At 64.7% G+C, this 461373-nt stretch carries 403 protein-coding genes (2 of these 403 cut by a window edge); 231 read left to right on the top strand and 172 right to left on the bottom strand.

From position 1 onward, the window contains the following. A protein-coding gene (locus FNV92_RS25740; protein WP_143844013.1) for a sugar phosphate isomerase/epimerase family protein crosses the window boundary here: on the top strand, window positions 1-836 show its 3' portion. It extends 28 nt beyond the left edge of the window; only the last 836 of its 864 coding nucleotides appear in the window; the start codon falls outside the window, past its left edge; the stop codon is at window positions 834-836. A 135-nt stretch (window positions 837-971) separates the two neighbouring features. Here the strand turns inward: FNV92_RS25740 and FNV92_RS25735 are convergent, their stop codons facing one another. Then, window positions 972-2192: a cytochrome P450 gene (locus FNV92_RS25735; RefSeq protein WP_143844014.1), complete on the bottom strand. Its 1221-nt coding sequence runs from the start codon at window positions 2190-2192 to the stop codon at window positions 972-974. Between the two features lie 106 nt (window positions 2193-2298). Here FNV92_RS25735 and FNV92_RS25730 point away from each other — a divergent pair, with 106 nt between their 5' ends. The 6 genes from FNV92_RS25730 (at window position 2299) to cnbZ (ending at window position 9495) form a co-directional block, all read left to right on the top strand. Continuing rightward, window positions 2299-2841 carry a phosphonopyruvate decarboxylase gene (locus FNV92_RS25730; RefSeq protein WP_143844015.1) on the top strand — a complete coding sequence of 181 codons (543 nt, stop codon included), beginning with the start codon at window positions 2299-2301 and terminating at the stop codon, window positions 2839-2841. After that, window positions 2838-3428, top strand: a complete 591-nt coding sequence (locus tag FNV92_RS25725) for a thiamine pyrophosphate-dependent enzyme (protein ID WP_143844016.1) — start codon at window positions 2838-2840, stop codon at window positions 3426-3428. The genes FNV92_RS25730 and FNV92_RS25725 overlap by 4 nt, the downstream gene beginning before the upstream one ends. A gap of 138 nt (window positions 3429-3566) precedes the next feature. Beyond that, on the top strand, window positions 3567-4268 hold the full coding sequence (locus tag FNV92_RS25720) for a TetR/AcrR family transcriptional regulator (RefSeq protein ID WP_143846213.1): 702 nt from the start codon (window positions 3567-3569) through the stop codon (window positions 4266-4268). A 2-nt stretch (window positions 4269-4270) separates the two neighbouring features. After that, the gene (locus FNV92_RS25715; RefSeq protein ID WP_015687622.1) at window positions 4271-5464 is read left to right on the top strand and encodes an efflux RND transporter periplasmic adaptor subunit; all 1194 of its coding nucleotides are present in this window, start codon (window positions 4271-4273) and stop codon (window positions 5462-5464) included. 67 nt (window positions 5465-5531) lie between these two features. Then, entirely contained in the window at window positions 5532-8627 is a 3096-nt protein-coding gene (locus FNV92_RS25710; protein ID WP_015687621.1) for a MexW/MexI family multidrug efflux RND transporter permease subunit, read from the top strand. Window positions 8628-8751: 124 nt separating this feature from the next. After that, window positions 8752-9495, top strand: a complete 744-nt coding sequence (cnbZ, locus tag FNV92_RS25705) for a 2-amino-5-chloromuconate deaminase CnbZ (protein WP_143844017.1) — start codon at window positions 8752-8754, stop codon at window positions 9493-9495. Here cnbZ and FNV92_RS25700 read toward each other — a convergent pair. The 11 genes from FNV92_RS25700 to FNV92_RS25650 all read right to left on the bottom strand — a co-directional run bounded on the left by FNV92_RS25700 (window position 9492) and on the right by FNV92_RS25650 (window position 22801). Further along, the gene (locus FNV92_RS25700) at window positions 9492-10382 is read right to left on the bottom strand and encodes an ABC transporter permease (protein ID WP_143844018.1); all 891 of its coding nucleotides are present in this window, start codon (window positions 10380-10382) and stop codon (window positions 9492-9494) included. The genes cnbZ and FNV92_RS25700 overlap by 4 nt on opposite strands. Before the next feature lie 3 nt (window positions 10383-10385). After that, the gene (locus tag FNV92_RS25695) at window positions 10386-11327 is read right to left on the bottom strand and encodes an ABC transporter permease (RefSeq protein WP_143844019.1); all 942 of its coding nucleotides are present in this window, start codon (window positions 11325-11327) and stop codon (window positions 10386-10388) included. A gap of 157 nt (window positions 11328-11484) precedes the next feature. Then, the gene (locus FNV92_RS25690) at window positions 11485-12996 is read right to left on the bottom strand and encodes an ABC transporter substrate-binding protein (RefSeq protein WP_143844020.1); all 1512 of its coding nucleotides are present in this window, start codon (window positions 12994-12996) and stop codon (window positions 11485-11487) included. Between the two features lie 23 nt (window positions 12997-13019). Beyond that, window positions 13020-14123: an ABC transporter ATP-binding protein gene (locus tag FNV92_RS25685; RefSeq protein ID WP_143844021.1), complete on the bottom strand. Its 1104-nt coding sequence runs from the start codon at window positions 14121-14123 to the stop codon at window positions 13020-13022. A gap of 175 nt (window positions 14124-14298) precedes the next feature. Next, a complete protein-coding gene (locus tag FNV92_RS25680) occupies window positions 14299-15288 on the bottom strand; it encodes an ABC transporter ATP-binding protein (protein WP_143844022.1) in 990 nt (329 codons plus the stop codon). Window positions 15289-15297: 9 nt separating this feature from the next. Continuing rightward, window positions 15298-17100, bottom strand: a complete 1803-nt coding sequence (locus tag FNV92_RS25675) for a gamma-glutamyltransferase family protein (protein ID WP_143844023.1) — start codon at window positions 17098-17100, stop codon at window positions 15298-15300. An 87-nt stretch (window positions 17101-17187) separates the two neighbouring features. After that, window positions 17188-18177, bottom strand: a complete 990-nt coding sequence (locus tag FNV92_RS25670) for an ABC transporter ATP-binding protein (protein ID WP_143844024.1) — start codon at window positions 18175-18177, stop codon at window positions 17188-17190. After that, a complete protein-coding gene (locus FNV92_RS25665) occupies window positions 18174-19160 on the bottom strand; it encodes an ABC transporter ATP-binding protein (RefSeq protein ID WP_143844025.1) in 987 nt (328 codons plus the stop codon). The genes FNV92_RS25670 and FNV92_RS25665 overlap by 4 nt, the downstream gene beginning before the upstream one ends. Then, complete coding sequence (locus FNV92_RS25660; protein ID WP_143844026.1) at window positions 19157-20119, bottom strand: ABC transporter permease; 963 nt, start codon at window positions 20117-20119, stop codon at window positions 19157-19159. Before FNV92_RS25660 ends, FNV92_RS25665 begins: the two co-directional genes overlap by 4 nt. 1 nt (window position 20120) lies before the next feature. Continuing rightward, window positions 20121-21101, bottom strand: coding sequence for an ABC transporter permease (locus tag FNV92_RS25655; protein WP_143844027.1), 981 nt, complete (start codon window positions 21099-21101; stop codon window positions 20121-20123). Window positions 21102-21202: 101 nt separating this feature from the next. Beyond that, window positions 21203-22801 carry an ABC transporter substrate-binding protein gene (locus tag FNV92_RS25650; RefSeq protein ID WP_143844028.1) on the bottom strand — a complete coding sequence of 533 codons (1599 nt, stop codon included), beginning with the start codon at window positions 22799-22801 and terminating at the stop codon, window positions 21203-21205. A 380-nt stretch (window positions 22802-23181) separates the two neighbouring features. Between FNV92_RS25650 and FNV92_RS25645 the strand changes: the two genes are divergently transcribed. The 6 genes from FNV92_RS25645 to FNV92_RS25620 all read left to right on the top strand — a co-directional run bounded on the left by FNV92_RS25645 (window position 23182) and on the right by FNV92_RS25620 (window position 30947). After that, window positions 23182-23439 (top strand): DUF6489 family protein, encoded by a 258-nt coding sequence (locus tag FNV92_RS25645; protein WP_015687608.1) that lies wholly within the window; start codon window positions 23182-23184, stop codon window positions 23437-23439. Continuing rightward, window positions 23439-24239 carry an esterase/lipase family protein gene (locus tag FNV92_RS25640; RefSeq protein WP_143844029.1) on the top strand — a complete coding sequence of 267 codons (801 nt, stop codon included), beginning with the start codon at window positions 23439-23441 and terminating at the stop codon, window positions 24237-24239. Before FNV92_RS25645 ends, FNV92_RS25640 begins: the two co-directional genes overlap by 1 nt. Before the next feature lie 47 nt (window positions 24240-24286). Next, window positions 24287-25837: a WS/DGAT/MGAT family O-acyltransferase gene (locus tag FNV92_RS25635; protein ID WP_143844030.1), complete on the top strand. Its 1551-nt coding sequence runs from the start codon at window positions 24287-24289 to the stop codon at window positions 25835-25837. A gap of 22 nt (window positions 25838-25859) precedes the next feature. Then, window positions 25860-26855: an alpha/beta fold hydrolase gene (locus FNV92_RS25630; protein WP_168213806.1), complete on the top strand. Its 996-nt coding sequence runs from the start codon at window positions 25860-25862 to the stop codon at window positions 26853-26855. Between the two features lie 153 nt (window positions 26856-27008). Beyond that, complete coding sequence (locus FNV92_RS25625; protein ID WP_143844032.1) at window positions 27009-30242, top strand: bifunctional cytochrome P450/NADPH--P450 reductase; 3234 nt, start codon at window positions 27009-27011, stop codon at window positions 30240-30242. Between the two features lie 30 nt (window positions 30243-30272). Beyond that, window positions 30273-30947 carry a spermine/spermidine synthase domain-containing protein gene (locus FNV92_RS25620; protein WP_143844033.1) on the top strand — a complete coding sequence of 225 codons (675 nt, stop codon included), beginning with the start codon at window positions 30273-30275 and terminating at the stop codon, window positions 30945-30947. Window positions 30948-30955: 8 nt separating this feature from the next. Here the strand turns inward: FNV92_RS25620 and FNV92_RS25615 are convergent, their stop codons facing one another. Continuing rightward, on the bottom strand, window positions 30956-31870 hold the full coding sequence (locus FNV92_RS25615) for an alpha/beta fold hydrolase (RefSeq protein ID WP_143844034.1): 915 nt from the start codon (window positions 31868-31870) through the stop codon (window positions 30956-30958). Window positions 31871-32029: 159 nt separating this feature from the next. On the opposite strand from FNV92_RS25615, the gene FNV92_RS25610 reads away from it, so the two are divergent. The 16 genes from FNV92_RS25610 to FNV92_RS25535 all read left to right on the top strand — a co-directional run bounded on the left by FNV92_RS25610 (window position 32030) and on the right by FNV92_RS25535 (window position 46277). Continuing rightward, window positions 32030-32413: a hypothetical protein gene (locus FNV92_RS25610; RefSeq protein WP_143844035.1), complete on the top strand. Its 384-nt coding sequence runs from the start codon at window positions 32030-32032 to the stop codon at window positions 32411-32413. Then, window positions 32410-33492, top strand: coding sequence for a PHA/PHB synthase family protein (locus tag FNV92_RS25605; RefSeq protein ID WP_143844036.1), 1083 nt, complete (start codon window positions 32410-32412; stop codon window positions 33490-33492). Before FNV92_RS25610 ends, FNV92_RS25605 begins: the two co-directional genes overlap by 4 nt. Beyond that, window positions 33489-34082 (top strand): GNAT family N-acetyltransferase, encoded by a 594-nt coding sequence (locus FNV92_RS25600; protein WP_168213566.1) that lies wholly within the window; start codon window positions 33489-33491, stop codon window positions 34080-34082. Before FNV92_RS25605 ends, FNV92_RS25600 begins: the two co-directional genes overlap by 4 nt. 206 nt (window positions 34083-34288) lie before the next feature. Then, window positions 34289-34744, top strand: coding sequence for a phasin (locus FNV92_RS25595; protein WP_015687598.1), 456 nt, complete (start codon window positions 34289-34291; stop codon window positions 34742-34744). A gap of 176 nt (window positions 34745-34920) precedes the next feature. Continuing rightward, the gene (locus FNV92_RS25590) at window positions 34921-36207 is read left to right on the top strand and encodes a DUF445 domain-containing protein (protein WP_143844038.1); all 1287 of its coding nucleotides are present in this window, start codon (window positions 34921-34923) and stop codon (window positions 36205-36207) included. Between the two features lie 204 nt (window positions 36208-36411). Beyond that, window positions 36412-37182, top strand: a complete 771-nt coding sequence (locus FNV92_RS25585) for an esterase/lipase family protein (protein WP_143844039.1) — start codon at window positions 36412-36414, stop codon at window positions 37180-37182. A gap of 211 nt (window positions 37183-37393) precedes the next feature. Further along, window positions 37394-38260 carry a phenylacetic acid degradation operon negative regulatory protein PaaX gene (paaX, locus tag FNV92_RS25580; protein ID WP_143844040.1) on the top strand — a complete coding sequence of 289 codons (867 nt, stop codon included), beginning with the start codon at window positions 37394-37396 and terminating at the stop codon, window positions 38258-38260. A gap of 76 nt (window positions 38261-38336) precedes the next feature. Next, window positions 38337-39329: a 1,2-phenylacetyl-CoA epoxidase subunit PaaA gene (gene paaA / locus FNV92_RS25575; RefSeq protein ID WP_168213567.1), complete on the top strand. Its 993-nt coding sequence runs from the start codon at window positions 38337-38339 to the stop codon at window positions 39327-39329. A 10-nt stretch (window positions 39330-39339) separates the two neighbouring features. Next, entirely contained in the window at window positions 39340-39627 is a 288-nt protein-coding gene (gene paaB / locus FNV92_RS25570; RefSeq protein ID WP_015687593.1) for a 1,2-phenylacetyl-CoA epoxidase subunit PaaB, read from the top strand. After that, window positions 39627-40403 carry a 1,2-phenylacetyl-CoA epoxidase subunit PaaC gene (gene paaC, locus FNV92_RS25565; protein WP_168213568.1) on the top strand — a complete coding sequence of 259 codons (777 nt, stop codon included), beginning with the start codon at window positions 39627-39629 and terminating at the stop codon, window positions 40401-40403. The genes paaB and paaC overlap by 1 nt, the downstream gene beginning before the upstream one ends. Next, window positions 40397-40900, top strand: coding sequence for a 1,2-phenylacetyl-CoA epoxidase subunit PaaD (paaD, locus tag FNV92_RS25560; RefSeq protein ID WP_143844043.1), 504 nt, complete (start codon window positions 40397-40399; stop codon window positions 40898-40900). The genes paaC and paaD overlap by 7 nt, the downstream gene beginning before the upstream one ends. 2 nt (window positions 40901-40902) lie before the next feature. Beyond that, window positions 40903-41985: a 1,2-phenylacetyl-CoA epoxidase subunit PaaE gene (gene paaE / locus FNV92_RS25555; protein ID WP_168213569.1), complete on the top strand. Its 1083-nt coding sequence runs from the start codon at window positions 40903-40905 to the stop codon at window positions 41983-41985. A 101-nt stretch (window positions 41986-42086) separates the two neighbouring features. Beyond that, window positions 42087-42536: a hydroxyphenylacetyl-CoA thioesterase PaaI gene (paaI, locus tag FNV92_RS25550; RefSeq protein ID WP_168213570.1), complete on the top strand. Its 450-nt coding sequence runs from the start codon at window positions 42087-42089 to the stop codon at window positions 42534-42536. A 49-nt stretch (window positions 42537-42585) separates the two neighbouring features. After that, window positions 42586-43917: a phenylacetate--CoA ligase PaaK gene (paaK, locus tag FNV92_RS25545; protein ID WP_143844045.1), complete on the top strand. Its 1332-nt coding sequence runs from the start codon at window positions 42586-42588 to the stop codon at window positions 43915-43917. Between the two features lie 181 nt (window positions 43918-44098). Next, window positions 44099-45103 (top strand): quinone oxidoreductase family protein, encoded by a 1005-nt coding sequence (locus FNV92_RS25540; RefSeq protein ID WP_143844046.1) that lies wholly within the window; start codon window positions 44099-44101, stop codon window positions 45101-45103. Window positions 45104-45218: 115 nt separating this feature from the next. Continuing rightward, a complete protein-coding gene (locus FNV92_RS25535) occupies window positions 45219-46277 on the top strand; it encodes a YeeE/YedE family protein (RefSeq protein WP_143844047.1) in 1059 nt (352 codons plus the stop codon). Here the strand turns inward: FNV92_RS25535 and FNV92_RS25530 are convergent. After that, window positions 46256-47170, bottom strand: a complete 915-nt coding sequence (locus FNV92_RS25530) for a DMT family transporter (protein WP_143844048.1) — start codon at window positions 47168-47170, stop codon at window positions 46256-46258. The genes FNV92_RS25535 and FNV92_RS25530 overlap by 22 nt on opposite strands. Window positions 47171-47252: 82 nt before the next feature. Between FNV92_RS25530 and pdxR the strand changes: the two genes are divergently transcribed. Then, window positions 47253-48701 (top strand): MocR-like pyridoxine biosynthesis transcription factor PdxR, encoded by a 1449-nt coding sequence (pdxR, locus tag FNV92_RS25525; protein ID WP_143844049.1) that lies wholly within the window; start codon window positions 47253-47255, stop codon window positions 48699-48701. Window positions 48702-48705: 4 nt separating this feature from the next. Here the strand turns inward: pdxR and FNV92_RS25520 are convergent, their stop codons facing one another. Genes FNV92_RS25520 through FNV92_RS25500 form a run of 5 tightly spaced genes read right to left on the bottom strand, consistent with a single transcriptional unit; the run spans window position 48706 to window position 53478 of the window. Further along, the gene (locus FNV92_RS25520) at window positions 48706-49926 is read right to left on the bottom strand and encodes a bifunctional alpha/beta hydrolase/OsmC family protein (protein WP_143844050.1); all 1221 of its coding nucleotides are present in this window, start codon (window positions 49924-49926) and stop codon (window positions 48706-48708) included. 25 nt (window positions 49927-49951) lie between these two features. Further along, a complete protein-coding gene (locus FNV92_RS25515; RefSeq protein ID WP_143844051.1) occupies window positions 49952-50614 on the bottom strand; it encodes a sulfite oxidase-like oxidoreductase in 663 nt (220 codons plus the stop codon). An 18-nt stretch (window positions 50615-50632) separates the two neighbouring features. Then, the gene (locus FNV92_RS25510; protein ID WP_143844052.1) at window positions 50633-51955 is read right to left on the bottom strand and encodes an MFS transporter; all 1323 of its coding nucleotides are present in this window, start codon (window positions 51953-51955) and stop codon (window positions 50633-50635) included. Between the two features lie 33 nt (window positions 51956-51988). Then, the gene (locus FNV92_RS25505; RefSeq protein ID WP_143844053.1) at window positions 51989-53209 is read right to left on the bottom strand and encodes a cytochrome P450; all 1221 of its coding nucleotides are present in this window, start codon (window positions 53207-53209) and stop codon (window positions 51989-51991) included. 59 nt (window positions 53210-53268) lie between these two features. Continuing rightward, window positions 53269-53478 (bottom strand): ferredoxin, encoded by a 210-nt coding sequence (locus tag FNV92_RS25500; protein ID WP_143844054.1) that lies wholly within the window; start codon window positions 53476-53478, stop codon window positions 53269-53271. A gap of 136 nt (window positions 53479-53614) precedes the next feature. Here FNV92_RS25500 and FNV92_RS25495 point away from each other — a divergent pair, with 136 nt between their 5' ends. Further along, window positions 53615-54262: a TetR/AcrR family transcriptional regulator gene (locus FNV92_RS25495; protein ID WP_143844055.1), complete on the top strand. Its 648-nt coding sequence runs from the start codon at window positions 53615-53617 to the stop codon at window positions 54260-54262. Here FNV92_RS25495 and FNV92_RS25490 read toward each other — a convergent pair. The 4 genes from FNV92_RS25490 to FNV92_RS25475 all read right to left on the bottom strand — a co-directional run bounded on the left by FNV92_RS25490 (window position 54259) and on the right by FNV92_RS25475 (window position 58331). Next, on the bottom strand, window positions 54259-54897 hold the full coding sequence (locus FNV92_RS25490) for an aspartate/glutamate racemase family protein (protein WP_143844056.1): 639 nt from the start codon (window positions 54895-54897) through the stop codon (window positions 54259-54261). The two genes, FNV92_RS25495 and FNV92_RS25490, sit on opposite strands and share 4 nt — an antisense overlap. A 183-nt stretch (window positions 54898-55080) precedes the next feature. Then, the gene (locus FNV92_RS25485; protein ID WP_143844058.1) at window positions 55081-56091 is read right to left on the bottom strand and encodes an amino acid ABC transporter substrate-binding protein; all 1011 of its coding nucleotides are present in this window, start codon (window positions 56089-56091) and stop codon (window positions 55081-55083) included. Window positions 56092-56104: 13 nt separating this feature from the next. Beyond that, window positions 56105-57454, bottom strand: coding sequence for an aspartate aminotransferase family protein (locus FNV92_RS25480; RefSeq protein ID WP_143844059.1), 1350 nt, complete (start codon window positions 57452-57454; stop codon window positions 56105-56107). 4 nt (window positions 57455-57458) lie between these two features. Further along, window positions 57459-58331 (bottom strand): MurR/RpiR family transcriptional regulator, encoded by an 873-nt coding sequence (locus FNV92_RS25475; RefSeq protein ID WP_143844060.1) that lies wholly within the window; start codon window positions 58329-58331, stop codon window positions 57459-57461. A gap of 87 nt (window positions 58332-58418) precedes the next feature. Between FNV92_RS25475 and FNV92_RS25470 the strand changes: the two genes are divergently transcribed. Both FNV92_RS25470 and FNV92_RS25465 read left to right on the top strand, forming a co-directional pair. Continuing rightward, a complete protein-coding gene (locus FNV92_RS25470; RefSeq protein WP_143844061.1) occupies window positions 58419-59606 on the top strand; it encodes an amino acid ABC transporter permease in 1188 nt (395 codons plus the stop codon). 2 nt (window positions 59607-59608) lie between these two features. Further along, the gene (locus FNV92_RS25465) at window positions 59609-60715 is read left to right on the top strand and encodes an amino acid ABC transporter permease (RefSeq protein ID WP_015687572.1); all 1107 of its coding nucleotides are present in this window, start codon (window positions 59609-59611) and stop codon (window positions 60713-60715) included. A gap of 150 nt (window positions 60716-60865) precedes the next feature. Here FNV92_RS25465 and FNV92_RS25460 read toward each other — a convergent pair whose 3' ends face one another. Next, a complete protein-coding gene (locus FNV92_RS25460) occupies window positions 60866-62284 on the bottom strand; it encodes an amidase (protein ID WP_143844062.1) in 1419 nt (472 codons plus the stop codon). Between the two features lie 113 nt (window positions 62285-62397). Beyond that, complete coding sequence (locus FNV92_RS25455) at window positions 62398-63174, bottom strand: SDR family oxidoreductase (protein WP_143844063.1); 777 nt, start codon at window positions 63172-63174, stop codon at window positions 62398-62400. A gap of 155 nt (window positions 63175-63329) precedes the next feature. Between FNV92_RS25455 and FNV92_RS25450 the strand changes: the two genes are divergently transcribed. Further along, complete coding sequence (locus tag FNV92_RS25450) at window positions 63330-64403, top strand: tartrate dehydrogenase (RefSeq protein ID WP_015687569.1); 1074 nt, start codon at window positions 63330-63332, stop codon at window positions 64401-64403. Window positions 64404-64565: 162 nt separating this feature from the next. Here the strand turns inward: FNV92_RS25450 and FNV92_RS25445 are convergent, their stop codons facing one another. From FNV92_RS25445 to FNV92_RS25430, 4 genes are read right to left on the bottom strand one after another with little or no spacing between them, the layout of a single operon-like run. Further along, window positions 64566-65639, bottom strand: a complete 1074-nt coding sequence (locus tag FNV92_RS25445; RefSeq protein ID WP_143844064.1) for a malate/lactate/ureidoglycolate dehydrogenase — start codon at window positions 65637-65639, stop codon at window positions 64566-64568. An 11-nt stretch (window positions 65640-65650) separates the two neighbouring features. Beyond that, on the bottom strand, window positions 65651-66562 hold the full coding sequence (locus tag FNV92_RS25440) for an NAD(P)-dependent oxidoreductase (protein ID WP_143844065.1): 912 nt from the start codon (window positions 66560-66562) through the stop codon (window positions 65651-65653). 12 nt (window positions 66563-66574) lie between these two features. Beyond that, entirely contained in the window at window positions 66575-67825 is a 1251-nt protein-coding gene (locus tag FNV92_RS25435; protein ID WP_143844066.1) for a Zn-dependent hydrolase, read from the bottom strand. 32 nt (window positions 67826-67857) lie between these two features. Then, window positions 67858-68775, bottom strand: coding sequence for a LysR family transcriptional regulator (locus FNV92_RS25430; RefSeq protein WP_015687565.1), 918 nt, complete (start codon window positions 68773-68775; stop codon window positions 67858-67860). Window positions 68776-68894: 119 nt separating this feature from the next. Between FNV92_RS25430 and FNV92_RS25425 the strand changes: the two genes are divergently transcribed. The 6 genes from FNV92_RS25425 to FNV92_RS25400 all read left to right on the top strand — a co-directional run bounded on the left by FNV92_RS25425 (window position 68895) and on the right by FNV92_RS25400 (window position 74489). Continuing rightward, window positions 68895-69710, top strand: a complete 816-nt coding sequence (locus tag FNV92_RS25425) for a putative hydro-lyase (RefSeq protein ID WP_143844067.1) — start codon at window positions 68895-68897, stop codon at window positions 69708-69710. 89 nt (window positions 69711-69799) lie between these two features. Beyond that, a complete protein-coding gene (locus tag FNV92_RS25420; RefSeq protein WP_015687563.1) occupies window positions 69800-71044 on the top strand; it encodes an ABC transporter substrate-binding protein in 1245 nt (414 codons plus the stop codon). A gap of 212 nt (window positions 71045-71256) precedes the next feature. Then, window positions 71257-72090: a branched-chain amino acid ABC transporter permease gene (locus FNV92_RS25415; RefSeq protein ID WP_240536203.1), complete on the top strand. Its 834-nt coding sequence runs from the start codon at window positions 71257-71259 to the stop codon at window positions 72088-72090. Then, entirely contained in the window at window positions 72090-73073 is a 984-nt protein-coding gene (locus FNV92_RS25410; protein WP_143844068.1) for a branched-chain amino acid ABC transporter permease, read from the top strand. The genes FNV92_RS25415 and FNV92_RS25410 overlap by 1 nt, the downstream gene beginning before the upstream one ends. Then, window positions 73070-73801, top strand: a complete 732-nt coding sequence (locus FNV92_RS25405; protein WP_015687560.1) for an ABC transporter ATP-binding protein — start codon at window positions 73070-73072, stop codon at window positions 73799-73801. Before FNV92_RS25410 ends, FNV92_RS25405 begins: the two co-directional genes overlap by 4 nt. Beyond that, window positions 73785-74489, top strand: a complete 705-nt coding sequence (locus FNV92_RS25400) for an ABC transporter ATP-binding protein (protein ID WP_143844069.1) — start codon at window positions 73785-73787, stop codon at window positions 74487-74489. The genes FNV92_RS25405 and FNV92_RS25400 overlap by 17 nt, the downstream gene beginning before the upstream one ends. Window positions 74490-74600: 111 nt before the next feature. Here FNV92_RS25400 and otnC read toward each other — a convergent pair whose 3' ends face one another. Beyond that, a complete protein-coding gene (otnC, locus tag FNV92_RS25395) occupies window positions 74601-75266 on the bottom strand; it encodes a 3-oxo-tetronate 4-phosphate decarboxylase (protein ID WP_416377734.1) in 666 nt (221 codons plus the stop codon). A gap of 113 nt (window positions 75267-75379) precedes the next feature. Here otnC and ltnD point away from each other — a divergent pair, with 113 nt between their 5' ends. The 9 genes from ltnD (at window position 75380) to FNV92_RS25350 (ending at window position 91093) form a co-directional block, all read left to right on the top strand. Then, on the top strand, window positions 75380-76297 hold the full coding sequence (gene ltnD / locus FNV92_RS25390) for an L-threonate dehydrogenase (RefSeq protein ID WP_015687557.1): 918 nt from the start codon (window positions 75380-75382) through the stop codon (window positions 76295-76297). A 14-nt stretch (window positions 76298-76311) separates the two neighbouring features. Further along, window positions 76312-77094 carry a 2-oxo-tetronate isomerase gene (gene otnI / locus FNV92_RS25385; protein WP_143844071.1) on the top strand — a complete coding sequence of 261 codons (783 nt, stop codon included), beginning with the start codon at window positions 76312-76314 and terminating at the stop codon, window positions 77092-77094. Further along, on the top strand, window positions 77091-78368 hold the full coding sequence (gene otnK, locus FNV92_RS25380) for a 3-oxo-tetronate kinase (protein ID WP_143844072.1): 1278 nt from the start codon (window positions 77091-77093) through the stop codon (window positions 78366-78368). The genes otnI and otnK overlap by 4 nt, the downstream gene beginning before the upstream one ends. Before the next feature lie 167 nt (window positions 78369-78535). Then, the gene (locus tag FNV92_RS25375) at window positions 78536-80227 is read left to right on the top strand and encodes a methyl-accepting chemotaxis protein (RefSeq protein WP_015687553.1); all 1692 of its coding nucleotides are present in this window, start codon (window positions 78536-78538) and stop codon (window positions 80225-80227) included. Window positions 80228-80510: 283 nt separating this feature from the next. Next, on the top strand, window positions 80511-82199 hold the full coding sequence (locus tag FNV92_RS25370) for a methyl-accepting chemotaxis protein (protein WP_186355478.1): 1689 nt from the start codon (window positions 80511-80513) through the stop codon (window positions 82197-82199). Between the two features lie 243 nt (window positions 82200-82442). Continuing rightward, the gene (locus tag FNV92_RS25365; protein WP_143844073.1) at window positions 82443-84539 is read left to right on the top strand and encodes a methyl-accepting chemotaxis protein; all 2097 of its coding nucleotides are present in this window, start codon (window positions 82443-82445) and stop codon (window positions 84537-84539) included. Between the two features lie 259 nt (window positions 84540-84798). Next, window positions 84799-86493: a methyl-accepting chemotaxis protein gene (locus tag FNV92_RS25360; RefSeq protein ID WP_143844074.1), complete on the top strand. Its 1695-nt coding sequence runs from the start codon at window positions 84799-84801 to the stop codon at window positions 86491-86493. A gap of 234 nt (window positions 86494-86727) precedes the next feature. Further along, window positions 86728-89907 carry an efflux RND transporter permease subunit gene (locus FNV92_RS25355; RefSeq protein WP_143844075.1) on the top strand — a complete coding sequence of 1060 codons (3180 nt, stop codon included), beginning with the start codon at window positions 86728-86730 and terminating at the stop codon, window positions 89905-89907. Continuing rightward, the gene (locus FNV92_RS25350; protein WP_143844076.1) at window positions 89894-91093 is read left to right on the top strand and encodes an efflux RND transporter periplasmic adaptor subunit; all 1200 of its coding nucleotides are present in this window, start codon (window positions 89894-89896) and stop codon (window positions 91091-91093) included. The genes FNV92_RS25355 and FNV92_RS25350 overlap by 14 nt, the downstream gene beginning before the upstream one ends. Window positions 91094-91249: 156 nt before the next feature. On the opposite strand, the gene FNV92_RS25345 is transcribed toward FNV92_RS25350, so the two are convergent. Together FNV92_RS25345 and FNV92_RS25340 are read right to left on the bottom strand one after the other, a co-directional pair. Further along, window positions 91250-92758, bottom strand: a complete 1509-nt coding sequence (locus FNV92_RS25345; RefSeq protein WP_143844077.1) for an acetyl-CoA acetyltransferase — start codon at window positions 92756-92758, stop codon at window positions 91250-91252. Window positions 92759-92925: 167 nt separating this feature from the next. Beyond that, window positions 92926-94056, bottom strand: coding sequence for a nitronate monooxygenase (locus FNV92_RS25340; protein ID WP_143844078.1), 1131 nt, complete (start codon window positions 94054-94056; stop codon window positions 92926-92928). 281 nt (window positions 94057-94337) lie between these two features. Between FNV92_RS25340 and yghU the strand changes: the two genes are divergently transcribed. Beyond that, on the top strand, window positions 94338-95210 hold the full coding sequence (gene yghU / locus FNV92_RS25335; RefSeq protein ID WP_143844079.1) for a glutathione-dependent disulfide-bond oxidoreductase: 873 nt from the start codon (window positions 94338-94340) through the stop codon (window positions 95208-95210). Window positions 95211-95373: 163 nt separating this feature from the next. Here the strand turns inward: yghU and FNV92_RS25330 are convergent, their stop codons facing one another. The 4 genes from FNV92_RS25330 to FNV92_RS25315 form a co-directional block, all read right to left on the bottom strand. Further along, complete coding sequence (locus FNV92_RS25330; protein ID WP_143844080.1) at window positions 95374-95991, bottom strand: flavin reductase family protein; 618 nt, start codon at window positions 95989-95991, stop codon at window positions 95374-95376. A 173-nt stretch (window positions 95992-96164) separates the two neighbouring features. Next, window positions 96165-97442 carry an acyl-CoA dehydrogenase family protein gene (locus tag FNV92_RS25325; RefSeq protein WP_014496881.1) on the bottom strand — a complete coding sequence of 426 codons (1278 nt, stop codon included), beginning with the start codon at window positions 97440-97442 and terminating at the stop codon, window positions 96165-96167. 287 nt (window positions 97443-97729) lie between these two features. Further along, window positions 97730-98110, bottom strand: a complete 381-nt coding sequence (locus FNV92_RS25320; RefSeq protein WP_015687542.1) for a VOC family protein — start codon at window positions 98108-98110, stop codon at window positions 97730-97732. A 107-nt stretch (window positions 98111-98217) separates the two neighbouring features. Beyond that, the gene (locus FNV92_RS25315) at window positions 98218-98997 is read right to left on the bottom strand and encodes an SDR family NAD(P)-dependent oxidoreductase (RefSeq protein ID WP_143844081.1); all 780 of its coding nucleotides are present in this window, start codon (window positions 98995-98997) and stop codon (window positions 98218-98220) included. Window positions 98998-99187: 190 nt separating this feature from the next. Between FNV92_RS25315 and FNV92_RS25310 the strand changes: the two genes are divergently transcribed. Genes FNV92_RS25310 through FNV92_RS25300 form a run of 3 tightly spaced genes read left to right on the top strand, consistent with a single transcriptional unit; the run spans window position 99188 to window position 101340 of the window. Next, the gene (locus FNV92_RS25310; protein ID WP_015687540.1) at window positions 99188-99976 is read left to right on the top strand and encodes an enoyl-CoA hydratase/isomerase; all 789 of its coding nucleotides are present in this window, start codon (window positions 99188-99190) and stop codon (window positions 99974-99976) included. Continuing rightward, complete coding sequence (locus FNV92_RS25305) at window positions 99973-100959, top strand: phosphotransferase family protein (protein ID WP_143844082.1); 987 nt, start codon at window positions 99973-99975, stop codon at window positions 100957-100959. Before FNV92_RS25310 ends, FNV92_RS25305 begins: the two co-directional genes overlap by 4 nt. A 3-nt stretch (window positions 100960-100962) precedes the next feature. Then, window positions 100963-101340 (top strand): DUF6285 domain-containing protein, encoded by a 378-nt coding sequence (locus tag FNV92_RS25300; RefSeq protein ID WP_143844083.1) that lies wholly within the window; start codon window positions 100963-100965, stop codon window positions 101338-101340. 227 nt (window positions 101341-101567) lie between these two features. Here the strand turns inward: FNV92_RS25300 and FNV92_RS25295 are convergent, their stop codons facing one another. Further along, window positions 101568-102347, bottom strand: coding sequence for an enoyl-CoA hydratase-related protein (locus FNV92_RS25295; RefSeq protein ID WP_143844085.1), 780 nt, complete (start codon window positions 102345-102347; stop codon window positions 101568-101570). A 209-nt stretch (window positions 102348-102556) separates the two neighbouring features. On the opposite strand from FNV92_RS25295, the gene FNV92_RS25290 reads away from it, so the two are divergent. After that, window positions 102557-103831 (top strand): acyl-CoA dehydrogenase family protein, encoded by a 1275-nt coding sequence (locus FNV92_RS25290; RefSeq protein ID WP_143844086.1) that lies wholly within the window; start codon window positions 102557-102559, stop codon window positions 103829-103831. A gap of 185 nt (window positions 103832-104016) precedes the next feature. Here FNV92_RS25290 and FNV92_RS25285 read toward each other — a convergent pair whose 3' ends face one another. Both FNV92_RS25285 and FNV92_RS25280 read right to left on the bottom strand, forming a co-directional pair. Beyond that, complete coding sequence (locus FNV92_RS25285) at window positions 104017-105597, bottom strand: fatty acid--CoA ligase (RefSeq protein ID WP_143844087.1); 1581 nt, start codon at window positions 105595-105597, stop codon at window positions 104017-104019. 272 nt (window positions 105598-105869) lie between these two features. After that, window positions 105870-106742 (bottom strand): SDR family oxidoreductase, encoded by an 873-nt coding sequence (locus FNV92_RS25280; RefSeq protein WP_143844088.1) that lies wholly within the window; start codon window positions 106740-106742, stop codon window positions 105870-105872. A 116-nt stretch (window positions 106743-106858) separates the two neighbouring features. On the opposite strand from FNV92_RS25280, the gene FNV92_RS25275 reads away from it, so the two are divergent. The 3 genes from FNV92_RS25275 (at window position 106859) to FNV92_RS25265 (ending at window position 110205) form a co-directional block, all read left to right on the top strand. Continuing rightward, window positions 106859-107668, top strand: a complete 810-nt coding sequence (locus FNV92_RS25275) for a crotonase/enoyl-CoA hydratase family protein (RefSeq protein ID WP_143844089.1) — start codon at window positions 106859-106861, stop codon at window positions 107666-107668. A 156-nt stretch (window positions 107669-107824) separates the two neighbouring features. Then, entirely contained in the window at window positions 107825-109369 is a 1545-nt protein-coding gene (locus FNV92_RS25270; protein WP_143844090.1) for an acyl-CoA synthetase, read from the top strand. Window positions 109370-109410: 41 nt separating this feature from the next. Further along, a complete protein-coding gene (locus tag FNV92_RS25265) occupies window positions 109411-110205 on the top strand; it encodes an enoyl-CoA hydratase/isomerase family protein (protein WP_143844091.1) in 795 nt (264 codons plus the stop codon). A gap of 9 nt (window positions 110206-110214) precedes the next feature. Here FNV92_RS25265 and glgX read toward each other — a convergent pair whose 3' ends face one another. Further along, entirely contained in the window at window positions 110215-112332 is a 2118-nt protein-coding gene (glgX, locus tag FNV92_RS25260) for a glycogen debranching protein GlgX (RefSeq protein ID WP_143844092.1), read from the bottom strand. 217 nt (window positions 112333-112549) lie between these two features. Between glgX and FNV92_RS25255 the strand changes: the two genes are divergently transcribed. The 3 genes from FNV92_RS25255 to ppc all read left to right on the top strand — a co-directional run bounded on the left by FNV92_RS25255 (window position 112550) and on the right by ppc (window position 117222). Then, entirely contained in the window at window positions 112550-112954 is a 405-nt protein-coding gene (locus FNV92_RS25255) for a YccF domain-containing protein (RefSeq protein ID WP_143844093.1), read from the top strand. Between the two features lie 15 nt (window positions 112955-112969). Continuing rightward, window positions 112970-113470: a GrpB family protein gene (locus FNV92_RS25250; protein ID WP_143844094.1), complete on the top strand. Its 501-nt coding sequence runs from the start codon at window positions 112970-112972 to the stop codon at window positions 113468-113470. A gap of 959 nt (window positions 113471-114429) precedes the next feature. After that, complete coding sequence (ppc, locus tag FNV92_RS25245) at window positions 114430-117222, top strand: phosphoenolpyruvate carboxylase (protein ID WP_143844095.1); 2793 nt, start codon at window positions 114430-114432, stop codon at window positions 117220-117222. A gap of 137 nt (window positions 117223-117359) precedes the next feature. On the opposite strand, the gene FNV92_RS25240 is transcribed toward ppc, so the two are convergent. From FNV92_RS25240 to FNV92_RS25225, 4 genes are all read right to left on the bottom strand, one after another. Beyond that, window positions 117360-118472: an SMP-30/gluconolactonase/LRE family protein gene (locus FNV92_RS25240; RefSeq protein WP_143844096.1), complete on the bottom strand. Its 1113-nt coding sequence runs from the start codon at window positions 118470-118472 to the stop codon at window positions 117360-117362. Between the two features lie 124 nt (window positions 118473-118596). After that, window positions 118597-119511, bottom strand: coding sequence for an SDR family oxidoreductase (locus tag FNV92_RS25235; protein WP_143844097.1), 915 nt, complete (start codon window positions 119509-119511; stop codon window positions 118597-118599). A gap of 5 nt (window positions 119512-119516) precedes the next feature. Next, entirely contained in the window at window positions 119517-120656 is a 1140-nt protein-coding gene (locus tag FNV92_RS25230; protein WP_143844098.1) for a thiolase C-terminal domain-containing protein, read from the bottom strand. 3 nt (window positions 120657-120659) lie between these two features. Next, the gene (locus tag FNV92_RS25225) at window positions 120660-121073 is read right to left on the bottom strand and encodes a Zn-ribbon domain-containing OB-fold protein (protein ID WP_143844099.1); all 414 of its coding nucleotides are present in this window, start codon (window positions 121071-121073) and stop codon (window positions 120660-120662) included. Between the two features lie 180 nt (window positions 121074-121253). Between FNV92_RS25225 and FNV92_RS25220 the strand changes: the two genes are divergently transcribed. Both FNV92_RS25220 and FNV92_RS25215 read left to right on the top strand, forming a co-directional pair. Further along, window positions 121254-122603, top strand: a complete 1350-nt coding sequence (locus FNV92_RS25220) for an amidase (protein WP_143844100.1) — start codon at window positions 121254-121256, stop codon at window positions 122601-122603. After that, on the top strand, window positions 122596-123282 hold the full coding sequence (locus FNV92_RS25215) for a DUF2848 domain-containing protein (RefSeq protein ID WP_143844101.1): 687 nt from the start codon (window positions 122596-122598) through the stop codon (window positions 123280-123282). Before FNV92_RS25220 ends, FNV92_RS25215 begins: the two co-directional genes overlap by 8 nt. A 9-nt stretch (window positions 123283-123291) precedes the next feature. On the opposite strand, the gene FNV92_RS25210 is transcribed toward FNV92_RS25215, so the two are convergent. Next, window positions 123292-124170 (bottom strand): transglycosylase domain-containing protein, encoded by an 879-nt coding sequence (locus tag FNV92_RS25210; RefSeq protein WP_244623643.1) that lies wholly within the window; start codon window positions 124168-124170, stop codon window positions 123292-123294. A gap of 130 nt (window positions 124171-124300) precedes the next feature. Here FNV92_RS25210 and FNV92_RS25205 point away from each other — a divergent pair, with 130 nt between their 5' ends. Genes FNV92_RS25205 through FNV92_RS25195 form a run of 3 tightly spaced genes read left to right on the top strand, consistent with a single transcriptional unit; the run spans window position 124301 to window position 127009 of the window. Further along, the gene (locus FNV92_RS25205) at window positions 124301-125050 is read left to right on the top strand and encodes a 2OG-Fe(II) oxygenase (protein ID WP_143844102.1); all 750 of its coding nucleotides are present in this window, start codon (window positions 124301-124303) and stop codon (window positions 125048-125050) included. Window positions 125051-125059: 9 nt separating this feature from the next. Continuing rightward, a complete protein-coding gene (alkB, locus tag FNV92_RS25200) occupies window positions 125060-125713 on the top strand; it encodes a DNA oxidative demethylase AlkB (RefSeq protein ID WP_143844103.1) in 654 nt (217 codons plus the stop codon). 54 nt (window positions 125714-125767) lie between these two features. Next, the gene (locus tag FNV92_RS25195; protein ID WP_143844104.1) at window positions 125768-127009 is read left to right on the top strand and encodes an MFS transporter; all 1242 of its coding nucleotides are present in this window, start codon (window positions 125768-125770) and stop codon (window positions 127007-127009) included. Here the strand turns inward: FNV92_RS25195 and FNV92_RS25190 are convergent. From FNV92_RS25190 to hpaH, 6 genes are all read right to left on the bottom strand, one after another. Further along, window positions 126987-128615: a thiamine pyrophosphate-dependent enzyme gene (locus tag FNV92_RS25190; RefSeq protein WP_143844105.1), complete on the bottom strand. Its 1629-nt coding sequence runs from the start codon at window positions 128613-128615 to the stop codon at window positions 126987-126989. The two genes, FNV92_RS25195 and FNV92_RS25190, sit on opposite strands and share 23 nt — an antisense overlap. A 25-nt stretch (window positions 128616-128640) precedes the next feature. Beyond that, a complete protein-coding gene (locus FNV92_RS25185; protein ID WP_143844106.1) occupies window positions 128641-129510 on the bottom strand; it encodes a fumarylacetoacetate hydrolase family protein in 870 nt (289 codons plus the stop codon). Between the two features lie 191 nt (window positions 129511-129701). After that, window positions 129702-130685 carry a 3,4-dihydroxyphenylacetate 2,3-dioxygenase gene (gene hpaD / locus FNV92_RS25180; protein ID WP_143844107.1) on the bottom strand — a complete coding sequence of 328 codons (984 nt, stop codon included), beginning with the start codon at window positions 130683-130685 and terminating at the stop codon, window positions 129702-129704. A gap of 27 nt (window positions 130686-130712) precedes the next feature. Continuing rightward, on the bottom strand, window positions 130713-132251 hold the full coding sequence (gene hpaE, locus FNV92_RS25175) for a 5-carboxymethyl-2-hydroxymuconate semialdehyde dehydrogenase (RefSeq protein ID WP_143844108.1): 1539 nt from the start codon (window positions 132249-132251) through the stop codon (window positions 130713-130715). After that, window positions 132244-132642 (bottom strand): 5-carboxymethyl-2-hydroxymuconate Delta-isomerase, encoded by a 399-nt coding sequence (locus FNV92_RS25170; RefSeq protein ID WP_143844109.1) that lies wholly within the window; start codon window positions 132640-132642, stop codon window positions 132244-132246. Before FNV92_RS25170 ends, hpaE begins: the two co-directional genes overlap by 8 nt. A 30-nt stretch (window positions 132643-132672) precedes the next feature. Beyond that, complete coding sequence (hpaH, locus tag FNV92_RS25165) at window positions 132673-133479, bottom strand: 2-oxo-hept-4-ene-1,7-dioate hydratase (protein WP_143844110.1); 807 nt, start codon at window positions 133477-133479, stop codon at window positions 132673-132675. Window positions 133480-133603: 124 nt separating this feature from the next. Between hpaH and hpaR the strand changes: the two genes are divergently transcribed. The 12 genes from hpaR to FNV92_RS25105 all read left to right on the top strand — a co-directional run bounded on the left by hpaR (window position 133604) and on the right by FNV92_RS25105 (window position 150636). Then, a complete protein-coding gene (gene hpaR, locus FNV92_RS25160) occupies window positions 133604-134122 on the top strand; it encodes a homoprotocatechuate degradation operon regulator HpaR (protein ID WP_143844111.1) in 519 nt (172 codons plus the stop codon). Between the two features lie 273 nt (window positions 134123-134395). Beyond that, window positions 134396-135541 carry an ABC transporter substrate-binding protein gene (locus FNV92_RS25155; protein WP_143844112.1) on the top strand — a complete coding sequence of 382 codons (1146 nt, stop codon included), beginning with the start codon at window positions 134396-134398 and terminating at the stop codon, window positions 135539-135541. Window positions 135542-135624: 83 nt separating this feature from the next. Beyond that, the gene (locus FNV92_RS25150; protein ID WP_143844113.1) at window positions 135625-136497 is read left to right on the top strand and encodes a branched-chain amino acid ABC transporter permease; all 873 of its coding nucleotides are present in this window, start codon (window positions 135625-135627) and stop codon (window positions 136495-136497) included. Further along, window positions 136494-138272 (top strand): branched-chain amino acid ABC transporter ATP-binding protein/permease, encoded by a 1779-nt coding sequence (locus FNV92_RS25145; protein ID WP_143844114.1) that lies wholly within the window; start codon window positions 136494-136496, stop codon window positions 138270-138272. Before FNV92_RS25150 ends, FNV92_RS25145 begins: the two co-directional genes overlap by 4 nt. Beyond that, window positions 138272-139000, top strand: a complete 729-nt coding sequence (locus FNV92_RS25140; RefSeq protein ID WP_143844115.1) for an ABC transporter ATP-binding protein — start codon at window positions 138272-138274, stop codon at window positions 138998-139000. The genes FNV92_RS25145 and FNV92_RS25140 overlap by 1 nt, the downstream gene beginning before the upstream one ends. Before the next feature lie 228 nt (window positions 139001-139228). After that, complete coding sequence (locus FNV92_RS25135) at window positions 139229-140005, top strand: HpcH/HpaI aldolase family protein (protein WP_143844116.1); 777 nt, start codon at window positions 139229-139231, stop codon at window positions 140003-140005. A 167-nt stretch (window positions 140006-140172) separates the two neighbouring features. After that, window positions 140173-141696, top strand: a complete 1524-nt coding sequence (locus FNV92_RS25130; RefSeq protein WP_143844117.1) for a UxaA family hydrolase — start codon at window positions 140173-140175, stop codon at window positions 141694-141696. Window positions 141697-141881: 185 nt separating this feature from the next. Continuing rightward, the gene (locus FNV92_RS25125) at window positions 141882-142403 is read left to right on the top strand and encodes a PAS domain-containing protein (protein ID WP_015687503.1); all 522 of its coding nucleotides are present in this window, start codon (window positions 141882-141884) and stop codon (window positions 142401-142403) included. Then, window positions 142381-143685 (top strand): methyl-accepting chemotaxis protein, encoded by a 1305-nt coding sequence (locus FNV92_RS25120; protein WP_168213572.1) that lies wholly within the window; start codon window positions 142381-142383, stop codon window positions 143683-143685. The genes FNV92_RS25125 and FNV92_RS25120 overlap by 23 nt, the downstream gene beginning before the upstream one ends. 253 nt (window positions 143686-143938) lie before the next feature. Continuing rightward, window positions 143939-147208 carry a transglutaminase family protein gene (locus FNV92_RS25115; protein ID WP_143844119.1) on the top strand — a complete coding sequence of 1090 codons (3270 nt, stop codon included), beginning with the start codon at window positions 143939-143941 and terminating at the stop codon, window positions 147206-147208. 27 nt (window positions 147209-147235) lie between these two features. Next, window positions 147236-149761 carry a circularly permuted type 2 ATP-grasp protein gene (locus FNV92_RS25110; protein WP_143844120.1) on the top strand — a complete coding sequence of 842 codons (2526 nt, stop codon included), beginning with the start codon at window positions 147236-147238 and terminating at the stop codon, window positions 149759-149761. Continuing rightward, window positions 149758-150636, top strand: coding sequence for a transglutaminase family protein (locus FNV92_RS25105; protein ID WP_143844121.1), 879 nt, complete (start codon window positions 149758-149760; stop codon window positions 150634-150636). The genes FNV92_RS25110 and FNV92_RS25105 overlap by 4 nt, the downstream gene beginning before the upstream one ends. Window positions 150637-150657: 21 nt before the next feature. On the opposite strand, the gene FNV92_RS25100 is transcribed toward FNV92_RS25105, so the two are convergent. The 5 genes from FNV92_RS25100 to FNV92_RS25080 form a co-directional block, all read right to left on the bottom strand. Further along, a complete protein-coding gene (locus FNV92_RS25100) occupies window positions 150658-151482 on the bottom strand; it encodes a phosphodiesterase (RefSeq protein WP_143844122.1) in 825 nt (274 codons plus the stop codon). A 64-nt stretch (window positions 151483-151546) separates the two neighbouring features. Next, window positions 151547-152827, bottom strand: a complete 1281-nt coding sequence (locus FNV92_RS25095; protein WP_143844123.1) for an ABC transporter substrate-binding protein — start codon at window positions 152825-152827, stop codon at window positions 151547-151549. Between the two features lie 29 nt (window positions 152828-152856). Continuing rightward, window positions 152857-153693 (bottom strand): carbohydrate ABC transporter permease, encoded by an 837-nt coding sequence (locus tag FNV92_RS25090; protein WP_143844124.1) that lies wholly within the window; start codon window positions 153691-153693, stop codon window positions 152857-152859. Continuing rightward, window positions 153690-154637: a carbohydrate ABC transporter permease gene (locus tag FNV92_RS25085; RefSeq protein WP_143844125.1), complete on the bottom strand. Its 948-nt coding sequence runs from the start codon at window positions 154635-154637 to the stop codon at window positions 153690-153692. The genes FNV92_RS25090 and FNV92_RS25085 overlap by 4 nt, the downstream gene beginning before the upstream one ends. Beyond that, on the bottom strand, window positions 154630-155781 hold the full coding sequence (locus FNV92_RS25080) for an ABC transporter ATP-binding protein (RefSeq protein WP_143844126.1): 1152 nt from the start codon (window positions 155779-155781) through the stop codon (window positions 154630-154632). Before FNV92_RS25080 ends, FNV92_RS25085 begins: the two co-directional genes overlap by 8 nt. A 152-nt stretch (window positions 155782-155933) precedes the next feature. On the opposite strand from FNV92_RS25080, the gene FNV92_RS25075 reads away from it, so the two are divergent. The 3 genes from FNV92_RS25075 to FNV92_RS25065 all read left to right on the top strand — a co-directional run bounded on the left by FNV92_RS25075 (window position 155934) and on the right by FNV92_RS25065 (window position 158436). Then, complete coding sequence (locus FNV92_RS25075) at window positions 155934-156833, top strand: LysR family transcriptional regulator (protein ID WP_143844127.1); 900 nt, start codon at window positions 155934-155936, stop codon at window positions 156831-156833. Window positions 156834-157054: 221 nt separating this feature from the next. Then, window positions 157055-157882, top strand: coding sequence for a hypothetical protein (locus FNV92_RS25070; protein WP_015687492.1), 828 nt, complete (start codon window positions 157055-157057; stop codon window positions 157880-157882). Between the two features lie 101 nt (window positions 157883-157983). After that, on the top strand, window positions 157984-158436 hold the full coding sequence (locus FNV92_RS25065) for a TspO/MBR family protein (protein ID WP_168213573.1): 453 nt from the start codon (window positions 157984-157986) through the stop codon (window positions 158434-158436). An 8-nt stretch (window positions 158437-158444) separates the two neighbouring features. Here the strand turns inward: FNV92_RS25065 and FNV92_RS25060 are convergent, their stop codons facing one another. The 4 genes from FNV92_RS25060 to FNV92_RS25045 form a co-directional block, all read right to left on the bottom strand. Further along, the gene (locus FNV92_RS25060; protein WP_244623644.1) at window positions 158445-160028 is read right to left on the bottom strand and encodes a cryptochrome/photolyase family protein; all 1584 of its coding nucleotides are present in this window, start codon (window positions 160026-160028) and stop codon (window positions 158445-158447) included. Then, window positions 159989-160471: a sigma-70 family RNA polymerase sigma factor gene (locus tag FNV92_RS25055; protein WP_334266067.1), complete on the bottom strand. Its 483-nt coding sequence runs from the start codon at window positions 160469-160471 to the stop codon at window positions 159989-159991. Before FNV92_RS25055 ends, FNV92_RS25060 begins: the two co-directional genes overlap by 40 nt. Window positions 160472-160671: 200 nt before the next feature. Continuing rightward, window positions 160672-161319 carry a ChrR family anti-sigma-E factor gene (locus FNV92_RS25050; protein ID WP_143844131.1) on the bottom strand — a complete coding sequence of 216 codons (648 nt, stop codon included), beginning with the start codon at window positions 161317-161319 and terminating at the stop codon, window positions 160672-160674. Next, on the bottom strand, window positions 161316-161861 hold the full coding sequence (locus FNV92_RS25045) for a sigma-70 family RNA polymerase sigma factor (protein ID WP_143846217.1): 546 nt from the start codon (window positions 161859-161861) through the stop codon (window positions 161316-161318). The genes FNV92_RS25050 and FNV92_RS25045 overlap by 4 nt, the downstream gene beginning before the upstream one ends. Before the next feature lie 459 nt (window positions 161862-162320). On the opposite strand from FNV92_RS25045, the gene FNV92_RS25040 reads away from it, so the two are divergent. The 6 genes from FNV92_RS25040 to FNV92_RS25015 all read left to right on the top strand — a co-directional run bounded on the left by FNV92_RS25040 (window position 162321) and on the right by FNV92_RS25015 (window position 169797). Beyond that, on the top strand, window positions 162321-164405 hold the full coding sequence (locus FNV92_RS25040; protein ID WP_143844132.1) for a putative bifunctional diguanylate cyclase/phosphodiesterase: 2085 nt from the start codon (window positions 162321-162323) through the stop codon (window positions 164403-164405). Window positions 164406-164480: 75 nt separating this feature from the next. Next, window positions 164481-165377 (top strand): alpha/beta fold hydrolase, encoded by an 897-nt coding sequence (locus FNV92_RS25035; protein ID WP_143844133.1) that lies wholly within the window; start codon window positions 164481-164483, stop codon window positions 165375-165377. A gap of 152 nt (window positions 165378-165529) precedes the next feature. Beyond that, window positions 165530-166105, top strand: coding sequence for an HdeD family acid-resistance protein (locus FNV92_RS25030; protein ID WP_015687484.1), 576 nt, complete (start codon window positions 165530-165532; stop codon window positions 166103-166105). 114 nt (window positions 166106-166219) lie between these two features. Next, a complete protein-coding gene (locus FNV92_RS25025) occupies window positions 166220-167431 on the top strand; it encodes an ABC transporter substrate-binding protein (protein ID WP_143844134.1) in 1212 nt (403 codons plus the stop codon). Between the two features lie 30 nt (window positions 167432-167461). Next, complete coding sequence (locus FNV92_RS25020) at window positions 167462-168691, top strand: acyl-CoA dehydrogenase family protein (protein ID WP_143844135.1); 1230 nt, start codon at window positions 167462-167464, stop codon at window positions 168689-168691. Between the two features lie 143 nt (window positions 168692-168834). Beyond that, window positions 168835-169797: an alpha/beta fold hydrolase gene (locus FNV92_RS25015; protein WP_143844136.1), complete on the top strand. Its 963-nt coding sequence runs from the start codon at window positions 168835-168837 to the stop codon at window positions 169795-169797. Window positions 169798-169879: 82 nt separating this feature from the next. Here FNV92_RS25015 and FNV92_RS25010 read toward each other — a convergent pair whose 3' ends face one another. From FNV92_RS25010 to FNV92_RS25000, 3 genes are all read right to left on the bottom strand, one after another. Beyond that, window positions 169880-171397 (bottom strand): M81 family metallopeptidase, encoded by a 1518-nt coding sequence (locus FNV92_RS25010; RefSeq protein WP_143844137.1) that lies wholly within the window; start codon window positions 171395-171397, stop codon window positions 169880-169882. A 246-nt stretch (window positions 171398-171643) separates the two neighbouring features. Further along, window positions 171644-172096, bottom strand: coding sequence for an arsenate-mycothiol transferase ArsC (locus FNV92_RS25005; RefSeq protein WP_015687479.1), 453 nt, complete (start codon window positions 172094-172096; stop codon window positions 171644-171646). Between the two features lie 106 nt (window positions 172097-172202). After that, window positions 172203-173426, bottom strand: a complete 1224-nt coding sequence (locus FNV92_RS25000) for a sensor histidine kinase (protein ID WP_015687478.1) — start codon at window positions 173424-173426, stop codon at window positions 172203-172205. 201 nt (window positions 173427-173627) lie between these two features. Between FNV92_RS25000 and FNV92_RS24995 the strand changes: the two genes are divergently transcribed. The 3 genes from FNV92_RS24995 (at window position 173628) to FNV92_RS24985 (ending at window position 175148) form a co-directional block, all read left to right on the top strand. Beyond that, window positions 173628-173849 carry a hypothetical protein gene (locus tag FNV92_RS24995; protein ID WP_015687477.1) on the top strand — a complete coding sequence of 74 codons (222 nt, stop codon included), beginning with the start codon at window positions 173628-173630 and terminating at the stop codon, window positions 173847-173849. Then, a complete protein-coding gene (locus FNV92_RS24990) occupies window positions 173846-174232 on the top strand; it encodes a response regulator (protein ID WP_143844138.1) in 387 nt (128 codons plus the stop codon). The genes FNV92_RS24995 and FNV92_RS24990 overlap by 4 nt, the downstream gene beginning before the upstream one ends. Before the next feature lie 112 nt (window positions 174233-174344). Then, window positions 174345-175148, top strand: coding sequence for a Crp/Fnr family transcriptional regulator (locus tag FNV92_RS24985; RefSeq protein ID WP_244623826.1), 804 nt, complete (start codon window positions 174345-174347; stop codon window positions 175146-175148). A 94-nt stretch (window positions 175149-175242) separates the two neighbouring features. On the opposite strand, the gene FNV92_RS24980 is transcribed toward FNV92_RS24985, so the two are convergent. Continuing rightward, complete coding sequence (locus FNV92_RS24980; RefSeq protein ID WP_015687473.1) at window positions 175243-176982, bottom strand: methyl-accepting chemotaxis protein; 1740 nt, start codon at window positions 176980-176982, stop codon at window positions 175243-175245. 294 nt (window positions 176983-177276) lie between these two features. Between FNV92_RS24980 and FNV92_RS24975 the strand changes: the two genes are divergently transcribed. The 4 genes from FNV92_RS24975 (at window position 177277) to FNV92_RS24960 (ending at window position 183767) form a co-directional block, all read left to right on the top strand. Beyond that, the gene (locus FNV92_RS24975; protein WP_143844139.1) at window positions 177277-178659 is read left to right on the top strand and encodes an ethanolamine ammonia-lyase subunit EutB; all 1383 of its coding nucleotides are present in this window, start codon (window positions 177277-177279) and stop codon (window positions 178657-178659) included. A 156-nt stretch (window positions 178660-178815) separates the two neighbouring features. Further along, window positions 178816-180402: a B12-binding domain-containing radical SAM protein gene (locus tag FNV92_RS24970; protein WP_143844140.1), complete on the top strand. Its 1587-nt coding sequence runs from the start codon at window positions 178816-178818 to the stop codon at window positions 180400-180402. A 6-nt stretch (window positions 180403-180408) separates the two neighbouring features. Then, the gene (gene eutC, locus FNV92_RS24965) at window positions 180409-181194 is read left to right on the top strand and encodes an ethanolamine ammonia-lyase subunit EutC (protein ID WP_143844141.1); all 786 of its coding nucleotides are present in this window, start codon (window positions 180409-180411) and stop codon (window positions 181192-181194) included. 206 nt (window positions 181195-181400) lie between these two features. Next, on the top strand, window positions 181401-183767 hold the full coding sequence (locus FNV92_RS24960) for an efflux RND transporter permease subunit (RefSeq protein ID WP_015687469.1): 2367 nt from the start codon (window positions 181401-181403) through the stop codon (window positions 183765-183767). A gap of 97 nt (window positions 183768-183864) precedes the next feature. Here the strand turns inward: FNV92_RS24960 and FNV92_RS24955 are convergent, their stop codons facing one another. Further along, window positions 183865-184362 (bottom strand): hypothetical protein, encoded by a 498-nt coding sequence (locus tag FNV92_RS24955; protein ID WP_143844142.1) that lies wholly within the window; start codon window positions 184360-184362, stop codon window positions 183865-183867. A gap of 463 nt (window positions 184363-184825) precedes the next feature. Here FNV92_RS24955 and FNV92_RS24950 point away from each other — a divergent pair, with 463 nt between their 5' ends. The 6 genes from FNV92_RS24950 (at window position 184826) to FNV92_RS24925 (ending at window position 191038) form a co-directional block, all read left to right on the top strand. Continuing rightward, window positions 184826-185059: a hypothetical protein gene (locus tag FNV92_RS24950; RefSeq protein WP_015687467.1), complete on the top strand. Its 234-nt coding sequence runs from the start codon at window positions 184826-184828 to the stop codon at window positions 185057-185059. Window positions 185060-185251: 192 nt separating this feature from the next. Beyond that, window positions 185252-186136: a squalene synthase HpnC gene (gene hpnC, locus FNV92_RS24945; RefSeq protein WP_015687466.1), complete on the top strand. Its 885-nt coding sequence runs from the start codon at window positions 185252-185254 to the stop codon at window positions 186134-186136. After that, a complete protein-coding gene (hpnD, locus tag FNV92_RS24940; RefSeq protein WP_015687465.1) occupies window positions 186126-186965 on the top strand; it encodes a presqualene diphosphate synthase HpnD in 840 nt (279 codons plus the stop codon). Before hpnC ends, hpnD begins: the two co-directional genes overlap by 11 nt. Continuing rightward, window positions 186965-188233 (top strand): hydroxysqualene dehydroxylase HpnE, encoded by a 1269-nt coding sequence (hpnE, locus tag FNV92_RS24935; protein ID WP_143844143.1) that lies wholly within the window; start codon window positions 186965-186967, stop codon window positions 188231-188233. The genes hpnD and hpnE overlap by 1 nt, the downstream gene beginning before the upstream one ends. A gap of 76 nt (window positions 188234-188309) precedes the next feature. After that, on the top strand, window positions 188310-190292 hold the full coding sequence (shc, locus tag FNV92_RS24930) for a squalene--hopene cyclase (RefSeq protein WP_143844144.1): 1983 nt from the start codon (window positions 188310-188312) through the stop codon (window positions 190290-190292). Continuing rightward, entirely contained in the window at window positions 190289-191038 is a 750-nt protein-coding gene (locus FNV92_RS24925) for a phosphorylase (protein ID WP_015687462.1), read from the top strand. Before shc ends, FNV92_RS24925 begins: the two co-directional genes overlap by 4 nt. A 151-nt stretch (window positions 191039-191189) precedes the next feature. On the opposite strand, the gene FNV92_RS24920 is transcribed toward FNV92_RS24925, so the two are convergent. From FNV92_RS24920 to ispH, 3 genes are all read right to left on the bottom strand, one after another. Then, a complete protein-coding gene (locus tag FNV92_RS24920; protein WP_143844146.1) occupies window positions 191190-192026 on the bottom strand; it encodes an outer membrane protein in 837 nt (278 codons plus the stop codon). Window positions 192027-192870: 844 nt separating this feature from the next. After that, window positions 192871-194031, bottom strand: coding sequence for an adenosyl-hopene transferase HpnH (gene hpnH, locus FNV92_RS24915; RefSeq protein WP_143844147.1), 1161 nt, complete (start codon window positions 194029-194031; stop codon window positions 192871-192873). A gap of 36 nt (window positions 194032-194067) precedes the next feature. Beyond that, window positions 194068-194994, bottom strand: a complete 927-nt coding sequence (gene ispH / locus FNV92_RS24910; RefSeq protein WP_143844148.1) for a 4-hydroxy-3-methylbut-2-enyl diphosphate reductase — start codon at window positions 194992-194994, stop codon at window positions 194068-194070. Between the two features lie 464 nt (window positions 194995-195458). Here ispH and hpnN point away from each other — a divergent pair, with 464 nt between their 5' ends. Beyond that, entirely contained in the window at window positions 195459-198047 is a 2589-nt protein-coding gene (gene hpnN / locus FNV92_RS24905) for a hopanoid transporter HpnN (RefSeq protein ID WP_143844149.1), read from the top strand. Here the strand turns inward: hpnN and FNV92_RS24900 are convergent. Beyond that, window positions 198015-198641 (bottom strand): DUF2147 domain-containing protein, encoded by a 627-nt coding sequence (locus tag FNV92_RS24900; RefSeq protein ID WP_168213574.1) that lies wholly within the window; start codon window positions 198639-198641, stop codon window positions 198015-198017. The genes hpnN and FNV92_RS24900 overlap by 33 nt on opposite strands. Window positions 198642-198782: 141 nt before the next feature. Here FNV92_RS24900 and hpnO point away from each other — a divergent pair, with 141 nt between their 5' ends. Next, window positions 198783-200174, top strand: a complete 1392-nt coding sequence (gene hpnO / locus FNV92_RS24895; protein ID WP_143844151.1) for an aminobacteriohopanetriol synthase HpnO — start codon at window positions 198783-198785, stop codon at window positions 200172-200174. A gap of 114 nt (window positions 200175-200288) precedes the next feature. Next, a complete protein-coding gene (locus FNV92_RS24890) occupies window positions 200289-200693 on the top strand; it encodes a GFA family protein (RefSeq protein WP_143844152.1) in 405 nt (134 codons plus the stop codon). A gap of 38 nt (window positions 200694-200731) precedes the next feature. On the opposite strand, the gene FNV92_RS24885 is transcribed toward FNV92_RS24890, so the two are convergent. From FNV92_RS24885 to FNV92_RS24860, 6 genes are all read right to left on the bottom strand, one after another. Further along, the gene (locus FNV92_RS24885; protein WP_015687455.1) at window positions 200732-201496 is read right to left on the bottom strand and encodes an anti-sigma factor family protein; all 765 of its coding nucleotides are present in this window, start codon (window positions 201494-201496) and stop codon (window positions 200732-200734) included. Beyond that, window positions 201493-202041, bottom strand: coding sequence for a sigma-70 family RNA polymerase sigma factor (locus FNV92_RS24880; RefSeq protein ID WP_168213575.1), 549 nt, complete (start codon window positions 202039-202041; stop codon window positions 201493-201495). Before FNV92_RS24880 ends, FNV92_RS24885 begins: the two co-directional genes overlap by 4 nt. 142 nt (window positions 202042-202183) lie before the next feature. Beyond that, window positions 202184-202507, bottom strand: coding sequence for a cupredoxin domain-containing protein (locus FNV92_RS24875; RefSeq protein ID WP_143844153.1), 324 nt, complete (start codon window positions 202505-202507; stop codon window positions 202184-202186). A 13-nt stretch (window positions 202508-202520) separates the two neighbouring features. Next, complete coding sequence (locus FNV92_RS24870; protein WP_143844154.1) at window positions 202521-203465, bottom strand: metallophosphoesterase family protein; 945 nt, start codon at window positions 203463-203465, stop codon at window positions 202521-202523. A 234-nt stretch (window positions 203466-203699) separates the two neighbouring features. Continuing rightward, on the bottom strand, window positions 203700-204581 hold the full coding sequence (locus FNV92_RS24865) for an alpha/beta fold hydrolase (protein ID WP_143844155.1): 882 nt from the start codon (window positions 204579-204581) through the stop codon (window positions 203700-203702). A gap of 12 nt (window positions 204582-204593) precedes the next feature. Next, window positions 204594-206213: a GMC family oxidoreductase gene (locus FNV92_RS24860; protein ID WP_143844156.1), complete on the bottom strand. Its 1620-nt coding sequence runs from the start codon at window positions 206211-206213 to the stop codon at window positions 204594-204596. Window positions 206214-206396: 183 nt separating this feature from the next. Here FNV92_RS24860 and FNV92_RS24855 point away from each other — a divergent pair, with 183 nt between their 5' ends. Continuing rightward, window positions 206397-207569, top strand: a complete 1173-nt coding sequence (locus FNV92_RS24855) for a M20 aminoacylase family protein (protein WP_015687449.1) — start codon at window positions 206397-206399, stop codon at window positions 207567-207569. Window positions 207570-207731: 162 nt separating this feature from the next. On the opposite strand, the gene FNV92_RS24850 is transcribed toward FNV92_RS24855, so the two are convergent. The 3 genes from FNV92_RS24850 to FNV92_RS24840 form a co-directional block, all read right to left on the bottom strand. Then, window positions 207732-209360 (bottom strand): inorganic phosphate transporter, encoded by a 1629-nt coding sequence (locus FNV92_RS24850; RefSeq protein ID WP_143844157.1) that lies wholly within the window; start codon window positions 209358-209360, stop codon window positions 207732-207734. Between the two features lie 95 nt (window positions 209361-209455). Next, on the bottom strand, window positions 209456-210898 hold the full coding sequence (locus tag FNV92_RS24845; RefSeq protein WP_143844158.1) for a UdgX family uracil-DNA binding protein: 1443 nt from the start codon (window positions 210896-210898) through the stop codon (window positions 209456-209458). Then, on the bottom strand, window positions 210898-212133 hold the full coding sequence (locus FNV92_RS24840) for a putative DNA modification/repair radical SAM protein (RefSeq protein WP_143844159.1): 1236 nt from the start codon (window positions 212131-212133) through the stop codon (window positions 210898-210900). Before FNV92_RS24840 ends, FNV92_RS24845 begins: the two co-directional genes overlap by 1 nt. A gap of 163 nt (window positions 212134-212296) precedes the next feature. Here FNV92_RS24840 and FNV92_RS24835 point away from each other — a divergent pair, with 163 nt between their 5' ends. From FNV92_RS24835 to FNV92_RS24825, 3 genes are read left to right on the top strand one after another with little or no spacing between them, the layout of a single operon-like run. After that, a complete protein-coding gene (locus FNV92_RS24835) occupies window positions 212297-213085 on the top strand; it encodes an ImuA family protein (RefSeq protein ID WP_143844160.1) in 789 nt (262 codons plus the stop codon). Beyond that, window positions 212982-214574, top strand: a complete 1593-nt coding sequence (locus FNV92_RS24830) for a Y-family DNA polymerase (RefSeq protein WP_168213576.1) — start codon at window positions 212982-212984, stop codon at window positions 214572-214574. Before FNV92_RS24835 ends, FNV92_RS24830 begins: the two co-directional genes overlap by 104 nt. Further along, window positions 214571-217951 carry an error-prone DNA polymerase gene (locus tag FNV92_RS24825; protein WP_143844161.1) on the top strand — a complete coding sequence of 1127 codons (3381 nt, stop codon included), beginning with the start codon at window positions 214571-214573 and terminating at the stop codon, window positions 217949-217951. Before FNV92_RS24830 ends, FNV92_RS24825 begins: the two co-directional genes overlap by 4 nt. Window positions 217952-218155: 204 nt before the next feature. Here the strand turns inward: FNV92_RS24825 and FNV92_RS24820 are convergent, their stop codons facing one another. Beyond that, window positions 218156-218926, bottom strand: a complete 771-nt coding sequence (locus FNV92_RS24820) for an SDR family NAD(P)-dependent oxidoreductase (protein WP_143844162.1) — start codon at window positions 218924-218926, stop codon at window positions 218156-218158. Between the two features lie 179 nt (window positions 218927-219105). Continuing rightward, entirely contained in the window at window positions 219106-219393 is a 288-nt protein-coding gene (locus FNV92_RS24815; RefSeq protein WP_008136644.1) for a hypothetical protein, read from the bottom strand. A gap of 56 nt (window positions 219394-219449) precedes the next feature. Here FNV92_RS24815 and FNV92_RS24810 point away from each other — a divergent pair, with 56 nt between their 5' ends. The 3 genes from FNV92_RS24810 to FNV92_RS24800 all read left to right on the top strand — a co-directional run bounded on the left by FNV92_RS24810 (window position 219450) and on the right by FNV92_RS24800 (window position 225397). Beyond that, window positions 219450-220850: a CoA transferase gene (locus tag FNV92_RS24810; protein ID WP_143844163.1), complete on the top strand. Its 1401-nt coding sequence runs from the start codon at window positions 219450-219452 to the stop codon at window positions 220848-220850. A 145-nt stretch (window positions 220851-220995) separates the two neighbouring features. Further along, window positions 220996-222240 carry an efflux RND transporter periplasmic adaptor subunit gene (locus FNV92_RS24805; RefSeq protein WP_015687440.1) on the top strand — a complete coding sequence of 415 codons (1245 nt, stop codon included), beginning with the start codon at window positions 220996-220998 and terminating at the stop codon, window positions 222238-222240. A 40-nt stretch (window positions 222241-222280) separates the two neighbouring features. Next, a complete protein-coding gene (locus tag FNV92_RS24800) occupies window positions 222281-225397 on the top strand; it encodes an efflux RND transporter permease subunit (protein ID WP_143844164.1) in 3117 nt (1038 codons plus the stop codon). A gap of 10 nt (window positions 225398-225407) precedes the next feature. Here FNV92_RS24800 and FNV92_RS24795 read toward each other — a convergent pair whose 3' ends face one another. The 5 genes from FNV92_RS24795 to FNV92_RS24775 form a co-directional block, all read right to left on the bottom strand. Beyond that, window positions 225408-226034: a LysE family translocator gene (locus FNV92_RS24795; RefSeq protein WP_041748450.1), complete on the bottom strand. Its 627-nt coding sequence runs from the start codon at window positions 226032-226034 to the stop codon at window positions 225408-225410. Between the two features lie 199 nt (window positions 226035-226233). Continuing rightward, on the bottom strand, window positions 226234-227145 hold the full coding sequence (locus FNV92_RS24790; protein WP_143844165.1) for an amidohydrolase family protein: 912 nt from the start codon (window positions 227143-227145) through the stop codon (window positions 226234-226236). Window positions 227146-227204: 59 nt separating this feature from the next. Continuing rightward, the gene (locus FNV92_RS24785) at window positions 227205-228635 is read right to left on the bottom strand and encodes a TolC family outer membrane protein (RefSeq protein WP_143844166.1); all 1431 of its coding nucleotides are present in this window, start codon (window positions 228633-228635) and stop codon (window positions 227205-227207) included. Window positions 228636-228823: 188 nt separating this feature from the next. After that, on the bottom strand, window positions 228824-229603 hold the full coding sequence (locus FNV92_RS24780; protein WP_143844167.1) for an enoyl-CoA hydratase: 780 nt from the start codon (window positions 229601-229603) through the stop codon (window positions 228824-228826). A gap of 140 nt (window positions 229604-229743) precedes the next feature. After that, the gene (locus FNV92_RS24775; RefSeq protein ID WP_143844168.1) at window positions 229744-230442 is read right to left on the bottom strand and encodes a hypothetical protein; all 699 of its coding nucleotides are present in this window, start codon (window positions 230440-230442) and stop codon (window positions 229744-229746) included. A 291-nt stretch (window positions 230443-230733) separates the two neighbouring features. Between FNV92_RS24775 and FNV92_RS24770 the strand changes: the two genes are divergently transcribed. From FNV92_RS24770 to paoC, 5 genes are all read left to right on the top strand, one after another. After that, entirely contained in the window at window positions 230734-231279 is a 546-nt protein-coding gene (locus FNV92_RS24770) for a sigma-70 family RNA polymerase sigma factor (protein WP_143844169.1), read from the top strand. Window positions 231280-231281: 2 nt separating this feature from the next. After that, window positions 231282-231920: an NrsF family protein gene (locus FNV92_RS24765; RefSeq protein ID WP_143844170.1), complete on the top strand. Its 639-nt coding sequence runs from the start codon at window positions 231282-231284 to the stop codon at window positions 231918-231920. A gap of 193 nt (window positions 231921-232113) precedes the next feature. Continuing rightward, the gene (paoA, locus tag FNV92_RS24760; RefSeq protein WP_143844171.1) at window positions 232114-232773 is read left to right on the top strand and encodes an aldehyde dehydrogenase iron-sulfur subunit PaoA; all 660 of its coding nucleotides are present in this window, start codon (window positions 232114-232116) and stop codon (window positions 232771-232773) included. Further along, a complete protein-coding gene (locus FNV92_RS24755) occupies window positions 232770-233720 on the top strand; it encodes an FAD binding domain-containing protein (protein ID WP_143844172.1) in 951 nt (316 codons plus the stop codon). Before paoA ends, FNV92_RS24755 begins: the two co-directional genes overlap by 4 nt. Window positions 233721-233723: 3 nt before the next feature. After that, complete coding sequence (paoC, locus tag FNV92_RS24750) at window positions 233724-235928, top strand: aldehyde oxidoreductase molybdenum-binding subunit PaoC (protein WP_143844173.1); 2205 nt, start codon at window positions 233724-233726, stop codon at window positions 235926-235928. Between the two features lie 26 nt (window positions 235929-235954). Here paoC and FNV92_RS24745 read toward each other — a convergent pair whose 3' ends face one another. Both FNV92_RS24745 and FNV92_RS24740 read right to left on the bottom strand, forming a co-directional pair. Further along, a complete protein-coding gene (locus FNV92_RS24745; protein ID WP_015687428.1) occupies window positions 235955-237055 on the bottom strand; it encodes a DUF2336 domain-containing protein in 1101 nt (366 codons plus the stop codon). Window positions 237056-237118: 63 nt separating this feature from the next. Further along, on the bottom strand, window positions 237119-238276 hold the full coding sequence (locus FNV92_RS24740) for a GGDEF domain-containing protein (protein WP_143844174.1): 1158 nt from the start codon (window positions 238274-238276) through the stop codon (window positions 237119-237121). Between the two features lie 439 nt (window positions 238277-238715). Here FNV92_RS24740 and FNV92_RS24735 point away from each other — a divergent pair, with 439 nt between their 5' ends. The 4 genes from FNV92_RS24735 to FNV92_RS24720 all read left to right on the top strand — a co-directional run bounded on the left by FNV92_RS24735 (window position 238716) and on the right by FNV92_RS24720 (window position 242909). Next, entirely contained in the window at window positions 238716-239285 is a 570-nt protein-coding gene (locus FNV92_RS24735) for a sigma-70 family RNA polymerase sigma factor (RefSeq protein WP_015687426.1), read from the top strand. Continuing rightward, entirely contained in the window at window positions 239282-239977 is a 696-nt protein-coding gene (locus FNV92_RS24730; RefSeq protein ID WP_015687425.1) for a hypothetical protein, read from the top strand. Before FNV92_RS24735 ends, FNV92_RS24730 begins: the two co-directional genes overlap by 4 nt. 15 nt (window positions 239978-239992) lie before the next feature. Beyond that, window positions 239993-241705: a S8 family serine peptidase gene (locus FNV92_RS24725; RefSeq protein WP_143844175.1), complete on the top strand. Its 1713-nt coding sequence runs from the start codon at window positions 239993-239995 to the stop codon at window positions 241703-241705. Window positions 241706-242186: 481 nt separating this feature from the next. Then, window positions 242187-242909 (top strand): TIGR03809 family protein, encoded by a 723-nt coding sequence (locus FNV92_RS24720; RefSeq protein WP_143844176.1) that lies wholly within the window; start codon window positions 242187-242189, stop codon window positions 242907-242909. Here FNV92_RS24720 and FNV92_RS24715 read toward each other — a convergent pair. From FNV92_RS24715 to FNV92_RS24645, 15 genes are all read right to left on the bottom strand, one after another. Next, a complete protein-coding gene (locus FNV92_RS24715; RefSeq protein ID WP_143844177.1) occupies window positions 242906-244276 on the bottom strand; it encodes a TIGR03808 family TAT-translocated repetitive protein in 1371 nt (456 codons plus the stop codon). The genes FNV92_RS24720 and FNV92_RS24715 overlap by 4 nt on opposite strands. 209 nt (window positions 244277-244485) lie before the next feature. Continuing rightward, on the bottom strand, window positions 244486-245142 hold the full coding sequence (locus FNV92_RS24710; protein WP_143844178.1) for a pyroglutamyl-peptidase I: 657 nt from the start codon (window positions 245140-245142) through the stop codon (window positions 244486-244488). Next, the gene (gene meaB, locus FNV92_RS24705; RefSeq protein ID WP_143844179.1) at window positions 245139-246128 is read right to left on the bottom strand and encodes a methylmalonyl Co-A mutase-associated GTPase MeaB; all 990 of its coding nucleotides are present in this window, start codon (window positions 246126-246128) and stop codon (window positions 245139-245141) included. Before meaB ends, FNV92_RS24710 begins: the two co-directional genes overlap by 4 nt. 51 nt (window positions 246129-246179) lie before the next feature. Next, complete coding sequence (locus tag FNV92_RS24700; protein WP_143844180.1) at window positions 246180-247691, bottom strand: tripartite tricarboxylate transporter permease; 1512 nt, start codon at window positions 247689-247691, stop codon at window positions 246180-246182. A gap of 4 nt (window positions 247692-247695) precedes the next feature. Beyond that, window positions 247696-248190, bottom strand: coding sequence for a tripartite tricarboxylate transporter TctB family protein (locus FNV92_RS24695; protein WP_015687417.1), 495 nt, complete (start codon window positions 248188-248190; stop codon window positions 247696-247698). Window positions 248191-248372: 182 nt separating this feature from the next. Next, a complete protein-coding gene (locus tag FNV92_RS24690; protein WP_143844181.1) occupies window positions 248373-249365 on the bottom strand; it encodes a tripartite tricarboxylate transporter substrate binding protein in 993 nt (330 codons plus the stop codon). Between the two features lie 128 nt (window positions 249366-249493). Further along, complete coding sequence (locus FNV92_RS24685) at window positions 249494-250249, bottom strand: RsiV family protein (protein ID WP_143846222.1); 756 nt, start codon at window positions 250247-250249, stop codon at window positions 249494-249496. 74 nt (window positions 250250-250323) lie between these two features. Continuing rightward, window positions 250324-252480: a methylmalonyl-CoA mutase gene (scpA, locus tag FNV92_RS24680; RefSeq protein WP_143844182.1), complete on the bottom strand. Its 2157-nt coding sequence runs from the start codon at window positions 252478-252480 to the stop codon at window positions 250324-250326. A gap of 36 nt (window positions 252481-252516) precedes the next feature. Then, window positions 252517-252981 carry a GFA family protein gene (locus tag FNV92_RS24675; protein ID WP_143844183.1) on the bottom strand — a complete coding sequence of 155 codons (465 nt, stop codon included), beginning with the start codon at window positions 252979-252981 and terminating at the stop codon, window positions 252517-252519. Further along, a complete protein-coding gene (locus FNV92_RS24670) occupies window positions 252978-254849 on the bottom strand; it encodes a methylmalonyl-CoA mutase family protein (protein WP_143844184.1) in 1872 nt (623 codons plus the stop codon). Before FNV92_RS24670 ends, FNV92_RS24675 begins: the two co-directional genes overlap by 4 nt. Before the next feature lie 82 nt (window positions 254850-254931). Beyond that, the gene (gene folK, locus FNV92_RS24665) at window positions 254932-255423 is read right to left on the bottom strand and encodes a 2-amino-4-hydroxy-6-hydroxymethyldihydropteridine diphosphokinase (RefSeq protein ID WP_143844185.1); all 492 of its coding nucleotides are present in this window, start codon (window positions 255421-255423) and stop codon (window positions 254932-254934) included. A gap of 1 nt (window position 255424) precedes the next feature. Further along, window positions 255425-255793 carry a dihydroneopterin aldolase gene (gene folB, locus FNV92_RS24660; protein ID WP_015687410.1) on the bottom strand — a complete coding sequence of 123 codons (369 nt, stop codon included), beginning with the start codon at window positions 255791-255793 and terminating at the stop codon, window positions 255425-255427. Continuing rightward, window positions 255790-256650 (bottom strand): dihydropteroate synthase, encoded by an 861-nt coding sequence (folP, locus tag FNV92_RS24655; protein ID WP_143844186.1) that lies wholly within the window; start codon window positions 256648-256650, stop codon window positions 255790-255792. Before folP ends, folB begins: the two co-directional genes overlap by 4 nt. Window positions 256651-256901: 251 nt before the next feature. Beyond that, window positions 256902-257309, bottom strand: coding sequence for a DUF4332 domain-containing protein (locus FNV92_RS24650; RefSeq protein ID WP_143844187.1), 408 nt, complete (start codon window positions 257307-257309; stop codon window positions 256902-256904). A gap of 24 nt (window positions 257310-257333) precedes the next feature. Next, window positions 257334-257699, bottom strand: a complete 366-nt coding sequence (locus FNV92_RS24645) for a hypothetical protein (protein ID WP_015687407.1) — start codon at window positions 257697-257699, stop codon at window positions 257334-257336. A 348-nt stretch (window positions 257700-258047) separates the two neighbouring features. Between FNV92_RS24645 and FNV92_RS24640 the strand changes: the two genes are divergently transcribed. The 5 genes from FNV92_RS24640 to FNV92_RS24620 all read left to right on the top strand — a co-directional run bounded on the left by FNV92_RS24640 (window position 258048) and on the right by FNV92_RS24620 (window position 264035). After that, window positions 258048-259670 (top strand): helicase HerA-like domain-containing protein, encoded by a 1623-nt coding sequence (locus tag FNV92_RS24640; protein ID WP_143844188.1) that lies wholly within the window; start codon window positions 258048-258050, stop codon window positions 259668-259670. 147 nt (window positions 259671-259817) lie between these two features. Further along, entirely contained in the window at window positions 259818-261146 is a 1329-nt protein-coding gene (locus FNV92_RS24635) for a glycosyltransferase family 87 protein (RefSeq protein ID WP_168213579.1), read from the top strand. 24 nt (window positions 261147-261170) lie between these two features. After that, window positions 261171-262571, top strand: coding sequence for a M20/M25/M40 family metallo-hydrolase (locus FNV92_RS24630; protein WP_143844190.1), 1401 nt, complete (start codon window positions 261171-261173; stop codon window positions 262569-262571). Window positions 262572-262669: 98 nt separating this feature from the next. Continuing rightward, window positions 262670-263593 carry a hypothetical protein gene (locus FNV92_RS24625; protein WP_143844191.1) on the top strand — a complete coding sequence of 308 codons (924 nt, stop codon included), beginning with the start codon at window positions 262670-262672 and terminating at the stop codon, window positions 263591-263593. A 7-nt stretch (window positions 263594-263600) separates the two neighbouring features. Continuing rightward, window positions 263601-264035 (top strand): hypothetical protein, encoded by a 435-nt coding sequence (locus FNV92_RS24620; RefSeq protein ID WP_143844192.1) that lies wholly within the window; start codon window positions 263601-263603, stop codon window positions 264033-264035. 129 nt (window positions 264036-264164) lie between these two features. On the opposite strand, the gene FNV92_RS24615 is transcribed toward FNV92_RS24620, so the two are convergent. Next, window positions 264165-264944: a class II aldolase/adducin family protein gene (locus tag FNV92_RS24615; protein ID WP_015687403.1), complete on the bottom strand. Its 780-nt coding sequence runs from the start codon at window positions 264942-264944 to the stop codon at window positions 264165-264167. 184 nt (window positions 264945-265128) lie between these two features. Next, window positions 265129-266778 (bottom strand): glycosyltransferase family 39 protein, encoded by a 1650-nt coding sequence (locus FNV92_RS24610; RefSeq protein ID WP_143844193.1) that lies wholly within the window; start codon window positions 266776-266778, stop codon window positions 265129-265131. 311 nt (window positions 266779-267089) lie between these two features. Here FNV92_RS24610 and FNV92_RS24605 point away from each other — a divergent pair, with 311 nt between their 5' ends. Together FNV92_RS24605 and FNV92_RS24600 are read left to right on the top strand one after the other, a co-directional pair. Further along, window positions 267090-267959, top strand: a complete 870-nt coding sequence (locus tag FNV92_RS24605) for a DUF308 domain-containing protein (protein ID WP_168213580.1) — start codon at window positions 267090-267092, stop codon at window positions 267957-267959. Window positions 267960-268129: 170 nt separating this feature from the next. Continuing rightward, a complete protein-coding gene (locus FNV92_RS24600; RefSeq protein ID WP_015687400.1) occupies window positions 268130-268546 on the top strand; it encodes a Ros/MucR family transcriptional regulator in 417 nt (138 codons plus the stop codon). A gap of 4 nt (window positions 268547-268550) precedes the next feature. On the opposite strand, the gene FNV92_RS24595 is transcribed toward FNV92_RS24600, so the two are convergent. Both FNV92_RS24595 and FNV92_RS24590 read right to left on the bottom strand, forming a co-directional pair. Beyond that, window positions 268551-268979, bottom strand: a complete 429-nt coding sequence (locus FNV92_RS24595; protein ID WP_143844194.1) for a SufE family protein — start codon at window positions 268977-268979, stop codon at window positions 268551-268553. A 69-nt stretch (window positions 268980-269048) separates the two neighbouring features. Then, window positions 269049-269468: a DUF5330 domain-containing protein gene (locus FNV92_RS24590; protein ID WP_041748440.1), complete on the bottom strand. Its 420-nt coding sequence runs from the start codon at window positions 269466-269468 to the stop codon at window positions 269049-269051. A 389-nt stretch (window positions 269469-269857) separates the two neighbouring features. Between FNV92_RS24590 and FNV92_RS24585 the strand changes: the two genes are divergently transcribed. The 4 genes from FNV92_RS24585 (at window position 269858) to FNV92_RS24570 (ending at window position 273196) form a co-directional block, all read left to right on the top strand. Continuing rightward, entirely contained in the window at window positions 269858-271735 is a 1878-nt protein-coding gene (locus FNV92_RS24585; protein ID WP_143844195.1) for a PAS domain-containing sensor histidine kinase, read from the top strand. Continuing rightward, window positions 271728-272429, top strand: coding sequence for a peptidoglycan-binding domain-containing protein (locus FNV92_RS24580; RefSeq protein WP_143844196.1), 702 nt, complete (start codon window positions 271728-271730; stop codon window positions 272427-272429). Before FNV92_RS24585 ends, FNV92_RS24580 begins: the two co-directional genes overlap by 8 nt. Before the next feature lie 156 nt (window positions 272430-272585). Next, a complete protein-coding gene (locus FNV92_RS24575) occupies window positions 272586-272798 on the top strand; it encodes a hypothetical protein (RefSeq protein WP_143844197.1) in 213 nt (70 codons plus the stop codon). A 53-nt stretch (window positions 272799-272851) separates the two neighbouring features. Then, window positions 272852-273196, top strand: coding sequence for a DUF1491 family protein (locus tag FNV92_RS24570; protein ID WP_143844198.1), 345 nt, complete (start codon window positions 272852-272854; stop codon window positions 273194-273196). Here FNV92_RS24570 and FNV92_RS24565 read toward each other — a convergent pair. Beyond that, window positions 273193-274170 carry a DUF2336 domain-containing protein gene (locus tag FNV92_RS24565; protein WP_015687393.1) on the bottom strand — a complete coding sequence of 326 codons (978 nt, stop codon included), beginning with the start codon at window positions 274168-274170 and terminating at the stop codon, window positions 273193-273195. The two genes, FNV92_RS24570 and FNV92_RS24565, sit on opposite strands and share 4 nt — an antisense overlap. Window positions 274171-274426: 256 nt before the next feature. Between FNV92_RS24565 and FNV92_RS24560 the strand changes: the two genes are divergently transcribed. The 3 genes from FNV92_RS24560 to FNV92_RS24550 all read left to right on the top strand — a co-directional run bounded on the left by FNV92_RS24560 (window position 274427) and on the right by FNV92_RS24550 (window position 278013). Beyond that, complete coding sequence (locus FNV92_RS24560) at window positions 274427-274615, top strand: hypothetical protein (protein WP_143844199.1); 189 nt, start codon at window positions 274427-274429, stop codon at window positions 274613-274615. A gap of 15 nt (window positions 274616-274630) precedes the next feature. Beyond that, window positions 274631-275392, top strand: a complete 762-nt coding sequence (locus tag FNV92_RS24555) for a hypothetical protein (protein WP_143844200.1) — start codon at window positions 274631-274633, stop codon at window positions 275390-275392. Window positions 275393-276036: 644 nt separating this feature from the next. Beyond that, complete coding sequence (locus FNV92_RS24550; RefSeq protein ID WP_143844201.1) at window positions 276037-278013, top strand: TonB-dependent siderophore receptor; 1977 nt, start codon at window positions 276037-276039, stop codon at window positions 278011-278013. Here FNV92_RS24550 and FNV92_RS24545 read toward each other — a convergent pair. From FNV92_RS24545 to FNV92_RS24525, 5 genes are read right to left on the bottom strand one after another with little or no spacing between them, the layout of a single operon-like run. Further along, the gene (locus tag FNV92_RS24545; RefSeq protein ID WP_143844202.1) at window positions 278010-278468 is read right to left on the bottom strand and encodes a GFA family protein; all 459 of its coding nucleotides are present in this window, start codon (window positions 278466-278468) and stop codon (window positions 278010-278012) included. The genes FNV92_RS24550 and FNV92_RS24545 overlap by 4 nt on opposite strands. A gap of 29 nt (window positions 278469-278497) precedes the next feature. Beyond that, entirely contained in the window at window positions 278498-278899 is a 402-nt protein-coding gene (gene arsC / locus FNV92_RS24540; protein ID WP_143844203.1) for an arsenate reductase (glutaredoxin), read from the bottom strand. Between the two features lie 51 nt (window positions 278900-278950). Next, window positions 278951-280006: an ACR3 family arsenite efflux transporter gene (arsB, locus tag FNV92_RS24535; protein WP_143844204.1), complete on the bottom strand. Its 1056-nt coding sequence runs from the start codon at window positions 280004-280006 to the stop codon at window positions 278951-278953. A 3-nt stretch (window positions 280007-280009) separates the two neighbouring features. Further along, window positions 280010-280537: an arsenate reductase ArsC gene (locus FNV92_RS24530; RefSeq protein WP_143844205.1), complete on the bottom strand. Its 528-nt coding sequence runs from the start codon at window positions 280535-280537 to the stop codon at window positions 280010-280012. Next, window positions 280530-280892 carry an ArsR/SmtB family transcription factor gene (locus tag FNV92_RS24525; protein WP_015687385.1) on the bottom strand — a complete coding sequence of 121 codons (363 nt, stop codon included), beginning with the start codon at window positions 280890-280892 and terminating at the stop codon, window positions 280530-280532. The genes FNV92_RS24530 and FNV92_RS24525 overlap by 8 nt, the downstream gene beginning before the upstream one ends. Before the next feature lie 134 nt (window positions 280893-281026). Here FNV92_RS24525 and FNV92_RS24520 point away from each other — a divergent pair, with 134 nt between their 5' ends. The 11 genes from FNV92_RS24520 to FNV92_RS24470 all read left to right on the top strand — a co-directional run bounded on the left by FNV92_RS24520 (window position 281027) and on the right by FNV92_RS24470 (window position 290182). After that, on the top strand, window positions 281027-281344 hold the full coding sequence (locus FNV92_RS24520) for an ArsR/SmtB family transcription factor (RefSeq protein ID WP_015687384.1): 318 nt from the start codon (window positions 281027-281029) through the stop codon (window positions 281342-281344). A gap of 50 nt (window positions 281345-281394) precedes the next feature. After that, on the top strand, window positions 281395-282765 hold the full coding sequence (locus FNV92_RS24515; protein ID WP_143844206.1) for an NAD(P)-binding domain-containing protein: 1371 nt from the start codon (window positions 281395-281397) through the stop codon (window positions 282763-282765). Next, a complete protein-coding gene (locus FNV92_RS24510; RefSeq protein WP_168213582.1) occupies window positions 282762-283982 on the top strand; it encodes an MFS transporter in 1221 nt (406 codons plus the stop codon). Before FNV92_RS24515 ends, FNV92_RS24510 begins: the two co-directional genes overlap by 4 nt. 28 nt (window positions 283983-284010) lie before the next feature. Next, window positions 284011-285177 (top strand): MFS transporter, encoded by a 1167-nt coding sequence (locus tag FNV92_RS24505; RefSeq protein WP_143844208.1) that lies wholly within the window; start codon window positions 284011-284013, stop codon window positions 285175-285177. Window positions 285178-285349: 172 nt separating this feature from the next. Then, on the top strand, window positions 285350-285664 hold the full coding sequence (groES, locus tag FNV92_RS24500; RefSeq protein WP_015687380.1) for a co-chaperone GroES: 315 nt from the start codon (window positions 285350-285352) through the stop codon (window positions 285662-285664). Between the two features lie 35 nt (window positions 285665-285699). Continuing rightward, on the top strand, window positions 285700-287319 hold the full coding sequence (groL, locus tag FNV92_RS24495; RefSeq protein WP_143844210.1) for a chaperonin GroEL: 1620 nt from the start codon (window positions 285700-285702) through the stop codon (window positions 287317-287319). Between the two features lie 108 nt (window positions 287320-287427). Next, window positions 287428-287631, top strand: coding sequence for a hypothetical protein (locus tag FNV92_RS24490; RefSeq protein WP_143844211.1), 204 nt, complete (start codon window positions 287428-287430; stop codon window positions 287629-287631). A 390-nt stretch (window positions 287632-288021) separates the two neighbouring features. After that, complete coding sequence (locus FNV92_RS24485; protein ID WP_015687377.1) at window positions 288022-288513, top strand: Hsp20/alpha crystallin family protein; 492 nt, start codon at window positions 288022-288024, stop codon at window positions 288511-288513. 84 nt (window positions 288514-288597) lie between these two features. Then, the gene (locus tag FNV92_RS24480; protein WP_143844212.1) at window positions 288598-288933 is read left to right on the top strand and encodes a hypothetical protein; all 336 of its coding nucleotides are present in this window, start codon (window positions 288598-288600) and stop codon (window positions 288931-288933) included. Then, complete coding sequence (locus FNV92_RS24475; RefSeq protein WP_168213583.1) at window positions 288930-289076, top strand: hypothetical protein; 147 nt, start codon at window positions 288930-288932, stop codon at window positions 289074-289076. The genes FNV92_RS24480 and FNV92_RS24475 overlap by 4 nt, the downstream gene beginning before the upstream one ends. Then, window positions 289073-290182: a trypsin-like peptidase domain-containing protein gene (locus FNV92_RS24470; protein ID WP_143844213.1), complete on the top strand. Its 1110-nt coding sequence runs from the start codon at window positions 289073-289075 to the stop codon at window positions 290180-290182. The genes FNV92_RS24475 and FNV92_RS24470 overlap by 4 nt, the downstream gene beginning before the upstream one ends. 219 nt (window positions 290183-290401) lie before the next feature. Here the strand turns inward: FNV92_RS24470 and FNV92_RS24465 are convergent, their stop codons facing one another. After that, on the bottom strand, window positions 290402-291391 hold the full coding sequence (locus FNV92_RS24465; RefSeq protein ID WP_143844214.1) for an alpha/beta fold hydrolase: 990 nt from the start codon (window positions 291389-291391) through the stop codon (window positions 290402-290404). A 248-nt stretch (window positions 291392-291639) separates the two neighbouring features. On the opposite strand from FNV92_RS24465, the gene FNV92_RS24460 reads away from it, so the two are divergent. Next, entirely contained in the window at window positions 291640-292221 is a 582-nt protein-coding gene (locus FNV92_RS24460) for a TetR/AcrR family transcriptional regulator (RefSeq protein ID WP_143844215.1), read from the top strand. 388 nt (window positions 292222-292609) lie between these two features. Here the strand turns inward: FNV92_RS24460 and FNV92_RS24455 are convergent, their stop codons facing one another. Genes FNV92_RS24455 through FNV92_RS24445 form a run of 3 tightly spaced genes read right to left on the bottom strand, consistent with a single transcriptional unit; the run spans window position 292610 to window position 296067 of the window. Further along, the gene (locus FNV92_RS24455; protein WP_143844216.1) at window positions 292610-293194 is read right to left on the bottom strand and encodes a DUF1254 domain-containing protein; all 585 of its coding nucleotides are present in this window, start codon (window positions 293192-293194) and stop codon (window positions 292610-292612) included. After that, window positions 293191-293769, bottom strand: a complete 579-nt coding sequence (locus FNV92_RS24450; RefSeq protein ID WP_143844217.1) for a DUF1214 domain-containing protein — start codon at window positions 293767-293769, stop codon at window positions 293191-293193. The genes FNV92_RS24455 and FNV92_RS24450 overlap by 4 nt, the downstream gene beginning before the upstream one ends. Before the next feature lie 9 nt (window positions 293770-293778). Beyond that, window positions 293779-296067, bottom strand: a complete 2289-nt coding sequence (locus FNV92_RS24445; RefSeq protein WP_015687367.1) for a transglycosylase domain-containing protein — start codon at window positions 296065-296067, stop codon at window positions 293779-293781. Between the two features lie 293 nt (window positions 296068-296360). Between FNV92_RS24445 and FNV92_RS24440 the strand changes: the two genes are divergently transcribed. Beyond that, entirely contained in the window at window positions 296361-296876 is a 516-nt protein-coding gene (locus FNV92_RS24440; protein ID WP_143844218.1) for a YcgN family cysteine cluster protein, read from the top strand. 155 nt (window positions 296877-297031) lie between these two features. Then, window positions 297032-298621, top strand: a complete 1590-nt coding sequence (locus FNV92_RS24435) for an MDR family MFS transporter (protein WP_143844219.1) — start codon at window positions 297032-297034, stop codon at window positions 298619-298621. Window positions 298622-298633: 12 nt separating this feature from the next. Here the strand turns inward: FNV92_RS24435 and FNV92_RS24430 are convergent, their stop codons facing one another. Next, a complete protein-coding gene (locus FNV92_RS24430; RefSeq protein ID WP_143844220.1) occupies window positions 298634-300268 on the bottom strand; it encodes a thiamine pyrophosphate-requiring protein in 1635 nt (544 codons plus the stop codon). Window positions 300269-300399: 131 nt separating this feature from the next. Then, a complete protein-coding gene (locus tag FNV92_RS24425) occupies window positions 300400-300786 on the bottom strand; it encodes a hypothetical protein (RefSeq protein ID WP_143844221.1) in 387 nt (128 codons plus the stop codon). Between the two features lie 482 nt (window positions 300787-301268). Between FNV92_RS24425 and FNV92_RS24420 the strand changes: the two genes are divergently transcribed. Beyond that, complete coding sequence (locus FNV92_RS24420) at window positions 301269-302000, top strand: PRC-barrel domain-containing protein (protein WP_143844222.1); 732 nt, start codon at window positions 301269-301271, stop codon at window positions 301998-302000. A gap of 803 nt (window positions 302001-302803) precedes the next feature. Here FNV92_RS24420 and FNV92_RS24415 read toward each other — a convergent pair. The 7 genes from FNV92_RS24415 to ku form a co-directional block, all read right to left on the bottom strand. After that, window positions 302804-304399, bottom strand: a complete 1596-nt coding sequence (locus FNV92_RS24415; RefSeq protein ID WP_143844223.1) for an MBL fold metallo-hydrolase — start codon at window positions 304397-304399, stop codon at window positions 302804-302806. Next, the gene (locus tag FNV92_RS24410) at window positions 304396-305316 is read right to left on the bottom strand and encodes a ribose-phosphate diphosphokinase (RefSeq protein ID WP_143844224.1); all 921 of its coding nucleotides are present in this window, start codon (window positions 305314-305316) and stop codon (window positions 304396-304398) included. Before FNV92_RS24410 ends, FNV92_RS24415 begins: the two co-directional genes overlap by 4 nt. After that, window positions 305313-306851, bottom strand: coding sequence for a thymidine phosphorylase family protein (locus tag FNV92_RS24405; RefSeq protein WP_143844225.1), 1539 nt, complete (start codon window positions 306849-306851; stop codon window positions 305313-305315). Before FNV92_RS24405 ends, FNV92_RS24410 begins: the two co-directional genes overlap by 4 nt. Window positions 306852-306986: 135 nt before the next feature. Beyond that, the gene (locus FNV92_RS24400) at window positions 306987-307151 is read right to left on the bottom strand and encodes a Flp family type IVb pilin (RefSeq protein ID WP_015687357.1); all 165 of its coding nucleotides are present in this window, start codon (window positions 307149-307151) and stop codon (window positions 306987-306989) included. A 225-nt stretch (window positions 307152-307376) separates the two neighbouring features. Beyond that, on the bottom strand, window positions 307377-307556 hold the full coding sequence (locus FNV92_RS24395; protein ID WP_015687356.1) for a hypothetical protein: 180 nt from the start codon (window positions 307554-307556) through the stop codon (window positions 307377-307379). A 119-nt stretch (window positions 307557-307675) separates the two neighbouring features. Then, the gene (locus FNV92_RS24390; RefSeq protein ID WP_015687355.1) at window positions 307676-307918 is read right to left on the bottom strand and encodes a hypothetical protein; all 243 of its coding nucleotides are present in this window, start codon (window positions 307916-307918) and stop codon (window positions 307676-307678) included. Between the two features lie 58 nt (window positions 307919-307976). After that, window positions 307977-308951, bottom strand: a complete 975-nt coding sequence (gene ku, locus FNV92_RS24385) for a non-homologous end joining protein Ku (RefSeq protein ID WP_015687354.1) — start codon at window positions 308949-308951, stop codon at window positions 307977-307979. A 202-nt stretch (window positions 308952-309153) separates the two neighbouring features. On the opposite strand from ku, the gene FNV92_RS24380 reads away from it, so the two are divergent. The 14 genes from FNV92_RS24380 to FNV92_RS24315 all read left to right on the top strand — a co-directional run bounded on the left by FNV92_RS24380 (window position 309154) and on the right by FNV92_RS24315 (window position 326522). Continuing rightward, entirely contained in the window at window positions 309154-309309 is a 156-nt protein-coding gene (locus FNV92_RS24380) for a hypothetical protein (protein WP_015687353.1), read from the top strand. A 227-nt stretch (window positions 309310-309536) separates the two neighbouring features. Beyond that, complete coding sequence (locus FNV92_RS24375) at window positions 309537-310211, top strand: response regulator transcription factor (RefSeq protein WP_143844227.1); 675 nt, start codon at window positions 309537-309539, stop codon at window positions 310209-310211. A gap of 91 nt (window positions 310212-310302) precedes the next feature. Next, complete coding sequence (locus tag FNV92_RS24370) at window positions 310303-311679, top strand: sensor histidine kinase (protein WP_143846224.1); 1377 nt, start codon at window positions 310303-310305, stop codon at window positions 311677-311679. A gap of 159 nt (window positions 311680-311838) precedes the next feature. After that, the gene (locus tag FNV92_RS24365; protein WP_143844228.1) at window positions 311839-313242 is read left to right on the top strand and encodes a hypothetical protein; all 1404 of its coding nucleotides are present in this window, start codon (window positions 311839-311841) and stop codon (window positions 313240-313242) included. A gap of 99 nt (window positions 313243-313341) precedes the next feature. After that, window positions 313342-313611 carry a hypothetical protein gene (locus FNV92_RS24360; RefSeq protein ID WP_143844229.1) on the top strand — a complete coding sequence of 90 codons (270 nt, stop codon included), beginning with the start codon at window positions 313342-313344 and terminating at the stop codon, window positions 313609-313611. 131 nt (window positions 313612-313742) lie between these two features. Beyond that, a complete protein-coding gene (gene ccmI, locus FNV92_RS24355; RefSeq protein WP_015687348.1) occupies window positions 313743-314852 on the top strand; it encodes a c-type cytochrome biogenesis protein CcmI in 1110 nt (369 codons plus the stop codon). 37 nt (window positions 314853-314889) lie between these two features. Beyond that, window positions 314890-315399: a cytochrome c maturation protein CcmE gene (gene ccmE / locus FNV92_RS24350; protein WP_143844230.1), complete on the top strand. Its 510-nt coding sequence runs from the start codon at window positions 314890-314892 to the stop codon at window positions 315397-315399. Next, a complete protein-coding gene (locus FNV92_RS24345; protein ID WP_143844231.1) occupies window positions 315396-317378 on the top strand; it encodes a heme lyase CcmF/NrfE family subunit in 1983 nt (660 codons plus the stop codon). Before ccmE ends, FNV92_RS24345 begins: the two co-directional genes overlap by 4 nt. Window positions 317379-317382: 4 nt before the next feature. Next, window positions 317383-317865, top strand: coding sequence for a cytochrome c-type biogenesis protein (locus FNV92_RS24340; protein WP_041748435.1), 483 nt, complete (start codon window positions 317383-317385; stop codon window positions 317863-317865). Between the two features lie 126 nt (window positions 317866-317991). Beyond that, window positions 317992-319335, top strand: a complete 1344-nt coding sequence (locus tag FNV92_RS24335) for a methyl-accepting chemotaxis protein (protein ID WP_143844232.1) — start codon at window positions 317992-317994, stop codon at window positions 319333-319335. A gap of 222 nt (window positions 319336-319557) precedes the next feature. Next, on the top strand, window positions 319558-321141 hold the full coding sequence (locus FNV92_RS24330) for a Do family serine endopeptidase (RefSeq protein WP_143844233.1): 1584 nt from the start codon (window positions 319558-319560) through the stop codon (window positions 321139-321141). 272 nt (window positions 321142-321413) lie between these two features. After that, a complete protein-coding gene (locus tag FNV92_RS24325; protein ID WP_041748986.1) occupies window positions 321414-322094 on the top strand; it encodes a response regulator transcription factor in 681 nt (226 codons plus the stop codon). Further along, window positions 322078-323538: a sensor histidine kinase gene (locus FNV92_RS24320; protein ID WP_143844235.1), complete on the top strand. Its 1461-nt coding sequence runs from the start codon at window positions 322078-322080 to the stop codon at window positions 323536-323538. The genes FNV92_RS24325 and FNV92_RS24320 overlap by 17 nt, the downstream gene beginning before the upstream one ends. Then, complete coding sequence (locus FNV92_RS24315) at window positions 323535-326522, top strand: bifunctional [glutamine synthetase] adenylyltransferase/[glutamine synthetase]-adenylyl-L-tyrosine phosphorylase (RefSeq protein ID WP_143844236.1); 2988 nt, start codon at window positions 323535-323537, stop codon at window positions 326520-326522. The genes FNV92_RS24320 and FNV92_RS24315 overlap by 4 nt, the downstream gene beginning before the upstream one ends. Here FNV92_RS24315 and FNV92_RS24310 read toward each other — a convergent pair. From FNV92_RS24310 to FNV92_RS24290, 5 genes are read right to left on the bottom strand one after another with little or no spacing between them, the layout of a single operon-like run. After that, window positions 326479-326715 carry a formate dehydrogenase subunit delta gene (locus tag FNV92_RS24310; RefSeq protein WP_143844237.1) on the bottom strand — a complete coding sequence of 79 codons (237 nt, stop codon included), beginning with the start codon at window positions 326713-326715 and terminating at the stop codon, window positions 326479-326481. The genes FNV92_RS24315 and FNV92_RS24310 overlap by 44 nt on opposite strands. Continuing rightward, complete coding sequence (gene fdhD / locus FNV92_RS24305) at window positions 326702-327532, bottom strand: formate dehydrogenase accessory sulfurtransferase FdhD (protein WP_143844238.1); 831 nt, start codon at window positions 327530-327532, stop codon at window positions 326702-326704. Before fdhD ends, FNV92_RS24310 begins: the two co-directional genes overlap by 14 nt. Window positions 327533-327536: 4 nt before the next feature. Next, window positions 327537-330410, bottom strand: a complete 2874-nt coding sequence (fdhF, locus tag FNV92_RS24300) for a formate dehydrogenase subunit alpha (RefSeq protein ID WP_143844239.1) — start codon at window positions 330408-330410, stop codon at window positions 327537-327539. Window positions 330411-330420: 10 nt separating this feature from the next. Continuing rightward, the gene (locus FNV92_RS24295; protein WP_143844240.1) at window positions 330421-331977 is read right to left on the bottom strand and encodes a formate dehydrogenase beta subunit; all 1557 of its coding nucleotides are present in this window, start codon (window positions 331975-331977) and stop codon (window positions 330421-330423) included. Then, window positions 331974-332474 carry a formate dehydrogenase subunit gamma gene (locus FNV92_RS24290; RefSeq protein ID WP_143844241.1) on the bottom strand — a complete coding sequence of 167 codons (501 nt, stop codon included), beginning with the start codon at window positions 332472-332474 and terminating at the stop codon, window positions 331974-331976. The genes FNV92_RS24295 and FNV92_RS24290 overlap by 4 nt, the downstream gene beginning before the upstream one ends. A gap of 224 nt (window positions 332475-332698) precedes the next feature. On the opposite strand from FNV92_RS24290, the gene FNV92_RS24285 reads away from it, so the two are divergent. Next, window positions 332699-333592, top strand: a complete 894-nt coding sequence (locus tag FNV92_RS24285) for a LysR family transcriptional regulator (RefSeq protein WP_015687334.1) — start codon at window positions 332699-332701, stop codon at window positions 333590-333592. 3 nt (window positions 333593-333595) lie between these two features. On the opposite strand, the gene FNV92_RS24280 is transcribed toward FNV92_RS24285, so the two are convergent. The 13 genes from FNV92_RS24280 to FNV92_RS24220 form a co-directional block, all read right to left on the bottom strand. Then, a complete protein-coding gene (locus FNV92_RS24280) occupies window positions 333596-335926 on the bottom strand; it encodes a PAS domain-containing sensor histidine kinase (RefSeq protein WP_041748434.1) in 2331 nt (776 codons plus the stop codon). 223 nt (window positions 335927-336149) lie between these two features. Further along, a complete protein-coding gene (locus FNV92_RS24275; RefSeq protein WP_143844242.1) occupies window positions 336150-337523 on the bottom strand; it encodes a cation-efflux pump in 1374 nt (457 codons plus the stop codon). 253 nt (window positions 337524-337776) lie between these two features. Continuing rightward, window positions 337777-338745 (bottom strand): zinc-binding dehydrogenase, encoded by a 969-nt coding sequence (locus FNV92_RS24270; protein WP_143844243.1) that lies wholly within the window; start codon window positions 338743-338745, stop codon window positions 337777-337779. Window positions 338746-338770: 25 nt separating this feature from the next. Further along, window positions 338771-339766 carry an NAD(P)H-dependent flavin oxidoreductase gene (locus FNV92_RS24265; RefSeq protein WP_015687330.1) on the bottom strand — a complete coding sequence of 332 codons (996 nt, stop codon included), beginning with the start codon at window positions 339764-339766 and terminating at the stop codon, window positions 338771-338773. A 1045-nt stretch (window positions 339767-340811) separates the two neighbouring features. After that, a complete protein-coding gene (locus tag FNV92_RS24260; RefSeq protein WP_143844244.1) occupies window positions 340812-341462 on the bottom strand; it encodes a hypothetical protein in 651 nt (216 codons plus the stop codon). 44 nt (window positions 341463-341506) lie between these two features. Further along, complete coding sequence (locus FNV92_RS24255; RefSeq protein ID WP_041748433.1) at window positions 341507-341707, bottom strand: hypothetical protein; 201 nt, start codon at window positions 341705-341707, stop codon at window positions 341507-341509. Between the two features lie 268 nt (window positions 341708-341975). Then, a complete protein-coding gene (locus FNV92_RS24250) occupies window positions 341976-343382 on the bottom strand; it encodes a hypothetical protein (protein WP_168213584.1) in 1407 nt (468 codons plus the stop codon). 229 nt (window positions 343383-343611) lie between these two features. Further along, complete coding sequence (locus tag FNV92_RS24245) at window positions 343612-344397, bottom strand: fumarylacetoacetate hydrolase family protein (RefSeq protein WP_143844246.1); 786 nt, start codon at window positions 344395-344397, stop codon at window positions 343612-343614. Continuing rightward, complete coding sequence (locus FNV92_RS24240) at window positions 344394-345413, bottom strand: 2-dehydropantoate 2-reductase (protein WP_143844247.1); 1020 nt, start codon at window positions 345411-345413, stop codon at window positions 344394-344396. Before FNV92_RS24240 ends, FNV92_RS24245 begins: the two co-directional genes overlap by 4 nt. Window positions 345414-345513: 100 nt before the next feature. Further along, window positions 345514-345942: a CBS domain-containing protein gene (locus FNV92_RS24235; RefSeq protein WP_143844248.1), complete on the bottom strand. Its 429-nt coding sequence runs from the start codon at window positions 345940-345942 to the stop codon at window positions 345514-345516. A 180-nt stretch (window positions 345943-346122) separates the two neighbouring features. Further along, window positions 346123-347439 carry an oxalate/formate MFS antiporter gene (oxlT, locus tag FNV92_RS24230; RefSeq protein WP_143844249.1) on the bottom strand — a complete coding sequence of 439 codons (1317 nt, stop codon included), beginning with the start codon at window positions 347437-347439 and terminating at the stop codon, window positions 346123-346125. Window positions 347440-347699: 260 nt separating this feature from the next. Beyond that, on the bottom strand, window positions 347700-348989 hold the full coding sequence (oxlT, locus tag FNV92_RS24225) for an oxalate/formate MFS antiporter (protein WP_015687322.1): 1290 nt from the start codon (window positions 348987-348989) through the stop codon (window positions 347700-347702). A 239-nt stretch (window positions 348990-349228) separates the two neighbouring features. Further along, window positions 349229-349366, bottom strand: coding sequence for a hypothetical protein (locus tag FNV92_RS24220; protein ID WP_015687321.1), 138 nt, complete (start codon window positions 349364-349366; stop codon window positions 349229-349231). Between the two features lie 357 nt (window positions 349367-349723). Between FNV92_RS24220 and FNV92_RS24215 the strand changes: the two genes are divergently transcribed. Further along, window positions 349724-351055: an Hsp70 family protein gene (locus FNV92_RS24215; protein ID WP_143844250.1), complete on the top strand. Its 1332-nt coding sequence runs from the start codon at window positions 349724-349726 to the stop codon at window positions 351053-351055. Between the two features lie 34 nt (window positions 351056-351089). Here FNV92_RS24215 and FNV92_RS24210 read toward each other — a convergent pair whose 3' ends face one another. Continuing rightward, window positions 351090-351533, bottom strand: coding sequence for an SRPBCC family protein (locus tag FNV92_RS24210; protein ID WP_143844251.1), 444 nt, complete (start codon window positions 351531-351533; stop codon window positions 351090-351092). A gap of 119 nt (window positions 351534-351652) precedes the next feature. After that, entirely contained in the window at window positions 351653-351850 is a 198-nt protein-coding gene (locus FNV92_RS24205) for a hypothetical protein (protein WP_143844252.1), read from the bottom strand. 383 nt (window positions 351851-352233) lie between these two features. Here FNV92_RS24205 and FNV92_RS24200 point away from each other — a divergent pair, with 383 nt between their 5' ends. The 3 genes from FNV92_RS24200 (at window position 352234) to FNV92_RS24190 (ending at window position 353064) form a co-directional block, all read left to right on the top strand. Next, the gene (locus FNV92_RS24200; RefSeq protein WP_008134109.1) at window positions 352234-352443 is read left to right on the top strand and encodes a cold-shock protein; all 210 of its coding nucleotides are present in this window, start codon (window positions 352234-352236) and stop codon (window positions 352441-352443) included. 99 nt (window positions 352444-352542) lie between these two features. Beyond that, entirely contained in the window at window positions 352543-352785 is a 243-nt protein-coding gene (locus FNV92_RS24195; RefSeq protein ID WP_015687317.1) for a hypothetical protein, read from the top strand. A gap of 54 nt (window positions 352786-352839) precedes the next feature. Continuing rightward, window positions 352840-353064 (top strand): hypothetical protein, encoded by a 225-nt coding sequence (locus FNV92_RS24190; RefSeq protein ID WP_041748431.1) that lies wholly within the window; start codon window positions 352840-352842, stop codon window positions 353062-353064. A gap of 34 nt (window positions 353065-353098) precedes the next feature. Here the strand turns inward: FNV92_RS24190 and FNV92_RS24185 are convergent, their stop codons facing one another. The 4 genes from FNV92_RS24185 to FNV92_RS24170 all read right to left on the bottom strand — a co-directional run bounded on the left by FNV92_RS24185 (window position 353099) and on the right by FNV92_RS24170 (window position 357497). Then, window positions 353099-353281, bottom strand: a complete 183-nt coding sequence (locus FNV92_RS24185) for a hypothetical protein (protein WP_143844253.1) — start codon at window positions 353279-353281, stop codon at window positions 353099-353101. A 298-nt stretch (window positions 353282-353579) separates the two neighbouring features. Continuing rightward, a complete protein-coding gene (gene frc, locus FNV92_RS24180) occupies window positions 353580-354857 on the bottom strand; it encodes a formyl-CoA transferase (RefSeq protein ID WP_015687314.1) in 1278 nt (425 codons plus the stop codon). A 151-nt stretch (window positions 354858-355008) separates the two neighbouring features. Continuing rightward, window positions 355009-356742, bottom strand: coding sequence for an oxalyl-CoA decarboxylase (gene oxc / locus FNV92_RS24175; RefSeq protein WP_143844254.1), 1734 nt, complete (start codon window positions 356740-356742; stop codon window positions 355009-355011). Window positions 356743-356804: 62 nt separating this feature from the next. Beyond that, window positions 356805-357497 (bottom strand): GntR family transcriptional regulator, encoded by a 693-nt coding sequence (locus FNV92_RS24170; RefSeq protein ID WP_162006348.1) that lies wholly within the window; start codon window positions 357495-357497, stop codon window positions 356805-356807. Window positions 357498-357846: 349 nt separating this feature from the next. Between FNV92_RS24170 and FNV92_RS24165 the strand changes: the two genes are divergently transcribed. The 11 genes from FNV92_RS24165 (at window position 357847) to FNV92_RS24115 (ending at window position 370987) form a co-directional block, all read left to right on the top strand. Continuing rightward, window positions 357847-359976 carry an acetate--CoA ligase family protein gene (locus tag FNV92_RS24165; RefSeq protein WP_143844255.1) on the top strand — a complete coding sequence of 710 codons (2130 nt, stop codon included), beginning with the start codon at window positions 357847-357849 and terminating at the stop codon, window positions 359974-359976. A gap of 62 nt (window positions 359977-360038) precedes the next feature. Further along, window positions 360039-360881 carry an IclR family transcriptional regulator gene (locus FNV92_RS24160; RefSeq protein ID WP_143844256.1) on the top strand — a complete coding sequence of 281 codons (843 nt, stop codon included), beginning with the start codon at window positions 360039-360041 and terminating at the stop codon, window positions 360879-360881. 104 nt (window positions 360882-360985) lie between these two features. Continuing rightward, entirely contained in the window at window positions 360986-361954 is a 969-nt protein-coding gene (locus tag FNV92_RS24155; protein WP_015687309.1) for a Bug family tripartite tricarboxylate transporter substrate binding protein, read from the top strand. Then, on the top strand, window positions 361951-362436 hold the full coding sequence (locus tag FNV92_RS24150; protein ID WP_143844257.1) for a tripartite tricarboxylate transporter TctB family protein: 486 nt from the start codon (window positions 361951-361953) through the stop codon (window positions 362434-362436). The genes FNV92_RS24155 and FNV92_RS24150 overlap by 4 nt, the downstream gene beginning before the upstream one ends. Then, window positions 362436-363935, top strand: coding sequence for a tripartite tricarboxylate transporter permease (locus tag FNV92_RS24145; protein WP_143844258.1), 1500 nt, complete (start codon window positions 362436-362438; stop codon window positions 363933-363935). The genes FNV92_RS24150 and FNV92_RS24145 overlap by 1 nt, the downstream gene beginning before the upstream one ends. A 53-nt stretch (window positions 363936-363988) precedes the next feature. Then, window positions 363989-364789, top strand: a complete 801-nt coding sequence (locus FNV92_RS24140) for an NYN domain-containing protein (protein WP_143844259.1) — start codon at window positions 363989-363991, stop codon at window positions 364787-364789. An 85-nt stretch (window positions 364790-364874) separates the two neighbouring features. Then, window positions 364875-366677, top strand: coding sequence for an adenine deaminase C-terminal domain-containing protein (locus tag FNV92_RS24135; RefSeq protein WP_143844260.1), 1803 nt, complete (start codon window positions 364875-364877; stop codon window positions 366675-366677). 152 nt (window positions 366678-366829) lie between these two features. Beyond that, complete coding sequence (gcl, locus tag FNV92_RS24130) at window positions 366830-368620, top strand: glyoxylate carboligase (protein WP_143844261.1); 1791 nt, start codon at window positions 366830-366832, stop codon at window positions 368618-368620. Between the two features lie 11 nt (window positions 368621-368631). Then, window positions 368632-369417, top strand: coding sequence for a hydroxypyruvate isomerase (gene hyi / locus FNV92_RS24125; protein WP_143844262.1), 786 nt, complete (start codon window positions 368632-368634; stop codon window positions 369415-369417). A 185-nt stretch (window positions 369418-369602) separates the two neighbouring features. Next, window positions 369603-370490 carry a 2-hydroxy-3-oxopropionate reductase gene (locus FNV92_RS24120; protein ID WP_143844263.1) on the top strand — a complete coding sequence of 296 codons (888 nt, stop codon included), beginning with the start codon at window positions 369603-369605 and terminating at the stop codon, window positions 370488-370490. A gap of 113 nt (window positions 370491-370603) precedes the next feature. Then, window positions 370604-370987, top strand: coding sequence for a DUF1236 domain-containing protein (locus FNV92_RS24115; protein ID WP_015687301.1), 384 nt, complete (start codon window positions 370604-370606; stop codon window positions 370985-370987). A gap of 45 nt (window positions 370988-371032) precedes the next feature. Here the strand turns inward: FNV92_RS24115 and FNV92_RS24110 are convergent, their stop codons facing one another. The 3 genes from FNV92_RS24110 to FNV92_RS24100 form a co-directional block, all read right to left on the bottom strand. Then, window positions 371033-371410 (bottom strand): VanZ family protein, encoded by a 378-nt coding sequence (locus tag FNV92_RS24110; RefSeq protein ID WP_143844264.1) that lies wholly within the window; start codon window positions 371408-371410, stop codon window positions 371033-371035. Between the two features lie 77 nt (window positions 371411-371487). Then, a complete protein-coding gene (locus FNV92_RS24105) occupies window positions 371488-372084 on the bottom strand; it encodes a thiamine pyrophosphate-dependent enzyme (RefSeq protein WP_041748430.1) in 597 nt (198 codons plus the stop codon). Between the two features lie 8 nt (window positions 372085-372092). Then, window positions 372093-372659: a thiamine pyrophosphate-binding protein gene (locus FNV92_RS24100; protein WP_168213585.1), complete on the bottom strand. Its 567-nt coding sequence runs from the start codon at window positions 372657-372659 to the stop codon at window positions 372093-372095. A 244-nt stretch (window positions 372660-372903) separates the two neighbouring features. Here FNV92_RS24100 and FNV92_RS24095 point away from each other — a divergent pair, with 244 nt between their 5' ends. Together FNV92_RS24095 and FNV92_RS24090 are read left to right on the top strand one after the other, a co-directional pair. After that, on the top strand, window positions 372904-373953 hold the full coding sequence (locus FNV92_RS24095; RefSeq protein ID WP_143844265.1) for a hydroxyacid dehydrogenase: 1050 nt from the start codon (window positions 372904-372906) through the stop codon (window positions 373951-373953). A 118-nt stretch (window positions 373954-374071) separates the two neighbouring features. Then, window positions 374072-374521: a flagellar basal body rod protein FlgC gene (locus FNV92_RS24090; protein WP_143844266.1), complete on the top strand. Its 450-nt coding sequence runs from the start codon at window positions 374072-374074 to the stop codon at window positions 374519-374521. 19 nt (window positions 374522-374540) lie between these two features. On the opposite strand, the gene FNV92_RS24085 is transcribed toward FNV92_RS24090, so the two are convergent. Then, window positions 374541-375482 carry an ornithine cyclodeaminase family protein gene (locus FNV92_RS24085; protein WP_143844267.1) on the bottom strand — a complete coding sequence of 314 codons (942 nt, stop codon included), beginning with the start codon at window positions 375480-375482 and terminating at the stop codon, window positions 374541-374543. Between the two features lie 163 nt (window positions 375483-375645). On the opposite strand from FNV92_RS24085, the gene FNV92_RS24080 reads away from it, so the two are divergent. Next, a complete protein-coding gene (locus FNV92_RS24080; protein WP_143844268.1) occupies window positions 375646-375858 on the top strand; it encodes a hypothetical protein in 213 nt (70 codons plus the stop codon). 3 nt (window positions 375859-375861) lie between these two features. Here FNV92_RS24080 and FNV92_RS24075 read toward each other — a convergent pair whose 3' ends face one another. From FNV92_RS24075 to FNV92_RS24050, 6 genes are all read right to left on the bottom strand, one after another. Beyond that, a complete protein-coding gene (locus FNV92_RS24075) occupies window positions 375862-376440 on the bottom strand; it encodes a GNAT family N-acetyltransferase (RefSeq protein WP_143844269.1) in 579 nt (192 codons plus the stop codon). Window positions 376441-376446: 6 nt separating this feature from the next. Beyond that, window positions 376447-378804 carry an Orn/Lys/Arg family decarboxylase gene (locus FNV92_RS24070; protein ID WP_143844270.1) on the bottom strand — a complete coding sequence of 786 codons (2358 nt, stop codon included), beginning with the start codon at window positions 378802-378804 and terminating at the stop codon, window positions 376447-376449. A 64-nt stretch (window positions 378805-378868) separates the two neighbouring features. Continuing rightward, the gene (locus FNV92_RS24065; RefSeq protein WP_143844271.1) at window positions 378869-379504 is read right to left on the bottom strand and encodes a 2-hydroxychromene-2-carboxylate isomerase; all 636 of its coding nucleotides are present in this window, start codon (window positions 379502-379504) and stop codon (window positions 378869-378871) included. An 11-nt stretch (window positions 379505-379515) separates the two neighbouring features. Next, a complete protein-coding gene (locus FNV92_RS24060; RefSeq protein WP_143844272.1) occupies window positions 379516-381432 on the bottom strand; it encodes a flavin-containing monooxygenase in 1917 nt (638 codons plus the stop codon). Further along, window positions 381429-382070 carry a TetR/AcrR family transcriptional regulator gene (locus tag FNV92_RS24055; protein ID WP_143844273.1) on the bottom strand — a complete coding sequence of 214 codons (642 nt, stop codon included), beginning with the start codon at window positions 382068-382070 and terminating at the stop codon, window positions 381429-381431. The genes FNV92_RS24060 and FNV92_RS24055 overlap by 4 nt, the downstream gene beginning before the upstream one ends. Continuing rightward, window positions 382067-383560, bottom strand: a complete 1494-nt coding sequence (locus tag FNV92_RS24050; protein WP_143844274.1) for an AMP-binding protein — start codon at window positions 383558-383560, stop codon at window positions 382067-382069. Before FNV92_RS24050 ends, FNV92_RS24055 begins: the two co-directional genes overlap by 4 nt. A 171-nt stretch (window positions 383561-383731) precedes the next feature. On the opposite strand from FNV92_RS24050, the gene FNV92_RS24045 reads away from it, so the two are divergent. The 7 genes from FNV92_RS24045 to FNV92_RS24015 all read left to right on the top strand — a co-directional run bounded on the left by FNV92_RS24045 (window position 383732) and on the right by FNV92_RS24015 (window position 390020). Continuing rightward, window positions 383732-384991, top strand: a complete 1260-nt coding sequence (locus FNV92_RS24045) for an ABC transporter substrate-binding protein (RefSeq protein ID WP_143844275.1) — start codon at window positions 383732-383734, stop codon at window positions 384989-384991. A gap of 90 nt (window positions 384992-385081) precedes the next feature. Continuing rightward, window positions 385082-385984, top strand: coding sequence for a branched-chain amino acid ABC transporter permease (locus FNV92_RS24040; protein WP_015687285.1), 903 nt, complete (start codon window positions 385082-385084; stop codon window positions 385982-385984). After that, the gene (locus tag FNV92_RS24035) at window positions 385981-387000 is read left to right on the top strand and encodes a branched-chain amino acid ABC transporter permease (protein WP_143844276.1); all 1020 of its coding nucleotides are present in this window, start codon (window positions 385981-385983) and stop codon (window positions 386998-387000) included. Before FNV92_RS24040 ends, FNV92_RS24035 begins: the two co-directional genes overlap by 4 nt. A gap of 2 nt (window positions 387001-387002) precedes the next feature. Beyond that, window positions 387003-387758 (top strand): ABC transporter ATP-binding protein, encoded by a 756-nt coding sequence (locus tag FNV92_RS24030; protein ID WP_143844277.1) that lies wholly within the window; start codon window positions 387003-387005, stop codon window positions 387756-387758. Then, complete coding sequence (locus FNV92_RS24025) at window positions 387755-388468, top strand: ABC transporter ATP-binding protein (protein ID WP_015687282.1); 714 nt, start codon at window positions 387755-387757, stop codon at window positions 388466-388468. Before FNV92_RS24030 ends, FNV92_RS24025 begins: the two co-directional genes overlap by 4 nt. Window positions 388469-388631: 163 nt before the next feature. Continuing rightward, window positions 388632-388850 carry a hypothetical protein gene (locus tag FNV92_RS24020; protein WP_015687281.1) on the top strand — a complete coding sequence of 73 codons (219 nt, stop codon included), beginning with the start codon at window positions 388632-388634 and terminating at the stop codon, window positions 388848-388850. Between the two features lie 111 nt (window positions 388851-388961). Then, on the top strand, window positions 388962-390020 hold the full coding sequence (locus tag FNV92_RS24015; RefSeq protein WP_143844278.1) for a YeiH family protein: 1059 nt from the start codon (window positions 388962-388964) through the stop codon (window positions 390018-390020). Between the two features lie 141 nt (window positions 390021-390161). Here FNV92_RS24015 and FNV92_RS24010 read toward each other — a convergent pair whose 3' ends face one another. The 5 genes from FNV92_RS24010 to FNV92_RS23990 form a co-directional block, all read right to left on the bottom strand. Beyond that, entirely contained in the window at window positions 390162-391034 is an 873-nt protein-coding gene (locus FNV92_RS24010) for an ABC transporter ATP-binding protein (protein ID WP_168213586.1), read from the bottom strand. Continuing rightward, window positions 391031-391900: an ABC transporter permease gene (locus FNV92_RS24005; RefSeq protein ID WP_244623645.1), complete on the bottom strand. Its 870-nt coding sequence runs from the start codon at window positions 391898-391900 to the stop codon at window positions 391031-391033. The genes FNV92_RS24010 and FNV92_RS24005 overlap by 4 nt, the downstream gene beginning before the upstream one ends. Window positions 391901-391935: 35 nt before the next feature. Next, window positions 391936-393357, bottom strand: coding sequence for an ABC transporter substrate-binding protein (locus FNV92_RS24000; RefSeq protein ID WP_168213587.1), 1422 nt, complete (start codon window positions 393355-393357; stop codon window positions 391936-391938). A gap of 165 nt (window positions 393358-393522) precedes the next feature. Continuing rightward, on the bottom strand, window positions 393523-394299 hold the full coding sequence (locus FNV92_RS23995) for a Crp/Fnr family transcriptional regulator (RefSeq protein WP_143844282.1): 777 nt from the start codon (window positions 394297-394299) through the stop codon (window positions 393523-393525). Between the two features lie 187 nt (window positions 394300-394486). After that, a complete protein-coding gene (locus FNV92_RS23990) occupies window positions 394487-394783 on the bottom strand; it encodes a gamma-butyrobetaine hydroxylase-like domain-containing protein (protein ID WP_168213807.1) in 297 nt (98 codons plus the stop codon). 195 nt (window positions 394784-394978) lie between these two features. Between FNV92_RS23990 and FNV92_RS23985 the strand changes: the two genes are divergently transcribed. The 16 genes from FNV92_RS23985 (at window position 394979) to mmsB (ending at window position 412759) form a co-directional block, all read left to right on the top strand. Next, on the top strand, window positions 394979-395752 hold the full coding sequence (locus FNV92_RS23985; RefSeq protein ID WP_015687274.1) for a ferredoxin--NADP reductase: 774 nt from the start codon (window positions 394979-394981) through the stop codon (window positions 395750-395752). Window positions 395753-395856: 104 nt separating this feature from the next. Next, window positions 395857-397599 (top strand): fumarate reductase/succinate dehydrogenase flavoprotein subunit, encoded by a 1743-nt coding sequence (locus tag FNV92_RS23980; protein ID WP_143844284.1) that lies wholly within the window; start codon window positions 395857-395859, stop codon window positions 397597-397599. Between the two features lie 31 nt (window positions 397600-397630). Next, window positions 397631-397864: a 4Fe-4S dicluster domain-containing protein gene (locus FNV92_RS23975; protein WP_008141081.1), complete on the top strand. Its 234-nt coding sequence runs from the start codon at window positions 397631-397633 to the stop codon at window positions 397862-397864. A gap of 2 nt (window positions 397865-397866) precedes the next feature. Continuing rightward, entirely contained in the window at window positions 397867-398844 is a 978-nt protein-coding gene (locus tag FNV92_RS23970; protein WP_015687272.1) for a HEAT repeat domain-containing protein, read from the top strand. Window positions 398845-398923: 79 nt separating this feature from the next. Further along, entirely contained in the window at window positions 398924-400096 is a 1173-nt protein-coding gene (locus tag FNV92_RS23965; protein ID WP_143844285.1) for a fumarylacetoacetate hydrolase family protein, read from the top strand. A 367-nt stretch (window positions 400097-400463) separates the two neighbouring features. After that, window positions 400464-401429 (top strand): galactofuranose ABC transporter, galactofuranose-binding protein YtfQ, encoded by a 966-nt coding sequence (gene ytfQ / locus FNV92_RS23960; protein ID WP_143844286.1) that lies wholly within the window; start codon window positions 400464-400466, stop codon window positions 401427-401429. A 118-nt stretch (window positions 401430-401547) separates the two neighbouring features. Beyond that, window positions 401548-403092 (top strand): sugar ABC transporter ATP-binding protein, encoded by a 1545-nt coding sequence (locus tag FNV92_RS23955; protein WP_143844287.1) that lies wholly within the window; start codon window positions 401548-401550, stop codon window positions 403090-403092. Continuing rightward, a complete protein-coding gene (locus FNV92_RS23950) occupies window positions 403089-404081 on the top strand; it encodes an ABC transporter permease (protein WP_015687268.1) in 993 nt (330 codons plus the stop codon). The genes FNV92_RS23955 and FNV92_RS23950 overlap by 4 nt, the downstream gene beginning before the upstream one ends. Next, window positions 404078-405058 carry a galactofuranose ABC transporter, permease protein YjfF gene (yjfF, locus tag FNV92_RS23945; RefSeq protein ID WP_143844288.1) on the top strand — a complete coding sequence of 327 codons (981 nt, stop codon included), beginning with the start codon at window positions 404078-404080 and terminating at the stop codon, window positions 405056-405058. Before FNV92_RS23950 ends, yjfF begins: the two co-directional genes overlap by 4 nt. Further along, complete coding sequence (locus FNV92_RS23940; RefSeq protein WP_015687266.1) at window positions 405055-405825, top strand: FadR/GntR family transcriptional regulator; 771 nt, start codon at window positions 405055-405057, stop codon at window positions 405823-405825. Before yjfF ends, FNV92_RS23940 begins: the two co-directional genes overlap by 4 nt. A gap of 2 nt (window positions 405826-405827) precedes the next feature. Beyond that, window positions 405828-406754, top strand: coding sequence for a Gfo/Idh/MocA family protein (locus tag FNV92_RS23935; RefSeq protein ID WP_143844289.1), 927 nt, complete (start codon window positions 405828-405830; stop codon window positions 406752-406754). A gap of 2 nt (window positions 406755-406756) precedes the next feature. Next, window positions 406757-407833, top strand: coding sequence for an aldose epimerase family protein (locus FNV92_RS23930; protein WP_143844290.1), 1077 nt, complete (start codon window positions 406757-406759; stop codon window positions 407831-407833). Next, on the top strand, window positions 407833-408711 hold the full coding sequence (locus FNV92_RS23925) for an SMP-30/gluconolactonase/LRE family protein (RefSeq protein WP_168213808.1): 879 nt from the start codon (window positions 407833-407835) through the stop codon (window positions 408709-408711). Before FNV92_RS23930 ends, FNV92_RS23925 begins: the two co-directional genes overlap by 1 nt. A 73-nt stretch (window positions 408712-408784) precedes the next feature. Continuing rightward, on the top strand, window positions 408785-409858 hold the full coding sequence (gene chvE, locus FNV92_RS23920) for a multiple monosaccharide ABC transporter substrate-binding protein (RefSeq protein ID WP_143844292.1): 1074 nt from the start codon (window positions 408785-408787) through the stop codon (window positions 409856-409858). Between the two features lie 136 nt (window positions 409859-409994). Beyond that, a complete protein-coding gene (gene mmsA / locus FNV92_RS23915; RefSeq protein WP_143844293.1) occupies window positions 409995-411572 on the top strand; it encodes a multiple monosaccharide ABC transporter ATP-binding protein in 1578 nt (525 codons plus the stop codon). Next, entirely contained in the window at window positions 411569-412759 is a 1191-nt protein-coding gene (gene mmsB, locus FNV92_RS23910; protein ID WP_143844294.1) for a multiple monosaccharide ABC transporter permease, read from the top strand. The genes mmsA and mmsB overlap by 4 nt, the downstream gene beginning before the upstream one ends. A gap of 18 nt (window positions 412760-412777) precedes the next feature. Here mmsB and FNV92_RS23905 read toward each other — a convergent pair whose 3' ends face one another. Then, window positions 412778-412933 carry a hypothetical protein gene (locus FNV92_RS23905; RefSeq protein ID WP_085965373.1) on the bottom strand — a complete coding sequence of 52 codons (156 nt, stop codon included), beginning with the start codon at window positions 412931-412933 and terminating at the stop codon, window positions 412778-412780. Window positions 412934-413097: 164 nt separating this feature from the next. Between FNV92_RS23905 and FNV92_RS23900 the strand changes: the two genes are divergently transcribed. The 23 genes from FNV92_RS23900 to FNV92_RS23785 all read left to right on the top strand — a co-directional run bounded on the left by FNV92_RS23900 (window position 413098) and on the right by FNV92_RS23785 (window position 439188). Further along, window positions 413098-413673: a cytochrome c oxidase subunit 3 family protein gene (locus FNV92_RS23900; RefSeq protein ID WP_143844295.1), complete on the top strand. Its 576-nt coding sequence runs from the start codon at window positions 413098-413100 to the stop codon at window positions 413671-413673. A 2-nt stretch (window positions 413674-413675) separates the two neighbouring features. After that, window positions 413676-413936, top strand: coding sequence for a cytochrome C oxidase subunit IV family protein (locus FNV92_RS23895; protein WP_143844296.1), 261 nt, complete (start codon window positions 413676-413678; stop codon window positions 413934-413936). 97 nt (window positions 413937-414033) lie between these two features. Continuing rightward, window positions 414034-414486 (top strand): c-type cytochrome, encoded by a 453-nt coding sequence (locus tag FNV92_RS23890; RefSeq protein ID WP_143844297.1) that lies wholly within the window; start codon window positions 414034-414036, stop codon window positions 414484-414486. A gap of 51 nt (window positions 414487-414537) precedes the next feature. Further along, window positions 414538-415884 carry a cbb3-type cytochrome c oxidase subunit I gene (locus FNV92_RS23885; protein ID WP_143844298.1) on the top strand — a complete coding sequence of 449 codons (1347 nt, stop codon included), beginning with the start codon at window positions 414538-414540 and terminating at the stop codon, window positions 415882-415884. A gap of 60 nt (window positions 415885-415944) precedes the next feature. Continuing rightward, window positions 415945-416757 carry a CbbQ/NirQ/NorQ/GpvN family protein gene (locus FNV92_RS23880; protein WP_143844299.1) on the top strand — a complete coding sequence of 271 codons (813 nt, stop codon included), beginning with the start codon at window positions 415945-415947 and terminating at the stop codon, window positions 416755-416757. A gap of 10 nt (window positions 416758-416767) precedes the next feature. Continuing rightward, entirely contained in the window at window positions 416768-418687 is a 1920-nt protein-coding gene (locus FNV92_RS23875) for a nitric oxide reductase activation protein NorD (protein WP_143844300.1), read from the top strand. Between the two features lie 68 nt (window positions 418688-418755). After that, a complete protein-coding gene (locus tag FNV92_RS23870) occupies window positions 418756-419421 on the top strand; it encodes an HAD family hydrolase (RefSeq protein ID WP_143844301.1) in 666 nt (221 codons plus the stop codon). Between the two features lie 7 nt (window positions 419422-419428). Then, on the top strand, window positions 419429-420379 hold the full coding sequence (locus tag FNV92_RS23865; RefSeq protein ID WP_143844302.1) for a sugar-binding transcriptional regulator: 951 nt from the start codon (window positions 419429-419431) through the stop codon (window positions 420377-420379). Window positions 420380-420719: 340 nt separating this feature from the next. Further along, the gene (locus FNV92_RS23860; protein WP_465038560.1) at window positions 420720-421973 is read left to right on the top strand and encodes an ABC transporter substrate-binding protein; all 1254 of its coding nucleotides are present in this window, start codon (window positions 420720-420722) and stop codon (window positions 421971-421973) included. Between the two features lie 84 nt (window positions 421974-422057). After that, window positions 422058-422930, top strand: a complete 873-nt coding sequence (locus FNV92_RS23855) for a carbohydrate ABC transporter permease (RefSeq protein ID WP_143844304.1) — start codon at window positions 422058-422060, stop codon at window positions 422928-422930. 3 nt (window positions 422931-422933) lie between these two features. Then, window positions 422934-423764, top strand: coding sequence for a carbohydrate ABC transporter permease (locus FNV92_RS23850; RefSeq protein ID WP_143844305.1), 831 nt, complete (start codon window positions 422934-422936; stop codon window positions 423762-423764). A gap of 16 nt (window positions 423765-423780) precedes the next feature. After that, window positions 423781-424788: an ABC transporter ATP-binding protein gene (locus FNV92_RS23845; RefSeq protein ID WP_015687247.1), complete on the top strand. Its 1008-nt coding sequence runs from the start codon at window positions 423781-423783 to the stop codon at window positions 424786-424788. Between the two features lie 31 nt (window positions 424789-424819). Then, a complete protein-coding gene (locus tag FNV92_RS23840; protein ID WP_015687246.1) occupies window positions 424820-425593 on the top strand; it encodes an SDR family NAD(P)-dependent oxidoreductase in 774 nt (257 codons plus the stop codon). 38 nt (window positions 425594-425631) lie between these two features. Beyond that, window positions 425632-427278, top strand: coding sequence for an FGGY-family carbohydrate kinase (locus tag FNV92_RS23835; protein WP_143844306.1), 1647 nt, complete (start codon window positions 425632-425634; stop codon window positions 427276-427278). Window positions 427279-427283: 5 nt separating this feature from the next. Continuing rightward, window positions 427284-428219 (top strand): carbohydrate kinase family protein, encoded by a 936-nt coding sequence (locus FNV92_RS23830; protein ID WP_143844307.1) that lies wholly within the window; start codon window positions 427284-427286, stop codon window positions 428217-428219. A gap of 135 nt (window positions 428220-428354) precedes the next feature. Next, window positions 428355-429776 (top strand): amidase, encoded by a 1422-nt coding sequence (locus tag FNV92_RS23825; RefSeq protein ID WP_143844308.1) that lies wholly within the window; start codon window positions 428355-428357, stop codon window positions 429774-429776. Window positions 429777-429860: 84 nt separating this feature from the next. Continuing rightward, a complete protein-coding gene (locus FNV92_RS23820; RefSeq protein ID WP_143844309.1) occupies window positions 429861-430811 on the top strand; it encodes an ABC transporter permease in 951 nt (316 codons plus the stop codon). After that, window positions 430808-431701, top strand: coding sequence for an ABC transporter permease (locus FNV92_RS23815; protein WP_041748426.1), 894 nt, complete (start codon window positions 430808-430810; stop codon window positions 431699-431701). The genes FNV92_RS23820 and FNV92_RS23815 overlap by 4 nt, the downstream gene beginning before the upstream one ends. A 2-nt stretch (window positions 431702-431703) precedes the next feature. Then, window positions 431704-432714 (top strand): ABC transporter ATP-binding protein, encoded by a 1011-nt coding sequence (locus FNV92_RS23810; protein ID WP_168213589.1) that lies wholly within the window; start codon window positions 431704-431706, stop codon window positions 432712-432714. Further along, complete coding sequence (locus tag FNV92_RS23805) at window positions 432711-433715, top strand: ABC transporter ATP-binding protein (protein ID WP_143844311.1); 1005 nt, start codon at window positions 432711-432713, stop codon at window positions 433713-433715. The genes FNV92_RS23810 and FNV92_RS23805 overlap by 4 nt, the downstream gene beginning before the upstream one ends. A gap of 55 nt (window positions 433716-433770) precedes the next feature. Further along, the gene (locus tag FNV92_RS23800; protein ID WP_143844312.1) at window positions 433771-435267 is read left to right on the top strand and encodes an ABC transporter substrate-binding protein; all 1497 of its coding nucleotides are present in this window, start codon (window positions 433771-433773) and stop codon (window positions 435265-435267) included. A gap of 260 nt (window positions 435268-435527) precedes the next feature. After that, complete coding sequence (locus FNV92_RS23795) at window positions 435528-437168, top strand: amidase family protein (protein WP_143844313.1); 1641 nt, start codon at window positions 435528-435530, stop codon at window positions 437166-437168. Window positions 437169-437691: 523 nt separating this feature from the next. Continuing rightward, window positions 437692-439188 (top strand): DUF1254 domain-containing protein, encoded by a 1497-nt coding sequence (locus FNV92_RS23785; protein ID WP_143844314.1) that lies wholly within the window; start codon window positions 437692-437694, stop codon window positions 439186-439188. 83 nt (window positions 439189-439271) lie between these two features. Here the strand turns inward: FNV92_RS23785 and FNV92_RS23780 are convergent, their stop codons facing one another. Then, window positions 439272-439664: a hypothetical protein gene (locus tag FNV92_RS23780; protein ID WP_143844315.1), complete on the bottom strand. Its 393-nt coding sequence runs from the start codon at window positions 439662-439664 to the stop codon at window positions 439272-439274. 265 nt (window positions 439665-439929) lie between these two features. Here FNV92_RS23780 and FNV92_RS34650 point away from each other — a divergent pair, with 265 nt between their 5' ends. Beyond that, window positions 439930-440352: a GFA family protein gene (locus tag FNV92_RS34650; RefSeq protein WP_143844316.1), complete on the top strand. Its 423-nt coding sequence runs from the start codon at window positions 439930-439932 to the stop codon at window positions 440350-440352. 272 nt (window positions 440353-440624) lie between these two features. Then, entirely contained in the window at window positions 440625-441011 is a 387-nt protein-coding gene (locus tag FNV92_RS23775) for a cupin domain-containing protein (protein WP_143844317.1), read from the top strand. 82 nt (window positions 441012-441093) lie between these two features. On the opposite strand, the gene FNV92_RS23770 is transcribed toward FNV92_RS23775, so the two are convergent. The 3 genes from FNV92_RS23770 to FNV92_RS23760 all read right to left on the bottom strand — a co-directional run bounded on the left by FNV92_RS23770 (window position 441094) and on the right by FNV92_RS23760 (window position 444126). Then, window positions 441094-442239, bottom strand: a complete 1146-nt coding sequence (locus tag FNV92_RS23770; RefSeq protein ID WP_143844318.1) for an acyltransferase family protein — start codon at window positions 442237-442239, stop codon at window positions 441094-441096. 325 nt (window positions 442240-442564) lie between these two features. Further along, entirely contained in the window at window positions 442565-443191 is a 627-nt protein-coding gene (locus FNV92_RS23765; RefSeq protein ID WP_143844319.1) for an alpha/beta hydrolase, read from the bottom strand. Next, window positions 443188-444126: a ring-cleaving dioxygenase gene (locus tag FNV92_RS23760; RefSeq protein ID WP_143844320.1), complete on the bottom strand. Its 939-nt coding sequence runs from the start codon at window positions 444124-444126 to the stop codon at window positions 443188-443190. Before FNV92_RS23760 ends, FNV92_RS23765 begins: the two co-directional genes overlap by 4 nt. A gap of 132 nt (window positions 444127-444258) precedes the next feature. Between FNV92_RS23760 and FNV92_RS23755 the strand changes: the two genes are divergently transcribed. Further along, window positions 444259-445182 carry a LysR family transcriptional regulator gene (locus FNV92_RS23755; protein ID WP_168213590.1) on the top strand — a complete coding sequence of 308 codons (924 nt, stop codon included), beginning with the start codon at window positions 444259-444261 and terminating at the stop codon, window positions 445180-445182. A gap of 50 nt (window positions 445183-445232) precedes the next feature. Here FNV92_RS23755 and FNV92_RS23750 read toward each other — a convergent pair whose 3' ends face one another. The 3 genes from FNV92_RS23750 to FNV92_RS23740 form a co-directional block, all read right to left on the bottom strand. Beyond that, a complete protein-coding gene (locus tag FNV92_RS23750) occupies window positions 445233-445727 on the bottom strand; it encodes a septal ring lytic transglycosylase RlpA family protein (protein ID WP_186355531.1) in 495 nt (164 codons plus the stop codon). 249 nt (window positions 445728-445976) lie between these two features. Next, window positions 445977-448667, bottom strand: coding sequence for a hybrid sensor histidine kinase/response regulator (locus FNV92_RS23745; RefSeq protein ID WP_143844321.1), 2691 nt, complete (start codon window positions 448665-448667; stop codon window positions 445977-445979). Continuing rightward, window positions 448664-449710, bottom strand: coding sequence for an ABC transporter substrate-binding protein (locus tag FNV92_RS23740; protein ID WP_143844322.1), 1047 nt, complete (start codon window positions 449708-449710; stop codon window positions 448664-448666). The genes FNV92_RS23745 and FNV92_RS23740 overlap by 4 nt, the downstream gene beginning before the upstream one ends. A 290-nt stretch (window positions 449711-450000) precedes the next feature. Here FNV92_RS23740 and FNV92_RS23735 point away from each other — a divergent pair, with 290 nt between their 5' ends. Then, window positions 450001-450756: a hypothetical protein gene (locus tag FNV92_RS23735; RefSeq protein WP_015687226.1), complete on the top strand. Its 756-nt coding sequence runs from the start codon at window positions 450001-450003 to the stop codon at window positions 450754-450756. 31 nt (window positions 450757-450787) lie between these two features. Then, window positions 450788-461373 carry the 5' portion of a leukotoxin LktA family filamentous adhesin gene (locus tag FNV92_RS23730; RefSeq protein WP_143844323.1) on the top strand. Its footprint extends 5725 nt past the window's final position, so 10586 of the gene's 16311 nt are visible here — the first part of the coding sequence; the start codon lies at window positions 450788-450790; the stop codon falls past the right edge of the window.

The raw sequence follows: 461373 nt of genomic DNA, 5'->3' as shown, positions 1-461373 counted from the left end.
GGCTGTCTCTCAACACGGCAACCGTCCGCAAGCAGGGTGACCTCGTTCAGATCATCGACGCCTGTGCGCGGCACGGCATCCGCGCCATCGATCCCTGGCGCGACCAGGTCGCCGCCGTCGGTCTCGATCGCGCCGCGCGCGCGGTGCGCGACGCCGGCCTCGATCTCTCAGGCTATTGCCGCGGCGGCATGTTCACCTCGGATGCATCGCGCCGGGGCGAAGTGCGCGACGACAACCGGCGCTGCGTCGACGAGGCCAAAGCGCTGGGCGCACCCTGCATCGTGCTCGTCGCCGGCGGCCTGCCGCAATATTCGCGCCCCGGCAGCGAGGCGTCGAAGGACATCGCAGCCGCGCGCGGGCAGGTCGAGGAAGCTCTTGCCGACATGCTCGACTATGCGAAGCAGGCAAAACTGCCGCTGGCGATCGAGCCGCTGCATCCCGCCTATGCCGCCGACCGTGCCTGCGTGAACACCACAAAGCAGGCGCTCGACATCTGCGACCGGCTCGATCCAGATCGCACGGGCATGCTTGGCGTCGCGCTCGACGCCTATCACATCTGGTGGGACCCGGAGTTGATGGGCCAGATCGCGCGGGCCGGCAAGGATCGCCTGCTCGCCTTCCATGTCTGCGACTGGCTGGTGCCGACAAAAGATATCCTCAACGACCGTGGCATGATGGGTGACGGCGTCATCGACATCAGATCGGTGCGCGCCGCGGTCGAGGCGCAGGGTTACGCCGGCTTTTCGGAGATCGAGATCTTCTCCAACGACTGGTGGGCCAAGCCGATGGACGAGGTGCTGCGCACCTGCATCGCGCGCCACAAGACGGTGGTTTAGGCATACGGGCGCCCGTTGCGCACAACGCAGCGGATCGCCTGAGATGTCAAACGGTTGCGACGACCCACCGCGGCATGCGCCCGTGACAGCCGTCTACTGTGCATGGGGTTGTTTTCGACATTTTTGTTTGGGCAATCAACCGATCGCGCAGGGCACGCTCAAGAACCCCCGGAACCGCACCCGCCCGCCGCGCACTGGCTGGCCGCTCACGGAATAGGTCGGGAAGCGCGCCAGGAAGCGCGAGATCGCAATGGCGCCTTCCAGCCGCGCCAGCGCCATGCCGGCGCATTGATGCGCGCCGGTGGCGAAGGCGAGATGCCGGTTCGGCGTGCGTGCGATGTCGAAGCGTTCGGGGTCCGTGAACTGCGCGGGGTCGCGGTTGGCAGCGCCGATGCACAGCGTCACCGACGTGCCGGCGTCGAGCATCACGCCGCCGAGCTCGACGGCTTCGGTGGTCATGCGGTTGCCGAGCTGGTTCGAGCTCTCGTAGCGCAGTATCTCCTCGACGGCGGTCTTGATCATGTCGGGATTGTCGATCAGCCGCTGCTTCTGGTCCGGGTTTCGGTCGAGCGCGACGAGGCCGTTACCGATCAAATTGGTTGTGGTCTCGTGGCCGGCATTGAGCAGGAAGATGCAGTTGTGCAGCAGCTCCTTCTCGGTCAGCCGTTCGCCATTTTCCTCGCCCTGGATCAGGCGCGTGAGTACGTCGCGCTCGGGATTGCCCGGATTCTCGCGCCGGCGTGCCACCAGCGTCTGGAGATAGGCGAGGAAGTCCGTCACCGCCTTGTTGCCGCGCGCCGCCACTTCGGACGATACGACAGGCTCGAGCGCGCCGAGGATCGCCAGCGACCAGTCGCGCAGCGGCCCGCGCTCGTCGTGGGGAACATCGAGCAGATTGCCGATCACCTCGATGGGGATGGAAGCCGCAAAATCCTCGATCAGCTCGCAAGCGCCCTTGGCGGCGATGGCGTCGAGCAGGCCGTCGACCAGCCTGACGATATCAGGCTCCATGCCTGCGATTGCACGCGGCGACAGCGCGCCCATGATCAGGCGGCGCACGCGGGTGTGCGAAGGCGGATCGTTGAAGACGAGGCTGGTGGTGTGATGCTCAAAGAGCGGCGTGTCGCCGTATTTCGGCGCGAACTCGCGCTTCTTGTCCGAGCTGAAGGACTTCGTGTTCTTGTAGGTGGTGACGAGGTCGTCATAGCGGGTCAGGAACACGGTGCCGTTCGGCAGGCGCTTGACGGGCTCGTTCTCCCGCAGTGCACGATAGGTCGGGTAGGGATCGTCGTAGAATTCCGCCGTCAGCCTCGTTAGATCGAAGCTGGCCGCCAATTCCTTCGCACTTGCGTTCATCCGCCATACTCGCCGGTTGAGACCGATATGCCGTTTTCGCTCTTTCGAGCGGTTGGCATCACCGTCTACAGTCGTGCCGTGATTTGCAAGCCGACCGGACGGGAAAATGCACGCTCGCACTGACGCAGCTGACACGGCCCTCAATTGGCCCGACGATATTTTCGCGACCTTGCAACGCTTCGACGTCAGGCAGGTGCCTTACGTGCCTGACGCCGGTCATTCGAGGCTGATCCAGCGCGTGCTCGGCTCGTCCACCATGCGTGGCATTCCACTGACGACGGAGGAGGAGGGCGTGGCTTTGCTCGCCGGCGCCTGGACCGGCGGACAGCGCGGCGTGCTGCTGATGCAGTCGAGCGGCGTCGGCAATTGCATCAACATGCTCTCGCTGATCCCGATCCTGCGCTTTCCGTTCCTCACGCTGGTGACGATGCGCGGCGAATGGGGCGAGTTCAATCCGTGGCAGGTGCCGATGGGATCGACCACGCAGGGCGTTTTCGAGCTCTCCGGCGTCAAGGTGCTGCGTGCGTCCAACGCGGCCGAGGTGCCGGCCGTGCTGGAGGCGGCCGCCGCCCAGGCCTACAACGCGCTCACGCCCACCGCCGTCCTTCTGTCGCAGCGTCTGATCGGCGCCAAGGTTTTCACCAAATGAGCAAGGCCAATCTCCTCGACCGCCGTCAGGTGGTCTCCGCACTGCTGGCGAACCGCAAGGACGTCGTTGCGATCGGCGGCCTCGGAGCCTCCACCAACGACATCACCGCCGCCGGTGACCATGCGCGCAACTTCTATCTCTGGGGGGGCATGGGCGGCGCCGCGATGATCGGGTTGGGCCTGGCGCTGGCGCAGCCGAAGCTGCCGGTGCTGGTCATCACCGGCGACGGGGAGATGCTGATGGGCATGGGCAGCCTTGCCACCATCGCCCTGCAGAAGCCGTCCAACCTTTCGATCGCAGTGCTCGACAACGAGGCCTATGGCGAGACCGGCGGCCAGGCCAGTCACACCTCCGCGGCGGCCGACCTCGTCGGCATCGCCAAAGCCTGCGGCATCGCGGACGCCCGCGCGATCTCGACCCTGGCCGAGGTCGAGGCCTTCGCCAAAGCCGTCCATGACGTTTCGGCGGGGCCGCGCTTTGCCAATGTGAAGATCGACAGCGCCAGCGTCGAGCGGATCCTGTCCACCCGGGACGGGACCTACATCGTCAACCGGATCCGCGGCGATCTCGGCTTCCAGCCGATCTGACGGCCTCAAGCTTGACGCTCGGCCTCCACTGTCCGGTGGGCGTGGGGGTGTGGCCGATTTCCAACGGATCGGCACCCATCTAGGTTGCGATGCAGCATAGTGCTTGACTTTGGCGTGGGTGAGTGCTTACTCACTAGTATGAGCTCATTGCGAATGACGAGCGACCTGAGGCGTCAATTGATCCTCGGCGCCGCAAAACGCTGCTTTGCCCGACACGGCTATACCGGCACCACGACCAAGAGCGTGGCGGCCGCCGCTGCTATTTCCGAAGCGCTGCTGTTCAAGCATTTCCCGTCCAAGGCGGCGCTCTATGCCGAAATCCTCAGCGACGAATGCGAGGCAGACCCGGCACTGACGGATTTGCTCGAGCGAAAGCCGTCGACGACGACCCTGGTCGAACTGGTCCGCGGCATGGTCCAGCATTTCCTTCACATCGCCGACGGTCCCGATCAGGAGGACGCCCAGCGCCTGCGACTGATGGCCACCAGCCATTTGGATGACGGCGAGTTCGCCCGTTTGCTATATGCCAAGATCGAGAAGCTGATCGGGGCGATCTTCCTCGCCTCGCTCGAGCGGGCCGTTGCGGCCGGGGACGCGCGGCCATTCAGCGGCGATCCGCTCAACTTGTTCTGGTTTGCGCATCATACGGTGATGACCGCTGCGCTGACCAGGCTGCCGGCCGCGCCTTGCCTCGCTTACGGCAAGGCTGACGACCTCGAGCGGCAGCTGTGTGAGTTTCTCCTGAGGGGTATCGGACTTAACGACGCCGCAATTGCTTCGCATTTGGGCCAGGATCAGGCCGCGGGTGCGGACAAGACGGCGATTGCAGAAAGCGCATGACAATGAACATCGTAACCGAACACAAGATTTCGGGCGAACCGATCGACACCAAGGCCCCCAAGCGTCCGGTTCGGCCGGTGCTGTGGTTCATTATCGTCGGCGCGCTGCTTGCAGCGCTCGTTGGCGGCCTCGTCTGGTTCAATTATTTCCGCGGCCAGATGATCAAGCAGTTCTTCGCCAACAACAAGCCGCCGCCGACCGCGGTCACCGCGGCCGAGGCGAAGTCCGAGGTGGTGCCGAACCTGCTGACCGCGGTCGGCGGTCTCGTCGCCGTGCACCAGGTCGACGTCAGCGCCGACGTCAATGGCCGCGTCACCGAGATCAAGTTCCAGCCGGGCGCGCATGTCGAAGCCGGCACGCCGCTGGTGCAGCTGTTCGACGCGCCGGACCAGGGCGACCTTGCCAATTACAAGGCGCAGGCCACGGTCGCGCAGCTTTCGCTCGACCGCGCCAAGCAACTGGCGTCGCGCCAGTTCGGCCCGCAGGCGACGGTTGATTCCGCGCAGGCGGCCTTCGACCAGGCGCAGGCGGGCATCGCCAAGACCGAAGCGTTGATCTCGCAGAAGCTGGTGCGCGCACCGTTCTCCGGCGATCTCGGCGTCCGCAAGGTCGAGGTCGGCCAGTATCTGACTGCCGGCACGGCGATCGTCTCGCTGACTGATCTGTCGCAACTGTGGGCCAACTTCACCGTGACGGAAAAGGACTCGGGCAACCTCAAGGTCGGCCAGCCGGTCCGGCTCAAGGTCGACGCCTATCCGGGCCGCACCTTCGAAGGCAAGATCACCACGATCGAGCCGCAGATCGCGGCCGAAACCCGCAACATCCGCGTGCAGGCAACGATCGCCAATCCGGAGAAGATCCTGAAGCCCGGCATGTTCGTGACCACCACGGTGGTGCTGCCGGACAAGCCGGCCGTCATCACCGTGCCTGAGACGGCGGTCGATTACACGCTGTACGGCGATTCCGTGTTCGTGATCACCGAGAAGAAGGAAGAGGACGGCAAGACCAGCCTCTCCGCGGTGCGCACCTTCGTGCAGACCGGCAGCCGGGTCGATGGCCGTGTCGAAATCGTCAAGGGCGTGAAGGCCGGCGACAAGGTCGTCGCGGTCGGTCAGCTCAAGCTGCAATCGGGCGCCGCAGTTGCGATTTCGGCCGACCCCGGTCCGCCGATCCCGGCGCAGCCGCCGCGCTACTGACACTACACGTGCGTGATCCGGCTCGGCCGGATCACGTCTGTCGAGACATAGAATCGAGATCGCCGCGATGCGCTTTACCGACATTTTCATCAAACGACCGGTGCTGTCGGTCGTCGTCAGCCTGTTGATCCTGCTGATCGGCCTGCGCGCGGCGATGGTGCTGCCGATCCGGCAATATCCCAAGCTTTCGAACACGGTCATCAACATCACGACCGTCTATCCCGGCGCGTCCGCGGACCTGATCCAGGGCTTCATCACGACGCCGATCGAGCAGGCGGTCGCCTCGGCCGAAGGCGTCGACTACATGACCTCGTCCTCGGTGCTCGGCACCTCGACGATCCAGGTCTACATCAAGCTGAACTTCGATCCGAACCAGGCGCTCACCGAAGTGCTGGCCAAGACGAACTCGGTCAAATACCTGATCCCGAAGGAATCCAACGACCCGATCGTCACCAAGACGACGGGCCAGACCACGGCCGTGATGTATCTCGGTTTCTCGTCCGATGAGCTGTCGGGCTCGGCGATCTCCGATTATCTGACGCGCGTGGTGCAGCCGGTGCTGTCGACCGTCGACGGCGTTGCCTCGGCCGACATTCTCGGCGGCCAGACCTTTGCGATGCGGCTGTGGCTCGATCCCATGAAGATGGCCGGCCGCAACGTCTCGTCGGCGGACGTCGCCGCAGCGATCCAGGCCAACAACTTCCAGTCGGCGGCGGGCCAGACCAAGGGCTATCTGATCGTTTCGAACATCTCGACGAACACCAGCCTGACCGACGTCAACCAGTTCAGGAAGATGATCGTCAAGGCCAAGGACGGCGGTTTCGTGCGGATGGAAGACATCGCCACCGTCGAGCTTGCCGCGCAGAGCACGGATGCGAGCGTCGCCTTCAACGGCGAGCATGCGATCTTCATCGGTGTGAATGCGACGCCGCAAGGCAACCCGCTGACGCTGGTCAAGGGCGTGCGCGCGCTGTTCCCGGAGCTCGAGCGCAACCTGCCGCCGTCGATGAAGATGAAGGTCGCCTACGACTCGACCAAGTTCATCCAATCCTCGATCGACGAGGTGGAGAAAACGCTGGGCGAAGCCGTGATCATCGTGATCGTGGTCATCTTCCTGTTCCTGGCCTCGCTCCGCTCGGTTATCATTCCCGTCGTCACGATTCCGCTGTCGATGATCGGCGTCTGCACGCTGATGCTGGCGCTGGGCTTCAGCTTCAACCTGCTGACGCTGCTGGCGATGGTGCTCGCGATCGGCCTCGTGGTCGACGATGCCATCGTCGTGGTGGAGAACATCCATCGACATCTGGAGGAGGGGAAAACGCCCGTCCAGGCGGCGGTGGAGGGCGCACGCGAAATCGTCGGTCCCGTCATCTCCATGACCATCACGCTCGCCGCGGTGTATGCGCCGATCGGCTTCCTTGGCGGTCTCACCGGCTCGCTGTTCCGCGAATTCGCCTTTACGCTTGCGGGCTCGGTGATCGTGTCAGGCGTGATCGCGCTGACGCTGTCACCGATGATGTGCTCGGTGCTGCTCAAGAACACCGAAGAGGGCCGCTTCGCCAAGCTCGTGAACCGCGTGTTCGGCGCGCTGACGCGGTGGTATGGCCGCAGGCTCGACCGTTCGCTGGATTACAAGGCGATCACCGGTCTCTTTGCGATCACGATCCTCGGGCTCGTCGGCTTTCTCTATATGCACACCTCGAAAGAGCTGGCGCCTGAGGAAGACCAGGGCATCGTGTTCGCGGTGACCAAGGCGCCGAAATACGCCAACATCGACTATGTCGATTTCTACGGCGAGAAGCTCGACAAGGAATTCCAGAAATTCCCCGAGACCGATCTGCGCTTCGTGCTGAACGGCATCAACGGTCCGCAGGGCGGCATCGCCGGCATGTTGCTTAAGCCCTGGGATGAACGCAAACGTTCGGCGATCCAGTTGAAGCCGCTGGTGCAGGCCGAGCTCTCCAAGATCGAAGGCGTGCAGGCCTTCGCATTCAACCTGCCGCCACTGCCGGGCGGGCCGGGCGGGCTGCCCGTGCAGATGGTGATCAATTCCACCGCCGGATTCCAGGCGGTCTTCGAGCAGATGGAGAAACTGAAGGACGCTGCGCGCAAGAGCGGCATGTTCATCGTCTCCGACAGCGACCTCGCCTACAACCAGCCCAACGTGGAGGTCACGATCGACCGCACCAAGGCGCAGGATCTCGGCGTCAACATGCAGAACCTCGGCTCGACGCTCGCGGTTCTGCTGGGCGGCAACTATATCAACCGCTTCAATCTCGAGGGCCGTTCCTACCAGGTGATCCCGCAGGTGCCGCGCAGCAACCGGCTGTCGCCGGAATCGCTCGGTGGCTATTACGTGACGACCAGCACCGGGCAGCAGCTTCCGCTGTCGACCGTGGTCTCGGTCAAGACCAAGACCGCGCCGAATTCGCTGACGCACTACAACCAGCTCAATTCGGCGACATTCTCGGCCGTGCCGATGCCCGGCGTGACCGTCGGTGCGGCGGTGGACTTCCTCGAGGGCGAGGCCAAGAAGCTGCCGGCCGGCTTCAGCCACGACTATCTCGCGGATAGCAGGCAATACGTGCAGGAAGGCAACCAACTCGCGATCACGTTCGGCTTCGCGCTGATCATCATCTTCCTGGTGTTGGCGGCGCAGTTCGAGAGTTTGCGTGATCCGTTCGTGATCATGATCTCGGTCCCGATGGCGATCGTCGGTGCGATGATCCCGCTGTTCTTCGGCATGGCGACGATGAACATCTATACCCAGGTGGGCTTGCTCACCCTGGTCGGCCTGATCACCAAGCACGGCATCCTGATGGTGGAGTTCGCCAACGAGCTCCAGGTCAAGGAACGACTCGACCGCCGCTCGGCGATCGAGATGTCGGCCCGCATCCGCCTCCGGCCGATCCTGATGACCACGGCTGCGATGGTGACCGGCCTGATCCCGCTCTTGACGGCAACCGGCGCCGGCGCGGCCAGCCGCTTCTCGATCGGCCTGGTCGTCGTGGCCGGCATGTCGATCGGCACGCTGTTCACGCTGTTCGTTCTGCCTGCCGTCTACGTGGTTCTGGCGACCGACCATCGTGCGGCGGCGGATTCCGATCGAAACAAGCAGGTCAGCGAGTTCGACCTCGGCGCCAAGGCCCTGCGGCCGACCTGAGGGCGTCGTCATCGAAAAAGCAAAAGCGGCAACAGCTTTCGCTGTTGCCGCTTTTTTGTTGTCTCGTGCTAATCTCGTCTTGGCGCCAGAGGGCGCCGACATGCAATAGGTTGAGGGACGGGACATGACGCGCGATTTTTCGGCCGGCAATTATCGTTTCATCCCGGCCGTGTTCCAGTATTCGTCGGGTGCGGCCGCCGACGACGGTTACGAGATCGAGCGGGTCAGGTTCGATCGGCTGGTGCCGCTCGCCGAGGGTTTTGCGCTGGCGGCGAAATTCATCCAGGAGGCGGGGCGTCCGCTGACCGCGTTCTGCGCCTGCGAATTGCGCTCGCCGGCGGCCTTCAGCGAGGAGGGGTTTCGCGCGTTCAACCTGCACTACGTCAAGACGCTGTCCGAATGGGGCATCTTCGACGGCACCACCAATCCGGTGGCGCGCAGCAATGTCTGTCCCGAGATCGATCCGCCGGCCGAGCCGTCCTTCTTCGCGTTCTCCTTCACGCGCCCCACGCGCGCGAAGACGCCGACCTTCGTGATCGCAGGCGGTGCGGAAGCGCGTGAGGGCAGTGGCACCTATCCCGAGCGCATCGTGCGCTATCGCGAGCTCGGCCCTGACGCGTTGCAGGAGAAGGTGCGGATGACGACGTCACACATGGAGAAGCGCATGGCGGAGTTCGGTTTCAGCTGGAAGGACACGACCGGTGTGCAGGCCTATTCGATCCGCGACTTCCACCATGCGCTGGCGGACGAACTGGTCCGTCGCGGTGCGTTGCGCTCCGGCCTGACCTGGCATTTTGCCCGGCCGCCGGTGGTCGATCTCGAATACGAGATGGATTGCCGCCGTGTGATCCGTGAAGCGGTGATCTAGCGCTGTCTTGGGTCGAGCGCGTCGCGCAGGCCGTCGCCGAGCAGGTTCAGCGACAGCACCACGAGGAAGATCGCAAGCCCCGGCCAGATCGCCATCCAGGGCGCCTGGGTCAGGAAGCGCTGGGCCGAATTGAGCATGCTGCCCCAGGATGGCGCGGGCGGCTGCTGGCCGAGGCCGAGGAATGACAGCGCCGCCTCCGCGATGATGGCGGCGGCGATCGACAGCGTCGCCTGTACCAGCAGCGACGGCAGGATGTTCGGCAGGATGTGCGAGAACGCGATTCGCCACGGCGGATTGCCGAGCGCGCGGGCGGCCTCGACATAGTCTTCCGCCTTGACGACCAGTACCTGGCCGCGCGTCAGGCGGATGAAGATCGGAGTGGCCGAGATGCCGATCGCGATCATGGCGTTGCCGAGGCTCGGGCCGAGGAACGCCGCCAGCGCAATCGCCAGGATCAGGAACGGGCAGGCCAGCATCGCATCGGTGATCCGGCTGATCAGCGCATCGGTGAACCCGCCGCGATAACCGGCGAGCAGGCCGAGCGGCACGCCGATGCCGAGCGCAATCGCGACCGAGATCAAACCCGCCATCAGTGAGGCCCGCGCGCCGTAGACGACACGGCTGAGGATGTCGCGGCCGAGATCGTCGGTGCCGAAGCAGTGCGCCGCGGTGGGCGGCTTGCGCACCAGGCTCCAGCTCGTCGCGATGGGATCATAGGGCACGACCAGCGGCGCAAGGGCCGCAAGGAGGATGAATGCCGTGATCACGACGAGCCCGAACACGGCGGCCTTGCGCTTGAACAGCCGGCGCCGGGCGCGGCGGGCCGGGCTGTCGAGCTCATCGGCCCGGGTGGTGGTGGGGCTGGCTGGCAGTGCGGCGTCGGTCATCGCCTAGCCTCGCAGCCGCGGATTGACGAGGACATAGGCGACGTCGGCAATCAGGTTGAGAGTGATGTAAACCGTGGCCGTCACCAGCACCACGCCCTGCACCACGGCGTAGTCACGGTTGAACACGGCATCCACGATCAGCTTGCCGAAACCGGGAATGGAGAAGATCTGCTCGGTCAGCACCGCGCCCGACAGCAGCGTGCCGAGTTCGAGAGCGCCGAGCGTGATGATCGGCGTCAGCGCGTTGCGCATGGCATGCTTCAGGATCACGGAGCGTTCCGACAATCCCTTCGCGCGCGCGGTGCGGACATAGTCGCTCTCCAGCACCTGAAGCATGGCGCTGCGGGTGTGCCGCATCAGGATCGCGGAAATCGCGTTGCCGAGCACGAAGGCGGGCATGATGGTCGCAGCCAGGCTCGCGCGCCAGTTCTCGGTGAGCGGCACGTAGCCAGAGGCCGGCAGCCAGCCCAGCTTGATCGAAAACAGGAAGATGAGGAGAATTCCAAGCCAGAAATTCGGCGTCGAGATGCCCCACAGCGCGAACAGATTGGCGCCATAGTCCCACGCCGTGCCCTTCTTCACCGCGGAGATGATGCCGGCGGGAATGCCGATGCAAAACGCGATCACGATCGCCATCGAGCCGAGCTGGAGCGTCACCGGCAGCTTCTGCGCGATCAGCTCGCGCACCGGCATCTTGTTGCGCAGCGACTCGCCGAAGTTTCCGGTCAGGACGCCCTTGAGCCAGTAGACGTACTGCACGGGGATCGGCTGATCGAGCTTGTACTGCTGGCGGATCTGCTCGATCACGGCGGGATCGCGCTCCTCGCCGGCCATCACCAGCGCGGGATCGCCCGGCAGTAGCTGTTGCAGCGAGAAGATCAGCACCGACACGAAGAACAGTGTCGGGATGATCTGCGCGATGCGGCGGGCGAGGAAGTTCAGCATGGCAAGGCCCGTGTCCCGGGCGCAGCGCAACATGCAATATTGCGCTGCTGAACCGGGACCCAGTTGCCACTGGTTGCTTTTGCTATGGCTTCCGGCTCTGCGGTGCAGCGCTTGGGCGCTGCGCCGCGTCCGGGACACACGCTCATCGTCAGAGACATCACTTGAACTTCAGTCCGACAACGCGCACGAGCCCGTCGGGCATCTGCTTGTAGCCCTGCAGCTTGGTCGTATGCGCGATCAGCAGCGTACGGTGGTAGATGTAGATGATCGGCAGATCGTCGAGCAGGATCTTGGTCAACTTTTCGTAGATCGCCTTGCGCTCGGCGACGTTGGCCGTCATGCGTCCGTCTTCCATCAGCTTGTCCGCATCCGGATTCGAATAGCCGCCGTCGTTCTGCGGCGCCTTGCTGCGCATGAAGATGTAGGAATTGCCGTCGGGATCGATGCGGCCGCTCCAGTTGATCTGGAAGATCTGGAATTCGCCGGCCTGGGCCTGCTTGAAGGTCGTCGCGAATTCGACCGCGCGGATCTTGATGTCGAAACCCGCTTCCGCAGCCATCGACTGGATCACCTGGGCCACGGCCTCGTTCTCCGCGCCCTTGGGGATCATGTAGTCCACGGTCACCGGCGTAGTGACGCCGGCTTCCTTCAACAGCGCCTTTGCCTTGGCGACGTCGCGGCCGCGGACCGGGAAGGCCTTCTGATAATAGGGATGCGTCGGGCTGACCCATTGATTGCCGGGCGTAAATTCGCCGTTGAAGACGACCTGGTTGAGGGCTTCGCGATCGATCGACAGGTCGAGCGCCTGGCGCACCTTCGCCGATTGGCTCAGCGGGCCTTTGCTCTTGTCGTTGCCGACGTTGACGGTCAGGCCGAGATAGCCGAGCTCCGGCGCGGTCGACAGCACGAGGCGGGAATCGGCGCGGACGTCCTTGATGTCAGTGGCGAGCACGCGCTCGATCAGATCGAGGCCACCGGACTTCAAATTGGCAAGGCGCACCGTCGCATCGACGATCGGCAGGAACACGACGCGGTCGATGTGGATATTGTCCTTGTTCCAGTAGTCGGCGAACTTCTCGAACACCATGCGGTCCTGCTGGACGCGCTCGACGAACTTGTAGGGGCCGGCGCAGACCGGATGCAGGCCGAACTTGTCGCCGGCCTCCTTCGCCGCCCTGGGCGAGACCATCATGCCGGAGCGGTCGGTGAGCTGGGCGATCAGCGGCGAGTAGGGGGTCTTCAGCACCAGCTTGATGGTCAGGGGATCGACGACCTCGACATGATCGACGCTGGCAAGTTCGGACTTGCGAAACGAAGTCGGCAGCGTCATGTGACGCTCGATCGAGAACTTTGCGGCTTCTGCGTCCAGCGGCTCGCCGTCGTGGAATTTGACGCCGGGCCGGAGCTTGATCGTCATCTCCTTGCCGTCGGCCGAGGTTTCGTGGGATAGCGCGAGCTGCGGCACGATGTTGAGCTTCTCGTCGATGTCGAACAGCTTGTCGCAGAAGGCGGAGAACACGATGCGGCCGACATAGGTGCGGCCGATGCTGGGATCCAGGATGTCGGGGTCCTCGGCGATGCCGATGCGAAGGGTGGTCTGCGCCTGGGCGCCGCCCACGAGCGACGTCAGCACGGCCGACGCCAGGATTGCCAAACGCATGAAACTCATCGCTCTCAACCTCTGTTTTGCGGTCAGGACGGGTCCGTTCCCAATGAACTAACCCCGCGGCCGCGCGCTGCTTCCGGGCCGCTGCCGAACGCAGCGACCAATTTCTCGAGAACCGGCGAAAAGCCGCCGTCGGACGGGACGATCGCCGCTGACGACGGAAGTTCCGACGTTCTGTGGCAGGCCGTTGCATGTCCGATGCCATCCGCGATGAGCTCGGGCATTTCGCTGCGGCAGCGATCGATCACGTAGGGGCATCGGGTGTGGAAGCGGCACCCGGACGGCGGGTTCAGCGCGCTGGGGATCTCTCCCTGCAGCACAATCCGGCTGCGCTTTGCCCGCGGCTTAGGCACGGGGATCGCGGACAAGAGCGCCCGGCTATAGGGATGGCCCGGCGCTGCGAACAGCACGTCTGCCTCCGCCGTCTCGACGATCTGGCCGAGATTCATCACGGCGACGTGGTCGGCGATGTGCTTGACCACGGCGAGATCGTGCGAGACGAAAATGTAGGCGAGGCCAAGCGTATCCTGAAGCTCGCGCAGGAGATTGAGAATCTGCGAGCGGATCGAGACGTCCAGTGCCGAGACCGGCTCATCGCAAATGATCAGCTTCGGCTCGACAGCGAGCGCGCGGGCGATGGCGATGCGCTGGCGCTGGCCGCCGGAGAACTCGTGCGGGTAGCGCCGTGCCAGCCGCGGTTCCAGGCCGACCAGCCGCAAGATCTCCTCGACACGCTCGCGCCGCTGCGCCGGCGGCACGAGATCGTGCAACGCCAGCGGCTCGGTCAGGATCTGGCCGACCGTCATGCGCGGATTGAGTGAGGCGTAGGGGTCCTGGAAGATGATCTGCGCTTCGCGGCGGAAGGCGCGCAGCGCATTGGCATCGAGCGAGAGCAGATCGCGGCCGTCGAAGCGAACGGAGCCCGCGTCCGGCTCGATCAGCCGCAGCACCAGCCGGCTGACGGTGGATTTGCCGCAACCGGATTCGCCGACGAGGGCCAGCGTCTTGCTGGCGTCCAGCGAGAACGAGACGCCGTCGACCGCTTTGACATGCGCGAGCGGGCGGCCGAACAGCGAGCGTTCGGCGACGAAATGCTTGACCAGGCCTTCGACTTCCAAGAGGGCAGTCATCGTCTCTGCTCCTCGCGAACACCGATCTTGTGTCCCGGGCGCGGCGCAGCACGAAGTGGTGCGACGCTGAACCGGGACCCAGCTCGTTGCCGCATGGGCCCCGGTTCAGCCGCGCACCACGGCGCTTCGCTTGTGCTGCACCGCGCCCGGGGCACGAGAGAGGAGAGGCACGCCATCACGACACCAACAATTCGAGCGGTGCGCGGATGCAGCGCGAGAGGTGGCCGGGGCTGAGTTCGACCAGCGGCGGCGGCGCTTTGGTGCAGGCGTCCAGCACGAACGGGCAGCGCGCGGCGAAGCGGCAGCCGGCGGGCGGCTGCGCCATGTTCGGGACCATGCCTTCGATCGTCGCCAACTGCTCGGCGCGATGGTCGAGCCGCGGGATCGAGCCGAGCAGGCCGACAGTGTAGGGGTGCTGGGGCGCGGTGAACAATTCATCCACCGGCGCACGCTCGACGATCTCGCCGGCATACATCACAGCGACCTCGTCGCAGACTTCCGCGACCACGCCGAGATCGTGGGTGATCAGGATGATCGCGGCGCCGCTTGCGGCTTTCAGCTCGCGCATCAGCTCCAGGATCTGGGCCTGCAAGGTGACGTCGAGCGCAGTGGTCGGCTCGTCCGCAATCAGCAGGCGCGGGTCGCACGCCAGCGCCATCGCGATCATGACACGCTGGCGCATGCCGCCGGACAGCTTGTGCGGATATTCGTCGATCCGCCGCTCGGCCGAGGGGATGTGAACGCGGCGCAGCAGCTCGATAGCCCGCTCACGTGCGCTCCGCCGCGAGCCGCCGCGATGGCGCAGGATGGTCTCGGTGATCTGGTCGCCGATGGTGAGGCTCGGATTGAGCGAGGTCATCGGCTCCTGGAAGATCATCGCCAGCCGGTTGCCGCGCAGATCACGCAAAGTCTGGTCCGAGGTCTTCAGCAGGTCGAAACCGTCGAAACGGATCGCGCCGGATATTTCCGCGCTCTGCTTCGGCAGCAATCCCATGATCGCCAGCGACGTCACGCTCTTGCCGCAGCCGGATTCGCCGACGAGGCCGAGCGTGGCGCCATTGGCGACGCTGAGATCGACGCTGTCGACCGCATGGGTGATGCGGCCGTCGTCGCCGTGGAAGCGGATGCGCAGGTCCTTGATTTCGATGAGAGGAGTCGCACTCATGTGCTGCCTTCAGCGTCCCGCGGCGTAGCCCTGCATGCCGCGTGGATTGGCGGCAGCGCGGCGGCGCACGCCGACGCGCGAGGCCGCGGTGAGGCGGCCTTCGGACCAGTCGGGACCGACCTCCACGATATGCCCGCGCTCCCTAAGGTTCTCGATCGTCGCCTTTGGCACGCGGTTCTCGACCACGAGCACGCCAGGACGCGCGGTGCGCGGCCAGAACGAGATGGGGAAATGTTCGGAATGCCAGGCCGGCGCGTCGATCGCTTCCTGGAGATTGAGGTTGCAATGGACGTGGCGCAGGAAGAATTGCGTGATCCACTGGTCCTGCTGGTCGCCTCCGGGCGAACCCCAGGCCAGATACGGCTCGCCATCGCGCAGTGCCATGGCCGGCGAAAGCGTGGTGCGCGGCCGCTTGCCGGGCGCCAGCGAGCTCGGTTGATTCTCCTCCAGATCGAACATCTGCGCGCGGCTCCCGAGGCAGAAGCCGAGCTCGGGAATGACAGGCGAGGATTGCAACCAGCCGCCGGACGGTGTCGACGAGATCATGTTGCCGGCCTTGTCGATGATATCGAAATGCACGGTGTCGCCGCGCACTTCGCCGAAGCGGCCCACCGTCGGTTCGCCGGCACCGAGCGCGCCAACGGCCTCGCGCTGGCCCTCGGCGCGGCGCAGCTTGACCACGCCGCCAAGACCCTCGATCGTGCCGGGCCGCAGATCGAGCGAGGCCTTGTCGGTGACGAGCTTGCGGCGCTCGTCGTTATAGGCATCCGACAGCAGCGTTTCGATCGGGATCTCGCTGAACTTGGGATCGCCGTAGAATTTCTCGCGATCGGCGAAGGCGAGCTTGGCGCATTCGATCTGGAGATGGATGAACTCGGGCCCGGTCGGGTCGAGCCCGTCGAGCGCAAAGCCCTTTAGCAAAGCGAGCTGTTGCAGCGTCACCGGGCCCTGGCTCCAGACGCCGGCCTTGCAGACGGTGTAGCGGCCATAATCGTAGGTGAGCGGTGCTTCGATGGTCGGCTGCCAGCGCGCCATGTCGTCGGCGGTGAGCACGCCGCGATGTGGCGAGCCGCTGACGTCCATCACGTCCTGCGTCCGGCAGAATTTGTCGATCGCTTCGGCGACGAAGCCCTGCGACCAGGTCTTGCGTGCGCGCTCGATCTCGGCGTCGCGGCCTCCACCGCCGCTCTCGGCCTCGCTGAGAATGCGGGCGTAGGTCGCGGCCAGAGTTGTGTTCGTGAACAGCGTGCCGGGCTTCGGAACTTCGCCATTCGGCAGATAGACTGCGGCCGAGGTCGGCCAGTGCTTGCGGAACAATTGCTCGACGGTCTGGATGGTGGCGCAGGCGCGCTCGACCAGCGGATAGCCGTCGCGCGCATAGGAGATCGCGGGCTCCAGCACATCGCGCACGCGCATCGTGCCGTAGTCGCGCAGCAGCATCATCCAGGATTCGAAGGTGCCGGGAACGCAGGCCGCGAGGAGGCCGGTGCCGGGCACCATGTCGAGTCCTTCGCTCTTGTAATGCGCGATGGTGGCGCGCGCTGGCGCCGGGCCCTGGCCGCAGATCACTTCGGTGCGGCCGCGCTTGACGTCGTGGACGATGACGGGCACGTCGCCGCCGGGGCCGTTCAGATGCGGCTCGACCACCTGCAGCGTGAAGGCGGTGGCGACGCCTGCGTCGAAGGCATTGCCGCCCTTTTCCAGCATGGCCATGCCGACGGCGGTCGCGATCCAGTGCGTGGTGGCGACGACCCCGAATGTGCCCTCGATCTCGGGGCGCGTCGTGAAGGGATCGGGATTGATGTTGGACATGGGACTTCGTTACCTTATGTGTCGCGCGCGCAATTGATCACAGGCGATGCCGCCTCGCCAATGCGCAGGCCGCATGGCACGCGCGCGTCACGCCGGGACCGGTGCGGTGTTCACCGCATGGCAGGCGACACCGTCGATCAGTTCGGGGACTTGCTTGCGGCAGAGGTCGTACGCCAGCGGGCAGCGTGGATTGAAGGCGCAGCCGGGAGGCGGATTGATCGGATTCGGGATCTCGCCCTTGACCGGAATGCGCTGGCGGCCGCTCATGGCCAGATCAGGCACGGCGCCCAATAACATCTTGGTGTAGGGCATGCGCGGACGGGAGAACAATTCCTTGCCTTCCGCGATCTCGACGATGCGGCCGAGATACATCACGCCGACACGGCTCGCCATGTGGCGGACCACGGCGAGGTTGTGGCTGATGAACATGTAGGTCAGGCCGAACTTGTCCTGGAGGTCGCGCATCAAATTGAGGATCTGCGCCTGCACGGAGACGTCGAGCGCGGAGGTCGGCTCGTCGCAGACGATGAACTCGGCGTCGGAGGCGAGCGCCCGCGCGATCGCGATGCGCTGGCGCTGGCCGCCGGAGAATTCGTGCGGAAATTTCAGCCGATCGTCGGGATGCAGGCCGACGAGGCTGAGCAGCTCGCCGACGCGCGCCTGGATGTCGCGTTCGCCCTGGATCAGGTCGAAGGCGCGGATCGGCTCGGCGATGATGGCATCGACGCGGAAGCGCGGGTTCAGGCTCGCATAGGGATCCTGGAAGATCATCTGGATGCGGCGCCGCAGTTTGCGCCGCGCCTGTGCCTGCCGCGGATCGGTCATCGAGACGCCGTCGATCAGCACGTTGCCGGAGCTCGGCGGCAACAGGCCGACCACCATCCGCGCCACCGTGGTCTTGCCGGAGCCGGACTCGCCGACCAGCGCAAAGGTCTCGCCCTTCCTGATGTCGAAGCTGACGCCGTCGACGGCTTTGAGGTATTCGAGCTGTCCGCCTTCGAGGACGCGGTTGAGCCACGGCTTGGAGACGTCGAACACGCGGCGCAGATTTGTGGCCTGGACGAAGGGGGCGCTCATGCCGCGCTCTCCGCCGGCGCGCTGTCATAGAGATGGCAGGCGACCGATTGCGTGCCTCGCGGTAGCGGTTCCGGCCGGTCGACCCTGCAGCGGTCGAACGCGGATTCGCAGCGCGGATTGAACGAGCAGCCGCGCGGGATCGCCGACAGCCGCGGCATCGAGCCGGGAATCTGCACCAGGCGCTTGTCCTCGCCGGCAAGCGTCGGGATCGCGCCCATCAGGCCCTTGGCGTAGGGATGAAGCGGATTCCTCACGACGTCCTGCACCGGCCCGATCTCGGCGACACGGCCGGCATACATCACGGCGACGCGGTCGGAGGTCTCGGCGATCACGCCCATGTCGTGCGTCACCAGCATCACGGCGGTGCCGTGGTCGCGGCCGAGCCGCTTGATCAGCGAGATGATCTGCGCCTGCACGGAGACGTCGAGCGCGGTGGTCGGCTCGTCCGCGATGATCAGCTCGGGCTCGGCGCAGATCGCCAGCGCAATGACGACGCGCTGGCGCATGCCGCCGGAGAATTCGTGCGGATAGCCGTCGATGCGCTTGTCCGGCGCGGGAATGCCGACCTCGGCCAGCAGGTCGATGGCGCGGCGGCGGGCGGCGGCTTCGGACAGATTGAGATGGGTCCGGATCGTCTCCACGATCTGGTCGCCGACCCGGTACAGCGGATTGAGCGAGGTGAGCGGATCCTGGAAGATCATGCCGATACGCTTGCCGCGGACGCGGCGCAGCTCCTCCGGCGGCAGATTGTCGATGCGCAGGCCCGACAGGCGAATCTCGCCGCCGGAGATGCGGCCGGGCGGATCGATCAGGCCGATCACCGACAGGCCCGTGACCGATTTGCCGGCGCCGGATTCGCCGACCACGCCCAGCACCTCGCCTTTGGCGATGTCGAAGGAGACGCCGTCGATGGCGCGCAGCGTGCCGCGGCGGGAGGCGAACTCCACCTGGAGATTGCGTACGGAGAGGACGGGTTCGGTCATCGGAGCTTTGGATTGAGCGCGTCGCGCAGCCAGTCGCCCAGCAGGTTGATGGACAGGATCATCACGGCGAGCGCGATTCCGGGGAATGCGACGATCCACCATTCGCCGGCGAACAGATAGCCGTTGCCGATCCGGATCAACGTGCCGAGCGACGGCATGGTCTCGGGCATGCCCGAGCCGAGGAAGGACAGCGTCGCCTCGGTGATGATGGCGAGCGCGAGGTTGATGGTGGCGATCACCAGGATCGGTCCCGTCGTGTTCGGTAGCACATGGCGCAGCATGATCACGGGAGCAGGCAGGCCGATCAATTGCGCGGCGGCGACATAATCCTTGTTCTTCTCGATCAGCACCGAGCCGCGCACTGTGCGGGCATACTGTACCCAGAAGCTCAGGCCGATCGCGAAGACGAGGACCGCCAGCATGCTCATCTCATCCAGCCTGTTGCCAAAGACGGACTTGGCGATTCCATTGATCAAGAGCGCGATCAGGATGGCCGGAAAGGAGAGTTGCACGTCGGCGATGCGCATGATCAGGCCGTCGATCGCGCCGCCGAAATAGCCGGCGGTCAGACCGAGCAGGATGCCGATCGCCCCGGACAAGACCACGCCGAGTACGCCGACGAGCAGCGAGATGCGCAGGCCGTAGAGGATCGCAGACAGCACGTCGCGGCCCTGCTCGTCGGTCCCGAGCAGGAACGGGCTCTGGCCGTCGGCGGTCCACAGCGGTGAGATACGCGAGTTCATCAGCTGCAGCTGCGCCGGGTCGAACGGGTTCTGTACCGACAGCACCGAGGCAAAGATCGCCAGAAGAAAAAACAGCAGCGTCACCGCGGCCGCGATCATGGTGATCTTCGAGCGGCGGAACGAATAGAACAGGTCGCTGTCGAGCGCGCGCCTGAACCTGCCCGGTACGGCCGCAGCGCGCTTCTCAATCTCGTGCGGAACGACCGCCTCGCTCATCTCAATGCGCCCGGCTGACCGTCGAGCGCAGCCGCGGATCGACGATGGTGTAGAGGATATCAACCACGAGATTGATGGTGACGAAGATCAGGGACACCATCATCAGATAGGCCGCCATGATCGGGATATCGACGTTCTGAACGGCCTGCACGAACAGGAGACCCATGCCCGGCCACTGGAACACGGTTTCGGTGATGATCGCGAATGCAATTACCGAGCCAAATTGCAGGCCGGCCACGGTGATGACGGGAACCAGCGTGTTGCGTAACGCGTGGCCGTAATGGATCGCCCGCGTGGTCAGTCCGCGCGCACGAGCGAAGCGGATGTAGTCGGTACGCATCACTTCCAGCATCTCCGCGCGGACGAGGCGCATGATCAGCGTCATCTGAAATAAGCCAAGCGTAATCGAAGGCATGATCAGTGCTTTCAAGCCCGACAGTGTCAGGAGGCCTGTCGTCCACCAGCCAATGTGGACGACGTCGCCGCGCCCGAACGAGGGTAGCCAGCCCAGCGTCACCGAGAACAGGTAGATCATGAGAATGCCGATCAGGAAGGTCGGTAGCGAAATGCCGATCAGCGAGAGCGCCTGGAATGCATGCGCGAGCCAGCTGTCACGGCGCAGTGCCGAAAAGACCCCCATCAGGATGCCGCTGACCATCGCAAAGATCGTGGCGCAGATCGCGAGCTCCAGCGTCGCCGGCATGCGCTCGATCAGCAGGCTCGTGACCGGCAGGCGGAACTGGTAGGACACGCCGAACTTGAACTGCGCCGCGTTGCCGATATAGCGGCCGAACTGCACGATCACGGGATCGTCGAGGCCGAGCGACTTGCGGATCGCCGCGCGTTCGGCGCCCGACGTATCCATCCCGACCATCTGGTTCACGGGATCGCCGGCGAAACGGAACATCGAGAACGATATGATCCCGACGGCGATCATGACGCCAATGGCCTGGATGGCCCGGCGCAGTGTGAAAGCGAGCATTTGTTCCTTTCACATCTCTTCAGCGGCACGCGTCATCGCGTTAGCCCGAAAATGCAAGTCCCGGAAGCCATCGCTTCCGGGACTTCACAACTTGTCGACAATTACTCGTCTTGCTTGGTCGCCCAGTAGAGCAGGACCTGATTGTCCGCGCGCTGGGTCAGTTTCACTTTTTTCGACACACCCCAGGCAAGCGCCTGCTGGTGCAACGGGACATAGGCCCAATCCTTGATCGAGACCTCGAAAGCCTGCTTGATCAGTTGATCGCGCTTGGCCGTATCGGATTCAAGGAGAACCTTGTCGGCGAGATCGTCGAACTCCTTGTTGCAATAGCCGGCGAGGTTGGCTTCGCCGCGATTGGGATCCTTCGGATCATCCCGGCAGCCCATGATGTCGTGCAGCACGTTCTGGGAGTCGAGCGTATCCGGGGTCCAGCCCAGCATGAACAGCGAGGTTTTGTAGCCGCCGGGCTTCAACACCTTGGCGAAATACTGGGCCTTGGGTTGGGCCAGCAGGTCCACCTTGATGTTGATGCGAGCGAGCATACCGACGATTGCCTGGCAGATGGCTGCGTCATTGACGTAGCGGTCGTTCGGGCAGTCCATCGTCACTTCGAAGCCGTCCGCATAGCCGGCGTCCGCCAGAAGTTTCTTGGCGGCGTCGGGGTCGAACTTCGGCCGGACGAAAGCCTTCGCCGAAAAGATCTCTGGTGCGACCATCAATGCGGATGGCGTGGACAGCCCGCGCATGACGCGATTCTTGATCAGGTCGACATCGGTCGCCCGGTAAACCGCCTCGCGGACGCGAATGTCCTTGAATGGATTTTTGCCCTTGACGTTGGAGTACAAGAGTTCGTCGCGCGCCTGATCCATGCCGACGAAAATGGTGCGGAGTTCTGGTCCCGTCAGCACGGTGGCGTTGGGGCTCGCCTTGACGCGCTCGATGTCCTGCACCGGAACCGGCTCGATCACGTCGACCTCGCCCGACAACAGCGCCGCGACACGCGTGGCCGGGTTTGCGATCGGCGTGAAGACGATTTCCTTCAGATTATGTTCCGGCTTGCGCCACCAGTTCGGATTGGCCTTGAAGACGGTCTTCACGCCCGGCTGATGGCTCTCGATCATGAAGGGGCCGGTGCCGTTTTCATGGAGCGAGGCGTAGCTCGGGGTCGTTGCGGCGGCCGGCGTCGGCGCCACCGCATCGTTCGCCTCTGCCCATTTCTTGTCCATGATGTACCAGGTCGCCCACAGCGCGGTCAGGATGGGATTGGGCGAGGTCAGCACGAAATCGACGGTGTAGTCGTCGATCTTGATCGCCTTGGCGTCGGCGGGAACACGGCTCTGGAAATTCGAGCCCTTCGCGCGCACGCGCTCGGCCGAGAACACGACGTCATCCGCGGTGAAGGGGTCGCCATTGTGGAATTTCACGTTCTTGCGCAGGTGAAAGCGCCAGCGTGTCGGCTCCGGTGTCTCCCAGCTCTCGGCAAGGCCCGGGATGATCTTCAGGTCCTTGTCGCGGGCGACCAGGCCCTCATAGACGTGGCCAAGATGCGCACTGGTGGTCGACTCGTTCAGCGTGTAGGGGTCGAGCGATTTGAGCTCACCCTGGTTGGCGTAGCGCAGCGTCTGGCTCGACGCCGGCGAGGCGGCCAACGCAAGCATACCGGCGAGCGTCGCCGCAAACAGACTTCGTCCGACTGACATTCTTGACCCTCTCCACTCGCCCGCACCGTCATTTTTGATTGTTCGGCGGGGCTGATCGATCCATGTTGCCCAGAGTTCTCGACCCGTGCAAGCGCCATTCCAGCAAGGAACGCGCCAAGTTGCACCGCTGTGCAGCAATGCTGACCGACAATTTAGGGGTGAGGGGCATGTGGGCGACATTCGACTTTCGACCGGCGTGGCCCCGGGGAATAATCGCGGAAACGACCGCCCAGCCGAGCGCGAGCCCGGCGGAACGATTTGATTGACCATATCGGCCGATCGCGGAAACCGGTGTCCCCCTCGCGTCTCAGGTCGCTTGCGTCTCACACCATGTCGCGGCGATACTGTGTGACGCCGTTCGAATCTCTTCCGGAGGGGACATGAAAGTTAACATCGAAATCGACTGTACCCCCCTCGAAGCCCGCCAGTTCTTCGGACTACCCGACGTGATGCCGATGCAGACCGCCGTGATGGACAAGTTGCAACAGCAGATGATGTCCAACATCGACAAGGTCTCGCCGGAATCCCTGATCCAGAGCTGGTTCACCTTCGATCCCAAGATCGCGGAGCGTTTTCAGGACATGTTCGTCACCATGGCCGGCCTCGGCGGCACGCGCGCCGGCGACAAGAAGAAATAATGGCGCGCGGGCCGGACGGGCCGCAGGCGACGGGTCGGCTTCGTCCGCCGGGCCTCGGCCTGCTGCTTGCCGAAGCCCGCGGACTGTTCGAGTTCAACGCCAGCCTGCTGCTGTCACCGGTCCTGATGCGCGCACCCAGGGGCGACGGCCATCCGGTTCTGGCGTTGCCGGGCTTTCTCGCCAGCGACCTCTCGATGGCACCGATGCGGCGCTATCTCCGCGAACTCGGCTATGAGGCGCATGCTTGGCGGATGGGCCGCAATCTGGGTGGGCTGGGGCGGATGCGCGAGGCCTTGCACGCCCGTCTCGCCGAGATCCATGCCGCGAGCGGACGCAAGGTCAGCCTGGTCGGCTGGAGCCTCGGCGGCGTCTATGCCCGCGATCTCGCGCTTCAGGCGCCCGAGATGGTCCGCTGCGTCGTCACGCTCGGCAGCCCGTTTGCAAGCGATGTCCGAGCGACCAATGCGACGCGGCTCTACGAGATGATGTCCGGGGAGCGTGTCGAGGATTTTGCGGAGCTGCGCGAGGCGATCGCCGGCGATCTTCCGGTGCCGGCGACGTCGATCTATTCGCGTACCGACGGTGTCGTGAACTGGCGCACCTGTCTGTTGCGGCCCTCCGACCGCGCCGAGAACATCGAGGTCCGCCTGGCGAGCCATATCGGGCTCGGCGTCAACCCCGCGGCGCTGTGGGCAGTGGCGGACCGCCTGGCGCAACCGGAGGGGGAGTTCTCCCCATTTGACCGGGCCGGCCCGTTTGCCATTGCATATGCCCCGCCGGAACAGGCAATATCGGCCTGACGAGAAGCGCCGGCCAAGGCGCCCGTCGGTATGCGTGGGAGGGAATCATGGCTGACGGTAAGAAGCTGTCGTCGCTGGACGCATCGTTTCTCTATCTCGAAACGCCGGAAATGCCGATGCATGTCGGCAGCATGGCGATCTTTCGCCTGCCTGAGGACTACAAGGGGGACTTCTTCGAAGACTTCAAGGCGATGATTGTCTCGCGCCTGCACATCGCGCCGATCCTGAAGGCGCGACTGGAGAAGGCGCCACTCGAGATCGACCATCCCACATGGGTCGAGGACGATCAATTCGACATCGACCGTCACATCTTCCGCGCCAGCCTGCCGGCGCCCCGCGATCGCGCTACGCTCGAGCGTATCGTCGGCTGGATGCACGCCAAGCTCCTGAACCGCGCCCGCCCGCTGTGGGAGTTCTACGTCTTCGAGGGCATGAAGGACAACGAGGTCGGGCTCTATTCCAAGATGCACCACGCCGCGATCGACGGTGGCGCCGGTGCGGCGCTGACCAACATGATCTACGACATCTCGCCGATCCCGCGGCAGGTTGATCCGCCGGCGGCGGGAGCCAAGCCCGGACAGGAGCCGCGCGACATCGCGGCGAACCTGCTCGATTCCTATCAGCAACTCTTCACCCAGCCGCTCGACGCTTCGGCGGCCGCGAAGAACCTGCAATTGCCGCGCACCGGCAAGAGCGACATCGGCTCGATCCTGTTCGACAATGCGATGTACCAGATCGAGAGCGCGGTGCGCTTCGCCGGCAACATCCCGACCATGGTCAAGAGCGTCTCCGACGTGCTCGGCAAGATCTCCGATCCCAGGTCGCGCGAGAGCCTTGCCAGCATGGTGTCGCCGCCGACCATGCTCAACAAGACGATCTCGTCGGAGCGGAGTTTTGCCGGCGTGTCAATCTCGTTGTCGCGGGCGAAGGCGCTGGCCAAGCAGGCCGGTGGCAAGCTCAACGACGTCGTGCTCGCGCTCGCCTCCGGCGTGGTCCGGCGCTACCTCCAGCAATACGGCACGCTGCCGGCCAAATCCCTGACCGCCGCCGTGCCGATCTCGCTCCGCGAGGAGGGCAACACCGAGGCCAACAACCAGGTGTTCGGCATGATCTGTTCGATCGCGACCAATATCGATGATCCCAAGGCACGGCTGGAAGCCATCATCGCGCAGTCGACCAAGTCCAAGGAGATGTCTCACCCGCTGCGTGCGCTGATGCCGCAGGTCTCCAACATCTCGATGCTCGGTGCGCCGATGATGGTGCAGATCCTGGCGTTGCTCTACAGCCGCTCCAATCTGTCCGACGTACTGCCGCCGGCCGCCAATATCACGGTGTCCAACGTGCCGGGGCCGCGGCAGACGCTCTATGCCGCCGGCGCCGAGCTGCTGCACATCTTCCCGGTGTCGATCTCGACGCACGGGCAGGCGCTCAACATCACCGTGCAGAGCTATCGCGACCAGCTTGATTTCGGCTTCATCGTCGGCGCCAACATCATTCCGCATGTGCAGGTAATGTGCGACATGCTGCCGGCGGAGTTTGCCGCGCTCGAGGCGGCCTATGCGCCGCCTGCGGCTGACATCAAGGGCGCCGCGGAATAGGAATCTTGCCAGGAATCTCATGATGATTGAAATGCCGCCGCTCAAATTCGCGCAGACGAACGGAATCCGCATGGGCTATTACGAGGCGGGCCCGGTCACGGACACCCCGCCGGTCGTGCTGTGTCACGGCTGGCCAGAGCTCGCCTTCTCCTGGCGCCATCAGATCAAGGCGTTGAGCGAGGCCGGCATAAGGGTGATCGCGCCCGACCAGCGCGGTTATGGCGCGACCGACCGGCCGGAACCGGTCGAAGCCTACGACATGGAGCATCTGACCGGCGACCTCGTCGGGCTGCTTGATCATCTCGGGATCGACAAGGCGATCTTCGTCGGCCACGACTGGGGCGGCTTCGTCGTCTGGCAGATGCCGCTGCGGCACCCATCGCGCGTCGCTGGCGTCGTCGGCGTCAACACCCCGCATTGGGACCGCGCGCCGATCGATCCGATCGCACTGTTCCGCCAGCGCTTCGGCGACCAGATGTACATTGTCCAGTTCCAGGATCCCGCGCGCGAGCCGGACCGGATTTTTGGCAGCCGGGTCGAGCAGACATTCGATGCTTTCATGCGCAAGCCGCTGCCGCGGCCGGCCGTGAAGCCCGATGAGCCGCCGGTCGCGGGCGTTGGCGCCTCGTCGAAGACGAACCTGGCGTTCCCGCAGATGATTGCGGCTTATGACGCCCGGCACGATCCGCGTACGCCCATCCTGTCGGCCGACGAGAAGAAGGTGTTCGTCGACACCTTCACGAAAACCGGCTTTACCGGCGGCATCAACTGGTATCGCAATTTTACGCGCAATTGGGAGCGCTCGAAGGGGCTCGACCACCATATCAGCGTGCCGTCATTGATGATCATGGCGGAAAACGACGCGGTGCTGCCGCCGTCGGCGGCCGACGGCATGGAGAAACTCGTCAGCGACCTCGAGAAGTATCTGGTCAAGGACAGTGGCCATTGGACGCAGCAGGAGAAGCCGGAAGAGGTCAACGCCAAGCTGATCGAATGGCGTAGAAGGCGGTTTGGCTAGCAACCGACATTGCGAGCGAAGCGAAGCAATCCAGAATGCATCCGTGGTGGCAGTCTGGATTGCTTCGTCGCCAGCGCAAAATTGCTCCGCAATTTTGTCGCGCGCTCCTCGCAATGACGACGTTGAAGATCGAGGCAGGGGGAAGCGTATTTAATGTCATCCAAGAACCGACTGGACCCGATTCCGCAGCCGCCGACAAAGCCGGTGGTCGGCAACATGCTGTCGCTGGACTCGGCCGCTCCGGTGCAGCACCTGACGCGGCTTGCCAAGGAGCTGGGTCCGATCTTCTGGCTCGACATGATGGGCTCGCCGATCGTCGTCGTCTCCGGCCACGATCTCGTCGACGAGCTATCCGACGAGAAACGTTTCGACAAGACGGTGCGCGGCGCGCTGCGGCGCGTGCGCGCAGTCGGCGGCGACGGCCTGTTCACGGCCGACACCAGGGAACCGAACTGGAGCAAGGCGCACAACATCCTGCTGCAGCCCTTCGGCAATCGCGCCATGCAGTCCTATCACCCGAGCATGGTCGATATCGCCGAGCAACTCGTCAACAAATGGGAGCGGCTCAACGCCGACGACGAGATCGACGTCGTTCACGACATGACCGCGCTGACGCTGGACACGATCGGCCTGTGCGGCTTCGAGTATCGGTTCAATTCGTTCTACCGGCGCGACTATCATCCTTTCGTCGAGTCGCTGGTGCGCTCGCTCGAAACCATCATGATGACGCGCGGCCTGCCGTTCGAGCAGCTCTGGATGCAGAAGCGGCGCAAGACCTTGGGCGAAGACGTCGCCTTCATGAACAAGATGGTCGACGAGATCATCGCCGAGCGCCGCAAGAGCGCCGAGGGGATCGACGACAAGAAGGACATGCTCGCCGCCATGATGACCGGCGTCGACCGTGCGACCGGCGAGCAACTCGACGACGTCAATATCCGCTACCAGATCAACACGTTCCTGATCGCGGGCCACGAGACTACGAGCGGCCTGCTGTCCTGCACGATCTATGCGCTGCTCAAGCATCCCGACATTCTCAAGAAGGCCTATGACGAGGTCGACCGCGTCTTTGGCCCCGACGTCAATGCGAAGCCGACCTACCAGCAGGTGACACAGCTCACCTACATCACGCAGATCCTGAAGGAGGCCCTGCGGCTGTGGCCGCCGGCGCCGGCCTATGGCATCTCCCCGCTGAAGGATGAGGCCATCGGCGGCGGCAAGTACAGGCTCAGGAAGGGCACCTTCACCACCATCCTGGTGACGGCATTACATCGCGATCCCTCCGTCTGGGGGCCCAACCCCGACGCCTTCGACCCCGAGAATTTCAGCCGCGAGGCCGAGGCGAAACGGCCGATCAATGCCTGGAAGCCATTCGGCAACGGCCAGCGCGCCTGTATCGGCCGCGGTTTTGCCATGCACGAGGCCGCGCTTGCGCTGGGCATGATCCTGCAGCGCTTCAAGCTGATCGACCACCAACGCTACCAGATGCACCTGAAGGAAACCCTGACGATGAAGCCCGAGGGCTTCAAGATCAAGGTGCGCCCGCGCGCCGATCGCGAGCGAGGCGCCTACGGCGGACCGGTCGCGGCGTCCGCCGCGCCGAAGGCGCCACGTCAGCCGACTGCGCGGCCCGGCCACAACACGCCGATGCTGGTCCTCTACGGCTCCAATCTCGGCACCGCAGAGGAACTGGCGACGCGCATGGCGGACCTTGCCGAGATCAACGGCTTTGCCGTGCATCTCGGGCCGCTCGACGATTACGTCGGCAAGCTGCCGCAGGAAGGCGGCGTGCTGATCATCTGCGCCTCCTACAATGGCGCGCCGCCGGATAACGCGACGCAATTCGTCAAATGGCTCGGCGACGATCTGCCGAAGGATGCCTTTGCCAATGTGCGCTACGCCGTATTCGGCTGCGGCAACAGCGACTGGGCCGCGACCTATCAATCGGTGCCGCGCTTCATCGACGAGCAATTGTCGAAGCATGGCGCGCGCGCGGTGTATCCGCGCGGCGAGGGCGATGCGCGCAGCGATCTCGACGGCCAGTTCCAGAAATGGTTCCCGGCGGCCGCCCAGGTCGCGACCAAGGAGTTCGGCATCGACTGGAATTTCACCCGCACCGCGGAGGACGATCCGCTCTACGCGATCGAGCCGGTGGCGGTAACGGCCGTCAACACCATCCTGGCGCAGGGCGGCGCGGTGGCGATGAAGGTGCTGGCCAATGACGAGCTCCAGAACAAGACCGGGTCCAATCCGTCGGAGCGTTCGACGCGCCATATCGAGGTGCAGCTGCCGGCCAGCATCAGCTATCGCGTCGGCGATCATCTGAGCATCGTCCCGCGCAACGATCCGACCCTGGTGGATTCGGTTGCCCGTCGCTTCGGTTTCCTGCCGGCGGACCAGATCCGGCTTCAGGTGGCCGAGGGCCGCCGCGCGCAATTGCCGGTCGGCGACGCCGTGTCGGTCGGTCGTCTGCTCAGCGAGTTCGTCGAGTTGCAGCAGGTGGCGACACGCAAGCAGATCCAGATCATGGCGGAGCATACCCGCTGCCCAGTCACCAAGCCGAAGCTGCTGGCCTTCGTCGGCGAGGAGCCTGAAACGCTCGAGCGTTACCGCACCGAGATCCTGGCCAGGCGCAAATCGGTGTTCGACCTGCTGCTTGAATATCCCGCCTGCGAATTGCCGTTCCATGTTTACCTGGAAATGCTCTCGCTACTGGCGCCGCGCTATTACTCGATCTCGTCCTCGCCGTCGGTCGACCCGGCACGTTGCAGCATTACGGTCGGCGTGGTCGAGGGCCCGGCCGCTTCCGGGCGCGGCACCTACAAGGGCATCTGCTCGAACTATCTCGCCAATCGGCGCGCGGGCGATGCGATATACGCCACGGTGCGTGAGACCAAGGCCGGCTTCCGGCTGCCCGACGACCCGTCCGTGCCTGTTATCATGATCGGACCTGGCACGGGACTGGCCCCGTTCCGCGGCTTCCTCCAGGAGCGCGCCGCGCGCAAGGCGAAGGGCGCCGCGCTTGGCCCGGCCATGCTGTTCTTCGGCTGCCGCCATCCGGATCAGGATTTTCTCTACAAGGATGAGCTGACCGCGCTGGCGGCAAGCGGCATCACCGAGCTGTTCACGGCGTTCTCGCGCGCGGACGGACCGAAGACTTATGTCCAGCACGTGCTCGCCGCGCAGAAGGACAAGGTCTGGCCGCTGATCGAGCAGGGCGCGATCGTCTATGTTTGCGGAGATGGCGGCAAGATGGAGCCCGACGTGAAGGCGGCCCTCGTCGCGATCCATCGCGAGAAGAGCGGCAGCGATGCGTTGGCAAGCGCGCGCTGGATCGAGGAGATGGGCGCGAAGAACCGGTATGTGCTGGACGTCTGGGCGGGCGGGTGACTGCCGGCCCAATCGTGCTAAAGCTCGCCCATGATTCCCTGGGAAAAAATCGACACCGCCAAGATCCCCGGCTCCGACGAGGAGCTTCGCCTGATGCGGCGCGGCAAGGAGTTTTCCATCAAGCTCGGCACCAACGAGCTGATGAACAACCGCCTGTCGGGCTCGGAAGCCGCGCTCGCAACGCTCGCGGCGAAGCAGATCGAGAAGGTCGCTAAGCCTGTCGTCCTCATCGGCGGCCTCGGCATGGGCTTTACCTTGCGCGCGGCGCTCACCGTGCTCGGAGCCAAGGCGAAGATCGTGGTCTCCGAGCTCGTGCCGGCGGTGGTCGCCTGGGCGCGTGGCCCGATGGCCGCGGTTTTCGGCGATAGCCTCGATGATGCCAGGGTGAAGATCCGCGAGATCGACGTCGGTGAAGTCATCCGGGCGAAGAGCTCGGCCTTCGACGCCATTCTGCTCGACGTCGATAACGGGCCGGAAGGGCTGACCCGAAAGGGCAACGACGCGCTCTACAGTGCGAGTGGATTGGCGGCGGCGAAGGCCGCGCTGCGGCCCGGCGGCGTGCTTGCGGTCTGGTCGTCGGGACCCAACCCCGCCTTCACCAAGCGCCTTGGCCGCGCCGGCTTCGACGTCAACGAAGTGAACATTCGCGCCACCGGGCGGGGCGGCGGCGCGCGTCACGTGATCTGGATCGCGCGGAAGGCTTGAGCCTCGTTCTAGGCCGCGTCGGCCACCGCGCCGTGCGCATGCTTGTCGATGGCGCCGATGATCTCAGGCCAGAAGCGCATCGACAGGGCGTGACCCATGCCCTCGATCATCAGCAACTTTGCGCCGCGAATTGACTCCGCGGTGTCCTTGCCGCCTTCGGGCCGCACCAGTGGATCGACGGTGCCGTGGATGACCAGCGTCGGTGTCTTCATGCTGTGCAGCCGCTCCTTGCGGCTGCCGGACGCGAGCACGGCGCGGAGCTGCCGGCCGACCCCGGCCGGATTGAGCCCGCGCGCGAACACGCGTTCGGCACGATCGAGATCGAGCGCTTCCTCTTCCGGAAAGGAGCCGGCCCGCAGCACCTTCCAGGTCTGGCCGAAGCGGACGATGAACTCCTCCTTGCTGCGGGGCGGTGGCGCCATCAACATGGTTGCGGCCTCGCGTGTCGGCGGCGGGACGCGTGGATTGCCTGTCGTCGACATGATCGAGGTCAGCGAGCGCACGCGCTGCGGAAACGACAGCGCCACCTCCTGCGCGATCATGCCGCCCATGGAGGCGCCGACCAGATGGGCCGACTTGATACCGAGCGCGTCCATCAGCCCGACGGTGTCCTTCGCCATGTCGATCAGCTTGTAGGTCGCGGCGACGGGAATCCTGAAGAAACGCAGCTTCAAGAGCTCGAGCGGCGTCAGGCGCTTGCCGCCGGTGAGATGGCTCGACTTGCCGATGTCGCGATTGTCGAAGCGGATCACGCGAAAGCCGCGTGCGGCAAGCTGTTCGCAGAATGCATCGTCCCAATGGATCATCTGCGCGCCGAGCCCCATGATCAGCAGCAGCGGCTCGGCGTTGTCGTTGCCGAAGCTCTCGTAGCAGATGTCGATCCCGTTAGCGCGGACGGTCTTGGGCGGCTGATGGGCATTCACGGCTGCGTTCCCTTCGCTTTCGAGCAATGCTGTATCGCACGCTTTTCGCTCGCAATGAAGCCGCGCGCGCGGGACCTTGCCGGTTGACCGGCACCTCGCAACGGTGTGGTATGGCGAAAAAGGAAGGGCATCGCAGCTCTCGATCACAGGAGGACGCCGATGACCGACAAGACCCATGACCCGGTCGCCATGTGGCAGAAGATGGTTGGCGAGATGGAGAGGGGGTTCAACTCCTTTGCCAATCAGGCCATGGCCTCTCCCGAGTTTTCGCAAGTCGTGAACCGGGCTGGCGGCGTTGCTGCAGGTGCACAGAAGCAGCTCGGCGAGCTCATGGAGAAATACCTGGTCACGATGAACCTGCCGAGCCGCGAGCAGGTCACCGGCCTTGGCGAGCGGCTGCAGGCGATCGAAGGCCAGATCGGCGAGATCAGGTCGATGCTGAGCCAGATGGCCGCAAGTTCCGGCTTACCTCAGGGCTCCGATACCGCATCGCGGCCGCCGCGCACAAAGCGCCCGCCATCCGAAGGCGGAGAGCAGGCATGAATGCTCCCGCCGGACTCGATCTCGCGGGGATCCCGGAGCGCATCCAGTCCGAGGTGCAGCGCGCCATCCAGCGCAGCATCAAGGGCGTCGAGTATTTCTCGACCTCGGGCCCCACGCTCGGCGCGACTCCGAAGGACGTGCTGCATTCGCGCGGCACCATGAGCCTGTATCACTACCGGCCGATGTCCGACGAGATTTACCGGGTGCCGGTGCTGATCGTGATGGCGACCACCAACCGCGGCTACATTCTCGACCTCGTGCCCGGACAGAGCTTCATCGAGTTCCTCCTGAAGCGCGGCTACGACGTCTACATGCTCGACTGGAGCGCGCCGCGGCCGGAGGAGAAGAGCCTGCGGATGGAGGACTATGTCCTCGACTTCATCCCGGATTGCGTCCGCCGCGTGCAAGCCGATTCCGGCGAGCAGGACGTCTCTGTGATCGGCTATTGCTTCGGCGGCGTGCTGTCGTTGCTTTACGGCGCGATCCACAAGGACGGCCCGATGAAGAACTTGATCTGCTTCACCACGCCGATCGATTTTCGCGAGATGAAGCTGTTCTCGAATTTCTCCGACCGCCGCTATTTCGACGTCGACCGCCTCGTCGACAGCGTCGGCAACGTGCCGCCGGAGATGATCCTGTCGTCGTTCGAGATGCTGCGCCCGGCTTCGCGCGCGGCGAGCCAGATCCAGCTCTGGGAGAACATCTGGAACGACGAGTTCGTGAAGTCCTACCGGATGTTCGACCGCTGGGCGACCGACACGCTGCCGCTGGCGGGGGAATATTTCCGCACCATCACCAAGGACCTGATGTGGGACAACAAGCTGTTCAATGACACCATGTCGGTCGGCGGCCGCGCGGCGAAGTTGGGAGACATCAAGGTGCCGTTCCTGCACGCGGTTGCCGAGCACGATCACATCGTGCCGTACGATGCCGCCAGGCACCTGATCGCCAAGATCGGGTCGGAGGACAAGGACGAGGTGATGCTGAAGGGCGGTCACGTCTCGCTCGTCGCCGGCGCCAACGCGGTGAAGCGGCTGTGGCCGAAACTGGATTCCTGGCTGGGGAAGAGATCGACATGAGCGAGCAGCGTTCCTATCCGCGCCACGTCAGGACCGACGCCGGCGATATCGAGATCCGCCTGATGTCGCCCGCGGACGAATCCGCAGTGCTTGCCTTCGGCCAGGGCCTGCCGACCCACGACCTGCTGTTCCTGCCGCGCAACATCAGCCAGCCGAAGGTGCTGTCGGCCTGGGTCAAGGAGATCGAGCGCGGCGCGATCACCAGTCTGCTCGCGGTGAAGGACGGCAGGGTCGTCGGCTGCGGCACCCTGGTGCGCGATCCGCATTCCTGGTCGCCCCATGTCGGCGAGATCCGCATGGTTGTGTCGCTCGATGTGCGCGGGAAGGGGGTCGGGAGGGCGCTGTCGCAGGAGACCTTTGCGCTCGCGCTCGGTGCCGGCCTTGAAAAGCTCTCGGTGCAGATGACAGTCGACCAGCAGGCGGCGATCGCGCTGTTCGAGAGCCTTGGCTTCAAGGCCGAGGCGCTGCTGCGGGACCACGTCCGGGACGTCGACGGCAAGACCCACGACATCGTCGTGCTCGGCCACAACGTCGCGCAGGTCCAGGCCCAGATGGAGGCTTATGGCCTGCCAGGCGCCGTCCAGCACTGAAAAATCGAATTCAACCCCATGCACAGTAGGCAAGGGGCTAGGAAGGCAGCAGATTGCCTCTCGTTGAGGCCGTTCACTATTTTGTGATATCGCACTGCAATATGAATATTGCAGTGCACCATTAACTATGCCATATAGGGGGTGCCCCGGGCCAACAAGGACGGGGTGAGCCCATAGCTCAGCCCAATGAGGATGGAGAGAACCCCATGACCACCGAAACCAACACCGCTTTCGAAGGCTTCAAGGACGCTTTCAAGAACATCCAGAACCTGGAAGTTCCCGAGGCTGCCCGCGAGTTCGTCAAGAAGACCGCCAACACCGCCAAGGATCGTGCGGCCGAGGCTTTCGCCGGCTCCGAGCGGGTGACCGCTGCCGTCGAGAACGCAGTGACCGAATCCGTCACTGAAGCCGGCAAAATCAGCCGCAACATCCAGCAGGCGATCTACGAGGACGCCGAGGCGTTCTTCTCGGGCATCGACAAGCTCGCGTCCGCCAAGTCGTTCAGCGAAGCCGTCGAGATCCAGTCGAGCCTGCTCCGCGCCCGCGGCGAAGCGTTCGTCTCGCGCGCCAAGGCGACCACCGACTATCTCGGCAAGCTTGCCGCCAACGGTGCGAAGTCCGCTCAGGACAATTTTGCCAAGGTCTACAACAAGACCGCCTGATCCGGCGCCTGAGTCAAAACTGAAATTTGAGGCCCGCTTCGGCGGGCCTTTTGTTTTTGCGCCGCCGCAGCCGTCATTGCGAGGAGCCCTTGCGACGAAGCAATCCAGAGTCTCTCCGTGGAAGAACTCTGGATTGCTTCGCTTCGCTCGCAATGACGGAGTACTGTGATGCAGTCATGAATTCGCCCGCCTCCTTCTCATTCGACACCCCCGGCGATGCCGCACGCGCGGCCGAGCTGCGGCGCGTGAAAGCATTGGCGACGCTGGTGCTGGCCGCGACGCTCGCGCTGTTCGCCGTCGCGAAATGGCTGCTGCCCGTGCATCCCGTGTTCGGCTTCATCGCGGCTTTCGCGGAAGCCGCGACCATCGGCGGGCTGGCCGACTGGTATGCCGTGGTCGCGCTGTTCAAGCGGCCGCTCGGCCTGCCGATTCCGCACACCGCGATCATCCAGAGCAACCAGGCCCGCATCGCCGACAAGCTCGGCGAATTCATCCAGGTGCATTTCCTCTCGGCAGGTCCCGTCGAGGCCAAGCTGAACGAGATCGATTTTGGATCGTTCGTTGCCGACTGGCTGCGCGACCGCAAACGCAGCGATGATCTGGCGCGCTTTGCGCTGCGTCTGTTGCCGGAGGCCTTCGCTGCGACCGAGAGCTCAGGCCTGATGACCTTCATCATTCGCCGCATGTCCTCGCAGCTCCAGGCGATCGACCTCGCGCCGCTCGCCGCCGGCACGCTGCGCGGCTTCGTGGCGGAGGGGCGGCACCAGATCCTGTTCGACGATCTTCTGCGCATGATGCACGAGACGCTCAATCAGAAAGACACGATGGCGATGATCCGCGAGAAGGTGCGCGCGGAGTTGCCGACCCTGCTGCGGCTCTACCGCGCCGACAAGTTTCTGGTGAACAAGATCGTGGCGTCCGCCACCGCCTTCTTCGATGAAGTGCGGGCGGATCCCAGGCATCCGTTCCGCGGCGAGTTCGACCGCATGGTGCTGGGCTTCGTCGACCGGCTCGGCACTGACCAGGCCTATGTCGATCGCATCAACGGCCTCAAACGCGACCTGCTGGCACGGCCCGAGCTTGCCGATCTTGCCCGCACCGTCTGGGCCAATACGCGCTCCTTCGTCGAGCGCAGCGCGAGTGGTGAGACGCAGGTGCTGCAGCATCATCTCGCCGGCATGTTCGTCGCGGCCGGCGACGCGCTCGCGGGCGATGCCGAGCTGCGCGGCGAGATCAACAAGGGGCTGGTGGCGGTGCTGCGTAGCTTCGTTGCGGATCAGAAGAGCGGCGTCTCGACCTTCATCTCCGACCAGGTCAAGTCGTGGGACATGGCGCAGCTGATTTCGCTGATCGAGATCAATATCGGGCGCGACCTGCAATACATCCGCTTCAACGGCTCGCTGATCGGCGGCCTCGCCGGACTCGCGCTCTACTCCGTAGAATCCCTGCTCCGGTTGTTGTGACTTTTGCGTCACGGGCGCCAGCATTAGCTCGCGGGCCTATTGTCGCCCCGCGTTCCACCGGCTTGAATGTCTGGAACCGGCCGCCTAGCTGATTCATGCTGCGCTGCGGAACGTCCGAGAAGCTGGCGTATTAGAATTCATACCCATGTTTGCCGGCATCGCCGCCGGCGGCCTTTTCAGGAATTTTAGCCAGGGGATACGTCGATGACCGCTACTGCCCAGACGCTGCGTCCGCCGTCTCGCACACTGATGTTCCTGGAAGGGCGCGCGATCCACGAGTTCGGCGCATTCCTCGGCGCGCTGCCGCTGCTGAGCTTCGCGCCACGCGGCGACGGGCATCCGGTGCTGGTGCTGCCCGGCCTCGTGGCCTCGGATGAATCCACACGCGCGCTTCGCACCTTTCTGTCGGGCAAGGGCTATACGGTGAGCGGTTGGCGCCAGGGCCGCAATTACGGTCTGCGCGAGGGCGTGCAGCACGCGATGATGGATCTGGTCCATGAGCTCAGCGACACGCATGGCCGCAAGATCAGCCTGGTCGGCTGGAGCCTCGGCGGCCTCTACGCGCGCCAGCTCGCCAAGATGATGCCCGATCGCGTGCGCCAGGTCATCACGCTCGGCAGCCCCTTTGCGGGCGATCCCAAGTCGACCAATGCCTGGCGCGTCTATGAATGGGCAAGCGGCCAGCGTGCCGATCAGGTCGATCCGAACTTCGGCAGCGATCTGGCCGTCCCGCCGCCGGTGCCGACCACCGCCATCTTCAGCCGCACCGACGGTGTCTGCGCCTGGCAGGGCTGCATGGAGAAGACGGGAGCCGAGACCGAGAGCATCGAGGTCGACAGCAGCCATTGCGGTATGGGCCACCATCCCGCCGTCGTCTATGCGGTGGCCGATCGGCTCGCGCAGAAGGAAGGCCAGTGGCGCCCGTTCGACCGCAGCGGTTGGCGCAGCCTGGCTTATCCGGATCCGCACAGGTGATTTTTCTTCGCCTCGCCCCGCTTGCGGGGAGAGGTCGGAATTTGCGAATAGCAAATTCCGGGTGAGGGGGCTGTCCGCGAATCCAACTCTCACCGACTCTGCGGAGACTCCCCCTCATCCCGACCTTCTCCCCGCAAGCGGGGAGAACGAGTATAGCCATTGTCGTTCCCGTCCATTGTCGCGCCCGCACCAAACGCGCTATGCCTCGCGCATGGCGCATCCGCTCTCCCGCATCATCGACCAGCTCAAGCGCGAACCGTCGCGCACCGGCTCCATCGTCATCACCGTGTTCGGCGACGCCATCGTGCCGCGTGGCGGTGTGGTGTGGCTCGGCACGCTGCTGGAATTCTTCGAAAGCCTTGATATCGACAGCGGCGTGGTGCGTACCGCGATGTCGCGGCTTGCTGCCGACCGCTGGCTGACGCGTGAAAAGGTCGGCCGCAACAGCTTCTACCGCCTGGCCGACAAGGGCCGCCAGACCTTCGAAGCAGCGACACGCCACATCTATGATCCGCCGCCGTCGGATTGGACCGGCCGTTTCGAACTCCTGCTGATCGGCAACGGCGAGGATCGCGACGCCTCGCGCGAGGCGCTGCGCAACGCTGGGTTCGGCAGTCCGCTGCCGGGCGTGTGGGTCGCGCCGTCAGGCGTGCCGGTGCCCGCCGAAGCCGCGGCTGCGATCCGTCTCGAAGTCTCGGCCGAGGATGACAGCGGTCGCCGTCTGCTCAGTGCGAGCTGGCCGCTGAAGCGTACAGCGGATGCCTATCTGAAATTCATGAAGACGTTCGAGCCGCTGCGCGCCGCACTTGCACGCGGCACGGATCTGTCCGAGGCCGACGCGTTCACCGCACGCATCCTGCTGATCCACCATTACCGCCGCGTCGTGCTGCGCGATCCGCTGCTGCCGGGCAGCCTGCTGCCGGCAGACTGGCCGGGCAGGGCTGCCCGCGAACTCTGCGGCGAGATCTATCGGGCGTTGCTTGCGCCGTCGGAACAATGGCTTGATGGCCACGGAACGAACGAAAAAGGCCCGCTGCCGCCGGCCCGAAAACTGCTGGAAAGACGGTTCGAGGCCTGACCGTCATGTTACAGAAATATCTTGCATGACGTAATTTCTGTTATATATTGTCTCCCAATAAAACGGGAGGATGCGCATGTACACCCAGGCGCTGAATACGGCCGAGACCGACGATCGCGGTCTCGAGGACGCGGCCAAGGCTGCGCAGTTCCAGGCGCGCATCGATGCCGAGGAGCGCATCGAGCCGAACGACTGGATGCCGGCGGCCTATCGCAAGACGCTCACCCGCCAGATCTCCCAGCACGCCCATTCCGAAATCGTCGGCATGCTGCCCGAAGGCAACTGGATCACGCGTGCGCCGTCCCTGCGCCGCAAGGCGGCGTTGCTCGCCAAGGTGCAGGACGAATGCGGCCACGGGCTCTATCTCTACGCTGCCGCCGAGACACTCGGTAGCTCGCGCGAGGAGCTGGTCGACGCCATGCTCGCGGGCAAGGCGAAATATTCCTCGATCTTCAACTATCCGACCCTGACCTGGGCCGATATCGGCACCATCGGCTGGCTGGTCGACGGCGCCGCGATCATGAACCAGATCCCGCTGTGCCGCTGCTCCTACGGTCCCTATGCGCGCGCGATGATCCGCGTCTGCAAGGAAGAATCGTTTCACCAGCGGCAGGGCTACGAAATCATGGTGACGCTGTGCCGCGGCTCGGATGAGCAGAAGGCGATGGCGCAGGATGCGCTGGACCGCTGGTGGTGGCCGGTGCTGATGATGTTCGGCCCGCCCGATGCGACCAGCCAGCACAGCGACACCTCGACGAAGTGGAAGATCAAGCGCTTCTCCAATGACGAGCTGCGTCAGAAGTTCGTCGATGCCACCGTGCCGCAGGCGCAATATCTCGGTCTCACCATTCCCGATCCCGGCATGGTTCAAGATGCCGACGGACACTGGCGCTACAGCGAGATCGACTGGACCGAATTCAAGCAGGTGCTCGCCGGCAACGGCCCCTGCAACCGCGACCGCATGGCCGCGCGCCGTAAGGCGCACGACGAGGGCGCCTGGGTGCGCGAGGCGGCAGCCGCCTATGCCGCAAAGCGCGCGCAACGCCCGACCGCACAAGCCGCCGAATAGGAGAAGCACGATGGCCACGCCGAACACGCCACTGTGGGAAGTCTTCATTCGCAGCCGCAACGGGCTTGCGCACAAGCACGTCGGCTCGCTGCATGCCAGCGACGCCACTATGGCCCTCCAGGCTGCTCGCGACATCTACACCCGGCGCGGTGAGGGCCTGTCGATCTGGGTCGTGCCGTCCAGCGCGATCACCGCGAGCGATCCGGCCGAGAAGGGCATGATGTTCGAGCCTGCGGAATCGAAGATCTACCGGCACCCGACCTTCTACGAGGTGCCGGAAGAAGTGGGGCACATGTGATGCCGGTCGCCAACACGGAAGTCTCCGAAACGCCGCTGGTACTCTACGCACTGCGCCGCGCCGACGATGCGCTGATCCTCGGCCACAGGCTGTCGGAATGGTGCGGGCATACGCCGATGCTGGAAGAGGACATGGCGCTCTCCAACATCGCGCTCGATCTCATCGGCCAGGCGCGGGAGCTCTACACCTACGCGGCCAAGGCCGAAGGCAATGGCAACGACGAGGACAAGCTCGCCTATTTGCGCGACGTGCGGCAGTACCGCAATCTGCTGCTGGTCGAGCAGCCGAACGGTGACTTCGCCCAGACCCTGGTGCGGCAATTCTTCTATTCCGCTTTTGCCGATCTTTACTGGCGCGCAATGATGACCTCGCGCGACACGACGCTCGCCGCGATTGCCGCCAAGTCGGAGAAGGAGAGCGCCTATCACCTGCGCCATGCCTCGGAATGGATCATCCGGCTCGGCGACGGAACCGAGGAGAGTCACAGGCGTGTGCAGGCTTCGATCGATCATCTCTGGGCCTTCACCGGCGAGATGTTCGCGGTCGACGACGGCGAACGCGCCCTGATCCATGCCGGCATCGCCATCGATCCCGGAGCCTTGCGAGGCCGCTGGCTGACCACGCTCTCCGATGTCGTCAGCGAGGCAACGCTGGTGCTGCCGCAGAACGACTGGATGCAGCAGGGCGGCCGCTCCGGCCGGCACAGCGAGCATCTCGGCCATCTGCTGTCCGAGCTGCAATCGATGCAGCGGACTTTTCCGGGGCTGACATGGTGATGGTGCTCGAGAGCGACGCCGAGCTGCGCCGGCGCGCCTGGGATGCGGCGGCAAGCGTGGTCGATCCTGAAATCCCCGTGCTGACGATCGCCGATCTCGGGGTGCTCCGCGATGTCGTTCTCGCAGGCGATCATGTCGAGGTCGCGATCACGCCGACCTATTCCGGTTGCCCGGCCATGAACATGATCGCACTCGAAATCGAGGTCGCGCTGGAGCGCGCCGGGTTCCATCGTCCGAAGATCCGCACAGTGCTGTCGCCGGCCTGGACAACGGACTGGATGAGCGAGGAGGGCCGCGAGAAGCTGCGCGCCTACGGCATCGCGCCGCCGCAAGCGTCAAGTTCGCGCCGCGCGCTGTTCGGCGAGCAGGTCGTGGCTTGCCCGCAATGCGGCTCGGAGCAGACCGAGCTGCTGTCCGAGTTCGGCTCGACCTCCTGCAAGGCGCTCTGGCGCTGCAAGGCCTGCCGCGAACCCTTCGATTATTTCAAGTGTCATTGACCATGTCCGCAGCCGCACCGCGCTTCCACCGCCTTGCCGTCAACGACCTCCGCCGCGAGGCGTCGGACGCCGTCTCGATGACCTTCGCCATTCCCGGCGAACTCGCCCGCGACTACGCTTTCACGCCCGGTCAGTATCTCACGCTGCGAACCATGCTCGACGGCGAGGAAGTGCGCCGCTCCTATTCCATCTGCTCCGGCCCTGACGACGGCGAGATTCGCATCGCCGTGAAGAAGGTCGATGGCGGCGCGTTTTCGAGCTGGGCGGCGGACGAGCTGAAATGCGGCGACGAGCTCGATGTGATGACGCCGACCGGGCGCTTCGGCGTGGTCGCGCCTGATGATGCCGGGCGCATCCATGTCGGCTTTGCCGCAGGCTCCGGCATCACGCCGATCCTGTCGATCGTGAAGGGAATTCTGTCGCGCGAGCCGGGCAGCCGCTTCTTTCTGTTTTACGGCAACCGCTCGACCGACAACATCATGTTCCTCGAGGCGCTCGAGGAGCTCAAGGACCGCTTCATCGATCGGCTCTCGATCTTCCACGTCATTTCCGGTGAGGAGCAGGACATCCCGATCCTGCACGGTCGGCTCGACGGCCACAAGGTGAGGGTGCTGTTGCGCTCGCTGGTGCCGGCGGCGAGCATCGATCACGTTTTCATCTGCGGTCCCCTTGGCATGAGCGAGGAAATCGAGACGACCTGCCGCGATCTCGGCATCGCGGAGGATCGCATCCACGTCGAGCGTTTCGTCTCCGAATTCGGCGGCAGGCCGCGGCCGAAGAAGACCGTTGCGCCTGACGCGCCGCCGAAGGCGATCGCCTCTCTGATCATCGACGGCAAGCGCCGCGACGTGCCGGTCGCCGAGGACGAGGCGATCCTCGATGCCGCGCTGCGCGCAGGCGTCGATCTGCCCTTCGCCTGCAAGGGCGGCATGTGCTCGACCTGCCGCGCCAAGCTGGTCGAGGGGGAGGCGCCGATGGACATCAATTATTCGCTGGAGCCCTGGGAACTGAAGGCTGGCTTCGTCCTGACCTGCCAGGCCAAGCCGTCGTCGGAACGGGTTGTGGTCGACTACGACCATGTCTGATCGGGCTTATCAGGCCCCGACGATGCAAATGCGTCGCATTATTTGACAGCTTGGGCCAGGCAGCAGAACATCATGTGCAAACAATCGGCCGGGAGAAGCGCGTGAACGTCAAAGCCACCTTGTCGCCTGAGGATATTGCCCGCGCCTGCGCCGATGCGATGTGGGCCGAGGACGATGCGTCCAAGGGGCTCGGGATGGAGATCGTCGAGATCGGCCCGGGCTTCGCGACGCTTGCAATGACCGTGCGGCCGGACATGGTCAACGGCCAGCGCATCGCCCACGGTGGCTTCATCTTTACGCTGGCGGATTCTGCCTTCGCGTTTGCCTGTAATTCGCACAATGAGCGCGTGGTCGCGGCGCAGGGCCAGATCACGTTCATCAAGCCGGGCAAGCTCGGCGACCGCCTTGTCGCGAAGGCGCGGGAGATCACCCGTGGCGGCCGCTCCGGCATCTACGACGTGCGCGTCACCGCAGGCGACACCGTCATCGCGGAATTCCGCGGGCATTCACGGGTCATACCCGGCACCTGGCTGCCGGCGCAAGATCAGTAAAGCGACCAAATCAAGAAAAAGAACGAACCAATGTTGAGGGGAAACGAGGATGGCTCTGACGAAGCTCAAGGAAGGTGGCGACGCCTATCGTGCCGAGATGGACGCGCATGAGCGCGCCTCTCGCGACGAGATCATGGCGCTGCAGACGCAGCGGCTGACCTGGTCGCTGAAGCACGCCTACGACAACGTCGCGCATTACCGAAAGGCCTTCGACAAGGTCGGCGTGCATCCCTCCGACTTTCGCGAACTGTCCGATCTCGCCAGATTTCCGTTCACGGTGAAGACGGACCTGCGCGACAACTATCCCTTCAACATGTTCGCCGTGCCGCGCGAGAAGCTGGTGCGTGTGCATGCCTCCTCCGGCACCACGGGCAAGCCGATCGTGGTCGGGTATACGCAAGCCGACATCGATATATGGGCGGACGTCATGGCGCGCTCGATCCGCGCCGCCGGCGGGCGCACCGGCATGATCATCCACAATGCCTATGGCTATGGTCTCTTCACCGGCGGGCTCGGCGTGCATTATGGCGCCGAGAAACTCGGCTGCACGGTGGTGCCGATCTCCGGCGGCATGACTGAGCGGCAGGTGCAGCTCATCAACGACTTCCGGCCTGATATCATCACGGTGACGCCGAGCTACATGCTGGCGATCCTCGACGAGTTCAAGCGCCAGAAGCTCGATCCGCGCCAGTGCTCGCTCAAGGTCGGCATCTTCGGCGCCGAGCCATGGACCAATGCGATGCGCGGCGAGATCGAGGACGCCTTCGACATGGACGCGACCGACATCTACGGTCTGTCGGAAGTGATCGGTCCCGGCGTTGCGCAGGAATGCATCGAGACCAAGGACGGCCTGCACATCTGGGAAGACCATTTCTATCCTGAAGTGATTGACCCCGAGACCGGCGCGGTGCTGCCGGATGGCGAAAAGGGCGAGCTGGTCTTCACCTCGCTCACCAAGGAAGCCTTTCCAGTGATCCGCTATCGCACCCGCGACCTGACGCGGCTGCTGCCGGGCACAGCGCGGCCGGGCATGCGGCGGATGGAGAAGGTGACGGGCCGCTCCGACGACATGATCATCCTGCGCGGCGTCAATCTGTTCCCGACCCAGATCGAGGAAGTGCTGCTCGCGACCGACTGGTGCGGCGGTCACTTCATCCTGGAGCTGACCCGCGAGGGTCGTATGGACGAACTGACGATCATCGCCGAGGCGCGGTCGGAGAGCTGGGACGGCCGGGGGCTCCTCGACCATGCCGACCGGGTTTCGACCCATATCAAGAATACGATCGGGATCAGCTCAAAGGTTCAGGTGGTGCCCCCCGACACGCTGGAGCGCTCGCTCGGCAAAGCTAGGCGGCTCTACGACAAGCGGCCGAAGGATTAGGTCTTACCCCTCATGGTGAGGAGGCGCGTAGCGCCGTCTCGAACCATGCAGGCCCGGATGCTGCAACACGGGCCTTCATCCTTCGAGACGCCGCTGGCGCGGCTCCTCAGGATGAGGGGAAGCAGGTTGACTTGGGTCTCCCCAAGGGCGACAAGGCCCGCGTTCAATCGTGGGTCATTCGATGTCTGCCACCGATACCAATACCGTCGAGGCGCGCTGTGTGCGTCTCAATGCCAAGGCCGAGAACGCGGCGGCCATTACACCGGTTGTCGAGCGTCATGCGCTGACGCGCGGTCCGAATGATCTCCTGATCGAAGTCAAGGCAGCGGCCGTCAATCCATCCGACGTCAAGGCCGCGACCGGGCTGATGCCCTACGCCTTGTTCCCACGTACACCCGGCCGCGACTATGCGGGGCTGGTGATCGACGGTCCGGCCGGCACGGTCGGAAACGAGGTGTTCGGCTCCTCCGGTGATCTCGGTATCCGCCGTGACGGCACCCATGCCAGCCATCTCGTCGTCGAGGCCGATGCTGTCGTCGAGAAGCCGAAGACCGTGTCGTGGGAGGAGGCCGCCGGCATCGGCGTGCCCTTCGTCACCGCGATGGAAGGCTTTCGCCGCGCCGGCGTGCCGAAGAGCGGCGAGACTGTTCTGGTGCTCGGGGTCAACGGCAAGGTCGGCCAGGCCGCGGTGCAGATCGCGACGTGGCAGGGCGCGCGTGTCATCGGCGTGGTGCGCAAGGCCGAAGCCTATGAGGGCCATGCCAATGCGCCGATCGAGGTGATCGACGCCTCCGCGACAGATGTTGCGCTGCGCGTGCGCGAATTGACCGCCGGCAAGGGCACCGACATCGTTTTCAACACGGTTGGAGATCCTTACTTCCAGGCCGCGCACAAGTCGCTGGCACTTCGTGGCCGCCAGATCCTGATCGCCGCGATCGATCGCATCGTGCAGTTCAACATTCTCGAATTCTATCGCGGGCAGCACACCTATGTCGGCATCGACACGCTCGGGCTGTCGTCGGCCGCAACGGGCGCGGTGCTGCGCGATCTCGGCCCGGGCTTTGCGACCGGGCACCTGAAGCCGTTCCCGATCAAGGCGAATGCGATCTATCCGCTGGAGTGTGCGAAGGACGCCTATGCTGCCGTTGCAGGTTCGTCCCGCGACCGCGTGATCCTGAAGCCGTAACCCACAGTCATTGCGAGCGCCGCGAAGCAATCCAGAAATGCATCTGCGGAGACAGTCTGGATTGCTTCGCTGCGCTCGCAATGACGGAGAACGGCGAGAGGTCTGAGAACAATCGATGGAATCGTCCACTCAACTCGTCATCCTCGCCGGTCTCATCATCGGGCTTGTCTACGGCGCGGTCGGCCTGCTCAGCGGCTTCTGCCTGATGAGCAGCATGCGGGGCTGGCTCGCAGGGGGAGACGGACGCCTCGTGCGGACTTATGCGCTGGCGATCGCCGTTGCGATCGCCGCCAGTCAACTCCTCGCCGGCAGCGGAATGGTCGATCTCGGCAAGTCGATCTATCTGCAACAATCGTTTTCGGCGCCTGTGCTGTTCCTCGGCGGCCTGCTGTTCGGTTACGGCATGGTGCTGTCGAACGGCTGCGGCTCGCGTGCGCTGGTGCTGCTCGGCCGCGGCAATCTCCGCTCCTTCGTCGTCGTGATCGTGCTCGCCATGGCCGCGCAGATGACGCTTAAGGGCCTGATCGCACCGGCGCGCATTGCGCTGGTTCAGTCTTCGCAAGCCACGGTGAGCGCCAATTCGCTGCCGTCCTTGCTGGCGACGCTTGGTCTCGGCGATGCGGTCTCGCGCGCGCTGGCCGCCGCCCTGATAGCCGTTGCGCTGATCCTGTTCGCTTTCGCGCATCCGGCGTTCCGTCGCTCGCCGGGCCAGATCGCGGCGGGCCTCGTTGTCGGGCTGCTCGTTGCGGGAGGATGGTTCGTCACCGGCCATCTCGGTGCTGACGACTTCAACCCGGTTCCGGTGACCTCGCTGACCTTCATCGCGCCGATCGCGGACGCCCTGCAATACGTCATGCTCTCGACCGGCCTGACGCTGAACTTCGGCATCGCGACGGTCGCCGGCGTTTTCGCCGGCAGTCTGGTCACCGCTCTCGCCACGGGTCGCTTCCATCTCGAAGGCTATTCCTCGCCGCGCCACATGCTGCGCTCGGCCGGCGGCGCCGCGCTGATGGGGATCGGCGGCGTGATGGCATTCGGCTGCTCGGTCGGGCAGGGGCTCACCGGCGTATCGACGCTGGCCCTCGGTTCGTTTGTCGCGGTTGCCGGCATCCTGCTCGGTACGACGGCGGGCTTGCGCGGTAGCTTGCGCGTTCAGCCCCTCGCGGTGGCCTGACATCGCAGCAAGCGATCGCCCAGCGTCGCAAGGCCGATGCCGGTCACGATCAGCGCGGCCGCGATGACGAGGCTCTTGTCGATCGGTTCACCCAGCAAGATGGCCGCGCTGGCGATACCGACGAGCGGCGTTCCTGTGGTGCCGAGCGACGTCGTCAGCGCCGAGATGCTCTTGTTGACCATCGACATCGCCCAATAGGCCAGCGCCGTTCCGATCAGGCCGGAGTACAGGAACAGCAGGATGAGCTTCCGTGACAATTCCGCGTGAGGCAGGCCTTCCGTGATGAGTGCAGAGACTGTCAGCACGATGGTTGCCACGAGCACCTGCCAGATCAAGAGCTGGAGCGGAGACGCGATCCAACGATGCACGCGGATATAGATGATATTCGCCGCCCAGGAGATTGCGGCCAGGATGACCATGCCCGCACCCATCACGACGTTGGTATTGGTCCAGTCGATCGAAGTCGGGTTGAGGATGACGGCAAGGCCGATCAGCCCGAGCAATGCGCCAGCGAGTTTTGGCGCGGTCAACGTATCCTTCCCTAGCAGGGGCGCCGCGATCGCGACCCAGAGAGGCGTCGTATAGCCGAGCACGATGGCCTTGCTGGCGGGCAGAAAGCGCACACCGGCCGCAACCAGGACCGAGAATATCGTCATGTGCAGCAGCGCGACGCTGAGGACCACCGGAATGTCGCGGCGCTCCGGGATCACCAGATTGTTGCTTAGCCCGAGGATCACGAACAAGCCGGCCAGGGCGATCCAGCTCCGGATCGCCGAAGTCCACAGCGGCGGAAGAAACTGGACGAGCTGTTTCGTCACCGACCAGTTCACGCCCCAAGCCAGCACGACGATGAGAAACAGGCCGACGGCCGCGCGGGGTGACAGGGAGTTCATCGCAAGATCCTTGAAGCAGTTCTATCAGGCGGATAGCATCCGGAGTGGAACCTGAAAAAGTGCCAGATCGGAAAGGAAATAGGTGCCAGTTTCGGAAGGTGTGATCTCCGCCCTGATCGAGCTGAAGCGGACCGACGACGAGGGGCTGGTCGCGCAACTGACGAGTCAGCTGCGGGGCCTGATCGCGACCGGCCGTCTCGGCAAGGGGCGGGAGCTGCCTTCGAGCCGCCGGCTTGCGAGCGATCTCGGCGTCTCGCGCAATACCGTTACCTATGCCTTTGAGCAGCTCGCCGCCGAGGGATATATCGAGGCGTCGCACGGTCGTCGTCCCGTGGTCACGGTCGACGGCGGCCAACGTGTCGAAGGGGCTGGCGCCGTCGCGTCTGGCGCCCGCCCGGGCAAGCCGCGGCTCTCACCCTGGGCCTCAAAGCTCAAGCAGGCCGATTGGCCGATGTCCTATCAGGCTCCGTTCAAGCCGCTGCGTCCGGGGCATGGCGATGTCAGGGAGTTTCCGAACGAGGTCTGGGCGCGTTGCCTCCGTCGCGGCGCAGTGCAGGCAGCGCGGCGCGAGCTAGGATCGGTCAACCGGTTCCGCTTGCGCGAGGCGCTGGCGCAATATCTGGCGACCAGCAGAGGCGTCCGCGCCACGGCGGACCAGATCATGATCCTGCCGAGTGCACAGGCCGCGCTGACCCTGATTGCGGCCGCCGTCATCACGCCCGGCGACGAGGTCTGGGTCGAGGACCCCGGCTATCCCGGCGCGGCAGCCGCCTTCCGCGCGTCCGGTGCGAGGCTCACCGGTATCACGCTGGACGGGCAGGGCATGCAACGGCTGCCGGGCCTCGTCGCTCCGACGCTGATCTTCATGACGCCATCGCACCAGCACCCGACAGGGCGGTTGATGTCGCTGGCCCGGCGCACCGAATTTCTCAGCCTGAGCAGGCCGGGCAAGACCTGGATCGTGGAGGACGATTACGACGGTGAATTCCACTATGACAGCCGGCCGGTGCCGGCCCTGCAGGGGTTGGACGCCCATGGCCGCGTTTTCTATGTCGGCACGTTCTCGAAGGCGATGACCTCGGATATCCGGCTCGGCTATCTCGTCGTGCCGCCGGTGCTGGTCGGCACTTTCGAGGTCGCGCAACGGCATATCGGGTTGATCGCGTCCAGCCATATCCAGGAAGCGCTGGCCGAGTTCATTGCCGATGGGCATTTTCTGGCGCATCTGCGCCGGGTGCGCCGGCTCTATCACGCGCGCCGCGATCATCTCGTGGATGGACTGGAGCGCCATCTCGGCGACGTGCTTTCGGTCGAGGTTCCCTCGGGCGGCATCCAGCTCGTCGCACGCCTCAAGCGCGGTCGCACTGATCAGGCCGCGGTCAAGCGGCTGGGCGCGGCTGGCGTCGTGACGCGCGCGCTGTCCAGCCTGGCGCTGGACCGGCCGCGCGATCACGGCCTGCTGCTCGGCTTTGCGGCGTGGCGCGAGAGCGAGATTAGCGTAGCGGTGAAGACGATGGCATCGTGCTTCTAACTCGCTACTCGACGGCCTTGGTGACGATGCGGATCTCCGAGGTCAGCGTCCGGTGCACCGGACACTTGTCGGCTATCTCCATCAGCTTCTTGCGCTGCTCGGCATCGAGCGCGCCGTCCATCGCGATGTCGCGCTCGATCTGGTCGAGCATGCCCTCGCGCGTCTCGCACTCCTCGCAATCCCTGGCATAGATCTTGGAGTGCTTCAGTGTGACCGTGACGCGATCGAGCGGCAGCGACTTGCGTTCGGCATAGAGGCGCATGGTCATGGAGGTGCAGGCGCCCAGACCGGCGAGCAGAAGGTCATAGGGCCCAGGGCCTGCATCCTCACCGCCGGCTGTAACCGGCTCGTCCGCCACCAGGCGATGTGGACCGACGGTGATCGTCTGGTTGAACTTGCTCTTGCGGGTTTCCTGCACGACGACCTTACGCGGTTCGGCGAGATCGACCGGTTTCGCGGGCTTTGCCGCGTCGATGTAGCGGCTCGCCCAGGCCGCGATCACCTCGGCCGCATAGAGCGCGTCGGCCGGCTTGTTCAGGAGATGATCGGCGTGGTCGAGCGAGACGAAGCTCTTGGGATGTCTTGCCGCCACGAAAATCCTCGTCGCGTTGTCGATGCCGACGGTGTCGTCGACAGGGGACTGCATCACCAGCAGCGCCTTGTGCAGGCCGGTGACGTCCTTCATCAGCTCCTGCTCGGCGATGTCGTCGAGGAATTCGCGCTTGATCCGGAATGGACGCCCCGCGAGTGACACTTCGACCTCGCCCTGCGCGCGGATGGTGTCGAGATGCTCCCTGAACAGGCCGGTGACGTGAGCCGGATCGGACGGCGCCGCAATGGTCGCGACCGCTTTCGCTTCCGGGATCTTCCCGGCGGCCGCAAGGATCGCGGCGCCGCCGAGGCTGTGGCCGATCAGGATCGTCGGCGCCTCGCGTGTCGAACGCAGATGATCGGCGGCGCGCACGAGATCGGCGACATTGGAGGAGAACGTCGAATTGGCGAACTCGCCTTCACTGGAGCCGAGCCCGGTGAAGTCGAAGCGCAGCACCGCGATGCCCCGGGTGGCGAGCGCGACCGAGATGCGCTTGGCCGCCAGCGTGTCCTTGCCGCAGGTGAAGCAGTGCGCGAACAGTGCGTAGGCCGCGGGCTCGCCGTCCGGCAGCTCCAGCGCGGCCGCAAGTTGATGGCCGCTTTCACCGGTGAATTGGAAGCGTTCCGTCGGCATGGGCTCCCCCTCGTGTTTGCCTGGTCTAGTCGCCTGAATAACGTTGCTCGGCCCAGGGATCGCCGCGGTTATGATAGCCGCGGACCTCCCAGAAGCCCGGTGCGTCCTTGGTCACGAATTCGATGGCCTGGAGCCATTTCGCGCTCTTCCAGAAATACAGATGCGGCACGACGAGCCGCACCGGGCCGCCATGCTCGTCCGTCAGCGGCTGGCCCGACCAGCTATGGGCGAGCAGCGCGTCTTCTGCGGCAAAGTCTTCCAGCGCGAGATTGGTGGTGTAGCCGTCAGAAGAATGCAGCACGACGAAGCGGGCATCTTCGCGCGGCTGACAGGCCGCCAGCAGTTCGCGCGTGGCGAGACCTTCCCAAAGATTGTCGTAGCGCGACCACGTCGTCACGCAGTGGATGTCGGAGACGAACTGCTCCTGCTTCTGCGCGGTGAATTCGGCGAAGGTCCAGAACACGGGATTCTCGATCGCACCGTAGACATCGAGCCGCCAGCGCTCGCGGGACACCGGGGGCATGACGCCGAGATCGAGCACCGGCCAGTCCTTGGTGAGGTGCTGGCCGGGCGGCAGGCGCTGGTCCTCCGGACGCGTGATCTTGCCGGTGAGAAAGCGGCCTTCGCGCGCCCATTTCTCCTTGGTGCGCGTCAGCTTGCTGTCGGGCGGCTCGTTGTCGTCGGCCATGATCTACTCGTGAATGGGTTACTCGTGGCGATGCATTGCAGAGGCGTGCTTGGTGTCGCGCATGGTGGAATAGATGATCAGCGACAGGAAGATGATGCTGGCGAGATAGTAGTAGAACCACTCCTCGTGCCCGATGCTCTTGAAATAGAGTGCGATCGCCGGCGCCGTGCCGCCGAAGAGCGAAACCGTGATCGCATAGGGCAGGCCGACGCCGAGCGCGCGGACATTGGTCGGGAACAGCTCTGCCTTCACCACCGCGTTGATCGAGGTGTAGCCGGCGACGAACAGCCAGGCGCAGCAGATCAGGATGAACGCTATGAACGGCGACTTGGTCTCCTTCAGCGTCATCAGCAGCGGCACTGTCGCGAGCGTGCCGGCGACGCCGAAGAAAATTAGTAACGGCTTGCGGCCGATCTTGTCGGAGAGCGCGCCGTAGATCGGCTGGAGAATGGTCGCGAAGATCAAGGTGCCGAAGATCACGAATGTGGTCTGGTCCTCGGTCAGGCCCACCGAGAGCTTGACGAAGGTCTGCATGTAGGTGGTGAAGGTGTAGAACGCCGCGGTGCCGCCGGCGGTGAGGCCGACCACGAGCAGCAGCTCGCGCGGGTAGCGCAGCAGATTGGTGATCGAGCCGGTCGGCTTCACGACCTTCTTGGCTTCCTCGAAGGCCTCGGTCTCGTGCAGATTGCGCCGCATCACCGCGGCAAAGATCGCGAGCGCCGCGCCGATCGCAAACGGGATGCGCCAGCCCCAGGCCTTCAGCTCCTCGGGCGTCAGGAACACCTTCTGCAGGAGCAGCAGCACGATGATCGCGGTGAGCTGGCCGCCGATCAGCGTGACGTACTGGAAGCTCGAATAGAAGCCGCGGTGCTTGGGATCGGCGACTTCGCTGAGGTAAGTGGCGCTGGCGCCATATTCGCCGCCGAGGCTCAGGCCCTCGATGACGCGGGCGAGCGCCAGGATCACCGGCGCGGCGAAGCCGATCGTGGCGTAGGTCGGCGTCAGCGCGATGATCAGCGATCCGAAGCACATGAAGACGACCGACAGGGTCAGCGAGATCCGCCGCCCATAATGATCGGCGATATAGCCGAACAACCAGCCGCCCAGCGGACGCATCAGGAACGTCGCAGCGAACACAACGGCGACGTTCAATTGCTGGACGACGGGGTCGTTGCCGGGGAAGAAGGCGGGGGCGAAGTAGAGCGCGAACGCCGTATAGGCATAGAAGTCGTACCATTCGACGAGGTTGCCGATCGAGCCGATGAAGATCGCCTTGATCCGGCGCTCGGCGTCGGCAATGTCGATGTGGTCGGAGGCCGGTTTGATTGCTTGCTCAGTCACGTCCGGCCTTTCGGTATCGCTGTTTGGAAAGGCCTACATCGCCTTTCCCAACAGAAATGGCAACTGGCGGGGGCCTCTCACCGTGCCCTGCGACCAGGTCACGGTGCCTGCCGGATCGAGCCGGAAGTCAGGAATCCGCTTCAGCCATTCCTCCAGCGCAACCTGCATCTCCATGCGCGCAAGGTTGGAACCGACGCAGCGGTGAATGCCGAGGCCGAAAGCGGCATGGCGATTCTCGCGGCGGTCGATCACGACTTTGTCAGCGTCCGGAAACACCTTGGGATCGCGGTTCGCGGCGGGGAACGACAGCAGCACCATGTTGCCCGCCTTGACCGGGCATCCCGAGATCGTGGTCTCCTTGACCACCTCGCGCGCCATCGTCACCGGCGAATAGGCCCGCAGCAGTTCCTCCACCGCGATCGGGATCAACCCGGGCTCGGCGATCAGGCGCTCGCGGTCGGCGGGCGTCCGGGCGAGGTGCCAGAGCGAGGAGCCGATCGCGCTCCAGGTGGTGTCGATGCCCGCGATCAGCAGCAGCCGCAATGAGCCCAGCACGTGGGACTCTTCCAGCGGCTGGCCTTCCTTGTCCTTGGCATTCATCAGGTAGGAGATGAGATCGTCGGTCGGCTTGGATCTGCGCTCCTCGATATGCGTCCTGAAATAGGCGCTCATCTCCTGCACGGCCTGGAGCAGCTTGCTCTCGTCCTTAATGCCGAGCTCCAGGATCATGTGGATCCAGTTGATGAAGAGATCGCTGTCGGACTCGGGAATGCCGAGCATATGGGCGATGGCCCGGACCGGGATGTATTTGGCGTAGCGCGCCGCCGCGTCGACCTTGCCGTCGGCGATGAAGCCGTCGATCAGTTCATTGCAGATCGCGCGCATCCGCGGCTCCAGCTTCTTCATCGCATCGGGCGTGAACGGCGGCAGCAGCAATTGCTTGGCCGGCTTGTGCACGGGCGGATCGGACGTGATCGGCGGCGCCGCGTTCCTGGCGACCTCGGGCCGCACGTCGCGGACGATGATCCGGCGCGAGGAGAAATGCTCGGTGTCGTTGGCGATCTCGCGCACCGCCTCGTAGGTCGTCGGCATGTAGCAGCCGAGGAAACGCTCGGTATGCACGACCGGGCTCGCGGCGCGCAGCTCGTCCCAGATCGGAAAGGGATCTTCGGTCCACTGCGGATCGGTGTGGTCGAAATCATGGACCCAGTCGGTCACGGGCGGATGGGCGGCGGGCTGGCTGACGTCGGACATATCAGGAAAATCCCTTGGGCTCGTGTTCGCTGATGGCGTGCAAGCGGGCGCAGGCCGCGCTACTCCTCGATCACATCGATTGCGATTTCCGGACAGTTCGATTTGGCAAGCCAGGCCTTGTCTTCAAGACCCGGAGAAACGATGCCGTCCCCGGCCTCATGGGCGTTGCCGTATTCGTCGAGCTCGAACAGCTCGGGCGCGAGCGCCTTGCAGCGGGCATGGCCCTGGCATTTGTCGGGATCGACGTGAACCCTCAGTCGCTCAGTCATGGCGGCTTCCTCGGTCGTGTGCGCGGACCCCGAAGGGCGGCGCGCGTTCCCCATATGGTTTTATTCTAAGTTATATCCTATTACATTCGTGGCAGGCTTTCCCTGTCAAGCGCAAACTTATAGGCTCGCGCGCAACATGCGCTCACAACTTGCCCGCAAGCCGGAGAATACCTACCACCATGGCGATCTCCGCGACGCCCTGATCAAGGCCGCGCTGCGCGAGGCGGAGCAGGGTGGGGCGGAAGCGATCAGCATCAAGGCGCTGGCGAAACAACTCGGTGTCTCGCAGCCGGCGCCATATCGGCACTTTGCCGATCGTGATGCACTGCTAACTGCGGTGACGGCGGAGGCGTTCCGGCAGCTTAGCGCACTTCTGCGCGAGGCGATGGCAAAACCGTCGAAGCAGTCGAAGCTGTCACGGCTGGCGCAGGCGACGCTCGAATTCGGCTTGCGCCGCAATGGCATCTACCGCTTGATGTTTGCCTCGCGCACGGTGTCCCGCGCCGCCAAGGGCAGCGAGTTGCACGAGGCTACGCGTGAGACGTTCGCGCTGGTGATCGAGGCGCTGGAAGCGCCGGCGGTGGGATTTTTGCGCGAGCGGCAAGCGCTCAAGATCTGGGCGGCGCTGCACGGCGTGGTGATGCTGGCCGAGCAGGGCCTGTTCACCGGCGAAGCCGCACATGCCACGCGCGAGGAGCTGGTCGAGGATTTCGTCAGCGAGACAAAGGCGGCGCTCGCGTTGGCGATCAAAGATGCGCAGCGGCGGAAAAAGACCGGCGCCTAGGCCTTCGCTTTCAGCAGTCTCATCAACTTGTCGACAGCGCTGTCCGGGGTCGTGACGACCGGGCGGCCGGTGGCCTCCGCGACCAGCGGCGCCGTCGCAGCGATGCTGAACTGCGCGAGAGCAATGACATCGCAATCGCGTAAGTCTTTCGATGCTTCGACAATCAGCCGGTCGTGTGTGGCACGGTCGCCGCGGTCGAGCGCGGCCAACGCGCCGTCGGCGAGTTTCGGTACGACCTGAACGGATACCGGAAACTCCGGCGGCATCGAGGCCAGCGTCGGTGGGAACGTCGAGAGCAGGCCAATCCGCTTGCCCATCGTTACCGCCCGCTCGATCATGGCCTCGTTTGGCTTGAGCACCGGCATTGGCGCATGCGCGCGCGCGACCGCATCGATGCAGGGGCCGAAGGCCGAGCAGGTGAACAGGATCCCGTCCGCACCGGTGGCCGCCGCATAATCGCCGAGCGCAAGGAAGCGCCCGGTCATGGCGTCGTTGAGCGCGCCGTCACGCGCCAGATCCGCCGAGAGGCTGTCGTCGAGCAGGTTCATCAGCCGCGCCTGTGGCCAGGCCTTCGCGAACGCCGCCTCGATCGGGGCGATGGAGTGCTTGAGCGCGTGGATGAGGGCGATGCGCATTCGGTAGCTGCTTCTTCTCCCTCGCCCCGCTTGCGGGGAGAGGGTTGGGGTGAGGGGGAGTCTCCGCGAGGACGGTGAGAGTTGGACTCGTGGAGAATCCCCCTCACCCGGATTGCGCCGGACGATGCTTCGCATCGCCGAGGCAATCCGACCTCTCCCCGCAGGCGGGGAGAGGTGAACTCCTTACTTGAACGGCACCGCGTACATCAAGCCGCCCTTGCTCCAGAGGCCGTTGAGGCCGCGCTCGAGCTTGAGCGGGCTTCCCTTGCCGACATTGCGCTCGAAGATCTCGCCGTAATTGCCCGTCGCCTTGATCGCCGTCACCAGCCATTTGTTGTCGAGCCCCAGCCGCGAGCCGAGGTCGCCGGAGGCCCCTAACAGCCGCTGGATCGCTGGCGTCTGCGACTTTGCCATCTCGTCGACATTGGCTTGGGTAACGCCGAGCTCCTCGGCCTCGATCAGGCCGTAATGCAGCCAGGTGATGATGTCGCTCCAGACTTCGTCACCGTTGCGAGTGAAGGGTCCGAGCGGCTCCTTGCTGATGGTCTGCGGCAGCACGATATAGTCCGCCGCGTTCGGCGCCGCCGTCGTCACCGCACCGGCGAGCGCGGAGGCGTCCTGGGTCATGGCATCGCAGCGGCCGCCGAAGAAGGTCTGGTACATGGTGTCGATGCGGTCGAACACCAGCGGCTTCCAGTCGATACCGTTGGCGCGGCCGTAATCGCCGAGCGTGACTTCATGCGTGGTGCCCTGCGCGACGCAGACGGTGGCGCCCTTGAGATCCTTGATCTCCTTCACGCCAAGATCCTTCTTCACGACAAAGCCCTGGCCGTCGTAGAAGTTGACCGGGCCCTGCCGCAGGCCCAGCGTGACACCGCGCAGATAAGTCTGTGTCGAGTTGCGGTAGAGCACGTCGATCTCGCCGGATTGCAGCGCGGTGAAGCGGTTCTGCGCGGTCAGCGAGACGTACTTTACTTTCGTCGCATCGCCGAGCACGCCGGCTGCAAGTGCGCGGCAATAATCGACGTCGAGTCCCTTGTAATTGCCTTGCGAGTCCGGCGCCGAGAAACCGGCAAAGCCGGCGCTGACGCCGCACACCAGCGTGCCGCGGCTCTTGACCGTGTCGAGCGTCGCTGCCGACGCTGCAACCGTCGATGCGGCGAACACGCCTGCCGCGATAACCAATTTCCTCATCGTGATACTCCCCTCAATGATTGACACTGCGCAAAACGTTGTCGACGGCCGTGCCGAGCTTGTCGACGATCAGGTCGATCTCCTCCGCGGAGACGATATAGGGCGGTGCCAGCAACACGTGGTCGCCGCGCACGCCGTCGACGGTACCGCCGCCGGGATAGCAACCGAGCCCGTTGGCGAATGCTTCCGCCTTGATCTTCTGGTTCAGCTTGAGCGCCGGATCGAACGAGGTGCGGCTGGCGCGATCCGCGACGAGCTCGATCGCCCAGAACAGCCCGCGCCCCCTGATATCGCCGATGTGACGGTGGTTGCCGAAGCGCTCGGTCAGCCGCTGTTCGAGCTGCCTGCCACGCTCCTTGACCCGATCGAGCAGGCCGTCCTCATGGATCACATCCTGCACCGCGAGCGCGGCCGCGCAAGCGAGGGGATGCGCGAGGTAAGTATGGCCGTGTTGGAAAGCGCCCGAGCCCGCGCGGATGGTGTCGATGACCTTGCCGCTCGCAAGCATCGCCCCGATCGGCTGATAGCCGCCACCGAGTCCCTTTGCGATGGCCTGGATGTCGGGGGCAACGCCCTCCTGCTCCCAGGCATGCGTCGTGCCGGTGCGGCCCATGCCGCACATGACTTCGTCGAGAATGAGCAACGCGCCGTGCCGGTCGCAGATCTCGCGCACCGCCTTGAAGTAGCCCTCTGGCGCCGTCACCGCGCCGGCGGTGGCGCCGACGACGGGCTCGGCGAGGAACGCCGCGACGGTGTCGGGCCCAAGCCGCTGAAATTCGGCTTCGAGCTCGGCCGCGAGCCGCGCCACGAACTGCGCGTCCGACTCGCCCTCGTGCTTCTCGTGGTAGGCAAAGGCCGGCGTCACGTGGCTGAAGGCGGTCGAGAGCAGCGGCGCATAGGGCGCACGGCGCCAGGCATTGCCACCGGCAGCGAGCGCGCCGAGCGTATTGCCGTGATAGCTCTGCCGCCGGGCGATGAAGTGCTGCCGCTGCGGCTCGCCGCGCTCGATAAAATACTGTCGCGCGAGCTTGATGCTGGCCTCGATCGCCTCCGATCCGCCGCTGACGAAATAGGCGTAGGCGAGACCGCCGGGCTCGTGCCCGACGAGCCGCTCGGCCAGCGCCTCGGCTGGCTCGGACGAGAAGAAGGCGGTGTGGGCATAGGCGAGCGTCGAGGCCTGCTTCGCCATCGCCGCGATCACGCGCGGATGCTGGTGGCCGAGACAGGAGACCGCCGCGCCGCCGGACGCGTCGATCACCCGCCGGCCGTCCTCGGCGAAGAGATAGATTCCTTCGCCGCCGATCGCCTTGGGCGGCGTCTCACGCAACGAGCGATGCAGCACGCGGCTGGTGTGAGCGGCCATGGGGTCAACCTTTCTCTGAGATATAGGTGGAGGCTGCAGCGAGCCGCGCCTCGGTGTTTTCCAGACGCTTCTTTGCGGCTGTGCCGCCGAGCGAGAACGTCACCGCGGCCAGCGACTGCGCGATAGCGATGGCCCCGGTGAGGCTGGGGAAGAAGCCGGGCGACGAGGCCGCTTCGAACAGCAGCACGTGGTCGGCGCCTTCGGCCATCGGTGCGGAGGGGCTGTCGGCGATTGCGATCAGCGTCGCGCCGACCCGATAGGCGGCTTGTGCCGCGCGGACGCTCGCATGCGTGTAGGGCACGAAGCCGATGACGATGACGGCCTCGCCGGGCCTGAAAGCGCCGAGATCGAGATCGTCAGGGCCGGACGCGCCGACGAGCTGCACCTGTTCGGGACGGAACAGCCGCAGCTCGTAGTTCAGCAGCTCCGCGACGCTGCGGCAGCTTCGATAGCCGGTGATCCAGATCCGTTTGGCATCGTGCAGCGCGCGGGCAGCCTCCACGATCGGTTGGGCCGGGATACGCGGAAGCCCGGCGGCTTCGGCCGCGAGCTTGTCGGTGACGAGCGCCACGTCGGCGTGCGGCCCGTTGCGGCGGCCCTTGGCGCGGCCGGAGAAGGGGGAAATCTGCGACGGCCGCCGCGCCTCGGTCAGCGCGGCGCGCAATTCGTCCCAGCCGGAATAGCCTATCGCTTTCGCGAGGCGCGTGAATGCGGCGGGATCGGCGCCGGCGACGGCGGCGAGATCGCGCATCGAACGGGTGGTGGCGTCGTAATCATTGGCGGCGACGAAGCGGCCGACCTCCTGCAAGCGCAGGGGGAGCGACGGCAGCGCAATGCGCAGTTCGCTCAGCGGCGAGGATTTCGCGGGCTCGTCCATGAAACATTTGTTGCATGGAATAATATTTGGTGCAACAGTTGACGTGCGCCGCCGGAAATCGCTGTTTTCGAGAAGGATTTTTGTGCTGTGACATCGGATGATCCCAGACCGCCGCCGCGCCGTCGTCTCGCTGCCGCGCTTGGGCCGAACGCGTTGAAGGGCCTGTTCTGGCAGGTGCTGGTGGTCGGGATCGCGGTCGCGGTCATCGCCTTCCTCTGGTCCAACACCGTCACCAACCTCTCGGCCCGCCGCATCGCCACAGGCTTTGCGTTTCTCGGCCGCGAAGCCGGCATGCCGATCGCTGACAGCCTGCTCGCCTACAATCCGAGAGATAGCTATCTTTGGGCTTTCGTCGTCGGCATCGCCAATACCTTACGCGTCGCCGTGATCGGCATCGTGCTCGCGACCGTCCTCGGTACGCTGATCGGCATCTCGCGGTTGTCGGCGAACTGGCTGCTGTCGCGACTTGCCGCGGTCTATGTCGAAACCCTGCGTGATATCCCGCTGCTGCTCCAGCTCCTGTTCTGGTACGTGCTGATGCAGGCGCTACCGGCCGCGCGTGCGGCGTGGCGACCGGTCGAGGGCGTATTCCTGTCAAATCGCGGCCTGATCCTGCCCGCGATCCCGGTTGGCTCGCCGCAGCTCTGGGTGATTGGAACGGCGGTGCTCGGGCTTGCCGTGTTCTATCTCATCCGGCGCTGGCAGATCGCGCAGCAGATAAATGACGGCAAGCCGCGGCCGGCCTGGCCGTTTGCGGTCGGTCTGATCGTCGCACTGCCGGTGCTGGTATCCGTGCTGCTCGGCGTGTCCTGGACGATCGAGTGGCCTGCGTTGCGCGGCTTCAATTTCGTCGGCGGGCTGACGCTCGCGCCGGAATATTTCGCGCTGCTGCTTGCGCTGGTGACTTACACCTCGGCCTTCATCGCCGAGATCGTGCGCAGCGGCATCCAGTCGGTACCGCGCGGGCAGTGGGATGCCGCCAATGCGCTCGGCCTGCGCCGCAGCTTCATGCTGCGGCAGATCATCCTGCCGCAGGCTTTGCGTGTCATCGTGCCGCCGATGACGAGCCAGTATCTCAACCTGACCAAGAACTCCTCGCTCGCTGTCGCGATCGGTTACCAGGATGTGGTCTCGATCGCCAACACCACGCTGAACCAGACCGGGCAGCCGATCGAGGCGATCGCGCTGATCATGGCGGTATTCCTGACCATCAGCCTTTCGATCAGCTTCTTCATGAACTGGTACAATTCGCGCATCGCGCTGGTGGAGCGCTGATCATGACCGCGATCACCGACATTCCGGACGCACCGCGCGCGGCCCGCCGTCCCCAGATCGGCAACCCGGTGCTGCGCTGGCTCCGCACCAATCTGTTCTCGTCGATCCCGAACGGCATCCTCTCGGTGGTGCTGCTGGCAGTGCTTGGGAAAGGCATCTTCAGTTTCGTGCAGTGGGGCATCGCCAACGCGGTCTGGCTGACGCCGGCCAACGATTCCAGCGCCTGCCGCGCCGTCCGCGGCGTCGGTGCCTGCTGGGCAATCATTCCCGAGAAATATCGCTTCATCCTGTTCGGCACCTATCCGTTCGACGAGCAGTGGCGGCCAGCGCTGTCTGTGCTGGTCTTCATCGCGCTGTACTACGTCTCCACGCGACGCGCTTTGTGGCGGCGCGAGCTTGCCTATCTCTGGATCGGCGCGCTGGCGCTGATCAGCGTGCTGATGTGGGGCGGCGTGTTCGGGCTCAGCTTCGTCTCGCAGGATCGCTGGGGCGGGTTGCCGGTGACGCTGATCCTGGCAACATTCGGTTTGGCGTTCGGCTTTCCGCTCGGCGTCCTCGTTGCGCTCGGCCGGCGCTCGAATTTGCCGGCGATCCGCTCGCTCAGCGTGCTCTATGTCGAGCTGATCCGCGGCGTCCCGTTGGTGAGCCTGTTGTTCATGGCGAGCGTCATGTTTCCGCTGTTCATGCCGAACGGCTTCAACATCGACAAGCTCCTGCGTGCGCAGATCGCGATCATCCTGTTCGCGGGGGCCTATCTTGCGGAAGTCATCCGCGGCGGGCTTCAGGCCGTGCCGCGCGGACAATATGAGGCCGCCGATGCGCTGGGGCTGTCCTATTGGCGCAAGCACCGGCTGATCGTCCTGCCGCAGGCGATCCGCCACGTCATTCCGCCGCTGGTCAACACCTTCATCGCCTTCTTCAAGGACACCAGCCTCGTGCTGATCATCGGCATCTTCGACCTGCTGACGACGGCGAAGACCGCCATCATCGATCCCGGATGGCAGCAATTCTCGGTCGAGGTCTACATCTTCGTCGCCGCGATCTATTTCATGTTTTGCTTTGCGATGTCGCGCTACAGCCGGAGTCTGGAAGCGACCGGCGGAAGGTGAGGCTCCGCGTGTGCCGGACAAGGTTCAGCGCGCAAGCGCTGTGCCGCCGAGCCGGAACCCAGGGATGTACTGGAAGTCTTGGAGACATGGGCCCCGACTCTGCAGCGCACCGCTGAAGAAGCGCTGCGCTGCGTCCGGGGCACGAGACGGCTAATTCTTCACCCGCGGATCGATCGGCGTCGTGCCGCGCACGCCCAGAATATCCTCCAGCACCTTAGCGCCGGCTATGACTTGCGCATCCGCGCGCGGCGCGCCGACCACCTGCATGCCGACCGGCAGGCCCGAGGCGGTGAAACCGCAGGGCAGCGACAGCGCGGGACAGCAGGCCAGCGTGATGGCGTAGACGATGCCGAGCCATTCGACGTAATTGTCGAACCGCTTGCCGGCGCATTCGGCGACGTAGCGGTGCTCGATCGGGAAGGGCGGCACGATCGTCGTCGGCACCAGCAGCAGATCGTAGGTCTTGAAGAACTCGATCGCGCGCGCGGTCATGTCGACGCGCTGGGCTTCGGCACGCGCGAGCTGCTCGACGGTGAGCTTGAGGCCTTCTTCGATGTTCCAGATCACCTCGGGCTTGAGCAGGTCGCGCTTGGTCCGCAGCAGATTGGCCTTGGTGATCGCGAAATCGAAGGCACGAAGCACGTGGAAGCATTCATGCGCCTCGCGCCAATCCGGATGTGCCTCCTCGACGATGGCGCCGGCTTCCGCGAAGCGTTCGGCGGCCTTGCGTGTGATCGCCTTCACCTCGGGATCAACAGGCGTGATGCCGAGATCGGGCGAATAGGCGATGCGCTTGGGCTTCCTGGCCGAGCGCGCCGCGGACAGGAACGAGGTCGCAGGCGCCGGCAGCGACAGCGGATCGGCCGCGTAGTCGCCGCTCATGGCATCCAGCAGCAGTGCGAGATCCTCGACGTTGCGCGCCATCGGGCCGAGGACACCGAGATTGCGGTCGATCGCCGATTTCGGCGTATGTGCGACCCGGCCGATGCTGGGCCGCATCCCGGCGATGCCGCAGAAAGCCGCCGGGCTGCGCAAGCTGCCGCCCATGTCCGAGCCCTGCGCGAGCCAGGCCATGCCGGTGGCCAGCGCCACAGCGGCGCCGCCGGAGGAGCCTGCCGCCGATTTCGACGTATCCCAGGGATTGAGGGTGGCGCCGAACACTTCGTTGAAAGTGTTGGCCCCGGCGCCGAATTCCGGCGTGTTTGATTTGGCGTAGACGACCGCGCCATTGGCCTCGAGGTTCTCGACCACGATGTCGGACTTCGCGGCGATGCTGTCCTTGAAGATCGGCGAGCCCTGCGTGGTCAGCACGCCCGCAACGTCGGTCAGGTCCTTGATCGGCACCGGGAGGCCCGCGAGCAACCCGCGTGCGCCGGCCGGCTTCTGCATCAATGCCTTGGCGCTGTCCCGCGCGCGATCGAAGCACAGCGTCGGCAGCGCGTTGACCTTGCCGTCGACCTCACCGATGCGCTTCTCCAGCGCATCCAGCAGCTCGAGCGGTGAGACGTCGCCGGAGCGCAGCTTGTCGACGACGGTGCAGGCCGTTTCGCGGATCAGGTCTTGAGACAACGATCTTACTCCTGTGCTTATTGTGTCGTCGTTGCGAGCGCAGCGAAGCAATCCAGTCTGTCGCCGCGGGAGCATTTCTGGATTGCTTCGCTGCGCTCGCAATGACCGTGAAACTAACCCCAGCCTGCGCTGATGCCGCCATCCACCGTGTAGATGACCCCGGATGTATAGCCGGCGCGATCCGACGCCAGGAACGCCATCAGATCGCCGATCTCGCGCGCATGCGCGGGGCGGCCGAGCGGCAGGCTCTTCTGGAATTCCTTGTAGCGGCTCTCGTCGCCGAACTGGTGCTTTGCACGCGTCTTGAGCAGGCTGACGTGGCGGTCGGTACCAACAGGGCCGGGATTGATGCCGACCACGCGGATGTTGTCGGCAAGGCTCTTGCCGCCGAGGGCGCGGGTGAACGCCATCAGCGCGGCATTGCCGGCGCTGCCGCAGATGTAGTTGGCGTCGAATTTCTCGCCGGCTGCCCCGATGTCGTTGACGATCACGCCGCCGCCCTTGGCCTTCATCTGCGCGTAGATGTGCCGCGTGAGGTTGATATAGCCGAACACTTTCAATTCCCAGGCGTGCCGCCAGGCCTCCTCGTCGATCTTGTCGATGGAGCCGCCGGGGATGTCGCCGGCGTTGTTGACGAGCACGTCGATGTCGGAAGCCTCCCTGGCGAGTCGCGCCACGTCCTCGGGTTTGCGCAAGTCCACGACGCTCATCGCCGCGTCAATCTGGTGTGCCGAGCGCAGGCGGTCGGCCAGCGCCTTGAGCGCGTCGCCGCTGCGGGCAGCAAGCAGGAGGTGAGCGCCTTCCTCGGCGAACGCCTCGGCGGCGGCTGCGCCGATGCCCTTGGAGGCGCCCGTGATCAGGACACGCTTGCCACGCAGATGCAGATCCATGAGGGGTACTCGCTTGGTGGGAACAGGATGAAATCAGTAGGCGTTCGGCCGCGCCACGGTCAACATTGCAGTGCAGCGTTGCACCGTCGGCGACTTTGGTCCATTGCATTGCGGTCAAAAAGGCGGCGGCTGCCGACCAACCAGGGACGTTCTCGATGAGCAAGAAGCAATACCGGATCGCAGTCATTCCCGGCGACGGCATCGGCAAGGAAGTGATGCCGGAGGGCCTGCGCGTTTTGGAGGCGGCGGCAAAGAAGCATGGGGTGTCCCTGCATTTCGACCATTTCGACTTCTCGTCCTGGGACTATTACGAGAAGCACGGCCAGATGATGCCGGACGACTGGAAGGAGAAGATCGGCAAGCACGATGCGATCTATTTCGGCGCGGTCGGCTGGCCGGCGAAAATCCCCGACCATGTCTCGCTGTGGGGTTCGCTGATCAAATTCCGCCGCGAGTTCGATCAGTATGTGAATCTGCGCCCGGTGCGGCTGATGCCCGGCGTGCCGTCACCGCTGGCGGGCCGCAAGCCGGGCGATATCGACTTTTGGGTGGTGCGCGAAAACACCGAAGGCGAGTATTCGTCCGTCGGCGGCCGCATGTTCCCGGACACCGACCGTGAGTTCGTCACCCAGCAGACCGTGATGACCCGCGTGGGCGTCGACCGCATCCTGAAGTTCGCCTTTGAGCTCGCGCAGTCGCGGCCGAAGAAGCACTTGACATCGGCCACCAAGTCGAACGGCATCTCCATCACCATGCCCTATTGGGACGAGCGCGTGGAGGCGATGGCGAAGAAGTACCCAGGCGTGAAGTGGGACAAGTACCACATCGACATTCTCACCGCGAACTTCGTGCTGCATCCGGACTGGTTCGATGTCGTGGTCGGCTCGAACCTGTTCGGCGATATCCTCTCCGATCTCGGTCCTGCCTGCACCGGCACCATCGGCATCGCGCCCTCCGGCAACATCAACCCCGAAGGCAATTTCCCGTCGGTGTTCGAGCCGGTGCACGGCTCGGCGCCTGACATAGCAGGGCAGGGCATCGCCAACCCGATCGGTGCGATCTGGTCGGGCGCGATGATGCTCGAGCATCTCGGCGAGAAGGTCGCTGGCAAATCGATCGTGGACGCGATCGAGCGCACGCTCGCCGAACGCACGCTCCGCACGAAGGACCTCGGCGGCAACGCCGACACGACGGCGTGCGGCAAGGCGGTTGCGGAGATGGTGGACTAAGACGCGCTATCAACCGCAGTGTCGTCCCGGCGAACGCCGGGACCCATACCGCGGAATCTATCGAGCGTATTCGGCACGAGTACCGAACGACGAGTCTTCGCCAAACCACTTCTTGTGGCTATGGGTCCCGGCGTTCGCCGGGACGACACGGGTTGTAATGGCTCAGCCCGCGATCTTCTCGATCGCCGCCTGATCCAGCCCGAACTTCTTCCCGGCCTCCAGAATCTCCTGCCAGGTGGTCGGATCGACCGGAATGCCTTCGGCCAGGCGCTTCTTCTTGGTCTCGCGCTCGGGCTCGCCGGCGATCTTGACCCTGTCGACGCCCGCGGCGGGCGGCGAGCCGGTGTGCCAGGCGACGAAGCCCTCGACCTCGCGCGCGAGGTTCTCGGCGGTGCCGAGCTTGCCTGGGTCGATGACGATCGAGAGCATGCCGTTGAGGACGTTGTGCTTGCCGTCGGACGGGCCCTTGACCGCCTGTCCGCCCGAGAGCGCGCCGCCGAGGATTTCACACACCAGCGCGAGCCCCGAACCCTTGTGCTCGCCGAACGGCAGGATGGCGCCGTGCGGCGGAATCACGGTGTAGCGCGGATTGGTGGTCGGTTTGCCTTCATTGTCGATGATGGTGCCGGGCTCGAGTTCGACGCCCTTGTTGTGGGCGACGCGGGTCTTGCCCTGCGCGATCCTGCTGGTGGCGAAGTCGAGCACGATCGGGTCCTTGCCCTTGCGCGGGATGCCGACGCAGAACGGGTTGGTGCCGTGGCGCGCATCGCTGCCGCCCCAGGGCGCCACGATCGGGCGTGAGATCACGTTGACGAAGTGGATCGAGACCAGCCCGTGATCGATGCATTGCTCGGCCCAGTGGCCGATGCGACCGATGTGGTGCGAGTTGGAGAGGCCGACCAGGCACACGCCGTTCTGCTTGGCGCGCTCGGCCGCCAGCTCCATCGCCTCATGACCGATCACCTGGCCGTAGCCGGTGAGGCCGTCGAGGGTGAGAAGCGGACCGGTGTCGAGCACGGTCTTGACGTGCGCGTTCACGGCGAGGCCGCCGTTGACGACGCTCTGGACGTAGCGCGGAATCATGCCGACGCCGTGCGAGTCGTGGCCCTTGAGGTTGGCCTCGACCAGATTGGTGGAGACGAGTTCGGCTTCGCGGTCCGAGGACCCGCCCGCCTTGACGATGGCGCGGATGGCGTTGGTGAGCGGCTCAGCCTTGATGGTGCGATAGTCGGCCATTGTTGTTGCTCTTATCCTTTCACGATCCTGCGGCAGTGGATCCATGCCGCTTCAATCAGGTTCTCGCTGGCTTCCGGCGTGCGGAAGGCGGAATGCGCCGACAGCGTCACGTTCGGCAGCTTCGTCAGCGGGTGATCGCCGGGCAGGGGCTCGATGTTGAAGACGTCGAGGCCGGCATGGCGGATGTGGCCGGACTTCAGCGCGTCAATCATCGCCTGCTCGTCGACCACTGCGGCACGCGCCGTGTTGATGAGGATGACGCCCGGTTTCATCGCAAAGATCTTCTCGCGCGTGATCATGCCGCGCGTCTCGTCGTTGAGCAGCAGATGCAGCGACACGACGTCGCTCGTCGCCAGCACCGTATCGAGATCGGTGAACGTGACGCCCGGATGCCTCTTCGGCGAACGGTTCCAAGCGATCACATTCATACCGCTGCCGGACGCGATGCGCGCAACTTCAGCCGCGATGCCGCCGAAGCCGATCAGGCCGAGCGTCTTGCCGGTGAGCTGCATGCCGTCCTCGCGCAGCCAGTTGCCGGCGCGCATTTCGCGGTCCATCATCGCGATGACGCGGGCCGAGGCCCACATCAGCGCGATCGCGGATTCCGCGACCGCCGTGTCGCCATAGCCCTTGATCAGATGCACGGAGATGCCGAGCTCGGCGAGCTCTTCCGGATTCATGTAGCTGCGCGCGCCGGTGCCGAGGAACACGACGTGCTTGAGGCCCGCACATTTCTTCGCGACCTCGGTCGGCAGCGCGGTGTGATCGACGATCGCGATCTCCGCGCCGTCGAGGATCTCGGGATATTGCTCGGGCTTGATATCGGGATCCCGGTGAATCCGCACCTTTGGATCGCCGGGCTTCTCCAGCCGCTCCATGATCACGGCGAGGGCTTCGTTGGCGTCGACGAAAACTCCCTGCATGGCTCTCTCCGGTCAGGACGCGACGCCGGCGATCGCCAGCACGGTGTGCATGAGGACGTTGGTGCCCGCGGCACAGTCGGGCTGCGTGGCGTCCTCCAGCTCGTTGTGGCTGATGCCGTCCTTGCAAGGCACGAACACCATCGCTGCCGGCATGATCGTGTTGAGGTTGCAGGCGTCGTGACCGGCGCCGGAGGTGATGCGGCGGGAGGAATAACCGAGCGTCTTCGCAGCGTTCTCGACCGCCGCGATCAGCTTGGGATCGAAATGCGTCGGCGGCTTGCGCCAGACCAGATCGATCTTGACCTCGACCTTGCGGCGCGCGGCGATCTCGGCGATTGCCGCACGAAGATCGCGATCCAGCGCATCCATGATCGCGCCGTCAGCACTGCGGCAATCCATGGTGAAGGCTATCTCGCCGGGAATGACGTTGCGCGAGGGATTTGCGATCACGGCCTCGCCGATGGTGCCGACCGCGTTCGGCCCGTGCTTCTTCGCAATGGCCTCCATCGCCAGCACGATCTCCGACAGCGTTGCCAGCGCGTCGCGCCGCAGCGGCATCGGGGTCGAGCCGGCATGGCTCTCGAAGCCGGAAATCTTGCCGTCGTACCACAGCACGCCCTGGCCGGAATCGACCACGCCGATGGTCTTGTCTTCGGCCTCGAGGATCGGGCCTTGCTCGATGTGCAGCTCGACGAAACATCCGAGCTTCTGGAAACCGACCGGCTTGTCGCCGCGATAACCGATGCTGTCGAGCGCCTGGCCGACAGTGGTGCCCTCGACGTCCTTGCGCGACAAAATATCGTCGGTGGTGAAATCGCCGACGTAGGCCGCGGAGGCCATCATGGCAGGCGCGAAGCGCGAGCCTTCCTCGTTGGTCCAGTTGACGATGCAGATCGGCGCGTCGGTCTCGATGCCGGCGTCGTTCAGCGTGCGGATCACCTCCAGCGCGCCGAGCGTTCCCAGGATGCCGTCATATTTGCCGCCGGTCGGCTGCGTGTCGAGATGCGAGCCGATGCCGACGGGCAGCTTCGACATGTCGCGGCCCTTGCGCAGGCCGAACTGCGAGCCGAGCGCATCGACATGCACTTCGAGACCGGCGTCCTCGCAGGCCTTGCGGAACCAGTCGCGCACCTGCTTGTCTTCGCTGCTCAGCGTCAGCCGCCGCACGCCGCCCTTGGCCGTCCCGCCGAATTTCGCGGTCTCGTGAATGGAGCCCCAGAGGCGGGCGGAATCGATTTGCAGATTGGTGGCGGCTCGGCTCATGCGGTCGGTCTCTCGATTATCCGGCGCCTTTTTCAATGACGCGCCAGCGCGGGCTCGTCAACCGCGAGGCTGCTCTGCGCAATCTGCCGTGCGAGCTCGGCGACGCGCTCCACCGCGACGACGTCGGGCGAGGCGAGCCAGCTTGCGGTGAATGTCAGCGGTGCGATTGCGAGATCGGTGTCGAGCAGTTGCAACCGCCCATCGGCGAGCTCGTTCTCGACAATGGCATCGGGGATCACGGCGATACCGAGCCCTTCGACGGCCATGTGGATGACGGTGGCGAGCGACGCCGAGGCATGCAGGCGGATCGGTGGCAGTTCCGGCCGGTCGAACACCTCGCGCACGACCTCGTAAGGCTTGGTCTTGCGCGGAAAGGTGATGATCGGAAACCGCGCGAGCTCCGCCGGCGTGACCCGGCCCTTGCCGAGCCCGAGCGAGGGGCTCGCAAGGAAGCCGATCGGATAATCGGCGAGCAGGCGATTATGCACGCCGGAGGCCGACAGCGGTCCCACGACGAAGGCCAGCTCGATTTCCTGCGCGAGCAGGCGGGCGGTGAGGTTCGGCGTGATGTCGACCTCGATCTCCAGCGACAGGTTCGGATAGACCTCGTTCATGCTCTTCACCAGGCGCGGCAGCCAGGTGTGCACGATGGTCTCGGCGACGCCGAGCCGCATCACGCCGCGCATCGCGGAGCGGTCGCCGACCTCGGCCACCATCGCGGCACGCAGGCCGATCAGCTTTTCGGCATAGACCATCATCTGCCGGCCGCTCGGTGTCGGCGAGGCGACGCGATGGTCGCGGTTGAGGAGCTTGACGCCCATCTCGCGCTCGAGCTGGGCGATGCGCTGGGAGATTGCCGGCTGGGTGGTATTGAGCCGTGCTGCGGCGCCGCGAAAGCTCCCGAGCTTCACAACCCATAGGAATGTCTCGATCGACCTGAAGTCCAGCATTGGAAGGATTTCCCCGATCGATAAATCTAATTTATCAAGATCGATTAGAAAGGAAGATTAGACTTTATAGCACGCTTGGTGTTGGCTGTCTTTGTCGAGTTTATAGGCAGGTCGATCAAATGACTGTTTTGGTGGCAGCGCAGCAAACTGAAACACCCGACACCCTCCCGAGCCGCCAGGCGCGGCTCGCCTATCGAGGCGGCCAGGTGGGCTCCACGGCTGGTGTCGCTCCCGGCTTCGTCCAGGGCAATCTGGCGATCCTGCCCGCGGAATATGCCAGCGCCTTTCACCGCTTCTGCCAGCTCAATCCCAAGCCGTGCCCGATCATCGGCATGTCCGATGTCGGAAGCCCGCACATCCCCGCGCTCGGCGCCGACCTGGACATCCGCACCGACGTGCCGCGCTATCGCGTCTGGCGCCACGGTGAGGTGGTCGAGGAGCCGACCGACGTGACCAGATACTGGCGCGACGATCTCGTGACCTTCGTGCTCGGCTGCTCCTTCTCGTTCGAGGAGGCGCTGCTCGACGAGGGCATGCCGATCCGCCATATCGAGCAGAACGTGCGGGTGCCGATGTATCGCACCAACATCGCCTGCGGCGAGGCCGGTCCGTTCGCCGGCCCCATGGTGGTGTCGATGCGCCCCTTCAAACCGGCCGATGCGATCCGCGCGGTGCAGATCACCTCGCGCTATCCCGCCGTGCACGGCGCGCCGGTGCATCTCGGCCATCCGCACCTGATCGGCATCAAGGACATCGCCAAGCCGGATTACGGCGATCCGGTGCCGGTCGCCGACGACGAGATCCCGGTGTTCTGGGCCTGCGGCGTGACACCGCAATCGGTCATCAATGCCGCCAAGGTCCCGTTCGCGATCACGCATTCGCCTGGCCTTATGCTGGTGACGGATCTGAAGAACAGGAACATGGCCGTGATTTAGTAGGCAGCTTTTGCTGCTTCTTCGGGCTTTACCGCATCCGTCAATCGCTTCATTCGATCAACCGAAATTCAGTAACAGAGGACTTTGCCATGACGATCTCTCGCCGCGACGTGCTGCTTGGTGCGACAGCTACGGCTGCGCTAATGCCGCTTGCTGCACGCGCCCAGACCTCGGAAGTCGTGATCGGCGTCATCTATCCGTTCTCCGGCGGCAGCGCCCAGCAGGGCGTCGACGCGCAGAAGGCCTATGAGACCGCGCTCGAGGTCATCAACAAGGACACCGATTTCGACCTGCCGCTGGCGAAGGGCGAGGGCCTGCCGGGCCTCGGCGGCGCAAAAATCCGTCTCGTGTTCGCCGACCACCAGGCCGATCCGCAGAAAGGCCGCGCCGAAGCCGAGCGCCTGATCACGCAGGAGAAGGTCTCCGCCATCATCGGCACCTATCAGAGCGCGGTTGCCGTCACCGTCAGCCAGATCTGCGAGCGCTACCAGATTCCGTTCGTCTCGGCCGACAACTCCTCGCCGAGCCTGCATCGCCGCGGTCTCAAATATTACTTCCGCGCCGCCCCGCATGACGAGATGTACTCGGCCGCCATGTTCGACTTCTTCGACGCCATGAAGAAGAAGGGCACCAAGATCGAGACGCTGTCGCTGTTCCACGAAGACACCATCTTCGGCACCGACTCCGGCAACGCCCAGGCCAAGATCGCCGGCGAGCGCGGCTACAAGATCGTCACCGACATCAAGTACCGCGCCAACTCGCCCTCGCTCTCGGCCGAGGTGCAGCAGCTCAAGACCGCGAATGCCGACGTGCTGATGCCCTCGAGCTACACCACCGACGGCATCCTGCTGGTCAAGACCATGGCCGAGCTCGGCTACAAGCCGAACGCGATCGTGGCGCAGGATGCCGGCTTCTCCGAGAAGGCGCTCTATGACGCCGTCGGCGACAAGCTCGAAGGCGTGATCTCGCGCGGCACCTTCTCGCTCGACCTCGCGCAGAAGCGCCCGATGGTCGGCAAGATCAACGAGATGTTCAAGGCGCGTTCGGGCAAGGACTTCAACGACCTCACCTCGCGCCAGTTCATGGGCCTGATCATCCTCGCCGACGCGATCAACCGCGCCAAGTCGGCCGAGGGCGAGAAGATCCGCGACGCGCTGGCCGCGACCGACATCCCGGGCGAGCAGACCATCATGCCCTGGAAGCGCGTCAAGTTCGACGAGACCGGGCAGAACAACGACGCCGATCCGGTGCTGCTGCAATATATCGGCGGCAAGTTCGTCACCATCTTCCCGCCGCAGGCCGCGATCGCCGAAGCGACCTGGCCGATGAAGTAAAGGGCTGCGGGAGCAGGGAAGCAAATCGAGATCGTCGCGCGAGCCTCGTCATTGCGAGGAGCGAAGCGACGAAGCAATCCAGGCTGTCTCCCCGGTGAGATTCTGGATTGCTTCGCTTCGCTCGCAATGACGAAGCAAACGGTGACGTTTCGAACGGGGGACTAGAGTTGACAGCCCAAGCCATTATCCAAAGTCTCGCGAGCGGCCTGCTGATGGGCCTGCTCTACGGACTGATTGCCGTCGGCCTCGCGCTAATCTTCGGCCTGATGGACGTCACGAACTTCGCCCATGGCGAATTCCTGATGATCGCGATGTACCTGTCCTTCTTCCTGTTCGCGTTCTTTGCGATCGACCCGTTGCTGTCGGCGCCATTGGTCGCCGCGGCCATGTTCGTATTCGGAGCGGTGGTCTACCTGCTCGTCGTACGCTTCGCCATGCGGGCCAAGGCCAATGCCGGCATGGTGCAGATCTTCACCACTTTCGGCCTTGCCATCCTCATGCGCGGCCTCGCGCAGTTTTTCTTCACGCCGGACTATCGCAGCATTCCGCAGTCCTGGGCCGGTGGCAAGACCGTCTCGGTCGCCGGCATCTTTCTGCCGGAGCCGCAACTGATCGGTGCGGCCGTCTCGATCGCGGCCTTTGCCGGCCTCTATTTCTTCATCCACCGCACCGATTTCGGCCGCGCGCTGGAAGCGACCCGCGAGGATCCCGGTGCGGTCGCGCTGGTTGGCATCGACAAGAACCGCGTCTTCGCGTTCGGTTGGGGCCTCGGCGCCGCGCTGGTCGGCCTCGCCGGCGCGATCATGGCGGTGTTCTTCTACATCTATCCCGACGTTGGCGCGTCCTTTGCCCTGATCGCCTATGTCACGGTGGCGCTCGGCGGCTTCGGCAGCGTGTTCGGCGCCTTCGCCGGCGGCATCATCGTCGGCCTCGTGGAAGCGACCACCGCCTTGTTGCTGCCGCCCTCGCTGAAATCGGTCGGCATCTACGCGGTCTATCTGCTCGTCGTCTTCATCCGGCCGCGTGGCCTGTTCGGGTCGATGTGATGGACAAGACTTTTACCGCGCGGCGCCGCCGCGACCTCATCATCGCCGCGGCGCTGGCCGGGCTCGCAGCGCTCGCGCCGCTGTTTATCAAGGATGTCTACGTCCAGAACATCATGATCCTGACCTTGATGTACGCGGCGCTGTCGCAGAGCTGGAACATCCTCTCCGGCTATTGCGGTCAGATCTCGCTGGGGCACGCGCTCTATTTTGGCATCGGCGCCTACACCACCGAACTGCTGTTCACCAAGTTCGGCGTGCTGCCCTGGTTCGGCATGCTGGCCGGTGGCATGATCGCCGCGATCATCGCCATGGGGCTCGGCTATCCCTTCTTCCGCCTGCGCGGCCATTACTTCGTGATCGCGACCATCGTCATCGCCGAGATCGGGCTGCTGCTGTTCCAGAATTGGGAATGGGCGGGGGCTGCCATGGGAATCACCGTTCCCGTGCGTGGCGATAGCTGGCTGAAATTCCAGTTCATGCGCAGCAAGCTGCCGTACTTCTATTTCGCGCTGGTGCTGTGCAGCCTCGCCTGGTTCGTCACCTGGTGGCTCGAAGATTCCAAATGGGGCTTCTGGTGGCGTGCCGTGAAGGACAATCCGGAAGCGGCCGAGAGCCTCGGCGTCGTCGTGTTCAACTCCAAGATGGGTGCAGCCGCCGTCTCCGCCTTTCTTGTTGCCGTCGGCGGTGCGTTCTATGCGCAGTTTCTCGCCTATATCGATCCCGAGAGCGTGATGGGTTTCCAGTTCTCGCTGCTGATGGCGCTGCCGGCGGTGCTCGGTGGTATCGGCACCCTCTGGGGCCCCGTGCTTGGCGCGGTCATCCTGATCCCGATGACGGAGCTGACGCGCTCCTATATCGGCGGCTCCGGCCGCGGCGTCGACCTCATCGTCTATGGTGCATTGATCGTGGCGATCTCGCTGGCCCTGCCGCAAGGCCTGGTGAGCCTGTTCTCCCGTTCGAAAGCAAAAGGAGCCACGCGATGACCGCGCTCCTTGAAACCCGCGGTGTCTGGCAGCGGTTTGGTGGTCTCGTCGCCAACAGCGATGTCTCGATCTCGGTCGGCCGCGGCGAGATCGTCGGCCTGATCGGCCCGAACGGTGCCGGCAAATCGACGCTGTTCAATCTCATCGCCGGCGTGCTGCCGCCGACCCAGGGCTCGATCTGGTTCGACGGCGAGGATGTCACGGCCTTGCCGGCGGCGGAGCGCTGCCAGCGCGGCGTCGGTCGCACCTTCCAGGTGGTCAAGAGCTTCGAGACCATGACGGTCATCGACAACGTCATCGTCGGTGCGCTCGTGCGCAACACGGTGATGCGCGAGGCGCGTCGCAAGGCGCACGAGGTTCTGGAGTTCACCGGCCTTGCCGCGCGTGCCGACGTGCTCGCGAGCGACCTCGTGCCGGCGGAGAAGCGCCGCCTCGAAGTCGCGCGTGCGCTCGCAACCGAACCGAAACTGCTGCTGCTCGACGAGGTCCTCACCGGCCTTACGCCGACGGAAGCGCAGACAGGCGTGGCACTGGTGCGGAAAGTGCGCGATACCGGCATTACCGTGCTGATGGTCGAGCATGTCATGGAGATCGTGATGCCGCTGGTCGACCGCGCCATCGTTCTCGACCTCGGCAAGGTGCTGGTCGAGGGCAAACCCGCCGATGTCGTCCGCGATCCCAAGGTGATCAGCGCATATCTGGGAGATCGTCATGCTGTCAGTGCATGAAGTCACGACCGCCTATCAGGGCCTGGTCGCGATCTCCGCGGTCTCGATCGAGGTCCAGAAGGGCGAAATCGTTTGCGTGGCCGGCGCCAACGGCGCGGGCAAGTCGACGCTGCTCAAATCCATCGCCGGCGCCGAGCGCCCGCGCTCGGGCACCGTGACCTTCGACGGCAAGCGCCTCGACGGCATGGCGCAGCATCACATCACCGCCACCGGCATCGCCTATGTGCCGGAGAACCGCCGCCTGTTCCCGCGCCTGTCGGTGCGCGACAACCTTCGGCTCGGCAGTTATCTCTACCGCGGTGAGGCGGATCGCGAGAGCCCGCTTGATCTCGTCTTCACGCTGTTCCCGCGCCTCTCCGAGCGTCTCGACCAGCGCGCCGAAACGCTCTCCGGCGGCGAGCAGCAGATGCTCGCGATCGGCCGCGCGCTAATGACGCGCCCGCGGCTCCTGATGCTGGACGAGCCGTCGCAGGGCATCATGCCCAAGCTGGTCGACGAGATCTTCCAGGCGGTTCTGCGCATCCGCGACGCCGGCATGACCGTGCTGATCGTCGAGCAGCGCATGGCCGAGTGCCTCGAAATCGCCGACCGCGCCTACATCCTGCAGACCGGCCGCGTGCTGATGCAGGGCCCGGCGGCCGAGATCAGGGGCAATCCCGACGTGCGCAAGGCGTATCTGGGGCTGTAGGGCGCATTGGTCGCTCCGTCATTGCGAGCGCAGCGAAGCAATCCAGAGTCTTTCCGCGGAGGGATTCTGGATTGCTTCGCTGCGCTCGCAATGACGAGGTGAGAGCCGGGTTCAATGCTCGTGCCCATGCTCCGGCAACGTCACCGCGAACACCTTCACCAGATCCTTCACCTGCTCCGGTGACAGATAGCGCGGGTTCATCCCGCGCAGCAGCAGATACAGCTTCGCCGTCTCCTCCAGCTCCTCGGTCGCGAATACCGCGGCCTCCAGCGTGTCGCCGGCGACGACCGGGCCGTGATTGGCGAGCAGCACGGATGAATATTTGCCCGCCAATCCCTTGATCGCGTCCGCGACCGCGGGATCGCCGGGGCGGTAATAGGGCACGAGCGCGGTGGCGCCGCACTTCATCAGATAATAGGCGGTCATCGGCGGCAGTGCGGCGCGCGGATCGATCTCGGGCAGCATCGAAAGCGCGACCGAATGGGTGGAGTGCAGATGCACGATCGCGCATGCGCTTTCGCGCGTATCGTAGAGGGCCGTGTGCAGCGGAACTTCCTTGGTCGGCGCGTCGCCCGAGAGGAGGCGACCCCGCCCGTCCAGCCGCGACAGCCGCGCCGGGTCGAGGAAACCGAGCGAGGCGTTGGTGGGGGTGACCAGCCACCCGCCATCGTGCATCTTGACGCTGATATTGCCGGAGGAGCCCGGCGTCAGCCCGCGCTCGAACAGGGACCGTCCGAAGCGGCAGATATCCTCGCGCAGCTGCGTCTCGTTGCTCATGGCCGCCATGCCTGCTTGTCTCACGCTTTGGCAGCGCGGCCAAGCCGTGTTATTCGAGCTGAGAGCCGCCGCAAAGGCAGGCCGTCCGGGAAACGTTCGCAAGGGTTAGTTGCATGGCCGCCTTCACCTCACAGAAACAGCGCATCGCGGTCATCGGGCTCGGCTCGATGGGGTTTGGCATGGCGACCTCGCTGAAGCGCGCCGGCCATGCCGTGACCGGCTGCGATGTCTCGACTGACGCCGTGGCGCGCTTCGTGAAGGATGGCGGTGCGGGCGCGAAGACGCCGGCTGAAGCGGCCAAGGACGCCGACATCGTCGTCAGCGTTGTCGTCAATGCGGCGCAGACCGAGACGATCCTGTTCGGCAAGGATGGCGTCGCCGAGACCCTGCCGAAGGACAGCGTTTTCATGTCGTCCGCGACCATGGACCCGGATGTGGCGCGGCGTCTGGCCAAGCAGTTGGAAGCGACCGGCCGTCATTATCTGGATGCGCCGATTTCCGGCGGCGCTCAGCGCGCAGCCGAGGGCGAGCTGACGATTCTGGCGTCCGGCAGCGCGGCGGCCTTTGCCAAGGCGAGGCCGGCGCTCGATGCCATGGCGGCAAAGCTCTACGAGCTTGGCGATGCCGCAGGGCAGGGCGCGGCCTTCAAGATGATCAATCAGCTCCTCGCCGGCGTGCACATCGCCGCCGCCAGCGAAGCGATCGCGTTTGCCGCAAAGCAGGGCCTCGACATCCGCAAGGTCTACGAGGTGATCACGGCCTCCGCTGGCAATTCCTGGATGTTCGAGAACCGCATGCCGCATGTGCTCGATGGCGATTACACGCCGCGCAGTGCGGTCGAGATCTTCGTGAAGGACCTCGGCATCATCCAGGACATGGCGCGCAGCGCGCGATTCCCGGTGCCGGTCTCCGCCGCCGCTCTCCAGATGTTCCTGATGACATCCGCCGCCGGCATGGGGCGCGACGACGACGCTTCGGTGGCGCGGATGTACGCGCAGGTCACCGGCGTGAAGCTCCCGGGCGACAAGTAAGGAAGAGGATTCCAATGCCCCGTTTTGCCGCCAATCTCTCGATGATGTTCACCGAGGTGCCCTTCCTCGACCGCTTCGACGCCGCCGCACAAGCGGGTTTCACCGCGGTCGAATTCCTCTTCCCCTATGAGCATCCGGCCGACGCGGTCGGCGAGCGGCTAAAGCGCAACGGCCTGACGCAGGCGCTGTTCAACCTGCCGCCGGGCGACTGGAATGCCGGGGAGAAAGGCTTTGCGTCGTTGCCGGCGCGGTTCTCCGACCTCAAGGCGAGCTTGGAGACGGCGCTGCCTTACGCCAAGGCGACCGGCGTGAAGCGGCTGCACCTGATGGCCGGCATCGCCAATCGCGGCGAGCGGGTCGCGATCGAGGCATTTTACAAATCGGTGGCCTGGGCCGCGGAATTCTTCGCACCGCACGGCATCGACATCGTGCTCGAGCCGATCAATGCGCGCAACGTGCCCGGCTACTTCCTCAACGATTTCGGCTTCGCGCGCGACCTGATTCAGGAGTTGCGGCTGCCGAACCTGAAGCTGCAGTTCGACATCTATCACTGCCAGATCATCCATGGCGACGTCACCATGCGCCTGCGCGAGATGATGCCGATCATCGGTCACATCCAGATCGCCAGTATTCCCTCACGCAACGAGCCCGATGGCGAGGAGCTGAACTATCCGTTCCTGTTCGCCGAGCTTGATCGGCTCGGCTATGCCGGTTTCGTCGGCTGCGAATACAATCCGCGCGGCAAGACCACCGAAGGCCTCGCCTGGTTCAAACCCTATGCGGGAGTGAAGCCGTGACGCTCGCATTGGGCTGCATCGCCGACGACTACACCGGCGCCTCCGATCTCGCCAACACGCTGACGCGCGCGGGCCTGCGCACGGTGCAGACCATCGGCGTGCCAGCGGATGATCTCGCGCTGCCCGAGGTCGACGCCGTCGTCGTGTCGCTGAAGAGCCGCTCGATCGAGGCGGGGCTTGCCGTAGCGCGCTCGCGCGCGGCGGAGAAATGGCTGCGTGGCCGCGGCGCAAGCCATGTGATGTTCAAGATCTGCTCGACCTTCGATTCCACCGACGCCGGCAACATCGGCCCGGTCATGGACGCCCTGCGCGCCGATTGCGGCGAGGCCATCGTCCTGGTGACGCCGGCCTTCCCGGAGACCGGCCGCACCGTCTATCAGGGCAATCTCTTCGTCGGCGCCGTGCCGCTGAACGAGAGTCCGCTGAAGGACCACCCGCTCAACCCGATGCGTGATTCCAACCTGGTGCGGGTACTGGCGCGCCAGAGCAAGACGCAGGTTGGTCTGGTCGATCTGCCGACCGTCACGCGCGGCGCGGAAGCCGTGCGGGCGCGGCTGGCTGACCTCGCGGGCAAGGGCATCGGCGCCGCCATCATCGACGCGGTGTTCGACCGCGACCTCGAAACCGTCGGTCTTGTTGCGGCCCGGCATCGGCTGTCGGTCGGCGCCTCCGGCATGGGGCTTGGCCTCGCGCGCGCGCTGGTATCGACCGGCAAGGTCCGGTCGGCTGCGGCGAGCAATGGACAGGGCACCGCGGTCGGCGGTGCGGCGGCGTGCCTTGCCGGAAGCTGCTCGCAGGCGACGTTGCAGCAGATCGCCAGGGCTGAATCCGTCATGCCGGTGCTCCGTCTTGACCCGAACCGTGTTCTTACGGACAAGTGCGAAGTGGAGCGCGCGCTGGCCTGGGCGAGGCCCCGACTCGCTGAAGGCCCGGTGCTGATCGCGTCGAGCTCGACGCCGGATCAGGTCGCCGCACTGCAGGCGCGTCACGGCCGCGACGCGGCCGGTCACGCGATCGAGCAGGCGATGGCGGACATTGCGGAAAACCTAGTGAAATCAGGCGTCCGGCGCCTGATTGTCGCTGGCGGCGAGACCTCCGGCGCGGTCGTCGACCGCCTCGGGATTCCCGGTTTTCTGGTCGGTGCGGAGATCGCCGCCGGCGTCCCGGTGCTGCGCGCCGTCGGTGCCGAAGCAGGCGACATGCTGCTCGCGTTGAAGTCCGGAAACTTCGGCGGCCCCGAGTTTTTCGCCGATGCGCTTGGGCTCATGCGCTGAGCGCGGGGCGTTTTTAGTCCCTCATTCATTTTTTTAAGGTTCCGTACTCGTACGGAGTCGTAGTTAACAACTGCTCAGTCGCTTTGTTGTTGGATATCGGCGCCGCGCCTTTTGGTTGATTCCGATTTGAGCCGCGCGCCTGCGCCAACGCAAAGAGACCCAATATTATGCTCGCCACCATCTCCATCCGCGCCAAGATCATCAGTGTCGTGGCGTTTCTGCTGGTCGCCATGACCGGCATGGGCCTGCTCGCCGTCATGAAGATGCGGACGATCAACGCCAGCACCGTCGACCTCTCCACCAACTGGATGCCCAGCGTCCGCACGATTGGCGACCTGCGCGCCAGCGTCATCACCTACCGCAACGTGGTCCGCCAGCACATGCTCGCCGAGACCCTCGAGGACAAGCTCGCGACGGAAAAGACTGCGGCGACCGTGATCGATGCGCTCGCCAAGACTCGCACGAAATACGAGGCGATGATCACCTCGCCGGAGGAGCGGAAGCTTTACAACGATTGGTCGAAGCTCTGGGAAGACTACAAGAAGGGCACCGAAGAGGTGTTCGCGCTGTCCCGCAAGGAGGTCGGCAAGGTCCCGCACGACGCGCAGGAGCTGAACTCCAAGACGGTCAACAAGATCGGTCTTGCGGCGGATGAGGTCCTGACCAAGGACATTGAGCTCAACGCCAAGGGCGGTGATCAGGCCGCCGTCGATGCCGCCGATACCTTCTACTACGCCTTCATGCTGGTCGCGATCATCCTCGGTGCTGCGGTCATTGCCGGCCTCGGCGTCGGCTTCTATCTCGTCCAGGACGTCTCGCGCGGCATCAACTCCATCATCGAGCCGATGCAGGCGCTGGGCCGCGGCGATCTCTCCGCAGAGGTCCCACACCGCGGCGAGAAGACCGAAATCGGGGCGATGGCCGACGTGCTCCAGGTCTTCAAGGAGGCGCTGATCGCCAAGAAGGCCGCTGACGAGGCTGCCGCGGCCGATGCCGAAGCCAAGATCGAGCGCGGCCGCCGCGTCGACAACATCACCCGCGAGTTCGAATCGATGATCGGCGAGATCGTCCAGACCGTGTCGTCGGCCTCGACCCAGTTAGAGGCCTCCGCCTCGACGCTGACCTCGACCGCCGACCGTTCGCAGCGGCTGGCGACCACGGTTGCCGGCGCTTCGGAGGAAGCCTCGACCAACGTGCAGTCGGTGGCTTCGGCGACGGAGGAGATGGCCTCGTCGGTTGGCGAGATCAGCCGTCAGGTGCAGGAATCGGCGCGGATGGCGGGCGATGCCGTCAGCCAGGCCCGGACCACCACCGAGCGCGTCAGCGAGTTGTCCAAGGCAGCCGCGCGCATCGGCGACGTCGTCGAGCTGATCAACACCATTGCCGGCCAGACCAACCTGCTGGCGCTGAATGCCACCATCGAGGCGGCGCGCGCCGGTGAAGCCGGCCGCGGTTTCGCGGTGGTCGCTTCCGAGGTGAAGGCGCTCGCCGAGCAGACGGCGAAAGCGACCGGCGAGATCGGCCAGCAGATCTCCGGCATCCAGGCGGCGACCAACGACTCGGTCGGCGCCATCAAGGAGATCTCCTCCACCATCGAGCGCCTGTCGGAAATCTCCTCGGCCATCGCGGCCGCGGTGGAAGAGCAGGGCGCCGCGACCCAGGAAATCTCCCGCAACGTGCAGCAGGCGGCCCAGGGCACCCAGCAGGTCTCCTCCAACATCACCGACGTGCAGCGCGGCGCGACCGAGACCGGCACGGCCTCTTCGCAGGTGCTGTCGGCGGCGCAGATGCTGTCGAACGACTCGACCCGGCTGAAGACCGAGGTCAGCAAGTTCCTGACCAACGTCCGCGCGGCCTGATCTCGGATACACTTAATACTTTACGAGAGCGGCGCCCTTTGCGCCGCTCTCTGCGTTTTGCAGCACGCATATGATTCCGACGTCCCGCCTGCTCGCTGCCATTTTCCGACATGCCGGTAAAAATGCGGGGCTCTATCATCCGTTACTTCAGTAGTAGTGCGGAGTGCCGTTACACATTCAATCATGAGCCGATTGTATGAAGATGGAGCCGAATTCAGCATGCGACCGGGCAAGCTGTTCAAATTGATGGGCATCCGTGCGCCGGTCATTTCTGGGGAAATAGATGTCTTGGATCAATAATATTCGCGTCTCTGCCAAAATTTCTGCGGTGTTCGCCGCGATCTGTCTCGTCGTCGCCATCAGCACAGGGGCGATCTACAATTCGCTGAGCGTGATGAACTCGACGGCGAAGATGACGGTTCATACCTACCAGGTGCTGGAGCAGCTTAACGAGGTCGTCAGCGCCATGGTCAATTCCGAAACCGGCGTGCGCGGCTACCTTGTCTCGGCGGATACCGGCTTTCTCGCTCCCTACGAGGCAGGCCAGAAGCAGTTTCAGGCGGCAACGGCCAAGGTCGGCAGCCTGACTTCCGACAACGCGGCTCAGCAGAAGCGCCTCGAACGTGTCAAAGCGCTCGCGAGCGACTGGATGACCAATGTCGCACAGCGCGAAATCGCGCTGATGAAGGAGCCCGCAACTCAGGCGAAGGCGCGTGAGCTCGAGGCATCCGGCGCCGGCAAGAAGTCCATGGACGGCCTCCGTGCCGTGGTGCAGGAGATGGATGCTGAAGAGCGTTCTCTGCTCACGGTCCGTGCCGTGGCCTCCGACGCCGCGTCCGCAAACGCGACCATCGCGATGGCGGTCGGCGGCATCGTCACGCTGTTGCTCTCGCTGCTGGGTGCTTTTGGCGTCGCAGTTGTGGTCACCCGCCCGATCCAGCGGATCACCACTGAGATGGGCGTCCTCGCCAAGGGTGATACGTCGGTGGCAATATCGGGCACCGAGCGCAAGGACGAGATCGGCCAGATGGCCGGGGCAGTCCAGGTGTTCAAGACCAACGCGATCGAGGTCGAGCGGCTGAAGGCTGAACAGGTTGCAGTCGAACGCCGCAACGCCGAACAGCGCAAGGCCGACATGACCAGGCTCGCCAACGACTTCGAAAGCGCGGTTGGGGAGATTATCCAGACCGTGTCGTCGGCCTCGACCCAGCTCGAGTCCTCCGCCTCGACGCTGACGTCGACCGCGGACCGCTCCCAGCAGATGGCGACCACGGTTGCCGCGGCTTCGGAAGAAGCCTCCACCAACGTCCAGTCGGTGGCTTCGGCGACCGAGGAGATGGCCTCGTCGGTCGGCGAGATCAGCCGTCAGGTGCAGGAATCGGCGCGGATGGCGGGCGATGCCGTCAGCCAGGCCCGGACCACCACCGAGCGCGTCAGCGAGCTGTCCAAGGCAGCCGCGCGCATCGGCGACGTCGTCGAGCTGATCAACACCATTGCCGGCCAGACCAACCTGCTGGCGCTGAATGCCACCATCGAGGCGGCGCGCGCCGGTGAAGCCGGCCGCGGTTTCGCGGTGGTCGCTTCCGAGGTGAAGGCGCTCGCCGAGCAGACGGCGAAAGCGACCGGCGAGATCGGCCAGCAGATCTCCGGCATCCAGGCGGCGACCAACGACTCGGTCGGCGCGATCAAGGAGATCTCATCGACCATCGAGCGTCTGTCGGAAATCTCTTCGGCCATCGCGGCCGCGGTGGAAGAGCAGGGCGCCGCGACCCAGGAGATCTCCCGCAACGTGCAGCAGGCGGCCCAGGGCACCCAGCAGGTCTCCTCCAACATCACCGACGTGCAGCGCGGCGCGACCGAGACCGGCACGGCCTCCTCGCAGGTGCTGTCGGCGGCGCAGATGCTGTCGAACGACTCGACCCGGCTGAAGACCGAGGTCAGCAGGTTCCTGACCAACGTTCGCGCGGCGTAAGCTCCGCAACCAACTGTCGATCCGATAACGAGCGGCGCCGAATGCGCCGCTCGTTTTGTTTTGCCGTATCGCGATCGGTCCGGTGAACCAGTTGGTAAGCCTATCGTTCAACCGCAGGGCGAACTGGCGGGGTTCCACCACGTTCCTTGACGTAGGACAATTTCCCGTCGCCGACCTCGGATATTCCTTTTCGCCTGCCGCTCTCTGCCGCTGAGGCCGGTGCTGACGAGAAGGATGCAAACAGTGAATTTGAGAATCGGAACAGTCCTCCCCCTTGTCATTGCGGCGCTGGCTCTGATGGGCGTGGCCGCGACCGGTTATGCATCGCTTCAGGCATACCGCGACCGGCAGGCGGCGGACGCCTTCGTCGATCTCAACGGCGTCTCGCGGCTGTTGCTGCAGAGCGCGGGGCGGTGGGCCCTGGAGCGAGGCATGACCAATGCCGCGTTGAGGTCGCCGGAGGTGACGGCCGCCGATCGGCGATCCGAGATCATGAAACAACGGATCGGCTCGGACCAGGCTTTTCGCGAAGCTGCGCGCCGCCTTCGCGCGATGAGCAAATTCAACGTGGCCGGCCCCCGCATCGATGCGGCGGAACGAGCCCTTCAGAACGTTGAAGATTTGCGCCGCAAGGTGGACGAAAACCTCGCCAGGCCGGCGGCGGGGCGCAATGCGGAGATCGTCAACGGATTCGTGCCCGCCGTCACCGAGCTGATCGAATTGACCTCCATCCGGCTGCGCCTGGTCCTGGAAACGCTGGCTACTCCGCCTTCGTCGACGATGTCGCGTCTCGTCGGTCTTCGGCATCTTGCTGCGGAGATGGCCGAGAAGGCCGGGCGCGAACGGGCTTTCCTCGGAGGCGCGATTGGCTCGGGGAGCAGGGTGACGCCGGAAGAGTTGAGCCGGATCGCCGGTTTCCGGGGCTACGTCGAGCTTGCCTGGGGGACGATCGCTCCGCTGGCCGAGCGAGCCGACGTTCCAGGCGACGTCGCCGGAGCGATCAAGGGCGTCGAGCAGGACTACTTCCGGATTTACGACGCGACCCGCAACCGCGTGCTCGCGGCGGCGGCCAGCGGAGACTACAGGATCAGTGGCAACGACTATTTCGCCAGCGCGACAACGGGGATCAATGCGATCCTTCGCCTGTCCGAAGCGATCGGAGCGGCCGCGGATCTCGAGGCGACCGGGCAAGCCGCCAGGGCAACGTCCAATCTGATCGTCGCCGGCCTGATCCTGGCGAGCTGCGTTGCGCTGGTCTTGCTGAGTTTCTGGATCGCGTTCTCCCGGATCGTGCGGCCGCTGTCCGCACTGACCCGCGCCATGGGCGAACTCGCCGCCGGCAATTTCGCCGTGGCTCTCCCCGGTCTCGATCGCAAGGACGAGGTCGGCGACATGGCACACGCCGTGGAGCGGTTCAAGATCGTGGCGGAGCAGAAGGCACGCGACGAAGCGGAGGCCAAGGCCCGGCAGGATCGGATTGCCGCCGAGCAGCGCAAGACCGAGATGCACAGGCTCGCGGATCAGTTCGAGGCTGCGATCGGCGAAATCGTCGACACCGTCTCGTCGGCGTCCACGGAGCTCGAGGCCTCGGCGAGCACGCTGAATGCCACCGCAGGGCGCGCCAAGGAGCTCGCCGTAGCGGTCGCCTCAGCCTCGGAGGAGGCTTCGACGAACGTGCAGTCGGTGGCATCGGCGACCGAAGAGCTGTCGTCCTCGGTCAACGAGATTGGCCGCCGCGTCCAGGATACGGCGCGAATGGCCAACGCAGCCGTGGATCAGGCGGGAAGGACCAACGAGCGCATCGGCGAATTGTCGCGAGCGGCTGCGAAGATCGGCGTCGTGGTCGCATTGATCGACTCGATCGCGGGGCAGACCAATCTGCTGGCGCTGAACGCCACGATCGAAGCTGCGCGCGCGGGCGAGGCCGGTCGCGGCTTCGCGGTGGTGGCATCGGAAGTGAAGGCCCTGGCGGAACAGACAGCAAAGGCGACCGGGGAAATCGGCCAGCAGATCTCCGGGATGCAATCTGAGACGCAGGAATCCGTCGATGCGATCCGCGACATCGGCGGCACGATCACCCAGCTGGCCGAGATCGCCTCGGCGATCGCCGCGGCGGTGGAGGAACAGGGCGCGGCGACGCAGGAGATCGCACGCAACGTGCAGCAGGCTGCCCAGGGCACACAGCAGGTCTCGTCCAACGTCGGAGACGTCGAGCACGGCGCTGCGGAAACCGGGGCAGCCTCGACGCAGGTGCTTTCAGCGGCGCAGATGCTGTCGAGGGACTCCACTCGGCTGAAGACCGAGGTCGGCAGGTTCCTGACCAACGTCCGCGCAGCGTAAAGTCTCCACGAGATTTGTAGATGCGACCTTTCGACAACACCCGACGATCTGACGACGGGCGGCGCTAGAAGCGCCGCTCGCCTTTTGCCGCCGGCAGCTTGATGTGTCCTATGAGTGGTATCGTGCATAATTACCCGTAGTCGCACGGGAAGAGGATTTCATCGATAGTTAAATTCGTTTGATCAGAATTGCTAAAGACGTTTTGAACAGCGCAGTCCGGATAGGATTGACCGCATCGCGTTTCATTTGGGGGCTTTTGATGCGCAAGAATTTTCCGATCACCGAAATCGAATATCCCGTCAGTGACGAGACGCTGATTGTCTCCCGTACGGATCTGAAGGGCAAGATTGCCTATTTCAACGAGGACTTCGTTGCCGCGGCGGGTTTCACCTCCGAAGAGATGATGGGGCAGCCGCACAACATGATCCGTCATCCGGACATGCCGCCGGAAGCCTTCCAGAACCTTTGGGATACGCTCAAAGCCGGCAAGCCATGGCTGGGCGCGGTGAAGAACCGCCGCAAGAACGGCGACTATTACTGGGTGCTGGCGACGGCCTCGCCGATCCGTCAGAACGGCCAGGTCACGGGCTTTACCTCGATCCGCACCAAGTTGCCGGCCGATCAGCGCAAGCTTGCCGAAGAGGTCTACGCCGCGATCCGCGAGAAGAAGCCGCATGGCTATCGCATCGATGGCGGCATCATCCGCCGCCGTTCACTGCTCGACCGCTTCGCAATTTTCACGCGCACGCTGAAGGCGCGCCTCGTCACGATGATGGCGGTGCAGGTGCTGTTCATGCTTGCCCTCGGTATCTGCGGTGCGCTCGCGACGGGCGGTTCGACCAGCATGGCTCTGGTGCTGCTGGCCCTCGTCGGCGCTGCGTTCGGCAGCTTCGTCGGTATGGCAACCATGCGTGCGATCCGGGGGCCGATGCAGCAGCTCAACGACACCATGCTCAATCTCGTGCAGGACAAGCTCGACAACCGCATTGTGATCGAACGCGATGACGAGATCGGCGAGGCCCTGCGCAATCTCCAGACGGTGCAGACCATCATCCGCTTCAGCCGCGATGAGGTGCAGGCGGTACAGCGCCGCGCCGAGGCGCAACGCAAGACCGACATGACGAAGCTCGCCGATGGCTTCGAGGCTGCGATCGGCGAGATCGTCGAGACCGTCTCGTCGGCTGCGACCGAGCTCGAGGCCTCGGCCTCGACACTGTCCTCGACCGCTGGCCGGGCCCAGGAATTGGCGACGGTCGTCGCGGGCGGTTCCGAGGAAGCCTCCGCCAACGTCCATTCGGTGGCGTCGGCGGCCGAAGAGATGTCATCGTCGGTCCGGGAGATCAGCCGGCAGGTGCAGGACTCCTCCAGGATCGCCAGCGAGGCGGTTAGCCAGGCCCAGGCCACCACCGAGCGCGTCGGGGAGCTGTCGCGGGCGGCGGCGCGGATCGGCGATGTCGTCGAGCTCATCAACGCCATCGCCGGCCAGACCAACCTGCTGGCGCTGAATGCCACGATCGAGGCGGCGCGAGCCGGCGAGGCCGGCCGTGGCTTCGCCGTGGTGGCATCCGAGGTGAAGGCACTGGCCGAGCAGACCGCGAAGGCAACCGGCGACATCGGTCAGCAGATCGGCGGCATCCAAGCCGCAACCCAGGAGTCGGTCAGCGCCATCGGCGGGATCAGCGGCACCATTGCACGCCTCTCCGAAATATCGTCGGCGATCGCCGCGGCTGTGGAGCAGCAGGGCGCCGCGACGCAGGAGATCGCCCGCAACGTGCAGCAGGCCGCCCAGGGCACAGAGCAGGTCTCGTCCAACGTCGGTGACGTCCAGCGCGGCGCTGTCGAGACCGGCTCGGCCTCCACGCAGGTGCTGTCGGCCGCGCAGATGCTGTCGCGCGATTCGAACCGGCTGAGGCTCGAGGTCAGCAAGTTCCTGGGCTCGGTCCGGGCGGCCTAGCTATCAATCAGACCGGCAGTTCTGAAAGCGGCCCCTCGGGCGCCGTTTTGACGTGCCGACTTATCACCCTCGGCGCAAACGCTGCATATCTGGAATGCGATTTCGCTGTGCGATAGCAGGGAAGTGACCATCTGTGACCCGCTGGCGTTAGCCATTTCAGCGGTGTTCGGGTAAATCAGCGGGGGAACCCGCGGGGGCGTGTTCCCTGTCCCCAGATTTGGAATTACCCGACGAATGATTGCTCTGGTTCGTATTGCCCTGAGCCGGCCCTACACGTTTGTCGTGCTCGCGCTCCTGCTCCTGATCATCGGACCGCTGGCGGCACTGCGAACGCCGACGGACATCTTCCCCGAAATCCGCATCCCCGTGATCGGCGTGGTCTGGCAGTACACCGGCTTGCCGCCGGACCAGATGTCGGGCCGCATCACTACGCCGTTTCAGCGCTCGCTGACGACGACGGTCAACGACATCGAGCACATCGTCGCCAACTCTTATAACGGCTTCGGCATCGTCAAGATCTTCTTCCAGCCGACCGTCGACATCCGCACCGCCAATGCCCAGGTCACCGCGATCTCGCAGACGCTGCTGAAGCAGCTGCCCCCCGGTGCGACGCCGCCGTTAATCCTGAACTACTCCGCCTCGACCGTACCGATCATCCAGGTGGCTCTGTCTGGCGACGGCCTGACCGAGCAGAATCTCGCCGATATCGGCATCAACAATCTGCGTACCCCGCTGGTCACCGTGCCTGGCGCGGCAATCCCTTATCCATTCGGCGGCAAGCAGCGCCAGGTCCAGATCGACCTCGACCCGACCGCGCTCCAGGCCCGCGGCCTGTCCGGTCAGGATGTCGCCAATGCTCTGGCGGCGCAGAACCTGATCACGCCGGTTGGCACCCAGAAGATCGGCAGCTTCGAATACAACATCCAGCTCAACAACTCGCCGCTCAGGATCGAGGAGCTTGGCAATCTACCGATCAAGACCGTCAACGGCGCAATGGTTTACGTGCGTGATGTCGCGACCGTTCGCGACGGCAATCCGCCGCAGACCAACATCGTCCATGTCGATGGCAACCGTTCGGTGCTGATGATGGTGCTGAAGGCGGGCGCGACCTCGACGCTCGATATCATCGCCGGCATCAAGCAGAAGGTGATCGACGTCAAGGACCAGCTGCCGGACGCATTGAAGATCGGCTTCATCGGCGACCAGTCGGTGTTCGTCCGCGGCGCGATCCAGGGCGTCGCGTTCGAGGGCGTGATCGCAGCGCTGCTGACCAGCGTCATGATCCTCCTGTTCCTCGGCAGCTGGCGCTCGACCGTCATCATCGCGGTGTCGATCCCGCTCTCCGTGCTCGGCGCGATCATCATGCTCTCGGCGATCGGCGAGACCTTGAACATCATGACGCTCGGCGGCCTTGCGCTGGCGGTCGGCATCCTGGTCGACGACGCCACGGTCACCATCGAGAACATCAACTACCATCTGGAGCAGGGCAAGCCGGTCGAGCAGTCGATCCTCGACGGCGCCAACCAGATCGTGACGCCGGCCTTCGTCTCGCTGCTCTGCATCTGCATCGTGTTCGTGCCGATGTTCTTCCTCACCGGCGTCGCGCGCTTCCTGTTCGTGCCGATGGCGGAAGCGGTGATGTTCGCGATGATGTGGTCGTTCATCCTGTCGCGCACTCTGGTGCCGACCATGGCCAATTATCTATTGCAGCCGCATGTGCATCATGAGGGCGAACCGCCGAAATCGCGCAATCCGCTGGTCTTGTTCCAGCGCGGCTTCGAGGCGCGGTTCGAGCGCATTCGCGGTGGCTATCATGACTTCCTCGGGCTCGCGCTCGGGCACCGCGCGGTGTTCGTCGTCGGTTTTCTCTGCGTGGTCGGCGCGTCCTTTGCGCTGGTGCCGTTCCTCGGGCGCAACTTCTTCCCCGCGGTCGATGCCGGCAATATCCTGATGCATGTCCGCACCCAGGTCGGAACGCGCGTGGAAGAGACGGCCAACCAGCTCGCAGACGTGCAGAAGGCGATCCGCAAGCTGATCCCCGGCGAGATCGAGACGCTCACCGACAACATCGGGATGCCGATCTCCGGCATCAATATGACCTACAACAACACCGGCGTGATCGGCCCGCAGGACGGCGACATCCAGATCAAGCTTAGGGAAGGCCACAAGCCGACCGAGGAACACGTGAAGGTGCTGCGTGAGCAGTTGCCGCGCCTGTTCCCTGGCGTCAGCTTCTCCTTCCTTCCGGCCGACATCGTCAGCCAGATCCTGAATTTCGGCGCGCCGGCGCCGATCGACCTGCAAATCCGTGGCGCCAATATTGCCGGCAACTTTGCTTACGCCAACGGCCTGCTGGCCAAGGTGCGCAAGATTCCCGGCGTCGCCGATGCGCGCATCCAGCAGTCACCGAACAACCCGACCTTCAACATCGATGTCGATCGCACCCGCGCGCAATATGTCGGCCTGACCGAGCGGGACGTCACCAACAGCCTCGTGGTCAATCTCGCCGGCTCCTCGCAGGTGGCGCCGACCTACTACCTAAACCCCGACAACGGGGTGTCCTACTCCATCGTGATGCAGACGCCGCAATACCAGATGGATTCCCTCAGCGCCCTCCAGACGCTACCGATCACCGCAGCCGGCAATGCGCAGTCGCCGATCCTCGGCGGCATTGCCGACATCAAGCGCTCGACGTCGAGCGCGGTGGTGTCGCAATACGACATCCAGTCGATGGTGCAGATTTTTGCGACGACCTCGGGCCGTGATCTCGGCGCGGTTGCCAATGATATTCGCCAGGTCATCGCCGACACCGCCAAGGACGTGCCGAAGGGTTCTTCCGTCGTGCTGCTCGGTCAGGTGCAGACCATGAATAGCGCCTTCACCGGCCTTCTGTTCGGCCTGCTGGGGGCGGTCGTGCTGATCTACCTGCTGATCGTCGTGAACTTCCAGTCCTGGTCCGATCCGTTCGTGATCATCAGCGCGTTGCCGGCTGCACTTGCCGGCATCGTCTGGATGCTGTTCACGACGCAGACCACGCTGTCGGTTCCGGCACTGACCGGCGCCATCATGTGCATGGGCGTCGCCACCGCCAACAGCGTGCTCGTGATTTCCTTCGCTCGCGAGCGCTACGCGGAGCTCGGCGATCCCATCGCGGCCGCGCTGGAAGCCGGTTTCGTCCGGTTCCGCCCGGTGTTGATGACCGCGCTCGCCATGATCATCGGCATGGCGCCGATGGCGCTGGGGCTGGGCGAGGGCGGCGAGCAGAACGCGCCGCTTGGCCGCGCGGTAATCGGCGGCCTGATCTTTGCAACGTTCGCCACGCTGATGTTCGTTCCCGTGGTGTTCAGTATGGTACACAAGAAACAAGGCCCCACAGCCGCCGCCCCATTGGAGTCTCCGCATGTCACCCACTGAACCCCGCTCGCCGGTGTCGCACCGGAAACTGGGCATCTTCGGCGTGGTGGCGCTGATCGCGGCAGGCCTCATCGTCGGCACGGGCATCCGCGCCCGCGAGGAGCAGGGCTCCAGGCTGAAGGAATGGACCGACGACCAAGCCGTTCCCAGCGTCGCGGTGGCGCTGCCCAATGCCAAGGCCCGCAGCGCCACCATCGATCTGCCGGGCCGGCTCGAAGCCTATTACCGCGCCCCGATCTTCGCCCGCGTCTCCGGCTACCTGAAGAGCTGGAACGCCGACATCGGCGCCCGCGTCAAGGCAGGGCAGGTGATCGCCGAGATCGAGGCGCCGGACCTCGACCAGCAGCTCCTGCAGGCCCGCGCCGACCTCGCCAGCCAGCAGGCCAGCGCCAGGCTGTCGGAAGCCACGCTGAACCGCCGCAAGACGCTGGTCGCCTCGAATTTCGTCTCGGCGCAGGAGATCGACGAGCGCACCGCCGACCTCTCCAACAAGAACGCCGCGGTTCATTCGGGCCAGGCCAATGTCGAGCGGCTGGAAGCGCTGGCCGGCTACAAGAAGATCACGGTGCCATTCGACGGCGTGGTGACGGCGCGCGATACCGACGTCGGTGCGCTGATCAACGCGGGCGGCGGCTCCGGTCCGGCGATGTTCGTCGTCTCCGACATCACCAAGCTGCGCGTCTACGTCAACGTGCCCCAGAATTACGTGCCGGCGATCAAGATCGGTGCCAAGGCGACCATGGTGATGCCGGAGTATCCGAACCGGACGTTCCAGGCGACGGTGGAGGCGTCCTCGCAGGCCGTCGACGTCGCCTCGGGCACCACGCGCATGCAGCTCGGGCTCGACAATTCGAGCGGCGAACTAATGCCCGGCGGCTATGCCAGCGTGAAACTCAACTTGCAGCGCGACAGCGCGCCTCTGAGCATTCCGGCCAGCGCCCTGATCTTCAACGGCAGCGGCTTGCGTGTCGCCACCGTCGGCCCGGACGACAAGGTGCTGTTCAAGCCCGTGACCATCGCCCGCGATCTCGGCCGCGAGATCGAGCTCGCCTCGGGTATCGCAGCGGACGACCGCGTCATCACCGCCCCGCCGGACGGCCTGTCCGACGGTGACGTGGTGCGTGTGGTCGGCGCCGACAAGAGCAAGCCGGCCACCGCGTCGGAAAAGCAGGCGCCGAAGAGTTAAATGCGGTCGTCTCGTGCCCCGGACGCAGCGCAGCACGAAGCGATGCGCCGCAGAGCCGGGGCCCAGTTTGTTTCGCAGAGTTCAATGTAGCTTTCTGGGTTCAGGCTCTGCGGAGCGGCATTGCATGCCGCACCGCGTCCGGGACACGAGAGCTGACTAAACCACCCGCCACTCCGGCACACCATCCGCGGCCATCGTGATCTCGCCGAGCGAACCCACCGGGGTGCGGTCCATGTTGAGCAGATGCGCCAATGTCGCGCGATCGCTCGCGGGAATCCTTACCAGCGTGCGCCGGTCGTCTTGCGTCCGCAGCATGACCACGCCGTGCTCGACATCGCCGCCGCGGCCATAGAGCACGGTAAAGCTCTCGACCTTGCCTGTGCCGCTCGGCTCCGTCACGAACTCCGGGACCGCCCGCTTGTTGCGATCAGCTTCGGCCTGCACGCTGGTGTCCTGCGCCAGCGCCTCGCGTGGCAGGGCCGTCGACACCACCAGCGCATGATGCTTGGTGACGAAGCCGCCTTGTCCATAGAGCAGGCCGAGCCTGGCGCCCTCGCGCACCCGCCGCACCATCGCGCAGGCCGCATGCGTCATGTAGGTGTTGAGCGGGGCGCCGAAGAAGGTGAGGCCGCCGGTCACGGTCGGTTGCACGTCGGCGCCCAGGCCCAGCGTCCTCCGTGCCATCTTCGGCACGCAGGGGAAGCAGCTGTAGAGCTCGATCGCGTCGAACTTCCTGCCGTCGCCGCCGGCGAGGTCCATCACGGCCTTCAGCACCGCGTTCTGCGGATGGCTCTCGTAGAACTGGTCGCGCAAGAGGTAGTCGCGCGGCTCTTCTGCGGAGGCGCCGCCGAGCGGATAGACGAGCTTGTCCTCGGCAATCCCGGCCGCCCGCGCCTTGGCGAGGCTGGTCAGCAGCAACGCGCCGCCCATGTTGACGCTGGGATTGGCGACCATCAGCTTGTTGTAAGGCCAGGCTATCAGGCGGTTGTCCGCCGTCGGCGTCGTGATCTCGTCCGGCGCATAGCGCCGCTTCAGCCAGGCGTTGGGATTTTGCGCGGCAGCCTCGGAGTATCGCGACCACAGCGTGCCCGACTCCGCCATCGCCTCGCGTGGGGTCTGCCCCCAGTGCGCGGAGGAGGCCGCCTCGTAGAACGGATAGACCGTGACGGGGCGGAACACGCCGAGCGTCACCGCCAGCGGCTTCTGGAACGCCGCGCCGCGCTTGGGCTCATCGACATCGTGGGCGAAAGGCGTCCATGGCAGCTTCGCCCCGGCGCGCTCGGCCTTGGTCGCAGTCGACTGCGCCTCCGCGCCGCAGACCGCCGCGACGGTGCATTCGCCGCGCGCGATGCGCTTGGCGGCTTCATGGATGTAGCGGATCGGGCTCTCGCCCCCGACCGGGCCGTAATAGCAATGCGCGGGCGTGATCCCGAGCCGCTGTGCCAGCAGCTTCTCCGGATCGCGATAGCGCCAGCTGAGGAAATTGACGACGTCGAGCGACTGCACCTCGCCGAGCAGCCTTGCGCCGGCATCCGCTTCGGCGCGCCGTAACGCCTGCTCCAGCAGGTCGAGCGGCTCGAGGCCCGCGGTGATTTCCTTGGGACGGTCGACGATCTCGCCGCTGCCGACGATGACGGGGATATGGTCTTCGGGGATATTGGTCATTTCTTCTTGCTTCACGTTTCAGATTTTCGGCACGCCGTCGCCCTTCGAGGGCCGCTGAAGAGGCGGCCACCTCAGGGTGACGGCTACGGAGGAAGCGTCATCCTGAGGTGCGAGGCCGGCGGCGCAACGCGCCGTCGGTCGAGCCTCGAAGGATGGGCCACACACGACTACTCCACCAGCGCATTCATGTGCTCGACGGCTTCGGCGAATTCTTCCTTGAATTCCTTCACCACGGCGCCGGCGGACTTCACGCTGTCGATCAGCCCGACACCCTGGCCTACGAAATAGCTGACGAGGTCGCGTGCCCGCGCGTTGCCGCCTGCTGCCGCACGATCGATCGAGTTGAAGGCATCGCGGCTGATGATGCTCTGCAGCGGCATTGGCAGCGCGCCCGGGCTTTCCGGCGCGCGGTCCCAGGCATCGGTCCAGACCGAGCGGAGCTGACGCGCGGGCTTTCCGGTGCGGCCCTTCGAGCGGATCGCATCGCGCGAGGAGGCCGCAATCATCTTCTCGCGAAAGATCTCGGAGGTTTCGGACTCGACAGTTGCAAGCCACACCGAGCCCGTCCAGGCGCCGGCCGCGCCCATCGCCATGCAGGCCGCCATCTGCCGTCCCGTCATGATCCCGCCCGCCGCCAGCACCGGCACGTCGCGGATCGGCTTGATCGCCTTGATCACCTCCGGCACTAGCACCAGGGTCGAGACCTCGCCGCAATGGCCGCCGGCCTCGGTGCCCTGCACGACGAGGATGTCGACGCCGGCTGCGACCTGGCGCAGCGCATGCTCCTTGGCGCCGACGAGCGCCGCAACCGGTACGCCGTGCTTCTTGCCCATCTCGATCATCGCTTTCGGCGGCACGCCGAGTGCATTGGCGATCAAGCGGATCGGATGATTGAAGGAGACTTCAAGCAGCTGAATTGCCGTCTTCGCGTCGAACGGCTGCGGCTGGTTGTCGGCCACATCAGTCGTCGTCAGCTCGATGTCGTATTTCTTCAGGAGATCGCGCGTGTACTTGCGATGCTCTTGCGGCACGCGAGCTTCCAGGCTCTTCCAGGTGACGTCCTTCTCGCCAGCGGTCGAGATGTTTTCGGGGATCAGCACGTCGATGCCGTAGGGCTTGCCGTCGACGTGCGCGTCGATCCATGTCAGCTCGCGTTCGAGCGTGTCAGGCGTATGCACGGTCGCGCCGAGCACGCCAAAACCGCCGGCGCGGCTGACGGCGGCAACCACATCGCGGCAATGGCTGAAGGCGAGCAGCGGGAACTCGATTCCCAGCATGTCGCAGATCGGCGATTTCATGGCTCTCTCCCGGCGGCCTTCGCGTTGTTGTGCCTTGCGAGGGCGTTCGACGCCAGCCCCTCATAGGTTTGCGATGCCACGCCGGATTTGGGCGAGCATCTTGCGCGCAGGCGTTGCGTCCTGGACGGACCATGCGGTGATCACCAGCGGCGCAGGCTGCTGACAAGCTGGACTGCATGACGCCGGCCCGAGGCCCGCGCCGGGCGCAGAGCCGGCGGGGCTTGCCATCGGCCGCTCGCAGGCTAATTAATGCAGACGCATCTTTCCGCCGGAGCCACCTCATGACCGACGCCCCCTACGTACCGCCCAAAGTCTGGACCTGGAACAAGGAGAACGGCGGGCAGTTCGCCAGCATCAACCGGCCGATTGCCGGTGCGACCCACGACAAGGAGCTGCCGGTCGGCAAGCATCCGCTGCAGCTCTATTCGCTGGCGACGCCGAACGGGGTGAAGGTCACCGTGATGCTGGAGGAGCTCTTGGCGCTCGGTCACAAGGGCGCCGAATACGACGCCTGGCTGATCAAGATCGGCAACGGCGACCAGTTCGGCAGCGGCTTCGTCGACATCAACCCGAACTCGAAGATCCCGGCGCTGATGGACCGCTCGGGGCCGGAGCCGATCCGCGTGTTCGAGTCGGGCTCGATCCTGTTCTATCTCGCCGAAAAATTCGGAGCCTTCCTGCCGAAGGACATCAAGACCCGCACCGACACCATGTCGTGGCTGTTCTGGCAGATGGGCAGCGCGCCTTATCTCGGCGGCGGTTTTGGCCATTTCTACGCCTATGCGCCGACCAAGATCGAATACGCCATCGACCGGTTCGCGATGGAGGTCAAGCGCCAGCTCGATGTGCTCGACCGCCGCCTCGCCGACAACGAGTATCTCGCGGGCAAGGACTACACCATCGCCGATATGGCGGTGTGGCCCTGGTACGGTGCGCTCGCCAAGGGTCTGGTCTACGGCGCCGGCGAGTTCCTCTCGGTGCAGGACTACAAGAACGTGCAGCGCTGGACCGACCAGATCGCGCAGCGTCCGGCCGTCAAGCGCGGCCGCATGGTCAACCGCGTCTCCGGCGATCCCGCCAGCCAGCTCCACGAACGCCATGACGCCAGCGACTTCGAGACCAAGACGCAGGACAAGGTCGCACCGGCGACATAGGTGGTGCGCTCCCTCGCCCCGCTTGCGGGGAGAGGGTTGGGGTGAGGGGGAGTCTCCGCAAGGACGGTGAGAGTTTGGTTTGCGGAGAGTCCCCCTCACCCGGATTGCTTCGCAATCCGACCTTTCCCCGCAAGCGGGGCGAGGTAAGAGAAGCGCCTCCGCCCTACGTCCCCTTCACACCTTCCGCCGCCGGAAACACCAGGCGGTCATCGGTACGGCAATAGCGATCCGCGAACATGCGCCCGATCGGGTGATAGCGGTCCATGTGTACCCGCATCGCCTTGTCGTCCCAGAGCTCGTCGCGGATGTAGAAGTGCAGTCCTTCGCCCATGATCAGGCGGCGATCGTCGTTGACGTCGATCATCTTCCAGAGCTTGCACTCCATCGCCCAGGGCGTGTCGGCCAGTCGCGGCACCGCAACCGTCTTCGAGGCCGCGAGCTTCAGCCCGAGATAGTCGGGCTCGCCGATATCAGGGGGAAAATCGCCGCTGCTCTCGTGCATCGCCTTTGCCAGCGGCTCGTCGGCGATGTTGACCACGAATTCGCCGGTGCGCTGGATGTTGAGGAACGTGTCCTTGTCCTGGCCATCAGGCTTGCGGTTCGCCGCGAACATGCACAGCGGCGGATCCTCGCAGAAGGCGTTGAAGAAGCTGAACGGGGCGGCGTTGACCACGCCGGTCGGCCCAACCGTCGTCACCCACGCGATCGGCCGCGGCAGGATGAAGGACGTCAACACCTTGTAGCGCTCGCGTGGCGTCAGGTCGCTGGCGGCGTAGTCCATGGGGGCTCCGTTGCTTTTCTTGCCTCTTCCCGCTTGCGGGGAGAGGCCGACGCGCGCCAAGCGCGGCGGGTGAAGGGGAGTCTCCGCGACTCATCCGTCACCGCAGTTGTGGAAGCAGCCCCTCACCCCAGCCCTCTCCCCGTAAGAACGGGGAGAGGGGGAGGAGAGAGTCATCACGCCATGCTCAGCTCGTGGCGTCCCACCACCATCCAGTGCACCTCGTCGGGACCATCCGCAAAGCGCAGATGGCGGACGTCCTGATACATCTCGGCGAGCGGGGTCCAGTGCGAGATGCCGGTGGCGCCGTGCATCTGGATCGACTGGTCGATGATCTTGCAGGCGCGCTCGGGCACCATGGCCTTGACCATGGAGACCCAGACGCGGGCCTCCTTGTTCCCGAGCACGTCCATGGCCTTGGCGGCCTTCAGCACCATCAGCCGCATCGCCTCGATCTCGCAGCGCGCCTGCGCGATGATCTGCATGTTGCCGCCGAGATGGGCGATCTTCTTGCCGAAGGCTTCGCGGGTGAGGCCACGCTGCACCATCAGGTCGAGCGCCTTCTCGGCCTTGCCAATCGTGCGCATGCAGTGATGGATGCGGCCGGGCCCGAGACGGAGCTGCGAGATCTCGAAGCCGCGGCCTTCGCCGAGCAGCATGTTCTCCTTCGGCACGCGCACGTTGTTGAAGCGCATGTGCATGTGGCCGCGCGGCGCGTGGTCCTGGCCGAACACGTACATGGGGCCGAGCACCTCGACGCCGGGCGTGTCGCGCGGCACCAGGATCTGCGACTGCTGCTTGCTCGGTGCCGCATCCGGATTGGTCTTCACCATCACGATGAGGATCTTGCAGCGGGGATCGCCGACGCCGGAGATGTAATACTTCTCGCCGTTGATGACCCACTCGTCGCCGACCAGCTTGGCGGTCGTCGAGATGTTCTTGGCGTCGGAGGAGGCGACGTTCGGCTCTGTCATGACATAGGCCGAGCGGATCTCGCCGTTCATCAGCGGCTTCAGCCACTTCTCTTTCTGCTCCTTGGTGCCGACGCGCTCCAGCACTTCCATGTTGCCGGTATCAGGCGCCGAGCAGTTCATGGTTTCGGACGCGAGCGGGCTCTTGCCGAGCTCGGAGGCGATATAGGCGTAGTCGAGGTTCTTCAGGCCCTGGCCGGTCTCGTCATCCGGCAGGAAGAAGTTCCAGAGGCCTTCCTTCTTGGCCTTGTTCTTCGCGACCTCGAGTACCTCGAGCTGCTTCGGCGTGAAGCTCCAGCGATCCTGCTTGCCCTCGCCAGCCTTGGCGAACTCGATCGACATCGGCTCGACGGTGTCGCGGATGAATTTCCTGACGTGATCGTAGAGCGGCCGGACCTGGTCCGACATGCGCAGGTCATTGAGCTCGTCGCCGGGATTGAGGGTGTAGTTGGTGGTGCGGGGTATGTAGGCGTGTTTTGTCATTGTTCCTCCCGGGGTCACTGAGATCGCGTTGGGCGAAAGAATAGTCGCAGCGCGGCCAAAGCGCGAGCGCGCATTTTCTCACGCGAGCCATGCCACGCGATGGAATATCGCGAGGGCGTTTGAAATGTTGTTTGAATGGTGAGGCGGGCAGGCGCGGGCCGCACCCACCGTTGTCATCGCCCGGCTTGACCGGGCGATCCAGTACTCCGTGACGTCAGCGATTCACGGAGAAGCCGCTGCGTACTGGATTCCCCGCTTTCGCGGGGAATGACAGCGTCCTGCAGCAATCAATTCGGCATCCGGTGCATCGCGCAAATCTTGTTGCCGTCGAGGTCGCGCAAATAGGCGAGATAAAGCTTGCCGCCTGGACCCTGGCGCACGCCGGGCGGATCTTCGATCGACGCGCCGCCGGCAGCGAGGCCGGCCGCGTGCCAGGCATCGACCTGCTCGGGCGAAGCGCAGGCAAAGCCGATGGTGCCGCCGTTGGCGCAGGTCGCTGGCTCGCCGTTGATCGGCTTCGACACCGAGAACACTCCGGTCTTGGTGATGTAGAAGATGCGATGGCCGTCGACCCTGGCCGGCCGCACCTCGAGGGTGCTGAGCAGATTGTCGTAGAACGCCTTGGCCTTGTCGAGGTCGTTGGTGCCGATCATGATGTGTGAAAACATTTGCCCGTTCCCCTCAGAGTTTATGCCCGGATGGAGCGCAGCGAAATCCGGGTCTTGTTGCTTCTGGAAATCCCGGATCGCGCTGAGCTCCATCCGGGCTACGAGACTCAAAACGCGGTGTAGCCGCCATCGATCACGAACGTATCCGCCGTATGATACGACGACGCCTTGCTCATCAGGTACACCGCGATGCCGCCGAAATCGCTGGCCTCGCCGAAGCGCCGCATCGGAATCCGCGGCATCACGTTGGCGACGAACTTCTCGTTGGCCATGATGCCCGCGGTCATGTCGCTCTTGATCCAGCCGGGCAGGATCGCATTGGCGGTGACGCCGTGACGCGCCAGTTCGACCCCGAGCGCGCGCACCAGCGCGTTGATGGCCGCCTTGGTCGCCGCGTAGTGCTCGTTGCGCGCGGTGCCGAAGATCGAGGCGAGGCTCGATGTGGCGACAAGGCGGCCGAAGGGATCGCCGGCATTGGCGCGGTCGGTCATGTGCCTGGCAGCAGCCTGGAACGCGTGGAACACGCCGTCGAGATTGGTCGCAAACATCGTGCGCCATTCCTCCTCGGTGCGCTCGATGAAGGAGCGCCGGCCGCCGCCGCCGATGCCGGCATTGGCAAAGCACCCGTCGACCCGGCCGAACGTATCGAGCGTGGCCTTCATCGCGGCATTGACCGAGGCCGGATCGGTGACGTCGCACACGCGCGTGTCGACCTTGCCGGAGAGGCCTGCCATGCTCGCGGCAGCAGCCTTGTTCTTGTCCGCATTGCGGCCCCAGATCGAGACGTTGCAGCCCTGGCCGGCAAGCGCCTGCGCGATGCCGAGCCCGATACCGCCATTGCCGCCGGTGATCACGGCCACGCGGCCGGAGAGGTCGAAGAGGTTCATGGCGCGTTTCCTGTTTTTGGCGAGGTTTCTTAGGTCTGCGCGCGCCAGCCTGTGCGCGCAAGATTGTGCGATATGACGACAAGGTATGTTCGGACCACCATGGACAAGGCCGCGACAAAAATCAAATATGCGCCGGACAAAACCAATTCCGGCCTGCGAAACATCGCCGCCCGCAACTGACGAGGAAACCATGCAATTCAAACACGTCACGCTCGATTTCGATGGTTCGGTCGCGATCCTCAAGCTCGACCATCAGGAGGTGATGAACGCGGTTTCCGTGGACATGCTGGGCGGTCTTTCCGACGCGCTCGACGCGATCGAGGAGAAGAAGGACGAGGTGCGCTGCGTCGTGCTGACCGGCGCCGGGCGGGCGTTCTGCACCGGGGCCAATCTCCAGGGCCGCAACAATCAGTCGAAGAAGACTAAGGCCGGCATGACGCTCGAGACCGGCTTCCATCCGTTCCTGCGCCGCATCCGCAACCTGCACTGCCCGATCGTGACCGCGGTGAACGGTCCGGCCGCCGGCGCCGGCATGAGCTTCGCGCTGCTCGGCGACATGATCCTGTGCGCGCGGTCCTCATACTTTCTGCAAGCGTTCCGCCGCATCGGCCTCGTGCCGGATTGCGGCTCGACCTGGCTGCTGCCGCGCCTGATCGGCAAGGCGCGCTCGGTCGAATTGTCGCTGATGGGCGAGCGCCTGCCGGCGGAGAAGGCGCTGGAATGGGGGCTCGTCAACCGCGTCCATGATGACGGCGTGCTGATGGAGGAGGCGATGAAGCTCGCGCGCGACCTCGCCAGCGGCCCGACCGTCGCGCTGTCGCTGATCCGCAAGCTCTATTGGGACAGCCCGGAAAACTCCTTCGAGGATCAGCTCAATCTCGAATTTCAATGCCAGCTGCGCGCCGGCGACACAGAGGATTTCCGTGAAGGCGTCGGTGCCTTCCTGGAGAAGCGTCCTGCGCAGTTCAAAGGCAAATGATCGAGGCTGAACTCGCTCGCAGCGCCACGCGCTGGTGTCCGGGCGCGACGGGCGTCACCGGCGCGGCCAAGCTGTCCGGCGGCGCCAGTCAGGAGACCTGGCGCTTCGACATCGAGCATCCGGATGGGCCGATCGGCGCGATCCTGCGCCGCTCGCCGAAAGGCTATGGCGCAGCGCCGACACGCGCGGCGGGTCTTGCCGCCGAAGCGCAGCTGATGCAGCTCGCCTATGAGGCCGGCGTGCCGTCGCCGCGCGTGATGCACGTGCTGACGCCGGATGAAGAGCTCGGCACCGGCTTCATCATGCAGCGGGTCGAGGGCGAGACCATCGCGCGCAAGATTCTGCGCGATGACGAATACGCTGCGGCGCGGCCGCGTCTCGCGCGGCAGATCGGCGGCGTGCTCGCCGGCCTGCACAAGCTGCCGCAGGACAGATTGCCCGAGCTGCGCAGCCGGGGCGCGACGCAGGAGATCGACGAGTTCGAGCGCGATTATCGCAGCCTCAACTGGCCGAAGCCCGTATTCGAGCTGGCGCTCCGCTGGCTGCGTGACCACGATCCCGGCCCCTCGGCGGAGACGACGCTGGTGCATGGCGATTTCCGCAACGGCAATCTCATCATCGGCGCCGATGGCGTCCGCGCCGTGCTGGACTGGGAGCTCGCCCATCTCGGCGATCCCATGGAGGATCTCGGCTGGGTCTGCGTCAACTCCTGGCGCTTCGGCGAGATCGACAAGCCCGTTGGCGGTTTTGGATCACGCGAAGAGCTGTTCGCGGGTTACGAGGCCGCGGGGCGCAAATGCGATCCGGCACGGGTCAAGTTCTGGGAAGTGATGGGCACGCTGCGCTGGGGCATCATGTGCGGCGGCATGATGCAGCGGTTCCGCGAGGGACCCGACCATTCCATGGAGCGCGCCATGATCGGCCGCCGTGCTTCCGAGACCGAGATCGATCTGTTGCGGCTGCTGGCGCCGCGCGAGAGTTGAGACATGCAGGACGAACCGACCCCGATCGAGCTGACCACGGCGGTGGCCGATTTCCTCCGCAACGACATCACCCCGCTGATCTCAGGCCACCAGGCGTTCAAGCTGCGCGTCGCGATCAACATCCTCGACCTCGTGACGCGGCAGTTGACGCAGCAGGCGGGGAGCGACGCGAGGGAGGTCGAACGGCTGCGCGCACTGCTTGGTGTTGATGGTTCGGTCACCGATCTCAACGGTGTACTTGCCGAGCGCATCGCAAAAGGTGAGGTTGACCTCGCGACGCCGGGGCTGGCCGACCATCTGTGGGCGACGACCATGGACAAGCTCGCGATCGACCAGCCGAACTACGCGTCGTACAAGCGCGAGCTATCGAGAGGAGAGTAGACCTCTCCCCGTCATTGCGAGGAGCGCAGCGACGAAGCAATCCAGACTGCCTCCGCGGAGGCAGTCTGGATTGCTTCGCTGCGCTCGCAATGACGCTGTTGAGACGGCTCCGCCAATCTCTCCGCTTCGTCATGGCCGGGCTCGTCCCGGGCATCCACGTTCTTCGTACCGCGCGTTAAGACGTGGATGGCCGGGACAAGCCCGGCCATGACGGAGACCGAAGATACCTACTTCCCCACCCATTTCGGCGGCCGCTTCTCCGAGAACGCCTTCGGCCCCTCGATGTAGTCCTGCGAGGCCACCATCGCCTTCACCGCCGGGTATTCGCGCTGTTCCTCGATCGCCTGCTCCAGCGAGACGCCAAGCCCCTTCCGGATGGTCTGTATCGAGGCCCGGATCGACATCGGCGAGTTCTTGGTGATCATCTCGGCCCAGCGCAGCGCGCCTGATAGCGCCTCGCCCTGCGGCACCACCTCGTTGACGAAGCCAAGCTCGAAGCCTTCCTTGGCGCCGACATGGCGCGCGGTGAGGATCATGCCCATCGCGCGCTTCAGTCCGATCTGCCGCGGCAGCCGATGCAGGCCGCCGGCGAGGGCGGCTAGACCGACGCGCGGCTCGGGCAGGGCGAAGGTCGCATTCTCCGAGGCGATGATCAGGTCGCAGGCCAGCGCGATCTCGAAGCCGCCGCCCATGGCGACGCCGTTCACCGCGGCGATGATCGGCTTGTCACAGTCGGAACGCGCCGTGAGGCCGGCAAAGCCGCCTTTGTCCCAGCCGCGCTTGCCGCCCGCCGCCTGCCACTTCAGATCGTTGCCGGCGCAGAACGCCTTGTCGCCGGCGCCGGTGACGATGGCGACCCATTGCTCGGGATCGCTCGAGAATTCATCGAATACCTTTTGCAGTTCGAAATGCGCATCCGTGTGCAGTGCGTTGTAGACCTCGGGCCGCGACAGCGTGACGATCGTGATCGGTCCCTTGCGTTCCACCTTCGAAAACTTCAGCTCCATGATCGCTCCGGCATTGTCTCGTGAAGGACTATTGGCGTCATACTAGCGCGCACCGGCGCAGCGACACCATCGAATTGCGCAATGCGCCTTGCGTGCGTCACACGCCTCGGCTTGCTTGACTTGTCCGCGCTCTTCTCACCTTAATCGCGCGAAGCAGAAATGCGCCTAGCGCCTTAACGCAAAACGATAAAATCATCCGGGAGAGAACCGTGGATTTCTCACTGCCTGCCGATCTCGTTGCCTATCTCGGAGAGCTCGATCGTTTCATCGAACGCGAGATCAAGCCGCTGGAAGCGGCGGACGACAACGTCCGGTTCTTCGATCATCGCCGCGAATGGGCGCGCACCGATTTCGACAATGGCGGCCTGCCGCGCCATGAATGGGAGTCGCTGCTGCGCAAGGCAAAGGATCTCGCCGATGCGGCGGGCCATTTGCGCTTTGCGGTGTCGAAGCAGTATGGCGGCAAGGACGGCTCCAACCTCTGGATGGCGGTGATCCGCGAGCATTTTGCCGCAAAGGGTCTTGGCCTGCACAACGACCTCCAGAACGAGCATTCCATCGTCGGAAATTTTCCCGTGGCGACCATGCTCGACCGCTACGGCCGCGACGACCAGAAGGCGATGATCGACGGCTCCATCAAGGGCAAGTATCGCATCACGTTCGGTCTGACCGAGCCCAATCACGGCTCGGACGCCACGCACATGGAGACGCGCGCGGTGCCGGCGACCCGCGACAACGTCAAGGGCTGGATCATCAACGGCGAGAAGATGTGGACCACCGGCATGCACGTCGCCACGCATTGCGCGCTGTTCGCGCGCACCTCGGGCAATGACGGCGATGCCCGCGGTATCACCTGCTTCCTGGTGCCGGCCAAGAGCGACGGCGTCAAGGTCGAGGAGTACATGTGGACCTTCAACATGCCGACCGACCATCCCCGCGTCAGCTTCACTGACGTGTTCGTGCCGGAAGACGCGCTGTTCGGCGAGGTCGGCCGCGGCCTGTCCTTGGCGCAGTGCTTCGTGCACCAGAACCGCATCCGCCAGGCCGCGAGCTCGCTGGGGGCCGCGGTCTACTGCATCAACGAAAGCGTCAAATACGCGCGCGAGCGAAAGCCGTTCGGCAGGGCGCTCGCGGAGAACCAGGCGATTCAGTTCCCGCTGGTGGAGCTTGCCACCCAGGCCGAGATGCTGCGCCTGCTGATCCGCAAGACCGCATGGGAGATGGATAAGCTCACCGAGGAGCAGATCGAGCGCACGCTCTCCGACCGCGTCTCCATGTGCAACTATTGGGCAAACCGCCTCTGCTGCGAATCCGCCGACCGCGCCATGCAGGTCCACGGCGGCATGGGCTACTCAAGGCACAAGCCGTTCGAGCACATCTACCGGCATCACCGCCGCTACCGCATCACGGAAGGCAGCGAGGAGATTCAGATCCGCAAGGTGGCGGGGTTCCTGTTTGGATATATGGGGCCGGGGAAGCATTGATGTCGCGCGCAAAGCAGCAATTGCGGCTTCTCCGAGGAGGCAGTCTGGATTGCTTCGTCGCAAGGGCTCCTCGCAATGACGGGGGAGAGAGACAGGCCTCTGCCTCCTCACCCGTCATTGCGAGCGAAGCGAAGCAATCCAGAATCTTTCCACGGGGTTAGCTGGATTGCTCGTTTGCCTCGCCATCAATTCACCTGTCTATCCTTCCCCGCCCAATACGGCTCGCGCAATTGCCGCCGCAAGATCTTACCGCTCGGATTCCGCGGCAGCGCCGGCAGAAACTCCACGCTCTTCGGCGTCTTGAAGCCGGCGATGCGCTCCCGGGTGAAGTTGATGATGTCGGTGGCGGTCGCCTGCTTGCCCGGCTTCATCACCACGACGGCCTTCACCGCCTCGCCCCATTTCTCGTCGGGGATGCCGATCACGGCGGCTTCCGCGACGTCAGGGTGATCGCACAGCGCGCTCTCGACCTCGGCGGGATAGATGTTCTCGCCGCCGGAGATGATCATGTCCTTGATGCGGTCGTGGATGTAGAGATAGCCGTCCTCGTCCATGTAGCCGGCGTCCCCGGTGCGCAGCCAGCCGTCGCTGCGCAGCGTCGAGGCGGTCGCCTCAGGCAGATTCCAGTAGCCGGCCATGTTCGAGCCCGAGCGCGTCGCGATCTCGCCGACCTCGCGTGGCGGCAGCGGCTTGCCGTCAACGTCCAGAATGGCGATCTCGACGCCGGGCAGCGCCTTGCCGGCCGAGCGCATCCGCTCCAGCCCCTCGACGTGGTCCTCCGGCGGCAGCGCGACGATGGTGCCTGTTGTCTCGGTCATGCCGTACATCTGCACGAAGCCGCATTTGAAGACCTCGATGCACTCCTTCAGCAGCGCCGCCGGTATCGGCGAGGCGCCGTACAGCATGTATTTCAATCGCGAGAAATCGACCGTCCTGGCGCGCGGCTGCCGCACCACGAACTGCATCGCCGCCGGCACCATGAACAGCTTGGTGATGCCGGACTGCTCGAAGAAATCCAGCACCTTGGTCGGATCGAACTCGCGCGCGATCACGCCGCGGGCGCCGTGATAGAGCCCCATCACGCCCCAGCCGGAGCCGCCGATATGGAATATCGGCATTGCGACCAGCGATACGTCCTCGGTCGACCACCGGTTCCATTCCGGCTTGTCCGCGGCGTTGCCGGTCTGCACGAGGTTGAGGAAGTTCGCGTGGCTCAGCATCGCGCCCTTCGGCTTGCCGGTGGTGCCGGACGTGTAGAGCTGGATCGCGATGTCCTGGGTAGCGATCGGCACCTTCGGATCGTCCCCGCTCTGCGCGTCGCGCCATGCCGTAAAATCCTGCCATTCCGGCGCACCGCCCTCGGTGGTGATGACGGTGCGCACGCTCGGCAGCTGATCCTTGATCTGGCGGACCTGCGTGATGAATTCAGGCCCGACGAACAGCACCGGCGCCTTGCAGTCGCCCACGATGAAGGCGACCTCGGGGCCCGCGAGCCGCCAGTTCACCGGCGCCATCACGACGCCGGCCTTCATCGCGCCCATCAGCAATTCAAAATAGAGATCGCTGTTCTTGCCGAGATAAGCGATGCGGTCGCCTTTCTTCACGCCCATCGCGAGGAGCGCGTTCGCGACCTTGTTGGTCTTGATGTCGAACTCGGCAAAGCTGGTGACGCGGCCCTCGAACTCGTAAGCGGTGGCGTTGCCGCGGCTCCTGGCGCGCTCGCGCACCATGTCGGCGAGATCAGTCAATGGCTGTGTGGTGGACATGTCTCTCCCGTGACGTTTGTTTTTATGCCTGGGAGTGTGGCGTCATCCGCGGGTGAAGACAAGACGGGAGCCGAGCTGTCGTCCCGGACAAGCGCAGCGAAGCGGAGCGCAGATCCGGGACCCATAGCCACAAGACGCAATTTGGCGAAGACGGGTCATGGCCTGTCTTCGCCAAACGATGTTCGGTGGTTATGGGTCCCTGCTTTCGCAGGGACGACAGTTGTGGAGGATGCGAAAGTATCAGCCGCTGACAAGCTTCCGTGAGACGAACCTCACCCCCGCTTCGCCCGGTCCTTCTCGTTCTGCGCCATGATGCTTTCGCGCGCAGTCTTCCAGTCGTCGTCGCTCCAGTCGCGGAGTTGGTAGAAATTGCCGCCCATGGCGAGCGCCTGCGCGCCGTCCATGGCGATGGTCTCGCCATTGATCCAGTCGCAGCCGCCGGAGATCAGGAACACCGCGAGGTTCTGCAACTCTTCCATGGTGCCGACGCGGCCCATCGGGTTCATCGCCTTGGTGCGCGCACCGGCCTCGTCGCCGGGCTTGATGCGCTTGCTCATGCCCTCGGTCGGGATCTCGCCCGGCGCGATCGTGTTGAGGCGGATGCCGTAGCGGCCCCATTCGGTCGCGAGCGACATCGTCATGGCGTGGATCGCCGACTTGCTCATCGCCGACGGCACCACGTAGGGCGAGCCGTTGCGGACCCAGGTCACGGTGATCGAGACGACGTTGCCGGGTTGCTTCAGCGCGATCCAGCGCTTGCCGATCGCCTGCGTCACGTAGAACGTGCCGTGCATGACGATGTTGGCGACCGCGTCGAAGCCCTTCGGCGAAAGCTCCTCGCTGCGCGAGATGAAATTGCCGGCGGCGTTGTTGATGAGGTCGGTGAGGGGCGCATCGCGAAAGATGGTCTCGACCATCTCCTCGACCGCGAGGGCATTGCGGATGTCGACGCCGTGGCTGGTGACGCGGCCGCCATACTGATCCATCAGCTCGGTCGCGGTCTCGTCGCAGACGACCTTGCGCCGGCCACAGATATGCACCTCGGCGCCGAGCTGGAGGAACCGCGCCGCCATCGACTTGCCAAGCCCGGTCCCGCCCCCGGTCACGAGAATGCGCCGTCCGGCCAGAAGATTTTCCTTGAACATCGCTGTTTCTCCCGTACGGATTGTCAGTTAATTGGTCGATTGACTAAATCCGGCCGCCGTCTTCCTGTAAAGCGGCACCGAACAAGAACAGGCAAGAACCAGGGGAGAATTCGTCCATGGAAGAGCGCGTCTCGATCTCGATCTCGGAAGGCGTAGCTGACGTGCGTCTGGTGCGCGCGGACAAGATGAACGCGCTCGATCAGGCGATGTTCGAGGCCCTTGTCGCCGCAACCGAACGGCTTTCGAAGGAAAAAGGCGTGCGCGCCGTCGTGCTGTCAGGCGAGGGCCGCGCCTTCTGCGCCGGTCTCGACATGGGGCGTTTTGCAGCCATGAAGGAGAAGGGCGGCAACGGAATTCCGGGTGGCGAAAATCGCGATCTCACCAAGCGCACGCATGGCCAGGCGAATTTTCCGCAACAGGCGGTGTGGGGCTGGCGCCAGCTTCCGGTTCCGGTGATCGCGGCCGTGCACGGCGTCGCCTTCGGCGGCGGCTTCCAGCTCTCGCTCGGCGCCGACATGCGCTTCCTCAGCCCCGATGCGCGAATGTCGGTGATGGAGATCAAATGGGGCCTCGTGCCTGACATGGCGGGCACGCCGGTCCTGGCCTCGCTGGTGCGCGACGACATCTTGCGCGATCTCACCTACACCGGCCGCATCTTCTCTGCGCAGGAGGCGATGAGTTACGGCCTCGCTACGCGCATCTGCGACGACCCGCGCGCCGCCGCGCTCGAAGCCGCGCGCGAGATCGCCGGCAAGAGCCCCGATGCGATTCGCGCGGCCAAGCGGCTGCTCAACAATCTCTCGGTCGATCCCGGTCCCGCATTGCTGGCCGAGTCCGTCGAGCAGCAGAAGCTGATCGGCAGCGCCAACCAGACCGAAGCGGTGCGCTCCAATCTGGAGAAGCGCGCGGCGAAGTATGCGGATTAGCCACCGTCATTCCGGGGCGCCGCGCAAGCGGCGAGCCCGGAATCCATACTCCCGATGGTGGTTATGGATTCCGGGCCTGCGCCTTCGGCGCATCCCCGGATGACGAGTGATATTGTGGCCATCGTGTTCAACCCGACGAAAGATCGGAACGCAAAAATGAGTGGAACGTCTCCCTTTCTCGGCATCGTCTCCGGCGAGCGCCGCCGGACCCACGCCGAGGTCGCCAGCCGCGCCGATCGCATCGCGAGCGGCCTTGCCACGCTCGGCGTCAGGCAGGGCGATTGCGTCTGCATGCTGATGCGCAACGACATCGCTTTCCTCGAGGCGGCCTATGCCGCGATGCGGCTTGGGGCCTATGGCGTGCCGATCAACTGGCACTTCAAGCCGGAGGAGATCAACTACATCCTCGGCGACACCGGCACCTCCGTCCTGATCGGACATGCCGACATGCTGCACGCCCTGCGCGACGTGATTCCGAAGGGCGTCACCGTGCTCAGCGTCCCAACGCCGCCGGAAATTCTGTCGAACTACAAGGTCGATCCCGATCATTTGACAACGCCGGATTTTGCGATCGATTTCGAAACCTGGCTCGTGCAGTACCAGCCCTATGACGGCCCGGTCGTGCCACAGCCCATGAACATGATCTACACCTCGGGCACGACAGGCCATCCCAAGGGTGTGCGGCGCAATGCACCGACGCCGGCGCAGCAGGCCGCTGGCGAGCGCATGCGCGCGATGATCTACGGGCTGAAACCCGGCGCCCGCGCGATCCTGCCGGGGCCGCTCTATCATTCCGCGCCGAACTCGTTCGGCATCCGCGCCGGCAAGCTCGGCGGCGTCCTGGTGCTGATGCCGCGTTTCGAGCCCGAAGAGTTTCTTGAACTGATCGAGCGCTACAAGATCGACACCATCTTCATGGTGCCGACCATGTTCATTCGCCTGATGAAGCTGCCGGAGGCGGTGCGCAGGAAATACGACGTCTCCTCGCTCCGCCACATCATCCACGCCGCCGCGCCTTGTCCGGCGGACGTCAAGCGCGCCATGATCGAGTGGTGGGGGCCGGTGATCTACGAGTTCTACGGCTCGACCGAATCTAGTGCGGTCACCTTCGCGACCTCCGAGGACGCGCTGAGGAAGCCCGGCACGGTTGGCAGGATTTCGCCCGGCGCCGAGTTGCGCTTCGTCGGCGAGGACGGAAGCTTGCTTGATGTCGGCGAAATCGGCGAGATCTATTCCCGCATGGCCGAGATGGCGGACTTCACCTATCACAACAAGCCGGAGAAGCGCGCCGAGATCGACCGCGACGGTTTCATCACCTCCGGCGATGTCGGTTACATCGACGCAGACGGCTATGTCTTCATTTGCGACCGCAAGCGCGACATGGTGATCTCGGGCGGCGTCAACATCTATCCGGCCGAGATCGAATCCGTGCTGCACGCCGTTCCCGGCGTGCATGACTGCGCCGTGTTCGGGATCCCCGATGCCGAGTTCGGCGAGGCGCTGATGGCGGTGGTCGAGCCGCAGCCGGGCGTCACGCTCGATGCCGCCGACGTCCGGGCGCGGTTGAAGACCTCGCTGGCCGACTACAAGGTGCCGAAGCATATCGAGATCCGCAACGGTTTGCCGCGCGAAGACTCCGGCAAGATCTTCAAGCGCCGCCTGCGCGATCCCTATTGGGAGCAGGCGGGACGGAAGATCTGAACGCCTCGTAGCCGGATCGAAACGACAGGAAACCATTTGTCATGACCGACGCCGCAAACGAAGTCCTCTACACCGTCGCCGACCACATCGCGACCATCACGCTGAACGCGCCGGAGCGCATGAACACGATCTCCGGACCGATGCTGAACGATCTGGCGCGGCTATTGACCGAGGCCAACGAGGACAGGAACGTCCGCGTCGTCATCCTCACCGGGAAGGGCCGGGCGTTCTGCGCCGGCCTCGATCTGCGCAAGGAACGCGACGGCAACGGCCTCAGCGCCGCGTCGTCGCCGACCACGATCAATTTGCGCAACACGCCGCCGACGGTGTTGCAGGCGATGGACAAGCCGACCATCTGCGCCGTCAATGGCGGCGCGGCCGGCTACGGCATGGATACCGCGCTCGGCTGCGACATCCGCATCATGGCGGAATCCTCAAAACTCGCCGCCGCCTTCGTCAAGCGCGGCGTGGTGCCGGAATCCGGCGGCACCTGGCTGCTGCCGCGCATGCTCGGCTGGGCCAAGGCCTCCGAGCTGATCTTCACCGGCCGCACGCTCAGCGCGCGCGAATGCCTGGACTGGGGTCTCGCCAACGAGGTCGTGCCGGATGCCGAGTTGATGACCCGCGCCACCGCGATCGCTCGCGAGATCGCCGCCAACGCGCCGCTCGCGGTGCAGGCCTCCAAGCGCATGATGCGGATGGGCCTGAACGAAAACTTCTCCGACCACGTCCACCACGTCTATCTCCAGCTGCTGCCGTTGTTCAAGACGCAGGACATGGCCGAGGGCATGAAGGCGTTCATGGAGAAGCGCGAGCCGAAGTTCGAGGGGCGCTGATCCGAACCCCTACGCCAGCTCCCCGCCCACGAACAGCAGGAACGACCGCCCCGGCACTTTGTAGATCGCATCGAACTCGAACCGGTCGCCCGACGCACCGTCGGCGATGGTCGTGTCGAGCAGCAGCGACCAGCACGGGCCGGCCGTGGTGTGCGGCAGCTTGAAGTCGACCTCGCCCTCGTAGCTGTTGAGGATGATCAGCACGCTGTCGTCCTCGCCGCGGCGCGGGATCGCGGTCTTGCGCGCGCGGCCGTCGAGCACGACGCCGAAGCACTTTTGCCAGCCGTTCTCCCAATCGGCGCTCGTCATCTCGCCGCCGTTGGCGTTGACCCAGACGACGTCGCGGATGTCGAGCTGCGCGTCATGGGCACCGGTGAGGAAGCGGCTGCGGCGCAGGATCGGGTAGTCGCGCCGGAGCTGGATCACGCGCTTGGTGAAGGCGAGCAGCGCCTGCGCATCGTCGCCCATGGTCCAGTCGAACCAGGAGATGTCGCTGTCCTGGCAATAGGCGTTGTTGTTGCCCTGCTGGCTGCGGCCGAACTCGTCGCCGCCGAGCAGCATCGGCGTTCCCTGCGAGAGCAGCAGCGTCGCCAGCATGTTGCGCTTCTGCCGCTCGCGCAGCGCAAGGATGTCCTTGTCGTCGGTCGGGCCTTCAACGCCGCAATTCCAGGACAGATTGTTCGAATTGCCGTCCTTGTTGTTTTCGCCATTGGCGTCGTTGTGCTTGTCGTTGTAGCTCGCCCAGTCGTTCAGCGTGAAGCCGTCATGGGCAGTGATGAAATTGACGCTTGCCCATGAGCGCCGGCCGCCCCAACGGCCGAAAATGTCGGCCGACCCGAGCAGCCGCGCGGCAAGCGCGGAGGGCGGGGCCTCGCCGCGCCAGTAGTCGCGCACGATGTCGCGATATTTGTCGTTCCACTCGGCCCAGCCGGGCGGGAAGCCGCCGACCTGGTAACCGCCGGGGCCGCAATCCCAGGGCTCGGCGATCAGCTTCACGGTCGCCAGCAGCGGATCCTGGTCCATCGCCTTCAGGAAGCCGCTCTGCTCGTCAAAGCCGTAGACCTCGCGGGCGAGAATAGTGCCGAGGTCGAAGCGGAAGCCGTCGATATGCATGTGGCCGGCCCAGTAGCGCAGGCTGTCCATCACCATCTGGATCACGCGGGGATGGGACAGGTTGACGGTGTTGCCGGTGCCGGTGTCGTTGATGTAATAGCGCCGCCGGTCCGGCAGCAGGCGATAATAGCTGGCGTTATCGATGCCCTTGAACGACAGCGTCGGCCCGAGCTCGTTGCCTTCCGCGGTGTGGTTGTAGACGACGTCGAGGATCACCTCGAGCCCGGCGCCGTGCAGCTTCGACACCATCTCCTTGAACTCGCGCAAGGAGTTCGGCACGTCGGAGGCATAGCGCGGATCCGGCGCGAAGAAGCCGATGCTGTTGTAGCCCCAGTAGTTGACCAGGTTCTTTTTCAGCAGATAGTCGTCGTTGATGAAGGAGTGCACCGGCAGCAGCTCGACCGAGGTGACGCCGAGCGAGGTCAGGTGTCCGATCATCTCGGGCGCGGCGAAGCCGGCATAGGTGCCGCGCAGATGCTCGGGCACGTCGGGGTGCTTCTTGGTAAAGCCCTTCACATGCGTTTCGTAGACGATGGTCTCGTCCCAATGCACGTTATGCCGCGCCGTCTCGGCCTGCCAGTCGAAATCCGGATCGACCACCACGCATTTCGGCATGAACGGCGCGCTGTCGCGCTCGTCGAAGGTGGTGTCGTCGCCAGTCTCCATCTTGTAGCCGAACACCGCCGGGTCCCATGTCAGGGTGCCGGCGTGGGCGCGCGCATAGGGATCGAGCAGGAGCTTGTTCGGGTTGAAGCGATGGCCGGCCTCGGGCTGATAGGGGCCGTGGACGCGAAGGCCGTAAAAGGTGCCGGGCCCCACGCCTGCGATGTAGCCGTGGAAGACCTGGTCGGTATATTCCGGCAGCTCGAAGCGGTGCGTCTCGCGATCGCCGTCGAACAGGCAGACCTCCACCTTGGTGGCATTGGCTGAAAAGACCGCAAAATTCGTGCCCTTGCCGCTCCAATGGGCACCCAACGGATACGGCAGGCCTTCCTCGATGACGAAATCGGACATGTAAATCCCCAGGCCCCAATGGCCGCGACAGCAACGCCGTTGTGTTCCGATTGTTTCAATCGCTGTGCCATTCTGACGATCGCGTGCGTCAATTCGATGAAGTGGAAGGCGGGCGACGCCATTTGAGGCAATCGGACGCGGCGGAGGCCGCTGGCCGTCTTCGCAGCGATGATTTTCGCGCCTATATAGGCGGGATCATTGACCGCGGATAAAAACCATGACCCCCGTTTCCATGTTGCTCAACATCCTCTGGATCCTCATCGGCGGCGCCTGGATGGCGGCCGGCTGGCTGATCGCCGCGGTCATCATGGCGATCACCATCGTCGGCCTGCCCTGGGCGCGCGCGGCGTTCAACATCGCCGTCTACACGTTGCTGCCGTTCGGATCGCGGGCGGTCAATCGCTATGAGGTCACCGGTGTCGAGGATATCGGCACCGGGCCGCTCGGGGTGATCGGCAACATCATCTGGTTCGTGCTGGCCGGCTGGTGGCTGGCGCTCGGTCATCTCGTGACGGCTCTGGTGCTGGCCGTGACCATCATCGGCATCCCCTTCGCCTGGGCCCATCTGAAGCTCGCCGGCATCGCGCTCTGGCCGATCGGCAAGGTGATCGTGCCGGCCTAGGGGCGAACGCGAGACATGCCGCTCACTAGCCCCATCAAGCCTTATGATCCGACGTGGCCGCAACAATACGCGGCAGAAGAGGCGCGACTGAAGCCTGTTTTCGGTCTCGCGCTGATTGGGATTCATCACGTCGGGAGCACCGCCATACCTGACTTGGTCGCCAAGGCAGAAATTGACGTGCTTGCGGTAGTCAACTCAGACGGCGGGTTGGAAGGTTGGAGCCGATCATTGGTGGCGCTAGGCTACCGTCGCGGAGGCGATCTCTCACCGGGCCACCACTTTTTCAAGCGGGATGTGGGAGGTGCCCGCACTCACAAGCTTCATGTGTGCTTGGATGGTCATGGACAGATTGCTCGGATGCTGAGATTCCGAGATCATCTCCGCAGGCATGCAGAGGACCGTTTGAAATATCAGGAGTTGAAGCTAAGGCTGGAAAGCGAGAACAGCTCAGGTATTCAGCAATACCTGATAGCCAAAGACCCATTCATCCAAGAGATTTTAGCCAACCCCGATTGATGGGCCCTCCCTATGTTCGGACAAACTTGCGGCATCCATCACTAGACATTGCGTTGACGTTAAGAACGCCCGGCGCATCAATTCCGCCGCTGTGCGGACGTGGCCCACGGCGGACTGTCGGCTTCATTGCTCCTGACCGCGCCAGACCTGACAGGCCCTCACACGCGTTGCCCACACCATCCCTCGCGTTGCCCGACGGGCAAAACATGCCACATGCAGGTCAAGGCCGCGCCGTTCAAATATTCTGATTGACCGAAATTCTATATTCGGTTAAACCGCATGCCATCCCGGCCCGCCAAAGGGGCGTTTCGCGATCGTCACGATACGTGAGCCGGGATGCGATGGACGCGGCAGCGCCGGCGCGTGACGGGGTGGCAGGGCGGGCAATCCCCGTGAGCCATCACGATCCGCGGGATCGACACGGCGCGGTTACAGCGTTTCTTTTCGGCTTTTGGGGCGAGCACGCGCAAGCCCTGGAATGATCGGGGAGGGATGTCCGCGGACGGCAAAAGCGTGTGGTCCTGGCGCCCGCAGGCTGGCGTCAAGGCTTGCGGTGATGTGGCGGCCAACCGGTGCGCGCATCGATGAGCCGCAAGGCGACGGGGGCAATAGTGCATCGCTCCCCGAGGAGAGCGCGCCATAAGCCGTAAAACCATTGCGCAGGGAAGGCCGGGCGACCGGCATCACCTGTGGTCACCCCGCGTGCGTATTCCGCGTGCGGACCTTGGGTGCCAGCCGGCGCCCGGCCTTCCCTGCGCCCTTTCTTCTTGATGGGCGAAACGGACAGCAAAGCTCGGGCGAAAGGCGCCGCGAGATCGCGAAAGCATGTTCTTGCTGAGACTGACCACGAGCGCCCGTCAGTTTGCGGTGCTCCCAAGTTCGTCTTGCACTGCGGCAGAAAAATATCGCACACTCGACCCTGCCGGGGTGCCAAGGGTGCTCTTAAAGGGGAGCGAGCCATGTCCCTCCAGACCGTACCATCCGACGTCGCCGATCAGCGCGCCAACCGCCCTGAAGACGCTCAAGCGCTGGACGCGGACGCGCGGCTGCGGGACGACATCCGCCTGCTCGGGCGCATTCTGGGCGACACGGTGCGCGACCAGGAAGGGGCCGATCTGTTCGACCTGGTTGAGCGCATCCGGCAGACCTCGATCCGGTTCCACCGCGACGAGGACCGGCTCGCCCGCCGCGAGCTCGAGCAGATCCTCGACAGCATGTCGACCTCCGAGACGGTGCGGATCGTCCGCGCCTTCAGCTATTTTTCCCATCTCGCCAACATCGCCGAGGACCAGAACAACATCCGCCAGATGCGCGCCCGCAGTGCCGCCAGCGGCTCCGGAGTGCTGGCGGAGACGCTGGCCCATGCAAAAGCCGCGGGGATCGATGCCGATGCGCTGCGGAGCTTCTTCAAGACCGCGCTGGTCAGCCCGGTCCTGACTGCGCACCCGACCGAGGTCCGCCGCAAGAGCACCATGGACCGCGAGATGGAGGTCGCCGCTCTGCTCGACCGCCGCGAACGCGTCGCGCTGACCGCGGACGAGGCCGTGGCCTCCGACGAGCAGCTTCGCCGCGAGGTGCTGACGCTGTGGCAGACCAATCTGCTCCGCCGGACCAAGCTCACGGTGCTCGACGAGGTCGCCAACGGCCTATCGTTCTACGATTACACGTTCCTGCGCGAGGTGCCGCGGCTGGTCAACGTGCTGGAGGACCGGCTGGAGGAGGGCGGCGAGCAGGCCGCGGGCGAGCTCGCCTCGTTCCTGCGCATGGGAAGCTGGATTGGCGGCGACCGCGACGGCAATCCCTTCGTCACCGCCGACGTCATGCGCGGCACGCTGCGGCTGCAGTCGAGCCGGGTGATGCAGTTCTATCTGGAAGAGCTGCACGTGCTCGGCTCCGAGCTGTCGATCGCGGCGCACCTTGCCGACATCTCAGAGGAGCTGCGCACTCTGGCGGAGCGCTCGCCGGACACCTCGCCACACCGGATCGGCGAGCCCTATCGCCTCGCGGTCTCCGGCATCTATGCCCGCCTGACCGCGACGGCTGAAAAGCTTCAGGTCGAGATCACGCGCCGGCCGGTGGGCAAGGGTGCACCCTATGGGAGCGTCAGGGAGCTGCAGGCCGACCTCGACGTGCTGCACCGCTCGCTGATCTCCAACAACGCCCGTGTCATCGCGCGCGGCAGGCTCCGGCTGCTGCGGCGCGCGGTGGACTGCTTCGGCTTCCATCTGGCGCGGCTCGACATCCGCCAGAACTCTGCCGTGCACGAGCGCACCATCGCCGAGCTGATGGACGCCGCCAACCCCGGCATGTCCTATCTCGCGCTCGGCGAAGACGCCCGCATCTCGCTGCTGACCAACGAGTTGCGCAGCCCGCGCTCGCTGGTCTCGCCCTTCGTCAAGTACAGCGACGAGACCATGGGCGAGCTCAACGTCTTCCATGCCGCGGCGGAAGCGCATGCGAAGTTCGGCTCGGACTCCATTCCCCAGTGCATCATCTCGATGTGCAAGAGCATGTCCGACATGCTCGAGGTCGCGGTGCTGTTGAAGGAAGTTGGCCTCGTCCATCCCTCCGGGCGCAGCGCCATCAACATCGTGCCGCTGTTCGAGACCATCGAGGATTTGCAGGCTTCAAGCGTCATCATGGATCGGATGCTGTCGCTGCACGATTACCGTCGCCTCGTCGACAGCTGTGGCGGCGTGCAGGAGGTCATGCTCGGCTATTCCGACAGCAACAAGGATGGCGGCTTCGTTACCTCGGGCTGGGAGCTCTACAAGGCCGAGATCGGTCTCGTCGAAGTGTTCGAGCGGCATCACGTGCGGCTGCGGCTGTTCCACGGCCGCGGCGGCTCGGTCGGCCGCGGCGGCGGTCCGAGCTATGACGCCATCATCGCCCAGCCCGGCGGCGCCGTGAACGGCCAGATTCGCATCACCGAACAGGGCGAGATCATCTCGTCGAAATATTCCAACGCCGAGGTCGGCCGCAGCAATTTGGAGATCCTCGCGGCCGCGACGCTTGAGGCGAGCCTGCTGCATCCGCGCCAGAGCGCGCCACGCCGCGAATATCTCACCGCGATGGACGAGCTGTCGGGCCTCGCCTTCAAGGCTTATCGTGGCCTCGTCTACGAGACCGAGGGCTTCGTCGATTATTTCTGGGCCTCGACCGTGATCAACGAGATCGCGACCCTCAACATCGGCAGCCGTCCGGCCTCGCGCAAGAAGACCCGCGCGATCGAGGATTTGCGCGCAATCCCCTGGGTGTTCTCATGGGCGCAATGCCGCCTGATGCTACCGGGCTGGTACGGCTTCGGCAGCGCGGTCGAGCAGTGGATTGCGCAGCATCCCGACAAGGGCATGCCGTTCCTGAAAGAGCTCTACAATGAGTGGCCGTTCTTCCGCATGCTGCTGTCGAACATGGACATGGTGCTCGCCAAGAGCTCGATCGCGATCGCCTCGCGTTATGCCGAGCTCGTGCCGGACGAAGCCCTGCGCGAAAAAATCTTCGGCCGCATCCGCCGCGAATGGCATTCCTGCATCGAGACGCTGCTCGACATCATGGGTCAGGACCGCCTGCTGCAGGGCAACCCGCTGCTGGAGCGCTCGGTGCGCCACCGATTCCCCTATCTCGATCCGCTCAACCACGTGCAGGTCGAGCTCTTGAAAGAGCACCGCGCGCAGAACCCGGACGAGCAGGTGCTGCGCGGAATTCAACTGACGATCAACGGGATTTCGGCGGGGTTAAGGAACACCGGCTAACCATAGAGCCACGTCGCGACGCCACACTCAGTCGTCATGCCCGGGCTTGTCCCGGGCATCCACGTTCTAGGTACCGCGCGTCAATACGTGGATGGCCGGGACAAGCCCGGCCATGACGCGCGGAGACTACTGAGCGCTCAACAGAAATGCGCGCCCTGCGTCTCCACATAGACCGCATACAGCGATTGGCTCGCGGTCATGAACAGGCGATTGCGCTTCCTGCCGCCGAAGCACACGTTGGCGCAGGTCTCGGGCAGCAGGATCTGTCCAATGCGCGCGCCGTCGGTCGGTGCAAATATCTGCACGCCGTCGTAGCCGGGACCAACCCAGCCGGCGCCGACCCAGATGTTGCCTTCGGTGTCGACGCGAAGGCCATCGGGGAAGCCTGACTTGCCGTCAAGCTTCATGTCGATCAGCTTCTTCGGGTTCGACAGCTTCGCTCCGTCGATGTCGTAGGACCACACCACGTTTTCAGCCTGCGGATAATGCGTGATGCCGGTGTCGCAGACATAGAGCTTCTTGTAGTCGTGGCTGAAGGCGATGCCGTTCGGCTTGAACGGTTCGTCCGCAACCTTGGCAACCTGTCCGGTCTGCGGGTCGAGCCGATAGACTGCTTCCTTCTGGTAGGGCTGCAGCGAGCCGGTGTTGGCGAGCTTGCCTTCGTAGATGCTGATCGCGCCATAGCCGGGATCGGTGAACCAGATCGTCTTGTCGTTGGGATGCACGACCATGTCGTTCGGGCCGTTGAGCGGCTTGCCGCCGGCCTGCTCGGCCAATGTCGTCACCGAACCGTCATGCTCGTAGCGGACGAGACGGGTGCGCTCGGCGGAAAGCTGGCGCCCCTCGGTGTCGAACGAATTGCCGTTGGCCTCGTTCGACGGCTTGTGGAACTGCTCGGAGATGTGACCGTCGTCGTCGAGATAACGAAGCTGCCTGTTGGCCGGGATGTCGCTCCAGACGAGATATTGTCCTTGCGCATTCCACGCCGGCCCCTCCGCCCACAGGCAGCCGGTATAGAGCCGCTTGATCGAGGTGTTGCCGACCTTCGCCTTGAAGCGCTTGGGATCGATGGCAACGATATCGGGGTCGGGATAGCGCTGCGGCTCGGCATTGGCGCCGAAGTCGCGGGCCTCCGTGCGCGAGGCGAGCAGGGCGGATGCGGCGACGGTTACGGCGCCCTTGAGCAGCGTGCGTCGGCCGAGACCGCCGCTTGCGGTGGTATTGTCGGAGTTGGTCAGTATTCTTGTCATGGTTTCCTCCCAAGATTTTGTTGGGAGGCGACCATCCGCCTGCAATCTGGCGTAATGCAGGGCGATCTCCGGAGAAGACAACCAGAGATCGCAGGGCAGGAATGCCGGAAATGTGGCTAGACGCTTACACCGGATCCCACGGGAAAATGTCCGCCGAACGATCGAGCTTGTAGAACGAGCCCTTCAGCGCCGGCATGCCGTGTTCCGCGATCGACTGCGGCGTCCAGCCTTCGCTCCGGTGCACCGAGCGCAGCGGGCGGTTCTGGCTGAACAGGAACAGCTCGTTCATGCGCGCGCCGAAGATCTGCCCGGTGACGTCCTTGGCGGCATCGGAGAGCAGATAGGCGCAGATCGGCGCGATCTTCTCCGGGCCCATCTGCTTGATCTTCTCGACACGCGCCTTCTCGGCCTCGGTCTCGGTCGGGATGGTGCCGATCATCCGGGTCCAGGCGAACGGCGAGACGCAGTTCGAGCGGACGTTGAAGCGGCCCATGTCGAGCGCGATCGACTTCGACAGCCCGACGATGCCAAGCTTGGCGGCGGCGTAGTTGGCCTGGCCGAAATTGCCGATCAGGCCCGAGGTCGAAGTGAAGTGCACGAACGAGCCGGACTCCTGCTCGCGGAAAATGCGCGCGGCGGCATGGCTGACGTAGAACGAGCCCATCAGATGCACCTTGATGACGGCCTCGAACGCCTCCACGCTCATCTTGTGGAAGATCATGTCGCGCAGGATGCCGGCATTGTTGACGACGCCGTCGAGCCGGCCGAAATGGTCGGTCGCGGCCTTGACGATCTTGCTGGCGGGGATCGCCTCCGCCACCGATTCGAAATTGGCCACCGCACTTCCGCCGCGCTTCTTGATCTCCTCGACGACTTCCTCGGCGGGGGTGGCGCTGGTGCCGGCGCCGTCGGCGGCGACGCCGGGGTCGTTGACGACGACCTTCGCGCCCTCCGCGGCGCACAGCAGCGCGATCTCCCGCCCGATGCCGCGGCCTGCGCCGGTGACGATGATGACCTTGTCCTGCAGTGATTTGCTCATGTGGGTTACCTCTCGTTCGTAAACACGATCGTGCCACTTGCGGCGAACATGCCGCCGACGCCGTGGCACACCGAAATCTTCGCGTTCGGCACCTGCGCCGGCGCGATGCCGCGCATCTGGCGCACGCTCTCCTGGAGCGCGTACATGCCGTACATGCCCGAATGCATGTAGCTCAATCCGCCGCCATTGGTGTTGAGCGGCAGCTTGCCGCCGGGGCGGGTGTTGCCGTCGGCAATGAACTTGCCGGTCTCCTCATGCGGCATGAAGCCGAGATCGCCGAGGCCGTACAGCGGCAGATGCGCAAACGCGTCGTAGATCATGAGATGATCGACGTCCTTGTGTGCGATGCCGGCTTCCTTGAACGCGAGGGGACCGGCGGTCTTGAACGCGCGCGAGGAGTTGAACGTCTCCATCTGGCTGACCATCGGCGTTTCCACGCTCTCGCCCGTGCCCATGATGTAGACCGGCTTGCGCGGGAAGTCCTTGGCCCGGTCGGCCGAAGTCAGGATCAGCGCGCCGCCGCCGTCGGTGACGAGACAGCATTGCAGCAGGCGGAACGGATAGGCGATCATGCGCGAGTTGAGGACGTCGGCGACCGTGATCGGCTCCTTCATCATCGCTCGCGGATTCTTCGCCGCCCATTCGCGCTGTACCACGGCGACCGAAGCCAACTGCTCGTGGGTGATGCCGTAGGTCTTCATGAAGCGCAGCACGGGGATCGGGAACATGCTGGGCGGTCCGTAGACGCCGAACGGCGCCTCGAACTGGCCTTGCAGGCTGTCGGCGGGGATCGAGCGCGGCGCCTTGCCGATCATCGACTTGCCGCTCTCGGCATGCGTGATCAGCACGGTCTTGCACAGGCCGGCCTCGATTGCCGCGGCGGCATGGCGAACATGCAGCATGAACGAGCAGCCGCCGACCGAGGTGCCGTCGACCCAGGTCGGCTTGATGCCGAGATAGTGGCAGACCTGCTGCGGCGTCTCGACCGCGGTGGCAAAGCCGTCGATGTCGGACAGCTTCAGCCCGGCATCGGCAATGGCGTTGAGCGCCGCATCCGCGTGAAGCTGGAGCTGCGAGGCGTTGGGGATGATTCCGAGCTCGGTGGTCTCGGCCGCGCCGACGACGGCAACCTGGTTGCTGCGCATGGTCTATCCCTTCGCCGGACGGAACACGGGGAGGGTGATCTTGTCGTCGAGCGCCTCGAACGCCACTTCGAGCTTCATGTCGAGTTCGAGCGCCTCCGGGGTCTGCGGGCAGTCGATGATGTTGCTCATCATCCGCGGCCCCTCGTCGAGCTCGACCACCGCGATCGCGTAAGGCGGCGTGAAGCCGGGTGCCGCGGGGCGGTGGTTGATCACGTAGCTGTAGAGGAAGCCCTTGCCGCTCGCCTTGAAGATGCTGACCTTGCGCGAGGCGCAGGACGGGCAGAACGGGCGCGGCGGGAAATAGACATGCGCGCAGGCGTCGCAGCGCTGCAGACGCAGTTCGCCCGCCTTGGTGCCCTCCCAGAAATGCTGGGTCTCCGGCGTCGGTTTTGGTCGCGCGCGCTGCGGTTCGGCCATGTCGGCAGCTCCTCCCAGAAAGGCTCAGGTTTCAGACCTGCCTGTTTCGATCTTGATGCGACAATCGACCATGGCGCGTCAACGGTCCAGCAATGTGCATGCATGCCATCATGCGCACAATGCTTGTGTCTAACTGAGCCGTCGCTATAGATTGCGCGCGTAATATTCCGTGAGACAGACATGACCGATTTTCCGACACTGGCGAAGCTCGCCGACGACCTCGAAAGCGGCCGCACCACCTCCCGCAAGCTGGTCGAGGCCTGCATCGCCAGGATCGCCGATCCCGCCGGTGAAGGCCAGCGCACCTTCATCCACGTCGACAAGGACGCCGCGCTCGCGGCGGCGGACGCGATGGACGGCTTGCGCAAGGCCAAGGCCGCGCCGTCGCGCTATGCGGGTATCCCGGTCTCGATCAAGGATCTGTTCGACGTCAGGGGCCAGGTGACGCGCGCCGGCTCCCGCGCGCTCGACGATTCGGCGCCCGCCGAGCAGGACGCCGCCACGGTGGCGCGGCTGCGCAAGGCCGGGTTTGTCGTGATCGGCCGCACCAACATGACCGAGTTCGCCTATTCCGGTATCGGCATCAATCCGCATTACGGCACGCCGAAGGGGGCCTGGAACCGGGCCGAGGGCCACGTGCCCGGAGGCTCGTCCTCGGGCGCCGCAGTCTCCGTGCTCGACGGCATGGCGCATGGCGCGCTCGGCACCGACACCGGCGGCTCCTGCCGCATACCGGCGGCCTACAACGGCATCGTCGGCTACAAGCCGACGCAGCGCCGCGTGCCGCTCGATGGCTCCGTGCCGCTGTCGTTCTCGCTCGACAGCATCGGGCCGCTGGCGCGATCGGTCAGCTGCTGTGCCATTCTCGATGCGGTTCTCGCGAACGAGCCGATCGTCGCGCTGAAGCCGCGTCCCGTGAAGGGGATGCGGCTGGCGGTGCCGACTACGATTGCGCTCGACGACCTCGATGCGGAGGTCTCAGCGACGTTCGAGCGCGCCCTGAAATCGCTCGCCGACCACGGCGCCATCATCGAGCGCATCGAGATGGCCGAATTCCACGACATCGGCCCGATGAACGCCAAGGGCGGCTTTGCGGCGTCCGAAAGCTACGCCTGGCACCGCTATCTCCTCACCGCCAAGGGCGACGTCTACGATCCCCGCGTCTCCGTGCGCATCCTGCGCGGCGAGGCGCAGAGCGCGGCCGACTACATCGATCTCCTCAACGAGCGCCGCTCGCTGATCGCCCGCGTCAACGCCCGCATCGCGCTTTATGACGCCCTGGTGCTGCCGACCACCGCCAACACGCCGCCGAAGATCGCAGATCTCGCCGACGACAAGGCGTTCACTACCGAGAACCTGCGCGCGCTGCGCAATTGCACCCTGATCAACATGATCGACGGCTGTGCCATCTCGCTGCCCGCACATCGCGAGGGCGAAATTCCCGTCGGCCTGATGGTGGCAGGAGCGGGCGGATCGGACCGTCGCATCTTTGAACTTGCTGCCGGCATGGAGGCCGTAATTCGTGTTTGACCTGACTTTCACCGTCGACGCCCAGGACACCACCACGCCGCTGACGCTGGCGATCGACCAGATGGTCATCGCCGGCTGGACCGGCCGCGATCCGGTCGCGCGCGACAAGCACATCAAAGAGCTTCAGGAGATGGGCATCGCCCCGCCGGCTTCGACGCCGATCTATTATCGCGGCGCCGCGCGGCGGCTGACCCAGCAAGACCGCATCGAATGCACCGGTGACGATTCCTCCGGCGAGGTCGAGTTCGTGCTGATCGGCTGGCAGGGCCGCATCTTCGTCGGCTGTGGCTCCGACCACACCGACCGCAAGGTCGAGGCCTACAACGTCACGGTGTCCAAGCAGATGTGCGACAAGCCGATCGCATCGACGCTATGGGAGCTCGAGGACGTCATCGGCCATTGGGACAGGATGATCCTGCGCTCCTATGCCACCATCAAGGGCGAGCGCGTGCTCTACCAGGAGGGCACGCTTGACGCGATGCTGCCAGTCGCCGACCTCATCGCGCGCGGTTTCGACGGCGGAAAATTCCCCGACGGCTGCGCCATGTTCGGCGGCACCTTTGCGGCCAAGGGCGGCATCCGCCCCGCCGACCGCTTCGATTTCGAGCTGGAAGACCCCGTGCTGAAGCGCACGATCAAGCACGGATACGACGTGGTGACGCTGCCGGTGCGTGGCTGATCGGCGTCGTCATTCGTTGACGGGCCGGGTTTGGGCGCCCGGCGCTTCCCTGAGCAGGAGCGGCCGGTTCTTGGCCGCTGCAGCCTGCGTATCGCTGATCAATCCAGCCGTCTGCATGCGATCGATGCCGTAATCTCGTGCGCGCGTGTCGAATGTTCGAGTGCGGAACGGCCATCGTGCGCGCGTCATAAGAAACGCGATTTCGCCGATTTCGAGGTCCGCGAGCGCCTTTCCAAAGTAGATCTCCGCCCCGGCCGCCACGCCAAATGCGCTGCGGCCCAGATAGCTCTCATTGAGATAGATCTCAAGGATCCTGTCCCGGGACAGGCTGCGCGTGACGCGCTGCATGAAGTAGATCGATGCGATTGGATCGACCTGCCGGTCATTCTCCGCGCTGAGCAAGAGCAGGCAGCGCGCGACAGATTGCGTGATGCCGGCCGGCTTGGGGCTGCGTCCAGTCCCTAGAGCCAATACGATCTCGACAATCGGATTCAACGACCAGGCTTCATAGAAGTCAGGCTGCTCATAAGCGATCACGGCGTTTCGCAGCAGGGGGGACATATCGACGAGGGGAATGGTGGCACGCCCGGGATCGGTCCTGCACGCCGGGCCTGTCGGCGAAACCGCCGCGAGCTGGGCTTCGGTCGGAAGTCCGAAGCTGTAACCGTAGTGCCAGACCAGCCAGGCGGAGGTGGCCAGCAGGCCGATGCCCGTGAGCGAGAGCAGGGCCAGCGTCGTCTTTGCAGCTATGACGAGAAATCTGCGCATCAGGTGCAGGCTGAATGAGCGGGATGAGGTTCGTCCAACCTCGCGATGGAACCGGACGGAATTGGGGCGGGTTGGGCCTGACGGAAATCGGGTGGTCGTTCTGGCCGCGATCTGCCACATCCACCACCGTCATTCGGGGCGCGCCCATTGGGGCGCGAGCCCGGAATCCATCGTGCGTCATGGTCGGTGGAGCAGTGGATTCCGGGCTCGCGACCTTGTCGCGCCCCGGAATGACGGAGAGGATATTTCTATGGCAATCGCGAAACTTGCTCCCGCTGCCGTCAACATGGCAGCCGACCTCGCCGCTCACGTCGACACCCTCGACTGGCCCCAGATCACGAGCGAGCTCGAGACCCAGGGCTGCGCCGTCCTGAAGAACCTGCTGACGCCGGACCAATGCCGCGCCATCGCCGCCCTCTACCCCAACGACGCAGGCTTCCGCAGCCGCATCGTCATGGGCCGCCACGGCTTTGGCCGCGGCGAGTACAAATATTTCTCCTACCCGCTGCCCGACCTGATCGCCGAGCTGCGCCCGGCGCTCTACGCGCATCTGCAAGGCGTCGCCAATCGCTGGAACGAGGCGATGGGAATCGACATCCGCTATCCCTCCGCGCATGCTGCCTTCCTCAAGCGCTGCCACGACGCGGGCCAGGCACGGCCGACGCCGCTGCTGCTGCAATACGAAGCGGGCGACTTCAATTGCCTGCATCAGGACCTCTATGGCGAGCACGTGTTCCCGCTCCAGGTCGCGATCCTGCTGTCCGAGCCGGGCCGCGATTTCACCGGCGGCGAGTTCGTGCTGACCGAGCAACGCCCGCGCATGCAGTCCCGCGCCGAGGTGGTGCCGCTGGCGCAGGGAGATGCGGTCGCCTTCGCTGTGCATCATCGCCCGGTGCAGGGGACACGCGGCTCCTACCGCGTTAACCTCCGCCATGGCGTCAGCCGGATCAGATCCGGCCAGCGCCACACCCTGGGTGTGATTTTTCATGATGCCAAATGAGCGCTGCGATTGACGGGTGATCTGTTCGACACGGTCGCCGAAGCCCAGCCGTCGCGCGAGGAGATCGCCGACGGCGCCGTTCTGCTGCGCGGATTCGTCAAGCCGATCGAGAGCGAGCTGATCGAAGCCGTGCGCGCCATCGTCGGGCGGTCGCCGTTCCGGCGCATGACCACGCCCGGCGGCCATCTGATGTCGGTAGCCATGACCAATTGCGGCGAGCGCGGCTGGATCACCGATCACACCGGCTATCGCTACGACCCGATCGACCCGAAGACCGGCGCGCCATGGCCGGCGATGCCGCCGGTGCTCCGCGATCTGGCCCGGCACGCGGCAGAGCAGGGCGAGTTTGCCGGCTTCGCGCCCGATGCCTGCCTCGTCAACCGCTACGAGCCCGGCACGCGGCTGTCGCTGCATCAGGACAAGGACGAGCTGGACTATTCGGCGCCGATCGTCTCGGTCTCGCTCGGGCTGCCTGCGACATTCCTGTTCGGCGGCATGGCGCGCAGCGACAAGCCGCGCCGCTTCCGGCTGGTCCATGGCGACGTCGTGGTCTGGGGTGGGGCGAGCAGGCTCGCCTATCACGGCGTGGCCCCGCTCGCCGACGGCGAGCACCCGCTGCTCGGGCGCAAGCGGATCAATTTGACCTTCCGCCGGACGCGCTGACGCGTTTCCTCGCAGCCCTCACTCGTCTAAGGTTCCGGCGGGGGAGACAGCGACATGGCGACGACACAACTCTCGGCCGGTACTGCGACGGCCAATCGCACCGGCCTTTATCTGGCCGTGCTGCAACTGGCGTTCACGCTGGGCTGGACCACCTACGTCATCTATCTGCCGAAGCTCGCGGCCGAAGTCGGCATCGCACCATCCGCCGTCATCCTCATCCTGATGCTGGACCAGGCGATCTTCACCATCGCCGACACGGCGATGGGGATCGCCGCGGACAGGCTCGCGCCTTATGTCGGCAGGCTTGGCCTGTTCGTCGGGCTCGTGGCCGCGATCTCCTGCGGCGCGTTCGTCGCGATGCCCTTCGTAGCCGGCGTCGGCGCGGCTGCGCAGGTCTGGTTCATTGCGCTGATCGTGGTCTGGTCGATCGCTTCGTCTGCCTTGCGGGCGCCGCCGCTGACCCTGCTCGGCAAATACCGTGCCCGGCCGCAGGTGCCATTCCTCGCCGCGCTGGCGATGCTCGGCTATGGGGTCGCCGGCGCGGTCTCGCCCTATCTCGGCGTGGTGATGCGCGAGCATGACGCGCGGCTGCCGTTCGTGATCTCCAGCGTCGTGCTGCTGCTCACGGCGCTGGCGCTGTCGCGGATCGAGCACGATGTCGCGCGCGATACCTCGCTGCCGACGCCGGCCGAAGCGGCAAAGCCGCTGGGCGTGGTGCCGATCATCTTCATCGTCGCGATGGTGGCGCTGGCACTCGGCTTTCAGCTGCACTTTGCCATGAACAGTGCGCCGTCCTATCTGCGCTTTGCGAGGCTCGACGAGCTGCCATGGCTGATGCCGGTGTTCTGGATCGGTTTCAATATCGCGATGTTCCCAGCGAGCGTGGTCGTCAAGCATCGCGGTGGCCTGATCGTGATGGGCGCGGCCGGGCTGTTCGGTGCGGTCGCGATCGCGGCGGCCGAGTTCGCCGGTAGCCTCAACACGCTGATCGCCGCGCAGTTTCTCGCCGGCGCCGCGTGGGGCTGCATGCTGATGAGTGCGGTCTCCGCTGCGCTGGCGATCGGCTCGACCGGTGCGGAAGGCAAGGTCACCGGCCTCGTTTTCTCGGCACTGGCGCTCGGCACCTTCGCGCGCATGGCGGCGGTCGCTGGCGGCTTGCAGAAGATGCCGGACTACGCGCCCCTGCTGCATTGGGCGCCGGTCGCCTGCTGGTCGGTCGCAGGCGCCGGCTTGCTGGTGATCGCGGCGGCGCGACTACAGGGTGGCGTTCACCTCAGGGCTTCGGCGGGTGAATGAACGCCCACGGGCTGACTTCCGAATCCCTGATGACCTCGACCGAGATCAGGTACGGCCCGCCATGGGCCAGCGCCTTCTCCATCGCCGCCTTGAACTGGTCCGGCGCGGTGACGCGGGCCGCCGCGACACCGAAGGATTCTGCCAGCTTGACGAAGTCCGGGTTGACGAGGTCGGACGCCACCACGCGGCCGTCGAAGCGTTCGCGCTGGTCGCGGCGGACGTTGCCGTAGGCGTTGTTGTTGAACACCAGCGTCACCACGCCGATGTTGAACTGCACGGCGGTGGCAAGCTCCTGTACGCCGAACATGAAGCCGCCGTCGCCGGTGATCGCCACCACCGGCTTGTCGGGATTGGCGACCTTGGCGCCAAGCGCGGTCGGGAAGCCCGAGCCAAGCGTGCCCTGATAGCCTGACGTAATGAAGGTGCGCGGCTGGTAGACCGGGAAGCCGTACCAGGAGGCGAAGCCGAACTGCGACAATTCATCTGTGACGATCGCGTTCGCCGGCAGCACCTCGCGCAAAATGTTGAGATACGCCATCTGCGGCTGGATGCGCTGGATCTCTGCCTGCGCGGCTGCGGTCGCCTCACGGATCGCGGCGCGGCGGCCGGCCGTCTTGCCGTAGCCGGCCTTGCTGACGGCGGCGGCGAGATCGGCGGTCGCAGCCTTGGCATCGGCGACGATCGCGGTGTCACAGACAACACGGCGCATTTCGGCGGGATCGATATCGATGCGAACCGACTTCAGGTCAGGCGGCTGGTAGGGCCAGCGGAAGCCCGATACCGGCAGCTCCGCGCGGGTCCCGATTGCGATCATCAAGTCGGTCTTCGCCCACAGCTTGTATGCGGCCGCCATGGTCAGCCCGAGTTCGTGCGCATTGGAGACGATGCCGCGCCCGCTGCGGAAGGCGACCACGGGCGCATCGATCATCTCGGCGAGCGCGAGGATCTCCGCGCCGGCCTCGATCGCACCGCTGCCGACGAAGATCATCGGCGCCTTGCTGTCCTTGATCAACCTGGCGGCCTGCTTGATCATATCGGGGTCAGGCCGCGGCGCGGGCAGCGGCTCCAGCACCTGTGCCGCCGCGGTGTCCGCGCGCTGGGTGAAGACATCCCAGGGCATCTCGACGGAGGCGGGGCCGCGACGGCCGGAGGTCATCTCCTGGAAGGCACGTGCGACCACCGTCGGGGCGTATCCGGGATGCTCTATCCGCTCGGCCCATTTCACATAGGTGCGCAGGGTCGCGAGCTGGTCCGGCATCTCGTGGAGATGGCCACGGCCCTTGCCCAGGAACTGCGTCGGCACCTGGCCGGTGACGCACAGCACCGGCTCGTTGCAGCCAAATGCAGTGAGCAGCGCTGCGCTGGCGTTGAGCACACCGGGGCCAGGCACCACGCTGAACACGCCGGGCCTGCCACTGGAGCGCGCATAGCCGAACGCCATGTAGCCGCAGGCCTGCTCGTGCCGCGCGCCGATCACCTTGAGCTGGGCCTGGTGGAAGGCGTCGAACAGGCCGTAGACCTGCGCGCCGGGCAGGCCGAACACGGTGTCGACGCCATGGGCGACAAGGCCGCTTACGATCGCTTCGCCGCCGGTGAGGGTGGTCATTGCATCATTCCACTTCAATTATTGATCAGGCTTCGTCGACGACGCCGTTGCGCAAGCTTCCGATGCCCTCGGCCGCGATCTCGACGACATCGCCGGGCTTCAAATAGCGCGGCGGATCGAACCTTGCACCGGCGCCGGTCGGCGTGCCCGTGACGATGATGTCGCCCGGGACCAGCGTTGCGAAGGTCGAAATATAGCTGATGAGGGTGCGGAACGGAAACATCAGCCGGCTGGTACGGTCGTCCTGCCGCATCTCACCATTGACGTGTGTGGTCAGGCGGATATCGGCGATCTGCGATTCCTTCGTGTAGGGCACCAGCCAAGGCCCGAGGCTGCCGCTGGAATCGAAGTTCTTGCCCTGCGTGACATTGAACTTGCCATGACGCAGCCAGTCGCGCACCGAGCCTTCGTTGCAGAGCGTGAGCGCGGCGATGTGGTCAAGCGCGGCGCTTTCCGGAATGTGCCGGCCGGCCTTGCCGATCACCAGAACGATCTCGCCCTCGTAGTCGAGCTGCGCGGACGCGCGCGGGCGCACCAGCGGGGTGTCATGGCCGACGAAGGAGCGGGGCGAGCGCATGAACATGCTCGGATATTTCGGCGCGTCCTGACCGTCCTTGTACTCGGCGTTACGATCAGGATAGTTGACGCCGATGCAGATGATCTTTTCCGGTGCGGGTACCGGCGGCAGCCAAATGATGTCACCGAGCGCCTGGTCCGGCGTCAGGCTGGCCGCCTCCTCGGCGAGCCTCACCAGCTTCCCGGCCGCGATCACCTCGCGCAACGTCGGATAGTCCTTGGCGTAGCGCGTCGAGAGATCGACGATGCCACCCTCCAGCATGGCGCCGTAGCGGGTTTCACCCTTGACGGAATAGGTGGCGAGGCGAGGGAGCTTCATTGGTGATCTATCTCTCTTGTCGTCCCTGCCTAGTGCGCAATTGCGCACGGGCGCAGGGACCCATACCGCGTGATCTATCGATAGCGTGTGATGACAAGCCCGAACGGCCAACCTTCGCCAAACTCTTCCCTGTGGTTATGGGTCCCTGCTTTCGCAGGGACGACGAAGAGAGGCTTTGCCTGTCATCGGCATTAATCCGCCACCAGCACGTCGGCGACGAATTTCGGTTCGCGCACCGTCTGCCCCGTGAAGGGCGAGCCCTGCTCGAACCACGAGCGCGGTGCCGGTGCGCCCCACAGCGTCTGGCGGCGCGGATCGCGCAGCGACCAGCGCAGCGGCTCGTGGTCGTGATCCCCGGTAAAGTAATCGCTGGTATAGAGCTCCAGCCGGTGTCCATCAGGATCGCGGACGTAGAGGAAGAACGCATTGGAGATGCCGTGGCGCCCGGGCCCGCGCTCGATGTTCTTCACGTAGCCGGACGACGCCATCACGTCGCAGAGATGGATGATGTTCATCGCCGTCGGCGTCCAATAGGCGAAGTGATGCAGCCGAGGGCCCTTGCCGTTGGTGAAAGCGAAGTCGTGGACGTTGCCCTTGCGATGCATCCAGGCCGCGGCGATGCGGCCGTTCGGTCCGTCCTCCTCGGCATATTCGCTGAGGCGGAAGCCGAGCCGCGCGTAGAATTCGACCGTGTCCTGCACCTCGGCGGCGAAGACGTTGAAATGGTCAAGCCGTTGCGGATGGCAGCCTTTGTAGAGGTCGAAGCGGCGGAGCAGATGCGGCCGCTTGTCCATCGACGCATAGAGCTCGATCTGGAAGCCGAAGGGATCGGTGAATTGCAGCGTGCGGCCCTGGAAGGGCTGGTCGACGAAGGCGTAGCTGAGGCCATTCTCGGAGAGGAAGGCCGCGGCCTTGTCGAGGTCCCCGTCGTTGCCGACCTTGAAACCGAGCCGGGCGCAGGCGGGCGCCGCCGCCTTGCGCAGCACCAGCGAGTGATGCTGGTGCTCCTCGGCGGCGCGCAAGTACACGATCTTGTCGTCGGCATCCTCGACATGCAGGCCGACGGTGGTCTCGTAGAACGCGCGGCTGAGCTTCAGATCGGTCACGTCCAGCACGACGTGGCTGCAGCGGATGATGTTGAACGGCGGCTCGAAGACGTGTTGCGGTATCGGCATTGGCGTTTCCCCTCGGCTCGACGAGCGTCAGATCCCCAGTTTCTGAATCTTGTGCGTGCCCCGCGCCAGCGAGACGTGCTTGGTTTCCATGTAGAATTCGAACGAGTAATCGCCGCCGTCGCGGCCGATGCCGGAGGACTTCATGCCGCCGAACGGCGTCGGGAGGTGGCGGACATTCTCCGAGTTGATCCAGATCATGCCGGCCTCGAGCGCGTCGGCGACGCGCAAGCTCCGGCCGACATCGTTGGTCCAGACATAGCCGGTGAGGCCATAGCGGATGTCGTTGGCGATCTCGATCGCATCCTTCTCGTCGCGGAAGGGCAGCACGGTGAGGAAGGGGCCAAACACTTCCTCCTGCGCCACCCGCATCTTGCCGCTCGCGCCGGTCACCAGCGTCGGCTCGACATAATGTCCGCCGCCGGGTCCGTCATAGGCCTTGCCGCCGACGGCGATCACGGCGCCATCCCGGCGCGCGATGTCGAAATAGGAGCAGACTTTTGCGAGATGCCGTTCGTGGATCAGCGGCCCGATCTCGGTGGCGGGATCGAGCGGGTGGCCGACCTTCAGCGCCTTCACGCGCGCGGTCAGCTTCTCGATGAACTTGTCCGCGATGTTCTGCTGGATCAGCAGGCGGCTGGATGAGGTGCAGCGCTCGCCGTTGAGCGAGTAGATCATGAACACGACGGCGTCGAGCGCCCGGTCGAGATCGGCGTCGTCGAACACGATGACTGGGTTCTTGCCGCCGAGTTCAAAATGCACGCGCTTCAGCGTCGGGGCCCCTTGAATCATGATCGCCGAGCCCGTCGCGCTCTCGCCGACGAAACCGATCGCCTTGATGGCGGGATGCTCGGTCAGCGCCTTGCCGGCCTCTTCGCCAAAGCCGTGGACGGTATTGAGCACGCCGTCGGGAACGCCGGCCTCCTTGACCAGTCTGGCGAGAATGCTCGCCGTCACCGGCGACCACTCCGCCGGCTTGTGCACGACGGTGCAGCCGGCGGCCAGCGCAGGGGCGATCTTCCAGGTCGAGAGCATGAACGGCGTGTTCCACGGCGTGATCACGCCGACCGGACCGATCGGCACGCGGGTGGAGATGTTCCAGTGCTCGTCGCTCGGCGTGTTGAGGCCGTCGCGCGCCTCCGCGCATTTGTCGGCGAAGAAGCGAAAATTCTCGGCGGCCCGGATCGCGGCCTTGGCCATGAAGCGATAGGCTTGGCCGGTGTCGATGCATTCGAGCACCGCAATGTCGTCGGCATTGTCCTCGATGGCGTCGGCGACGCGATGCAGCAGCTTCTTCCGCATCGCCGGTCCCATGTCGCGCCAGGACTTGAAGGCGAGCGCTGCCGCCGTTGCCGCGGCGTCGATGTCCTCGGCGTTGCCACGGGCGACGCTTGCAAGCACCGCGCCGTCGACCGGTGACTTCGTCTCAAAGGTCGCACCCGATATCGAGGGCACGATCTTGCCGTCGATCATGTGTCCGATGCCGTCGGCTTGCAGTTTCTTCAGCAGCGGCGCGACGCGGTCGCGGTTGGCCTGAAACACATCGGCTTTCGGCGTGGGCTTATCCATGGGCGGCCTCCACTTTCAGGGCGTCGTGGATGTTGTTGCGCTTCCAGCTGGTGTCCTTGTCGTTGATCTGCATGTCGAACGACAGAGCGAACTTGCTGGCGGCGAAGACCGGATCGAGATGTCTTGAGAGCGTCTGGAAGACATGCTCGCCGGCCTTCTGGCGCGCGGGGAGGTCGCGGCCCTCGCCGATGCGCAGGACCATGTCGAGAAAGCCGTAGTCATTCCGCGCGTCGGCGATCGCATAATGCTCGCAGCGAATCGCGCGCACGCGGATGCCGCCGAGCGGGAAGATGCCGGTTTCGACCGCCGCCTTGCGCACGACCTCGCAGACCGCCCCTATGTCGAGGCGGCCATCGAGATTGGCCGAATATTCGATCGTGAAATGCGGCATCGCGGTTTCACTCCCCGTGTTTTTGTCGGCTCAAGCGAAGTAGCAGCTGACCGAACCGTAGGCGCCATAATCGGCCTGAATTGTGTCGCCCTTGCGGGTCTCGATCGGACGGATGAAGGAGCCGGCGAGCACGACCTGTCCCGGTTCGAGCGCGAGGCCGAGCGGCGCGATCTTGTTGGTGAGCCAGGCGACGGCGGTCGCGGGATGGTTGAGCACGCCGGCGGCAAGGCCGGTTTCCTCGAGCTGGCCGTTCCTGAAGCACAGCGCACCGATCCAGCGCAGGTCGGCGTCCAGCGGACGGATCGGCCGGCCGCCGAGCACGATGCCGGCATTCGCGGCGTTGTCGGCGATGGTGTCGTAGATTTTTCGCGTCGCTTTGGTGTCGGGATCGACACGCTCGATGCGCGTATCCAGGATCTCCAGCGCCGGCACCACGAAGTCGGTGGCGTTGAGAACGTCGAACATCGTGCAGTCGGGGCCGGCAAGACGCTTGCTCATGACGAAGGCGAGCTCGGCCTCGACGCGCGTGGCGATGAAGCGCTCGGTCGGAATGGTCCCGCCATCGGCGAAGAACATGTCGTCGAGCAGCACGCCGGAATCCGGCTCATTGATATTGAGCGCGCTCTGCATCGCCTTCGAGGTCAGGCCGATCTTGTGGCCCTTGACGACGCGCCCCTCGGCGATCTTGACGTCGACCCAGGCCTTCTGAATCGCGTAGGCATCGGCGATGGTGATGCCGGGGAAGTCCTGCGAGAGCTGCCGGATCTGCGTGCGGGTCTCCTCCGCCTGGTGCAGACGCTTCGCGCAAGCTTGGATATCGTCGCTGGAAAGCGCCATCTGTGATCTTACAAATCGGGGTGCCGAAATATACTTAACATGTTAAGTGAATGCGTCAAACGCAAATTGAGCTTGCTGCACTGCAAACGTTTGCGGCTTGAAAGGGCGACTTCGAAAGGGCGTTATGGCGAAGAGACCGGCTGATCCCGCAAACGCAAATGCGCCGTCCGCGCGGCAGGTGCCGATGCGCGACTTCTCGCGGTCGCTGCCGATGTCGCTGCTGCGGGCGCGCGAGGCCGTGATGCGGCAGTTCCGCCCCAAGCTGCGTGAACATGGCCTTACCGAGCAGCAATGGCGCATCCTCCGTGCGCTTGCGTCCATTGAAGCTGCGGAAGTCACGGAACTCGCGCGCACCGCGTTTCTCCTCGGGCCGAGCCTGTCACGTATCCTGCGCGATCTCGAAGCGCGCAATTTGATCGAGCGCAAGACCGCGAAGGCTGACCAGCGCCGCAGCATGGTCTCGATCTCCAGGGATGGCGTGAGGCTGATGGCCGCGGTCGCGCCATCCTCGGAAGCGATCTATGCCGAGATCACGCAGCGCTTCGGCGCGGGCAAGCTCGCCGAGTTGCAGGAGATGCTCGGACAACTGGAGTTGTGCCTCGCTTCCACCGGCGCGAATGATGAAGTCACGGATGAAGCGTAACGGCAAATTTGCATGATCGCTTTCCCACGACGCATGACTGTCGTCATTGTATAAAGCGTGAGCAGCGTCATCGCCGCGAAAAGCACTGAGAATAGACTGCTGTTGCGGGTGTTAATCACTATTGGGTGCGTGCCCTGCGCATTTAGTCGATGTTGGCGCAATATCAATTTACTCGTATCGGCAGAATTCGTAACTAGCATCCGGTTCTGCATTCAGCGATAGAGCCAAGACAAAGAAGGGCCGACAAGGATGCCCGGCTCCAGGGAGGAATGAATGAGACTGACGAGACGCGACTTCGCGGCCGGAATTGCTGCCGGCATTGCCGCGCCCTACCTCATCAAGAGCGCGAACGCGCAAGGCGCCACCATCAAGATCGGCATGTGTGCGCCGGTCACGGGTCCCGCCGCCGAGTCCGGCGGTTACGCCATCAAGGGCGCCAAACTCGCGCTCGAAGCCGTCAACAAGGCGGGCGGCATCCTGGGCAAGCAGGGCGAGTTGATCGTCGAGGACGACCAGACCACCAATCCCGGCATCGTGCTCGCGTTCTCCAAGCTCGCGGCGCAGTCCGACATCGTCGGGTTCCTTGGTTCGATTCGGTCGACCCAGGTGCACGCGATGGCTCCCGACGTCATCAAGCTCGGCAAGCCGGTGATGATCGGCGGTACCGATCCGAACCTGACGCATATGGGCAATCAATGGCTGTTCCGCTTCCGGCCCAATGACAGCTATTCCGGCCGCGTCATCGCGGAATACGGCGTCAGCACGCTGGGCAAGAAGAAATGGGCGGTGTTGCACTCGACCGATGCGTTCGGTACCGCGGGCGGCAAGGCGTTGACCGGCGCGCTCGAAAAGCTCGGCGCTCCGCCGGTGCTCGACCAGGGCTACGCCAACCAGAGCCAGGACTTCACACCGGTCGTGCTCGCCATCAAGCAGTCGGGCGCGGATATCCTCGGCTCCTACTTCACCTTCGAGAACGATCTCGGCATCTTTGCCCGCCAGTTGCGCCAGCTCGGCGTGAACATTCCCTGGGTCGGCTCGCCCTCGATCGTCAACATCACCGCGCTGAAGCTGGCGGGACCGGCGCTGTACAACACCTACGGTGTGGCCGATTACGCCGAGGACTCCAGCGAAGGCTCGAAGGCGTTTGGCAAGCTCTACCGCGATGCGGTCAAGGTCGCGCCCGACAACCAGAGCTCATGGACCTATGACGCCGTGACCGTGCTGGCAGCGGCGATCAACAAGGCCGGCTCCACCGATCCCGGCAAGATTCGCGAGTCCATCCTCGCGATCAAGAAGTTCCCGGGTGCCGAGGGCGAATACAATTTCGACCAGAACGGCGACGGTCTCCACGGCTACAACATCGTGAAGAACGAGAAGGGCAAAATCGTCTTCGACAAGCACATCGAGTTCAACGACTGACGTTGAAACGACCTCTCCGATGCCGGTCGGGGAGGTCGTGACGTCTTTTGTCGAACCTATTTGACCTCCAACAGAAGCTTGTCATGGATCTCGCGTTACAGCTCCTTTTTACCGGCATCGGCATCGGCGCCGTCTACGCGCTCGTCGCGCTCGGCTTCGTGCTGATCTTCCGTGCCACCAACGTGGTGAATTTCGCCCAGGGCGAATTCTCCATGGTCGCGGCCTATCTGATGGTGGTCGCGATCGAAGCTGGTCTGCCCTATTGGGTGGCCTTCATCGTCGCGCTGCTCGGCATGGCGCTGCTTGGCGTCATCTTCAATCTCGGCGTCTACTATCCGTTGCGCCACCGCACCTATCTGCCCGTGATCATCGCCACCATCGGCGCCTCGATCCTGCTCGCCAATTCCGTGCTCGCGATCTACGGCCCGCAGCCGCAGGTGCTGGAAGGCTGGTTCGAGACACCCGGCATTCAGGTCGGCCCGGTCTATCTCGACAGCCAGTATCTGCTGATCATCGGCGTCACCATCTGCCTCGTGATCTTCAATTTCTGGTTCTTCGAGAAGACCTTGCTCGGCAAGAAGCTGCAGGCGACCTCGCAGGACAAGGAGATGGCTTCGCTGCTCGGCATCTCCGTCTCGACGATGATCATGATCACCTTCATCTATTCGGCGGTGCTCGGCGGTCTCGCCGGCATTCTCGTTGCGCCCGTGCTGTTCGTCTCGATCCAGATGGGCTCGACCATCGCGCTCAAGGCCTTCGCAGCCACCATCATCGGCGGCTTCGGCGATGTCGCCGGCGCCATCATCGGCGGTCTTGCCCTCGGCGTGATCGAGACCTTTGGCGCGGCCTATATCTCGGTGCCCTACAAGGACGGCTTCGCCTTCCTCGTTCTGGTCGCCTTTCTGATCTTCCGGCCGCAAGGCATCTTCGGCGAACGCGTGGCGGAAAAGGCATGAGCGCACCCAGCGACAACATGCCGATTCCGGCACCCGCCATCCGTTCGAAGCCGCTCGTGGTCCGGCACCTGCCGTACTTCATCGGCGCGGCGATCCTGGTCGCGCTCGCGGCCAACATGCGCTTCGACGGATACGTCCACAACATCCTGCTGCAGGCCACCACGTTCTCGATCGCCGTGTTCGGGCTCTCGGTCGTGCTCGGCCTGTGCGGCCAGATCAATCTGGCGCAGGCCGCGTTCTTCGGGCTCGGCGCCTATGCGGTCGGCATCGGGACGAACGATTGGCATGTCAGCTTCTGGCTGTGCCTGATCGGCGGCTGCGTGATCTCGCTGCTGGCGGGCGCGTTCCTGGGCATGTCGACCTTGCGGCTCGGCGGCCATTACCTTGCGATGGTGACGATCTCGTTCCAGCAGATCGTCACGCTGGTGATGATCAACGCGATCTGGTTGACGCACGGCCCCGACGGCGTCTCCAATATCAAGCGGCCCGACCTGTTCCAGTCGTCGCAGAGCTATCTCGCCTTCTGCGTGGCGATGCTGGCGATCGTCGGTTATCTGGTCTGGCATCTCTCCGATACCAAGCTCGGCCGCGCCATGCGTGCGGTGCGCGACAACGAGCTTGCGGCCGGCGTCAACGGCATCGACGTCTTCCGCACCAAGATCTATGCCTTCGCGCTCTGCGCGTTGCTCGGCGGTCTCGCGGGCGGATTGTTCGCGGGCGGATTCGCCTATGTCAGCCCCGATCAATTCTCCTTCGCGGAATCGATCGTGTTCCTGACCATGTCGCTGCTCGGCGGCGTGGCCTCGCCGATCGGCTCGGCGATCGGTACGGGCCTCTTGATCCTGATCCCGGAATGGCTGCGTTTCCTCAAGAGCGTGCCGGGCCTCTACCTCGCGATCTACGGCCTGTTCGTTATCCTGATCATCCGCTTCATGCCCGACGGCATCTGGGGCTTCGTCGCGGACGCGTATGCACGCTGGCGCGCCAAGAGCGCGGCGCCTCCGGTGGCGGGCGCCTTGCATCTGAAGCCGGCGACGATCGGCGGCGACATTGTGCTGGAGGTCACCGGCCTGTCCAAGCACTTCGGCGGCCTCAAGGCGGTCGACGGTGTCGACATCGCGGTGAAGCGCGGCGGCGTGCATGCGCTGATCGGGCCGAACGGCTCGGGCAAGACCACGACGCTCAACGTGCTCTCGGGCCTCTATCAGGCAACGTCAGGCAAGATCGTGCTCGACGGCACCGACATCACCAACATGCCGCCGCATCAGCGCACGGCCTCGGGCCTTGGGCGCACCTTCCAGAACATCCGCCTGTTCCGTTCGATGACGGCGCTGGAGAACGTCGAGATCGGCGCGGAGCGGCCCGGCAACACCATGGTCGGGAAGGGCGACGACGCCCTGACCGAGCGAGCGATGGAGGCGTTGACCTTCGTCGGCCTCGGCAGCCGCGCCAACGAGCTGATCTCGAGCTTCTCCTACGGCCATCAGCGCCTGATCGAGATCGCGCGTGCGCTCGCCTCGAACCCGACGCTGCTGCTGCTCGACGAGCCTGCGGCCGGCCTGAACTCGACCGAGAAGCTCGAATTGCACGAGCTGCTCAAGCGCATCGCGGCGCAGGGCCTGACCATCCTGATCATCGATCACGACATGACGCTGGTCTCGGAAGCCGCCCAGCACATCACCGTGCTCAACTTCGGACGCCGTATCGCGGACGGCGAATCCATGGCCGTGCTGCGTCACCCCGACGTCGTCTCCGCCTATCTCGGGAGCGAATGATGCCGTTGCTCGAAATCCGCAACCTGGTGGTGCGCTACGGCGAGATCGAAGCCTTGCGCGGCGTCACCTGCGCCGTCGAAGAGGGGCAGGTGGTGACGCTGCTCGGTGCCAACGGTGCCGGCAAGTCGACGACGCTGCGCGCGATCTCCGGTCTTGCCAAGCCGACCTCTGGCGAGATCCTGTTCGACGGCAAGTCGATCGCGGGCCTCGGCCCGGAAGCGATCGTCCGCATGGGCATCAGCCACGTGCCCGAAGGCCGCCGCGTCTTTCCGGGGCTGACGGTGAAAGAGAACATCATGCTCGGCGCGTCCAATCGCCGGGCCTCGACCTCGGAGATTTCGCGCGAGGCCGATGCGATGTTCGATTTGTTCCCCGACATTCGCAAATTCACCAATGCGCTCGGCTGGACCTTGTCCGGCGGCCAGCTGCAGATGGTGGCCGTGGCGCGCGGGCTGATGGCCAAGCCGCGGCTGCTGCTATTGGACGAGCCGTCGCTCGGCCTTGCGCCTGTCATCGTCCAGGCCGTGTTCAAGATCATCTCCGAGATCCGGCGCAACACGACGGTCCTGCTGGTTGAGCAGAATGCACGCATGGGCCTTTCGGTCGCCGATTACGGCTATGTGCTGGAGACCGGCCGCATCGTGCTCGGTGGCAAGCCCGACGAGCTCTGGGGCAACGAAGCCATCCGCGCCGCCTATCTCGGCGGCCATGCCAAGGTGAGTGCGTAACCGGAGGGGGCCGTCCGGGGCCACAATCCGGGTTGGCATCCCCTTGCCGGATGAACCCGGGCGGCGATACTGTCGCCGCCCTCGAGGTCAGCACCCAGTGGGCGAGCGCATAGGTCTTGCGTCATTGCGAGCGTAGCGCGGCGGTCAGGTTGGCGCTAACAACAGGGTTGTGCTGTCGCGGCGTTCGGCGTGGTGCCGAAGACCCCAACAACAAAGAAGGAAGGCAACGTGGCGAACAAGGTCAAGGAAATCTGGAAGTCGGGCAAGGCCGTGGTCAACGCATGGCTGGCGATTCCCTCCGGCTTCTCGGCCGAGATGGTCGCGCAATGCGGCTTCGACAGCGTCACCGTCGACATGCAGCACGGCGTGCAGGACTATCTGTCGATGGTGCAGTGCTTCCAGGCGATGGACAAGCATCCGGTCACGCCGATGGTCCGCGTGCCCTGGAACGAGCCCGGCATCATCGGCAAGGTGCTCGACGGCGGCGCCTATGGCGTGATCTGCCCGATGGTCAACACGCCGCAGGAGGCCAGGAACCTCGTCTCCTATTCCAAATATCCGCCGAAAGGCGTGCGCTCCAACGGCCCGATCCGCGCCGGCATGTACGGCACCGCGGGCTCCTACCAGAAGACGGCGAACGACGATATCGTGCTGCTGCCGATGATGGAGACCCGGACCGCGGTCGAGAACATGGAAGCGATCCTCGACGTCGACGGCATAGACGGCGTCTATATCGGGCCGTCCGACCTCGGCTTCTCCTACGGCCTCGAGCCGAAGCTCGACCGCACCGAGCCCGAGATCCTCGCGATCTACGACAAGATCATCAAGGAATGCGGCAAGCGCGGCCTCAACCCGGGCATCCATTGCAGCGGCGCCGAAGGTGCTGCGCGCGCTATCAACATGGGCTTCAAGCTGGTCACGCTCTCGAACGAAGTCGGCCTGATGGCGACCTACGCCAAGATGCAGGTCAACGCGACCCGCAAGGATTCCGGCGGCAAGGCGTAAGGTCTCGTGTCCCGGACGCGATGCGGCGTGTAGCGCCGCTTCGTAGAGCCGGGAACCGGAGGCTTGCGAAGTACATGACGTGATAACTGGGCCCCGGCTCAGCAGCGCATCGTTTTGCGCTGCGCTGCGTCCGGGGCGCGATACTTGAAGACCCAAGGAGACCTCCCATGACCATCAGCCCCGTCATTCGCCTGCATCCCGATGATGGCGTGCTGATTGCGCGCGCGAGCCTGCCGCCGGGCACGTTGGTGGCTGACGGCGTGACGACGGTCGAGCGCATTCCCTCCGGCCACAAGGTTGCGATCAAGCCGATCGCGGTGGGCGAACCCATCAAGCGCTACGGCCAGATCATCGGCTTCGCGACCATTCCGATCGCACCAGGCCAGCACGTGCACGTGCAGAACTGCGGCATGGGCGACTTCGCCAAGGACTACGCCTATTGCGTCGACGTCAAGCCGACGCCGAACTTCGACCTGCCGGCGACCTTCGAGGGCATTCGCCGCCCGGACGGCCGTGTGGCCACGCGCAACTATATCGGTATCCTCACCTCGGTGAACTGCAGCGCGCATGTCGCGAGCCTCGTCGCCGACGTCTTCAAGAAGAATCCCTTCACCGGCGACAATCCGCTGGCCGAATTCCCCAATGTCGACGGTGTGGTCGCGCTGACCCACAAGACCGGCTGCGGCATGACGCAGAACGAGCCGCTCGCACTGCTTCGCCGCACGCTCGGCGGTTATGCGCGGCACGTCAATTTCTCCCACGTCATCGTGCTCGGTCTCGGCTGCGAGGTGAACCAGATCGGCGGCCTGATGGAAGAGCAGAAGCTCGCCGGCCGTCTGCGCGCGATGGACATCCAGGAGGTCGGCGGCACCCGCAAGACGGTGGAAGCCGGCATCGCCTTCGTGCGCGAGGCCCTCGCTGACTCCAACAAGGTAAAGCGCGAGTCGGTGCCGGTGAGCGAGCTCACCGTGGCGCTGCAATGCGGCGGCTCGGACGGCTATTCTGGCGTATCGGCCAATCCCGCGCTTGGCGCGGCCAGCGATCTCATCGTGCGTCACGGCGGCACCGTGATCCTGTCGGAGACGCCGGAGACCTACGGCGCCGAGCACCTGCTCACCCGCCGCGCTGTCAGCCGCGAGGTCGGCGAGAAGCTGGTCGATCTCATGCGCTGGTGGGACGAGTACACGACGCGCGAAGGCGCCGAGATGAACGCCAACCCGAGCCCCGGCAACAAGGCCGGCGGCCTCACCACCATCCTGGAGAAATCGCTCGGCGCAATGGCCAAGGCCGGCACCACCAATCTCGTCGACGTGCTGCGCTATGCCGAACCGGTGACCAAGCGCGGTTTCGTGTTCATGGATACGCCCGGCTACGATCCCGTCGCGGCCACGGGGCAGGTCGCCGGCGGCGCTAATCTCGTCTGTTTCACCACCGGCCGCGGTAGTGTGTTCGGCTGCAAGCCGGCGCCGTCGATCAAGCTCGCCACCAACACGCCCATGTACAAGCGCATGGAAGACGACATGGACGTCAATTGCGGCACCATCCTCGAAGGCGAGGAGACGGTCGAGCAATGCGGCCAGCGCATCTTCGAGTTGATTGTGAAGACCGCCTCCGGCCAGCCGACCAAGAGCGAGAGCTTCGATTTCGGCGGCGCCGAGTTCGCTCCCTGGGTGCTGGGCGCGACGATGTAATTGCACCCAGCGCGCTTCGCTGCGGAAATATGCAGGATCACCGGGAGGCCTCCGTAAATTTACGGGGTGCCTCGTAGCCGCACGGGTTCCCGCGCTCACTTACGATTAACAATTCCTGTCGTAATCCTAATGATGATGCGGGCCACTCCTTCGAGGGCGCTGCCCTTCGTGAGGATACGTCAACGATGACGCGTACGATACGGCCGACCGGCGTAGAGGATTTCCTCGGTGAGGAAGAACTGATCGTGTCGAAGACCGATCTAAAGGGCCGGATCACCTACGCCAACGACGTCTTCATTCGCATGGCGAAATATTCCTACGCGGAGCTGATGGGCGAACCCCACAGCATGATCCGCCATCCCGACATGCCGCGCTGCGTCTTCAAGCTGCTGTGGGACACGCTGCAGTCGAAGCAGGAAATCTTCGCCTACGTCGTCAATCTGGCGAAGGACGGCAGCCATTACTGGGTGTTCGCCCACGTCACGCCGACCTTCGACGAGCGGGGCAATATCGTCGGCTATCACTCCAATCGCCGCAAGCCGGATCCGGCGCAGATCGAACGCATCAAGCCGATCTACAAGACGCTGTGCGCCGAAGAGGCGCGGCATGCCAATGCCAAGGATGGCATGCATGCCAGCTTCGATGCGATGGTCGGACTGCTCAAGCAACAGGGTGTCGGTTACGATGAATTTGTGCTCTCTCTCTAAGGCGCAGGGAGCGACCGCGCTCGCGTGTGTTCTGGCCGTCGTTGCATTCGCCGTTTCGTTGCTCGGCGTGACCGGCATCGCCGGCGCGGCATTGGCGGGCACGACGGTCGCGTTGCTCGGCTACGCCGTCTGGTGCCAGCAGCGCACGGCGGTGGCCGTCGATGAGGTCGCTGACGTCTGCCGCAAGGCGGCGCGCGGCGATCTCGAGGCGCGCATTCTCAGCAACCGGCAGGCCGGGCGGATCGGGGCGATCCAGAAGTCGGTCAACGACATGCTCGACATCACCGACGCCTTCCAGCGCGAGGCCTCCGCGTCGATGGACTATGCCAGCCGCGGCAAGTATTTCCGCAAGATCCTCGCGCGCGGTCTGCCTGGCTCGTTCCGTCGTTCGGCGGTCGTCATCAATTCCGGTACCGACAGTCTTGGCCGTCGCGTCGTCGAGATCGCGGACCTCGCAAAGCAGTTCGGCACGCATCTCGACCAGGTCGCAGGCACGCTCATGGGCGCCGCGACCGATCTCGAATCCGACGCCGGCCAGATGGCGGCGGCGGCCGAGAAGACCAGCCGGCAGACCTCCGGCGTGCTCAGCGCCTCCGACCGGGCCTCGCGCAACGTCGCGACGGTCGCGACCGCGGCCGAGCAACTCGCATCCTCGATCGCCGATATCGGCCGTCAGGTGGCCGGCTCGACCACGAGCACGGGGCGCGCGGTGAACGAGGCCAATCGCGCCGGCAGCGAGATCCGTTCGCTTGCGGACGCGGCGCTGCGGATCGGCGACGTCGTCAAGCTGATCAGCGAGATCGCCGAGCAGACCAACCTGCTCGCCCTCAACGCCACCATCGAGGCGGCGCGGGCGGGGGAAGCCGGCCGCGGCTTTGCGGTCGTGGCCTCCGAGGTCAAGAGTCTCGCCAACCAGACCGCGAAGGCGACCGAGGAGATCAGCGCCAAGGTCGGCGAGATGCAGCAATCGACCACCAATTCGGTCGCGGCCGTCGAGGCGATCGCGCAGACCATCACCGAGATCAACGGCATCACCGCCGCGATCGCGACCTCAATCGAGCAGCAGGGCCTGGCGACCCGCGAGATCGCCCGCAACGTTCACGAGGCCTCGTCCGGCACGTCGCAGGTCTCGACCAACGTCACCGGCATCAGCGAGGCCGCCGCCGATACGGGGCGCGTCGCCAGCCGCGTCAACAGCGCCTCCGAACGCGTCCATGGCGAGGTCGAGACGCTGCGGCGCGAGGTGAACCAGTTCCTGCAGCGGCTGACCTCGGCGGCGTAGGGTCGCCTCACATGAGGTCGTCATGCCCGGGGTTGTCCCGGGCATCCACGTTCTTTGGGACCGCACAAGAAGGTCGTGGATGGCCGGGACGAGCCCGGCCACGACGCAGTGGAGCGCCGAACTCTCGTCTCTTATGCGATTGCCCCATGGACCGACGGGGGGTACTTCCTAGGCACCCTCTGCCCGTTGTTAGTGCTTGATCGCACCGACCTCAGGTGTTCTGCTCAAAAAAGCTGCTGGAGCATCGCACCCCGTGTCGATCTACGTCGCGTTACACCACGTCACCCACTACAAATACGACCGCCCGATCGATCTCGGTCCGCAGACCATCCGGCTGCGGCCGGCGCCGCACACGCGCACGCCGATCCTGAGCTATTCGCTCAAGGTCACTCCAGCCAACCATTTCGTGAACTGGCAGCAGGACCCGCAGGGCAACTGGCTCGCCCGCTACGTCTTTCCGGAGAAAGCGACCGAGTTGAAATTCGAGGTCGATTTCACGGCGCAGATGACCGTGGTCAATCCGTTCGACTTTTTCGTCGAGCCCTACGCCGACAGCTTTCCGTTCGAGTATCCGAAGGACCTGAAGACGGAGCTGGCTCCGTATCTGGAGACCATCAAGCCCGATCGCCTGTTCGCGAAATATCTCGACACGATCCCGCACGAAGCCCCGAACACGGTCAACTTCCTGGTCGACCTGAACAGGGAGCTGCAGAAGAAGATCCGCTACATCATCCGGATGGAGGCGGGTGTGCAGACGCCGGAGGAGACGCTCACCTCCTGCGCCGGATCGTGCCGCGACTCCGCCTGGCTCCTGATCCAGACCTTCCGTCATCTCGGTCTCGCCGCGCGTTTCGTCTCCGGCTATCTGATCCAGATCCGTCCCGACATCGATCCGATCGAGGGACCGCCGGAGGTGGAGAACGACTTCACCGACCTGCACGCGTGGGCCGAGGTCTATCTGCCGGGCGCGGGCTGGATCGGGTTCGACGCGACCTCAGGCATGCTCGCAGGCGAGGGGCACATTCCGGTTGCCGCCACGCCGCATTATCGCTCGGCGGCGCCGATCTCCGGCGGCGCGGGCTTTGCGGAGGTCGAATTCGCCTTCGACATGAGCGTCAAGCGCATCCGCGAGGCGCCGCGCATCACCAAACCGTTCTCCGACGAAGCCTGGGCCCGGCTCAACGATCTCGGCGAGCAGGTCGACGGCGATCTCGCCGCCGATGACGTGCGGCTGACGATGGGCGGCGAGCCGACCTTCGTCTCGGTCGACGATCTCGAAGCGGCGGAGTGGAATACCGAGGCGGTCGGCCCGACCAAGCGCGCGCTCGGCGACGATCTGATCCGCCGCCTGCGCACGCGCTTCGCGCCGGGCGGCCTTCTGCATTACGGCCAGGGAAAATGGTATCCGGGCGAGAGCCTGCCGCGCTGGGCCTTCGGCCTCTACTGGCGCAAGGACGGCGTGCCGATCTGGAAGAACGCCGACCTCATCGCGAAAATCGAAAATCCGCGCCGCGCCGAGGTGAAGGACGCTGAAGCCTTCATCGAGGGCGCGGCGCTGCGGCTCGGGCTCGATCCCGGCTACATCATGCCGGCCTATGAGGACACCGCGCTCTGGCTGCAGAAGGAAGCCGAGCTTCCCGTCAACGTCGATCCGTCCGACTCCAAATTGGCCAATCCGGAGGATCGCGCGCGCATGGCGCGCGTGTTCGAGCAGGGCCTCAACACGCCGCGCGGCTTCGTGCTGCCGGTGCAGCGCTGGAACGCGCCGCCGCGCTGGCGCAGCGAGCGCTGGCAATTGCGGCGCAATCATCTGTTCCTGATGCCGGGCGATTCCCCGCTGGGCCTGCGCCTGCCGATCGGGTCGCTCGGCTACGTTCAGCCCAACCAATATCCCTACATCGTCGAGCGCGACCCGATGGAGCCGCGCGGCAAGTTGCCGGTGTTCACCCTCGAAGCGCGCCCGGAAGCGCCGCCGCGGGCCCCGCCGGAGCAACTCAACACCTCCGTCCCGGTCCGCACCGCGATGTCGGTGGAAGTCCGCGACGGCGTGCTCTGCGCCTTCATGCCGCCGGTCGAGCGCATCGAGGACTATCTCGAGCTGGTCGCGGCGCTCGAAGCCACCGCCGAGGAAATGCAGCTCCAGGTCCATGTCGAGGGCTACCCGCCGCCGTTCGACCCGCGCATCGAGGTGATCAAGGTGACGCCCGATCCCGGCGTCGTCGAGATCAACATCCAGCCGGCGAAGAACTGGCGCGACGCGGTCGACATCACCACCGGTCTCTATGAGGACGCGGGCAAGGTGCGACTCGGTGCCAACCGCTTCCTGGTCGACGGCCGCCACACCGGCACCGGCGGCGGCAATCATGTCGTGATCGGCGGCTCCAGCCCGGAGGACTCGCCGTTCCTGCGCCGTCCCGATCTGCTCAAGAGCCTGGTGCTGTACTGGCAGCGGCATCCGTCGCTGTCGTACTTCTTCTCCGGCCTGTTTATCGGCCCGACCAGCCAGGCGCCGCGCATCGACGAAGCCCGCCACGACAGCATCTACGAGCTCGAGATCGCGCTCTCCCACGTGCCGCCGCCGGGCTACCAGACCCCGCTCTGGCTGGTGGATCGCCTGTTCCGGCACCTGCTCGTCGACATCACCGGCAACACCCATCGCGCCGAGATCTGCATCGACAAGCTGTATTCGCCGGACGGGACCACGGGGCGGCTCGGCCTCGTCGAATTCCGTGCGCTCGAGATGCCGCCCGATCCGCGCATGTCGCTGGCGCAGCAGCTGCTGATCCGCGCGCTGATCGCAAAATTCTGGCGCGAGCCGCAATCCGGCAAGTTCGTGCGCTGGGGCACGGCGCTGCATGACCGCTACATGCTGCCGCATTTCATCTGGGAAGATTTTCAGGACGTGTTGTCCGAGCTGAAGCAATCCGGCTATCCGTTCGAGGCGGAATGGTATCTGGCCCAGCTCGAATTCCGCTTCCCCGCCTTCGGCCGTATCCATCATGGCGGCGTCACGCTGGAGCTGCGGCAGGCGCTGGAGCCCTGGCATGTGCTGGGCGAGGAGGGTTCGGCCGGAGGAACGGTGCGCTATGTCGACAGCTCGGTGGAACGGCTCCAGGTCAAGGCGGAGGGCTTCGTCGAGGGGCGCCACATCGTCACCTGCAACGGTCGCCGGCTGCCGATGACCTCGACCGGCCGCTCCGGGGAAGCCGTGGCCGGTGTCCGCTTCAAGGCCTGGCAGCCGGCCTCCGGCCTGCACCCGACCATTCCCGTTCACGCGCCCCTGACGTTTGACCTGATCGACACCTGGAACGGCCGCTCGCTCGGCGGCTGCGTCTATCACGTCGCCCATCCCGGCGGGCGCAGCTACGACACGAAGCCGGTCAACACCTACGAGGCCGAGGCGCGGCGGCTGGCGCGCTTCCAGGACCACGGCCATACGCCGGGCCCGATGCAGCCGCCGCCCGAGGAACGCACAAATGAGTTTCCGCTGACCCTCGACTTGCGGACCCCGCTCCTGCAATGAGTATGAGGGCGGGGCAGGGAGAGGCGCATGGGCGAGGGCGCAGCCGAAGAGGACGACAGGGCGGGTAAGGCGCAAGGTCAGCGCGAAGGCCAGCGCCGCCTCGCGCAATGGGTCCGCGACTATCGCCGGCTGCCCGGCATCCCCGACGAGTTTCTGGGGCCCGACGGCGCCCCGCGCGCGGTCTGGGGCCGCTTTTTCGACGCCTTCGGCGCGCTTGCGCCCGACGAGATCGAGCGGCGGTTTGGCATGGCCGACCGCCACCTCCGCGAGGCCGGCGTCACCTACCGCGCCCCCGGCGACGGCGCGGACCGGCCCTGGTCGCTCAGCCACCTGCCGCTGCTGATCGACGAGGCCGACTGGAAGCAGCTGTCCGCCGGCATCACCCAGCGCGCCGAGCTGCTCGAGCTCGTCCTGCGCGACATCTATGGCGAAGGCCGGCTGGCCGCGGAAGGCGCGCTGCCGGCGGCTGCGATCGCCGGCAGCCCCGAATATCTCCGTCCCGTCTGCGGCGTGCCGCCGCCGGGCGGGCGCTACCTTTCGCTCTACGCCGCCGATGTCGGCCGCGGTCCCGACGGCCGCTGGTGGGTGCTCGGCGACCGCACCCAGGCGCCGTCGGGCGCGGGCTACGCGCTGGAGAATCGCCTGGTGCTCTCGCGCGCCTTCTCCGATCTCTACAAGTCGATGAACGTGCCGCGCGTCGCGCCGTTCTTCGAGGCGTTCCGCGACAGCCTGCGCGCGCGCGCCGACCGCGACGAACCGCGGATCGGCGTGCTCACGCCCGGCAGCTTCAGCGAGACCTATTTCGAGCATGCGACGCTGGCGCGCTATCTCGGCTTCCTGCTGGTCGAGGGCGACGATCTCGCCGTCAGCGATGACCGCGTTCACATCCGCACCGTCGCCGGCCTGAAGCGGCTCGACGTGCTGCTCCGCCGCGTCGACTCCAACTCGCTCGATCCGCTCGAGCTCGATGCGTCCTCGCATCTCGGCGTGCCCGGTCTGATCGACGTGCTGCGCAAGGATGGCGTCGTCGTCGCCAACATGCCGGGCTCCGGCGTGCTGGAGGCGCGCGCGATGCTCGGTTTCCTGCCGGCGCTGAGCCGCCGTCTGCTCGGCGAAGAGCTGAAGATGCCGCACATCGCGACCTGGTGGTGCGGCCAGCGCATCGCGCGCGATGAGGTGCTGTCGCGGCTCGACGAGGTCGCGATCGAAGGCGCCTATGGGCGCGGCGTTCCCGGGTTCGACAGCAACGGCCCGGTGCTCGCGAGTGAGCTCGACGCGGCCGGACGCCAGCGTCTGATCGATTCCATCAGCGCACGCGGCATGGACTATGTCGGCCAGGAGGTGGTGCGGCTTTCGACCATGCCGATATGGGAGCAGGGCCAGATCACGCCGCGCCCCTTCGTGCTGCGCGTATTCGCGGCAGCGACTCCCGACGGCTGGGCCATCATGCCCGGCGGCTTCTGCCGGATCGCCGAGCAGGCCGACGCGCGTGCGGTCTCGATGGGCGACGGCGCCCGCGCCGCCGACGTCTGGGTCGTCTCGGAGAAGAAGGTCGCCACCGCGACGCTGCTGCCGGCGACCGACAAGGTGCGCATCCGCCGCATCGCCGGTGTGCTGCCGAGCCGCGCCGCCGACAACCTGTTCTGGCTCGGCCGCTATCTCGAGCGCGCCGAAGCGACGCTGCGGCTGGTGCGGGCGCTGGGCTCGCCGAGCGGGCCCAACAAGGGCACCGCGGCCTCGCTGCAATCGGCGGAGCGCATCCAGCGCCTGCTGGTGGCCTGGGGCGCGATCTCGCAAGCCTCGCGCGCGACGCCGGGACGCGTCACCGCCGAAGCGCTGCAGAACGCCGAGCGTTTCGGCTCGGCGTTGTCGCTGGTGCGCGCGGCCCAGCGCACGGCGACGTCCTTGCGCGAGCGGCTGTCGCCCGATGCCTGGCAGGTCATCACCGAAATGGCCGAGCGGCTCGCCGTCGAGGTCGAGGACGACGACAGTGTGCTGAGCGCGGCCGAGCTGACCCTGCAGGAGCTTGCGAGCTTTGCCGGCCTTGCCCAGGAGAACATGAATCGTGCCGCCGGCTGGCGCTTCCTCGATGTCGGCCGCCGCACCGAGCGTGCCATCAACACCGCGCGCTTCGCGCGCCAGTTCGCCTATGACGAGGCCGGTGACGAGGATCTCGACATCCTGCTGACGCTGGTGGATTCCCAGATCACTTACCGCTCGCGCTATCTGCTGGCGCCGATCCTGGCCCCGGTGCGCGACCTCGCCGTGCTCGACAGCTACAATCCGCGGTCGGTGGCGTTCCAGGTCGCGACCCTGAACGAGCACATCGCCGCGCTGCCGAGCCTGAAGGAGCACGGCCTGATCGAGCGGCCGCAGCGGCTCGCGCTTGCCGTGCAGGCGATGCTGACCACGGCTGAAGCCGAGAAGCTCGAGGTCAAGTCGCTGTTCTCGCTGGAGCAGGATCTGCTCAGCCTCGCCGAGGCGATCGGGCTGCATTACTTCCCGCACGGCCCGAATGCCAGCCGGCCGGAAAAGCTGACGGGGCTGGCGTGATCTACGACATAAGGCACGTCACCACCTACGAATATGAGAGCGCGGTGAGCTTCGCGCGCTGCACGCTGCGGCTGGAGCCGAAGAACGGAGACGGCCAGGAGCTGATCTCGCACCGTGTCGAGATCCGTCCGCGGCCCTCCGAGCGGCATGTCCGTCGCGATTTCTTCGGCACGCTGACCGAGAGCATCGTGATCGAGACGGCGCATCGCAATCTGCGCATCGACTCGCGCTCGCGCGTGTCGGTCTCGCGCAAGCCGCCGGCGCGCGATGCCGCGAGCCCGGCCTGGGAGAGCATCCGCGACCTCGCGTTCGAGGCGACCAGCCTCGGGCCGTCCTCGCCGGTCGGCTATGTCTTTGCCAGCCCGCTGGTGCCGGTGCTGCGCCCGGTCAGCGCCTATGCCGCTTTGAGCTTTGCGCCCGGCGCGGGAATCCTCGCCGGCGCCGTCGATCTCATGCATCGCATCCGCACCGAGTTTCGCTACGACCCCAAGGCGACGGTGATCTCGACGCCGCTCGACGAGGTCTTCGACAAGCGCCACGGCGTCTGCCAGGACTTCGCCCATGTGATGATCGCGGGCCTGCGCGGGCTCGGTCTGCCCGCCGCCTATGTCAGCGGATACTTACGCACCATTCCGCCTGCGGGCCAGCCGCGTCTGCAGGGCGCCGACGCCACCCACGCCTGGGTGTCGCTGTGGTGCGGGGCGGAGCTCGGCTGGGTCGATTTCGATCCCACCAACGATCTCCTTGTCGCAAACGACCATATCGTGCTCGCCGTCGCTCGCGACTTTTCCGACGTCTCGCCGGTCGACGGCATCATCGTCGGCTCGCGGAAGCAGAAGCTCGGTGTCGCCGTGGACGTGCTGCTGGTGGAGTAGAAGATGATCGGCGTGCGCCGATCATCGCACCATGGTTTCGCGATCCCAGGCCTGGTAGTCGGGCGAACCTTCGACGCGGATGGCACCGTCGTAGCCGAATTCCACCATGTGCACGGTCACGTAGTCGTCCCCGAAAAAGACGACGCCATAGGCCTGCGGCAGGTCGGACGCGCTCAGCAGCCTGGTCTCGGAGAACAGTGGAAAGCTCGCATGGTTGGTGCCACGCAGCGACGAGGCGGGGATCCCTGCAACCGAGCCGGCGAGCGGCAGGTGACAATGGCCGAAGAAGACGTGGCGGATTTTTGCCCGATGGCGGCCGACGAGTTGCCGGAACGGCGCTTCGTCGAGCAGGCGAATCTGGTCGAAGGGAGCGAGATGCACCGGCATCGGGTTGTGGTGCATGAATAGCAGAAACGGCCCGTCATGCTCGGCAAGCCGTGCCTCGAGCCAGCCAAGACGGTCTTCGCAATAGCGCCCGGCATGCGTCTCCGGGTGAGCGGTGTCGAGGAACAGGCAGCGGCCGGCGGCCGTATCGTGAATGCCCTGAACAAAGCCGTTCTCGTCGGCGAGATCGGGGAAGACGCTCAGGAAGGTGGCGCGGCGGTCGTGGTTGCCGATGCAAAGCCGGACCGGCAGCGGATAATCATCAAGGCGCTGCCTGAGCCATTGATAGTCGGCAAGATCGCCCCAATCCGAGAGGTCGCCGGTAATCACCATCAACTCGGCGTCGTGATGATCTCGCAGGGCGTGCGCAAGCGCCCGCTCGAAATTGGCGCGCGGATCGCGGCCGCCGATGGTGGCGCCCGGTACGGTCAGGTGAATGTCGCTCAGATGAAGCAGCTTCATCGTCATCTCCGGTTGACGAGGCACAGGGCGCCGATGGCGCCCTGTGTTGACGGTGTCGGGACGCTCAGCGCGCCGCGCCGGTGGTCTTCGGCAGCAGTTTCTGCACGTCCGCCGCCATGTCGGCGAGGACGGCATCGGATTCTTTCGCGCGGGCGCCGGAGATGATCGAGTTCAAATGATCCTTGATCACGTCGGTGATCTTCAGGCCGTTGTCGCCGGGGAAGGCGTACCATTTCGTGAGCAGCGCGAGCTGGCCGACGGCGGTGAAGTTGTTGGGGTTCTTGACATAGAAGTCCTTCAGATAGACCTCGTTGGCGACCTTGTTGGGCGGCATGTAACCGGTGGTCTCGGCCATGATCGCGGCGCCCTTGGCGCCGGTCCAGAATTTCACCGCTTCCCAGGCGGCATCGCGCTTGGCCTTGTCCTTGGCGAGGATCAGCACGACATTGCCACCGGCCGGCAGCCGGCCGGTGGAGGGGGCGACGTCGGGGAACGGTATTGTCTTCAGCGCGAATTTGCCGCCGATCATCTGCGTGACCTTGTTGAGGTCCGAGGTCGAGGTGATGTGAAAGCCGGTCTTGCCGGCCGCGAACGCCGCGCGCATCGAGGGCTGGTCGAGATTGGGCATGCCGCCCTCATTGACGAGCCGTGCAATCATGTTGATTGCGAACTTGCCCTCCGGTCCGTCGAACGCGACTTTGGTCTCGTCGGCGTTGAGCATGGTGCCGCCGCGTGCGAACACCGGCGCCTGCCACAACCAGTTGCCGGTGATGTCCCAGGCATAGGTGACGCCGTTGGTGTCGTTGCCCAGTGCCTTGACCTTCTTGGCCAGGGCGATCAGTTCGTCCCAGCTCTTCGGCAGGTTGTCGATGTCGCCGCCAGCCTGCTTCACCAGATCGAGATTGACGTAGACGATGGGCAGGGAGATCGCGAAGGGCAGGGCATAGACCTTGCCGCCGGCGGTGCCGATGTCATACATCGCCTGGTGGAAGCCTTGCTTGTCGAAATCCTTTTCGGCGGCGATGTAGCCGCCGAGCTCGGCCGGGATGTTCTTGTCGACCAGGACACGGATGCGGTTCAGTCCCTGGAAGGACACGTCGGGCATCTGGTTGGTCACGGCTTCGCGCAGCACCTTCTGGGTGGCGTCCTCGTAGGATTCGTAAGGCGCCCGCATGGTGACCTTGATCTCCGGGTGCACCTTGGCGAACTCGTCGGCAATGCGCTTGTGGGTCTCGGTGAACAGCTCCGGATAGGGATACTGCATCACGATCTCGGTCTGGGTCTGCGCGAGCGCAGAGCCGGCCGCAAGCGACAGAGTCGCGGCGGCGATGAAGGACTTCAGCATGGATAGTCTCCCTGGTTGAGGTAACGCGGTCACTTGATGCCGGTGAGGGTGATGCCCTCGATGAAGCGGCGCTGGGCAAAGAGAAACGCGATGACGAGCGGCGCGATGATCACCATCGCCGCGGCCATCAGCGGGCCGTAGCTGGTGCCGGCCTCGTTGTTGCGGAAATGCGCCACGGCAAGCGGCGGCGTACGCAGTTGTTCGCTGTTGAGCACGATGAGCGGCCAGAAATAGTCGTTCCAGTGCGCCACCACGGAGAAGATGCCGAAGGCGGTGACGGCCGGGATCGCGGCCGGCAGCATCACCCGCCAGACGATGCCGAACTCGGAGATGCCGTCCATCCGCGCGGCATCGACGAGATCGTCCGGCACGGTCTTGAAGAACTGGCGCATCAGGAAGATGCCGAACACGGAGATCGTAAAGGGCAGGACAAGCGCGGCATAGCTGTCGAGCAGGCCGAGCTTGTGCAGCAACAGGAAGATCGGGATCGCGGTCGCCTGCGGCGGGATCAGGATCCCGAACAGCACGAGCGCGAACAGCGTCTCGCGGCCGACGAAGCGAAGTTTCGCCAGCGCGTAGGCCGCCGGCAGCGCCACCATGATCTGCAGCACGAAGATCGAGAACGTGACAATGACGCCGTTCACCAGGAAGCGCAGCAGATTGGCCTTGGCGAAGGCCTCGCGCAGGTTCTCCCACAGCGCGAAATGGTGCGGGATCAGATGCAACTCGCTGGAAAAGACCTCGGTCTGCGGCTTGGATGCGGTCGAGATCATCCAGATGAACGGCGCCAGCATGATCGCGGCACCCGCGATCAGGAGGATGTGGCGGAGTATCGCCCGGTACGGGATAGGATGCGAATGGCTCATGTATAGTGCACGCCGCGATCGGCGAGCCTCGATTTGACGAGCGTGAGTGCGAGAACGAAGACCAGGAAAACCACGGTGATCGCGGCAGCGTAGCCGGAGCGGAAGAATTCGAAGCCTTCCGTGTACATGGTGTGGATCAGCACCTCGGTGGATTTCGACGGGCCGCCCTTGGTCAGCACGTGCACGGTGTCGAACACCTGGAAAGAGCGGATGCCGGAGATCACCACGACGAAGGTCGTGACCGGCCCCAGCATCGGCCAGGTCACGAGGCGGAAGCGAGCCCAGCCGCTCGATGCACCGTCGATCTCGGCCGCTTCGTAGAGCTGCTTGGGGATGGAGACGAGGCCGGCGAGAAACAGCACCATGTTGAATCCGACCGCCTGCCAGATGCCGATCGCGCACAGCGCGTAGAGGGCGGTGCTGCGGTCCTGCAGCCAGGCGAAGGCCGGCAGGCCCGCGCTGCGCAGCAGCCCGTTCACCAGGCCGAATTGCGGATGCAGCATGAACTCCCACACGACCGCCATGGCGATCAGGGTCGCCATGACAGGCAGAAAGTAGATCGTCCGATATAAGCTGCGCAGGCTGGTCCCGCTCTGGATCAGCAGCGCGATCGCAAGGCCGGCGATCACGGCGCCGGGCACAACGATCACGACATAGGTCAGTGTGTTGCGGAGCGCGATCCAGAACACCCGGTCCGCGAACAGATCGTGGTAATTGGCCAGCCCGATCCATGAGAAATGCGGCGCGCCGAGCTGATAGTCGGTGAAGGAGAGCGCGATCACGCCGGCGAGCGGACCAAGCAGCATGGCCAGCATGAGCGTGACGGCCGGCGTCACCAGGGCGTAGGCGGCGTAGGTGCGGCGGCTGCCGTGAGCCTGCAACGCGCGGCTTGGGGCACCGGCGGAGACGATCGCCGCATCAATCGTCATGGAGCCGTCAGACATGGGCGTGCTCACGGATGCGCTCGGGCTGCTCCAGCCTGAGCTCGATCCGCTTCCCGGCGGGATCGAAAACCCGCACTGCGTCGGGGGCAAAGCCAAAGGCCGAACGACTACCCATCGCAGGCATGTGCCTGACATCCGCGAGCCGCGCGATCAGACGCAAGGCGGAGCCTTCGATCGCGAGATGGACGAATGCTTCCGCGCCAAGGTTTTCCAGATGGACGACCGTTCCGGAGAATGGCCCTGTGCCGAGTTCGATCCGCTCCGGACGCACGCCGACGCGGCAGTCGCCGGCCGTCGCACCGCACGCAAGCTTGAGGGCCGTCCCCAGCACGTCGATGCCGCCGTCCTTCCGGATCCGGCCGGGGAGAATGTTGATCTTGGGGCTGCCGATGAACTCGGCCACACGAATATCGCCGGGGTCGTTGTAGATCTCCGCGGGCGTCCCGGCCTGGATCAATTCACCCGCCATCATGACGGCGATCCGGCTTGACATGGTCATCGCCTCGGCCTGGTCGTGCGTGACATAGACGAACGTCGCGTTGAGACGGCGGTGCAGTTCGGCGAGCTCTGCGCGCATGTGGACGCGCAGTTTCGCGTCGAGATTGGAGAGCGGTTCATCGAACAGGAACGCCCGGGGCTCGCGCACCATGGCGCGTCCGACCGCGACGCGTTGCCGCTGTCCGCCGGACAATTGCCCGGGCTTGCGCCGCAGCAGCGGAGCGATGTCGAGTTGCTCGGCGATCCCGGCAATGTCGGCACTGATGAGCCGTTCCTTGGCGCGCCGGCTCGGCAGCAGCGCGCCCAGGAGCGGCAGCCGTTCGATCGCGGAGAGGCGCCGCATCCGCAACGGCACCGCGATGTTGTCGAAGGTACTCAAATGCGGATAGAGCGCGTAGGACTGGAAGACCATCGCCAGGTTACGCGCGCTCGGGCGAATGCCGTCCACCGCGACGCCGTCGATGCGGATCTGGCCGGAATTCTGCTGCTCTAGCCCGGCAATGATGCGCAGCAGGGTCGATTTCCCGCAGCCGGACGGCCCGACCAGGGAGATGAACTCGCCGTCCTCGATCCGGAAATCGATGCCCTTCAGGACGTCGGTACCATCGAAGGATTTGCGGATTGCGGAAAGCTCGATTTGCGCCATTCGCGCTGGTCCCCTGCTGCCTGTTGCGGCGCACGGAGGAGTAGGGAGCGCATGCGACATTCACATAACGGTCAATGGCCCTGCTTATGGGTATCCCAGGTTTTGCTTTCGTGTGGTCCTGATCGGGGGATATCGGCCTTGGGGTGTTTGTCGTGGCGCTGACGTCGTCGCGCGTCAGAGCGGTCAATGCGGTGTTCGAGACCGGCAGCTTTGCGGCCGCAGCCAGGCGACTGGGCGTGTCGCAGCCGGCGGTTGCGCAGCTTGTGCGCGACCTGGAGGCCGAATTCGCCGTTGCGCTATTCGATCGGCACGGCCAGAACCTGGTTGCGACGTCGCTGTGCCGACGGCTCTATGCCTCGACAAATCGCATGCAGGCGATCGAGGCGGACGCGCTGGCCATCCTGGAGCAGCGCGATGAGCTGACGGGGGGAGAGCTTCGGATCGGGCTCGGCAACGCCATGCCGGGCATGGCGCTGATCGCGGCCTATCGCAATCTGTATCCGAAGATTCAGATCAATATCGAGATCGGGAGCTGGTCGGCGATCATGGCGGCCGTGGTGGACCAGCGCGTCGACGTCGCTGTGCTGCCGGAGGTGCCGCAGGACAATCGCTTCCGTCGCGAGCCCTGCGTGCAGCAGCGCGTCGTCGCGATCTGCCATCCCGTTCACGACCTGGGCCGTGAATCGCGCGTGTCTGTCGCCAGTCTGATGCAGTATCCGCTGGTCTTTCGCACCCGGGATTCGTCGACCCAGCGTGCCGTGGACAGGGCGTTTCGCGCCGTCAATCTGCGCGCAAGTCCAGCGATCATCGTCAACACGCGGGAGGGCATGCTGGAGGCGGTCGCCAATCGGCTCGGTGTCGGGTTTGTCTGGGAGCACGGCTCGAGCCGCGTCGATCGCATCGCCAAGGTGGCGATCGCGGAAATCAAGGCGGAGTCGCCCGAATACATCTTCTCGTTGGTCGGCAGACGCGGCAAACTGGTCGAACTGTTCTATCTGGCCAGAAGTCTGTCGCGCTCGGCCGATGGCGCCGACATCCTGGCTGCGCCCTGAAGGGGCGGTCGGACCGGGACCGTTCCCCGCCCACCTCAAGGTGTGACGAAATGTAACCTCAACCGGGATGTTGCGCAGCGGGATTGTAACATATTGCCAAATTTGGGTTCCCGGGATTTGGTGAGGTGGCCCAAGATGGGCTATGCTGGCCTCTGCGTCGAGGACAAGAGCGGGGCGTCGGGAGAACGCGTGGGACACCACCGACAAACGGGGCTGAATCCATGATCACGTTGCCAAGACTGGCGGCCGAATCCCTGGAGAAGTTGCTGGGCACGTTCATGCGTCGGCGCTACGACGAAGACTCCGCAAGGATCGTAGAGGGGGCGACGCGCACGGCACTGGAGTGCATCGGCAACAGCGACGCGCTCTACCACAATATCGAGCATACCATGCTGGTGACGCTGGCGGGCCAGGCGATCCTCCAGGGCCGCCATCTGCATGGACACCTCTCGGCGGAGGATTACACCCACATCCTCGTCGCCTGCCTCGCCCACGACATCGGCTACGTCCGTGGCCTGTTCGAGGACGACGACGAGGACGGCTTCGTGATCGACGCGGCGGGCAACAAGGTCTCTCTGCCGCGGGGTGCATCGGATGCCAGTCTGATGATGTATCATGTCGACCGATCGAAACTGTACGTAGAGCAGCGGCTACGGCCGGTCGAGGGGCTCGACAGCGAGCGCATTGCCCGCGCCATCGAAGGCACGCGTTTTCCGGCCCGCGAGGGCCAGGGCTACGACGAGGATGCCTCGATCCTGCGCGCCGCCGATTTCATCGGCCAACTCGGCGATCCCAATTATCTGCGCAAGGCGAACGCGCTCTATTACGAGTTCGAGGAGGTCGGCATGAACCGGCAACTCGGCTACGACTCGCCCGCAGACATCGTGAACCGCTATCCACAGTTCTACTGGAACAGCGTCGCACCCCACATCCAGACCGAGATCGGTTATCTCAACAAGACCGAGATCGGCCGGCAGTGGATCGCCAACCTCTACAGCAACGTCTTCCGCGCCGAGCGCGAGATTTCGCTGTCAGGACCCCAGAAATAAAAGCCGGCCAAGGCGTTGCGCCGCGTCCCTTCAGTGATCCAATGCGGCTGCTGCAGCGTTGGGTCGATACTCCCTGTCTGTATCACGCGCGACGTTGGCTGATGGCAAGTTATGCAAGAGCGGCACTGTTCATCCTGATCGTGGTCGGGATAGGCTTTGTCATCGGTAGTACAAACCTGCCGGGCGGCTGGTACGCCGGGCTGACCAAGCCGCCGTTCAACCCGCCGAACTGGGTGTTCGCGCCGGTGTGGTCCGTGATCTACCTGCTGATCGCGCTGGCCGGGGCGCGGACCTGGGAGCGGACGCCGCGCGGTGCGGGCATGCTGCTCTGGACCGTGCAGATGCTGCTCAATTTTACCTGGTCGCCGGTCTTCTTCACCTGGCATCACACCGGCGTGGCGCTGGCCGTGATTGTCGCTATGCTGCTGTCGATCATCGGGTTCATCGTCGAGCGTTGGCAGACCGACCGGGTCGCCGCGGCGCTATTCGTGCCCTATCTCGCCTGGGTCGCCTTTGCCACCCTGCTCAACGCCAGCATTTTCTGGCTCAACTGAGCCGCGGATCACGTCACCGCTTCGGCGATGCCGGCTGCCTGGCGCCGGATCGTGCGCAGCTCTCCCGCATCCTTGCGGGCCAGGTTGGCATACTGGTTCTTCATCCGGCCGTTGGCGGCGAAGCGCTTGCGGTGCTTGTCCAGGAAATTCCAGTAGAGCGTGGTAAAGGGACAGGCATCCTCGCCGATCGACTTTTGGGGGTCGAAGCGGCAATGCCGGCAATGATCGCTCATGCGGTGGATGTAGTTGCCCGACGCCGCGTAAGGCTTCGTGCCGACAATGCCGCCGTCGCCATGCTGGCTCATGCCGAGCGTGTTCGGCAGGGAAACCCAATCGACCGCGTCCCAGAACATCGACATGTGCCAGCGATGGACGTCGTAGGGCCGCACGCCCAGGAGCATGGCGAACAGCCCGAGCACCATCAGCCGCTCGATATGGTGGGCATAGGCGTAGTCGATCGTGTGACCAATCGCCTCCGCAAGGCAGCGCATGTCGGTCTCGCCGGTCCAGTAGAATTTCGGCATCGGCAGTTCGGCATCGAGCGTGTTCGCTTCCGCATAATGCGGCATGCGCTGCCAATAGATGCCGCGGACGAATTCGCGCCATCCGATGATCTGGCGCGTGAAACCCTCCAGCGCGTTGAGTGGAACGGTTGTGTTTTGCAGCGCCGCCTGGACGACCTCCAGCGGACGCAATTGGTGCAGGTTCAACGGGCCCGATAGGACCGAGTGGTAGAGGAAGGCCTCGCCGGACCGCATCGCGTCCTGGTAATCACCGAACCGCGGCAGCCGCTCGGCGAGGAAGGCGTCAAGTTGCGCCAGCGCCTGTGTCCGCGTCACGGGCAGGTCGAAACCGTCGAGCTTGCCGGGGCTGTCTGCGAAGCGCGCAGCGACGAGCCGCAACACCTCCGTCGTGATCGCGTCGGGCGGACATGCGGGTCGCGGCGGTATGGACGGGCTGGTCCTGCCGAAGGATTTACGATTCTCCGCGTCGAAATTCCACGCACCGCCGACAGGTCGTCCCGCGATATCCATGAGAAGCCCGGTCTTTCGGCGCATGGCGCGATAGAAGGTTTCGAGCACCGGGCGGTAATGTCGCGCGGCAAAGGCCGCAAACTCCTCGCGCGAGCACAGAAAGTGGCTGTCGCTGCGGATCTCCGGCATCTGCGGCAGGCGGCGTAGCGTCTCTGCGACGCGCCAGTCGCCTGGCTCGACCACGATCGTCCGCGAGGGCCTGAACCTGCGCTGGGCCCGCGCGATCTCGGTTTCGAAGCGCCCTGTATTGTCCTGCTCGTCGATATGGACATAGTGCACACGCCGCCCGCGCGCGATCAATTCGTCCCTGAAGTGTCGCATCGACGCGAGGAAATAGGCAATGCGCTTCCTGTGTTGCGGGATGTAAGACGTCTCTTCGATCACCTCCATCTGCAGCACGACGTCTCGTGCGGGGTCGAAGCCGTCGAATGCGGTGCTGTCGGCGTCGAGCTGGTCTCCGAGCACGACGACGAGATGGCGGACGTCCTCCGGCTCGCTGGATCGGTCCAATGGCAGGCTCACGGATGGGGCTGCGGCGCGGGCGCGCCCGCCGCACATGCCATGCAATCGGCACGGACCGAGGCCAGCGTCCGATGCAGCCAGGTCTTGATCGTGCCGACGGGCACGCCAAAGCGCCGCGACAGGCTCAGCCGGCTTTCACCCTCGAGATAGGCAAGCGAGAGCAGATGGCGGCGATCCCGTGGAAGTCTGCCGAGAACACCAGCCGCGATCGGCTGAGCCAGATCGTAGTCGAACGGGTCGGAATCCCGCCCTCCGGCGTCGGGCACCCACAAGGCTTCGTCCAGATCGGTCGTCGCTACCTGCTTCAGCCGGAGCGCATCGATCGTGGTGTTGCGCATGATCGTGCACATCCACGTGATGGGCGAGGCGCGCTCAGGATCGAAACTCGCGGCGTGTTTCCAGATCTTGAGATAGGCTTCCTGCAGCAGGTCGTCGAGATCGACGATCGACGGCGACACCGACAGCGCGGTCTTGCGCAACCTGTTTCGCGTCGACGCATGCAATTCCGCAAAGGCCCGTTGGTCGCCGCTTCCGGCACGCCGGAGCAGGGCGCTCAAACGCTCGATGCTTGAATCCTTTTGAACGGCGCGACCGCAGCTCATGCTTCGTCTCCGGCATCAGTCAGCGAAGAAACGATGGAAGCGCGGCGCTGGATCACCTCCGCGACCGGAGGTCGCGCTCAAAGCCGGACGAAAGGCGAAATGAGCCGGCCAAGCAGTCCATGCAGTTCGAGGTCTCCGGTCATGGCGACCAGGCACAGGCAAGGCTCTTCCGGCCCCACGACCGGCTGATGATCGACGTCGCCGTCGCCGAAGTCGAAATCGCCGGGGCCGTAGCGGCCGGCTTCGTGACTGAAGCTGCCCTTCAACACGCAGGTCAGCTCCGTTCCCGAGTGCGAGTGTTGCAGCATGCGTGCGCCGGGCGCGGACCACAGCAGGAACGCGCGCGATTGTTTCGCGCTCGGCAGAATGATCGGTTGAAGCTTAAGCCCGGGTGCCACGCGGCGTTGCTTGCCGAACCGGCAGCGGCGCAATATCTCCGACAAATCCTCGTCCGGAAGCGCGGAGGGGGGCGGGACATCGGCGCGCGGCGCCGGCTGGGGCTCGTCGAGCTTCGCCATGATCGCCCCGAACGCATCGGCCTTCATCGCAACCGGTGCGGTCTCCTCCAGCGCTGCGCCGGCCAGATGCTCCATAGCCCCGGCAAAGCGGCGGCACGCCGGGCACTGCGCGACGTGCACGGCGACAACGAGATGATCGGCCTCGTCGAGCCGGCCCGTTGCGAAGTCGGCAAGCAGTTCATCCGGTGGGTGGTGGCTGATGGTCATGTCGGTTCGTCCAGCAGGTCTCGCAGGCGGCTCATGGCCAGTCGGATGCGCGATTTCACGGTTCCCAGGGGAATGCCGAGACTCTCGGCGATCTCGGCATGCGGCCGTTCCTCGATGAACGACATCCGGACCACCCTGGATTGCTCCTCTGACAGGCGAAGCAGCGCTGCCGCGACGCGCGACACATCCTCGCCCCTGGTCATGAGGATCTCCGGCGAGTCCACGATGTCGTCGGCGTCGTCGATGAGGCCGGGCTGGTCGGTACGCGCCTGTCGCACCGCGCGCCTCGCCGCGTCGATACGCAGATTCCGCGCGATGGTGAAGATCCACGCGGCTGCGCCGCCGGACGACGGATCGAATTGAGCCGCCTTGCGCCAGACGGCAAGCAGCGTGCTCTGCGCAATTTCCTCCGCGGTGTCGGCGTCTGTCCCGATCTTCATCAGGAGGCCCTTCACACGAGGAGCAAAATGCTCGAACAGAAGCTTGAAGGCATCGCGATCGCCATGGGCCGCGACACGTCCGATCAATTCAGCCCATTCCACCGTCGCCTTGGGCCTTTCCAATGGTGTCCGTTGCAACCGGATCCAGCGACGAGCGGGCACGGAGGGCCTGCTCCGTACGGACCTGCTCAGGGCTGGAAGACCGGCGTTCATGAAGCCTCGGTTGGTGTATCCGCTCGGAAACGATGGACGCCGCCGTTTGGATCACCTGCCGGGTTGCTCATGTCTTAGGCGTTCGCCCGCCCTGCGACAAGCGGGGTTCCAGTTGTCGTCAGTGATGCAGGGGCCGCTCACCCCGTCTTCATCCTGCTTCCGGTTTGTTCCCTTTGAAGCCGGGACCGGAGCGCCGTCCTAACCGGCGCTTAAGGCCCGCCGTGGCCCGATCGCCTGCCTGCGCCCCCATGCGCCGGGCGGCCATTCGCACTTTTCTAACCAACAATTGACCCGCCCTGATCCGTTCTCACGCCAAGCCCGTATCTCGCATTCGGGAGAAATCATTCGATGTGGCAAGCCCTGACCTGTCTGCCTGCGGAGCATGACCTCAGCTACGTCTTGGCTGCGGCGCTCGTCTGCGTGCTGGGCTCCCTGCTGTCGATGCGGCTGTTGGCGCGGGTTCGTCGCAATACCGGCATGCGGCGGTTGCATCTATTGTTCCTGTCCGGATTGGTTGCGGGCGGCACCGTCTGGACCACCCATTTTGCGGCCATGCTGGGCTACAACGCGCCGGTCGCGCGTGCCTTCGAGCCGGCGCTGTCGTTTGCTTCGCTGATGATCGCCGTGATCCTGGCCTGGATGGGGTTCTTCATGACGACCCACACCCGGCTCGGGCCCGCGATCGAGGGCGGCGGCGCGATCTTCGGTCTCGGCATCGCCGCGATGCACTACACCGGGATGGCGGGGTTCGAGATTCCAGGCGTGCTCGGCTGGAACTACCCGCTCGTTGCACTGTCTGTCGTGTTCGCGGCGGGCTTTGGCGCTGTGGCCGCCAACCGCATTGCGCGGCCGATCACGCGCTTCTGCAAATATGGCGGCACGCTCGCGATGATCCTGGCGATCGTCTCGCTGCATTTCACCGGCATGGCCGCCGTGACGATCTACCCGGTCTTCGACATCGCCGTGTCGCCGCAGACCCTGTCCGACACCTTTATGATCACCAGTGTCATCGTCGGCGTCAGTCTGATGATGGCGATGGGAGCCTCGGCCTACGCGATTGACTTGCAGGCCGCCTACGAAGCGACCGAAAGTTACAAGCAACTGGCGATGCACGACCCGCTGACCGGTTTGCCGAACCGCAACGGCTTGGCGCAGCGGCTGCACGATCTGCTGGCCGGACGCGGCGACGACACCGCGCGCGTCGTCGTGCTGGCGATCGATCTCGATCGCTTCAAGGACATCAACGACGTCCACGGCCATATCGGCGGTGACTATCTGCTGCAGCAGTTGGCACGGCGCATCTCCGGCGAATTGCAGGAGGGCGAATTCCTGGCCCGGATCGGCGGTGACGAATTCGTCGCCGTCAAGGGCGAGATCTTCGCGCGCGGCGAGGCGGTGAAGTTCGCCGAGCGGCTGCGCAAGGTCGTGCTCGAGCCGGTCGAGTGGCAGCATCAGACCCTTGCGGTCGGTTGCAGCATCGGCGTTGCCCTGTTTCCCGAGCACGGGCAGACCGGCGAGTGTCTCACCCAGCGCGCCGACCTTGCGATGTATCGCGCAAAGAGCCTCGGCCGCGGCAAGATCTGCACCTATGAGCCGTCGATGGACGAGGCCAGCCGCGCCCGCGCCGAGCTTGCGATCGATCTCAAGCGCGCACTGATCGGCAACGAGCTGGAGCTGTACTATCAGGTTCAGAACGATACGCAGACCGGAGGGATCGTCGGTTTCGAAGCCTTGATCCGCTGGAACCACCCGCAGAAGGGACGTATCCCGCCGGATGCCTTCATTCCGATCGCGGAAGAGACCGGCCTGATCATCGAGATCGGCGACTGGGTGATGCGGACAGCCTGCCAGACTGCCGCGCAATGGCGCTTGCCGTACAGGGTAGCGGTGAACGTTGCGCCGATGCAGCTCAACCACGACCTGTCGCGGCGGGTCGCGGAAATTCTGAAGGAGACGGGGCTGCCACCGGCGCGGCTGGAGATCGAGCTGACGGAGAGCGGCATCATCGCCGACCGCCAGCATGCGCTGCAGGTGGTGCTCGCCCTGAAGAGGATCGGCGTGACCGTCGCCATGGACGATTTCGGCACCGGCTATTCCTCCTTGTCGACGCTCCAGGCCTTTCCGTTCGACAAGATCAAGGTCGACAAGAGTTTCGTCCAGGCGGTCGAGACCAGCGTGCATGCGGCCGCGATCGTCAAGGCGACGCTGCTGCTCGGCCGCAGTCTCAACATTCCCGTGCTGGCCGAGGGCGTCGAGACCACGCGTCATCTCGATTTCCTCCGCGAGGAAGGCTGTGACAGCGTGCAGGGCTATCTGTTCGGCAAGCCGATGCCGGTCGATGTCGTGAACCGCATGATCGACGAGCAGAAGGTCGCGGAACCTGCCGAGGCGCAGCACGCGCACGATATGCGCAGGCCGGTCGCCGCGGCCTGAATGCACGCCTGGCCCTTGAGTGCCATCGCCGTGAAGGCTTAAGCTGCGAGCTTCCATCTTTGCCGGAAAGGTCGCATGCAACAAAGATCCGTCACCACCGATGTGCTGGAGATCGCCTATCTCGACTACGGCCCGCCCGATGGCTGGCCCTGCATCATGGGTCACGGCTTTCCCTATGACGTGAACGCCTATGCCGAGGCCGCGCCGATCCTTGCGCAAGCCGGCGCGCGGGTGCTGGTGCCCTGGCTGCGCGGCTACGGGCCGACGCGGTTTCGTCTCGCCCGGACTTTGCGCTCCGGCGAGCAGGCGGCGCTGGGCGCTGATCTGCTCGCCTTCATGGACGCGCTCGGCATCGAACGCGCGGTCGTCGGCGGCTATGACTGGGGCGGGCGCGCGGCCTGCGTCGTCTCGGTGCTGTATCCCGAGCGCGTGATCGGACTCGTCACTGGCAATTCCTACAACATCCAGAACATCGCCCGTGCGATGGAGCCGGCTTCGCCGCCGGAGGAGGCGGCGCTCTGGTATCAGTATCTCTTCCACAACGAGCGCGGCCGCCGCGCGCTCGAGCGCAACCGCCGCGGCTTCGCGCGCCAGCTCTGGGCGATGTGGTCGCCGACCTGGGCATTTGACGACGCGACCTTCGAAAGGAGCGCGGCGTCGTTCGACAATCCTGATTTCGTCGACGTCGTCATCCATTCTTACCGCCACCGCTACGCGCTGGTCGCGGGGGATCCCGCCTATGCTGCGATCGAGGCAGAGCTCGCCGTGCAGCCGCCGGTACGCGTGCCGACGATTGCGATCGACGGCGACAGCGACGGCGTCAATCCCGGCACCGCCCATCATGCGAAGAAGTTCGAGGGATTTTTCGAGCGGCGCGTGTTCGCCGGCGCCGGCCATAATCTGCCGCAGGAGCGGCCCGCCGAATGGGCGCAGGCGGTGCGCGATGTGCGCGCGGCAGCAGTGCGCGGCTGAGCTTCCAAAGAAACGCTGCGGCTGAACCGCCGCATTCGATCTTGATTTGCGTCAATGTTGCTGACGGCCTGGGCTGCTCTGCTGCCTGTCGTCCCGGTCCGGCTCATGCTATCCTGAATGTGCCTCCGGGCTTCGCATGCAGGAGTGGCGTCATGACAAGTGCTTCGGATACATCTCATCACTCAAGCCTCGGCTCCGGCATCGCCGCGCTGCATGCCAAATGGGGCTGGATCGTCGCGCTCGGTGTCGTTTATCTCATCGCCGGCTTCGTCGCGCTCGGCAGCGTGGTGATGGCGACGGTGGCGAGCGTGATCGTGGTCGGCGCCATGATGATCGTCGCCGGCGCGGCCGAGATCATCGGCGCGTTCCAGATGAAGAGCTGGGGCAAGTTCCTGATCTGGGCCTTGCTCGGCGCGCTCTATGTGGTCGCGGGCTTCCTGACCTTCGAGAACCCGCTGTTCGCGGCAGTACTGCTGACGCTCTTCCTCGGCGCATCGCTGATCGCCTCGGGCGCGGTGCGGCTGTTCCTCGCCTTCAGCATGAAGCGCGAAAGCCCGTGGGTCTGGGTGGCGCTCTCGGGCGCCATCACGCTGCTGCTCGGATTGCTGATCGTGGCGCGCTGGCCCGTCAACAGCGTCTACATCCTCGGCCTGTTCCTCGGCATCGACCTGATCATGGCCGGCGCGGGCTGGATCAGCCTCGGCTTCAGCCTGAAGCAGCGGCACTAACCAGCAACTCGACGCAAGACCATCTCGCGGAACTCCGCTGATCTGACGCGCTGACCAAAAACAGCGCGTCGCGCCGTCGCTTCGCCGCGCGGCGATAATCACCGGGGAGAAACCATGAGAGCCGCTTTGGCCCTGGCCGCAGCGCTGGCTGCCGCCTGCTTGTCGACATCCGCTTCTGCGCAAAAATCCTACGGTCCCGGCGTCAGCGACACCGAGATCAAGATCGGCAACACCATGCCCTATAGCGGCCCGGCGTCGCCGCTTGGCATCACCGGGAGGGTGATCGCGGCCTATTTCGACGAGGTCAACGAGAAGGGCGGGGTCAACGGCCGCAAGCTCAATCTCATGTCGCTCGACGACGCGTTCTCGCCGCCCAAGACCATGGAAGCCGCGCGCCGTTTGGTCGAGGGCGATGGCGTCGCCTTCATCTTCGCCACTATGGGCACCGCGCCGAGCTCGGCGATCGCGAAGTACCTCAACAGCAACAAGGTGCCGCAGCTGTTCCTGATCAGCTCGGCCTCGAAATGGAACGATCCGGCGAACATGCCGTGGTCGATGGCGCTGCCCTGGGCGCCGAACTACACCAGCGAGGCCGCGATCGACGTCGCCTATGCCCGCGCCAAGAACCCGAATGCGCGCTTCGCGGTGCTCTACCAGAACGACGACGCCGGCAAGGAATACTTTCGTGGCGTCAAGGAAGCGCTTGGTGCGGATGCAGACAAGGCGATCGCGATGGCCTCGAGCTTCGAGGTCAGCGATCCCACCGTCGATTCTCAGGTGCTGACGCTGGCGAGCACCAAGGCCGATGTCTTCATGATTTACTCCGTGACGCCGCGCGCCTGCGCGCAGGCGATCCGGAAGGCGCATGAGGTCGGCTGGGTCGCGACGCGCTTCCTCGCCAGCGGCTGCGCCAACAAGGCGACCGTGATGGTGCCGGCCGGGCTCGATGCCGGCAAGGGCGTGCTGTCGCTCGGCTCGCTGAAGCCGTTCGTCGAGCAGCCGAAGGACGATCCGGCGATGTCGGCCTATATCGACTTCGTGAAGAGGCGGCTGCCCAATGCCGACGTCAACAACGTCGCCGCGCTCTACGGCTACACGGTGGCCGAGGCGCTGGTGGTGGTGCTGAAGCAGTGCAAGGACAATCTGACGCGCGAGAACATCATGGCGCAGGCGGCGAACCTGAAGAACGTGCCGCTGTCGCTGCTGCTGCCGGGCATCACGCTCAACACCACGCCGCAGGATTTCCGCCCGATCAAGGACGGCTATATGCTCCAGTTCGACGGCAATGACTGGGTCGTGGCGAGCGAGCTGCTGCGGGGCACCTGACACACGGCTCAGCGAACGGGGGAGAATACCATGGACTTTCAACACTCCGCCCGTTCGCTGGAGCTTCAGGAGCGCGTCCGCCAGTTCATGCGGACGCATGTCGAGCCGGTGGAGGAGCTCTATTACGAGCAGGTGAAACCGGAAGCCATGCGCTACAGGACGCCGCGGGTGCTTCAGGACCTGAAGCGGCTGGCGCGGGAGCAGGGGCTCTGGAATCTGTTTCTGTCAGGCGAGCACGGGCAAGACCCTAACAAGATTGGCCTGAGCAATCTCGACTATGCGCCGGTGAAGGAGATCATGGGCCGCATCCTCTGGGCGCCCGAAGTGTTCAACTGCTCGGCGCCCGACGTCGGCAACATGGAGGTGCTGGCGAACTACGGCACGGCTGCGCAGCAGGAGCGCTGGCTGAAGCCGCTCTTGGACGGGCGCATCCGCTCCGGATTCTCGATGACGGAGCCGCAGGTCGCCTCCAGCGATGCCACCAACATCCAGTGCGAGATCAAGCGCGACGGCGACAGCTACGTGATCAACGGACGCAAATGGTTCACCTCGGGCGCGATGAACGAGGATTGCGAGATCCTGATCGTGATGGGCAAGACCGCGCCCGACGATCCCGACCGCCATCGCCAGCAATCCATGATCCTGGTGCCCAGAAACACGCCGGGCGTGCGGATCATCCGCGACATGCTCACCTACGGCTACGACGACGCCCCGGTCGGCCATCCCGAGATCGTCTACGAAAATGTGCGTGTGCCCGCCGAAAACATCCTGCTCGGCGAAGGCCGCGGCTTCGAGATCGCGCAGGGCAGGCTCGGGCCCGGGCGCATTCATCACTGCATGCGCCTGATCGGCTGCGCCCAGCGCGCGCTGGAATTGATGTGCCAGCGCGCGGTCTCCCGCGTCGCCTTCGGCAAGCCGCTCGCCGAGCAGGGCTCGGTCAAGGAGGACATCGCGAATTCCTTCTGCGAAATCGCGCAGGCGCGCCTCCTCACGCTGCAAGCCGCCGACAGGATGGACCGCGAAGGCAACAAGGCCGCCCGCGACTTGATCGCGGCCGCCAAGATCGTGGTGCCGAGCATGGCCGCCCGCGTCATCGACCGCGCCATCCAGATCCACGGCGCCGCCGGTGTCTCGCAGGATACTTTCCTGGCCCGCGCCTATGTCTACGCCCGCTTCATCCGCATCGGCGACGGGCCGGACCAGGTGCACCTCGCCGCTGTCGGCAAGGCGCTGATCAAGCGCGGCGGGGTGATGGCGTAGGCAGACAGCTTTCCGGACGTTTGCGCAAAAATCGGGGCTCGCATCTGGTCAAAAGGTAGCATGGTGTGCTCTGATGCACCGGATTCTTTGGTGCGTCACTGCCGACGTTGTTGCGCTCGGCATAATCAGCGAGCAGGTCAACAATGTTCAGTTTCGTCCCGGGCGGCCGGACCTCCGGCGCGCGGTCCATCGCGGCCATTTTCGTATCCATCCTGACGATCCTGATCGTCTGGAGCGGCCGATCCGCTCTTGCGGCCGTCGAGCCGTTTCCCGCGGATTTCAGAATCGAGCGCATCTCGGTCAACGGCGTCACCCTGCATGTCCGCGTTGGCGGAAAGGGACCGGCGGTCGTTCTCCTGCACGGCTTTGCCGACACCGGCGACATGTGGGCGCCGCTCGCCAAGGCGCTCTACAAGGACCACACCGTGATCGTTCCGGACCTGCGCGGGATGGGGCTGTCGTCGCAATCTGCAGGCGGCTACGACAAGAAAAACCAGGGCGTCGACATCGCCATGGTCATGGACAAGCTCAATGTCCAGAAGGCCGATCTGGTGACTCACGACATCGGCAACATGGTGGGCTATGCGCTGGCGGCGCAATATTCCGATCGCATCACCAAATGGGTCGTCATCGACGCGCCGCTGCCCGGCATTGGTCCCTGGGACGAAATCCTGAAGAGCCCCATGCTGTGGCACTTCAATTTCCGCGGTCCTGACGTCGATCGCCTGGTCAAGGGCCGCGAACGCATCTATCTCGACCGGTTCTACAACGAACTGTCGGCTGATCCCAAGGCGATCGACGAAGCGACGCGCAACCATTATGCGAAGCTCTATGCCCGGCCCGGCAACATGCATTATGCCTTCGAGCAGTTCGCTGCGTTCGGCAAGGACGCCGCCGACAACAAGGTTTTTGCCGCGACCAAGCTGAACATGCCGATCCTTGCCCTTGGCGCCGAAAAGTCCTTTGGCGATCAGCAAGCCGCGATCATGCGCGAGGTCGGCACCAGGGTCGACGCCGGCATCATCACCGGCTCCGGGCATTGGATCATGGAAGAGCAGCCGGCGCAGACCGTGAGCACGGTGCGCGCTTTCCTCGACGGGAAATGACGGGCAGGCGTTTCATTCGTATCGGCGACGCGCCGGAGCAGGTGCATCGGCGCGCCGTCGAGCAAGGGCCCGGGCGGGCAGGTCAGCCCGCCGGGATTTCGTCGAGCGGCCAGACGGGCCGGCGGACCTTTCGGTAGGACAGCTTGGTGTGGTCAAAGGTGGCAAGGCCGCCGCTGTCGGCCAGGATCACCTCCTTGGCCATCGGCCCGAAGGCCGCCCGGAAGTGGTGCGCGGACTTGACCGCGACGATGCGGAATCGAGCCGGCTCTGCGCCGAGAATGCGGAACATTTCCTGATCGTAGGTCTGCAGCGTGTTGGTCGAAATCGCGATGGAGATGCCGTTGACCTCCAGCAGGGCCGCAGGCCCGAGCGTCATGGGTTGGCCGGCATTCATCGGCCCCTCGCATACGAAGGCGCCGCCCGACAGGCCCGTCACCCGCCCGGTCAGCGTGAGCGGAGGTCCATAGCTGGCGGGATCGCGCTTGGCGCCGACGACGACTTCGAGGCTGGCCCCAAGGCCCGCTTCATGGCAACGGGCCGCCGCTTCGGGGTCGCCGAGGACGCCGAACAGCACGCTTTGTATCTCGGCGTCGAGCAGCGCCTCCAACAGGCGGACACCGTCGCCATAAGCGCCCGAACCCGGGTTGTCGCTGAAGTCGGCGATCACGAGGGGACGGGTATCCGTGGCATCGGCTGTGGCTGCGACGGCAAGTTGCGTCGCGGTCGGCAAGTCGAGCACCGTGACGGTGGCTTCGGCGCGCCGGCGGATCATCTCGTCGTTGAGCGCGGTCGCGGCCTGCCGCGCGGCCGTCTCAGCGGCGTTGTGGGAGGCATCATAGGTGACCTGAATGCTGGGGCCGACCTCGGCGATGTCCGAGCGGCTGAAGCCCGCGCAGAGGTCGACGGACAGAAGGCCGGGCGTTTGCGTCTGCATCTCCGCGGCGCGCGCCAGCAGGTCGCTCATCACGCCGCCCTGGGTCCGGCCATGATTGCATCCTTCGAGCAGAGGTCCCTGCAGGCGGAAGACTTTCGGACGAATCGTGCCGTCCATCGCCGACTGCAGCAGTTCAGCGGCGCGGAACGCCGTCTCGTACTGGTCGATATGCGGGTAGGTTCGGTAGGGCAGCATGATGCTGGCCAGCCGGCCCATCCGTTCGGTGACGTTGGCATGCAGGTCGAGCGTCACCGCGATCGGGATTGTTTCGCCCAGGCGCTTGCGCAAGCCTTCGAGCAGCGCCCCCTCGGCGTCGTCGTCGGTTTCGGTCACCATCGCGCCGTGCAATGCGAGGATGACCCCGTCGAGCGGCCCCGTTTCGCAGGCCGCGTAGACCAGGCGCTGCAGCTCGGCCCAGCACTCGGCCGTCACCTTCCCGGATGGGGTGGCCGAGGCGGCGATCGGCTGCACCAGGCTCCAGCCGTAACGCTTGGCTGCGGCCAGATGGGCGGCGATTTCCATCCGGGTGTCGGCCAGCGCCGGCGCGATCTCGGCATCGAGGAGAAATAGCCGCTTGCGATAGTCCTCGAGCGTAGTCGGAACGATCGAGAAAGTGTTGGTCTCGTGGGCAATCTGCGCCGAGAGAACACGCCGGGTCTGGCTCATGGAATTCCTTCTTGGTCTTGCTTGTACAATCGGACGGAAGTTCAGTCGCGCCGGCGCACGTTGATCTCCTGCCGCGATGGATCAGTATCGCGGGATGAGGAAAAACGCCAATGAGGAGGAAGTGCGTGGCTGCTATGTCCGCAGGCGGGCTGCCGCTGAGCCTCATCCTGAGGAGACCCGGAGCGGTCGTCTCGAAGGACGAGGCGCTGGCTCAGGCCTCGCCAGGCTCGCAAGCGATAACCCTCGTTATCGCGCGCGCATCTGCAGGCGTCCGATCAGCAGCCCGACCTGTTCGTCGATCCTGGCCAGCGCCGTCGGGGGATCGAGATATTCGATATCATCCACGTCCCAATATTGAACGCGATGGGCGACGCCGGCGAAGCGGCGCTCGACCATCGGGCGATGCTCGGCGTCCTTCAGCGCGATGACAAGCTCAGCCCCCGCAAAGTCGTCGAAGGTACAGAGCACGGGATGGCGCGCAGCGCCGGCCGGCGCGATGCCCTTTGCTTGCAGCGCCTCCAGCGCATAGCGCGAGATCGGCCCAACATTTTCCGGCGAGAGGCTCTCGGCGACCGCGCGAGAGAAGGAGAGCCAGTCCAGCCCTTCGAGCCCGGCGCGATGGTTGAAGACCTCCTCGGCATAGCGGCTTCGATAATAATTGCCGGTGCACAGAAAAAGCACACGATTGTTCTTGTTCATTGAGCTGCGCTTCTACCCGCGACCTGCTGCCCGCCGGGGGCAGCCAGACGACCTGACAACCTAGACAGGTTAGCATGGCTCTGCCTGATGGGCATCGGCTCTTGGATTATCCTCCAGCGGGTCCCGGTGGCTGGGATAGGATGGGCAGATCGAGCAGGAAATGAGTCCCGGGTCGATCCTTCAACAGCGTAAGATGGCCCTGAAGCTGCCTCACCATGCCCGTGACAACCTTGAAGCCGAGGCTTGCTCGCGGCTGATCGATGTCGAACCCCTCCGGAAGGCCGACGCCATGGTCGGAGACTTCGACGTGTAGGTGTCCATCGATCTCCCTGGCGGAAACTTCGATGTCGCCGCCTCCTTCCGGATAGGCGTATTTGACCGCGTTGGTGACAAGTTCGTTGATCAGGAGTCCGAGGGGAATGGCGTGGTCGGCTGCAAGCAGCATCGGATCTGCGCGGCAATGCAGAGTGTGCCCTCCGGTGTTGCCTTGCAGCTTCTTGCAGAGCTCGGTCATGAAGTCCGCAAGTTCGACATAACCGATGTGCGAACTGCGCCAGAGGTGATCGTGCACCTCGGCAATGGTCGACACCCGCAAACTCGCGTCCTGCAGCGCATTCGTGACATCCTGGGACTGGGCGCTGCGCGCCTGGACGCGGAGCAGGCCCACCACCGATGCGAGGCTGTTCTTGACGCGGTGGCTCATCTCTCGCGTCAGCAGCGCCTGGTGCTTGAGCGCTTCTTGAAGCTTGGCATCGGCCTGTTGACGTTCGATCGCGACCCCGAGCAGGCCGGCAAAGCCGGTAAGGAAATGAACGTCGTCCTGGTCGAACTGGCCGGGATCGGCGCTGTCGACTTCGAGCACGCCGAAGAAGGCCTTACCCTCTCCGCCTTTTTCGATCAGCACGTTGATGGCGCGCCTGATGCCGTGATCCGCCAATAGCTTTGGCGTGCGGAAGCGGGTGTCCGCCTCCAAATGGTTCGAAATGACGGGCGTTCCTGTCTGATAGGCATAGCCGGCAGGCGATCCGATGTCGGCTGCGAGTGAGACGACATCGATGGTCCCGGGCGCCCAGCCGACCCCCGCGCGCACCATCAGACGCTTTTCATCCGGTTCGTATTCAAGCACCTTGACGAACGGGGCATCCAATCCGATGGCGCACAGTTCGGTGGCGCGTTGTAGAATTTCCCGCAAGTCGCGGGTCTGCATGGCCGTGCGACCGAACTCGCCGAGCAGCGACTGCTGCCGCAGCCGGTAGTGAAGTTCGTTCCGGCTGAGGGGGGCGGACGAAGTATCGAGGGATTCCTGGCTCGCTTGACGTCCCTCATGCATACGATTCTCCGAACACGGGTTGCGCCCGGCAAATTTCGAATGTGTTTCAGCTGAAGTGTGGCTGCCTTCCTTCGGAGAGTCTGAGCAAAATAGCTCACCCTCCGAGTTCCAATCGCCACTGTGACGGCTTCTGCTCTGTGGTTGGACCACCGACACCGGCAGCGTCGGTGTGCGACTACTCACCTCCGGTTCCGGAGGACCATGGCTGATTCAGAAAACGATCGTAAATCCGAGATTGAGCGGCTGCGTTTGGCTTCGGAACTCAGGCAACTCGCCAAGGAAACGAGCGACCCCGATTTGAGGGAACATTGGCTGCGAATGGCAAGGCAATGGTCTGGCGAGGTGGAAGAGCCGGCCCAGGACCATGCCGTGGACGATACCGAGGTTGACGATACCGGGGTCGATAAGGATTTGGACGAATGATGAGCACCCCAGCCGGCAAATTACCGCCAATCGTCCTTGTCGTGGATGATGAACCGCTGCTGCGGATGCTTGCCGTCGAAGTCGTCGAGGAGGCGGGCTTCACCGCGATCGAGGCCCGCGATGCGGACGAAGCGGTTGCCATGCTGGAATCGCGCACAGACATTGCTCTGGTTTTCACGGATATCAACATGCCCGGAAGTATGGACGGACTCAAACTGGCTCATGCAGTCCGCAACCGCTGGCCTCCGATCAAGATATTGGTCGTGTCGGGCAGGCAGCAGCATCCATCCTCCGATCTCCCTACGAACAGCTGCTTCCTCGGAAAGCCGTACCAGGCGTCGGTATTGGTCGAGAAACTTCGATCATTGGTTCCCATTGACTGAGCCGAGGCAATCAAACGGGTGACTGAGCGCTTTTGCTCAGACTCATCTGTCAGATGAGTGCGACGTGATGGTCCCGATCCCGCGCGCTCCTATCGACCTGCCCGTTGTCCGGATGACGCAGAAGGCGGAGCCGGAACAAAATGGAGCCTTGGTGCAAACGGACCATGATCTGCGGAGCAATCGGCTGCTGGGCGCACTTGAGCCCGCCAGTCGCAAGCGACTGGATCCCCATCTGGAGCCGATCTCGTTCAAGCTTGGCGAGATGGTCTGCGACGCTGGAGGCCTGCTCCAGCACGCCTATTTCCCGCAGGGCTCCGTGCTGTCATTGCTCACCGTGCTGGAAAATGGCGCGGCGATCGAGACCGCGAATATCGGGCGCGAAGGTGCGTTCGGCCTGTTCGCTGCCATGTACAGCCGGGTCTCCTTCAACCGGTGCATCGTCCAGCTCGCAGGCCATACGGTCCGTTGTCCCATCCAGCTGTTGCAGTACGAATTCAGGAACAGCGAGCACGTGCGCGATCTGTTCGTAAGCTACTCGGAGACGCTGCTGTCGCAGGTCCAGCAGACGGTCGCATGCAATACGATGCATTCGACTGAGGAGCGAATTTGCCGCTGGCTTCTGATGATGCACGACAGGGCCGAAGGCGAAGCTCTTCCCTACACCCACGAATTTCTCTCTCATATCCTGGGCGCCAATCGGAAATCCGTGACGCTGGCCGCGCAGTCGATGCAGACCGCGGGTCTCATCAGCTATCGCCGGGGAGCGATTCAGGTGCTGGATCGCCTGGCCCTGGAAGCGGCATCGTGCGAGTGCTACGCAATCGTGAAAGAGCGGTTCGACGCATTTCTCACGCCGCCGTCGACCGCAGCTCCGGGCCACAACAAAAGCCGAAGCGGCCCAAGCGACGAGAATTGAGTGATCCATCCCGGCGCGCCCGGCTACGGGGGGGGGTTTTCGGCAGCTTTGTTGGAAACTGGCCAATCGCCGCCTTGTATCGGCGGACGTGGCGTTACCCCGCCTTGGCAATACGTCCGTCCGCAGACCCCGAGCGGAGGTTCTGGAAGAACTTTTCCACTTCCCGCGACAGCGTGTCCGCCGTCGCGGTCAGGCTGCTCGCCGCCGTCAGCACCGAGGATGCCGCCGTGTCGGTCTCGCCGATGGCGTCGCGGAGCGAGGTGATGTTGGCCACAAGCGTCTCGTTGCCCTGGGCCGCCGATTGCGCATTGGAAGAGATCTCGCGGGTTGCCTGGTCCTGCTGGCCGACGGCGCCGGCGATGGCTGTCGTGACCTCGTTGATCTCGCGCACCGCACCGCCGATCTCGCGGACGGCATCGACCGCGTTGCGGGTGGAGGCCTGGATCATCGCGACGTTCTCGCTGATGTCGGCGGTCGCCTTCGCGGTCTGTCCCGCTAGCGCCTTGACCTCGTGCGCGACGACGGCAAAGCCGCGGCCGGCGTCACCGGCGCGCGCTGCCTCGATGGTGGCGTTGAGCGCGAGCAGGTTGGTCTGCTCGGCGATCGCCTGGATCAAGCTGAGCACGCCGTCGATGCGCTGTGTGGCGGCGGCAAGGCTCTCGATCTCGGCGATCGATTTCTCGGTCCGCTGGCCGGTCTGCTCGACCGCGCCGGCGCTCTGCCGGACCTGACGGCCGATCTCCTCGACGGAGGCCGACAGCTCTTCGGCCGCGCCCGCCACCGCGGTGACGTTGTGGGAGGCCTGCTCGGTCGCGTCCGCCGCCGTGCCGGCGCGGCTGCTCGCATTCGCGGTGACGCGGGTGATGGTCTGCGCGGTCTCGCGCATGACCGAGGCGTTGTCGCTGAGGCCGCGCATGATCGCGCCGATCGCCTCGCGGAACTCGTCGACGGATTGCTCGATATGGCGGGCGCGCTGCTCGCGCGCGGCGGAGTCCTGCGACACCTGCGAAGCGAGATTGCGGTTGCGGCCCATCGCGTTCTGGAAGATCTGGATGGCGCGTGCCAGCGCGCCGATCTCGTCGGCGCGGTCAGCGTGCGGCACCACGACATCATCGGCGCCGTCCGCGACCTGCTTGATGGTCGCCGTGATGGCGGAGAGGGGGCGGGCGATCGACCGGGCGATGATGACGATGCCGATCACGACCAGCGCAAGCGCCACGCCGCCGAGGCAGGTCAGCACGAAGGACAGCGTGCGATTGGTCTCGGTCTGCTGTGCGATCTGTCTGGCGCGCTCGGCGTAGACCTTGGACAGCGCCTCGAGATCCTTGTTCAGCGCCGAGCGCACGGCGCGGTTGGCGTCGTTGTCGCCCCATTCGCGGCCCGCGGCCGCGTTGATCTCGACGCCGCGGCGTACCAGCTCCTTGCGGAAGTCGACGAACTGCTCGATGCGTTTCTTGAAGGTGGCAAACTGCTCGGCATCGTCGGCTTTGACGATGCCCTCCCAGCCTTTTACGACGTTCAGGATCTGCGCGTTGAACTTGAGCAGGCCCTCGCCGTATTTCTTCACCACGGCCGGTTCGGCCGACATGTAGACGCCGCGCGATTCCATCACGACCGCATAGACCAGCGAGTTGACCCGCTCGACGTTCAGCGCCGCCGCGTTCGCCGTCTCGATCGCGCTGGTCAGTTCGGCGCTGCGGCGGCTGTTGTAGTCGGACAGCAACGCGATCGCCGCCGTCAGCAGAGCGAACAGCGCAAAGATCGCATAGAGCTTGGTCGCAAGCGTGAAGCGGCCTGCCAGGCGAGTGGCATTCCCAGATCGGTCGGTGGTCATGGTGTTCAGGGGCCCGAATGGCCGGGAGCGGCCGGTGTGTGCGGTCGTTTTAAGAATTGATGCAAAACTATGCAGGAGGAAGGTGCATGCACGGTTAACGCGAGGGGCCGCGCGATGCAGCCGTCAGTCGCAGAAAGCCAAGTCTTATCAGGTGTTTGCCGGGGCTGCGGCTTCTGCCGCGCGAAAGACATGGAATGCTGCAAGCATCGGCATGCGCAAAGGCTGCCAACCGCGTATCCCAACGCGATAGACTGGTACCATGTCGGCGATCGGCCGACGACCCCGGAGAGGCCTTTGGTCTACCGCCACACCATCGACGCGACGACCTATACATTCCCTGATATGCGCGACCTCCTCGCCAAGGCGACGCCGCCGCGCTCCGGTGACCGGCTGGCCGGCATTGCCGCAGGGAGCGCCGAGCAGATGATCGCGGCACGGATGGCGCTTGCCGACGTTCCGCTTGGGCAGTTCCTGCAGGAAGCCGTCATTCCCTACGAAGCCGACGAGGTCACGCGCCTCGTGATCGACAGCCATGACGCAGAAGCCTTCGCGCCCGTGGCTTCGCTCACGGTCGGCGGCTTCCGCGACTGGCTGTTGTCGGATGCCGCCACGCCCGAGATCCTGCGCAAGTTGGCGCCCGGCATCACCCCGGAGATGGCGGCCGCGGTCTCCAAACTGATGCGCAACCAGGATTTGATCCTGGCCGCGCGGAAATGCGAGGTCGTCACCGCCTTCCGCAACACCATCGGCCTGAAGGGGCGGATGAGCACGCGGCTCCAGCCCAATCATCCCTTCGACGATGCCAGGGGCATCACTGCCTCGATCCTCGACGGCCTCCTGTTGGGGGCCGGCGATGCCTGCATCGGCATCAACCCGGCGAGCGACGACCCGACCGTCATCGGTCAATTGCTGCGCCTGCTGGACGAGGTCATCGCGCGGCTGAAGATCCCGACGCAGGCCTGCGTGCTGACCCACGTCACGACGACGCTGTCGCTGATCGGGCAGGGCGTGCCGGTTGACCTGGTCTTCCAGTCGGTCGCCGGTACTGAGGCAGCCAACCGCAGCTTTGGCATCGATCTCGCTCTGCTCAAGGAAGGGCAGGAGGCCGGTTTGTCGCAGAAGCGTGGCACGGTCGGCCAGAACGTGATGTATTTCGAAACCGGGCAGGGCTCGGCGCTGTCGGCGAATGCCCATCACGGCGTCGATCAGCAGACCTGCGAAGCGCGCGCCTATGCGGTCGCCCGCGCCTATGCGCCATTGCTGGTCAACAGCGTGGTCGGCTTCATCGGCCCGGAATATCTCTACGACGGCAAGGAGATCATCCGAGCGGGGCTGGAGGATCATTTTTGCGGCAAGTTGCTCGGCCTGCCGCTTGGGACCGACATCTGCTACACCAACCATGCCGAGGCGGATCAGGACGACATGGACAATCTGCTGACGCTGCTCGCTGCCGCTGGCGTCACCTTCATCATGGGGGTGCCGGGCGCGGACGACGTCATGCTGAACTACCAGTCCACGTCTTTTCACGACGCGCTCTATGTCCGCGACGTCTTCGGACTGCGCCGCGCGCCGGAGTTCGACGACTGGCTGGTGCAGGCCGGGCTGGCGGGCGCGGATTTCCGGCTTGCCGGCGATGCACTGCTGCTGCCCGATTTTGCCTCGCGGCTGATCGCGTGAGCGTGCGGTCGCGCGCCATCCGCGGAAGTCAAGGAAACCATTGGCGCCCTTCGCGAATTAGGATGCTGCCACAATATTGAGAAATTTCGGCGGCAGCGTTACGCTATATGTCCGGCTATTCGGCACCATATATCGAGCGTGGCTGGGGGAACTTTGATGCGAGCTGAAAGCAACGGAACGTCCCGGCGGATTCTCTGTGTGTTTCCGCGGTACACCTCCTCGTTCGGAACGTTCGAGCACTCCTATCCGCTGACCGACGGCGTCAGCGCCTTCATGCCGCCGCAGGGGCTTTTGCTGCTCGCAGCCTACCTGCCCGAGGAGTGGCAGGTTAAATTCGTCGACGAGAATCTCCGCCTCGCGACCAAGGACGAATTCGACTGGGCCGAGGCGGTCTTCGTCAGCGGCATGCACATCCAGCGCCAGCAGATGAACGACATCTGCCGCCGCGCCCATGCGTTCGACCTTCCGGTCGCGCTCGGCGGCCCCTCCGTCAGCGCCTGCCCGGATTATTATCCGTCGTTCGACTATCTCCATGTCGGCGAACTCGGGGACGCCACCAACCAGCTGATCGAGATCCTGTCGCGCGACACCTCGCGCCCCGAACAGCAGGTCGTCCTCACGACCAAAGACCGGGTGCCGATGACGGAGTTTCCGATTCCGGCCTATGAGCTTGCCGACGTGAAGAAATACATGCTCGGCAGCATCCAGTATTCCAGCGGCTGCCCCTATCAGTGCGAGTTCTGCGACATCCCCGGTCTCTACGGCCGCAATCCCCGCCTCAAGTCGCCGGAGCAGATCATCGCCGAGCTCGACCGCCTCCGCGAATGCGGCATGACCGACACGGTTTATTTCGTCGACGACAATTTCATCGGCAACCGCAAGGCGGCGATGGACCTGTTGCCGCATCTGATCGAATGGCAGAAGCGGACCGGCTACGTGGTGCGGCTCGCCTGCGAGGCGACGCTCAATATCGCCAAGCGGCCCGAGATACTCGAGAAGATGCGCGAGGCCTATTTCATCACCATCTTCTGCGGCATCGAGACGCCGGATCCCGACGCGTTGAAGGCGATGCAGAAGGACCACAACATGATGGTCCCGATCCTGGAGGGCGTGCGCACCATCAACTCCTACGGCATGGAGGTGGTGTCCGGCATCATCATGGGTCTCGACACCGACAAGCCGAAGACCTCCGATGCGCTGCTGGCTTTCGTCGAGGAATCCCAGATTCCGTTGCTCACCATCAACCTGCTCCAGGCGCTGCCGAAGACGCCGCTGTGGGACCGGCTGGAGCGGGAAGGGCGTCTGATCGAGGACGACGGCCGCGATTCCAACGTCGATTTCCTGCTGCCCTATGACGACGTCGTCGCGTCGTGGAAGCACTGCATGGGCGCCGCCTACGAGCCCGAAAAGGTCTTTGCGCGCTTCCAGTATCAATGCGACCACACCTATCCCCACCGCCTCAAGATGCCGGTGCCGGACGAGATGAAGACCTGGCGCAACATCAGGCGCGGCCTCGTCATGCTGCGTAACATCTTCTGGAAGGTCGGTGTGCTCGGCGACTACAAGCGGGTGTTCTGGAAGTTCGCGCTGGGACGCATCAAGCGCGGCGATCTCGAAGGGCTGATCGGCTGCACCCTGATCGCGCATCACCTCATCACCTTTGCGCGCGCGGCCTCCAGCGGCAAGCAGAACGCCTCGAACTATTCGATCCGGCTGCGCGAGGCCTCCGTTCCCGCCGAATGATGCGACATGTCTGATCCGGCCGTCCCCCGCCGCCCGACCCTCGATCTGCGGTCACTCACGCCCGCGCGCGTCGCGCTCGGGCGCAGCGGCGCGAGCGTGCCGACGCACGCGCTGCTCGATTTCACACTGGACCATGCCCGCGCCCGCGACGCCGTGCATGCGGCCTTCGATGCATCGCGACTGGTATCCGATCTCCGCGCGCTTGGCCTCGTCGTCGCCGAGGCGAGGAGCCAGGCGGCCGACCGCAGGGACTATCTTCGGCGGCCTGATCTTGGACGACAGCTCGATGCCGATTCGGCGCAGCTTCTGGCGCGAAGTGCCTCGCACCCGTGCCGGCTCGCGATCGTGATCGGCGACGGCCTGTCGGCGGCGGCGGTCCATGCCCATGCGGTCGAGCTGGTGAAGCATCTGCTGCCGCTGCTCGCAGAAGCGGATGGCGTCGCGATCGGCAATGTCGTCGTCGCCTCGGGCGCGCGCGTCGCGCTCGGCGACGAGATCGGCGCCATTCTCGGTGCGCAGATGGTGGTGACGCTGATCGGCGAGCGGCCGGGCCTGTCCGCACCCGACAGTCTCGGCGTCTATCTGACTTTCGCGCCGAGGCCCGGCCGCACCGATGCCGAGCGCAATTGCGTGTCGAACATCCACAAGGCCGGGTTGAGCCATGACGAGGCGGCGTTCAAGATCACCTGGCTCGTGCGCGAGGGGCTGGCGCGGCAAGCAACCGGCGTGGCGCTGAAAGACGAGAGCGCGGACCGGGCGCCGCGTCGAATTGGCACGGCTTTGCCCGAATGACGGGCATTCCGGCAAAAATCGCCGCATCTTGATCGGTTCGGCCACCCTTCGCCTGCTTGCGAGAAGAGTGATTGACCTGCTAAACCCCTCCCGGCGATTTTCCGCGCATTTTCAACGGGCAAGACCCCCATTGGTATGGCATTTTCCAGCCGTTCGCGGGGCGCAACAAGCTCACAGACCGAGCCGATTTAGGAACTGGACAAGGCATGCTCGAAAAGCACAGCGAGAGTGAGGTTCATGTCGAGAAGGTCGAGCAGGGACCCGCGTCCTCGATCGCCTTCGGGCTTGAGCGCATCGGGCTGATCGCCGTCCGGGCGCCGATCGTTTCCTGCATCGTCCTGCTCGTGCTGATCGTCGGCGCCGTGTTCGGCATCCACCGGATCAAGATCGACGATTCGCTGTCGCAGCTGTTCCGCTCCAACACCCGCGAATTCCGCCAGTATGAAGAGGTGACGAAGAAGTTCCCGGCCGAGGAATTCGACGTGCTCGTCGTGGTCGAAGGCAAGACCCTGCTGGCGCGGAATAACCTCGAGAAGCTGCGCGACTTCGTCACCGACCTGCAGCTCGTCGAAGGCACGCGCGGCCTGGTCTCGCTGTTCTCCGCGCGCCAGGCGCCGGCGCCGGGCAAGTTGCCGGCGGCGCTATTCCCGTCCGAGCTGCCCGAGGGCGCGGCCTATGACAAGTTCATCGAGACCGTCAAGAACAACGAGATCATCCGCGGCAAGCTGTTGTCTGAGGACGGCACGCTGGCGCTGATCGTGCTCTCGCTCGATCCGGAGGTGGTCGCCTCCAACAAGCTGACCAAGACCGTCGGCGACATCCGCGCGCTGATGAAGGAAGACCTCGGCGATACCGGGCTCAACGTGCAGCTCTCCGGCGTCCCGGTGATGCAGCTCGAGATCCGCAACGCGGTCGAGCGCGACGGGCTCACCTACAACATCCTCGGCATCCTCGCCGGCTGCGTCATCGCCATCATCTTCTTCCGCAAGATATCCTTCATGGTCGCGGCGGCGTTCCCGCCGATGATCGCGATCCTGCTGGCGCTCGGCGCGCTCGGCTGGGCCAATTTCAATCTCAACATGTTCCTGAACGTGATGACGCCGCTCATCATGGTGATCAGCTTCTCGGACTCGATGCAGCTCACCTTCGCCGCGCGCGACCGGCTGATCGCAGGCCAGGACAAGTTTACCGCGTTCAAGAACGCGGTGCTGGTGGTGGGCCCGGCCTGCGTGCTGACGCACGGCACCGCCGGCATTTCCTTCATCGCGCTCCAGTTCTCCGACTCCGACCTGATCCGCAAGTTCGGCGAGGCGGGGCTTGCCGCCACCATCATCGCGCTGGTCGCGGTGCTTTCGCTGGTGCCGGTGTTCGGCGTGCTGCTGGTGCGCAACGAGAAAGTCTTCGCGACCAAGTTCCAGAGCGCGGATGCCGGCGTGCAGGCGCTGCGTAATTTCTGCTACTGGATCGCGGTGCGCATGGTGGGCCGGCCCGGCCTGTTCAGCCTGATCGCGGTGCTGTTCGTCGCCGGCCTCGGCGTCATCTACGCCAATCTGGAGCCGCGCTACCGGCTCGCCGACCAGGTGCCGGACAAGCGTCAGGCCGTTGCCGCCAGCGACCGGCTCGATGCCAAGCTCACCGGCGCCAACCCGGTGAACGTGCTGATCCAGTTCCCCAAGGGTGAATCGCTCTACTCGCCGGAGACGTTGCAGACGATTGCCGACGTCCATGCGACCGTCGAGAAGACGGCCGGTGTCGGCAACGTCTGGTCGGTCGAAACCTTGCGCCGCTGGCTTGCGGAAAAGGCCGGCAGTGCCGACGTCGCGACGCTGAAGGAATATGTCAGCGTCATTCCGGAGCATCTGGTGCGGCGCTTTATCGATGCCGAGCAGGATGCCGTCGTGGTCGCCGGTCGCGTGCCGGACAAGGATTCCAGCCAGTTGCTGCCGATCGTCGACAAGCTCGATTCCGAGCTCGACGCCGTCCGCAAGAAGCATCCCGGCTACGAAGTCGCGGTCACGGGTCTTGCCGCGATTGCCGCGCGCAACTCGGCCGGCATGATCGAGAAGCTCAACCGCGGGCTCACCGTCGAATTCGCCCTGGTCGCGATCTTCATTGGCCTGGCCTTCCGCTCCTGGGTAGTGATGCTCGCCTGCATCCTGCCCGGCATCTTCCCGGTGGTGATGTCGGGAACGGTGCTGTGGGCGATGGGTGAGGGGCTGCAATTCGCCAGTGTCGTGGCGCTGACCGTTTCGTTCGGTCTGGGCTTGAGCGCTACCATCCACTTCCTCAATCGCCTCAGGCTGGAGAGCAAGCCGGGCGTCGGTTCGGCGCTCGCTGTCGAGCGCGCGACCGTGCTGGTCGGGCCGGCGTTGATCCTGACCACCTTGGTGCTGGCCTGCGGCCTCGTCGTCACGGTGTTCTCCGACCTGCCGTCGCTGCGGCTGTTCGGCTGGCTCAGTGCCTTCTCGATGGTGATGGCCCTCGTCGCCGATCTCTTCATCCTGCGGCCGACGGCGATGTGGCTGATCAACCTGCACGCCAGGTTGCAGGGCCCCGACAAGCCGGCGATCTGACACTTCGAGACCGACGATGCGGTCCGCAATGGAAAAACCCCCGGTTCGCGAGAACCGGGGGTTGGTCTTGATGGGAATATCTGAAGGACGAGGGCGATCAGCCCTTCGTCATCGTGATGTTCACGCCGCGGATCTCGCCCTTGGAGCTGATCTGCACGGTCTGCTTGCTACCGTTGGTGCGGAGCGACAAATTGGCGGCGAAGCCGTTGGCCTCGACGAACACCTCGATCTGGCCGCCGCCGGCGGTGCCCTGCAGATTGCCGAAGATGTTGCGGCTGGACTCGCTCCAGTTGCCGGAGATGCGGTCGCCCTGGCTGGTCACGTCGCTGGTGAGGTTGAACTTGTAGCTGTCGCTGGCACAGTTCAGGGCCTGCTTGAGGTTGAGACCGCTGCCGGCGACCTTGTAGTCGGCCTTGCAGCGGATACGCTCGGTGGAACCGTCGGACAGCGACACCGTGCCGGTGCCGGTCCACGCGCCGTCGAAACCGGCGAACGGCCCGGACGACTGAGCATGGCTTGTCGAGACTGAAAAGAGCAGCGCAGCCCCGATGCCGGCCGCCTTGATCGCCTGTCCAGATCGTCCAAAGAATTGCATTTTGAATATCCCATTTTCGAACGACGTTCGCTGACTGTCGAGAACGTCTCGCCACATCGAAAGTTTAGTGTTCCGAGCCTGTGTCAGGTTCAAAGCCTGACTGCCAGAGATGGCGGTTCACCACGCCCCCTGCAACAGGCTCCGATCCTGCAACGCCCGGTGTTTCGATGTGTTTCCACCAAAAAAGGCCGGTCGAGAGATGCAGCGCTGCAACAGGTCCGCAGCAAAACGCGGCGCTCCAGAATTATGACGTAGTATCAACCTCTTACATCTGCCAATGAAGCTTGGAGGAAGGCCTGGTTTGGTGAGTGCGGCGCCAATTTGGCCGCATTTACCAGCGCTTGTGCCTTCTCCGAATGCCGTGCTTGCCGCGGCGAACTTGCCACCAGAATGATCCGTTCCGGCCGTCCGCCCTGTGCTGCCCGGGATCGGTGTGATTCTGCCGTCAGAACGAAGGAATACAATGCGTAAGCTTCTCGTCGCTCTCACCCTGCTGTCGGCATCCCTTTCCACGGCGGCATTCGCCCAGGCAGGACGCGGCACGGACGCCGAACAGAAGGCCTGCACGCGCGATGTGCAGAAGTTCTGCCGTCCGGTCATCGACCAGGGCGATTTCACCATCCTGGCCTGCCTCAAGGAAAACCGGCCCAAGATCTCGCAGGCCTGCGACCAGGTCCTGAAGAGCCACAACCAGTAAGCTCGGCCGCTGGCCTACAAAAGGCGGACCCCGGGCCGCCTTTTCGGGTCCGATCGGCGCGGGCCGCCATCGACAGACAGGATTGGTTTTGCGGCCGTATTCCCCTATATGGGGGCCGCGGCGGCATCGCCGGCATGAGCCCGCGCGAGCGAAAAAGCCCTTCCTGTCCAAACGATTGTTGACCAGCCCTCGATGACCTCTGCGAGCGAATTGCGATCCGGCAAGGGTGACCGTGACGAGAATTTTCCCGTCGCGTCCTGGATCATTCATCCGCGTCATCGTGCGCTGATCCTGGCGTACTATAATTTCGTCCGCACCGCCGACGACATCGCCGATCACGCCACGCTGCCGCCCGACCAGAAGCTCGCCTATCTCGACCTGCTCGAGGCGGAGCTGCTCGGCAACGGCGACACCCAGGCTGAAGCTGTCATTCTGCGGCGCGCATTGGCCGAGCGCGGTATGGCGCCGCGCCATGCGCTCGACGTGCTGATCGCGTTCCGCATGGACGTGACCAAGCTGCGCTACGAGAACTGGGACGAGGTCATCCACTATTGCCGCTATTCGGCAATGCCGGTCGGCCGCTTCATGCTCGACGTCCATGGCGAGAGCACCTCGACCTGGGCCGCGTCGGACGCACTCTGCGCAGGCCTCCAGATCAACAACCATCTACAGGATTGCGGCAAGGATTTCCGCGAGCTCAACCGCGTCTACCTGCCGCGCGATGCGCTGGCCGCAAGCGGCGCCTCGGTCGAGCAGCTTGGCCTGACGCAGTCGCCGCCGGCGATGCTGGCCTGTCTTCAGGCGCTCGCGTTACGCAACGAAGCGCTGCTCGACGAGGGCAGGTCGCTGGCTGCGGAGATCCGGGATGTCCGCCTCGGCATCGACGTCGCGGTGATCCAGGCCTATGCCGACCGTATCGTGCGCCTGTTGAAGGTGCGTGATCCCCTGCGTGAGCGCGTGCATCTGAACAAGTTCGAGCTTCTCACCTTCAGCCTCGCCGGCATGATCGGCGAAGTCGGCCGCCGCGTGATCGGACGCAAGGCCATTTCCAGACCGGGGACTGCACATGACGCTTGAGGCGACCTCGCCCAGCGCCAATTACGGCTCGACCGCATCGAACAGCTCTTTCTACGCTGCGATGCGCATCCTGCCACATGACCAGCGCGAAGCGATGTTCCAGATCTACAGCTTCTGCCGGCAGGTCGATGACATCGCCGATTCCGACGGGCCGCGCGATGAGCGGCTCGCCGCGCTTCAGGAGTGGCGGAACGACATCGATGCGCTCTATCAGGGCCATCCGCCGCCGCGCCTTGCCGACTACGTCGGCTCGGTGAAGACGTTCGGGCTGAAGCGGGAGGATTTCCTCGCCATCGTCGATGGCATGGAGATGGACGTGCCGCAAGACATCCGCGCGCCCGACATGGCGACGCTCGATCTTTACTGCGATCGCGTCGCCAGCGCTGTGGGACGATTGTCGGTGCGGGTGTTTGGCCTGCCTGAAGAGGACGGCATCCTGCTCGCCCATCATCTTGGCCGCGCGCTCCAGCTCACCAATATCCTGCGCGACATCGACGAGGACGCCGGCCTCGGCCGGCTCTATCTGCCGCGTGAGGCGCTGCTGCATGCCGGCATCACCTCCAACGATCCGAACCGCGTGATCATGGAGCGCGCGCTGGCGAAGGTCTGCCTGCCGCTGGCACAGCGCGCGAAGACGCATTTCGAGCAGTCGGACGAGATCATGAACCGCAACAAGCGCCGCGCGGTGCGCGCGCCGCGGATCATGTCGAAATACTATCACGCCATTCTGGATCTGCTGATCGCGCGCGGCTTCAACGCGCCGCGCGAGCCGGTGCGTGTGTCGAAGATCACACGCATACTGATCCTGCTTCGTTACGCTTTCATCTGATGCAACACACAGCTCACATCATCGGTGCCGGAATTTCCGGCCTCTCCGCCGCCGTGCGGCTCGCCAATGCCGGCTTCAAGGTCGCTGTGCACGAGGCGACGCAGCAGGCCGGCGGCCGCTGCCGCTCCTATTTCGACGGCGCCACCGGTCTCACCATCGACAACGGCAATCATCTGCTGCTATCGGGCAACAGCCACGCGCGCGCCTATGCCCGTTCGATTGGCACCGAGGCCGGCCTCGTTGGTCCCGAAAGCGCGCAGTTTCCCTTTGTCGACCTCACGACCGGGCAGCGCTGGCAGATCGATCTCGGCAAGGGCCGGCTGCCGACCTGGGTGCTCGACGAGAGCCGCCGCGTTCCCGACACCGGGCTCACCGATTATCTCAAGCTGGCGCCGCTGATCTGGGCGTCGGAGCAGACACTGGTCGGCAAGTCGATTCCGACCGAAGGCGTGCTTTATCAGCGCTTGGTGCAGCCGCTGCTGCTGGCGGCGCTCAACGTCGATCCGCCCGAGGGTTCGGCGGGGCTTGCCGGCGCGATCGTGCGCGAGACGTTGCTTGCCGGCGGGCAGGCGTGCCGCCCGCTGATCGCCCGCGAGGGGCTCAGCACCGTGCTGATCGAGCCTGCGGTGAAATTCTTAGGCGAGCGGGGCCACAGCGTTCAGCTCGGCCATGAGCTGCGCTCGTTTGCGACCACCGACGGCAAGGTCGGCGCGCTGAACTTTGGCGGCGAGGATGTGATCCAGGTCGGTGAGGGCGATGTCGTCGTGATGGCGGTGCCGCCGCGCGCCGCCTCCAGCCTGCTGCCGGGCCTGAAGACGCCGACCGAATTCCGCGCCATCGTGAATGCGCATTTCCGCTTTGAGCCGCCGCAGGGTTCGCCGCCGATCCTCGGCGTGATCGGCAGCATCGTGGAATGGCTGTTCGCCTTCCCCAACCGCCTCTCCGTCACCATCAGCAACGGCGATCGGCTGGTCGATATGCCGCGCGAGGAACTCGCGCAGGCGATCTGGAACGACGTCTGCAAGGCGGGCGGAGTGTCCGGCGACGTGCCGCCGCCGTTGCCCCCTTGGCAGATCGTGCGCGAGCGCCGGGCCACTTTCGCCGCCACGCCGGCCCAGAATGCCCTGCGTCCGGGGCCGGTCACCGCGCTGAAAAACCTGTTCCTCGCCGGCGACTGGACTGCTACGGGATTGCCTGCAACCATCGAGGGATCGGTCCGGTCCGGTGATCGCGCCGCCGATCTGGTTTTGGCCGCCAAAGGATCCTGAGAGGGATAGTGACGAGCGGCCCTGACGGGCAAATGTCCCGGTCAATTTCAATCGACTATCGGAGCAATCGAGCGAGATGGATTCCGTGAACGCGACCAGCCGCGAAGCACAAGAATCGAGGATCTTGGAATCGAAGGTCCTGGAATCGAGCATTGCGTCGGCGACGCAAGGCGTCATCGGCTTCCAGCAGCCGGACGGCCATTGGGTGTTCGAGCTCGAGGCCGACTGCACGATTCCGGCCGAGTACATCCTGCTGCGCCATTACCTCGCCGAGCCCGTCGACACCGTGCTCGAAGCCAAGATCGGCAACTATCTTCGCCGCGTCCAGGGCGCCCATGGCGGCTGGCCGCTGGTGCATGACGGCGAGTTCGACATGAGCGCCAGCGTGAAGGCCTATTTCGCGCTGAAGATGATCGGCGATTCCGTCGACGCGCCGCACATGGTGCGCGCGCGCGAGGCGATGCACGCCCGCGGCGGCGCCATCAACAGCAACGTCTTCACGCGCTTCATGCTGGCGATGTTCGGCGTCACGACCTGGCGCGCGGTGCCGGTGCTGCCGATCGAGATCGTGCTGCTGCCGTTCTGGTCGCCGTTCCACCTCAACAAGATCTCCTACTGGGCGCGCACCACGATGGTGCCGCTGATGGTTCTCGCCGCGCTCAAGCCGCGTGCGAAGAATCCGAAGGGCGTCGGCATCGACGAATTGTTCCTGCAGGATCCGCGCTCGATCGGCATGACGGCGAAGGCGCCGCACCAGAGCATGGCCTGGTTCGTGCTGTTCCGCGCGCTCGACGGGATTTTGCGCGTGGTCGAGCCGATGTTTCCGAAGAGCCTGCGCAAGCGCGCGATCGATGCGGCGCTCGCCTTCACCGAGGAGCGCCTGAACGGCGAGGACGGCATGGGCGCGATCTATCCGCCCATGGCCAACATCGTCATGATGTATGACGCGCTCGGCAAGGACGAGAACTACCCGCCGCGCGCGATCACGCGCCGGGGCATCGACAAGCTGCTGGTGATTGGCGACGACGAGGCTTACTGCCAGCCCTGCGTCTCGCCGGTGTGGGACACGACCCTGACCGCCCACGCATTGCTGGAAGCCGGGGGTGACAAGGCGGTGCCTGCGGCGAGGCAAGGCCTCGACTGGCTGATCCCGAAGCAGGAGCTCGAGGTCAAGGGCGACTGGGCCGTGAAGCGGCCCGACGTGCGCCCGGGCGGCTGGGCCTTCCAGTACAACAACGCCCATTATCCCGATCTCGACGACACCGCTGTCGTGGTGATGTCGATGGACCGCATGCGCCGGGAGCACGGCGTCGCCGGTTATGACGCCGCGATCGACCGCGGCCGGGAGTGGATCGAGGGCATGCAGAGCGACGACGGCGGCTGGGCCGCCTTCGACGTCAACAACCTCGAATATTATCTGAACAACATCCCGTTCTCCGACCACGGCGCGCTGCTCGATCCGCCGACCGAGGACGTCACCGCCCGCTGCATCTCGATGCTGGCCCAGCTCGGCGAGACCGAGAAGACCAGCAAGCACGTGGCCGCCGGGGTCGCCTATCTCAGGAAGACCCAGCACCCCGAGGGGTCCTGGTACGGCCGCTGGGGCATGAACTTCATCTACGGAACCTGGTCGGTGCTCTGCGCCCTCAACATGGCCGGCATCCGCCACGACGACCCCATGATGCGCAAGGCCGCCGCTTGGCTGGCCTCGATCCAGAACAAGGACGGCGGTTGGGGCGAGGATGCCGTCAGCTACCGGCTGGACTACAAGGGCTGGGAGGCCGCTCCCTCGACCGCCTCGCAAACGGCATGGGCCTTGCTTGCCCTGATGGCCGCTGGCGAGGTTGATCACCCGGCCGTCGCCCGCGGGGTGGAGTACCTGATTGCAACACAGAACAAAAAAGGACTGTGGGACGAGCAGCGGTACACCGCCACAGGCTTTCCTCGTGTATTCTACCTTCGATATCATGGTTACCCAAAGTTCTTCCCGCTGTGGGCGTTGGCGCGGTATCGGAACTTGCGGAACACCAACAGCAGGGTGGTAGGGGTCGGAATGTGACTTTGGGGACGGGGGACTATCTTACCGCGGGCAATGCCATTGATCCGCGGCCCATCTTGATTGTGACCGGACTGGTTCAGGAGGCCCGCATCGCGGCCGGGCCCGGAATGGCGGTCATTTGCTCGTCGAGCAGCCCGACCCAGTTGCGGGCGCTCCTGACGGTGCTCGATCCCAATACGATTCGCGGCGTGATCTCGTTTGGCGTGGCCGGCGGGCTCGACCCGACGCTGCGCTCCGGCGACGTCGTGCTGGCGACCGAAGTGCTCTCCGGCGATACCCGCTGGGCCGCCGGCCTGTCGCTCGGCAACGACCTGATCGACCGCCTGACGTCGGGCCGCCGCCGCGTGGTGCGCGGCAGCCTCGCCGGCGCCGAGGAAGTGGTCACCGGGCGCTCCGGCAAGGCGGCGCTGCATTCGGAGACAGGGGCCTCCGCCGTCGACATGGAAAGCCACATCGCGGCCGCCTACGCCGCCGAGGCCGGCTTGCCGTTCGCCGCGGTCCGCGTCATCAGCGATCCCGCCCACCGCGCGCTGCCGGCGCTCGCCCGCGCCGCCATCAAGCCGAACGGCCAGATCGACCTCGCCGCCGTCCTGCGCGGCATCGTCCGCAATCCGGCCACGCTGCATGCGCTGGTCTCGACCGGCATCGACTTCAACCGCGCGCTGCGCTCCTTGCGCGGCTGCCGCGATTTTCTGATCGGCACCGAGCTGATCGAGAGCGAGCCGATGGTGTCGAAGGCGGCCTGAGCGGGTTCGCCGATCTGACGAATGAAAGGGCCCGGTCGCCAATGGCGATCGGGCCTTTTTCGTCCGTGCTGCTGTTCTCGCTTACAGCCGCCAGTGCTGCCAACAAAAAGCCCGGCGCTGAGGCCGGGCTTTCAATTCATCAATGAAGACGTCAGAAGTGATAGTTGGCGCCGACGCGCACGACATGAAAGTCGAGATCACTGAAGTGCGTGCCGATGGTCGAAGCCGTCGTACCAGGAGTCGCAGGCGCCGTTGATGTGATGTTGCTGCTTCCGAGATTGACGTAGAGATACTCGGCCTTCAAGGAAACGTTTCGCCAGGTGGCGTACTCAAATCCGCCGCCCACCGCGTAGCCGGTCAGGATTTTGGTCGTTGGTCCCGTGTAGCAGGCTGCCGCAGCCGCGCAGACAGCGCTCACGCCACCACCTCCCGCCACGGCGGTGAAACCGATCGTGTTGCTGAGAATGGAATCTTCGCGGACCGATCCGTAGGCGAAGCCGCCGGTGCCGTAGACGAGCAGCTTGCTGGTCGCGAGCAATCCGGCGCGCGCGCGAAGCGTTCCGAACCATTCGACATTCTGTTGCGCTTCGATCTGACCCGGTCGCCCGATAACCGCGTAGGGAGACGCCGCAGATCCCTTGATGTCGCTGCCCTGAAAATCCGCCTCAAAGCCGATCAACCAGTTCGGCGATACCTGCCAATTGTAACCAGCCTGCGCGCCGCCGAGAACACCCTTGACGTCGTAGGCGACCGGCGATGCGGCCGTACCGACGTTTCCAATGATCGAATTGGAGACGACGTCATTCGCCGTAAAGGTCGCAACCGGATCATTGAACCCATAGCCAACGTTGAGGCCGGCATAGAAGCCGGTCCAACTTGCGACGGCGGCCATCGCTGGCGCTTTCGTATAGTTGGAAGCAGCCATGTCGGCAGCCGACGCGGAGGTGGCCGCCAGCGCTGCGAGCGCGGCGAAAGCAATTCTTTTCAATTTCGTATCCTGAGGTTAGCTGGCGCCGTGGTCGCCGCGACTAGACCACGGCAGACGCAAAAATGCTGTCACTGCTGAGCCACATGTGCGCAGTCCTCGCAGCCTGTGGTTGGTCGCTGGCGTCAGGTTCACCCATCGAGTGGGACTACGGCGACGTATTGCGATATGACCAACTAGTGACACCCATTGGCCGGCCTCCGCGACCGCGGGGTGGTGGAGCTAAAGCGAGTTCGCAATCAACGAATCGCTTTTGACCGCGAGGAGGCGACGATGGCGCATGGTGATTGATCTGCATTCCAACAACTGCGTCGTGGTGATTATTCGTGGGTTCAATACGGCACGGGAGCGGCTCTGAGCGACGTGTCATCAGCGCAATGACGGCGTGGGCGGTCTCCTCAAGGTCAGCACCTACAAGGTCATTCAGCCTCGGCAACTGACCCGGGCTGCGCCAAGCAGGCACGATGGCATAGTGCCACTGTTTTGCCCGACGCGTCAAACGGATTTCGTAAAACTCGAATTCGCGCGGGCTCTGAATCGCGTTGGCTGGCGGCGCGTCTGGCTGCGAAAATGACCCGTGCTGCGATGCTCGCCGGTTTGCGGCTGATTTACTCGCTGCGGCAATAGCTTGACGGAGCTGGTCCTATGTCGGCCAGCGATCGTGGTTCTACTGTGCATGGGGTTGTTTTTCATTTTTTGCAGAAGGGCTCCCGGCCAGTCAATCAGAGGGCAGGGGCTTGGCCTCCGCGATCACTCCGGCCGGCCCGCCGAATACGCTTGCGCCGAAAAAGAAAAGGCCCGGTCGCCATCGCGACCGGGCCTTGTTCGCTCGAACTTGCTGTCGCGCTTACGCCGCCGTCGAAGCCTTCCGCGCGGCCTTCTCCTGTGCAGCCGCGGCTTCGTCCTTGCGGATCTCCGACAGGCGCTTCTGCACTTCGGCCGAGAAGATGTACTGCGCCGGACGCTGCTTGCTCATGTCGATCTCCGGCGCCATCGGACCCGTGGTCCGGATGCCGCGCAGCGACACCCACATCGCCTTGATCGGGTTGTTGAGCGCCGCGGTCGCGGCGGTCGGCTCGTAGCCGCAATGGGCCATACAGTCGGCGCACTTCTCGTACTTGCCGGTGCCGTAGGTTTCCCAGTCGGTGGTGTCCATCAGCTCCTTGAAAGTCTTGGCGTAGCCTTCACCGAGCAGGTAGCAGGGCTTCTGCCAGCCGAAGATGTTGCGCGCGGGCATGCCCCACGGGGTGCACTCGTATTCCTGGTTGCCGGCGAGGAAGTCGAGGAACAGGCCGGAATGCATGAAGTTCCACTTCTTGCCCTTGCCCATCGCGAAGACGTCGCGGAACAGCTTCTTGGTCTTGGTGCGGTTGAGGAAGTGCTCCTGGTCCGGCGCGCGCTCATAGGCGTAGCCCGGCGACATCGAGACGCCGACACCGAGCTCGACGGTGAGGTCGAGGAATTTCGCGATCTCCTCGGCCGGGTGGCCGTCGAAGATGGTGGCGTTGACGTTGACGGTGAAGCCGCGCGCCTTGGCTGCCTTGATCGCGGAGACGGCGCGGTCGAACACGCCCTTCTGCGACACGGCCTTGTCGTGATGGTCCTTGAGGCCGTCCAGATGCACGGAGAAGAACAGGTAGGGCGAGGGCTCGAACAGGTCGAGCTTCTTCTCCAGCAGCAGCGCGTTGGTGCAGAGCGAGACGAACTTCTTGCGCGCCACGAGGCCGCGCACGATTTCGCCGATCTCCTTGTGGATCAGCGGCTCGCCGCCGGGAATGGCGACCATCGGCGCGCCGCACTCGTCGGCCGCGTCCCAGCACTCCTGCGCCGTCATGCGGCGGTTGAGGATCGCATCCGGGTAATCGATCTTGCCGCAGCCGACGCAGGCGAGGTTGCAGCGAAACAGCGGCTCCAGCATCAGCACGAGCGGATAGCGTTTGCGGCCGAGCATTTTCTGCTTGAGCAGATAGGCGCCGATACGCATTTCCTTGAAGAAGGGGATAGCCATTACAAAGTTTCTTTCTGGGCTTGGAATTCGGGTGGGTCAGCTCGCAGCCAATTGAGCCGGAAGCCGGAATTCGATGTTTTCCTCGCGACCCGGCAAAACCTGGACCTTGACCGGTCCGATCCGCCGCATCGCTTCGATCACGTCATCCACGAGCACCTCGGGCGCCGAAGCGCCGGCCGTGACGCCGACGGTCCTGGCATCTTTCAACCATTCCGGATTGAGCTTGCTGCCGTCGGCAATCAAATAACTCGCGACGCCGGCCTCAGTGCCGATTTCGCGGAGCCGGTTCGAGTTCGAACTGTTGGCAGCGCCCACCACCAGGATCACGTCGACCAGCTTGCTCAAGTCCCTTACCGCAGATTGGCGGTTCTGTGTCGCATAGCAGATATCCCGGATATCGGGGCCTTGAATATCTGTAAAGCGGGCCTGGAGGGCCGCAATAATGTCCTTGGTGTCGTCCACCGACAGGGTGGTCTGGGTGATGTAGGCCACTGGCGTATCTGCCGGCAGGGTCAGGGCGTTAACCTCTTCAACGCTCTGAACCAGAAGCACGGGGGCGGGAACCTGGCCCATGGTGCCCTCGACCTCGGGGTGGCCGGCATGCCCGATCAGGATCAGGGTGCGGCCCCGGGCGATGTAGCGCTTCCCCTGATTGTGAACTTTCGTGACCAGGGGGCAGGTGGCATTGAGCACCGGAAGGTCCCGCGCGGCGGCCTCTTCCTCGACGCTGCGGGCGACGCCATGGGCGCTGAAAACGGTCACAGCCTTCGGCGGAACCTCGGACAGCTCCTCGACGAAGATTGCGCCTTTGTTCTTCAGGCTCTCGACCACGTACTTGTTGTGCACGATCTCATGGCGCACGTAGACGGGCGGGCCGTACTTCTCCAGCGCCCGTTCCACGATCTCGATCGCACGCACCACGCCTGCGCAAAAGCCGCGCGGCTGCGCTAGATAAACTTCCATAGGACGCCCATCACGCAAGTTGCACCAATCCGCTTCTCAGGTCCCCGGCGGCAACCGGATACTGCCCAAAGAGCTGCAATAACCGCACCATTGGTTTCGCACACACGGTAACCGCCCACCCCAACTGGGCCCCAGCGCATGGAGGCACAGCAATTTGTGTCAAAAAATCGGCAGAAAGGAAAGGTGGGATGAAACCCGGGTTCCGTTTCGGCTCAATTTTGTGGTGTTATAGTACAGACCCTGCTGTGGGCAAAATGGCGACATTTGTGCTCATCCCTTCGCCACTTTGCCGCCTCAACTTCCCGGCTATACCGACCGCCCGCAATGATTTTTTCATGGCTCGCCGCCGTTTACCTCGAACCTTGTTCCGGCGACTGCCACTCAAAACATCAATAGGTTTCGCCCGGGAACTCCGATAAACAGCGGGCGTTTCCGGCAAGCTGTTAACAGCAGAAAGAAAAGAAGTGCTGCAAAGCGTCGTCGTTGCCATCGTCAGGGCCTGCACCCGGTTTGCCTCCCTCGTCGTCGTTCTCGGTCTCCTGCTGTCGGTGGGGGCCGGCTATTACACATCGCAGCACTTCGCCATCAACACCGACATCAATTCGCTGATTGCCCAAAATCTGGACTGGCGCCAGCGCGACCAGCAATTCGACCGCGCCTTCGACCGCGACGCGACGATTCTCGCGGTCGTCGAGGCAAGGACGCCCGAAATGGCGACCGCGGCGTCGGACGCGCTGTTCGCGAAGCTGAAGGACAACAAGACCGACTTCCAGTCGATGCAACAGCTCGGCACCGGCGAGTTCTTCGAGAAGAACGGTCTGCTTTTCCTGCCGACTGACGAGGTCGCCAAGACCACGAGCCAGTTCGAGTCCGCGGCGCCACTGATCGAGATCATGGCGGGCGACCCCTCGATCCGCGGCCTGACCGGCGCGCTGGAAACGGGACTTGCCGGCGTCAAGCGCGGCCAGGTCAAGCTCGACAACACCGCGCGGCCCTTCAACCAGATCGCCCAGACGGTGGAGACGGTGCTCAACAAGGGCAATGCGAGCTTCTCCTGGCGCGAGCTCGTCAGCGACGAGCCGCTGTCGGATTCCGACAAGCGCGCATTCATCGAGTTCAAGCCGATCCTCGACTACAACGCGCTGGAGCCCGGCAAGGGCGCCACCGATGCGATTCGCAAGGCTGCGGCCGATTTGGATTTCGCGACCAAATACCAGGCGCGGGTGCGGCTGACGGGCCCGGTCCCGATTGCCAACGAGGAGTACGCTACCGTCCAGGAAGGCGCCGTCGTCAACGGTGTCGGCACTGTTCTCGTCGTGCTGCTGATCCTGTGGATGGCGCTGCATTCGTCGAAGATCATCTTCGCGGTATTCGTCAATCTCTTCGTCGGCCTTGCGCTGACGACCGCTGCCGGCCTGATGATGGTCGGCTCGTTCAACTTGCTGTCGATCGCGTTCGCCGTGCTGTTCGTGGGACTGGGCGTCGATTTCGGTATCCAGTACAGCGTCCGCTACCGCTCGGAGCGCTACAAGCACGACGATCTCTCCGGCGCGCTGGTGCTTGCAGCCAAGCGCTCCGCGGTGCCGCTGTCGCTGGCAGCGATGGCGACCGCGGCCGGCTTCCTCTGTTTCCTGCCGACCGATTACAAGGGCATCTCGGAGCTCGGCCAGATCGCCGGCGTCGGCATGCTGGTGGCGTTCCTCTCCAGCATCACGGTACTGCCCGCGATGCTGAAGCTGTTGAACCCGCCCGGTGAGCAGGAGCCGGTCGGCTACGCCTTCCTGGCGCCGCTCGATCACTTCCTTGAGACCCACCGCGTTCTGGTTGTCGGTGGCACGCTGCTACTGGCGGTCGCCGGCCTGCCGCTGCTCTACTTCCTGAAGTTCGACTTCAACCCGATGAACCTGCGCAACCCGAAGGCGGAATCGATCGCGACCTTCCTCGACCTGCGCAAGGATCCGAACACCGGCGCCAATGCCATCAACGTGATGACCACGTCGGAAGAGCAGGCGAGACAAGTCGAGGCGAAGCTGGAGAAGGTGCCGGAGGTGCTGCGGGTGATGTCGCTCGACAGCTTCGTGCCTGAGGACCAGCAGCCGAAGCTGAAGCTGATCGCGCAGGGCGCCAAGGTGCTGAACCCCGCGCTCAATCCTGACCAGGTGGACGCCGCGCCCACGGACAAGGAAAACGTCGATTCGCTGAAGTCCTCGGTCGACAATCTGCGCAGGACCGCGGGTGACGACAAGGGCCCCGGCGCGGTCGCCTCGCGCCGGCTGGCGGATGCGCTTCAGAAGCTCGCCGATGGCGACGAGGCCACGCGCAACAAGGCGCAGGACGTGTTCGTCACGCCGCTGAAGATCGTGTTCGACCAGCTCAGGAACGCGATGCAGGCCGGGCCGGTCACTCTGAACTCACTGCCCCCCGAACTCGTCAGCGCCTGGAAGAGCAAGGACGGCATCATTCGCGTCGAGGCGCAGCCGAAGGGCGATCCCAACGACAACGACACGCTGCGCAAATTTGCGGCGGCCGTGCTCATTGCCGAGCCGACCGCGATCGGCGGACCGGTCTCGATCCTTAAATCCGGCGACACCGTGGTGAAGGCATTCATCCACGCCGGCATCTACGCGCTGCTGGTGATTGGCCTTCTGCTGTGGGTCACGCTGCGGCGTTTCGTCGACGTGCTGATGACGCTGGTGCCGCTGCTGGTTGCGGGCGCGGTGACGCTCGAGATTTGCGTGTTGATCGGCCTGCCGCTCAACTTCGCCAATATCGTCGCGTTCCCGCTGCTGCTCGGCGTCGGCGTCGCCTTCAAGATCTACTATGTCGTGGCGTGGCGCTCGGGCAGAACAAATCTGCTTCAGACCAGCCTGACGCGTGCGATCTTTTTCAGTGCGTTGACCACGGCGACGGCGTTCGGCAGCCTGTGGCTGTCGAGCCATCCCGGCACGTCCAGCATGGGCAAGCTGCTCGCGCTCTCGCTGGTGACGACGCTTGCCGCGGTGTTGCTGTTTCAGCCGGCCCTAATGGGCAAACCCCGCAATCTCAGGGAGTAGGCAGATGTCGCCGACCGGGTCGGCGGCGCCCTTCTGACCGGGCTTGGCCGCAGTGGCGGCCTTCGGGGCCGCGGGGGCAGGCGCCGCTGCGGCAACCGTCGTGCCTGCAGCTTTAGGAGGTGTACCGGGCTTGGGCGCGCCCTTGGCCATCGCGTTCGAGGGGCTCAAGGGAATCGGAGGACCGACCCGGGTCCAGGTCTCGCCGCCGCAGAGAAAGCCCATCACGCAGCCCTTGATTTCGAGCTGGTCGGCCCCGGCCGGCGTGATGGTCGCGCTGTAGAGCTGGCCATCTTTCGCATTGTAGACCTGCCCCTCCCACTGATCGATGCCGGGCTTCTTCTTCATGTCGATCAGGGTCGCCATGCCGAGCGTCGGCCTGTTCTTTTTTGATGCATCCGGATTGTATTCGTCGCGTCCACCGGGCTGCTTTTCCCAGGAAACCGCGCCCCACATGCTGCCATTGCATTGGGCAACGCGAATGTTGGCGACGCCGTCGGCGACCCGCCAGTCGCCGGTGGGATCGGCGGCAAGCGCAGGTGTCAGGCAGGTGTAACCGCCTGCCAGTAATATTCCGGTGTAAAGGGCCAAACGCATGATAGTTCCTCGGCAGTGCAACATGGGCTAAAGCTGTGCTTGCGAAGATGGTCCGAAAAAGGGCAAAAGGCCGCACAGACCGTTTTCAGTTACTCACCGTTTTCAGTTGACGAGACGGTCCTCAATCGAAGTATGTAGCGGATGCAAAGCCAAAATCCAGACATGTCTCAGCTATTCGCGGACCGTCAGGCCCAGCGCAGCGCCCTGCATAATCGGTATCTGAACGAGCAGTTCGTTCGGGTTCTCAAGACCATCGGTTACGATGTCGGCTTCCAGAAGGGGCAGGGGCAGTACCTCTACGATCGCGACGGCGCGCGCTATCTCGACCTGTTGTCCGGCTTTGGCGTGTTTGCGATCGGGCGCAATCATCCCGTCATGCGCGAGGCGCTCAAGAGCGTGCTCGATGCCGACCTGCCCAATCTGGTCCAGTTCGACGTCTCAGTGCTCGCCGGCGTGCTCGCCGAACGGCTCCTGAAGTACGTCCCCTATCTCGACAAGGCGTTCTTCGCCAATTCCGGCGCCGAATGCGTCGAAGCGGCGATCAAGTTCGCGCGAGGCGCGACTGGCCGCCCCGGCATCGTCTATTGCGCCCATGGCTATCACGGCCTGACCTATGGCGCGCTGTCGCTGACGGGTGATTCGAATTTCCGCACCGGCTTCGAACCGCTGCTGCCAGGCTGCACCTCGATCCCGTTCAATGACCTGGCCGCGCTCGAAAAGGCGCTGGCCTCGCGCGAGGTCGCGGCTTTCGTCGTCGAGCCGATCCAGGGCAAGGGCGTCAACATGCCCACGGACGAGTTCCTGCCCGGCGCAGCCGCGCTCTGCAAGAAATACGGCACGCTGTTCGTCGCCGACGAGATCCAGACCGGCATGGGCCGCACCGGCCGCTTCCTCGCGGTCGAGCACTGGAACGTCGAGCCCGACATGGTGCTGCTGTCGAAGTCGCTGTCCGGCGGCCATGTGCCTGTTGGCGCGGTGCTGACGCGCAAGGCCATCTTCGACAAGATCTTTAACCAGATGGACCGGGCCGTGGTGCATGGCTCCACCTTCTCGAAAAACGACCTTGCGATGGCCGCGGGCATTGCCACGCTCGACGTCATGGAGTCCGAGAAGCTCATCGAGTCCGCCGCCAAGCGTGGCGCCGAGCTGCGCCTCGCGCTGACGCGCATGGTGCCCGGCTACGAACTGCTGAAGGAAGTGCGCGGCAAGGGCCTGATGATCGGCATCGAGTTCGGACCACCGAAATCGCTGCGCCTGCGGGCTTCGTGGAATGTGCTGGAGGCCGCCAACAAGGGCCTGTTCTGCCAGCTCATCACCGTGCCGCTGTTCAAGGATCACAAGATCCTCACGCAAGTCGCCGGTCATGGCAGCCACACCATCAAGCTGCTGCCGCCGCTCACGATCACCGAAGAAGACTGCAACTGGATCGAGAAGGCGTTCGACGACGTCATCGCCGGCAGCCATAAGGTCCCCGGTGCGATCTGGTCGCTCGGCAAGACGCTGGTGGACAACGCGGTGCGCCGGTCGGCCTAGCGCAGCCGCGGCGCAGGGTCGCTAGGTGCGACCTGCTGTAGCAGTCTCCCTCACGGAGCCTTGAAGCAGCCCCCACTTCCTCCGCAATAAACTTCCTAGGGAGAGGAGCGGGCGATGCATGCGACCGGCGGCTGCCATTGTGGAAAGATTCGCTACGAGGTGAACGGCGACGTGATGGTTCACGCGCTCTGTCATTGCGCGGATTGCCGTCGCCATTCTGGCGCACCGATGGTCGGCTGGGTCATGTATCCGCTTGAGGCAGTCAAGGTGGTGCAGGGCCAACCGAAGATCTATCGTTCGTCTGAGCACGGACGACGGCACTTCTGCGCCGAATGTGGCACTGGACTTTTCTACATCAACGAAAACATGCTGCCCGGTATCATCGACATTCAGAGCGGCACGTTTGATGAGGCCGATGCCGTTCCGGCTATGATGCATATCCAGGTCGCCGAGCGGTTGCCCTGGATGGAGCTGGCCCATGAACTTCCGGTCTTTGAGCGCTTCCCTCCGCAGCAATGAGAGCGCGTTGCGCGAGCTCCCGACAGCGATGCGACCGACTATCCCTCCACATTCGCCTTCATCGCCGCCTCGAACTTGTCGACGAACTCGGCGAGCTCATCGCCGCCGATATCGCTGACGGCCCAGAAGTTCAGGCCGCGCTCGCCCCAGCGGCGGCAGTTGAAGCCCTGCATGGTCTGGGTCTTCGGCGGCCGGTGTTCGGTGCTCGTGGTCTGCGATACGAACAGGTTGATCACGTGCTGCCGGCGCTTGTAGACAACGGCGCCGATGGCGCGGGCGTCGATATAGTCGAGCCGGCCGCCGACCAGCGTAAAGCCCTGCGCGGTGAGATCGATCACGGGCGGAGCGACATCGAGCTTGCCGTTGAACCACGGCTTGACGGTGTGCTGGTCGGTGGAGACCACGTCGATGAGATGGCCGGCCTGGAGCGAGCGCAGATGCGCGGAGACGACCTCCGACAGGATGCGCTGCTGGTCGTCCTGGCGCAGCACCACCGCGACGACGCCGGAAGCGGCGAGCGCGGAGACCGCCGAGCCCATCGCAAAGCCTCGCAGCACGGAGCGCCGGGTCGGTTGGCGTTGCGGCTGTGGCAGCGAAGCCTCGATCCGGCTGCGCAGACCAGCCGGCGCGCTGTAGCGCAGATTGGTGTCGGCGAGCACGCGCTGCATCTCGCGTTGTGCGGCGAATTCCGCAGCGCAGGCCGGGCAGCTGGCGATGTGGGTCTCGACCTCGCGCGCGTGGCCGGCATCGAGCTCGTTGTCGAGCAGCGCGTGAAGCAGAATATTTGCTTCGTCGCAGGTCATCTTGCTTGCTCCTCTTCCGCCGTCCAGGCCGCGCGCAGCATGGCGCGGGCGCGGGCGAGGCGAGACATCACGGTGCCGACGGGCACGCCGGCGGCCTCGGCGATTTCACGATATGACAGGTTGTTGATCTCCCGCAGCACGAATGTTTCCTTGAACGGTTCGGCGAGCGCGTCGATCATCTTGCGGATCGCACCGGCATCGCGGCTGCGCAGCACCTCGGTTTCAGGGCTCGCTTCGCTCTCCTGCCATATCGGCGTCTGCTCGGCGGCGCCGGGCGTGTCCTCGATCGCGCTGTGCCTGTGCGCGCGCCGCGCATATTCGGCGTTGCAGACGTTGCGCAGGATCGCGAACAGCCACGGCTTCATCGCAGGCCCGCGGTAGCTGTCGAAATGCTTCAGCGCACGCAGATAGCACTCCTGCACCGCATCCTCGGCGTCGGAGGCGTCGCGCAGCAGATAGCGCGCGAGCGTGTAGACGTCGTCGAGATAGGGCAGCGCCGCCTCGCGGAAGCGCTGTGCCTTCTGCAGATCGTCGATGGCGGGCATCGCTCCTCGCTTTGCCTCTTGTTCTGCGCGTCGCGTCGTCTCGTCCAGGCTCGTCTGGTCGGCATGTGTGACCGAGGGCACACGAGCCCGGCCGGCGTGGGACCACCGGCCGGGCAAGACGTTGATGCCTTGGTTGGATGCGTTACTCAACCTTGATCATCCCCGTCATGTGCGGGTGCAACGAACAAAAATATTTGTAGTCGCCCGCATTGGTGAAGGTGAAGGAGAACTTGTCGTCGGTGTCCAGGGTCTTTGACCTGAACTTGCCGGCCGACACCACGGTGTGCGGAATGTCGTCCCGGTTGGTCCAGGTCACGGTGGTGCCGACCTTGACCGTGAGCTCGGCCGGCTGGAATACGAAATTGTCGATGTGGACTTCCATGTCGTCGGCACGGGCGGCTGTTGCGGGCAACAGGATGGCCGCGGCCACAGCGACACCGAAGTCGCGGCGAGTGAGTGTCTTCATTGTCAATTTCCGTTCAGCCTTGCAGCGGCGTGTCGATGATCGCGAGCCGCTGCTCGTTCTGCTTGAAGTTGACGCTGGCAACGCCGAGCATGGCGCGGAGCCTGGCGTCCTCGACCTTCATCGGTCCGGGCGAGGGCGCGGTCCCCGGTGCGGGCTGCGGGAACGCGGTCGAGCGCGCGGTGTGGAAGGTGACGTTGCCCTCGACCTTCTGCATCACCTGGTGGATGTGACCGTTCAGCACGGTGACCGAGCCAAAGCCCTTGACGTATTCGAGCGCGCGGCCGCCGTCCTCGGTGCCCCAGCCCCATTCGGGGTAGACGGTCCAGAGCGGGATGTGAGCAAAGAGCACAATGGGTGTCGATTTCGACTTGCCGCGCAGGTCGTCCTCGAGCCAGGCGAGTTGCTCTGCGCCGAGATTGCCGAGGCCGCCGGCCTTGAGATCGACGACGTTGACGAGGCCGATGAAGTGCACGCCGCCGGCATCGAAGGAATACCAGCCCGCCCCCTTGGTGCCGCGACCGTAGCGCTCGCGATAGAACTTCACGTCCTCGTCGAGGAAGTCATGTTCGCCCGGCACGTAGTGCACGTCGAGCTTGCTCTGCGAGATGATGCGGTCGGCATTGTCGAATTCGGCGGCCTTCGACAGGTGGGTGATGTCCCCGGTGTGAATCATGAAGGACGGCTTCGTCGGCATCGCGTTGATTTTGGCGACGGCTTCCTCCAGCGTGCCGAGCGCATTGGGATTGGCCGGCTTGTCGAAGCCGACATGGCTGTCGCTGATCTGGAGGAAGGTCATGCCGGGTGCCGCCGCGGTCGCGGCTTGCGCGGAATCGATGATGCCGAGCGAGCGCGGTACGCCGCCGGTGATGGTCCAGAGCACCCCGGTGCCGGCCCAGGTCATGCACTCCAGCACCTTGCGGCGGCTGACGCCGTCCTCGCCGTGATCGTGTCCGCTCATCGCTCAGCTCCTCTCGCCCGGAATTGGGCTTCGGGGAGGTGATTGGAGGAGGGAGGGGCTTATTCCCGGTTGCGATGACGTTTTCGTGAGGTCGATCTCGTGTCCCGGACGCGGTGCAGCGCCTCTTGGCGGTGCGCCGCAGAGCCGGGACTCAGGAAGCCGCACGGTACACGGTGAGATGGGCCCCGGCTCTGCGCGGCAGCGTTTCACTGCAGCGCGTCCGGGGCACGAGAGTTACTTCGCGAACTCTCTCACGGCTTCCACCACGCGCGCCGGCACTTCCTGGGCCACGCAGTGCCCGGCGCCCTCGAAGACCATCGTGCTGACGCGCGGAATTAGCGATACGGCCCGTCGCGCCATCTCCTGGTAGATCGGCCCCGATTTCGCGGCGGTCGTGACGCGCACCGGGCAATCGATCCCGGCGAGCCCGCCGAACGGATTGCCGCGGGCATCACCAGCATAGACCTGCTCCATCGCCTCGTAGATCGGACGCAGGATCGCCGACTCGATCTCGGGCGTGCAGCAAAGCCGAACGCGACCACTGTCGAGCGGGACGAAGCCGTGGCGTACATAGGCGCGCAGCGACGTCTCGGTCCAATCCGCAAATGCCGGCGCGGTGCGATAGCGCGCGAACACGGCGTCGGCATTGTCGAACTCGGCGCGCCTGCGCAGCGTGCCCTCGACGCGCGCGAGGGATTCGTCGTTCAGTCCTCCGGAACGTGCCGCGCGCGGGTCCATGACCGTCGGCTCCATCACGAACAGGCGCGTGAAACGTCCCGGCAGAAGTTGTGCCGCAAGCAGAAGATCGGTTGCGCCGGCGCTGTGGCCGATGCCGTAGACGTCGCGCAGCTCAAGCGTATCGATCACCCGGCAGACATCCTCGGCATAGTCGAGGAAATGATAGGCGCCGGGCTTGTGGCTGGCGCCGTGGCCGCGGCGGTCCAGTGCATAGACGGTGTAGGTCGAGGCGAGATCGCGCGCGACCTCGTCCCAGACATCGGCGACGAAGCCGGTGCCGTGCACGAGGAGCGCGGGTGGTTTGCCGCTCTCGCCCCATTGCAGCATGGCGATCTCTGCGTCGGCGGGGCCGATTGAAAAGCGGTGTGGTTTGATCATGGTGGTGAGACGCTACTTCGCATCCTCCAGGATCATGGTCGCGCCCTTCTCGGCGATCATCGCGGTCGGTGTGTTGGTGTTGCCCGAGGTGATCGTCGGCATGATGGACGCGTCGACGATGCGAAGGCCGCCGAGGCCATAGAAGCGCAGGCGCTCGTCGACCACCGCCATCGGATCGTTCGCCGCGCCCATCTTCGCGGTGCCGACGGGATGGAAGATGGTGGTGCCGATGTCGCCGGCAGCCTTGGCGAGCGAGGCGTCGTCGTCGCCGACGGTAGGGCCGGGCAGATATTCGCTCGGGCGATATTTCGCCAGCGCCTGTTGCTTCATCAGGCGGCGGGTGGTGCGGATGGCGTCGGCGCCGACCTGGCGGTCGTCATCGGTCGACAGATAGTTCGGCGCGATGATCGGCTTCTCATCAGGGCTCGCCGAACGCAGCCGCACGGTGCCGCGCGAGGTTGGCTGGAGATTGCAGGCGCTCACCGTGATCGCGGGGAAGCGGTGCAGCGGATCGCCGAACTTGTCGAGCGACAGCGGCTGCACGTGGAACTGGATATTGGCGCGCGCGCGCGTCGCGTCGGAGCGCGTGAAGATGCCGAGCTGCGACGGCGCCATCGTCAGCGGCCCACGGCGGCGGAACGCATAGTCGAGCCCCATCATGCCGCGGCGGAACAGATTGTAATAGGTCTCGTTCAGCGTGCGCACGCCCTCGACCTTGTAGATCGCGCGCTGCTGGAGATGGTCCTGCAGATTGCGTCCGACGCCGGGCTTGTCCATGACGATGTCGACGCCGAGCGGCGACAGCCAGTCGGCGGGCCCGATGCCGGAGCGGTGCAGCACCTGCACCGAGCCGATCGAGCCTGCCGAGAGCACCACCTCGCGTTTGGCGCGCGCCTCGATGATCTCGCCGTTCTGGATGAAACGCACGCCGACGGCGTGGCCCTGCTCGATGATGAGGCGGTCGACCAGCACGTGCTTCTCGAGCCGCAGGTTCGCCCGGTTCAGCGCCGGCTTGAGGAAGCCGCGCGCTGACGACCAGCGCCGGCCGCGCTTCTGGTTCACGTGGAAATAGCTGGTGCCTTCGTTGTCGCCGGTGTTGAAATCCGGAATGCGCTTGATGCCCATCTCTTCCGCGGCATCGCCGACGGCATCGAGGACATCCCACGACAGCCGCGGCGCCTCGATGCGCCAGCCACCGCCGGCGCCGTGGTGCTCGCTCGCGCCGAGGAAATGATCTTCCAGCCGCTTGAACAGCGGCAGCACGTCGTCATAGCCCCATCCGGTCAAGCCGAGCTGGCGCCAGTGGTCGTAATCGGCGGCCTGTCCGCGCATCGAGATCATGGCGTTGATCGCCGAGCAGCCGCCGATGACCTTGCCGCGGGGATAGGCGAGTGCGCGGCCGTTCAGGCCCGGCTCGGCCTCTGTTTTGAACATCCAGTCCGAGCGTGGATTGCCGATCGCGAAGAGATAGCCGACCGGGATGTGAAACCAGATCCAGTTGTCATCGCCGCCGGCTTCGAGGATGAGAACGCGGTTTCCTGGTACGGCCGAGAGCCGGTTGGCGAGGATACAGCCGGCTGTACCGGCTCCGACGACGATATAGTCAAACTCACCTTCAAGCCGCCTTGGCATTCTGTTTCCACCCGGATGGTCACTTAACGTTCCATCCTAATAGGCAGACGCGGCGGGTCGGGACAAGTCCGGCCATTCCGGCCATGCCGGGCGGGCAGGGCCAGGCCTCAGCTGGGCCGGTTGGGTGGACTCGCCCTTGCATGGTAGACAGTCCTGCATTTTTAACAGAGCTTGAGATCCTCCATGCCCATCGTGAATCGCGTCGCCGACCTTCAACCCGATATTCAGGCTTGGCGCCGGGACATCCACGAGCATCCAGAGCTGCTGTATGACGTCCACCGCACCGCAGCATTCGTGGCAGATCGGCTGCGCGAGTTCGGCTGCGATCAGGTCGTGACCGGTCTTGGCCAGACCGGTGTGGTCGGAGTGATCAAGGGCAGCAAGCCGGCCGGCGAGGGGCTCAAGGTGATCGGCATGCGTGCCGACATGGACGCGCTGCCGGTCGACGAGCAGACCAACCTGCCTTACGCCTCCAAGACGCCCGGCAAGATGCACGCCTGCGGCCACGACGGCCATACCGCGATGCTGCTCGGCGCAGCCCGCTACCTCGCCGAGACCCGCAACTTCGCCGGCGACGCGGTGGTGATCTTCCAGCCGGCCGAGGAGGGCGGCGCCGGTGGCGCAGCCATGGTCAAGGACGGCCTGATGGAGCGCTTCGGCATCGAGCAGGTCTACGGCATGCACAACGGTCCGGGCATTCCGGTCGGCTCGTTTGCGATCCGGCCGGGCGCCATCATGGCGGCAACCGACGAGGTCGACATCAACATCGAAGGTCTCGGCGGCCATGCCGCGCGTCCGCACAAATGCGTCGATTCTGTGCTGGTCGGCGCGCAAGTGATCACCGCCTTGCAGTCGATCGTCGCGCGCAGCGTCGATCCGCTGGAATCGGCCGTGATCTCGATCTGCGAATTCCATGCCGGTAACGCCCGCAACGTCATTCCGCAGACCGCGACGTTGAGGGGCACCATCCGCACGCTGTCGCCGGAGGTGCGCAAGCTGGTCGAGAAGCGCGTCCGCGAAGTGGTGGCCGGCGTGGCGCAGATCACCGGCGCCAGGATCGATCTGCACTACAAGAACAACTATCCCGTCGTGATCAATCACGCCGCGGAGACCGAGGTCGCCAAGCGCATCGCGAAGCAAGTCGCGGGCGATGGCAATGTGCACGAGATGCCGCCACTGATGGGCGCCGAAGATTTCGCCTATATGCTGGAAGCCCGGCCCGGCGCCTTCATCTTCTGCGGCAACGGCGACAGCGCCGGCCTGCATCACCCCGCCTACAACTTCAACGACGAGGCGATCGTGTTCGGCACGTCCTACTGGGTCAAGCTGGTCGAGGAACAGCTCGCGGCGTCGTAAGGCTTGTTGTTCACTCGCCCCGCTTGCGGGGAGAGGTCAAATTCGATCGAAGATCGAATTTGGGTGAGGGGGACTCTCCGCGAGTCCGTCTCTCACGGTGATCGCGGATGCAGCCCCTCACCCTAACCCTCTCCCCGTAAGAACGGGGAGAGGGAAGGAAGATCAGAAGATCCGCGAGAAGATCACGTAGAGCGTCGCCGACAGCGCAATCGCGCAAGGCAGCGTCAGTACCCAGGCCATCAGCAGGTTGCGGATGGTCGCCATTTGCAGGCCGGATCCGTTCGCGGCCATGGTGCCGGCGACGCCGGACGACAGCACGTGGGTGGTCGAGACCGGCAGGCCGAACACGTCGGCCGCGCCGATCGTGGCGGCGGCGACGAGCTCGGCGGAGGCGCCTTGCGCATAGGTGAGATGGGTCTTGCCGATCTTCTCACCGACCGTGACCACGATACGCTTCCAGCCAATCATGGTGCCGAGGCCAAGCGCGATGGCGACCGCGATCTTCACCCAGTTCGGGATGAACTTCGTGGCGGCGTCGAGCGAGCCCTTGTAGGTGTTGAGCACCGCGACATCGTCTTTGCTGAGGTCGTTTTCCTTGTCCTTCATCAGGAAGCGGATGGCTTCCGAGGTCAGGTACATGTCGTTGCGGGTGTTGCCGACGGCTTCGGCCGGCACCTTGTTGAGCGAGCCATATTTGGCAACCTGGTCGCCGACGTCCTTCACCAGCACGGCGAGCGAGGGATAGGTGCCCTCGTTGAGCTTATGCAGCGCGATGTACTGCGTCACCGCCGGACGGGGATCGCCGATGATGCTGTGGCCGGCACCCTTCGCCGCGATCACCTTGGCGGCGGCTTCCGAGGTCTTCTGGAACTGGGCGACCTGGGAGTCCGGCAGCGCGCGGTTGAGGGCGTAGGCGGTCGGCACGGTGCCGATCAGGATCAGCATGATCAGGCCCATGCCCTTCTGGCCGTCATTGGAGCCGTGGGCAAAGCTGACCCCGGTGCAGGTCGCGATCAGCAGGCCACGGATCCACAGCGGCGGCGCCTTGTTGCCTTCGGGTGCCGCATACAGTGCCGGGTTGCGCACTACGAACTTGAGCAGCAACAGCAGCGCGGCGGCGCAGACGAAGCCGAACAGCGGCGACAGCAGCAGCGCGTAGCCGATCTCGGTGGCCTTGCTCCAGTCGACGCCCGAGGTGCCGTCACGGCCGCGCATCACGGCGTTGGCAATGCCGACGCCGATGATCGAGCCGATCAGCGTGTGTGAGGAGGAAGCGGGCAGGCCGAAATACCAGGTGCCGAGATTCCACAGGATCGCGGCGATCAGCAGCGCGAACACCATCGCGAAGCCGGCGCTGGAGCCGACCTGGAGGATCAGCTCGACCGGCAGCAGCGAGACGATGCCGAAGGCGACAGCACCGGAGGACAGCAGCACGCCGAGGAAGTTGAAGAAGCCCGACCACATCACCGCGACTTCGGCCGGCAGCGAATGGGTGTAGATCACGGTCGCCACCGCATTGGCGGTGTCGTGGAAGCCGTTGACGAACTCGAACCCGAGCGCGATCAGGAGCGCGACGAACAGCAGGATGTAGGGTAGATAGGTCGTGACCTTGGTTCCGGTCGCGTTGACGTCGACATAGATGCTGTAGGCGACGAACAGCAGGCCCGCGGCGAGGATGCCGAAGAACAGGATCATCGTCAGCGGGTTGAAACCCTTGTCGAGATTGGGCCGGGAAGCCGGCTGGACAGGCGTCGGATCGCCTACCGCACGGTCGAATGTAACATCTGTCATTTGGACGCCCTTTGGCTCTCTTGAAGGGCTATTGTCTGCGATGGATTTGAAGGCTGAATGACAGCTGCGTCGTATCGCCGCTTTCTCACCGGTATTTATGCGGCGCGTGCGGCCTTCTTCTGCAAGTCGGCCGCGATCTTCAGGTCTTCGACAAAGCGCTGATATTCCAGCGCCTTCGCTTCCGGATCGGGCAGCCGCAGCAGATAGGACGGATGCACCGTCACCAGTGCCTTGCGGCCGTCGGGAAGATCGATCAGCCGGCCGCGGGTCTTGCCGATCGGGGTGATCTTGCCGAATACGCTTTGCGCGGCGGTGGCGCCCATCGCGACGACGAGATCGGGTTGAACGACCGCCAGCTCCCGCTCATACCATTGCCGGCACGCCTTGATCTCCGGCGTTGCCGGTTTCTGGTGCAGGCGGATCTTCCCACGCGGTACGAATTTGAAGTGCTTCACCGCGTTGGTGACATAAACCTTCTTGCGGTCGACGCCGGCCTCCGCCAGCGCGCGGTCGAGCATCTGGCCGGCCGGGCCGACGAAGGGATGGCCGGCGAGGTCTTCCTTGTCGCCGGGCTGCTCGCCGACCAGCATGATGGTGGCGTCTTTCGGGCCCTCGCCGAACACGGTCTGCGTCGCGTCCTTGTAGATCGGGCAGGCGCGGCAATGGGCGGCCTCCTCGCGGAGCGCATCGAGATCGTCGGCAGCAAGCTTGCGTGTCATCGGAACCTCCGGTCGCTTTTGTGGCTTGTGCGGGTCGGTTGCGGCATAGGCGAGCATGGCGCCGGTCATGCGCTCGGCGTCCTCGATCAAAGGCTTAATGATTGAGGCTTCGGGCAGGTTCCTCCAGTATTTTTTCGGCATCTCCGCCTGCATCGCCTTCACCTTCAACCGCGCCGGATTGAAGATGCTGGCATAGTAACGCCGCCAGGTTTCCTCCAGCCGGTCTTCGGCAGGTGCTTCGCTCTTGCTGACGCCCGGCGTGAACGAGAGCGCGTGGCCGTCCCAATGCGCGCAGAGGTCCGGCGTCAGGATCGACCAGGGCATGTCGGCAAAGCGCCTGGCGAAGAACGGCGCGGCGAGCTCGACGATGTGGTGCTCCGGCTCGAACCAGGCGACGTAATGCGCCTGCCGTTCCCTGCCGATCTCGCGGAAGCGCACGAAGGCATGCATCTTGTGCTCGTCACGATGGACCGCTCTCGCCATCGCAATGACCTGCGCTACATCAGGGTCGGTCGCGACCTCGATGAGATCGTGATTGTCCTTCAATCGCCAGAGCAGGCGATAAAGGATGGCGAAACGCTGGGGATCGCGGTGCAGAATTGCTGACTGTGCGAGGTCGACGAATTTGCCTGATACGTTGAAGGTGCCGTCGTTTACCTCGAGGATCGGAGACGGCGCGGGCGGTGCGAACAGCTCCGCTTCGCCGCCCTGCACGGTCCAGGTGATGTCGGTGGGTTGTATATGATGCAGCACGAGGCTGCGTGCGGCTTTGCGCCAGCCGTCGAAATCGGTTTCGGTGTCGAGGGTGATGTACAGCATCAGAAGCCAAATCCCAGTTGCGTTGCTTTCGGCTTAAACCGCTCGATGAGCCCGGCCGCATCGAGCCGATGTGGGGCAGGCCGGTGATCGCTGAGGACGATGAACGGCAGCGCCTTTTTCTGGGGAACATGCAGCCGCGCCAGATCGGCAACGCGGATCGTGGTGGTGCGCCGCGTTGCAATGATGCGTTCGACCGTCTTGGTGCCGAAGCCGGGCACGCGCAGCAGCTCCTCGCGGCTGGCGCGGTTGATGTCGAGCGGGAAGCGGTCGCGGTTGCGCAGCGCCCAGGCGAGCTTGGGGTCGATGTCGAGCGGCAGCATGGCGCTGTCGTCGACGATCTCCGCAACGTCGAACCCGTAGAACCGCATCAGCCAGTCGGCCTGGTAGAGCCGGTGTTCGCGTAGCAGCGGCGGTTGCACCAGAGGCAAGGCGCGGCTGGCGTCGGGGATCGGGCTGAAGGCGGAGTAGTAGACGCGCCTCAGCTTGTATGAGCCGTAGAGATTGGAGCTTGTGTGCAGGATGGTGTGGTCGGAGGCGCTATCTGCGCCGACGATCATCTGCGTGCTTTGGCCGGCGGGCGCGAAGCGTTGCGGCCTGGCCTTCGTCTTTGCGCTGCGGCTGTCCTCGGCCTCGTCCAGCTTCAGCCGCAGCCGGCCCATGGTGCGGCGGATCGCGCGTACGTCCTTCTCCGGCGCGAATTGCTGCAGGCTCGTCTCCTCGGGCATCTCGATGTTGATGGAGAGACGATCGGCATATCTGCCGGCTTCCGCGATCAGCGCGTCGTCGGCTTCCGGAATGGTCTTGAGGTGGATGTAGCCGCGGAAGTGATGTTCTTCGCGCAGTTTGCGCGCGACGCCGACCACCTGCTCCATGGTGTAATCGGGGCTGTGGATGATGCCGGAGGAGAGGAACAGCCCTTCGATGTAGTTGCGCCGATAGAAGTCGAGCGTCAGCTTGACCACCTCGTCGATGGTGAAGCGGGCGCGCGGCACGTTGCTGGAGGCGCGGTTGACGCAATAGAGGCAATCGTAATTGCAGGCGTTGGTCAGCAGCACCTTGAGCAGGGAGATGCAGCGTCCATCCGGCGCGTAGGAGTGGCAGATGCCCATGCCCGGCGCGGTCGAACCCATGCCCTTGCCGTCGCTGGAATCCCGCTTCTCGGTGCCGCTGGAGGCGCAGGATGCATCGTATTTGGCGGCGTCCGCCAGGATCTCCAGCTTACGTTGTACGTCCATCGTGGAATCCCTTTGATTCAACTCATGAATCAGACCGAACGCCAATTCGATTGACGCCCGGGCCGCCGTTAGCTTTATATTAGAACATATCATGAACAAATGAGCCAGCCGCAGGTTCTTATTTTTGAGAGCCTTGGCAATCACCCCTGAAGGAGCGGCGACGATGAGCGGCGCACGCATCAGCGCGCTTGCGACCTTGCGCGGCCAGATCGAGCGCATCGAAGCGGCGGAGGTCGTGCATCAGCGTGATCGCGTCGCGCTTGGCCATCGCGAGGTCGACAGCGCGCTGAAGGGCGGGCTCGCGCGCGCTGTGATCCACGAGGTGTTTTGCGAGGGGCGGCAGGGGGCGGCCGCGACGGGTTTCGTCATGGGTCTCGCGGGGCGCGTGTCGGCGCGCCGGCCGCTGCTGTGGGTGCGGCAGGATTTTTCGGAACTGGAAACCGGCGCGCTGTCGATGAGCGGGCTGGCCGAGCTCGGCCTCGATCCGCGCCGCGTGGTGATGGTGCGCGCTGCGGATGTCGAGAGCGCGCTGCGCAGTTCGGCCGATGCGCTCGCCTGCGATGCCCTCGGCGCGGTCGTGCTCGAACTCTGGGGTGAGACGCGGCAGTTCGACCTCGTGGCGAGCCGCAAGCTGACGCTGGCCGCGCAATCGTCCGGTGTCACCGGCTTGATGTTGCGGATGGCGGCGCAGCCGCTGCCCTCGACCGCCGAGACGCGGTGGATGCTGCGCGCTGCGCATTCGCCGCCGGGTGCGATGTGGAGTGCATGGGGCGCGCCGCGCTTCGATGCCGAGCTGTTGCGCAATCGTCATGGCCCGTGCGGCCGGTGGATCATGGAATGGAAATGTGATGAGTGCCAGTTCAGTGAACCGTCGGCGCATCCTCAGCCTGTGGCTGCCGCGCCTGCCCATCGACCGGATCCAGCGGTTCTTCGGCAACGTCGGACTGCATGAGACCAATGAGCCCAGCATCGTCGTCATCAAGGACAACAACGCGCTGGTGATCCATGCGCTTGACGATGCGGCGTCGCGTTTGGGGCTGTATATCGGCCAGCCGCTGGCCAATGCGCGGGCGATGTGTCCGGACTTGAAAGTGTTCGACGCCGATGTCGTGGCCGACGCGAAGACGCTCAGTGACATCGCCGACTGGTGCGACCGCTTCACGCCGCTGGTGGCGCTCGATCCACCGCACGGGCTGTTCCTTGACATCACCGGCTGCGCGCATCTGTTCGGCGGCGAAGCGGCACTGTTGCAGACGCTGGTCCGTGCGCTCGGCCGGCAGGGTTTTGCCGTCAGTGCGGCGATTGCCGGCACCTCGGTCTGCGCGCGTACGCTGACGCGGCAGACCTCAGGCACCATCGTTGCCGATGGCGGGGAAGCCGCGGCGATCGACCGGTTTCCGGTGTCCGCGCTCGGTGCAGGCGAAGCCATCACCACCGGTTTGCGCCGAGCGGGCCTGAAAATCATCGGCGATGTCGCTGCGCGCGCGCCAGGCGAGATCACGGCACGCTTCGGCGCGCGGTTCTCCACGCTGCTCGCGCATGCGCTGGGACAGGGCGATGCGCCGATCAATCCGCGAAAGCCGCTGCCTGATTACATCGTGGAGAAGCGCTTCGCCGAGCCGATCGCGACCGACACCATGATCGCGATGACGCTGTCGCGCCTTGCCGACACGTTGATCGCATCCATGGAGAAACAGGGCAAGGGCGCGCGCCGGCTGGAAGCCGCCTTCTTCCGCACCGACGGCGTGGTGCGCGCGATCATGGTCGAGACCGGGCGGCCGGTGACGAAAAGCGCGGTCATCGACCGTCTGTTCCGCGAGCGCCTCGACGCGCTCGCCGACCCCCTCGATCCCGGCTTCGGCTTCGACATGGTGCGGCTGTCGGCGAGCCGCACCGAGATCGTGGTGCAGGAGCAGCGCGATCTCGACCCCCATGTCCATGACAATGACGAGCTCGCCGCGCTGATCGACCGGATCGCCGCGCGCATCGGCGGAAAGCGCGTTGTCGTGCACCTGCCGCAGGATACGCATATCCCCGAATGTGCGGTGCTGGCAGCGCCGGCGCAGCACCATCTCGCCGTCGCCATGCAGGCCGAATGGCCGGCGCGCACCGAGAACGAGCCGCCGCTGCGTCCCTTGCGGCTGTTCGACAGACCGGAGCCGATCAATGTGCCGTTCGCGACCGTGCCCGATGGGCCGCCGCATCAGTTCACCTGGCGCCGCGCGCTGCATGCGGTGGTGCGGGTGGAAGGACCCGAGCGCATCGCCATGGAATGGTGGCGGCAGGACGGCAGGCAGCTGACGCGGGATTATTTCCGCATCGAGGATGCCGAAGGCCTGCGCTTCTGGATTTTCCGCGACGGTCTCTATGAGGGGGAAGTGTTCGACGGCGACGGCAAGCCCGCTTCTCCCGGCTGGTATGTCCACGGTCTCTTCGCATGATCACGCCCGCTTATGCCGAGATCGGCATCACCACCAATTTCTCCTTCCTGCGCGGCGGCTCGGATCCGCGCGCCTATGTGCATCAGGCGAGCAAGCTCGAGATCCCCGCAATCGGCATCGCCGATCACAACACGCTCGCCGGCGTGGTGCGGGCCTGGAAGGAGCTTGATCATGAGAAGGTGCTGAACAAGCCGAAACTGCTGGTCGGCGCGCGCATCGTCTTCGTCGACGGCACGCCCGACATCTTTGTATATCCGCGCGACCGCGCAGCCTATGGAAGGCTGTGCCAGCTCCTCACAAGGGGCAAGCGCGGCGACGACATCACGCGGATCGAGAAGGGCGAGTGCCATCTCACCTTCGCCGATCTCCTGGTGTTTTCCGAAGGCCAGCTCCTGGTCCTGACGCTGCCGCATCGCTTCGATGCGGCGCAGACGCTGGATATTCTTGCAAAGCTGAAAGCAAGCCGCGCCGATGGCGTGTGGCTGGCGGCGAGCCTGATCTATCGTGGCGACGACCGCCGCCGTCTGTCACGGCTCGATGATCTCGCGGCGGCAGCCAAGGTGCCGCTGCTCGCGACCAACGAGGTGCTCTATCACGATGCCGGCCGTCGTCCGCTCCAGGATGTGCTGACCTGCATCCGGGAAAAGACCACGATCGAGGCGATCGGGCGGAAGCTGGAAGCCAATGCCGAGCGCTTCCTGAAGACACCGCGCGAAATGTCCCGGCTGTTCCGCGACTTCCCTGAAGCCATCGCGGAGACGATGCGCTTTGCTGACAAGATCGTCTTCGCGCTCGACCAGCTCAAATACCAGTATCCGGACGAGCCGGTGCCGCCGGGCAAGACCGCGCAGGGCCATCTGGAGGACCTGACCTGGGCGGGTGTCGACACCTATTTTGGTGGTGTCGACAACATCGGCGACAAGCTGCGCGCGACCCTGAAGAAAGAGCTCGCGCTGATCGCCGAACTCAAATACGCGCACTATTTCCTCACCGTGCATGACATCGTCCGCTACGCGCGCAGCCAGAACATCCTGTGCCAGGGGCGCGGCTCGGCGGCCAATTCGGCCGTCTGCTACGTGCTCGGCGTCACCTCGGTCGATCCGACCAAGGTCGATCTCCTGTTCGAGCGCTTCATCTCCAAGGAGCGGCTGGAGCCGCCTGACATCGACGTCGATTTCGAGCATTCGCGGCGCGAGGAGGTGATGCAATATGTCTATCGCCGCTACGGCCGCCACCGCGCCGCGATCATCGCCACCGTGATCCATTACCGTCCGCGCAGCGCCATCCGCGACGTCGGCAAGGCGCTGGGCCTGACCGAGGACGTCACCGCCGCGCTCGCCGACACCGTGTGGGGAAGCTGGGGCCGTGGCCTCAACGATATGCAGGTCAGGCAAGCCGGGCTCGATCCGCAAAATCCGATGATCAACCTCGCGGTAGAGCTTGCGACCGAGCTGATAGAATTCCCGCGCCATCTTTCCCAGCATGTCGGCGGCTATGTGCTGACGCAGGACCGGCTCGACACCTATGTGCCGATCGGTAACGCCGCGATGGACGACCGCACCTTCATCGAATGGGACAAGGACGACGTCGACGCGCTCAACATGATGAAGGTCGACGTGCTCGCGCTCGGCATGCTGACCTGTATCAGGAAATGTTTTGACTTGATCGCGGGCCACAAGGGGCAGCGTTACGAGCTTGCGGATATCAAAGGGGAGGATGACGACGAAGTCTATCAGATGCTGCAGCGGGGAGAGTCGCTCGGCGTGTTCCAGGTCGAGAGCCGCGCCCAGATGAACATGCTGCCGCGGCTGAAGCCGAGGACCTTCTACGACCTCGTCATCGAGGTTGCGATCGTGCGGCCCGGACCGATCCAGGGGGACATGGTGCACCCTTACTTGCGGCGGCGGAAAATGAAGCCGGAGGACATCGCGTATCCTTACCCGAAGGGCGGCAACAAGAACGAACTGCGGGAGGTCCTGCACAAGACGCTCGGCGTGCCCCTGTTTCAGGAGCAGGCCATGCGGATTGCGATCGTGGCCGCGGAGTTTACCTCGGAAGAGGCCAACGGATTGCGGCGCGCGATGGCAACATTCCGCAACGTCGGGACCATTGGCAATTTCGAAGAGAAAATGATCGGCAACATGATCAGGCGAGGGTATGATCCCCAGTTCGCCAGAAATTGCTTCGACCAGATCAAGGGGTTTGGCTCCTACGGTTTCCCCGAGAGCCACGCGGCCAGCTTCGCCCAGCTCGTCTACGTCTCTTCCTGGTTGAAATATCACCACCCCGATGCGTTCTGCTGCGGGCTCCTCAATTCACAGCCAATGGGCTTCTACGCCCCGGCGCAGATCGTCAGCGACGCCCGCAAGAATGGCGTCGAGGTGCGTGACATCGACGTGTCCCATAGCTTTGCGCAGAACACGCTGGAGGAGGGGAGCGGCAAATATTGCGCCGTACGCCTCGGCTTTCGCCAGATCGACGGCTTCCACTGGCTCGATCAGGATGAGGAGAGGCTCAGGAAGGAGCAGGCCAAGCGGCAGGGCAAGGGCTACGTCGTCCAGGAGGACTGGGCCGGTCGCATCATCGCCGCGCGCAATCGCGGTACCTTCACCTCGCTCGAGGATTTTGCTCGGGATACCGGCCTGCCGAAGCGCGCGCTGATCCTGTTGGCGGATGCCGACGCGTTCCGCTCGCTCGGGCTCGACCGCCGCGAGGCGCTGTGGCAGGTGCGGCGGCTGCCGGACGATGTCCCGTTGCCGCTGTTCGAAGCGGCGACCGCGCGCGAGCAGCCCGACGAGAACGCGCTGCCGTTGCCGCTGATGCCGCGTTCCGAGCAGGTTGTCGCGGACTACCAGACCATTCGGCTGTCGCTGAAGGGCCATCCGATGGAGTTCTTGCGCGAGATGTTTTTGCGCGAGCGGGTGGTGGCATGCAGGGAAATCAGCCACGAGAACGAACGGCGGCGCGTCCGCTGCGCCGGCGTGGTGCTGGTCCGGCAGCGGCCGGGCAGCGCCAGCGGCGTCGTGTTCATGACGCTCGAGGACGAAACCGGCATCGCCAATGTCGTGGTGTGGCCCAAGATCATGGAGCAGTACCGCAAGGAGGTGATGGGCGCGCGCCTCATCCTGGTCGAGGGCTATATCCAGAGCAGCCCCGAAAAGGTGACGCATCTCATCGCCCAGCGCATGGTCGACCGCTCGCACGACCTGGTCGGCCTCGCCAACGACGCGCTGAGCCACAAGCATGCCGTGCCGGCCGGCGCCACGGTGGTCGAGCCGCTCAACGACGACCCCCGCGCCCACGCGGACATGCCCGCGCAAAAAATCCGCCACCCCCGCAACGTCCGCATCCTGCCGCCGTCGCGGGATTTTCATTGAGGGTTGTTCAGCCGCAAGTCTCTCACCGTCACCCCCGCGCAACGGCGAAGCCGTTGTCGCTGGAGGTGGCCGCTTCTTCAGCGGCCCTCGAAGGGCGACGGCCCGACTGCATCGGGGCCGTGCATCCTTCGAGGCTCCCTGCACGGTGCTACGCACCGTACAGCTCGCACCTCAGGATGACGGAACTGGCAGGGACGCGCTTCCCTAGAAATTCACCCTGTTCGAGATCGCGCCATCCACAACGAGATTCGAGCCCGTGGTGAACCCCGACACCGGGCTCGCCAGGAACACCGCCGCGCTCGCGATCTCCTGCGGCGTCGCCATGCGGCCGGTGGGGTTGCGCTTCATGGCATCATTGTAACGCTCTGGCATGTTCTGCTCGATCATGTTCCAGACGCCGCCCTTGAAATAGACCGTGCCGGGCGACACGACATTGACGCGGATCTTCTTCTTCGCGTATTGCCGTGCCAGTCCCTTGGCCATGTGGATCAGCGCCGCCTTGATCGGGCCGTAGGAGCTGGCGAGATCGGCCTGCGCCGCCGAGATCGAGGAGATGATGACGAAGGCCGCATCGCCGCGCTTCTCGCCGCTGGCTTCGAGGAACGGCCGCGCGGCATCGAACGCATGCACGGCGCCGAGTACATCAAGCCGGAAGTTCTGCTCCCAGGACACTGCATCGTGGCCTTGCGCCATTGCGCCGGCGTTGGAGAACAGCATGTCGATGCCGCCGAGCTCGTTTGCTGCGCTCTCGATCCAGGATTTCAGCGCCGCGCCATCGGTGACGTCGACCGCACCACCAGTGGCGTTGATACCGCTTGCCTTCAATTCGGCAACAGTAGCCGCGACCTGATCGGCATTGCGCGCGCACACCGCCACATGGGTGCCTTCGCCGGCCAGCGTCGCCGCAATCGCCCGCCCGATGCCGCGCGTGCCGCCGAGCACAATGGCGTTCTTTCCTTTGAGACCGAGATCCATTGGTTGGTTTTCCTTTTTGTTGATAGCAAGAAGTGTAGCTGTTTCAGAAGACCCGCAGAAGCCTCCATATCGTCGTTGCGAGCGCAGCGAAGCGACGACGCAATCCAGACTGTGTCAGCGGAACGATTCTGGATTGCTTCGCTACGCTCGCAATGACGTGCAGAAGGGAGCGGCCCGCCTCACTCCGGCGCCGCCCCCACCGGCGGGCCGCCGGGCGGGCGGTGCAGGAAGGTCAGCGACGCGTACGCGCCGGCCCAGGAGCCGATCGCGGCGAAGGCCACGTAGAAGGCGTTTTCGGTATAGCTGATCACCGCGTAGGAGGAGAGCAGATACCACACCGCGCTCCAGTTCGCCGCCGGCACGCGCTTGCGCGCGATCACGGCCGAGGTGAACATGACATAGACCGCGTCGGTGGCCGCCGTTGCGATGAATACGGCGCCTGCGGTGAGGGGATCGATCGCGGCCATTGCAATCCTTTCTGCGGTCATGACATGGTCGCGAAAAGTAGAGGGAGAGACGCGGTATGCAAAGTCCCGCCGACATTCTCAACGATATCTGGACCTCTGCGGGCGGCGAGCCGGCTGCGCTTGCGCGTGTCCGGCTGACCGGCGAAGAGCCGCAGATCCCGTCGTCGTTTCGCGTCGCCGTCGCCGGACAGACCACGATCGCTGCCGCAGGTCTCGCCGCGGCCGAGATCTGGCGGCAGCGCAGCGGGCAGGCACAGGACGTCTCCGTCGACATGCGCCACGCCGTCGCCGAATGCCGCTCCGAGCGCTATTTGCGCCTCGACGACAAGCCGCCGCCCCCGGCCTGGGACGCCATCGCCGGCGTCTACAGGACCGGCGACAACCGCTTCGTCCGCTGCCACACCAATTTCCCGCATCACCGCGACGCCGTCTGCAAGGTGCTCGGCTGCGAACCCGAGCGCGAGAAGGTGCAGGCCGCGCTCATGCAGTGGAAGGGCGAGGATTTCGAGACTGCGGCTTACGCTGCCGGCGGCGTCGTTGCCCTGATGCGCTCCTACGACGATTGGTCTGCGCTGCCGCAGGCGCGCGCGCTCGCCGAGCTGCCGCTGGTCTCGATCGAGAAGATCGGCGAGGCTCCGCCGAAGCCGTGGCCGGATGGCGATCGCCCGCTCGCAGGCCTGCGCGTGCTCGATCTGTCCCGCGTCATCGCGGGCCCCGTCGCCGGCCGCACGCTCGCCGCTCACGGTGCCGATGTGCTGCTGGTCTCAGGTCCGGACTTGCCCGCCATTCCCTGGCTCACGATCGACACCGGTCGCGGCAAGCTCACGACGTGCATCGAGCTGAAGAGTGAAGCGGGCAGGGCGCAGCTGCGCGCGCTGCTGCGGGACGCCGACATCTTCTCGCAAGGCTATCGCCCGCGCGCGCTCGCCGCCCTCGGCTTCGCGCCAGAGGAGGCGGCAAGCATCAATCCCGGCATCGTTTACGTCACGCTGTCGGCTTATGGCCACACCGGCCCGTGGGCCGAGCGACGCGGCTTCGATTCGCTGGTGCAGACCACGACGGGCTTCAACCATGCCGAGGGGCAAGCCGCCGGCATCGAGGGTCCCAAGGAATTGCCCGCACAGATGCTCGACCACGCCACCGGCTATCTGATGGCGTTCGGCGCGATGATGGCCAAGGCGCGCCAGGCCCGCGAAGGCGGCAGCTGGCACGTGCGCGTGTCGCTGGCGCAGACCGGGCGCTGGCTGTGGAATCTCGGTCGGCTCGACGGCGGCTTGAACACCCCTGATCTCACGGGCGAGGCCGTACATGCTGCGTTCATAGAGCCCATGCCATCTGGCTTCGGCATGCTGAAAGCAGTGCGCCATTCAGCACTGCTGTCGGCGACGCCGGCGCAATGGAGCCGTCCGGCGATGCCGCTCGGCAGTCATCCGGCACAGTGGCCGGCGCGAAGCTGACATGAAGCTGACGTGTCGCAAAATTTTAACGCAAACCGAAAGATGGCCAGCGTTTTTTAGGTTGTTTGAAATCGCAATTCGGCACTATTAGCGCGACCGATAAGGCAGGCGTCTGCCAGGATCGTCGCAGACACGACCGGGCCCCATGGTAGTTGAAAATACCAAGCGATTGCAGTTGGTTACGAAACGACGGGTGATCTCATCCGTAGTTTTACTAGCTCTTGCCGGTGCCGGGGCCTACGGCTTTCTCTATGCGGGGTCCAAGGACAAGAAGCATTCCGAGATTTCCAGCCAGTCGCGCAGGAATGCGCAGAACTTCACGCCGTCGCCGTCCGAATGGGCGACGCTGACGATCGAGCCGGTCAAGGCCAAGACCTTCCGGGCCGAGTATGTCACCGAGGGCAAGGTCGCAGTCGACGAAGACCGTTCGACGCCGGTGTTCTCGCCTTACGCAGGCCGGGTCACCAAGCTGCTTGCCAAGCCCGGCGAGATGCTGAAGCAAGGTCAACCGCTGTTCACGATCGAGGCCGCCGACACCGTGCAGGCCCAGAACGATTTCATCGCCGCGATGACCTCGCAGAACAAGGCGAAGTCGGCGGTCGATCTCGCCGACATCCAGTTCAAGCGCGCCAAGGACCTCTACGAAGGCCACGCCATTCCGCTGAAGGACTACCAGCAGGCGGAAGCGACCCAGGTCCAGGCGCAGAACGACATGCGCTCCTCGGGGACGGCGCTGGAGGCCGCGCGCAGCAAGCTGCGCATTCTCGGTTTCACCGACGAGACCATCAAGGTGTTCCAGGACAAGGGCGTCATCGATCGGGAGGTCACGATCTACTCGCCGATCGCCGGCACGGTCGTGCAGCGCAAGATCGGCCCCGGCCAGTACGTCAATTCCGGCGCCAGCGATCCGGTCTTCGTGATCGGCGATCTCTCCACGGTCTGGCTCACCGCCTTCGTGCGCGAGAGCGACGCGGCCGCGGTGTGCATCGGGCAGGACATCAGCGTCAACGTGATGGCGCTGCCCGGCCGTCCGCTGACCGCGAAGATCAACTACGTCGCTGCCGCGATCGACCCCGCCACCCGCCGTCTGCTGGTCCGCGCCACCATCGACAACAAGGACGGGCTGCTCAAGCCCGAGATGTTCGCCAACGTCACGATCTATTCGGCCGGCGACCGTGCCGCGCCTGCCGTGCCGAAGCAGGCGCTGATCTACGAGGGCGACCAGGTCCGCATCTGGGTCGCTCGCGAGGACAAGTCGGTCGAGCTGCGTCAGATCAAGATCGGCCTCATCAACGGCAACCTCGTCGAGGTCACCAGCAACCTGAAGCCCGGTGAGCAGATCGTCGTCAAGGGCAGTCTGTTCATCGACCGCGCGGCGTCCGGTAGCTGATCGGCGACCCAAAAAAACTGAAGCCAGACTGAAGACCTGAATGGATCGCCTCGTCGCACTTGCCGTCAACCGGCGCTTCCTGATGGTCGGCATGTTCGTCGCCGTGCTCATCGGCGGCCTGATCGCCTTCAACCAGCTCAACATCGAGGCCTATCCCGATCCGACCCCGCCGATGGTCGACATCGTGACGCAAAGTCCGGGCCTGTCGGCCGAAGAGATCGAGCGCTACATCACGATCCCGATCGAGACCCAGGTCGCGGGTCTGAAGAACATCACGACCATCCGTACCATCTCGCTCTACGGTCTTTCCGACGTCAAAATCCAGTTCTCCTTCGCCTACACCTATGACGAGGCGTTGCAGCAGGTGCTGAACCGCCTGGCGCAGCTCGCGCCGCTGCCGGGCAATGTGCAGCCGCAGATCTCGCCGCTCAGCCCGATCGGCGAAATTTTCCGCTATCGCCTCGTCGGTCCGCCCAACTACAGCGTGCTCGATCTCAAGACCATCCAGGACTGGATCCTGCAGCGCCGTTTCCGCTCCGTGCCTGGCGTGATCGACGTCACCGGCTGGGGTGGCAAGAGCAAGACCTACGAGATCCAGGTCGATTTCAACAAGCTCGTCGCCAACGGCCTGACGCTGCCGCAACTGCTCCAGGCGGTCGGCAACGCGAACGTCAATGTCGGCGGCAACACCGTCAATATCGGCCAGCAGTCGGCCGTGGTGCGCGGCGTCGGCCTGATCCGTTCGATCGACGATATCGCGAATACGATGGTCTCGCAGACAGGCGGCAACCCGGTGCTGGTGAAGGACGTCGCCACCGTCACCGTCGGCCAGAAGCCCCGTCTCGGCATCGCCGGCCTCGACGACTCCGACGACATCGTGCAGGGCATCGTCCTGATGCGCCGCGGCGAGCAGAGCTCGCCGACCATCAAGCGCGTTCACCAACTCGTTCAAACCATCAACGACTCCAGCATCCTGCCGCCCGGCGTGCGCATCGAGCGCATCTACGACCGCGGGGACCTGATCGAGCTCACCACCCACACCGTGCTGCACAACATGGTGGTCGGCATTTTGTTGATCGTGCTGCTGCAGTGGATCTTCCTCGGCGATCTCCGCAGCGCGCTGATCGTCGGCGCCACCATTCCGTTCGCGCTGTTCTTCGCCGTGATCATCCTGGTGTTGCGCGGCGAGTCGGCAAACCTGCTGTCGGTCGGCGCCATCGATTTCGGCCTGATCGTCGATGCCACCGTCATCATGGTGGAGGCGATCTTCCGGCGCCTGACCCAGACGACACCGATGTCGGAAGCCGAGCACATGTCGCACGAGACGCTGTTCGGCATGAAGAGCCATGCCATCCTCAGCGCTGCGGCCGACGTGTCGCGCTCGATCTTCTTTGCCGCGGCGATCATCATCGCCGCGTTCCTGCCGCTGTTCACGCTGTCCGGCGTCGAGGGCAACATCTTCGGACCGATGGCGCGCACCTATGCCTACGCACTCGCCGGCGGCCTGCTTGCGACGTTCACGGTGACGCCGGCACTGTCCGCGATCATCCTGCCCGCGCATGTCCATGAGACCGAGACCAGGGTGATGCTGGTCCTGCATCGGATCTACATGCCGGTGCTGAATTGGGCCGTCGCCAACCGCGGCATCATGCTCGGCGCCGCGGTCGGCCTCGTGCTGATGACGGTGGCGCTCAGCCGGCTGCTCGGTCTTGAATTCCTACCGAAGCTGGAAGAGGGCAACCTCTGGATCCGCGCGACGCTGCCGCCGACCATCTCGCTCCAGGAGGGCAACTCCTACGTCAACGAGATGCGCAAGGTGATCCGGGCCCGGCCCGAGGTCGAGTCCGTGGTGTCGCAGCACGGCCGCCCCGACGACGGCACCGATGCCGCCGGTTTCTTCAACGCCGAGTTCTTTGCGCCGTTGAAACCCGTCAGCCAATGGCCCGGCACCCGCGACAAGGAGGAGCTGACCGCGCAGCTGCTCAAGCAGCTTGACGACCGCTTCCCCGGCGTCGAGTTCAACTTCTCGCAATATCTGCAGGACAACGTCTCCGAAGCCGTCTCCGGCGTGAAGGGCGAGAACTCGATCAAGCTGTTCGGCAGCGATCTCCAGGCGCTCACGGATACCGCCAACAAGATCAAGTCGGTGCTGGCCACCGTCCAGGGCGTGACGGATCTGGCGGTGTTCACCTCGCTCGGCCAGCCGACCGTCCAGATCGACATCGACCGCGCCAAGGCCGCGCGCTATGGGCTCGCGCCCGGCGACATCAACGCCACCATCAAGGTCGCGATCGGCGGCGACACCGCGGGCGATCTCTACGAGCCGGGAAGCGACCGTCACTTCCCGATCATCGTGCGCCTCGCGCCGGAATACCGCCGGAGCGCCGAGGCGATCCAGAATCTGCGGATCGGCGCGCCGGGACCGAACGGCACCGTCACGCAGATCCCGCTGAGCGAGGTCGCCACCATCAGCCTCGTCTCGGGCGCGGCCTACATCTACCGCGAGCAGCAGGAGCGCTATCTGCCGATCAAGTTCTCGGTGCGCGAGCGCGACCTCGGCAGCGCGATCCGCGAGGCCCAGGACAAGATCGCCGAACAGGTGCAGCTGCCGCCCGGCTCGCACATGGAATGGGTCGGCGAGTTCGGCAATCTCCAGGATGCAATCCGCAGGCTCTCGATCGTGGTGCCGATCTCGCTGGCGCTGATCGGCGTCCTGCTCTGGTTCAATTTCGGTTCGATGGTCGACACGCTGCTGGCGATGAGCGTGATTCCGATGGCGATCTTCGGCGGCGTGCTCGGGCTGTTGATCACCGGCACCGCGTTCAGCGTCTCGGCCGCGATCGGCTTCATCGCGCTGTTCGGCATCGCCGTGATGGACGGCATCATCATCCTGTCGCAGTTCAACCAGCTCATCGAAGAGGGCATGGACCGCATGAGTGCGGTGATACGCACCGGCGAATTGCAACTCCGGCCCGTGCTGATGACCTGCGTCGTCGCAGGCATCGGCCTGTTGCCCGCGGCGCTGTCGGAGGGCATCGGCTCGCAGGTACAGAAGCCGCTCGCGGTCGTCGTCGTCACCGGCATGATGCTGGCGCCGGTCGTGATCCTTGTGACCCTGCCGGTCCTGATCTCCTTCTTCTCCCGCCGCGCGCGCTGACCGCCGCCCGTCACAGCATCCGCTGCGCGATTCGTATCAGCATCGTGGTGCCGAGCCCGAGCAGCATCAGGCTGGCGAACCGGCGGCTCAGCGACAGCATCCGCGGCGTCAGCCTTGACCGCGCGGTTGCCACCGTCGTGCTGAGCATAGTCCACCACACCGCGGAGCCGACGAATACGCCCGCGATCAGCGGCGCTGCTGCGGATTGCGTAGAGAACGCGTTCAGCGCGGCCAGAAACAGGATCACCGTGAGCGGATTGGTGAACCCGAGCGCGATGGCGCTGAGATAGGCGCGCGCCAGGCGCACCCTGTCGAATTCACCGGTCTCCTGAAGCGTGACGGAACCGCGGTGGGTCCGGATCGCGAACCACAGCAGGGTGAGTGCGGAGACGATACCGAAGCCAACCGCATTGGCCTCGACCCAGGGCTGCGCAAGTGCGCCGAGGCCCAGGACCGCGAAGGCGCTGTAGGCAAGATGCACGGTGGCCGCACCGAAGCCGGTTGCGAGGCCGGTGGCCACGCCCGATGCCAAGGTGCGCTGGATGCACAGCATGCCCATTGGTCCGATGGGAGCGGCGACGGTGAAGCCAATTCCGATGCCGGAGAAAAGCGCGGCGAGATAATGCGATAAAGGCATGGTTCCGCACGAACAAATGAAATCTGTGCGTGCGTACCCGTGAAACGGAATCCTTGCCTCGACCGAAAGGGTGAAAAGCCAAAGGAAACTCAAACACGTTCGTGTGAGTCAGATGTTGTTGTGCTCTCGCGACAACAGTTCCATGACTCGAATTGGAATTACATCGCGCGCCGTTGAACCTAATGGCGCGTGCCGCGACTCAGAACCCGTAAAGTCGCGCCGGATTGTCGACCAGGATCTTCTTGCGCACATCCGCATCCGGTGCCCACACCGGCAACTGATTCAGCAGGCGGCCGTCGTCGATCGGATAGAACGGCGCGAGGTCGGAGGCCTTCCGCCCGGGCAACGGAACCGAATCGGGATGAGGCCAGTCGGTTCCCCACACGACGCGGTCCGCGTTCGCCGCGATCAACGCACGCGCGTAGGGCGCCACGTCCTGATAATCAGGTGCGAGCTTCGACGAGCGATAGGCGCCGGAGATCTTGACATAAGCCTTGCCGGATTTGACGAGCGTGATCAGGTCGGCAAATCCCGGCTGTTCCAGCCCGAGTGAAGCCTCGGCGCCGCCGAAGTGATCGAACACGGCAGGCACCGGCGAAGCCAGCACCAGATCCTTGATCGCCGAGATGATCGGCAGCGTGGCGTAGAGCTGCACGTGCCAGCCGCGCGCCTTCATGCGTTCGACCGCGGCGGTGAAGCGAGCGCGTCCGACATCGGGATTGTTGATGCCGTCGGTCGCAAGATTGATACGGATGCCGCGGAAGCCGTCCGCCTGCATCGCATCGAGTTGCGCCTCGCTCGTCTTGTCGTCGATCACAGCAACCCCGCGCGCAGTCGCGCCGCGCGCCTTGATGCCGAACGAAGTGGAGGAGTTGTCGGTGCCATAGACGCTCGGCGTCACGATCACGACGCGCTCGATATGGAGTGCCTTGTGCAGGGCGGCCATTTCCTCCGGCGAAGCCGGCCCCGGCGTGTAGACGCGTCCAGCAAAGAACGGAAACTTCTCGACGTCGCCATGAATGTGCGTGTGGCAGTCGCAGGCATGCGCCGGGACGTCGAAGTTGATCGGCGTCGCGGGCTGTGATGCGCGGGCGTGGGCGTAGCTGGCCATGGGGACTCCGGCGGCGAGGGAGCGAATTGTGTTGTGCGTCTAAGCGCTACGACAGGATATCACTGCCCCGACGGCGTGCGCAGGCCGTGCCAGGCATCGCGGACCTGCTGGTAGTGCACCTCGGGCAGGTAGTCCGGCGTGTTCAGGCTCAGGGTCTTGACGTCGAGATGACCGACCGCGCTCAGCAGCGTGTAGGAGGCGATGACGCGGTCGCGCAGTGCGCTGATCAGGCGGGCCTTGGCCTGGATGAGATCGGCCTGCGAGTTCAGCACATCCACCGTGGTGCGCTGGCCGCCGGCGGCTTCGCGCTGCACGCCCTGCAGCGCGACGGTCGCGGCCTTCACCTCGGACTCCGAGGCCGAGACCGCGATCTTGGCGCCTTCATTGGCAACCCACGCGCTGGTCGCGGCCGTGCGCGCCTGGTTGCGAACCTGGTCGAGCACGAGCCGGCTCTGCGCCGTGATCTCCTTGGCCTGCCGGGTCTGCGCGGCGGCCTGGCCGCCGTCGTAGATCGGCACGGTGACATTGGCGACGACCGAGGCCTGATCTTCGGCAAAGGTGCCGAGCGTGGGGTCGTTGTTGCGGCTCTTGCTGGCGCTGCCCTGAATGGTGGCGCTCGGCAGCAGTGTGCCCTCGGCGAGGCGGATGTTGGTCGAGGCGACATCGACGTCGAAGCCCGCCGCCATCACCGCCGGGTGCTGGCGGATCGCCATGGTCAGCGCGTCCTCGCGGCTCTTCGGCAGATAGCGATCGACGACCTCGGCGGCCCGAAGCTGCGACGGCGCGTTGCCGATCACCTGCGCGTAGACCGCCTGGCTCACCGCGAGCGCGACTTCCGCGGCGTTGAGATCGGAGAGGCCGCGGTTGAGTCGCGCTTCGGCCTGTGCGCTGTCGGTCGGCGTGACGTCACCGGCATTGAGGCGGCGCTGGGTGACCGAGAGCGTTTCGCGCAGGAACGCGACGTTGGAGCGCTGCGCCTCGACCAGCGACTGGTTGGCCAGCACGTTGGTGTAGGCGGTGACCGCGTCGAGCAGCACGCCCTGGCCGACATTGCGCAGCGCCTCGCGGCCGGACTGCACCTGGAGCTCCGCAGCTCGCACGTTGTTGGCGGTACGGAAGCCGTTGAACAGGGTCTGCGTCACGGTGACGCCAATCACCCACGGCTTCAAATTCGCGGTCTGGATGGTGTTGTCGGGCAGCAGATTGCGAACCGATTGCAGGCCGGCGCTGAGGCTCGCCACGATCTGCGGCCGGTAGCCGGCGAGTGCCTGCGGCACGTTCTCGTCGGTCGCGCGTTGCCGCGCGCGTTCGGCGTTGAGCTGCGGATTGGTCTGGTAGGCCTTGGCGAGCGCCTCGGGCAGGGCTTCCGCCCATGCGGCGGCGGGCAGGGCGCAACAAAGCGCCAGCGCGGTCCATGTCGCAAGCACAGGACCCACGCCCGATCGATGCCGCGTCATCACGCGACCAGCTCTGGCGGCACGCCCAATCATGTAAACCCGCAAAACCCCGGCTGTCCGCCCCCGCCGACGGTGGCCTCTTAGCTGTTTAACCAGCCGAGGTCCCGCAGGCAAACTGCCGCGGGGGAAACCCCCATGTATTCCGTGCTTGTTGCAGGCGCGTCACAGCATTTTTGCGGGAGGACGCCGGAGCCTTACACCAGCCTGACCGCTCGCAGGTATTACCGGTTCTTGTTCACCGGCTTGCGCTTCTCGATGAAGGCGGCCATGCCCTCGGAGCGGTCTTCCAGCGCAAAGGTCGCGTGGAATAGGTTGCGCTCGACGCTCATGCCCTCGGCGAGCGTGGTCTCGAAGGCGCGGTTCACCGCCTCCTTGGCCATCGCGACCGCGGGCCGCGACATCGACGCGATCTTCTCCGCGGCGGCCATGACTTCGTCCATGAGCTTGTCTGCGGGCACAATGCGGCTGACGAGGCCGCTGCGCTCGGCTTCGGCCGCATCCATCATGCGGCCGGTGAGGCAGAGGTCCATCGCCTTGGCCTTTCCGATCGCGCGGGTCAGGCGCTGGGTGCCGCCGATGCCGGGAATGGTGCCGAGCGTGATCTCGGGCTGGCCGAACTTGGCGGTGTCGGCGGCGATGATGAAGTCGCACATCATGGCGAGCTCGCAGCCGCCGCCGAGCGCGTAGCCCGCGACCGCGGCGATGGTCGGCTTGCGGCAGCGCGCGATGCGATCGCCGCCGATCGCGGCGAAATCCTCCGAGAACATGTCGATGAAGCCCTTCGGCTGCATCTCCTTGATGTCGGCGCCGGCGGCGAAGGCCTTTTCGCTGCCGGTCACGACGATGCAGCCGATCGCGTCATCGCCCTCGAGATCGTCGACGGCCGCTGCGATCTCGCGGAAGACTCCGAAGGAGAGCGCGTTGAGCATCTTCGGCCGGTTCAGCTTGATGATGCCGACCGCTCCGATGCTTTCGACGATGATGTGTTCGAACGTGCTCATGCTCCACCCACGCTTTTGATTGAGCGGGCAATGTGCCCGCTGGCGCGGTGGGCTTCAAGGGGCCAGCAGCCAACGGAACGCGGGACGAGCTGCGCGTTCCGGAATCAGGCCAAGAACTAGGGCAAGAACTAGACCGAGAATTAGGCCATGAACATGCGCGCGGCGGAGGCCAGCGTCAGCAGCGTGCCCACGCCGATGAAGATCTTGCCGATCAGCGAACTCTGGTCCCAGGCCGAGCTCTGGCTGCTGGCCATGACCGGGGCGGGCCGCGGCTGCGCGTCGGTTGCGGCAATCACCGCCTTCTGCGCCGGCGGGTTGTCCTGTTGCAGGGCGCGATCGATGTCGTTGAGCTGGTCGGGCGCCACCACCTGGATCCCGGCATCGGGGGCGGCGGTATTATCGGACGCTGCCTGCACATTGTCATTGGCACGGCCCGTCATCGCGGAGGCCGCAGTCGCGGTCGGCGTGTCGGCGGCGGCGAGCTGCGCATTGGCGTTGGCGACGTCCGGCGGCATCTGGCTGGAGGCCGGCACGTCGTTGCTCGCCTTGGCCTCGGTCTTGTCCTTGGACTTCTCGGCGGTTTTGGCCTCGTCGGCCTTGGCCGCGACGTCCTTCCCGTCGGCCTTGTCGTCGGAGGATTTCTGCGCCGTCTTGCTTCCGCTCCGGCGGTTCGCGTAGGAGCGCCGCTGCTTGCCGGATTTGACGACGTCCCCCTGTTTGCTCGCACCGTCCGCTTTGGAGCTCGCGGCCGAGCTCGGTGCGGCCTGCGCGGCGCCTCCGAACAGCACGAATACAGCGGCCGTAAGAAGCAATGCCGCTCGCCTGCTGGCTTTCAACATGTTGACGATCTCCCCGATTACGCCATCCCGGGAGCGAACAGAGACCTTGGTGCATGACGACACCGGGGCAAAAAATGGGAATCTTCGGGCCACACTTGGCGAAAACGGGGCAGTCAGCCTCCAGCGGTCGGCCGCCGGGTGCGGACGAGGCCGATCGATGTTATGAGCCGTCGCGGGTTCTTGCGGCCGCTTCGGAAAGCAGGCGCCATGCCATGATCACGAATTCGTGATCATGCGGGCGCCGGCGTAACAAATTGAACAAGCGGCCGAATTGCAAGGTGAGGGGCGCGCGTGCGCGGACGTGAGGACGAGTGGACCGACCTGATGCGGTCGGCCATGGCAGGCGATGACGCGGCTTATCATCGCCTGTTGAAGGCGGTCACGCCGGTGCTGCGCGCTGCCGCGAGGCGGGGCTTGGCGCGGGCCGGGCAGCCTCCCGACCAGGCCGAGGATATCGTGCAGGAGATTCTGTTGGCGGTGCATCTGAAGCGGCACACATGGGACAGCGAGGCCCCCTTCGCCCCGTGGCTGTTCGCGATCGGCCGCAACAAGCTGATCGATACGCTCAGGCGGCGGGGCCGGAGGATCTTCGTCGACATCGACGATTTCGCCGAGACCCTGCCGGGCGAGATGCCGGAGGAGACGGCCTCTGCAGCCGAGGTCGCAGCGCAGCTCGGCACGCTGCCGCAGCGCCAGCGCGACGTGTTGCAGTCGATCGCGGTGGAGGCTGCCTCGATCAAGGATACGGCTGCGAAGTTTTCGATGAGCGAAGGTGCGGTGCGGGTCGCGCTGCATCGCGGACTTGCGGCGCTGACCGCCAAACTGCGGGACCACTAGTCATGGATACCGATCAACTCATTCGCAGCCTCGCGGCCGACAACGCCCATCGCGCGCCGCGCGTCGGCGCCATGCTGACCATGGCGTTGCTGGTGGCCGCGCCCCTGTCGATCCTGATCTTCGCGACGTTCCTCGGCGTGCGGTCCGACGTGATGAGCGCGATGCACAATCCATTCTTCGACATGAAGTTCGCGGTCACGCTGTCGCTCGCGATCCCCGCGATCATCGTCAGCCTGCATCTGTCGCGCCCAGAAGCCTTGATGCGCGGCTGGGGCTGGCTGCTGCTGCTGCCCGTCGGCCTGCTTGCGGTCGCGATCGGCGGCGAGGCGATGATGGCGCCGGCGATGCCGATGACGATGCGGATGATGGGCAAGAACTCCAGAGTGTGCCTGCTTGCGATCCCGGCGATGTCGCTGCCGCTGCTTGCGGGCGCGCTGTTCGGCCTGCGTCACGGCGCGCCGTCTCACCCCGCGCTCGCCGGTGCGCTCGCCGGCCTGGTGTCGGCCGGCCTTGCCGCGACGCTCTACGCCTCGCACTGCACCGACGACTCGCCGCTGTTCGTCGCGACCTGGTACACGCTCGCGACTGCGCTGGTGGCTGCGATAGGCGCGCTGGTGGGGTCGAGAGTCCTGCGGTACTGAGACGTTCTGCGTCAAATTGCCGTCGCGCTGGAGATCCGCGCTTTCATCGGGCCGTAGCGTCTGCCGCCACGCGCGTTCAAGTTCATTCCATTGTGAACGGCTGATCTGCTCCGCGGCTAGAAACTTACTTCGGTTGGACGACTTCTAATCAGAGCGTCGTTGGACGCTGCTGAAGCGAGGGATATGCCCAACCATGCGAAAACCCAGCGCATTTGAAATGTCGCGGCGGAACCTTTTGGTCGGAACCGCGACGTCGGTCGCAATGGGCGCCGCGTCACGCGGCGCCGAAGCTCAGAACTCTGCCGCGCCGCCTCTGACGACTGCAACTGCGACGGCGCCCGCGATGGCGACGGTGTCCTTCAACGTCAATGGCGAGGTCCGCGCCCTGAAGCTCGACACCCGGACGACATTGCTCGACGCATTGCGCGAGCACCTTCATCTCACCGGCACCAAGAAGGGCTGCGATCAGGGTCAGTGCGGCGCCTGCACCGTGATGGTCGGCGGACAGCGCATCAATTCGTGCCTGACGCTCGCAGTGATGCATGAAGGCGACAACGTCACCACGATCGAGGGGCTCGGCACGCCGGACCACATGCATCCGATGCAGGCCGCCTTCGTTGAGCATGATGGTTTCCAGTGCGGCTATTGCACGCCGGGACAGATCTGCTCGGCGGTTGCCGTGCTCGACGAGATCAAGGCCGGCATTCCCAGCCACGTCACCGGCGATCTGAATGTCGCGCCGGAATTGACGAATGCCGAGCTGCGCGAGCGCATGAGCGGCAACATCTGTCGTTGCGGTGCCTATTCCAACATCGCCGAGGCCATCACCGAGGTCGCTGGGAGGCCCGCATGAAGTCTTTTACCTACGAAAAGGCGGATTCGCCGGCGGCGGCGGCTTCCGCGGCGGTCCGGACCAGTAACGCCAAATTCATCGCGGGCGGCACCAATCTGCTCGATCTGATGAAGCTCGAAATCGAGACGCCGTCCCATCTGATCGACGTCAACGGCCTGGCCTTCGACAAGATCGAGCCGACGCCGGATGGCGGCCTGCGCGTCGGAGCGCTGGTGCGCAACACGACCTTGGCGGCCGACGCGCGGATCCGGCGCGACTATGGCCTGCTGTCGCGCGCGCTGCTGGCTGGCGCGTCCGGGCAGTTGCGCAACAAAGCGACCACCGCGGGTAATCTGCTGCAACGGACGCGCTGCCCCTATTTCTACGATACCAACCAGCCGTGCAACAAGCGCGCGCCGGGCAGCGGCTGCGCCGCTATCGGTGGCGTGACCCGCCAGCACGCGGTGATCGGCTCCAGCGACACCTGCATCGCAACCCATCCGAGCGACATGGCGATCGCCATGCGTGTGCTCGATGCGACCGTGCAGACGGTTCGTCCGGATGGCACGACGCGCGATATCCCGATCGCCGATCTCCACCGCCTACCGGGGGACACGCCGCAGATCGAGACGACGCTTGCGCCCGGCGAGCTGATCACATCGGTGACGCTTCCGAAGCCTGTCGGCGGAACGCATATCTACCGGAAGGTGCGCGACCGCGCCTCCTATGCCTTCGCATTGGTGTCGGTCGGAGCGATCGTCCAGCGCGATGGAACGGGACGGGTCGCCGTCGGTGGAATCGCTCATAAGCCATGGCGTGTCGAGGCGGCGGAGGCCGAGTTGCCCCGCGGTGCGAAGGCCGTTGCCACGCGCCTGCTCGACGGGGCCAAGCCCACCCGAGACAACGCATTCAAGCTGGCACTGGTCGAGCGCACGCTCACCGCCGTGCTCGCTGAAGCGAAAGGTTGAGCCATGAAGTTCGATACGCCCGCAACCACCAACCCGATCGACCAGCTCAAGATCATCGGTCAGCCGACCAGCCGGATCGACGGTCCTCTCAAGGCGACGGGCAGGGCAACCTATGCCTATGAGTGGCACGACACCGCGACGCGTCCTGCCTACGGCTACATCGTCGGCTCTGCCATCGCCAAGGGCCGGATTGCATCGATCGACCTGTCCCGCGCGAAGGCGGCGCCGGGCGTGATCGCGATCGTTACGGCCGAAAATGCCGGCAAGCTCGGCAAAGGCGATTACAACACGGCCAAGCTGCTTGGTGGTCCCGAAATCGACCATTACCATCAGGCGGTCGCTGTCGTCGTGGCCGAAACCTTCGAGCAAGCATGCGCCGCGGCCCAGCTCGTTCGGGTCGACTACAGTGCAAGTAAGGGTTCATTCGACCTGTCAGCCGGACGGGATGGCGCCGTAAAACCTCCCGCTGAGGACGACGGCCAGCCGGACACGAAGGTCGGAGATTTTTCTGGCGCCTTCGCTGCCGCCCCGGTGCAGCTCGATGCGACCTATACCACGCCGGATCAGGCCCATGCGATGATGGAGCCGCATGCGTCGATGGCGGCGTGGGATGGCGACAAGCTCACCTTGTGGACCTCCAACCAGATGATTGCCTGGACGACCGGCGACGTCGCGAAGACGCTCGGTCTGCCCAAGGAAAATGTTCGCCTCATTTCTCCCTTCATCGGGGGTGGATTTGGCGGAAAGCTGTTCCTGCGTTCGGACGCAGTCCTCGCGGCACTGGGCGCTCGGGCGGCCAATCGTCCCGTCAAGGTCGCCATGCAGCGCCCGCTGATGTTCAACAACACGACGCATCGTCCCGCGACGATCCAGCGAATCCGCATTGGCGCGACCCGGGAGGGCAGGATCACCGCGATCGGACACGAGAGCTGGTCGGGGAATTTGCCTGAAGGCAGGCCGGAGACGGCAGTGATGCAGACCCGTCTGCTCTATGCCGGCGCGAACCGTATGACGGCACTGCGCCTGGCGATGCTGGATCTGCCCGAGGGGAACGCCATGCGCGCGCCCGGTGAGGCGCCCGGCATGATGGCGCTGGAGATCGCGATGGACGAGATGGCGGAGCGGCTGAAGCTCGATCCCATCGAATTCCGCGCCCGCAACGACACCCAGGTCGATCCCGAACATCCCGACCGTTCCTTCTCACAGCGTCAGCTCGTCGAGTGCATGCGGATCGGCGCGGAACGCTTCGGGTGGAGCAAGCGAAACGCCGAGCCGGGCAGGCAGCGCGACGGCCGCTGGCTGGTGGGCGTGGGCATGGCGGCCGCGTTCCGCAACAATCTCCTGATGAAGTCTGGCGCGCGCGTCCGGCTCGACAGCAGCGGCACCGTGACGGTCGAGACCGACATGACGGATATCGGAACGGGCAGCTACACCATCATCGCGCAGACCGCGGCGGAGATGATGGGGCTCCCGCTCGAAAAGGTCGTCGTGCGTCTCGGCGATTCCAGCTTCCCGGTCTCCGCGGGCTCGGGCGGGCAGTTCGGTGCCAACAATTCGACCTCGGGCGTGTACGCGGCCTGCGTCAAGCTGCGCGAGGCGGTGGCGCAAAATCTCGGCTTCAACTCCGCTGATGTCGCCTTTTCGGATGGGCAGGTGACCTCGGGCAATCGAAGCGTTCCGCTCGGACAAGCGGCCTCGGACAGCGAGCTCACGGCGGAGGATTCGATCGAGTATGGCGATCTCGCCAAGACGCACCAGCAATCGACCTTCGGTGCGCATTTCGTCGAGCTCGGCGTCGACGTCGCGACTGCCGAGATCCGCGTCCGCCGGATGCTTGCCGTCTGCGCCGCGGGGCGGGTCCTCAACCCGAAGACGGCGCGCAGCCAGGTGATCGGCGCCATGACGATGGGCGTCGGCGCGGCGCTGATGGAAGAGCTGGCGGTGGATAAGCGGGCCGGCTTCTTCGTCAACCATGATCTCGCCGGCTACGAAGTGCCGGTTCATGCCGACATTCCGCACCAGGATACGATCTTCCTGGACGAGACCGACCCGATGTCCTCGCCGATGAAGGCGAAGGGGATCGGCGAGCTCGGGCTATGCGGCGTCGCAGCGGCGCTGGCTAACGCGATCTACAATGCGACCGGCATCCGGGTCCGCGACTACCCGATCACGCTGGACAAGCTGCTGCACCACATGCCCGACGTTTGATGCGGGCCGGACGCACCGCCGGCGGCTCAGGCCGCCGACGTCGTGCTCTGCATGCGGTGGAAACGCAGCACCTGCTGCGCGGTCGATGAGCGCAGGGCCTCGTAGGTATCGCGCAGCGTCAGCATGTCGGTCTGCGAGCCGCCCGAGAGCTTCTCGCGCATGGCGATGATCGCGCGCACGCTCGACCATTGCATGCCGGCAACCTTGGCAAGAATCATCACGCCCTCGGTGCGGCTCTCGATCATCATGTTCTCGGCGGTCTCGACCGCGACGCCTGCGAGCGCCGCGAGCCCCGCATTGGTCTCGTCGAACTTGCCCTGCTCGGCAAATGTCGTGACCTGCAATTCGTCGAGACGGCCGTCTTCGTGCAGCGACTTCACCAGCGCGCGCGCCATCTCGGTTTGCCGGGTCATGGCGGCGGCGCGGACGCGCTGGGCGGCCTGCTGGACCGCGCTCGATACTTCGTCGGCGAGCTCCGGATGCGCGGCCTCCAGCTTCCTGCGCACGCTCAAGGAGGCTTTCGCAATCAGTTTCAGGTAATGATGGCGCGGCAGGTCGGGCCGCAGGCCGATGCAGGTGGCGAGGTCGTCGTCGCGTTCGGCGCGTGTGACGAGATCGGTGAGACTTCCCTCGGAGAGCTGTGCGCCCGGGTTGCTGACGGTCGATTGCACCACGTCTTCGTTGCCGCGGGTCACCAGCACGTCGGTCAGCGCTTCCGACAGCACTCGCCGCAGCGAGATCGCCTTGAGATGCGCCTGGCCGCGGGTGCGCGCGATCTCCATCAGGGTCGCCTCGTCCAGCCGTTCCGATGTCGACAGCACGGGGCCGGCGACCTCGATGATCTCGTCGAGCGCGAGCGTGCGGATGATTTTCGGCGGCGCTGCTGCGATCGGCGCGAGACGGTCGGCGAGCAGCGCTCTGGCCGACGTCTCGATCTGCTCGACCAGGCAGTGAAAGACGTCGTCGAACACGCCGGTGTGCTCGTCGGAATAGTCTATCGCGTTGCCGATGAAGAGATCGGTGACGCGGCGCAACGTCTCGACCCGGCGCGCGACGGTGCCGTGCGAGAGCGCTGCCTGCAATTCCTCGAGCAGGTTCTCGGATGATTTGGCGGATCTGGATCTCATGGCCCTGTCCTGGAGCGTTCGGTCCGGCGGCGGCTTCTGACGCGCCGGAAGAAAATGAATAGGTCAGCTCGTTGCAATTCGGTTGCGCCCTTGCGCCTTGGCGGAATAGAGCGCGCTGTCGACGCGCGCGAGAAACGTGTCGGCAGTATCATTGTCGCGTAGCATGGCGACGCCGGCGGAAATGGTAACGTGCATGCTCGGAGAAAATGCACTCCAGTCGAGATCGGCGACGATCCCGCGGAGCCGTTCGAGCATGCGTTGTGCAGCGTCGCTCGTGGTGTCCGGCAGCAGCAGCAGGAATTCCTCGCCGCCATAGCGGCCAAAGCTGTCGGTCGGGCGGATGTTGGCGAAGATGGTGATCGCAAAGGTGCGAAGCACTTCGTCGCCGGTGGGGTGGCCGTGGGCGTCGTTGATGCGCTTGAACCAGTCGAGGTCGATCAGCGCGATCGCGCAAGGTGTGGAGTCCTGCCGCGCCTTTTCGATCTCTACGTCCAGATGACGCATGATGCTGCCGCGGTTATAGGAGCCGGTGAGCTCGTCGAGCTCGGCGAGTTCCTCGATGCGCTGATAAGCGGCCTTCAGCTCGATGCTGCGCTGGTACAGGATCTTGCGCAGCGTGGCGCCGAACAGGCCGAGGAAGGCGCATTGGCCGATCACCAGCACGAAGCACAGCATCGAGGCGGTCCGCTGCAGCCTCGTCGCAACGGGCATGCCGATCGGCAGGTCGGAGGCGAGGAAGACGGCGGCGAGACCGGTGGCCGCGAATGCCCAGGTGAGCACGGCCTGAGCGGAGGTCATCCGCAGCGTGCCGAACGCGAAAATCAGGAACAGAACGCTGATGAAGGCGATGCCGATCGTGGGCTCCGATACCAGGAACACGAACTGCAGCGCCATGTGCGCGGAGATCTGGAACACCGTGAGATAGTGGTCGGTCGACCTGTCCCCGACGCCGGCCTCCGACATCACGACGAAGATGCCGATGATCGAGAGGCCGCCGACCCAGAACAGCGACGGCACGTGCATCGGAACGGCGCCGTCGAAGCCGTAGAGCAGCAGGACGAAGGCGCCGAGCGAGTAGCTTGCGACCTGGCCGACATACATCTGGCGGCGCTGCCGGGCCCGGCGTGCCCGCACCTCGGGCGCGGTCACCGCGGGCGCGAGCACGAGATCCGCGGCCTCAGCGGCATTCCTCTCCGGAAGGGACGTCGCGGCCGTGCTCATGGTCTCGCCGGTGGTGGATGTCAGCCGGAAAATCTACGCGGCAAGCCTTTAGGTTTGGTATCCTTGGAAATCGAATCCGAACCGTGCAGCGCCGAACAGGACGACATCGGCCGGCGGGAGGAATTTGTCGGCGATTAGGTATCGTTTGCGATGCGGTCGAGCCAAAGCAGGGCTTCGTGAGACATACGTCGTGCAGGACTGCTATGGAACCGGACTTGGTCGGCCCGTTCGCGCTGGACGGGCATCCCACAGGAAAGTATTACAGTATTATGTTACCTATCTGGATCCAGGCCGCCAACCGCCGCGGGTGGGACAAGAAAAACGCGCGTATGTGGGGTAGATCACACAGACCCCCGTATGACTGCGGTACGTTGAAGAATTTCATACCTCCCGTCGAACCGTCCGCCGCGCCGACCCGACCAACTTTGCGAGACGGGCATTGAGCGTGACACAGGCGGCTTCGGACGAGGTCCTGATCGCCAGGATCGCTCAAGGTGACCGGCTCGCCATGCAGGTGCTGTACGGGCGGCATCATGTCAGGGTGTATCGCTTCGGGCTGAGGCTCGTGCGGGACGAGCAGGCGGCGGAAGACCTCATCAGCGAGGTGTTTCTCGACGTCTGGCGTCAAGCCGGCAAGTTCGAGGGCCGATCCGCCGTTTCCACCTGGCTGCTGGCAATTACCCGATTCAAGGCCCTGTCTGCGCTCCGGCGCAGGAAGGACGTTGGGTTGGACGACGAAGCTGCCAACGCGATCGAGGATTCGTCCGACGATCCGGAAGTCGCGGTGCAGAAAAAGGATACGAGTGAAGCGTTGCGGGAGTGTTTGACGGGCCTCTCGCCGGACCATCGGGAAATCGTCGATCTCGTCTACTACCACGAGAAATCCGTGGAAGAGGTGGCCGAAATCGTCGGGATACCGGAGAACACCGTGAAGACGCGCCTCTTCTATGCGCGCAAGAAACTGGCCGAACTGCTCAAGGCAGCCGGCGTTGAGCGAGGCTGGCCATGATGGCATTGAGCAAGAAGATGCTGGAGCAAGAGCCCAGTGAAATTGAGATGCTGCTGCCGTGGCACGCGGCCGGCACGCTGAATGCGCGCGACGCCCGCCGCGTCGAGGAGGCGCTGGCGAATGATCCGGCGCTGGCAAAGCAATATGCCGCGATCCGCGGTGAATACGAAGAGACCATCCATCTGAACGAGAGCCTCGGGGCTCCGTCGGCCCGAGCGATGCAGAAGCTGTTCGCCGCGATCGACGCCGAGCCGGCGCGGGCGACAACGTCGCTGCCGTTGTCGGCGCGCATCTCGACCTTCTTCGCGAGCCTGTCGCCGCGCGCGCTGGCCTGGTCGGCGGGCTTGGGTGCCATCGCGCTGCTGCTGCAGGCCGGCATCATCGGCGCGGTGCTGATGAAGACCCAGACCGCGACCTTCCAGACCGCCTCGCTCTCGACCAGCTCGTCGATCACGCGCGAGCTCGGGGCTGCCGCTGCACCGGCGCGCGCGCTGGTGCGCTTCACGCCCGAGGCACGCGTCGGCGACATCACCGCGCTGCTCGACAGCTACCAGGCTTCGATCATCGGCGATGCCAAGGGCGGCATGTTCCGTCTCCAGTTCGACAGGGCGATGAGCCAGGACGAACTCGCCTCGCTGCTTGGCAGGATGTCGCGCGAGAAATTCGTCAACCTCGCCGTCGCGTCGCCGTAAGGCGGCGCTGAACCGATGACGCGCAAGTCCGAGAGTGGGGCAAGATCCGGGGCCTATGCTTCGTCGGTCGGAGCCGGCCTTCTGCTTGCTGCCTGTCTTGGCGTCGAGGTCGCGCAGGCGCAGGCGATCATGCGCACGCCCACGATCAGCGTCCCGACACGCACCCCGACCATTTCTCCCAGCATCGCTGCGCGCGCCAGTCCCGGTATGGCGGCCAGAGTGGTGGCCGTCGACCGCGGCCCGCCCAGGATCGCCGCCACGACGCCCCGGATCTCGGCGCGGATGGCCCCGACGCCGGTGCTGCCCTATGCGCGCTATTCGCCGAACCTCTATCCCGCCTGCACCGCGCCCTATCGAGACGCCGCCGGCGAGTGCCTGGCGCAGCCGGATGCAGATGGCGACGGCACTGGAAAGTCCGGCAAGAAGAGCGCCGGCAACGGCCGCCGCAACAACACGCCGGTTGCCGTGAACCTGCGGACCTTCGCAGGCGAATTCGTCGCCGAGATCGACAGCGCGCTGTCGCTGACCGAGGCCGACGAGCTGGCGCGCCGGCACGGCCTGACGCGCGTCTCATCCGAGAATTTTCCGTTGATCGGGGCCACCATCGGCCTGTTCCGCATCACCGACGGCCGGCCCTCCGAGACGGTGCGGCGCGAGTTCGCCGCCGACGGCAGCGTGCGCTCGGTCCAGCCGAACTTCCGCTATGTGCTCCAGGACCAGAAATCGTCCGTGCCGATCGAAGGCGACCCCGCGCAATATGCGCTGGCCAAGCTTCGCCTGCCGCAGGCGCATACCCTGGCGCACGGCGCCAACGTGACGGTTGCCGTGATCGATTCCGGCATCGACGCCGGGCATCCCGAGCTCGCTCATTCCGTCGCCGACAATTTCGATGCGCTGGGCAGCACCGAGGGCCCGCACGTCCACGGCACCGGCATCGCCGGCGCCATCGTTGCGCATGCCAAGCTGATGGGCAGCGCGCCCGAGGCGCGCATCATCGCCATCCGCGCCTTCGGCGGCACCACGGGCGGGGCCCAGAGCTCGTCCTACGTCATCCTGCGCTCGCTCAACTACGCCGCCGAGCACGGCGCGCAGATCGTCAATATGAGCTTTGCGGGCCCCAAGGACGCGGTGATCGAGCGCGCCATCGCCGCGACCGCCGGGCGCGGGCTCGTGCTGATCGCGGCGGCCGGCAACGCCGGCGCCAAATCCCCGCCGCTCTATCCCGCCGCCAATCCCAACGTGATCGCGGTTAGCGCGACCGACCAGCAGGACAAGCTGTTCACGGCGTCCAACCGGGGCAATTACATCGCGCTGGCCGCGCCTGGCGTCGACATCTTCCTGCCGGCGCCTGATGGAAAGTACCAGATGACCTCGGGAACCTCGTTCTCGGCGGCCTATGTCTCCGGCGTCGCCGCGCTGCTGCTCGAGCGCAACTACGCGCTGAAGCCGGAAGCGCTGCGCATGACGCTGGCGAAGACCGCGCGCGACCTCGGTTCACCCGGGCGTGATGATCTGTTCGGCGACGGTGAGGCTGATGCTTTTGCCGCGGTCATGGCTGTTCCAGCCGACAGCGCGACGCCGGTCGCGGCGGCCTCAGGTACAACAAAACGTGAAGATGCCGAGAAGCGTCGCGACGAGCCCAGCGTTCGCGCCATTGAGCAACCCTCGTTGTCGAGCGCGGATGATAAAGCTGCGGTTTCTCAGGCGGATAGGCCGGCGACACGATAGCGGCTGCGACAAGATTGCACGCGCAGCGAAGGTCAAAAAATCCAACGCCGCATTGAACGTCCTGCCCGCTGCCACGACCAAATTATGTGGGAGCGGTCATCCCTCCCCATCAGTCATATTAGGCGCGAGCGCCCATCCACCCCAAGCGCCCATATGGCTCGACCCGTCCGGTTGTCCCCCCGGACGGGTCTTTTCTTTTGGGGCGTCTGTTTCTTTGAAGCTCATCAATCGTTCAGCTCCCGGTTGAAAGATCGCGCCCGCGTTCACCGCCGTCGCCCGAGCGGCCCACCGCACGTCCGTCATGCTTGCGCGAAGCTTGACTCGAAAACACAGCAAATATCCGCACGACTACGGTGTTTCCTCCCGAATTCCGTGTCCTTGCTGGACAAGTCAAAACTTTTCCACAAAATATTCATGTCGCGTCTAAATTGATTCGTTTGCGTTGCGTCGCGTCCGTATTTTTTCCTCGACGGGCTGGTTCATGACACATCGCCAAGGCGCGGCAGTTAGCCGTGACGTTGCAGCGCGCTGGTGCGCGCTCGCCGAACAGCGGCTGGAGCATCTGTCCGAAATGTTCGAGACGGGACGCTGGCGCCGCTATCACTCCGAGATCTCATTCCTCGAAAACATCCAGGAAGCCAAGCGTGCCGTACAGGCCTGGCGCGCGCTCGTAACTGGCGACGACGTCGCTGCGGCAGCTGCGCGGGTTACGCCCGCCTTTGGCTGGTCGCCAGCGGCAATGCCCCGCATAGCGCCGCGCGAGCAGCCCGCGCAGACCATGCAGCCGAAGGCCGTGCACATCGCCCCCGAGACCGCCGTGCCGGTCAGGCTCGATCCCAGGCCGGACGTATTGGCCGAAATCACCGAAGCGCCGCTTGTCCCGACCACGCCGCTGGCGGCTCCTGCTGCGGTGGCCTTGTTCACGGCACCTGATGCCGTCGCACCGCTCAGGGCACCCGCCGCGAGGGCACCGCTCACCGCACCCGTCGTAAGGCCGCCAGTCGCTGCACACGCTGCCATCGCGCCGTCCACTGCGCCGGCTGTGAAGCCACCGCCGACCAGGCCGGCCGCAATGGCGACGCTGCTGCCCCAGTTCGCTCCGCCGGCCGCCGAAATCGTCACGGCCTCCGAGCGCGTCGTCGAATTCACCTTCAGCCTCGACGGCCTGGAAGCGAAGTACCCGCTCCTGCGGAACGCGTTCTAACGCCGTACCGCGTTCCCGCCGACCACGATCTGCGCGAACCGCTGCGCGCCGTCGGCCGACAGGTCCGACGTCACCGCGCGCGCGTGATCGAGGCCGACCACGGCGCCGCGCGGGGTTTCCGAGATCATGTTGTTGTTGACGAGCGCGGTGCCGGCGCCCGGCACCACGGAGACGCCGATTCCGGCCAGCGCCTTGCGGATCACGTTGCCCGTGATCGCGACATCGCGCAGATATTTGCCCCAGCCGGCGACGATGCCGTAGGACGGCGCGTTCTCGATCACGTTGCCGGTCACCGATGAATCTGCCTCGATGTAGATTCCGACGCCGGCATCGTCGTCGGGCGCGGTGCCGATCGGCCGCTTCGGGATCAGGTTGCGGATGATGTTGCCCTGGACCACAGCGATGCGGCCGCCTTCGTTGAAATTGCAGACCGAGACCCCGACGGCAGCACCGTCCACGATGTTGTTGGCGATCACCGCGGCCTCGAACGCGAATTCCGAATAGAGCGCGACCTCGCGCACGTCGCTGACGCTGTTGCCTGATATGTGGATGTTCGAGGCCGAGTTGCCGCGCACGGCCGAGTAGTCGCAATTCCTGATGCGGTTGCCGCGCACGATCACGTTGCCGGCGCGGAAGGCGTTGATGGCGTTGCCGTACTGGCCCGAGCCGCCGGGACCGGCCTTGATGTCCTCGATGCGGTTGTCGGCAACCAGCGTGCCGTCGTCGCCGATCGTGGTGCGCAGGATCTCGATGCCGTTGTCGTTGGTGCCGGTGATGGTGTTGCGGGAGACGCTGAGGCCCCTGGCGTCGAACGAGACCACGGCCGTCACCGCGATGTTGACGAAGATGTTGCCGGAGATGTCGCCGGACACCTGCTCGAGCCAGATGCCGCTGCCGCCGGAGCCGGTGATCTCGCAATCGGTGATGCGGACGTCGCGCCCGCCGAGCACATGGATCAGCCCACGCCGTGTCGGCAGCGCAATGCCGCCGCCGTCAAAGGTGATGCCGGTGAGGCCGATCGCATCGGCGCCGTCGCTCTGGATCGCGGAGGCCCCGCCGGTGAAGACGAATTTCGTCGCGCCGCGCACGCCGAGCAGTTGCGCGCCATTCGGCAGCCGCAGCATTCCGCTGCGATAGACGCCGGGCGGCAGCGCCAGCGGCACCTGCGCGCGTGCGGCTTCGTCGATCGCGCGCTGTAGCGCACGCGTCTGGTCCTCGCTGCTGCCGGGCCTTACGCCATATTGGGTGGCATCGCGGCCAAGCAGCGACGTCAGCGGCGCAGCGCGCGCAGCATCGGCCGGCATGGCGAGCGCGCCGGCGATGCCGGCAGTCGAGGCTCCGATGAGATGACGGCGGTTGAGATCCATGACGCGTCCTTCCGCGGACGCGGGACGTGTCCGCGAGGATTAGGTAGCGCAGGGCAGCTGCGGTCGTCGGGATAGTTTGCGGTAGGGTTAAATGTTTACCGCAAGGGAGGTGCCGTAGGGTGGGTTAGCCGTAGGCGTAACCCACCCTATCACCGCGAGTACGGAACCTGCCGATGCAGAAGAGGTGAATTACGCCGCGCCAATTCACCCTACGAAGCCGGCATGCTCCGCGCCTTCCGCGCCATTCCCACCAACTCCATCAGCATCGCCTCGCCGGCATCCACCAGCTCGTCCAGCGTGATCCGTCGCGCGCCCTTGCGTCGCACCGCGCCGCTGCGTGCGAGCAGGGGGATATGGATGAACGCGGCGAGCCGCGGCCCATCCGCCTTGACGTTCTCGATCGCGCGCCAGCTCAGGTAATTGCAGAGATAGGCGCCGGCATCGCGCGAGGATCGCGCGTCGATGCCGGTGAGGCGCGCGGCGCGCAGCAGCCTCGCCGTGTGCGGGCCGAACGTCATCGCATCCGCATGGCCGGCGATGCCGCGCTTGCTCGAGCGGGTGTTGGCGGCATCGGGCCAGAGCATGGTGACGGCGTTGCGGGCGCGGGTCTCGACGCGCAAATAGGGCGTGCGGGAAGCGAGTCCGAACATCAGCAGCGCATCCGGCTTCTCCATTGCGAGCACCTCCGGCAATTGCCGGTCGACCGCGGCATAGGTCACCGGAAAGATATGGCTCGCGATCGCGACATCGTCGAGCGCGGGGCGGCGCAGTTGCGCCAGCCGCGCGACCAGCGGCTGGGTCGGATTGTAGGGCGCGCCGGGGAACGGCCCGAAGCCGGTCAGGAGAATGCGCAGCTTATCGCTCATTGCAGCAACTCCAGGATCTGCTCGGCGGCGATGGCCGGCGTCAGATGGCCTTCGGCCACCTCCGCCTCGATCTTCTTGACCTTCGTCCGTACAGACGCCTCACTCCGCAGCCGCGCCAGCATGCGCTGCTCCAGCATCGACCACATCCACTTCACCTGCTGGTCGCGACGCCGCGCGGCGAAATCGCCGGACGCGTTCATCGCCTTGCGATGATCCAGGACCTTTTGCCAGAGTTCGGCGATGCCGGTGCCCGCCAGCGCCGAGTAGGTGATCACGGGGGGATGCCAGTGTTCCGATCTCGGCGCCAGAATATGCAGCGCGCCGCGATAGTCGGCTGCAGTGACGTTGGCGCGCTTGAGATTGTCGCCGTCGGCCTTGTTGATGGCGATCATGTCGGCGAGCTCGACCAGGCCCTTCTTGATGCCTTGCAACTCGTCGCCGCCGCCCGGCAGCATCAGGGCGAGAAAGAAGTCGGTCATGTCGCAGACCGCCGTCTCGGACTGGCCGATGCCGACGGTCTCGACCAGCACGACGTCGAAGCCGGCGGCCTCGCACAGCAGCATCGCCTCGCGTGTCTTCGCCGCCACGCCGCCGAGCGTGCCCGACGAGGGTGAGGGGCGGATGAAGGCGTCGTCGGAGGCCGAGAGCCGCGCCATCCGCGTCTTGTCGCCGAGGATCGAGCCGCCGCTGCGCGCCGAGGACGGATCGACCGCGAGCACCGCGACCTTGTGGCCCTGTTCGATCAGATAGGTGCCGAGCGCGTCGATGGTGGTGGATTTGCCGACGCCCGGCGATCCCGTGATGCCGACCCGAAACGCCCTGCCGGTGTCGGGCAGCAGCATCTGCACCAGTTCGCGCGCCAGCGCCTGATGGTCGCTACGGCGGCTCTCCACGAGCGTGATAGCCCGGGCGAGGGCCGCGCGGCTGCCGGAACGGAGATCTCGGGCGAGGGATTTGATGTCGAGCGGGGCCTTCTTCTCAGTCATGCCCTACTTTACAACGCCCCGGCAGGGCAGGCGAGAGCCGCCCGCTGCATATCACCTGCTTGTTGCCACCGCCGTCCGCACCGGTTTCATCTTGCGCCAGGCCCAGACCATCACCGGCCACAGCAGCGCGCCGATCGCCATGGCGGCGAGGATGGCGGCGACCGGGCGCTCGAAGAACGGCAGGATGCTGCCGTCCGACTTGATCAGCGACGTGACGAAGGCCTGCTCGACCATGGTGCCCATGACGATGCCGAGCACCATCGCAGCCACCGGATAGCCGTTCGCCTCCATCACGTAGCCGATCACGCCAAAGGCGGCGACGGTGACGACGCCGAACATGTTGTTGCCGATCGCGAACGAGCCGACCGCGCAGCACAGCATGATGATCGGCATGATGGCGGAGCGTGGCGCCAGCAGGATGTAGGCGGCAATCCGAATCATGGCGATGCCGAGCGGGATCATCATGATGTTCGCGATGATGAACATCAGGTAGATCGCATACATGCTCGACGCCTTCTCGGTGAACAGCGTCGGGCCGGGATTGAGGCCCTTCATGTAGAGCACGCCGATCGCGATCGCGGCGATGGTGTCGCCGGGAATGCCGAACAGCAGCGACGGCACCCAGCCCGAAGCGATGCTAGCATTGTTGCTGGCGCCGGCCTCGACCAGGCCCTCGACATGGCCGGTGCCGAATTTCTCCGGCTCCTTGGAGAAGCGCTTCGACATCGCGTAGGAGACCCAGGCGGCCATGTCGGCGCCGGCTCCGGGCAGCACGCCGATGATGATACCGACGATGTTTCCACGCGTCATCTGCCAATGATATTTCTTCGTCAGCTTCCACTGACCGGCCATGATGCTTCCGAATTTGCGCCGCGGCAGCGGTGGCGGTTCGGGCGTCAGCATCGCGCGCATCACCTGCGCCACTGCGAACACGCCGACCAGCGCCGGGATCGGCTCGATGCCGCCGAACAGATCGGTGAGGCCGAAGGTGAAGCGCGGCACGCCGCCGGGATTCTCGATGCCGATGCAGGACACCAGCAGGCCGAGGAACATGCCGGCGATCGCCTTCACCGGCGAGGAGCGTGCGACCAAGGTGGCGCACATCAGGCCCAGCAGCGCCAGCCAGAAATATTCGTAGGTCGAGAACGACAGCGCGATCTCGGCGAGCGGCGGCGCCAGAATCATCAGCGATAGCACGCCGGCGATGCCGCCGACGGCGGAGAACCAGACGCCGGCTCCGAGCGCCAGCTCGGCCTGGCCCTTGCGGGTCATGGCGTAGGCCTCGTCCGCATAGGCGGCGGAGGCGGGCGTGCCGGGAATGCGCAGCAGCGCGCCGGGGATGTCGCCGGAGAAGATCGCCATCGAGGACGCCGCGACGATGGTCGCGATCGCCGCGATCGGCGACAGATAGAAGGTGACGGGGACGAGCAGGGCGGTTGCCATCGTCGCCGACAGGCCGGGCAGCGAGCCGATCACCAGCCCGTACACGGAAGCTGCAAACATCGCGATGATGACCTCCCAGGTGGAGATCAGCGCGAACGCTTCGATGAGGCTCTTCAGCATGGGATCACCAGGGCGTCGGCAGGAGGCCGGCAGGAAGCGGCACGCGCAGGAGCTTGCCGAAGATGAGGTGGATGGCGAACGGGGAGAGCGCTGCGAGCGGTAGCGCCAGCTTCCATTTGGCCCCCAACGCGGTCGAGGTCACATAGACCATGAGCGCGGCGGTGATGATGAAGCCGAGCCGGTCGGCCGCGATCACGTAGAACAGCAGCAGCGCCGGCGGCAGCAGCGCGCGCAGGCCGTAGAGCTTGCCTTGCGGCGGCGGCGCCGCGGCAGTCTGGCCGTCCTCGAGCGGGATCAGCTCTTCCTCCTCCTCGAAGGAATGGCCGATGCCGAATACGATCGCGAGCCCGCACAGCGCCAGCCCGATGCCGATCACCAGCGGAAATACGTTGGGGCCGACCGGCTGCCCCGGTACCGGCGGCAGGATATAGCCGCCATAGGCAGAAGCCGCACCGAGCGCGACGAGAAACGATCCCGTGACGGAGTCGGGAAGACGCATGACGTAATCCTGTCAGAGTTTCGGGGGGCCTGCTCCCTCGCCCCGCTTGCGGGGAGAGGGTTGGGGTGAGGGGGGCTCTCCGCGGGGGCGGTGAGAGTTGGATTCGCGGAGAGTCCCCCTCACCCGCATTCGAGCGGAGCTCGAATGCGACCTCTCCCCGCAGGCGGGGCGAGGTACGAAGGTCACGCCTTGCTCAGGCCCGCGGCCTTCATCGCTTCGCCCATCTGGGCGTCGCCCTTGTCCATGAAGCTGCCGAACTGGCCGGCATCGCCCCACACGGTCCCGAAGCCGCGATTGCTCATGAAGTCCTTGAACTCGGCGGAGTCGTAGACCTTCTTCAGCGCCGCGGTGAGTTTCGTTGCGAGCTCCGGCGGCAGGTTTTTGGGCGCGCCGATGCCGCGCCAGGCGCCGGTCGCGTAATCGATGCCCATCGCTTCCTTCAGCGTCGGCACGTCCTTGAAGATCGGGTTGCGCGCCGGCGCCATGATCGCCAGACTCCTGGCCTTGCCGGCCTCGATGATCGCGCGTGCCTCCGGCACCGAACAGGTGGTGAGGTCGAGGCCGCCGGCGGCGAGATCCTGCATCGCGGGCGCCGCGCCGTTCGACGGCACCCAGGCGACCTGGTTGGCCGGCAGGCCCATCGCCTGCATCCAGCCGACCAATGCCAGATGCCAGATGCCGCCCTGTCCGGTGCCGGAGGCCTTGAACTTGCCAGGAGGCGCGGCCTTGATGGCGTCGGCGAGTTCCTTCACCGTCCTGTAGGGCGAGGAGGAGGACACCTGGATGCCCGGCGGATCCTCGTTCATCAGCGCAAGCGGCGTATAGCTCTTCGGCGTCAAGTCGGTGAGGCCCTGCCAGTGCATCATCGAGATTTCGACGGTGAGCATGCCGATGGTGTAGCCGTCGGGCTGCGCGGTCGCGATTGCGCTATGGCCGACCACGCCGGAACCGCCGGTGCGGTTGACCACGTTGAAGGGCTGGCCGAGGTCCTTTTCCAGCAGCGCTGCGACGATACGCGCGGTGGCGTCAGTGCCGCCGCCCGCGCCCCAGGGCACGATCACGGTGACCGGCCGGGCCGGATAGGCCTGTGCGCGCGCGGGTGTGAGGCCGAATGCGGCGGATGCTGCAACCGCAGCGGAAGAGGCCGCAAAGGCGCGGCGCGTAATCTTGGACATCAATGCCTCCCAGCGGCGCCCGTGAAACCGGGCGCTCTTAATGGCGGCATTCTAGTCGGCTTTGCCGGGTCGCTGCAAGGTAGCGCTACCACAGCGCTGTGAGCAACCTGTCGCTGCTCAGGACATGGTCACTGCGGCTCGTCCCCGTCCCCCTTCGGCCGCGCACCGCCAAAGATGCGTGTGCCCTCTGGGGTGAGGTAGGGCTTCAGCGTTTCCCACGGCACGAATGCGACATATTCGCCCTCGGCGTAGGGGCCGACTGCGTAGGGCGGATAGTGGAAGGTGAGGCCGGAGCTCTTGCCCGCTTCGGTCGACGGCGCGAGCGTCACCGCGCCGATCTTGAGCAGGCTCGGCGCCACGCCCTTGAACCATTCGTCGGTCGCGGTCTCGCTGGTATCGCGCTTCTTCTTCTCGATTGTCAGCGAGGCGATCGCTGCCTTCGCCATCGCCTTCATGGTCGGGCCCTTATCGACGGTCTCGGTGAAGAACGGGCGGATCGAGATGCGCTTGTTCTCGGCCTTGTCCCACAGGATCGTGTTCACGTCCGAATTGGGATGGGCCCCGCGGGTGTTCATGTAGTCGTCGCGCAGCACACTGACATAGCGGTCGGCGACCACCGAGCGGATCGCATATTTACGCTCGAAATCCCAGCCACCGTCCTTGAAGAACTGCGGATCCTCCTTGCGCGAGGCGGCGGCTTCGGCGGCACTCTTGTCCAGCCACTTCTTGCCTTCGGCGAGGCAATCGGCTGCCAGCGCCGCATCCGCTTTGATCTTGTCGTCGAGGAAGACGCGCGCCTCGATGCTTTTGGTCTTGACGACGGCGTCAGGCTTGGGGTCGGCGGCATGGGTCGCACCCTGGAATGCGACGCAACCCACGACCATGGCCAGCGCACGCACGAATGTTGGCGCGGAGAACATAACGCGTATCCTTTGTAATCCGGAGATCGGCGGCGGACTTACTCCGCCGCCTCGCTATGCCCGAGCCGCGCATTCAGCTTGTGGATCAATTCCTCGGCCGCATCCGCGATCACGGTGCCCGGCGGGAAGATCGCCTCGGCGCCGGCCGCATAGAGCGCATCGTAATCCTGCGGCGGCACCACGCCGCCGACGATGATCATGATGTCGTCACGGCCCTGCTTCTTCAGCGCGGCCTTCAGCTCCGGCACGGCGGTGAGGTGGGCGGCGGCGAGCGAGGACACGCCGAGGATGTGGACGTCGTTCTCGACCGCCTGTCGCGCGGCTTCATCGGCGGTTGCGAACAGCGGCCCGATGTCGACGTCGAAGCCGATGTCGGCGAACGCGGACGCAATCACCTTCTGGCCGCGGTCGTGGCCGTCCTGGCCGATCTTGGCGACCAGGATGCGCGGGCGGCGGCCTTCCGCCTCCTCGAAGGCGTCGATCAGCTCTTGTATCTTCTCGACCCGGTTACCCATGCTTGACGCCTCCCGCTTGTAGACGCCGGTGATGGACTTGATCTCGGCGCGGTGTCGGCCGAACACCTTTTCCATCGCGTCGGAGATTTCGCCGACGGTCGCCTTCGCCCGCGCCGCGTCGATCGCGAGCGCGAGCAGGTTGCCGTTGCCTTCGCCGGCCGAGCGCGTCAACGCGGCGAGCGCGGCGTCGACGTCCTTCTGGCTGCGTTCGGCCTTCAGCCGCGCCAGCTTGTCGATCTGCAGGCGCCGGACATTGGTGTTGTCGACCTTGAGGATGTCGATCGGCGCCTCATCGGTCGGCTTGTACTTGTTGACGCCGATCACCGCCTGCCTGCCGGCATCGATGCGCGCCTGGGTCTTGGCAGAGGCCTCCTCGATGCGCAATTTCGGCACGCCGGCCTCGATGGCCTTCGCCATGCCGCCGAGCTCCTCGACCTCCTGGATGTGGCCCCATGCCTTGGCCGCGAGATCGCGCGTCAGGCGCTCGACATAATACGAGCCGCCCCAGGGATCGATGATGCGGGTGGTGCCGCTCTCCTGCTGCAGGAACAGCTGGGTGTTGCGGGCGATGCGCGCCGAAAAATCGGTCGGCAGCGCCAGCGCTTCGTCGAGCGCGTTGGTGTGTAGCGACTGGGTATGGCCCTGCGTCGCCGCCATCGCCTCGACCGTCGTGCGCATCACGTTGTTGAAGACGTCCTGCGCGGTCAGCGACCAGCCCGAGGTCTGGCTATGCGTGCGCAGCGACAGCGAGCGCGGATCCCTGGGATTGAACGGCTTCAGCAGCTTCGCCCACAAGAGGCGCGCGGCGCGCAGCTTGGCGACTTCCATGAAGAAGTTCATGCCGATCGCCCAGAAGAACGACAGGCGCGGTGCGAAGCGGTCGACGTCGAGACCCGCGGCAATGCCGGCACGTAAGTATTCGACGCCGTCGGCGAGCGTATAGGCGAGCTCGAGGTCCTGCGTCGCGCCGGCCTCCTGCATGTGATAGCCGGAAATGGAAATCGAGTTGTACTTCGGCATCTTCTGCGAGGTGTAGGCGAAGATGTCGGAGATGATCCGCATCGAGGGCGCGGGCGGATAGATATAGGTGTTGCGCACCATGAACTCTTTCAGAATGTCGTTCTGAATCGTCCCTGAGAGCTTTTCTGGCGGCACGCCCTGTTCGCCCGCCGCGGCGACGTAGAGCGCCAGGATCGGCAGTACCGCGCCGTTCATGGTCATGGACACGCTCATCTGGTCGAGCGGAATGCCCGCGAACAGCGTGCGCATGTCGTAGATAGAATCGATCGCAACGCCGGCCATGCCGACGTCGCCGCCGACGCGCGGATGGTCGCTGTCATAGCCGCGATGGGTGGCAAGATCGAAGGCGACCGAGAGGCCCTTCTGACCGGCAGCCAGGTTGCGGCGGTAGAAGGCGTTGGAATCCTCGGCCGTGGAGAAGCCTGCATATTGCCGGACGGTCCAGGGCTGGTTGACATACATGGTCGGGTAGGGGCCGCGCAGGAACGGCGCGATGCCCGGATAGGTCTCGAGGAAATCGAGCCCGGCCAGATCAGCCTCGCCATAGGCCGGCTGCACCAGAATGCCCTCGGGCGTCAGCCACGGCTCGGCACTGCCGATTGGTGCGGCGGTGGCGGCTCTCTCGAAAGCGACGTCTGCAAAGTTCGGAATGCGGCTCATGGTTTCAACCATATCATGGGGTGGCGCATTGGGCGCTCAATCATGGTCCGGATGCTGATGGCTGACGATGGTCGCCATCTTCTCCGGCCCGTAATTCTGTTGCGTGGTCTGGCTCGGCAGATTGGCGATTCCGACCACCCAGCCGAGCCGGGATTCCGTTCCGTATTGCCGGGTCGGCACCAGCCGGTCGGGGCGGTCGAAGGCGCCGGTCATGATTTCGATGCGATCTCCGTCGATGCGGCCGAAGCTCAGCGGGGTGCCGCACGCCGCGCAATAGCCGCGATCGGCGATCGAGGAGGAGCGGAAGAACGACGGCTGCCCCTTGGTCCAGGCGAAGTCAGCCCGGTTGATGTCGGCAAACGAGGCGAACGGCGCGCCGCTCGCCTTCTGGCACATCCGGCAATGGCAGATCGAAACCTTCTCCGGTGCTGCCGTCAACGCAAAGCGGACCGCGCCGCATTGGCAGCCGCCGGTGAGAACGGGTTTGCTGGCCTCGGTCATGCCTGCTCCATCCGGGCGTAAGCGTCCTGCAACGTCGCCAGCGCGTCGCCACCAGCGAAGACGAAGCCCGTGACGCCGGCCGCACGCAGGGCCGCCTCGGCCTCGGCGGGGCGGCCTGCCAGATAGATATGTCGGCTGCCTGCGGTTTGCAGGGCCTTTGCCGCGGCTTCGGCGTGTTCCGCATAGACCTTGTCGCTGGAACAAAGGCACGCAAGCTCCGCGCCCGAGGCCTTGAACGCGGCCGCCAGCTCGGCCGGATCGGCAAAACCCTCGCTGTCGACGGCCTGGATGCCGCCGGCCTCAAAGAAGCTTTTTGCAAAGGTCGCGCGCGCCGTGAAATCGGCGGGCGTGCCGAGATTGGCCAGAAACACTTTCGGCCGCGTGCCACGCGCCTTCAACGCTGCATCCGACTTGTCGCGCAGCGCCTCGAACGGCTGCGCCAGCCGGATCGGCGGCAGCGGATCGAACTTGTACTTCTGCTCGCCGTAAGGTGCGAGCGCGACCGGCGCCATCTTGAGCACGGCCGTCTCGCGCTCATGCAGGTTGGGAAACTCGCTGGCCCCGGTCAGCACGTCGCGGCGTTTTGCGATGTTGGCGTCGCGCGCTTTCCACGTGGCCGCGACTTTGCTCTGGAACACGCCTTGCTGAAGCGCGGCGAAGGCGCCGCCGGCCTTCTCGCTGTCCTGGAACAGCGCCCAGGCGGCGTCGCACAGCTGCGCGGTCAGTGTCTCGATGCCGCCGGCGCCGGCCGCGGGATCGCTGACCTTGGCAAGGTTGCTCTCCTCCAGCAGCAGAAGCTGGGTGTTGCGCGCCACGCGCCGCGCGAACGGATCGGGCAGGCCGAGCGCGAGCGTATGCGGCAGCACCGTGATCGCATTGGCGCCGGCAAGGCCCGCCGCGAATGTCGCGATGGTCGCGCGCAGCATGTTCACGTAGGGATCGCGCTGCGTCAGCATGCGCCAGGCCGTGTCGGCGGCAATGAACAGCGGCTTTGGCGTGAGTCCGCACGCGGTTTCGATCCGCGCCCACAGCAGCCGCAGCGCGCGAAATTTCGCCATGGTCAGGAACTGGTCGGCATCCGCGGAGAGTCGCGCATAGACCATGCCCTGCGCCTGCTCCAGCGGAACGCCCGCGCTTTCGATCGCGCGCAGATAGGCGACACCGCAGGCGAGCACGAAGGCGAGCTCCTGCACCTCGGAGCCGCCGGCATCGTGGATGACGCGGCCGTCGGCGGAGGCAAACGGTCCCTTGAATCCGAGCGCGGCGAGCCCCTTGATGGCGCCGGTGACGGCGGGAACGATTTCGTCCCAGGTATAAGGGCTGTGGCCCCACACCGCGCCGGCCGCGAGCGGATCGAGCCCGAAACGGATGTTGCAGGCAGCGGGATCGAGGCCCTTGCTCTTCACATATTCCGCGACATGGATCGCGGCCATCCGCGACTGCGGCCCGATCTGGAGTTCGATACCGATACCGGCGTCGAGATGAATGTCCTTCAAGACCCTTGCGACCGCATCGGCCGTCGGTTCCAGGCCGAAGCCATGGCTGCCAGTGCCACCCGCGAATACCAGCGCAAGTCCTGTCGCGCCGTTCTCGAGATCCTGCAAGGCTTGCGCGTTCGCCGCTGCCGCATCGGGATGGTCGATCCGCTGCATGATCTGCCACGGCGCGGCCGCGGCCCGTCCGACCACCGGCGTAACGCCCTTGGCGCGCGGATAGAGCGGATCGATCTTCAGCCCGTCATAGGTCTTGCCGACCAGCTTCTCGAACGGCGCGCCCTTCAGCACGCCATCGACCAGCTTGCGCCAGTCTTCGACGGTCGCCTTGGGAAAATCGGCCGCCAGCGGCAGGTCGTCAGTCACGGAGGTCATACGGCCAAGGGCTCCCAAACGGCTTTGTTATTCGCAGGCGAAATTGCCACGGCCGGGCGTCGCTGCAAACGGTTGTTTTTGGTTAACCGGTATCCGGAAGCCGCTCAATGCCTTGCGTCGAGACGCTGGCGAGCCCGTCACGGACACGAATGCCCGAGATCATACGGTCGGGCGCGATTTCGGCGAGCGGCACCAGCACGAAGGCGCGTTCGAACAGGCGCGGATGCGGCAAGGTCAGATCAGGCTTCTGCATGGACACATCGTCATAGGCGATCATGTCGAGATCGAGCGTGCGTGGACCCCAGCGCCGCTCCTTGGTGCGTGTGCGACCGAATTTCTGTTCGACCTTCTGCAGCACGAACAGCAGCGCGTGCGGATCGAGCTCGGTCTCGATCTCGACGCAGGCGTTGATGAAGGGATCCTGGTCCTCGGCGCCCCAGGGCGGCGTCGCATAGTCCGAGGAGCGAGCGACCAGCACGCCTTGCGTCATGCCGCAGACATGCGCGATGGCCTTTCCGAACGTCGCACGGACATCGCCGACATTGCCGCCGAGCGCAATGAGGACGCTCGCCATCTCAGGGATGCCGCGAGCGCGTCAGCATGATGCCGACGTCGTCGAAGATTGCGGCGATCGGCGCATGCGGCTTGTGTACGGTGATCTTTACGGCGCGAATGCGCGGGAAGTGCGACAGGATGGCGTCCGCGACCGCGCCGGCCGCGCGCTCCAAGAGCTTGTAATTGGTGTTCTTGAATGCGGCCGTCGTCGTCGCCACGACTTCGGCGTAGGACACCGTATCGGAAAGCCGGTCGCTGCGCGAAGGCTCCGACAAATCGGTATAGAGTTCGAGGTCGATGATGAAACGCTGGCCGACTTCGGTTTCGTGATCCATCACGCCGTGGCGAGCGTGGATCGACAGGCCGGTCACGAAGATCGTATCGGTCATTGCTTGCTCTCGATTGCGTGTGCCACCCGCAGGGCCTGCAAGGTCTCGGCGACATCGTGGGTCCGGATGATCCTGGCGCCGCGCTGGGCGGCGATCAGGTGCGCGGCGATCGAGCCCGCGAGCCGTTCTTTCGGCTCCGACGGCGACACCGATGCGATGAAGCGCTTGCGCGAGGCGCCGACCAGGATCGGCAGGCCGAACATGTCGAATTCGCGTAAGCGCGCCAGCGCGATCATGCTCTGCTCGGCGGTCTTGCCAAAGCCGATGCCGGGATCGAGCACGATCTTCTCGCGCACAATGCCGGCTTTGGCGGCGATATCCAGCGAGCGGAGGAAGAACGTCTTCATGTCCGCGACGATGTCGATGGCGGAATCGACGTTGTCGCGGTTGTGCATGACGATGACGGGGACGCCCCTTGCGGCGACCAGCGGCGCCATGGCGGCGTCGCGTTGCAGGCCCCAGACGTCGTTGGCGATCGTAACGCCCTGGTCGAGCGCGAAAGCCACGACCTCCGCTTTCATACTGTCGATCGACACCGGCACGCCGAGCGCCACCAGGTCGGCCATCACCGGCTTCAGCCGGGCGATCTCGTCCGCCGCCGTGACCGGCCGGGCGCCCGTGTAGGGCCGGGTCGATTCCGCGCCGATGTCGATGATGTCGACGCCGGCATCGATCATCGCCCGTGCCCGCTGCAGCGCCAGCGCGGGCGCAATGAACTCGCCGCCGTCGGAGAAGGAGTCCGGGGTGATGTTGAGCACGCCCATCACTGCCGGGATCGGCCGTTCCAGCAATGTCCGCACCACGTCGGGCCCGGCCGAGCCGGCCTGGGGGACGGATGGGGATGGCGAGGCGTTCATGCCGCCCGCTTTAGCGGTCGGGGAGGGGGGATTCAAGGCGGGATTGGGCAGTGCGCGCCACTCCATGACCGTCATCCCCGCGCAACGGCGGAGCCGTTGTCGCTGGAGGTGGCCGCTTCCTGAGCGGCCCTCGAAGGGTGACAGCCCGGTCTGGCGCTGGCCGTGCATCCTTCGATTCTCTCCGCACGGTGCTGCGCACCGCGCGCCTCACACCTCACGATGACGGAGAGAATGAAGGGAGAAGGCTTGAGCTAATACGTGATCTTCGGCGGCAGCTTCTTCGCCTTGGCGATGATGTCGCAGACAGACTTCTCGGAAGGCAGGATGCGGACGAGCTTCTTCTTCTCGTTGGCTTCGCGCATGCTCTGGGCGAGCCTTGCCGGGTTTCGATAGGCGAGCTCCCGCACGGTGGTGACGCCGGCGGCGCGAACCAGGCCGACCTTGGCACGGCCCATGCCGGGGATGCGCATGTAGTCGGAGACGTTGGCCCATTCGAGCAGCAGCTGCTCGCTGATACCGGTCTTGGCGGAAAGCGTCTTGCGGCCCTTCACGGTAGACGCCGCCTCGAGCAGCGCGTCGGTCGTGCGGATTCCCTGCGCCTTCAACTTGTTGGCGGCAAAGGCCGGCAGGCCCTCAATCTCGGAGATCGGATATGTCATGATACTCGATATGAAATGCGTCGCTCAGGCGAACTGGCTGAGGCCCGGCGTTCCCGCGATGATCTTGCCCATCTGATCCGCTCCGATTTTGTCTCGGCCGTAGCGGAAAAGTTCACGGGCAATGGTCTGAATCTCGGACATGCCAAGTCCGAGGCCCATCAGGCGGGTGCCGACGGCCATCAGGCCGCCGCCCATCAGTCGCGACAATCCACCGCCGCTCTTGGACGCCTCGATCGCAGCTTCAGCACCGGGGATCTGATCGATTAGGGTCTGCACGCTGTCGGAAGGTCCCTCGTTGCGGAGGAAGCCCAGGATAATGCCGACAGTCTTTTCAGCGACAGCACTATCTATGCTGGCGTTCGACGCCAGCCGCCCGATCAGTTCGTCCATAAGGCCCGCCCCTCAGCCGGTTTGCACCCGGAATATTGCTTTCGAAAATGATCTTGAGCCGGTGCGATGTGAAATACAAGCGATGAACGCAACCAACGTTCCGATTCATTCTCGAAGACGCGAAAGGTGTTGCAACGATGCAAGAGCGGAGATGGAATCGGCGAAAAATTGCCGCGGTGCGTACGCGTCGTCCCTACTTTCGGCGGATGCCGTGCCGATGTTTCCGGCAATGTCGCATGCTCGGGGCGCGTTGAACGGTTTCAATCGGCATGCGACATGCGTTAAACTACGGAACAGGTGCATTCGCGTTTCAATATGCGAAACACGGCAGAGAGATCAGAGAGAATAATGACGGCTCAGGACAGCAAGCTCGGCGACACCGGCGACAAGATCTTCGTCGGCAAGGGAGACGAGCAGGCGTGGCTGACGCTGGCGCTCGCCAATCGCCACGGCCTCGTGACCGGCGCAACCGGAACCGGTAAGACGGTCTCGCTGCAAGTCATGGCGGAAGGATTTGCGCGCGCCGGTGTTCCGGTCTTCGCGTCGGACATCAAGGGAGACCTCTCCGGGATCTCTGAGGTCGGCGAGGCCAAGGATTTCATCGTCAAGCGCGCCACCGAGATGGGGCTGACGTTCCAGCCAGACCAGTTCTCGACGGTGTTCTGGGACGTGTTCGGCGAGCAGGGCCATCCCGTGCGGGCGACCGTCACGGAGATGGGGCCGCTGCTGCTGGCGCGGATGCTCGACCTGAACGATGTGCAGGAAGGCGTGCTCAACGTCGCCTTTCGCGTTGCCGACGACAACGGGCTGACCCTCATCGACATGAAGGATCTGCGCGCGCTGCTCGATGCCATCGTGCCGGATGCCGGCAAGAAGGGCGCGGATGCCGAGGAAAGTCCGCTTGCCGCCATCAAGAAGGCAGCGCAAGGTTTTGGCAACGTCACCAAGGCCACCGTCGGCACTATCCAGCGCCAGCTTCTAGTGCTGGAGAACCAGGGCGGCACCAAATTCTTCGGCGAGCCGGCGCTGTCGCTCAAGGACTTCATGAAGACCGACCGCGACGGCCGCGGCATGGTCAACATCCTCGTCGCCGACAAGCTGCTGCAGAGTCCACGGCTTTACGCGACATTCCTGCTGTGGATGTTGTCGGAATTGTTCGAGGAGTTGCCCGAGGCCGGCGACCTGCCGAAGCCCAAGCTGGTGTTCTTCTTCGACGAGGCGCACCTGTTGTTCAACGATGCGCCGAAGGCGCTGTTGGACAAGATCGAGCAGGTGGTGCGATTGATCCGGTCCAAGGGCGTCGGCGTCTATTTCGTCACGCAAAATCCGATCGACGTCCCCGACCGCGTGCTCGGGCAGTTGGGTAACCGTGTGCAGCATGCGCTGCGTGCCTTCACCCCGCGGGACCAGAAGGCGGTCGCCGCCGCGGCGCAGACCTTCCGGCCCAACCCGAAGCTCGACACCGCCAAGGTGATCACCGAGCTCGGCAAGGGCGAGGCACTGGTGTCCTTCCTCGAAGGCAACGGCACGCCGACCATGGTCGAGCGGGTGATGATCCGGCCGCCATCGGCTCGCATCGGACCGATCACGCCGGAAGAGCGCAAGGCGATCATGGATGCGAGCCCGGTGAAGGGCAAATACGATACCGTCGTCGATGCAGAGTCCGCTTACGAGATGATCCAGAAGCGCGTCGCCGGCACCGCGGCGACGGCGGATGCTCCTGCGGGCGCAAGCGGCGGCGGCATCCTCGGCCGGATCGGCTCGATCGTCGGCACCATCTTCGGCACCAATGTCAAGCGCGGCCGCCTGTCGGCGGGCCAGGTCATCGCGCGGGACGTGACACGGTCGGTGACCAATCAGGTGATCGGCGGCATGGCCGCCAATCTCGGCAAGTCGGTCGGCGGCCAGCTCGGCGGGTCGATCGGCCGCACGCTGGTCCGCGGCGCGCTCGGCGGGCTGCTGCGGAGGTAGGCAGGAAGCCCTGTTCGGGGCAATTCGCCCGCAACTGCGGCCGCTTCCGGGAAGAGGTCGACCGGGCGGGGGTACAAATTCGCTTGAGGGGGCTCTCCAAGTGTCCCTCGGTCTGCTAGGTCCTGTGTTCCCTGACTGGACCGGACTGTGATCTCAACCGACCCGTACCCCAAATCCGGCGCGCTCAGAAAGCTGTCGCTGCGCGCGCCGCTCGACCTGCTTTTTCTGTTCTGCTGCGTCCTGTTGACGGCCGACGTGCTCGTTCCCGAGATCTTCGGCCACGGCAAGACCAAGGATTACGGGCTGTGGTACTGGGCCGGACAGCAGGTCCTGCACGGCGAGCCGCTCTATCCGGGTGATCTCCGCGAGTATTTCGAGTTCATCTACCCACCGCTGCCGGCGATCCTGCTGGCGATCCCGAGTTGGTTCGGCAAGATCCCGCTCTATGTCGTGCTGTCGATCCTGAACGCGGCGGCGTGGTGGTACACCGGCATGTTCTCCAATGCCATGACGGGATCGGGCCGCTGGCCCGGCCCATGGCTGGAGGCGCTGCCGGCCCTGGTCACCGTGACCTTCGTGTTCGACATGTTCGACCTCGGCCAGCCGAACCTCGTGCTGCTGGCGATGATGCTCTGGGGCTTCTGGTGCCTGCAGCATCAGCGGTCCTGGCTCGCGGGCTTCGTGTTCGCGCTCGCGACGGCCATCAAGGTGTTTCCGATCGCGGTGCTGCCCTATCTGGTCTGGCGGCGGAACTGGACTGCCGCCGTCGCGACGGTCGCCTTCACCGGCATCCTTCTTTATATCGCGCCGGCGCCGATCCGCGGTTTTGAGCGCAACGCGGCCGAACTCAAGACCTGGTATCAGGGCATGGTCGGCTCGAGCTCGGAAAAGGGTTTTGGCCAGCGTGACGAGCAGAACTGGTCGTGGGTCAACCAGTCCCTCATTGCCGTCACGCACCGCCTGGTCCGGCCGATCAACTACAATCAGGAAGATCCCAAGAAACCGCCGCGCACGATGAATGTCATCGACGTCGACTACCAGACGGCGAACTGGATCGTGCTGGCGCTGTCGGCGCTGCTCGGGCTCGGCTTCGTCGCGGTCATGCCTCCGCAAGCGCGGCGAACGGCGCGCTCCGACGCCGAAGAGCTCGGCATCCTGTTCTGCCTGATGACGGTAGCCTCGCCGCTGGCGCGGCAATACTACTTCATGTGGTTGTTCTTCCCGATGACGGTGCTGATGCATCGTGCCGCTTACGACGAGCGGGCGAATGTGCGGCTGGGGACCTGGCTCGCGCTGGGCGCGGCCGGAATCCTCATGCTGCTGGCGCTGCCGTGGTTTCCCAATGTGCTCCAGGCCTGGGGCAATAACCTCGCCGCGACCGCCGTTCTCGCAGGTACCCTCGCTTGGCACATCCGGCATCCGCCGGTTGCGGCTGGCTCCGACGCAGACGCGGCGCTAAAACCCGGTACCTCCTAAGACTCAAAAGTAGGGAATACGACCATGGCCAATGCACAGCTTCAATCCGTGCTCGACCACATCGACAAGGATTCCGACAACAGCCTGGAGCGTCTGTTCTCGCTGTTGCGGATCAAGTCGATCTCGGCGGATCCGGCCTTCGCCAACGACTGCAAGGCCGCGGCCGAGCATCTCGCCAGGGATATCGCAAGCCTGGGCGTCGCCACCGAAGTGAGACCGACCGCCGGCCATCCCGCAATCGTCGGCAAGACCGCAGCCGGCGGACGGCCGCATGTGATCTTCTACGGTCACTACGACGTTCAACCGGTCGATCCGCTCGATCTCTGGCACCGTCCGCCGTTCGAACCCGTCGTGACCGACCACGCCGACGGCCGCAAGATCATCGTCGCGCGCGGTGCCGAGGACGACAAGGGCCAGGTGATGACCTTCGTCGAGGCCTGCCGCGCCTGGAAGAAGGTGACGGGCTCGCTGCCGATCGACGTCACCTTCCTGATCGAAGGCGAGGAGGAGGTCGGCTCGAAGAATTTCGTGCCGTTCATCGAGGCCAACAAGGACGAGTTCAAGGCCGACTACGTGCTGGTCTGCGACACCGGCATGTGGGACCGCAACACGCCCGCGATCACGACCTCGCTGCGCGGCCTGCTGTACGAAGAGCTGAAGATCACCGCCGCCAACCGCGATCTGCATTCCGGCGTGTTCGGCGGCAGCGCCATGAACCCGATCCGCGTGCTCACCAAAATTCTTGGCGGCCTGTTCGACGACGACAACCGTATCACCATTCCGGGCTTCTATGACGGCGTGAAGGATCTGCCGCCCGATATCCTGGAGCAGTGGAAGAAGCTCAATCTCACGCCGGAGATGTTCCTCAAGCCGATCGGCCTCTCGATCCCGGCCGGCGAGAAGGGGCGCCTTCTGATCGAGCAGGCCTCGTCGCGCCCGACCTGCGACGTCAACGGCATCTGGGGCGGCTATATCGGCGAAGGCTCCAAAACGGTGATCCCGTCGCACGCCTCGGCCAAGGTCTCGTTCCGTCTGGTCGAAGGGCAGGACCCCCAGACGATCCGCAAGGCGTTTCGCGACTACGTGACGGCGCGGCTTCCGGGCGATTGCAAGGTCGAATTCGGCGATCATTCGGCGGCACCCGCCGTCGCGCTCGACTGGAACATGAAGCCGCTTGCGGCCGCCAGCAAGGCGCTGACGGAGGAATGGGGCAAGGAGACCGTGCTGATGGGCTCTGGCGCCTCGATCCCGATCGTCGCCGACTTCAAGCGCACGCTGGGCCTGGACTCGCTGCTGGTTGGTTTTGGATTGGACGACGACAACATCCACTCGCCGAACGAGAAGTACGACCTCCGCAGCTTCCAGAAGGGCATCCGCTCCTGGGCCCGCATCCTCGCCGCGCTGGCGGAGGTTGGCGAAAGTTGATTGAAAGTGTCTTCTTGGGGTAAGGAGCTTATCTTTGGTTGTGTAAAATTGTTGAATATTGTATAGGTTGTTTTTGGCGTCGATTGAGGAGAGATCGAATGCTAATTCTTGTCAGGGCATTGGCGGCCACCTGCCTAGTGGTTGTTTCGCTGGGAGGATCAAGCGTCTCGGCACAGGAGCTCGAGCGGCTATTGCCTCCTGCAAGCGCTCAGTGCGATGGCACTCTTCCCAAGAGATTTCAGCGCGAACCGTGGGATTTTACGACGAATTCTAAGGCGCCATCTCGGCGAGGGGATTCAGTCTTTCTCCACTGCATCTTCAATAATGATCCCAAAAATGTTCTTGATGTGAACTGGTTCATCCCAGGAGTTAAGGAAACGATCCCTGGCAACACATCGGCGCTGAGCCCACGATATTCTTGGAAGCCGCCGTTGGGTAGTCCCGATGGTTGCTTGGTCTTTGGCAACTTGCTCGACCGTTGGGAGAGAGCGCAATTTTGGGCACGTCACGAAGACAAGGACCGGCTTGATCGAGAGAAGGGACAGGATTGCAAATCTCTGAAACCTACCGAGGCACGTGCCGATGCAGGAAAACTGGATAAGGCGGAAGATACGGTCGCACCTTTTCGGATGTTTCTGCGCGCGGATGCGGGCCTATCGACCTCGGCTCTCATCGCCTTCGAGGGTATAACTGGCGTAAAGGTCAAGGACAGTCGAACCTACCAGAGTTATGTGACTTATCGACTCAGGGACGAAAAAGGAGAGCCTCCAGCGCAGTTCGCAACATATTTTCTTACGCCTCGTTGGGTTGGTCCAGTTGAAGTGCTCGCAAAGTCCTTTTCTTCGTACGTAAAGGGTCCAATCGTCCTTGAGGCAAAGAAAGAGCCCGCGACTATCTACTTCAATGTTGAAGGCACTGGTGACTGGGACCTTCAGGAACTGGAGTATGCGATTACTGACAACAAAGGGCGGGTCTCCGGAAGTTTCTTTGCGCCTGTGCTGATATCACTTCCACCGAGATAATCTGGATATGAAAGCAGCTGATATAGGCAAGGTTTTCGGTACGGCGTTCGTGAGCCAGATACTAACGTTTCTCAACGCCGCCTATCAGCCGTTCGAAGGCACGATTTTTGTGTTTGATGCTTGGCAGCCGAAGGCCAGCCAGAGTGCCGTTGCAATTGGATTTGTTGTTATCTTAATCACAGCCGCGATTGTTATCAGATCAAACCGGCCAGTTTCCAAGGGGGCGATTTTTGTAGCTGGTTTTGTTTCCCTTGTTCTTCTTGTACTTTGTGCCGCTACGCATGTCTTGCTCGCTTCAGGCTTTGCTCCGTCACGATCATTCCTGTTCTGGGTTCGCGACATCTTTTGGATGCTTCTTTATATCTTCATGTTGGTAGGTGTGGGGACTACCGTTGCGCTCGCGTGCCTCAGCTTGTTCTGGAAACCATCAGGTCCCGGCTGAACGACAAGAGATATGGCGCGTTGCTCCGCTTCTGCCCCCAAACAAAAACGCCGCCCGGAATTGGGCGGCGTTTCATTCCAAATCGTGCAGAGGTAGGTGACGCCTACCCTACACGAAACCTCGAAAATCTCAAGACCGGTAGCCCGGCAGCTCGCGGTCGAGCTTGCGCAGCAAGGGCGGCCAGACGAGGTTGGTGGCGCGCAGCTCGGCGCGGTCGCGGTTGGCGAGCAGCTCGGTGTTCTTGTCGATCGCGACGTGGTCGACCGGATAGACCGGCGTGCCCAGCGCGCGCGTGCGCACCTGCATCGAGCAGGCGCGTTCGAGGTGGTACATGCGCTCGAAGGCGGAGGCGACCGAGCGGCCGACCGTCAGCGTGCCGTGATTGCGCAGCAGCATGTGGTTGTGGTCGCCGAGGTCCTTCTGCAGCCGCGGCCGCTCGTCGTGATCGAGCGCGATGCCTTCATAGTCGTGATAGGCGAGGTCGTGGGTGACGAGCTGGGCGGTCTGGTTCAGCGGCAGCAGGCCTTCGGCGCTGCTCGACACCGCGGTGCCGTCGAGGGTGTGGAGATGCAGCACGCAGATCGCGTCCTCGCGGACCTCGTGGATCGCCGAATGGATGGTGAAGCCGGCGGGGTTGATGCTGTACTCGCTCTCGGAGAGCTGGTTGCCGTGCAAATCGACCTTGACGAGGCTGGAGGCCGTGATCTCGTCGAACATCAGCCCGTAGGGGTTGATCAGGAAGTGATGCTCGGGGCCGGGCACGCGGGCGGAGATGTGGGTGTCGACGAGGTCATCCCAGCCGTACAGGGAGACGAGGCGGTAGCAGGCCGCGAGATTGACCCGTTGCTGCCACTCGGCCTCCGTCATGTTGGAGGGCACTTCCCTCAGGCGCGCTTCTGCTGGTGACATGGCCGATATCTCCGAACCTCGTTGTTGCGGAGCGAGAGCCTAGTCTTGGCGGTGGTCGGCGGCAAGGTGGTCAAATCGCAGCAGCCAAGCGTGGCCCGCATGGAGCGCAGCGTAATGCGGGGGCCACGACAAAGGTCCCGGATTTCGCTTCGCAAAATCCGGGCTACGGCTCAGGAGGAAAAAATTACGGCGCCGGGATCGACAGCAGGCTGGAAATGCTGCGGCCGCGGATGTCGTAGACGCGGGCGAATACGACGTCGTCGCGCTTGATCTCGACCATCACGGGCGCGGTGAGGCCCTTGCAATAGAACTCGCCGAGCGTCATGGCGAAATCAGCGGCGTTGGAATCCCATCCGATGGTGAAGTCGGGGCCGAGCGCGACCTGCGCCGGGCGCTGCGGACCGCACACCGCGACCTTCCACTTGCGATTGCCGGGCGGCACTTCCTGGCGCTCCACGATCTGCTCACGCAGCTCGTCCGAGGCCTGCTTCAGCGCGAGGCCCCAATAGTCGAGCATGAAGCGGCTGTCGGCGCCGCGCACGGTGCCGGCGATGTGGTTGAAGTGGGTGTATTGGTAGGGATGCAGCCGGATCATCTCGGCGAGCGGGAGCGCAAGGCCGAAGCAGAAGGTCGCGAGCACGACCGGCTGCCAGGTGCGGTGGTTGGTGCGCAGGCGCTCCATGGTCCAGGCAAAGGCGACTCCGCCGAGCACCGCCATCGGCGGGATCACGAAGACGAAATGGCGAATGCCGTTGTACAGCGCCGGCCGCTTCACCATCGCGATCGCGAGCGGCAGCGTGGCCGCCAGCGTCAGCATCAGCATGATGGTCTTGCGGCGGGCCGGAACCTCGCTGCGCGTCAGCATGGCGAAGGTGCTGACCACGGCGCCACCCATCAGGATCAGCATCACCTCGGGCAATTGCAGCGCGAACAGCGTCGGCAGATAGGACCAGGGCATGTCGGGCACGGACACGATCGCGCCGTCGAACATCTCCTTCCAGGGCTTCTCGAAGAAGTGCGAGAAGTAGGTCAGCGCCTCGAAGGGATTGCCGGGCTTCATGATCGACCATGGCCAGATCAGGCCCATCACGAGGTAACCGAACACGAGGCCGGGCAGCAGCACGTAGACGACATGGGCGAAGCGGCGGGCCGCCTCGCGGACGCCTTCAGTGCGCAGTTCTTCCAGGAACAGCGGGATGAAGCCGATCGTGGCGTAGACCAGTGCGAGCCCTCCGAGGATGCGGCAGCCGATCGACAGGCCCGCACCCAAGCCGACGATTAGGATCGTGCGCGGCGAGGGCTTTGGATATTCCTCGGCGAGCCGGACCAGGCCGAGCATCAGGATGATCATGGCCACCGCGAAGGGCGCGTCCTTCGGGTTCATGAACATGTGGCCGTAGAAGATCGGGCATAGCGCGAGCAACAGCAGCGCCGCGAGCCCGGCCAGCGGTCCGCCGATGCGGCGGCCGAGCCGCCACGTCACCGCAAGTCCGACCACGCCGACGATCGCGCCGAGCAGGCGTCGCGTCTCGAACAGCTCGAGCGGAATGACTTTGTGCAGCAGGGCCGCGACCATGTCGAAGCCGCCGCCGTACATATAGAGGTTGGCGAAGGAGAGCGCCGCGGTGTCCCTGAAGCCGGAACCGAACATGCGCAGCAACAGGTCGGCATATTCAGCGTGGGTGTAGTCGTCCCATCCGAGCCCGTAGTCGCGGAAGGTCAAGCCTGCGGTAATGGCGACCGCAGCCAGCACCAGCATGGCGAGATCGTCGCAAGTCCGTTCAACCGAGCGCCGATGAGGCGTGTCGATCGCCGAAGTCGTGATGGATGTCATGGCTATTGGTGACCCGGAATCCCCTCTTGGCCCTGCCGGTGCGCGCGGGCCACTTCCCCGGAATCCCTATAGCGCAGTTCCATTACCAAGTAATTGGGCATTATGGCTAAATTCCTGATGCGACGCAGCAAATCCTTGCAACTCGGAGTACACTTCAGTAGCGAGCCGTAGCTGAAGGGAATGTGAATAAGTCCCTGATTTCCTTCCCTTTAGGAACGCAGGGCACAATTCGCCGTTGGCGAGGAACACCGTATGACGGTATCGTGCCGCGACGGGTGTCGCGTGTGGATGCGCGGCCGGGGGTGAGTTCGATGACCTTGGCATTGTTGATCGCTGGGATTTTCGCCGTTGTGGCGGGCCTCCTTGCGATCCTGTTCGGCTACGCCAACAGGGATTTCAGCGTTGGCAGCACCCTCATAATCTCCGGCACCATTGCCGTCTGCTCCGGAATGTTACTGGCCGGCCTCTATACCGTCGTCATGGAACTGAAGGGCATCGCCCGCCGGCTGGCCGGATCCGCCGCGGTGCCCGAGGTGCGGGTTAGGCCGGTGCTGCCGGGCCTCGGGGTGCCCAATGCGCCCGAGCCGGCGCCCGCCGGGAGGATCGAGCCATCAGCCCCGCCGCAACCACCCGCCGGGGGTCCGCCGCCCTGGCAGAGCGAAGTCACCGCGCGCGAGCGTCCGCGCGTCGAGGCGCCGCCGGAGCCGGAAGCTCCAACGCCCGCTGCGGCTCCGGAGCCGCCACGCCGCCGCAACCTGATGTTCGCCTCGACGTCGCGCAAGGAGCGCGAGCGCGCGGAGTCGAAGGCGCCCGATGGTTCGCCGACGCCTCCTGACGAACCCGCGGCAGCGGCCGTCCCGGAGCTTCCGCCGGCGAACTTCGATGATGCCTGGCCGAAGCCGGATCGCATGCGTCCACCGGAGCCGCCGGCCGCTTCGCGCCGCCCGCTTCAGCGCTCGCCGTCGACCTTTACCGAAGCTACTGCCCCGCCGCCGCCGGCACCCGAGCCGGCGCCGGGGGGCGAACAGCCCCCCGTGACGGTGCTCAAATCCGGCGTCGTCGACGGCATGGCCTATTCGCTCTATTCCGACGGCTCGATCGAAGCGCAGATGCCGGAAGGCATGATGCGCTTTGCCTCGATTGACGAGCTGCGCGCCCATCTCGACGAGCGGGGCGGCTGAAGCCTGCGCGCGATCAAAGCGCCACCGTTCTTGTCACACGGTCGGTCATCAGCTCATATTCGTCAGTCGTCCTGTTTCAGCCGAACCTCTCGTCGACACAAAATGCTTTGGTGGCGTCTTTGCCATGAGACTCACACATGAGACGCAGCGATTAAGGAAAGGTCGGGCCCATGTCGGATGCCGGGGCTAAGAATTTCATCGAGCTGACGGCGAGCATCGTCTCGGCCTATCTCGGCAACAACCCGACGCCGGCCGCCGAGATTCCGAACCTGATCAGCCAGGTGCACGGCGCCTTGGTGCGGGTCTCGACAGGCCGTGCCGAGACCGTGCCGCTCGAGCCGGCAAAGCCCGCGGTCTCGCTGAAGAAGTCGATCGCGCCGGACTATCTGGTGTGCCTCGAAGACGGCAAGCGCTTCAAGTCGCTGAAACGCCATCTGCGCACCCAGTACAACATGACGCCGGAGCAGTATCGCGAGAAATGGGGCTTGCCGGCCGACTATCCCATGGTCGCACCGAACTACGCGGTGGCGCGCTCGCAACTGGCGAAGCAGATGGGCCTGGGACAACAGCAGCGGAAGCGGAAGTAAATTCCTAGGGAGCTTCCGCGAGCGCCTCTTTGGCGTCGGTCTTGATGCGCTCGACCATGGAGCGCAGGCCGTTGGAGCGCTGCGGCGTCAGATGATCGCGAAAGCCGAACTCGTCGAACACGGCGATTGCATCGGTCGCGAGAATTTCCTGCGGCGTGCGGCCCGAATAGAGCGAGAGCACGATCGCGACCAGGCCGCGCACGATATGGGCGTCGCTGTCGCCGCGATACTTCAGGATCGGCGCGCCGTTGCTGCGATCGACCAGCTTCTGCAGCCAGACCTGGCTGACGCAGCCATTCACCTTGTTGGCGGCGGAATGTTCCGCCTCGGGCATCGGTTCCAAGGTGCGGCCGAGCTCGATGACGTACCGGTAACGGTCGTCCCACTCGTCCAGAATCTCGAAATTGTCCCTGATTTCGTCAATCGTCGTCATGCTGGCCCAAGGTTCCCACGTCCCGGCAATATAGGGACGCAAGGCCGCGAAATCGATAGGGTTTGAAGCCTAATTCGCGGGCTGCGGGCCGCGCCATTCCAGCGCGAGGTCGTCCTGGGTCAGGGTCTCGTGCTGCATCTCGTTCGATGCGGCATCGCCCTCGCCGGCCAGCGCGATCGAGCCGGTGTGGTCGGGCGCCTTCTTGTCGGTCTTCTCGAACTGGTCTTTCTTGTCGTTGATGATCTGGTAGATCTTCTTCGCGCCGTCCTGCGCGCGCTGGCCGATGATGGTCGCGGCCTGTCCGCCGACCTCGCAGGCCGCCGGCTGGCGCTTGCAGAACTGGGTCATGTCGGAGACGGCAGCGGTGGCAGCCTGCACCGCGTCGGCAGCGCCGATCTGCGGCAGCTTGTCCGATTCGGGTGTCTTGTCCCGCGGCAGGAGCACCAGCACCAGCCCGAGCCAGAATGTGATGCGGAGCAGAAAGCGCATCTTGTCGACCTGTATGTTAGATCCCGCCGCGGCGATTCCCGCAGGGCGCATCGGACCTAGCAACTCTCGATAAATCGCAAGTGATTGCCTTCCGCTTAATTCGCGGAAAATTGACGCAAAAATCTTCGCAAGCGCCGGTCTCGTAAATTTTCGGTTGACGACCGCGCCCGTGATTCTGCCGGGGTCCCTCATCCACCAATTCGAAACCATGAGGGGGACGGTGAAACCCTGTGTTCACCATCCCCGATGATGACGTCGTCAAATCGTCTAAAAATCTCCGCGATGACACGGTGTCCGGCGGCAGACCCATCCGCCTTAGCACTCGTTTAAGGTCGCTCTGACACGGTGGCTCAACGATAAGGAGGCGTTCCGGCGCGTCTTCTCGACGAATGAGCCGAAGCGCGAGACCCGTGACAGTTTTGAGTATCATCCGCGATTGTCTCGATGCGCTGCTGCATCCCTCCGCGCGTTACGATGCGCTGACGCGAGCACGCCATCGTGCCTTCATGGCGCCGCGGCTTCTGGGAAGCCTGGCCGCCTTTGCCGCATTTCCCGTCTATCTAGCCATGCGCGGCGCGCCGAATGCGATCGAGGTCGCCGCCTTCGCCTGGCTGATCGCGCCGATCATGCTGTCGTGGTTTCTGTCGCGCACCGGCCGTTATGAAGGCGCGCATGTGCTGTCGTCGCTGGCGCTCGCCGGACTGATCATGGTGATTGCGGCTACCACCGGCGGCATCGAATCGTTCGCCGCGGTCTGGCTGGTTGTGGTTCCCCTCGAAGCCGCGCTCTCGGCCTCGCGCCGCGTCGTGGCCTTTGCGTCGTTGCTGGCATTGTCCTGCGCGGGGATCCTGATCCTCGTCAGCCAGCTCGGCTGGCTGCCGCACGCAGACCCCAGCGCCGCAGAACGCGGCGTGCTGATGGCGCTCGGCGTCGCGTCGGCGACGCTTTATGCCGCGGGTCTCGCCTTCGGCGCGGAGTCGCTCGCGCGCACCAGCGTCACGCTGCTGTCGCGCGAGGAGGAGCGTTATCGCCTGCTGGCGCGCAACATGAGCGACGTCATTTCCCGGCATCGGCGCAACGGCGCGGTGCAGTTCATCTCGCCGGCGGTGGAAGCCATGCTCGGCATGCCGGTCGCGCAACTGCTCGGCCATGGCCTGTTCGATCGCGTCCATGTCGCCGATCGCCCCGCCTATCTCACCGCCTTGTCGGATGCCGCGCGCGGCGACGTGCGCAGCGTCGAGTTCCGGTTGCGGCGCGACCCTGACGGCTCCGAGCGTGGTCAGGTCGATTTCATCTGGGTCGAGATGCGCTGCCGCCCGCTCGACCCGAATCCGGGCCGTGATGCCGCGCAAGAGGCCGAGGTCGTCGGCGTGATGCGCGACATCACCGATCGCAAATTGTCCGAGCAGGCGTTCGATCAGGCGCGCAGCGCCGCGGAAGCGGCCGACGCCGCCAAGACGCGCTTCCTCGCCACCATGAGCCACGAGCTGCGCACGCCGCTCAACGCCATTATCGGCTTCTCCGAGATGATCGCGCAGGAACAGACCCTGATGCTGAGCGCGGCCCAGCGCAAGGAATACGCCCAGCTCATCAACGATTCCGGCCAGCATCTGCTTTCGGTCGTCAACGGCATCCTCGACATGTCCAAGATGGAATCGGGCAATTTCGAGATTGCGTCCGAGCCGTTCGCGCCGCGTGCCTCGCTGATGCATTGCTGCAACCTGCTGGCGCTGAAAGCGCGCGAGAACGGCGTCGATCTCGTCACCGACGCGCCGCAGGACCTGCCCGTGATGACCGGCGATCCGCGCGCCTTCAAGCAGATCGTACTCAACCTCGTCGCCAACGCCATCAAGTTCACCGAGCGCGGCGGCCAGGTGTCCGTCGTGGCCTCGGTGTCCGGGTCGCAGCTTGCGCTGCGCATCAGCGACAACGGCGTCGGCATCGCGCCAGACGATCTCAAGCGCATCGGCGCGCCGTTCTTCCAGGCCGGCAAGACCTACCAGCGCCGTCACGAAGGCACCGGCCTCGGACTGTCGATCGTGAAGAGCCTCGTGGCGTTGCATCTCGGCGAAATGACGGTACAAAGCAGGCTCGGCGAGGGCACCGCCGTCACCGTCAAGCTGCCGCTCGTCTACACGCCGCCGCAGGCCAAACCTGCCGATGGAATGCCGGCAGAGAGCAAGATCGCGACGCTGACGCCGGCGCTACGTCAGGAAACTCTGGAACAACTTCACGACCAACCTGCTCTGGTGAAGAAAAGTGCCTAAGAAGTCTGCCAAGGACCAAGCCGCTCCGCGCCGTCGTGGCGCCAAGGCCGCGGCTGTCGACGTCGAGACCGAGCGCAACCTCGTGATGCGGGTGTTGCTGCACAGCCCCAAGGACACGCTGGCGGGCCTCGTCGCCGTCGCCGCGATCAGCGCGATCGTTGCCAATGCGCTGTTCCTGCAGACCGGCCGCCATCCCGCGCCGATGTTCGGCACCGTGATCAATCTTCCCGCGCCATCGTCGGTGCCGCTGTCCAACCCGTTGCCGCGTCCGCGCCCCGTCGGCGCCGATACCTCGCCGCTCGAGCCGAAGGCGACCGAGTTTCGTGTCGAGCCGAAACCGGCCGAGAAGGCGCCTGAAAAACCCGTTGAGTCGACCGCATCGACGCCGCGTGCGGGCGATCCCATGACCAATCTGGTCAAGGCCACGACCTCGACGCCGCCGTCCGTCGCTGTCGCGCGCCCGCCGGCGCCGATCCCGGTGCAACAGGGCCCGGCCGCGCGGCGCATCGCCGGCGTGCAGCGCGCGCTGGCAGAGTACGGCTATGGCAATTTGAAGGTCACGGGTGCGATGAGCGGCGAGACCCAGGCCGCCATCCAGAAGTTCGAGCGCGAGCACAAGATGCAGGTCACCGGCCAGGTGTCCGACCGCCTGTTGCGCGAACTCGGCGCCGCGATCGGCCATCCCGTCGAATAGCTGCGGTTCCCGCCGTCATTGACGCGCATCAATTTCGTACCGCAGGCCGGCAAACAGAGGTCGCGTCGTCGCGGCCGCCATTTGTCCCGTATCAATGACTGCCGATGGCCTCAGGGAAGATGATCTCTCATCCTCATCAGGGAAGAGAGGTCTGTCATGTTCAAGGTTTCGATGCTGGTCTGGATTATGCTGGGCACCACGTTGGCGGGCATCAGCATGATCGTGGTGCTGATGGTGCCGGGCTTCGCGGCAAATGCCATCAGGAATATTCCCTATGCCGTGGCCGCGGGATTCGCGCTTGCGATCCCACTGTCATACCTCGTCGCGCGCCAGATCGGCGGCGGACGAGAAAGCACGCGCGGGGTGTGAGAAGCACGAGCTGAGACTGGCGCGGTACGTTGTGCTGGCCTATCGTGCGATTCATGCGCCTGAAGTCGAACATCTGGGTCTCAGCCTATCTGCGCCGGTGCCAGACCGAGGGCGTCTACGGTGCCGTGCGCCGCCGCGGCGCAGAGGAGGCGGGGGCGGTGTTCGTGAAGGTGGCGCTGCTCGACGGCAGTGCGATGCTCTACGTGCCGGCGCCCCAGACCTCCTATGACGACGGCCGGCCGATCGATCGCTTCTTCGTGCCGCTGACCCCGCAGCCGATGCCGGAGCCCGAGGTCGAGGAGCGTCTGACCAAGGAGGTCCGCTTCGATCCCGACGCCTGGATCGTCGAGACCGAAGACCGCGCGGGGCGTCACTTCCTCGACCTTGCGAAGACCTAGCGATCCGACGATCCGTCGGTGCCTGTCCGTACCCCGGGCGCAGAGCCCGGCTGCACGGCCGGCCGCGTCTGGCCTGCGCCGGCACGCGCGCGCTGGCGTTCGCTGTCGTGCAGGGACGACTGGTATTTTGCCCGCGTGACGGCGAGCGTGGAGCCGCGCCAGGCCGCCAGCATCACCAGCGCGGAACGGTCGCTGAGGCGATCGTAGAGCCGCGACAGCCGGTAGACCGCATCCACCGAGTTGCCGATCTCCGGCTTGAAGAACAGCAGGATGCGCTGGAAGTTGGCGCTCGGCATGTCGAGCGCGCGCGCGGCGACCGCGAGCGCCTCGCCGCCGGCATCGTCGACGATCTGCGCCGCGACGCGCGAGGGCAGGATCAGGCTGTCGCCGAGCTCGAAGGTGAAGTTCTCGATGTCGCCCGCGATCGCCGCCATCTCCAGGATCTGGATCGCGCGCTTGGCGCGCACGGTCGGAATCCGCGGCGCGGCCTTCAGCGGGGTCTGCGCCAGATTTTGCAGGATCAACGCGCGCTGGGACGCATCGGCGCGGAAGAACATGTCGTGGATCTCGGCGGCGTCCTTCGGCTGCATCGCCATATTCGAGGCCATGCGCAATTCCGCGTCGGTCGGCGTACGGGCCGGCGAGGGGGCGGATGCGGGTGCGGGGATTTCGCGCGCCAGCGGAACCCTGCGGCCTTCCTGGGCCGCGACCAGCCCGAGCTTCTGCAGCACCGGGACGGGGGTGGAGGGATAGATCGCAAGCCGCGCCTTGACGGCCGCGCGCGTCGCATCGTCGACCTGGTCGATCAATCGCGTGGCTAGCTCGACGAATTGCCGCTGTTCGTCATCGCTGTGGACGCGCGTCTGGACATAGAGGTCGGTCAGCACGCGCAGCAGCGTCGGGCGAACATCGACGCCTTCGCGACGGGAGAGGCTCATCAGCCCGTCGAATCCGGGAAACAGCGACTTGGTCATGGAGAGATACGCGACCTGGAAAAGATACTCGGCCGCCAGCCTATCGCAGGTTCCTTTAAAGGCTCGTTAAGGAAAACGAGGCGTGAAGTTCGAGCCGCAAATTGCGGCGTCGCCGTGCCGCAACGGGACGCGGGCAGGCGGCCCGTGCGGTTACGGTCGGGCGGGCGCGTTTACATCCCGTTAACCATGAGCTGATCTTAATGAATGCACATTGCACGAGCGCGCTCGGTCGCGCGGCAATTGATAGAGAGCTGATATGGGGACCATCATCGAATTTCCGGCCGGTCGCCGGGCAGGCTCGTCAGGAGACGCCGCACCGCGTACGGAAACGGGAAGGATCCTGATCCTTCCCGTGATCCGCATCGAACGCGAGACGGACGAAACCAGCGACGGTCGCGGGCCGGAAGCGGGCACAGCGCCGGGGCGCCGTCGTCGTCGCCGCTAGCATCCGGCTTTTGCAATGCCGGACGTCATCCGCCAAATTCGCCCCGTCGTAACGGCCATCCTGCTCGCATTCACGGGCGCGACGCTCGCCGCCTGCAGCGGGGGTGATTTCGGCCGCACCCGCGCCGACATGCGCAGCGACGACATGCATAGTTGGCTCGGTGCCGAGGTCACCTCCAGCGTCGGTTTGAAGCCGTCGCGATTTCAGCTCACCGATGAAGAGCGCCAGCTTCGCGACCTCGCCTATCCCATGATCGAGCCGCCGCTGTCGCGCCCCGCATGGAAGAGCGTGTTCGGGGACTACAAGGCCTTGCCGTCGCCCTGGCGGCAGAAGATCGTATTCGACCGCACCATGTACGGGCGCACGCTGATCGACGAGCCGCACCGCTCGCACTCCTCGCGCTACGCGCAGTTGATCGAGGACGTGCGCAACGACACCACCCGCTTCGAGCCGTTCTTCGGCTGCGCAATCCGCGTCATCGACCTCGACAAGAAACGCAACGCCAGCATGGCGCGCGTCTCCGGGCTTTCGCCGGCGGAGAAGGCGGACGCGATCGAGCGCATGCAAGAGAACTCGCTGATCATCCAGTGGGTGCAGCTCTCGCTCGAACAGCGCGTCTCGTCCTACCGGTGGGCGCTGGAGCGCCTGGTGATCCAGGCCCCCGACGGCATGGCCGCCGACGCCGATCGCCTGATCGGCGAGCTCGCCGCCCAGACCGCCAACCCGCCGGTCGCGGCGCAGCCGCCCTACGGCCGCGCGGTCGTCTCGAAGGGCTGATGCCTGGCGCCTTCGAGCGCTGCGACGGCATTGGACCGCGACAAGCGCATCGCCAATCCGTCAGCGCTGCCCGTCGTGCACGAAGATATCGGACGCCTTGAGGCCTCCGATGTATCGGGCTTCCGAACGATCGTGCCTGGATCGACAGCTCCTGAAGCACGACGACGATTCATCCCGATCTCACGTGCTTCCGGATTTGTTCGAGAGCGTTGCCGACGTCAGGGCGGTTCTAATCTGAAGCGATTCTAATCTGAAGTCATTCTAGTCTGAAGGGATTCTAGTTCGAACGTGCGCAACAGCGCCTGAATACGCTTTCGTCACGCCGCCGTGATTGTTACGGCTGCCCTCGCAATCTCAGTTGGATGCGAGGCGTGTTGGGAATGAAGAACGCGAAGTTCCTGTTTTCGGTTTCGACGATCGCGTTGGCGAGCTTGGCGTTCGACGTTTCTGCCTTTGGTCAGCCGGCCACTCAACTCGCTCCTGTCGTTGTCGAATCCGCAGAACCGCGACCTGCAGCCCGTCCGAAACCTTCGCAAGCTGCACGTACGGCTGCGCGACGCAACGCGGCACGCGCCGCCAATGCTCAGCCTGCGGCTCCGGTCGCGGGCGCGTCCTCGCCGGGGCGGGAGACCGCAACGGGTCCCGTGCAGGGCTATCTCGCGACGACGAGCGGCACGGGCACCAAGACCGACACGCCGCTGAATCTGACCGCACAGTCGATTTCGGTCGTCAGCGCCGAGCGCGTGCGGGATCAGGGCGTCAGCAACATCCAGGAAACCCTGCGCTACGTGCCCGGCGTCTTCGCCGAGCCGGGCGGCGTCGATTCGCGCAATGATTATTTCAAGATCCGCGGTCAGGACCCGAACGTCTATCTCGACGGCACGCGGGTGAACAACCGCAACAATTTCAACGAATGGCGCGTCGATCCCTACATGCTCGAACGCATCGAGGTGTTCCGCGGGCCCGCATCGGTGCTCTATGGCGACACGTCGACGGCTGGTCTAGTCAACCTGATCTCGAAGCGTCCGCGCGCGGAGCAAGCCAGCGAGATCGGCGTGTCCTTTGACAATTTCGGCCGCAAGCAGGTCCAGACGGACTCGACCGGCAAGGTGACCAAGGACGGCGAATGGCTCTATCGCTTTGTCGGCCTGTTCCGCGACAGCGGCACCCAGGTCGATTTCGTTCCCGACAACCGCCTTCTGCTGGCGCCGTCGTTGACCTGGCGGCCGACCACGAACACGAGCTGGACGGTGCTCGGCGTCTACCAGAAGGACAAGACCGGCACCACCAACGGCTTCCTGCCGCGCGAAGGCACGCTGACGCCGGGCATCAACGGCTACATCCCGCGCAACCGTTTCGTCGGCGATCCCAACAACGACGTCTACCAGACCGAGACCGGCGCGATCAGCAGCTTGCTCGAGCACAGTTTCAACGACGCGGTGAAGTTCACGCAGAACCTGCGCTATGCTCATGTCGACGGCGTCTATAAGAGCGTCTATGCGAATTTCTACGGCGACCCGTTCCTCGATGCCTCCAGGCGCACGGTGAGCCGCTACGCCAACAGCCAGGCCGTCTCCAACGACAACTTCACCGCCGACAACAATCTCCAGATCAAGGCGCTCACCGGTGCGCTCGAGCACAAGGTGCTGTTCGGCGTCGATTATCGCGACTTCTATGCGCGTTCGTCCGTCGCCCCCTTCGCCTCCGACGCGACGCCGTTCGACCTTTATGCGCCGGTCTACACCAGCGTTGCACTGCCTGATCTGGAGCGGCTTGCAAACGCGCGCCAGAATCAGACCGGTCTCTACGCCCAGGACCAGATGCGTTACGGCCCTTGGCTCGCGACGCTCGGCGTCCGGCAGGATTATGCCAGCACGCGCTATCCCGGATCGGACAGCGACAGGTCGGCGACGACGGGGCGCGCAAGCCTGATGTATGAAACGCCGTTCGGCTTCAATCCCTACGTGGTCTGGGCGCAGTCGTTCAACCCGGTGTGGTTCAGCCCCACCTATGGCGGCGCCGGCTGCTATGGTGGCCCCTGCAAGGACCAGCGTGGCGAGATCTATGAGGTCGGCTTCAAGTATACGCCGATGCAGGGTCTGGCGATCAACGGCGCGATCTACGACACCGTGGAAAGGAACCGGCTGGCGACGTCGCCCGATCCGGCACTATCGAGCCAGATCGGTCAGGTCCGCATCCGCGGCGCGGAGATCGAGGTCATCGGCAAGGTCACGCCCGATCTCGATATCATCGGCAGCTATTCCTACATCAACGCCAAGGTCGAAAAAGGCGACAATGTCGGCAAGACCGTCGAGGGCGTGCCCGCTAACCAGGCGTCGCTGTGGGGAAAGTACCGCCTGAGCGCGCTCGGCCTGCGCGACGTCACGGTCGGTGCCGGCGTGCGCTACATCGGCGAATCCTACGAGGAGACCAACACCTACACCATTCCGTCCTACACGCTGTTCGACATGATGATCGCCTACGATCCGGGCAAGTACAGGCTGCAGCTCAACGTCAGCAACGTCGGTGACGAGCGTTACGTGGCGGCCTGCTACGCGCGCGGCGATTGCTATTATGGACAGGGGCGGACCATCCTGGGGACGGCGACCGCCCGGTTCTAGGCTGAACCGTCAGGCTTCGATCGCCGCGAAATATCGTCGGCGGGGATGAAGCGGAGCGTGCCGGCACGGCGCGTCGGCTTGCCGGTGTCGTTAGTGTGATTGACGCCGTCCATGACCGGAACCTCGTGGAAATCGAACGGGCTGATCCCGTCGAGGCAAGCGACGTTGACGGCATAGAGCGACGTGTCCGATCGCCGCTGATGATGGGTGTAGATTCCACAGACCGAGCAGAAGAAGTGCTGCGCCGATCCGGTATGGAAGCGGTACGTCGTCAGCGTATCCTCTCCCTTCAGGAATTTGATCCCGCCCATCTCCGCCATCGCCACGACGGCGCCGCGCATGCGGCAGTAGGAGCAGGTGCAGCGACGGATCGATTTGAAGCCGTCGCTGAGCGTCACCTCGAAACGCACCGCGCCGCAATGGCACCGGCCCGCCCGAACGTTCGTGTCGTTCATGGTGCGGCGTCTCCCGTCAATTCGCGAACCTAACGCGCCTCGACCACTTCGCCGTCCTCCTTCACGAACCGGCCGACGGGGGCGTCCAGCAGATCGATAACGGCTTCGGAAGGGCGGCACAATAGCGTGCCTCTGTCCGTCACCACGATCGGCCGGTTGATCAGGATGGGATGTGCCATCATGAAGTCGAGCAGCTCGTCGTCCGTCCATTTGGGATCGGCTAGGCCGAGCTCCTTGTAGGGCGTTCCCTTCTCGCGCAGCACTGCGCGAACCGGGACGCCCATCGCCGCGATCAGCTGCTTGAGCGTTTCGCGCGAGGGCGGCGTCTTGAGATATTCGATCACGGTGGGCTCGACGCCGCTCTGCCGGATCATCGCCAGCGTGTTGCGCGAGGTGCCGCAGTCGGGGTTGTGATAGATCGTCACGCTCATGCGATTGTCTCCGCTATCAGGCCCGGGCCGCAGGCTGTCGTTTGTCGTCGTTCACTGGCGTGCCTCGGCGGCCGTGGGTGCCTTGCCGGCTCCGGCTTCGTACCAGCCTCTGGTCGCCTTCACGATGCGGACGACGGATAGCATCACCGGGACCTCGACGAGAACGCCGACGACAGTCGCAAGCGCTGCGCCGGAGTCGAGACCGAACAGGCTGATCGCCGCCGCAACCGCCAGCTCGAAGAAGTTACTCGCGCCGATCAGGGCGGCCGGAGCGGCGACGCACCAGGCCACGCCAAACCGCCGGCTGAGCCAATATGCCAGGCCCGCATTGAAATAGACCTGGACGAGGATCGGAACGGCGAGGATCGCGATGACGCCCGGCTGCCTGACGATCTGCTCTCCCTGAAAGCCGAACAGCAGCACCAATGTCGCCAGCAGCGCAGCGAGCGAAAGAGGCTGCAGCGTCCGCAGGCTGCGGTCGAAGGCATCGCCGCCCTTTTGCAGCAGCACCCTTCGCCACGCTTGCGCGACGATCACGGGAACCACGATGTAGAGCAGGACCGAGAGCATCAGCGTGCCCCAGGGAACGCTGATGGAGGCCACTCCGAGCAGCAGCCCGACGAGCGGTGCAAACAGGAAGACCATGATCACGTCGTTGAGCGCGACCTGGCTCAGCGTATAGTGGGGTTCCCCCTCGCACAGATTGGACCAGACGAACACCATCGCCGTGCAGGGCGCGGCGGCCAGCAGGATCAGACCCGCAATGTAGGACGGGATCTGGCCCGCCGGCAGCATCGGCGCGAACACATGGCCGATGAAGAACGTGCCGAGCAGCGCCATTGAGAATGGCTTCACGGCCCAATTGATGAAGAGCGTGACGCCGACGCCGCGCCAATGCTCGCGGACCTGGCCCAGCGAGCCGAAGTCGATCTTCAGCAGCATCGGCACGATCATGAGCCAGATCAGCGCCGCGACCGGCAGGTTGACCTTGGCAATCTCGGCGGTTGCGACCGCGGCAAAGAAGCCGGGCATGACATGTCCCAGCGCGACGCCGGCCACGATGCAAAGCGCGACCCAGAGAGTGAGGTATCGTTCGAACAGTCCCATCAGCTATGCCACATCGTCGTTGGAAAGGGTTGCGCCCTCGGAGCGGCCGATCTCGCGCAATTTGGTGCCGAGCGAGAGCTTGTCGACACTCTTCAGCGGCAGGCTCACGAAGGTATCGATCCGGTTCTTCAGGTAGCGGAACGCCGTGACGAACGCCGCCTGCTTCTGCAGCTCCGTGCCTTCGGCTGCGGCAGGGTCCTCGATGCCCCAGTGCGCGGTCATCGGCTGTCCCGGCCAGATCGGGCAGGCCTCACCGGCGGCGTTGTCGCAAACGGTGAAGACGAAATCCATCACCGGCGCATCGGGCGCGGCGAACTCCAGCCAGCTCTTCGAGCGCATTCCGTCGGCTGGATAGTCCATGTTTTCCAGCGTGCGCAGTGCCAGCGGGTGGACCGCGCCTTTCGGTGTGCTGCCGGCGGAGAAGGACCGGAAGCGCCCGGCGCCGTCCTTGCGCAGGATCGACTCGGCGAGGATCGAGCGCGCCGAATTGCCGGTGCACAAGAACAGGACATTGTAGATCTGGTCAGGCACGGACTCGTCCCTTTCGTTTTGGAGCGCAGCAGGCTTGCAGGCTGTCGACCACCGGCTCGCACACCTCAGGCCGCCCGCCGCAGCAATCCCGCAGCAGGAACAGCGCGACGTCGCGGAATTCGGCGAGGTTGGCGCGGTAGACGATCGAGCGGCTGTGCCGCTCGGAGGTCACCAGACGCGCGCGCGTCAGGATCGACAGATGCGCCGAGAGCGTGTTCTGCGGCACCTCCAGCAGGCGCGCGAGCTCGCCGGCCGCAAGGCCGTCGGGCTCGTGCCGGACCAGCGTCCGGAACGCCTCCAGCCGGGTCGATTGAGACAAGGCGGCGAGCGCGAGAACGGCTTCTTCGATTTCCATATATCCAGACTTATGGAAATGTTGCGCCGTCGTCAATCCGGAATTTCTCGGGTCTGCCTGGCGCAGGGAATCGATATTTCGAATATTCTAGAAATACAGTTGACAGAGCCGAGGCGGCGGCTCATATTCGGAGCATGAAGATCGCTGACGCAGCCGCACGTCTGGAAGCCCTGGGCAATCAAACCCGGCTGCAGATCTATCGCGCCCTGGTTCGGGCGGGGCACGCGGGCATGCCCGTCGGCCGCCTGCAGGACAAGCTGAAGATTCCGGCATCGACGCTGTCGCATCACATCAAGTCTCTGGTCGCGGTCGGGCTCGTCAGCCAGGTCCGCGAATCCACCACGCTTGTCTGCCACGCCAACTTCGATGCGATGCGGGGGCTGGTGGATTTCCTGGCGGCGGAGTGCTGTGCGGACGACGTCGGATGCAAGGATGCGCAGACGGCGGCGTGAGTTTTCGTCGCCGATTTATTCGATGATTCTAGAATGATGGGAGTAGTGACATGAGCGACGCAAAGACAGTTGCCATCATCGGGGCAGGGCCGGTTGGACTCGCTGCGGCAGCCCATGTGCTCGAACGCGGCCTGTCGCCGATCGTGCTGGAGGCCGGACCCGAAGCGGGGCATGCGGTTCGCCAGTGGCAACAGGTCCAGCTGTTCTCGCCGTGGGAATACAACGTCGACAAGGCCGCGGCGCGCCTGCTCGCACCGACCGGATGGAATTCACCGGACCCGCAGTCCTATCCGACCGGCGGGGAGCTGCTCGATCGATATCTGACGCCGCTTGCGACAAGGACGCCGCTGCGTGATGTGATCCGCACCTCCAGCCGCGTCTCGGCCATCAGCCGCGTCGGCTTCGACAAGGCGAAGACGAAGGGCAGGGAGCAGGCGCCGTTCGAGATCCGCTATCAGAACGGCAAGGGCCCCGAAGTGCTGCGCGCCGATGCCGTGATCGATACGTCAGGCACATGGTTCTCGCCCAATCCCGCCGGCCGCAACGGCTTGCCGGCGATCGGCGAGCCCGAATGCGCCAGCCGCATCGCCTACGGCATGCCGGATGTCCGGGGCGCCGCTCGCGCCAGATATGCCGGCAAGACCGTTGCCGTGCTCGGCGCGGGTCACTCCGCGGTGGGCACGCTGATCGATCTCGTGCACCTCGCGGACGAAGCACCGGGGACGCTAGCCATCTGGCTGCTGCGCGGCGCCGATCCCGCCAAAGCCTTTGGCGGCGGCCGTAACGACAAGCTTGCCGCGCGCGGCGAGCTCGGCAGCACCTTCGCCGCGCTTGTTGCCGCCGGCAGGATCAAGGTCGAGACCGAATTCGGCGTCACGCATCTGTCGGAGTCCGAAGGTCGCCTCAGGATCGCGTCCGGCGGCTGCTGCGGCGCGCGGAGCGTGGTCGCGGACGAGCTGATCGTGTCGACCGGCTTTCGTCCCGATCTGTCGTTCCTGTCCGAGCTGCGGCTGCGGCTCGATCCCGCCATCGAGGCACCGGTTGCCCTCGCGCCTCTCATCGATCCCAACGAGCACAGCTGCGGCACGGTCCGCCCGCACGGCGCGCGCGAGCTCGCGCATGACGAGCCCGGATTCTACCTCGCCGGCATGAAGTCGTATGGCCGCGCGCCGACCTTCCTCATGATGACCGGCTATGAGCAGGTTCGCTCGATCGCGGCCGAGCTCGCCGGCGACAGGGAGGCCGCTGCGAGGGTCGAGCTCGTGCTGCCGGAGACCGGCGTCTGCACGCGCGGCGGCGTCGAGTCCGCCGGGGCGGCGTCAGGATGTTGCGGCGGTCCGGCCAAGGAAGAGGCGTCGGCCTGCTGCGCCGCCGATGAAACGGCAAAGAAGGCCGGCGCGTCGGGGTGCGGCTGTTCATGAGCCCAGTCCCCGCGGGCCGGGCCCGAGGTCCGTTCGCCATCGTGCTCGCGCTCGGCACCGCGCAGACCATCGCGTGGGCGTCGAGCTACTATCTGCCGGCCATCCTGGCGGCGCCGATCGCGCGCGATCTCGGTCTTTCGCCGACCTGGGTTTTCGCTGCGCTGTCGGGCGCGCTCGTCATCTCCGGCCTGCTCGGCCCGCGCGTCGGCCATGCCATCGATATGTTCGGAGGGCGGAGCCAGCTTGCGATCTCGAACCTGGTGTTCGCGGCAGGCTTGCTCCTGCTGTCGGTGGCTCATGGCGCGGCGGTGCTGATCGCAGCCTGGGTGTTGCTCGGGATCGGCATGGGCATGGGTCTCTACGAGGCGGCCTTCGCGACGCTGGCGCGCATCTACGGCACTCATGCGCGACGGGCCATCACCGGCATCACGCTGATCGCCGGTTTCGCCAGCACGCTCGGATGGCCGCTCACGACCTGGCTGGACTCCGAATACGGCTGGCGGGTTGCCTGCCAGGTCTGGGCCGCGATCCACATCGTCTTGGCGTTGCCGCTCAATCTGTCGCTGCCACGCGCGGTCCCATTGGATCAGATGCCTCAACCGGATGCGCGGGCGAGCCCGCAACCCGGAGCCCAGAGCGAGACCTTCGCGATGGTGCTGCTGGCTTACATGTTCGCGGCGGCAAGCTTCGTCAGCTCGGGCATCTCGGCCATTCTGCCGACCATGCTGGTTGCCTTCGGCGCGACGCCGGCGCAGGCCTTGCTCGCGGGCGCGTTGGTCGGGCCGGCGCAGGTCGGCGCGCGCCTTCTGGAGGCAGGGTGGCTCGGCCGGTTTCATCCGCTGCTCTCGGCGCGGCTGGCCATGCTCATGAATCCGATCGGTGTCGTTGCGCTGGTTCTGGGCGGACCCTTGCTCGCGTCGACCTTCACCGTGCTGTATGGCGCGGGCAACGGCATCATCACCATTGCCCGCGGCACGCTTCCCCTGGTGCTGTTCGGGCCGGCGGGATTCGGCAGGCGTGTCGGCATGATCTCGCTGCCTTCCAGGGTCACGGGGGCGGCTGCGCCGCTCGCACTGGGGCTGATGGTGGAGCACATCGGCAGCAATGCGCTGTGGATCAGCGCACTCGTTTCGGTCTCGGCCTTCCTTGCGCTCTTGCTGCTTCGCACTGGACAGGCAACATCGGCTCCGATTCAGGCGGGAGGACAGAATTCGTAAGCTCGGCGGCCGTTCCCTGATCGCGGTGATGTGCATCGGCCAGGTCGGCAATCTGCTGCCGCATGTGACGCTGTCGGCCAACCTCGCGCAGCATCTGATGCCGGCGTGGGGCCTCTCCGCCGCCGAAGGCGGCCTGATGGCGAGCGGCTATGCGTTCGGCTACATGCTCGCGGTGCCCGTGCTGACGACGTTGACCGACCGGATCGACGCGCGGCTCGTCCTGCTCTGGGGCTCGATCGTCAGCGGCCTTGCGACCGCGGCGTTCGGCATCTTCGCGCAAGGATTCTGGTCGGCGACCGCGATCTGGTCGCTCGCGGGCCTCGGCTTCGCCGGCGCCTACATGCCGGGCCTCAAGGCGCTGACCGACCGGCTTCCTCCCGGCGACACCTCGCGTGCCGTGACGCTGTACACGTCGAGCTTCTCGGTCGGTGTCGGCCTCTCGTTCCTGGCGGCGCAGCTCATCGCCGACCATTGGGGATGGCGGACCGCCTTCCTCGTCACCGGCTTCGGACCGATCGCCATGGTCGTCGCGTGCCTTCTGATGCAGGGGCAGCGGCCGGCGCCGAAGGCCGGACGCCTGCTCAACTTCGTCCCCGTCTTCGCCAACCGCGAGGCGCTCGGCTACATCCTCGGTTACGGCGCCCACTGCTTCGAGCTCTACGGCATCCGCACCTGGCTGGTCGGGTTCTGGACTTTCGTCGTCGCCCATCAGGGTGCGCCGTCGTGGTTGAGTCCCGTCGTGCTGAGCTTCTGCTTTGCGGTGATCTCGATGCCCGCGAGCATCCTCGGCAACGAGGCCGCGCTGAAATTCGGCCGCCATCGCGCGATCACGATCGTCATGATCGCATCGGCCTGCGTTGCGCTAATCATCGGCCTCAACGCCACGGCGCCGGCATGGGCGCTCGCGCTGCTGCTGCTCGTCTATGGCCTGACCGTGCCGGCCGATTCCGGCGCGTTGACCGCGGGCATGTCGGCCGCCGCCGTCTCCGAACATCGCGGCGCGACCCTGGCCCTGCACTCGACGGTCGGCTTCGGCCTGTCGGCGCTCGGCGCCTGGGGCACCGGCGCCGCCCTCGACGCAGCCGGCGGCCCGCAGAGCGCGGGCGGCTGGCTGCTGGTGTTCGTCGTGCTTGCGGCGGGGATTGCGGTGGGGCCGCTGGCACTGCTGTGGGCGCGGACCTCGTCATTGCGGTAATCGACTTGCGTCTTCGGGGACGGAGCGTCCCCGAATTCGCGGAGATGAGGCGCCGGTTTTTTTTCGGTGGTCCTCTTGAACCGGAAAAATTCCGCTCCTAGGTCGTTTTCCGCCCGGGGGCCGGTTCCGGCCCCGGGATTTGGACATCGCTGAACCTGTTAGGAGGATGTGCATGCACTTTCGTCCGTTGCACGACCGTGTGCTCGTGCGCCGTATCGATGCCGAGGCCAAGACCGCCGGCGGCATCATCATTCCCGATACCGCCAAGGAGAAACCGCAGCAGGGTGAGATCATCGCCGCGGGTCCCGGCGCGCGCAACGAGCAGGGCCAGCTCGTGCCGCTCGACGTCAAGGCGGGCGACCGCGTTCTGTTCGGCAAATGGTCGGGCACCGAGGTCAAGATCGACGGCGAGGAACTGCTGATCATGAAGGAGAGCGATCTTCTCGGCGTGGTCGAGACGGCCGGCACGTTGAAGAAGGCCGCGTAAGGCTGACAGTCATCGAACGGAAAGGAGATTTCAACATGGCTGCCAAGGACGTGAAATTTGCGACCGAAGCCCGCGAGCGCATGCTGCGGGGTGTCGACACGCTGGCGAACGCGGTGAAGGTCACGCTCGGTCCCAAGGGGCGCAACGTCGTCATCGAGAAGAGCTTCGGCGCGCCGCGCATCACCAAGGACGGCGTCACCGTCGCCAAGGAGATCGAGCTGGAGGACAAGTTTGAGAACATGGGCGCGCAAATGGTGCGCGAGGTCGCGTCGAAGACCAATGATCTCGCCGGCGACGGCACCACGACGGCGACCGTGCTCGCGCAGGCCATCGTCAAGGAGGGTGCCAAGGCGGTCGCGGCCGGCATGAACCCGATGGACCTCAAGCGCGGCATCGATCTCGCCGTCGAGGCGGTCGTTGGCGATCTCAAGAGCCACGCCAGGAAGGTCACCTCCAACGCCGAGATCGCCCAGGTCGGCACCATCTCCGCCAATGGCGATAGCGAGATCGGCCGCTTCCTCGCCGAGGCAATGCAGAAGGTCGGCAACGAGGGGGTGATCACCGTCGAGGAGGCGAAGAGCCTGCACACCGAGCTCGACGTGGTCGAGGGTATGCAGTTCGACCGCGGCTACGTCTCGCCTTACTTCGTCACCAATGCGGAGAAGATGCGGGTCGAGCTCGAGGATCCCTTCGTGCTGATCCACGAGAAGAAGCTCTCGGGTCTGCAGACCGTGCTGCCGTTGCTCGAGCAGGTGGTGCAGTCCGGCAAGCCGCTCCTGATCATCGCCGAAGAGGTCGAGGGCGAGGCGCTGGCGACGCTGGTCGTCAACCGGTTGCGCGGCGGGCTGAAGGTCGCCGCGGTCAAGGCGCCCGGCTTCGGTGATCGCCGCAAGGCGATGCTGGAAGACATCGCGATCCTCACCGGCGGCACTGTGATCTCCGAGGATCTCGGCATCAAGCTCGAGAACGTCACGGTCAAGATGCTCGGCCGCGCCAGGAAGGTCGTGATCGACAAGGAGAACACCACCATCGTCGATGGCGCCGGTGCGAAGAAGGACATCGAGGCGCGTAGCCAGCAGATCAGGGCGCAGATCGAGGAAACCACCTCGGACTACGATCGCGAGAAGCTGCAGGAGCGCCTGGCCAAGCTCGCCGGCGGTGTCGCGGTGGTCCGCGTCGGCGGCGCTACCGAGGTCGAGGTCAAGGAGCGCAAGGACCGCGTCGACGACGCACTGCATGCGACCCGCGCTGCGGTCGAGGAGGGCATCCTGCCGGGCGGAGGCGTGGCCCTGCTGCGTTCCCTGAAAGCCCTCGACGGCGTCAAGACCGGGAATGCCGATCAGAAGGCCGGCGTCGACATCGTGCGCCGGGCCATCCAGGTGCCGGCGCGCCAGATCGTGCAGAATGCCGGCGAGGACGGCTCGGTTGTGGTCGGCAAGCTGCTCGAGCACCAGGACTACAATTGGGGCTTCAATGCCGCGACCGGCGAGTACCAGGACATGGTCAAGGCCGGCGTGATCGATCCCGCCAAAGTGGTTCGCACCGCCTTGCAGGATGCGGCCTCGGTCGCTGCGCTGCTGATCACCACGGAGGCGCTGGTGGCGGACAAGCCGAAGAAGGCCGAGGCTGCACCGGCACCCGCCATGGACTTCTGACGAAGCACACGAGCCGGGCGCCACGCCGGGCTCGACGTTCACAACAGGAGTCGCCGGGACCTCGCGCGCGGACCAGGGCCGCGCGCGAGGTCGTGGCACAGGAATGCCATGCGCCATCAACACGTCTCACGCGGGGCCCTCGCGGGCGAAGTACTCGCTTTCGTGTTCGAGAGCGAGCAGCGCGTCGTCGCGCATTGCGACCGGCTGCTCGGTGCGGCCGATCTTCCGGAGCAGGATCGCAACCGCCTGTCGAGGCTGCGCCAGGAGGCCGAGGCGCGTCTTGGCGAACTTGCTTTCGCTGCGGCGGCGTGAGCCGACGCAGGCGGACCGCCGGAACGTCAACGTGGCGCGCTGGCCGAAAAAATTTCCATCCCCCTCTTGAAGTCGTTTTTCCGTTTTCTAAGTCGTCTTCCGCCGCGACAGCGGTGTGCCGGATGCCAGATCGGGTCCGGCACGGGCGCCGGACCGGTCGTTCGCCGTCTTGCGCTCCTTCGTATCCATCTTGCTCTCAGGAGGACTTGGCTATGAGGACATTCGACTTTGCGCCGCCGTGGCGCCCCACCATCGGCTTTGATCATGTGGCCGATCTCGCCTCTTCAGAGCTCCGTCATGCGACCGGCGACAACCATCCCCCCGGCAACATCGGACGCTTCGAAGCAACGCGCGTCGGTGCTCGTTTCCCATGAACGAAGAGGTGGAACAATGGCTATTCGTGATCTGATTCCGTGGTCCAAACCCCAGCAGCTTGCGCCTGCGCGCGACAGCTTCGATCCGTTCCTGACCCTGCACCGTGAAATGAACCGTCTGTTCGACGATGTGTTTCGCGGCTTCGGCAGCCCGGGTCTGGTGCCGGCGCAGGAAGGTCGCTTCGCCTGGCCGAAGGTCGAGCTCAGCGAAACCGACAAGGCCTTGACCGTCCTGGCCGACCTGCCGGGGATGACCGAAAAGGACGTTCAGGTGGAGATCGCCAATGGCGTCCTGACCATCCGCGGGGAGAAGAAGGCCGAGCGCAATGGCGAGGGCCGATACTTCAGCGAGCGCTACTACGGTGCCTTCGAGCGTCAGATTCCGGTCGAAGACGTGTTGGAGGACAAGATCGAGGCGTCGTTCAAGAACGGCGTCCTGACCGTCTCGCTGCCGAAATCGGACAAGCCGCGAGAAGGAACCAGACGTATCGCGATCAACACCCAGTAATCCGCAACGCAGCGCGGCGGCGCTTGCGCCGCCGCCTGCTTCGACACCTGTCCCTTGGAAAGGAGAGATAAGGGAGGCACGACGATGACGAACATCAACGCAAATGCTCGCAATCTTCAACCGGTATTTCACCCCGCCGCGTGCTATGAGTCCCCGGCGAGCGTCCTGACCGACAGCGAACTCTCGACGCCGGAGAAGCGCATCATCCTGTCGTCCTGGGCGTCCGACATGTATGCGGTCGAATCCTGTCCGGCGCTGCGCGAAGTTCCCGGCATGAGTCACACCATCCGGCTCTCCGACATTCTCGCAGCACTACGCGAGCTCGATGGCGACAATGACAACGATGAGCCGCCGCGAGGCGGCGGCGTTGCGATGCGGTTGCGGCGGCCCTGGGCCGCCGTGCAAGGGAGAGCGGCGTGATGTTCACCCCCGCCGTGATGACGCTCGTGCTGCTGGGACATGCCTCGGCGGCGTTCGCCGCTCCCTTCTTCGCCTTGCAGAGTGCCTGGCTCGGAGAAGTGACCCCGCGCACCTCCGGCGCTGCGCACGGAGAGGCGCAATGACGATCCGCACCCTGCGTCTGCTTCTGCTGACGATCCTGATGCTCGCGTTCACCGCCTCGCAGGCCGGTGCGCAGGTTGCAGATCTCAAGCTCGGCGGAGCCATCCCCACGCTGGCACCGCTGGTGCGCCAGCTGACGCCGGCGGTCGTGAACATTTCCGTGCACGGGCGCGTCCGCGAGGACAATCCGCTCTACCGTGATCCGATCTTCCGCGAGTTCTTCGACGTGCCCCGGCAGATCGAGAAGAAGGTCAACGCCACCGGCTCCGGTGTCATCGTGGACGCCGTGCGGGGCTACGTCCTGACCAACAATCACGTCGTCGAAGCCACGCCCGCGGTGCAGATCACCACCAAGGACGGCCGGCAATTCTCTGCCAGGGTGGTCGGCCGCGACCCGCCGACAGACCTTGCGGTGCTTCAGATCCGCAACCCCGAGGGTCTCAAGGCATTGTCGCTCGGCGACAGCGATGCTCTGGAGGTCGGCGATTTCGTGCTGGCGATCGGCAATCCGTTCGGGCTCGGCCAGACCGTCACGTCGGGCCTCGTCAGCGCGCTCGGCCGCACCGGCCTCGGCAAGCAGGGCTATGAGGATTTCATCCAGACGGACGCCGCGATCAATCCCGGCAATTCCGGCGGTGCGCTGGTCAGCCTGCGCGGCGAACTGATCGGCATCAATTCGGCGATCATCTCCCCCGCCGGTGGCAATGTCGGCATCGGCTGCGCGATTCCTGTCAACATGGCGCGGCGGGTCATGGAGCAGATCATCGCAACCGGTCATGTCGAGCGCGGCCGCATCGGCGTCTCCCTGCAGGACATCACGCCGGCCCAGAAAAAGGGACGCAACGAGGGCGCTGTCATCGCCGAGGTCGCGCCCGACTCGGCTGCGGAAAAGGCGGGCCTGCGCAAGGGCGACATCGTCGTCATGGCCGACGACCGGCCCATCCGCACCTCCGCGCAGCTCCGTAACAAAATCGGCCTCGCCCGCATCGGCCAGGAGGTCAGGCTCACGGTGCAACGCGACGGCGCGCCTGCCACCGTCGTCGTCACGGTGGCGCCGCCGGCGGAGCCGAGCACGGCCGCGGTCACCGGCAATCGCCGTCTTCGGTGAGGCGGGCGAGGATTGAGACCTTGCGGCTCGAAGCATCACTGCCGGGTGCTTCGAGCATGGGGTGTCACACACGGCAAACGCAAAGAGGTTGCCCCGTGACATATTGCGTCGTCAGAAGCTGACCCCCAGCCGGGCATTAAGGGAGCGCCTTGGTCCCTCCACGTTGTAGCCATACGCCAGGTGCCAGCAGCGGCCGTTGATCATCCATCGTCGCAGGACTCAGTTTCCTGAATCCTTCAACCAGGAGGACACCGTCTGGTTGAGATCGTCGGGCACTTCATGCTGAATGAAGTGGCCAACGCCAGGAACGATCTTGATCGTGAGATCGCGCGGACTTCTCATCCAGGATTTTTCCAGATCAAGCGTGCTCAGCAAGGCATGGCTCTCCTCGATTCCGTGCAGATGCAGGACGGGGCAGTTGATCGTGGCGCCGTAGATCGTCTTCATCGTGGGATCGAAGAGGTTGAGCGCAAACTGGGAGAGAGTGTAGTTGGCCTTGTAGTAATTCATCATGGCCGGGATGGACGATTTCGAGAAGGCCTCGATGTAACGGCTTTTGACCTCGGGTTTGACGACCCAGTAGGCCAAATCTTCCGCAGTCAAATCGTCGCCTTTGCCGCGCGCGAAGAATTTTGTTGCGTATGCGCTGGCGCTGGACTGCGCGACGGGATGGTTCCAGGGGAGCAATTCCTTCGTGATGGCGCCGGGATGAGGAACGCTGAGGACGACAAGCCTCTCGATCAGGTCCGGATTTTGCCCGGTGAAGAGCCAGGACAGAGCGGCGCCCCAGTCGTGTCCGATCAGGATGACCTTGCGGCCCTTTCTCTCCGCATCGATCACGGCGCGGATGTCACGGAGAAGGACCGGCGTCTTGTAGTTCTCGACACCATCAGGCCGATCGCTCAGATCGTATCCGCGCAGATCGAGAGCGACCACTTGATAGTCTGCCGAAAAGACCTGGATCTGGTTTCGCCAAGAGTACCAGAAGTCCGGAAATCCATGCACGAACACCATGAGCGGATTCGTGTCGGAGCCCACAGTGACGTAGTGGATCTTCGTCCCGGCATTGTCAGCATACTTGTGCAAGAGGTTCGGATTCTTGTCGATATCGGCGGCAGGCTCGCTCAGAGCGGCCGGGATTTTATTGTGCCAGACGGCATCGGCTGTCGTCTCCCCGCGGGCAATTGGGGTGAACATCGCACTGAACATGACGGCTCCTGAAAGCACCATCGAGCAGGTTCTGAGGGCCATCTCATTTGCCCCTTTCGTCAGAACATTTGACGAAATCGCAATCGCTCGAATTCATTTGAGTTTTCCTGCAACAATCTGGGCGAGATATGTTTGCCTTTAACAACTTTAGAGATCGGTTGGGTCTGACGGGACTGACGTTCTATGGTGATCGCCATACTATGGCGGTCACCATAGAACTGTCAAGCGAACCGTGCTAGGTTTGCTGGATGCCCCGTAAGACCGACGCCCGCGCCCGCGCGATTGCCGCTGCCGAACGACTGTTTCGCATCCAAGGCTACACGGCGACCGGATTGACTGAGATCATCGAAGAGAGCGGTGCCCCGAAAGGATCGTTCTATTTTCACTTTCCGCGCGGCAAGGCGCAGCTCGCCGAAGAAGCCATCGACCACTACGTCGCGAGCAGAATCTCCCTGTTGCGGACGATCTCGGCGAACACGGCGGGTGATGCGCTCAATTTCGTTCGTCAGATCTTTGCAGCATTCGCGGCCGAAATGGTCGCCTCCGATTTCCAGTATGGATGCTTGATGCAAAATCTGGCGAATGAGCTGCCCGCGCTCGACGCCGAGCTGACCAAGCGGGTCGCGCGCGGATTTGTCGATTCGACTGAGATCGTTGCGGAGCATTTCAGAGGCTGCGGTTTCGCATCCGCGCGCGCATCCTCGAGCGCAGCCGCGTTGGTCGCCGCCGTCGAAGGCGCGCGAACCATCGCCCGCCTGGAGCGCACGCCGGCGGTCTTTCAGGCGCTGGCGGATGTCAGTGTTCGGGGCTGGGCCGAGCCCAAGAAGTGATCCAGATTCAGTATTGGCAAAGGGCCGCGCGGATGGTCGCAGCGCTCCTGGATATTCTTTCCCCGCTGCAATTGTTGTCACCGGCCGTCTGCGGCCATTGCGTGCTGCGGGAACGATGGCAATCCCGTGATCAGGGCAACTGCTGGTCAGCCATCAAAAAACCCGCGGCGGATTGCTCCGCGCGGGTGGTACGAACTTTCGATGATGCCATTCTGCCAGTGTTTTGCCCGACGTGTCAAAGCCGAACGACGCGTCGGGCAGGGCGGCCTTGGTCCGGCAAATGCCGGCCTGGCGCGATCTCAAGAAAACGCGAATGATCTCAACGCCCCCGCTACTGTGCATGGGGTTGTTTTCGCGGTCTTGTCTTGAGCAGACAAACGCCCGTGCGTCAGCGCCGGCCGCGCGGCGCTTCTGCCTTGGCCGGCACTTCGGTCTGCGGCGCGCAGGTCGCAGCCTGAAGCGAGGCCTGTGCCTGCGGCATCAGGCCGGGCTCGGCGGCGAGCGCCTTCATCACGATCAGGCCAGTGGCGGTCGGGGAATCGATGATCAGGCGGTCGGCCGCGGTGATCTCTTCGTCCTCGGGCAACTCGCTGTGCTGCGCTTCCGTCATCAAATCGAGCTCGATCACCTTGCGGCCGGCGGAGCGGTCGTTGATGGCGTAATAGGCGATCTCGTTGCGGGTGTAGAACGACACCGAGGTGTAGGACTGGCTCACCGGCACCATCAGCTTGATCGGCCCGTTCGACAGGTCGTAGCGGCAGATCGCCAGCGCAAAGGCCGGGTCCATGAACGGCATCGGCGAAGTATTGGGATCGGCGAGGGGAAGCTGGGTGACGCCGTTAAGCTTCGTCATCGGCGTCAACCGCGAATAGGCGTCCTGCGTCGCGATCCGCGGCAGCGCCAGCACGCTGACGAGATGGACCACGAGGCCCAGCACCACGCCCGCGACGATGGTGAAGAGCAGGCGGATCATGAGCAGCCCACCGTCGAGATCGTCGGCATCGGCGCATCGCGCTGGGTGCGGGTCGCAACCCCGACCGGCGTGTCGTAGAGGCGCAGCATCAGCGCGTAGCGCTCGATGCCGCCGGTCGGCAGCCAGTTGCCGGCGCGCGAGCGCGAGGCGATGCGGATCTCGAACGAGCCGTCGGACTGCCGCACGATCTCCTGGCTGGTGAAGCCGTAGCGCTGCAGCGAGTTGGCGACGAGGTGGCCCTTGCGGTCGTACAGCGTCAGCGTCCAGAACCGCGCCGGCGGCGTCACGCCCGAGACGACGACGTCGCAGCGGCCGTCGAGCGCCTTCTTCTTGTCATCAGCGGTCGCGGTGAAGGCGACGCCGTCGCCGGTGCCGATCGGCAGCTCGCCGTTGCGCACGATGGTGGCGCGCGAATAGGGATCGACGTCGGCGGTACCGGTGCGCGGGCGCGCGGTCCAGGGGCCGATGGTGAGCGCGCCGATCTCGGTGCCGCGCGTCGTCGTCATCCAGGTCGCGCCGACGCCGACCGCGGTCGCGAGCAGGAGGGCCGTCAATGTGGTCAGGATCAGCCGCACTTGTTTCGATCAGTTCTTGCGCGGGGCGGACGCGTTCGCATTCTCTTCCGCATAGTTCTGCGGGAAGGCGAGCGCGCTGGTCGATGAAGCCGGCTTGGGCTGTTTGCCGTCGTCGGCCGTGGATTTGTTCGCGGTCCTGGCGGCGTCATCGAGCAGCTTCTCGACGCGCACCAGGATGTCGGCGCCGCGCTTGGTCAGCACCGGCGGCGGGCCGGGCTTGGTCTCCAGCACCTTCGGCGCCGCATTGGCCTGCGCATTGGCAACGCGTTCCGGCGGCAGCTTCTGGCCCATGCCGACGCCGGGAATTTCCCGGACCTCGACGCCCTGATGCGCCGCGAGCATGATGTCGTGCCAGGTCTGCGCCGGCAGCGAGCCGCCGGTCATGCGGTTGGTCGGCGAGTAGTCGTCGTTGCCGTACCAGACCGCGCAGCTGAAATTGCCGGTGTAGCCGACGAACCAGGCGTCGCGATACGCGTTGGTCGTGCCGGTCTTGCCCGCGGTCGGAATGCCGTCGAGCGCGGCGCGGCGCGCGGTGCCTTCGCTGACGACGTGGCTCATCATGCCCGCCATGTCGGCGGCGATGTTCGGCGGAATGGCCTGCCGCGGCTTCGGCCCGTCGCGGTCCCAGCGCCAGACCAGATCGCCGGCGCCGGTGCGAACCTCCAGCACGGAATGCGGCGTCACCGACTTGCCGCGGTTCGGGAAGGTCGCGTAGGCGACCGCGTGCTCGAGCACGGTGACTTCGTCGGAGCCGATCGGCATCGACGGCGTGTCGGGCAGCGGCGCCTTGAGGCCGAAGCGGCGCGCGACCTCGACGATCTTGGCGCGGCCGACCTTGGCCGGATTGGGCGCCTTGGGCTCGTTCTTCTGGCCGATCGCGATCGACAGCTTGACCGGCACCACGTTGATCGAGCGCGTGATCGCCTGCGTCAGCGTCACCGCGCCGGAATAGGAATGGCCGTAATTCTGCGGACACCAATTGCCGATGCAGACCGGGCCGTCGACCACGATCGAGTTCGGCGTGAAGCCGTTCAGCAGCGCGGTGGTGTAGACGTAAGGCTTGAACGACGAGCCGGGCTGGCGATAGGCGTCGACGGCGCGGTTGAACTGGCTGGCGCCATAGTCGCGGCCGCCGACCATGGCGCGGATGCCGCCGTCGAGATCGGAGACGACGGTTGCCGCCTGCGTCGCGTGATAGTCGCGGCCGAACTGGCGCAGCTGGTTCTCGATCGCGTCTTCCGCCGCCTTCTGCACGTTGGTGTCGATCGCGAGGCGCACCACGAAGACGCGCTCGGTGTAGGATTTCGGAAAGGTGTCGACCAGCTTGCGCATCTCGTCGAAGGCGTAGTCGAGATAGTAGTTCGGCGACGCCTCGTCGCGGCGGTCGACGGCGAAGGCCGGGTTGCGGCGGGCGCCGAACACCTGGCCCTCGGTCATGAAGCCGGCATCCACGAGGTTGTCGAGCACGACGTTGGCGCGGGCACGCGCCGCGGGCAGGTTGATGTGGGGCGCGTACTTGGTCGGCGCCTTGAACAGGCCGGCGAGCATCGCGGCTTCCGACAAGGTCACGTCGCGTGCGGACTTGTTGAAGTAGAAATGCGCCGCGCCGTCGACGCCGAAGGTGCCGCCGCCCATATAGGCGCGGTCGAGGTAGAGCTTGAGGATCTCATTCTTGGTCAGGCGCCATTCCAGCCAGACCGCGAGGAAGGCCTCGTTGACTTTGCGCTCGATGGTGCGCTCGTTGCTCAGGAACAGGTTCTTGGCGAGCTGCTGGGTGATCGAGGAGCCGCCCTGGCGGACGCCGCCGGCCTGGGCGTTGGTGACGAGCGCGCGCGCGGTGCCGGCGATGTCGATGCCGAAATGCTCGTAGAAGCGGCGGTCTTCGGTCGCCAGCGTCGCCTTGATCAGGACGTCCGGGAAATCTTCCAGCGGGATCGAATCATTGTGCTTGATGCCGCGGCTGCCGATCGGGTTGCCGTAGCGGTCGAGGAAGCTCACCGCCAGATCGGACTTCTTCAGCCAGTCCTCGTCCGCGGTCTCGCGGAAGGCCGGGATGGCGAGCGTGAGCATCAGGACCAGGCCGCCGAGCCCGAGGGTCGCGGCCTCCGACAGCGGCTCGATGAACACCCAGCGCTTCCACCGCCCGACATAGAACCGGTCCATGAAGGTCGAGTAGCGCTCATAGAGCTCGCGGATGCCCTTGGCCGAGGAGAACAGCGAGGAGTCGATGCGCGCGTCGAGGTCCAGAAAGAAATTCCGGATCCGGCTCTTCCAATTGGATGGTGTGTTCTGGACCACCTGGAACCCTTGAGGCTCGCTGCGTCAGCGTTCAAGCACCCGGCCGGGGCGGCAGCGAGACGTCTTGCGGGAATGTTGCGGCAAACCCAAGGCGCCCGGTTCGCGTCCGAGGGGACTTGCCGTTCCTTCTAGCCGAGCAGGGTCCATAAACCAATGGTCAGGCTCGCGATTTTGAACAACAGACCTAATTGAACCCCGGTTCATTACGGGCTTCACGGCGGCGTTGCTTGCAGCATCGCGGCCGCTCGCCCTAGATAGCGCCAGCCGTAGCTCTTTCGAATTTGTTGAGGCGCATGACCGCAGCTCCCAAACGACCTTCAGGCCAGGAAGGATTCTTCTGGAAAACCAAGACGTTGGAAGAGATGTCGGGGCCCGAATGGGAAAGCCTGTGCGACGGCTGCGGTCGCTGCTGCCTGAACAAACTCGAAGAAGAGGATACCGGGGAGATCTATTACACCCATGTCGGCTGCAAGCTGCTCGACGCCGGGACCTGCGGCTGCAAGGACTATCCGAATCGGTCCGACAAGGTTCCCGACTGTGTCCGCCTGACCCCTGCCAACGTCCGCACCTTGAATTGGCTGCCGCCGAGTTGCGGCTACAAGCTCGTCGCCGAGGGCCGCGACCTCTATTGGTGGCACCCGCTGGTCTCGGGCGATCCCGATACCGTGCATGAGGCCGGCGTCTCCGTCCGCGGGCGGGTCGAGGGCAGCGAGGAGGAGATCCCGGATGCGGATCTCGAGGACCACATCGTGCAATGGCCGGCGCAGCTGCCGAAACGGGCACGCCTGAAGCGACGCCCGAAGGACTGATCCGTCGCGCCGCCTGGATCACTTGTGCGGGATGGCCCGGGGGTGGGATGCTCCCATGCGCCGCGGTGCCTGCCTGAGAAGAACTTTGCTGTCTACATTGTCTCGATAGAACGAATCCTTCGCGGCGTTGCGCCGCCTCATGGCTTCCGATCGAGATGAATAAGTTCGACCGGCAGAGCAGTTCTGCCGACCTCCAGACGTTGCCCGACGAGATCGCCGAAGAGCTGTCCCGCCTTCCGGGCGAGGTGCTGAGCATCGACGACGCTCCCTCGCTCGCGCCGCCGGCGCCGCTGTCGCAGGACGAAGTCCGCACCATCGTGATCAGCCTGATGCTGACGATGTTCCTGGCAGCCCTCGACCAGACTATCGTCGCCACCGCGCTTCCGACCATCGGCCGCCAGTTCAACGACGTCTCCAATCTCTCCTGGGTCATCACCGCCTATCTGCTCGCCTCGACCGCGGTCGCGCCGGTGTTCGGGACGCTCAGCGACATCTACGGCCGCAAGGCCATGATCATCATCTCGCTCAGCCTGTTCGTGGCGGGCTCGGTGCTGTGCGCGATCGCGCCGAACATGCCGATGCTGATCCTGGCGCGCGGCCTCCAGGGGCTCGGCGGCGGCGGCATCATGCCGGTGGTGCAGACGGTGATCTCCGACGTCGTGAGCCCGCGCGAGCGCGGGCAGTACCAGGCTTATTTCTCCAGCGTCTGGATGGTCGGCGGCATCCTCGGTCCGGTCATCGGCGGGGTGTTCGCCGAGCATCTGCATTGGTCGATGATCTTCTGGATCAACCTGCCGCTCGCGGCCGCAGCGATCGTGATGTTGCTGCCTAAGATGAAGAAGATCCCGGTGTTCCACCGCAAGCGCAAGGTCGACTGGGTCGGCGGCGTGCTGCTGATGGCCTCCGCCGTCGTCTTTATGCTGGTGCTGACCTGGGGCGGCACGCGCTATCCATGGCTCTCGCCGACCGTGCTCGCGATGGTCGGCGGCGCCGTCGCGCTCGCGGTCAGCTTCGTGTGGCACGCGCGCCGCGCCGACGAGCCGTTCCTGCCGTTGAAGCTGCTGACCGGAAAGGTGGCGCCGTTCGCGCTGACGGCCGGCGGCTGCGGCCTCGGCGCGATCACCGGCCTCACCGTGCAGCTGCCGCTTTATTACGAGTCGGTCTACCATCTGAGCGCCAGCGAGGCGGGCCTTGCGCTGATCCCGCTTGCGGCGGTCTCGACCGTTGGCGCGGCCGTCGCCGGCCGCACCATGGCCCGTGCCAAACACTACAAGCGCGTCGCCATCATCGGCACGTCGTGGGCCGCGATTTGCGCGCTGGGCCTCACGCTCACCACCTTGCCGCTGTGGGGATTGCTGACGCTGATGGCCGCGTTTGCGCTCGGCCTCGGCACGACGTTTCCGGTCTGCGTGGTCTCGCTGCAGAACTCCGTCGCGCGTCCGCAGGTCGGCACCATCACCGGCGCGATGAACTTCTTTCGCTCGCTGATGTCCTCGTTCACGGTGGCGGCCTTCGCGGCGATCCTACTGATCGCGCTCGGCACCGACATTCCGCTCGCCGGCGAGCATCACGCCGCGGGCGGCCTGCCTGCGATCCCCGCCGACGACATGCGGCACGCGTTCCGCTACGTCTTCGGCGCCGCCACCGCGCTGATGGCCACCGCCTCGCTCTGCCTGATCATGATGGAGGAACGGCCGCTGGCCGGTCCCGCCACCGCGACCGCTCAGGTGGAGATGGCGGAATAGGGGCTATCCTGCTCATGTTCCCGGGCGCGATACCTCGGTCTCCTTGCTGGTGATGAACTCCAGCAGCACCGGCACGCCTTCCTTCGTTTTCTGAATGCCGCGCTTGATCGCGGGGATGATGTCCTCGGGGCGGCTCACGCGTTCGCCGTAGCCGCCGAAGGCGCGCGCCATCGCGGCATAGTCACCGGATATGTCGGTCGAGCGATATTTCTCGGTCGAGATCGGCATCACCTTCAGTTCGATCGCCATCGAGAAATTGTTAAGCAGGATCGACATGATCGGGATGCGCTCGCGCACCGCCGTCTCGAAATCCATGCCCGTGAAGCCGATCGCCGCGTCGCCCCAGACATTGATGCAGAGCTTGTCGGGTCTGGCGAGCTTTGCGCCCATCGCGAGGCCCAGGCCGTAGCCGAGCTGTGTGGTCTTGCCCCAGCCGAGATAGGAGAGGGGTGTGACCGCCTTCCAGAACGGCGAGAGCTGGTCGCGCGGGCTGCCGGCATCATGGGTGATGATGGTGTTGTTGATATCGACGGTGTGCTGCAGGTCCCACAGCACGCGATAGGGGCTCAGCGGCGCATCGTTACTGGTCAGCTTCGGCATCCATTTCTCCAGCCACTCCTTGTGCGAGGCCGCGATCTCGGCCGCGATGGTCGAAGCATCGCGGTCCGCGGTGACGGTCTTGCCGATCTCCTCCAGCAGCGCATCGAGCACGAGGCCGGCATCGCCGACGAGACCGATCTTCGCCTCGACATCCTTGTTGAGATGGTTGGGATCGAGCGTGGAGTGGATGATCGTCTTGCCCTTCGGCATCGCGATGCCGAAGCTTGTCTCGGTGAAGGAGCAGCCGATGCCGAAGATGACGTCGGCCTCGGCGAGGAATTTCGGCACCGCGCGCGGCACCGCGAGGCCGCCGGAGCCGAGCGAGAGCGGATGGGTTTCCGGGAACGACGATTTGCCGCCGAGGCTGGTGGTGACGGGAATGGACAGCCGCTCCGCAAGCCGTTTCAATTGCGGCCAGGCCTGCGCGTAATGCACGCCCTGTCCGGCATAGATCACCGGCCGCCTGGCGTTGACCAGCAGGTTAGCTGCTTCTTTCACATGGAGGGGGTCGGCACCGTAGCGGGTGCGCAGCACCGGTGTGTAGTCCAGCGGCTCCGGCACCTCCTCGTTCCACATGTCGGCGGGGATCTCGACGATGACAGGCCCGCCGCGGCCGTTCTTCAGCCTGGTGAAGGCGCGGCGGAAGATGTTGGTGACTTCAGCCGCGAGGATGATCGGCTCGGACGATTTCGAGAACGGCTTCATCGCCTCGCTGGAATTGAAGTTCGGCTCGATATGCGCCAGCCTGCGCTGATAGCCCATCGGCAGCACCAGCACAGGCACGGATTCGCCGAAGCACTGCGCGACGCCACCCATCGCATTCTCCGCGCCGGGCCCATGCTGCATGCAGAAAGCGCCGATCGTGCGCCCCGACGTCACCCGCGAGATCGCGTCCGCCATGTGCACGCCGACGCGTTCCTGCCGCACCATGACGGGCCGGATCTCGGCCTTCGCCGCGTGCTCGATCAGATGGTTGACGGGATAGCCGCAGAGGATCTCGATCCCCTCGCGCTTCATGATTTCCGCAATGGCGGTGCCGAGCTTCATAGCGTCTCTCTCCCTGGCGAGGCCGGTTGATCCGGCTGGTTGGGGAGAGAGGATCAGGAAATTGGAGGGGCGTAAAGCGCGGGCATGTGAGGGCGGCCGTTGGTCAGCTATGCCCTGCGAACGTTTAGCCGCTACTTGCAGCTCTTGCAGATCGTCAGCTTCCGCTTCAGCGCCTCATCCTCTTGATCGATCGATTGCCGCGCCGCCGGACCACTTGTGCCCAGACCGGATCTCCTGGGGCCGGTCGACTGATTGGGCGTGTCATTGTCTTCGGCGTTGTCGAAGCTCAAGCCATCATAGTCGACGGCTGGATTCGGCGCCGCTGGACGCCCGCCGATCGCCGGTGTCGACGACACCCGGTCGGACGCAGCAGGGGAATTCCTGGCGCCCGCTTGTGGCGATGCTTTGGGCGGAGTAAGCGAAACCGGCGGCGCAACTGAAGTCTGTCCTCTCGCGCTGTGCTGCGACCAGACGCCGACAACCACGAAGCCAAAAGCCAACAGCGTCGTGCGTCTCATCGGCGTCCTTCAATTAGCTCTGGTTGATCGATTGACAGCTTGGCTCGTCGCACCATGCGATGTTGAAGACTATCAGGACTCACATGGCCGTCAAAGGCCGTAGCCCCCATGGACCGAAGCGTAATCCGTGCGCGCGATGACAGCTTCGTTCGTCCGCAATCAAAGTCACCAAGAAAGAGGAACGATGTTCCATGTGGGATGTTGAGTTGGTGATCCCCCAAATCGCAGGGATCGCCAAGTGTCAGCAGCTTAATTCCAAGGGTTAAGCCAGTGAGGCTCTTTCTCTCGCCAAGGGAGATCGACCCCAGGTGCGTTCCTCCCTTGTTGAGTTGTTCGCAACAGGTCTGGCCTGACGTGCCTGCCCTGCTTGAAGGGAAGTGACCTGGCATCGCTCTTCAGTCGGCACGTATGCTGACGCTGCTCCGCTAGCTGCGATTATCGGTTCAGTTTCCCTCAATCAAGATTTTGGCAGGCAGCGCGCTATGAAGATGTTCAAGACCTTGCTCATAGCTGCCGTGATAGGCACCATCGGAGCCACTCAGGCGGCGGCTGAATGCGAGATCGCCGATGCCAGGCTTGAAGAGGCAATTCAGCAGAATCCACGGTTTCGCGGCCCGGCGAATAGTCAGTCCGTGCGCGATCTTCGCAGCCTGAGGGATGCCGCTTTGACGCTTCGGTCTTATGGACGTCATGAGGACTGCGAGCGCCTTCTCGCCAACATACGGGAATTGATCGCTGGACCGCCCATGGGGTCTTTGGGCGACAACGATGAAGAAGAGGCCGACAAGCAGATTGCTGCAACTGAACCAAAAATCAGGCGCGGAGCATCCTCGGGCAACCGGAGCAAGAAAGATGCGAAACCGTTGATCAGGATCGACGAGCTGACACCCGGTTTGAGGACCGATGAAATGATTGGGGCGGAAGTCCGCAGTTCCGACGACAAGATTGTCGGCGAGGTCCGGAACATTGTTTTTGGCACTAAGGACGGGCGCGACTACGCCATTATCGCATCGGGTGGCTTCTTCACCACCGGAAAAGACAGCATCGTGGTGCCGATCCGATTTCTGAAGGTCACTCAGGATCGATCGAGTTTCTTTCTTCCGATCGTGAAGGACGTCATGAAGACGGTTCCGGTCATGCCGGATCAGGACTACAAATGGCTCGCGGATCCAGCTTGGCGCGCCCGCAACGACGCCTTGTTTGACAAGCGCTAGGTTTTACTTGGTAGGTATGACTTGGCGTGACCTCCGGGTATTGCCGTGTTGACCAGTCCGTTGGACGCGGCGCAAGCTGGGCTACAATTCGTTGCGTTGCCTCGGGCGAAACACGCCAGCTCTGGGTCAATATCGCCTTCATAAAATATTCGCATTTACAGAAATTCGGTTTTATCGTATGTATCGCGCCATCCCGCCCGCCACAAGGGCGTTTCGCGATCGTCACGAGACGCGGGCAGGGATGCGGTGGCCGCGACGGCGTCGGCGCGCGAGGTCGGTTGCAGGGCGGACATCCCGTGAGCAGCCGCCTGCGCGGTACGACACGGCGCTGACAGCGTTCTTGTTCGGCCTCGACGGCGAGCGCACGCCAGCCGTCGGGGATTGCGGGCGGGAATGTGCGCGGACGGAGAAGTCGTGTGGTCCTGACGCCCGGGGTCTGTGCGTCAAGTCCTGCGGTGATGTGGCGGCCAACCGGCGCGCGCATCAGTCATCCGTAAGGGCGACGGGGGCAATAGTGCATCGCTCCCCGAGGAGAGCGCGAAGGACACCGTTCAAACCATCGCGCAGGGAAAGACCGGGCGACCCGCACACCTGTCGTCCATCCCGTGCGCGTTCTCCAGCACACGCGGGACTGTGGGTGCCAGCCGGCGCCCGGCCTTCCCTGCGCCCTTGTTCTCATGAGGGCGACGCAACGAAGCAAAGCCCGGGCGAAACAAGCCGCGAGGTCGCGAAGGTGCGTCTGCAAGTGAAAACGCGTTTTGGTGAGCGATGTCGTCCGTTCCAACCTCCGTCATTGCGAGAGGCTATGCCTTCTCCTCCAGCGCGCGCCGCAGCCTCCGGATGATGACGCCGCGGGCGCGATCGTCGGCGGCTGCTGCGACCCTATCGCTGATGTCGAGCACGAGTTCGGACATTTCATTGTGCCAGTCGAGATGGGTGACGGCCTCCGGCGCCAGCCGCCGGCGATGGTCGACGTCGAGCACGCGCGGTTCGGGCGCGGCGAGTTCATAGATGTCGTCCAGCATCGGCTGGTAGACCTTGGCCGCGGGAACGATGCGTTCGGCGACGCGCTCGGCGAGCCCCGCGATGGCGTCCTCCTCGCCGTGGACCAGGAACAGGCCGCGGGCGATCGGGCGGCGTGCCGCGATCCAGCTGGCCATTCCGGCGCCGTCGGCGTGGCCGGAATATTCGTCGATCATGCGAATCCGCGCCGCGACCCTGATTTCCTCGCCCTGGATCCGCACGGCCTTGGTGCCGTTCTGGAGGAAGCGGCCGAGCGTGCCGTTGGCCTGGAAGCCGGCGAGCAGCACGGTCGCACGTTCGTTCCACAGCCAGCGCTTCAGATGATGGCGGATGCGGCCGGCGTCGCACATGCCGCTCGCCGCGATGATGATGTGAAATCCGGACAGGCGCATGATCGCCTTGCTCTCCTCCGGCGTCTCGGTGAATTTGAGATGCGGCGAGTTGAGCAGGCGTTCGGCATCGACGGTCGGGTCGAGGCTCGCGGCATGTCGGCGGAACACTTCGGTGGCACGGATCGCGAGCGGCGAGTCGAGGAATATCGGGGCCGTCGGAATCTCGCCATGCTCCATCAGCTCGACCAGATCGACGATCAGCTCCTGGGTGCGCTCCACCGCGAAGGCGGGGATCAGCAGCGCGCCCCCGGCGGCGGCCGCATCGCGCACCTCGGCAGCGAGATGCTGCCTGCGGAGCGCAGGTGTCGTGGCGGCACGCAGCCGGTCGCCATAGGTCGATTCCGAGATGACGTAGTCGAGGTCGGAAGGCGCCTCGGGGTCGGGCTGGAGCAGCTTGGCTTCCGGCCCGACGTCGCCGGACAGCAGCACGCGCAGCGGACGCGGCGAACCCGGCTCGGCGATCTCGAGCTCGATCGAGGCGGAGCCGAGCAGGTGGCCGGCATTCCAGTAGCGGGCGCGGACGCCCGGGATCACGTCGGTCCAGCGTTCGTAGTCGACGGCACGGAACGATTGCAGCGTGGCGATCGCGTCCGCCTGCGTGTAGATCGGCTGCACTTCCTTGCGGCCGCGCGCCGCGTTGCGGCGGTTGAGCTGCGCGACTTCCGATTCCTGGATGCTGCCGGCATCGGGCAGCATGTAGGAGCAGAGGTCGATGGTGCCGCGCGTGGCCAGGATCCGTCCCTCGAATCCCGCGCGCACGAGCTTCGGCAGCAACCCGCTGTGGTCGATATGCGCGTGCGTCAGCAGCACGGCGTCGATGTCGGCGGGGCGGAACGGGAAGGCGCCGTAGTTGAGCTCCTTGAGCGTCTTCTGTCCCTGGAACAGGCCGCAATCGACCAGGAAACGGCCGGATGCCGTCTGAAACAGATAGCTCGAGCCGGTCACGGTGCGGGCGGCGCCGCAAAATCGGACGGTGATGCTCATGGTGTCGTCTCCGGCGAAGGGGTCTTGCTCAGTTCGGACCGCAGGGCGGCCGCGAGGGTCTCGTCGAGCGCGATTGCGTTGGTCGGATGCGGCACGCTGTCGGTCGAACGAACAGACCGGATGCCGGCATCGGCGAATGCAGCGACCATCGCAGGCGGAAACAGCGCGTGGGTGATGACCGCGTCGATGCTGGTCGCGCCCAGCGCTCTAAGCGCCTTCACCGCGACCATCAGCGTCGTTCCGGAGGAGACGATATCATCGGTCATCAGCGCCGGCCGCCCCGCCAGTATCGCGGCATCGGCAAAATGGATCTCGACGGAGCGATCGCCGCGCCGGAACTTTCGCGCGACCGTATGCTGCAGGCCGAGCCGCCCCGCGAGGTCTTTCACCCAGGGTTCGGATTCGGCATCGGGGCCGATGATGATTGTTGCGGGATCGATGCCGGCTGCCGCCAGCGCGTCGGCAATCGCCGGCATTGCGGACAGGTTCGCGGCCTCGATGCCGGGAAATACGGCGCCGATGTCGGGGGTGCGATGCAGGTGCGCATCCACGGTGACGATTCGGTCCACGATCGTCGCAAGCAGCGTACCGATGGCGTGTTGGCTGATGGCCTCGCCGGCATGAAACGCGATGTCCTGGCGCATGTAGCAGAGATAGGGCGCGACCAGCACCAGCCGCTTCGCGCCGCCGCGTCGCAGCGCCTCCGCGGCGAACAACAGGGCGATCAGCTTGTCGTTCGGCTGATCGAGCGGGGCATAGAGGATGGTGGTGTCTGCAACTGGGGCGACCGCGACGCGCAGTTCGCCGTCCGGAAAGCGGTGCAGCGCGATCTCGTCGCAGGCAAGGCCAAGCCCTGCCGCGAGGCGCCTGGCCGCATCGGTGCCGAAAGGCAGGGTCTGAAACGAGATCGTGGTCACGGCGCCTTGCTCTGGAGGGTCTCGTGACCGTTGACGATGTAGCCGGTCTGCTCTGCGGCCGCAGAGGCAGCCAGATCATGCTCGGGGCGGTCGAACGTGTAGACGCGATAGAGCGGCTCGCCTTGCTCGACCCGGTCGCCGATCTTCTTGAACAGGCGGATGCCGGCGCCCTTGTCGAGCGGTGCGCCGGCGGTCCGGGCGAGGCGATTGAGGCGCAGGCAATCGATCGCGGACACCACGCCGTCGCTCGCAGCCTTGACGTCGAAGCTGAGCGAGCCCAGCTCGGTGCTGCAGGTCGAGGGGCCCTGCGCATCGATGATCTTCTGCATCTGCTTCAACGCCGCGCCGCTGTCCAGCAGTTCGCGCGCCCGCGCATAGCCGGCGCCGCCACGCAGCTTCGGATCGTATTCCAGCAGGTGCGCGGCGAGCCGCAGCGATTTCTCGCGCAGATCGCGCGGTGCGTCCGGATCGTTGCCAAGCACCGCCATTACGTCATTGGCCTCGAGCACGGGCCCGATGCCGTTGCCGATCGGCTGGCGGCCGTCGGTCGTGATCACCTCGACCGTGCGCCCGAACCGGTCGCCGACGAATTCGAACAGCTTTCGCAGCCGCATCGCCTCGACGGCGCTGCTGACCTTCGCGGTCGGCCCGACCGGAATGTCGATCAACAGATGGGTCGAGCCCGCCGCGATCTTCTTCGACATGATGGAGGCGACCATCTGCTCGCGGGTATCGAGGCTCAGGGGGCGCTCGACCGAGATCAGGACGTCGTCGGCCGGCGACAAATTCACGTGCCCGCCCCAGATCAGGCAGCCGTTGCACGCCGAGACGATCGCCTTCATCTCCTCGACGCCGACATTGACGCGCGCCAGAACTTCCATCGTGTCGGCGGTGCCGGCGGGCGAGGTGATGGCGCGCGAGGAGGTCTTGGGGATGGGCAGGCCATGGGCGGCGACGATCGGCACCACCACCATCGAGGTGCGATTGCCCGGAATGCCGCCAATGCAGTGCTTGTCGACGACGATCGGATCCGGCCATGTCAATTGCGTGCCGACCTGGGCCATCGCACCGGTGAGGGCCAGGAGCTCGTCGCTGGTGATGAAGCTCGCCGAACCGATCAGGAAGGCGGCGATCTCCATGTCGGAGTAGCGGTAATGCGCGAGGTCGTCGATGATCGCGCGGATCTCGGCCTCGCTCAATGTGCGGCCGCGGATCTTCGCGCGTACCGCCTCGAGGCTCTCGGGAGGAGAGGCGGGTGTGACCGCGACCAGCGTGCCGGCCGGTTCGGCGAAACGGCGGAATGCAGGTTCGGACAGGCCGATCTCGTCGTGGGCCGCCAGCGTGTCGTCATCGGTGATCAGCAGCGTCGCCAGCAGCACCTTGCCGTTGAGGCGGAGCTCGACGCGGCTGAAGCCGCGAAAGATCTCGGCGCGCAGCGCCTTGGATCGCCTCGAAATGACGACGACGTTCTCGCGGCCGGTGTCGAGGCGAACACGGCGAATCTTCAGTTGGGGACGGTGGGGATCAGGTTGCATGGACAGCGCCGGCGGGGAGGGCTGAGCCAATGCTAAACCGCCGCAGTCGCGATGCGCTTGACGCAGATCATGGTCGCGCGGTCGGCGCGACTGGACGGCGCGCACGATCAGGTTCGCTTCGAACCTCGGCTGCCGCTACTTCAGCGACGTACTGATCGAGTTGAATTTGTTGTTGAGGAGCGCGCTGCCCGTGTTGTTCACGACGGTCACGATGGCAAGCGCAATGCCGGCGGCGATCAGGCCGTACTCGATGGCGGTGGCGCCAGCCTCATCGGCAAGGAAAGACCTAATCAAACGCATTGCCAACTCCTGTTCATCCGGCCCAAATCCATGGCCGCGTCGTTTTCGGACCGATAAATTGATCGAATAGAGTTTTATGGCGCGCCAAAACAATCGAGCCCGCAGATGCGCGCCTTCGCCTCATACGATGGCACTCATTAAATTTGGGTTCCATCGATGGATCTAAATGGATTCAAATTGGCCGGCCATCGCGGAGCGGGCATGCTGACGTGCTTTGTGAGCCCGTCAACGACGGATCGTGGGGCTCGCCGCGCCATGGAGGCGTCGCTTCAGCGCGCCTGCCAGGCGATCGACCAGATCCTTCACAGCGCCCGGCCGCGACCGCGCCAGCGAGTCCGCGGCCTGCTCGTTCGCCGGCGCGTCGTTCACGATGCTGATGTAGTTCTTTCTGACGTCCTGCTGCACGGAGTGCAAACCCTGGTTCGATCGACGAGTTCGACCATGTTCTGCGCAACGGCAATCGGCGGTTAATTTTGTCTCCCGTAGGAATACCCTTGCCGGGGCCGCTTAACCGATTGTTGAGCCTATTGATCACCGTGCCGTCCGTCCGCGTTCAGCGCCCGCAACATCGCAATGCGGGCGAACATCAGCCAGCCGCCGCCGGTCTCGGCCGCATGGATCAGGGTCTCGATCGCGGTCTGCCAGTGGGCTTCGTGCTGCGCGTCCTCGGGCAGCTGCATGATGTAGTCCGCCGCCTGCTGCAGCGTCAGCAGTCTGCGCCTGCCGCCGATCTGAACGGGATCGTCGAATGCCGTCGACCACGGCATGTCATTCCGGCCGATCGGCGAGGGGAGACATCACGGCCCGATGGCAGACGCGATGCGTCTACCCGGCCTTCTTCGCCCGTGCCGCGGTGCGCACCGGCTTGTCGGCCTTCCTCGAAGCTTCCTTGGGCGCCGCTTCCTTGGCGGCTGCCGTCTTGCCGCCCTTGCCTGCGATCGGGAGCAGCATCTCGCGCTGGCCCTCGACGCGCTTCTTCGGCTTCTTGCCTTTGGCGACCTTGGCCGCGGGAGCTGCGTCCTTCTCGCTCGCGAGGCTCTTCTTCAGCGCGTCCATCAGGTTGATGACGTTGCCGCTGCTCTTCGGCGTCACCTTGGCTGCGATCGGTGCGCCCGCGCGCTTCTTGTTGATGAGATCGATCAGCGCCGTCTCGTAATGGTCCTCGAACAGCTCGGGCTCGAACGTGCCGGACTTCTTCTCGACGATATGCTTGGCGAGGTCGAGCATGTCCTTGGTCAGCTTCACGTCCTGGATGTCGTCGAAATATTCCTTCTCGCTGCGCACTTCGTAGGGATAGCGCAGCAGCGTGCCCATCAGGCCGCTCTCCAGCGGCTCCAGCGCGATGATGTGCTCGCGGTTGGTCAGCACCACGCGGCCGATCGCGACCTTGTTCATGCTGCGGATGGTCTCGCGGATGACCGCGAAGGCGTCGTGGCCGACCTTGCCATCCGGTACGAGATAATAGGGACGGATCAGGTAACGGCTGTCGATGTCGGTCTTCGGCACGAATTCGTCGATCTCGATCGTGTGCGTCGAGTCCAGCGCGATATCGTCGAGCTCGTCCTTGGTGACTTCGATATAGGTGTCGGTGTCGACCTTGTAGCCCTTGACGATGTCCTCGGAGGTCACCTCGTCGCCGGTCTCGGCGTCGACCTTGAGGTACTTGATCCGGTGGCCGGTCTTGCGGTTGATCTGGTTGAACGACACTTTCTCCGTATCCGAAGTGGCCGGATACAGCGCGACCGGGCAGGTCACGAGCGAGAGACGCAGAAAACCCTTCCAATTGGCGCGGGGGGCCATGGGCTACTCCAAACGCAACAGGGACACAGACCTATAAGGATACCATCGAGGAACGGCGAATCATAGCAAGGCACGCTGCGGAATCTTGCAACTGCGTTAACCCGCCGCCCGGCCTCCGGTTGCTGCCTGATCCAACGGCAAAGATCGGAACATCGCATCAGATCGGGCGTTGCCACCGTGACAGCCAGAGATTGAGGTCACCATGGCAACCACGCGAGACCAGCATCAGATCGTCGAGACCGCGACCGAAGCGCGCGCGGGCGAGCCCGGGCCGTCGGTCGCAGCCCTGCTCGCCATCTCGACCGGGCTGGCCATCCTGATCCTTGCCGTCATCTGGTTCGTGTTCTTCCGGACCTGACGGCCCGCATCGACGGGAAGGGCGGACTTTCCGACTCGCCGCGGCACGCGGCACATTGCGCCCGCCAGCCGGTTCGTCCGCCGGCCTGGCGGGCGCAGTCGCGTCGGCGCCCCAGAGGTCGTATATGACCAAAAAGTAACGCCGCCGGTTCCCCGCGTTCATATTCAGTTCACGCCGGAATTGCTCATCTCTGCCGGAGTTGATGCGGTCTAATTCTGGAGAGAAGCGTGCGCCTGCTCGTCGTTGAGGATGACCCCGATCTCAATCGCCAGCTCACCAAGGCGCTGAGCGACGCCGGTTACGTCGTCGATCGCGCCTTCGACGGGGAGGAAGGGCATTTTCTCGGTGACAACGAGCCCTACGATGCCGTGGTGCTCGACATCGGCCTGCCCAAGAAGGATGGCATCTCGGTGCTGGAAGCCTGGCGCCGCAATGGCCGTACCATGCCGGTCCTGATCCTCACCGCGCGCGACCGCTGGAGCGACAAGGTGCAGGGCTTCGATGCCGGCGCCGACGATTACGTCGCCAAGCCGTTCCATCTGGAGGAGGTGCTGGCGCGCATCCGCGCCCTGCTGCGCCGCTCGACCGGCCATGCCCAGAGCGAACTCAGCTGCGGTCCTGTCACGCTCGACACCAGGACCGGGCGGGTCAGTGTCTCCGGCAATCCCGTGAAGATGACCTCGCACGAATATCGGCTTCTGGCCTACCTAATGCATCATTCGGGGCGCGTCGTGTCCCGCACCGAGCTGGTCGAGCATCTCTACGACCAGGATTTCGACCGCGACTCCAATACGATTGAGGTCTTCGTCGGCCGCATCCGCAAGAAGCTCGATGTCGATATCATCCAGACCGTCCGTGGTCTCGGCTATCTGCTGACCCCGCCGGCCGCGCCGGGCGCCTGAAGCGTCCGGACTTGACGGGCGATCGAACAGGGGCCTTGGTCGCGTCATGACCACCGACGCCCTGCCGCCTCGCGCCCCCGGGATCATTCCGATGCCCGCCAGCTCGCTCGCCAATCGCCTGTTCCTGTCGGCGACGGCCTGGCTCGTGGTGATCCTGGCCATTACCGGCGTGGTGCTGTCGTCGGTCTACAGGAATGCCACCGAGCGCGCGTTCGACCGCCGGCTCAATCTCTATCTGCGCACACTCATCGCCGAAGTCGCCACCCCCGACGAGCCACCGGACCGTCAGTTCCAGTCGCTCGGCGAGCCGCTGTTCGAGCTGCCGCTGTCCGGCTGGTACTGGCAGATCACGCGGACCGATACGGAGAAGCCGGAGGTGCGCTCCTCGCGCTCGCTCTGGGACAAGAAGCTGCCGAAGCTGGAGGAGCAGGGCAGCGAGCTCACTGCGGCCGGCATTCGCCTTGCCTATGTCGACGGGCCCGAGGGGCAGAATCTGCGCATGGTCGAGCGTCCCGTCGATCTTGGTGCCGACGGCAAATATCTGGTCAGTGTTGCCGGCGACGACACCGAGATTTTCGACGAGACGCGGAGTTTTGATTACTATCTCGGCGGCACCTTCACCGCGCTCGGCATCGTGCTGCTGCTGACCACGGTGTTCCAGGTCCGCTTCGGCCTTGCGCCGCTCAAGCGCATCTCGGAATCCATCGCCGACATCCGCTCCGGGCGGGCGGAGCGGCTCGAAGGCGAATTCCCGGTCGAGATCGCGCCGCTGGCGCGCGAGACAAATGCGTTGATCGACGCCAATCGCGAGATCGTCGAGCGTGCCCGCACCCATGTCGGCAATCTCGCCCATGCGATCAAGACGCCGCTCTCGGTGATCGTCAACGAGGCCGCCGCCCATGGCGCCGATCCCTTCGCGGCCAAGGTCATGGAGCAGGCGGACGTGATGCGCAGCCAGCTTGCCCATCATCTCGAGCGCGCCCGCATCGCGGCGCGCGTCTCGGTGGTCGGAACCGTGACGGAGGTTGCGCCCGCCATCGAGGCCCTGCGGCGGACCATGGAGAAGATCCACCGTGACCGCGGCATCATGGTCGAGGCGAACGCCGATCCGTCGGCCAAATTCCGCGGCGAGCGGCAGGATCTGGAAGAGATGGTCGGCAATCTCGTCGACAACGCCTGCAAATGGGCGGCCACGCGGGTCTTCATCGAGGTTTTGGTGGAGGCGACGCAGCACGCGGGTGCCGGCCTGCGCCTGCGGATCATCGTCGACGACGACGGGCGCGGCCTGTCGGAGGCGGAACGCGCCCAGGTTTCGCGCCGCGGCCAGCGGCTCGACGAGTCGAAGCCCGGCTCGGGGCTGGGGCTGTCGATCGTGACTGACCTTGCCGCGCTCTATGGCGGCAGCCTCTCGCTCAGTGGCGCGCCGATCGGGGGGCTGCGGGCGGAGCTGGTGCTGCCCGGAGTATAATCCTTTGTTCCGACGTGACTATTTCGCCTGCGTGAGTCCGATTAGCGCGAAACTGGAGGCATTCGCGGCAACTTCCTAAACGGCTTCTTAAGTGGGTCCCACCTATGATCGCGCAGGACGCACCTACGTCTGCCATTTTACCATGCATTATCCGGGCGCATGAGCCAGACATCGACCGAGCGGCTGAGGGAATATCTCGCGCAGCTCCCGCCGCAGGCGCAGGCGCTGCTGCTGCGGGAGTTCGAGCGCGCGCTCGAACGCGGCCAGGACACGGCTGTTGCGACCCTCGTACTCGAGCAATTACGCAAGATCGTCCGCAAGACCGAGGCCGAGGACGCCCCGCCGCCGCGCACTGACGATCTGTCGCGGCTGCTGTTCCAGGTGCTGGAACCGTTCCTGGTCGAGGCAGGCGCCCCGATCCGGGTCGGCCAGATCCGCCGCTCATCGCTGCACCCGATCTGGCAATGGCTTGGCCGCGACGGCGCCCCGGACAAGGTCAGCGAATTCGAGGCGGCGCTGGCGCGCATGCCGGCTGCCGACAGTGCCGGCCAGGTCGAGGCCCTCGCGCTGAAACTCCAGGCGGTAGCCGCCGACGCCATCTTCCAACTGACGGGACCGGGCGGCGGCGATAAGTCGCGCGCGCTCGCCCGTGTCGGTCCGCCCAATGTGATCGAGGATCTCTATTCGATCGGAGCGGTGCTTCAGGTCCGGGAAGCCATCGCCACCCTGAACGAGAAGCTGCCACGCTCACTGCGCGTTTTCGGCGATGCCCAGATCGCGTCGGTGACGGCCACGCTCAATATTCCCGTGCTCCAGACGCCGCAAATGCTGCCATTCGCGCTGTCGATGGTGGTGCAGCGCATGACCGCGCCGTGGCAGATCATCCGCCTTGCCATCAAGATTGCGGCGTCCGACGACGAGATCCGCGTCGCGGCAACGCCCTATGGCGCCGCCGTCACGATCGCCCTGCACGATCTGTCCTGCGTGGCCGCGACCCTGCGCATGGACATCAAACGCGGCCATTTCGACAACGTTGCCGACAACCTCAAGACGCTGCACGACGGTGTGCGCGGCCTGCGCACGGAACTCGATCTGCGCAATGATTCCCCCTGGGGCAAGCAGTTGACCTCGATCCGCGCCGACATTTCCAACGCGCTGCAGTCGGAGATCGACAGTGTTCCCGGCCGCGTGCGCCGCATCCTGCGCCAGCGCCCCGAGAAAGAGATTCCGCCGGGAGCGCGGATCGACAGCACCGAGGTCGAGGAAACCGTGGCGCTGATCGATTTCGTCGCAACTTGCCGCAACTACGCGAGCGAGCTTGCGATCAACGAGGTGACGCTCCGCACCTATTCCGACCTCCAGCAATATGTGGAACGGTCGACCGAGCAGCTGGTGCAGTCGCTGCGCGCCGCCGATCTCAAGATCCGCACCTATCGGCAGCAGCAGGTGCAGGCTGCGATCCGATTCTGCCAAGTGCTGTTCGGCGACGATTACGCCTCGCTGATGAGCCGTGCCGCGGAGAACGCGGCGACGGGCGAGCGCAAATCGTCGCGCGCCGGTTGATTTAAGAGCATATTTTCGTGATCACAATTTCTGGTTGACGGTGCCGGTGGCGGGCCCTACGGTCTCCATGCAAGTCTTGGAATTTCTATCTGTGGGCGCATGAAACCCCTTATCAGCTCCATCGAAATTGAAAACCGCGTCATTGTTGCCAAATATCGAAGGCTGATGACCGGCGCGAAGGTGGTGCTGGTCGAGAAGGCAAGCGGTCGGCAGCTGCCTGAGACGATCACCAGGGTTGCATCCCCTGTTCCGGTCGGGGCGCTGCGCATCAGATTGCCGGACGCAATCACGCCAGGGACGTACTTCCTGAAGGCCATCAATGGTCACGGCGAGGACGCCGCGCAAAGTGCGGACTTCGAGATCGGCTAAGCCGTTGGATTTTCACCGTTTCGGGACTGTGCGCGGTCGCGGTGAATTGACAATTGTCAATTGCCGCATCATCCGGCCGTGGTGTAAAGCCACCTGTGGGCGCGGGTGGCGCGCTGCCGGAAGCTTGCCAGATGACGCTATGGTTCGTGTTCGCGCTGATGACGGTCGCGGCGATTTTTGCCGTGCTCTTGCCGCTCGGCCGCAGCGGACGCGCGCAAAAGCAGGGCAGCGAGGTTGCGGTCTACAAGGACCAACTGGCCGAGGTCGAGCGTGATCTCGCCGCCGGGTTGATCGCCGCGCCCGAAGCCGAGGCCGCGCGCGTCGAGATCAGCCGCAGGCTGCTTGCCGCAGCCGGCACAGAGGCCGCGCAAACGCCGACGTCGAGCCTCAAATGGCGCCGTGCGGCGGCTGTGCTGGCGCTCGCAGGCCTGCCGCTCGTTGCGGTCGGTGTCTACATGCCGCTTGGCTCGCCCAGGCTTCAGGACTTTCCGCTAGCGCAGCGGGAGCGCGGATCAGGATCGGGCATGGCGCAGTCGCTCGAGAACCTCGTCGTGCAGGTCGAGCAACATCTGGAAAAGAATCCGACCGACGGACGCGGCTGGAACGTGCTCGCGCCGGTATTGCAACGGCTCGGCCGCTTCGACGATGCGGTGCGCGCCTATCGCAACTCGCTCACCTACAATGGCGAGAGCGCCGAGCGCCGCTCCGATCTCGGCGAAGCCATCGCAGCCGCCGCAAATGGCGTGGTGACCGCCGAAGCCAAGGGCGAATTCGAGCGTGCACATGCGCTCAACGCCGACGATCCCAAGGCAAACTATTTCCTCGGTCTCGCCGCCGAGCAGGACGGCCGCAAGGACGATGCCGCCAACATCTGGCGCGCGCTGCTGGCGAAGGCGCCGGAGGATGCGCCGTGGCGTTCCCTGGTGCAGTCTTCGCTGGCGCGGGTCGGTGGCGGCACGATGCCGGCGCTGTCGGACGAGACCCTCGCCGCGTCCAGGGACATGAACGAGGGCGATCGCAACGCGATGGTGCGCGGCATGGTCGAGCGCCTCGCCACGCGTCTCAAGCAGAATGGCGACGACGTCGAGGGTTGGCTGCGCCTGGTGCGCGCCTATCTCGTGATGGGCGATCGCGACAAGGCGGTGGGCGCATCGGGCGATGCCCGCCAGGCCGTTGCCAACGACGCCGCGCGGCTGCGCCAACTCAACGAAGGCCTCAAGACGCTCGGGCTCGACGGATGACGATGCTGCGACGAGATCAGCAGGGAACGGATACGCCATGACGCGCAAGCAGCGACGGATGACCATCATCGGCGGCTCGCTCGCCGTGCTCGCCCTCGCGGCCGCGCTGGTGCTCAACGCGCTTAGGGATTCGATCGTGTTCTTCTCGACCCCGACCATGGTCGCCGAGAAGCACGTCGAACCGGGCAAACGATTTCGCCTCGGCGGGCTGGTGCAGCCCGGCTCGCTCCACCGCGGCGACAATCTTGCGGTGACATTCGAGGTCGCCGATGGCGGCGCAAAGCTGCCCGTCGCCTACAAGGGCATCCTGCCGGATCTGTTCCGCGAAGGGCAGGGCGTGGTCGCCGAAGGCGCGCTCGACGCTAACGGCGTGTTCAAGGCCGATACCGTGCTCGCCAAGCATGACGAGACCTACATGCCCAAGGACGTCGCCGACGCCCTGAAGAAGCAGGGGCACTGGAAGGACGACTACGGCGCCAAAGCTTCCGATAGTGTCAAGCCGGCGGCAACGACGGCGCAGGGCAATTCGCAGGGAGCAGTGCGGTGATCGCTGAATCCGGACATTACGCGCTGGTGCTGGCGCTTGCCCTGGCGCTGATCCAGTCGGTCGTGCCGCTGATCGGCGCCCGCCTGCGCGATGCCGCGCTGATGAACGTGGCGCGCTCGACCGCGCTGGCGCAGCTGCTGTTCGTCGGCGCCTCGTTCATCGCGCTCGTGATGTTGCACGTCAGCTCGGATTTCTCCGTCGCCAACGTCTACGAGAACTCCCACTCGATGAAGCCGCTGCTCTACAAGATCACCGGCGTGTGGGGAAACCATGAAGGGTCGATGCTGCTGTGGGTGGCGATTCTGGCGCTGTTCGGCGGCCTGGTTGCGGCCTTCGGCAACAATCTGCCGCTGTCGCTGCGCGCGCATGTGCTGGCCGTGCAGGCCTGGATCGCCAGCGCCTTCTATCTCTTCATCCTGGTGACCTCCAATCCGTTCCTGCGCATCGTCAACCCGCCGGTCGAGGGACGCGATCTCAATCCGGTGCTCCAGGACATCGGCCTCGCCGTGCATCCGCCGATGCTCTATCTCGGCTATGTCGGCTTCTCGATCTCGTTCTCCTTCGCCATCGCGGCGCTGATGGAAGGCCGCATCGATGCGGCCTGGGCGCGCTGGGTGCGACCGTGGACGCTGGTGGCCTGGATATTCCTCACCCTCGGAATCGCGATGGGCTCCTACTGGGCTTATTATGAGCTCGGCTGGGGCGGCTGGTGGTTCTGGGATCCCGTCGAGAACGCCTCGCTGATGCCGTGGCTGGCCGGCACGGCGCTGCTGCACTCGGCGCTGGTGATGGAGAAACGCAATGCGTTGAAGGTCTGGACCATCCTGCTGTCGATCCTAACCTTCTCGCTGTCGCTGCTCGGCACTTTCCTGGTGCGCTCGGGCGTCATCACGTCCGTGCACGCCTTCGCCACCGATCCCACTCGCGGCGTGTTCATCCTGTTGATCCTGTGCCTGTTCATCGGCGGCAGCCTGTCGCTGTTCGCGGGCCGCGCGACCTCGTTGAAGCAGGGGGGCCTGTTCGCGCCGATCTCGCGCGAAGGCGCGCTGGTCCTGAACAATCTGCTGCTCACGGTGGCCTGCGCGGTCGTGCTGTTCGGCACGCTCTATCCGTTGGCGATGGAACTGCTGGCCGATTTCAAGATGTCGGTCGGCGCGCCCTTCTACAATCTCACCTTCGCCCCGCTGTTCACGTTGCTGCTGCTGGCGGTGCCGTTCGGGCCGATGCTGGCGTGGAAGCGCGGCGATCTGCTCGGCGTCACCCAGCGCCTGCTCGCGGCCGGCGTTGCCGGCCTCGTCGTCATCGCCATTGTCTGGGCCTGGACGCGCGGCGGCAGCGCGCTCGCGCCGCTCGCGATCGGGCTTGGCGTCTTCGTCATCGCCGGCGCCGTCACCGACATCGTCGAGCGGACCGGTCTCATGCGACTTCCGTTCGGAACGGCGCTGCACCGCGCGCGCGGCCTGCCGCGCTCGGCCTGGGGCACGGCGTTCGCGCATGCCGGCCTCGGCGTCGCGCTGATCGGGATCGTCTGCGAGACCACGTGGAACAGCGAATATATCGCGACGATGAAGCAGAACGACGTCGCCCATGTCGCCGGCTACGATCTCAAGCTGGACGGCCTGTTTCAGCGTCAGGGGCCAAACTTCCGCGAGATGATCGCCGAGTTCAATGTCAGTCGTGACGGCCAGACGGTCAGCGTCATGACGCCCTCCAAGCGCAGCTTCACCACGCGCGGCTCATCGACGACCGAGGCCGCGCTGCTGACGCGCGGCGCAAGCCAGCTCTACGTCTCGCTCGGCGATGCAAACGCGGAGGGCGCCATTGCGGTGCGCATCTATCACAAGCCGCTGGTGCTGCTGATCTGGTGGGGACCGGTGCTGATGGCGTTCGGCGGCGTACTGTCGCTGTCCGACCGGCGCTTGCGGGTCGGCGCGCCGAAACCGGCGCGGGCCAAGCAACGCCTCCAGCCGGCGGAGTGATCCGATGCGGCGGATGATGCTTGCGATCGTCGCGCTGATGCTGCTGGCCATGCCGGTGGCGTACGCCGTGCAGCCCGACGAGATCATGTCGGATCCCGCCAAGGAAGTCCGCGCGCGCGACCTGTCGCGCGAGCTGCGCTGCATGGTCTGCCAGAACCAATCGATCGACGATTCCGACGCGCCGCTCGCGCGCGATCTGCGCCTGCTGGTGCGCGAGCGCATCGCGGCCGGCGACAGCAATTCGCAGGTACTCGACTTCCTTGTCGCGCGCTATGGCGAGTTCGTACTGCTCAAGCCGCGCTTCGAGCGCCAGACTGTGCTGCTGTGGCTGCTCGCGCCGCTGCTGCTGATCGGCGGCGGCCTGGCGCTCTGGCTGCAGATCCGTCGCCGTTCGAGAAGCGGTGCAGACGTACCAGCGCCGCCGCTTTCGCCGGAGGAGGAGACGCGGCTCGCCGCGTTGATGTCGGACGAAGCCAAATCCTCCTAGCTGCGTGACGCCGTCCGCGGCTACGTAATGATACGTAGACCGCCTGCGATGGCCTGTTTTCACGCTATGTTGACCTTTATCTGGAAGCTTGGCGGAAGATTCGATCCCTGACTCTGAGTCTCCCCGATGTTCACGAACAGCAATCTGACGATCCGCTTCCTGGTCGGCGCCGTCGTCGCAGCATTATTGTTCCTGCTGGGCATCGGCGGCGGCACCGGCTTCGTCGCGGTGCTCTATCTCAATAACGAGATCACCAGCCTGTCGTCGGATTTCGCAGCACTGAGCGGCCCCGCGCGCGACCACGCGATGCAGATCTACCAGCAGGCGCAGGCAGCGTTCTCCTATTTCCTGATAGCCTGCGGCGTGATCGCGGTCGTCGCCGTCGCGATCTGCCTCACCACCTGGTTCGCCGTTCGCAACGGCATCCTCAGCCCGCTGGCGGCGATCGTGCATGCCATGCGCGAGGTCGCCGACCAGAAGTTCGAGACATCCGTTCCTGGCCTCGGTGGCACCAACGAAATCGGCCTGCTCGCCGGAGCGCTGGAGGTGTTCAAGACCAACGGGATCGAGCGGCGCCGGCTCACCGAGCAGCAACTGCGCGAAGCGCAGCATCAGTCCGAGCGCTCGCAATTTCTCGACGACCGCATCAAGCGCTTCAACGATCTCGTCGCCGGTGTCGTCGACAGCGTGGCGTCGTCGGCCGTGCATCTGAAGAGCAACGCGGAGACATTGTCGCGGACGGCCAACGACACCAGCACAAAGGCCAGTGCCGTCGCGAGCGCGGCGAGCCAGGCCAGCGTCAGCGTCCAGACGGTCGCGGGCTCGGCCGAGGCGATGACGAATTCGATCGGCACGATCAGCCGCCGCGTCACCGACGCGACACAGCGCGCCGAAGGCGCAGCGTCCCAGGCCGAGAAGAGCCGTGACACCATCCATACGCTGTCGGACGCCGCCGACAAGATCGGCGAGGTCGTGCAGCTCGTGCAGGCGATCGCCTCGCAGACCAACCTGCTGGCGCTCAACGCAACCATCGAGGCGGCACGGGCTGGGGAGGCCGGCAAGGGTTTTGCCGTGGTCGCCTCCGAGGTGAAGAGCCTCGCGCACCAGACCAGCAAGGCGACGGAAGAGATCACCTCGCACGTCGCCAGCATCCAGGGGATCACCGCGGAGACGCGCGGCGCGATCGACGGGATCTCGAAGACCCTGTCGGAGATCTCGTCGATCATGTCCGGCATCGAGGTCGACACCGCCGAGCAGCGCAATGCCACACAGGACATCACGAGCAGCGCGCAGGACGCCGCACACGGAACGCTCGACGTCTCCAATCACATCGTCCAGATCACCTCGACCTCGGCGGAGACCGGGCGCATGGCTGCCGAAGCGCGCGATTCCGCCGTCGACCTGTCGCAGCAGGCCGCGACCCTGAAACGCGAAGTGGACGAATTCATCGTCAGCGTCAGGGCGAGCTGAGGCCGCGAAATACACGGCTATGCGCCGATCTCCGGAACTCGATTAAGTTCCTGACACGCCACGATTTTCGGGCTGCGATAAACGGCCGCATCCGCGTCGCCGTTCATTACAAAAGTTTAACCCCGCCGCCAGCGCGCGGTAAGGCGGGAGCCCCCATCTTCAGGACCGTAAGGTGCTGCCATCCGGCACCAAATGGATTTCAAGGCCCTTGGAGATCTCTGCATGACCGACCGTCCCGACCTCACCAACCTTCCGTCCTATCGGCAGCCGCGCCGCTCGGTTTTCTCCGCGCGCAGGATCGCGCTGATGGCCTCGGTCGTCGCAGGCCTCGGCATCGCCGTCCACGGCTTCAGCCCATCGACCTCGCCGAGCGACCTGTTGTCGAGCCCGGCGCATGCGCAGGTCAACAACGAGGTCCGCAAGGTCGAGCGTCCAATCGGCTTCGCCGACATCGTCGAGCGCGTGAAGCCGTCGGTGATCTCGGTGAAGGTGAACATCAAGGAAAAGATCGCGAGCAACGATGACGGCGATGATTCCTCCTCGCCGTTCCAGCCGGGCTCGCCGATGGAGCGCTTCTTCCGCCGCTTCGGCGGTCCGGATGGCTTCCCGGGCCAGAAGGGTGGCGGTGGTCGTGGCCGCGTCGTGCAGGGCCAGGGCTCCGGCTTCTTCATCTCGGCTGACGGCTTTGCCGTGACCAACAACCACGTGGTCGACGGCGCCGACAAGGTCGAGGTCACCACCGACGACGGCAAAACCTACACAGCCAAGGTGATCGGAACCGATCAGCGCACCGACCTTGCCCTGATCAAGGTCGAGGGCAGCTCCAACTTCCCATTCGCAAAGCTTGCCGACGGCAAGCCGCGGATCGGCGACTGGGTGCTCGCGGTTGGCAATCCGTTCGGCCTCGGCGGCACCGTGACCGCGGGCATCGTCTCGGCCAGCGGTCGCGATATCGGCAACGGCCCCTATGACGATTTCATCCAGATCGACGCGCCCGTGAACAAGGGCAATTCCGGCGGTCCGGCTTTCGACACCAACGGTGAAGTGATGGGCGTCAACACCGCGATCTACTCGCCCTCCGGCGGCAGCGTCGGCATCGCGTTCTCGATCCCGGCCTCCACCGTGAAGACGGTGGTTGCTCAACTCAAGGACAAGGGCTCCGTCAGCCGCGGCTGGATCGGCGTGCAGATCCAGCCGGTGACGTCCGACATCGCCGACAGCCTCGGCATGAAGAAGGCCGAAGGCGCGCTGGTGGCGGAGCCGCAGGCGAACGGTCCGGCTGCCAAGGCCGGCATCGAGTCCGGTGACGTGATCACCTCGGTCAACGGCGAAGCCGTCAAGGACGCCCGCGAGCTCGCCCGCACCATCGGCGGACTGGCGCCCGGAGCCACCGTGAAGCTCAACGTGCTGCACAAGGGCCAGGATAAGGTCGTGAACCTTACGCTCGGCCAATTGCCGAACACGGTCGAGGCCAAGGCCGACACCGACAAGGACAGCGGCAAGGGTGCAAGCCGTGGCACCGACGTGCCCAAGCTCGGCATGACCGTTGCGCCCGCCGACTCCGTGGCCGGCGCCGGCAAGGAAGGCGTCGTGGTCACCGAAGTCGATCCGAAGAGTGCCGCGGCCGAACGCGGCTTCAAGGAAGGCGACGTGATTCTGGAAGTCGGCGGCAAGAGCGTGAGCACCGCCGGCGACGTCCGCGAAGCCATCAACACGGCGCGGACCGACAACAAGAACAGCGTCCTGATGCGTGTGAAGAGCGGCGGTCAGTCGCGCTTCGTCGCCGTGCCCATCGCCAAGGGCTGAGCCTTCAGGAGGCTTACGAGATGAGGGGTGTCGCCGGCATCAGTCGCCCCCGCCGCCGACGCCCTTCGGGGGAGCAGCGTAACGTTCGCTTCCCCAGTCTACCTTCCGGTGGAATACGCCCCCCTCCGTCGGAAGGCCTAGGGCGGTGAGGTCCCCCCAGCTTCACCGCCCGCCTTTTTGCCTACCCATGTCCCATTTGCCCGGCTTGCATGCGATTGCCGCTCGCGCCATGTTCAGAGAAGGTTGACCCCTTGACCGCCGCCGAACGCACGATGCGCCTCCTCATCATCGAAGACGACCGCGAATCCGCCGACTATCTCGTGAAGGCGTTTCGCGAGGTCGGACATATTGCCGACCACGCCGCAGACGGCGAGGAAGGCCTCGCCATGGCCGAGAACGGCGAATACGACGTGTTGGTGGTCGATCGCATGCTGCCCAAGCGCGACGGCCTGTCGCTGATCGGTGTCTTGCGCGACAAGGGCAACACCACCCCGGTGTTGATTCTCTCGGCGCTCGGCCAGGTCGACGACCGCATCAAGGGCCTGCGCGCCGGCGGCGACGACTATCTGCCGAAGCCCTATTCCTTCGCCGAGCTGCTGGCCCGCGTCGAGGTGCTGTCGCGCCGCCGCGGCGGCCCGGCCGAGGACACGCTCTATCGCGTCGGCGACCTCGAGCTTGACCGGCTGTCCCATCGCGTCGCCCGCGGCAAGGACGAGCTGACGCTGCAGCCGCGCGAATTCCGTCTGCTCGAATATCTGATGAAGCATGCCGGCCAGGTGGTGACACGCACCATGCTGCTGGAAAATGTCTGGGACTATCACTTCGATCCGCAGACCAACGTGATCGACGTGCACATTTCGCGGCTGCGCTCCAAGATCGACAAGGGTTTTGAGCGGCCGCTGCTGCACACGATCCGCGGCGCCGGGTACATGATCCGTGACGGCATTCGGTAAACTCATCCGCACGACGGCATTCCGGCTGACGCTGGTCTACCTGTTCCTGTTCGGGATCTTCGCGGCGTCGCTGCTGGGCTATTTCGCGTGGAATACGCGGCGGCTGATCACCGAAGAGATCACGCAGACGGTCAATTCCGAGACCTCTGAAATCAACGAGATCTACGGGAGGCGCGGCCTGTTCGGCCTCGTGCGCGCGATCGAGTATCGCGCGCTGCGGCCGGGCGCCAACCTCTACCTCGTGACCACGCCGACCGGGCAGGCGGTTGCCGGCAATGTCGGCTCGCTGGCACCGGGCGTGATGGCAACGCGCGGCTGGACGGAGACGGCCTACCGGCGGATCGAGGACGGCAACGAACGCGATCATCGCGCGCTGGTGCGCGTCACCGAACTGGAGAACGGCTTCCGGCTGCTGATCGGCCGCGATCTCGACGAGCGGCGGCGCCTGTTCGGCATCGTCGCGAAGGCCGCGCAATGGTCGATCCTGATCGTCGTGGTGCTCGGCCTCGGCGGCGGCGTCTTCGTCGCGCGCAGGGTTCTGAGGCGCATCGACGCCATGACCGGCACCGCGCAGCGCATCATGACCGGCGATCTCAGCGGGCGCCTGCCGGTGGGACGCAGCGGCGACGAGCTCGACCGTCTCGCCGAAAACCTCAACGCCATGCTGGAGCGGATCGAGGCGCTGATGGCGGGATTGAAGGAAGTCTCCGACAACATCGCCCACGACCTCAAGACGCCGCTGACGCGCCTGCGCAACCGAGCGGAGGAGGCGCTGGCGAAATCTGGCAGCGAAGCCGATTACCGTGCCGCGCTGGAGCGGACCATCGAGGAATCCGACGGCCTGATCCGCACCTTCAACGCGCTGCTGATGATCGCGCGTGCCGAGTCCGGCCAGGCGCGCGGCAACATGGATGATTTCGACGCCGCCGATGTCGCGGGCGGCATCCACGAGCTTTACGAGCCGCTCGCCGAGGATGACGGCATGACCCTCAAGGTCAAAGCCGATCCGACGCCGGTTCATGCCAACCGCGAGTTGATCAGCCAGGCGCTCGCCAATCTGGTCGAGAACGCGATCAAATACGGCAAGCCGGCTGCGCAGCCGGCGGGAACCGTGGTCAGTATGGACAGCAGGCAGATCACGATCGAGGCCAGGCGCGAGGGCGATCAGGTGCTGCTCAGCGTCACCGATCGCGGCCCCGGCATCCCCGAAGGCGACCGCAAGCATGCCGTCGAGCGATTCGTGCGGCTTGAGGCCAGCCGCACGCTGCCGGGCTCTGGCCTCGGCCTCAGCCTCGCCTCCGCGGTGGCGACGCTGCATGGCGGAGAATTGCGGCTGGGCGATGCCCATCCGGGTCTCGTCGCCACGCTGGTGCTGCCGGCGCGCGCCGGCGCCGGCGACAGGGTTGCTCCTCCAATACCGGATGTGCCACAGAAGGTGGCATGAACCACTCCGCGCCGGGAAACGCGGACAAGCATGGTGAGGGCCTGGCCGCGCGTTTCGCGGAGGCTCCCCATATTGCCGCTTCCACAACCGACGACCGACGCTTTGAAAGCTGGCTGGCCGAGCTCGAGCCGGCACAGTCAGCGCGTCTCGACGCGCTGCTGGTGCATCCCTTCGCGCGGGATATTCTGGCCGGCATAGCGGAATTCTCGCCGTATCTGTTCGATCTGGCGCGCGCTGATGCGCCGCGCCTGATCCGGCTGCTTGCATGCGATCCGGATGCGCATCTCGCCGCGTTGATCGCGGAGGCGAGGGACGCGGTGCTTGCAGCTGGCGACGAAGCCGAGGTGATGCGTCTGCTTCGCCGCATGAAGGCGGAGGCCGCGCTGTTGATCGCGCTATGCGACATCGGCGGGGTCTGGCCGGTGATGCGGGTGACGGCGGCGCTGACCGATGTCGCGGTGTCCTCGGTGCAGGCGGCGCTGCGGTACCAACTGCGGCAGGAAGCCGCACGTGGAAAAATCCTGCCGCCCGATCCCGAGGCGCCGGAAGCGGGTTGCGGCCTGATCGTGCTCGCGATGGGCAAGATGGGCGCCGGCGAGCTGAACTATTCCAGCGACATCGACCTCATCGTGTTCTTCGATCCCGACAACACGACGCTCGCACCCGATCTCGAGCCGCAGCCGTTCTTCGTCCGGGTGACGCAAGGCATGGCGCGCATCCTCCAGCAGCGCACCTATGACGGTTACGTCTTCCGCGTCGATCTGCGTCTGCGTCCAGATCCGTCCTCGACCCAGGTGGCGATCTCCCGCGACGCCGCGCTACATTACTACGAGCGCGAAGGGCGCACCTGGGAGCGTGCGGCGATGATCAAGGCACGCGCCTGCGCCGGCGATCCCAGGGCGGGCGAGGCGCTGCTTGCCGAGATCGCCCCCTTCGTCTGGCGCAAGCATCTCGACTTCGCCGCGCTCGCCGACGTGCACGACATGAAGCGGCAGATGCAGACCTATCGCGGCCAGAGCGAGATCGCGGTGGAGGGCCATAACGTCAAGGTCGGCCGCGGCGGCATTCGTGAGATCGAGTTTTTCGCGCAGACGCAGCAGCTGATTGCCGGCGGCCGCCATCCGGAATTGCGGGTGCGGCCGACACTCGCCGCACTCAATATTCTTGCCGCGAGCAACTGGATCACCTCAGCCGCGCGCGACGAGCTGACCATCGCCTATGAATTCCTGCGCCGGGTCGAGCATCGCCTGCAGATGATTGCCGACGAGCAGACCCATGCGCTGCCCGACGACAAGGAAGCGGTCGAGCGTTTTGCGCGCTTCTTCGGCTATCCGGATCGCGAAGCCTTCGCGCGCGATCTGTTGCGGCAACTCGAGGTCGTCCAGGGCCATTATGAGAAGCTGTTCGAGGGCGATGATCCGACCGGCACGGCAAAGCTGCCGGCGCTCGACTACAGTGCAGGCCCGGATGATCCGCGCCTGCTGCAATATCTGACGACGCTCGGCTTCAAGAAGCCGGCCGCAGTGGCCCAGACCTTGCGCGACTGGATCACCGGCGACTACCGGGCGTTCCGCAACGAGGCGACGCGAAGCGCCTTCGTCGACTTCGTGCCGGCCCTGATCGACGGCCTCGCGCATGCCGAGGAGCCGGATCGCGCCGTCGTGACGTTCGATCATTTCCTCGGGGCGCTCCAGCTTGGCGGCCGGCTGATCACGCTGCTCGCCCAGAACCGCGATCTCGTCGCGCTGGTGGCGCTGGTGCTTGGCGCGGCGCCACGGCTCGGCGAAATGCTGGCGCGGAAGCCGCAGCTCATGGACGGCCTGATCGATCCGCGCTTCTTCGGCGCGATGCCGGACAAGCAGGAATTGTCGGCGCGATTGGCCGCGACGGTGCGCGACGCCGGCTCATACGAGGAATTCCTCGATCGCCTGCGCCTGTTCGGGCAGGAGAGCCTGTTCCTGATCGGCACGCGCATCCTCTCCGGCACCGTCTCGGCGCAACAGGCGAGCACGGCCTTTGCGGACGTCGCCGAGGGCACCGTCCATACCGTGCATGGTCTCGTCGCCGAGCGCTTTGCCGCCCAGCACGGCCGCATCAAGGGGCAGGAGACCGCGATCATCGCGATGGGCCGGCTCGGCAGCCGCGAGATGACGGCGTCGTCCGATCTCGATCTGATCCTGCTCTACGATTTCGACAGCGAGGCCCCGGACTCGGACGGGCCAAAATCGCTGCACGGCGCGCATTACTTCGCACGCTTCACCCAGCGCCTGATCAGCGCCTTCACCACGCGCACCAATTACGGCGTGCTCTACGAGATCGACATGCGGCTGCGTCCCTCCGGGCGCGCCGGCCCGGTGGCGTCGAGTCTTGCCTCCTTTGCGGACTACCAGGCCAACGAGGCCTGGACCTGGGAGCATATGGCGCTGACCCGCGCGCGCGTGGTGTCTTCATCGGATGCATTCCGGGAGCGGATCGAGCGCATCATCCGCGATGTCCTGACGCGCCGCCGCGACCGCGCCGTCGTCGCCAACGATGTCGTCGACATGCGGCGTGCCATCGCGCAGGAAAAGGGCGAGAGCGACCATTGGGATCTCAAATACGCCGCCGGCGGCATGGTCGATATCGACTTCATCGCGCAATATCTCCAGCTCGTGCACGCCCACGACAAGCCGGATATTCTCGACGTCGGTACGATGCAGGTGCTGGACAACGCCGCCAGGCTTGGCGTGCTCCCGCAGTCGGAGGCGGAGATCCTGCGTGCCGCCGCACGCCTCTATCATGACCTGACGCAGATCCTGCGGCTCTGTGTCAGCGATCGATTCAAGCCGGAGACCGCCGGCACCGACCTTCAGCGCGTGATGGCGCGCGCCGGCGACGCGCCGGATTTCTCGTCGCTCGAGGCCCGCGTCAAGGAAACGCAGGGCGAGGTGCGGCGCGTGTTCAGCGCGCTCCTGGAAGGGAAGCAGTCCGTTTCAGCGACGTGAGGGCATCGCGCACGTTCGGCTCCAGGCCCGCGCCGCCCGCGTCGAGATGCGCGAAGATCGCGCGCTTCATCCGGGGGTCCCAGAATTTCTTGATGTGCTCGGCGATCCCCGGCACGGCCTTGTCGTGACCCTGGCTGCGGAAGAACGTGCCGATCTGGTTGGCCATGTAGACGAGGCGGTCAGGCGACGACATCGATGATCTCCTGAGCACGACGAGCCGCGACGCGGCCCTGGTGCGTGAACACTTCGAACCCGTCGCTGCGGGCAATCGCAATCAGCGTGATGCCGGCGGCTTCCGCGGTGCGTACGGCGAGCGCGGTGGGTGCGGAGACTGCGACCAGCACGGGCACGCCAATGGCGGCCGTCTTCTGCACCATCTCGACCGAGACGCGGCTCGTCAGCAGCACCAGGCCGCCGCTCGCCTCCGTCCGACTGCGCTCCAGCGCGCCGGCGAGCTTGTCGAGCGCGTTGTGGCGGCCGACATCCTCGCGCAGGGCGACGATGCCGTTCGACGGCGACCAGAAGGCCGCGGCGTGGACCGCGCGGGTCTGTATGTTGATCGATTGCAGGGGAGCGATGGTCTGCATCGCCGCCATGACCTGCTGCGGCGTGAAAGTCTGTCCCAGCGGCACCACGGCCGCAGGCCGCACGGCCTCCGCGATGGAGTCGATGCCGCAAATGCCGCAACCGGTCGGGCCGGCAATGTGCCGTCGGCGCTCGCTGATGCGCGCGGCTTTTTCTTCGTAGAGCCACATGCGCAGCTCGATGCCGTCGTCGAGGCGAACCACTTCGAGCGATTTGAAGTCGTCGACCGATTCGATGATGCCCTCGTCGAGGCTGAAGCCGACGGCGAAGTCTTCGAGGTTCTGCGGCGTGCCCATCATGACGGCATAGGTGCCGCCGTTGTAGGTCAGCGCCAGCGGCGTCTCCTCCGGGATCAGCCGCGTTCCTTCCGACGCGACACCGTCGCGCCAGATTTCGCGGTCGATGGCCTGGACCGGCACGTGCATGCCGTTACTCCGCCGCCTCGGCCGGGGCGATGCGGCGGGAGTGCCGCGCCTGCGCGTCATAGGTCTTCTGCCAGTCGGACGGACCGTTCGACGGCGAGATCTGCACCGCCGTGACCTTGTATTCGGGGCAGTTGGTCGCCCAGTCCGAATAGTCGGTGGTGATCACGTTCGCCTGCGTATCCGGGTGATGGAAGGTCGTGTAGACGACGCCGGGCGAGACGCGGTCGGTGATCTCCGCACGCAGCGTGGTCTCGCCCGCGCGACTCGTCAGCCGCACCCAGTCGCCGTCGCGCACACCGCGCAACTCGGCGTCGTGGGGGTGGATCTCCAGCCGGTCCTCGGCATGCCAGACCACGTTCTCGGTGCGCCTGGTCTGCGCGCCGACATTGTACTGGCTGAGGATGCGGCCGGTGGTGAGCAGCAGCGGGAAGCGGGGACCGGTGCGTTCGTCGGTTGCGACATATTCGGTGACGATGAACTTGCCCTTGCCGCGGACGAAGCCGTCGATATGCATCACCGGCGTGCCCTCCGGCGCCTTCTCGTTGCATGGCCACTGCACCGAGCCAAGCTCGTCGAGCTTGGCGTAGGAGACCCCGGTGAAGGTCGGCGTCAGCGCGGCGATCTCGTCCATGATCTCGGACGGGTGATTGTAGGGCATGTCATAGCCCATCGCCTTGGCGAGGCCGATCGTGACCTCCCAGTCGGCCATGCCGTTCTTCGGCGACATCACCTTGCGCACCCGCTGGATGCGGCGTTCGGCGTTGGTGAACGTGCCGTCCTTTTCCAGGAAGCTCGAGCCGGGCAGGAACACATGGGCGTAGTTCGCGGTCTCGTTCAGGAAGAGGTCGTGGACGATCACGCATTCCATCGCGGACAGCGCGGCCACCACGTGCTTGGTGTTGGGATCGGATTGCAGGATGTCCTCGCCCTGCACATAGATGCCCATGAACGAGCCTTCGATCGCGGCGTCGAACATGTTGGGAATGCGCAGGCCCGGTTCCGGGTTGAGCTTGACGTTCCACAGCGCCTCGAACTGGTCGCGCACGGCATCGCCGGAGATGTGGCGATAGCCCGGCAGCTCGTGCGGGAACGAGCCCATGTCGCACGAGCCCTGCACGTTGTTCTGGCCGCGCAGCGGGTTCACGCCGACGCCGGAACGGCCGATATTGCCGGTCGCCATCGCGAGGTTGGCGATCGCGATCACCGTGGTCGAGCCCTGGCTGTGCTCGGTGACACCGAGGCCGTAATAGATCGCGCCGTTGCCGCCGGTGGCGTAGATCCGGGCGGCTTCGCGCAAATCCTTGGGATCGACACCGGTCAGGATCGCGGTCGCTTCCGGGCTGTGCTTCGGCTGCGCAACGAACGCCGCCCATTCCTCGAACTCGCTCCAGTCGCAGCGCTCGCGCACAAAGGCTTCGTTGACGAGCCCCTCGGTGACGATGACATGCGCCAGCGCGGTCACGACGGCAACGTTGGTGCCGGGCATCAGAGGCAGGTGCAGCGCTTTCACATGCGGCGATTCCACCATTTCGGTGCGGCGCGGATCGATCACGATCAGTTTGGCGCCCTGGCGCAGCCGCTTCTTCAGGCGTGAGGCGAAGACCGGATGGGCGGAGGCTGGATTGGCGCCTATGATGACGGCGACGTCGGTGTCCTCCACCGAGTCGAAATCCTGCGTGCCGGCCGACGTGCCGAAGGTCTGCGAGAGGCCATAGCCGGTCGGCGAGTGGCAGACGCGAGCGCAGGTGTCGACATTGTTGTTGCCGAAGCCGGCGCGGATCAGCTTCTGCACCAGATAGGTTTCCTCGTTGGTGCAGCGGGACGAGGTGATGCCGCCGATGGCGTCGCGGCCGTATTTCTTCTGGATGCCGCGCATCCTGGCGGCGGCAAACGAGAACGCCTCGTCCCACGACACTTCGCGCCAGGGATCCTCGATCCGGTCGCGGATCATCGGCTTGAGGATGCGTTCCTTGTGATTGGTGTAGCCCCAGGCGAAGCGGCCCTTGACGCAGGAATGGCCGCGATTGGCCTTGCCGTCCTTGTACGGCACCATGCGCACGACTTCCTCGCCGCGCATCTCGGCCTTGAAGGCGCAGCCGACACCGCAATAGGCGCAGGTGGTGACGACGGAGTGCTCGGGCTGGCCGATCTCGATCACGGACTTTTCCGTCAGCGTCGCGGTCGGACAGGCCTGCACGCAGGCGCCGCAGGAGACGCATTCGGACCCGAGGAAGCTTTCGCTCATGCCGGGCGAGACGCGGCTGTCGAAGCCGCGGCCAGAGATGGTCAGCGCGAATGTGCCTTGCACCTCCTCGCAGGCGCGGACGCAGCGCGAGCAGACGATGCACTTGGAGGGATCGTAAGTGAAGTAGGGATTGGACTCGTCCTTCGGCATCCAGGCAGCGTTGATCTCGCCGCTGGATTTGGCGAAGACGTGGTTCTCGCCCTCGTAGCCGTAGCGCACCTCGCGCAGGCCGACGGCACCGGCCATGTCCTGCAGTTCGCAGTCGCCGTTGGCGCCGCAGGTGAGACAGTCGAGCGGATGGTCGGAGATGTAGAGCTCCATCACGCCCTTGCGCAGCTTCTTCAGTCGCTCGCTCTGGGTATGCACGATGAGGCCGGGCATCACGGGCGTGGTGCACGAGGCTGGCGTGCCGGCGCGGCCCTCGATCTCGACCACGCAGAGCCGGCAGGAGCCGAAGGCGTCGACCATATCGGTCGCGCAGAGTTTTGGGATCTGGTGGCCCGCGTCCATCGCGGCCCGCATGATCGAGGTGCCTTCCGGCACCGTGATCTCGTTGCCGTCGATGGTCAGCGTGACCATCGTCGTTGATTTTGAGCGCGGCGTGCCGTAGTCGATTTCTTCGATCAGAGACATCGTCGTTCTCCTATTCCGCGGCCTGAAGCGTGGTTGGCGCCGGGACGAAATCCTCCCGGAAGTGCCTCAATGCGCTGAGCACGGGGTAGGGCGTGAAGCCGCCGAGTGCGCAGAGCGAGCCGAATTTCATGGTGTTGCAGAGGTCCTCGACGAGCGCGAGGTTTTCGCTGACGCGCTCGCCGCGGATGATCTTCTCGATCGTCTCGACGCCGCGGGTCGAACCGATCCGGCAGGGCGTGCACTTGCCGCAGGATTCGATGGCGCAGAACTCCATGGCGAAGCGCGCCTGCTTGCGCATGTCGACGCTGTCGTCGAACACGACGATGCCGCCATGGCCGATCAGGCCGTCGCGTGCGGTGAAGGCTTCGTAGTCGAACGGCGTGTCAAATAGCGCGCGTGGAAAATAGGCGCCGAGCGGGCCGCCGACCTGAACCGCGCGAACGGGGCGGCCCGTGAACGTGCCGCCGCCGATATCGTCGACGAGTTCGCCAAGCGTGACGCCGAACGCCGTCTCGAACAGCCCGCCGTAGCGGAGATTGCCGGCGAGCTGGATCGGCATCGTGCCGCGCGAACGGCCCATGCCGTATTCGGCATAGGCCTTGGCGCCCTCGGCTAGGATGAAGGGGATCGCGGCCAGCGACAGGATGTTGTTGATCGCGGTTGGCTTGCCGAACAGGCCGTGATGGGCCGGGAGCGGCGGCTTGGCGCGCACGATGCCGCGGCGGCCTTCGAGGCTCTCAAGCAGCGACGTCTCCTCGCCGCAGACATAGGCGCCGGCGCCGACGCGCACTTCGAGATCGAAATCGTAGGTGGACCCGCCGATCTTGCTGCCGAGATAACCGCCGCGCCGGGCCGCCACAATGGCGGCTTTCATGGCCTCGACCGCGTGCGGATATTCGCTGCGGGTGTAGATGTAGCCTTTGGTGGCGCCGACGGTGATGCCCGCGATGGTCATGCCCTCGATGACCAGGAAGGGATCGCCCTCCATGATCATGCGGTCGGCGAAAGTGCCGCTGTCGCCCTCGTCGGCGTTGCAGACGATGAACTTGCGGTCGGCCTTGGCCTGCGCAACCGTCTTCCACTTGATGCCGGTCGGGAAGCCCGCGCCGCCACGACCGCGCAGGCCGGACGCCGTCACTTCGTTGAGGATCGCGTCGGAGCCGAGCGACAGCGCGCGCTCCAGGCCCTTGTAGCCGCCATGGGCGCGGTAGTCGTCGAGCGAGCGCGGGTCGATTACGCCGCAGCGGGCAAACGTGAGGCGGGTCTGGCGCTTCAGCCAGGGAATCTCGTCGGTTGCGCCGAGCCGCAGCAGATGCGGCGTGTTGCTGGCGAGCGCGTCGAGCAGGGAGGGGACATCGGCCTCGGTCACGGGGCCGAAGGCGATCCGCCCCTGCGGCGTCGCAATCTCGACCAGGGGCTCCAGCCAGTACAGGCCGCGCGAGCCGGTTCTGACGATCTCGATCGCAACGCCGCGCTTGGCCGCGGCCTGCTGCAGCGCAATCGCAACCTCGTCGGCTCCGACGGCAATTGCACCGGCGTCGCGTGAGACGAATAGACGCATACTCATCGCTGAGCCTCCGCAACCAGCGCATCGAGGCGCTTCTCGTCGAGCCGGCCAACGAGGCGGCCGTCGAGCATCGCCGATGGCGCGGTTGCGCACAGGCCGAGGCAGTAGATCGGCTCCAGTGTGACGCGATCGTCGGCGGTCGTGTTGCCGAGCGGCACGCCGAGCTTTGCTTCTGCGCGCGCTGCCAGCGCATCCCCGCCCGCGGCCTGACAGGCCTCCGCGCGGCAGAGTTTCAGCACGTGGCGGCCGGCCGGCTTGTGCCTGAAATCATGATAGAACGTGACCACGCCATGCACCTCGGCGCGGGACAGATTCAGCGCCTGCGCGACCATGGGAATGGCGGCCTCCGGCACATAGCCGAACGCCTCCTGAAGGGCGTGCAGAACGACCAGCGTTGCGCCTTCCTGTTTGGAATGTTCGGCGATGATCTCGGCGCCGCGCGTTTCGTCCCAAGGCTCGTGCGAAGTCTCGTGCGAAGGCTCGTAAACCGTTGTCATTCTTCGTTCTCAGATTGAGCGTGCCTTCCTCGCAAACTATTTGGAATCGTTCGAAGATCAATAAAGCTGTCTCATGCGGCGATTGCGAATTCAGATCGATTTGCGATCACAATCGAACGATATGAAACTGCAATGGACGCCATTCTGCGGTGCGGTTTTCGCGTGTTGGCCGGGATAGGTCGTGCTAGCTTGCATGCCAGGACAAAACACGAGGGGACGTCCGGTTGCTCGACAAGCTTGAACTGCTGCTGGCGCTCGCGAAGGAGCGGCATTTCGGACGCGCGGCCGAGGCCTGCGGCGTGACGCAGCCGACCATGTCGACCGGGCTGAAGCAGCTCGAGGAGATCCTCGGCGTGATGCTGGTTCAGCGCGGCTCACGCTTTCAGGGCTTTACGCCCGAAGGCGAGCGGGCGCTGGACTGGGCGCGGCGGATCGTGGGCGATGCCCGCGCGATGCGTGACGAGATCAACGGGCTGAAGCATCAGCTTTCCGGCGAGATCCGCATCGCCGCGATCCCGACCGTGCTCGGGATGGTCGCCGCGCTGACGACGCCATTCCGCGCCCGCCACCCCGAGGTGCGCTTCCGCATCCAGTCCACCACCTCATCGGAGGTGCTGGGGCTGCTCGAAAATCTCGAGGTAGATGCGGGGCTGACCTATATCGAGAATGAACCGATCGGGAAGGTGCGCACCATCCCGCTCTACAACGAGAGCTATCGCCTCCTGACCGCGCCCGACGGGATGTTCGGCGATCGCGAGACGGTGACGTGGCAGGAGGTCGGGCAGGTGCCGCTGTGCCTGCTCACGCCCGACATGCAGAACCGCCGCATCATCGACCGCGCGTTGCGCTCGGTCGGCGCGGAGGCGACGCCGACCTTGACCTCGAATTCCCTGCTCGTGCTGTTCACGCATGTGAAGACGGGACGCTGGGCGAGCGTGATGCCGGCGAAGCTGGCCGAAACGCTCGGCCTGTCCGATACGGTGCGTTCGATCCCGATCACCGATCCCGATGTCAATTACAGCATCGGCATGGTGATCCCGCAGCGCGACCCGATGACGCCGCTGATCGCCGCGTTGGTCAATGTCGCGCGTGAGGTCGCGCCGTCGCTGCAAATGTAGGGTTCAGGCCGCGGCCGATATCCCGGACGCCGCCTTGATCGCATCGCGGGGCAGCGTCACGCGCACGACGGTGCCCACGTTGATCTTCGAGCGCAGCCGCATCGAACCGCCGTGGAGCTGCGCCAGCGAACGGGCGATCGCGAGCCCGAGGCCGGAGCCGTGATAGGTCTTGGTGAGCTGGCTCTCGACCTGCTCGAACGGGCGGCCGAGCCGTGCCAGCGAATGCTGCGCGATCCCGATGCCGGTATCGGCGATCATCAGCACGATCCTGTCGTCGAGCTGCCGGCTGCGAACCACGATGCGGCCGCCGTCGGGGGTGAATTTCACCGCGTTGGAGAGCAGGTTGACGATGATCTGCTTGGTGGCGCGGCGGTCCGCGACGACCGAGATGGACGTCTCGATATCGGCATCGAGCGTCAGATTCTTGTCCTGGGCACGGCCGGTGACGACCCGCAGGGATTCCGCCAGCGTCTGTGCGAGGTCGAGCTCTTCCATGTCGAGCTTCATGCGGCCGGCTTCGATCTTGGACATGTCGAGGATGTCGTTGATGACCTCGAGCAGGTAGTGGCCGCTGGTTAGGATGTCGTGGCAGTATTCCTGGTACTTCTCGCTGCCGAGCTCACCGAACATGCCCGAGCCCATGATCTCGGAGAAGCCGATGATGGCGTTGAGCGGCGTGCGCAGCTCGTGGCTCATATTGGCGAGGAATTTCGACTTGGTCTGGTTGGCTTCCTCGGCGCGGGTCTTCTCGCGCTGGTATTTCTCGGCGAGATCGGCCAGCTCATTGGTCTGCCGCTCCAGGGCCGCCTGCGAGCGCTTCAGGTCGATGACGGTGGCACGCAGGCGCAGATCGTTGTCGACCAGCTTCTGCTCGTGCTCCTTGATCCGGGTGATGTCGGTGCCGACCGAGACGTAGCCGCCGTCCTTGGTGCGGCGCTCGCTGATGTGCAGCCAGCTGCTGTCGTCGAGCTGGGCCTCGAAGGTGCGCGCGCCCGGACCCTGGCTCGCGGTCTCGTTGTGGCGGGTGCGCACCTCCGGCATGCGGCCGACTTCCAGAACGGTCTCGTAGGAGGTGCCGGGGATGACGGCGCTGTCAGGCAGCTTGTGCAGGCGCTGGAAGTGCGAGTTGCAGAGCACCAGGCGGTCGCTCGCGTCCCACAGCACGAACGCTTCCGGAATGGTCTCGATGGCGTCGCGCAGGCGGAGGTCGGCTTCGACGGTCCGTTCGGCGAGGCTCTTCTGCTCTGTGATGTCGACGGCGATGCCGATCAGGTGCACGCTGGAATCGGTCGCCCCGCTCGTCTTCTCGCAGCGGACGCGCAGCCAGATCCAGTGGCCGTCGACATGCTGCATGCGGAAGGTCTGGTCGATGTGAGCGATCTGACCCGAAATGAGCTGGTCGGCGATCTCGAACAGGTCGATGTCGTCGGACTTCACCAGCGCATTGACCTCGCCGAAGGTCAGGAGCTCGTTGCGGCCGTCGAGGCCGAGCATCGAGAACATCGATTGCGACCAGAAGATCCGGCCGCGCGACAGGTCCCAGTCCCACAATCCGCAGCGGCCGCGGTTGAGCGCGGTATCGATGCGGCCGCGCACGGCGTCGTTGATGAGGTCGCCCTCGCGGGCGCGGGTCGACTGCCAGTGGAAGGCGAAGCCGAGGATCAGCACGACGAAGCCGGTAGTCGCCGACAGCGTCACCGAGAGCGCGGCGTCCGAGCCCCAGATTGGCTCGTTGCGCTCCTGGATCACGGTGACGAGCCCCGGCATCGACTTGATCTGCCGCGAGGTCGCCATCGCGGCGTTGCCGTTCGGCAGCGTCATGTCGGAGATGGTGTTGTCGCGAGGAGGCGCCGCCAGCATTTGCGCCGTCGTGATCGCGTCGAGCAGGCGGTCGTTGCCCGAAGGATCGTTGTCGACGGGAATGCGGGCGAGGATGCGGCGGTCGATGCCGGCCGAGGTGACGATGACGTGGCGGCCGGAGGCCGTGCCCCAGGTCGGGATGAGATCGGGCAGCAGGGCCGGCAGGCTCTCGATGTTCCTCAGGCGCTCTTGGCGTGACGACGTCAGGCGGTCGAGGCGCTCGGCGAGCAGGTCGGCGAGGGCCGAGATGTCGTGGCGGATCACCAGCCGCTTCTGGCGCGTCTGGTCGACGACTTGCACGAATGCGCCGAGGCAGATCGTGATCAGGAAGGCGATGATGAGCGTCGGCACGGCGCGGCGCAGCGCCGGCTCCGCGATCAGGAGCCGATGATAGGCAGGTTTCGCGATCGATTGCGCCAATCCCTTGATCGAATCGGATTGGACGCACGCGTTCGCGGCGTCTGCACGCGCCATGCCTGTAGCCCCCGGGAAACTTGCTGCGACTCGATTCGAAAGCAGCCCCACATCACTTTCGAATCAAAGCGATTTGAATCCACTTTCCGCAGGCTGTCGAGAGTCAACGAAACGTTAACGCGAAATTATTCTTATCCAACGGAGAGTTCGCGCGTCCTGCGTCCGTAAATCGGCGTGCGCGATGAGTCCGAAACGAGAACGTGTGACTTTCGATCGTTCCGCATCACGCGCGCGGCGGCTCGGCGTGGCTGATGACCCGCTTCACGCTCGGGAAGGCACGGCGCAGCTTGCGCTCGATCGCGTCGACATGCTCGTGCACCTTGATCACGCTCATCGACGGCGCCGCGCGGCAGTGGAAGTTGACGATCTCGCCGCCCTCGGTGTCGCGCACGCGCACGTTATGAATGTCGTGGATCTCGCCGCCGGCGGCATATTCAATGAGGGCGGCGGCAATAGTCTGCACCCGTTCCGGCGCGGCATCGACCCCGAACGGCAGTTCCGGTTCCAGCGGCTCGATGTGGACGTCGACCTCGACGTCGGCGCCGAACTCCTCCTGGATGTTCCGCTCCAGCGTGTTGGCGACGTCATGGGCGGCATCGAGCTGCATCCGGGCGTCGACCTCCAGGTCGATGCTGACGATCAGCTTGCCGCCCAGGTCGTGCACCGTGACGTGGTGGACGGCCAGGCCCGAATTGTGCGCGATCACCATGATGCGGTCGCGCACGGTCTCGTTGTCGCGCGCGACGGGGACCGCGGTGAAGGTGAGGTCGGTATCGCCGAATGCCGTCTCGACGGCGGCCTGCGCCTTGCGCTTGATCTCCTCGACGCGGTCGATCGGATAGGTCCGCGGCACCTTTGCGATGGTGTCGATGAAGGTGGTCGCCCCGACCATGCGCACCCGCAGCCGCTCGACGTCGATCACGCCGGGAACGCTGCGGATCGCGGCCGTGGCCTTTTCATGCGCGCCTTCCGGCGCACGGTCGACCAGCGTCTGTACGGTCGAGCCGGCCATGCGCAGGCCGAGCAGGGCGATCATCACGGCAACCGCGGCGGCGGCGGCCGCGTCGCCCCACCAGAAACCGAGGGCGGCGAGGATCAGGCCCGCGATCACGGCGAACGAGCCCATGACATCCGAGGCGAAATGGAGCGCATCGGCCGCGAGCGCCTGGCTCCCGGTCTCGCGCGCGGCGCGGTGCAGCGCGCGGGCACGCCAGAAATTGACGACGATGTCGATCACCAGCACCACGAACGGCACGGCCGAAATGCTCGGCGGCGGGGTTCCCTCGCGCAGCCGGCTATAGGACTCCACCAGGATGCCGCCGGCCAGCACGTAGAGCAAGGCGGTGACTCCGAGCGCGGAAATGCTCTCCAGCTTGCCGTGGCCGTAATGGTGCTCGTCGTCCGCCGGCTTGTCGGAGACCCGCACCACCGCCCAGGTGATGATGGTCGCGATCAGGTCGACCGAGGAGTGCAGGGCTTCGGAGATCAGCGCGAGCGAGCCGATCGCGATTCCGACTGCGAACTTGGCCGCCGCCATGCCGCCGCTGACGAAGATCGAGATCGCGGCGACCGAGGTTTTGCTGTGCTGGGAGGTCATGGCGGGGATTTAGCAGCCCATGGCCGAACATCAAGCGATGATCCCAGTCGTAGTCGCTAGTGAGTTGCAGGAGCGAAACTATTGCGAATACTTCCGAACTGAATGCTCGCCTACGCCACTTACTCCGTCATGCCCGGGCTTGTCCCGGGCATCCACGTTCTTCGTATCGTGCGGCAAAGACGTGGATGGCTGAGTCAAGCCCGGCCATGACAAGCGGAGGGAGGGCAATGCCCATCTCGCTCCGCCGCCCCCCTCACACCGTCACGACGATCTTCCCCAGGTGCTTGTTCGCCTCCATGTGCGCAAAGGCCTGGTCGATGTCGTCGAACGCGTACACCTTGTCGATCGGCAGTTGCAGCTTGCGCGACTCCACCGCGCCCCAGATGTCCTTGCGGACTTCGTCGAAGATCTCGCGGACCTCCTCGATGGTGCGGGTGCGGAAGGTGACGCCGATATAGCTGATGCGGCGGGCGGCATGCAGGTCGAAGTTGAAGTCGGCATGGGTGCCGCCGAGCCGGCCGACATTGACGATCCGGCCCTTGATCCGGGTCGCGGCCAGGTTCTGGTTGGCGACCTGGCCGGAGACCTGGTCGACGATGAGGTCGACGCCTTCGCCGCCGGTCGCCTTCAGGACCTCGTCGACCCATTTGGGGTCGGAGGAGTCGACCGCGAGGTCGGCGCCGTAGTCCGTCAGCCGGCCGCGCCGATAGGCATCTGTCGACGAGCCGATCACGAGCCGGGCGCCCTTGAGCTTGGCGATCTGCATCGCCATCAGGCCGACGCCGGAGCTGGCGCCCTGGATCAGCACGCTCTGGCCCGGCTGCACGCCGCCGACGGTGACGACGGCGTTGTGCATGGTCGCGAGCGCGACGGGGAGGGTGGCAGCCTCTTCGAAATTCATGTTCGAGGGGGCGCGGAACAGCCGGCCGTGATCGGCCAGCGTGTATTCGGCGAATGCCGCGCCGCCCGAGCCCATGATGCGGTCGCCGACCTTCACGCCCTTCGCATCGGGTCCGAGTTCGGCAACCTCGCCGGCCCATTCCATGCCGAGCACGGTGCCGACGCCGCCGGCCGCGCCGTGGGCGTGGCCCTTGCGCATGCCGGTGTCGGCGCGGTTCAGCCCGCACGCACGGACACGCACCAGCACTTGCGTGCCCTTTGGTTTTGGTTGAGCGACGTCGGAAATCCGAGCGCCGTCAGCGCCATAGACGTAAGCCTTCATGAATTACTCTCGCTTCTTGCAGTAATTATTCCGCAGCTTGCGCCGTCGGATGAACGATCATGCCTTCGAGCCGGCCGCGGATGATGGCCTCCGCCTCACGCACGATGCGGGAGACGAGCTCGGCACAGCTCGGAATATCCTGGATCAGGCCCTGCACCTGGCCAGCCGACCAGATGCCCTCGTCGGAATCGCCGGTGGCATAGACCATCTTGCCGCGGGCGCCCGCAACGAGCTCGCGGATGTCCTCGAACTTGGCGCCTTCCTTCTCCATCGCCACGACCTTGGTCGAGATCGCGTTCCTGGCGACGCGCGAGGTGTTGCGCATGGTGCGGAAGATCAGCTCGGTCTCGCGCTCGTCGTTGGCGACGATCTTCTCCTTGATGAGCTGGTGGATCGGGCTCTCTTTGGTGGCCATGAAGCGGGTGCCCATGTTGATGCCCTCGGCTCCCAGCGCCAATGCGGCGACCAGGCCGCGGGCGTCGGCAAAGCCGCCCGAGGCGATCATCGGAATCTTGATCTTGTTGGCCGCTGCCGGGATCAGGATCAGGCCGGGGGTGTCATCCTCGCCGGGATGGCCGGCGCATTCGAACCCGTCGATCGAGATGGCATCGACGCCCATGCGCTCGGCCGAGAGGGCATGGCGGACGCTGGTGCATTTGTGCACGACCTTGACGCCGTGCTTCTTGAACTCGTCGACATGCTCCTGTGGCTTGTTGCCGGCGGTCTCGACCACGGTGATGCCGCTCTCGATGATGGCGGCACGGTATTCGGCGTAGGGCGGCGGCTTGATCGCGGGCAGGATCGTGAGGTTGACGCCGAACGGCTTGTCGGTGAGGTCGCGGCAGCGCGCGATCTCCTTCCTCAGATCCTCCGGGGTCGGCTGGGTCAGCGCCGTGATGAAGCCGAGCGCGCCGGCATTGGCAACGGCGGCGACCAGCTCGGCGCGCCCGACCCATTGCATGCCGCCCTGGACGATGGGGTGCTCGACGCCGACGAGCCTGGTGAACCGTGTCTGCAACATGATCTGTTTCCCCCGCCTGCGTGGCGTTCTCTTATCGGTTGATGGCGCGAGGATGCCGCCGGGGTCGGGAAATGTCTATTGCGGGGATGCGCGGTGGAGGCGGGGCCATCATGCGGGCGATGCGGGTGATTCCGTGGGGCGGATAATTGGGTTTCCAATCCGTCATCCGAGGTGCGAGCTGCGCGGTGCGTAGCACCGGGCAGGGAGCCTCGAAGGATGAATGGCCGCGCTGCGAGAGCCGGGCTGTCGCCCTTCGAGGCTTGCCCTGCGGCGCGATTGCGCCACAGGGCAAGCACCTCCAGCGACAACGGCTACGCCGTTGCGCGGGGGTGACGGTCATAGGTTACGCTCGCTGCAATACCGAACTCGCATCCTCGCAAGACACACCTTCGCGTCCTCGCGGCGTGTTTCGCCCGAGCTTTGCCTGGTGGTCTCACCCTCAAATGAAAGAGGGCGCAGGGAAGGCCGGGTGCCGGCCGGGCACCCACGGTCCACTGTGCGAAGGTTGCGCTACAAGGGACAGCACAGCGGCATACAGGTGAAGCCAAACATCCGGCCTTCCCTGCGCAGTGGTTTGACGGCTTATGTCGCGCTCTCCTCGGGGAGCGATGCACTCTTGCCCCCGTCGCCTTGCGGCTGACGATGCGCGCGCCCGGTCGGGCCACCGCATCACCGCAACGCTTGACGCCAGCCTGCGGGCGCCAGGACCACGCGATTTTGCCGTACGCAGATCACACCGGTCGTGCGTGCGATGCGCCTCGCTCACGGTTTCCCGCCCTGCGATCACCGTCGCACCAGTGTGGCCCGCGTCCACCGCCGTCCGGCCCGCGTTCGTGACGATCGCGATACGCCCCTCTTCCTTGGGCCGGAGTGCGCACAATATCCGCCGATTCCGAATTTCTGTAAAGGCGAATATTTTTGGCCGCGCGGATTAACGGACGGCTTGGGTGTTTTGCCCGTCGGGCAACGCAAGGGCTTGTAGCCCGGATTGCGCTGCGCTCCATCCAGGCTACCGGCTACCGGCTACCGGCTACGGGCCAGGCCGCTACTCCGCCGACAGCCGGACCATCTGGCGGCCGCCGTTCATGTCCTTGAGGCTGTTGACGAAGTTTTCCGGGCGTTGCCAGCGGTAGGGGACCTTCAATCCCATGTACTCGGCGATGTCGCCGATGAAGCCGGTGCAGTTGGTGGTCTCGGCGTTCCAGACCGGCGAGCTCGCCTGCAATTTCTTGATATAGGCGAACACGCGCTTGGCGTCGGCTTCGTTCAGATAGACCCGGTAGCTCGCGGTGAGATAGTCCGGATCGAGATCGCCATAGCTCGCGCCGGTCTCGGAGGGGACCCAGGTGAGGTGGCCGAGCACGTAGGCCCAGGTGTCGCCGGCGGGCGTGAGCCCCGCGACCTCGACGGCGCGCTCGCTGGTCTTGCCGTACCAGACGAAGGCGTGGCCCCAGCTCGCTGCCGTCCGCGCGCGGAAGTCGACGTAATAGGGACCTTTCTCCGCGCGTGCGACGGGGCGCCGGGTCGATTGCGGCGCGCCTCGTGACGCGGAGTCGATCGTGGCAAGCGCGTTGGCATCGGCAACGCGCTTGTTCGCTTCGTGAGCCGACGCCGAGGGCAGCGTGCACGCGGTCATCGCCGCGAGGGCGAGCCCCGCAAGGATGCAGGATCCCGATCGATCACGTTTGTTGGTCACGCTGTGCCCCTCGACTGTCGGCCGTTGACGCTGAGCGCTGCGCGTCAGTAGCGCGAGACGACCGGGCCAGGCGCCTTGCCGATCGGGGCCTTTCCAATCGGGCTCTTGCCAATCGGCATCTTGCCGATCGGCGCCTGCTCCCCATAGACCGGAACGGGCTGCCGGCGCGGCAAATCCGCGGCGTTCGCAACCGTCACCAGAGCAAGCGTGGCACCCAGAACAAATACAATCTTCTTCACGTTCATACCCCTGAAGGTTTGGTCCAAACACGGCAGCGCCGTGCCCCCAGACACGCCTGACAAAAGGGCGGCGGAATACGTCCAAGTTGCGGCACCCGCGCGACATGTTGGCGGCATCTGGCGGGCGCGCGCAAATGTGATGTGTCCAGATGTTTCGGGCGGTGCGGAGGCGATTTCGCAGCCCGCATGGAACGAAGCGGAATGCGGGGGCCCACCAACGGTCCCGGATTGCGCGCAGCGCAATCCGGGCTTCAGCGCGATACCGTCGTCGTTCTCAGCCGATCCGGTTCAGGCTGTTGCGGATGGTCGAGAAGATGCCGCCGATGTCCTTGCGCAAGGCATCGAGCGCATTGAAATTGTCGAAGATGCGGGCGAGCCGGTCTTCGACCTCGCGCTTGCTTTTGGTCAGCGCGTCGACGCGCGAGGCGAGGGTGACGTCGCCGCTCGCCTCGATCTCGCCGACGGTCCTGGCGAGGAGGTCGCGGGTGGTGCTGACGTCCGCGATCATGGCCTCGATGCCGAACACCGGCGCCTTGAGCGGAACGAGATCGGCCTGCGACTTCGACAGCTCCGTCTTGAAGGCGTTGAGCGTCGTCAGTGTCTCCTGGAGGGCGCCGAGGCGCTGGCGCGACTGCAGGACAAAATCGTTCAGCGCGTTCTGGCGGTCCGCAAGAGACTTGCCGTCGGAATCGTTTTCGACATCGGCGAGCGAGCGTTCGAGCTGAGCCCGGCGCTGGGCGAGCTCCTCGAAGTCGAGGCTGACAGCCTTGAGGATGTTGAAGCTGTCGTCGATGCGCGCGAGCCGCTGCTCGATCTCGATCTTGTTCTTCGACAGTGTCTCGACGCGGGTGCCGAGCGGCGCTTCGCCGCCGGTCTCGAGCTCGTCGATGCTCTTGGTGAGGCGATCATGATTGAGGCCGAGCTCGCCGATCAGCGCATTGATGCCGACGTCGGCCGAGCGCAGCGGCACCAGCTCGGCATGGGATTTGGCCAGATCTTCCTTGTACTGGTTCAGGGTCGCGAAGGTCTCCTGCACGGAGTTCACCCGTGACAGCAGCGTGGACATGTCGCGCGTGATGTCCTTGAGCCGGTCGGCCAGGCTGTTCTTGCGATCGTCGGTCTCGAGGTCGTGCAGGGCGCGCTCGAGCTGGTTCTGGCGGTCGCGGATCTCGGTGAACACAGGCTCGACCGCGCGGCGCTGATCTGCGACCTTGCCGACCATCTCGCGCAGCGCCTGCTGGCGGCGGCGGATTTCGGCGAGCTGGTCGTGCATGTCGGTGGATTCGTTACGGCCCTGCTGGAGCAGGGCGCGCTGCTCGATCTCGCCCAGCTTGTCGTGAAGGGCAGAGACGGCCTCCCTGGGGTCGCTCTCGATCAGGTACTGGACGGTGGCGTCGAGGTGGTTCTGCAGGGCGTTGGCGACGACCACGTCTTCCCGGGTCTTCCTGAGGCGGTCGCGCAGCGTGTTGAGCCGCCGGTCCTGGCGCGACGTCCGCCAGACCGAGGCGCCGATCAGCGCGAGCGCGACGGCGAGGATCGCGCCGGTCGCGATGCGCTGCGGCATCGGCAGGCCCGCGAACCAGGCGGGCAGGTGGGCAACGTCGTAGCCAAACGCCTGCTGGGCGAGGAACGCGATGGCGGCTAGCAGGACAAACCAGGCAACCAGGAAAAACAGCCACATCGTGAATTCCTCACGCCGGCACATTATCGCCATAGTTGCTATTGGAGAGCGGAACCGAGATCAAGGGTGGGTGGGGTGCCGGACGTGCCAATAGCGCGATTGGCGACGGGGCGCGTCGGCCGATCGGTGGAGGGGCGTGGGAAGTTGCCGGGTTTTCCCGACAGCCCAGGTTACAGCCGTCGTCATCCCGGGCTCGGCGCTCTACGCCGCCCCGGAATGACAGCGAGAGCTACAGCCGAAACTCGTTGGTCAGCTCGCCGATGCCGTCGATCGCGACGGTGACGATATTCACCGGCTCCTTCATCACGCCGACACCGACAGAGGTGCCGACGGCGATGAGGTCGCCCGGAAGCAGGGTCATATCGTGGGAGATCCTGCTGACCAGATCCTGGGCACTGAAGATCATGTCCGCGATCGGATAGTTCTGCCGCTCGGCGCCGTTGAGAATGGTGCGGACCGTGAGCCTTGCGGGATCAAGGCCGGTCGCGATGACAGGGCCGAACGGGCCGTAATCGTCGATGCCCTTGGCGCGGGCCCATTGCGGGAAGGTGGGATCGCGCGTGAGGATGTCGTTGGCGGTGATGTCGTTGACGCAGGTGTAGCCGAAGATGAAGCTGTCCGCCTCATCAGGCGAGACGCGCGCGCAGGCCTTGCCGATGACGATGCCGAGCTCGCCCTCGTAGGTGGTCTTGCCGTCGTAGTACGAGGGGCGGCGGATCACGGCGCCCGGCGTCGTGACGCTGGTGGTGGCCTTGAGCAGATAAAGCGGCTCCGGCGGCTCGGGCTGGTTCAGCTTGGTGGCGAGTGCGTGGAAATTATTCCAGAGCGCGACGATCTTGCTGGGCGCGCACGGGGCCAGTAACTCGACTTCCGACAATGCCAGCGTCTTTCCGGCGGACGCCTTGCGGCCGAACATCTCGCCTTCATGCACGCTGATGCCTGACGAGGTCAGCGTGCCGAAACCGGTCGCGCCGGCGTGGCGGAAGCGAAGCCATTTGCTGACGTCCGCCATCATGCCACCGCCAGTGCATGCGGATCGGTCGGCGTCGAGACGCCATCATAGAGGCCGGCGATGCGGGCGCGCTGCGTCACCATCGCCAGCACCGAGTCGAGCGCGGGCGTCGGAATTCCGGTCAGCCGGCCCATCTCCTGCACCACGGTGACGAGCGGGTCGATCTCCATCGGGCGGCCGCGTTCGAGATCCTGCAGCATCGAGGTCTTGTGCGCGCCGACCTTGCGGGCGCCCTCGATGCGGCGCTCGACGTCGACGCGGAACTTGACGCCGAACGTCTCTGCGATGGCCTGCGTCTCCACCATGATCGCGCGCGACAGCGCGCGCGTGGACGGATCGGTGCAGATCACGTCGAGCGTTGCATGGGTGAGCGCGCTGATCGGGTTGAAGCAGACATTGCCCCACAGCTTCAGCCAGATCTCGTCGCGGATGCGGTCGAGCACCGGCGCTTTCAGTCCGGCCGAGACGAACAGATCGGCAAGACGTTGCACGTCCGGCGTGATCTCGCCGGAGGGCTCGCCGAGCGGAAAATTATTGCCGTAGACGTGGCGGATCACGCCGGGCGCCTCGATCTCGGTGGCGGGATAGACGATGCAGCCGATGGCGCGCTCGGCGCCGATCTCGCGCCACTGCCGTCCGCCGGGGTCGATGCTTTCCAGCGTCGCATTCTCGTAAGCGCCGCCGTGCCTGTAGAAGTACCAATAGGGGATGCCGTTGACGGCAGTGACGATGCGGGTGTGGGGCCCGAGCAGCGGCTGCATTGTCTCGATCACGCCGGTGATCGAATGCGCCTTCAGCGTGATGATGATGAAATCCTGCACGCCGAGCTCGGCGGGTTTGTCGGTGCAGCGCGGATGCACCGTGTGCGTCTCCTCGCCCGTGAGCAGCGTCAGGCCGCGCTCGCGCATCGCGGCGAGATGGGCGCCGCGTGCGACCAGGCTGATATCGGCGCCCGCGCGCGCGAGCTGAACCCCGAGATATCCGCCGATCGCGCCGGCGCCGTAGATGCAGATCTTCATGAAATCCTCGCGGGTGGCCGGAATTTGGGACGAAGGATCCTGTCCGGCTCGGATGCATCCGAGCCGGGGCTGGTCGTCGCGGCAGAAGGGGCGTGCCGCTTTAGGCTGCTGCCTGCGGCGTGCCGTTGATCGCTTCGTCGACGGCAGCGGCGATGTCGCGCATGCTGATGACGGAGACGAGGCTGTAATCGTCGATCACGGGCAGGTGCCGGATGTGATTGCGGTTCATCAGGTGGCGGACGTGCTCGATCGTGTCCGAGGAGGTGCAGGAGACGAGCTGCTGCACCGAGACGAGCTGGGAGATCTTGACGTTGACGCCGCCCGCGCCGTGCTCGGCGATGGCGCGCACCACGTCGCGCTCGGTGAACATGCCGACGGCGGTGTTGCCCTCGGAGCGGACCACGTCCTTGACCACCAGCGCGCTGATATTGTTGGCGCGCATCAGCTTGGCGGCGATACCCACCGTTTCGTTCATTCGCACCGTGACAACGCGCGGTGTCTTCTTGCGCAGAATGTCTCCGACCAGCATTGCAACCTCCCTGGGGTGAATGGCGGGTCAAGTGTGGTATACATAATGCCAATGGTCAAGCGCTCGATTTGGCTGATCCGAAAATTCTTGCGGCAGGATTGCTGACGTTTCTCGTAGCGACAAAAAGAAGGGGCGCATCGCTGCGCCCCTTTTCGCGATCGTGCATGGTCGTGCGGCGGCTTACGCCGTCTTGGCGTTGCCGGTTGCGGAGGTGGCGCTCTCGGCTTCCTTGCCGAGGATGAAGGAGCGGCGCAGCGGCTTGATCACGAACAGCGCCATCAGCGCTGCCGTCGCGTTCAGGGCCACCGCGACCACGAACACAGCCTTCCAGCCATAGGCGGTCGAGATCACGCTGGCGAGCGGGACGAGCAGGGATGCCGTGCCCTTCGCGGTGTAGAGCATGCCGTTGTTGGTGGTCGCGTATTTCGAGCCGAAAGTGTCGCCGCAGGTGGCGGGAAACAGCGAGTAGATCTCGCCGAACACGCCGAAATACACCGCCGTCGCGAGCACGAACACGATCGGAACGTGGCCGTAGGCCGACAGCGTCAGCAGCATCACCGCCGCGGTGCCGAAGGCGATGAACATCGTGTGCTCGCGACCGATCGTGTCGGAGACCCAGCCGAAGAACGGACGGCCGAAGCCGTCGAAGATACGATCGAGCGAGATCGCGAACGTCAGCGCCGCCATCTGGAATCCGGCGAGCGTCACCGGCGTGTCGGCGATCTTGAAGTCGTGCGCGATCGGAGCGATCTGCGCCGCGGTCATCAGGCCGCCGGAAGCGACCATGACGAAAACGAGGTACATCACCCAGAAAATAGGGGCGCGCAGCACTTGCGGCGGGGTGAAGTCGATCTTGGTCTGCGGCAGATTGAGCTGCTTCTTCTTCGGCGGGATCGAGATCCGCGGCGGCTGGATGAAGAAGGCGAGCACGAACACGATCAGGCCCTGGCCGATGCCAAAGGTGAGGAATGCGTGCTGGTAGCCGCTCGATGCGATCATGGTCGCGATCGGCACCACGGTGAGCGCGGCGCCGGCACCGAAGCCGGCGGCGGTTGCGCCGGCAGCAAGACCACGGCGATCGGGAAACCATTTCAGCGCGTTGCCGACGCAGGTGCCGTACACCGCGCCCGCGCCCATGCCGCCGATGATCGCGGCCGCGTAGAGCAGGGTCAGCGAGTCAGCGTAGGAGTTGAGCACCCAGGACAGCGTGATCATGACGCCGCCGAACATGATGACGACGCGCGGACCGTATTTATCGACGAACCACGCCTCGACCGGCACCAGCCAGGTCTCGGTGACGACGAAGATGGTGAAAGCGAGCTGGATCGCGGCGCGGCCCCAATGGTGGGCCGCATCGATCGGATCGACGAACAGCGTCCAGCCGTATTGCAGGTTCGCGATCATCGCCATGCAGACGATGCCCATGGCGAGTTGAAACCAACGGAAACCGGTGCGAAGCGGCGCAGCTGTGACGGCGCCATCCGTGCTGGACATCATCAAGAACCTCCCAAGCGCCCGACTTGTCACGACCTGGGATTACAAGATGACCCAGTGTCGCAAATGTTGTGGCTTATCGTCGCAAGCGCGGCGGGGAGATTGGTATACCATATTCCAGAAGGCAAGTCCTATCTTGGGGCGCGACGCGAGAAAATCGCTGGTTCCGTTCGGATCATCGGAATCGAGGAGGCTTCGCGCAAAACGAAAACGCCCGGCCGCAATGCCGGGCGTCGCGCTCGAAGGAGCTATGGTGAGGCGTGTCAGGCGGCAGTCGATTTCGCGACCACGATCTTGCGCCAGGGCTTGAGCACCGCGATCGCCAGTGCCGAGGCCAGGATGTTGGCGCCGGCCGCGATGATGAACACGCTGTCCCAGGTGCCCGACGACTGCTGCATGTAGTTCGCGATCGGCACCAGCAGCGCAGCCGTGCCCTTCGCGGTGTAGAGCAGGCCGGCATTGGTGGTCGCGAACTTGGCGCCGAACGTGTCGGTGCAGGTCGAGGGGAACAGCGAGTAGATCTCACCCCAGGCGAAGAACACGAAGCCCGAGAGCAGCACGAACCAGATCGGATCGTGGCCCCAGAGATAGAGCATCCAGATGCCGAACCCTTCCATGCCGAAGGCGATGAACATCGTGTTCTCGCGGCCGATCATGTCGGAGATCCAGCCGAAGAACGGACGCGTCAGGCCGTTGAGCACGCGGTCGATGGTGGCCGCGAAGGTCACCGCCGTCATGGTCACCGCCATCAGCGTGACCGGCACGTTGTCGACCTTCCAGTCGGCCGCGATCGGCTTCAGATTGGCCGTCACCATCAGGCCGCCGGCGCCGACGATCACGAACATGAAGTACATCAGCCAGAAGATCGGCTGACGCAGCACCTCGGTCGGCTGATAGTTGCGGCGGGTCTGCAGCAGATTGGCGTTCGCTACGACGTTCGGCACCTGACCTGCTTTCGGCGCCAGCAGGAAGAAGGCGAGGACGCAGATGATGATGCCTTGTCCGAGACCGAAATAGAGGAAGGTGGTCTGGAAGCCACTGTCCTTGATCATCGCCTGGATCGGCGCGACGGTCAGCGCGGAGCCCGCACCGAAGCCCGCTGCGGTGATGCCCGCGGCGAGACCGCGCTTGTCCGGAAACCATTTCAGCGCATTGCCGACGCAGGTACCGTAGACGCCGCCGGCGCCGATGCCCGCGATGATCATGCCGAGATAGTAGCCGTTGAGCGTGGTGGCCTGCGCGTTGATTGCCCAGCCGATGGCGCAAAGCACGCCGCCGACCAGCACGACGAGGCGCGGGCCGTATTTGTCGACGAACCAGCCTTCGATCGGCACCAGCCAGGTCTCGAACAGGACGAAGAGCGTGAAGGCCCACTGGATCGAGGCGCGATCCCAGCCGAACTTCTTCTGGATGTCGGGGACGAAGAACGTCCAGCCGTATTGATAATTGGCGATCATCACCATCGCCGCTACACCGACCGCCAATTGCGCCCAGCGATACGTGTCGCTTACGCGCGCGGCTGTAGGGGCCGTTGCCTGCACCATGTCCGTCATAAAGCCTCCCGTGGCGCCTCTATTTCTTCTGCGAGCGCTGGAGCGGCATTCTTGTATTCATTATGCCAAGGTTCAAGCGCTGGTCCGGTCCCCGTGCGCAAATGCCGCAGGACCTTTCCGGCCCAGCTGTGAATCGGACAACGCAAATAGAAATGGCCCCGTGTTGCGGGGCCATTCATCAAAAGTAGTATGTTGATGGTTCTGAAACCGACGCGCCGCGCTCCCGGCTCAGGCGCTGCTTACAGGCCGAAACGGGGCAGGTCGCCGTTGTGATTGGAGATCTCGGCGCTCGCCATCAGGAAGCGGTCCACCGCGGCCATGAAGCGCGCGAACAGCGAGGAGGACGGGGCGAGGGCGACGGAAGCGGTCTTGGACATCGGAATTCCTTTCTCGAGACAGTCAGTATTGCTGCCTCATTTCGAAGGGCAATTTACGTATGCCAGATGCCAGTGTCCATGCATGCCGTTGCATGGCAGTATGCTCACTCCCGCATTGCAGCATAACCGTCCGTTAAAGCGGCCGTTTCGGACTTAAGATTAGCGGGAAACATTCCAAAAGAGGTGGATCCGGTGCCGAACCGCCCGGAAATCGCGTTGCGCTGGCGGCTCCCGTTGCCCAGATCCGCAACACTTTCGGGAGTTCCGCGACCGCGCTGCAACATCTGCGGCCTTGGCAGAGCAGGTCAAAGCCGTTAGTGGTCTGCCCCCTTTTCCAATCAAGCGTCAGAGTGGTTCATGTCGAGCGCTTCGTCCGCTGTCTCGATCGGCATCGATTTCGGGACCAGCAATACGGTCGTCGCGATCGCGGCGGATGACCGCCGGGTCGAGGCCATCCGCTTCGACCATGGCGGCCAGCGGCACAGCGTCTATGTGTCGGCCCTGTGCTTCTGGGAGGACCGGCCGGGAGCCGGCGCCCAGGCCGAAGGCGGCCCGTGGGCGATCGAGACGTTCCTGGAAGGACGCCACGTCTACCGCTTCCTCCAGTCGTTCAAGACCTTTGCCGCGAGCAGCAGCTTCAACACAACGCAGGTGTTCCGGCAGCGCTTCAAGTTCGAGGACATCCTGGCGGCGTTCCTGCGAACACTGGCGCGCCATGGCGGCGACAAATTCGGCTTCGAGACCTCCACCATCACGGTCGGCCGTCCGGTGCGCTTCGCCGGCGGAAATCCCGACGAAGCGCTGGCGATGCAGCGCTACCGGGCCGCGTTCGAGCGTCTCGGCGCCGGCCACGCGCGTTATGTCTACGAACCCGTGGGTGCCGCGTTCTCCTTCGCCCGCCGGCTCGAGCGCGATGCGACCGTGCTGGTCGCGGATTTCGGCGGCGGCACCAGCGACTTCTCGGTGATGCGTTTCTCGCGCACGGGAGGTACCTTGCGCGCCGAGCCGCTCGGCCATGCCGGCATCGGCATTGCGGGCGACACGTTCGACTACCGCATCGTCGACCACGTCGTCTCGCCGCGGCTGGGCAAGGGCTCCAGCTTCCGTTCGTTCGACAAGGTGCTACCGGTTCCCAGCGGCCACTACACCAACCTTGCACGCTGGCATCAGCTCGCGATGATGAAGAGCAACGGCGATCTGCGCGAGCTTCGGGAGCTTGCGCGCAGCGCGCTGAAACCGGAGTTGCTCGAGGATTTCATCACCATCGTCGATCTCGATCTCGGGTTCTCACTTTATCGAGCGGTGTCGGATGCCAAGGTCGCGCTTTCGGCAAAGGACGAAGTCGACTTCCGCTTCAAGGGCGGCGGCGTCGACATCGGTTCCACCATCACGCGGAAGAACTTCGATTCCTGGATTGCCGACGACGTCGCGCGGCTCGGCGCCACCGTCGACAAGGTGCTGGCCGAGGCCGGCATCACCGCACGCGAAATCGAGAAAGTGTTCCTGACCGGCGGGACATCGTTCGTGCCAGCCGTCCGGAAGCTGTTCGCCGACCGGTTCGGCAACGAACGGCTGATGTCGGGCGACCAGTTCGAGTCGATCGCTTACGGGCTCGCGCTGATCGGGCACAGTCCCGATCCGGACCGCTGGACTGCGAGCGGCGGGCTCGAACCGAAGGCGGGCGCGTAGCCTCGGCCGTCCCGACGCTCGCGGCGTCTGGATGTTATTGATTGATCTCGGGCTCGACGAGCCTTGCCAGATTGCGCAGCGATTCCTGCCAGCCGAGATAGCAGGCCTCCGGAGGAATGACGTCCGGGATACCCGCCTGGGTAATATCAAGCTCGGTGCCGACCGAGACCTTCTTCAGGATCACGGTCACCTCGATCTCGCCGGACAGGTTGGGATCGTCGAACCTGTCGGTGTAGCGGAGACGTTCGCCGGGGACGAGCTCGAGATATTCACCGCCGAATGAATGACCGGCGCCCGTCGTGAAGTTGCGGAACGACATCTTGAACGTGCCGCCGACCTTCGGCTCGAGATGATGCACGGTGCAGGTGAAGCCGTTCGGCGGCAGCCATTTCGCCAGCGCGTCCGCCTCGACGAAGGCGCGATAGAGTTTCTCCGGGCTGGTCGAGAGAGCGCGGTGCAGGCGGACAGTGTTCGGCATGGTGGTCATCCCTATGACTTGATGGGCCCGACATTGGCGTCTACGGCCCGTTCATGTCCCGAGGACGATCGAGACGCTGCCGATCCGACAGGGCGTCTCAGGTTATGCGAAAGGCTGCGTCAGGTCGGCGCTCTCAGGCCCGGGGAGCCGATCCATGCATCGATCTGGATGGCGGTCTCGTCCTGTCGGACCTTTCGCAGCAGCAGATCGCGGCGACGACCTGGCGGAAGCGTCCGCATCTCCTGGCGCAAGCGTTCGACTTCCTGCGTGAGCCTCTGGCTGAGAGTTTCAGTCTGCTTGAAACGACGCCGTTCCATGGCGCATCTCCCTTGCTGATGAGGCGGGAGCGCAATTAGCGTTCTCATCACCGGTAAAAGCCACGTGCCGGCCGGTGATAGCAAACCTTAACATGAAACCGGCGTCAGGTCTGTCCACAAGGATACGTTGCCGGCCCGGTACCGGCGCGCAGATTCCGCCCCGACAAGACTGCATTAAACCTGCTCGACCGAGCCCCTGCGGCAATTAAGTCTCGGCAAGCCTTGCAAGCAACGCCGGGGAGGTATACCTTAGGGTTGTTCGTTCAGCCGCTGTGCCTTGTTGAATGCGCCCGCGGGCTCCTTTTCCATCGACATCGACGAATTGAATCGGTTTCGCGTGAGTGTCACGCGGAATGCACGCGTGTGCGCTTTGGAGAAGAAAAATGCCGACAGGTACAGTGAAGTGGTTTAACGGCCAGAAGGGCTTCGGATTCATTCAGCCCGACGACGGCGGCAACGATGTGTTCGTTCATATCAGCGCGGTCGAACGTGCTGGTCTGGCGGGTCTCGCCGAGGGCCAGAAGGTCAACTTCGAGGCCAAGACCGACAAGATGCGGGGCAAGGTCAGCGCTGAGAATCTCTCGCTGGCCTAAGCTCTCCAGTGCCGTTTCACGGATGTACTGAAACGGCCATGCGACCCGCTCGATCGTAAGGATTGAGCGGGTTTTGTCCGTTGCCGAACAGGGTGGAAGATGAGCACCAAGAGATCGGCCGGCCCGTCACCCGAAGGCATAGCGCGTTCCGAGCGTCAACGCGCGGCAGCCGAAGAGGGCGCGCGGGCGATGGCGGATGCCGAGCGGCAGTCCTTCGATGTCCGCAAGAACATGGCGCGGCTTCGCGAGTTGCGTGAGGCCAAGGAAATCGCCGATGCAAATCTTCGCGCATCGTTGCCGGCCCCTGTGCCGAAGAAGCGTGCGAAGAAATCGCCGCGATAGTCGCGCTTCATAGCGCCGACGATCATTCCAGAAAGGCCGGTCACATGCCAGAGATTGCGGATCGTGCCTAGGATCAAGCCGGATGGCGGCGGCACGATCACCTTTTTTCTCGCGCTGGGTGCGGGTCGACAGACGTGCCGGCTGGCCACCACGTTCCGGACCCAGAAGCAGGCCTTCAGCTATCTTCAGAAATACCGGACGGAGTTCGAGCGCATCGCGCGGATAAGGCTCGCTTCAGGCGACCTCGAAGACGGGATCGTCGTGCTCTCGATGCTCTAAGCCTCAATCTTGAGGCAACGCCTCCGTAACGCGTCTATTTGGAGCCGCTTTCCGGCTTGGCCTCGCGGGCCAATCGCTCCGCCTTCAGGCGCTCGCGGTTCTCGTTGAAGGAGTGCTGATCCCTGGCATAGTCATTGACCGGCTTATGCGTCTCGACAGGTTTGAACACCTTATTGGCTTCACGCTTGGCTCGATCGGGGGATTGATCTCTCGACATGTCGTCCTCGACTTGATCAACGAGCGGCGCCTCGACTCTTGCCGGGCAACGCCTCTCGCTATGGACCGGCCTGTCTTCATCAAGAAGACAAGGCTGAGAATTTCTTCATTGCTGGGTAGGTTTTTTGCGAGGCCGGGTCGCTCGCTGCGTGTGCGGTACGCATTTAGGACAGCGCGCCGGCGAAACGATAACGGTCACCGCCAGCTTTTGTTCCCAGGGATCAGCTCTCAATTCACTCTTGCCGGAGATAAAAAGGCCGCCGAAACCGGCGGCCTTTCGTCGTCTCTGACAGATCCGCTTACTCAGCGGCCTGCTTCTGCGGCGGGTCGAGTGCGCCGGACTTGTGGATCTCGGCGACCTGGTGGTCGCTGAAGCCGAGGACCGAGCGAAGGATCTCGTCGGTGTGCTCGCCGAGCAGCGGGGAGCGCTCGACATCGCTCGGTGAGTCCGACAGCTTGATCGGGTTGCCGACGGAGAGATACTTGCCGCGGGTGGGGTGGTCGACTTCGACCACCGTGCCGGTCGCGCGCAGCGACTGGTCTTCGGCAAGCTCCTTCATCGACAGGATCGGGCCGCAGGGGATGTCGTCCTTGTTGAGGATCTCCATCGCCTCGAACTTCGTCTTCGTCATCGTCCACTGCTCGATGCGGGCGAAGATCTCGTTCAGGCGCGGCAGGCGCGCCGCCGGTTTGGCGTAGTTCGGATCGGTCTTCCAGGTCGGCTCGCCGATCACGTCGCAGATCTTCTCCCAGACCGGGGCCTGGGTGATGAAGTAGATGTAGGCGTTGGGATCGGTTTCCCAGCCCTTGCACTTCAGGATGCGGCCGGGCTGGCCACCGCCAGAGTCGTTGCCGGCGCGCGGCACGGCGTCGCCGAACGGAATGCCTTCGCCGAACTGGCTGTACTCCTTGAGCGGACCGTGGGCGAGGCGCTGCTGGTCACGCAGTTTGACGCGGGCGAGATTCAGGACGCCGTCCTGCATCGCTGCCGTGACGCGCTGGCCCTTGCCCGAGTGGGTACGGTGATAGAGCGCGGTGACGATGCCCAGCGCCAGATGCAGGCCGGTGCCGCTGTCGCCGATCTGCGCGCCGGTGACGAGTGGGAGACCGTCACGGAAGCCGGTGGTGGAGGCGGCGCCGCCGGTGCACTGCGCGACGTTCTCATAAACCTTGCAGTCTTCGTAGGGGCCGGGGCCAAAGCCCTTGATCGAGGCGACGATCATCTTGGGATTGATCGCCTGGATCTTCTCCCAGGGGAAGCCCATGCGGTCGAGCACGCCGGGGCCGAAATTCTCGACCAGCACGTCGCACTTCTTGATCAGCTCGGTCAGAACCTCCTTGCCCTTGGGGTTCTTGGTGTCGAGCGTGATCGAGCGCTTGTTGTGGTTGAGCATGGTGAAATACAGGCTGTCCACGTTCGGGATGTCCTGCAACTGGCCACGGGTGATGTCACCCACGCCCGGACGCTCCACCTTGATCACGTCGGCGCCGAACCAGGCGAGCAGCTGCGTGCAGGTCGGTCCGGACTGAACGTGGGTGAAATCGAGAATGCGAACGCCCTCGAGCGCTTTGGTCATCGTGTTGCTCCTGTTACCACTTTTGTTTTGTCATGCCCGCGAAGGCGGGCATCCAGTACTCGCTGTCGTTCAGTTGGGTCAGTGCTCGCCATTCATATGGTCCGGCGAATACTGGATTCCCCGCCGGCGCGGGGAATGACCCGGCGGTCGGTTACTTCTTCTTCTGCAGAACGCTCTGCGGATTGAGGTTGCCGATGCGACCGCTCTCCGAGCCCGCGGCCGGATCGATCACCGCGTTGATGAGCGTCGGCTTGCGTGAAGCCATCGCGTCGTTGACGGCGCGCTTGAGCTCGTCGGGCGAGGTCGCATTCACGCCGACGCCGCCGAAGGCTTCCATCATCTTGTCGTAGCGCGCGCCCTTGACGAACACGGTCGTGGCCGGATCGGCATTGGCGCCGTTGACGTCGGTGCCGCGATAGATGCCGTCATTGTTGAAGATGACGACGCAGATCGGAAGGTTGTAGCGGCAGATGGTCTCGACCTCCATGCCGGAGAAGCCGAACGCGCTGTCGCCTTCCACCGCAAGCACGGGGTGGCCGGTCTCGAGCGTAGCGGCAATCGCCTGGCCCATGCCGATCCCCATCACGCCCCAGGTGCCGACGTCGAGACGCTTGCGAGGGCGGTACATGTCGATGACGCCGCGGGCGAGGTCGAGCGTGTTGGCGCCTTCGTTGACGAGGATCGCCTCGGGATGATCCTTGATGACGGTCTTCAGCACGCCGAGCGCGCCGTGATAGTCCATCGGCGATTTGTTGTTCATCAGCTTCGGCGCCATCTTGGCAACGTTCTCGTCGCGCTTGGACGCGATGGCCTTGGTCCAGTCGGCGGGCGGGGCGGTCCAGCCCGTCGCGATGGCCTGGTTGAAGGCCGAGACGACCGAGCCGATGTCGCCGACGACGGGCGCGACGATCTCGACGTTGGAGTCCATCTCGCGCGGTTCGATGTCGACCTGGATGAACTTCTTCGGGGTCTCGCCCCAGCTCTTGCCCTTGCCGTGCGAGAGCAGCCAATTCAGCCGCGCGCCGATCAGCATGACGACGTCGGAGTCCTTCAGCACGGTCGAGCGGGCAGCACCGGCGCACTGCGGATGCGTGTCGGGCAGGAGGCCCTTGGCCATGCTCATGGGCAGGAACGGCACGCCGCTCTTTTCGACGAAGGTCTTGATCTCCTCGTCGGCCTGCGCGTAGGCCGCGCCCTTGCCGAGGATGATCAGCGGGCGCTTGGCGCTCTTCAGCACGTCGAGCGCGCGTTTCACCGAAGCGGGCGAGGGGATTTGCGCGGGCGCAGCATCGATCACCTTGACCAGCGATTTCCGGCCGGCCTCGGCGTTCATCACCTGGCCGAACAGCTTTGCTGGCAGGTCGAGATAGACGCCGCCCGGACGTCCCGACACGGCTGCGCGGATGGCGCGGGCGAAGCCGATGCCGATATCCTGGGCGTGCAGCACGCGATAGGCCGCCTTGCACAGGGGCTTCGCGATCGCGAGCTGATCCATCTCTTCATAGTCGCCCTGCTGGAGGTCGACGATCTCGCGCTCGGACGAGCCCGAGACCAGGATCATCGGGTAGCAGTTGGTGGTGGCGTGCGCGAGCGCGGTGAGACCGTTGAGGAAGCCGGGCGCGGACACAGTGAGGCAGACGCCGGGCTTCTTGGTGAGATAGCCGGCGATGCCCGCGGCGTAACCGGCGTTCTGCTCGTGGCGGAAGGAGATCACACGAATGCCGGCGGCCTGCGCCATGCGGCCCAAATCCGTGATCGGGATGCCCGGCACATTATAGATGGTGTTGATGCCGTTCAGCTTGAGCGCGTCGATGACGAGATGAAAACCATCCGTCAGTTCCTGCTCGGTGCCCGGTGCTTCGGACTTGGTCGCGGTGTTCAGCATGGGCCTTGTCTCCCTGGTCTCTCAGTACTGGGGCGAGTTTTTCGCCCTTCTGGTGAACGGTGCTAGAAGAGTTCCTGTCCGTGTGCTTCGACGTAAGCGGCAAGGCCAAGGGTGTGGTCGCGGGCCCGCTTCTCGGCGAGTTCGGTGTCGCGCGCTTCCAGCGCTTCGATCATGCCGAGATGCTCGGGCAGGGAGGTCGCGGTGCGGTCCTTGCGGCCGATGGTCAATTGCCGGTAGCCGCGCACGTGCAGCAGCAAATCGTTGGTGAGATCGACCAGCACGGGCGATTCCGACAGGGAGATCAGCGCCTGATGGAAGGCGATGTTGGCGCGCGAATATTCCTCGACGTGATCCTCGGGCAGGCGATCCTTGCTGAAGTCCTTGAAATAGTCTCGCAGCGCCGTGATGTCCTTCTTGCGCGCCGTGGTGGTGATGAGGCGCGCCGCCATGCTTTCCAGCGCCGCCCAGGCGCGGATCATGTCGACGATCTCGCTCTTGGTCCGGCGCACCACCATGATGCCGCGGCGCGGAACGGTCTTCACGAAGCCGTCCTGCTCGAGCATCGCGATCGCTTCGCGGATCGGTGTGCGGCTGACACCCAGGCGCTCGGACAGCGCGCGCTCGTCGAGCATCACCGGCTCGGGCGTCGAGTAGATGTCCATCTTGAGGATGGCTTCCTTCAAGGCGTCATACGCCTTGTTCTTGAAGCTGCTCTCCGGGGCAATACGAACGATTGCGATATCTGCCTCGGCCATGTTCGGCAACGCCTTGGTTGGTTTCCGCAGTGACACGACGAATCTCCTCCAGTGGGAGTCGTCTTTTACAGGATTATTAACGGGAAAGTTTTTGGCATACCAAATGCCAGAATGTCAAGCTGCCTATTTTTTGCAGCCTTCTAGGGTGCTCCGCAGCTTGACAAGTTGGCTTCTGGCATACCAAATGCCATCGCCAGCCATTTTCGATCCAAGGCGGCGGAGTAATCTCATGCTTTATGCCACTCCGTTCCGCGACATGGAACAGAGGACGGCGAATGGCAAGCATGACGGGCGGCCGCGACACGCGCGCGCTTTGAAAAGAACGAACTGAGGTCAAGGGAGAAGCCACATGTCCAATTCCAAAGATGCCGTCCGCAAGGTGCTTGACCAGGTCAAGGCGGACAACCGCAGCAGCCTGACGGCGCCGGAAGGCAAGCTGGTCTGCGACGCCTACGGCATTCCGGTGCCGAAGGAGGGCGTGGCGAGGTCGGCGGGCGAGGCCGGCAAGATGGCCTCCGCGATGGGCTTCCCTGTGGTGATGAAGATCGTCTCACCGGACATTCTCCACAAGACCGAAGCGGGCGGCGTCATCGTTGGCCTCAAGACGGCCGAGGATGCAGAGAAGGCGTACGAGACCATTCTCGGGAACGCCCGGAAATATAAGTCCGATGCCAAGATCGAGGGCGTCCAGGTGCAGCAGATGCTGGCCGGCGGCACCGAAGTCATCGTCGGCTCGATCACCGACGGCTCGTTCGGCAAGCTGGTTGCCTTCGGCCTCGGCGGCGTGCTGGTCGAAGTCCTGAAGGACATCACCTTCCGCCTCGCGCCCGCGACCAGGGAAGATGCGCTGTCGATGCTCGACGGCATCCAGGCGCATGAGATCCTCAAGGGCGTTCGCGGCGGTGAGCCGGTGAACCGCAACGCGCTCGCCGACGTCATCGTCAAGGTCTCCCAGCTCGTGACCGATTTCCCCGAAATCGTCGAGCTCGACCTCAACCCGGTGTTCGCGACCGCGAAGGACGCGATCGCCGCCGACGTGCGCATCGTGGTGGACTTCGCCTATGTGCCGAAGCCCAAGCCGCGCCCGACCGAAGAGATCGTCGCGGCCATGAGCCGCATCATGCAGCCGAAGGGCGTCGCCGTGATCGGCGCCTCCGCCGAGGACGGCAAGATCGGCAACTCCGTGATGAAGAACCTCGTCAACGGCGGCTACAAGGGCGAGATCTATCCGATCCACCCGAAGGCGCCGGAGATTCTGGGGTACAAGGCCTACAAGAGCGTCAAGGACGTGCCGGGCGTGATCGACACCGCGGTGTTCGCGATCCCCGCCAAGTTCGTCGCCGGCGCGCTCGTCGAATGCGGCGAGAAGAAAATTCCGGGCGCCGTGCTGATCCCCTCGGGCTTTGCCGAAGCCGGCGCGCCGGAGTTGCAGGCCGAGATCGTCGAAATCGGCAAGAAGTACGACATCCGCCTGATGGGGCCGAACATCTATGGCTTCTATTATACGCCGGCAAATCTCTGCGCGACCTTCTGCACCGCCTATGACGTCAAGGGCCACGCGGCGCTGTCGTCGCAGTCGGGCGGCATCGGCATGGCCATCATCGGCTTCTCGCGCTCGGCCAAGATGGGCGTCTCGGCGATCGTCGGCCTCGGCAACAAATCCGACATCGACGAGGACGATCTGCTCGCCTTCTTCGAGCAGGATCCGAATACGAATCTGATCGCGCAGCACTGCGAAGACCTCAAGGACGGCCGAGCCTTCGCGGAAGCCGCCAAGCGCGTCTCCAAGAAGAAGCCGGTCGTCGTGCTCAAGGCTGGCCGCACCTCGGCTGGCGCCAAGGCGGCGTCCTCGCACACCGGCGCACTCGCCGGTAACGACAAGATCTACGAGGACGTGCTGGCGCAGTCGGGAGTGATCCGCGCCCGCAGCTTGCGGCAGCTGCTCGAATTCGCCCGCGGCGTGCCGGTTCTGCCGACGCCGAAGGGCGAGAACGTGCTGATCATCACCGGTGCCGGCGGCTCGGGCGTGCTGCTGTCGGACTCCTGTGTCGACAACGGCCTGTCGCTGATGTCGATGCCGCCGGATCTGGACGCGGCCTTCCGCAAGTTCATCCCGCCGTTCGGCGCGGCAGGAAATCCTGTGGATATCACCGGCGGCGAGCCGCCGATCACCTACGTCAACACGGTCAAGCTCGGCCTGTCGGACGAGCGCATCCATTCGCTGATCCTCGGCTACTGGCACACCATCGTCACGCCGCCGATGGTGTTCGCCCGCAACATGGTCGAGGTGAAGAAGGAGATGGAGGCCAAGGGCTTCGTGAAGCCGATCGTCGCCTCGCTCGCCGGCGACGTCGAGGTCGAGGAAGCCGCCGAATATCTCTACCAGAACGGCATCCCGGCCTATGCCTACTCGACCGAGCTTCCGGTCGAGGTGCTCGGCGCCAAGTATAAGTGGGCGCGCGGGGCAGGGCTGCTCTGAGTACGGTGACGTCCATTCACCTCTCCCTGTTCGCAGGGAGAGGTGAGAACAGTCAGGTCGCGATGAGCAAGAACGTGATCCGGCGCAAATCGCTCGAGCCTCGATCGCCTGCGGAGGCCGACCACGAGGCCCGTGATGGCGGCGTTCAATCTGTCGACCGCGCGTTGTCGATCCTCGAAACGCTCGCCGAAGACGACGAAGGCTATCGCCTCAGCGACCTCGCCGTCCGCACCGGCCTGTCGGCCTCCACCGTGCACCGCCTGCTGGCGACGCTGGAGAGCCGCCGCTTCGTCCAGTTCGACCGCGCCGAATCCAAATGGCATGTCGGGGTACGCAGTTTTACCGTGGGCGCGAGCTTCGCGCGGCGGCGCAATTTCTCGGCGCAGGCGATTCCCTACCTTCGCAAGCTGCGCGACCTCACCCGCGAAACCGCCAACCTCGCCATGGTCGACGATGAATTCATCATCATGCTGACCCGGATGGAGAGCCGCGAGATCATGCGCTCGCTGACTCAGGTCGGCGGCCGCGTCGCCATGGTGACGTCGGGGGTCGGCAAGGCGGTGCTGGCGACCTATTCCGACGAGGACGTCGGCGCCGTGATCCGTCATCACGGCATGCCCCGCCTGACCGAGAAATCGATCGTACGCCCGAGCGACCTGTTCAAGGAGCTCGAGAGAATCCGCAAGCAGGGCTATGCGCTCGACGATGAAGAGGCTTGCATGGGCCTGCGCTGTATTGCCGCAGTGGTCTACAACGACTGCGCCGAGCCGCTCGCGGCCATTTCCGTCTCGGGCATGACCAGCCGCATGACCGAGGACAGATTGCCGGAAATCGGCCAGATCGTGCGCGAAGTCGCCGGCGAGCTGACGGTCGCGCTTGGCGGGAGGATGCCGGCTTCCGGCTAACTGGGAACACGGGCCCTGTCGCTGGACAGCATCGGCCATTTTGGCTGATATGCGACCAAACGACACAATGCGGCAAACGTCCGCATGAGCCTGGAGATGCCCTCATGTTCCAACTTCCCGCGCGCCTTGTCGGCGCAGCCGTCGCGCTGACCCTTGCCGCAGCGACGCCTGCCTTCGCCCAGCAGCTCGAGCTGAAGCTGATGGCGCCAGCGGCACCGGGCGGTGGCTGGGACCAGACCGCGCGCTCGATGCAGCAGGCGCTGGTTGCCGCGGGTGTCGCGCGCAGCGTGCAGGTCATCAACGTTCCCGGTGCCGGCGGCAGCGTCGGCATCGCGCAGTTCGTCAACGGCGCCAAGGGTGACGGCAACCAGCTGATGGTCAACGGCTTCGTCATGGTGGGCGCGCTCGCCATGAACAAATCACCGGTGACGCTCGAGCAGGTGACGCCGATCGCGCGCCTGACCGAGGAAATCCAGGTGATCGTGGTCCCCGCGAATTCACCGATCAAGACCGCACAGGATCTGGCGGCCGCGGTGAAGGCCGATATCGCCAAGGTGACCTTCGCCGGCGGCTCGGCTGGCGGTGTCGACCACGTGATGGCGGCGTTGTTCGCCGGCGCCGTGGGCGCCGACGCCAAGAAGATCAACTACATCCCGTTCTCTGGCGGCGGCGAATCGCTCGCCGCGATCCTTGGCGGCAAGGTCACCGCGGGTATTTCCGGGCTGAGCGAATATGACGGGCAGATCAAGTCCGGCAAGCTGCGCGCGATCGGCGTGACCTCGGAGAAGCGCATCCCGGGCAGCGACATCCCGACCTTCAAGGAGCAGGGCATCGACCTCGTGATCGCCAACTGGCGCTCGGTGGTCGCGCCTCCCGGCATCACGCCGGAGCAGCGCAAGACCTTGAGCGATGCGGTCGAGAAGATGGTGAAGTCGGACGCCTGGAAGGAAATCCTCAAGCAGAAAGGCTGGGAGGACGCCTATCTCGGCGGGGACGCCTTCGCCGACTTCCTGAAGAAGGAAACGGTGCGCGTCACCGACGTGCTGAAGTCTGTCGGCCTGGTCAAGTCATGACCTCAGGCGATCCGGCCCAGCCGCCGCGGCGCGTCGATCGCGCCGGCATCGTCATTGCTGCATTGCTCGCAGGCCTTGCCGCGGTGCTGGTCTGGGATGCGCGCGGTCTGCAATCCACGACGATGTACGGGATGGGGCCGGAGGCGATGCCGGTCGTGATTGCTTGTGGGCTCGCACTGCTCGCGATCGGCAACTTCGTCGACGCGCTGCGCGGCAATTTGCCGCCGCGCGAGAGCGCCGATCCCGTGCCGGTGGTTTTGATCCTCGTCGGCCTTGCGCTGTTGATCGCCATCATCGGCTTCGGCGGCGGCTTCATCCTGGCGACGTCGGCGCTGTTCGTGACGACGTCGGCGGCGTTCGGGCGCCGCGCCATCCTGGTCGACGGCGTCATTGCCCTCGTGATGTCCACCCTCATCTATCTCGCGTTCGACCGGCTGTTGACGCTGAGCCTTCCGACCGGCCCGCTGGAGCGACTGCTGTGATGGACACTTTTGCGGCGCTGGCGCATGGCATGGCGGTTGCCGTCCAGCCGATGAACCTGCTCTATGCGCTGATCGGCGTGTTCCTCGGCACTGCCGTGGGCGTGCTGCCCGGCATCGGCCCGGCACTCACGGTCGCGCTGCTGCTGCCAGTGACCTACAAGCTCGACCCCGGCGGCTCGCTGATCATGTTCGCCGGCATCTATTATGGCGGCATGTATGGCGGGTCGACGACTGCGATCCTGATCAACACGCCCGGCGAGAGCGCCTCGATGGCGACCGCGCTCGAAGGCAACAAGATGGCCAAGGCCGGCCGCGGCGGGCCGGCGCTCGCGACCTCGGCGATCGGCTCCTTCGTCGCCGGCACCATCGCCACCATCGGTCTTGCTTTCCTCGCGCCCTGGCTGGTCGATTTCGCCGTGCGCTTCGGACCCGAGGATTATTTTGCGCTGATGTGCGTCGCCTTCGTCACGGTGTCGGCGACCTTTGGCGATTCCCCGGTCCGCGGCCTCACCAGCCTGTTCATCGGCCTGACGCTCGGCCTCGTCGGTATCGACAAGCTGACCGGTCAGGCGCGGCTTGCGTTCGGCGTCCCTGAATTGCTCGACGGCGTCGAGGTGACGACGCTCGCGGTCGGCCTGTTCGCGCTGGGGGAGGCGCTCTATGTCGCATCACGCCGGCACCATACCGAGGAGAAGCTCGAGCCGGTGCGCGGCTCGCTGTGGATGACCAAGGAAGACTGGAAGCGGTCGTGGAAGCCGTGGCTGCGCGGCACCATGTTTGGTTTCCCGATCGGCGCGTTGCCGGCGGGCGGCGCGGAGATCCCGACCTTCCTGTCCTATTCCTGCGAGAAACGGCTGACCAAGTACCCGGAAGAATTTGGCAAGGGTGCGATCGAAGGTGTCGCTGGGCCCGAAGCCGCAAATAACGCCTCCGCCGCCGGCACCTTGGTGCCGCTCTTAACGCTGGGATTACCGACCTCGGCGACCGCCGCGATGATGCTGGCGGGCTTCCAGCAATACGGCCTCAACCCGGGGCCGCTGCTGTTCGCCGAGCGGCCCGATCTGGTGTGGGGCCTGATCGCGAGCCTGTTCATCGCCAATTGCATGCTGCTCGTGCTCAACCTGCCGCTGGTGGGACTATGGGTGCGGCTGCTCGCGATCCCGCAGCCCTGGCTCTATGCCGGCATCCTCGTCTTCGCGACCATGGGCACCATCGCGGCCAAGCCGTCGGTGGTCGAATTGTCCATGCTGGCCGGCTTCGGCGTGCTCGGCTTCCTGATGCGCCGGTTCGATTTTCCGATCGCGCCCGTCGTGGTCGGCCTGATCCTCGGCCCGATCGCCGAGAGCCAGTTGCGACGTGCGCTCGCGATCAGCCTCGGCGATCCCATGACGCTGCTGCAGAGCCCGATCTCGGCGACGCTGCTCGGCCTCGCACTGATTGCGCTGCTGGCCCCATTCGTGCTGAAGGGGATGGGACGCTTCAAGGCGAACGAGGACTAGCCGTCCCGGCGCTCGCGTCGTCTAATGCTGCGTCTATCTCCTGGGGAAACGCCATGCCGTCGGAACTTCGCTCGCCCCGTCTCGCCGTCCTGATCGATGCCGACAATGCTTCCGCGAAGATCGCGGATGGGCTGTTCGAGGAGATCGCCAAGATCGGCGAGGCCAGCGTTCGCCGCATCTACGGCGACTTCTCCAATGCGCGATCGAGGGGCTGGGCCGACATCCTGTCGAAACACGCCATCATCCCGCAGCAGCAGTTCGCCTATACGACGGGAAAGAATGCGTCCGACATAACCCTGGTCATTGACGCCATGGACCTGCTTCACAGCGGCCGCTTCGATGGCTTCTGCCTGGTGTCGTCCGACAGCGACTTCACCCGTCTCGCCGCCCGCATCCGGGAACAGGGCGTCGACGTCTTCGGGTTCGGCGAGCAGAAGACGCCGGAAAGCTTCCGACAGGCCTGCCGAAGGTTCGTCTACACCGAGAACCTGCTTGCCGTTCCGGCGACCACGCAGGACGCCGCCGCGAAATCGACGTCGCTGCAGCCGCCCGATGCAGCCACTCCCATCATCAAGAAGGTCATTACCCAGATGGAGAGCGAGGACGGCTGGGTCGCGCTCGGCGAAGTCGGGCGGCAGCTCGCCAATCTGGCGTCCGATTTCGATCCGAGAACGTTCGGCTTCCGCAAGCTCAGCGACCTCGTGCGCAAGACGAATTCGTTCGAGATAGATGAATCCAAGGGCCGGGCGATGCGAATACGGGTCAAGCCCACTGCCGCACCATCGCCGAGACGGCGGAACCCGCGCAGACCCGCAAGAGCCGGAGCGACGGGCGGTTCAGCGCCTAAGGCCTGAGCAGCGGGTGCCGTTACATTTGCGCTTGCCCGGTTAAGCGCAGGGCGTAACCATCGCCTGGCCGTAACGCCACGCGAGGATCCCGATGACAAGACTTACCCGCTTCGCCGTCGCACCGCTGCATGCGATGACCCGGCGCCTCGCCGATGTCGCGTCCGCGCGCGTTGCGCCGGATCTCGTCGTCACCGGTGCCCGGGTGCTATCAACCTATTCGGAGCGCATCCACGTCAACCGAGAGATCTGGATCTCCGGCGGCCGTATCGCCGCGGTCAAGCCAACGGGGACAGCGAAGAAAGTCTGGAGCGACATGTCGCTGTTCGACGCGGCCGGTGGCATCATCGCGCCGGGTCTGGTCGACCCTCACATTCACATCGAGTCCTCGATGGTGACGGCCTGCGCTTACGCAGAGGCGGCACTCCTCAACGGCACCACCACGATCTTCTGCGACAGCCACGAGATCGGCAACGTCATGGATGTCGCCGGCGTCGAGGCGATGCTGGAGGACGCGCGCGAGGCGCCGCTCTCGATCTTCCTGACGGTGCCGTCGACGGTGCCTGCGACCTCGGCCGAACTGGAGACGGCGGGCGGCGATCTCACGCCGGACAAGATCGCTGGCCTGTTCGACCGCTGGCCTGAGGCGGTGGCGCTCGGCGAGAAGATGGATTTCGTGCCTGTCACGATGGGCGATGAGCGCAGCCATGCCATCCTCGCCGCCGCCCTGAAGCGCGGTCGCCCGGTGTCCGGCCATGTCTATGGCCGCGAGTTTGTCGCAGCCTACGCGGCATCAGGCGTCACCGACACGCACGAGGCGATCGACCGCGACATCGCCGACGATCTGCTCGATGCCGGCGTCTGGGTATTTCTGCGCGGCGGGCCGCCGACCACGCCCTGGCACTCGCTGCCACAGGCGATCCGCACCATCACCGAACTCGGTGCCTCGCACAAGCGCACGGCCGTGTGCACCGATGACCGCGATGCCGACGACCTCCTGCTGTTCGGCCTCGACTGGGTGGTGCGCGAAGCGGTGAAGGCGGGAATGTCGCCGGAGCAGGCCTGGTCGATGGGCTCGTTGCATGCTGCGACGCGCTTCGGCATGGATGGCGATATCGGCGGGCTCGGCGGCGGCCGCCGCGCCGATCTCGTGCTGATGGACGACCAGCTCAGGCCGCACTGCACTTGGTACGGCGGCGAGCTCGTGGTCGAGCACGGCAAGATCACGCCGCGTCTCGATCAGGCGCTGTCGCAGCGCTATCAATACCCGAAGGCAGCCTACGCGACGGTGAAGCTGCCGGACAAGTTGAAGCTGACGCCCGAATTGCCGGCGAAGGCCTGCACGGTCAACGCCATCAGGACCGCGCTGCCAGGCATCACGCTGATCCACGAGAAAGTCGCGATCGAACCGGCCAAGGACTGGCCGTCGCTGTTCGCGCGTTACGGCCTGTGCTTTGTTACGGTGGTCGAGCGGCACGGCAAATCGGCGGGCAACGTCGCCTATGGTCTCCTGAATGATTTTGGCCTGAAGCGCGGCGCGGTCGCCTCCAGCGTCGGGCACGACAGCCATAACATCATCGTTGCCGGAACCAACGAGCCGGATATGCATGTTGCGATCGCTGCCATCAAGCAGCATCAGGGCGCCGTCTGCGTCGTCGCCGACGGCAAGGTGCGGGCGTTGGTGCCGCTGCCGATTGCCGGCCTGCTCTCTGACAAGCGCGTCACGGAGGTCGCCGAAGAGGTCAAGGTACTGAAGAAGGAATGGGCTGAGGCCGGCTGCACCATCCCCTACATGGGCTTCAATTTGATTCCGCTATCGGTCATTCCGGAAATTCGCATCACCGACAAGGGTCTGGTGCTGGTGCCGCAAATGGAGCTGGCGCCGTTGTTCGAGTGAGCGGCTTTCACGTCCTTCTCGATCTAACCGCCTGAGACGCCCACGATTTTTCCACGGCTGCCGCATCGTGGAAAATAAAATCGTTCTCGTTGAGATCGCATCTCGCACGCCTGATGATCTCGCTCGCTGACGCAACCCGAGCGAGGTCCGATATGGCGAAGATGCGAGCTATCGATGCGGCCGTCCGAATCCTGGAGAAGGAGGGCATCTCGACGGCCTTCGGTGTTCCCGGGGCCGCGATCAATCCGCTTTACTCGGCGCTGAAGAAGCGCGGCTCGATTCGCCACATCCTGGCGCGCCATGTCGAGGGCGCCTCGCACATGGCCGAGGGCTATACGCGGGCGAAAGCGGGCAATATCGGCGTCTGCATCGGCACTTCGGGACCAGCCGGCACAGATATGATCACAGGGCTCTATTCGGCGATTGCAGACTCCATTCCGATCCTCTGCATCACCGGGCAGGCGCCGCGGGCGCGGCTCTACAAGGAAGATTTTCAGGCCGTCGACATCGAATCGATCGCAAAGCCCGTGACGAAGTGGGCGGTGACCGTGCGTGAGCCCGCGCTGGTGCCGCGGGTGTTCAGCCAAGCCTTTCACGTCATGCGTTCGAGCCGGCCGGGGCCGGTGCTGATCGACCTGCCGCTCGACGTGCAGCTCGCCGAGATCGAGTTCGACGACGAGACCTATGAGCCGCTGCCGGTCTACAAGCCGGCCGCGACGCGCAAACAGGTCGAGAAGGCGCTCGAGATGCTGAATGCGGCCGAGCGGCCGCTGATCGTGGCGGGCGGCGGCGTCATCAACGCGGATGCTTCCGATCTGCTGGTGGAATTCGCCGAGATCGCCAACGTCCCGGTGGTGCCGACGCTGATGGGGTGGGGCGCGATCCCCGACGATCACGTGCTGATGGCAGGCATGGTGGGTCTTCAGACCAGTCACCGCTACGGCAACGCCACCATGCTCGAATCCGATTTCGTGCTCGGCATCGGCAATCGCTGGGCCAACCGGCACACCGGCTCGGTCGAGACTTACACCAAGGGCCGTACCTTCGTACATGTCGATATCGAGCCGACCCAGATCGGCCGCGTGTTCAATCCCGACCTCGGCATCGTCTCGGACGCGAAGGCTGCGCTCGAACTGTTCGTCACCGTCGCCAGGGAGTGGCGCCGGTCGGGCAGGCTCCGCGAGCGCCAGGCGTGGCCCGCGTCCTGCCGCGATCGCAAGAAGACGATGCTGCGCAAGAGCCATTTCGATAACGTTCCGATCAAGCCGCAGCGTGTCTACGAGGAGATGAACAAGGCGTTCGGCCGCGACACCACCTATGTCACCGTGATCGGCCTGTCGCAGATTGCCGGCGCGCAATTCCTCGGCGTCTACAAGCCGCGCAACTGGATCAATGCCGGGCAGGCAGGTCCGCTGGGCTGGACGCTGCCCGCGGCGCTCGGCGTGCGCGCGGCGTGTCCTGAGCGTGAGCTCGTCGCGCTGTCCGGCGATTACGACTTCCAGTTTTTGATCGAGGAGCTGGCGGTTGGGGCGCAGTTCAATCTGCCCTACATCCACGTCGTCGTGAACAATTCCTATCTCGGCCTGATCCGCCAGGCCCAGCGCGGTTTTGACATGGACTATCACGTCCAGCTTTCCTTCGAGAACATCAATGCGCCCGAGCTGGGTGGCTACGGCGTCGACCACGTAGCGGTCGCCGAAGGCCTCGGATGCAAGGCGATCCGCGTCACCGACCCCAAAGACTCCCAGGCCGCGTTCGCGACCGCGCGCGAATTGATGGCCAAGCACCGTGTGCCCGTGGTGGTCGAGTTCATCCTCGAGCGTGTCACCAACATCGCGATGGGCACGGAGATCGACAACATCGTCGAGTTCGAGGAGGTGCTGGACCTGGCTCTCGACGAGGTCGGGACCATCAGGCCCGGCGTGCTTCAGCCGGCGGAATAGGGGACAGCATCATGCCGAAATTCGCCGCCAACCTCACCATGCTCTTCAACGAGATGCCGTTCATCGACCGCTTTGCCGCGGCGAAAGCGGCGGGCTTTGCCGGGGTCGAGTATCTCTTTCCCTATGATTTCGACAAGGCGCAGCTGCGCGAGCAGCTCAAATCCCACGGGCTGACGCAGGTCCTGCACAATCTGCCCGCCGGCAATTGGGCCAAGGGCGAGCGCGGCATTGCGATCCTCCCGGATCGCGCCCCCGAATTCCGCGATGGCGTGTTCCTCGCCATCGATTACGCCAAGGCGCTCGAATGCGAGCAGCTCAATTGCCTCGTCGGCATCGCGCCTGTCGATGCCGATCCGCGCGAGCTACAGGAGACGCTGGTTGGCAATTTGCGCTTTGCGGCCTCGACGCTGGCGCGCGAAAACATCAGGCTCTTGGTCGAGCCGATCAACACGCTCGACATTCCCGGCTTCTACCTGAGCGGTACCGAGCAGGCCGTGCAGCTGATCTCCGAGGTGCGATCGAACAATCTGTTTATCCAGTACGACATCTATCACATGCAGATCATGGAGGGCGATCTCGCCCGTACCATGCAGGAATATCTGCCGCAGATTGCGCACATCCAGCTTGCCGACAATCCCGGGCGCAACGAGCCTGGCACCGGCGAGATCAACTATCCCTTTCTGTTCCGTCACCTCGACGCGATCGGTTATCGCGGCTGGGTCGGCTGCGAATACAAGCCGCGCACCGCGACGCTGGAAGGCCTGTCCTGGCACGCGGCGCAGACTTTCGAGACGTGAGATACAGCGTCGGTGCACTACCTCTTCTCCTTGCGGGAGAGGGTTGGGGAGAGGGTGTCTCCGCGATGGGACAGCGAGAAAATCCCCCAGTGGATAGAATCCTCACCCGGCGTGTTGCGCCGACCTCTCCGCAAGCGGGAGAGGTGCACCGATTTCGTCTATTCAACTGAGAGAAAGCTAAACCCATGATCGACGTCGGCTTCATCGGACTTGGCACCATGGGACGGCCGATGGCCGGCCATCTCCTGGCCGCGGGCCATCGCGTTCTCCTGTATGACGTCGCAGCTGTTGCCCCCGAGCTGATCGCAGCCGGCGGTGTCCCCTGCAAGTCGGCTAGGGAGGTCGCGGAGGAGGTGGATGCCGTCATCATCATGGTACCGGATACGCCACATGTGGAGGCGGTGCTGTTCGGCAAGGACGGGGTCGCAAGCGGCGTTTCCAAGGGCAAGATCGTCGTCGATATGAGTTCGATATCGCCGCTGGCGACCAAGGAGTTCGCCGGGAAGATCGAGGCGCTCGGGGCCGACTATCTCGACGCGCCGGTGTCCGGCGGAGAGGTCGGCGCCAAGGCTGCAAGCCTCACCATCATGGTCGGCGGGCCGGAGCGGGCTTTCGACACCATGAAGCCGATCTTCGACAGAATGGGCAAGAACGTCACCCGCGTCGGTGCCAATGGTGACGGCCAGACCACGAAGGTCGCCAACCAGATCATCGTCGCGCTGACGATCGAGGCGGTCGGCGAAGCGCTGTTGTTTGCATCCAAAGCCGGGGCCGACCCCGCGCTGGTGCGCAAGGCGCTAATGGGAGGGTTTGCGTCCTCTCGCATCCTCGAGGTGCATGGCGAGCGCATGGTGAAGCGCAATTTCGAGCCCGGCTTCCGCATCGAGCTGCACCAGAAGGATCTCAACCTCGCGCTCGAAGGCGCTCGCGCGCTCGGCTTGTCGTTGCCGAGCACGGCGGTGGCGCAGCAATTGTTCTCGTCCTGCACAGCCCATGGCGGTAAGGGCTGGGATCACTCCGCGATGGTACGGGCGCTGGAACTGATGGCGGGTCACGAGGTTGCCGTCGCCTGAACTGTTACGCGGTAACACTCTCAGCAACGATGCATTTTTCGTGGCGATGGAACCGGAACAATGGTCCGGCGCCGCGGTTGAAGGCGCATCAACAAACACTGGAGAGTGTGGACATGAAGACCCGTCTTGCAATTTCGTTGGCTGCCGTATCGCTGCTGGCATCGAGCGCGGCCTTTGCCCAGTCGACGACCGAACAGGGCGCCCGGAACGGCGCACGCGCGGGTGGCGACATCGGCGGTCCGGTCGGGGCGATGGTCGGCGGCACCGTGGGTGCGGCCGTCGGCGCTGGCCTGGAAATCCCGAACGCGATCCTGGGTGGTATCCCGCGCTCCGACTCTGTCGTGGTCGAGGAGCGCGTCGTGGTCGGCGAGCCTTTGCCCCCGACTGTGGTGTTGCGTCCCGTGCCGAACTACACCGAGTACCGCTATGCGGTCGTGAACGATCGTCGTGTGATCGTCGAGCCGCGCACGCGCCGGGTCGTCAAGATCATCGATTGACCGGCCAGAGCACAGGCGTTTAGAGAAGACAGGCCCTGCGGAGCGTCACTCCGCGGGGCCTTCGCTTGTGACCGCAGAACTGGCACGAAGGCGCGCCATGGCCCAATCAGCGGCGGCCGCGAGCACAAAGCCCGCGCAGGCCGTAGCTGCATCGACGAGAAAATCTTCCAGGCGCGCGTGGCGTCCGGGCGCCCAGAATTGCATCAGTTCGAGCACGCCGATCAGGACCACCGCGACGGCGGCGACGACCCAGCGGCGATTCCGGTAGGCGAGGCCGAAGGCCAACCCTACCAGGACGAAGGCCAGTGCATGCTCGCCATCCTGGCCGAGGTCGGAATGGGGCCGCAGGCCGGGCGGGCCGAGGGTCGCGAAAGTGACGGCGGCTGCCAGCAGCCAGGCAAAACAGCGAACAAAAATGGACATCCGGTCCGGATAGCACGGATTTGCAACAGCCGGCTACGCGGCCGGGATCAGATCGTCGTGTAGTTAATGACGAAACGTTAAAGTGGCTCGCGCACACCGAGGCCGTGCATGAAGCGTTCCCGGATCTGCACGGGATCGCGCCGGGTGGTGCCGACGCCCGGCTTGTCGTCGATGCGGACGGCAATCAAGCTCGGCTCGGAAGCTGACATCGCCGTGTCGACCAGTCGCTCGAAATCCTCCTCGTCCGCGGCCCAGGCGCTGTTGGCGAGCCCCGAAGCTGTGGCGATGCCGACGATGTCGGCCACACTTGCGGCCGGCGTCGGCTGTGCGCCGGTGATCTGGTAGATGCCGTTGTCCATCACGATCATGATGAGGTTCTTCGGCTTCAACGTCGCGATCGTCGAGAGGGCACCAAGCTGCATTAGAAGCGAGCCGTCGCCCTCGAGTGCGAAGACGCGGCGGGCGGGCTGCGCGAGTGCGACGCCCAGTGCGATCGGGAAGGCGAGGCCCATGCTGCCGAGCATGTAGAAATTCTGCGGGCGGTGACCCGCGGCCCAAAGGTCGAAATTGGTGTTGCCGATGCCGCCGATCACGGCTTCCTCGTGCTTGAGTTTTGTGATCAGGCGCGAGGTCACGTCGAAACGGTTCATCACCTTGGTATTGCGCGTGTTCATGGCGGCGCTCACTTGTCGAACGTCTTGCCGCCGGTGAGCAGCGGGTTGAGGATCAGCGCCACCGGCGCCTGTGTCGTGACGGCCTGCTTGATCGAGCGGTCGGCGATGAATTCGAGCTCGTCTAGCCGGGTGATGGTGTGATGCTCCAGCGCCAGCGAGTCCAGCACCGGGCGCATGGTGCGGCAGACCAGCGACTGGCCGTAGTTGAACTCGCCGAGCGTGCCGCGCTCGGACACGAACATGATCAGCGGGATCTGGTAGGGCACTGCCAGCGAGGCCAGCACGTTGGCAAGCGTTGCAAAGCCCGAGGTCTGCATCAGCACGGCGCCGCGCCGTCCGCCCATCCAGGCGCCCGAGACGATGCCGACGGCCTCTTCCTCGCGGGCGGTGGCAAAGGTCGTGAAGAAGGGGTCAGCGTGCAGGTTCTGGATCAGCGGCGTCAGCACGCGGTCGGGCACGTAAGGGATGAGGCTGATCTCGTTTCGCTTCAGGGTTTGCAGGACGATGCCATGCCAGCTCTTGTCGCTGGACCCCTGCGTCACCTGGGGCGAGGTCTGCTGCTCCGCAATCGCCATTGCGCTCTCCCTTGAGCCGCGCATGCTTCTTCGTTCTGGCCGTCGCGGCGATCTCCCGAACTTGACGCGGGCAGCGGGATTGTCAACATGTCCGGGCCGGCACCGTGATCTGCGCCAGAAGGCCTGCCGTGGCCAGCCCCGCCATGTCATAAGCGGCGACAACGAGAAAACGGGAGGGACGCATGGACGGAGCGCGCATCGCGCTGACCTTGCGGGTCTCCTCGATAGAGCCGGAAGGGTCCTGATGTCCGTCAACAGCAAGCGCGTCTTCTACGTCAAATACCTGGCCAACCCGATCTATATCGACATCCTGAAGGCGCGGCCCGACGTCCGGCTCGATCGCATCGAGAACGAGAGTCCCGAGGATTTCTACGCGCCGATCATCAGCGCCGCCCATGTCTACCAGATCGGCGCCGCCCGCGACGAGCTCGCGCCGCATTTCCATGTCGATGCCGGCTTCCTGAAGCGAACGCCGAACCTGTTGCTCGTGTCGAGCAACGGCGCCGGCTTTGATCCTGTTGACGTCGAGGCCTGCACCGATGCGGGCGTTCTGGTCGTCAACCAGTCCGGCGGCAACGCCCATTCGGTTGCCGAACACGCGCTGGCGATGATGCTGACACTGTCCAAGCGCATCATCCAGTCCGACCGCAAGCTCCGCAGGGAGTCCAACGTCAACCGCAACGAGCTCGTCGGCAACGAGGTCGAGCACAAGACCGTCGGCATCATCGGTCTCGGCAATGTCGGCCGCCGGATCGCGGCACTCTGCAAGGGTCTGTTCGGCATGAAGGTGCTGGCCTACGATCCGTACCTCACTGCCGAGGTGATGGCCGAGCGGGGCGGCGAGAAGGTCGAGCTCGACGAGCTCTTGCGCCGTGCCGATTTCGTTTCGATCTCCTGTCCGCTCGACAAAAAGAGCCGCAATATGATCAGCACGCGCGAGTTCGCGCTGATGCAGCCGCATGCCTATTTCATTACCACCGCGCGCGGCTTTATCCACGACGAGGACGCGCTGCTCCAGGCGTTGCGCGACAAGCGCATTGCCGGTGCCGGCATCGACGTCTGGTCCAAGGAGCCGCCGCCGCCGGAGCATCCGCTGCTCCAGTTCGACAACGTGCTGGCCAGCCCGCACACCGCCGGTGTCACCATCGAGGCGCGCCAGAACATGGGCCGCATCGCCGCCGAGCAGGTGCTGGACACGCTCGACGGCAAGCGCCCGCCGCGCATCATCAATCCCGAGGTCTGGCCTCGCTATGCCGAGCGCTTCAAGCAGGCCTTCGGCGTGGCGCCGGGGTAGCGGCGCGCGAGAGGTCTGATTGCGCTCTGGCCGTGGTTACGAGGGTGCAAATAGAATGCGGCCGATTTTACTGATGGCGTGAGGGAACGCGTATGACTTGTCCTCTAGATCAGGGGGCATGAGCATATTCTCGATTGCGACATCCGGACTTTCTGCGGCGAGCCTGCGCGTGAACGTGGCCGCGAGCAACATCGCCAACGCCAACACGACCGGGCCGCTGCCTGCGACAGGCGGGTCGAGCCCGTCGCCTGCTGCCGGCAGTCCGGGCATCGCGCCGACGTTTCCTGCGGCCTACGTGCCGCTGCGGGTCGATCAGGTCTCCCAATCCAGCGGCTCGACGCCGGGCGGTACGGTCGCGACCGTGTCGACGGTTTCGCCGAGCTATACCGCGCAATCCGACCCGAGCGCTCCCTTTGCAAACCAGGACGGCCTGGTCGCCGCGCCGAACGTCGATCTTGCCAACGAGTTCGCTCAGCTGGCGACCGCGAAGTACAGCTTCATTGCCAATGCGAAGGTCATTCAGGCTTACGCCGAAACGACGGATTCGCTCCTCGACATCACCACGTGACGACGCCGGGGTAGGGCGTCTACCCCAGCTTTGCGCCGAGCTGCTTGAACACGGCCTCGCAAGTCATGAGGTCGAGATGGCCGCCGCCTGCGTTCTTGAAGAACGTGATGTCGGAGGGTGACACGCGCCCCTGCACGCGGCCACTGGCGAGATCGTAGAGATCGCCGAGAACATCCTTTTCACTGATCGCGCCGCTCGCGATTGGCTGCAGGATGTCGCCGACGCCATGGAAGGCGGATTCTTGCCGGTCCACGAAGACACGCGACATCCTCGCTGCCTCGTCATCGGCCTCGCGGGTTTGCGGTGTATAGCCGCCGACAAGGTCCAGATGCGTGCCCGGCCGCAAATTGCGGCCCTTGATCAGCGGTTGATGCGCGCGGGTGCAGGCGGTGATGACGTTGGCTTCGCGCGTCGCGGCATCGAGGTCCGTGATCGTCTCCGTCTTCACGCCGTCCGCGGCCAGTCGCCTGGCGAGATCATCGGCCCGTTCCGCGCTCCTGTTCCAGATCAGCACGCGTTGCAGCGACGGTCGCACCGTTCGATGCCCCCGGATCAGCCATTCCGACATCTCACCGGCCCCGACGCAAAGCAGCGTTTCGGGATTGGGTGGCGCGAGCAGTTTCGTGCCCAGCGCGGAGTCGGCGGCGGTGCGCCAATGCGTGATCTCGGTGCCGTCCATCGCCGCCAGCGGCCGCCCGTTGGTGCCGTCGAACAGCACGCAAACGGCCTGCACCGCCGGCATCTTTCCTTCCGCCAGATTGGCCGGAAAGCTGGTGAACATCTTGCTCGCCATGTACCGGCCGGGATCGACGGCGCTGCGGATGACGTATTGCCCTTTCTCGTCGCCGAGGAAGGCGTCCAGAACCTCCATCTTCGGTCGGCGATGCGCCTCTTCCAGGGCCGCAATGAGGATCGGAAACGTCAGGGCATTCGTGACTTCGGTATCGGAGACAGAGTGCAAGGGAAGATCCTCTTCGGTGGCCGGCAGTTGGCCTTAAACCCGCGCGGAAAGTTCCGCAATGAATCTTGGGCCAGAGATCATCAACCTTGATCCGCGTCAAAATCTCCTTCCCCTGTTTGGTCCAAATGAGATTAGATTGGCTGCCGGGGCAGCAGGAGGTCCCATGTCCATCTATGTCGTCAGGTTCATGAAGGACGTGCTCGGGGAGTACGGTCGGCAGAGCGAGATTTGCCAGGGTACGCTGGAGATCGACGCGGCTGACGAGAACGAAGCCACGGAGCGGGCCAAGGCGAAGTTCTGCCGGGATCAGGCGTTGCAGCACTGGTCGCTGCATGCCGACCGCATCCATGTGAAGCCGGCTGACTTTCCTTCGTGAGGCTTATCGTCCCGGCGCGGTTCCCGGGGGCGGCGCGGTCGCGCCGGTTCCGAGCGACCGCTGCACCATGACGGTGTCGGACCAGCGGCCATGGCGATAGGCGACACCGCAAAGCAGGCCGGCGCGTGCGAAGCCGAATTTCTCGTGGAGCGCCAGCGAGGGGGCGTTGTCGGCATCGATATAGCCGATCATCTGGCGGAAGCCGGCCGCCGCACAGGCATCGATCAATTCCTGAAGCAGCAAACGTCCGACACCGCGGCCGAGATGGGCGTGGTGGACATAGATCGAGTGCTTGGCCGTGTAGCGATAGGCCGGACGCTTGCGGAACAGCACCGCATAGGCATAGCCGACGACCTCGCCGCGAAAGGTCGCGACCAGATGCGGCAGCCGGGTCTGCTTCAGATTCTTGCGCCGGTCGCGTAGATCATCCGGCTCCGGCGCGCCTGTTCCCTCGACGTCGCGCGGCACCCCATTGCGGACGTGGTGGCGATAGATCGCCAGCATCGCCTCGATATCGCTCTCGCGTGATGGCCGGACCAGCACCAGCTCGCCGTCTGGACGCGCAATCGCTGTTTCGGTCATCGTCACCTACTCGACGGCGACGTAAGTGTAGAGCCCGATGCGGCCATGGGCATCGACCTCCTTGTAGACGCCCTGGATTTCCACATCGAAGCCCGGAAATGTATTGAAGCAGCTTTCGAACATCTTGAGATAATCGACCATGGGCTTGGCCCGTTCCGTCAGCCGCTCGCCGGGAACGATGGTAGCGATGCCGGGCGGATAGACCACGAAGGGCGTGGTCGCGATGCGGCCCGCGATTGCCTCGATCGGCAGATAGTCGACATCGTTGCGGATCAGGCGGCGCGCTGCATCGCGCGGCGACATCGCGATCTCCGGCATGTGCTCCGGCATGAACTGCCGGGCCTGGAGCGCGCTGACATTGGCATCACCGAAGAAGCGGTGCATCTCGCCGCAGAGATCGCGTAGCCGGACTCCGGCATAGCGCGTCTGTCGCCGCTGATAGAACTCCGGGATCGCGTCGGCCAGCAGCGCATTGTCGTCGTGCAGCCTCTTGAACGCGACGAGGCCGGAGATCAGCGTGCCGGCCTTGCTCGCCTCGACGCCGGGAGTGAGCAGGAAGAGCAGGGAGTTGAGGTCGTTCTTTTCGGGGACGATGCGGTTCTCGCGCAGATATTGCGCGACGATCGGCGCCGGGATGCCGTGCTCGGCATAGGCGCCGGTGGCGCGGTCGAAGCCGGGTGTCAGCAGTGTCAGCTTGTTCGGATCGGTCATGGCAAAACCTTCCGCGAGGTCGGGAAAGCCGTGCCAGCTGGTGTCGGGCGAGAGCTGCCACAGCGCGGGATTGGTGGCGAGCTCGTCGGTGGAGAGTGTCTCCCAGGCGACGTTGTGCGCGGCACCGGGGCGGCTGACGTCGGGAATGGCGACGCGATCGGGCACGAAGGGCTCGAAGAACCAGCGGCGATCCGGATTCTGCTCCTTCTCTTCGAACTCCCGGCGCATCGCACGGATCTTCTTGCGGAGCTCGATGCCGAGCCGGATCGTGTCGTCCCACAGCACCTCGCCGGACCGGCCCTTCATCATCTGGGCGCCGACATCGAGCGAGGCGAACAATGGATAGAAAGGAGACGTGGAAGCGTGCTGCATGAAGCTTTCGTTGAAGCGGCGGTGCTCGACGCGGCGCTTCTGGCCGCGGATATGGCGGTCCTTGATGTGGATTTGCGAGGCCTGCGAAAAGCTCGCGAGCTGCTTGTGGGTTGACTGCGTCGCGATGATGCCGGGCGCATCCGGAGGAAGGTTGGCCAGCCCCATCGCAAAGCGGCCGGCATAGAGCGGGTGGAACTTCATGAAGCCGGCCCAGGCCTCGTCGAACAGGATGTATTCGCAGAGATGGCCGATACGCTTCAAAATCATCTCGGCGCTATGGATCGATCCGTCATAGGTGCATTGCTCGACGACGGCGACGCGGAACGGCCGCTCCTTGCGCCAGGCGTCCTTATCCTCGACCAGCGGGTGGTTGCGGATGGCGTCGCGCAGTGCCTGTTCGTCGAGGGCGTCCCAACGCATCGGCCCGATCAGGCCCCAGGCGTTACGGACGGTCGGCACGTAGATCGGGATGCCGCCATTGATCATCAATGCGCCGTGATGGGCGGCCTTGTGGTTGTTGCGGTCGAACAGCACGAGGTCGCCGTCGGTGACAAGCGCGCCGAGCGCGATCTTGTTGGAGGTCGAGGTGCCATTGAGCACGAAATAGGTCTTTTCCGCACCGAAGATCGCTGCTGCTTCCTTCTGCGCCTTCAGCGCCGGGCCCTCATGGGTGAGGAGGTCGCCTAGGTCGAGCACGGAATTGTCGAGATCGTCCCGGAACACGGACTCGCCGAGATGCTCGACGAAGACCCGGCCGATCGGACTGCGGTTGTAGAAAACGCCGCCGTTGTGACCGGGGCAGGTCCAGAGCTGGTTGCCTTCCTCGGCATAGTCGACCAGTGCGCCGAAGAACGGCGTCTTCAGCGTTTCGGCATATTGCTTGAGCCGGCTGATCAGGTTCTTGGCGATGAAGGTCGGCGTCTCCTCGGACAGGAAGACATAGCCGTCGATGAAGTCGAGCACCTCGACCGGCAAATCCTCGAACCGCTTGCGCCGGATCAGGAGGATGATCGGGAAGTCGAGGCCTCGGCGGCGCATCAAATTGATCAGCGCGGAGGTCTTGCCCTCCAGCCCCTTTTTACCCCAGTCCACCACCATGCAGCCGATCGCGGCATCGGTCTGCACCGCCATCTCGGCGTCTTCCAGCTTGCGAGCCCGGACCACCTCGAATCCGGAGCGCTGGATCTCCTCAATGATCTGGTTGAAGCGGTTGCCTTCGAGGTCGTCGGCGTCGAAAACTGGTGCTGCGAACAGGAAGTTGAAGCGCTTGAAATAATCCATGTGCGGTCCCGAATATGCCCCGCTACACGTCTCGGTGTATTTGATGACGGTTCTATGACAGCGGTCACGTCGGCTTGCGATGCCGGCTGCCGAGCGCGGCTTCGATCGTCTCGGGCTTCTCGATGCGCTCGATCAGCAGATCGATGCGGTCGCCGCCCCAGAACAGCTCGCCGTTGAACACCATGGTGGGCACGCCGAACACGCCGAGTGCCTCGGCCTCGTCGATGATGCGGTCATGCTCGGCGCGGGCTGGGCCGTGGACATAGGCTTCGAACTCGCTGGCCGAGCCGCCGCAGGCGGTGATGACGCCGCTGATGTCGGCGAGATCGTCGATCTCCAGTTCATGGCTCCAGAACTTGCGGAACACCGCGTCGTGGTAGGGGTGGAAGAAGCCGTGGCGTTGCGCGAACAGCATGCCGACGCTGGCATGGAAGGCATCGTAGATTCGCCGAGGCCCCTTCATGACGAGCCCCTGCGCGTTGGCATAGCGGCGCGCGTCCATATAGGCGTAGCGCACCTTGCGCCAGAAATGCGGCGTGCGCTCTTCCACCGTGCCCATGAATTCGGCGACGCGCAGGGTATAGGGGAGCCATTCCAGCTCGACGCCGTGCGTTTCTTCGAGCTCGAACAGCCGCTTGTTGGCAACGAATGCGTAGGGGCTCTTGTAGTCGGTGTAGATGCGCACAGATGGCTTGGGCATTGCGAGCCTCCCTAAGCTTCTGCCTTCGTCAGCCTGTATTGCCCCAAATCGGGGTCATGCGTCATGCGCCAGTAATCCACGAACCGCCAGGGCATCGCGGAGAACACGCGGCCACTCGCATTGCGGTAGTAGGTGCTCATGCCCGGATGGGTCCAGATCATGGTCTCGTGCTCGGCATCGACCTTGCGGACGTAGTCGTCGAGCACGTCCTGGCGCACGTCGACGGCGGCGACGTCCTGCTCGATCATGTCGGCGAGGCAGGCGGAGATGTAGCGGCTCTGGCACTCCGACTGGAAAATGACGCTGCCGCCGTGTGCCGGGCCCGAGTTCGGTCCGAGCATGCAGAAGAAGTTCGGAAAGCCCGGCACGGTGAGGCCGAGGAACGCGGTCGGGTTGTCATTGGCCCAGGCCTGCCGCAAATCCTTGCCGTCGCGGCCGCTGATGTTGAGGCGCGCCGCCATCTCCGTGACCTTGAAGCCGGTTGCGACCACGACGATGTCGGCGGGACGGCGCTCGCCGTCGGCGGTGACGATGCCGCCCTCGTCGAAATGATCGATCGTGTCGGTGACGAGTTGGACATTGTCCCGAGTCAGAGTCTTGAACCAGTTGTTGTCGAGCAGGATGCGCTTGCCGTAGGGCGGATAGGTCGGCACGCACTTTGCGATCAGGTCGGGCCGGTCCTTCAGCTCGGCGAGGATGAATTCGGTCAATTCCTGGCGGTGCCGGTCATTACCCTTGTTGACGGCACGCTTGGGATGCGGCCACGCCGGGTCCTTGCGAAGGAAGGGCAGCAGGCCGTCGCCGTAGCGCCAGAACATGTTGAAGCGATACCACTGCACGTAGAACGGCAGATGCGCCAGCAGCCAGCGTGCGCCTTCGCTGATCGGGTCGGCGTAGCCCTTCACCGGCCGCGCCCATTGTGCGCTCCTCTGATAGACCGTCACCGAGGCGACGCGGCCGGCGATGGTCGGCACGAGTTGCATCGATGTCGCGCCCGTGCCGATCACGGCGACATGCTTGCCGTCAAGCTTGATGTCATCCGACCACAGCGCCGAGTGCAGGATCGTTCCCTTGAAATTTTCCTCGCCCTTGAAGCGCGCGCGCGAGGGATCGTTTAGCTGGCCGATGGCAGAGACCAGCGCGGTGGACTCGAACGTCTCTTCGCCATTCTCGGTCTTGAGCGTAGAGATCCAGCGCCGCTTCTCCTCATCCCAGCGCGATGATGTCAGCTCGGTGTTGACACGCAGATGCTTGCGGATGCCGTATTCCTCGGCGACCTTCTGAAGATAGCCGAGCAACTCCTCGCGTTGACAGAAGTAACGCGTCCATTCGTTGTGCGAACCGAAGGAATAGGAGTAGGAGTGGTTCGGCGTGTCGACGCCGCAGCCGGGATAGCGGTTGATCCACCAGGTGCCGCCGAGCTCGCCGTTCTTTTCGATGATGGTGTAGGGAATGCCGAGATGGCCGAGCGCGACGCCAAGCGCGATGGCGCAGACGCCGGCGCCGACGATGAGGACATGCTGTTCCGCGAGCTTTTCGTCGGAGGGACGCTTGGTCCAACGCGGCTCGCGCGGCACGAATCCCATCTCCTCGCGCATCAAGGGCGCGTATTCCGGCGCGACGTTCTCGCCGAGGCAGCTGCGCATCATCTTCAGCAGCAGTTCTTCGCCGGGATCGATGATGACGGGCCTGGGCGTGCCGTCGGCAAAGAGCTCGACCACGGCGGCGCGGATCTCGTCCTGGATCTCCTTGGGCACCCCGGCTTCGGGATCGGGAATGAGGCGGATGTCGCGCTTGGGCAAGTACGGCGGCTCGAGCCAGCGCATATCGCCGGTCATGTGTACCAGCACCATCAGGAGGCACCGGATGTCGCCTTCGGCGATCGCCGAGGCGAGGTCGAGCGGCTGGCGTGGAGATCCGATGTTCATGGCGTTTCCTGATCTCCGGATGAACTGAACAGTCCACGCGTCATCAGCTTGCGGTAGGCGGAGATGACGTGGTCGGGAACGGCGGTTACGCCGCCTTCCGAGTAGGAGTAGCGGCGGCTGAGATAGCCGCGCGAGCCCATCAGCATGTGGACGATGGCCTCGAATTCCTCGTCGCTGTAATCCTCGATGGCGCCGGCCCCGCGGGCGCGACGCAGGATGCGGACATAGGCGACCGAGATGTTGTCGAGATGCTTCTGGTAGCCGATCGGTGCAAAGAATTCGGCTTCGTTGAGGATGCGCAGGAATTCCGGCACCTCGCGGATGAAGTCGAAGAAGGCGGAGAAGCGCGCGATCTCCTGCCGCGCCGCATCCGCCGTGCCGGTGCGGGCGCGGATGAACTCGACCATGTCGAGGCCGATCTTCGGCAGGAGCTGGTCGAGCAACTCCTGCCGGTTCTCGAAATGATTGTAAAAGGTGCCTTGCGCGACGCCGGCCTCTTCGGTGATGCGGGCGACGGAGGCTTCGGCATAGCCATGCTTTCCGACGACCTTGGTGGCGGCCTCAAAGATCTTCTGCTTGGTCCAGGCGTTGCGCTCGACGCGATTGAGCTTTGCGACCTTGGCATTCGCTTGCGTCATTCAGACGTCTCCAGCTCGGTGCGCAGCACGCGCTTGAGAATCTTTCCGCTCGGATTGCGCGGAAGGCTGTCGCGGATGACGAGCTGCTTCGGCACCTTGAAGCTCGCCAGCCGGGCGCGGCAATGTTCGGTGAGGGCGGGGAGCTCGAGGCTCGCGCCTTCGGCCAGCACGACGATCGCGACCGGCCGCTCGCCCCAGCGCGGATCGCGCAGGCCGATCACGGCGACCTCGCGCACCTCTGAAAGTTCGTAGATGACACGTTCGACCTCGGAGGAGGCGATATTCTCGCCGCCGGAGATGATCATGTCCTTCTTGCGGTCGGTGAGGTACAGGAAGCCTTCGTCGTCGAGATAGCCGACATCGCCGCTGCGGAACCAGTCGCGGAAGAAGGCGGCCGCCGTCTTGTCCGGATCCTTCCAGTAGCCGCGCGTGATCTTGGGGCCGCGCAGGCAGATCTCGCCGTTGACGTTCGACGGCAGCGTCCTGCCATCCTCATCGCGAATCTCGATCTCGACATGGGCGATGGCCCGCCCCGTCGAGCCGATCTTCTCGATCTCGCGGCCGGCGTCCATGAAGGTGTCGCCGCCGACGGTTTCAGTGAGGCCGTAGGCGTCGATGTAGCGCGCATTGCGGAAGTATTCGGAGAAGGCGCGGATGCGCGCCTCCGGCGTCTTCTCGCCGCCGCCGATGGCCCATGCCAGGCTGGAGACGTCGTAGCTGTCGCGGGTTGGGCAGGTCAGCATCGCGGTGGTCATCACGGGGGCGAACCAGGCCGCGTTAAGCTTGTCTTCCGCTATGGCGGCAAGCGCGCTTTCCGGCTCGAAATTACGTTCGATGTGGATGAAGCCGCCGTGCCAGAGCACGGCGATGCCGGGCAGGTCGAGCGCGCCGACGTGATAGAGCGGGCCGACGACGAGCAGTCGCGTGCCGGCGTCGAGGCCGAGCGCGATGGTCTGGTCGGCGGACTTCCAGTAGAAATTATCGTAGGAGAGCATCACGCCCTTGGGGCGGTCGGTCGTCCCCGACGTGTACATCAGCCGCATCAGGTCGGACGGCGCGCGCACATGCATCGGGGCGGGCGGCGTGTTGCCGGCGAGGCGTGTGACGCTCTGCTGGGCGGCCTGGTCGAGCACGACAACCCTTGCGCCAGCGGCATTCGCAGCCAATTCATCATCAACGATCAGGAGGCGCGCACCGGCATTGCCTGTGATGTAACCGACCTCGTCGCGTGAAAGGCGGAAGTTGATCGGCAAGAACACCGCACCAAGATGGCTGGTGGCAAACACCAGTTCCAGAAACGCCGCGCTGTTCTTCATCAGCACCGCCACAACATCATCGGCACCGATGCCCTGCGCGGCGAGCCAGCCGGCGGCCTTGCGGATGCGCGCATCGAAGACGGCATAGGAGATCTCCTCGCCGCGATATTTCAGCGCAGGCTGGTCCGGCGTGCGCCGGGCATGAAAGGCGATGAAGCTCGACAGGTTGATCATTGCGCGGATTTTGGGCCAGTTGCGGCCTCGTTGCCTCCATCGATGAATTCTGACTCGTAATTCATCTTTGGCTTGACGTCACCCCCCTACCTCTGAAATCCTTGAACCCACGGAGACGAGACGATCTCCGACAGGGATCAGGAAACGCCGACCCGAAAGAGGGAGGGGAAAATGACGAGAACCCGCACGCCGGGCATCAGCCGCCGTTCAACGCTGGCGCTGATGGGCGCCGGTGCGATGAGTGTTGCCGCGCCGTGGGTGGCGCGGGCCCAAGCCAAGACCATCAAGATCGGCATGCCGACAATTCTGTCGGGCCGCGTCGCGCAGCTCGGCACGTCGTCGCGAAATGCGGTGATGCTCGAGGTCGAGAAGGTCAACGCGGCCGGCGGCCTCGCCGGCCGGCAGATCGAGATGGTGATCCGCGATTCCAAAGGCCAACCGCAGGAAGCCGCCCGCGTCGCGCGCGAGCTCGTCAACACCGATGGTTGCGAGTGGCTGATCGATGGTGAGGCCTCGTCCGGATCGTTCGCGGTCCACGAGGTAGCGCGCGATCTCGGCGTGCTCTGCGTTCACACCTGCTCGGAAGCGTCCTCACTCACCGCCGATCCCAAGCAGCACATCCCGAACGCGTTCCGCTGCGTGCGCCAGGGCATTCACGATTCCATCGTCGGCGGCAGCTACGCCGCCGCGATCTCCAAGGCCAAGGGCCTGAAGAAATGGGCGACCTGTTCGCCGGACTATGCCTATGGCCGCGATACCACCGGCGAGTTCACGCTGTACCTGAAGCGCTTCGCGCCCGATGTCGAGATCATCAGCGAGTCCTGGCCGAAGCTGTTCCAGCCCGACTACACCGAGGTGGTGACCAAGATTCTGCAGGCCAAACCGCAGGCGCTGTACTCCTGCCTGTGGGGTGGCGATCTCACCTCCTACATCGACCAGGCCAACATCTACGCGATGTTCGGCCAGATGGAGGTGTTCGCGGTCAACATGGCGGACTACACCGCGCTCACCGTCGTGAAGAACCTGCCCAAGGGCATCCACTCCGGCAACCGCTACATCAAGACCTTCCCGGCCACGCCAGAGAACGCGGCCTGGGGCGACGCCTACAAGGCGAAGTACAACGAGTACCCGACCAACTGGTCGTGGCAGAACGCGACCGCCGTGATGTTCCTCGCCGAAGCCGCGAAGAAGGCGAATTCCACCGACGGCAAGAAGATTGCGGAGACATTGAAGGGTCTCACCATCAAGTGCCCGTTCGGCGCCGACGGCACCGTGACGATGCGCGGCGACGACCACACGCTGGTCGGCTACGCGATCGGCTGGGGCACCACGATCCCGCAGGAACCTTATGTGCCAGAGGTCAAGGCCGGCGACTGGAAGACGATCTTCGAGTTAGAGGCCGAGTGGAAGAAGAGCAAGGGTTACACCTGAACCGACACGCGGCGGAGACGGGCGACCGTCTCCGCCGTTTTCGTTTGGCTCTCCGCGCCGCTTCGGGCGCGCTGCAATGAAAGTGTTCCCGTGGATCTCGACGCGCTTGCCGGCTGCCTCACCAGTTCCTCCTGCCTGGTGACGCAAACCACCAGCGGCCTCATCATCGGCATGCTGCTGTTCCTGGTCGCGGTCGGGCTGACGCTGATCTTCGGCGTGCTCAAGGTCGTCAATTTCAGCCACGGCGCCTTCTATATGTTCGGCGCCTATTTTGCGATGACGGCCTATCAGCTCACCGGGAGCTTTGCGCTGGCGATGCTGGCGGGCGCAGCGGGCACCGCGATCCTCGGCCTGATCTTCGAGCGCGTCTTCATGAGCCGCGTCTACGGCGCCGACGTGCTGATGCAGCTTCTCGTCTGCTATGCGTTCGTGCTGATCTTCGACGACGTCGTGCGCCTGATCTGGGGCCCGGAATTCAGGTCGATGGGCATGCCGGCGGCGTTCCAGGTGATGCCGCTGTTCATCGCCGGGGGCGTCGTGCCGCCTTATTATCTGCTGCTGATCGGCGTCGCGCTGGTGGCGGCCATCGTGCTCGGCATCGGATTGTCGCGCAGCCGCATCGGCAAGGTGATCCGCGCGGCCGCGCACAATCCCGGCATGGTGTCGGCGCTCGGTATCAATACCGGCCTGATCTATGGCGGCGTGTTCGCACTCGGCGGTATGCTGGCAGGCTTGGCCGGCGCGCTTGCCGCACCGGTGCGGTCGCTGACGCCCGGGATGGGATTTTCGGTGCTGATCGAATCCTTCATCGTCACGGTGATCGGCGGCATGGGCTCGATCCTGGGTGCGCTGATCGGCGCGTTGCTGCTCGGCCTCATCAGGTCTTACGGCTCGCTCGGCTTTCCCCTGTTCACGGAAGGCTTGATGTACCTGTTCATGGTGATCGTGCTGGTCTCAAAGCCCACCGGCCTGTTCGGCAAGGAGGCGGCATGACCGAGCTCGAGGCCGGACGCGCCGAGACGCTGGCGCCGGTGCGCGATGGCGCGGCATTGTATCGCTATCGCGACGTCCTGATCGCGCTGGTCGCCTTCGCGGTTCTCGCGAGCCTGCCGCTGTTGTCAGGCAGCAAGGCGCTGCTCGATTTCGTCATCCGCTGCTCTGCCTACGGCCTGTTCGCGACCTCGCTCAACCTGCTGGTCGGCTATACCGGGCTGACCTCGTTCGGCCACGGCATGTTTTTCGGCCTTGGCGCCTACAGCTTCGGCCTGATCATGCAGAAGCTAGGCGTGCCGATTCCCGTGGCTTTCGTCGCGACGCTGGCGATCACGGCCGTGATCGCAGCCGTCATCGGCGCGATCTGCGTACGACTGAAGGAGATCTATTTTGCCTTTGTGACGCTCGCCTTCCAGATGCTGATCCACTCGACAATTTTGTCATGGGCCTCCTTTACCGGCGGCGATCAAGGCCTGCGCGGCGGTATTCCGCGTCCCGCATTCCTCGGCATCAATCTCGCCAACCACGTCCATCTCTACATCGCGAGCTGCGCGCTGCTGATCCTCGGCCTGCTCGCGATGCGCCAGATTGCGCAATCGCCGTTCGGCTACACCCTGCGCATGATCCGCGACAACGCCGCGCGCGCGAGCTTCCTCGGCATCGACGTCTGGCGCGCCAAGCTCACCGTCTTCGTGCTGGCGGCGCTGTTCGCCTCGATGGGCGGCATGGTGATGGCGTTGTTCGTCTCCGGTGCCTATCCGGAGTTCGCCTACTGGACGATCTCGGGCGAGGGCATTTTCATCAACATGCTCGGCGGCGTCTCGACCTTCCTCGGACCGATGGTCGGCACGGTGTTGCTGCTGCTGCTCAATGACACCGTGACGCGCTTCACCGAATATCACGGCATCGTGCTCGGCGTGGTCATCCTGTTCTTCGCGCTCGGCCTGCGCAAAGGCCTGCTCGATTTCGTCGCCGAATGGTTCGCGCATCGGCGCGATGCGAGCGAGGGGCGCTAGCTATGCTTGAGATTCGCAACCTCGCAAAATCCTTCGGCGGCGTGAAGGCCACCAACGACGTCTCGCTCGACTTTCCCGACGGCTCGCTCACGGCCGTGATCGGCCCCAACGGTGCGGGCAAGAGCACCTTCTTCAATCTCATCACCGGCGCGCTGAAGCCGGATTCCGGCCAGGTGCTGCTCGACGGCGTCGATCTCGCCGGCCGCTCGCCGCCGGAGATCGTGCGCCACGGCATCGGGCGTGCCTTCCAGGTCGCCAGTATCTTCAAATCGCTGACGGTGCAGGAGACCATGCTGGCTGCCGTCAGCGCCGACCAGCGGACGTCAGCGGTGCTGCACAAGCGCTTTCCGCTGCCGGAAACGCGCGACCGCGCCGAGCATGTGATGGAGCTGCTTGGCCTCGCGAGCAAACGCCATCGCACGGCTGCGACGCTGTCGCACGGCGACCAGAAGCTGCTCGATATTGCCCTTGCGCTGGTGCTCGAACCCAAGGTGCTGCTGCTGGACGAGCCGACCGCAGGCATGGGTCCGGAAGAGCGCTGGCGCATGATCGACAAGGTGCGCGAGCTCTGGGAGACGCAGAAGATCACCGTCGTCTTCATCGAGCACGACATGGACATTGTGTTCAAGATCGCGCCCAAGATCGTCGTGCTCTGCTATGGCCGTATTCTGGCAACCGGGACACCCGACGAGATCCGCAACAACAGTGCGGTGATCGAGGCCTATCTCGGCACCGAGCATGCGGGAGCCGCCGCATGAGCGCAGCCATCATCGAAGTCTCCGATCTCGACGTCTATTACGGCACCAGCCAGATCCTGTTCGGTGTCGGCCTGTCGGTGCGGCAGGGCGAGACGATGGCGCTGCTTGGCCGCAATGGCGCCGGCAAATCCACCACCATGAAGGCGATCATGGGGCTGGCGCCGCCGCGTCGCGGCAGAGTGAGCCTTCGCGGCGCGGTGATCTCCGGCCAGAGGCCACACCATATCGCGCGCGCCGGCCTCGGCTTCGTGCCGGAGGATCGCCAGATCTTTCCCGAGCACACGGTCGAGGACAACCTCGCCATCGGTCGCAAGAAGGGGCCGGAGGGCCAGGACGAATGGCCGATCAAACGCATCTATGAGGTCTTTCCGCTGCTCGAGCCGCTGCGCCACCGCATCGCGGGGCGGCTGTCCGGCGGCGAGCAGCAGATGCTCGCGATCGCCCGCACGCTGATGGGCAATCCCGCGCTGTTACTCCTGGACGAGCCGAGCGAGGGGCTTGCCCCGATCATTGTGCAGCGGATCGGGGAGCTGCTGCGGCAGCTTCGCCAACTCGGGTCGACTGTGCTGATCGCGGAGCAGAACATGCATTTCTGCCTGGGGCTGGCGAGCCATGCCACCGTCATCGACAAGGGCCAGATTGTCTACGCCGCCGGAATCGACGAGCTGAAGGCCAACGACGCGATCCGGCGCCGCTATCTGGCCCTGTAAGCCGCCGGCCGGTGCCCGAATAGGCCGAAAGAAGAAAGCCATCGTCCCGGGACTGTCCTGAGGAAAGAGTTTCCCCTTCGGAGGTAAAAAACGCCAATCGCTTCCATTGCCGTTTGAGGCCGAAACGACGACATTCCGTTCAGAAATTGATGGATTGGCGGCCATGGAACGCACTGGATTTGAACCCTTCGGCGAGGAGCTGGTGTCCGCAACGGACACCCAGCCGCGGTCGCGTGCGTCCAAGCTCCTGCTGCGGGTCGGCACCGGCCTGTTCTGGTCGCTTGTCGCCGGCATCGTATTTGCGCGTGCGGCCTTCTTCGAGCCCGGCGTGTATGACGGCTTCAGCCGCGTCGCCTCGCTCGCGAAAAGCCTGATCTTCTGAGCTGGAATATTCCAGCTCAAGCACAGAACTTCCCTCGGCCCTGATATGCCGAAAACTTATTCCCCTATCGAGCGGCGCTGCGTATAAATCCTTCTCCTGTTGGAGAGATTTGTGTCGCAGAATCAAGCATCCACGCCGGCTGACGCCAAGCCGGCCACCGCCGCGAGCCGCATTGCGGCGCTGATTCCGGGCATTCTCCTGTGCGTTCTGGTCGCCGGCGTCTCGGCCTTGCTCGAGCGGGCGGAACTGGGCGTTTTCGAGCATTCCTATGTCGAGGCGCTGGTGATGGCGATCCTGCTCGGAATGGCACTCCGCAGCTTCTGGAAGCCGGCGCCGCGTTGGCAGTCCGGCATCGCTTTCAGCGCCAAACAGCTGCTCGAAGTCGCGGTCATGCTGCTTGGGGCCTCGATCAGCTTTGCCGCCATCGCGGCGTCGGGCATCGCGCTGCTGGCATCGATCGCCGCGGTCGTCGTGGTCGCGCTTTGCACGTCCTTCGGTCTCGGCCGGCTGCTCGGGCTGTCGACGCGGCTGTCGATCCTGATTGCCTGCGGCAATTCGATCTGCGGCAATTCGGCGATCGCGGCCGTGGCACCGATCATTGGCGCCAACAACGACGAGATCGCCTCATCGATTTCATTCACCGCGATCCTCGGCGTGATGATTGTGCTGGGGCTGCCGCTGTTGATTCCGCTGTTGCAGTTGACAGCTACACAATACGGCATCCTGGCAGGTCTGACCGTTTACGCGGTGCCGCAAGTGCTGGCGGCGACGGTGCCGGCGGGGCTCGTCGCCACGCAGATTGGCACGCTCGTGAAGTTGATGCGGGTGCTGATGCTCGGCCCGGTCGTCGTCGGCCTCTCGCTCGCCGCCTCGCGCTGGCAGACCGGCGCGAAGAAGACCAATGTCGGGTTTTTCCGTCTCGTCCCCTGGTTCATCCTCGGCTTCCTCGCGCTTGCGACCCTGCGATCGCTGGAGATCGTGCCTGGTACGGTGGTGGGGCCGGTGACGAAGATCACGAGTTTCCTGACCGTGGTGTCGATGGCTGCACTCGGCCTCGGCGTGGACGTGCGCGTGCTTGCCAATGTTGGCGGAAGGGTGACGGCTGCGGTCACGCTGTCACTGATGCTGCTGCTCGGCATCAGCATCGCGCTGGTGCATTGGTTTAAGTAAGCAGGACAAAACTGCCGTAAGGTGGGCAAAGGCGCGAAAGCGCCGTGCCCACCATGTATCAGCATTCGTGACAAAAATGGTGGGCGTGCTTCGCTTCGCCCACCCTGCGAGTCGTCATCCGCGTAGGCGGGGCGCGGTAACCTAAATCACGTCCGCCAGCGAATGCCCCTGCAGCTCGATGTTCAGCCCCTGCATGCCCAGATCGGTGATCTCACCGCCCATCGCCTTGATGCTTTCCTCGCGGATCAGTGACATCAGTCCGCGGCGTAGTGCCAGGAACTCCGACGACATCATCATCGCTTGCTGCCGTGGTCGCTCCAGCGGGATCGGGATCTCTGCTTTGATCGAGCCGGGGCGGGCGGTCATGCAGTAGACGCGGTCGGAGAGGAAGATCGCTTCATCGATGTCGTGGGTCACGAACAGCACCGAGATCTTCAGTCGCTGCCACATGTTGGTGAGAATCTGCTGCATGATGACGCGCGTCTGCGCGTCGAGCGCGCCGAAAGGCTCGTCCAGCAGCAGCACTTTGGGCCCCGTCGCGAGCGCGCGGACGATGCCGACGCGCTGCTTCATGCCGCCGGAGAGTTTTTCCGGATAATGCTTCTCGAAGGCCTCGAGCCCTGCGAGCCCCAGCAGCGTGCGCGCAGCGCGTTCGCGCTGCGAGCGCGGCATGCCGCGCATCTTCAGGCCAAACTCGACATTCTCCCGCACCGTCTTCCAGGGAAACAGCGAATATTGCTGGAACACCATGCCGCGCTCGGCACTGGGGCCGTTCACACGCTCGCCGTCGACGGTAACGACGCCGGTCGTCGGCTTGAGGAAGCCCGCGACCGCATTGAGCAACGTCGACTTTCCGCAGCCGGAAGGTCCGACGATCGAAACGAACTCGCCCGGCCTCACATGGATTTGCGTATCGGTGACGGCCTGGACCGGTCCCTCGATACTGTCATAGCTGAGGGAAAAATTCCTGACCTCGATGTGGCCCTTCGGCGGGTTTGCAAGCATCTCGCTCATGTCGACCTCCACGGCATCACCAATTGTCCCGCGCCCCTGATGAGCAGGCTCGATCCGAGGCCCAATACGCCGATCGCGATCATGCCGAGTGCGATGTCGGCGTACTGGACCAGCGAATAGGCCTCCCAGGTGAAGTAACCGATGCCGTACTGACCGGAGATCATCTCGGCGGCGATAAGCGATACCCAGGCCACGCCCATGCCGACGGTGAGACCGGTAAAGATATGCGGCAGCGAGGCCGGAAAATACACGTCGCGGAAGATCGATCGCTCGCGCGCGCCGAGGCATTGCGCGGCACGCACCAGAACGGGGTCGACCAGCGACATGCCGTGCAGAGTATTGATCAGGATCGGGAAGAACGAGCCTAGGAAGGTGATGAAGACGATGCTCTGCTCGTTGGTCGGCCACAGCATGATCGCCATCGGCACCCAGGCGATCGCCGGGATCGGCCGCAGCACCTCCGCAACCGGAAAGACGATCTCATGTACGAGCTTGAAGCGGCCCATGATGAGGCCAAGCGGCACGCCGATGATCGCCGCGAGCGAGAAGCCGACCAGGATACGCCGGCAGCTCAAGGCGATGTGCAGCAGGAATTTTGGATCGTGGATCGCCTTGGTGAAGCTCGCATAGACCGCCAGCGGCGAGGGTACGTTGGTGAAGCGTACGAAGAACACGACGCGATAGGTCGTGAGCAGGTGCCAGGCCAGCAGGAAAGCGAGCAGCGAGATGATGCCGATTGCGGTCGCGCGCAGCCCCGCCCGGTTGAGCCGGTACCAGCGCAGCGCAAGCGTACCGAACGAGGGCGGTGTCGCTTGTGGTGTGGTGGCGGGCACGGAGCCCGCCTCGGCGATTGCTGTTGCCGGCATGCTGTCCTCGGAATGTCTGAGGATGGCGGAGCTGCTCACGTTTTGCCTCCGCCGACTGCTGCCTTCACCGCGTCGTCGAAGCCGAGCACCTTGCCGCTGATCCTGGCGGCGTGGGCTTCGGCGTCCTTCTTCAGCAGGAACGGCGCAACCTCGCCATTGCCGACCGCGAAGAACGCCTGGTCGGCGAACAGCTTGATGCCGCGGGTGGTATCGAAGACATAGGCGACGTTAATCTTCTTGCCCTTGGCTTTGAAGTCGGCATAGGCCCCCAAGGTGCAGCTCGCCGACGAGAACGGCAGGATGCCGGCGTCCTCGACCCAGACCTCACCGGCCTTGCGCGCATCGGTGATCGGCTTCTTGCAGAAAGCGTCTTCGCCTTTGATTTCGTAATTGCTGGTGCTCGCAAGCTGAGCATCGTAGTCGAGCTTCATCTCGGCATAGGCCTTGCGGATGTAGCTGTCGTCGACCCACTTTTTCGGATCGAATTCCTTCATGCGGCCGAGGTTCTGGAGGACCTTGACGTCGGTCGCGGCTGCATCGACCAACGCTGGTTTGACCGTTGGATCTGTCGTCATGTTGCCGCTAGGTCCAAGGAAGATGTAGACGACTTCCTTGTTGATTCCGGTCCATTCCTGGATCTTTTCGGCGGCGAGCTTGGGATCGTCGCGCAGCCACTGGTTAGCGGCGATCAGCGCCTTGAAGTAGGCAACGACGACCTCGGGATATTTCTCGGCAAAATCGGTGCGCACCACGATGCCGTGGAAGGTCGGCAGATTGGTCTCGACGCCGTCGAAGATCTTTCGCGCGAAGCCGCGGAACGGCAAGAGCTCGGCGAAAGGAACGAAGTCGGCATGCGCGTCGATCTTCTTCTCCTGGAGGTTGGTCGAACCAACCTCCGGGCTCTGGCTGACGAGCTGGAAGAAATCGGCGGGGTAGCCGCGATCCTGCATCGCCTTCAGCACCATGCCGTGCGCGGCGGAGCCGAAGGGCACGCTGACGAGCTTGCCCTTGAGATCGGCGAGATCGTAGTATGGCGAGTCCTTGTGAACCACCATGCCGTTGCCGGAGCCCGACAGGCTGTAGGCGGCAATGCCGACCAGGCGGCTCTTGCTCTCGGGATTACTGTCGAAGGTGAAGCCGTTCACGATCAGCGGATAGTCGCCCATCATGCCGATCTGCAGCTTGTTCGCCATCATGGCATTGGTGACGGGCGGGCCGGACGTAAAGTTCTGCCACTCCAGCTCGAACTTGATGCTGGAATATTTGCCGTCCTTCGGCAGATATTTCTCGAGAAGATGAAGCTGCCGGATGACGACGCCGGCCGTCACCGTGTTGGTCGTGGTGTCCTGCGTTCCGATACCGAGCGTGACGGTTTCCGCCGTAGCCGGCTGCGCGAGCAGGAGCGCCAGCGACGTCACCGACATCGCGATCGAGAGCGTGGGAAGATGGCGGACCATTCTCATCCTCATTCGGTTGGATGTGCTGTGGTTGCCATGATTGGGTGAGGGCTCGGGCAGGGCAAATCCGGAATGACCGCCGCAGTCGATTAGTTGCCGGGAAAAGCTGATTGCATACTCCTTGGGCAGTCTTGCACTATAAAGCCGCTTGCCTGTGCACCAACCCTAATCGCCGCTCTGGCCGCGCATCTCTTCCAGCACGTCGGTCCGGCACACCACGATCTGCGAGCGCTTGGTCACGACGATTCCCTTCTCCTGCATCCGCTTCAGGCTGATCGTGACCCATTGCCGGGTAGCGCCGACCATGTGGGCGATGTCGGCATGGGTGAAGGCGGCAGCAATCACCCGGCCGTCAGCGTCCTCGACACCGTAGAGCTCGACGAGATGCAGCAGCAGATGCGCGAGGCGTTGCGTGATCGAGCGCGTTCCCAGCATCTGCGCCAGCGCCGAATAGCATTTGCCCTTGAAGGTGAGGCCCTCGATCAGGCCGATGGCAAGACTCGGGATCTCCACAGCAAGCGACCGCAGCTCCTTCCCTGGCAGGTGCACGACGCTGCAATTGCTGGATGCGACGCCGGACCATTGATGCACGGTGCCTTCAAACACCTCGGGGCCGCCGACGAAATTTCCGACATGCCAGTAGGCCAGGGTGATCTCGCGCCCGAGCGGCGAGGTGTAGAACACACGGATGCGGCCGCTTTCGATTAGCCAGATGCCGTCATGCTTGCCGCCCTGGCTGAACAGCGTCTGGCCGCGGTTGAGCACCTTTCGGCGGCCCTGCTTCAACACCTGCTCCCGCTCGCGCGGCGTCAGCTTGTCCATCAGCGGCGGGGGCCCGCCGATCCATTGCTGGTTCTCGGTGAGCAGCAGCGAGGAACCACCTGCAGGGCGAACTATCGGGGGAACAGCCCCGCGAACCACATTGGCCGCCTGCAACATCATCCGCCTCCGGAACGTTTAAATCGTTCTAAAGAGGAGCAATGTCCGTGCCAGCTTACTCCACTGTCGTCGTCCGGCTTGACCGGGCGACCCAGTATTCCAGCGGCAGCAAGGGGGTACGGAGAGGCCGCGGCGTACTGGATTCCCGGCTTTCGCGGGGAATGACAGCGAATTGTGGGTAGATGGAAGCCTACCGCCTCGCCAAACTCAACAGATACGGCTTCGGATAGATCCCCCGGTTATGCCCATCCGAAAACGAGATGTTCAGCCCATAACCGAGATCGCCGATCTCGGTTATGGCGATGCCCGGAAACGCATCAGGGAAGCGGCCGTCGAAGCGGGCCCGTATGCAGTGGGCGCATTTGCAGGAGAGGCGAAGCTGCTCGGCCGGCAGGCTCAGCGTATCGTCCTGTGCGGTGCGGACGAGCAGCGTCGCGAGATCGGCGCTGGCTTCGTAATCGGCCACGGTCGGTGCCACCAGGGTCATGGACATGCTCGCTTCTACGTCATCGCAGGCGAGCGCGAATAGCAACTAATTGCCGGCGCCGGCGCAGCGGCACTGCCATCTCGCCGGTCATGGCCGCTGAAATGTGAAACTAATCGACCGGAAATCCCACTTCCGCATTGCCCGATTCCTCCTGCTCCGAAACCTTGCGCCGACGCAGGCAAGGAGAGATGACGGATGAGCGCTTTTCAGAAGGAAACGGTTTTGTCGGTCAGGCATTGGACCGATTCCCTGTTCAGCTTCACCGCGACGCGTGACCCCGGCTTCCGCTTTCAGAACGGCCAATTCGCGATGATCGGGCTCGAGGTCGAGGGCAAACCCCTGATGCGGGCCTATAGCATGGCGAGCGCCAATCACGAGGAGGCGCTCGAATTCTTCTCGATCAAGGTACAGGACGGCCCGCTGACATCGCGTCTCCAGAAGATCAGGGAAGGCGACATCATCCTGGTCGGCCGCAAGGCGACGGGCACGCTGATCACCGGCAATCTCATTCCGGGAAAACGCCTGCTGCTGCTCTCGACCGGCACCGGGCTCGCGCCCTTTGCCAGCCTGATCAAGGACCCCGACGTCTACGAGAACTTCGAGACCATCGTGCTCGCCCATGGCTGCCGCCAGGTCTCGGAGCTCGCCTATGGCGAGCACCTCGTCGAAGGCTTGCGCAACCACGAGTTCTTCGGCCCCCTGATCCGTGACAAGCTGGTGTATTACCCGACCGTCACCCGCGAGCCGTTCAGGAATCGCGGCCGGATCACCGACCTGATCGCCTCGAACCAGATGTTCGATGATATCGGACAAGGCGGCCTCGATCTCGGGACGGACCGCATCATGCTGTGCGGCAGCCCGGCGATGCTCGAGGAACTGCCGGCGATGTTTTCCGCGCGGGGCTTCGTCGAAGGGAACCACAGCCAGCCCGGCCATTTCGTGATCGAAAAGGCTTTCGTCGAGCGCTGAGGCCCAAATCGGTCTCCGGCGACAACTAATTGCTATCGCCGGAAGGCCCCCTGAACAAATCTGATGCAAAGGCGCCGGACCTTCCGGCGGACCAGGAGCAAGCGATGGCACTAGATCAGATCGTCGACGGACTTTCGGAGGTTTCCTGCGATGTGTTGGTGATCGGCGGCGGCACGGCTGGCCCGATGGCGGCGCTGAAGGCGAAGCTGAAGAACCCGAAGGCGAATGTCGTTCTGCTCGAAAAGGCCAACGTCAAGCGCTCCGGCGCGATCTCGATGGGCATGGACGGGCTGAACAACGCCGTCATCCCCGGATATGCGACGCCGGAGCAGTACACCAAGGAAATCACCATCGCCAACGACGGCATCGTCGACCAGAAGGCGGTCTATAAATACGCGCAGAACTGCTACAGCATCATCGAGGAGCTTGACAGTTTCGGTATCCGCTTTCTGAAAAACGAGAACGGCGACTACGCCGTCAAGAAGGTACACCACATCGGCACCTATGTGCTGCCGATGCCGAACGGCGAGACTGTGAAGAAGGCGCTCTACCGCCAGCTCCGCCGCGCCCGCATCCTGATCTCCAACCGCTACATGGCAACGCGTCTGCTCAAATCCGCCGATGGCCGCATCGCCGGCGCGATAAGCGTCAACACCCGCACCGCCGAGCTCCTGGTGATCAAGGCCAAGGCCGTGATCCTCTGCATGGGCGCCGCCGGCCGCCTCGGCCTGCCGACCTCCGGCTACATGTTCGGCACCTACGAGAATGCCGCCAATTCCGGCGACGGCTACGCAATGGCCTATCACGCCGGTGCGGCGCTTGCGAACCTCGAATGCTACCAGATCAATCCGCTGATCAAGGACTATAACGGCCCGGCCTGCGCCTATGTCGCCGGACCCTTCGGCGCCTTCACTGCGAACAACGAGGGATCGCGTTTCATCGAATGCGACTACTGGTCCGGCCAGATGATGCTGGAGTTCTACAACGAGCTGCTGTCAGGCAAGGGTCCGGTGTTCCTCCAGCTCAAGCATCTCCATCCCGACACGATCTCCGAGATCGAGTCCACGCTTCACAAGGTGGAGCGCCCGACGCGCGGCCTGTTCCAGCAGGGGCGCGGGGTGGACTACCGCAACGAGTCGATCGAGATGCACATCTCCGAGATCGGATTCTGCTCCGGCCACAGCGCCTCCGGTGTGTTCGTCGACGACAATGCCCGCACCACCGTCCCGGGCCTCTACGCTGCTGGCGACATGGCGAGCGTGCCGCACAACTACATGCTGGGTGCCTTCACTAACGGGGCGGTTGCCGGCATCGATGCGATGGAGTTCGCCGACAGCCACGACTTTGCGGAGTTCGACGCCGCTGACGTCGCCAAGGAACGTGACCGCGTGCTGGCGCCGACCAAGCGCGAGGACGGCATTCCGCCGAACCAGGTCGAGTACAAGACCCGGCGTCTCGTCAACGACTACCTCCAGCCGCCGAAGGTCACGCGCAAATACGAGCTCGGCATGCGCCGCCTCGCCGAGACGCGGCAAGACATGCAGGAACATATGATCGCGCGCAACGCGCACGAATTGCTCCGCGCCCTCGAAGTGCAGTCGATCATGGATTGCGCCGACATGGCGGTGCATGCCTCGCTCTATCGCGAGGAGAGCCGCTGGGGCCTTTATCACTGGCGCACGGACTTCCCGGAGAAGGACAACGAAAACTGGTTCTGCCACACGCTGCTCTCCAAGCAGGACGGCAAGATGACCAGCGAGAAGCGTGCGGTGGAGCCGTACGTCGTCCCGATCGCCGACGACGAGAAGGACCTCTACGACAAGCAGCGCATCCGCGCCTCCGCCTGATCCGCCGCAACCTAGTAACAGGAGATCAACGATGCCTCTCGCTTCCTATCAGACATCGGTTCCGGTGGTCGTCGACGACGCCAAATGCATCGCCGACAAGGGCTGCACCGTGTGCGTGGACGTCTGCCCGCTCGACGTGCTGCGCATCAGCGACATGACCGGAAAGGCCTACATGGCCTATGACGAATGCTGGTACTGCATGCCATGCGAAGCGGATTGCCCGACTGGCGCCGTCACCGTCAACATTCCCTATCTCCTGAGGTAGTCATGTCGAGCCCGTTCGAATCCTACGACGACCTCGAGGACGCTGACGAGCGGCTCCAGGCCGCCGATCCCGCGGAGCGCCGTGTCGCGATCATCGCGCTCGGTCATTCCGGCGATCCAGCCGCGGTTCCGCATCTCGCCAATATGGTCGCCGATCCCGACGCGGGCGTGCGCCAGCAGGTCGCGATGGCGCTTGGCGAGTTCGACGGGCCGGAGGCTGCGAGCGCGCTGGTAAAGCTGCTGGTCGACCCTGAAAGAATCGTCGCTGCCGCCGCAGCCGACAGCATGGCCGAATTCAAGAATCCAGCTTGTGCGGAAATCATCCTGCCGCTGGTCAAGCATGCTCACGCGTTCGTCCGCATGGGCGCGCTGCGTGCGCTGAAGGAGCTGCGCTGCAAGGACACGCTGAAGCCGGCGCTGGAAGCGCTTCTGGATACGGACGCTGCCGTGCGCGTGCAGGCGATCGGCGTGATCGGATTCCTCAAGCTGGAGGAATCCATCCCCGCTCTGACTGCATTGATCAACGATCCCGATGCGCATGTGCGCCGGGCCGCCGTGAGCGCGCTGGCGTTCTCGCAGATGAAGCCCGCTGCCGAGACGATCACGCGCGCGCTGAAGGACGCCGACTGGATGGTCCGCGAGATGGCGGCGGAAACGCTGGGTCTCAACGTCAACGGTTCGATCGCGGCAGACCAGCTCGTCGGTGCGCTGGCTGACGAATTCTGGCAGGTGCGGCTGAAAGCAATCCGCAGTCTCGGCAGAATGAAGATCGAGCGTGCGGTACGCCCGATCGGAAACTGCATCAATCACGATCAGGCCAATTTGCGGAAGGAAGCGGCCGCCGCGCTCGGCGAGATCGCCCATCCCGACGGCGAGGCGTTCCTGGCGGTCATCGCCGACGATGCTGATCCCGATGTCCGCAAGAACGCGCGCTGGGCACTTCAACAGATCGCGGCCCGAAAGGCGCGGGCAGGGGCGTAGAAGCCGGGCATCCCGCCGCTCTGGACTTCCGGAGCCAGACGTTTATTGGTCTTCGCCGGGAAACAGCGAGGACGCGGCTATGACGACACTGACAACCAAGGATCTTCTTCCCGAGGACGGCACGCGGGGAACGTTGGTCGGCCGTGTCTGGCTGCCTCAGGCGAACGGCCCGGCCGTGGTCGCCGTGCGCAGCGACGGCGTGTTCGACGTCACCGCGAAGTTTCCGACCGTCAGCGCGCTTTGCGAAGAGGATGCTCCGGCGAAGGCGCTTGCCGCTACCAAGGGCGAGCGCATCGGCGATCTCGATGCGATCGTCGCCAACACGCCGCCCGACCTGCGCGACCCGACAAAGCCGTGGCTGCTCGCGCCGGTCGATCTCCAGACCCTGAAGGCCGCCGGCGTCACTTTCGCCATCTCGATGCTGGAGCGCGTCATCGAAGAACGCGCGAAGGGCAATCCGGCCTCGGCCGAAGCGATCCGCAAAGAGGTGACGCGGCTGATCGGTGACGATCTGTCGAAGCTCAAGCCGGGCTCGGACCAGGCGATGCACCTGAAACAGGTGTTGATCGATCAGAACGCCTGGAGCCAATATCTAGAGGTCGGCATCGGTCCCGATGCCGAGGTCTTCACCAAGGCCCCCACGCTATCGTCGGTCGGCACCGGCATGGATGCCGGGTTGCATCCGAAATCGACCTGGAACAATCCGGAGCCCGAGCTCGTGCTGTTCGTGTCGAGCCGCGGCAGGATCGTCGGTGGCGCGCTCGGCAACGACGTCAATTTGCGCGACTTCGAGGGCCGCTCGGCGCTGCTGCTGTCGAAGGCCAAGGACAACAACGCCTCCTGCTCGATCGGCCCGCTGCTGCGCCTGTTCGACGACACTTTCACGCTTGATGACGCGCGCAAGCTGGACATCAGCCTGAACGTGAAGGGGGCGGATGGTTTCGTCCTCGACGGCCATTCCTCGATCAGCATGATCAGCCGCGATCCCACCGACCTCGTCGCGCAGACCATCGGCAAGGTGCATCAATATCCCGACGGTTTTGTGCTTTTCCTCGGCACGATGTTCGCGCCGGTGAAGGATCGTGATGCACCGGGGCAGGGGTTCACCCACAAGCGCGACGACATCGTCACGATCGCCGCGCCCCAGCTCGGCAAGCTCGTCAACCGCATGCGGACCAGCGACGAATGCGAGCCCTGGACCTTCGGCATCGGCGCCCTGATGAAGAACCTCGCGCAGCGGAAGCTGATTTAGCTTTTTCGCCTCTCTGTGTGCGGCCGTCATGCCCGGGCTTGTCCCGGGCATCCGCGTTCTTCGTGCATGGCAACGCGTGGATGCCGGGACATAGGCGAGCGGAAGCGACGCCGCCCATGACGGTGTCACGCTCGCCGAGTCTCACAATCTTCCTTCATCTCCTCGTTGCATCCTTGGAACAAAATCGTGTTGGGTGTGTCATTTGATCACCCATCGCCCAACCTACATTTCTGAACGAATAGTCAAATAATATGACTAGTCGGAACTCATCTTCCGTGAAATAGTGCCTTCCGCCGCCCAAAAGGGCGCCTTCGGGGTGCCATGCTACCAACTGGCGCCCGAGATAAACACTTGGGAGACACGCTCGATGACCCTCAAAGCCCTCTTTGCGGCCAGCGCCACCGCCGCGTTGCTGCTCGCGCTGCCGGCGAACGCCGCCGAGCTCACCATCGGCTTCTCGCAGATCGGATCGGAATCAGGCTGGCGCGCGGCCGAGACTTCCGTCTCCAAGCAGGAAGCCGCCAAGCGCAGGGTCAATCTCAAGATCGCCGATGCTCAGCAGAAGCAGGAGAACCAGATCAAGGCGATCCGGTCCTTCATCGCGCAGAACGTCGATGCGATTTTCCTCGCGCCCGTCGTCTCGACCGGGTGGGACTCGGTGCTGAAGGAAGCCAAGGAGGCCAAGATTCCGGTCGTGTTGCTCGACCGCGACATCGATCCCTCCGGCAAAGAGCTCTATCTCACCGCCGTCACATCCGACAGCGTGCACGAGGGCGAGGTCGCCGGCGACTGGCTGGCCAAGACCGTCGGCGCCAAGGCCTGCAACATCGTCGAATTGCAGGGAACGGTCGGCGCCAGCGTCGCCGCTAATCGCAAGAAGGGCTTTGATACCGCCATCGCCAAGCATGCGAACCTGAAAGTGGTGCGCAGCCAGACCGGCGACTTCACCCGCGCCAAGGGCAAGGAAGTGATGGAGAGCTTCATCAAGGCCGAAGGCGGCGGTAAGTCGATCTGCGCCGTCTACGCGCACAACGACGACATGATGGTCGGTGCGATCCAGGCGATGAAGGAAGCCGGGCTCAAGCCTGGCAAGGAGATACTGACCGTCTCGATCGATGCCGTCCCCGACATCTTCAAGGCGATGGCCGCCGGGGAGGCAAATGCGACCGTCGAGCTGACGCCGAACATGGCCGGCCCTGCGCTCGATGCGATCGCGGCCTTCAAGGGCAAGGGAACCGTTCCGCCGAAGTGGATCCAGACCGAATCCAAGCTCTATACTGCGGCCGACGATCCTCAGAAGATCTACGACAGCAAGAAGGGCCTCGGTTACTGAGGCGGGTGCCGCGCCGGATCGCCTGCTGCGGTCCGGAGCCTCTCTTCGAAACAGCCGTAAGAGCGGCTAGGCTGGGTGCTCGCATGACGAAGCGGGCGCCGGTGGGAGTGAATTTGCCATGGAGACCAGCTCCGATCCTGTTGCTTCACTGCTGGAGGTGCGCGGGATCAGCAAGAGTTTTGGCGCGGTGCGTGCGTTGCAGGAGGTCGACTTCACGCTTCGCGCGGGCGAAATTCATGCGCTGCTCGGCGAGAACGGGGCCGGCAAGTCCACGCTGATTAAGGTCATCACCGGCGTCTTCCCGCGCGATGCCGGCATTGTCCGCCTCGGTGGCGATGAAGTCGCGCCGCGCTCGGCCAAGGCCGCGCTCAAGGCCGGCATCGCCACCGTCTATCAGGAGGTCAACCTGCTGCCGAACCTGTCGGTGGCGCAGAACCTGTTCCTCGACCGGCAGCCGATGCGTTTTGGCATCGTCCGCGAAGGAGAGATGCGCCGCCGCGCCAAGGCGCTGCTCGCGGACTTCGGCCTCGACATCGACGTCGCAGCGCCGCTCGGCAACTATTCGGTGGCCATCCAGCACGTCACCGCAATCGCCCGCGCCGTCGATCTCTCTGCGCGCGTGCTGATTCTGGACGAGCCGACCGCGAGCCTTGACCGTCATGAGGTCGAGATCCTCTTCGGCATCATGCGCCAGCTTGCGGGGCGCGGAATCGGCATCGTCTTCGTCAGCCATTTCCTCGACCAGGTCTATGAGATCTCCGACCGCATCACGGTCTTGCGCAACGGCCGCCTGGTCGGCGAGCGAGAGACCGCCTCGCTGCCGCGGCTCGACTTGATCCGCATGATGCTCGGCCGCGAGCTGGCAGAGACCACCAGCACGCGGGCGGCGACGCGAAAACATCATGCGCGCGATGTCTGCGCGAGCTTTGAGAATTACGGCAAGGTCGGCTATGTCACGCCGTTCAATCTCGAACTGCGCCATGGCGAGGTCGTCGGCCTCGCCGGCCTGCTCGGCTCGGGCCGCACCGAGACGGCGCGGCTGGTGTTCGGTGCCGAGCGCACCGATGGCGGGCAGGCGAGGATGGAGGGCACCCCGGTGCGGCTTCAATCGCCGCGCGATGGTGTGCGCCACGGCTTTGGCTATTGCCCGGAGGAGCGCAAGACCGAAGGTATCGTCGCCGAGCTCAGTGTGCGCGAGAACATCGTTCTGGCGCTTCAGGCCAAGCGCGGCCTGCATCGCCCGCTGGCGCGCCGCGAGCAGGACGAGATCGCGCGGCGTTACGTCAGGATGCTCGACATCCGCCCGCCCGATCCCGAACGCCCCGTGGGCCTGCTCTCCGGCGGCAACCAGCAAAAGGTGCTGCTGGCGCGATGGCTCGCGACATCGCCTCGGCTGCTGGTGCTGGACGAGCCAACCCGCGGCATCGACGTCGGCGCGCATGCCGAGATCATCCGCCTGATCCGCGAGCTCTGCGACGACGGGCTGGCACTGCTCGTGATTTCGTCCGAGCTTGACGAGATCGTGACGTATTCGGATCGGATCGTGGTGCTGCGCGACCGCGCGCATGTCGAGGAACTCGCGGGCGAGGCGATCGACGTTACCAACATTCTCGCGGCCATTGCGGCCGACGGCGGTGCGGCAGCGCGTGAGGGGCGGGCATGACAGCGCTGTTGCCGCGCCGCGGCCTTGCCCAGATCCTTGCACTAATCGTCATCCTGGCGGTCGATCGCATCGTGTCGCCGCAGTTCTTCGACCTGCGCCTCCAGGACGGCCGCCTGTTCGGCAGCTTGATCGACGTGCTCAACCGCGGCACGCCGGTGGCCCTACTTTCGCTCGGCATGGTGCTGGTGATCGCAACGCGCGGGATCGACCTCTCGGTCGGTGCAATCATGGCCATCTCTGGCGCGATCGCGGCGAGCCTCGCTGACAGTCATGGGCTTCCGATCGTGCTGGCGGCCGCGCTTGGTGCCGGCTTGATGTGCGGATTGTGGAACGGCTTTCTTGTCGCCGTGCTCGGCATGCAGCCGATTGTGGCGACGCTGATCCTGATGGTGGCGGGGCGAGGCATCGCGCAGCTCATCACCGAAGGACGGATTGTGACTTTCTCCTCGCCGGACCTGGTCTGGCTCGGTAACGGCGCTATCCTCGGTTTGCCGGTGCCGGTCGCGATCGCACTCGGCATGCTGATCCTTACCGGCGCGGTGGTGCGCGGCTCCGCGCTCGGGCTCCTGATCGAGGCGACCGGCGGCAATGCGCGGGCGAGCGAGCTTGCCGGCGTCGGCACGCGGGCTATGATCCTGGCCGTCTATGTCTGGAGCGGCGTCTGCGCCGCGCTTGCCGGCGTAATCGCGGCCGCGGACATCATGGGCGCCGATGCCAACAATGCCGGCCTATGGCTCGAACTCGACGCGATTCTCGCGGTGGTGATCGGCGGCACCTCGCTGTTCGGCGGGCGTTTCAGTCTTGTGCTCGCGGTATTTGGGGCGCTGATCATCCAGACCATGAATACCGGAATCCTGCTGTCGGGCTATCCACCGGAATTCAACCTGCTGGTCAAGGCAGGGGTGGTGCTCGCGGTGCTGCTATTGCAATCGCCGAAATTCTCAGGGCTTGCCGGTATGGCCATGCGGTTGCGGGGGACGAAAGCATGAAAGGCCTGCCGCCTGTCCTGATCACGGCGATCGTACTCGTTGCGGGCTTTGCACTCTGCGCCGTGCAATTCCCCAACATCGCCTCCACCCGCGTGGTCGGCAATCTCCTCACCGACAACGCGTTCCTCGGCATCGTGGCGACGGGGATGACCTTCGTAATCATCTCCGGCGGCATTGACCTCTCGGTCGGCTCGGTGATCGGCTTTACCACCGTTTTCGTCGCGCTGGCGATCGAGCGTTGGGGCGTGCCGCCGCTGGTCGCCTTCGTCGCCATCCTCGCGCTATCGGCCGCTTTCGGGGCGGCGATGGGCGCCATCATCCATGTCTTCGATCTGCCGCCTTTCATCGTAACACTCGCCGGGATGTTCCTGGCGCGTGGCGCAAGCTTCCTGCTCTCGACGGAATCGGTGCCGATCACCGCACCGGTCTATTCCACCGTGTCGGACTTCGCACTGCGCGTGCCCGGGGGCGGGCGGCTGACGGCAATTGCCATGATCATGCTCATTGTCGTGATCGGAGGCGCCTTGCTGCTGAAGCTCACGCGGTTCGGCGCCAACGTCTACGCGATCGGCGGCAGCCGAACCACCGCAAGCCTGATGGGCGTCGCCGTCGGCGCGATGACGGTAAAGATCTACATGCTGTCGAGTCTGCTCGCGGGGATCGCCGGCATCGTCTTCTCGTTCTACACCAGCGCGGGCTATTCCCTATCGGCCGTCGGCGTCGAGCTCGACACCATCGCCGCCGTCGTGATCGGCGGCACGCTGCTCGCGGGCGGGCAGGGATCGGTAATCGGCACATTTCTCGGCGTGCTGATTCAGGGCCTGATCCAGACCTACATCAATTTCGACGGGACGCTGTCGAGCTGGTGGACCAAGATCGCGACCGGCATGCTACTTTTCGCCTTCATCGCCCTGCAGCAGGGGTTGGTCGCGCTTGCGCGCCGGCCTGTCGCCATGCGCGCGGGGGCAGCCTCATGACCTCGCGCATCGTCGTCATCCCGACGCGGCGGGCCCATTCCAACCACGCGGAAGTCGCCCGCTCGATCGGCATCGACATCATCGCCGGCCGCTACGCGGAGGGGATGCGGCTGCCGGGCGATGCCGAGATGATCGCGATGTTCGGCGTGTCGCGACCGGTGCTGCGTGAGAGCGTGAAGACGCTGGTCGCCAAAGGCCTGCTCACCACCAAGGCGCGGGTCGGCACCGTCGTGCGCGAGCGCACGGCCTGGAACATGTTCGATGCCGATGTGCTGGCCTGGCATCTGGATGCGGGCATCGACAAGCGCTTCCTCAACGACCTCGCCGAGATCCGTCTCGCGGTCGAGCCGCGCGCGGCCGCGCTCGCAGCGGCGCATCGGTCGGACGCGGATCTCGCGGAGCTGCACCGCAGCATGGAACGGATGCGGCGCGAAGCCTCCGACTCCGTCGGCTTCGCCGATGCCGATCTTGCGCTGCATGTTGCCGTGGCGAGGGCCTCCGGCAATTTGTTCATGCGCTCGATCGGGCATGTCATCGAGGCCGCGCTGCGCGCCTCGTTCCTGCTCAGTGCACCGGTCGAGACAGAGGACCGCGACACCGTGCTGCTCTGGCATCAGAAGATCGTCGATGCCATTGCGGCCGGCGATGCCGAAACGGCGTCGGAGGCGATGGTCTACGTCATTCACAACGGCATGCGCCGTCACGAGGGCACGGTGATGGAGACTCCCCCGGCCGAGGCGTTTCCGTCAGCGGATACTGGAGAATGAGCGTGACAGAGCTTCGCATCGCCATCGTCGGCTTCGGCAAGATCGCGCGGGACCAGCATGTGGGTGCGATCGCCGCGACACCGGGCGCGAGGCTCGCGGCCGTGGCGAGCCGCAACGCCTCGCTGCCGGACCTGCTGCATTTCGCCACCATCGAGGATTTGCTGGAGAAGGGACCGCCGATCGACGCTGTCTCGCTCTGCACGCCGCCGCAGGTGCGCCGCGCCCAGGCCGCCGCGGCGCTCGCCGCCGGCAAGCATGTCATGCTGGAGAAGCCGCCAGGCACCGGGGTCGCCGAGCTCGATCCGCTGATCGCGATGGCGGCGGAGGCCAAGCACACGCTGTTTGCGACCTGGCATTCGCGCTGCGCCCCGGCGGTCGAACCGGCGCGCGAATGGCTGGCGACGCGCCGGATCAAATCCGTGCACATCAACTGGAAGGAAGATGTCCGTGTCTGGCATCCCGGGCAGGCCTGGATCTGGGAGCCGGGCGGGCTTGGCGTATTTGATCCCGGCATCAATGCGCTATCGATCCTGACCCGCATCCTGCCGAGGCCAGTGTTTGTCACCGCGGCGGAGCTTGCCTTTCCCGCCAATTGCCAGGCGCCGATCGCCGCGAACCTGACGCTGACCGACATCGGCGGCCTGCCTGTCTCCGCCGAGTTCGATTTCCGCCAGACCGGGCCGCAGAGCTGGGATATCGTCGCGGAAACCGATCAGGGCCAAATGACGTTGTCAGGCGGCGGCCGGCGGATGGCCGTTGACGGCAAGGCCATTGCCGAGGCGCCCGATCAGGAATATCGCGAATTGTACGCCCGCTTCGTCAAACTGGCGGCATCAGGCGAGAGCGATGTCGATCTCGCCCCGCTGCGTCTCGTCGCCGACGCCTTCCTGCTCGGCAAGCGCACGATCGTTGAACCGTTTGTGGACTGAATATGGCTGGCGCAAAAATAGAGAAAGACATCTTCGGGACGCTGTCTGACGGCCGCAAGGTCGAGCGCATCGTGCTGCGCGGGGAGGGCGGCTTCGAAGTCCGCATCATCACCCATGGCGCGGTGCTGCAGGCCCTGATCGCGCCGGACGCCAATGGAAACTGCGACGACGTCGTGCTCGGCCATGATGCATTTGCCGGATATCTCGCCGAACGAAAGTTTCTGGGCGCTACCGTCGGCCGCTACGCTAACCGTATTGCCAAGGGACAGTTCTCGCTGGACGGTGAGACGTTTCAGCTTCCCGTCAACAACGGCCCGAATGCGCTGCATGGGGGGCTGGACGGTTTTGACCGTAAGCTCTGGGAGATTGCCGGGGTCGACGACGGTACCGAGCCGGCGGTGACGCTCACCTATGTCAGCCCGCATGGCGAGGAGAATTATCCAGGCCGGCTCGATGTGCGCCTGACCTACCGCATCACCGGCGCGACCGAACTCTCGCTCATCATGGAGGCGCGAACGGATCGCTCGACCATCGTCAACCTGACCAATCACAGCTTCTTCAATCTGGAAGGCGCTACGTCCGGCGCGCCCATTCTCGACCACAAGCTGACAGTCGCCGCCGATCATTTCCTCGCCATTGACCCCACCGCGATCCCGTTGCCGGAGCCGCCGCGCGCGGTCGCCGGCACGCCGTTCGATTTCCGCGATGCGCACCCCGTCGGCGAGCGCATCCGCGAGAGCGATCAGCAATTGCGTCACGGCAAGGGTTACGACCACACCTATTGTCTCGGGCGCGACGGCAAGCTCGCATTCGCGGCGCGGCTGGAGGCGCCGTGCTCGGGGCGCATCATGGAGCTCTTCACCGATCAGCCCGGCCTGCAGGTCTATTCCGGCAACTATCTCGACGGCACGATCTCGGGGAAGGGCGGCAAGCTGATCCGGCAGTCGGACGCGATGTGCCTGGAGCCGCACATCTGGCCAAACGCGCCAAACCGGCCGGATTTTCCAAGCCCGCGGCTCGATCCCGGCGGGGTCTATCGCCATCACACCGTCTATCGCTTTGGGGTAAGGGCGTCATGATGGAGCAGGTGCCGACCTCCGTCCTCTCGGCCGAGCCGTGCCATCTCGGCGAAGGTCCGACCTATGACGTTGCGACCGATACCGCATGGTGGTTCGACATTCGCGAGGGACGTCTGTTCGAGGCACATCTCGGCAGCCGCAGCATTCGCGTCCACGCGCTCGGCCGGATGGCGAGCGCGCTCGGGCGTATCGATGCCGAACGGCAGCTGATCGTCGCGGAGGACGGTCTCTACATCCGCAACATAGGCGATGGCGCAATGGCGCTGTTCTGTCCGCTCGAAGCCGACAATCCCGTGACCCGATCCAACGATGCCCGCGTGCACCAGTCCGGCACGTTCTGGATCGGGACCATGGGGAAGCAGGCCGAGCGCGGCGCAGGCGCGATCTATGCGTTCCATCGCGGCAAGATCTCGACGCTGTTTCCCGGGATCAGCATTCCAAATTCGATCTGCTTCTCGCCTGATGGCGCCACCGGCTACTTCACCGACACCGCCCGCGCCGTGCTCTACGCGGTGCGGCTCAATCCCGCGACCGGCCTGCCGCGCGACGAGCCGGAGGTGCTGCTGCGCCACACCGGCATCGGCGGGCTCGACGGCTCGGTGTGCGACGCCGACGGCCAGATCTGGAACGCCTGCTGGGGCGCGAGCCGTATCGACGTCTATTCGCCGCAAGGCGAGTGCCTGCGCTCACTCAGCGTGCCGGCGAAGCAGGCGAGCTGCCCGGCCTTCGTCGGTCCCGATCTGTCGCGCCTGCTCGTCACCTCGGCCTGGCAGGACATGGACGCTGCAGCGCGCGCCGACGATCCGCAAGCCGGCTGCACTTTTCTACTGGAGGCATCCGCGCGAGGTCGCGCGGAGCCCGACGTCAAGCTCGCATAGGAGACCCGAGGCCGCCCACGACCAACGTTCGCGACGAAACCAAGAAACAGTCTGACACCCAAGGGAGTGAAACATGCTGAAACTGAAGACGACATTCCTGGCACTGGCACTGGCCGGCGCCGCGACGATGGCCGCAGGCGTCACTGCGTCCGCCCAGGACAAGGCGACCGTCGGCATCGCCATGCCGACAAAATCCTCGGCGCGCTGGATCGACGACGGCAACAACATGGTCAAGGTGCTGAAGGAGCGCGGCTACAACACCGATCTGCAATATGCCGAAGATGACATCCCGAACCAGCTCTCGCAGGTCGAGAACATGGTGACCAAGGGCGCCAAAGCGCTGGTGATCGCCGCGATCGATGGCACGACGCTGTCCGACGTGCTCAAGCAGGCCAAGGCCAAGGGCATTATCGTCATTGCTTATGACCGCTTGATCCGCGGCACGCCGAACGTCGATTACTACGCGACCTTCGACAATTTCCAGGTCGGCGTGCTCCAGGCGCAGTCGATCGAGCAAGGGCTCGGTCTGAAGGACGGCAAGGGCCCGTTCAACATCGAGCTGTTCGGCGGCTCGCCCGACGACAACAATGCCTACTTCTTCTACAACGGCGCGATGAGCGTGCTGAAGCCGTACATCGACAGCGGCAAGCTCGTCGTCGCTTCCGGCCAGATGGGCATGGACAAGGTTGCGACCTTGCGCTGGGACGGCGCCACAGCCCAGTCCCGCATGGACAATTTGCTCAGCGCCTACTACGGCAACAAGAAGATCAATGCGGTGCTGTCGCCCTATGATGGTATTTCGATCGGCATCATCTCCTCGCTGAAGGGCGTCGGCTATGGTAGCGCAGGGCAGCCGATGCCCATCATCTCGGGCCAGGATGCCGAGGTACCCTCGATCAAGGCGATGCTGCGCGGTGACCAGTATTCGACCATCTTCAAGGACACCCGCGACCTCGCCAAGGTGACCGCCGACATGGTCGACGCCGCGCTCGCCGGCAAGCAGGTCACGGTGAACGACACCAAGACCTATGAGAACGGTGTCAAGACCGTGCCGTCCTACCTGCTCAAGCCGGTCGTAGTTTACAAGGACAATTGGGAGAAGGTGCTGGTCGACAGCGGTTACTACAAGAAGTCACAGTTTCAGTAAGCTCTCTTCCTCTCCCTCTCCCCGCTCTTGCGGGGGGAGGGTTAGGGTGAGGGGCTCTCTCAAAACTGGCAGTAGCGGTTATGCACTCCGTCATGCTCGCAATGACGATGCCGCGATATCCTGAGGACATGATCCAATGACCGCCATGCTGGAGATGCGCAACGTCAGCAAGAGCTTTGCTGGCGTTCAGGCGCTGCGTGACGTGAATTTCTCTGTCGAGGCTGGACAGATCCACGCCCTCGTCGGCGAGAACGGCGCTGGCAAGTCCACCCTGATGAAGGTGCTCAGCGGCGTCTACCCCCATGGCAGCTACGATGGCACCATCGTCTTTGATGGCGAGGAACGCCGCTTCCGAGATATCAACGATTCCGAGGCGCTCGGTATCATCATCATTCACCAGGAGCTGGCGCTGATCCCGCTGATGTCGATCGCGGAAAACATTTTCCTGTCGCACCCACCGTCGAAATTCGGCGTGATCGATCGCGACGAGGTCTACCGTCGCACGCGGGAGCTTCTGGTGCAGGTCGGCCTGAAGGAATCGCCGGATACGCTGATCACCGATCTCGGTGTCGGCAAGCAGCAACTGGTCGAGATCGCGAAAGCCCTCTCCAAGCGGGTGCGGATGCTGATCCTGGACGAGCCGACCGCGAGCCTCAACGAGGCCGACAGCGCCGCGCTGCTGGAGCGCCTCATGGCATTCCGCGAACAGGGCATCGGCTCGATCCTGATCTCGCACAAGCTCAATGAGGTCGCCCGCGTCGCTGACCACATCACGGTGCTGCGCGACGGCCGCACCGTCGACAGCATCGACTGCCATGCCGAGCCGATCCAGGAAGACCGCATCATCCGGAGCATGGTCAACCGCGATCTCGCCCATCGCTTTCCCGAGCGCAGCGCGACCATCGGCGAACCCGTGCTCGAGGTCGCGAATTGGTCGGTCTATCACCCCATTCATCCCGAACGGCAGGTGATCAAGGCCGTCAATTTCAGTGTTAGGCGCGGCGAGGTCGTGGGCATCGCGGGGCTGATGGGCGCCGGCCGCACCGAATTCGCCATGAGCCTGTTCGGCCGTTGCTGGGGCACCAATATCAGCGGCCGTATCTGGCTCGAAGGCCATGAGATCGCGCTGCCGAACGTGGCTGCTGCGATCGACGCCGGCCTTGCCTATGTCACCGAGGACCGCAAGCAGCTTGGTCTGATCCTCGCCGACGACGTCCGCAAGAACATCACGCTCGCGAGCCTCGACCAGGTTGCGCCGAACAGGGTGATCGACGACATCGCCGAGCTGAAGGTTGCAAGCGACTATCGGAGCCGGATGCGGATCCGCTGCTCCGACGTCTACCAGGAGACCGGCCAGCTCTCCGGCGGTAACCAGCAGAAGGTCGTGCTGTCGAAATGGCTGATGACCGATCCCAGGGTCCTGATCCTGGACGAGCCGACGCGGGGCATCGACGTCGGTGCCAAATACGAGATTTACGGTATCATCAACGAGCTTGCTGAGGCCGGCCGAGGTGTGGTGGTGATCTCCTCGGAGATGCCCGAGCTGCTCGGAATCTGCGACCGCATCTGCGTCATGAACGACGGTGCTTTTGTCGGGGAATTCAAGGGTGCGGAGGCGACGCAGGAAAAGATCATGCGCGCCATCATGCGCAATGAACGAAGCAACGGAAACACGGCGCCTGTGGCCGCAGAGATGGGAGGATCGCAGCCATGACCGACAAGACGGTTACGCTGCCCGAGGAGCGCCGGCACGGCAGCTTCATCAAGAACAACTTACGCAATTACGGCATGCTGCTGTCGCTGCTCGCGATCATGCTGTTCTTCCAGGTCATGACCGGCGGCACGCTGCTGCAGCCGCTCAACCTCACCAACCTGGTGCTGCAGAACAGCTACATCGTCATCATGGCGCTGGGCATGCTGCTGGTGATCGTCACCGGACACATCGATCTTTCGGTCGGCTCTGTCGCGGGCTTCGTCGGTGCCGTGGCCGCTCTGCTCATGGTGACCTACAAGGTCGACTATACGCTCGCCTTCATCGCGTGCCTCGTGGTCGGCGCCGCCATCGGCGCGGCGCAGGGCTATTGGGTCGCCTATTTCAAGATCCCGTCATTCATCGTCACCCTGGCCGGCATGCTGGTGTTCAAGGGCCTGGCGCTGGCGGTGTTGCAGGGCCAGTCGCTCGGGCCGTTCCCGCCGACCTTCCAGAAACTGTCGTCTGGCTTCATCCCGGAGCTGCTGCCCGAAGCCGGCACGCTGCATCCCACCTCGATGCTCGTTGGGGCTCTGCTGGCGCTGGGGCTGGTCTATGCGAGCGCCAGGAGCCGCGCGCGCGAGCTCTCGCACGGCATCGAAGTCGAGCCTTACGCGTTTTTCCTCGGCAAGAGTATCTTGCTGGCCTGCGCGGTGCTCTATTTCACCTATTTGATCGCGACCTATCGGGGCCTGCCGAACGTACTGGTGATCATGGGCGCGCTGATCGCGCTCTACGGCTTCGTCACCCGCCGCACGGTGATCGGCCGTCAGATCTATGCTGTCGGCGGCAACGCCAAGGCAGCTAGCCTGTCGGGCATCAAGACCGAGCGGCTGACGTTTCTCACCTTCGTCAACATGGGCGTGCTGGCCGCACTGGCCGGCCTCGTCTTTGCCGCGCGCCTCAACACCGCGACGCCCAAGGCAGGTCTGGGTTTCGAGCTCGACGTCATCGCTGCCTGCTTCATCGGTGGCGCCTCGGCCTATGGCGGCGTCGGGCGCGTCGGTGGCGCCGTGGTCGGCGCGATGATCATGGGTGTGATGAACAACGGCATGTCGATCCTCGGTATCGGTATCGACTACCAGCAGGTCATCAAGGGCCTGGTGCTGCTTGGTGCGGTGTGCATCGACGTGTACAATCAGCGGCGGTGAGGCGGGTTACGGCAGCTATCACTGCGTCGTGAACAGCACCGTCGCGATCGCGACGGAGAGGCTCACGGCCGATACGGTCGCCACGGTCGACAGCACCCCCATTCGTCGCAGCGCGATGGCGAAGGCGATGATGATAGGGGTGGCGGTCATCAGTCCGATTTGTGCATCGCTCATGTCGTCGTGCTCCGTGGAACCCTGAGCCGGGTTCGTACCCGGATCCGGCCGGTTGGACGTTGCGTCCGCGCAAACTCGGCGACGTCCATCCAATTTGTTCGACGACAAACTCGGACCTGAACGGCCGGGCTAAGTCTGCCCGGTGTCTTGGGTCCAGAGAGCAGATGTCGGCGGCCGATTGCGAACAAGAAGGTACCGGCTGGGGAATGCTGGAAGATCTCCCCGGCGATCCCATGATCTGGGTGCTGATCTTCAGCGAACTCGTCGCCTTCGGCCTGTTCCTCGGCGCATTCACGGTCGCCCGCGCAATCCATCCGGCAGTGTTTGCGGCAGGGCAGGCGACACTCGATTCGAATCTCGCAGGCCTCAACACCCTCGTGCTGGTGACCAGCGGCTGGGCTGCCGCCCGGGCTACGAATTCCGCTCGGGCCAGTAAGAAGCGGACGTCGCGCCGCTGGCTCCTGATCGCCATGGCGCTCGGCGGCTTCTTCATCGCGATCAAGCTCGCCGAGTATGGCGGGGAGATCGGTCGCGGCGTTGGTCTGGAAACCAGCCCGTTCTTCACGCTCTACTTCCTCCTGACCGGATTCCATCTCCTGCATGTCGGTCTCGGCATCATCATCCTCGCCGTGGTCTGTCGGCGCGCCGACATATCCGGCGTCGAGACCGGGACCGCGTTCTGGCACATGGTCGATCTGGTCTGGATCGTCATGTTCCCGATTCTGTACCTGGTGCGGTGACGATGCCGGATCGCCTGAACGTCACCTGGATCGTGCTGATCGGCCTCGCGCTCGCGACCATACTGCTGCCTCCGCTGATGCCGCGACCACTGCTCGGCAACGCTCTGTTGCTGGCCCTGGCCGCCATCAAGGGCCGCAGGATTGCACTCGATTTCATGGATCTTCGGACCGCTCCCGCGCTGTGGCGCGGTCTCGTCGTCGCATGGATTCTCATCGTGGTGCTGTTTGCCTGGGTGGCATCCGCCGTGGTCGCCCTGATCTGACGCGCTCATTGCGCCCTGACAAAGAACGGTCGGCGCGAAGCGGCAATAAATCGCAGCATCGTGTTTCCCGATAGGAATCAAACGGAAAGGATTGGCAATGGCTGAACGCCTGACCAAGTCGGCCGCTCGAAACGTCTTCTACGGCGGCTCGGCCTTTTTCTTCGCCATCTTCTTAGGGCTGACGGCGCACAGCCACTACTACATGGTCACGACATCGACGGACGCCTCGACGCTGACGTCGTCGGTGGCCCGCGGCAAGCATGTCTGGGAGAAGAACTCCTGCATCAACTGCCACACGCTGCTGGGTGAGGGCGCCTATTTCGCGCCCGAAGTCGGCAACGTCTGGGATCGCTGGGGCGGCAACGAGGATCCGGCCGGCGCGCGCGAGACGCTGAAAGCCTGGATGCAGTCGCAGCCTTCGGGCGCGGAAGGGCGGCGGCAGATGCCGCAGTTCAACCTCACCGATCAGGAACTCAACGATCTCGCCGACTTCCTGCAATGGACCAGCAAGATCAAGCGCCAGGAATGGCCACCGAACAAGGCCGGCTGAGCACCTGTCTCTTTCGAGACCTTGCCTCTTTCAAGACAGAGAGAACCCGAGATGAAATACCAAACCCAGAAAGTCGCGATGCTGTACTTCTACGGCGCGCTGACCCTGTTCCTGGCCCAGGTCCTGTTCGGCCTGCTCGCCGGGACCATCTACGTCCTGCCCAATACGCTGTCAGTGCTGCTTCCGTTCAACATCGTCCGGATGATCCACACCAACGCGCTGATCGTGTGGTCGCTGATCGGCTTCATGGGGGCCACCTACTTCCTGCTGCCCGAGGAAACCGAGACCGAGCTGTATAGCCCGCTGCTGGCGAAGATCCAGTTCTGGATGTTCTTCGGCGCCGCGGGTGTGGCCGTGGTCGGCTATCTCTTCCACTACCACGAGGGCCGCGAGTTCCTAGAACAGCCCTTCATCATCAAGGTCGGCATCGTCGTCGTCTGCCTGATGTTCCTGTTCAACGTCACCATGACGGCGCTCAAGGGTCGCAAGACCACGGTCACCAACATCCTGCTGTTCGGCCTGTGGGGTGTCGCGATCTTCTTCCTGTTCGCCTTCTACAATCCGGCGAACCTCGCTGTCGACAAGATGTATTGGTGGTATGTCGTCCATCTCTGGGTCGAGGGCGTCTGGGAGCTGATCATGGCCTCCGTGCTCGCCTATCTCATGATCAAGCTCAACGGCATCGACCGCGAGGTCGTCGAGAAGTGGCTCTATGTGATCATCGGCCTTGCGCTGTTCTCGGGCATCCTCGGCACCGGCCATCATTTCTACTGGATCGGCGCGCCGGGCTACTGGCAGTGGATTGGCTCGCTGTTCTCCACTCTCGAGGTCGCGCCGTTCTTCACCATGGTGATTTTCACGGTGCAGATGACCTGGAAGGCCGGCCGCAAGCATCCGAACCGTGCTGCGCTGCTGTGGTCGGTCGGCTGCTCGGTGATGGCGTTCCTGGGCGCGGGGATCTGGGGCTTCCTGCACACGCTGTCCTCGGTGAACTACTACACCCATGGCACCCAGGTCACTGCGGCGCACGGCCATCTCGCCTTCTTCGGCGCCTATGTGATGCTGAACCTGGCGGTGATGGCCTATGCGATCCCGCAGCTCAAGGGACGCGCGCCCTATAATCAGTGGCTCTCGATGGCGAGCTTCTGGATCATGTGCACGGCCATGATGACCATGACGTTCGCGCTGACATTCGCCGGCGTAGTCCAGGTCCACCTCCAGCGCGTGCTTGGCCAGAGCTACATGGACGTGCAGGACCAGCTCGCGATGTTCTACTGGGTCCGGCTCGGCTCCGGCGTGTTCGTCGCGATCTCCGCGCTGATGTTCGTCTGGGCGGTGCTGGTGCCGGGCCGCGAGAAGCGGGTGACGATCCCTGCTGCATTGCAGCCTGCCGAGTGAACGCGAAGGCGGCCGCGAACGTCGCGGCCGCCTTTCAAACCGATCTTTCGGAGAATGATCATGAACGCAACACTTCACGCTTTGGCGGCGCCCGCGCCCACGCTGCCGGCCTATGTCGCAAGCGGCAACGAATGCGCGCTGTTCGAGCACGCATGGCGGCATCAATTGCCGGTCCTGCTCAAGGGGCCGACCGGTTGCGGCAAGACGCGCTTCGTCGCACACATGGCGGCGCGGCTGGGATTGCCACTGCACACTGTCGCCTGCCACGACGATCTCACTGCCGCCGATCTCACCGGCCGCTATCTGCTGAAGGGCGGCGACACCGTGTGGGCCGACGGCCCGCTGACGCGTGCGGTGAGGGAAGGCGGCATCTGCTATCTCGATGAAGTCGTGGAGGCACGCAAGGACGTCACGGTGGTGCTGCATCCGCTCACCGACGACCGCCGCATCCTGCCGCTGGAGCGCACCGGCGAGGAACTCGCCGCGCCGGAGCGATTCATGCTCGTGGTCTCCTACAATCCCGGCTATCAGACGCTGCTCAAGGCGCTGAAGCCGTCGACCCGGCAACGCTTCGTCGCCATCGAGTTTGGCTTCCTGCCGCCGGAGCAGGAGATCGCCGTGGTCGCGGCTGAAAGCGGACTTGCGCCCGACTATGTGCGGCCGCTGGTCCTGCTGGCCGGTCGCCTGCGGGCGCTGAAGGGGCACGATCTCGAGGAGGGCGTTTCGACCCGTCTCGTCGTCTATTGCGCAACCCTGATCGCCGCCGGCGCCTCGATTGGCGATGCCGTGCTCGCGGGCATGATCGAGCCGCTGACGGATGACGCCGACGTCAAGGCGGCGCTGCTTGACGTCGCGCGTGCCGTGATCTCCTGAGGGTGGTGTGATGCTCGATTTCCTCGAGCTTGAAGAAACCGTCGGTCGCGCCTGGCATCGCCTGGTCGGGGTCACCGCCAGCTATCCGGTCCATGCCGAGCACGCGGTGTCGCTTGCGGACGTACGCAACCGGATCGCGATCATGTTCCGCGCGTTCGGTGGTGAGAGCGGCGTCCAGATCGTCAGCGCCAGCGCTCGCCAGACCGGCCACCGGCTCGGATGGCGGCAGCGGATCGGGCTCGGCGACGAGCGCGTCGATCAGCCGGGGCGGGATGCGGCGACGATCTTCCTGCCTGATAGCATCGCGATCTTTCCCGATCGCGAGCTGAACGCCGCGCTGTACAGGTGGCTCGCCGCGTGGTTCGCATTTGCGCCCGCTGAGGCGATCGAGGAGTCCGATCCGCTGCGGCGCGATCTGTCGATGCTGCGGCGAGCCAGCGAGATCGCAGTGCTCGTGCTGACCCAATGCCCAGGTCTCGCCGATGACTACGCACGGCTGTCGGCGGCGACCGCCATGGCGCGGCCGCACCGCCCGTTGCCGCGCATCGAGCAGGATGTGGAGCAGATCGTGCTCGCTCTGCTCGGTGCCGATACGCCGCCTGCGGGCCAGCTGTGGCCGGCCATGATGGGGACGGGGCCGCTGCCGGACAAGGCGCCGCCAGGCTATCGTTCGATCCTGCCGTGCCCGCTCTGGGGCGACTGCTGGACCCGCGAACTCTCGCCGGGACATGCGGGGGACGATGAGTGTGCCCCGGCCGCAGCGCCTGCGGTCTCGGACGATCGCAAACGTTTCGCCGTCCGCGAGCGCGAGGACGGTGCCAATCGCCGCGATCCGTTCGTGCTCAACCGCTTCGAAAAGATCCTGGCAATGGCCGAGATGGTCAATGTCGACCGTCCCGCTGACGACAGCGACGACGAGGACGCGCGGAAGGCGGCCGACGATCTCGAGGAGATCACGCTCGGCCGCCGCAGCGGCAAGCCGGCGAGCCGGCTCAAATTCGACCTCGATCTGCCGCCTCAAGCGCTCGATGCCTCGCGATTGAACGCGGACCTGACCTATCCCGAATGGGATTATCGCACCGGCTCCTATCTGCGCGATCATTGCCGCGTCCTCGCAGCTCCAGCCTCCGAACTGGGCGAGAGCTGGACGCCGGACGAGGCCATGCGCCGGCACATCCGCCATGTGCGCCGCCGCTTCGAGATCCTGCGGCCGCGTCACGAATTGATGCGCGCCCAGGCCGACGGGCATGACCTCGACCTCGATGCCCTGGTGCGCGCGCGCTGCGATCTTCGCGCCGGGGGCAATGGCGCGGGTCTCGATCGCGTCCACATGGCGATGCGGCCGCAGGGGCACGATCTAGCTGTGACGCTGCTCGTCGACGTCTCGCTCTCGACCGACGCCTGGGTCGATGGCTATCGCGTGCTCGATGTCGAGAAGGAGGCGCTGCTCGTGCTCGCGCACGGGCTCTCGGCCTGCGGCGATCACCATAGCATCCTGACCTTCACCTCGCGTCGGCGCTCCTGGGTACGGCTCGAGACCGTCAAGGCGTTTGGCGAGCCGATGAGCGGAGCGGTCGAGCGGCGGATCGGCGCGCTCGGGCCAGGCTATTACACGCGGATCGGCGCGGCAGTGCGCCACGCGACGGCCGAGCTTGCGCGCCAGCCGCAGCGCAAGAAATTGCTGCTGGTTCTCACCGACGGCAAGCCGAACGATGTCGACCACTACGAGGGGCGCTTTGCCGTCGAGGACACCCGCAAATCCATTCAGGACGCGCGACGGCTCGGAATCGCGGTTTTCGGCGTCACCGTCGATGCAACCGCGCAGTCTTATTTCCCAACGCTGTTCGGCCGCAGCGGCTACGCCATCGTCGGCAACATCCGCCGCTTGCCGGCTGCGCTGCCCGCGATCTACCGGCTGGTGGCCCATTGAAAAGCCCGCGCCGTCGTGTTCCCGCGTGAGCTATTGCTCATAGTTTGGGTATATGATCGAATGGCCGGATGGACCAAAGCCGGGCCAGACCCGATCTGATCATCTTCGACTGCGACGGCGTGCTTGTCGACAGCGAGTTGTTGAGCTGCCGTTGCCTGTCCGACGTGCTGGCCGAATTCGGCATCATGCTCAGCGAGGAGCAGGCGCTCGAGCTCTTTCTCGGTCGCAGCACGAAGGCGATCGAGCAGCACTATCGTGAACTAGGGCAAGTCGTGCCGGACGGCTTTCTGCCGCGCTTGAAGTCACATGTGCTCGAGACCTTCGCGCGGGCACTCGAGCCGATTCCGGGCATTGCCGACGTGGTGTCCGGATTGCGCGCGCCGTTTTGCGTGGCGTCATCCAGCGACATCGACCGCGTCTCGCTCTCGCTCGATGTCACCGGTCTCCGGGTGCATTTCGGCGACCGGCTCTACACTGCGCAGATGGTCGAGCACGGCAAGCCGGCGCCGGATCTTTTTCTCTATGCGGCTGGCAAGATGGGTATGCAACCTCCGCGCACGCTGGTGATCGAGGACAGCGTCAGCGGCGTGCTAGCCGCCAAGGCTGCCGGCATGATCGTCTGGGGATTTGTCGGCGGTAGCCATTATCGCGGGCGTGACGGCCGCGCTACACTGTCCGCCGCCGGGGCCGATCGGGTCTTTTCGCGCATGACCGATTTCTGGAAGGACATTTGAAGCCGCCATGGCTGCCGAGAACGAAAAATCCAGGCTCGACGACGCCGCGCGCGCCGGCTGGCTCTATTTCATTGCCGGCCACACCCAGGACGAGATCGCAAAGATGCTCCAGGTGTCGCGGGCGTCGGCGCAGCGGCTGGTCTCGCTGTGCCTCGCCGAGCGGTTGATCACCTTCCGGCTCGAACATCCCATCGCCGCCTGCATGGAGTTGGCCGGGCGCCTGAAGCAGCGTTATGATCTCGCCCATTGCGAGGTGGTTCCTGCAGATCCAGCTGCGCCGCAGGCCACGGCCGGCATCGCCGAGCGCTGTGCCAATCTGCTCGATGCGACGTTGCGCTCCGAGACGCCTGTCATCGTCGCGCTCGGTACGGGGCGGGCGGTGCGCGCTGCCGTCGAGCGCGTCACGCCGATCGATCGGCCAAATCATCAGATCGTCTCGCTGGTCGGCAATATCTCCGCCGATGGTTCGGCGAGCTTCTACGATACTGTCGGCCGGCTCGCGGACCGCACCGGCGCGCGCCACTATCCGATGCCGCTGCCGTTCCTGATGTCGTCGGAGGACGAACGCAACAAGATGGTGCAGATCGAGCCGATCGCGAAGGTGAAGGCGGTTGCGGCCAAGGCGGACTTGCGCCTCGTCGGCATCGGCCAGATGGACCAGAAGGCGCAGGTGCATGTCGACGGCTTCGTCACCCGCGACGAACTGTTCGAGATGATGCGGCAGGGCGCCATCGGCGAAATCACCGGCTGGGCCTATGATTTCAAGGGCCGCCTGCTCAAAGCCGGCACCAACAAGCGCCTGACCAGCATTCCGCCGGAAGTGCCGGCGAAGACGACGACGATCGGCGCCGCGGTCGGCTCGGCCAAGGTGCCGGCGATCACGGCGGCGCTGAACGGGCGGCTGATCAACGGCCTGATCACGGACGAGGCCACCGCGCGGGCAATATTGGAGCGTTGAGGCGGGCGATCTCGCCGCTCGCTCTGCTGTCATCGTCCGCGAGAGCGGACGATCCAGTACGCCGCGGCTCAGCTTGGGGCAAACCAATAGACGTCACGCAGTACCGGGTGCCCCGCTTTTGCGGGGCACGACAGTGTGGGTGGGGCGCCACCCTCCCGCACCGCAGCACTCATAAGTTGCGCGAACTTCCTCGCGCCTGCTTGACAAGCACCGCCCCTCATTCGAACATACGCCCAACGCGTGGGCATATGCTCAAAAACGCGAGTTGAGGGAGGTCACCGTGAAACATGTCCTCGGCGCCGTCTGCGGCGCGTCTTGCTTGTTGCTGGCCGTCCCCGCGATGGCTGAAACGACCCTGACGATCGCCACCGTAAACAACGGTGACATGATCCGCATGCAGGGGCTGACCAGCGAATTCACCAAGAAGAATCCAGACATCACCGTCAAATGGGTGACGCTGGAGGAAAACGTGCTGCGCCAGCGCGTCACCACCGACATCGCCACCAAGGGCGGTCAGTTCGACGTGCTGACCATTGGCACCTATGAGGTGCCGATCTGGGCCAAGAAGGGCTGGCTGGTGCCGCTCGCCAATCTCGGCGCCGACTACGACGTCGCCGACCTCCTGCCGAAGATCAGGGACGCGGTCTCCGTCGATGGCAAGCTCTACGCCGCGCCGTTTTACGGCGAGAGCTCGATGATCATGTATCGCACCGATCTGTTCGAGAAGGCCGGCCTGAAGATGCCGGAAAAGCCGACCTGGGATTTCGTGATCGACGCCGCCAAGAAGCTCACCGACAAGAGCGCCGGCGTCTACGGCATCTGCCTGCGCGGCAAGGCCGGCTGGGGCGAGAACATGGCGTTCCTCTCCGCCATGGCCAATTCCTATGGTGCGCGCTGGTTCGACGAGAAATGGGAGCCGCAGTTCAACACGCCGGAATGGAAGGCGACGCTCACGACCTACGTCAACCTGATGAAGGACGCGGGCCCTCCCGGCGCCAGCTCCAACGGCTTCAACGAGAATCTCGCGCTGTTCAACGCCGGCAAGTGCGGCATGTGGATCGATGCGACGGTGGCGGCATCGTTCGTCACCAATCCGAAGGATTCAAAGGTCGCCGACAAGGTCGGCTTCGCGCTCGCACCGAACACCGGACTCGGCAAGAATGCCAATTGGCTGTGGGCCTGGAATCTGGCTATCCCCGCAGGCTCCAAGAAGACCGAAGCCGCCGAAAAGTTCATCGCCTGGGCGACGAGTAAGGACTACACGAAACTCGTGGCCTCCAAGGACGGTTGGGCCAACGTGCCTCCGGGCACACGGATCTCGCTCTACCAGAATGCTGAGTATCTGAAGGTCGCGCCGTTTGCGAAGCTGACGCTGGCCTCGATCGACGCGGCCGATCCGAACAAGCCGACCGTGAAGCCGGTGCCTTATGTCGGCGTGCAATACGCCGCGATTCCTGAGTTCCAGGGCATCGGCACGCAGGTGGGGCAGCAATTCTCCGCGGCGCTGGCCGGATCGATGACGGTCGATGCCGCGCTCAATGCGGCGCAATCCGCCACCGAGCGCGAGATGAAGCGCGCTGGCTACATCAAGTGAACCCGAGCTCTCCCTGAGCAAACTTGCGGCCATCCACCGTCCCTGATGGATGGCCGCCTTCTTCCCGCAAGCGGAGAAGCGTGAATGGCAACCCGGCAGACGCAAATTCTTGCGCGCGCGCTCCTGACGCCTGCGGTGGGGCTGCTATTCATCTGGATGATCGTCCCGCTCGCGCTGACGATCTATTTCTCCACGCTGCACTACAGCCTGCTCGATCCCGGCTCGGAGTCGTTCGTTGGGCTCGAGAATTTCCGCTACTTCCTGACCGATCCCGCCTTCCTAGCCTCGCTCCAGAATACGCTGGTGCTGGTCGGCTCGGTGCTGGCGCTGACCATCCTGCTCGGCATCCCCCTGGCGCTGCTGATGGACCAGCCGGTGATCGGCCGCAACGTCGTGCGGTTGATGGTAATCGCGCCGTTCTTCGTGATGCCGACGGTGAGCGCGCTGGTCTGGAAGAATCTCCTGATGCATCCGGTGTCCGGCTTGTTCGCCTGGCTCGCCAAGCTGATCGGGCTGACGCCGATCGACTGGTTCACCGATGCGCCGCTGCTCGCGGTGATTCTGATCGTTGCCTGGCAATGGCTGCCGTTCGCGACGCTCATTCTGCTCACCGCGCTGCAATCGCTCGACGAGGAGCAGAAGGAGGCCGCCGAGATGGATGGCGCCAGCGCGGTCTCGGCCTTCATCTACATTACGCTGCCGCATCTTGCGCGGCCCGTTACCGTGGTGATCCTGATCGAGACCATCTTCCTGCTCACGGTGTTCGCCGAGATCTTCGTCACCACCGGCGGCGGGCCGGGCCTTCAGACCACCAACATCGCCTTCCTGATCTATTCGCAGGCGCTGATCCAGTATGACGTCGGCACCGCGTCGGCGGGCGGCCTCGTTGCTGTCGTGATCGCCAACGTCGTGGCCTTCTTTCTCGTCCGCATCGTCGGCCGCAATCTGGAGACCTGAAGAATGGCGCGGATGGCAACGACGCAACGAGTGGTGATTTCGACGATCGGGGCGTGGTTCTTCGGCTTCCTGATCTTCTTTCCGATCCTGTGGATGGTGTTGGCGAGCTTCAAGACCGAGCTGGAGGCCTTCGCCATCCCGCCGTCCTTCCTGTTCTTCCACTGGACCACGGAAAATTACGTGACCGTGCAGGAGCGCAGCGATTATCTGCACCACGCGATGAACTCGACCATCATCGCCGGCGGCTCGACGCTGATTGCGCTCCTGATCGCGATCCCCGCGGCGTGGTCGATGGCGTTCTCGCCGACCAAGCGGACCAAGGATATCCTGCTCTGGATGCTCTCGACCAAGATGATGCCGCCGGTCGGCGTGCTGGTGCCGATCTACCTCATTTACAAGAGCTTCGGCCTGCTGGATTCCCGCATCGGCCTCGTCTTCATCCTGTGCCTCGGCAATCTGCCGATCGTGATCTGGATGCTCTTCACCTATTTCAAGGAGATCCCGCGCGACATCCTTGAAGCCGCGCGCATGGACGGCGCCACCATCGGCCGCGAGCTCGTCTACGTCCTCACGCCGATGGCGATCCCGGGCCTGGCTTCGACCATGCTGCTCAATTTGATCCTGGCCTGGAACGAGGCGTTCTGGACGCTCAATCTGTCGACCTCGAACGCCGCGCCGCTCACCACGTTCATCGCGTCCTATTCGAGCCCGGAAGGGCTGTTCTGGGCCAAGCTGTCGGCGGCATCGACGCTGGCGATCGCGCCCATTCTCGTCCTCGGTTGGTTCAGCCAGAAGCAGCTCGTTCGCGGGCTTACCTTTGGCGCGGTAAAGTAAGAAGGGCTGCCGGATCATGGGTCAGATCACACTTCAGGACGTGCAGAAATCCTTCGGCCCGGTGCACATCATCAAGGGCGCCGATCTCGACGTCGCCGACGGCTCCTTCGTGGTGTTCGTCGGACCGTCGGGCTGCGGCAAGACCACGCTCTTGCGCTTGATCGCGGGGCTTGAGGACGTCAGCGGCGGAAAGATCCTGATCGACGGCAAGAACGTGGTCGACACGCCGCCCGCCAAGCGCGGGCTATCCATGGTGTTCCAGTCCTACGCGCTCTATCCGCATATGAGCGTGCGCGGCAACATCGGCTTTGGCCTGAAGATGGCGGGCCTTTCCAAGGACGAGACCAACCGCAAGGTGGAGGCGGCGGCCGCCACGCTGAACCTGACGCCCTATCTCGACCGCAAGCCGCGCGAACTCTCCGGCGGCCAGCGCCAGCGCGTCGCGATCGGCCGGGCCATCGTCCGCGAGCCCAAGGCGTTCCTGTTCGACGAGCCGCTCTCCAATCTCGACGCGGCGCTGCGCGTGCAGATGCGCATCGAAGTCACGCGGCTCCAGAAGCAGCTCGGTACCACCGCGATCTACGTCACCCACGACCAAGTCGAGGCCATGACCATGGCCGACAAGATCGTCGTGCTCAACGGCGGCAAGATCGAGCAGTATGGCTCACCGCTGGAGCTCTACGAGAAGCCGGCCAATCTCTTCGTCGCCGGCTTCATCGGCTCGCCGAAGATGAATTTTGTCACCGGAGAGCTCGCCGGGCAGCAAGGGGCGACCACCATCGGCGTGAGGCCGGAGCATCTCAAGATCGAGCGCGACGGCGCAGGCGGCTGGCTGGGGACGATCGCGGTCGCCGAGCATCTCGGTAGCGACACCTTCCTCTACGTCGATGCCGGTCCGCTCGGAATGCTGACGGCGCGCTACATCGGCGAATTGAGCCTGCATGCCGGCGACCGCGTGTCGCTGGTGCCGGACCCCGCCCGCATCCACCGCTTCGACGAGCGCGGCAACGCGCTTCGCGGCTAACAAGAACCGGCGAGAGAACGGGAAGACAAAAATGTACCTGGAAAAATTCAAGCTGAACGGCAAGACCGCGTTCATCACCGGCGGCGGGCAGGGCATTGGCCTCGGCTGCGCCGAGGCGCTGGCGGAAGCCGGCGCGAAGGTCATCATCGGCGACCGCGACGGCAAGGTCGCCGATAGCGCGCAAGCCGACCTGAAAGCAAAGGGCTACGACATCGAAACCGCGATCATGGACGTCACCGACACCAAGCGAGTCGCGGAAGTCGCCAACGACCTCGTTGCCCGCCACGGCAAAGTCGACATCCTCGTCAACAATGCCGGCATAGCACGCAGCGAGACGCCGGCCGAGACCGTCACCGATGAGCATTGGCTCAACGTCATCGACGTCAATCTCAACGGCACCTTCTGGTGCTGCCGCGAGTTCGGCAAGCACATGCTGAACGCCAAACGCGGCGCCATCGTCAATGTCGGCTCGATGTCCGGCTTCATCGTCAACAAGCCGCAGGAGCAGTGCTTCTACAACGCCTCCAAGGCCGGCGTGCACCATCTGACCAAGTCGCTCGCCGCCGAATGGGGCGCGCGCGGCATCCGTGTCAATGCGGTGGCGCCGACATACATCGAAACGCCGCTCAACGCCTTCGTGAAGAGCAACGCCAAGATGTACGACGCCTGGATCGGTGGAACCCCGATGGCGCGGATGGGGCAGGTCGAGGAGATCGCCTCCGTCGTGCTGTTCCTCAGCTCGGATGCCGCGAGCCTGATGACCGGCAGCATCGTGCTGGTGGATGGCGGCTACACTTGCTGGTAGGCTTGCGTCAAAACTGACGAGAGCGACCGGGAGCGACAATGCCGCGAGCGTATATCGGCGTCGACGTGGGGACCACGAGCACGCGGGCAGGGGTGTTCGACGAGGCCGGCACGCTGCTGGCGAGCGCCCGCCATCCAATCAGGATCTGGCACGAGGCCGGCGATATCGTCGAGCAGTCGTCGTCCGACATCTGGGACGCCTGCGCGAAATCGGTGCGGACCGCGATGGCGGAGGCCGGGATCGCGCCGGACAGCGTCGGCGGCATCGGTTTCGACGCGACCTGTTCGCTGGTGGTGCTCGATCCCCACGGCGAGCCGGTCACCGTCAGCGCCTCCGGCGACCGGCAGCGCAACGTCATCGTCTGGATGGATCATCGCGCCATTGCCGAGGCGCGGCTGATCGACGAGACTGGAGATGGCGTGCTGCGCTATGTCGGTGGCTCGATCTCGCCCGAGATGGAGATGCCAAAGCTGTTGTGGTTGAAGCGCCATTTGCGCACGAGCTTCGACGCGGCCGGTCATTTCTTCGATCTGGCAGATTACCTGACCTGGCGCGCAACGGGCTCGCCGCAGCGCTCGACCTGTACGGTCACGTGCAAGTGGAACTATCTCGCGCATGGCGGCGGCGGCTGGAGCGAGCCGTTCTTCCAACGCATTGGCCTCTCGGACTTCGTCAGTGAGAAGTACGCCCGTATCGGTACCGAAATCGTCGCACCCGGTACACGGCTCAGCGCTGGTCTCACGCAAGGGGCGGCCGCCGCTCTCGGCCTCTCTCCGGGCACACCGGTCGGCGCGTCGCTGATCGACGCCCATGCTGGCGGTATCGGCGCCATCGGCGGCCGGGACGGATCGGGCGGCGCGACCGATGTGAGCGACCGCCTCGCCTACATCATGGGAACGTCGGCCTGCATCATGGCAACGACCAAGGAGCCGTGCTTCGTGCCTGGTGTCTGGGGCCCCTATTATTCCGGCATGGTGCCGGACTTCTGGCTCAACGAGGGCGGGCAGTCCGCGGCAGGCGCGGCGATCGATCATCTTCTCAAGTCGCATCCCGGTTTCACCGAGGCGAGCGCGGCGGCGCGGAAAGACGGCCTCGACATCATCGAGTTTCTGGAGCGCCGCATCGTCGCGCGTGCCGGTGACGCCAGCCGCGCCGCGCTGCTCGCCCGCGACGTCCATGTCCTGCCCGAATTCATCGGCAATCGCTCGCCTTATGCCGATCCAGATACGCGCGCGGTGATCGCGGGCCTCGATCTCGATACCGATATCGGTGCGATGGAACGGCTGTTCGTTGCCGGCCTGTGCGGGCTTGCTTATGGTCTCGCGGAGGTGATCGAAGCCTTTGCCGCGCACGGCGTCCATTCCAGCATCATGATCATGGGCGGCGGCGCGAGCCGAAGCCCGTTGGTGCGGCAGATCATGGCAGATACCACGGGCCTCACCGTCGCTCTGCCGCAGACAAAGGAGCCTGTGCTGCTGGGCGCCGCGATGTTAGGGGCGGTCGCCAGTGGCGCCTACGCCTCGATCGGCGAGACCATGGCAAAGATGTCTGCGCTGGGCCAGAAGAGCGAGCCGACGGCGCCCGACATGGCTGCCTTTCACGCCCGCAAGCGCGACGCTTACAAGCTGCTGCGCGAGGTCGATCGCGGCAGCCGCGCGGCGATGCGTGATATCGTTAGGGGTTGAGACGGATGCTGATTGCCTGCGGCGATGCGCTGATCGATTTCGTGCCGACGCGGAACGCGGATGGCCGCGAGGCGTTGATGCCCGCTGTCGGCGGCTCCTGCCTCAACGTCGCGATCGGTATGGCGCGGCTGGGCGCGCCCACCGGCTTCGTCGGCGGCATCTCGACCGACCTGTTCGGGCGGATGATCGCAGACCACGCCGCAGCCTCCAACGTGGAGCTCGGTCTCGCCGTCCGCAGCGACCGCCAGACCACGCTGGCTTTCGTGCGCATCGCCGCGGGCGAGTCGAGCTACGCGTTCTACGATGAGGGGACCGCGACACGGAGCTGGGCGTACCAGCGAGGGTCGATTCCATTTGCAGAGGTCGAAGCCCTGCACGTCGGTTCGACCACGCTGGTCAACGATCAAGGCGCCGCTGAGACGAAGGCGCTGATCGCGGACGCGCGGGCATCATCGACGATCTGCTTCGATCCGAATTGCCGCCCCAATCTGGTCAAGGGCAAGCCGGCTTATCTCGCGCGCATGACCGAGTTCGCCGAGGGCGCCGATCTCGTCAAGATGTCGGACGTCGACTTCGCCTATCTCTTTGGAGCCGAGCCTTACGAGCAACGTGCCAGCACGCTGCTCGGGCAGGGCACCAGCCTGGTCGTCATCACCCGCGGCAGCGACGGTGCGATCGCGTGGCACGCCAAGGCAGGGCAGGTCGAAGTCCCCGCGCCGAAGGTCGCGGTCGCCGATACCATCGGCGCCGGCGACAGTTTTCAGGCGGCTTTGGTGTTTGCCCTGAAAAAGCAGGGGCGGCTCGCCCGGCAGCAGCTGAAGGACATCGGCGCCGACGAACTCCTCCGCGCGCTGACTTTTGCCGTCAATTGCGCCGGCATCACCTGCACCCGTCCGGGGGCCGATCCGCCCTGGAGCCACGAGGTCAGCTGGAGCTGGTAGCAGCGGGTCCAGACATCCTCCGAGACAGGTATCCTCCGAGATGTCCCGGCGGACTGCGGCCATGCGCCAGCCGAAATGGACAGGTGAGGTGCGCGCTGGCAAGGTCCGCGCGTCCTGACGCGAGCCTGTCCATCCATGAGCAACGATCTCTGTTTCCTCTCCGCCGTCGAGCTGCGCGAACGGATCCACGGCAAGAAGATCTCCCCGGTCGAAGTCACGCGGGCCGTGCTCGCACGCGCCGAGGCGCTCCAGCTCGAGCTGAACTGTTTCATCACGCTCTGCGGCGAGGAGGCGATGGAGGAGGCGCGCGCCGCCGAGCGCAAGGTAATGGCGGGAGAGCCGCTGGGCCTGTTGCACGGCATTCCCGTCACGGTGAAGGACATCGTCAACACACGCGGCGTGAAGACCACTTTCGGCGCCGTTCCTTACAGGGACAATGTGCCGACCGAGGACGCCGTCGCGGTCGCCAAGCTGCGCGCGGCAGGCGCGATCCTGATCGGCAAGACCACGACGCCTGAGTTCGGCAGCAAGTGCCTGACCGACTCGCCGCTGTTTGGCCGCACCCGCAATGCGTGGGATGCACGGCGCTCTTCCGGCGGCTCTAGCGGCGGTGCGGCGGTGGCCGTTGCAAGCGGCATCGCACCGCTGGCGGTCGCGACCGACGGCGGCGGCTCGACCCGCATTCCAGCCGCCTGCAACGGGGTGGTCGGGCTGAAGCAGAGCAACGGCGTGATCGCTCACAGCCAGGCGCTCGATGCGTTCGGCAACCAGACCTATGTCACGCCGATGACGCGTGATGTCGCCGACACCGCCCTGATGATGCAGGCCATGGCCGGCGAGGACTCCTGCGACCCCTGGTCGATCGGGGTCCCCGTGCCCGACTTCATCGTCACCGCCGCCCCGCGCGGCGATCTGCGGGGGCAAAAGATCCTGTTCTGCGCCTCGCCGCCCGGACGGCCGGTGTCCGCCGATGTCGCAGCCAGCTTCAAGGCGAGCCTCGATCGGCTGGCAAGCCTCGGTGCCGAGCTCGAGGAATTTTCCGGCGAGGGGTTCGACGTCGAGCCGATCTGGCGCGCGATCAATCACACCGTCTGGCGCACGCGCTTCGCCAAACTGGTCGCCGAGCATGGCGACGTCCTCAGCGAAGCCTTCGTCAAGCAGGTTGCGCTCGCGACCAATGTCAGCGGCGTTGCTTATCAGGAGGCGATGTTCGCGCGCACCGCGCTGTTCCGCCGCGTGCAATCCCTGCTTGCGCGTGGGCATCTTCTGGCGATGCCGACCATCACCCGCACTGCGCTGCCGATCGACCAGGACCTGTTCGGCACCATCGAGATCGACGGGGCGCATTTCGACAGCGTCCGGCCGCACTGGTTCCCCTGGACCATGCCGTTCAACATGACCGGGCACCCCGCGATCAGTCTGCCCTGCGGCTTCGGCAGCGACGGCCTGCCGATCGGACTTCAGCTCGTCGGACGCTTCCGTGCCGACGCGGAATTGCTGCACGCCAGCGCACTGTTCGAGGCTTCGCACGATCTTCTGTCCCGCCGGCCCGGCTGAACGGATGCGCGTGCTGCAAAGGGCTTGCCTTGGGCGTCCGGACATGTTGATCGTGCCGCGGATGAGCCCTGAACCCGATCGCGCATGAGCGTCTTTGTCCTCCGACGTGTCCTGACCTTGCTGGCGACGCTGGTCGGCGCATCCGTGATCATTTTCCTGGTGCTGGACGCGCTTCCGGGCAATGCCGCGCAGATGCTGATGGGCGCCGACGCGTCGGCGGATGCGGTCCGTGCGCTCACGGTCAAGCTCGGGCTCGATCAGCCGCTGGCGGTTCGCTATCTGCAATGGATCAAGGGACTGCTGATCGGCGATCTCGGCAACAGCTATGTCTATGGCACGCCGGTCGGGAGCCTGATCGCGGAACGGCTGGTGCTGACCATTCCGCTCGCGATCATGTCCATGCTGATCACGGTGACGCTGGCGCTGTCGGCCGGCATCTACACCGCCGCCAACCACAACAAGCTGGGCGACGTCGGCGTGATGTCGCTGACGCAAATCGGCATCGCGCTGCCTAACTTCTGGTTCGCGATTCTCCTGGTGCTGCTGTTCTCGGTGCGGCTGCAATGGCTGTCCGCGGGCGGTTTTCCCGGCTGGGAGGACGGCATCTGGCCGGGGATCAAATCGCTGCTGTTGCCGGCGGTCTCGCTCGCGGTGGTGCAGGCTGCGATCCTCGCGCGCGTCACGCGCTCGGCGGTGCTGGAAGTGCTGCGCGAGGATTTCGTTCGCACCGCGCGCGCGAAAGGGCTCGGCAAGCGCGAGGTGTTGTGGAGCCACGTGCTGCGCAACGCCATGATCCCCGTGATGACGGTGATGGGGCTGCAATTCGCCAATCTGCTGGCCGGCACCATCGTGATCGAGAACGTGTTCTACCTGCCGGGGCTCGGCCGCCTGATCTTCCAGTCGATCGCCAATCGCGACCTCATCGTGGTGCGCAACTGCGTGATGTTGCTGGCCGCCATGGTGGTCATCGTCAATTTCGTGGTCGACGTGCTCTATGCATTCATCGATCCCCGCATCAAGGTCTACGATTTGTGAGCGCGCCCCTGACCAGTTCGGTTGATGCGCCGGTCGTGGCGCGCCGGTTGCCGGCCCGGACCTTCTGGGCCCGCGCGCTGCGCCATCGCAGCTTTGTGCTGGGCGGTGCGCTCAGCCTCATCGTGCTTGCCTCGGCGCTGCTGTCGCTGGTGTGGACGCCGTGGTCGCCCTACGAGATCGACATCGCCTCGAAACTGCGGCCGCCGTCGGCAGCGCACTGGCTCGGCACCGATTCCTTCGGTCGCGACATCGTCTCGCTGCTGCTCGCGGGTGCGCGCTCGACCATCCTGGTCGGAGTCATCGCCGTGAGCATCGGTCTCACCTTCGGCGTCTGCCTCGGCCTGATCGCGTCGGCGAGGCGCGGCTGGACCGAAGAGATCATCATGCGGTTCTCCGATTTTGCCTTCGCGTTTCCGGCCGTGCTCTCTGCCATCATGCTCGCCGCGGTCGTGGGTCCGGGGATGGTAACCTCGATCGTCGCGATCGGCATTTTCCAGATCCCGACGCTGACCCGGCTGACGCGCGGCTCGGCCAATGCGATCTGGGCACGCGAGTTCGTGCTGGCTGCGCGCGCCTCGGGAAAGGGCAAGTTCCGCATCACCATCGAGCATGTGCTACCCAACATTCTGTCGATCCTGATCGTGCAGGCTACCATCCAGTTCGCGCTCGCCATCCTGGCCGAAGCCGCGCTGTCTTACCTCGGCCTCGGTACGCAGCCGCCGCAACCGTCCTGGGGCCGGATGCTGAACGACGCGCAAACGCTGCTGTTCCAGTCGCCGATGCTCGCGGTCTATCCGGGTGCGGCCATCGCCATCGCGGTGCTCGGCCTCAATCTGCTCGGCGATGGCCTGCGCGATCTGCTTGATCCCAGGCTGGCGCGGGAGCGGTGACGATGGGCGAGCGCGCCACCACACCGCTGATCGCTGTCGACAATCTCGGCGTGCGCCTCAACACCAGCCGCGGGCCGGCCCAGGCCGTGCGCGGCGTCAGCTTTGCGCTGAAGCGCGGCGAGACGCTCGGTCTCGTCGGCGAATCCGGTTGCGGCAAGTCGGTCACGGCGCTGTCGCTGATGGGGTTGTTGCCTGACAGCGCGGTCGTCACCGGCAGCATCAAGCTGGACGGCGGCGAGCTCGCCGGTTTGCCCGATGCGGATTATTGCAAGCTGCGCGGCAATCGCATCAGCATGATCTTCCAGGAGCCGATGACGGCGCTCAATCCGATGCACACGATCGGCCATCAGGTCGCCGAGCCGCTGCGGCGTCACAAGAAATATTCGGCATCGCAGGCGCGGCGGGAGGCGATCGCCTTGCTTGACCGCGTCGGACTGCCCGATCCGGCCAGGCGGATCGATGCCTATCCGCACCAGTTTTCCGGCGGCCAGCGCCAGCGCGTCACCATCGCCATGGCACTCGCCTGCGAGCCGGACCTTCTGATCGCGGACGAGCCGACCACGGCGCTCGACGTCACCATCCAGGGCCAGATCCTCGATCTCATCGCCGATCTCGTCGAGGAGCGCGGCATGTCGATGATCCTGATCTCGCACGATCTCGGCGTTATCGCCGAGAACGTGCAGCGCATGATGGTGATGTATGGCGGCACGGTGGTCGAGAGCGGTCCGACCGACGAAGTGTTCCGCCGCATGGGTCATCCCTATACGCAAGGCCTGTTCCGCGCTCGGCCGAAGCTCGGCGCGCGCAAGGGGACGCGGCTGACCACCATCTCGGGAACGGTGCCGGAGCTTGCCGATTTGCCGGCCGGCTGCACTTTCTCCGAACGATGTCCGCTTGTGATTGATCAATGCCGGGCGGCGCTGCCGCCGGTGGTCGAAGTCGGACCCGGGCACGGCGTGCGCTGCGTGCGCACCGATGTTTCGTTGGCCGCGAATGTCGGGGCGCCCGCATGACGGCGGCTCCGCTTCTCGACGTGAAAGATCTCGAGCAACGCTACACGCTGCCGCGCGAAAGTCTGTTTCGTCCGCCAGGGCAGGTACGCGCACTCAACGGCGTCAGCGTACAGGTCGCGGCGGGCAAGAGCCTCGGCATCGTCGGCGAGTCCGGTTCGGGCAAGTCGACCTTTGCGCGGGTGGTGATGGCGCTGGAGCGACCGACGTCGGGGCAGGTTGCGCTGCTCGGGCGCGATCTCCACCGCATCTCGGCCGACGAGCTGCGCCGCGCCCGCCGCAATTTTCAGATGGTGTTCCAGGACCCCTACGGCTCGCTCGACCCACGCCAGACCATCGCGCGTATCGTCGCAGAGCCCTTGACCGTGCTTGATGGCGCCGACCGCGCCACCTTCGGCGCCCGCGTCGCCGCGGTGCTGAAGCAGGTCGGCCTGCGCGAGGCGGACATGGACAAATATCCGCACGAATTCTCCGGCGGCCAGCGCCAGCGCATCGCGATCGCGCGTGCGCTGATCACGCAGCCTAAGCTGATCGTCGCCGACGAGCCGGTGTCCGCGCTCGACGTCTCGGTGCAGGCGCAGGTGCTGAACTTGATGCAGGACCTGCAGGAGCAGTTCGGCCTGAGCTATATCCTGATCAGTCACGACCTCGCCGTGGTCGACTATCTCTGCGACGAGGTCGCTGTGATGTATCTCGGCCGGATCGTCGAGCAGGGACGGCCGGAGGACCTGTTCGAGCGCTGCGCCCATCCCTATACGCGGGCGCTATTGGACGCCGTGCCGCGCGCGCGCGCCGGCGGGGGAAGGCGGCGGCGCGGGGCCCAGGCGATCGCCTCGCAATCGGCCGTGACGAGCGGGTGTCCTTATGTCGCGCGCTGTACGCTCGCCGACCGGCATTGCCGCGAGGTTCCGCCCTTGCTACGCAAGGTCGGCGAGGGCCATCTCGCCGCCTGCCACAAGGCGGAGGCGGTGATGGCGTTGCCGCAAGTCGCCATGGAAGGTTAGTATCCCCATGGAATTGGCGTAGGCTGGGAAGCAGAGAAGGCCGGGGAGTTACGAGATGTTCAGGAAACTATCGATCGTCGCATTCGCCGCCGCGCTGGCCGTGGCACCGCTGCCGGTGCTGGCTCAGAGCAAGAAGGACAGCGTCGTCATGGCGATGGCGCTGGAGCCGCCGGGGCTCGACCCCACCATTGCGGCCGCGGCTGCGATCGCCGAAGTCACGCTCTACAACATCTATGAGACGCTGACCAAGATCAACGAGGACGGCTCGGTCTCGCCGCTGCTGGCGGAGAGCTGGACCGCATCGCCCGACCTGAAGACCTATACGTTCAAGCTGCGCAAGGGCGTCAAATTCCAGAACGGCGAGGCATTCGATTCCGCTGCCGTGAAGTTCTCGTTCGAGCGCAACGCGATTGCCTCCAGCACCAACAAGGACAAGAGCCTGTTCCAGGCGTTCGAGAAGGTCGACGCGCCCGACGCCGATACGGTCGTGATCTCGGTGAAATATTCCGAGCCGAACCTGCCGTTCCTGCTCGGACAGGCGAGCGGCTCGATCGTCGAGCCGAAGAGCGCGGCCACCAACGGCACGCAGCCGGTCGGCACCGGGCCCTATCAACTGGGCGCGTGGGCCAAGGGCTCCTCGATCACGCTGAACAAATGGGCCGACTATCGCAACGCCGCCGCAATCAAGCTGTCGAAGGTGACGATCCGCTTCATCTCGGATCCCGCGGCGCAGACTGCGGCGCTGCTCTCGGGCGACGTCGACGCGTTCCCGCGCGTTGCGGCGGCGCGCGCCATCGGCCAGTTCAAGGCCGATCCGCGCTTCAACGTCATGGTCGGCGGCTCCCGCGCCAAGACCATCGTCGGCATCAACGAGCGCAAGAAGCCGCTCGACGACGTCCGCGTGCGCCGCGCCATCCTCGCCGCGATCGACCGCAAGGCGATGATCGACGGCGCTGCCGATGGTTTCGGCACGCCGATCGGCAGCTTCTACGTGCCCGGCGCGCTCGGCTATGTCGACACCACCGGCATCAACCCCTACGACCCCGAGAAGGCCAAGAAGCTGCTCAGCGAGGCCGGCGTCACCACGCCGCTCGAACTGTCGCTCAAGCTGCCGCCGCCGTCCTATGCGCGGCAGGGCGGCGAGATCCTGGCGGCGCAGCTCGCCAAGGTCGGCATCATCGCCAAGATCGAGAACGTCGAATGGGCGCAGTGGCTGTCGCAGGTGTTTGCCGGCAACGGCCCGCACAATTTCGACCTCACCATCGTCAGCCATGTCGAGCCGATCGACCTCGTCAAGATCACCGAGCCGGACTACTACCTCGGCTACAACAACGAGGCCTTCAACGCGCTCTACAAGCAGATCGTGGCGACGCCCGACGAGGCCGGCCGCGCCAAGCTGCTCGGTGATGCCCAGCGCATGCTGGCCACCGACGCGGTCGCCGGCTTCCTCTACCAGCCGCAGCTGATCACCATCACCAACAAGAAGCTGAAGGGCGTCTGGAAGGACGTCCCGCAATACGAGAACGACTTTTCGACCTGGTCCTGGGAGTAGGAGCCGCTCGATCCAGTTGACCGTGTCGCTTCGACAATGGCCTCTCTCCATCGGAGCGAGGCCATTTTTTTTAGGGTCCAGAACAGAAACACGAAAACAACCCCATGCACAGTAGACGGGGTTAGTGATTTCAATGGCTTGCGCGATCCGCTCGGCGGCTTGCGCGAGTCGGCGCTGTCGTTGACCCGTCGGGCAAAACACTGGCAATATAGCATCATCGCGGCGTCATGGTTCGGACGCGCCGTCAGGCGAGGCACGCCATGAAGAAGCCATCCCGTCGCGAGGCTCGCGTCGCCGCGACTGTTGCCAGCGCCGGGGCGCCGGCCAAGCTGCAGCTCGACAATGCATCCATGAGCGAGATCGCTCAGGCGCTGACCAGCGGGCAAGTGACTGCCACGGCGCTGACCAAGGCTTACCTCGCGCGCATCACAGCCTATGATCGCGGCGGGCCCGCGCTCAACGCCGTGCGCGCGCTCAATCCGGATGCGCTGTCGATTGCGGACAAGCTCGACGCGACAAAGCCGTCGGCCAGGCGGCCGTTGGCCGGCATCCCGATCCTGGTGAAGGACAACATCGCGACCTCCGACAAGCAGCCGACCACGGCGGGCTCGCTGGCGCTGGAGGGGGCGCGCGCCAAGCGAGACGCCACCGTCGTCAAACTGCTGCGCAAGGCCGGCGCGGTGATCCTGGGCAAGGCAAACCTGACCGAGTTCGCCAATATCCTCGCGGCCGACATGCCCGCGGGCTACTCCTCGCTGGGTGGGCAGGTGAAGAATCCCTACGCACCGGATTTGATGGACGATCGCGGCATTCCGGTCGTGCTGCCGGGCGGTTCGAGCGCGGGCTCGGCGGCCGCCGTGGCGGCCGGCCTGTGCGCGGCCTCGATCGGCACCGAGACCTCGGGCTCGCTGCTGTATCCCGCCAGCATGAACGGCCTCGTCACCGTGAAGCCGACCGTCGGGCTGGTCAGCTGCGCCGGCATCGTGCCGATCTCGCACAGCCAGGACACCGCCGGGCCGATGACGCGCACCGTGCGCGACGCGGCGATGCTGCTCAACGTGCTGGCGGCGAAGGACCCGCTCGATGCCGCGACCGAGCGGCAGCGGCGGCCGGCCGATTACACCGCCGATCTCTCGAACGACGCGATGAAGGGCGCGCGCATCGGCGTGCCGAGCGACGCCAACGATCCGCTCAACGACCGCTATTACGGCAAGCTGCCGCCTCGAGCGGCCAAGGTGATGGCCGATGCGATCAAGGTGCTGGAGGATCTCGGCGCAATCACCGTGCGTGCCAACATGCCGACACCGGGCTGGATCGGCGGGCCGGGGACGACAATGAACGTGCTCAACCGCAATCCGCTGAGCCGCAACAGGGGCAATCTGGCGACGCCGCCGATCGTCTTCCTTTATGAGCTGAAGCGCGATCTCAACCTTTACCTCAAGGATTGGGCGACCAATACCGACATGAAGACCATGGCGGATATTGTGGCCTTCAACGAAGCGCATGCAGACAAGGCGCTGCGTTTCGGCCAGGACCTGTTTCTCGCCGCCGAGATGACGAGAGGCGATCTCAGCGAGCGCGAGTACAAATCGGCTCGGGCCATGGACCTGCTCTCCGCCAGGACGCGCGGCATGGACGCCTACATGAACCAGCACAAGCTCGACGCGGTGCTGTTTCCCGGCGCGAGCGGCTGCGTGATCGCCGCGAAGGCGGGTTATCCCAGCGTCATGGTGCCGGGCGGCTTCATCTCGGGAGCCGACGACAAGGACACGCCCGACTATCCGCTCGGAATCACCCTTGCGGGCCGCGCCTGGAGCGAGCACAAGCTGCTGCGTCTGGCCTACGCCTATGAGCAGGCCGCGAACATGCGTAACCCGCCGCCGGGATTGTCCGCGCTTTAGAGGTCAATGCTCGCGTCGCGTGTTTGTTGGTGAGCAGGTGCCCATGGGCACGCACCAATGAACTCGGGAGGTCTGCTTTCCCAGGTAAAGCGGACACCCAGCCTTGCCCTTCGGACATTGAGCTTGACCTGTTGATCTGGGTCAACGCCAAGGTCGATTTTATTGGAATTAATTGTTCTAAACGAAGGAGGCGAAAGTGAAGCTCTCATTCGCAATAGCGACTACGCTGCTGATAACCGGGTTCGTAGCCGCGAGCACCGAGAAAGCCAGCGCTGTGGTGTACTGCACATACGTTGGTTATCCAGCCAATTGCGTCGTACGGCCGGGCGTAGTGCTGAGGCCGCGACCCGTTGCACGACAAGCGGTGGTGGGTGCTGGCACTGTAAACCGCGGCGGTCCGGTCAATCGCGCCGGCAGACGTTGACCCGTCAATTTGCGAGATTCGTAGCCTCCCCCGAACCCCCAAGATCGGATTTCCGCAGAGCTGCTTATAAACTCAACATCTTTCAAGGCGGGCCGTATCATGAAATTGGTGGCATCAGTGATTTCTGCGCTGTCTTTCGTGGCGCTCTCGGCAATTCCGCTCAACGCTCAGCAATACAAAATGCAAACGCCGATACCGCCGGGCGTTGCAATCTCGGACAAGGTAGAGACCCGCCTTGGGACACTGAACTTCTTCGACGGCTTTCCCGACGATGCGACCGTTGAAAAGCTCTACGACAATCTGGACTTCCAACACGCCGTCCAAGCTTACCTGTTGGCCTTAGCTCCAGTGAACCAATTGGCAAATCGAAAGGGAATGGCGGAGCTAGGTCCATTCAATCTAACGGTGCCGATCTTCGAGGATAGGATGGACTCGAAGTCGCTTTTTCTCACGCCGAACAACAACACGCCGTACACTTGGTTTTGGCTCGACCTGCGTGACGGGCCTCTGGTGCTCGAAGTGCCACCCAATGTGCTCGGCCTCATCAACGACATGTGGTATAATTTTGTTACTGATGTTGGACTCGTCGGCCCGGACAAGGGTCAGGGCGGCAAGTACCTGATCTTGCCGCCCGGTTACAACGGCGAGGTGCCGACCGGCTACTTTGTCGTGAAGCCGGCGACGTTCAGCGTCTGGGTTCCGTGGCGCTCGTTCTTGGTCAACGGCGATCCGAAGCCCGGCGTCGACGCGGTCGAAAAGCACACGCGCATCTATCGCCTGAAAGATGCTGCCAATCCCCCGAAACTCAATTTCGTGCATGTTTCCGGTAAGGCATTCAGCACGCTGGCGCCGGGAGATTATCCCTTTTGGGAGTATCTGAATCAGGTTGTGCAGGAGGAGCCGACCGATACAGTTGACCCGGTCACACTCGGGCTCTACGCATCGATCGGCATCCAGAAGGGGAAGTCCTTCGCGCCCGACGCACGGATGAAAAAAATTCTGACCGAAGCCGCCTTAATAGGTGACGCCACCGCGCGTACAATCAATGGCCGGTTCCGGATCGAGGAAAGCTACTATTATCCCAACAGCGCGTGGCGCACGGGCTTCTTCGGCGGCTACAAATTCGAGGAAAACGGCGCGCGTATCCTCGATGCCTACTCGGCATTCTTCTTCTACGCGACCGGTGTGACGCCGGCGATGGATTCGAAGTCAGTTGGCGAGGGATCGCAGTACATGGCCGCGTTCGTTGATAGCCAAAACAAGCCGCTCGACGGCGGAAAAAACTACAAGCTGCACCTGCCACCGAATATCCCGGTCAAGCAATTTTGGTCGGTCATCCTCTACGACAATCAGACCCGCTCCATGCTGCAGACCGACCAGCGTTGGCCAGCCGCAACCAGCCAGAACCCGAAACTCTTGCCGAACGCCGACGGGTCAGTGGACATCTATTTCGGGCCCAAGGCGCCGGCTGGGAAGGAGAACAACTGGGTGCAGACCATCCCCGGCAAAGGATGGAACACGCTCCTGCGCCTCTACGGCCCGCTCCAGCCGTGGTTCGACAAAACTTGGCGTCCCGGCGAGATTGAGCCGATATAGCAAGAAGGAGGTCCGAGCTTCGACTCGCCTCTTCATCTCCGCTGTTGGCCCTGGAAGCCGACTTTGGTGTTGCAACTGACTTGTTATGGACGCGTTTTGCGTTCGTCAGCTTGATCTCTTAGCCTTTGGTGAAAGGCGCGAGCCTCGCCAGTGAAGTCGTAATAGGCTCCTACTTGCGTCATCTTCAATGCACCATCGGCGGCTTGGTCGGCGTTGTAGGAGGGAGGGACAGGATTTAGTATCCGGCGGACGGTTTCTATGAGCTTGGGTCTGACGCTGAGGCGCAAGTCTGCGCACGCTTTCTGAACGATAAGTTGAGCTTGCTCCTTAGATGTCGCTTTGGCGACCTCCGCCTTGAGGCAATCCCTGTAAGGTTTGAGCTGCTCGGTCATCGCTTTGCCGACTTCAACAGCCTCTTGTTGAGCTAATGCCGTCCCGCTCAGGCCAGCAAGGAACACGACAGGCAAGAGCTTCATACGAACGTCCTCGCGTACAAATCCAATCTGGAGCAGCGTGCTCGTGGGCGAACGGTTATCGTTCCCGGTTGGCACGTTTTAGTTGTGATGTACTAAGCCTTAACCGCCCCGCACATAGTTGGCTTCTGGTCCATTGTCGACTTTGCCAAGCTCACTCATCGGCCCCGATTGTGGCCCGCAGCTAAGCGTTTTGTGCGCTGCTTGACGTCTTAACTTCAATCTATCTAAGATTGCAATGCTCTGAAAGAGGTTGGAGGGCAGCGGCATGGCGCGCATAGCGAGTTGCCATTGCGGACAGCTAAGTCTAAGCGTCGAGGGCGAACCCGCTCTAGTTTCTGCTTGCAACTGCACCCGGTGTCAAAGACGCTCGGGAAGCGCATTCGCTCTTACGTCCCGATGGAGCAAGAACCAAATAACGGGACGCTCTGGCGAGAGCGTCACGTATGCTCGCAAGGGGGCGTCAGGCGGGAAGGTCGAATGCGTTTTTTGCCCCCAATGCGGCTCGACGGTGAGCACAGTTCCTGAGCTTTTGCCTGACCTAATTGGTATCCCGGTTGGATGTTTCGCTGATCCAACTTTTCCTGAGCCAAAGGTCGCAGCTTGGTGCGATTCGAAGCTTGAATGGGTTCGATTTCCTCAGGAAGTGCTCCTGCTGCGCGATCAGAGTCGACCCCTGGAAGCCGAGTAGGTATTTAGGACAACTACACGTGGTTGCTGTCCGCTTTTGCCCCGAACGTGAAGTCTAGGCAGCGTCCCGGATCGTCAGTTCATGGGGCTGGATCAGAAGCAGCCGGCCGGCGCTTCAAAGGGCGATCATGACCGAAGCCGATCTTCAAGGGGCAGAGCATTAGCCACCCGCATTGCATTGCAATAACGATAAACCTTGAGCGGAATGCTGCACCTCTGGCTAAATCAGCCGTCTACCAGATCCGGAGATTTCGTGAAGTAGGGAGGATACCGATGAAGTTCTTACTCGGAATTCTGTTTGCGTCACTTTTCACATTCGCAGCAAGCGCCCAAGACTCGCCGTTCCGAAAGGAATTAAAGCGAGCGGATTTGACCGGTACAAATATGGAGGTCATCACCAGCATCTCCGAGATCAAGCCGGGCGACACCTCAAAGCTCCATATCCACCACGGCGAAGAGTCCTTTTACGTTTTGGAAGGCGGCACGATCGAGTTACCAGACGGCAAGCAAGTGCCATTTCCAACGGGGATAGCCGCTGTGAATGTTCGAGATGTTCCGCACGGCGCTTTCAAGGTCATTGGCGATAAGGCAGTAAAGCTTTTGACGGTACACATCGTCGATAAAGGCAAGCCGCTCTACGATACTCCACCATCCAAGTAGGATGAGCTAACTCCAGCGCTCATTGCGACTTCTCTTTCCAATGGCGTCCCTCAAGTCCGCGGGAATGTCGCCTTCTGGCCCCTTAGCGGACATTAGCGATCTCGGAATCGACGTCCGCTCGTGGTCTCAGGTCAGGCCTCAATCCCGATTGGCTCTCTGCAGTGTTGGCCAATCCAAACGCCGCTTCGGCCGGGATTGGTGGCACGGGCCGGCTCTTGTTCCGATGTCCGTTGGCGAGGCGATGCCGAAGTCGATCCAGCGGCCTGTCAAGGCCGACGACGAGGAGGCAAGACACCAGCAGGCTGATTGCAACCACCACGACATAGTCGTTGCTCAGAAACTGAATGATCGGGAAATGCACGAGATAGATCGGGTAGGAAAGATCCCCGACAAATCGATCGATGCTGACGTCCTTGAAGGCCGTGAAGGCAACCGGTGCGACTGCCGCGGCAAGTGCGGCTGCAACGAAGCCGTACTGCTCGGGCACATTCAAAACAAAATGCTGTCCGAGCACGATCAGCCCGGCGATGGCGACGAGCGCTACGGCTTTGGACTTCAGGAGCGGAAGCACTTCGATCTGGCGGAGCAACCGGAAGCTGAGCATTCCGAGCACAAATAGCGGGAGCTCGAATGGAAAGAAGCGATAGAACCAGGGATCGTGATCCAGTCCAGCGCCATAGGCTGCAAGCCTCGCTCCGGTGAGCATGAGGGCCATCGCACCCAGATAGACGCATCGAAGCCGGGCCAGGAAGGGCGCCAACAGGTAAAAATACAGCTCCAGCGCCAGCGTCCACGATGGGCGCACGATCAGGTACGAGGACAGTTGAGGCGCGGTGGAATGAAAATCCGCGGTGAAGAACAGCTCGCCGTGATCCACTCCGAGAAACAGCAGGGTGTCCTGGAGAACGATCAAGATGTTGGACGCGAACACCAGAATCGCCGGTTGCCAACCGAGGATGGCAATGTCGCGGAAACCGTTCGCGGGCCAAAACGCGAGAGCGAGTGCAGCGACGATCCAGTATGTCGGGAAGATTCGAAATGCGCGACTAAGATAGAATGCTGCTGCGGACGCGTATCGCTGCGACAGCACCATCTGCATGTAGAATCCGGAAATGACAAAGAAGACCTCGACCGCCATGATTCCCGTCGTGAGACGAAGCCAGGGAAATGGCGGCAAGACGTGGTCGCCGACAACCGCCAGTGCCAGGAGGAGTCGCAAAAGTCCCATCAGTTCACGCGATCAGGCGCGGGACGGCGTCAGGCGCGATGGAGCATTGGAACCAATGGCCGGTTCAACCGGAGCCGACGCAGGAGGGGTGACTTTCTCCGTCAGCCCGCTCCTCCTTTGGGGCGTTCGTGACGGACTCGAACAGAACCTCGTGGCCATTTGCGGCTACTCCCTGCATCACGGGAGTTGATGTGCCATAACAACTCTTAATAGAGTCGCAATATGGGCGTGTGTTTTGAATGTGGAACACGCGGTTGACTTATGGGAACCTTTGCGAGGTCAGGAGGCGGCGCACCGCGGTCTCGGCGGTGCGCCGCTTCTCGGGTTATGCCGCCTTGGCGTCGACGTTGCCGATCCAGTTGCGGGCCAGCGTCACATCGGCTTGCGACAATTGATGACCTGATGGCAGCACCTTGTGCTCGACACGCGCGCCGGCTTCCGACAACAGCGCCGCAAGTTTTGCCGAGTTGCTCGCGGGCACGATCGGATCGGCTTGGCCGGACAGCAACAGGATGGGCTTGCCACCAAGCTCCGCCTTCGGTGGATCCGACAGCGGCACCATCGCACGCATCAGAATCGCGCCTGCGAGTGCGTCCGGATTCAGCAACAGCAGTGCGGCGGCGATGTTGGCGCCGTTGGAGAAACCGACGGCCACAGGCGCGGCGATGCCGTACTGCTTCCGTGCCTCCGTGACGAAGTCGCCGAGCTCGAGCGCGCGCCGGCGCACATCGTCCTCGTCGAACACGCCTTCCGCGAGGCGGCGGAAGAAGCGCGGCATGCCGTGCTCGAGCACGCGGCCGCGCGGGGAGAGCAGGGCCGAGCCGGGCGAGATCATCTTGCCGAGACCCAGCAGGTCGTTCTCGTCGCCGCCGGTGCCGTGCAGCAGCAGGAGCGGGGGAGAGCCCGCGCTGGTCGCGGGCTCGTAACGATGGATGAATGCACTCTCGGTCATGCCACGGTCTCCTCCAGGCTCGGCAGCACGTCCTCGATCTGCTTGCGGTGCTGCTCGAGGAAGCTTGGCAGCTTCAGGTCTCGCCCCAGCGTCGCGACGGGCTCGTCCACGGCGAAGCCGGGGATGTCGGTCGCGATCTCGAACAGCACGCCGCCGGGCTCGCGGAAGTAGATCGAGCGGAAGTAGTTGCGGTCCCGCTGCTCGGTCGGATGCAGGCCGTGATTGCTCACGAGCCTCGTGGCCATCTTGCCCTGCTCGGCATCGTCAACGGCGCGGAAGGCGATGTGGTGCACCGAGCCGCCGCCCTGATGTCCGCGCAGGAAGCCCTTGGCCTCGTAGATGTCGACGACGCTGCCTTCGACATCGCCCGCTGCCTTGAAGCGAATCACGGAGCCTTCGCGGCCCACCTCCTTGAAGCCGAACACGTCGGTGAGGACGGCAGCCGTCTTCGCCGCGCTGTCGAGCAGCAGGGTCACGCCGTGGAAGCCGCGGATCGCGTGCTCGGCCGGCACGTCGCCATTGCTCCAGCCCGGCTCGTTCTCGGCGCCGGGAACGCCGACCAGCGCGAGCGCCATGCCATCAGGGTCGGTGAACGGCAGCACGGATTCGCCGAAGCGCTTCTCCAGCGCCTCGTAGGCGATGCCCTTCTCGGTGAAGCGCTGGGTCCAGTAACCCAGCGAACGCTGCGGCACGCGGAAGGCGGTTTGATGGGTCTCGCCGACGCCGCGGCGCCCCGAGGGTGCGCCGGCCCAGGGGAAGAAGGTCAGGATGGTGCCGGGGCGGCCGGTCTCGTCGCCGTAATAGAAGTGATAGGTGCCGGGATCGTCGAAATTGACCGTCTTCTTGACGAAGCGCAGGCCGAGATCGCGGGTGTAAAAGCGGAAATTGCGGATGGGGTCGCCGGCAATCGCGGTGACGTGGTGCAGTCCAGACATTGTCGTCCTCCAGAATTCGTACGAGCGGTATCGCTCTCTGGGCAGAAATATCGTTCCGGTTTGGATTGGAGACAATCCGTGCAAATATGACGTCTATGTCTACGATTTGGAAACAATCGCCGGGGACCGCCCATGGATAAGGTCGGCAGCCTCCGGGCCTTCGTGAAGGTGGTCGAAAGCGGCAGCTTTGCCGAAGCCGGCCGCCAGCTGCGGCTCTCGCGCTCGGCGATCAGCAAATACATCGCCGACCTCGAGGGCAGCCTCGGCGTCCAGCTCCTGAACCGCACCACGCGGCACGCCAGCCCGACCGAGATCGGCCAGCGCTATTTCGAGCGCGCGGTCGTGATCCTCTCGGAGATCGAGGCCGCCGACCAGGCGGTGACGCAGGCCCAGTCGGCGCCGCGCGGGCTGCTTCGCGTCAACGCACCGATGTCGTTCGGCACCATGCGGCTCGGTCCCGTGCTCGCCGATTTCATGGCGGCGTATCCGGAGCTTCAGCTCCAACTCGTGCTCAGCGACGATCTGCTCGATCCCGTCCAGGACGGCTTTGACGTGACGCTGCGGATCGCGGAATTGGAATCCTCCAGTTTGATCGCGCGAAAAATCATGCCGGTAGGGCGGATGATCTGCGCGTCGCCGGATTATCTCGCGCGCCACGGCACGCCAAAACATCCGCAGGATCTGCGCGAGCATGCGTCGCTGACCTACGGCTTCCTGCTCACCGGCAATCAGTGGAAGCTGTCCGGCGCCGACGGCGATCACTGGATCCAGCCGGCCTGGTCTCTCTGCGTCAACAACGCCGAGGTGCTGCGCGACGCCGCAATCAAGGGCAGGGGGCTCGCGCTGCTGCCGGACTTCATCGCTGCCGATGCTTTGAAGAAAGGCGAGCTGCGCACGGTGCTGGACGATTATTCCGCGCCGCCGCTCGCGCTCTACGCGGTCTATCCGCCGACGCGGCATCTGTCGGTGAAGGTGCGGCTGTTCATCGATTTTCTGGTGGAGCGGTTTGGGCGGGAGGAGGAGGCGGGGGCGAAGACGCGCAAAGGCCGGGCATGAACTCATCGAGCGTCCGCGACGTGCAATCTTTGTCTTGTCGCACGCGATGTTCAGCCCACCGGGCCCGGGGTCCAATTGTCCCCTGCAAGTGGGCTTACCCGGACGTCATCAATGACTCCCTGCTCCAAACCTGGATCGAAATGGCGCATCGTCCGCTCGTTGAGGTCGATGATGCGGCCCGGCCTTAGCGGGCCCACGTCATTGATCTTGACGATGACCTTTTTGCCGTCGGCCTCCACGAGCGCATATTTCGGCTTTGCTCCAAACCGGACCCCACCAAATTTTCGACGCAAGTTCGTCTTGATGGCGGCCGTCCAGGCAGAGGGATCATAACGCTCGCCGGAGGCTGTGCTCGGGCCGCCTTCTTCCTTGCCGGGCTTGAACGGATTGTACATGGACGCTGCGCCGACAATCGCATCTCCAGAGGTGGCATCGACGACGGGACTTGAGCGAACTCCTCGCGGTTCACTTCGAGCAACGGTAACAGAAACGGCAAGCGCAACCAGGGCGCCGCAAATTGCGGCGCTCGAGCGAGACAGCATCATAAGTCCTGTGATTTTTTGGATTGCCGGTTCCAACACCGCAAACATGGTCAAGCGAACGCGGATGCGTTCATGAACTTGCGACCATCAATTTGCGGATTCGAGCCAACCTTGGCCGCGGAACCGTGTGGGAACCAGAGTGGTTCCTCACGCTGTGTTTACGTTCTGACTCACTAAGACAGAGATTGCGTCAGCAGCATGACTTCAGGGGAAGGGTATTCTTACGGAACGGGCAACGCCGTGTGAGCCTCTCTAGCTGACCGACCGCAGCTCTTCCGGCCGAAGCAATTCATCCAGCGCACTCATCGAGGCATCGCGAAGCGCGGCGAGTTCGCGTGCGGCACTCTCGCATTCTGGTGGAGACATCGAGGCCGCGGCCTCCTCGACCTCGCGGCAGCGCTCGAACAGGCGGACGAGGCCGAGCGCGCTGGCGGCGCTGCCGAGCTGGTGCGCGGAGCGCGCAAGCTGCTTGTGATCGCCGGCCGTTGCCGCATTCGCGATGTCTTCGACGAGCTGTTTGCTCGTCTCCACCAGCAATTGGTGCAGCTTCGCGACCTGTGTTGCGCCCAATAGCTCCATCTGGTCGTCGAGGAAATGCCGGTCGATCAACGCGCCTGCGGCGAGCGGTGCTGCGGCTGGCTCGTCCGGTGTGTCTTCGAGCGCTTCCCGCAGCGCATTGATCAGGATCGGCTTGCCGACGATCCTGATAATGCCGGCGCCGGCGAGCCGCTCGCGGGCGCTGCGCGATACGTCGGCGGTGACGGCGATGATGCGCGGCGTCTTCGGCAGGCCGAGCTTGCCGATCCGCGAGGCCGCCTCGACGCCGTCCATGTCGGGCATGTGCAGGTCCATCAGGATGACGTCGAACGGATGCGCGCGGGCGAGCGCTATGGCCGAGGCGCCGTTGCGTGCGATGGTGGGGCGATGTCCAAGCCGGTTCAGGATCGCTTCGCCGACCTCGCAATTGACGGGATCGTCGTCGACGAGCAGCACGCGGAGCTGCCGCGACGGCGGCGCAAGCGCGCCTTGCGCGATACCGCTCGCGGCATGGCCGAGCGGCACCTGAAGCGTGAAGGTGCTGCCCGCGCCCGGCGTACTCTCCACCGTCAACTCGCCGCGCATCAGGCCCGTGAGGCGCCGCGCGATCGCAAGGCCAAGGCCGGTGCCACCGAACCGCCGCGCGATGCTGTCGTCGGCCTGGACGAAATCCTCGAAGATGCGCTCGTGCATGTCGGGCGCGATGCCGATGCCGGTATCGCGAACGGTGATCCGGAGCAGGGCGTGATCGCCGCGCTGCTCGGCGGTCGCCTTCACGGCAATTCCGCCGCGCGGGGTGAACTTGATCGCGTTGCCGATCATGTTGAGCAGGATGCGGTTGAGCCTGACAGGATCGCCATGCACGGATGTGTTGATCGTTTCGTCGAAGGCGAGGTCGAAGGTCAGGCCCTTGCCGAAGGCCTGCGGCCGCATCAGGTCCACGGCGGTCTCGATCAGCTGGTGGAGGCGGAAGTCGCGTGTTTCCAGCGTCTCCGTGCTGGCCTCCAGGCGGGCATATTCCAGGATGGCGTCGACCAGCGCGATCAGCGTTTCGCCGGACGCAGCCGCGGTCGCCAGATGGCGGCGCTGGGCGTCGCCGAGGCTGCCGTCGTCGAGCAGTTGCAGCACGCCCATGACGCCGTTCAGCGGCGTGCGCAACTCGTGGCTGACGACGGCAAGAAAACGCGACTTGGTCTGGTTGGCCGCAACCGCGACGCTGCGGGCACGCTCGGCTGAATCATGCTCGGCAAGGGCGTGGTCGCGCGCCTTCTCGAGCTCGGAGGTCCGCTCGATCACCTTGCGCTCGAGCGTCGCGTAGGAGTCGCGCAGATGCGCGGCCATCCGGTTGAACTGATCGCCGAGCGCCTCCAGCTCGTCGCCGGTCTTGATCGCGAGCCGCAGGCCGAGATCGCCGCTGCCGATCCGTTTGGCTCCTTGCGTCAGCATCTGGATCGGCACGGTCATGCGGCGGCTGAGGAAGAGAGACACCAGAACCGCGATCGCGAGCAGGATGACCAGGAGAAACGTCGAGCGTCCGATCGATGCGTAGATCGGTGCATAGGCTTCCGTGAGCGGCAGCTCGACGAACACCACCCAGCCAAGCGAGGGGACCGTCGCATAGGTCGACAGCACGCGCTGGCCCGACAGGTCCTCCTTGACAAGGCCGTTCGAGGACGGCCCCACACCGTCGAGTGCTGCGCGCACGTCGGCGTGGCCGGAGAGATCGGAGCGGCGCAGCGCGGGCCACAGATCGGGATGCGCGATCAGCACGCCCTTGCGGTCGACCACATAGGCCTTGCCGGTGTTGCCGACCCTGATCCCCGCGACGAGGTCCCAGATGAAGCGCAGATTGACCTCGGCGACGACCACATTCGGCGCAGGGCCGCTCCCGCGCGTGGCGAGCGTCATGAACGGCTCGGTGTCGCCGAAGAAGTAGACCGGTCCGTAATAGGCCCGGCTTTCGTTGGCGCCGCGGAAAGCCGGCGAGTTGGAGAGGTCGACCTTGCTGCCGACCCGGTCCGCGACGCGGCGCGACACCCGCACCTGCTCGCGGCCTTGCGCGTCGAGTTCGGTAATCTCCGCGATCGCGGGTGAGAGGCGCAGCAGGCGGATGGCGTTGAGGCGATCGTCCTCGTTGGTCGACAGCTCCGCGGGCAGGCGCGAGAGCCATCGGATCTGGTTCTCGATCTGGCCGATGAACTGGCCGATCTGGATCGCCGCGGATGCGGCCTGTTCGCGCTGGGTCGCCGCGAGTAGCTGCTTCTGCTCCCGGTAGGAGAACCAGACGTCGAAGCCGGTGTTGATGGCGAGGGCGGCAAAGGCAAGTGCGACGATCGAGTAGAGATATTTTCGGAACAGCCGGCCCGGAGGCGTCCGCAGCTGCTCCTGGTCGACCGCTTCGTTCACTCGCGGATCTCGTCGGCGCGCGCGAGCAATGTGAAGGGGATGGTCAATCCGAGCGCGCGGGCGACCGTGCGGTTGATCAGCAGTTCGTACTTTCGTGGCGATTGCACGGGCAGATCGCCGGCCTTGGTGCCGCGCAGGATGAGGTCGACATAATCGGCCGAGCGCACTTCGAGCGTTGGGCCGTAGCTCATCAGGCCGCCCGCATCCATGAAATAGTGGAACGGATAGATCATGGGAACGCGGTACTTCGCGGCTGCCGCGACGATCGCCTGCCGGTTGACCACCAGGAAGCTGTCGACCAGCGAGATCATCGCGGCCTTCGGCGGCTCGGCAAAGCGGCCGATCGCGGCGTCGATGTCGGCGGGCGCGCTGACCGGGGCGGGGACTACGCCGACCCCGGCTGCCGCTGCCTCCTGCTCGACGGAATCGAGGAAGAAACGGCCGGCGCGCGGTGTGGTCGCCGGATTGTAGAGGACGCCGACGCGCGCGATGTCGGGGACGGCCTCCTTGATGAGCTGAAGCCATTTGCCGCCCATCTCGGCGGTGCTGCTGGTGAAGCCGGTGACGTTGCCGCCGGGCCGTGCGAGACTTGCCACGAAGCCGTTGCCGACGGGATCGTTTGCGGTCGCGAAAACAATTGGAATCGTCTTGGTGGCGCCCAGCATGGCCGCGGTTTCGATCGTCGAGCCGGTCAGGATGACGTCCGGCTTGAGGCCGATCAGCTCCTGCACAGCGGACTTCAGCTTGTCCGGTCCACCGAACGTCGAGCGAATCTCGAAGCGGTAGTTGACCCCTTCGACCCAGCCGCGCTGCTTCAACCCCGCGATGAGGCCGCCGAGGCGAGAGGTCGTGTTGCCGTCGGACATGTTCCTTCTGGTCAGCTCGTCATCGAGCGACAGGCTGGTCAGCGACGCCACGATTCGCATGCGATCCGATGTTGCGCCGAGCGCGAAAAATCCCGCGGTAGCTGTACCTGCGAGGCGAAGGAAATCGCGGCGGGCTGGCGCCGGCACGGTGTGGGCAGGAGCAGGCCGCTTGATCATGAAATGTTTCGCAAAACTCATTTCCGGCCGTGTGCATAACGCGAAAGGCTAACGGCCACAATTGATGAAAATCGACGCGTATGAATGTTCATTCGCAGCATTGGGCGGTTCGATACCGTATTCCTACGCGCCTTGGGAGTCGCTGTTTCGAGCCCTGTCTGCTCCGTGATGTTTGTAAGGCCTTGCGGCATTGCAACATTTCCGTCTCGGTTTCGACGACGGTTCGGGGAAGCCGATTTCGTGACTGCTGATTTTTGAGCCGTTGTTTCAAGCTGTTTCGAAGGTTTACGATGCGCAAGATCTACCTCATTCCGGCCCTCGTCGGCCTGCTCACCTTCGTTGCAGCCGGACCGCTTGCGGCCCAAGGCGCGGTGCCGAAGCAGAAGGCCGCACCCAGAGCCGCTGCGGCCGGCGCTGCGCCTGCCGGAGCTGGCGCACCAGCCGCCGGCGCGACGTCGACGGCTGCGGCCGAGACGCCCGCCGGCGAGGACAAGGCGGCCAAGGCGATCGATGGCTTCCGCTCCGCCAAGTTCGGCATGAACGAGGCCGACGTGCGCGCGGCGATGACGAAGGACTTCAACGCCAAGCCCGACGCCATCAAGATCCAGGACAACGCGTCCGAGCTGACGCGCAGCCTGCTGCTCTCGGTGCCGGAGCTGCTGCCGAACGGCGGCACCGCCGAGCTCTCATATGTGTTCGGCTACAAATCCAAGTCGCTGATCCAGGTCGGCGCGGTCTGGTCGAAGGGGACCGACACGGCGATGACGCCGGAGAAACTGTTCTCCAACGCCAACATCCTGCGCGCCCATTTCATGGGCGAAGGCTTCAAGCCCGACTCCATCGCGGTCAACATGCCGGTCGCCGGCGGCATCGTGATGTTCCGCGGCAGCGATGCCAAGGACCGCTCGGTGATCCTGCTGCTGCAGGGCACGTTCGAGAACAAGGAGAACAACCAGCGTGTGCTGACGCCCACCAGCCTGCTGCTGTTCTACGTGGCCGATGCCAAGAGCCCCGACATCTTCAAGCTGCCGCCCGGCCAGTTCTGACCGGCGCAAATGCCGATGACGAGGATCTGACATGCGCAGACCGTCTGCGACGCGAGACAATGACGAGCCGACGACGCTGCGGAGGCTTTCGCGCTTCCGTTCGATGTCGCTGCTCTGCGCGATGCAGATGGTCTTTCTGCCGGTGTACAGCGTCCGCCTTCAGGCGCAGACGGCGAACGTGATCACGCCGGACGGGCGCACCGGCACGAGCTTGCAGACCTCCGGCAGCGTCACCAATGTCACGACGTCGACGGTTTCGGGCAACAACGCCTTCAACTCGTTCTCGCAGTTCAGCGTCGGGCAGGGCAACACGGTCAACCTGCAACTGCCGATGGGGACGCAAAACCTCGTCAACATCGTTCGCGACGCGCCAGTCTACGTCAACGGCACCTTGAACTCCTACATGAACGGTGCGATCGGCGGTAACGTCTATTTCGCCGATCCGAAGGGGTTCGTGGTCGGCCGTTCCGGCACCGTGAACGTCGGCAGCCTCAACGTCTCGACGCCGACGCGCGAGTTCACCGACAGCCTGATCGGTGCGGGCGGGCAGATCAACCAGTCGGCGGTCGGCAATCTGATGGCGGGATCGTTCCCGGTCTCGCCGGACGGCAATATCCGGATCTATGGCCGGGTCAACGCAATCGACGGCGTGCGCCTGACCGGGCAGAACGTCTACGTCGGCGGCGCCACCCAGCGCGACATCGCCAATCTCGATCATGCCGCCAAGTTCGCAGCTTCCGTCAATGCGAAGGGCCTGCGCAGCGCCAGCGCGATCACCGTCAGCAACGGCTCGATCCATATCGGCGCGGTCAACAACGCTCGCGTCAACGGGCGGCTGACTGCGAAGAGCAAGACCTCGACGCCAAGCAATATCACGGTCCAGGCCGGCAACAATATCGATGTCGGCAAGAACGCGAGGCTGGACATCGCGAGCACGACCGGCGGTGCCGGCGAGATCCGGCTCAAGGCGGCGCAGAACCTGACCGTGGCGGGCGGCGCCACATTCGACGCCAGTGCGAAGACGGGCAATGCGGGCCTGGTCGATTTCAGCGCGAACGGGACCATCGACATCGGCCAGGGCATCAAGGTCGACCTCGGCGCGGACAACGGCAAGGCCGGCACGCTGCTGTTCGACCCGACCGACGTGGTCGTCGGCGATGCCGCGCAAGGTGACAACGGCGTGACGCTGTCGAACACCTCGATCGCGAATGCGCTCGCCGGGCTCAGCGCCGGTGCCGACTACCTCATCCAGGCCGATCATTCCGTGACGCTCGCCGCCCACGCGGTGATCGATGCCCGCCGTCTCGATGGCTCCGGCCATTCGACCGGCAACGCCAATAACGTCATCATCGACGCGCCGAACATCGCGATCATGAACGGCGCACAGATCCTCGCCCAGTCGGTCAATTTCGGCGGAACAACCTACGCCGACGGCAATGTGACGCTGCGGGCGACTGCGAGCGACATCAAGCTGTCGGGCCAGGCCACCGCCGCGACGGCCATCACGGTCGATGGCAGGATCACCGGCGGCAACATCACGATCGCATCGACCTCGACGGCGACGTCGAGCTTCACGAGCTCGGTCCCCGGCCTCTTCACGCTGGTGGGCACCACGCTAGCGGCCTCGATGCTCGGCATCAACGGCGGCTACGTGGCCGCGAGCGCCACTGCCTCGGTCAGTATCAACGGCCACGCCAACATCAACGGCACCGGCAACGTCTCCATCGCCTCGCACGGCTCGGAGACGGCGCAGGATCCGGCAATTGCGAGCACCTTGCTCGGCGGCTCGCCGATCGGCGCTTCGGCCGTCGTCGGCAAGATCGATGGCAACGTCACCACCAACGTTGCCTCCGGCGCCACGATCAGCGCGGGCGGCAACCTCGGCATCCACGCCATCAACGACGGTACGCTGAGCGTTGCTGCGGTCGCGGCGACCTCCAGCGCGCAATTCGTCGAGACGGTGGCCTACTCGACCGGCTCGGTCTCGACCACGGCCGATGTCGCGACTGGCGCGAACCTTTCCGTCGGCAATGTGAACGCATCCGGCAATCTGCTGACGGTGCGTGCGATCAACAACAATTCGTTCGCCACCAGTGCGACCTCGGTCGCGCTGAGCACGCCGACCGCCAGCGGCGGTGTTGGCGGGGCGCTCGCGATCAGCGACGTCACCACATCCGCTACCGCGAAGCTCGGCTCGTCGCTGGGCACCAGCGCGGCGTCGCGGATGAACGGCTCCGTCCTGGTCGAGGCGACCTCGAATACGACGAGCAACTCGACCATGGCGTCGACCATTGTCGGTACCCCGGCCTTGGTCGGCGCGATCCAGGAATTCTTGGTCTCCAGCCCCAGCCTGACGGGGATGATGGCTCAGCAGATGGTCTCGCTGATGCCGGTGAACTTCAATTTCAAGGCCGCCGGTGCGCTGTCGCTGGCCAACAGCACTGAAAACGCGACGGCATCGATCGGCCAGAATCCGAGCGGCGGCGCGCCCAGCCTTTATGTCAGCGGCAACGTCGCAGTCGTCAGCACCCTCATCGATCGGGGCGTGCGCAGCAATGCAACGGCTTCCGCGATCACCAAGGACGCCACCAGCGGTGAGGGCGTCGCGATCAGCGCCGCCGTCGCCTGGGGCAATTTCAATCACAATTCGAACGCCTATATCGGCGGCGGCACCACCATCAACGCGGCCAACATCGCCGTCGATGCCAACACCTCGATGCCGATTACCAATACCTGGTTGAAGTGGGATGGTCTGACCGAGGTCCTCGGCCACCTCAACGGCAATCTCGGCGTCGGCGGCAACATTCTGACGAGCTATGCCAACGCCACGGCCGACGCCGGCGATACGATCGGCGTTGCCGGTTCGATGAACCATTTCGTCGTGAACAACAACACGACGGCGTGGGTGGCCGGCAGCGCCAGTCTGATCGCGACATGCACGACCGCCTGCGGCAGCAGCGCGACGGTGAACAACGGCGACGTCCACACCTACGACACCAGCATCCAGATCGCGGCGACGACGACGACGGCGTCGATCGATGCCGCCGGCAATGTCGGTACACTCGGCTTCCTGTTCGGCAACACGTCGGGCGGCTCCTCGATCGGCGGTGCGCTCAATCTCGTCCAGTTCAACTCCAGCACCATCGCCGGTGTTTCGGACCGCGCGACGGTGCGGGCGGCGGACGACATTGCCGTCAACGCGACCACTTCGGATCAGTTCATCGCCGTCGCGCCGTCGTCCGGCAAGGCTGCCGGCGCGCTGGCATTGAATGGGATCACCTCGCTCGGTTTCCTGAACAACACGACGCATGCGTCGATCTCGAGCCAGGCCACCGTCTATGCCCCGAATGTGAATGTTCTGGCGCAGCAGGATCTGTCGGTCGTGACGCTGTCCGGTGCGATGAATTTCAACGGCAGCGGCGGTTCGGCGGTCGGATTGTCGGTGGCCTATCTCGGAGCGAATGCCGACACCTCCGCCTATATCGGCGACAACCATTCCGATATCCGCCCCGGCGTGTTCAGTGCGAATGATCCGTTTGCGGGCACCAGCGGTGGAAGCGGGTCGGTCAATGTCGACAACCTCACGCTCAGCGCGACCACTTCCGGGCGCATGACCGCTGCCGCCGTTGCGGCATCGGTCTCCGATCCGGCGTCGTCCAGCTTCTCCGACAAGGCGGGCGCCGCCGGCGCGGCCTCGACCGGAGGTGCCGCCGGCGTGGCGACGGCCGCAAGCAAGATCGCTTCGACCTCGGGATCGAGCACCGACGGCTTCAGCCTCGATCTCGCCGGCAGCTCGTCGGTGAGCGACGTCTCGCTCGGCACCAGCGCCTATATCAGGAATACGAGCGTCAACAAGTACACCACGGCCAGCGCCGTCACGACCAACACAATCGTTCAGGCCCTCAACGACACCATTCTCAGCAACGGGTCCGGCTCCGCGGCGTTCAATCTGGCCGGAGCATCCGCGCAGGGAGCTGCGATCGGCGGCGCGATCGCGGCCGCGATGTCGAGTAACGCCACGCTCGCCTATATCTACGGCACCACGATGAACAACCAGAGTTCGGTGACGGTGCAGGCGCTCAACGGCGGCTCGGAGACCGTCGTCGCCCTCGGCGTGGCGGGATCGAAATCCAATTCAGCATCGTTGTCGGCCTCCGTCGGCATCATGACGGACAGCGCCAACGCCTATATCGAGAGCTCGACGATCACGGGGCAGGCGAGCGGCGTCAATCGCGCGCTCGAGGTGGATGCCTACCAGACCACGAACATCGCGATCGGCGGCGGTTCTCTCTATATGTCGGGTGGCCAGGTCGGGGTCGGTATCGGGCTGACCTATGCGTCGATTGCCGATCCCACGGGGGGCAACGCCACCGACGCGCACATCCGCAGCTCCGCGCTGTCGAACTACGACACCCTGCTGGTGATGGCCGACAGCGCCAGCGTGATTGCGGCCGGTGCGGCCTCGGGCGGGGGCGGGGCCAGCGCCAACGGACTGGCCGGCGCGATCGTCGTCAACGAGATCTCGCCGACCACGACCGCCTATATCAATAGCGGCGCGACGGTGAGCATCAACGTCGGACGCGTGACGGTGCTGGCGGACAGCGGCGCCGTGTCGGCGCTGGACACGGCGCTCGGCAACCTCGTCAAGAGGTCGAACAACAACCATCTCGCCTCGGACACCTGCACGGTCGCTGGCGGCACGGGCGGACAGAATTGTATCGACTTCAGCGCGGCCGCGCTCAACGACGGTGCGGCCAACGGTCCGGGGGCCAGCATCATCTCCGTCGCGGGCACCATCCAGGCCGGCAAGAACAATGTCGGCGCGTCGCTGGTGTACGACACCATCGCGACGACGCATTCGGCTTATATCGCCAACGTGCTGCTGACGGCGGGCGTCAACGGCAATGTCAGCGTGAGCGCGGTCGATTCCTCGAAGATCCAGGCGGTCACGATCGGCTTTGGTCTGGCAACCGGGCAGTTTGCCGGCGTCGGCGGCACGACCATCAGCTCGATCGCAAATACCGTTTCGGCCGCCATCGGCAACAGCTTGTCCAGCGCGTCGCAATCCTCCGTGACGGCATCCAATATCTCCGTGAGCGCCACCGACAATTCCAGCATCACAGGAACCGCCGCCGTCGCGGGCGCCTCGACACAAGGAAGCGCCGCGGGCCTCGCGCTGGTCAACAGCAGCATCGCCAACTCTGTCAGCGCCGGTGTCACCGGCTCGAAGCTGACCGTCTCCGGCAACGTCACGATCGGAGCGAACTCGAACGCCAGCATTTCGACGGTTGCCGTGGGTATCGCGATGTCGTCCCAGGTCGGGTTGGCCGGCTCGGTCGCGACCAACCTGATGGGAACCAACGTTACGGCGAGCATCACCGCGGCCGGCATTAACGGCATCAATGGCGCCGACGTCACCGCCACCAACAATGTCGGCGTGGTCGCCGGCAACAACGACAAGGCGGCGGTGTTCGCCGGCGCGGTGTCGATCAGCAAGGGCGCGGCGGGAGGCGCGGGCTCGCTGGTGACCAACCGGATCACCGGGACCACGGCAGCCTATATCAGCGGGGCGAACACCAGGGTCGACGCGCTCGGAACGAACTCGACCAGTACACTGTCGGTCAACAATGGCACGCTGGTCCATGCCTTCGATCTCGGCACCGCCCATGCGCCGAGCGACGCGACGCCCGACCTCTCCGAGAACCAGGACAGTGTCCGCGGCCTTGCCGTCGTCGCGAGCTCGCACCAGGCCGTCGTGACAAATGTTGCATCGGTCGCCGCGAGCAGCGGCGTCGCCATCATGATCAACCCGATCACCAATGTGATGAGCGGGGCGACCCGGGCCTATATCGACAGCGCAGCGATCGACACGCGTCTGACGTCTTCGACTTTGACGCCGCAGATCGAAGTCGCGGCGTCGAGCTTCTCCTACTCCGGCGCGTTCGGCGCCGGCATCGCCTATGGCAGCAGCGGCGGCGGTGGCGCGACGATCGTCTCGACGACAATGTCGCGCGATACCTTTGCCACGATCACCAATGCGATCATCGGCGGCGTCCAGTCATCGAGCCCGACGGTCGGCGCCGTCACCGTGAAGGCCCATGCCGAGCAGGATGCGTCCTCGATCGCGATCGGGTTCAACACCGGCTCGGTCGGGCTGAACGTCTTCCAGGCGACGACGGAGGCCTATGTCGACGGCGGCGCGCTGACTGCCGCGTCGCTCACGGTGAACGCCACCAACAACACCGGCATCTTCTCCGCGAACGGTTCCGGCGCCTATGGCAGCCAGGCCGCGATCGGCGCCGCCTTCCTGGTCCAGGTCTCATCGAACCGGACCGAGGCCTATGTCGGCGACGAGTTCGCCTATCACGGCGGCACCGCAACCCACACCACGGCGATCAACCTGACCGGCGCGCTCGACGTGGAGGCCAAGACCAAGAACCGCTTCGAGGCCTATTCGGTGGGCGGCGCGCTCGCGACGGGATCGGCCGCGATCGCGGGCATGGCGAACATCGAGATCGCCAGCAACACCACGATCGCGGGCGTCTACGACGTCACGCTTCAGTCGCCGACGGGGGGCACGGCCGGCGCCGTCACCATCAACGCGACCGAGGACGTCGCGATCAAGGAAATCGCCGGCGCGCTCGCGGTCGGCGCCAGCGGGGGAGGCGTCGGCATCGGCGCCGCCGCCAACGTCATCGTCTTCAAGAGCCAGACCACGGCCGAGAGCATCAACAGCAACCTGAATTCGTCAGGCGCGATCAGCGTCAACGCGCTCAGCACCAAGGAGGTGCTGTCCTATGCCGTGACCGCCGGGATCGGCGGCAGCGTCGGCATCGGTGCCACCGTCGGCGTCATCATCATCGGCGCCAATCTCGGCGATACGCACGAGCAGTCGCAGCTCGACGGCACCATCGGCGCCGCGAACTCCGGAACCAACAGCTCGCACGGCAGCGATGCGGTCGCGAGCGGCACCGCCGGCGATCCGAGCGGTGCGAACGTGACGTCGACCTATAACGTCAGCGGCGTGCTCACAGACGCTGGCCGAGACGGCGTCACCGCGCAGGTGCTGGGCGGCAACGTCACGGGCACGCAGGTCAATGTCGCCGCCATCAGCGCCAACGCCGCCAAGATGTACCTGCTCGGCGCCGGCTTCGGCAAGAATGTCGGCATCGGGGCCGGCATCGGCTACACCAGCGTCAAGAGCTACGTGCTCGCGGACCTGACCGCGAACGTCACTGCGCCCTCCGTGGCGGTGGCGGCGGTGGTCAAGGACGCCACCACCGGACCCTATGCCGGCAAGACCATCGACACCGAGGCGATCGCCGGCGGCGCGGCGCTGTACTTCGGGGCGGATGCCGCCGTGGCGATCGGCAATGTGGCCAACGACGTGACGGCCCGGCTCGGCGGCCATGTCACCGGCACGGGCGGCACCGGCGTCGCCGTCATGGCGACGGATTCCACGACCCAGGTCGTCTTCACGGGCGGCGTCACCGCCGGTGCCGCGGCGGTCGGCGCTTCCGTCGCCACGGCAGGACGATCGAGCACGGTTGCCGCGCGAATTCTGGATAACGCCGTCATCGGTGCCTCGGCAGTGGCGGTCGGTGCATCGGGCGCGGGCACCTTGACCACGACGGCAACTGCGCTCGGAGGCGGTATCGTCGCCGGCATCGGTGCGGATGCGGAAGCCCACGAAAGTTCGACCGTGACGGCCGAGATCGGTAGCGGTGCCTCGATAACCACGTCGGCATCTGATGTCGGCACGCTGGTGTCGGCGTCGATCACCCCCAATCTGTCGAGCGAGGCGATCGGCGTTTCGGTCGGCGGCGGTGCCGTCGGCATCGCCATCGCGAGGTCCACGGTCGAAGCCAGTGTTACGGCCGATGTCGGCGACAACGTCGCTTTCTCGGGCGGAGCACTCGCCGTGACCGCGATGGCGCTGGTCCCGACGGGCGGCACCACGACCTGGACCAAGGCACTCGCCGGTGGTGGCGGCTCGCTGATTGGTGCGCAGGGAAGTTTGGCCCAGTCCTCAGAGAACGCGACGGTCAGCGCCTATGGCGGGACGGGCATCGCACTACCCAACAGCGACGTAACGATCGCAGCGCAGAACGACAGCGCCCAATACGCCGAGGCGACCGGCCTTTCGAGCGGCTTCCTGGCGCTCGGCGCCACCGTCGCGCAGACCTCGTCGAGCGCGCACACTTACGCCTATCTGGGCGCGCCTGCCGATATGGACGCCACCCATCTGAATCACACCGGCTACACCGGCATCCTCGAGATAACCGCGACCGGCACGGACTCCAATGTCTCCAACGCGACGGTCGGAGCGGGCGGCACCTATGCCGGCGCGGCGGCGGTCGCAACGACCAGCTCGACCGCGGTGACCAATGCGCGGTTCGACGGCGGAGCCACCGACGACACGCTCTATTTCGGCGGCCTCAGCGTCAAGGCCAAGCACACCACGAACTATGCAGCCAGCGGCGACGCCTATCTGGCCGCGACGGCCGGCGTGTCCGGCGGCCAGGCGAAGAATGACGTCGCTTCCACCACCACCGCCGAGATCGGAACGCATCTGATCATCAACACGGACGGCGGCAACATCGTCGTCATCTCGAACGACATCGTCAATCAGGCCGGCGGCGGCGCGCGTTCGGGCTCGGGCGGCATGTTCTCGGGTGCGGCCGCGCTGAGCGAGTCCACCGTCACCCAGACCGTCACCACCAATATCGGCGCCGGCACGATCCTGAGTCTCAACGGTGATCCCAGGACCGCAACGGGCGTGATCGACATCGAGGCGTACAACACGCTGAACACCACCGATACGGTGAGCTTGGCCACTGCGGCCCTCTTCGCCGGCGGCGGCGCAGAATCCAACATGACGGCAAATGCCGCGCTCGCAGTCAACATCAATGCACGCGAGTTGTTCAGCGTCGGTAAGATCTATGTCGGCACCGCGGCGAAGATGGCGGCGTCCAACAACGCCAATGCCAGCCTCTACGGCGCGATCGCCGGTGTCGGCGCCAGCACCAACAGCTGGGTCCACGCCGACCAGAGCGTCAACGTCTTCGGCGGCACGACGATCCAGGCCTGGCGCGACATCAACATCTCTGCCGGCATGTCCGGCGATACCATCACCTTCAGCAGCGTGCAGGCGACCGCGACGACGGTCGTCTACAACAACACGGTCATTCCGATCTCCACCCTCTATCGCGGCACGGCGAATGCCAGCGACAACAGCAGCCTGACGTTGGCCGACGGCTCGCGCGTGCTCGGCGTGCGCGACATCTATCTCGGCGCCACGCAGGGGCAGGTGACGGCGACCGGCAACGGCAGCAACTACAATCCCTATCTGGACATCTTCAGCGCCAAGAACAGCGATAACCACAGCCATACCAGCGGAACGGGCGACGTCGCGCTCAACGGCATGGTGGTGGCGGGCATCAACAACGACGTGACCATCACGATCGATCTCGGTGCGAGCGCACCGGTCTTGAGCACGTCGAGCCCGCACTCGTCGATTTCATCCACCCTCGAATACGTCGCCGACGTCGATCATTTCAGCCCGGTGAAGAGCTGGGACCACCAGACGATCCAGTACACCATCGTCGGCGGCTTCAATCCCTATGACAACATCGTCAACCAGCTGGCCACGCTGACCGGCCTGACCGCGACGCAGATCCGGACCCAGCTCTCGACCTCGACGTCCGCACATCCCGCCACGATGGCGCCCTCCGGCGCCGATCCGACGGGCGACGCGCAGCGCCAGATCAACGCACTTATCCAGCAGGCGCCGTATACCTCCGACGCCCCCGGCAACGCTTTCGCGTTCGGCGACATCCTGGTGTCCGCCGGCAACGTCTCGATCCTGGCGCAGAAGCTGACCGGAAACAGCCTGTCCGGCCACACGGCGCCATCGGTCACCGCGCAGAGTTCGCCGAAGATCAAGGTCGAGAACCGCGGTCTCGACTTCATGGACTTCGCGAATCTCACCGTTACCAATGTGACCGGCGGAAACATCAGCTACCGCCAGATCGACCATGTCGACCCGGACTCGCATTCCAACGTCACCTTCACCGCCACGCCGAGCGCGACGCCGATCATCGACATCTCGGCCACCTACAACCGCGTCGATCCCAGCACCGGGCTCGGCGTCGACGACAACGGCAACCAGCTGACCCGCAAGCCCGACATTTATTTCGACGGTATCGTCACCAACGAGAACGGCCTGCTCAAGATCACCAGCCAGCTCGGCAGCGTCGTCGCGTCACAATCTCTCAATGCCGCGACCATCCAGATGGTGGCGCCCAACGGCTCGTTCATCTTCCTTGGTGGCGTCGGCAGCTTCTACAACTCCAACCACGATGTCACCTCGCAATGGGCCGGGGTCGAGTACAAGCCGGCAGACAACGACACGCTGACGGCGGTGATGGCGGCGGCGACCTATCTCGGCGCCTATGGCGATTACGCGACCAGCCCGCATATCGGCGACGGCGGCCAGCACCCGTATTTTTATTATTGCTGCGTCGACGGCCATGGCGGCGTCCAGCAGACCGCCGCCAACAGCACCGTCTTCACCGCGCGCATGCTGATGACGTATTATGACGGCCTCTCGCTCTA

Source organism: Bradyrhizobium cosmicum (assembly GCF_007290395.2).
GTDB classification, from domain to species: domain Bacteria; phylum Pseudomonadota; class Alphaproteobacteria; order Rhizobiales; family Xanthobacteraceae; genus Bradyrhizobium; species Bradyrhizobium cosmicum.
This window is presented reverse-complemented; position numbering and strand designations above follow the sequence as displayed.

What these genes read in the sequence shown, in the direction of transcription:
- FNV92_RS25735 (WP_143844014.1), bottom strand. Translation starts at nt 2,192, where the DNA reads ATGAACGCAAGTGCGAAGGAATTGGCGGCCAGCTTCGATCTAACGAGG.
- FNV92_RS25730 (WP_143844015.1), top strand. Translation starts at nt 2,299, where the DNA reads ATGCACGCTCGCACTGACGCAGCTGACACGGCCCTCAATTGGCCCGAC.
- FNV92_RS25725 (WP_143844016.1), top strand. Translation starts at nt 2,838, where the DNA reads ATGAGCAAGGCCAATCTCCTCGACCGCCGTCAGGTGGTCTCCGCACTG.
- FNV92_RS25720 (WP_143846213.1), top strand. Translation starts at nt 3,567, where the DNA reads ATGAGCTCATTGCGAATGACGAGCGACCTGAGGCGTCAATTGATCCTC.
- FNV92_RS25715 (WP_015687622.1), top strand. Translation starts at nt 4,271, where the DNA reads ATGAACATCGTAACCGAACACAAGATTTCGGGCGAACCGATCGACACC.
- FNV92_RS25710 (WP_015687621.1), top strand. Translation starts at nt 5,532, where the DNA reads ATGCGCTTTACCGACATTTTCATCAAACGACCGGTGCTGTCGGTCGTC.
- cnbZ (WP_143844017.1), top strand. Translation starts at nt 8,752, where the DNA reads ATGACGCGCGATTTTTCGGCCGGCAATTATCGTTTCATCCCGGCCGTG.
- FNV92_RS25700 (WP_143844018.1), bottom strand. Translation starts at nt 10,382, where the DNA reads ATGACCGACGCCGCACTGCCAGCCAGCCCCACCACCACCCGGGCCGAT.
- FNV92_RS25695 (WP_143844019.1), bottom strand. Translation starts at nt 11,327, where the DNA reads ATGCTGAACTTCCTCGCCCGCCGCATCGCGCAGATCATCCCGACACTG.
- FNV92_RS25690 (WP_143844020.1), bottom strand. Translation starts at nt 12,996, where the DNA reads ATGAGTTTCATGCGTTTGGCAATCCTGGCGTCGGCCGTGCTGACGTCG.
- FNV92_RS25685 (WP_143844021.1), bottom strand. Translation starts at nt 14,123, where the DNA reads ATGACTGCCCTCTTGGAAGTCGAAGGCCTGGTCAAGCATTTCGTCGCC.
- FNV92_RS25680 (WP_143844022.1), bottom strand. Translation starts at nt 15,288, where the DNA reads ATGAGTGCGACTCCTCTCATCGAAATCAAGGACCTGCGCATCCGCTTC.
- FNV92_RS25675 (WP_143844023.1), bottom strand. Translation starts at nt 17,100, where the DNA reads ATGTCCAACATCAATCCCGATCCCTTCACGACGCGCCCCGAGATCGAG.
- FNV92_RS25670 (WP_143844024.1), bottom strand. Translation starts at nt 18,177, where the DNA reads ATGAGCGCCCCCTTCGTCCAGGCCACAAATCTGCGCCGCGTGTTCGAC.
- FNV92_RS25665 (WP_143844025.1), bottom strand. Translation starts at nt 19,160, where the DNA reads ATGACCGAACCCGTCCTCTCCGTACGCAATCTCCAGGTGGAGTTCGCC.
- FNV92_RS25660 (WP_143844026.1), bottom strand. Translation starts at nt 20,119, where the DNA reads ATGAGCGAGGCGGTCGTTCCGCACGAGATTGAGAAGCGCGCTGCGGCC.
- FNV92_RS25655 (WP_143844027.1), bottom strand. Translation starts at nt 21,101, where the DNA reads ATGCTCGCTTTCACACTGCGCCGGGCCATCCAGGCCATTGGCGTCATG.
- FNV92_RS25650 (WP_143844028.1), bottom strand. Translation starts at nt 22,801, where the DNA reads ATGTCAGTCGGACGAAGTCTGTTTGCGGCGACGCTCGCCGGTATGCTT.
- FNV92_RS25645 (WP_015687608.1), top strand. Translation starts at nt 23,182, where the DNA reads ATGAAAGTTAACATCGAAATCGACTGTACCCCCCTCGAAGCCCGCCAG.
- FNV92_RS25640 (WP_143844029.1), top strand. Translation starts at nt 23,439, where the DNA reads ATGGCGCGCGGGCCGGACGGGCCGCAGGCGACGGGTCGGCTTCGTCCG.
- FNV92_RS25635 (WP_143844030.1), top strand. Translation starts at nt 24,287, where the DNA reads ATGGCTGACGGTAAGAAGCTGTCGTCGCTGGACGCATCGTTTCTCTAT.
- FNV92_RS25630 (WP_168213806.1), top strand. Translation starts at nt 25,860, where the DNA reads ATGATTGAAATGCCGCCGCTCAAATTCGCGCAGACGAACGGAATCCGC.
- FNV92_RS25625 (WP_143844032.1), top strand. Translation starts at nt 27,009, where the DNA reads ATGTCATCCAAGAACCGACTGGACCCGATTCCGCAGCCGCCGACAAAG.
- FNV92_RS25620 (WP_143844033.1), top strand. Translation starts at nt 30,273, where the DNA reads ATGATTCCCTGGGAAAAAATCGACACCGCCAAGATCCCCGGCTCCGAC.
- FNV92_RS25610 (WP_143844035.1), top strand. Translation starts at nt 32,030, where the DNA reads ATGACCGACAAGACCCATGACCCGGTCGCCATGTGGCAGAAGATGGTT.
- FNV92_RS25605 (WP_143844036.1), top strand. Translation starts at nt 32,410, where the DNA reads ATGAATGCTCCCGCCGGACTCGATCTCGCGGGGATCCCGGAGCGCATC.
- FNV92_RS25600 (WP_168213566.1), top strand. Translation starts at nt 33,489, where the DNA reads ATGAGCGAGCAGCGTTCCTATCCGCGCCACGTCAGGACCGACGCCGGC.
- FNV92_RS25595 (WP_015687598.1), top strand. Translation starts at nt 34,289, where the DNA reads ATGACCACCGAAACCAACACCGCTTTCGAAGGCTTCAAGGACGCTTTC.
- FNV92_RS25590 (WP_143844038.1), top strand. Translation starts at nt 34,921, where the DNA reads ATGAATTCGCCCGCCTCCTTCTCATTCGACACCCCCGGCGATGCCGCA.
- FNV92_RS25585 (WP_143844039.1), top strand. Translation starts at nt 36,412, where the DNA reads ATGACCGCTACTGCCCAGACGCTGCGTCCGCCGTCTCGCACACTGATG.
- paaX (WP_143844040.1), top strand. Translation starts at nt 37,394, where the DNA reads ATGGCGCATCCGCTCTCCCGCATCATCGACCAGCTCAAGCGCGAACCG.
- paaA (WP_168213567.1), top strand. Translation starts at nt 38,337, where the DNA reads ATGTACACCCAGGCGCTGAATACGGCCGAGACCGACGATCGCGGTCTC.
- paaB (WP_015687593.1), top strand. Translation starts at nt 39,340, where the DNA reads ATGGCCACGCCGAACACGCCACTGTGGGAAGTCTTCATTCGCAGCCGC.
- paaC (WP_168213568.1), top strand. Translation starts at nt 39,627, where the DNA reads ATGCCGGTCGCCAACACGGAAGTCTCCGAAACGCCGCTGGTACTCTAC.
- paaD (WP_143844043.1), top strand. Translation starts at nt 40,397, where the DNA reads ATGGTGATGGTGCTCGAGAGCGACGCCGAGCTGCGCCGGCGCGCCTGG.
- paaE (WP_168213569.1), top strand. Translation starts at nt 40,903, where the DNA reads ATGTCCGCAGCCGCACCGCGCTTCCACCGCCTTGCCGTCAACGACCTC.
- paaK (WP_143844045.1), top strand. Translation starts at nt 42,586, where the DNA reads ATGGCTCTGACGAAGCTCAAGGAAGGTGGCGACGCCTATCGTGCCGAG.
- FNV92_RS25540 (WP_143844046.1), top strand. Translation starts at nt 44,099, where the DNA reads ATGTCTGCCACCGATACCAATACCGTCGAGGCGCGCTGTGTGCGTCTC.
- FNV92_RS25535 (WP_143844047.1), top strand. Translation starts at nt 45,219, where the DNA reads ATGGAATCGTCCACTCAACTCGTCATCCTCGCCGGTCTCATCATCGGG.
- FNV92_RS25530 (WP_143844048.1), bottom strand. Translation starts at nt 47,170, where the DNA reads ATGAACTCCCTGTCACCCCGCGCGGCCGTCGGCCTGTTTCTCATCGTC.
- FNV92_RS25520 (WP_143844050.1), bottom strand. Translation starts at nt 49,926, where the DNA reads ATGCCGACGGAACGCTTCCAATTCACCGGTGAAAGCGGCCATCAACTT.
- FNV92_RS25515 (WP_143844051.1), bottom strand. Translation starts at nt 50,614, where the DNA reads ATGGCCGACGACAACGAGCCGCCCGACAGCAAGCTGACGCGCACCAAG.
- FNV92_RS25505 (WP_143844053.1), bottom strand. Translation starts at nt 53,209, where the DNA reads ATGTCCGACGTCAGCCAGCCCGCCGCCCATCCGCCCGTGACCGACTGG.
- FNV92_RS25500 (WP_143844054.1), bottom strand. Translation starts at nt 53,478, where the DNA reads ATGACTGAGCGACTGAGGGTTCACGTCGATCCCGACAAATGCCAGGGC.
- FNV92_RS25495 (WP_143844055.1), top strand. Translation starts at nt 53,615, where the DNA reads ATGCGCTCACAACTTGCCCGCAAGCCGGAGAATACCTACCACCATGGC.
- FNV92_RS25490 (WP_143844056.1), bottom strand. Translation starts at nt 54,897, where the DNA reads ATGCGCATCGCCCTCATCCACGCGCTCAAGCACTCCATCGCCCCGATC.
- FNV92_RS25485 (WP_143844058.1), bottom strand. Translation starts at nt 56,091, where the DNA reads ATGAGGAAATTGGTTATCGCGGCAGGCGTGTTCGCCGCATCGACGGTT.
- FNV92_RS25480 (WP_143844059.1), bottom strand. Translation starts at nt 57,454, where the DNA reads ATGGCCGCTCACACCAGCCGCGTGCTGCATCGCTCGTTGCGTGAGACG.
- FNV92_RS25475 (WP_143844060.1), bottom strand. Translation starts at nt 58,331, where the DNA reads ATGGACGAGCCCGCGAAATCCTCGCCGCTGAGCGAACTGCGCATTGCG.
- FNV92_RS25465 (WP_015687572.1), top strand. Translation starts at nt 59,609, where the DNA reads ATGACCGCGATCACCGACATTCCGGACGCACCGCGCGCGGCCCGCCGT.
- FNV92_RS25455 (WP_143844063.1), bottom strand. Translation starts at nt 63,174, where the DNA reads ATGGATCTGCATCTGCGTGGCAAGCGTGTCCTGATCACGGGCGCCTCC.
- FNV92_RS25450 (WP_015687569.1), top strand. Translation starts at nt 63,330, where the DNA reads ATGAGCAAGAAGCAATACCGGATCGCAGTCATTCCCGGCGACGGCATC.
- FNV92_RS25445 (WP_143844064.1), bottom strand. Translation starts at nt 65,639, where the DNA reads ATGGCCGACTATCGCACCATCAAGGCTGAGCCGCTCACCAACGCCATC.
- FNV92_RS25440 (WP_143844065.1), bottom strand. Translation starts at nt 66,562, where the DNA reads ATGCAGGGAGTTTTCGTCGACGCCAACGAAGCCCTCGCCGTGATCATG.
- FNV92_RS25435 (WP_143844066.1), bottom strand. Translation starts at nt 67,825, where the DNA reads ATGAGCCGAGCCGCCACCAATCTGCAAATCGATTCCGCCCGCCTCTGG.
- FNV92_RS25430 (WP_015687565.1), bottom strand. Translation starts at nt 68,775, where the DNA reads ATGCTGGACTTCAGGTCGATCGAGACATTCCTATGGGTTGTGAAGCTC.
- FNV92_RS25425 (WP_143844067.1), top strand. Translation starts at nt 68,895, where the DNA reads ATGACTGTTTTGGTGGCAGCGCAGCAAACTGAAACACCCGACACCCTC.
- FNV92_RS25420 (WP_015687563.1), top strand. Translation starts at nt 69,800, where the DNA reads ATGACGATCTCTCGCCGCGACGTGCTGCTTGGTGCGACAGCTACGGCT.
- FNV92_RS25415 (WP_240536203.1), top strand. Translation starts at nt 71,257, where the DNA reads ATGGGCCTGCTCTACGGACTGATTGCCGTCGGCCTCGCGCTAATCTTC.
- FNV92_RS25410 (WP_143844068.1), top strand. Translation starts at nt 72,090, where the DNA reads ATGGACAAGACTTTTACCGCGCGGCGCCGCCGCGACCTCATCATCGCC.
- FNV92_RS25405 (WP_015687560.1), top strand. Translation starts at nt 73,070, where the DNA reads ATGACCGCGCTCCTTGAAACCCGCGGTGTCTGGCAGCGGTTTGGTGGT.
- FNV92_RS25400 (WP_143844069.1), top strand. Translation starts at nt 73,785, where the DNA reads ATGCTGTCAGTGCATGAAGTCACGACCGCCTATCAGGGCCTGGTCGCG.
- otnC (WP_416377734.1), bottom strand. Translation starts at nt 75,266, where the DNA reads ATGAGCAACGAGACGCAGCTGCGCGAGGATATCTGCCGCTTCGGACGG.
- ltnD (WP_015687557.1), top strand. Translation starts at nt 75,380, where the DNA reads ATGGCCGCCTTCACCTCACAGAAACAGCGCATCGCGGTCATCGGGCTC.
- otnI (WP_143844071.1), top strand. Translation starts at nt 76,312, where the DNA reads ATGCCCCGTTTTGCCGCCAATCTCTCGATGATGTTCACCGAGGTGCCC.
- FNV92_RS25375 (WP_015687553.1), top strand. Translation starts at nt 78,536, where the DNA reads ATGCTCGCCACCATCTCCATCCGCGCCAAGATCATCAGTGTCGTGGCG.
- FNV92_RS25370 (WP_186355478.1), top strand. Translation starts at nt 80,511, where the DNA reads ATGTCTTGGATCAATAATATTCGCGTCTCTGCCAAAATTTCTGCGGTG.
- FNV92_RS25360 (WP_143844074.1), top strand. Translation starts at nt 84,799, where the DNA reads ATGCGCAAGAATTTTCCGATCACCGAAATCGAATATCCCGTCAGTGAC.
- FNV92_RS25355 (WP_143844075.1), top strand. Translation starts at nt 86,728, where the DNA reads ATGATTGCTCTGGTTCGTATTGCCCTGAGCCGGCCCTACACGTTTGTC.
- FNV92_RS25350 (WP_143844076.1), top strand. Translation starts at nt 89,894, where the DNA reads ATGTCACCCACTGAACCCCGCTCGCCGGTGTCGCACCGGAAACTGGGC.
- FNV92_RS25345 (WP_143844077.1), bottom strand. Translation starts at nt 92,758, where the DNA reads ATGACCAATATCCCCGAAGACCATATCCCCGTCATCGTCGGCAGCGGC.
- FNV92_RS25340 (WP_143844078.1), bottom strand. Translation starts at nt 94,056, where the DNA reads ATGAAATCGCCGATCTGCGACATGCTGGGAATCGAGTTCCCGCTGCTC.
- yghU (WP_143844079.1), top strand. Translation starts at nt 94,338, where the DNA reads ATGACCGACGCCCCCTACGTACCGCCCAAAGTCTGGACCTGGAACAAG.
- FNV92_RS25330 (WP_143844080.1), bottom strand. Translation starts at nt 95,991, where the DNA reads ATGGACTACGCCGCCAGCGACCTGACGCCACGCGAGCGCTACAAGGTG.
- FNV92_RS25325 (WP_014496881.1), bottom strand. Translation starts at nt 97,442, where the DNA reads ATGACAAAACACGCCTACATACCCCGCACCACCAACTACACCCTCAAT.
- FNV92_RS25320 (WP_015687542.1), bottom strand. Translation starts at nt 98,110, where the DNA reads ATGTTTTCACACATCATGATCGGCACCAACGACCTCGACAAGGCCAAG.
- FNV92_RS25315 (WP_143844081.1), bottom strand. Translation starts at nt 98,997, where the DNA reads ATGAACCTCTTCGACCTCTCCGGCCGCGTGGCCGTGATCACCGGCGGC.
- FNV92_RS25310 (WP_015687540.1), top strand. Translation starts at nt 99,188, where the DNA reads ATGCAATTCAAACACGTCACGCTCGATTTCGATGGTTCGGTCGCGATC.
- FNV92_RS25305 (WP_143844082.1), top strand. Translation starts at nt 99,973, where the DNA reads ATGATCGAGGCTGAACTCGCTCGCAGCGCCACGCGCTGGTGTCCGGGC.
- FNV92_RS25300 (WP_143844083.1), top strand. Translation starts at nt 100,963, where the DNA reads ATGCAGGACGAACCGACCCCGATCGAGCTGACCACGGCGGTGGCCGAT.
- FNV92_RS25295 (WP_143844085.1), bottom strand. Translation starts at nt 102,347, where the DNA reads ATGGAGCTGAAGTTTTCGAAGGTGGAACGCAAGGGACCGATCACGATC.
- FNV92_RS25285 (WP_143844087.1), bottom strand. Translation starts at nt 105,597, where the DNA reads ATGTCCACCACACAGCCATTGACTGATCTCGCCGACATGGTGCGCGAG.
- FNV92_RS25280 (WP_143844088.1), bottom strand. Translation starts at nt 106,742, where the DNA reads ATGTTCAAGGAAAATCTTCTGGCCGGACGGCGCATTCTCGTGACCGGG.
- FNV92_RS25275 (WP_143844089.1), top strand. Translation starts at nt 106,859, where the DNA reads ATGGAAGAGCGCGTCTCGATCTCGATCTCGGAAGGCGTAGCTGACGTG.
- FNV92_RS25270 (WP_143844090.1), top strand. Translation starts at nt 107,825, where the DNA reads ATGAGTGGAACGTCTCCCTTTCTCGGCATCGTCTCCGGCGAGCGCCGC.
- FNV92_RS25265 (WP_143844091.1), top strand. Translation starts at nt 109,411, where the DNA reads ATGACCGACGCCGCAAACGAAGTCCTCTACACCGTCGCCGACCACATC.
- glgX (WP_143844092.1), bottom strand. Translation starts at nt 112,332, where the DNA reads ATGTCCGATTTCGTCATCGAGGAAGGCCTGCCGTATCCGTTGGGTGCC.
- FNV92_RS25255 (WP_143844093.1), top strand. Translation starts at nt 112,550, where the DNA reads ATGACCCCCGTTTCCATGTTGCTCAACATCCTCTGGATCCTCATCGGC.
- FNV92_RS25250 (WP_143844094.1), top strand. Translation starts at nt 112,970, where the DNA reads ATGCCGCTCACTAGCCCCATCAAGCCTTATGATCCGACGTGGCCGCAA.
- ppc (WP_143844095.1), top strand. Translation starts at nt 114,430, where the DNA reads ATGTCCCTCCAGACCGTACCATCCGACGTCGCCGATCAGCGCGCCAAC.
- FNV92_RS25240 (WP_143844096.1), bottom strand. Translation starts at nt 118,472, where the DNA reads ATGACAAGAATACTGACCAACTCCGACAATACCACCGCAAGCGGCGGT.
- FNV92_RS25235 (WP_143844097.1), bottom strand. Translation starts at nt 119,511, where the DNA reads ATGAGCAAATCACTGCAGGACAAGGTCATCATCGTCACCGGCGCAGGC.
- FNV92_RS25230 (WP_143844098.1), bottom strand. Translation starts at nt 120,656, where the DNA reads ATGCGCAGCAACCAGGTTGCCGTCGTCGGCGCGGCCGAGACCACCGAG.
- FNV92_RS25225 (WP_143844099.1), bottom strand. Translation starts at nt 121,073, where the DNA reads ATGGCCGAACCGCAGCGCGCGCGACCAAAACCGACGCCGGAGACCCAG.
- FNV92_RS25220 (WP_143844100.1), top strand. Translation starts at nt 121,254, where the DNA reads ATGACCGATTTTCCGACACTGGCGAAGCTCGCCGACGACCTCGAAAGC.
- FNV92_RS25210 (WP_244623643.1), bottom strand. Translation starts at nt 124,170, where the DNA reads ATGTGGCAGATCGCGGCCAGAACGACCACCCGATTTCCGTCAGGCCCA.
- FNV92_RS25205 (WP_143844102.1), top strand. Translation starts at nt 124,301, where the DNA reads ATGGCAATCGCGAAACTTGCTCCCGCTGCCGTCAACATGGCAGCCGAC.
- FNV92_RS25195 (WP_143844104.1), top strand. Translation starts at nt 125,768, where the DNA reads ATGGCGACGACACAACTCTCGGCCGGTACTGCGACGGCCAATCGCACC.
- FNV92_RS25190 (WP_143844105.1), bottom strand. Translation starts at nt 128,615, where the DNA reads ATGACCACCCTCACCGGCGGCGAAGCGATCGTAAGCGGCCTTGTCGCC.
- FNV92_RS25185 (WP_143844106.1), bottom strand. Translation starts at nt 129,510, where the DNA reads ATGAAGCTCCCTCGCCTCGCCACCTATTCCGTCAAGGGTGAAACCCGC.
- hpaD (WP_143844107.1), bottom strand. Translation starts at nt 130,685, where the DNA reads ATGCCGATACCGCAACACGTCTTCGAGCCGCCGTTCAACATCATCCGC.
- hpaE (WP_143844108.1), bottom strand. Translation starts at nt 132,251, where the DNA reads ATGGATAAGCCCACGCCGAAAGCCGATGTGTTTCAGGCCAACCGCGAC.
- FNV92_RS25170 (WP_143844109.1), bottom strand. Translation starts at nt 132,642, where the DNA reads ATGCCGCATTTCACGATCGAATATTCGGCCAATCTCGATGGCCGCCTC.
- hpaH (WP_143844110.1), bottom strand. Translation starts at nt 133,479, where the DNA reads ATGGCGCTTTCCAGCGACGATATCCAAGCTTGCGCGAAGCGTCTGCAC.
- hpaR (WP_143844111.1), top strand. Translation starts at nt 133,604, where the DNA reads ATGGCGAAGAGACCGGCTGATCCCGCAAACGCAAATGCGCCGTCCGCG.
- FNV92_RS25155 (WP_143844112.1), top strand. Translation starts at nt 134,396, where the DNA reads ATGAGACTGACGAGACGCGACTTCGCGGCCGGAATTGCTGCCGGCATT.
- FNV92_RS25150 (WP_143844113.1), top strand. Translation starts at nt 135,625, where the DNA reads ATGGATCTCGCGTTACAGCTCCTTTTTACCGGCATCGGCATCGGCGCC.
- FNV92_RS25145 (WP_143844114.1), top strand. Translation starts at nt 136,494, where the DNA reads ATGAGCGCACCCAGCGACAACATGCCGATTCCGGCACCCGCCATCCGT.
- FNV92_RS25140 (WP_143844115.1), top strand. Translation starts at nt 138,272, where the DNA reads ATGCCGTTGCTCGAAATCCGCAACCTGGTGGTGCGCTACGGCGAGATC.
- FNV92_RS25130 (WP_143844117.1), top strand. Translation starts at nt 140,173, where the DNA reads ATGACCATCAGCCCCGTCATTCGCCTGCATCCCGATGATGGCGTGCTG.
- FNV92_RS25125 (WP_015687503.1), top strand. Translation starts at nt 141,882, where the DNA reads ATGACGCGTACGATACGGCCGACCGGCGTAGAGGATTTCCTCGGTGAG.
- FNV92_RS25120 (WP_168213572.1), top strand. Translation starts at nt 142,381, where the DNA reads ATGAATTTGTGCTCTCTCTCTAAGGCGCAGGGAGCGACCGCGCTCGCG.
- FNV92_RS25110 (WP_143844120.1), top strand. Translation starts at nt 147,236, where the DNA reads ATGGGCGAGGGCGCAGCCGAAGAGGACGACAGGGCGGGTAAGGCGCAA.
- FNV92_RS25100 (WP_143844122.1), bottom strand. Translation starts at nt 151,482, where the DNA reads ATGAAGCTGCTTCATCTGAGCGACATTCACCTGACCGTACCGGGCGCC.
- FNV92_RS25095 (WP_143844123.1), bottom strand. Translation starts at nt 152,827, where the DNA reads ATGCTGAAGTCCTTCATCGCCGCCGCGACTCTGTCGCTTGCGGCCGGC.
- FNV92_RS25090 (WP_143844124.1), bottom strand. Translation starts at nt 153,693, where the DNA reads ATGAGCCATTCGCATCCTATCCCGTACCGGGCGATACTCCGCCACATC.
- FNV92_RS25085 (WP_143844125.1), bottom strand. Translation starts at nt 154,637, where the DNA reads ATGTCTGACGGCTCCATGACGATTGATGCGGCGATCGTCTCCGCCGGT.
- FNV92_RS25080 (WP_143844126.1), bottom strand. Translation starts at nt 155,781, where the DNA reads ATGGCGCAAATCGAGCTTTCCGCAATCCGCAAATCCTTCGATGGTACC.
- FNV92_RS25070 (WP_015687492.1), top strand. Translation starts at nt 157,055, where the DNA reads ATGATCACGTTGCCAAGACTGGCGGCCGAATCCCTGGAGAAGTTGCTG.
- FNV92_RS25065 (WP_168213573.1), top strand. Translation starts at nt 157,984, where the DNA reads ATGGCAAGTTATGCAAGAGCGGCACTGTTCATCCTGATCGTGGTCGGG.
- FNV92_RS25060 (WP_244623644.1), bottom strand. Translation starts at nt 160,028, where the DNA reads ATGTGCGGCGGGCGCGCCCGCGCCGCAGCCCCATCCGTGAGCCTGCCA.
- FNV92_RS25050 (WP_143844131.1), bottom strand. Translation starts at nt 161,319, where the DNA reads ATGACCATCAGCCACCACCCACCGGATGAACTGCTTGCCGACTTCGCA.
- FNV92_RS25040 (WP_143844132.1), top strand. Translation starts at nt 162,321, where the DNA reads ATGTGGCAAGCCCTGACCTGTCTGCCTGCGGAGCATGACCTCAGCTAC.
- FNV92_RS25035 (WP_143844133.1), top strand. Translation starts at nt 164,481, where the DNA reads ATGCAACAAAGATCCGTCACCACCGATGTGCTGGAGATCGCCTATCTC.
- FNV92_RS25030 (WP_015687484.1), top strand. Translation starts at nt 165,530, where the DNA reads ATGACAAGTGCTTCGGATACATCTCATCACTCAAGCCTCGGCTCCGGC.
- FNV92_RS25025 (WP_143844134.1), top strand. Translation starts at nt 166,220, where the DNA reads ATGAGAGCCGCTTTGGCCCTGGCCGCAGCGCTGGCTGCCGCCTGCTTG.
- FNV92_RS25020 (WP_143844135.1), top strand. Translation starts at nt 167,462, where the DNA reads ATGGACTTTCAACACTCCGCCCGTTCGCTGGAGCTTCAGGAGCGCGTC.
- FNV92_RS25015 (WP_143844136.1), top strand. Translation starts at nt 168,835, where the DNA reads ATGTTCAGTTTCGTCCCGGGCGGCCGGACCTCCGGCGCGCGGTCCATC.
- FNV92_RS25010 (WP_143844137.1), bottom strand. Translation starts at nt 171,397, where the DNA reads ATGAGCCAGACCCGGCGTGTTCTCTCGGCGCAGATTGCCCACGAGACC.
- FNV92_RS25005 (WP_015687479.1), bottom strand. Translation starts at nt 172,096, where the DNA reads ATGAACAAGAACAATCGTGTGCTTTTTCTGTGCACCGGCAATTATTAT.
- FNV92_RS25000 (WP_015687478.1), bottom strand. Translation starts at nt 173,426, where the DNA reads ATGCATGAGGGACGTCAAGCGAGCCAGGAATCCCTCGATACTTCGTCC.
- FNV92_RS24995 (WP_015687477.1), top strand. Translation starts at nt 173,628, where the DNA reads ATGGCTGATTCAGAAAACGATCGTAAATCCGAGATTGAGCGGCTGCGT.
- FNV92_RS24990 (WP_143844138.1), top strand. Translation starts at nt 173,846, where the DNA reads ATGATGAGCACCCCAGCCGGCAAATTACCGCCAATCGTCCTTGTCGTG.
- FNV92_RS24985 (WP_244623826.1), top strand. Translation starts at nt 174,345, where the DNA reads ATGACGCAGAAGGCGGAGCCGGAACAAAATGGAGCCTTGGTGCAAACG.
- FNV92_RS24980 (WP_015687473.1), bottom strand. Translation starts at nt 176,982, where the DNA reads ATGACCACCGACCGATCTGGGAATGCCACTCGCCTGGCAGGCCGCTTC.
- FNV92_RS24970 (WP_143844140.1), top strand. Translation starts at nt 178,816, where the DNA reads ATGCGAGCTGAAAGCAACGGAACGTCCCGGCGGATTCTCTGTGTGTTT.
- eutC (WP_143844141.1), top strand. Translation starts at nt 180,409, where the DNA reads ATGTCTGATCCGGCCGTCCCCCGCCGCCCGACCCTCGATCTGCGGTCA.
- FNV92_RS24960 (WP_015687469.1), top strand. Translation starts at nt 181,401, where the DNA reads ATGCTCGAAAAGCACAGCGAGAGTGAGGTTCATGTCGAGAAGGTCGAG.
- FNV92_RS24955 (WP_143844142.1), bottom strand. Translation starts at nt 184,362, where the DNA reads ATGCAATTCTTTGGACGATCTGGACAGGCGATCAAGGCGGCCGGCATC.
- FNV92_RS24950 (WP_015687467.1), top strand. Translation starts at nt 184,826, where the DNA reads ATGCGTAAGCTTCTCGTCGCTCTCACCCTGCTGTCGGCATCCCTTTCC.
- hpnC (WP_015687466.1), top strand. Translation starts at nt 185,252, where the DNA reads ATGACCTCTGCGAGCGAATTGCGATCCGGCAAGGGTGACCGTGACGAG.
- hpnD (WP_015687465.1), top strand. Translation starts at nt 186,126, where the DNA reads ATGACGCTTGAGGCGACCTCGCCCAGCGCCAATTACGGCTCGACCGCA.
- hpnE (WP_143844143.1), top strand. Translation starts at nt 186,965, where the DNA reads ATGCAACACACAGCTCACATCATCGGTGCCGGAATTTCCGGCCTCTCC.
- shc (WP_143844144.1), top strand. Translation starts at nt 188,310, where the DNA reads ATGGATTCCGTGAACGCGACCAGCCGCGAAGCACAAGAATCGAGGATC.
- hpnH (WP_143844147.1), bottom strand. Translation starts at nt 194,031, where the DNA reads ATGGCTATCCCCTTCTTCAAGGAAATGCGTATCGGCGCCTATCTGCTC.
- ispH (WP_143844148.1), bottom strand. Translation starts at nt 194,994, where the DNA reads ATGGAAGTTTATCTAGCGCAGCCGCGCGGCTTTTGCGCAGGCGTGGTG.
- FNV92_RS24900 (WP_168213574.1), bottom strand. Translation starts at nt 198,641, where the DNA reads ATGCGTTTGGCCCTTTACACCGGAATATTACTGGCAGGCGGTTACACC.
- hpnO (WP_143844151.1), top strand. Translation starts at nt 198,783, where the DNA reads ATGCAAAGCCAAAATCCAGACATGTCTCAGCTATTCGCGGACCGTCAG.
- FNV92_RS24890 (WP_143844152.1), top strand. Translation starts at nt 200,289, where the DNA reads ATGCATGCGACCGGCGGCTGCCATTGTGGAAAGATTCGCTACGAGGTG.
- FNV92_RS24885 (WP_015687455.1), bottom strand. Translation starts at nt 201,496, where the DNA reads ATGACCTGCGACGAAGCAAATATTCTGCTTCACGCGCTGCTCGACAAC.
- FNV92_RS24880 (WP_168213575.1), bottom strand. Translation starts at nt 202,041, where the DNA reads ATGCCCGCCATCGACGATCTGCAGAAGGCACAGCGCTTCCGCGAGGCG.
- FNV92_RS24875 (WP_143844153.1), bottom strand. Translation starts at nt 202,507, where the DNA reads ATGAAGACACTCACTCGCCGCGACTTCGGTGTCGCTGTGGCCGCGGCC.
- FNV92_RS24870 (WP_143844154.1), bottom strand. Translation starts at nt 203,465, where the DNA reads ATGAGCGGACACGATCACGGCGAGGACGGCGTCAGCCGCCGCAAGGTG.
- FNV92_RS24865 (WP_143844155.1), bottom strand. Translation starts at nt 204,581, where the DNA reads ATGATCAAACCACACCGCTTTTCAATCGGCCCCGCCGACGCAGAGATC.
- FNV92_RS24860 (WP_143844156.1), bottom strand. Translation starts at nt 206,213, where the DNA reads ATGCCAAGGCGGCTTGAAGGTGAGTTTGACTATATCGTCGTCGGAGCC.
- FNV92_RS24855 (WP_015687449.1), top strand. Translation starts at nt 206,397, where the DNA reads ATGCCCATCGTGAATCGCGTCGCCGACCTTCAACCCGATATTCAGGCT.
- FNV92_RS24850 (WP_143844157.1), bottom strand. Translation starts at nt 209,360, where the DNA reads ATGACAGATGTTACATTCGACCGTGCGGTAGGCGATCCGACGCCTGTC.
- FNV92_RS24845 (WP_143844158.1), bottom strand. Translation starts at nt 210,898, where the DNA reads ATGCTGTACATCACCCTCGACACCGAAACCGATTTCGACGGCTGGCGC.
- FNV92_RS24840 (WP_143844159.1), bottom strand. Translation starts at nt 212,133, where the DNA reads ATGGACGTACAACGTAAGCTGGAGATCCTGGCGGACGCCGCCAAATAC.
- FNV92_RS24835 (WP_143844160.1), top strand. Translation starts at nt 212,297, where the DNA reads ATGAGCGGCGCACGCATCAGCGCGCTTGCGACCTTGCGCGGCCAGATC.
- FNV92_RS24830 (WP_168213576.1), top strand. Translation starts at nt 212,982, where the DNA reads ATGAGTGCCAGTTCAGTGAACCGTCGGCGCATCCTCAGCCTGTGGCTG.
- FNV92_RS24825 (WP_143844161.1), top strand. Translation starts at nt 214,571, where the DNA reads ATGATCACGCCCGCTTATGCCGAGATCGGCATCACCACCAATTTCTCC.
- FNV92_RS24820 (WP_143844162.1), bottom strand. Translation starts at nt 218,926, where the DNA reads ATGGATCTCGGTCTCAAAGGAAAGAACGCCATTGTGCTCGGCGGCACG.
- FNV92_RS24815 (WP_008136644.1), bottom strand. Translation starts at nt 219,393, where the DNA reads ATGGCCGCGATCGATCCCCTCACCGCAGGCGCCGTATTCATCGCAACG.
- FNV92_RS24810 (WP_143844163.1), top strand. Translation starts at nt 219,450, where the DNA reads ATGCAAAGTCCCGCCGACATTCTCAACGATATCTGGACCTCTGCGGGC.
- FNV92_RS24805 (WP_015687440.1), top strand. Translation starts at nt 220,996, where the DNA reads ATGGTAGTTGAAAATACCAAGCGATTGCAGTTGGTTACGAAACGACGG.
- FNV92_RS24800 (WP_143844164.1), top strand. Translation starts at nt 222,281, where the DNA reads ATGGATCGCCTCGTCGCACTTGCCGTCAACCGGCGCTTCCTGATGGTC.
- FNV92_RS24795 (WP_041748450.1), bottom strand. Translation starts at nt 226,034, where the DNA reads ATGCCTTTATCGCATTATCTCGCCGCGCTTTTCTCCGGCATCGGAATT.
- FNV92_RS24790 (WP_143844165.1), bottom strand. Translation starts at nt 227,145, where the DNA reads ATGGCCAGCTACGCCCACGCCCGCGCATCACAGCCCGCGACGCCGATC.
- FNV92_RS24785 (WP_143844166.1), bottom strand. Translation starts at nt 228,635, where the DNA reads ATGATTGGGCGTGCCGCCAGAGCTGGTCGCGTGATGACGCGGCATCGA.
- FNV92_RS24780 (WP_143844167.1), bottom strand. Translation starts at nt 229,603, where the DNA reads ATGAGCACGTTCGAACACATCATCGTCGAAAGCATCGGAGCGGTCGGC.
- FNV92_RS24775 (WP_143844168.1), bottom strand. Translation starts at nt 230,442, where the DNA reads ATGTTGAAAGCCAGCAGGCGAGCGGCATTGCTTCTTACGGCCGCTGTA.
- FNV92_RS24765 (WP_143844170.1), top strand. Translation starts at nt 231,282, where the DNA reads ATGGATACCGATCAACTCATTCGCAGCCTCGCGGCCGACAACGCCCAT.
- paoA (WP_143844171.1), top strand. Translation starts at nt 232,114, where the DNA reads ATGCGAAAACCCAGCGCATTTGAAATGTCGCGGCGGAACCTTTTGGTC.
- FNV92_RS24755 (WP_143844172.1), top strand. Translation starts at nt 232,770, where the DNA reads ATGAAGTCTTTTACCTACGAAAAGGCGGATTCGCCGGCGGCGGCGGCT.
- paoC (WP_143844173.1), top strand. Translation starts at nt 233,724, where the DNA reads ATGAAGTTCGATACGCCCGCAACCACCAACCCGATCGACCAGCTCAAG.
- FNV92_RS24745 (WP_015687428.1), bottom strand. Translation starts at nt 237,055, where the DNA reads ATGAGATCCAGATCCGCCAAATCATCCGAGAACCTGCTCGAGGAATTG.
- FNV92_RS24740 (WP_143844174.1), bottom strand. Translation starts at nt 238,276, where the DNA reads ATGAGCACGGCCGCGACGTCCCTTCCGGAGAGGAATGCCGCTGAGGCC.
- FNV92_RS24730 (WP_015687425.1), top strand. Translation starts at nt 239,282, where the DNA reads ATGATGGCATTGAGCAAGAAGATGCTGGAGCAAGAGCCCAGTGAAATT.
- FNV92_RS24725 (WP_143844175.1), top strand. Translation starts at nt 239,993, where the DNA reads ATGACGCGCAAGTCCGAGAGTGGGGCAAGATCCGGGGCCTATGCTTCG.
- FNV92_RS24720 (WP_143844176.1), top strand. Translation starts at nt 242,187, where the DNA reads ATGACACATCGCCAAGGCGCGGCAGTTAGCCGTGACGTTGCAGCGCGC.
- FNV92_RS24715 (WP_143844177.1), bottom strand. Translation starts at nt 244,276, where the DNA reads ATGGATCTCAACCGCCGTCATCTCATCGGAGCCTCGACTGCCGGCATC.
- FNV92_RS24710 (WP_143844178.1), bottom strand. Translation starts at nt 245,142, where the DNA reads ATGAGCGATAAGCTGCGCATTCTCCTGACCGGCTTCGGGCCGTTCCCC.
- meaB (WP_143844179.1), bottom strand. Translation starts at nt 246,128, where the DNA reads ATGACTGAGAAGAAGGCCCCGCTCGACATCAAATCCCTCGCCCGAGAT.
- FNV92_RS24700 (WP_143844180.1), bottom strand. Translation starts at nt 247,691, where the DNA reads ATGCTGAAGAGCCTCATCGAAGCGTTCGCGCTGATCTCCACCTGGGAG.
- FNV92_RS24695 (WP_015687417.1), bottom strand. Translation starts at nt 248,190, where the DNA reads ATGCGTCTTCCCGACTCCGTCACGGGATCGTTTCTCGTCGCGCTCGGT.
- FNV92_RS24690 (WP_143844181.1), bottom strand. Translation starts at nt 249,365, where the DNA reads ATGTCCAAGATTACGCGCCGCGCCTTTGCGGCCTCTTCCGCTGCGGTT.
- FNV92_RS24685 (WP_143846222.1), bottom strand. Translation starts at nt 250,249, where the DNA reads ATGGTCGTGGGTTGCGTCGCATTCCAGGGTGCGACCCATGCCGCCGAC.
- scpA (WP_143844182.1), bottom strand. Translation starts at nt 252,480, where the DNA reads ATGAGCCGCATTCCGAACTTTGCAGACGTCGCTTTCGAGAGAGCCGCC.
- FNV92_RS24675 (WP_143844183.1), bottom strand. Translation starts at nt 252,981, where the DNA reads ATGACCGAGGCCAGCAAACCCGTTCTCACCGGCGGCTGCCAATGCGGC.
- FNV92_RS24670 (WP_143844184.1), bottom strand. Translation starts at nt 254,849, where the DNA reads ATGACCTCCGTGACTGACGACCTGCCGCTGGCGGCCGATTTTCCCAAG.
- folK (WP_143844185.1), bottom strand. Translation starts at nt 255,423, where the DNA reads ATGGCGAGCGTCCTCATTGCGCTCGGCGGCAATGTCGGCGATGTCCGT.
- folB (WP_015687410.1), bottom strand. Translation starts at nt 255,793, where the DNA reads ATGACCGATACGATCTTCGTGACCGGCCTGTCGATCCACGCTCGCCAC.
- folP (WP_143844186.1), bottom strand. Translation starts at nt 256,650, where the DNA reads ATGAACGCCTCGCCATCCCCATCCGTCCCCCAGGCCGGCTCGGCCGGG.
- FNV92_RS24650 (WP_143844187.1), bottom strand. Translation starts at nt 257,309, where the DNA reads ATGACATATCCGATCTCCGAGATTGAGGGCCTGCCGGCCTTTGCCGCC.
- FNV92_RS24645 (WP_015687407.1), bottom strand. Translation starts at nt 257,699, where the DNA reads ATGGACGAACTGATCGGGCGGCTGGCGTCGAACGCCAGCATAGATAGT.
- FNV92_RS24640 (WP_143844188.1), top strand. Translation starts at nt 258,048, where the DNA reads ATGACGGCTCAGGACAGCAAGCTCGGCGACACCGGCGACAAGATCTTC.
- FNV92_RS24630 (WP_143844190.1), top strand. Translation starts at nt 261,171, where the DNA reads ATGGCCAATGCACAGCTTCAATCCGTGCTCGACCACATCGACAAGGAT.
- FNV92_RS24625 (WP_143844191.1), top strand. Translation starts at nt 262,670, where the DNA reads ATGCTAATTCTTGTCAGGGCATTGGCGGCCACCTGCCTAGTGGTTGTT.
- FNV92_RS24620 (WP_143844192.1), top strand. Translation starts at nt 263,601, where the DNA reads ATGAAAGCAGCTGATATAGGCAAGGTTTTCGGTACGGCGTTCGTGAGC.
- FNV92_RS24615 (WP_015687403.1), bottom strand. Translation starts at nt 264,944, where the DNA reads ATGTCACCAGCAGAAGCGCGCCTGAGGGAAGTGCCCTCCAACATGACG.
- FNV92_RS24610 (WP_143844193.1), bottom strand. Translation starts at nt 266,778, where the DNA reads ATGACATCCATCACGACTTCGGCGATCGACACGCCTCATCGGCGCTCG.
- FNV92_RS24605 (WP_168213580.1), top strand. Translation starts at nt 267,090, where the DNA reads ATGACCTTGGCATTGTTGATCGCTGGGATTTTCGCCGTTGTGGCGGGC.
- FNV92_RS24600 (WP_015687400.1), top strand. Translation starts at nt 268,130, where the DNA reads ATGTCGGATGCCGGGGCTAAGAATTTCATCGAGCTGACGGCGAGCATC.
- FNV92_RS24595 (WP_143844194.1), bottom strand. Translation starts at nt 268,979, where the DNA reads ATGACGACGATTGACGAAATCAGGGACAATTTCGAGATTCTGGACGAG.
- FNV92_RS24590 (WP_041748440.1), bottom strand. Translation starts at nt 269,468, where the DNA reads ATGCGCTTTCTGCTCCGCATCACATTCTGGCTCGGGCTGGTGCTGGTG.
- FNV92_RS24585 (WP_143844195.1), top strand. Translation starts at nt 269,858, where the DNA reads ATGAGCCGAAGCGCGAGACCCGTGACAGTTTTGAGTATCATCCGCGAT.
- FNV92_RS24575 (WP_143844197.1), top strand. Translation starts at nt 272,586, where the DNA reads ATGTTCAAGGTTTCGATGCTGGTCTGGATTATGCTGGGCACCACGTTG.
- FNV92_RS24570 (WP_143844198.1), top strand. Translation starts at nt 272,852, where the DNA reads ATGCGCCTGAAGTCGAACATCTGGGTCTCAGCCTATCTGCGCCGGTGC.
- FNV92_RS24565 (WP_015687393.1), bottom strand. Translation starts at nt 274,170, where the DNA reads ATGACCAAGTCGCTGTTTCCCGGATTCGACGGGCTGATGAGCCTCTCC.
- FNV92_RS24560 (WP_143844199.1), top strand. Translation starts at nt 274,427, where the DNA reads ATGGGGACCATCATCGAATTTCCGGCCGGTCGCCGGGCAGGCTCGTCA.
- FNV92_RS24555 (WP_143844200.1), top strand. Translation starts at nt 274,631, where the DNA reads ATGCCGGACGTCATCCGCCAAATTCGCCCCGTCGTAACGGCCATCCTG.
- FNV92_RS24545 (WP_143844202.1), bottom strand. Translation starts at nt 278,468, where the DNA reads ATGAACGACACGAACGTTCGGGCGGGCCGGTGCCATTGCGGCGCGGTG.
- arsC (WP_143844203.1), bottom strand. Translation starts at nt 278,899, where the DNA reads ATGAGCGTGACGATCTATCACAACCCCGACTGCGGCACCTCGCGCAAC.
- arsB (WP_143844204.1), bottom strand. Translation starts at nt 280,006, where the DNA reads ATGGGACTGTTCGAACGATACCTCACTCTCTGGGTCGCGCTTTGCATC.
- FNV92_RS24525 (WP_015687385.1), bottom strand. Translation starts at nt 280,892, where the DNA reads ATGGAAATCGAAGAAGCCGTTCTCGCGCTCGCCGCCTTGTCTCAATCG.
- FNV92_RS24520 (WP_015687384.1), top strand. Translation starts at nt 281,027, where the DNA reads ATGAAGATCGCTGACGCAGCCGCACGTCTGGAAGCCCTGGGCAATCAA.
- FNV92_RS24515 (WP_143844206.1), top strand. Translation starts at nt 281,395, where the DNA reads ATGAGCGACGCAAAGACAGTTGCCATCATCGGGGCAGGGCCGGTTGGA.
- FNV92_RS24510 (WP_168213582.1), top strand. Translation starts at nt 282,762, where the DNA reads ATGAGCCCAGTCCCCGCGGGCCGGGCCCGAGGTCCGTTCGCCATCGTG.
- FNV92_RS24505 (WP_143844208.1), top strand. Translation starts at nt 284,011, where the DNA reads ATGTGCATCGGCCAGGTCGGCAATCTGCTGCCGCATGTGACGCTGTCG.
- groES (WP_015687380.1), top strand. Translation starts at nt 285,350, where the DNA reads ATGCACTTTCGTCCGTTGCACGACCGTGTGCTCGTGCGCCGTATCGAT.
- groL (WP_143844210.1), top strand. Translation starts at nt 285,700, where the DNA reads ATGGCTGCCAAGGACGTGAAATTTGCGACCGAAGCCCGCGAGCGCATG.
- FNV92_RS24490 (WP_143844211.1), top strand. Translation starts at nt 287,428, where the DNA reads ATGCGCCATCAACACGTCTCACGCGGGGCCCTCGCGGGCGAAGTACTC.
- FNV92_RS24485 (WP_015687377.1), top strand. Translation starts at nt 288,022, where the DNA reads ATGGCTATTCGTGATCTGATTCCGTGGTCCAAACCCCAGCAGCTTGCG.
- FNV92_RS24480 (WP_143844212.1), top strand. Translation starts at nt 288,598, where the DNA reads ATGACGAACATCAACGCAAATGCTCGCAATCTTCAACCGGTATTTCAC.
- FNV92_RS24470 (WP_143844213.1), top strand. Translation starts at nt 289,073, where the DNA reads ATGACGATCCGCACCCTGCGTCTGCTTCTGCTGACGATCCTGATGCTC.
- FNV92_RS24465 (WP_143844214.1), bottom strand. Translation starts at nt 291,391, where the DNA reads ATGTTCAGTGCGATGTTCACCCCAATTGCCCGCGGGGAGACGACAGCC.
- FNV92_RS24460 (WP_143844215.1), top strand. Translation starts at nt 291,640, where the DNA reads ATGCCCCGTAAGACCGACGCCCGCGCCCGCGCGATTGCCGCTGCCGAA.
- FNV92_RS24455 (WP_143844216.1), bottom strand. Translation starts at nt 293,194, where the DNA reads ATGATCCGCCTGCTCTTCACCATCGTCGCGGGCGTGGTGCTGGGCCTC.
- FNV92_RS24440 (WP_143844218.1), top strand. Translation starts at nt 296,361, where the DNA reads ATGACCGCAGCTCCCAAACGACCTTCAGGCCAGGAAGGATTCTTCTGG.
- FNV92_RS24435 (WP_143844219.1), top strand. Translation starts at nt 297,032, where the DNA reads ATGAATAAGTTCGACCGGCAGAGCAGTTCTGCCGACCTCCAGACGTTG.
- FNV92_RS24430 (WP_143844220.1), bottom strand. Translation starts at nt 300,268, where the DNA reads ATGAAGCTCGGCACCGCCATTGCGGAAATCATGAAGCGCGAGGGGATC.
- FNV92_RS24425 (WP_143844221.1), bottom strand. Translation starts at nt 300,786, where the DNA reads ATGAGACGCACGACGCTGTTGGCTTTTGGCTTCGTGGTTGTCGGCGTC.
- FNV92_RS24420 (WP_143844222.1), top strand. Translation starts at nt 301,269, where the DNA reads ATGAAGATGTTCAAGACCTTGCTCATAGCTGCCGTGATAGGCACCATC.
- FNV92_RS24415 (WP_143844223.1), bottom strand. Translation starts at nt 304,399, where the DNA reads ATGAGCATCACCGTCCGATTTTGCGGCGCCGCCCGCACCGTGACCGGC.
- FNV92_RS24405 (WP_143844225.1), bottom strand. Translation starts at nt 306,851, where the DNA reads ATGCAACCTGATCCCCACCGTCCCCAACTGAAGATTCGCCGTGTTCGC.
- FNV92_RS24400 (WP_015687357.1), bottom strand. Translation starts at nt 307,151, where the DNA reads ATGCGTTTGATTAGGTCTTTCCTTGCCGATGAGGCTGGCGCCACCGCC.
- FNV92_RS24390 (WP_015687355.1), bottom strand. Translation starts at nt 307,918, where the DNA reads ATGCCGTGGTCGACGGCATTCGACGATCCCGTTCAGATCGGCGGCAGG.
- ku (WP_015687354.1), bottom strand. Translation starts at nt 308,951, where the DNA reads ATGGCCCCCCGCGCCAATTGGAAGGGTTTTCTGCGTCTCTCGCTCGTG.
- FNV92_RS24380 (WP_015687353.1), top strand. Translation starts at nt 309,154, where the DNA reads ATGGCAACCACGCGAGACCAGCATCAGATCGTCGAGACCGCGACCGAA.
- FNV92_RS24370 (WP_143846224.1), top strand. Translation starts at nt 310,303, where the DNA reads ATGCCCGCCAGCTCGCTCGCCAATCGCCTGTTCCTGTCGGCGACGGCC.
- FNV92_RS24365 (WP_143844228.1), top strand. Translation starts at nt 311,839, where the DNA reads ATGAGCCAGACATCGACCGAGCGGCTGAGGGAATATCTCGCGCAGCTC.
- FNV92_RS24360 (WP_143844229.1), top strand. Translation starts at nt 313,342, where the DNA reads ATGAAACCCCTTATCAGCTCCATCGAAATTGAAAACCGCGTCATTGTT.
- ccmI (WP_015687348.1), top strand. Translation starts at nt 313,743, where the DNA reads ATGACGCTATGGTTCGTGTTCGCGCTGATGACGGTCGCGGCGATTTTT.
- ccmE (WP_143844230.1), top strand. Translation starts at nt 314,890, where the DNA reads ATGACGCGCAAGCAGCGACGGATGACCATCATCGGCGGCTCGCTCGCC.
- FNV92_RS24340 (WP_041748435.1), top strand. Translation starts at nt 317,383, where the DNA reads ATGCGGCGGATGATGCTTGCGATCGTCGCGCTGATGCTGCTGGCCATG.
- FNV92_RS24335 (WP_143844232.1), top strand. Translation starts at nt 317,992, where the DNA reads ATGTTCACGAACAGCAATCTGACGATCCGCTTCCTGGTCGGCGCCGTC.
- FNV92_RS24330 (WP_143844233.1), top strand. Translation starts at nt 319,558, where the DNA reads ATGACCGACCGTCCCGACCTCACCAACCTTCCGTCCTATCGGCAGCCG.
- FNV92_RS24325 (WP_041748986.1), top strand. Translation starts at nt 321,414, where the DNA reads ATGCGCCTCCTCATCATCGAAGACGACCGCGAATCCGCCGACTATCTC.
- FNV92_RS24315 (WP_143844236.1), top strand. Translation starts at nt 323,535, where the DNA reads ATGAACCACTCCGCGCCGGGAAACGCGGACAAGCATGGTGAGGGCCTG.
- FNV92_RS24310 (WP_143844237.1), bottom strand. Translation starts at nt 326,715, where the DNA reads ATGTCGTCGCCTGACCGCCTCGTCTACATGGCCAACCAGATCGGCACG.
- fdhD (WP_143844238.1), bottom strand. Translation starts at nt 327,532, where the DNA reads ATGCACGTGCCGGTCCAGGCCATCGACCGCGAAATCTGGCGCGACGGT.
- fdhF (WP_143844239.1), bottom strand. Translation starts at nt 330,410, where the DNA reads ATGTCTCTGATCGAAGAAATCGACTACGGCACGCCGCGCTCAAAATCA.
- FNV92_RS24295 (WP_143844240.1), bottom strand. Translation starts at nt 331,977, where the DNA reads ATGAGTATGCGTCTATTCGTCTCACGCGACGCCGGTGCAATTGCCGTC.
- FNV92_RS24290 (WP_143844241.1), bottom strand. Translation starts at nt 332,474, where the DNA reads ATGACAACGGTTTACGAGCCTTCGCACGAGACTTCGCACGAGCCTTGG.
- FNV92_RS24280 (WP_041748434.1), bottom strand. Translation starts at nt 335,926, where the DNA reads ATGGCGCGTGCAGACGCCGCGAACGCGTGCGTCCAATCCGATTCGATC.
- FNV92_RS24275 (WP_143844242.1), bottom strand. Translation starts at nt 337,523, where the DNA reads ATGACCTCCCAGCACAGCAAAACCTCGGTCGCCGCGATCTCGATCTTC.
- FNV92_RS24270 (WP_143844243.1), bottom strand. Translation starts at nt 338,745, where the DNA reads ATGAAGGCTTACGTCTATGGCGCTGACGGCGCTCGGATTTCCGACGTC.
- FNV92_RS24265 (WP_015687330.1), bottom strand. Translation starts at nt 339,766, where the DNA reads ATGTTGCAGACACGGTTCACCAGGCTCGTCGGCGTCGAGCACCCCATC.
- FNV92_RS24255 (WP_041748433.1), bottom strand. Translation starts at nt 341,707, where the DNA reads ATGAACGTGAAGAAGATTGTATTTGTTCTGGGTGCCACGCTTGCTCTG.
- FNV92_RS24250 (WP_168213584.1), bottom strand. Translation starts at nt 343,382, where the DNA reads ATGTGGCTGTTTTTCCTGGTTGCCTGGTTTGTCCTGCTAGCCGCCATC.
- FNV92_RS24245 (WP_143844246.1), bottom strand. Translation starts at nt 344,397, where the DNA reads ATGATGGCGGACGTCAGCAAATGGCTTCGCTTCCGCCACGCCGGCGCG.
- FNV92_RS24240 (WP_143844247.1), bottom strand. Translation starts at nt 345,413, where the DNA reads ATGAAGATCTGCATCTACGGCGCCGGCGCGATCGGCGGATATCTCGGG.
- FNV92_RS24235 (WP_143844248.1), bottom strand. Translation starts at nt 345,942, where the DNA reads ATGCTGGTCGGAGACATTCTGCGCAAGAAGACACCGCGCGTTGTCACG.
- oxlT (WP_143844249.1), bottom strand. Translation starts at nt 347,439, where the DNA reads ATGATGTCCAGCACGGATGGCGCCGTCACAGCTGCGCCGCTTCGCACC.
- oxlT (WP_015687322.1), bottom strand. Translation starts at nt 348,989, where the DNA reads ATGACGGACATGGTGCAGGCAACGGCCCCTACAGCCGCGCGCGTAAGC.
- FNV92_RS24220 (WP_015687321.1), bottom strand. Translation starts at nt 349,366, where the DNA reads ATGTCCAAGACCGCTTCCGTCGCCCTCGCCCCGTCCTCCTCGCTGTTC.
- FNV92_RS24215 (WP_143844250.1), top strand. Translation starts at nt 349,724, where the DNA reads ATGTCGAGCGCTTCGTCCGCTGTCTCGATCGGCATCGATTTCGGGACC.
- FNV92_RS24210 (WP_143844251.1), bottom strand. Translation starts at nt 351,533, where the DNA reads ATGCCGAACACTGTCCGCCTGCACCGCGCTCTCTCGACCAGCCCGGAG.
- FNV92_RS24205 (WP_143844252.1), bottom strand. Translation starts at nt 351,850, where the DNA reads ATGGAACGGCGTCGTTTCAAGCAGACTGAAACTCTCAGCCAGAGGCTC.
- FNV92_RS24200 (WP_008134109.1), top strand. Translation starts at nt 352,234, where the DNA reads ATGCCGACAGGTACAGTGAAGTGGTTTAACGGCCAGAAGGGCTTCGGA.
- FNV92_RS24195 (WP_015687317.1), top strand. Translation starts at nt 352,543, where the DNA reads ATGAGCACCAAGAGATCGGCCGGCCCGTCACCCGAAGGCATAGCGCGT.
- FNV92_RS24185 (WP_143844253.1), bottom strand. Translation starts at nt 353,281, where the DNA reads ATGTCGAGAGATCAATCCCCCGATCGAGCCAAGCGTGAAGCCAATAAG.
- frc (WP_015687314.1), bottom strand. Translation starts at nt 354,857, where the DNA reads ATGACCAAAGCGCTCGAGGGCGTTCGCATTCTCGATTTCACCCACGTT.
- oxc (WP_143844254.1), bottom strand. Translation starts at nt 356,742, where the DNA reads ATGCTGAACACCGCGACCAAGTCCGAAGCACCGGGCACCGAGCAGGAA.
- FNV92_RS24170 (WP_162006348.1), bottom strand. Translation starts at nt 357,497, where the DNA reads ATGGCCGAGGCAGATATCGCAATCGTTCGTATTGCCCCGGAGAGCAGC.
- FNV92_RS24165 (WP_143844255.1), top strand. Translation starts at nt 357,847, where the DNA reads ATGTCCAATTCCAAAGATGCCGTCCGCAAGGTGCTTGACCAGGTCAAG.
- FNV92_RS24160 (WP_143844256.1), top strand. Translation starts at nt 360,039, where the DNA reads ATGAGCAAGAACGTGATCCGGCGCAAATCGCTCGAGCCTCGATCGCCT.
- FNV92_RS24155 (WP_015687309.1), top strand. Translation starts at nt 360,986, where the DNA reads ATGTTCCAACTTCCCGCGCGCCTTGTCGGCGCAGCCGTCGCGCTGACC.
- FNV92_RS24150 (WP_143844257.1), top strand. Translation starts at nt 361,951, where the DNA reads ATGACCTCAGGCGATCCGGCCCAGCCGCCGCGGCGCGTCGATCGCGCC.
- FNV92_RS24145 (WP_143844258.1), top strand. Translation starts at nt 362,436, where the DNA reads ATGGACACTTTTGCGGCGCTGGCGCATGGCATGGCGGTTGCCGTCCAG.
- FNV92_RS24140 (WP_143844259.1), top strand. Translation starts at nt 363,989, where the DNA reads ATGCCGTCGGAACTTCGCTCGCCCCGTCTCGCCGTCCTGATCGATGCC.
- FNV92_RS24135 (WP_143844260.1), top strand. Translation starts at nt 364,875, where the DNA reads ATGACAAGACTTACCCGCTTCGCCGTCGCACCGCTGCATGCGATGACC.
- gcl (WP_143844261.1), top strand. Translation starts at nt 366,830, where the DNA reads ATGGCGAAGATGCGAGCTATCGATGCGGCCGTCCGAATCCTGGAGAAG.
- hyi (WP_143844262.1), top strand. Translation starts at nt 368,632, where the DNA reads ATGCCGAAATTCGCCGCCAACCTCACCATGCTCTTCAACGAGATGCCG.
- FNV92_RS24120 (WP_143844263.1), top strand. Translation starts at nt 369,603, where the DNA reads ATGATCGACGTCGGCTTCATCGGACTTGGCACCATGGGACGGCCGATG.
- FNV92_RS24115 (WP_015687301.1), top strand. Translation starts at nt 370,604, where the DNA reads ATGAAGACCCGTCTTGCAATTTCGTTGGCTGCCGTATCGCTGCTGGCA.
- FNV92_RS24110 (WP_143844264.1), bottom strand. Translation starts at nt 371,410, where the DNA reads ATGTCCATTTTTGTTCGCTGTTTTGCCTGGCTGCTGGCAGCCGCCGTC.
- FNV92_RS24105 (WP_041748430.1), bottom strand. Translation starts at nt 372,084, where the DNA reads ATGAACACGCGCAATACCAAGGTGATGAACCGTTTCGACGTGACCTCG.
- FNV92_RS24100 (WP_168213585.1), bottom strand. Translation starts at nt 372,659, where the DNA reads ATGGCGATTGCGGAGCAGCAGACCTCGCCCCAGGTGACGCAGGGGTCC.
- FNV92_RS24095 (WP_143844265.1), top strand. Translation starts at nt 372,904, where the DNA reads ATGTCCGTCAACAGCAAGCGCGTCTTCTACGTCAAATACCTGGCCAAC.
- FNV92_RS24090 (WP_143844266.1), top strand. Translation starts at nt 374,072, where the DNA reads ATGAGCATATTCTCGATTGCGACATCCGGACTTTCTGCGGCGAGCCTG.
- FNV92_RS24080 (WP_143844268.1), top strand. Translation starts at nt 375,646, where the DNA reads ATGTCCATCTATGTCGTCAGGTTCATGAAGGACGTGCTCGGGGAGTAC.
- FNV92_RS24075 (WP_143844269.1), bottom strand. Translation starts at nt 376,440, where the DNA reads ATGACCGAAACAGCGATTGCGCGTCCAGACGGCGAGCTGGTGCTGGTC.
- FNV92_RS24070 (WP_143844270.1), bottom strand. Translation starts at nt 378,804, where the DNA reads ATGGATTATTTCAAGCGCTTCAACTTCCTGTTCGCAGCACCAGTTTTC.
- FNV92_RS24065 (WP_143844271.1), bottom strand. Translation starts at nt 379,504, where the DNA reads ATGCCCAAGCCATCTGTGCGCATCTACACCGACTACAAGAGCCCCTAC.
- FNV92_RS24060 (WP_143844272.1), bottom strand. Translation starts at nt 381,432, where the DNA reads ATGAACATCGGATCTCCACGCCAGCCGCTCGACCTCGCCTCGGCGATC.
- FNV92_RS24055 (WP_143844273.1), bottom strand. Translation starts at nt 382,070, where the DNA reads ATGACGCAAGCGAATGCCAAGGTCGCAAAGCTCAATCGCGTCGAGCGC.
- FNV92_RS24050 (WP_143844274.1), bottom strand. Translation starts at nt 383,560, where the DNA reads ATGATCAACCTGTCGAGCTTCATCGCCTTTCATGCCCGGCGCACGCCG.
- FNV92_RS24045 (WP_143844275.1), top strand. Translation starts at nt 383,732, where the DNA reads ATGACGAGAACCCGCACGCCGGGCATCAGCCGCCGTTCAACGCTGGCG.
- FNV92_RS24035 (WP_143844276.1), top strand. Translation starts at nt 385,981, where the DNA reads ATGACCGAGCTCGAGGCCGGACGCGCCGAGACGCTGGCGCCGGTGCGC.
- FNV92_RS24030 (WP_143844277.1), top strand. Translation starts at nt 387,003, where the DNA reads ATGCTTGAGATTCGCAACCTCGCAAAATCCTTCGGCGGCGTGAAGGCC.
- FNV92_RS24025 (WP_015687282.1), top strand. Translation starts at nt 387,755, where the DNA reads ATGAGCGCAGCCATCATCGAAGTCTCCGATCTCGACGTCTATTACGGC.
- FNV92_RS24020 (WP_015687281.1), top strand. Translation starts at nt 388,632, where the DNA reads ATGGAACGCACTGGATTTGAACCCTTCGGCGAGGAGCTGGTGTCCGCA.
- FNV92_RS24010 (WP_168213586.1), bottom strand. Translation starts at nt 391,034, where the DNA reads ATGAGCGAGATGCTTGCAAACCCGCCGAAGGGCCACATCGAGGTCAGG.
- FNV92_RS24005 (WP_244623645.1), bottom strand. Translation starts at nt 391,900, where the DNA reads ATGCCGGCAACAGCAATCGCCGAGGCGGGCTCCGTGCCCGCCACCACA.
- FNV92_RS24000 (WP_168213587.1), bottom strand. Translation starts at nt 393,357, where the DNA reads ATGGTCCGCCATCTTCCCACGCTCTCGATCGCGATGTCGGTGACGTCG.
- FNV92_RS23995 (WP_143844282.1), bottom strand. Translation starts at nt 394,299, where the DNA reads ATGATGTTGCAGGCGGCCAATGTGGTTCGCGGGGCTGTTCCCCCGATA.
- FNV92_RS23990 (WP_168213807.1), bottom strand. Translation starts at nt 394,783, where the DNA reads ATGACCCTGGTGGCACCGACCGTGGCCGATTACGAAGCCAGCGCCGAT.
- FNV92_RS23985 (WP_015687274.1), top strand. Translation starts at nt 394,979, where the DNA reads ATGAGCGCTTTTCAGAAGGAAACGGTTTTGTCGGTCAGGCATTGGACC.
- FNV92_RS23980 (WP_143844284.1), top strand. Translation starts at nt 395,857, where the DNA reads ATGGCACTAGATCAGATCGTCGACGGACTTTCGGAGGTTTCCTGCGAT.
- FNV92_RS23975 (WP_008141081.1), top strand. Translation starts at nt 397,631, where the DNA reads ATGCCTCTCGCTTCCTATCAGACATCGGTTCCGGTGGTCGTCGACGAC.
- FNV92_RS23970 (WP_015687272.1), top strand. Translation starts at nt 397,867, where the DNA reads ATGTCGAGCCCGTTCGAATCCTACGACGACCTCGAGGACGCTGACGAG.
- FNV92_RS23965 (WP_143844285.1), top strand. Translation starts at nt 398,924, where the DNA reads ATGACGACACTGACAACCAAGGATCTTCTTCCCGAGGACGGCACGCGG.
- ytfQ (WP_143844286.1), top strand. Translation starts at nt 400,464, where the DNA reads ATGACCCTCAAAGCCCTCTTTGCGGCCAGCGCCACCGCCGCGTTGCTG.
- FNV92_RS23955 (WP_143844287.1), top strand. Translation starts at nt 401,548, where the DNA reads ATGGAGACCAGCTCCGATCCTGTTGCTTCACTGCTGGAGGTGCGCGGG.
- FNV92_RS23950 (WP_015687268.1), top strand. Translation starts at nt 403,089, where the DNA reads ATGACAGCGCTGTTGCCGCGCCGCGGCCTTGCCCAGATCCTTGCACTA.
- yjfF (WP_143844288.1), top strand. Translation starts at nt 404,078, where the DNA reads ATGAAAGGCCTGCCGCCTGTCCTGATCACGGCGATCGTACTCGTTGCG.
- FNV92_RS23940 (WP_015687266.1), top strand. Translation starts at nt 405,055, where the DNA reads ATGACCTCGCGCATCGTCGTCATCCCGACGCGGCGGGCCCATTCCAAC.
- FNV92_RS23930 (WP_143844290.1), top strand. Translation starts at nt 406,757, where the DNA reads ATGGCTGGCGCAAAAATAGAGAAAGACATCTTCGGGACGCTGTCTGAC.
- FNV92_RS23925 (WP_168213808.1), top strand. Translation starts at nt 407,833, where the DNA reads ATGGAGCAGGTGCCGACCTCCGTCCTCTCGGCCGAGCCGTGCCATCTC.
- chvE (WP_143844292.1), top strand. Translation starts at nt 408,785, where the DNA reads ATGCTGAAACTGAAGACGACATTCCTGGCACTGGCACTGGCCGGCGCC.
- mmsA (WP_143844293.1), top strand. Translation starts at nt 409,995, where the DNA reads ATGACCGCCATGCTGGAGATGCGCAACGTCAGCAAGAGCTTTGCTGGC.
- mmsB (WP_143844294.1), top strand. Translation starts at nt 411,569, where the DNA reads ATGACCGACAAGACGGTTACGCTGCCCGAGGAGCGCCGGCACGGCAGC.
- FNV92_RS23905 (WP_085965373.1), bottom strand. Translation starts at nt 412,933, where the DNA reads ATGAGCGATGCACAAATCGGACTGATGACCGCCACCCCTATCATCATC.
- FNV92_RS23900 (WP_143844295.1), top strand. Translation starts at nt 413,098, where the DNA reads ATGTCGGCGGCCGATTGCGAACAAGAAGGTACCGGCTGGGGAATGCTG.
- FNV92_RS23895 (WP_143844296.1), top strand. Translation starts at nt 413,676, where the DNA reads ATGCCGGATCGCCTGAACGTCACCTGGATCGTGCTGATCGGCCTCGCG.
- FNV92_RS23890 (WP_143844297.1), top strand. Translation starts at nt 414,034, where the DNA reads ATGGCTGAACGCCTGACCAAGTCGGCCGCTCGAAACGTCTTCTACGGC.
- FNV92_RS23885 (WP_143844298.1), top strand. Translation starts at nt 414,538, where the DNA reads ATGAAATACCAAACCCAGAAAGTCGCGATGCTGTACTTCTACGGCGCG.
- FNV92_RS23880 (WP_143844299.1), top strand. Translation starts at nt 415,945, where the DNA reads ATGAACGCAACACTTCACGCTTTGGCGGCGCCCGCGCCCACGCTGCCG.
- FNV92_RS23875 (WP_143844300.1), top strand. Translation starts at nt 416,768, where the DNA reads ATGCTCGATTTCCTCGAGCTTGAAGAAACCGTCGGTCGCGCCTGGCAT.
- FNV92_RS23870 (WP_143844301.1), top strand. Translation starts at nt 418,756, where the DNA reads ATGGACCAAAGCCGGGCCAGACCCGATCTGATCATCTTCGACTGCGAC.
- FNV92_RS23865 (WP_143844302.1), top strand. Translation starts at nt 419,429, where the DNA reads ATGGCTGCCGAGAACGAAAAATCCAGGCTCGACGACGCCGCGCGCGCC.
- FNV92_RS23860 (WP_465038560.1), top strand. Translation starts at nt 420,720, where the DNA reads ATGGCTGAAACGACCCTGACGATCGCCACCGTAAACAACGGTGACATG.
- FNV92_RS23855 (WP_143844304.1), top strand. Translation starts at nt 422,058, where the DNA reads ATGGCAACCCGGCAGACGCAAATTCTTGCGCGCGCGCTCCTGACGCCT.
- FNV92_RS23850 (WP_143844305.1), top strand. Translation starts at nt 422,934, where the DNA reads ATGGCGCGGATGGCAACGACGCAACGAGTGGTGATTTCGACGATCGGG.
- FNV92_RS23845 (WP_015687247.1), top strand. Translation starts at nt 423,781, where the DNA reads ATGGGTCAGATCACACTTCAGGACGTGCAGAAATCCTTCGGCCCGGTG.
- FNV92_RS23840 (WP_015687246.1), top strand. Translation starts at nt 424,820, where the DNA reads ATGTACCTGGAAAAATTCAAGCTGAACGGCAAGACCGCGTTCATCACC.
- FNV92_RS23835 (WP_143844306.1), top strand. Translation starts at nt 425,632, where the DNA reads ATGCCGCGAGCGTATATCGGCGTCGACGTGGGGACCACGAGCACGCGG.
- FNV92_RS23830 (WP_143844307.1), top strand. Translation starts at nt 427,284, where the DNA reads ATGCTGATTGCCTGCGGCGATGCGCTGATCGATTTCGTGCCGACGCGG.
- FNV92_RS23825 (WP_143844308.1), top strand. Translation starts at nt 428,355, where the DNA reads ATGAGCAACGATCTCTGTTTCCTCTCCGCCGTCGAGCTGCGCGAACGG.
- FNV92_RS23820 (WP_143844309.1), top strand. Translation starts at nt 429,861, where the DNA reads ATGAGCGTCTTTGTCCTCCGACGTGTCCTGACCTTGCTGGCGACGCTG.
- FNV92_RS23810 (WP_168213589.1), top strand. Translation starts at nt 431,704, where the DNA reads ATGGGCGAGCGCGCCACCACACCGCTGATCGCTGTCGACAATCTCGGC.
- FNV92_RS23805 (WP_143844311.1), top strand. Translation starts at nt 432,711, where the DNA reads ATGACGGCGGCTCCGCTTCTCGACGTGAAAGATCTCGAGCAACGCTAC.
- FNV92_RS23800 (WP_143844312.1), top strand. Translation starts at nt 433,771, where the DNA reads ATGTTCAGGAAACTATCGATCGTCGCATTCGCCGCCGCGCTGGCCGTG.
- FNV92_RS23795 (WP_143844313.1), top strand. Translation starts at nt 435,528, where the DNA reads ATGAAGAAGCCATCCCGTCGCGAGGCTCGCGTCGCCGCGACTGTTGCC.
- FNV92_RS23785 (WP_143844314.1), top strand. Translation starts at nt 437,692, where the DNA reads ATGAAATTGGTGGCATCAGTGATTTCTGCGCTGTCTTTCGTGGCGCTC.
- FNV92_RS23780 (WP_143844315.1), bottom strand. Translation starts at nt 439,664, where the DNA reads ATGAAGCTCTTGCCTGTCGTGTTCCTTGCTGGCCTGAGCGGGACGGCA.
- FNV92_RS34650 (WP_143844316.1), top strand. Translation starts at nt 439,930, where the DNA reads ATGGCGCGCATAGCGAGTTGCCATTGCGGACAGCTAAGTCTAAGCGTC.
- FNV92_RS23775 (WP_143844317.1), top strand. Translation starts at nt 440,625, where the DNA reads ATGAAGTTCTTACTCGGAATTCTGTTTGCGTCACTTTTCACATTCGCA.
- FNV92_RS23770 (WP_143844318.1), bottom strand. Translation starts at nt 442,239, where the DNA reads ATGGGACTTTTGCGACTCCTCCTGGCACTGGCGGTTGTCGGCGACCAC.
- FNV92_RS23765 (WP_143844319.1), bottom strand. Translation starts at nt 443,191, where the DNA reads ATGACCGAGAGTGCATTCATCCATCGTTACGAGCCCGCGACCAGCGCG.
- FNV92_RS23760 (WP_143844320.1), bottom strand. Translation starts at nt 444,126, where the DNA reads ATGTCTGGACTGCACCACGTCACCGCGATTGCCGGCGACCCCATCCGC.
- FNV92_RS23755 (WP_168213590.1), top strand. Translation starts at nt 444,259, where the DNA reads ATGGATAAGGTCGGCAGCCTCCGGGCCTTCGTGAAGGTGGTCGAAAGC.
- FNV92_RS23750 (WP_186355531.1), bottom strand. Translation starts at nt 445,727, where the DNA reads ATGATGCTGTCTCGCTCGAGCGCCGCAATTTGCGGCGCCCTGGTTGCG.
- FNV92_RS23740 (WP_143844322.1), bottom strand. Translation starts at nt 449,710, where the DNA reads ATGATCAAGCGGCCTGCTCCTGCCCACACCGTGCCGGCGCCAGCCCGC.
- FNV92_RS23735 (WP_015687226.1), top strand. Translation starts at nt 450,001, where the DNA reads ATGCGCAAGATCTACCTCATTCCGGCCCTCGTCGGCCTGCTCACCTTC.